The sequence below is a fragment of the Desulforhopalus sp. genome (assembly GCA_030247675.1).
In the GTDB taxonomy this organism is placed as follows: domain Bacteria; phylum Desulfobacterota; class Desulfobulbia; order Desulfobulbales; family Desulfocapsaceae; genus Desulforhopalus_A.
The window spans coordinates 1-461,373 of record JAOTRX010000003.1; the positions used below are offsets into that span (position 1 = coordinate 1).

382 protein-coding genes, 6 tRNA genes and 3 pseudogenes (1 of these 391 only partly in view) are annotated in these 461,373 nt (G+C 53.8%); 192 read left to right on the forward strand and 199 right to left on the reverse strand.

The window, feature by feature from the left end; all coding sequences use genetic code 11:
- Positions 1-510: hypothetical protein (locus OEL83_07310; GenBank protein MDK9706845.1), on the reverse strand; the 510-nt coding region annotated here is incomplete at its 3' end.
- A gap of 250 nt (positions 511-760) precedes the next feature.
- On the opposite strand from OEL83_07310, the gene OEL83_07315 reads away from it, so the two are divergent.
- Complete coding sequence (locus OEL83_07315) at positions 761-1,363, forward strand: OmpA family protein (protein MDK9706846.1); 603 nt, start codon at positions 761-763, stop codon at positions 1,361-1,363.
- A gap of 43 nt (positions 1,364-1,406) precedes the next feature.
- Here OEL83_07315 and cmk read toward each other — a convergent pair whose 3' ends face one another.
- From cmk to OEL83_07370, 11 genes are all read right to left on the reverse strand, one after another.
- Complete coding sequence (cmk, locus tag OEL83_07320) at positions 1,407-2,096, reverse strand: (d)CMP kinase (GenBank protein ID MDK9706847.1); 690 nt, start codon at positions 2,094-2,096, stop codon at positions 1,407-1,409.
- Positions 2,089-3,201: a histidinol-phosphate transaminase gene (gene hisC / locus OEL83_07325; GenBank protein MDK9706848.1), complete on the reverse strand. Its 1,113-nt coding sequence runs from the start codon at positions 3,199-3,201 to the stop codon at positions 2,089-2,091. Before hisC ends, cmk begins: the two co-directional genes overlap by 8 nt.
- A gap of 8 nt (positions 3,202-3,209) precedes the next feature.
- The gene (gene gatA, locus OEL83_07330) at positions 3,210-4,667 is read right to left on the reverse strand and encodes an Asp-tRNA(Asn)/Glu-tRNA(Gln) amidotransferase subunit GatA (protein ID MDK9706849.1); all 1,458 of its coding nucleotides are present in this window, start codon (positions 4,665-4,667) and stop codon (positions 3,210-3,212) included.
- 80 nt (positions 4,668-4,747) lie between these two features.
- Positions 4,748-5,032, reverse strand: a complete 285-nt coding sequence (gene gatC / locus OEL83_07335; protein MDK9706850.1) for an Asp-tRNA(Asn)/Glu-tRNA(Gln) amidotransferase subunit GatC — start codon at positions 5,030-5,032, stop codon at positions 4,748-4,750.
- Between the two features lie 20 nt (positions 5,033-5,052).
- Positions 5,053-6,165, reverse strand: a complete 1,113-nt coding sequence (locus OEL83_07340) for a response regulator (GenBank protein MDK9706851.1) — start codon at positions 6,163-6,165, stop codon at positions 5,053-5,055.
- 190 nt (positions 6,166-6,355) lie between these two features.
- Positions 6,356-7,405, reverse strand: a complete 1,050-nt coding sequence (gene modC, locus OEL83_07345) for a molybdenum ABC transporter ATP-binding protein (protein ID MDK9706852.1) — start codon at positions 7,403-7,405, stop codon at positions 6,356-6,358.
- Between the two features lie 2 nt (positions 7,406-7,407).
- A complete protein-coding gene (gene modB / locus OEL83_07350) occupies positions 7,408-8,088 on the reverse strand; it encodes a molybdate ABC transporter permease subunit (protein MDK9706853.1) in 681 nt (226 codons plus the stop codon).
- Between the two features lie 22 nt (positions 8,089-8,110).
- On the reverse strand, positions 8,111-8,872 hold the full coding sequence (gene modA / locus OEL83_07355) for a molybdate ABC transporter substrate-binding protein (protein MDK9706854.1): 762 nt from the start codon (positions 8,870-8,872) through the stop codon (positions 8,111-8,113).
- Positions 8,873-8,900: 28 nt separating this feature from the next.
- The gene (locus tag OEL83_07360; GenBank protein ID MDK9706855.1) at positions 8,901-9,692 is read right to left on the reverse strand and encodes a TOBE domain-containing protein; all 792 of its coding nucleotides are present in this window, start codon (positions 9,690-9,692) and stop codon (positions 8,901-8,903) included.
- Positions 9,693-10,017: 325 nt separating this feature from the next.
- Positions 10,018-11,595, reverse strand: coding sequence for an NAD(P)/FAD-dependent oxidoreductase (locus tag OEL83_07365; GenBank protein MDK9706856.1), 1,578 nt, complete (start codon positions 11,593-11,595; stop codon positions 10,018-10,020).
- Entirely contained in the window at positions 11,592-13,190 is a 1,599-nt protein-coding gene (locus OEL83_07370) for a hypothetical protein (protein ID MDK9706857.1), read from the reverse strand. Before OEL83_07370 ends, OEL83_07365 begins: the two co-directional genes overlap by 4 nt.
- Before the next feature lie 339 nt (positions 13,191-13,529).
- On the opposite strand from OEL83_07370, the gene ybaK reads away from it, so the two are divergent.
- The gene (ybaK, locus tag OEL83_07375) at positions 13,530-14,003 is read left to right on the forward strand and encodes a Cys-tRNA(Pro) deacylase (GenBank protein ID MDK9706858.1); all 474 of its coding nucleotides are present in this window, start codon (positions 13,530-13,532) and stop codon (positions 14,001-14,003) included.
- Between the two features lie 81 nt (positions 14,004-14,084).
- Here ybaK and OEL83_07380 read toward each other — a convergent pair whose 3' ends face one another.
- Positions 14,085-16,742, reverse strand: coding sequence for a glycosyltransferase (locus OEL83_07380; GenBank protein ID MDK9706859.1), 2,658 nt, complete (start codon positions 16,740-16,742; stop codon positions 14,085-14,087).
- Positions 16,743-17,159: 417 nt separating this feature from the next.
- Entirely contained in the window at positions 17,160-18,377 is a 1,218-nt protein-coding gene (locus OEL83_07385; GenBank protein MDK9706860.1) for a lytic murein transglycosylase, read from the reverse strand.
- Positions 18,378-18,605: 228 nt separating this feature from the next.
- Between OEL83_07385 and OEL83_07390 the strand changes: the two genes are divergently transcribed.
- The 6 genes from OEL83_07390 (at position 18,606) to lptC (ending at position 23,650) form a co-directional block, all read left to right on the forward strand.
- Positions 18,606-19,064, forward strand: a complete 459-nt coding sequence (locus OEL83_07390) for a DedA family protein (protein MDK9706861.1) — start codon at positions 18,606-18,608, stop codon at positions 19,062-19,064.
- Positions 19,065-19,070: 6 nt separating this feature from the next.
- Complete coding sequence (locus OEL83_07395) at positions 19,071-19,784, forward strand: YkgJ family cysteine cluster protein (GenBank protein MDK9706862.1); 714 nt, start codon at positions 19,071-19,073, stop codon at positions 19,782-19,784.
- A gap of 147 nt (positions 19,785-19,931) precedes the next feature.
- Positions 19,932-21,590 (forward strand): CTP synthase, encoded by a 1,659-nt coding sequence (locus OEL83_07400; protein MDK9706863.1) that lies wholly within the window; start codon positions 19,932-19,934, stop codon positions 21,588-21,590.
- Between the two features lie 4 nt (positions 21,591-21,594).
- Positions 21,595-22,431, forward strand: coding sequence for a 3-deoxy-8-phosphooctulonate synthase (gene kdsA / locus OEL83_07405; protein MDK9706864.1), 837 nt, complete (start codon positions 21,595-21,597; stop codon positions 22,429-22,431).
- A 2-nt stretch (positions 22,432-22,433) separates the two neighbouring features.
- Positions 22,434-23,072 (forward strand): HAD hydrolase family protein, encoded by a 639-nt coding sequence (locus OEL83_07410; GenBank protein ID MDK9706865.1) that lies wholly within the window; start codon positions 22,434-22,436, stop codon positions 23,070-23,072.
- Positions 23,069-23,650 carry an LPS export ABC transporter periplasmic protein LptC gene (lptC, locus tag OEL83_07415; protein MDK9706866.1) on the forward strand — a complete coding sequence of 194 codons (582 nt, stop codon included), beginning with the start codon at positions 23,069-23,071 and terminating at the stop codon, positions 23,648-23,650. Before OEL83_07410 ends, lptC begins: the two co-directional genes overlap by 4 nt.
- On the opposite strand, the gene tsaA is transcribed toward lptC, so the two are convergent.
- Positions 23,637-24,371 (reverse strand): tRNA (N6-threonylcarbamoyladenosine(37)-N6)-methyltransferase TrmO, encoded by a 735-nt coding sequence (gene tsaA / locus OEL83_07420; GenBank protein ID MDK9706867.1) that lies wholly within the window; start codon positions 24,369-24,371, stop codon positions 23,637-23,639. The two genes, lptC and tsaA, sit on opposite strands and share 14 nt — an antisense overlap.
- A 269-nt stretch (positions 24,372-24,640) precedes the next feature.
- Between tsaA and ychF the strand changes: the two genes are divergently transcribed.
- A complete protein-coding gene (gene ychF, locus OEL83_07425; GenBank protein MDK9706868.1) occupies positions 24,641-25,711 on the forward strand; it encodes a redox-regulated ATPase YchF in 1,071 nt (356 codons plus the stop codon).
- A 45-nt stretch (positions 25,712-25,756) separates the two neighbouring features.
- Here ychF and OEL83_07430 read toward each other — a convergent pair whose 3' ends face one another.
- The 13 genes from OEL83_07430 to OEL83_07490 all read right to left on the reverse strand — a co-directional run bounded on the left by OEL83_07430 (position 25,757) and on the right by OEL83_07490 (position 40,569).
- Positions 25,757-26,278, reverse strand: coding sequence for a PaaI family thioesterase (locus tag OEL83_07430; GenBank protein ID MDK9706869.1), 522 nt, complete (start codon positions 26,276-26,278; stop codon positions 25,757-25,759).
- 23 nt (positions 26,279-26,301) lie between these two features.
- Positions 26,302-26,925 (reverse strand): hypothetical protein, encoded by a 624-nt coding sequence (locus OEL83_07435; protein MDK9706870.1) that lies wholly within the window; start codon positions 26,923-26,925, stop codon positions 26,302-26,304.
- Positions 26,922-27,488 (reverse strand): AmmeMemoRadiSam system protein A, encoded by a 567-nt coding sequence (amrA, locus tag OEL83_07440; protein ID MDK9706871.1) that lies wholly within the window; start codon positions 27,486-27,488, stop codon positions 26,922-26,924. Before amrA ends, OEL83_07435 begins: the two co-directional genes overlap by 4 nt.
- On the reverse strand, positions 27,488-28,525 hold the full coding sequence (locus tag OEL83_07445; GenBank protein MDK9706872.1) for a 3-oxoacyl-ACP synthase III: 1,038 nt from the start codon (positions 28,523-28,525) through the stop codon (positions 27,488-27,490). Before OEL83_07445 ends, amrA begins: the two co-directional genes overlap by 1 nt.
- A 166-nt stretch (positions 28,526-28,691) precedes the next feature.
- Entirely contained in the window at positions 28,692-30,386 is a 1,695-nt protein-coding gene (locus OEL83_07450) for a response regulator (protein ID MDK9706873.1), read from the reverse strand.
- 22 nt (positions 30,387-30,408) lie between these two features.
- Entirely contained in the window at positions 30,409-30,816 is a 408-nt protein-coding gene (locus tag OEL83_07455) for a hypothetical protein (protein MDK9706874.1), read from the reverse strand.
- Positions 30,817-30,851: 35 nt separating this feature from the next.
- On the reverse strand, positions 30,852-31,250 hold the full coding sequence (locus OEL83_07460; GenBank protein ID MDK9706875.1) for a response regulator: 399 nt from the start codon (positions 31,248-31,250) through the stop codon (positions 30,852-30,854).
- Positions 31,251-31,430: 180 nt separating this feature from the next.
- Positions 31,431-33,629: a bifunctional 23S rRNA (guanine(2069)-N(7))-methyltransferase RlmK/23S rRNA (guanine(2445)-N(2))-methyltransferase RlmL gene (gene rlmKL / locus OEL83_07465; protein ID MDK9706876.1), complete on the reverse strand. Its 2,199-nt coding sequence runs from the start codon at positions 33,627-33,629 to the stop codon at positions 31,431-31,433.
- Positions 33,630-33,880: 251 nt separating this feature from the next.
- A complete protein-coding gene (locus OEL83_07470; protein MDK9706877.1) occupies positions 33,881-35,047 on the reverse strand; it encodes an HD domain-containing protein in 1,167 nt (388 codons plus the stop codon).
- 221 nt (positions 35,048-35,268) lie between these two features.
- Positions 35,269-37,608, reverse strand: coding sequence for a DUF294 nucleotidyltransferase-like domain-containing protein (locus tag OEL83_07475; GenBank protein MDK9706878.1), 2,340 nt, complete (start codon positions 37,606-37,608; stop codon positions 35,269-35,271).
- A 270-nt stretch (positions 37,609-37,878) separates the two neighbouring features.
- On the reverse strand, positions 37,879-38,439 hold the full coding sequence (locus OEL83_07480; protein ID MDK9706879.1) for a hypothetical protein: 561 nt from the start codon (positions 38,437-38,439) through the stop codon (positions 37,879-37,881).
- A 202-nt stretch (positions 38,440-38,641) separates the two neighbouring features.
- Positions 38,642-40,276 (reverse strand): sodium:solute symporter, encoded by a 1,635-nt coding sequence (locus tag OEL83_07485; protein ID MDK9706880.1) that lies wholly within the window; start codon positions 40,274-40,276, stop codon positions 38,642-38,644.
- Positions 40,277-40,278: 2 nt separating this feature from the next.
- Positions 40,279-40,569, reverse strand: a complete 291-nt coding sequence (locus tag OEL83_07490; protein MDK9706881.1) for a hypothetical protein — start codon at positions 40,567-40,569, stop codon at positions 40,279-40,281.
- A gap of 570 nt (positions 40,570-41,139) precedes the next feature.
- Here OEL83_07490 and OEL83_07495 point away from each other — a divergent pair.
- The 5 genes from OEL83_07495 to OEL83_07515 all read left to right on the forward strand — a co-directional run bounded on the left by OEL83_07495 (position 41,140) and on the right by OEL83_07515 (position 46,236).
- Complete coding sequence (locus OEL83_07495) at positions 41,140-42,909, forward strand: AMP-binding protein (protein ID MDK9706882.1); 1,770 nt, start codon at positions 41,140-41,142, stop codon at positions 42,907-42,909.
- Between the two features lie 185 nt (positions 42,910-43,094).
- Positions 43,095-44,240 (forward strand): acyl-CoA dehydrogenase, encoded by a 1,146-nt coding sequence (locus OEL83_07500; GenBank protein ID MDK9706883.1) that lies wholly within the window; start codon positions 43,095-43,097, stop codon positions 44,238-44,240.
- Positions 44,241-44,282: 42 nt separating this feature from the next.
- A complete protein-coding gene (locus OEL83_07505; protein ID MDK9706884.1) occupies positions 44,283-44,432 on the forward strand; it encodes a hypothetical protein in 150 nt (49 codons plus the stop codon).
- A complete protein-coding gene (locus OEL83_07510; GenBank protein MDK9706885.1) occupies positions 44,425-44,658 on the forward strand; it encodes a hypothetical protein in 234 nt (77 codons plus the stop codon). The genes OEL83_07505 and OEL83_07510 overlap by 8 nt, the downstream gene beginning before the upstream one ends.
- 99 nt (positions 44,659-44,757) lie before the next feature.
- Positions 44,758-46,236 carry a PLP-dependent aminotransferase family protein gene (locus tag OEL83_07515; GenBank protein ID MDK9706886.1) on the forward strand — a complete coding sequence of 493 codons (1,479 nt, stop codon included), beginning with the start codon at positions 44,758-44,760 and terminating at the stop codon, positions 46,234-46,236.
- Between the two features lie 214 nt (positions 46,237-46,450).
- On the opposite strand, the gene OEL83_07520 is transcribed toward OEL83_07515, so the two are convergent.
- The 5 genes from OEL83_07520 to OEL83_07540 form a co-directional block, all read right to left on the reverse strand.
- Positions 46,451-47,461 carry an NAD(P)-dependent glycerol-3-phosphate dehydrogenase gene (locus OEL83_07520; GenBank protein ID MDK9706887.1) on the reverse strand — a complete coding sequence of 337 codons (1,011 nt, stop codon included), beginning with the start codon at positions 47,459-47,461 and terminating at the stop codon, positions 46,451-46,453.
- Positions 47,462-47,780: 319 nt separating this feature from the next.
- The gene (locus OEL83_07525; protein MDK9706888.1) at positions 47,781-47,945 is read right to left on the reverse strand and encodes a transposase; all 165 of its coding nucleotides are present in this window, start codon (positions 47,943-47,945) and stop codon (positions 47,781-47,783) included.
- Positions 47,946-48,069: 124 nt separating this feature from the next.
- Entirely contained in the window at positions 48,070-48,729 is a 660-nt protein-coding gene (locus tag OEL83_07530; protein ID MDK9706889.1) for a PEP-CTERM sorting domain-containing protein, read from the reverse strand.
- A 360-nt stretch (positions 48,730-49,089) separates the two neighbouring features.
- Positions 49,090-49,347, reverse strand: a complete 258-nt coding sequence (locus tag OEL83_07535; GenBank protein MDK9706890.1) for a DUF4177 domain-containing protein — start codon at positions 49,345-49,347, stop codon at positions 49,090-49,092.
- A gap of 107 nt (positions 49,348-49,454) precedes the next feature.
- Positions 49,455-50,516 carry a hypothetical protein gene (locus OEL83_07540; GenBank protein ID MDK9706891.1) on the reverse strand — a complete coding sequence of 354 codons (1,062 nt, stop codon included), beginning with the start codon at positions 50,514-50,516 and terminating at the stop codon, positions 49,455-49,457.
- A gap of 198 nt (positions 50,517-50,714) precedes the next feature.
- Here OEL83_07540 and OEL83_07545 point away from each other — a divergent pair, with 198 nt between their 5' ends.
- Genes OEL83_07545 through OEL83_07555 form a run of 3 tightly spaced genes read left to right on the forward strand, consistent with a single transcriptional unit; the run spans position 50,715 to position 51,698 of the window.
- Positions 50,715-51,149: a phage integrase N-terminal SAM-like domain-containing protein gene (locus OEL83_07545; GenBank protein ID MDK9706892.1), complete on the forward strand. Its 435-nt coding sequence runs from the start codon at positions 50,715-50,717 to the stop codon at positions 51,147-51,149.
- The gene (locus tag OEL83_07550; GenBank protein ID MDK9706893.1) at positions 51,113-51,346 is read left to right on the forward strand and encodes a tyrosine-type recombinase/integrase; all 234 of its coding nucleotides are present in this window, start codon (positions 51,113-51,115) and stop codon (positions 51,344-51,346) included. The genes OEL83_07545 and OEL83_07550 overlap by 37 nt, the downstream gene beginning before the upstream one ends.
- Entirely contained in the window at positions 51,339-51,698 is a 360-nt protein-coding gene (locus tag OEL83_07555; GenBank protein MDK9706894.1) for a tyrosine-type recombinase/integrase, read from the forward strand. The genes OEL83_07550 and OEL83_07555 overlap by 8 nt, the downstream gene beginning before the upstream one ends.
- A gap of 12 nt (positions 51,699-51,710) precedes the next feature.
- On the opposite strand, the pseudogene OEL83_07560 reads toward OEL83_07555, so the two are convergent.
- Positions 51,711-52,595 (reverse strand): annotated as a pseudogene (locus OEL83_07560) (LysR family transcriptional regulator).
- 158 nt (positions 52,596-52,753) lie between these two features.
- Here OEL83_07560 and OEL83_07565 point away from each other — a divergent pair.
- Entirely contained in the window at positions 52,754-53,182 is a 429-nt protein-coding gene (locus OEL83_07565; protein MDK9706895.1) for a C-GCAxxG-C-C family protein, read from the forward strand.
- Positions 53,183-53,265: 83 nt separating this feature from the next.
- Here the strand turns inward: OEL83_07565 and OEL83_07570 are convergent, their stop codons facing one another.
- The 3 genes from OEL83_07570 to OEL83_07580 are packed head-to-tail and all read right to left on the reverse strand — an operon-like array spanning position 53,266 to position 57,706.
- Entirely contained in the window at positions 53,266-54,315 is a 1,050-nt protein-coding gene (locus OEL83_07570; protein ID MDK9706896.1) for a prolipoprotein diacylglyceryl transferase, read from the reverse strand.
- Complete coding sequence (locus OEL83_07575) at positions 54,312-55,349, reverse strand: phosphatidylserine decarboxylase (protein MDK9706897.1); 1,038 nt, start codon at positions 55,347-55,349, stop codon at positions 54,312-54,314. Before OEL83_07575 ends, OEL83_07570 begins: the two co-directional genes overlap by 4 nt.
- 5 nt (positions 55,350-55,354) lie before the next feature.
- The gene (locus OEL83_07580; GenBank protein ID MDK9706898.1) at positions 55,355-57,706 is read right to left on the reverse strand and encodes a hypothetical protein; all 2,352 of its coding nucleotides are present in this window, start codon (positions 57,704-57,706) and stop codon (positions 55,355-55,357) included.
- A 190-nt stretch (positions 57,707-57,896) separates the two neighbouring features.
- Between OEL83_07580 and OEL83_07585 the strand changes: the two genes are divergently transcribed.
- Both OEL83_07585 and OEL83_07590 read left to right on the forward strand, forming a co-directional pair.
- A complete protein-coding gene (locus OEL83_07585) occupies positions 57,897-58,295 on the forward strand; it encodes an RNA-binding protein (GenBank protein ID MDK9706899.1) in 399 nt (132 codons plus the stop codon).
- A gap of 103 nt (positions 58,296-58,398) precedes the next feature.
- Complete coding sequence (locus OEL83_07590; protein MDK9706900.1) at positions 58,399-59,031, forward strand: hypothetical protein; 633 nt, start codon at positions 58,399-58,401, stop codon at positions 59,029-59,031.
- Between the two features lie 94 nt (positions 59,032-59,125).
- On the opposite strand, the gene OEL83_07595 is transcribed toward OEL83_07590, so the two are convergent.
- The 4 genes from OEL83_07595 to OEL83_07610 all read right to left on the reverse strand — a co-directional run bounded on the left by OEL83_07595 (position 59,126) and on the right by OEL83_07610 (position 64,730).
- Positions 59,126-61,288 (reverse strand): methyl-accepting chemotaxis protein, encoded by a 2,163-nt coding sequence (locus OEL83_07595; GenBank protein ID MDK9706901.1) that lies wholly within the window; start codon positions 61,286-61,288, stop codon positions 59,126-59,128.
- Positions 61,289-61,659: 371 nt separating this feature from the next.
- Positions 61,660-62,403, reverse strand: a complete 744-nt coding sequence (gene kdsB / locus OEL83_07600) for a 3-deoxy-manno-octulosonate cytidylyltransferase (protein ID MDK9706902.1) — start codon at positions 62,401-62,403, stop codon at positions 61,660-61,662.
- A gap of 1 nt (position 62,404) precedes the next feature.
- Positions 62,405-63,688, reverse strand: a complete 1,284-nt coding sequence (locus OEL83_07605) for a hypothetical protein (protein ID MDK9706903.1) — start codon at positions 63,686-63,688, stop codon at positions 62,405-62,407.
- A gap of 88 nt (positions 63,689-63,776) precedes the next feature.
- The gene (locus OEL83_07610) at positions 63,777-64,730 is read right to left on the reverse strand and encodes a cation diffusion facilitator family transporter (GenBank protein ID MDK9706904.1); all 954 of its coding nucleotides are present in this window, start codon (positions 64,728-64,730) and stop codon (positions 63,777-63,779) included.
- Between the two features lie 183 nt (positions 64,731-64,913).
- Here OEL83_07610 and hrpB point away from each other — a divergent pair, with 183 nt between their 5' ends.
- Complete coding sequence (hrpB, locus tag OEL83_07615; GenBank protein MDK9706905.1) at positions 64,914-67,430, forward strand: ATP-dependent helicase HrpB; 2,517 nt, start codon at positions 64,914-64,916, stop codon at positions 67,428-67,430.
- A 110-nt stretch (positions 67,431-67,540) separates the two neighbouring features.
- Here hrpB and OEL83_07620 read toward each other — a convergent pair whose 3' ends face one another.
- From OEL83_07620 to OEL83_07645, 6 genes and pseudogenes are all read right to left on the reverse strand, one after another.
- On the reverse strand, positions 67,541-68,794 hold the full coding sequence (locus OEL83_07620) for a hypothetical protein (GenBank protein MDK9706906.1): 1,254 nt from the start codon (positions 68,792-68,794) through the stop codon (positions 67,541-67,543).
- Positions 68,795-69,171: 377 nt separating this feature from the next.
- A complete protein-coding gene (locus tag OEL83_07625; protein ID MDK9706907.1) occupies positions 69,172-69,708 on the reverse strand; it encodes a 2-oxoacid:acceptor oxidoreductase family protein in 537 nt (178 codons plus the stop codon).
- 132 nt (positions 69,709-69,840) lie between these two features.
- A pseudogene (locus tag OEL83_07630) lies at positions 69,841-70,599 on the reverse strand (thiamine pyrophosphate-dependent enzyme).
- A 129-nt stretch (positions 70,600-70,728) separates the two neighbouring features.
- A complete protein-coding gene (gene vorB, locus OEL83_07635; protein ID MDK9706908.1) occupies positions 70,729-71,781 on the reverse strand; it encodes a 3-methyl-2-oxobutanoate dehydrogenase subunit VorB in 1,053 nt (350 codons plus the stop codon).
- 1 nt (position 71,782) lies between these two features.
- Positions 71,783-72,022 (reverse strand): 4Fe-4S dicluster domain-containing protein, encoded by a 240-nt coding sequence (locus tag OEL83_07640; GenBank protein MDK9706909.1) that lies wholly within the window; start codon positions 72,020-72,022, stop codon positions 71,783-71,785.
- Positions 72,023-72,024: 2 nt separating this feature from the next.
- Positions 72,025-72,561: a hypothetical protein gene (locus OEL83_07645; GenBank protein ID MDK9706910.1), complete on the reverse strand. Its 537-nt coding sequence runs from the start codon at positions 72,559-72,561 to the stop codon at positions 72,025-72,027.
- Positions 72,562-72,810: 249 nt separating this feature from the next.
- Between OEL83_07645 and OEL83_07650 the strand changes: the two genes are divergently transcribed.
- From OEL83_07650 to OEL83_07705, 12 genes are all read left to right on the forward strand, one after another.
- Positions 72,811-73,848 (forward strand): rod shape-determining protein, encoded by a 1,038-nt coding sequence (locus OEL83_07650; protein ID MDK9706911.1) that lies wholly within the window; start codon positions 72,811-72,813, stop codon positions 73,846-73,848.
- 669 nt (positions 73,849-74,517) lie between these two features.
- Positions 74,518-76,656, forward strand: coding sequence for a type I secretion system permease/ATPase (locus OEL83_07655; protein MDK9706912.1), 2,139 nt, complete (start codon positions 74,518-74,520; stop codon positions 76,654-76,656).
- The gene (locus OEL83_07660) at positions 76,649-78,112 is read left to right on the forward strand and encodes an HlyD family type I secretion periplasmic adaptor subunit (GenBank protein MDK9706913.1); all 1,464 of its coding nucleotides are present in this window, start codon (positions 76,649-76,651) and stop codon (positions 78,110-78,112) included. The genes OEL83_07655 and OEL83_07660 overlap by 8 nt, the downstream gene beginning before the upstream one ends.
- A gap of 2 nt (positions 78,113-78,114) precedes the next feature.
- The gene (locus OEL83_07665; GenBank protein MDK9706914.1) at positions 78,115-78,687 is read left to right on the forward strand and encodes a toxin-activating lysine-acyltransferase; all 573 of its coding nucleotides are present in this window, start codon (positions 78,115-78,117) and stop codon (positions 78,685-78,687) included.
- A 25-nt stretch (positions 78,688-78,712) separates the two neighbouring features.
- Positions 78,713-80,059 (forward strand): TolC family protein, encoded by a 1,347-nt coding sequence (locus tag OEL83_07670; protein MDK9706915.1) that lies wholly within the window; start codon positions 78,713-78,715, stop codon positions 80,057-80,059.
- Positions 80,056-80,709 (forward strand): hypothetical protein, encoded by a 654-nt coding sequence (locus OEL83_07675; GenBank protein ID MDK9706916.1) that lies wholly within the window; start codon positions 80,056-80,058, stop codon positions 80,707-80,709. The genes OEL83_07670 and OEL83_07675 overlap by 4 nt, the downstream gene beginning before the upstream one ends.
- Before the next feature lie 97 nt (positions 80,710-80,806).
- On the forward strand, positions 80,807-82,033 hold the full coding sequence (locus OEL83_07680; GenBank protein ID MDK9706917.1) for a hypothetical protein: 1,227 nt from the start codon (positions 80,807-80,809) through the stop codon (positions 82,031-82,033).
- A gap of 332 nt (positions 82,034-82,365) precedes the next feature.
- The gene (locus tag OEL83_07685) at positions 82,366-82,929 is read left to right on the forward strand and encodes a hypothetical protein (protein ID MDK9706918.1); all 564 of its coding nucleotides are present in this window, start codon (positions 82,366-82,368) and stop codon (positions 82,927-82,929) included.
- A 52-nt stretch (positions 82,930-82,981) separates the two neighbouring features.
- Complete coding sequence (locus OEL83_07690; protein MDK9706919.1) at positions 82,982-84,373, forward strand: hypothetical protein; 1,392 nt, start codon at positions 82,982-82,984, stop codon at positions 84,371-84,373.
- 176 nt (positions 84,374-84,549) lie between these two features.
- Positions 84,550-92,865 (forward strand): tandem-95 repeat protein, encoded by an 8,316-nt coding sequence (locus OEL83_07695; protein MDK9706920.1) that lies wholly within the window; start codon positions 84,550-84,552, stop codon positions 92,863-92,865.
- A gap of 311 nt (positions 92,866-93,176) precedes the next feature.
- A complete protein-coding gene (locus OEL83_07700) occupies positions 93,177-94,463 on the forward strand; it encodes a cyclic nucleotide-binding domain-containing protein (protein ID MDK9706921.1) in 1,287 nt (428 codons plus the stop codon).
- A 141-nt stretch (positions 94,464-94,604) separates the two neighbouring features.
- On the forward strand, positions 94,605-95,045 hold the full coding sequence (locus OEL83_07705) for a thioesterase family protein (GenBank protein MDK9706922.1): 441 nt from the start codon (positions 94,605-94,607) through the stop codon (positions 95,043-95,045).
- Between the two features lie 541 nt (positions 95,046-95,586).
- Here the strand turns inward: OEL83_07705 and ugpC are convergent.
- Positions 95,587-96,699 carry a sn-glycerol-3-phosphate ABC transporter ATP-binding protein UgpC gene (ugpC, locus tag OEL83_07710; GenBank protein ID MDK9706923.1) on the reverse strand — a complete coding sequence of 371 codons (1,113 nt, stop codon included), beginning with the start codon at positions 96,697-96,699 and terminating at the stop codon, positions 95,587-95,589.
- A gap of 390 nt (positions 96,700-97,089) precedes the next feature.
- On the opposite strand from ugpC, the gene ugpB reads away from it, so the two are divergent.
- The 3 genes from ugpB (at position 97,090) to OEL83_07725 (ending at position 100,367) form a co-directional block, all read left to right on the forward strand.
- Positions 97,090-98,415 (forward strand): sn-glycerol-3-phosphate ABC transporter substrate-binding protein UgpB, encoded by a 1,326-nt coding sequence (ugpB, locus tag OEL83_07715; protein ID MDK9706924.1) that lies wholly within the window; start codon positions 97,090-97,092, stop codon positions 98,413-98,415.
- A gap of 131 nt (positions 98,416-98,546) precedes the next feature.
- Positions 98,547-99,437 (forward strand): sn-glycerol-3-phosphate ABC transporter permease UgpA, encoded by an 891-nt coding sequence (gene ugpA, locus OEL83_07720; protein ID MDK9706925.1) that lies wholly within the window; start codon positions 98,547-98,549, stop codon positions 99,435-99,437.
- A 6-nt stretch (positions 99,438-99,443) separates the two neighbouring features.
- Complete coding sequence (locus tag OEL83_07725; GenBank protein MDK9706926.1) at positions 99,444-100,367, forward strand: ABC transporter permease subunit; 924 nt, start codon at positions 99,444-99,446, stop codon at positions 100,365-100,367.
- On the opposite strand, the gene OEL83_07730 is transcribed toward OEL83_07725, so the two are convergent.
- From OEL83_07730 to glpD, 3 genes are read right to left on the reverse strand one after another with little or no spacing between them, the layout of a single operon-like run.
- Positions 100,339-101,160, reverse strand: a complete 822-nt coding sequence (locus OEL83_07730) for an HAD-IIB family hydrolase (GenBank protein ID MDK9706927.1) — start codon at positions 101,158-101,160, stop codon at positions 100,339-100,341. The two genes, OEL83_07725 and OEL83_07730, sit on opposite strands and share 29 nt — an antisense overlap.
- Before the next feature lie 27 nt (positions 101,161-101,187).
- Positions 101,188-102,675, reverse strand: a complete 1,488-nt coding sequence (gene glpK / locus OEL83_07735) for a glycerol kinase GlpK (GenBank protein ID MDK9706928.1) — start codon at positions 102,673-102,675, stop codon at positions 101,188-101,190.
- A 50-nt stretch (positions 102,676-102,725) separates the two neighbouring features.
- Positions 102,726-104,234, reverse strand: coding sequence for a glycerol-3-phosphate dehydrogenase (gene glpD / locus OEL83_07740; GenBank protein ID MDK9706929.1), 1,509 nt, complete (start codon positions 104,232-104,234; stop codon positions 102,726-102,728).
- A gap of 251 nt (positions 104,235-104,485) precedes the next feature.
- Between glpD and OEL83_07745 the strand changes: the two genes are divergently transcribed.
- Entirely contained in the window at positions 104,486-105,388 is a 903-nt protein-coding gene (locus OEL83_07745; GenBank protein ID MDK9706930.1) for a DMT family transporter, read from the forward strand.
- A 103-nt stretch (positions 105,389-105,491) separates the two neighbouring features.
- Here OEL83_07745 and msrB read toward each other — a convergent pair whose 3' ends face one another.
- Complete coding sequence (gene msrB, locus OEL83_07750) at positions 105,492-106,568, reverse strand: peptide-methionine (R)-S-oxide reductase MsrB (GenBank protein ID MDK9706931.1); 1,077 nt, start codon at positions 106,566-106,568, stop codon at positions 105,492-105,494.
- 474 nt (positions 106,569-107,042) lie between these two features.
- On the opposite strand from msrB, the gene OEL83_07755 reads away from it, so the two are divergent.
- Both OEL83_07755 and OEL83_07760 read left to right on the forward strand, forming a co-directional pair.
- The gene (locus tag OEL83_07755; protein ID MDK9706932.1) at positions 107,043-107,558 is read left to right on the forward strand and encodes a glycine zipper 2TM domain-containing protein; all 516 of its coding nucleotides are present in this window, start codon (positions 107,043-107,045) and stop codon (positions 107,556-107,558) included.
- A 383-nt stretch (positions 107,559-107,941) separates the two neighbouring features.
- Entirely contained in the window at positions 107,942-108,316 is a 375-nt protein-coding gene (locus OEL83_07760) for a DUF2784 domain-containing protein (GenBank protein MDK9706933.1), read from the forward strand.
- A gap of 137 nt (positions 108,317-108,453) precedes the next feature.
- On the opposite strand, the gene OEL83_07765 is transcribed toward OEL83_07760, so the two are convergent.
- From OEL83_07765 to OEL83_07780, 4 genes are all read right to left on the reverse strand, one after another.
- Positions 108,454-109,794, reverse strand: coding sequence for a Cache 3/Cache 2 fusion domain-containing protein (locus OEL83_07765; GenBank protein ID MDK9706934.1), 1,341 nt, complete (start codon positions 109,792-109,794; stop codon positions 108,454-108,456).
- Positions 109,795-110,164: 370 nt separating this feature from the next.
- Positions 110,165-113,155, reverse strand: a complete 2,991-nt coding sequence (locus tag OEL83_07770) for a CHASE2 domain-containing protein (protein ID MDK9706935.1) — start codon at positions 113,153-113,155, stop codon at positions 110,165-110,167.
- Positions 113,156-113,205: 50 nt separating this feature from the next.
- Positions 113,206-113,811: an OmpA family protein gene (locus OEL83_07775; GenBank protein MDK9706936.1), complete on the reverse strand. Its 606-nt coding sequence runs from the start codon at positions 113,809-113,811 to the stop codon at positions 113,206-113,208.
- Between the two features lie 43 nt (positions 113,812-113,854).
- A complete protein-coding gene (locus OEL83_07780; protein MDK9706937.1) occupies positions 113,855-114,301 on the reverse strand; it encodes a FecR family protein in 447 nt (148 codons plus the stop codon).
- 350 nt (positions 114,302-114,651) lie between these two features.
- Here OEL83_07780 and OEL83_07785 point away from each other — a divergent pair, with 350 nt between their 5' ends.
- The 9 genes from OEL83_07785 to OEL83_07825 all read left to right on the forward strand — a co-directional run bounded on the left by OEL83_07785 (position 114,652) and on the right by OEL83_07825 (position 127,597).
- On the forward strand, positions 114,652-116,544 hold the full coding sequence (locus OEL83_07785; protein MDK9706938.1) for a transketolase: 1,893 nt from the start codon (positions 114,652-114,654) through the stop codon (positions 116,542-116,544).
- Between the two features lie 159 nt (positions 116,545-116,703).
- The gene (locus OEL83_07790) at positions 116,704-118,851 is read left to right on the forward strand and encodes a methyl-accepting chemotaxis protein (GenBank protein MDK9706939.1); all 2,148 of its coding nucleotides are present in this window, start codon (positions 116,704-116,706) and stop codon (positions 118,849-118,851) included.
- Between the two features lie 72 nt (positions 118,852-118,923).
- Positions 118,924-120,918, forward strand: coding sequence for a response regulator (locus OEL83_07795; protein MDK9706940.1), 1,995 nt, complete (start codon positions 118,924-118,926; stop codon positions 120,916-120,918).
- Between the two features lie 31 nt (positions 120,919-120,949).
- Positions 120,950-121,513 (forward strand): chemotaxis protein CheW, encoded by a 564-nt coding sequence (locus tag OEL83_07800; GenBank protein MDK9706941.1) that lies wholly within the window; start codon positions 120,950-120,952, stop codon positions 121,511-121,513.
- A gap of 79 nt (positions 121,514-121,592) precedes the next feature.
- The gene (locus tag OEL83_07805) at positions 121,593-125,054 is read left to right on the forward strand and encodes an Hpt domain-containing protein (GenBank protein ID MDK9706942.1); all 3,462 of its coding nucleotides are present in this window, start codon (positions 121,593-121,595) and stop codon (positions 125,052-125,054) included.
- 23 nt (positions 125,055-125,077) lie between these two features.
- Positions 125,078-125,554: a hypothetical protein gene (locus tag OEL83_07810; GenBank protein MDK9706943.1), complete on the forward strand. Its 477-nt coding sequence runs from the start codon at positions 125,078-125,080 to the stop codon at positions 125,552-125,554.
- A 255-nt stretch (positions 125,555-125,809) separates the two neighbouring features.
- Entirely contained in the window at positions 125,810-126,178 is a 369-nt protein-coding gene (locus OEL83_07815) for a response regulator (protein MDK9706944.1), read from the forward strand.
- 24 nt (positions 126,179-126,202) lie between these two features.
- Positions 126,203-126,829, forward strand: a complete 627-nt coding sequence (locus OEL83_07820) for a LysE family translocator (protein MDK9706945.1) — start codon at positions 126,203-126,205, stop codon at positions 126,827-126,829.
- A 27-nt stretch (positions 126,830-126,856) separates the two neighbouring features.
- The gene (locus OEL83_07825; protein ID MDK9706946.1) at positions 126,857-127,597 is read left to right on the forward strand and encodes a DUF2293 domain-containing protein; all 741 of its coding nucleotides are present in this window, start codon (positions 126,857-126,859) and stop codon (positions 127,595-127,597) included.
- A 28-nt stretch (positions 127,598-127,625) separates the two neighbouring features.
- On the opposite strand, the gene OEL83_07830 is transcribed toward OEL83_07825, so the two are convergent.
- The 4 genes from OEL83_07830 to OEL83_07845 form a co-directional block, all read right to left on the reverse strand.
- Positions 127,626-128,843: a D-alanyl-D-alanine carboxypeptidase gene (locus OEL83_07830; protein ID MDK9706947.1), complete on the reverse strand. Its 1,218-nt coding sequence runs from the start codon at positions 128,841-128,843 to the stop codon at positions 127,626-127,628.
- 130 nt (positions 128,844-128,973) lie between these two features.
- The gene (locus OEL83_07835) at positions 128,974-129,897 is read right to left on the reverse strand and encodes a carbohydrate kinase family protein (protein ID MDK9706948.1); all 924 of its coding nucleotides are present in this window, start codon (positions 129,895-129,897) and stop codon (positions 128,974-128,976) included.
- A 107-nt stretch (positions 129,898-130,004) separates the two neighbouring features.
- Entirely contained in the window at positions 130,005-130,922 is a 918-nt protein-coding gene (locus OEL83_07840) for a DMT family transporter (GenBank protein ID MDK9706949.1), read from the reverse strand.
- A 151-nt stretch (positions 130,923-131,073) separates the two neighbouring features.
- The gene (locus tag OEL83_07845; protein ID MDK9706950.1) at positions 131,074-132,006 is read right to left on the reverse strand and encodes a hypothetical protein; all 933 of its coding nucleotides are present in this window, start codon (positions 132,004-132,006) and stop codon (positions 131,074-131,076) included.
- A gap of 218 nt (positions 132,007-132,224) precedes the next feature.
- Between OEL83_07845 and OEL83_07850 the strand changes: the two genes are divergently transcribed.
- The gene (locus tag OEL83_07850) at positions 132,225-132,692 is read left to right on the forward strand and encodes a 4Fe-4S dicluster domain-containing protein (protein MDK9706951.1); all 468 of its coding nucleotides are present in this window, start codon (positions 132,225-132,227) and stop codon (positions 132,690-132,692) included.
- Complete coding sequence (locus tag OEL83_07855; protein ID MDK9706952.1) at positions 132,689-134,464, forward strand: aldehyde ferredoxin oxidoreductase; 1,776 nt, start codon at positions 132,689-132,691, stop codon at positions 134,462-134,464. Before OEL83_07850 ends, OEL83_07855 begins: the two co-directional genes overlap by 4 nt.
- Before the next feature lie 196 nt (positions 134,465-134,660).
- On the opposite strand, the gene OEL83_07860 is transcribed toward OEL83_07855, so the two are convergent.
- From OEL83_07860 to rocF, 7 genes are all read right to left on the reverse strand, one after another.
- The gene (locus OEL83_07860) at positions 134,661-135,638 is read right to left on the reverse strand and encodes a malate dehydrogenase (GenBank protein MDK9706953.1); all 978 of its coding nucleotides are present in this window, start codon (positions 135,636-135,638) and stop codon (positions 134,661-134,663) included.
- Between the two features lie 192 nt (positions 135,639-135,830).
- On the reverse strand, positions 135,831-137,426 hold the full coding sequence (gene cimA / locus OEL83_07865) for a citramalate synthase (GenBank protein MDK9706954.1): 1,596 nt from the start codon (positions 137,424-137,426) through the stop codon (positions 135,831-135,833).
- Between the two features lie 47 nt (positions 137,427-137,473).
- Positions 137,474-138,808: a TRAP transporter large permease subunit gene (locus OEL83_07870; GenBank protein MDK9706955.1), complete on the reverse strand. Its 1,335-nt coding sequence runs from the start codon at positions 138,806-138,808 to the stop codon at positions 137,474-137,476.
- Positions 138,805-139,356, reverse strand: coding sequence for a TRAP transporter small permease subunit (locus tag OEL83_07875; GenBank protein MDK9706956.1), 552 nt, complete (start codon positions 139,354-139,356; stop codon positions 138,805-138,807). The genes OEL83_07870 and OEL83_07875 overlap by 4 nt, the downstream gene beginning before the upstream one ends.
- 4 nt (positions 139,357-139,360) lie before the next feature.
- Positions 139,361-139,483 (reverse strand): hypothetical protein, encoded by a 123-nt coding sequence (locus OEL83_07880; GenBank protein MDK9706957.1) that lies wholly within the window; start codon positions 139,481-139,483, stop codon positions 139,361-139,363.
- 71 nt (positions 139,484-139,554) lie between these two features.
- The gene (locus tag OEL83_07885) at positions 139,555-140,628 is read right to left on the reverse strand and encodes a TRAP transporter substrate-binding protein (protein MDK9706958.1); all 1,074 of its coding nucleotides are present in this window, start codon (positions 140,626-140,628) and stop codon (positions 139,555-139,557) included.
- A gap of 223 nt (positions 140,629-140,851) precedes the next feature.
- On the reverse strand, positions 140,852-141,742 hold the full coding sequence (gene rocF, locus OEL83_07890; protein MDK9706959.1) for an arginase: 891 nt from the start codon (positions 141,740-141,742) through the stop codon (positions 140,852-140,854).
- A 263-nt stretch (positions 141,743-142,005) separates the two neighbouring features.
- Here rocF and OEL83_07895 point away from each other — a divergent pair, with 263 nt between their 5' ends.
- From OEL83_07895 to OEL83_07920, 6 genes are all read left to right on the forward strand, one after another.
- Complete coding sequence (locus OEL83_07895) at positions 142,006-144,165, forward strand: alpha/beta fold hydrolase (protein ID MDK9706960.1); 2,160 nt, start codon at positions 142,006-142,008, stop codon at positions 144,163-144,165.
- A gap of 14 nt (positions 144,166-144,179) precedes the next feature.
- Positions 144,180-145,109 carry an alpha/beta hydrolase gene (locus tag OEL83_07900; protein ID MDK9706961.1) on the forward strand — a complete coding sequence of 310 codons (930 nt, stop codon included), beginning with the start codon at positions 144,180-144,182 and terminating at the stop codon, positions 145,107-145,109.
- A gap of 232 nt (positions 145,110-145,341) precedes the next feature.
- The gene (locus tag OEL83_07905) at positions 145,342-146,112 is read left to right on the forward strand and encodes an SDR family oxidoreductase (GenBank protein ID MDK9706962.1); all 771 of its coding nucleotides are present in this window, start codon (positions 145,342-145,344) and stop codon (positions 146,110-146,112) included.
- Positions 146,113-146,225: 113 nt separating this feature from the next.
- On the forward strand, positions 146,226-147,077 hold the full coding sequence (locus tag OEL83_07910) for a hypothetical protein (GenBank protein ID MDK9706963.1): 852 nt from the start codon (positions 146,226-146,228) through the stop codon (positions 147,075-147,077).
- A 203-nt stretch (positions 147,078-147,280) separates the two neighbouring features.
- Positions 147,281-147,356, forward strand: a tRNA-Asn gene (locus OEL83_07915).
- Between the two features lie 48 nt (positions 147,357-147,404).
- Positions 147,405-147,482 (forward strand) — tRNA-Pro (locus OEL83_07920).
- A gap of 142 nt (positions 147,483-147,624) precedes the next feature.
- Here OEL83_07920 and OEL83_07925 read toward each other — a convergent pair.
- Positions 147,625-148,407 (reverse strand): annotated as a pseudogene (locus OEL83_07925) (ISL3 family transposase).
- A gap of 796 nt (positions 148,408-149,203) precedes the next feature.
- Between OEL83_07925 and OEL83_07930 the strand changes: the two are divergent.
- From OEL83_07930 to gdhA, 4 genes are all read left to right on the forward strand, one after another.
- Complete coding sequence (locus OEL83_07930) at positions 149,204-151,162, forward strand: ATP-binding protein (GenBank protein ID MDK9706964.1); 1,959 nt, start codon at positions 149,204-149,206, stop codon at positions 151,160-151,162.
- A 4-nt stretch (positions 151,163-151,166) separates the two neighbouring features.
- Positions 151,167-152,627, forward strand: coding sequence for a sigma-54 dependent transcriptional regulator (locus OEL83_07935; GenBank protein ID MDK9706965.1), 1,461 nt, complete (start codon positions 151,167-151,169; stop codon positions 152,625-152,627).
- Positions 152,628-152,960: 333 nt separating this feature from the next.
- The gene (locus OEL83_07940) at positions 152,961-153,539 is read left to right on the forward strand and encodes a hypothetical protein (protein ID MDK9706966.1); all 579 of its coding nucleotides are present in this window, start codon (positions 152,961-152,963) and stop codon (positions 153,537-153,539) included.
- A gap of 40 nt (positions 153,540-153,579) precedes the next feature.
- Positions 153,580-154,935, forward strand: coding sequence for an NADP-specific glutamate dehydrogenase (gdhA, locus tag OEL83_07945; GenBank protein ID MDK9706967.1), 1,356 nt, complete (start codon positions 153,580-153,582; stop codon positions 154,933-154,935).
- Between the two features lie 126 nt (positions 154,936-155,061).
- On the opposite strand, the gene OEL83_07950 is transcribed toward gdhA, so the two are convergent.
- Positions 155,062-157,677 carry a PEP/pyruvate-binding domain-containing protein gene (locus tag OEL83_07950; GenBank protein MDK9706968.1) on the reverse strand — a complete coding sequence of 872 codons (2,616 nt, stop codon included), beginning with the start codon at positions 157,675-157,677 and terminating at the stop codon, positions 155,062-155,064.
- Positions 157,678-158,509: 832 nt separating this feature from the next.
- Positions 158,510-159,841, reverse strand: coding sequence for a diguanylate cyclase (locus OEL83_07955; GenBank protein ID MDK9706969.1), 1,332 nt, complete (start codon positions 159,839-159,841; stop codon positions 158,510-158,512).
- 378 nt (positions 159,842-160,219) lie between these two features.
- On the opposite strand from OEL83_07955, the gene OEL83_07960 reads away from it, so the two are divergent.
- Entirely contained in the window at positions 160,220-160,402 is a 183-nt protein-coding gene (locus OEL83_07960) for a hypothetical protein (protein ID MDK9706970.1), read from the forward strand.
- Between the two features lie 28 nt (positions 160,403-160,430).
- On the opposite strand, the gene OEL83_07965 is transcribed toward OEL83_07960, so the two are convergent.
- Complete coding sequence (locus tag OEL83_07965) at positions 160,431-161,495, reverse strand: cache domain-containing protein (GenBank protein MDK9706971.1); 1,065 nt, start codon at positions 161,493-161,495, stop codon at positions 160,431-160,433.
- A gap of 242 nt (positions 161,496-161,737) precedes the next feature.
- On the opposite strand from OEL83_07965, the gene OEL83_07970 reads away from it, so the two are divergent.
- Positions 161,738-162,037 (forward strand): DUF6172 family protein, encoded by a 300-nt coding sequence (locus OEL83_07970; protein ID MDK9706972.1) that lies wholly within the window; start codon positions 161,738-161,740, stop codon positions 162,035-162,037.
- 10 nt (positions 162,038-162,047) lie between these two features.
- Here the strand turns inward: OEL83_07970 and OEL83_07975 are convergent, their stop codons facing one another.
- Genes OEL83_07975 through tdh form a run of 3 tightly spaced genes read right to left on the reverse strand, consistent with a single transcriptional unit; the run spans position 162,048 to position 165,213 of the window.
- A complete protein-coding gene (locus OEL83_07975; GenBank protein ID MDK9706973.1) occupies positions 162,048-162,914 on the reverse strand; it encodes a pirin family protein in 867 nt (288 codons plus the stop codon).
- A gap of 30 nt (positions 162,915-162,944) precedes the next feature.
- Positions 162,945-164,168 (reverse strand): aminotransferase class I/II-fold pyridoxal phosphate-dependent enzyme, encoded by a 1,224-nt coding sequence (locus tag OEL83_07980; protein ID MDK9706974.1) that lies wholly within the window; start codon positions 164,166-164,168, stop codon positions 162,945-162,947.
- Complete coding sequence (gene tdh, locus OEL83_07985) at positions 164,149-165,213, reverse strand: L-threonine 3-dehydrogenase (GenBank protein MDK9706975.1); 1,065 nt, start codon at positions 165,211-165,213, stop codon at positions 164,149-164,151. Before tdh ends, OEL83_07980 begins: the two co-directional genes overlap by 20 nt.
- A gap of 244 nt (positions 165,214-165,457) precedes the next feature.
- Here tdh and OEL83_07990 point away from each other — a divergent pair, with 244 nt between their 5' ends.
- On the forward strand, positions 165,458-165,793 hold the full coding sequence (locus tag OEL83_07990) for a hypothetical protein (GenBank protein MDK9706976.1): 336 nt from the start codon (positions 165,458-165,460) through the stop codon (positions 165,791-165,793).
- A 117-nt stretch (positions 165,794-165,910) separates the two neighbouring features.
- Here the strand turns inward: OEL83_07990 and OEL83_07995 are convergent, their stop codons facing one another.
- The 4 genes from OEL83_07995 to metC form a co-directional block, all read right to left on the reverse strand.
- Positions 165,911-166,417: a rhodanese-like domain-containing protein gene (locus OEL83_07995; GenBank protein MDK9706977.1), complete on the reverse strand. Its 507-nt coding sequence runs from the start codon at positions 166,415-166,417 to the stop codon at positions 165,911-165,913.
- Positions 166,418-166,443: 26 nt separating this feature from the next.
- Positions 166,444-166,737, reverse strand: a complete 294-nt coding sequence (hgcB, locus tag OEL83_08000; GenBank protein MDK9706978.1) for a mercury methylation ferredoxin HgcB — start codon at positions 166,735-166,737, stop codon at positions 166,444-166,446.
- Between the two features lie 15 nt (positions 166,738-166,752).
- Positions 166,753-167,922, reverse strand: coding sequence for a mercury methylation corrinoid protein HgcA (gene hgcA / locus OEL83_08005; GenBank protein MDK9706979.1), 1,170 nt, complete (start codon positions 167,920-167,922; stop codon positions 166,753-166,755).
- A gap of 90 nt (positions 167,923-168,012) precedes the next feature.
- Positions 168,013-169,173, reverse strand: coding sequence for a cystathionine beta-lyase (gene metC, locus OEL83_08010; protein MDK9706980.1), 1,161 nt, complete (start codon positions 169,171-169,173; stop codon positions 168,013-168,015).
- A 150-nt stretch (positions 169,174-169,323) separates the two neighbouring features.
- Here metC and OEL83_08015 point away from each other — a divergent pair, with 150 nt between their 5' ends.
- The 4 genes from OEL83_08015 (at position 169,324) to OEL83_08030 (ending at position 175,867) form a co-directional block, all read left to right on the forward strand.
- Positions 169,324-172,503: a hypothetical protein gene (locus tag OEL83_08015; protein MDK9706981.1), complete on the forward strand. Its 3,180-nt coding sequence runs from the start codon at positions 169,324-169,326 to the stop codon at positions 172,501-172,503.
- A gap of 161 nt (positions 172,504-172,664) precedes the next feature.
- Positions 172,665-173,210, forward strand: coding sequence for a ferritin (locus OEL83_08020; GenBank protein MDK9706982.1), 546 nt, complete (start codon positions 172,665-172,667; stop codon positions 173,208-173,210).
- 210 nt (positions 173,211-173,420) lie between these two features.
- A complete protein-coding gene (locus OEL83_08025) occupies positions 173,421-174,350 on the forward strand; it encodes a TIGR00730 family Rossman fold protein (GenBank protein MDK9706983.1) in 930 nt (309 codons plus the stop codon).
- A complete protein-coding gene (locus OEL83_08030; protein MDK9706984.1) occupies positions 174,347-175,867 on the forward strand; it encodes an NAD(P)-binding protein in 1,521 nt (506 codons plus the stop codon). The genes OEL83_08025 and OEL83_08030 overlap by 4 nt, the downstream gene beginning before the upstream one ends.
- A 2-nt stretch (positions 175,868-175,869) precedes the next feature.
- Here the strand turns inward: OEL83_08030 and OEL83_08035 are convergent, their stop codons facing one another.
- Positions 175,870-176,910 carry an alpha/beta hydrolase gene (locus OEL83_08035; GenBank protein ID MDK9706985.1) on the reverse strand — a complete coding sequence of 347 codons (1,041 nt, stop codon included), beginning with the start codon at positions 176,908-176,910 and terminating at the stop codon, positions 175,870-175,872.
- A 171-nt stretch (positions 176,911-177,081) separates the two neighbouring features.
- Here OEL83_08035 and OEL83_08040 point away from each other — a divergent pair, with 171 nt between their 5' ends.
- Entirely contained in the window at positions 177,082-177,744 is a 663-nt protein-coding gene (locus OEL83_08040; GenBank protein ID MDK9706986.1) for a transposase, read from the forward strand.
- Between the two features lie 49 nt (positions 177,745-177,793).
- Entirely contained in the window at positions 177,794-178,246 is a 453-nt protein-coding gene (locus OEL83_08045; GenBank protein MDK9706987.1) for a hypothetical protein, read from the forward strand.
- Positions 178,247-178,255: 9 nt separating this feature from the next.
- Here OEL83_08045 and OEL83_08050 read toward each other — a convergent pair whose 3' ends face one another.
- Positions 178,256-179,317 (reverse strand): alpha/beta fold hydrolase, encoded by a 1,062-nt coding sequence (locus OEL83_08050; GenBank protein ID MDK9706988.1) that lies wholly within the window; start codon positions 179,315-179,317, stop codon positions 178,256-178,258.
- 35 nt (positions 179,318-179,352) lie between these two features.
- Here OEL83_08050 and OEL83_08055 point away from each other — a divergent pair, with 35 nt between their 5' ends.
- Complete coding sequence (locus OEL83_08055; protein MDK9706989.1) at positions 179,353-180,579, forward strand: amidohydrolase family protein; 1,227 nt, start codon at positions 179,353-179,355, stop codon at positions 180,577-180,579.
- Here the strand turns inward: OEL83_08055 and OEL83_08060 are convergent.
- From OEL83_08060 to OEL83_08070, 3 genes are read right to left on the reverse strand one after another with little or no spacing between them, the layout of a single operon-like run.
- Positions 180,576-180,869 (reverse strand): hypothetical protein, encoded by a 294-nt coding sequence (locus tag OEL83_08060; GenBank protein ID MDK9706990.1) that lies wholly within the window; start codon positions 180,867-180,869, stop codon positions 180,576-180,578. The two genes, OEL83_08055 and OEL83_08060, sit on opposite strands and share 4 nt — an antisense overlap.
- A 48-nt stretch (positions 180,870-180,917) precedes the next feature.
- Entirely contained in the window at positions 180,918-181,247 is a 330-nt protein-coding gene (locus OEL83_08065) for a type II toxin-antitoxin system PemK/MazF family toxin (GenBank protein ID MDK9706991.1), read from the reverse strand.
- The gene (locus OEL83_08070; GenBank protein MDK9706992.1) at positions 181,235-181,489 is read right to left on the reverse strand and encodes an AbrB/MazE/SpoVT family DNA-binding domain-containing protein; all 255 of its coding nucleotides are present in this window, start codon (positions 181,487-181,489) and stop codon (positions 181,235-181,237) included. Before OEL83_08070 ends, OEL83_08065 begins: the two co-directional genes overlap by 13 nt.
- Positions 181,490-182,133: 644 nt before the next feature.
- Here OEL83_08070 and OEL83_08075 point away from each other — a divergent pair.
- The 7 genes from OEL83_08075 to amt all read left to right on the forward strand — a co-directional run bounded on the left by OEL83_08075 (position 182,134) and on the right by amt (position 190,603).
- Positions 182,134-183,387, forward strand: a complete 1,254-nt coding sequence (locus tag OEL83_08075) for a hypothetical protein (protein MDK9706993.1) — start codon at positions 182,134-182,136, stop codon at positions 183,385-183,387.
- 434 nt (positions 183,388-183,821) lie between these two features.
- Positions 183,822-184,214, forward strand: coding sequence for a hypothetical protein (locus OEL83_08080; protein MDK9706994.1), 393 nt, complete (start codon positions 183,822-183,824; stop codon positions 184,212-184,214).
- Positions 184,215-184,359: 145 nt separating this feature from the next.
- Complete coding sequence (locus tag OEL83_08085) at positions 184,360-185,538, forward strand: hypothetical protein (GenBank protein MDK9706995.1); 1,179 nt, start codon at positions 184,360-184,362, stop codon at positions 185,536-185,538.
- Entirely contained in the window at positions 185,539-186,021 is a 483-nt protein-coding gene (locus tag OEL83_08090; protein MDK9706996.1) for a hypothetical protein, read from the forward strand.
- Entirely contained in the window at positions 186,018-187,958 is a 1,941-nt protein-coding gene (locus OEL83_08095) for a DUF3732 domain-containing protein (protein MDK9706997.1), read from the forward strand. The genes OEL83_08090 and OEL83_08095 overlap by 4 nt, the downstream gene beginning before the upstream one ends.
- 878 nt (positions 187,959-188,836) lie before the next feature.
- Positions 188,837-189,175, forward strand: a complete 339-nt coding sequence (locus OEL83_08100; GenBank protein ID MDK9706998.1) for a P-II family nitrogen regulator — start codon at positions 188,837-188,839, stop codon at positions 189,173-189,175.
- 69 nt (positions 189,176-189,244) lie between these two features.
- Complete coding sequence (gene amt, locus OEL83_08105; protein MDK9706999.1) at positions 189,245-190,603, forward strand: ammonium transporter; 1,359 nt, start codon at positions 189,245-189,247, stop codon at positions 190,601-190,603.
- A 102-nt stretch (positions 190,604-190,705) separates the two neighbouring features.
- Here amt and OEL83_08110 read toward each other — a convergent pair whose 3' ends face one another.
- Positions 190,706-191,998 carry an acetyl-CoA C-acetyltransferase gene (locus OEL83_08110; GenBank protein MDK9707000.1) on the reverse strand — a complete coding sequence of 431 codons (1,293 nt, stop codon included), beginning with the start codon at positions 191,996-191,998 and terminating at the stop codon, positions 190,706-190,708.
- A gap of 632 nt (positions 191,999-192,630) precedes the next feature.
- Between OEL83_08110 and OEL83_08115 the strand changes: the two genes are divergently transcribed.
- From OEL83_08115 to OEL83_08130, 4 genes are all read left to right on the forward strand, one after another.
- Positions 192,631-193,569 carry a helix-turn-helix transcriptional regulator gene (locus OEL83_08115; GenBank protein ID MDK9707001.1) on the forward strand — a complete coding sequence of 313 codons (939 nt, stop codon included), beginning with the start codon at positions 192,631-192,633 and terminating at the stop codon, positions 193,567-193,569.
- A 4-nt stretch (positions 193,570-193,573) separates the two neighbouring features.
- A complete protein-coding gene (locus OEL83_08120) occupies positions 193,574-194,470 on the forward strand; it encodes a substrate-binding domain-containing protein (GenBank protein MDK9707002.1) in 897 nt (298 codons plus the stop codon).
- Between the two features lie 127 nt (positions 194,471-194,597).
- Entirely contained in the window at positions 194,598-195,302 is a 705-nt protein-coding gene (locus OEL83_08125) for an ABC transporter permease (GenBank protein ID MDK9707003.1), read from the forward strand.
- Positions 195,292-196,326 (forward strand): energy-coupling factor ABC transporter ATP-binding protein, encoded by a 1,035-nt coding sequence (locus tag OEL83_08130; GenBank protein ID MDK9707004.1) that lies wholly within the window; start codon positions 195,292-195,294, stop codon positions 196,324-196,326. Before OEL83_08125 ends, OEL83_08130 begins: the two co-directional genes overlap by 11 nt.
- Before the next feature lie 111 nt (positions 196,327-196,437).
- Here OEL83_08130 and OEL83_08135 read toward each other — a convergent pair whose 3' ends face one another.
- The 5 genes from OEL83_08135 to OEL83_08155 all read right to left on the reverse strand — a co-directional run bounded on the left by OEL83_08135 (position 196,438) and on the right by OEL83_08155 (position 201,508).
- Complete coding sequence (locus OEL83_08135) at positions 196,438-198,492, reverse strand: ATP-binding protein (protein MDK9707005.1); 2,055 nt, start codon at positions 198,490-198,492, stop codon at positions 196,438-196,440.
- Positions 198,482-199,081, reverse strand: a complete 600-nt coding sequence (locus OEL83_08140; GenBank protein MDK9707006.1) for a DUF1638 domain-containing protein — start codon at positions 199,079-199,081, stop codon at positions 198,482-198,484. The genes OEL83_08135 and OEL83_08140 overlap by 11 nt, the downstream gene beginning before the upstream one ends.
- A gap of 9 nt (positions 199,082-199,090) precedes the next feature.
- Entirely contained in the window at positions 199,091-200,089 is a 999-nt protein-coding gene (locus tag OEL83_08145) for a uroporphyrinogen decarboxylase family protein (protein MDK9707007.1), read from the reverse strand.
- The gene (locus tag OEL83_08150) at positions 200,086-200,739 is read right to left on the reverse strand and encodes a cobalamin-dependent protein (protein MDK9707008.1); all 654 of its coding nucleotides are present in this window, start codon (positions 200,737-200,739) and stop codon (positions 200,086-200,088) included. Before OEL83_08150 ends, OEL83_08145 begins: the two co-directional genes overlap by 4 nt.
- A 376-nt stretch (positions 200,740-201,115) precedes the next feature.
- A complete protein-coding gene (locus OEL83_08155; protein ID MDK9707009.1) occupies positions 201,116-201,508 on the reverse strand; it encodes a universal stress protein in 393 nt (130 codons plus the stop codon).
- Positions 201,509-201,789: 281 nt separating this feature from the next.
- Between OEL83_08155 and OEL83_08160 the strand changes: the two genes are divergently transcribed.
- Positions 201,790-204,126, forward strand: coding sequence for a PAS domain S-box protein (locus OEL83_08160; GenBank protein MDK9707010.1), 2,337 nt, complete (start codon positions 201,790-201,792; stop codon positions 204,124-204,126).
- A complete protein-coding gene (locus OEL83_08165; protein ID MDK9707011.1) occupies positions 204,104-205,483 on the forward strand; it encodes a sigma-54 dependent transcriptional regulator in 1,380 nt (459 codons plus the stop codon). Before OEL83_08160 ends, OEL83_08165 begins: the two co-directional genes overlap by 23 nt.
- A gap of 57 nt (positions 205,484-205,540) precedes the next feature.
- Here the strand turns inward: OEL83_08165 and OEL83_08170 are convergent, their stop codons facing one another.
- Together OEL83_08170 and OEL83_08175 are read right to left on the reverse strand one after the other, a co-directional pair.
- Positions 205,541-206,725, reverse strand: a complete 1,185-nt coding sequence (locus OEL83_08170) for a hypothetical protein (GenBank protein ID MDK9707012.1) — start codon at positions 206,723-206,725, stop codon at positions 205,541-205,543.
- Positions 206,726-206,762: 37 nt separating this feature from the next.
- On the reverse strand, positions 206,763-208,214 hold the full coding sequence (locus OEL83_08175) for an MBOAT family protein (GenBank protein ID MDK9707013.1): 1,452 nt from the start codon (positions 208,212-208,214) through the stop codon (positions 206,763-206,765).
- 136 nt (positions 208,215-208,350) lie between these two features.
- On the opposite strand from OEL83_08175, the gene OEL83_08180 reads away from it, so the two are divergent.
- From OEL83_08180 to OEL83_08215, 8 genes are all read left to right on the forward strand, one after another.
- On the forward strand, positions 208,351-208,482 hold the full coding sequence (locus OEL83_08180) for a hypothetical protein (GenBank protein ID MDK9707014.1): 132 nt from the start codon (positions 208,351-208,353) through the stop codon (positions 208,480-208,482).
- Between the two features lie 239 nt (positions 208,483-208,721).
- Positions 208,722-209,123 carry a hypothetical protein gene (locus tag OEL83_08185; protein MDK9707015.1) on the forward strand — a complete coding sequence of 134 codons (402 nt, stop codon included), beginning with the start codon at positions 208,722-208,724 and terminating at the stop codon, positions 209,121-209,123.
- Positions 209,124-209,145: 22 nt separating this feature from the next.
- On the forward strand, positions 209,146-210,675 hold the full coding sequence (locus tag OEL83_08190) for a chemotaxis protein CheW (protein MDK9707016.1): 1,530 nt from the start codon (positions 209,146-209,148) through the stop codon (positions 210,673-210,675).
- Between the two features lie 101 nt (positions 210,676-210,776).
- Positions 210,777-213,443: a PAS domain-containing protein gene (locus tag OEL83_08195; GenBank protein ID MDK9707017.1), complete on the forward strand. Its 2,667-nt coding sequence runs from the start codon at positions 210,777-210,779 to the stop codon at positions 213,441-213,443.
- Between the two features lie 123 nt (positions 213,444-213,566).
- Positions 213,567-214,106: a GNAT family N-acetyltransferase gene (locus OEL83_08200; protein MDK9707018.1), complete on the forward strand. Its 540-nt coding sequence runs from the start codon at positions 213,567-213,569 to the stop codon at positions 214,104-214,106.
- Entirely contained in the window at positions 214,099-215,130 is a 1,032-nt protein-coding gene (locus OEL83_08205) for a histone deacetylase (GenBank protein MDK9707019.1), read from the forward strand. The genes OEL83_08200 and OEL83_08205 overlap by 8 nt, the downstream gene beginning before the upstream one ends.
- Positions 215,131-215,137: 7 nt before the next feature.
- A complete protein-coding gene (locus OEL83_08210) occupies positions 215,138-215,572 on the forward strand; it encodes a YkgJ family cysteine cluster protein (GenBank protein ID MDK9707020.1) in 435 nt (144 codons plus the stop codon).
- Positions 215,573-215,906: 334 nt separating this feature from the next.
- Positions 215,907-217,220, forward strand: coding sequence for a hypothetical protein (locus OEL83_08215; protein MDK9707021.1), 1,314 nt, complete (start codon positions 215,907-215,909; stop codon positions 217,218-217,220).
- 61 nt (positions 217,221-217,281) lie between these two features.
- Here the strand turns inward: OEL83_08215 and OEL83_08220 are convergent, their stop codons facing one another.
- Positions 217,282-218,379: an AI-2E family transporter gene (locus tag OEL83_08220; protein ID MDK9707022.1), complete on the reverse strand. Its 1,098-nt coding sequence runs from the start codon at positions 218,377-218,379 to the stop codon at positions 217,282-217,284.
- A 193-nt stretch (positions 218,380-218,572) separates the two neighbouring features.
- On the opposite strand from OEL83_08220, the gene OEL83_08225 reads away from it, so the two are divergent.
- From OEL83_08225 to OEL83_08250, 6 genes are all read left to right on the forward strand, one after another.
- A complete protein-coding gene (locus OEL83_08225) occupies positions 218,573-219,655 on the forward strand; it encodes a branched-chain amino acid aminotransferase (protein MDK9707023.1) in 1,083 nt (360 codons plus the stop codon).
- A 230-nt stretch (positions 219,656-219,885) separates the two neighbouring features.
- Positions 219,886-220,176, forward strand: a complete 291-nt coding sequence (gene groES, locus OEL83_08230) for a co-chaperone GroES (GenBank protein ID MDK9707024.1) — start codon at positions 219,886-219,888, stop codon at positions 220,174-220,176.
- A gap of 79 nt (positions 220,177-220,255) precedes the next feature.
- On the forward strand, positions 220,256-221,902 hold the full coding sequence (gene groL, locus OEL83_08235; GenBank protein MDK9707025.1) for a chaperonin GroEL: 1,647 nt from the start codon (positions 220,256-220,258) through the stop codon (positions 221,900-221,902).
- 162 nt (positions 221,903-222,064) lie between these two features.
- Positions 222,065-222,141, forward strand: a tRNA-Met gene (locus OEL83_08240).
- Between the two features lie 350 nt (positions 222,142-222,491).
- A complete protein-coding gene (locus tag OEL83_08245; protein MDK9707026.1) occupies positions 222,492-222,836 on the forward strand; it encodes a hypothetical protein in 345 nt (114 codons plus the stop codon).
- Between the two features lie 193 nt (positions 222,837-223,029).
- Positions 223,030-223,695: a 1-acyl-sn-glycerol-3-phosphate acyltransferase gene (locus tag OEL83_08250; GenBank protein MDK9707027.1), complete on the forward strand. Its 666-nt coding sequence runs from the start codon at positions 223,030-223,032 to the stop codon at positions 223,693-223,695.
- Between the two features lie 150 nt (positions 223,696-223,845).
- Here the strand turns inward: OEL83_08250 and OEL83_08255 are convergent, their stop codons facing one another.
- Positions 223,846-224,199 carry a hypothetical protein gene (locus tag OEL83_08255; protein ID MDK9707028.1) on the reverse strand — a complete coding sequence of 118 codons (354 nt, stop codon included), beginning with the start codon at positions 224,197-224,199 and terminating at the stop codon, positions 223,846-223,848.
- A gap of 178 nt (positions 224,200-224,377) precedes the next feature.
- On the opposite strand from OEL83_08255, the gene OEL83_08260 reads away from it, so the two are divergent.
- Positions 224,378-224,475: transfer RNA gene (locus OEL83_08260), tRNA-Sec, on the forward strand.
- A 132-nt stretch (positions 224,476-224,607) separates the two neighbouring features.
- Here OEL83_08260 and glyQ read toward each other — a convergent pair.
- Positions 224,608-225,474: a glycine--tRNA ligase subunit alpha gene (gene glyQ / locus OEL83_08265; protein MDK9707029.1), complete on the reverse strand. Its 867-nt coding sequence runs from the start codon at positions 225,472-225,474 to the stop codon at positions 224,608-224,610.
- A 255-nt stretch (positions 225,475-225,729) separates the two neighbouring features.
- Between glyQ and OEL83_08270 the strand changes: the two genes are divergently transcribed.
- The 3 genes from OEL83_08270 to secB all read left to right on the forward strand — a co-directional run bounded on the left by OEL83_08270 (position 225,730) and on the right by secB (position 229,711).
- A complete protein-coding gene (locus OEL83_08270; protein MDK9707030.1) occupies positions 225,730-226,158 on the forward strand; it encodes a CoA-binding protein in 429 nt (142 codons plus the stop codon).
- Positions 226,159-226,204: 46 nt separating this feature from the next.
- The gene (uvrA, locus tag OEL83_08275) at positions 226,205-229,045 is read left to right on the forward strand and encodes an excinuclease ABC subunit UvrA (GenBank protein MDK9707031.1); all 2,841 of its coding nucleotides are present in this window, start codon (positions 226,205-226,207) and stop codon (positions 229,043-229,045) included.
- Between the two features lie 186 nt (positions 229,046-229,231).
- On the forward strand, positions 229,232-229,711 hold the full coding sequence (secB, locus tag OEL83_08280) for a protein-export chaperone SecB (GenBank protein ID MDK9707032.1): 480 nt from the start codon (positions 229,232-229,234) through the stop codon (positions 229,709-229,711).
- Positions 229,712-229,781: 70 nt separating this feature from the next.
- On the opposite strand, the gene OEL83_08285 is transcribed toward secB, so the two are convergent.
- Genes OEL83_08285 through OEL83_08315 form a run of 7 tightly spaced genes read right to left on the reverse strand, consistent with a single transcriptional unit; the run spans position 229,782 to position 237,523 of the window.
- Positions 229,782-230,801, reverse strand: a complete 1,020-nt coding sequence (locus OEL83_08285) for a hypothetical protein (protein MDK9707033.1) — start codon at positions 230,799-230,801, stop codon at positions 229,782-229,784.
- A 39-nt stretch (positions 230,802-230,840) separates the two neighbouring features.
- Positions 230,841-232,694, reverse strand: coding sequence for a type II and III secretion system protein (locus OEL83_08290; GenBank protein MDK9707034.1), 1,854 nt, complete (start codon positions 232,692-232,694; stop codon positions 230,841-230,843).
- 10 nt (positions 232,695-232,704) lie between these two features.
- On the reverse strand, positions 232,705-234,606 hold the full coding sequence (locus OEL83_08295; protein ID MDK9707035.1) for an AMIN domain-containing protein: 1,902 nt from the start codon (positions 234,604-234,606) through the stop codon (positions 232,705-232,707).
- 3 nt (positions 234,607-234,609) lie between these two features.
- The gene (locus tag OEL83_08300) at positions 234,610-235,170 is read right to left on the reverse strand and encodes a pilus assembly protein PilP (protein ID MDK9707036.1); all 561 of its coding nucleotides are present in this window, start codon (positions 235,168-235,170) and stop codon (positions 234,610-234,612) included.
- 5 nt (positions 235,171-235,175) lie between these two features.
- Positions 235,176-235,829 carry a type 4a pilus biogenesis protein PilO gene (locus tag OEL83_08305; protein ID MDK9707037.1) on the reverse strand — a complete coding sequence of 218 codons (654 nt, stop codon included), beginning with the start codon at positions 235,827-235,829 and terminating at the stop codon, positions 235,176-235,178.
- Positions 235,830-235,858: 29 nt separating this feature from the next.
- On the reverse strand, positions 235,859-236,440 hold the full coding sequence (locus tag OEL83_08310; protein ID MDK9707038.1) for a PilN domain-containing protein: 582 nt from the start codon (positions 236,438-236,440) through the stop codon (positions 235,859-235,861).
- A 24-nt stretch (positions 236,441-236,464) separates the two neighbouring features.
- Positions 236,465-237,523, reverse strand: coding sequence for a pilus assembly protein PilM (locus OEL83_08315; GenBank protein ID MDK9707039.1), 1,059 nt, complete (start codon positions 237,521-237,523; stop codon positions 236,465-236,467).
- A 386-nt stretch (positions 237,524-237,909) separates the two neighbouring features.
- Between OEL83_08315 and lepB the strand changes: the two genes are divergently transcribed.
- The 3 genes from lepB to OEL83_08330 are packed head-to-tail and all read left to right on the forward strand — an operon-like array spanning position 237,910 to position 240,808.
- Positions 237,910-238,554 (forward strand): signal peptidase I, encoded by a 645-nt coding sequence (lepB, locus tag OEL83_08320; protein MDK9707040.1) that lies wholly within the window; start codon positions 237,910-237,912, stop codon positions 238,552-238,554.
- Between the two features lie 8 nt (positions 238,555-238,562).
- On the forward strand, positions 238,563-239,537 hold the full coding sequence (locus OEL83_08325; protein ID MDK9707041.1) for an aspartate carbamoyltransferase catalytic subunit: 975 nt from the start codon (positions 238,563-238,565) through the stop codon (positions 239,535-239,537).
- A complete protein-coding gene (locus OEL83_08330) occupies positions 239,534-240,808 on the forward strand; it encodes a dihydroorotase (protein MDK9707042.1) in 1,275 nt (424 codons plus the stop codon). The genes OEL83_08325 and OEL83_08330 overlap by 4 nt, the downstream gene beginning before the upstream one ends.
- Positions 240,809-240,866: 58 nt before the next feature.
- On the opposite strand, the gene sfsA is transcribed toward OEL83_08330, so the two are convergent.
- Positions 240,867-241,583 (reverse strand): DNA/RNA nuclease SfsA, encoded by a 717-nt coding sequence (sfsA, locus tag OEL83_08335; GenBank protein MDK9707043.1) that lies wholly within the window; start codon positions 241,581-241,583, stop codon positions 240,867-240,869.
- A gap of 167 nt (positions 241,584-241,750) precedes the next feature.
- Between sfsA and OEL83_08340 the strand changes: the two genes are divergently transcribed.
- The 7 genes from OEL83_08340 (at position 241,751) to OEL83_08370 (ending at position 247,408) form a co-directional block, all read left to right on the forward strand.
- Positions 241,751-242,968 (forward strand): glyceraldehyde-3-phosphate dehydrogenase, encoded by a 1,218-nt coding sequence (locus OEL83_08340; protein MDK9707044.1) that lies wholly within the window; start codon positions 241,751-241,753, stop codon positions 242,966-242,968.
- 6 nt (positions 242,969-242,974) lie between these two features.
- Positions 242,975-243,448, forward strand: a complete 474-nt coding sequence (gene rimI / locus OEL83_08345) for a ribosomal protein S18-alanine N-acetyltransferase (protein MDK9707045.1) — start codon at positions 242,975-242,977, stop codon at positions 243,446-243,448.
- Positions 243,449-243,524: 76 nt separating this feature from the next.
- The gene (locus OEL83_08350; protein MDK9707046.1) at positions 243,525-244,700 is read left to right on the forward strand and encodes a phosphoglycerate kinase; all 1,176 of its coding nucleotides are present in this window, start codon (positions 243,525-243,527) and stop codon (positions 244,698-244,700) included.
- A 27-nt stretch (positions 244,701-244,727) separates the two neighbouring features.
- Positions 244,728-245,486 carry a triose-phosphate isomerase gene (tpiA, locus tag OEL83_08355; protein MDK9707047.1) on the forward strand — a complete coding sequence of 253 codons (759 nt, stop codon included), beginning with the start codon at positions 244,728-244,730 and terminating at the stop codon, positions 245,484-245,486.
- Between the two features lie 20 nt (positions 245,487-245,506).
- On the forward strand, positions 245,507-245,887 hold the full coding sequence (gene secG / locus OEL83_08360; GenBank protein MDK9707048.1) for a preprotein translocase subunit SecG: 381 nt from the start codon (positions 245,507-245,509) through the stop codon (positions 245,885-245,887).
- A gap of 14 nt (positions 245,888-245,901) precedes the next feature.
- Positions 245,902-245,986: transfer RNA gene (locus tag OEL83_08365), tRNA-Leu, on the forward strand.
- A gap of 264 nt (positions 245,987-246,250) precedes the next feature.
- The gene (locus tag OEL83_08370; GenBank protein MDK9707049.1) at positions 246,251-247,408 is read left to right on the forward strand and encodes an MFS transporter; all 1,158 of its coding nucleotides are present in this window, start codon (positions 246,251-246,253) and stop codon (positions 247,406-247,408) included.
- 20 nt (positions 247,409-247,428) lie between these two features.
- Here OEL83_08370 and OEL83_08375 read toward each other — a convergent pair whose 3' ends face one another.
- From OEL83_08375 to OEL83_08410, 8 genes are all read right to left on the reverse strand, one after another.
- The gene (locus OEL83_08375) at positions 247,429-248,703 is read right to left on the reverse strand and encodes a radical SAM protein (GenBank protein ID MDK9707050.1); all 1,275 of its coding nucleotides are present in this window, start codon (positions 248,701-248,703) and stop codon (positions 247,429-247,431) included.
- Between the two features lie 33 nt (positions 248,704-248,736).
- Positions 248,737-250,089: a nitrogenase gene (locus OEL83_08380; protein MDK9707051.1), complete on the reverse strand. Its 1,353-nt coding sequence runs from the start codon at positions 250,087-250,089 to the stop codon at positions 248,737-248,739.
- A gap of 93 nt (positions 250,090-250,182) precedes the next feature.
- Positions 250,183-251,568 (reverse strand): nitrogenase iron-molybdenum cofactor biosynthesis protein NifE, encoded by a 1,386-nt coding sequence (nifE, locus tag OEL83_08385; protein ID MDK9707052.1) that lies wholly within the window; start codon positions 251,566-251,568, stop codon positions 250,183-250,185.
- Positions 251,569-252,079: 511 nt separating this feature from the next.
- Entirely contained in the window at positions 252,080-252,550 is a 471-nt protein-coding gene (locus OEL83_08390; GenBank protein MDK9707053.1) for a hypothetical protein, read from the reverse strand.
- 122 nt (positions 252,551-252,672) lie between these two features.
- Positions 252,673-253,230 (reverse strand): hypothetical protein, encoded by a 558-nt coding sequence (locus OEL83_08395; GenBank protein MDK9707054.1) that lies wholly within the window; start codon positions 253,228-253,230, stop codon positions 252,673-252,675.
- Position 253,231: 1 nt separating this feature from the next.
- Positions 253,232-254,461 carry a hypothetical protein gene (locus OEL83_08400; protein MDK9707055.1) on the reverse strand — a complete coding sequence of 410 codons (1,230 nt, stop codon included), beginning with the start codon at positions 254,459-254,461 and terminating at the stop codon, positions 253,232-253,234.
- 81 nt (positions 254,462-254,542) lie between these two features.
- Positions 254,543-255,202 (reverse strand): hypothetical protein, encoded by a 660-nt coding sequence (locus OEL83_08405; protein MDK9707056.1) that lies wholly within the window; start codon positions 255,200-255,202, stop codon positions 254,543-254,545.
- A gap of 434 nt (positions 255,203-255,636) precedes the next feature.
- Complete coding sequence (locus OEL83_08410) at positions 255,637-256,062, reverse strand: universal stress protein (protein MDK9707057.1); 426 nt, start codon at positions 256,060-256,062, stop codon at positions 255,637-255,639.
- A 397-nt stretch (positions 256,063-256,459) separates the two neighbouring features.
- Between OEL83_08410 and OEL83_08415 the strand changes: the two genes are divergently transcribed.
- From OEL83_08415 to OEL83_08440, 6 genes are all read left to right on the forward strand, one after another.
- The gene (locus OEL83_08415; protein ID MDK9707058.1) at positions 256,460-257,482 is read left to right on the forward strand and encodes a radical SAM protein; all 1,023 of its coding nucleotides are present in this window, start codon (positions 256,460-256,462) and stop codon (positions 257,480-257,482) included.
- 306 nt (positions 257,483-257,788) lie between these two features.
- Positions 257,789-258,235, forward strand: a complete 447-nt coding sequence (locus OEL83_08420) for a PilZ domain-containing protein (GenBank protein ID MDK9707059.1) — start codon at positions 257,789-257,791, stop codon at positions 258,233-258,235.
- Between the two features lie 7 nt (positions 258,236-258,242).
- Positions 258,243-260,525, forward strand: coding sequence for a cyclic nucleotide-binding domain-containing protein (locus tag OEL83_08425; GenBank protein MDK9707060.1), 2,283 nt, complete (start codon positions 258,243-258,245; stop codon positions 260,523-260,525).
- Between the two features lie 118 nt (positions 260,526-260,643).
- A complete protein-coding gene (locus OEL83_08430; protein MDK9707061.1) occupies positions 260,644-262,584 on the forward strand; it encodes a hypothetical protein in 1,941 nt (646 codons plus the stop codon).
- Between the two features lie 14 nt (positions 262,585-262,598).
- Positions 262,599-263,978: an HD domain-containing protein gene (locus OEL83_08435; protein ID MDK9707062.1), complete on the forward strand. Its 1,380-nt coding sequence runs from the start codon at positions 262,599-262,601 to the stop codon at positions 263,976-263,978.
- Between the two features lie 160 nt (positions 263,979-264,138).
- Positions 264,139-264,750 (forward strand): nitroreductase family protein, encoded by a 612-nt coding sequence (locus tag OEL83_08440; GenBank protein MDK9707063.1) that lies wholly within the window; start codon positions 264,139-264,141, stop codon positions 264,748-264,750.
- Positions 264,751-265,002: 252 nt separating this feature from the next.
- Here OEL83_08440 and OEL83_08445 read toward each other — a convergent pair whose 3' ends face one another.
- The 11 genes from OEL83_08445 to nifH form a co-directional block, all read right to left on the reverse strand.
- A complete protein-coding gene (locus OEL83_08445) occupies positions 265,003-266,091 on the reverse strand; it encodes a hypothetical protein (GenBank protein ID MDK9707064.1) in 1,089 nt (362 codons plus the stop codon).
- Positions 266,092-266,591: 500 nt separating this feature from the next.
- The gene (locus tag OEL83_08450) at positions 266,592-266,921 is read right to left on the reverse strand and encodes a hypothetical protein (protein ID MDK9707065.1); all 330 of its coding nucleotides are present in this window, start codon (positions 266,919-266,921) and stop codon (positions 266,592-266,594) included.
- Between the two features lie 24 nt (positions 266,922-266,945).
- Entirely contained in the window at positions 266,946-267,368 is a 423-nt protein-coding gene (locus tag OEL83_08455; GenBank protein ID MDK9707066.1) for a HEPN domain-containing protein, read from the reverse strand.
- On the reverse strand, positions 267,365-267,838 hold the full coding sequence (locus OEL83_08460) for a GNAT family N-acetyltransferase (protein ID MDK9707067.1): 474 nt from the start codon (positions 267,836-267,838) through the stop codon (positions 267,365-267,367). Before OEL83_08460 ends, OEL83_08455 begins: the two co-directional genes overlap by 4 nt.
- Positions 267,839-267,840: 2 nt before the next feature.
- The gene (locus OEL83_08465; protein ID MDK9707068.1) at positions 267,841-268,143 is read right to left on the reverse strand and encodes a (2Fe-2S) ferredoxin domain-containing protein; all 303 of its coding nucleotides are present in this window, start codon (positions 268,141-268,143) and stop codon (positions 267,841-267,843) included.
- A 42-nt stretch (positions 268,144-268,185) separates the two neighbouring features.
- Entirely contained in the window at positions 268,186-269,337 is a 1,152-nt protein-coding gene (locus OEL83_08470; GenBank protein MDK9707069.1) for a hypothetical protein, read from the reverse strand.
- A gap of 66 nt (positions 269,338-269,403) precedes the next feature.
- Positions 269,404-270,777: a nitrogenase molybdenum-iron protein subunit beta gene (gene nifK / locus OEL83_08475; protein MDK9707070.1), complete on the reverse strand. Its 1,374-nt coding sequence runs from the start codon at positions 270,775-270,777 to the stop codon at positions 269,404-269,406.
- A gap of 179 nt (positions 270,778-270,956) precedes the next feature.
- Positions 270,957-272,594, reverse strand: coding sequence for a nitrogenase molybdenum-iron protein alpha chain (nifD, locus tag OEL83_08480; GenBank protein MDK9707071.1), 1,638 nt, complete (start codon positions 272,592-272,594; stop codon positions 270,957-270,959).
- Positions 272,595-272,616: 22 nt separating this feature from the next.
- Positions 272,617-272,991: a P-II family nitrogen regulator gene (locus OEL83_08485; GenBank protein ID MDK9707072.1), complete on the reverse strand. Its 375-nt coding sequence runs from the start codon at positions 272,989-272,991 to the stop codon at positions 272,617-272,619.
- Positions 272,988-273,338: a P-II family nitrogen regulator gene (locus OEL83_08490; protein MDK9707073.1), complete on the reverse strand. Its 351-nt coding sequence runs from the start codon at positions 273,336-273,338 to the stop codon at positions 272,988-272,990. Before OEL83_08490 ends, OEL83_08485 begins: the two co-directional genes overlap by 4 nt.
- A gap of 96 nt (positions 273,339-273,434) precedes the next feature.
- Complete coding sequence (nifH, locus tag OEL83_08495; protein MDK9707074.1) at positions 273,435-274,262, reverse strand: nitrogenase iron protein; 828 nt, start codon at positions 274,260-274,262, stop codon at positions 273,435-273,437.
- A 500-nt stretch (positions 274,263-274,762) separates the two neighbouring features.
- On the opposite strand from nifH, the gene OEL83_08500 reads away from it, so the two are divergent.
- Positions 274,763-276,367 carry a sigma 54-interacting transcriptional regulator gene (locus OEL83_08500; protein MDK9707075.1) on the forward strand — a complete coding sequence of 535 codons (1,605 nt, stop codon included), beginning with the start codon at positions 274,763-274,765 and terminating at the stop codon, positions 276,365-276,367.
- Here OEL83_08500 and OEL83_08505 read toward each other — a convergent pair.
- Positions 276,343-277,491, reverse strand: a complete 1,149-nt coding sequence (locus OEL83_08505; protein MDK9707076.1) for a pyruvate carboxyltransferase — start codon at positions 277,489-277,491, stop codon at positions 276,343-276,345. The genes OEL83_08500 and OEL83_08505 overlap by 25 nt on opposite strands.
- Before the next feature lie 327 nt (positions 277,492-277,818).
- Here OEL83_08505 and OEL83_08510 point away from each other — a divergent pair, with 327 nt between their 5' ends.
- Positions 277,819-279,642 carry an ATP-binding protein gene (locus OEL83_08510; protein MDK9707077.1) on the forward strand — a complete coding sequence of 608 codons (1,824 nt, stop codon included), beginning with the start codon at positions 277,819-277,821 and terminating at the stop codon, positions 279,640-279,642.
- 9 nt (positions 279,643-279,651) lie between these two features.
- On the opposite strand, the gene OEL83_08515 is transcribed toward OEL83_08510, so the two are convergent.
- From OEL83_08515 to OEL83_08570, 12 genes are all read right to left on the reverse strand, one after another.
- A complete protein-coding gene (locus OEL83_08515) occupies positions 279,652-280,503 on the reverse strand; it encodes a histidinol-phosphatase (protein MDK9707078.1) in 852 nt (283 codons plus the stop codon).
- A 205-nt stretch (positions 280,504-280,708) separates the two neighbouring features.
- On the reverse strand, positions 280,709-281,119 hold the full coding sequence (gene nikR, locus OEL83_08520; protein MDK9707079.1) for a nickel-responsive transcriptional regulator NikR: 411 nt from the start codon (positions 281,117-281,119) through the stop codon (positions 280,709-280,711).
- A 224-nt stretch (positions 281,120-281,343) separates the two neighbouring features.
- Positions 281,344-282,711 carry an MFS transporter gene (locus tag OEL83_08525; protein ID MDK9707080.1) on the reverse strand — a complete coding sequence of 456 codons (1,368 nt, stop codon included), beginning with the start codon at positions 282,709-282,711 and terminating at the stop codon, positions 281,344-281,346.
- A gap of 119 nt (positions 282,712-282,830) precedes the next feature.
- Positions 282,831-283,748 carry an amino acid ABC transporter permease gene (locus OEL83_08530; GenBank protein MDK9707081.1) on the reverse strand — a complete coding sequence of 306 codons (918 nt, stop codon included), beginning with the start codon at positions 283,746-283,748 and terminating at the stop codon, positions 282,831-282,833.
- An 87-nt stretch (positions 283,749-283,835) separates the two neighbouring features.
- The gene (locus tag OEL83_08535; GenBank protein MDK9707082.1) at positions 283,836-284,669 is read right to left on the reverse strand and encodes a transporter substrate-binding domain-containing protein; all 834 of its coding nucleotides are present in this window, start codon (positions 284,667-284,669) and stop codon (positions 283,836-283,838) included.
- Positions 284,670-284,722: 53 nt separating this feature from the next.
- Positions 284,723-285,598 carry an amino acid ABC transporter permease gene (locus OEL83_08540; protein ID MDK9707083.1) on the reverse strand — a complete coding sequence of 292 codons (876 nt, stop codon included), beginning with the start codon at positions 285,596-285,598 and terminating at the stop codon, positions 284,723-284,725.
- A gap of 7 nt (positions 285,599-285,605) precedes the next feature.
- A complete protein-coding gene (locus tag OEL83_08545) occupies positions 285,606-287,135 on the reverse strand; it encodes an AMP-binding protein (protein ID MDK9707084.1) in 1,530 nt (509 codons plus the stop codon).
- A gap of 226 nt (positions 287,136-287,361) precedes the next feature.
- A complete protein-coding gene (rmuC, locus tag OEL83_08550) occupies positions 287,362-288,714 on the reverse strand; it encodes a DNA recombination protein RmuC (protein ID MDK9707085.1) in 1,353 nt (450 codons plus the stop codon).
- 35 nt (positions 288,715-288,749) lie between these two features.
- Positions 288,750-289,562, reverse strand: a complete 813-nt coding sequence (locus OEL83_08555) for a ZIP family metal transporter (GenBank protein MDK9707086.1) — start codon at positions 289,560-289,562, stop codon at positions 288,750-288,752.
- Positions 289,563-289,609: 47 nt separating this feature from the next.
- Entirely contained in the window at positions 289,610-289,948 is a 339-nt protein-coding gene (locus tag OEL83_08560) for a histidine triad nucleotide-binding protein (protein MDK9707087.1), read from the reverse strand.
- A gap of 195 nt (positions 289,949-290,143) precedes the next feature.
- A complete protein-coding gene (locus tag OEL83_08565) occupies positions 290,144-290,578 on the reverse strand; it encodes a hypothetical protein (GenBank protein MDK9707088.1) in 435 nt (144 codons plus the stop codon).
- Between the two features lie 68 nt (positions 290,579-290,646).
- Positions 290,647-291,426 (reverse strand): hemerythrin domain-containing protein, encoded by a 780-nt coding sequence (locus tag OEL83_08570; protein ID MDK9707089.1) that lies wholly within the window; start codon positions 291,424-291,426, stop codon positions 290,647-290,649.
- 275 nt (positions 291,427-291,701) lie between these two features.
- On the opposite strand from OEL83_08570, the gene OEL83_08575 reads away from it, so the two are divergent.
- Positions 291,702-292,781 (forward strand): PAS domain S-box protein, encoded by a 1,080-nt coding sequence (locus OEL83_08575; protein MDK9707090.1) that lies wholly within the window; start codon positions 291,702-291,704, stop codon positions 292,779-292,781.
- A 51-nt stretch (positions 292,782-292,832) separates the two neighbouring features.
- On the opposite strand, the gene OEL83_08580 is transcribed toward OEL83_08575, so the two are convergent.
- Together OEL83_08580 and OEL83_08585 are read right to left on the reverse strand one after the other, a co-directional pair.
- On the reverse strand, positions 292,833-293,858 hold the full coding sequence (locus OEL83_08580; GenBank protein MDK9707091.1) for a hypothetical protein: 1,026 nt from the start codon (positions 293,856-293,858) through the stop codon (positions 292,833-292,835).
- Positions 293,859-293,895: 37 nt separating this feature from the next.
- On the reverse strand, positions 293,896-295,287 hold the full coding sequence (locus OEL83_08585; GenBank protein MDK9707092.1) for an NAD(P)/FAD-dependent oxidoreductase: 1,392 nt from the start codon (positions 295,285-295,287) through the stop codon (positions 293,896-293,898).
- Between the two features lie 187 nt (positions 295,288-295,474).
- Between OEL83_08585 and OEL83_08590 the strand changes: the two genes are divergently transcribed.
- Positions 295,475-296,005: a hypothetical protein gene (locus OEL83_08590; GenBank protein ID MDK9707093.1), complete on the forward strand. Its 531-nt coding sequence runs from the start codon at positions 295,475-295,477 to the stop codon at positions 296,003-296,005.
- Here the strand turns inward: OEL83_08590 and clpA are convergent.
- The 3 genes from clpA to OEL83_08605 form a co-directional block, all read right to left on the reverse strand.
- Positions 295,986-298,256: an ATP-dependent Clp protease ATP-binding subunit ClpA gene (gene clpA / locus OEL83_08595; protein ID MDK9707094.1), complete on the reverse strand. Its 2,271-nt coding sequence runs from the start codon at positions 298,254-298,256 to the stop codon at positions 295,986-295,988. The two genes, OEL83_08590 and clpA, sit on opposite strands and share 20 nt — an antisense overlap.
- A gap of 39 nt (positions 298,257-298,295) precedes the next feature.
- Positions 298,296-298,610: an ATP-dependent Clp protease adapter ClpS gene (gene clpS, locus OEL83_08600; protein MDK9707095.1), complete on the reverse strand. Its 315-nt coding sequence runs from the start codon at positions 298,608-298,610 to the stop codon at positions 298,296-298,298.
- Between the two features lie 75 nt (positions 298,611-298,685).
- A complete protein-coding gene (locus OEL83_08605) occupies positions 298,686-300,074 on the reverse strand; it encodes a DNA polymerase III subunit delta (GenBank protein MDK9707096.1) in 1,389 nt (462 codons plus the stop codon).
- A gap of 382 nt (positions 300,075-300,456) precedes the next feature.
- Here OEL83_08605 and map point away from each other — a divergent pair, with 382 nt between their 5' ends.
- Positions 300,457-301,341 carry a type I methionyl aminopeptidase gene (gene map / locus OEL83_08610; GenBank protein MDK9707097.1) on the forward strand — a complete coding sequence of 295 codons (885 nt, stop codon included), beginning with the start codon at positions 300,457-300,459 and terminating at the stop codon, positions 301,339-301,341.
- 65 nt (positions 301,342-301,406) lie between these two features.
- Positions 301,407-302,621, forward strand: a complete 1,215-nt coding sequence (locus OEL83_08615) for a multidrug effflux MFS transporter (GenBank protein MDK9707098.1) — start codon at positions 301,407-301,409, stop codon at positions 302,619-302,621.
- Positions 302,622-302,659: 38 nt separating this feature from the next.
- On the opposite strand, the gene OEL83_08620 is transcribed toward OEL83_08615, so the two are convergent.
- Complete coding sequence (locus tag OEL83_08620; GenBank protein MDK9707099.1) at positions 302,660-303,358, reverse strand: transposase; 699 nt, start codon at positions 303,356-303,358, stop codon at positions 302,660-302,662.
- A 284-nt stretch (positions 303,359-303,642) separates the two neighbouring features.
- Positions 303,643-304,635: an IS30 family transposase gene (locus OEL83_08625; GenBank protein MDK9707100.1), complete on the reverse strand. Its 993-nt coding sequence runs from the start codon at positions 304,633-304,635 to the stop codon at positions 303,643-303,645.
- Positions 304,636-304,908: 273 nt separating this feature from the next.
- Between OEL83_08625 and OEL83_08630 the strand changes: the two genes are divergently transcribed.
- Entirely contained in the window at positions 304,909-306,036 is a 1,128-nt protein-coding gene (locus tag OEL83_08630; protein ID MDK9707101.1) for a hypothetical protein, read from the forward strand.
- Between the two features lie 141 nt (positions 306,037-306,177).
- On the opposite strand, the gene OEL83_08635 is transcribed toward OEL83_08630, so the two are convergent.
- From OEL83_08635 to ilvD, 9 genes are all read right to left on the reverse strand, one after another.
- Positions 306,178-307,302 (reverse strand): aldo/keto reductase, encoded by a 1,125-nt coding sequence (locus OEL83_08635; protein ID MDK9707102.1) that lies wholly within the window; start codon positions 307,300-307,302, stop codon positions 306,178-306,180.
- Positions 307,303-307,518: 216 nt separating this feature from the next.
- Positions 307,519-307,968 carry a hypothetical protein gene (locus OEL83_08640; GenBank protein MDK9707103.1) on the reverse strand — a complete coding sequence of 150 codons (450 nt, stop codon included), beginning with the start codon at positions 307,966-307,968 and terminating at the stop codon, positions 307,519-307,521.
- Positions 307,969-308,127: 159 nt separating this feature from the next.
- Positions 308,128-308,709: a hypothetical protein gene (locus OEL83_08645; GenBank protein ID MDK9707104.1), complete on the reverse strand. Its 582-nt coding sequence runs from the start codon at positions 308,707-308,709 to the stop codon at positions 308,128-308,130.
- Positions 308,710-308,839: 130 nt separating this feature from the next.
- Positions 308,840-309,418 carry a Swt1 family HEPN domain-containing protein gene (locus OEL83_08650; protein ID MDK9707105.1) on the reverse strand — a complete coding sequence of 193 codons (579 nt, stop codon included), beginning with the start codon at positions 309,416-309,418 and terminating at the stop codon, positions 308,840-308,842.
- The gene (locus tag OEL83_08655) at positions 309,418-310,038 is read right to left on the reverse strand and encodes a DUF5343 domain-containing protein (GenBank protein MDK9707106.1); all 621 of its coding nucleotides are present in this window, start codon (positions 310,036-310,038) and stop codon (positions 309,418-309,420) included. The genes OEL83_08650 and OEL83_08655 overlap by 1 nt, the downstream gene beginning before the upstream one ends.
- A 212-nt stretch (positions 310,039-310,250) precedes the next feature.
- Complete coding sequence (locus tag OEL83_08660; GenBank protein MDK9707107.1) at positions 310,251-311,303, reverse strand: 2-oxoacid:ferredoxin oxidoreductase subunit beta; 1,053 nt, start codon at positions 311,301-311,303, stop codon at positions 310,251-310,253.
- The gene (locus OEL83_08665) at positions 311,300-313,141 is read right to left on the reverse strand and encodes a 2-oxoacid:acceptor oxidoreductase subunit alpha (GenBank protein ID MDK9707108.1); all 1,842 of its coding nucleotides are present in this window, start codon (positions 313,139-313,141) and stop codon (positions 311,300-311,302) included. The genes OEL83_08660 and OEL83_08665 overlap by 4 nt, the downstream gene beginning before the upstream one ends.
- On the reverse strand, positions 313,138-314,916 hold the full coding sequence (locus OEL83_08670; protein ID MDK9707109.1) for an FAD-dependent oxidoreductase: 1,779 nt from the start codon (positions 314,914-314,916) through the stop codon (positions 313,138-313,140). Before OEL83_08670 ends, OEL83_08665 begins: the two co-directional genes overlap by 4 nt.
- Before the next feature lie 91 nt (positions 314,917-315,007).
- Positions 315,008-316,837, reverse strand: coding sequence for a dihydroxy-acid dehydratase (ilvD, locus tag OEL83_08675; protein MDK9707110.1), 1,830 nt, complete (start codon positions 316,835-316,837; stop codon positions 315,008-315,010).
- A 385-nt stretch (positions 316,838-317,222) separates the two neighbouring features.
- Between ilvD and OEL83_08680 the strand changes: the two genes are divergently transcribed.
- From OEL83_08680 to OEL83_08700, 5 genes are all read left to right on the forward strand, one after another.
- Positions 317,223-318,407: a PilT/PilU family type 4a pilus ATPase gene (locus tag OEL83_08680; protein ID MDK9707111.1), complete on the forward strand. Its 1,185-nt coding sequence runs from the start codon at positions 317,223-317,225 to the stop codon at positions 318,405-318,407.
- Between the two features lie 21 nt (positions 318,408-318,428).
- Positions 318,429-319,163 (forward strand): zinc-ribbon domain-containing protein, encoded by a 735-nt coding sequence (locus OEL83_08685; protein MDK9707112.1) that lies wholly within the window; start codon positions 318,429-318,431, stop codon positions 319,161-319,163.
- 283 nt (positions 319,164-319,446) lie between these two features.
- Positions 319,447-321,033, forward strand: coding sequence for a DEAD/DEAH box helicase (locus OEL83_08690; protein ID MDK9707113.1), 1,587 nt, complete (start codon positions 319,447-319,449; stop codon positions 321,031-321,033).
- A 267-nt stretch (positions 321,034-321,300) separates the two neighbouring features.
- Positions 321,301-323,031, forward strand: a complete 1,731-nt coding sequence (locus OEL83_08695; GenBank protein MDK9707114.1) for a 30S ribosomal protein S1 — start codon at positions 321,301-321,303, stop codon at positions 323,029-323,031.
- Between the two features lie 206 nt (positions 323,032-323,237).
- Positions 323,238-323,522, forward strand: coding sequence for an integration host factor subunit beta (locus tag OEL83_08700; protein ID MDK9707115.1), 285 nt, complete (start codon positions 323,238-323,240; stop codon positions 323,520-323,522).
- On the opposite strand, the gene OEL83_08705 is transcribed toward OEL83_08700, so the two are convergent.
- On the reverse strand, positions 323,506-324,114 hold the full coding sequence (locus OEL83_08705) for an L-threonylcarbamoyladenylate synthase (GenBank protein ID MDK9707116.1): 609 nt from the start codon (positions 324,112-324,114) through the stop codon (positions 323,506-323,508). The genes OEL83_08700 and OEL83_08705 overlap by 17 nt on opposite strands.
- Positions 324,115-324,376: 262 nt before the next feature.
- On the opposite strand from OEL83_08705, the gene guaB reads away from it, so the two are divergent.
- From guaB to OEL83_08730, 5 genes are all read left to right on the forward strand, one after another.
- Positions 324,377-325,846: an IMP dehydrogenase gene (gene guaB / locus OEL83_08710; protein MDK9707117.1), complete on the forward strand. Its 1,470-nt coding sequence runs from the start codon at positions 324,377-324,379 to the stop codon at positions 325,844-325,846.
- Positions 325,847-325,958: 112 nt separating this feature from the next.
- Positions 325,959-327,509: a glutamine-hydrolyzing GMP synthase gene (gene guaA / locus OEL83_08715; GenBank protein MDK9707118.1), complete on the forward strand. Its 1,551-nt coding sequence runs from the start codon at positions 325,959-325,961 to the stop codon at positions 327,507-327,509.
- Positions 327,510-327,537: 28 nt separating this feature from the next.
- Positions 327,538-328,302 carry an NYN domain-containing protein gene (locus OEL83_08720; GenBank protein ID MDK9707119.1) on the forward strand — a complete coding sequence of 255 codons (765 nt, stop codon included), beginning with the start codon at positions 327,538-327,540 and terminating at the stop codon, positions 328,300-328,302.
- A gap of 40 nt (positions 328,303-328,342) precedes the next feature.
- Positions 328,343-329,362, forward strand: coding sequence for a glucokinase (gene glk, locus OEL83_08725; protein MDK9707120.1), 1,020 nt, complete (start codon positions 328,343-328,345; stop codon positions 329,360-329,362).
- Positions 329,319-330,431 (forward strand): aminoglycoside phosphotransferase family protein, encoded by a 1,113-nt coding sequence (locus tag OEL83_08730; protein ID MDK9707121.1) that lies wholly within the window; start codon positions 329,319-329,321, stop codon positions 330,429-330,431. The genes glk and OEL83_08730 overlap by 44 nt, the downstream gene beginning before the upstream one ends.
- 21 nt (positions 330,432-330,452) lie before the next feature.
- Here the strand turns inward: OEL83_08730 and OEL83_08735 are convergent, their stop codons facing one another.
- On the reverse strand, positions 330,453-331,820 hold the full coding sequence (locus OEL83_08735) for a response regulator (protein ID MDK9707122.1): 1,368 nt from the start codon (positions 331,818-331,820) through the stop codon (positions 330,453-330,455).
- Between the two features lie 465 nt (positions 331,821-332,285).
- Here OEL83_08735 and OEL83_08740 point away from each other — a divergent pair, with 465 nt between their 5' ends.
- From OEL83_08740 to OEL83_08765, 6 genes are all read left to right on the forward strand, one after another.
- The gene (locus OEL83_08740; protein ID MDK9707123.1) at positions 332,286-334,139 is read left to right on the forward strand and encodes an ATP-binding protein; all 1,854 of its coding nucleotides are present in this window, start codon (positions 332,286-332,288) and stop codon (positions 334,137-334,139) included.
- A 9-nt stretch (positions 334,140-334,148) separates the two neighbouring features.
- Positions 334,149-335,267 carry a tRNA guanosine(34) transglycosylase Tgt gene (tgt, locus tag OEL83_08745; GenBank protein ID MDK9707124.1) on the forward strand — a complete coding sequence of 373 codons (1,119 nt, stop codon included), beginning with the start codon at positions 334,149-334,151 and terminating at the stop codon, positions 335,265-335,267.
- Between the two features lie 175 nt (positions 335,268-335,442).
- On the forward strand, positions 335,443-335,805 hold the full coding sequence (yajC, locus tag OEL83_08750; GenBank protein MDK9707125.1) for a preprotein translocase subunit YajC: 363 nt from the start codon (positions 335,443-335,445) through the stop codon (positions 335,803-335,805).
- Positions 335,806-336,141: 336 nt separating this feature from the next.
- Positions 336,142-337,065, forward strand: coding sequence for a response regulator (locus OEL83_08755; GenBank protein ID MDK9707126.1), 924 nt, complete (start codon positions 336,142-336,144; stop codon positions 337,063-337,065).
- 29 nt (positions 337,066-337,094) lie between these two features.
- Positions 337,095-337,811 carry a ribonuclease HI gene (gene rnhA, locus OEL83_08760; protein MDK9707127.1) on the forward strand — a complete coding sequence of 239 codons (717 nt, stop codon included), beginning with the start codon at positions 337,095-337,097 and terminating at the stop codon, positions 337,809-337,811.
- Positions 337,808-338,431 carry a flavin reductase family protein gene (locus OEL83_08765; GenBank protein MDK9707128.1) on the forward strand — a complete coding sequence of 208 codons (624 nt, stop codon included), beginning with the start codon at positions 337,808-337,810 and terminating at the stop codon, positions 338,429-338,431. The genes rnhA and OEL83_08765 overlap by 4 nt, the downstream gene beginning before the upstream one ends.
- 50 nt (positions 338,432-338,481) lie before the next feature.
- Here OEL83_08765 and OEL83_08770 read toward each other — a convergent pair whose 3' ends face one another.
- Positions 338,482-338,907 carry a bacteriohemerythrin gene (locus OEL83_08770; GenBank protein MDK9707129.1) on the reverse strand — a complete coding sequence of 142 codons (426 nt, stop codon included), beginning with the start codon at positions 338,905-338,907 and terminating at the stop codon, positions 338,482-338,484.
- Positions 338,908-339,222: 315 nt separating this feature from the next.
- On the opposite strand from OEL83_08770, the gene OEL83_08775 reads away from it, so the two are divergent.
- Positions 339,223-339,654, forward strand: coding sequence for a CBS domain-containing protein (locus tag OEL83_08775; protein MDK9707130.1), 432 nt, complete (start codon positions 339,223-339,225; stop codon positions 339,652-339,654).
- Here OEL83_08775 and OEL83_08780 read toward each other — a convergent pair.
- Positions 339,651-341,903, reverse strand: a complete 2,253-nt coding sequence (locus tag OEL83_08780; GenBank protein MDK9707131.1) for a response regulator — start codon at positions 341,901-341,903, stop codon at positions 339,651-339,653. The genes OEL83_08775 and OEL83_08780 overlap by 4 nt on opposite strands.
- Positions 341,904-342,084: 181 nt before the next feature.
- Here OEL83_08780 and OEL83_08785 point away from each other — a divergent pair, with 181 nt between their 5' ends.
- From OEL83_08785 to OEL83_08850, 14 genes are all read left to right on the forward strand, one after another.
- Positions 342,085-343,299: an efflux RND transporter periplasmic adaptor subunit gene (locus OEL83_08785; protein MDK9707132.1), complete on the forward strand. Its 1,215-nt coding sequence runs from the start codon at positions 342,085-342,087 to the stop codon at positions 343,297-343,299.
- 401 nt (positions 343,300-343,700) lie between these two features.
- Positions 343,701-345,032: a hypothetical protein gene (locus tag OEL83_08790; protein ID MDK9707133.1), complete on the forward strand. Its 1,332-nt coding sequence runs from the start codon at positions 343,701-343,703 to the stop codon at positions 345,030-345,032.
- Between the two features lie 315 nt (positions 345,033-345,347).
- On the forward strand, positions 345,348-346,697 hold the full coding sequence (locus tag OEL83_08795) for a hypothetical protein (GenBank protein MDK9707134.1): 1,350 nt from the start codon (positions 345,348-345,350) through the stop codon (positions 346,695-346,697).
- A 121-nt stretch (positions 346,698-346,818) separates the two neighbouring features.
- Positions 346,819-348,474: an acyltransferase gene (locus OEL83_08800; protein MDK9707135.1), complete on the forward strand. Its 1,656-nt coding sequence runs from the start codon at positions 346,819-346,821 to the stop codon at positions 348,472-348,474.
- 286 nt (positions 348,475-348,760) lie between these two features.
- Positions 348,761-349,690 (forward strand): nitroreductase family protein, encoded by a 930-nt coding sequence (locus OEL83_08805; protein MDK9707136.1) that lies wholly within the window; start codon positions 348,761-348,763, stop codon positions 349,688-349,690.
- A gap of 151 nt (positions 349,691-349,841) precedes the next feature.
- A complete protein-coding gene (locus OEL83_08810) occupies positions 349,842-350,447 on the forward strand; it encodes a TetR/AcrR family transcriptional regulator (GenBank protein MDK9707137.1) in 606 nt (201 codons plus the stop codon).
- A 22-nt stretch (positions 350,448-350,469) separates the two neighbouring features.
- A complete protein-coding gene (locus OEL83_08815; GenBank protein ID MDK9707138.1) occupies positions 350,470-351,621 on the forward strand; it encodes an efflux RND transporter periplasmic adaptor subunit in 1,152 nt (383 codons plus the stop codon).
- Complete coding sequence (locus OEL83_08820) at positions 351,618-354,944, forward strand: efflux RND transporter permease subunit (GenBank protein ID MDK9707139.1); 3,327 nt, start codon at positions 351,618-351,620, stop codon at positions 354,942-354,944. Before OEL83_08815 ends, OEL83_08820 begins: the two co-directional genes overlap by 4 nt.
- A complete protein-coding gene (locus tag OEL83_08825) occupies positions 354,944-356,407 on the forward strand; it encodes a TolC family protein (protein MDK9707140.1) in 1,464 nt (487 codons plus the stop codon). The genes OEL83_08820 and OEL83_08825 overlap by 1 nt, the downstream gene beginning before the upstream one ends.
- Before the next feature lie 59 nt (positions 356,408-356,466).
- Entirely contained in the window at positions 356,467-356,808 is a 342-nt protein-coding gene (locus OEL83_08830) for a TfoX/Sxy family protein (protein ID MDK9707141.1), read from the forward strand.
- A gap of 50 nt (positions 356,809-356,858) precedes the next feature.
- Positions 356,859-357,281: a hypothetical protein gene (locus OEL83_08835; protein MDK9707142.1), complete on the forward strand. Its 423-nt coding sequence runs from the start codon at positions 356,859-356,861 to the stop codon at positions 357,279-357,281.
- 10 nt (positions 357,282-357,291) lie between these two features.
- Entirely contained in the window at positions 357,292-357,966 is a 675-nt protein-coding gene (locus tag OEL83_08840) for an ABC transporter ATP-binding protein (protein ID MDK9707143.1), read from the forward strand.
- A gap of 2 nt (positions 357,967-357,968) precedes the next feature.
- Positions 357,969-359,177 (forward strand): ABC transporter permease, encoded by a 1,209-nt coding sequence (locus OEL83_08845; GenBank protein MDK9707144.1) that lies wholly within the window; start codon positions 357,969-357,971, stop codon positions 359,175-359,177.
- An 8-nt stretch (positions 359,178-359,185) separates the two neighbouring features.
- On the forward strand, positions 359,186-360,385 hold the full coding sequence (locus OEL83_08850) for an ABC transporter permease (GenBank protein MDK9707145.1): 1,200 nt from the start codon (positions 359,186-359,188) through the stop codon (positions 360,383-360,385).
- Positions 360,386-360,735: 350 nt separating this feature from the next.
- Here OEL83_08850 and OEL83_08855 read toward each other — a convergent pair whose 3' ends face one another.
- The 11 genes from OEL83_08855 to OEL83_08905 all read right to left on the reverse strand — a co-directional run bounded on the left by OEL83_08855 (position 360,736) and on the right by OEL83_08905 (position 372,866).
- Positions 360,736-361,731 carry an NAD(P)/FAD-dependent oxidoreductase gene (locus tag OEL83_08855; GenBank protein ID MDK9707146.1) on the reverse strand — a complete coding sequence of 332 codons (996 nt, stop codon included), beginning with the start codon at positions 361,729-361,731 and terminating at the stop codon, positions 360,736-360,738.
- A gap of 241 nt (positions 361,732-361,972) precedes the next feature.
- Positions 361,973-362,893: a DUF1641 domain-containing protein gene (locus OEL83_08860; GenBank protein ID MDK9707147.1), complete on the reverse strand. Its 921-nt coding sequence runs from the start codon at positions 362,891-362,893 to the stop codon at positions 361,973-361,975.
- A 467-nt stretch (positions 362,894-363,360) separates the two neighbouring features.
- Positions 363,361-363,732 carry a helix-turn-helix domain-containing protein gene (locus tag OEL83_08865; protein MDK9707148.1) on the reverse strand — a complete coding sequence of 124 codons (372 nt, stop codon included), beginning with the start codon at positions 363,730-363,732 and terminating at the stop codon, positions 363,361-363,363.
- A 358-nt stretch (positions 363,733-364,090) separates the two neighbouring features.
- Entirely contained in the window at positions 364,091-365,686 is a 1,596-nt protein-coding gene (locus tag OEL83_08870; protein ID MDK9707149.1) for a (Fe-S)-binding protein, read from the reverse strand.
- A 26-nt stretch (positions 365,687-365,712) separates the two neighbouring features.
- Positions 365,713-366,639 carry a respiratory nitrate reductase subunit gamma gene (locus OEL83_08875; protein ID MDK9707150.1) on the reverse strand — a complete coding sequence of 309 codons (927 nt, stop codon included), beginning with the start codon at positions 366,637-366,639 and terminating at the stop codon, positions 365,713-365,715.
- Positions 366,640-366,858: 219 nt separating this feature from the next.
- Positions 366,859-367,176, reverse strand: coding sequence for a hypothetical protein (locus tag OEL83_08880; GenBank protein MDK9707151.1), 318 nt, complete (start codon positions 367,174-367,176; stop codon positions 366,859-366,861).
- Positions 367,177-367,469: 293 nt separating this feature from the next.
- Positions 367,470-367,688 (reverse strand): hypothetical protein, encoded by a 219-nt coding sequence (locus OEL83_08885; protein ID MDK9707152.1) that lies wholly within the window; start codon positions 367,686-367,688, stop codon positions 367,470-367,472.
- 74 nt (positions 367,689-367,762) lie between these two features.
- Positions 367,763-368,134, reverse strand: coding sequence for a helix-turn-helix domain-containing protein (locus tag OEL83_08890; GenBank protein ID MDK9707153.1), 372 nt, complete (start codon positions 368,132-368,134; stop codon positions 367,763-367,765).
- 500 nt (positions 368,135-368,634) lie between these two features.
- The gene (locus tag OEL83_08895) at positions 368,635-369,816 is read right to left on the reverse strand and encodes a response regulator (protein ID MDK9707154.1); all 1,182 of its coding nucleotides are present in this window, start codon (positions 369,814-369,816) and stop codon (positions 368,635-368,637) included.
- Positions 369,817-370,005: 189 nt separating this feature from the next.
- Positions 370,006-371,391: a sigma-54 dependent transcriptional regulator gene (locus tag OEL83_08900; GenBank protein MDK9707155.1), complete on the reverse strand. Its 1,386-nt coding sequence runs from the start codon at positions 371,389-371,391 to the stop codon at positions 370,006-370,008.
- Positions 371,388-372,866: an ATP-binding protein gene (locus OEL83_08905; protein ID MDK9707156.1), complete on the reverse strand. Its 1,479-nt coding sequence runs from the start codon at positions 372,864-372,866 to the stop codon at positions 371,388-371,390. Before OEL83_08905 ends, OEL83_08900 begins: the two co-directional genes overlap by 4 nt.
- Positions 372,867-373,125: 259 nt before the next feature.
- Here OEL83_08905 and OEL83_08910 point away from each other — a divergent pair, with 259 nt between their 5' ends.
- On the forward strand, positions 373,126-374,208 hold the full coding sequence (locus OEL83_08910) for a TAXI family TRAP transporter solute-binding subunit (protein MDK9707157.1): 1,083 nt from the start codon (positions 373,126-373,128) through the stop codon (positions 374,206-374,208).
- Positions 374,205-376,409, forward strand: coding sequence for an ATP-binding protein (locus tag OEL83_08915; GenBank protein ID MDK9707158.1), 2,205 nt, complete (start codon positions 374,205-374,207; stop codon positions 376,407-376,409). The genes OEL83_08910 and OEL83_08915 overlap by 4 nt, the downstream gene beginning before the upstream one ends.
- A gap of 212 nt (positions 376,410-376,621) precedes the next feature.
- Here OEL83_08915 and OEL83_08920 read toward each other — a convergent pair whose 3' ends face one another.
- The 4 genes from OEL83_08920 to OEL83_08935 form a co-directional block, all read right to left on the reverse strand.
- Entirely contained in the window at positions 376,622-379,054 is a 2,433-nt protein-coding gene (locus OEL83_08920; GenBank protein MDK9707159.1) for a transporter substrate-binding domain-containing protein, read from the reverse strand.
- 149 nt (positions 379,055-379,203) lie between these two features.
- Positions 379,204-381,909 (reverse strand): PAS domain S-box protein, encoded by a 2,706-nt coding sequence (locus OEL83_08925; GenBank protein MDK9707160.1) that lies wholly within the window; start codon positions 381,907-381,909, stop codon positions 379,204-379,206.
- 69 nt (positions 381,910-381,978) lie between these two features.
- On the reverse strand, positions 381,979-384,960 hold the full coding sequence (locus tag OEL83_08930) for a response regulator (protein MDK9707161.1): 2,982 nt from the start codon (positions 384,958-384,960) through the stop codon (positions 381,979-381,981).
- Positions 384,961-384,973: 13 nt separating this feature from the next.
- Positions 384,974-385,810, reverse strand: coding sequence for a protein-glutamate O-methyltransferase CheR (locus tag OEL83_08935; protein ID MDK9707162.1), 837 nt, complete (start codon positions 385,808-385,810; stop codon positions 384,974-384,976).
- A gap of 440 nt (positions 385,811-386,250) precedes the next feature.
- Here OEL83_08935 and OEL83_08940 point away from each other — a divergent pair, with 440 nt between their 5' ends.
- Positions 386,251-388,404 (forward strand): response regulator, encoded by a 2,154-nt coding sequence (locus tag OEL83_08940; GenBank protein ID MDK9707163.1) that lies wholly within the window; start codon positions 386,251-386,253, stop codon positions 388,402-388,404.
- 154 nt (positions 388,405-388,558) lie between these two features.
- Positions 388,559-388,981: a response regulator gene (locus OEL83_08945; protein ID MDK9707164.1), complete on the forward strand. Its 423-nt coding sequence runs from the start codon at positions 388,559-388,561 to the stop codon at positions 388,979-388,981.
- 60 nt (positions 388,982-389,041) lie between these two features.
- On the opposite strand, the gene OEL83_08950 is transcribed toward OEL83_08945, so the two are convergent.
- The 9 genes from OEL83_08950 to OEL83_08990 all read right to left on the reverse strand — a co-directional run bounded on the left by OEL83_08950 (position 389,042) and on the right by OEL83_08990 (position 399,634).
- Positions 389,042-389,470, reverse strand: a complete 429-nt coding sequence (locus OEL83_08950) for a response regulator (protein ID MDK9707165.1) — start codon at positions 389,468-389,470, stop codon at positions 389,042-389,044.
- Between the two features lie 87 nt (positions 389,471-389,557).
- Complete coding sequence (locus tag OEL83_08955) at positions 389,558-390,220, reverse strand: hypothetical protein (protein MDK9707166.1); 663 nt, start codon at positions 390,218-390,220, stop codon at positions 389,558-389,560.
- Entirely contained in the window at positions 390,217-390,570 is a 354-nt protein-coding gene (locus tag OEL83_08960; GenBank protein ID MDK9707167.1) for a response regulator, read from the reverse strand. Before OEL83_08960 ends, OEL83_08955 begins: the two co-directional genes overlap by 4 nt.
- 43 nt (positions 390,571-390,613) lie before the next feature.
- A complete protein-coding gene (locus tag OEL83_08965) occupies positions 390,614-392,353 on the reverse strand; it encodes an ATP-binding protein (GenBank protein ID MDK9707168.1) in 1,740 nt (579 codons plus the stop codon).
- Positions 392,354-392,411: 58 nt separating this feature from the next.
- Complete coding sequence (locus tag OEL83_08970) at positions 392,412-393,632, reverse strand: response regulator (protein ID MDK9707169.1); 1,221 nt, start codon at positions 393,630-393,632, stop codon at positions 392,412-392,414.
- Positions 393,633-393,784: 152 nt separating this feature from the next.
- On the reverse strand, positions 393,785-395,911 hold the full coding sequence (locus tag OEL83_08975; GenBank protein ID MDK9707170.1) for a SulP family inorganic anion transporter: 2,127 nt from the start codon (positions 395,909-395,911) through the stop codon (positions 393,785-393,787).
- 11 nt (positions 395,912-395,922) lie between these two features.
- The gene (locus tag OEL83_08980) at positions 395,923-396,516 is read right to left on the reverse strand and encodes a TetR/AcrR family transcriptional regulator (GenBank protein MDK9707171.1); all 594 of its coding nucleotides are present in this window, start codon (positions 396,514-396,516) and stop codon (positions 395,923-395,925) included.
- Between the two features lie 144 nt (positions 396,517-396,660).
- Complete coding sequence (locus OEL83_08985) at positions 396,661-397,965, reverse strand: histone deacetylase (GenBank protein MDK9707172.1); 1,305 nt, start codon at positions 397,963-397,965, stop codon at positions 396,661-396,663.
- Between the two features lie 25 nt (positions 397,966-397,990).
- Positions 397,991-399,634, reverse strand: a complete 1,644-nt coding sequence (locus OEL83_08990; protein ID MDK9707173.1) for a hydantoinase/oxoprolinase family protein — start codon at positions 399,632-399,634, stop codon at positions 397,991-397,993.
- A gap of 435 nt (positions 399,635-400,069) precedes the next feature.
- Here OEL83_08990 and OEL83_08995 point away from each other — a divergent pair, with 435 nt between their 5' ends.
- The 3 genes from OEL83_08995 (at position 400,070) to OEL83_09005 (ending at position 403,334) form a co-directional block, all read left to right on the forward strand.
- Positions 400,070-400,903: a GGDEF domain-containing protein gene (locus OEL83_08995; GenBank protein MDK9707174.1), complete on the forward strand. Its 834-nt coding sequence runs from the start codon at positions 400,070-400,072 to the stop codon at positions 400,901-400,903.
- 422 nt (positions 400,904-401,325) lie between these two features.
- Entirely contained in the window at positions 401,326-402,063 is a 738-nt protein-coding gene (locus OEL83_09000; protein MDK9707175.1) for a hypothetical protein, read from the forward strand.
- 497 nt (positions 402,064-402,560) lie between these two features.
- Positions 402,561-403,334 (forward strand): PEP-CTERM sorting domain-containing protein, encoded by a 774-nt coding sequence (locus tag OEL83_09005; GenBank protein ID MDK9707176.1) that lies wholly within the window; start codon positions 402,561-402,563, stop codon positions 403,332-403,334.
- Positions 403,335-403,496: 162 nt separating this feature from the next.
- Here the strand turns inward: OEL83_09005 and OEL83_09010 are convergent, their stop codons facing one another.
- Positions 403,497-405,119: an ABC transporter substrate-binding protein gene (locus tag OEL83_09010; GenBank protein ID MDK9707177.1), complete on the reverse strand. Its 1,623-nt coding sequence runs from the start codon at positions 405,117-405,119 to the stop codon at positions 403,497-403,499.
- Positions 405,120-405,505: 386 nt separating this feature from the next.
- Here OEL83_09010 and OEL83_09015 point away from each other — a divergent pair, with 386 nt between their 5' ends.
- Positions 405,506-405,925, forward strand: a complete 420-nt coding sequence (locus OEL83_09015) for a hypothetical protein (GenBank protein ID MDK9707178.1) — start codon at positions 405,506-405,508, stop codon at positions 405,923-405,925.
- A 77-nt stretch (positions 405,926-406,002) separates the two neighbouring features.
- On the opposite strand, the gene OEL83_09020 is transcribed toward OEL83_09015, so the two are convergent.
- On the reverse strand, positions 406,003-407,025 hold the full coding sequence (locus OEL83_09020) for an AI-2E family transporter (GenBank protein MDK9707179.1): 1,023 nt from the start codon (positions 407,023-407,025) through the stop codon (positions 406,003-406,005).
- A gap of 266 nt (positions 407,026-407,291) precedes the next feature.
- Here OEL83_09020 and OEL83_09025 point away from each other — a divergent pair, with 266 nt between their 5' ends.
- Together OEL83_09025 and OEL83_09030 are read left to right on the forward strand one after the other, a co-directional pair.
- Entirely contained in the window at positions 407,292-408,059 is a 768-nt protein-coding gene (locus OEL83_09025; GenBank protein ID MDK9707180.1) for a TerC family protein, read from the forward strand.
- Positions 408,056-408,958 (forward strand): homocysteine S-methyltransferase family protein, encoded by a 903-nt coding sequence (locus OEL83_09030; protein ID MDK9707181.1) that lies wholly within the window; start codon positions 408,056-408,058, stop codon positions 408,956-408,958. Before OEL83_09025 ends, OEL83_09030 begins: the two co-directional genes overlap by 4 nt.
- A gap of 43 nt (positions 408,959-409,001) precedes the next feature.
- On the opposite strand, the gene OEL83_09035 is transcribed toward OEL83_09030, so the two are convergent.
- Both OEL83_09035 and OEL83_09040 read right to left on the reverse strand, forming a co-directional pair.
- Entirely contained in the window at positions 409,002-409,895 is an 894-nt protein-coding gene (locus tag OEL83_09035; protein ID MDK9707182.1) for a pseudouridine synthase, read from the reverse strand.
- A 104-nt stretch (positions 409,896-409,999) separates the two neighbouring features.
- Positions 410,000-410,128, reverse strand: coding sequence for a hypothetical protein (locus OEL83_09040; GenBank protein MDK9707183.1), 129 nt, complete (start codon positions 410,126-410,128; stop codon positions 410,000-410,002).
- Positions 410,129-410,501: 373 nt separating this feature from the next.
- On the opposite strand from OEL83_09040, the gene OEL83_09045 reads away from it, so the two are divergent.
- On the forward strand, positions 410,502-411,524 hold the full coding sequence (locus OEL83_09045) for an ABC transporter substrate-binding protein (protein MDK9707184.1): 1,023 nt from the start codon (positions 410,502-410,504) through the stop codon (positions 411,522-411,524).
- A gap of 18 nt (positions 411,525-411,542) precedes the next feature.
- On the opposite strand, the gene OEL83_09050 is transcribed toward OEL83_09045, so the two are convergent.
- Both OEL83_09050 and OEL83_09055 read right to left on the reverse strand, forming a co-directional pair.
- Positions 411,543-412,193: a zinc ribbon domain-containing protein gene (locus OEL83_09050; GenBank protein ID MDK9707185.1), complete on the reverse strand. Its 651-nt coding sequence runs from the start codon at positions 412,191-412,193 to the stop codon at positions 411,543-411,545.
- A gap of 7 nt (positions 412,194-412,200) precedes the next feature.
- A complete protein-coding gene (locus tag OEL83_09055) occupies positions 412,201-414,516 on the reverse strand; it encodes a mechanosensitive ion channel (GenBank protein MDK9707186.1) in 2,316 nt (771 codons plus the stop codon).
- A gap of 289 nt (positions 414,517-414,805) precedes the next feature.
- Here OEL83_09055 and OEL83_09060 point away from each other — a divergent pair, with 289 nt between their 5' ends.
- Positions 414,806-418,018 carry a cache domain-containing protein gene (locus OEL83_09060; protein ID MDK9707187.1) on the forward strand — a complete coding sequence of 1,071 codons (3,213 nt, stop codon included), beginning with the start codon at positions 414,806-414,808 and terminating at the stop codon, positions 418,016-418,018.
- A gap of 24 nt (positions 418,019-418,042) precedes the next feature.
- Here the strand turns inward: OEL83_09060 and OEL83_09065 are convergent, their stop codons facing one another.
- Complete coding sequence (locus OEL83_09065) at positions 418,043-418,420, reverse strand: hypothetical protein (protein ID MDK9707188.1); 378 nt, start codon at positions 418,418-418,420, stop codon at positions 418,043-418,045.
- A gap of 289 nt (positions 418,421-418,709) precedes the next feature.
- Here OEL83_09065 and OEL83_09070 point away from each other — a divergent pair, with 289 nt between their 5' ends.
- From OEL83_09070 to OEL83_09095, 6 genes are all read left to right on the forward strand, one after another.
- Positions 418,710-419,153: a DNA-binding protein gene (locus OEL83_09070; protein ID MDK9707189.1), complete on the forward strand. Its 444-nt coding sequence runs from the start codon at positions 418,710-418,712 to the stop codon at positions 419,151-419,153.
- Between the two features lie 52 nt (positions 419,154-419,205).
- Positions 419,206-421,128: a biosynthetic arginine decarboxylase gene (gene speA, locus OEL83_09075; GenBank protein MDK9707190.1), complete on the forward strand. Its 1,923-nt coding sequence runs from the start codon at positions 419,206-419,208 to the stop codon at positions 421,126-421,128.
- A 159-nt stretch (positions 421,129-421,287) separates the two neighbouring features.
- Positions 421,288-422,046 carry a hypothetical protein gene (locus tag OEL83_09080; protein MDK9707191.1) on the forward strand — a complete coding sequence of 253 codons (759 nt, stop codon included), beginning with the start codon at positions 421,288-421,290 and terminating at the stop codon, positions 422,044-422,046.
- Positions 422,047-422,048: 2 nt separating this feature from the next.
- Positions 422,049-422,567 (forward strand): GNAT family N-acetyltransferase, encoded by a 519-nt coding sequence (locus OEL83_09085; protein ID MDK9707192.1) that lies wholly within the window; start codon positions 422,049-422,051, stop codon positions 422,565-422,567.
- A gap of 95 nt (positions 422,568-422,662) precedes the next feature.
- Positions 422,663-423,520, forward strand: a complete 858-nt coding sequence (gene speB / locus OEL83_09090) for an agmatinase (protein MDK9707193.1) — start codon at positions 422,663-422,665, stop codon at positions 423,518-423,520.
- Positions 423,520-424,500, forward strand: a complete 981-nt coding sequence (locus tag OEL83_09095) for a deoxyhypusine synthase family protein (GenBank protein ID MDK9707194.1) — start codon at positions 423,520-423,522, stop codon at positions 424,498-424,500. The genes speB and OEL83_09095 overlap by 1 nt, the downstream gene beginning before the upstream one ends.
- A gap of 267 nt (positions 424,501-424,767) precedes the next feature.
- Here the strand turns inward: OEL83_09095 and OEL83_09100 are convergent, their stop codons facing one another.
- The 4 genes from OEL83_09100 to OEL83_09115 form a co-directional block, all read right to left on the reverse strand.
- Positions 424,768-425,709, reverse strand: coding sequence for an alpha/beta hydrolase (locus OEL83_09100; protein MDK9707195.1), 942 nt, complete (start codon positions 425,707-425,709; stop codon positions 424,768-424,770).
- Positions 425,710-425,852: 143 nt separating this feature from the next.
- On the reverse strand, positions 425,853-426,167 hold the full coding sequence (locus tag OEL83_09105) for a pyrimidine/purine nucleoside phosphorylase (protein MDK9707196.1): 315 nt from the start codon (positions 426,165-426,167) through the stop codon (positions 425,853-425,855).
- Positions 426,168-426,302: 135 nt separating this feature from the next.
- A complete protein-coding gene (locus tag OEL83_09110) occupies positions 426,303-427,502 on the reverse strand; it encodes a diaminopimelate decarboxylase (protein MDK9707197.1) in 1,200 nt (399 codons plus the stop codon).
- Positions 427,499-427,990 carry an SET domain-containing protein-lysine N-methyltransferase gene (locus OEL83_09115; GenBank protein ID MDK9707198.1) on the reverse strand — a complete coding sequence of 164 codons (492 nt, stop codon included), beginning with the start codon at positions 427,988-427,990 and terminating at the stop codon, positions 427,499-427,501. The genes OEL83_09110 and OEL83_09115 overlap by 4 nt, the downstream gene beginning before the upstream one ends.
- Positions 427,991-428,590: 600 nt before the next feature.
- On the opposite strand from OEL83_09115, the gene OEL83_09120 reads away from it, so the two are divergent.
- Both OEL83_09120 and OEL83_09125 read left to right on the forward strand, forming a co-directional pair.
- Positions 428,591-432,694 (forward strand): hypothetical protein, encoded by a 4,104-nt coding sequence (locus OEL83_09120; GenBank protein ID MDK9707199.1) that lies wholly within the window; start codon positions 428,591-428,593, stop codon positions 432,692-432,694.
- A gap of 226 nt (positions 432,695-432,920) precedes the next feature.
- Complete coding sequence (locus tag OEL83_09125) at positions 432,921-433,871, forward strand: SHOCT domain-containing protein (protein MDK9707200.1); 951 nt, start codon at positions 432,921-432,923, stop codon at positions 433,869-433,871.
- Positions 433,872-433,989: 118 nt separating this feature from the next.
- Here OEL83_09125 and OEL83_09130 read toward each other — a convergent pair whose 3' ends face one another.
- The 6 genes from OEL83_09130 to OEL83_09155 all read right to left on the reverse strand — a co-directional run bounded on the left by OEL83_09130 (position 433,990) and on the right by OEL83_09155 (position 437,992).
- Complete coding sequence (locus tag OEL83_09130) at positions 433,990-434,172, reverse strand: hypothetical protein (protein MDK9707201.1); 183 nt, start codon at positions 434,170-434,172, stop codon at positions 433,990-433,992.
- Between the two features lie 294 nt (positions 434,173-434,466).
- Entirely contained in the window at positions 434,467-434,709 is a 243-nt protein-coding gene (locus OEL83_09135) for a dissimilatory sulfite reductase D family protein (GenBank protein MDK9707202.1), read from the reverse strand.
- 235 nt (positions 434,710-434,944) lie between these two features.
- Positions 434,945-435,208, reverse strand: a complete 264-nt coding sequence (locus OEL83_09140) for a cold shock domain-containing protein (GenBank protein ID MDK9707203.1) — start codon at positions 435,206-435,208, stop codon at positions 434,945-434,947.
- 198 nt (positions 435,209-435,406) lie between these two features.
- The gene (locus tag OEL83_09145; GenBank protein MDK9707204.1) at positions 435,407-435,589 is read right to left on the reverse strand and encodes a DUF3553 domain-containing protein; all 183 of its coding nucleotides are present in this window, start codon (positions 435,587-435,589) and stop codon (positions 435,407-435,409) included.
- 512 nt (positions 435,590-436,101) lie between these two features.
- Positions 436,102-437,535, reverse strand: coding sequence for a sigma-54 dependent transcriptional regulator (locus OEL83_09150; GenBank protein ID MDK9707205.1), 1,434 nt, complete (start codon positions 437,533-437,535; stop codon positions 436,102-436,104).
- A gap of 103 nt (positions 437,536-437,638) precedes the next feature.
- Positions 437,639-437,992, reverse strand: a complete 354-nt coding sequence (locus OEL83_09155; protein MDK9707206.1) for a hypothetical protein — start codon at positions 437,990-437,992, stop codon at positions 437,639-437,641.
- A 311-nt stretch (positions 437,993-438,303) separates the two neighbouring features.
- Between OEL83_09155 and OEL83_09160 the strand changes: the two genes are divergently transcribed.
- A complete protein-coding gene (locus tag OEL83_09160; GenBank protein ID MDK9707207.1) occupies positions 438,304-439,167 on the forward strand; it encodes a hypothetical protein in 864 nt (287 codons plus the stop codon).
- Positions 439,168-439,273: 106 nt separating this feature from the next.
- On the opposite strand, the gene OEL83_09165 is transcribed toward OEL83_09160, so the two are convergent.
- Positions 439,274-439,349, reverse strand: a tRNA-Ala gene (locus OEL83_09165).
- A 171-nt stretch (positions 439,350-439,520) separates the two neighbouring features.
- Here OEL83_09165 and OEL83_09170 point away from each other — a divergent pair.
- The 12 genes from OEL83_09170 (at position 439,521) to OEL83_09225 (ending at position 452,067) form a co-directional block, all read left to right on the forward strand.
- Positions 439,521-440,456, forward strand: coding sequence for a multidrug resistance efflux transporter family protein (locus OEL83_09170; protein ID MDK9707208.1), 936 nt, complete (start codon positions 439,521-439,523; stop codon positions 440,454-440,456).
- Positions 440,457-440,964: 508 nt separating this feature from the next.
- Positions 440,965-442,251 carry a sodium:proton antiporter NhaD gene (nhaD, locus tag OEL83_09175; GenBank protein ID MDK9707209.1) on the forward strand — a complete coding sequence of 429 codons (1,287 nt, stop codon included), beginning with the start codon at positions 440,965-440,967 and terminating at the stop codon, positions 442,249-442,251.
- Between the two features lie 185 nt (positions 442,252-442,436).
- Complete coding sequence (locus tag OEL83_09180; GenBank protein MDK9707210.1) at positions 442,437-442,877, forward strand: response regulator; 441 nt, start codon at positions 442,437-442,439, stop codon at positions 442,875-442,877.
- Positions 442,878-442,967: 90 nt separating this feature from the next.
- Complete coding sequence (locus tag OEL83_09185; protein ID MDK9707211.1) at positions 442,968-443,507, forward strand: CBS domain-containing protein; 540 nt, start codon at positions 442,968-442,970, stop codon at positions 443,505-443,507.
- A gap of 19 nt (positions 443,508-443,526) precedes the next feature.
- On the forward strand, positions 443,527-445,008 hold the full coding sequence (locus OEL83_09190; protein MDK9707212.1) for an SLC13 family permease: 1,482 nt from the start codon (positions 443,527-443,529) through the stop codon (positions 445,006-445,008).
- 111 nt (positions 445,009-445,119) lie between these two features.
- The gene (locus OEL83_09195) at positions 445,120-445,491 is read left to right on the forward strand and encodes a response regulator (protein MDK9707213.1); all 372 of its coding nucleotides are present in this window, start codon (positions 445,120-445,122) and stop codon (positions 445,489-445,491) included.
- Between the two features lie 145 nt (positions 445,492-445,636).
- On the forward strand, positions 445,637-447,085 hold the full coding sequence (locus OEL83_09200; protein MDK9707214.1) for a sigma 54-interacting transcriptional regulator: 1,449 nt from the start codon (positions 445,637-445,639) through the stop codon (positions 447,083-447,085).
- A gap of 16 nt (positions 447,086-447,101) precedes the next feature.
- Complete coding sequence (locus OEL83_09205) at positions 447,102-447,464, forward strand: NifB/NifX family molybdenum-iron cluster-binding protein (protein ID MDK9707215.1); 363 nt, start codon at positions 447,102-447,104, stop codon at positions 447,462-447,464.
- Positions 447,465-447,571: 107 nt separating this feature from the next.
- A complete protein-coding gene (locus tag OEL83_09210; protein ID MDK9707216.1) occupies positions 447,572-449,293 on the forward strand; it encodes an ATP-binding protein in 1,722 nt (573 codons plus the stop codon).
- Between the two features lie 58 nt (positions 449,294-449,351).
- Positions 449,352-449,780, forward strand: coding sequence for a response regulator (locus OEL83_09215; GenBank protein ID MDK9707217.1), 429 nt, complete (start codon positions 449,352-449,354; stop codon positions 449,778-449,780).
- A gap of 243 nt (positions 449,781-450,023) precedes the next feature.
- Positions 450,024-450,581 carry a CBS domain-containing protein gene (locus tag OEL83_09220; protein MDK9707218.1) on the forward strand — a complete coding sequence of 186 codons (558 nt, stop codon included), beginning with the start codon at positions 450,024-450,026 and terminating at the stop codon, positions 450,579-450,581.
- Positions 450,582-450,645: 64 nt separating this feature from the next.
- On the forward strand, positions 450,646-452,067 hold the full coding sequence (locus OEL83_09225) for a transferase (protein MDK9707219.1): 1,422 nt from the start codon (positions 450,646-450,648) through the stop codon (positions 452,065-452,067).
- A gap of 165 nt (positions 452,068-452,232) precedes the next feature.
- Here OEL83_09225 and OEL83_09230 read toward each other — a convergent pair whose 3' ends face one another.
- Together OEL83_09230 and OEL83_09235 are read right to left on the reverse strand one after the other, a co-directional pair.
- Positions 452,233-453,648: a sigma-54 dependent transcriptional regulator gene (locus OEL83_09230; protein MDK9707220.1), complete on the reverse strand. Its 1,416-nt coding sequence runs from the start codon at positions 453,646-453,648 to the stop codon at positions 452,233-452,235.
- Between the two features lie 57 nt (positions 453,649-453,705).
- Entirely contained in the window at positions 453,706-454,977 is a 1,272-nt protein-coding gene (locus OEL83_09235; protein MDK9707221.1) for an ATP-binding protein, read from the reverse strand.
- Positions 454,978-455,335: 358 nt separating this feature from the next.
- On the opposite strand from OEL83_09235, the gene OEL83_09240 reads away from it, so the two are divergent.
- From OEL83_09240 to OEL83_09255, 4 genes are all read left to right on the forward strand, one after another.
- Positions 455,336-455,962 carry a hypothetical protein gene (locus OEL83_09240; protein ID MDK9707222.1) on the forward strand — a complete coding sequence of 209 codons (627 nt, stop codon included), beginning with the start codon at positions 455,336-455,338 and terminating at the stop codon, positions 455,960-455,962.
- A 27-nt stretch (positions 455,963-455,989) separates the two neighbouring features.
- Positions 455,990-456,418: a response regulator gene (locus OEL83_09245; protein MDK9707223.1), complete on the forward strand. Its 429-nt coding sequence runs from the start codon at positions 455,990-455,992 to the stop codon at positions 456,416-456,418.
- A 74-nt stretch (positions 456,419-456,492) separates the two neighbouring features.
- Entirely contained in the window at positions 456,493-457,767 is a 1,275-nt protein-coding gene (locus OEL83_09250) for a sulfite exporter TauE/SafE family protein (protein MDK9707224.1), read from the forward strand.
- A gap of 1 nt (position 457,768) precedes the next feature.
- Positions 457,769-458,470: a hypothetical protein gene (locus tag OEL83_09255; GenBank protein ID MDK9707225.1), complete on the forward strand. Its 702-nt coding sequence runs from the start codon at positions 457,769-457,771 to the stop codon at positions 458,468-458,470.
- A gap of 337 nt (positions 458,471-458,807) precedes the next feature.
- On the opposite strand, the gene OEL83_09260 is transcribed toward OEL83_09255, so the two are convergent.
- On the reverse strand, positions 458,808-461,373 hold the 3' portion of the coding sequence (locus OEL83_09260; protein MDK9707226.1) for a PEP-utilizing enzyme. The gene runs 56 nt beyond the window's last position; only the last 2,566 of its 2,622 coding nucleotides appear in the window; its start codon lies beyond the right edge, outside the window; the stop codon is at positions 458,808-458,810.

Consider the following 461,373-nt stretch of genomic DNA (forward strand, 5'->3'; position numbering starts at 1 on the left):
CAGCGGCAACAGCAGGAAGTCCAGCAGGTCCGGCAAAAGCAGGAAAGACAGCGCCAGCAGGAGGAAGATGGGCAGCGCCAGCAGGCTGAGGAACTGAAGCAGCGGCAGCAACAGGATGATAAGCGACGCCGGGAACAGGAGGTACAGCGGCAACAGCAGGAAGTCCAGCAGGTCCGGCAAAAGCAGGAAAGACAGCGTCAGCAGGAGGAAGATGGGCAGCGCCAGCAGGCTGAGGAGCTGAAGCAGCGGCAGCAACAGGATGATAAGCGACGCCGGGAACAGGAGGTACAGCGGCAACAGCAGGAAGCTCAACAAATCCGGCAAAAGCAGGAAAGGCAACGCCAGCAGGTGGAAGAAGCGCAGCGCCAGCAGGCCCAAGAGCTGAAGCAGCGGCAGCGCCAGGAAGATCAGCGCCGTAAGGAGCAAGAGGTACAGCGGCAGCAGCAGGAGCAGCAGGTTCGGCAAAGGCCGGATAAGCAGCGCCAGCAGCAGGAGGCGGCGGAGAATCAAGCCCAGCAGGAAGCAGCAAAGAAAAAGAGGAAAAAGCAGTTAGAGGAAGAGAGGCTCTTGGAGCAACAGGGAGAGCGAAAATAGGTTTGGCAACCGGCAGCGGCGGAACGCTGGGAGGTAAGCGCCTTTTTCCTGACGTTTCTACTTGACCTCTCTACGAATACGACTAAAGTAGAAGCCATTTGCTATAGCCGTTGGCAGCCGCAACCCAATCATCTACCTACACAATATTTTTGCAACAGGAGTTCCCATGAATAAAAGAATTATTACGAACCTCGCCCTGTCGGCACTTATGGTATCCTTTGTTTTCTTAGGCGCCGGTTGCGGCAAGAAAACAGTAATTCCACCGGAGGGTACCGGTGGCGATGCCGATGGCAAAAACATCAAATATCCCATGGCGGAGGGTGGCTTTTCCCAGGATAACCTGCCGCGGGTCGGCACCCTTGATGACAAAAACGCCCCTCTCGGCAGCTATGCCGATCAACAGTCCGATGAATTCAAGCGGTTACATGGACGCTGTTCCGAGGGCCTCTTCCCCATATACTTTGACTTCGATCAGGCTGGGGTTCGTGGGGATATGGAGTCGGTAGTGAACCGCGATGCTGAATATATCAAGTCTCATCCCGGTATCCGGGTGACCATTGAGGGCAATACCGATGACAGGGGTACCAACGAATACAACATGGCCTTGGGTGAGAGAAGGGCACTCAACGTGCAAAAGAAGCTCGTAATTCTGGGCATTGATGCACGCAATCTGCAGACCTTATCATATGGCGAGGAAAGACCGCTGTTCATTGGCCAGGATGAAAATGCCTACAGCGGCAACCGGCGTGTCGATCTGATAGCAAAGTAGTATTCTGTGAAAGGTCCGGCCCTGTCTCCTGTCGGGGCCGGATCTATTGTCCCCTCTTTCTCGCGACTTCTTCGAGAATTTTCCGTACCACGGTTTCAAGATTGATCTCTGTCGTGTCGATCAAAACAGCGTCGTCCGCCTTTTTCAGCGGGGCTACGGCTCGGTTTTGGTCATTATTGTCACGCTCACGAGTCAGGGCCAAAATCTCCTGGAGATTTGCAGTAACACCGTTTCTGGCCAGCTGGGCGACACGTCTTCTCGCCCTTTCCTCGGGTTTTGCGTCAAGGAAGAACTTATATGCGGCGTTCGGGAAAATGACCGTCCCGGTATCCCTGCCTTCGGCAACAATCCTGCCTTTGGTTCCATAGGCCTTTTGTATTTCGGAGAGAATGTCCCTGATTATCGGCAAGGCGGAAACCCGGGATGCGAGCATGGCCATTTCCGGCGTGCGGATGATCTGACTGACATTTTCACCATTAACAAAGACCCCGACATCACTCATCTCATCGGCCGCGGGCTGGAGCTCCAAGACGAAGGTTGTCATAGCTGCGGCAATGGCCTTATTGTTGTCGAGAGCCACGGCGTGGCGATCCAGATACCAGCCAACCGCCCGGTACATCGCTCCGGTGTCCAGATAGGCAAAACCCGTTGCTGCTGCCACCTTCCTGCTCACTGTCGATTTGCCAACCCCGGAAGGGCCGTCGATAGTAATGATTTCTATTTTTTCAGACATAGTTCAGCTCAACAAGACAGTCAGCCAGCGATCCGAGAAACCTCTTGTTCTCCTCTTCAGTGCCGACGGAAATCCGGATAAAATTGGTGAAACCATAGGCCCCCATCGGGCGGATAATGACGCCCTTGGCCAGCATGGCATGGTACAGGAGATCGGCATCGCCATGCACATCTATGAGAAAGAAGTTGGTCTGGGATGGATAACTTGTGCAACCCAGCTTATCTACCTCCTGTCTCAGGAAATTGAGGGCATCGGCGGTAAGGCGGAGGGTTCGTTCGTAGTATTCCTCATCCGCCAGGGCGGCAAGGGCACCGACCTGGGCCATTTGATTGATATTAAAGGGTTGCCGGACTTTTTGCAGGGTTGCGGCAATGCCCCTGGCCATTATCGCATAGCCGATTCTCAGTCCGGCCAGGCCATAGACCTTTGAAAAAGTGCGTAAAAAGACCACTGGGCAGCGGCCGGCAATATTGCGGACAAGGGAGTAGATATCCACTCGCTGCTGTTTGTCGGTATAATCGATATATGCCTCATCAAGGACAACGATTGTCGTCTCCGGGATATCGCTGAGAAACTGATACAACTCGACCGGGGGAATGATCGTTCCGGTCGGATTATTTGGATTATCGAGAAAAATAAGCCGCGTCTTGTCAGAAACCCTATCCTTTATCGAGGGCAGATCGTGGCGCATATCTTTGAGCGGTACGACGGAGTTTATCCCACCCCGAATCTGCACGAATTTGTGGTACATCAAGAAGGACGGATGACTGGTGATGACCTCATCCCCTTCCTGGATCAAGGCCTTCACCAGAAAATCAATAATTTCATTAGAACCGTTACCGAGGATGATCTCGGTAGTGTCCACTCCCAGCTTTTCGGCGAGGGCCCTGGTTAAACTGTAGCATGCGGCGTCCGGATACCGGTGTACATTCAGCAATTCAGAACGCATGGCCCGTACCGCCTTCGGTGATGGACCCCAGGGATTCTCATTTGAAGCAAGCTTGATCGAACCGGTTATCCCGTACTCCCGTTCCAACTCGTCAATGGGTTTGCCGGGAGGGTAGGGGATAATTGTCCGGATACATTCCGGGATGGTAATTTTCAATATGGCTCCTAAAGGTCCAGATCTCTTTTCCCGAGTTGCAGTGCCTGTTCAAGGTTGAAGCCGACTTTCAGCAGCACCTCCTCCTGAAAATGTGCTCCCTGCAACTGAACGCCAACCGGCAGGCCTGCCTCGGTGAAACCGCCGGGGACGGACATTCCCGGAATACCTGCAAGATTTGCGGAAAGTGTCAATATATCAGAGAGATAAACGGACAGTGGGTCATCCGCGTTCTCGCCCATGGGCCAGGCCGGCGTGGGAGTGACCGGCGAGACGAGGACATCACAGGCCGCAAAGGCCTTTTTAAAATCATTGAGAATGAGGGTTCGTACCTGCGATGCCTTCTTATAATAGGCATCATAATAGCCGGATGAAAGGGCATAGGTGCCGATGAGAATCCGCCGTTTCACCTCCGGGCCGAAGCCTTTGGAGCGGGAGCCCTTGTACATCTCAAGGAGGGTCTCGGCTTGTTTGTCACGGAAGCCATAATGCACGCCATCGTATCTCGCCAGGTTGGAACTGGCCTCGGAAGGCGCAATCAAGTAGTACACCGCGACGCAATATTCGGTGTGCGGCAAGGTAACCTCGACGATCTCCGCACCCCGATCCTTCAGGACCGCTATGCTGTTTTGCACAATGGCATGTACCTCGGCATTCAGTCCCTTTGTGAAATATTCCCGGGGAACACCGACCCTGAGACCTTTCAGGCCCTCAACGAGGTAGGCGGAATAATCAGGCACCGGTTGCTGCACCGAGGTGGAGTCCATCGGGTCATAGCCGCTGATCACATTCATCATCAGTGCGCAGTCGGCGACGCTTCGGCAAAGCGGGCCGACTTGATCAAGGGATGAGGCAAAGGCGGTCAAGCCATAGCGGGACACCCGGCCATAGGTTGGTTTCATGCCGACGATGCCGCACAGTGAGGCCGGTTGGCGGACCGATCCCCCCGTGTCGGAACCAAGGGAGGCAAAACACTCGCAGGACGCGACACCAACCGCCGAACCGCCCGATGATCCGCCGGCAACATAGCCTTTTTTCCAAGGGTTACGGGGTACGCCAAAGGCACAGGTTTCGGAGGTCGAGCCCATGGCGAATTCGTCCATGGTTGCCTTGCCAAGGATCACGGCTCCGGCATTCCGTACCTTCTCGACGACCGTAGCATCGTAGGGGGCGATATAATTCTCGAGAATCTTCGAACCGCAGGTCATCCTCTGGCCCTTGGTGGCGAGGAGGTCCTTGATGGACACGGGGATGCCGCAGAGCAATCCGGCCGAACCTTCCTGGCGCATTGCATCAGCGGCTGCCGCCTGCCTGAGCGCACCCTCACTGTCAACGGTGACAAAGGCGTGCAGGTCCTGATCAACTTCCGCGATTCTGGCCAGACAGCTTTCGGTGAGGGCAACGGCGGTGAGGTCACCCTTGTTCATTGCTGCGCAGGCCTCGGTAATGGTCAACTGATACGGCTTCATACAAAACCTCAAAAAGCAGGGAACTGATTGCCCCCTGCTTTGGTAAAGAAAAAAACGTAGTTAATATAGCTCAATCAATACTAAATAATTCTGGGGACGAGGAAAGTTTCGCCATCGTGTTGCGGGGCATTCATCAGGGCATCATTACGTGACAAGGATTCCTTGACAATGTCCTCACGAAAGGCGTTACAGACGGAGAAAACGTGTGATGTCGGCACAACCGCACTGGTATCCAGCTCGTCGAGTTTGTCAACATAGGAAAGAATGTTGTCCAGCTGGCCGGTCATTTGCTCGAGTTCTTCTTCGGTCAAGGTAAGCCTCGCCAGGTGGGCGACATGCTCAACCTGTTCTTTCGATATTTTCATTGCTATACACTCTTTGAAAATTAGGAATTGTGGTTTTTTTGAAAGGCCTTTTCCAGATATTCTTCCGAGAAGACACTCTTGGTAGGGGTGTAATCGGCAATACTCCTGGAAAAATATTCAACTATCTGTGGTTCAAACTGGCTTCCCGAGCAGCGGAAAAGCTCGGCAACCGCCTGCTCCATAGTCATGTTTTTGCGGTAGTTACGCCGCGAGGTCATGGCATCATAGCTGTCGACGACAATCAGGATCTTGGTCAGATCGTCGAGCTGGTCACCGGTGAGGCCGTCCGGGTAGCCCTTGCCATCCATGCGTTCGTGATGATGACGGATGATGAACTGCTCTTTTTTCATAAAGCCCAGGGGCTGGATGATGTTGGCGCCGACACTCGGATGCTTGCGGATCAGGACCCATTCTTCGTCGGTCAACTTGCCCGGTTTTTGAATACAGGAAAGATCGATAACCAGCTTGCCAATATCGTGAAATTGTGAGGCCCGTCTGAGGATGAGGATCTCACTCTCGCTCAGGCCCATGGCCTTGCCAAGCATCAGGGCATATTCGGTTACCCGCATGGTGTGGCCGGCGGTGTAATAATCCTTTTCCTCCATGGCGTTCTGCAGGCTGCTCATCAGCTGGACCGTGGCATTCTCCAGACTATTGCTATAGGAGAGGAGGAGTTTATTCTGTTCTTCCAGCTGCTTGGCCTTAATCTGGATGTCGTCTTCCAGGGCAGCTTTATACTGTCTTTCCTTGAGTACGTAACTTCTTTTTTCAATGGCCCGGCGGATTTTTACGTTAAAGATATCTAAGTCTTCAATGGGCTTGGTCAAAAAATCATAAGCCCCGAGATTGATGGCCTTTACCGCGTAGTCCATGGAACCGGCGCCGGTGAGGAAGAGGACCGGAACCTCATAGTTGAGTTCATTGAGCCGATCCATGGTTTCAAAGCCGTCCATGTCGGGCATATTGATGTCGAGGATTATGACATCATAACTGTCATCGACGGCGGCCAGGACCCCCATCCCGTCGGCCGCGGTGTCGACCTGATGACCGAACATCTCCAATATTTTCGATACGGTGGTGCGCACCATCGCATCGTCATCGGCGATTAATATTTTGGTGGAACCTTTGTTCAAAACAGTATCTCCATTTAGTCGCCACGTGCCAGGATTTATTTAGACTGTACATTTTTACAAATCATTTTGCAACTTCCCACACTTTTTTATACCGGGCCTGCAAGGCTCTGGAAATCATGGTGCAGGGCTTCTGGGCAAGGTGATTTCAAGGCGGTAATTTGGGGTGGAATGTATGCCTTGTGGGGTAGTGCTAGAGGAGTCGACGAAAGGAAGATGCCTTGATGACGGCGACGACCTCACTGCCGACGGTAAGATCCAGCTCGCGCACTGATTCCGGGACGATCTGGGCGATCAGCCGCTTCTCGCCGCAGGCCAGTTCGACGCCCACCCGGTTGTTTACGCCAAAGATATCGACCACCCGGCAGGCCAGGAGATTGCGGGCACTGGTCGCCTCCGGATGTCGCTTGAAGAGGACGATATCGCGGGCGTCCAGTTCGAAAAGGTTTTCGGTACCTTCGCCTTTTTCAGTCAGAATCAGCCGGTTATCGCCCCATTGGTAGGCATGCAGATCCCCGGCCATCGACGGCCTGCCAAGATTGAGCATGTTGAGGTAGCCACCCGTTTCCATGCTGTTGCGAGCAAGCATCTCGGTGCTGAGAGCTGCCTGCAACTTGCCCTGGCGAAAGGTCAGCACCTCATCGGTCATCAGGCGCATCTCCCGCAGGGAGTGGCTGATAAAGAGAAGGGGAATGGCAAACTCGGCAAAGGCCTTTCGCAGGTAGGGGATAATCTGGTATTTCAGCTCTTCGTCGAGGCCGGTGAGCGGCTCGTCCATGAGAATCAACCGCGGACAGGCAAGGAGGGTACGCCCCAGTGCCACCCGCTGGCGTTCGCCACCGGAGAGTCTCCCGACACTGCGCAGAAGGAGGTGATCGAGGTTCAGGACATCGATCAGGGTCTCGGTGTCAATGCGCCGTTCTGAGGCCTTGGTCCGCTTCCAGCCATAAAAAAGATTGGCCCGGACATCCATGTGGGGAAAGAGGTGGGCATGTTGAAATACCACGCCGATGCGCCGCTGTTCCGGCGCCATGTTTATGCCGGCGGCACTGTCAAAGAGGGTGTCGCCGGCCAGACGGATGGTTCCGGAGTCGGGGGTAAGAAGACCGGCGAGGAGGTGCATCAGGGTGGATTTGCCGCTGCCGGAGGGACCGAAGATGCCGCAGCGTCCCGTAGAAAGCGAGAAGGCGGCGGAAAAGTGGAAGTCGCCGTGTTGTTTTTCTACCGAAACGTCAAGATCCATCTCTATTTCCTCCTAAAATTGCGGTTGACCGTCTCGCTCAAGAGGAGAATGGCAAACGACAGGGCAATAGAGACCAGGCACAGATTCATGGCCATCCGATCGCCACCCGGGGTGTTGGTATATTCATAAATGGCTAACGGGATGGTCTGGGTCACCTCTGGAATGTTGCCGGCGAGGAGGATCGTTGCACCGAATTCGCCGAGGCTGCGGGCGAACATCAGGGTCATTCCGGCCAAGATCGCCCGACCGCAGAGTGGCAGGGTGATGGTAAAGAGAGCATCCCACCAGCCGGCACCGAGGGTTCGTGCTGCCAGCAGACAATTTTCGTCGATACCTTCCAGGCCGAGACGAATGGCACGAACGAGGAGCGGAAAACCGACGACGGCAGAGGCAATGATCGCCCCCGACAGGGTGAAAATGATCCTGAGATCGAGCTTCTGGAGAAGGGGGCCGAAGAAACCGTGCTGCCCGAGCAGCATGAGCAGCAGGTAGCCGACCACCACCGGCGGCAGGACCAGGGGCAAATTGACCAGCCCTTCCACGAGGGCCTTGCCCGGTATCCGTGAAAACGCCAGGAAATAGGCAACGGCAAAACCGAAAGGGGTGGCGATCAAAGTTGCGCTGCAGGCTACCTCAATCGACAGCCGGATGGCTTGCAGGTCTTGGGGTGACAGAATTTCCATAGCTCGTGATAATGGTTGTACCTTATTGAGGTTTCGTTTCGAATCCGTACTTCTCCAGGATGGATTTGCTTTCAGGGCCGGTGAGGTAGGTGAAGAAGGCCTTGGCCTCGGCACGCGCAGCACCTCTATCGGTCATCATCATCGGATAGGCAATGCGGTCATGAAGGTTTGCCGGAATGGTGAGGAGGATCGCCGCATGTTCGGCGAGCAGGGCGTCGGTTCTGTAGACCATGGCGCCGTCGACCTCGCCGCGATCGGCGTAAAGCAGGGCCTGACGGACGTCTTGGGCCATTACCAGCTTCTTGTTGGTTTCGAGGGCCTCATAGATACCGGCGGCGCGCATCGCTTGCATTGCATAGGCACCGGCCGGAACGCTTGCCGGGCTGCCGATGGCGATGCGCTGTAGCCCCTGCAGATCGGCAAGGGAGCCTACTGCCAGGCCTTTTTTGCCGACGAACACCAGGCTGTTATAGGCAAGGATATGGTGCATTTCAGCCTTGCCTTTATCCTCCTGCAGCAGATAGTCGGTCCATTTCCCGTCGGCAGAGACGAACAGATCGGCCGGTGCGCCCTGGACAATCTGTTTGGCCAGTGCCCCGGATGCGCCAAAATTGGTGACAACCACCGTGTCCGGCGCAGTCTGTTTAAAGCCGCTGATAATATCCCGGAAGGCATCTTTCAGGCTTGCCGCCGCCGACACGTGGATTTCCCCGGCATTGACTGACAGCGCGGCCAGGTGGATGAGAAGGAGAAGAGTAGCCAGGATAGCCATCGTTTTTTTCATGAGATCGTCCTTTGGAAAGCTTGTTTTTTCAGCAATTTACCGCCAGCAGCACACTTGAGGCCTTGAAGATCGCCGCTACTTCCATGCCGGGAGCAAGTTCCAGCCTGCGGATGCTCTCGCTGGTATTGATCGCCGTCACCGTACTACCACCGGGCAGGTCGATGATTACCTCGTCGTTGACGACTCCCGGGACAATTCGTGCCACCTTGCCGGTCAGGACATTGCGGGCGGAAATGCTTTGCCGGTTAATGTCTCGTCCCAGCAGCACCGATGGCGCCTTGACCAGGGCCAGCACCTCGGAGCCGGGCTGCAGTCCGAGACGGAGAACGCTGTTGTCGGTGATTACTGCCACCACCGTATCCCCGCCTTTCAGAGCAACCTCGACGACGCTGTTCACCGCGCCTTTGTCAATTTTTGTAACGGTTCCGGCCCAGACGTTTCGAGCACTTATCTTCATTTCAAATCTCCTTAGGGCCTTCAGGGCGGACAGGGCGCCTTCCTGTTGCCCATCAAAAAAATCGGCAAAGCCTGCTAATTCCCGGCGCAGCAGGGCCGCCTGGCTGATCAGATTACGGCCCTCCTCAGTGAGGATCGTGCCGCCGCCGCCACTGCCGCCGACCTGCCTGATAATCAAGGGTTTCGCCGACAGGTTGTTGAGGTTTTCGATCTTTTCCCAAGCCGATTTGTAGCTGAGCCCGGCTGCCTTAGCGGCGCGATTTATCGAGCCGCATCTGTCGATGTGTTCGAGAAGCGACAGCGCGGCATTCTCCTCGCCCGACCATCCGAGGATATGCTGGAGGGTTTGTGATATCGGCGACATGTATTCTCCAATAGTTTTTTAAAAAAGCAGAGTAGTGCGTTATTCGAAAAACGAATAGCGCAATCGCTGTAACCTTGCAACTAGTAATTCCAAAATGCATGCCAGGTTGGATAGATATTCGATCTGTCGGCGGTTGTTTTGATTAACTATTTGAAACTAAAATGAATGTGTGGCAGATCAGGCAGTGAGGAGTAGCGTCGGTACTGAAGGAACGGGGTTAGTGCAGAAGGTTTCCGACAAAAATGTCGCCAAGCTACCGTCGGAGAGGTTCAAGAGTGGGGGCAGCAAGGATACTCCCCCCGGCACATGTCGCACACAAGCCGGATTATTTGGCTTCGTGATAATCCTGCTCGGCATTGACATCCCAGATGGCGTTCTTCGATGTCTCGCCCTTGATGATGTTTTCGACGGCAACCATGGCGGTGAGCATGGAATGATCGGTGTTGTTGTAGCGGTGCATGCCGTTCCTGCCGATGAGAAACAGGTTCTCCAGAGAGTCGGTGTAGGCCCGCAACTCGTCAAAGCGGTCGTAGGTGCCAAAGTAGGCGGGGTAGGTCTTCGGCACCCGAAGAATGGTGGCATCGATGACGTCGGCCCGGTTGATAATGGCGATCTTTTCCAGCTCACCGATGGCAAAGGTGATGAAGTCTGCGTCGGATTTTTGCCACAGCTGGTCGCCTTCGTTGCAGAAATACTCCAGGCCGATCCAGACGTTTTCCCGCTCGGCGACCAGATACGGGCTCCAGTTGTTGAAAATCTGTAACCTGCCGATCTTGACATCGTTTTCCTGGATATAGATCCAGTTGTCCGGGACGATGTTGCTGATGGTTTTCCGGTCGGTATCGTTTTGCAGCAGGAGTTTATTCAGGAGAAGTCCGACGGTGATGAAATCACGGTACACCAGACCCCGGGCGATGGTCTGCACCTGGCCCGGGACTTTCTCAGGCGGCATTGCCGCTACCAGCTCCTTGATCGGCATAGTGGAGAAAAGATAGTCGCAGGGCAGAGTGGTTTCCTCTCCGGTGGCGCTGTTACGGACGGTGAGTGACGTCACCCGGCCATCGGTAATATCGATGCCGACGGCAGTGCGCTGCATATGCAGTTCCCCACCCATCTCGACGACCTGCCGTGCCACCTCTTCCCACAGTTGTCCGGGCCCGAGTTTTGGATAGAGAAATCTCTCGATCAGCGAGGTCTCGGTGCTGCTCTGATGAATGCTGTCGTCGCGGCGAAAGATACTGCGTACGGCGTGGACGAGGCTGGCGGTGATCGATAAGCCCTTGATTCTCTGGGCGCCCCAGTCGGCCGGGATTTCCTGGCAGGGGACCCCCCAGACCTTTTGGGTATAGTCTTTAAAAAAGGTGGCGTAGAGCTCCCGGCCGAAGCGGTTGATAAGAAAGTCTTCAAGGGTCTTCTCGTTGCGCACCGGCTTGAGATTGACTGCAAGATAGGTCCAGCCGATCTTGATGATTCTGAACAGGCCGAGATTTTTAAAGGTGTTCCATTTCAGGGAGATCGGGTAGTCGAAGAAGGCGCGGAGAAAAAAGATCCGCGACAGGCGGTTGCGGATGAGCATGACCTTGTCGATCTTCTCCGGATCGGCGCCGGTGTTGGTGGTGGCGAAGGGAAGGTCGCGGCGGAGGAGCAGGTCGTCATAAGCCGGTTTTTCCTGCAGGGGCATGATGCTTTGCCACCAGGTCATGACCCTTGCCGATTTGGAAAAGAACCGGTGTCCACCGATATCTATCCGGTTTCCTTTGTAATTGACGGTCTTTGAGATCCCACCGATGTCGGCCGAGGCCTCAAAGATGACCGGGTGAATGTCGGTATGTTTCAGGAGTTCGTGGGCGGCCGTCAGTCCTGCCGGTCCGGCGCCGATGATGAGGGCGATCTTTTTCTTCATGCCGTTGCGCTTTCTTTGTTGTCGGATGGTTGGGGTGCCGCCCTGGAGATGAGCAGCATGCTTGTAGTTGTTATCAGGAGAAAAACTGCTGACGCCAGGATCAGGGTCGGGGTACTTAGCCAAGGCGGATGGATGGAGGCAATCTTTGCCAGGGCGCTCCAGCTGGTATCGCCGCCGCTGTAGAAGGTGATCATGGTGCACAGGCCGCGGATATCGGCGTAGAGATAGGTGGCAATGAGGGCGGCGGCGGTGAACAGGCCTATGGCTTTTGACCAGCGGCTGGCGCTGTCGAAAATAAAGATCAGCAAAAACGGCATGCCGCCGCAAAGATACCAGGGATTGCTGGTGGCCCTGCCCGGTCCCCATGCAGCCAGGCATTGCAGGTAATGCCAGGAAATCGCGGCACTAATAGAAAGACAAAAGAGCAGGCAGAGCAGGGAGGTTTCGGTGGCGATGAAGCCCTTTTTGCGGGTCACAAAGAGTCGATATATCCAGGCGAGCATTGCCAGAGAACCCAGGGCCAGGGAGATATTTTTGATATTATGGACTTTCAGAAAACTCCAGCCCCCGGTCCAGATTGCATCCCTGAGCCAGAGGGTGTAGACATCGGTGAAGACATTCGAGGTCAGAGCGAGTTTCAGGATGGCGGCCAGGCCGATATTCTTTTCTTTATTGATGATGGCTTCCTGCATGAAAAAGAGGGTGCCGTAGTGGTCGAGATTAAAACGCAGGTGTTCCCAGAGGACGGCGACGGCAAGAAGCAGGGAAAGGGTGAGAAAGAGCAGCAGTCTGCCGAAGGTGATTTCTTTTTTCCAATAGGCAAGACACAGGCAGCACACCCAGAAGGGCAGCAGGGCGGTGCTTGTTGATTTCGCCCAGCAGGAAAGGCCGATAAGGATTCCGGCGCAGGCGACGAAGGGGAGCCGGGCCCGTAAACCGGGCAGAAGGGCGATTATCACCACCAGGCAACCGGTGAGGATTGCCAGGGCATCGTTGGCAACCCGCACGGAATTGAGGAGAAACAGCGGATGTGCAGCCAGCAGCAGGGCCATGAGGGCGGCGGCCCGTTTGTCCGGGGTGATCCGGCCGATCAGCCAGAACAGTGCGGCAAGAGTGAGGGTGGCAAAGATACAGTTGATGGCGCGAAGGGCGGCAAGGGTATCCCCTATGCCTGCGCCCGCGGCACCGTCAACAAGGGCTACGACCGGCGTCATCAGCCAATAATACAGCGATCCGTGTTGCGCCTGGTAGAGGGTGATATCGGGATGATCCGCCCGGTACTGGGGCGGTTGTGAACCGCTTCGGAAAGAGTCGGCGTATTCGAGTGCTCCGGTTTTTGCCGTTTGTTCAGCCATATATTTTGAGACCGGAAAGGTGACGATATCGCGGAGGAGATCACGGGAAACCCAGTCTTTATGCATTACCGGCCTTGTGTGACTTTTTTCCAAGTGGACAATATAGGCGAGATGCTGGTATTCGTCCCAGCCCTCAAAGGGCGGCAGTACGGCCATGTACACAATTCCCTTCAGGAAAAAGGCGAGAAGCAGGAGAAAGCAGAAGCCGCGCCAATTATGGACGGGGGAGAAGTATTTCATGGTGCTCCGAAAGGGAGGTCGCGCTGCAAATTGGTTTATTACAGGATTTTTTGAGAATATTGGCAAGAAACAGCGTATGTTGGCCGCGCACACAGGCTGCTCAAAATATGTGGGCAAAGCTACTCTTTTGAGTGGCATTATGCAATTTTTTTGTAGTCCGGCAACCTGGTGATGGACTACCCTTGTACCTTCGCGGCAATTCAGCGCCTGAACGGCAAACTGTTCGCATGTTCTTCCCGGCGTCCCCATTGGTATCATCGGTTGCCGCGGGAGGATAAAGATGGGGCCGGCGTCTGTAAGAAGCCGGTGGGCAACACTACACACTCCATAGGAATACGTATGACACCGGCAATCAACGCCGCCAAAAAGGCAAAAATTTCTTATACCGTGCATACCTACGTGCACGATCCGTCCGCCGATTCGTATGGCAGGGAGGCGGCGGAAAAGCTCGGTATCGCCCTGGAACGGGTTTTTAAAACCTTGGTTGTCGAACTTGACGGCAAGAATCTGGCGGTGGCAGTCATTCCGGTGTCCACCCTGCTCAGTATGAAGCAGATTGCCAAGGCGGCGGGGGTCAAAAAGGCGGCGATGGCCGATACGGCGGCGGTGGAGCGAAGTACCGGCTATGTTCTCGGCGGCGTCAGTCCGCTCGGGCAAAAAAAACGCTTGCCGACCCTGATCGATTCTTCGGCCAAGGCCCAGTCGACCATCTTCGTCAGTGCCGGGCGGAGGGGCTTGGAGATTGAGCTGAGACCTGCGGATTTGGCGACGCTTACCGGTGCCGCCTTTGCCGCCATCGCCGAGACCCGCTGAGGGAATAGGAAGAAGATACTCCGGGATGAAAAGGCGGCCCGGACAGACAGTCTCGGCTATCTGCCCGGGCCGCCCGGATATTTATGCAGCCGTTGTCGGGCTGTCGGCCTGATCGGCTGGATCCTCGGGCTTTGGCGGATGAGAATCGTGCGGGGCAGTAATAGTTCTGATCAGTTTTGTCGGCAGTTTGGCAAAGGCACTTATCACCGCCATGAGCAGGGCCGCTAGGTAGGGAATCGACTGTACCAGTAACACCACGATCCACACCAGGGTATCAGGCGGGGGGTCGACGTCTTGTGCCCGAATCAGGGCGTAGGCGCCGAGCAACAGGGCAAGGGCAATCATCCCTTCCTCCCGGGCCGACTGCAGGGCATACCAGAATGGCCGGCCTTCCGCCTTCTTCGGGGTGCGGAAAAAGGGCAGGCTCTTCGACACCACGCCAAAGAGAATGGCCTTGGAGATGGTATGCGAGAGGGCAAGGCCGGCCACTGCCGAAGCGAGGGTCTGGCTGATGGTCGCCTTGACCCGGCCGCGGTACAGGTAGAACATCTTCGCCATCTTAAAGACGAAAAAGGCAAGGGGCACCGCTGACAGGATAATCATCGGCGGATCAACCTGGCGGGGGAAGTGGAGCATGCCGATGGACCAGCCCAGCGCCGCCAGGGTAAAGATCAGGTTGATGCTGTCGGCCATCCAGGGCAGCCAGCCGGCGATGAAGTGATAGCGCTGGCCATAGGTCAGCCGGCTCTGGTTGCGCCACTGCAGGGCCTTGGCATGATGGCGGATAATCTGCACCGCCCCGTAGGCCCAGCGGTAGCGCTGCTTTTTAAAATCGATAAAGGTGTCCGGCATGACCCCGCGGCCATAGGTCTTGGCGATATACAGGGCCTCATAGCCCTTTTCGAAGATCCGCAGGCCCAGTTCGGCGTCTTCGGTGATACACCATTCCGCCCACCTGCCTACCTCCTCCAGCACCGATTTGCGTACCATGGTCATGGTGCCGTGCTGAATGATGGCATTGCGCTCATTACGGGTGACCATGCCGATATAGAAAAAGCCGCGGTATTCGGCGTAGCACATCGCCTTGAACAGATTCTCGCCGTCGTCCCGGTAGTCCTGTGGCGCCTGGATGATGGCGACCTCCGGGCGCAGAAACTGGGGCACCAGATCACGCAGCCAGTTGGGGGAGACCATGTAGTCGCTATCGATTACCGCTACCACCTCAGCCTCCGGCGCGGTCTTGGCCAGGGCGTAATTCAGGGCGCCGGCCTTAAAGCCGGCCAACTGTCCCTCGTGAAAGAAACGGAAACGCGGTCCAAGGGTCTTACAATGGGCCTCTACCGGCTGCCAGACCGCCGGATCCTTGGTGTTGTTGTCGATGACGATGACCTCGAAGGCCGGGTAATCGAGGAGTGCCAGGGCATTGAGGGTTTCAATCATCATGTCCGGCGGTTCGTTGTAGGCCGGGACATGGATCGACACCACCGGCAGCTGTTCGTCCTTGACGTCCATCGTTTTAAAGCTGCGCCTGCCCGAATTTGCCCAGATTGCCTCCGCCCATTCATGGGCCTCGGCAAGAAGGACAATAACGACTCCGATGATGCCTATGAGCATGAGTATGCCGACGATCATCATCGATATGGTCAGATATTGCTGGGTGTAGCTGTAGACGATCCACACCGCGCCGGTTGCGGCGATAAAGGCAATGGAGGCGAGAAAACCCCGGCCGCGCTTGCGGAGGGTGGTGCTGTCGATGAGCAGGAGGGCGAAGGTGATGATGGCTATCACCAGGGTAATGCCGGCGAGGACCCGCCATTCCGGGACCTCGACAATGGGCGAGGTGAAGGGGAATTTGGCATTGCGCTCCGCATCGTAGACCCCCCAGTAGGCGCCGACCGAGCCCTCACTGGTCCGCTTCCACGGCTGGTCGAAGGCCTCCATAATGTAATAGGTGTAATTGAGTTCCTCGGCGCGCTTGAGGAAGCGGCGGAGAAAGGTGGCCTCATTGAATGGCGAGGCCACGGCGGCCTTGCGGGTGCGTCCGTTCGATGGCCAGCCGACCTCGGTTATGACCACCGGCAGCTTGGGGAAGGTCTTTTCGAGCTTGTTGACATGCTCGACAACATAGTCAACCGCCTTGTCGAGGTGCACGCCCTCCCAATACGGCAGCATATGAGTAGCGACGAAATCGACATGAGCCGCCAACTGCGGGTAGTGCAGCCAGATGTGCCAGGGTTCGGCGGTGCTGACCGGTACATCGACCGCATCGCGAACCCGGTCGAGGTATTTACCAAGTTGCTCCGGCGTCGTCTCACCGCGGAGTAATGACTCGTTGCCGACGATGACGCGGATGACGTTGCGATAGTTTTCCTTTGCCAGACGGATGACGGTTTCGATCTGCCGGTCATTTTCCTCAAGGTCCTTGTCAAGCCATGCCCCCAGGGTGACGTTCAGTCCGTATTTCTGGGCCATGGCCGGAATCTCGGCGAGGACACCCTCGGTGGTGTACAGGCGTATGGCATAGGTTTTGTCGGAAACCAGCTTCAGATCGGATTCGATCTCGGCTACGGTCGGCAGGTTGTGGGCTGATTGATCGTTCCAGGCCTGCATCGGTGAAAAGGAAAAACCCTGGATGCGTTTCGGCCAGGGCGGTTCCGATTCTTGCCGGTTCAACAGTGCCCAGAAACTGATCGAAACCACTGCGATGGCAATGCAGATGAGAAAATTTGCTCTCGTCATAGTGCTGTATTGGTCGATTCCGGCAGAGAAGATGCAGGATCAGGAGAAAAATTGGCAGGATAAGTGAGGTTGGCAGCCGTTAATAAATCATTCAATGTACTTTCAAGTCTATAAAGGAGCAGATCCTGCCCGCGCACACGGGCAGGATCTGCAGATCTTTGAAACGCGGTCCCGGCCGTCCCGCCAATCTGTAGATGGGGGTCTATCGGCATGGAACGGCGACAGCAAAAACAGCCACCGGGTCGCATGGTGTGGAAATCTTAACCATAAGGGCATAATTCGTTTGAGCAGACAAATTGCCCAATTCAGCTTTATAATACTCGAATTCCGGGAGCTTGAGCAATGGATTTCGAGGAGTCTTGCGCATTCCTGGTGCGACAAAGTAGCAGAGGTCTGGCGGGACTCCCGGTGCCGATGCTATCGCCGCAATGTTCGCAGCAGACTTTGCGATGGCAGTCCATCCGGGGTGATTCCGGCCTGTTCCTGGAAGCTTTTGATCGCCTTTTCGGTCGCCGGGCCAAGCTGTCCGTCGACATTGCCGATGTACAGGCCGCGCTGCAGCAGCCGCTGCTGCAATTCAAGCTTTTCCTCGGCGTTAAGTGAACCGGCCGGCCGTGGCCAGGCCTTGACTAGGAGGCCGCCGCTTCCGGCAAGTCGGTCCGCCAGGATGCCGACGGCCAAGGCGTAGGAGTCAGAATTGTTGTAGCGTTTGATGACGGAGAAGTTGTTCAACATCAGGAACACCGGCCCTCCCGGCCCGGCCGGAAGCTTCAACATGGCCTTTTCTTCCGACTTTGCGATACTTCCGCCGTCGGCACGCTTAAAGCCAAGCTTGGCCCATTCGCTGAGCGTCTTGCTTTCTTCCCGTAATTTTTCACCACCCGCCGGCATCGCCACCTCATAGCCCCAGGGTCTGCCTTTCTGCCAGCCATTTGACTTGAGGAGGTTGGCTGCGGTGGCAAGGGCGTCGGGAACGGAGTTCCAGATATCACGGCGTCCGTTGCCGTCCATATCGACGGCGTAGGCCAGATAGCTGGTGGGGATAAATTGGGTGTGGCCCATGGCCCCGGCCCAGGAACCCATGAGGTGGGCCCGGCCGATCTCCCCGGTCTGGAGGATTTTCAGGGCGGCGGTCAGTTGTGTCCGGGCAAATTTGCTTCTTTTCGGGTCGCCGTAGCCAAGGGTGGCAAGGGCTAAAGGCACATAAAACAGGCGTTCAGGCTGCTCGAGGATCGCCCCGTAATTCGACTCCAGCGACCAGATTGCCAGAAGCACTGATTGGTCAACGGCGAATTTTTGCTCGACGGCGGTGAGGGTTGCGGCATTGACCTGGGCCATCTTCCGGCCCTTGTCAATTGCCAAAGGGTTGACCCGAGCGTCAAGATAATCCCAGATCTCGGTGGTAAACTCCGGCTGAAATTTTGCCCGTTCCAGCACTACCTCTTCAGGCTCGTCAACACCGGTGAAGGCGAAATCCAAGGTGTTGCGGCGGATGCCCTCTTTTTCCGCGGCCAGGCGGAAGTCATTCAGCCATTGCTTGAAACCGGCATCGGCGGCGGATGCCGGCGCGGTGCCCGAGAAACCAAACATTACAATCAAGGCGACAAACACTATCAGTATTTTGCGAAGTACCATCTTCAGTCATCCTCATCTTACGGTTAAATTTTTTCAGCAATCGCTCTGTGGCTATTATTGCCACCGGTGTTGGGACTTGCCTGCCATCTCTTTAGCAGAGTTGGTGAATTTTTCCCAGCCAAATAGCCCCGGGCGGAGTGCTTGATGCGATATTCCACCTTTATCTGTCCTTTCGGTTGAGGATTGGTAATTGCAAAACCGGGACTTTTCGAATAGTTTCCTGCCACCATGGATCTTCTCTCTACGATCACCGGGGCGCCGGGCCTTCCTGCACTTTTTTTGCTGAGTTTTCTTGCGTCGACGGTCCTGCCGATTGGCTCGGAGTGGCTGCTGGTTCTGTTGATCGTCGAGGGAACTTCGCCGGCTCCTGTGGTTTTGACTGCAAGTATCGGCAATTTTCTTGGTGCCTATACCACCTACCTCATCGGCTTTTACGGGGTTGATTTTGTTATGGGTAAGGTCCTGCGCATCAGCGATAAGCAGTTGGCCAGGCCGAAAGAGATCTATGGAAGATACGGGATATGGTCGCTGCTGCTCAGCTGGCTGCCGGTGATCGGTGACCCTCTGTGTCTGCTGGCCGGCCTCTTTAAGACCCGCTTTGGCCACTTTGCACTCTTGGTTTTTGTTGGCAAATTTTCACGATATGCCGCCGTCGCCTGGCTGACCTTGGCGGGGGCAGGAGAATAACACCCTATGAAATCGGCTATCCTTCACCCTATGTATGCGATCTTCGGCGACTGGAGCAGGGACCTTCCGGTCGTCTGCGGTCCGGGGTGCAGCGCTTGCTGTACCCAAAATGTCACCATCACTGCCAATGAGGGTGAAGAAATCCTTCGCTATATCGTCGCCGAGAATCTGGCTGACTGGCTTATCGAAAGGCTCGCCCGGCCAATCAGCCACCGCCCGGCGACGATGACTACCAACGAATTCGCCGCGGCCTGTCTGGAAGGCCAGGAAGTTGATCCTGGTGACCACGGCAATACCGCTCCTTGTCCCTTCCTTGAGGAAAATCTCTGCCGGATCTATCCGGTCCGGCCCTTTAGCTGCCGGGTCTTCGCCTCGATGAAGCGCTGCTCGGCCTGGCAAACGGCCTTGGTTCCCGATGCCTATTTTGAGGCGGCTACGGCGGTGACGCAGCTCGTCGAACATGTCGGCCAGAAGGAATATTGGGGAAATATGCTCGATGTTCTACCGGCCCTTCTCGATATCAGCCTGTTTCGAGAGATCGGCGACCGTCTTGGGCAAAACCTGGTGGTAGCGGCCCGGCTGCGCACCCTCACCGCCAAACCCTTGCCCGGCTTTCTCCTTTCCGAGGAAGGTGACGGCAAGATAACCCAACTTCTCGAGGACATTTTTTCCTGCCAGGTGGATGGCCGCCGGCTGGAGGATATCCTCAACGGTAAGTAATTCCTTTTGCGGCTCAGAGGCCGGTTGCGGCGGGCTATTTGCCGCTCCATTATTGTGTTGTGAAATATCCCAGAATCTCCGCTGTTTTTCTCGCCGCCGCGAAGTTTTCTGTTTCAAAAAACAGGCCGGATTGCTATAGTGCAGGCCATGAAAAAATCAAATAATACCAAACGAACCAAGTTTATTTTTGTCACCGGCGGTGTACTCTCCTCGCTCGGAAAAGGGTTGGCCTCAGCAGCGATCGGAGCGCTTCTCGAAAGCCGCGGACTCACCGTGACCTTCCAAAAGCTTGATCCCTATATCAATGTTGATCCCGGCACCATGAACCCCTTCCAGCATGGGGAGGTGTATGTCACCGATGACGGTGCCGAGACCGATCTTGACATGGGCCACTACGAGCGTTTTACCTCGGCGATCATGGCCCAGAAGAACAACTACACCTCGGGACGCATCTACTACTCAGTCATAACCAAGGAAAGGCGCGGCGAATATCTCGGTGGCACGGTGCAGGTCATCCCGCATATCACCGATGAGATCAAGAACGCCATCCTCCAGCTCGACGGCAGCGCCGATGTGGCGATCATCGAGATCGGCGGTACCGTGGGCGATATTGAAGGACTGCCGTTTATCGAGGCAATCCGCCAACTGCGCGGCGACCTGGGCCGGGAGTACACCCTCTTTATCCACCTGACCCTCGTGCCCTATATCAAGACCGCTGGTGAGGTGAAGACCAAACCGACCCAGCATTCGGTGCGCGAGCTGCGGGCCGACGGCATCCAGCCGGATATCCTCGTCTGCCGCACCGAGGTGCCGCTCGACAACGGTTTGAAAAGTAAGATCAGCCTGTTTTGTAATGTTGCCCAGGATGCGGTCATCACCGCCATTGATGTGGCGACCATCTACGAATTGCCCCTGCATCTCCATAACGAGGGTCTGGATACTAAAATTCTCGAACTCCTCAATATCTGGACCGGTGCACCGAACATCAAACCCTGGGAAGATCTGGTGCATACCATCCGCAATCCCAAAAACGAGGTCACCATTGCCATCACCGGTAAATACGTCGATCTGACCGAATCCTATAAGAGCCTGCACGAGGCCCTGGTACACGGCGGCTTGGCCAACGGCACCAAGGTGCGCCTCGAATATATCAGCGCTGAAGACCTGGAGTCGAAGAATGTTGCCAGCCTCCTCGAGGGCTGCGACGGTATCCTGGTGCCTGGCGGCTTTGGCAAACGCGGGGTTGAGGGGAAAATCAAGGCAATCAATTACGCCAGGAAGAATAAGGTGCCGTTTTTCGGTATCTGCCTCGGTATGCAGCTGGCGGTTGTCGAATTTGCCCGGGACGTCCTCGAACTGCCCAGGGCCAATTCCACCGAACTCGATGAGTTTACCCCCGATCCGGTTATCTATCTGATCAAGGAGTGGTTCGACTACCGGGCCAACAAGATGCAGATTCGCGACAAGGAGTCGGATCTCGGCGGCACGCTCAGGCTGGGCGCCTATCCCTGCGTCCTCAAAGAGGATTCCAATGCCTTCCGCGCCTACGGCGTAGGGGAGATCTCCGAACGGCATCGCCACCGTTTCGAATTCAACAACGACTACCGGCCGGCCCTGGAGAAAGGCGGGTTGACCATCTCCGGGACATCACCTGACAATAATCTCGTTGAGATCGTTGAGATCACCGACCATCCGTGGTTCCTCGGCTGCCAATTCCATCCGGAGTTCAAGTCGAAACCGATGAAACCGCACCCGCTGTTCCGGGATTTCATCAGTGCCGCCCTTGTCCAAAAACAGAGGGGCTAGGCAAATGGTTGCGATTGCCGTTGCCATTGACACCCCGAATGGTACGCCGCTGATTGTCGGCTCCGGTCAGCCCCTGTTGCTCATCGGTGGCCCCTGCGCCCTCGAATCAGAGGAGCTGGCGAGGGTCGTTGCCGGAACTATGCAGGAAATCTGCGGCCGACTGGGGATTTCCTACGTCTTTAAGGCATCTTTTGACAAGGCCAACCGAACCTCGCTGAGTTCCTACCGCGGGCCCGGCCTGGTCGATGGTCTGGCGACCCTTGCTAAGATCCGCCGGGAATTCCAGGTTCCGGTCATCTCCGACATCCACGACATAACCCAGGTTGCTGCAGCGGCCGAGACCCTTGATATCCTGCAGATCCCGGCCTTTCTCTGCCGGCAGACCGACCTCCTGACTGCCGCTGCCAAAACCGGCAAGCCGGTAAATGTCAAAAAGGGCCAGTTCGTCTCTCCCTGGGACATGGAAAATGCCGTGACCAAGATTCGCGGTGCCGGCGGCAGCAAGGTCATGCTGGTCGAACGCGGTGCCAGCTTTGGCTACAATAACCTGGTCGTCGACATGCGCTCCCTGCCGGTCATGCGCTCTTTCGGCTGCCCGGTGATCTTTGACGCCACCCACTCGGTGCAGCTTCCCGGCGGTGCCGGTGGCAGTTCAGGCGGCCAGAGAGAGTTTATCGGCCCCTTGGCGCGCGCTGCGGTTGCCGTGGGCGTTGACGGCCTGTTTCTTGAGATTCATCCGGACCCGGATAAGGCCCTCTGTGACGGCCCCAACTCCATCCCCCTCCATGAGGTTGAGGCACTTCTCCGGCAAATCCTCCGGGTGCGGGACGCGGTCAGCTGATCATGGCCGACCAGTGTTCGTCAACCAGTGCTGGCTATCCCTCCGACTGTGAGGTCATGGAAGGCTACCGGGCCATCGCAAGAGACAAGGCCCGCCGGGACAGTGATCCCCAGCGTCTCCGTGCCCTGGCCAAGGCTAAAGATATCCGCCTTCTTCTTCTTGATGTCGACGGTGTGCTCACCAACGGCAGCCTGCTCTACAGCAATAGCGGCGAAGAAAGCAAGTCCTTCAACACCCAGGACGGTTTCGGCATCCGTCTCCTCCGCGAGGGGGGCATCGACGTCGGGGTAATTACCGCTCGGCAGTCCGAGGTGGTTGCCAGACGGGCCGGTGAATTGAAGATGCGCTACATCTATCAGGGGATGCCGAACAAGGGCGAGGCCTTTAAGGAGATTATGAAGGCCTCCGGGCTCCGCCCTTTCGAGATCGCCTATATGGGCGATGACTGGCTCGATCTGGTTCTTCTCCAGCAGGCCGGATTGGCCATTGTCCCGGCCAATGGCGTTCGCGAGGTGAAGGAGGTTGCCCATTTTATCTGTGAGCGGCCGGGTGGGGCGGGCGCGGTGCGCGAGGCCTGTGACCTCATCCTCGAAGCCAAGAATCTTTTGGCGGAACTCCTGCAAAAGTACCGAAGCCGATGAAATATCACCGCAATACCATCTGGCTGGTGCCGCTGGCCTTTTTAGTGACCTTTCCCCTGTGGAGCGGCCCCGTCGGCGACTTTCTCACTCCCCGCGGCGGATTTGATCCGAACATCAACAAGGAAAGTGATGAGCATCACAATTTCACCATGCAGACGGTGACCATCCTGCAAAACCAAAAAGGCAAAGATACCGCGGTGATCCAGGCGGCAAACGCCCGAACCAAGGAAGACGATCTGGAGGTGGTCATTCTCGACAAGGTCAAGGCGGAGGTTTTTGACGACAACGGCCGGGTCACCGAGATCGCCTCGCAAAGCGGGGAATATAATATGGTCAATAAGATGCTCACCCTGGCCAAGGATGTGGTGGTCAATAAAACAGAGGACAAGCAGTTCCTCTATACCGACCTGCTCTACTACGACAGCGACAAACGCACGGTCAACTCGCCGGGCAAGACCACGATGAAAAGCGAAAGTGCCGAGATCGTCGGCGGCAGTCTCGATTACGACATCAACACCCAAACCTATGTTGTCGGCAATAAAGTGAAGTGTCTGATACAAGGTTTCATCTCGCCTTAATTCGTGCGCATTCCTCCACCAGAGCCCCATCCTCGCCGAGACACCAGCGGACATTGACATCCCAGAGCAGCATGCCGAACCGGCTGCGGGTCTTCTTCTGACTGGCCGGACGGGGGTCATGGCCGATCATCTCCCGGATAAGCTGCAGGATGTCCCTGCCGGTTTCCCTGCCATAGGCGGCACAGAAGGCGCTGGCCTCCGTGCTGAAAGTGATCGTCACCGTCGGCTGCTCGCCGTGGGCGTAGCCGCAGGAGGCTGAGCTCAGACAATCACTGTACGGAATATAGGGTTTAATGTCGACAACCGGCGTACCATCGAGGAAATCTACGCCGGAAAGATCGAGAAACAGCCTGCCCTTTTCCCTGGCAATAGCGACCAGCCTGACCGCCGACAGGCCTAAGTGATTGGGCCGGTGCGGGCTGCGACTGGCAAAGATGCCGACCCTTTTTTTGCCGCCGAGCCAGGGCGGACGAACCGTCGGCTTCCAGCCTTCGGCAAGGGTCTGATGGAAAAGAAAGTGTACCCAGATATGGGAAAACTGCTCGAGTCCCCGAACCATCTCTTCCCGGTTATAGGGGGGCAGGAGCTCAAGCCGCGCCGTTGCCGCCGGGACCATCCCCGGTTGCCGGGGGATACCAAACTTCTCGGTAAAGCAGGAATGGATGATGCCAATCGGCTCAATCCGTATCGGAAGGGGGAGGGTACTTGGTTCCTGGCCCACGGGATCTTGACTCCTTTTTCAGCTGTTCAGGGTAGTGCTCGCCTGCTTGATTGAGATGGAAAATACAGGCCGTAGTCACTCTTCATATACCACAAACCAAGGGGTCATGGCACAATGACGTGCATCCTTGAGCGGAACGGCGCAGTGCTATTAACTTGCCGGAAACGGCTGTCCTGTGGTATCAGTCTGGCAAACAAGGTTTACCCATCATCACCGGACGGCAGGATGGCCGCTGCCGGGATTTCCCCATAAAGAGGTAGAAAGGAACAATGAAAGTAGGAATCATAGGCTTACCCCAGACCGGCAAGAAGACCCTTTTTCAGATCCTGACTGGCAATCAGCTGCGTGAACAGGCCGGACCGGTCAAGCCGGTGCCGGGCACTGCCGAGATACTTGACCCGCGTTTTGATAAATTGGTGGCCATGTACCAGCCGCACAAGAATGTCCGGGCGAGGGTTGATCTGGTGCTGTTGCCGAAGATGGAGCAGGAGAACATCGCCAAGGGGGACATCTTCAAGGAAATTGCCGATGTGGATGCCCTTTGCCATGTCGTTCGCGCCTTTGCCGATGAGGCCATTTACCATTCCGAGGGCTCCGTCGATCCGATCAGGGATGCGGAGATGGTCAACGGCGAGCTGCTCATGCACGACCAGATCTTTGTGGAAAAGCGCATCGAACGGATTGAACTGGCGCTGAAAAAGATCAAGGATGAAAAGCAGCAGAAGGAACTGGAGTTGATGCGGCGGATGCAGGGACACCTGGAGGAGGAAAAGCCGCTGCGCCTCATGGAGCTGAATGAGGAAGAGGAGTTCCTGGTCCGCAGCTATCCGCTTATCACTCGCAAGGAGCTGATCCTCGTCTTCAATGTCGGGGAGGATCAGCTGGGCAATAACGACCTGCTTGAAAAGATGGCGGGGAGGTGTCAGGCCGCGAAAATGGAGGCAATGCTGGTCTCGGCCCAGGTCGAATCGGAGATCGTTCTTCTCGACACGGAAGAGGAGAAGGCGGAGTTCCTGCGTGACCTCGGTATAGTCGAGCCGGCCTTGGGGACCATGACTAAATTATGCCTTAAGTCACTTGGTCTTATCTCGTTTTTTACCGTCGGCAAGGACGAGGTCAGGCAATGGCTGGTGCGCAAGGCCTCCCCGGCACCTGTCGCTGCCGGGGTCATTCACTCCGATCTGCAGCGCGGCTTCATCCGCGCCGAGGTGATGAAGTACGATGAACTGATCGAACACGGCAGCGAGGCCGAGCTGAAAAAGGCCGGAAAGATGTATCTGCAGGGGAAAGACTACATCGTCGGCGACGGCGATATCCTCAACATCCGTTTCAAGGTGTGACGCAATCGCGGTCGGGCTCGGCCGGCACCGCCCCCGCAAGAAAAACTATCGGGGCGGTTCGGCCAGATCAAAGAACTGCGGGTCATTGGCTTCGGCGATGACCCGCCATTCATCGCCCTCATGGTCAAAGTCGGCAATCTTGTCGATGTCCATTTTTAGATATTTCCCCTTGCCCTCGACCGCCACCTGGCCGTCGGCGAGGAGGATCTCTCCCTCTCCTTGAAAAGAGCGTTTGCCCTCCTCTACGATTCGAGCCAGGACCCTGATCTCTCCGTCAAGCGGTACCGGTTTGCGCAGTTTCATGGAGAAATCGACGGTTACCCCCCAGATATTGTCGGAGTGGCGGAACATAATGGCCCGGCCGATGGTTTCATCGAGGATGGTTGCGGCGATGCCGCCGTGCAGGCGGCCCGGATATCCCTGGTGCCGGTCATCGGGCCGGAAAATGGCCATAAGCTGGCCGTCTTCCAGTTCGTAAAACCGGCTCTTTAAACCAAAACTATTCTGCACTCCGCAGACAAAGCACATTTTGGCATTTGGCTGCTTTTTAATGACTTTTAAACGCATGGTTGTCTCGCAGATCGTAGATGTTATCTTTGGCAATGGGGAGTGGGCAGTGTCGGAGGGCCATCGACCAGCATTGCGGCGATAGTTATCCTGACCTTGGGCAGCAGGTGGCGCTTGCCTTCAAGGAGCTGATTTTCCAGGGCTGCCAATTGCTGCAGCAGCGGTGTCCGGGCAACGTGGGGCGGTTCCGCTTCCGGAAATCTTGCGGCAACGATCTCCTGGCAGCGGAAACAGCCGGGAAAACGCAGCTCCTGGCCATCCGGGCGGACCAGGGTCGCCGGCACCCCATGGGTTCGGCAGACCAGCAGGCGGTGCTGGTAGAGAACGCAGCGACCGGCCTCGTTAAGCGGGCACATGACCTGCGGTCGCTGGTCACTGGCCAGGGCCTTGTCGCACTGGCCCAGCCAGTCCCGTGACCGGGCGAGCAACTCCTCCCGCCGGGCCTCGGGCAGCAGGCGGAACCCTTGCCACAGATAGGCCCATTCGGCATAGGTGTGGTGCAGGAAGTACGAATCGCAGCAGTTGTCCGGACAGCCGTCGCAGGAAAAATCAAGTTCCCCTGCCACCCTCTGGTATTCCTCCTGGAGTTTCCGGTAGATCTCCTCAAGCCGTTTGCTGAGGAATTCCGACAATAGCACCTCTTTCATGCCACTTCCTCGGCAAAACATTGCACATGGTAGATCTGTACTTCAAGTTTTGTATCCCGCCAGGCCCGCTCAGACAGGCCGGCCTTTTGGCAGAGATGGCCCAAAAACTGTTCGGGAATGGGCAACTGCTGCCACACCTGGGGCAGAAAGGTCGCACTGCGTCGGCCGTCGCGGATAATGACCCCGTCGATCCCCGGAGACAACTTGCGGATGAGGTCGGAGGAGTCGCTGTATTCGAGGGGCTCCGGCGCCGAAAGGACGGAGATATCGATGTGTACCTTGGCAAGTTCGGCCGCTGTAAGCGGTGAAAAGCGGTGGTCATGGCAGGCGGCGTTGATGGCGTTGTCGCGAATCCCTTGCCAAAGGGTACCGACCGGTTGAAGGTTGCCGATGCAGCCCCGCAGTCTGCCGGAAAGCTTCAGTGTGACAAAGGTTGCAGCCGAGGCAAGCAGGGCGGGATCGGTGGGCTGTGGCGGCGCTTCGCCGCCGGTCAGCTGATGTTCCAGGGTTTTTCTCGCGAGAGCCAGTAACGAACGGCCCTGTTCTTCGGTCAATTGATGCATCACCATTCCACCCCCAGCATCATACAGTTAATGCCGCTGCCGATCCCGAGCAGGGCGCCCTTCTGGCCGCTATGGAAGAGTCCCTGCTCGATGGCCATGGCCATGGTGATCGGTGCCGAAACCGATCCGACATTGCCGAGAATCTGCAGGGTTTCAAAGTTTTTCCCCGGCGGTAAATCGAGTTTTTCAAAGAGCAGTTTGGCGTGTGCCGAACCAACCTGGTGGCAGAAAAATCTGTTGATATCCTCAGCCCGCCAACCGGCCTTTTGGGAAAATTGCTGCCAGGTGGCGAGAGCGGTTTCCACGCCCCGGTGCAACAGTTCCTCGGAATTGGTGGCCATGAGGACAGTGTTTTGCCCTTGCTGGCCGCCATGGCAAAGATCGGAATGCTCCGTGTTTGCCCGCCAGGCCCCGTGCACCAGGCGCGGCCGGGTTTCAGCAGCCTGGGTTCGCCGCATATACAGGGCCACAGACCCGGAACCGATGGTCAGCGAGGCAAAGGCCGGTTTAATGCCCTTGCGCGTCACCGCTATGTCTTTCTCCAACACCTGCAGGGTCGATTCCAGCAGGTCCTCGGCGGTCTCGCCGGAGACCACCAGTCCGTTGGCCACCTGGCCGAGTTCGATCATATTGGCAAGCATCACCATGCCGTCGAGAAAACCGAGGCAGGCATTGGAGATATCGAAGATCAGGGCGGAGGGTGAGAGCCCGAGCCTGTCATGGACGAAGGAGGCCGTCGCCGGCTCCATCATGTCGCGGGAAACTGAGGTAAAAATCAGGCATTCGATCGCCTGCGGATCAAGGCCGGCCTGGTCAAGCACCCGTTTGCCGGCAAGGCTTGCCGCCTCACTTGGCCGTGTACCGGCAGGCCAGAGCCGCCGCTCCCGTATGCCGCTCATTAACTCCAGTCTGCCCTGGGGCAGATGCAACCTCTGGTACAGGGCCGCCAGCCTTTCCTCAATCTGTTCCGAGGTGATTATCCGCGGAGGAAGCTGGTAGCCTATGGTGTCGAGACAAACCCGTGAATATTGAATCATAACTGATGAAAACCGCCTTACCCCAAGTCTTTTCTTTGCAGAGCAAGGGTTGACTTCAAGAGGTCAATTCGTTACCGCGTATTGACCATGCGTTTATATTTTAAAAGCTATAGCTGCGTTGCGCAGCTTGTCTGCTCAAACGAAACCTATGTCCTTGCGGTATATATCAAGCAACTGCCAAAGTTTCGAGGTGTTTGTGTATCTTGCCTTTGGTAACCGGCTGCTCGATGGTTCCATCGAAGCCGCAGTTCTCCAGGCCATCCAGCCTTTCCCCCTCGCCCACCGCGAGAATCGTCGCACATTGCCCGGAATATTCCTCCAGCTGTCGGAGCAGTTTTGCCACCCGCAGGCCCTCCAGGTGTGGGGCTGAAACATCGAGGACAATCAGATCAAAATGGGAAAGGGATGCCTCGTACATTGCCGATCTCTTGGTGTCGGCAAGGCTCACCTGCCAGCCGGCCTCAACGAGGGTGCTGACAAGGGTGCTTTCGTCGGCCGGGTCACCAGCGACGACCAGCGCCCGGTTGGTGAGATACTTCGCCAGGATGTCGATCAGCTGTCCTTTATCGAGGGGCTTGGCCAGATAATCGTCCATTCCGGCCTGCAGGCATTTTTCCCGGTCACCCGGCATGGCCTGGGCGGTAAGAGCGATGATATCGAGGTGGCCGCCTTTTTCCTTCTCATATCTTCTGATGGCGCGGGTGGCTTCCAGACCATCCATTCCATCCATTTGCACATCCATAAGAACTAGCTGGTATCCACCGCCGCAGGCCTCTTTCACCGCCGCTTCGCCGGTGTCAACGGCGGTGACATGGATGCCGAGCTGTTTGAGGATCGTCTCGATCAAGGTCCTGTTGATATGCTCGTCTTCGGCCAGTAAAACCTTGGCGCCCTTGAGGGCATAGGTGGAATTTTCGACAATGTTTTCCATGGCCGAGGTGGTCTTTTCCTCAAGACTGGCAATATCAGCGACCTCTTTGAAGGGCAGGATAAAAGAAAAGGTCGATCCGTCCTTGCCACTTTCAACGGTTATTTCGCCGCCCATCAATTTGACCAGCTGCGAAGATATTGTCAGACCGAGGCCGGTAGTCCCGACCGATAAAGGCAGGGAAACAATGGGAACGGCCTTTCGCTTAAAATAATGACTGATCAGATCGAGTTTTTCCGGGGTGATACCGCAGCCGGTGTCTTTAACGACAAAGCGCAGCTGGAGGGTGCCGGCGCTGTCATAGCCACAGTTTTCAATCTTGATAGCAACAGAGCCCCGATCGGTATACTTGATGCCGTTGTGCACGAGATTGGTGAGAATCTGCACCAGGCGGGCCGGATCGCCATGTACATAGGCGGGGACATCCGGGTCAATATTGCAGGTAAGGGCAATGTCTTTTTTGCGGGCGGCAAGGTTTAACAGGTAGAGATCGTGGTCAAGGCTTTCCTTGAGACAGAAATCTTCCGGTTCGATGACCAGCTCACCGGCTTCAATCCGGGAGAAATCAAGGACCTCGTTGACTACCACCAGCAGCCGGTCAACGGATGAATTGACCATTTCCAGATACAGCCGCTGGTCGGCGGAAAGCTCGGTGTCAAGAACGAGATTGGTCATGCCGATAATGCCGTTCATTGACGAACGGATCTCGTGGCTGACATTTTCCAGAAAGACACTCTTGACCCGGCTGGCAACCTCGGCCTGGATGATATCCGTTTCGCTGGAACGGTGCTCGGCCGCCTCCTGCTCGGCATGTTTGCCGTTGATGATTGCCTGCACTGCCCGTTTTTTCAGGACCTCGGTTGTCCGTATCTGCTTGGCAAGTTTTGCTTTCAATTCCTCAACTTGTTGCTGCAGCCTCTCAATCTCCGTCACGTCACTGCCCCCCTTTGACCTTTCAGGATGCACCTTTTAGCGGGCCGGCGTCCGGTTTTCCGCAGTAGGTAAGAACTTCAACCATTCCATCACGTAAAATTTGTTCTATACGGCGATGATCCAGCGGCTCGCCGGCAAGAATTTTCTGTTCAATTGCTCTGGTGTAGTCTGCCCATTCCGATTCGCCCATATTGAGAAGTACCCCTTTCAATCCGTGATAGACGGCCTTCAAATGGTCAACCGCCATGTCTTTTGCTGCGATTCCCTCGGCAAGATTTTCCAAGCTCTGTTCCAGTGATTTCGAGGAACTGGTCAGCATAAGCTCGACCTGCGGGTCGGTGAGCAGGTACTGGTCACGAAAATGCCGGCGCAGCTTTGCCATGGTAACGGGTGGCGGGGCATGTTGCTGATCAGTAGGTTGTTGTGCCATGGCTGGTCCGGAAAGAGGGCATGATAGAAAAGAAATCAGGTGATCAATCCGAGGTCGCGAATATGGCTGATCAGTTTCGTTCGATCCAGGGGCTTGGTGAGGTAGGCCTCACACTGTCCTTGGCGAAAGGCCTTCATGATGTTTTTCGAATCGTCAATGGCCGTGATCATAATAACCTTGGTGGTGTCAAGACCACGGATGCCACGTTCCGCCTCGATCTTCCGCAGTTCGAGCAAGGCCTCCTGGCCGTTCATTACCGGCATCATGATATCCAGACAGATGAGGTCGTAGGGATCGTTGCCTTCGAATGCCCGTTCGATGGCGTCGAGGGCTTCCCTGCCATTGACTGCCACGTGACATATTCCATATTCCGAAAGCAGTGTCGAGAGAAGGGATCTCGACAGAAAATCATCCTCGACGATCAATGTCTTCATAGTTGCTCCCCTTTGCGGCCAAGGCTCGCTGCAGTAATACCCGTGCAATCTGTAGCGTGTAGGCAAAACCCGCCCTCTTGTTTCTTGCAACAATACTATCACGAACCCGATGCCATTGGAAATACTTTGGGAGCGGGAATGCAATATGGGCAATTTTACCTGGCTGGATATTGCTCCATTTCATCGGTCCTTGCCACGGTTTGTCCAGACATTGTCCGGTGGGGCGGTGCTCTTTACTTGATGGCGAAACTCCCAGCAGCTATGGATCTTCTGGTTCCGTGAAAAATCAAAGGGCAGGGATTGCCGGGAAATATCGGTTATGGCGTACCGTTCGAACAGCCCCCTGTCGAGTTGGAACCTCCGGAAGTTGGTGGAAAAAATCAACAAGCCGCCGCTTTCCAGGCGGGACATCGCCAGATCGAGCATGCGGGCATGATCTTCCTGGACGTCAAAAACCCGCCGCTCTTTCTTGGTGTTGGAAAAGGTCGGCGGATCGATGAAGATGAGGTCGTAGTTTGCCGTACAGGCCGCTAGCCACTCCAGGCCATCGGCCTTTTCAACCTTGTTGCGCACCTCGCCGAGGCCGTTTAGGGCAAGATTCATCCGTGCCCATTGCAGGTAGGTGGCGGAGAGATCGACGGTCATGGTGCTCGATGCCCCGCCGAGGGCCGCCTGCACCGTCGCCGTGCCGGTGTAGCCAAAGAGATTGAGGAAGCGTTTGCCCTTGGCGGCGGCGAAGATCTTCGCCCGAATCGGCCGGTGATCGAGGAAGAGTCCGGTGTCGAGATAGTCGGTGAAGTTGACGAGGAAAGAACATTCACCTTCTTTCACCTCGTACATCTTACGGCTGTTGCCCTTTTTTTCGTACTGGTTGCGGCCTTTCTGGCGCTCGCGGGTCTTCAGAAACACCCGGTCGGACCTGGTGCCGAGGATCTGTTTTACGGCGATGACTGCAGTCTTGAAGCGTGTCGCCGCAAGCTGGGGATCAATGGTTTTCGGTGGCGCCCATTCCTGGATATGTACCCATTTCCCGTAGAGATCGATGCTGAGATTGTATTCCGGCAGGTCGCGGTCATAAACCCGAAAGCAGGATACCCCCTCTTTCTCCGCCCAGCGCAGCATCTGCCTGAGATTCTTGCGCAACCTGTTGGCAAATTCATCGCCATCGCCCTCAGCAGCCGGGGGCTGGAGTTGCCAGCAAAAGGCCGGATCTTCCCCGGCAATACCGCCGATCAGCAATCGGCAGGGAATTGAGCCATTGTACAAGCGGTGTTTAAATTCCCAGGCAAGGCCAAAACTGTCGGTGAGTTCCGGGTTGGCAATAAAGACCCCGGCCCGCCAGCCGGCAAAGCGCTGGCGAAGGATCCGCCCGTAACCCCGGTACAACTGGCTCACCAGTTCCGGCTCCGATAGCCGCTCGCCATAGGGCAGGTTGCTGAGCAGCAGGCCATTCTCCTCCTCCGCTCGCGGAAGGCCGGCCATCTCGCCATGTTTTATGGTGATATATCTTTCAAGGCCTGCCCGTTCGACATTTCTCTGCGCTGCCCGGACCACCGCGGGATCACAGTCATAACCAGCCATGGCCGGCCATTCTTTGTCTTCGCCTGCCGCCTCCCGGGCAAGGGCCTCGTCGACCAGCGCGGTCCACAGCCTCTCGTCATGGCGTAGCCAGCCCTTAAAGCCATAATATCCTCGCGACAGACCCGGTGCCGAGTCGCCAAACATCAGGGCTGCTTCAATGAGCAGGGTGCCTGCCCCGCACATCGGATCGATGAGGGTCTTGGGATTCTCCATCCAGCCGCTGAGGGCGACAATAGCCGCTCCCAGGGTCTCCTTCAGGGGGGCCTTGCCCGAGGTATCGCGATAGCCGCGGCGGTGCAGGCTCTCTCCGGACAGATCAAGGGAGACCGTGGCAAGATTATTGTCTATATGCAGATGGATCTGCACCCCGGGGCGGTCGGTTTTCACCGAGGGCCGAACGCCGGTTTTGTCGCGAAAATGATCAACGAGGCCGTCTTTTAACTTGAGTGCGGCAAACCGGCTGTGGGTTATGGCCGATTGCCCGGACAGGGTGCAACTTATGGCAAAGGTGGTATTCTCGGTAAGATGGTCTCCCCAAGTGGCAGCCAATGCGGCCTTATAGAGTGATTCTTCATCGCTGACCGGAAATTGCCACAGCTGGAGGAAGACCCTGGAGGCAAAGCGCGACCACAGACAACAGCGATACGCCGATTCGAGGCCTCCCCGCCAGCGCACCACCCCGACGTCGCTGGTCACATCCTGGCCACCGAAGGCGCGGGCCTCTTCACCAACGAGCTGTTCCAGTCCTGCCGCACAGCCGGCGACGATTTGGTATTTTGCAGGTGTTTCTGTCTTCAAAACGTGCTCTCTTTTAACATCATTTTTACCTGATAGATGGCTTTTCTTCGAACTCGTCGCCTGTGATGCCGCCCAGGTTGTGAAATTCAAATCTCTTTCGTTTGTTGTCGTTTAAGCTGAGTTGAGCAATTTGTTCGCTCAAACGAAACGTATGCCCTTGCGGTATAGAGCTGAGTTGAGCAGTCATTCTACTCAAATGAAACATATGCCTTTGCGGCAAAATGAGAATTCCGCCGACAGTTGTCGAGGTCTTAAAAAAAGGAAGCCTGGTTGAAATTGGCGGTAAAGCGGATCTGCTCCCGGTGATTTTCAAGGCTTTTCCTGGCCGAATCGCTCAGTCCGAGAACTTCCGGGCGCCTGATGAGACCAGAAAAAAGGGCCTTGATTATCTGAGGGTCGAAGTGGCGGCCGCCTTCGCGTGATAGATTGTGGGCGGCATCCTCAAGAGACATTCCGGCGAGATTTCGTCTGCCGGCCAGCATTGTCTCAAAGGCATCACAGACTGTCAAGATCCGGGCTCCAAAAGGAATGTCTCGACCTCTCAGCCCATCCGGATAGCCGCTCCCGTCATAACGCTCATGGTGATGGAGAATGAGAGGTTCCACCTCATTGAGAAAGTTGAGCGGTCTGGTGATCTTTGCACCGATCTCAGGATGTCTGCGCACTATGTCCATCTCTTTATTCGAAAGAATGCCCAGGCGTTGGAGGATAGTGTCCTCCATGCCGATTTTGCCGATATCATGAAGCAGGCCACCACGATAGATGGTTTCAACCTCGTTGTCATTGAGTCCCATCTCCTCTGCAACCAGTCTGGCAAGACTGGCCACCCGTACCGAATGGCCGTGGGTTTGTTCATCTTTTGCTTCAAGAGCCAAGACGAGACCTTCCACCATTTTGCCCATGCTGTCTATCATCTTCGCATCGAAGCTGATAGCCTTTTGCAGAGCAATTGCGCCCTGTTCGCCAAGTGCGGAAACCAACTCAAGTTCGTCTTCGCTCAGTTCTCGGCGGTCATGGAAATAAACCGCGAGAATACCCTGCAGTGAACCGGCGATATCGAAGAAAATTCCGGAGATGGACCCCACACGACGTTTTCCCAGCCGTTCCCGATCGGGGATACGGGGGTCATATCTGGCGTCTTCAATAAAGCATAACGGACCTTGGCTCTTGTCAAAGAGGCCAGTCAAGGTTTCAAAGTCCATCTCGTCGAGACTTCGATAGGGGAAACCATGGGAATATCTGGTGACGATAGCCTTTTTATTATAATCGACAATCCAGTAGATGCAGCCTTTGGCCAGCAATATCTCCTTAATATGTGTGACAATACTATGAAGAATTTCCGGACTTCTCTCCCCAGAGTGAATGGCCTTGCTGACCTGGGCGAATATTTTAAAATATCTGTCTTGTCCGTTGCTCATGACATCCTCATGCCCGCGCTATGCGCCATTGGGTATGGTTCCTGTATCTTAGGAATACTACTTGAGAATAGCACATTTGCCGCCGGGGGGCCACCTGTTCGTACTGTTTGCATGTATTCTGCGGCTGGCCGGGTAGGGAATGCCGGTATTCAAAGCGGATGACCTTAGCTTGTGCCTGTCAAGCCATGTTCCTGAAACCTTCTGTTGCCCCCCCCATTATCTTATTCGTAGTCCCGCTGGTCTCCAATCCTGATGATGATTTCCTTTTGCATGCTGTCGATTCGCGCGAAGATTTCCTTGAGCATAGTCTGTTCGATCCGCGTCAGTTTTTTGGGGTTAATGTGGTTGTCGGGGGCCGATTTCTCCGTCATCAAGGCATTGAGCTGCCTGGCGAAACGCAGCTGCATCAAGAAGCTGTAGGCCTGTTCCATTTCATGATAGGTTTCGTCGGAAAGAAATTTCCGTGCAAACAAGCGCTGGAGCCGCTCATGGGTGTTGGTCTCCGCCAAGTCATATTTAAGGGCATAGACCCTCGCGAAATCAACAATCGGCACCATGACTTTTTTGATATCGAAGGTGTCTCTGTGTTGCCCCTTTGACTCAACCAGAAAATTTCGAAAGAAACCCAGGGGCGGCTTGAAATGTTGTGCATTAACAGCCAAATGGCTGAGAAACAGCGGCCATTCAACGAGCGTTTCCATGAGATACCTGCGCAACTCGGTAACGAGAGGGGCATGTCCGTGCGCGCAGCGAAAATCAAAAAATATTGTGGAATTGAGGAGATCCTCCGGAGATGCGAAGCGTATCCAGGAACGAAAGTGGTCCTTCCATACCGAGAGAGGCTGGCACCATTTGGGATTTTGGGCCATGATATCGCCTTTACAGAAACTATAGCCGACTTCATCAAGCGCGCTGCATATGGTTTTTCCCAGGGCGAGAAAATAGGCGTGAATCGATGCCGCCTCCGTTTCCGGGACATCTTCGTAGATAATTGCATTATCCTGATCGGTTTTCAGGGTCTGTTCTTTTCGCCCTTCACTGCCCATAACCATAAAAGCAAAAGGACAAGGCGGTGGGCCATGTTCTTTGAGGGCCAGGGCAATGATCTTTTGCAGGATGGCATCGGATATGGTGGTGATCAATCGGTTGAGGTTTTTGGCCTTGGCCCCGCCGGCGATGAGTGTCTGAATTACTGCGGGAAGTTGGAGGTAGTGTTGGTGCAACTCCTGTATCGACCCGGCGGTCGCAATTTCACCAATAAGAAACAGCGGTGATTGCCCCTGGGCGGAGAGGAGGTCCTTGCTGGTAATAATGCCGATCACCGTGTCGTCAGAGTTGGCGATTCCCAGGTATTTGATATTTTCCTGCATCATAGTGAGCAGGGCCTCAAATACCAGGGCCTCCGACGAGATGGTTCGCAGCGGAGAAGACATGATCTTTTCCAATGGCGTATCAATGCCAAGTCCTTTGGCAACCACTTTTTTCCGCAGGTCATTGTCGGTGACGATACCGACGAAACGCTCCTCGGGTGAGCGCACGAGTATGCTGCTGCAATCGTGGGCAGTCATCAATTGCGCCGCCGATTGAATGGTTGTCGTTGTCCTGCAGGAGATTATCTGCTTTTGAGGGAGGTAGCTGATCGGTTGATTAAGAAATTGCAGCGTTTCCTCGCCCGGCTGGATGACTTTGGCGACAATTGCGGCATAGGATCGGTCAAGCATCCGTTTGCCGAAAGTATCGGTGAAGAATTCGAGAAACTGGGCGTTTCTCTTGCAAGTGTCGAGGAAGCTGGCTTTGGGCCAGACATAAAAAATGGTGTCTTCACAGGTTCGAAGAGAACGGATAGAGATGGAGTGATTGATCAGCATTGATATGCCGCCAAAGACATCGCCCTCGCTCATCATCGCCCCGTTGATTTTGTGATCGGCTTCTTCGAAGAACCGCTCAGCTGATCCCTGGTGAATAATATACAGAGCTTCAATCTTTGACAGTCCCTGGGCAAAGACCTTTGTATTGCCGGGCTGCGAAACCACAGTCAATTCCGAGGCTATTTTTTCTATTTCCGCCTCTGCCAGGAAAGAAAACGGAGCGATGCCGGACAGGAAATGGATGGCGCGATTGGACAAGAAATTGCCGGTATGGGATCTGTCAACCAACAACCGATCGAAGGCCTCAATAAAATAAAATTTAAAATCCGGGTAGGTAGCACAAAGATCGGTAAAGACGTCCTTGGCAATGGTAGAGCATTTTGAATCAACAACCGCTTTGGCGGTTGTTATGCTGATACCTGCATTCATGAGAAGTGTCACGCCGCCGAAAATCTCACCCTCGTGCAGTCTGGTGCATAGGCTGTTTTGTCCCGGTTGTTCAGAAAAGAGTTCAATCGCCCCTTCTTCGAGGATAAAGATGTCATCTAAAACCGATTGACCCCGGACAAAAAGGATCTCGTTTTTACCAAATGTTCGTTTTCCGGAGGTCTTTGCCACACGCACTTGCTCTTCTTCCGGAAGGACTGAAAAGGCCGGAATGCGCGCGAAGAGATCAAAGAAATGGTCATCCATGGTGATACCCAGAGAAATGAACGGGCAGGGAAAAGAATTCACTGTCAGAGCGAAACAGTCATCTACCGGTAGAAAAGTTTACCATATTTTTTGGGATGTCTGAATTGCATCCTTTGCAGTCAGGATAATATCTCGTGTCGATTTGGCCATGCTTTGGGAAAATTTTCAGTTATCGCCAAGGGATTGCCCAGGAAGGCATGTCTAACGATTCATGGTGCAAACCCATGGCAATGCTGGAGTCCTCAACCGCTTTGAGGTGTGAGATTGCTCCTACCCCACCCACAAGTACATGAAACTGCTTATATAGACGATAATTACCACAAGGACCAAGAGCATCCGGAAAGTAGACAGTCCTGATGCCGATTTCAAGGCATGAAAAACAATGGTCAAGGCAAGGGCTGAGGCGGCGCAGAGGATGGGGAGAAACAGCTCTCCGGTAATTTTTACCTGGAATGCTGCAAGGGCTGGGGCGAGAGGCCAGAATGAAATCCAGGCCATGCCGAGAGCCAGATAGATTGGGAGAAACAGGGTGGAGCCACCGAAGCCTCGGCAAAAAACCCAGGCGAACAGGGCCATTCCTCCATGGACGAGAAAGGACACGGAAATTCCCATTAACACCAGGGTAATCCGGATATGCAGGGATAGAGGGTCACCGTCATCGGCTCCGGCGATGTAGCGGGTGAAATACATGGCACTGAAGCCATAGATGGCACCAAACAGCGCCACATTAATGGCCGTGTAGACAAGGGAGAGCTTGTTGCGGACGATAACTTCGCGATACACTCCCTCTTCAAAGCGCAGGATGCGGAGCATATGTTGAAAGTATTCCATAGATTACCTCCGGATGATTGAAGCAGGAGCGGACTCTGTCGACAGTCAGGTTATTGGGGGAGCAAAAGGTACCAAACATAAACAATTTCCAAAAAAAAGGGGAGGTGGAATTTTCCATCTCCCCTTTGCTGACCACTAAGCCTTTACCCGCTTATACCAAAAGGCATATGTTTCGTTTGAGCAGACAAGTTGCTAAACGCATTTAACTCCAGGGTTGAAGTCCCCAAATGCTGATAAAAATGCAGATGACGGCGAGAACTGAAGGCCAGATGATGCCGTTGTAGCGATTCTCATCATAATCACCCCAGCCGTGGATACGATCGATAACCTTCTTGTCGTCAAGGCTCGGTGCCCAGCCTGACAGAGCGGGAATCCGGTTGAAGATCAGGGACAGGAAGATAAAAAGGGTAAACGAAAGGGGCACCGTTACCAAGCCGCCGGACATGCCGAGGGCGGCTACGGCGCCCTTGCCGACAACGATGCTCGGGAAGACATGCGGCGAAATGATGATAAAGATCAAGCCGCTGATATTAGCGGAGATGATGAGTGCAAGCTTATTGGCCTCCTTCCACCATACACCGAGAAGGATGCCGGGTGTGGCCGTGGAAGCGAGAAGGCCAAAGGCCCAGAGAATACTGGTAACCAAAAATTTCGGCGGGTTGAAGGCGAGGAGGACGGCGATGACGCCACCCATGGCAAGAGCGGCGAAGCCCCAGCGAATACGTGATTTGGCTTCCATCTTCGGCGCAAGTATGCCCAGCAGGTCGTTGCCGACCAGCCCGGAAATGGCCATGAGATTGCCGCCGACCGTGGACAGACCGGCAGCGAGCGCGCCGCCCATAACGAAAGCGGCAACCCACATCGGGTTATAAAAGACGTTAAGAATAAGCAGGGTCTGGTCGGCCTTGGCGATGGTCTTGCCGGTTGTGGCGACAAAATAGTTGCCGGCAAAGCCACTGGTATAGGTACCGGCGAAAAGCAGACCAAGAAAGAGAACAAACCACACAACCGCCCAGCGGGCATTTTTAACGCTGGAAGAGGTGAAGACGCGCATGGCCAGATGCGGCAGGGCGACGGGTCCGAGGGTAAATGCGGGAATCAGGGCAAAGTACCAGCGGAAATCGTATTTCATGTCGAAAAATGTCGGCAATACCTTGAGCATCGCCGGCACCATGTCGCCGTAGGCAAGGGGTGGGAACCACCAGCCGGAGGAACCCATGCTCTTCATGATCGCTCCCATTGGGACGATCATGGCAATAGTCATAATGACCATCTGGAAAGCGGCGTTGTAGGAGGCGCCGTACATGCCGCCCAAGGTAACGTAGCCGACGGTTGCGACACCGGCAACGATCAGGCCGATGTTATACGGAATACCGAAGAGCATTTCAAAGGCCTGGCCGAGGCCGATCATCTGGCCGAGGGCGTACATGACCATAATCAGGATCATCCACAGGACGATGGTCAAGGTGGCACCCTTACCGTAGCGGGCCTTGATGAAGGTTGCCGGGGTGAAGGCCTTCATCCGCCTGAGACTCGTGCCGTACAGCAGAGTCAGCAGCGGGATGGAGATAGCCCATTGAATCCAGAGATAAACAAAGGGTACCTGCATCTTCGAGATGAGGGCGATGACGCCGAGGAAGGTGGCGAGGCTGGCCCAGGTGGCGGCCATGGAAAGTCCGTTGGTGACCGGGCCGATTTTAAAGCCAGCGGCGTAGAAATCTTCTTCACTGGTGGTCATCCTTCCCGCCCACCAGCCGATGCCGTAGCAGATGGCAAAGAGAATAACAACAACGGCCACGCCTACCCAGATATTAGTAATGGCAAATTCATTGTTCATGATTATTTCCCCCCTGTCTTGTCGGACATGACTGTCTGGCCCTGTGTTTTGGCGTATGCTTCCATGTCATCGTCAAATTTGTTGCAAACGATTGCCATGACGATGCAGACGACCATCAAACCGAACCAGCCCATGAGGATAGGGACGATATATTCAACAGGAAATCCCCACATCGTGCCACCCTTGAGCGACGGAAACAATACGAACACGGAAGCAAAATGACCAGCGAGCAGCAGCAGAGCACTAAAAATAATGGTAATCCATATTTCCTTTCTATACAGTTCGTCTTTCATAAATGTGCTATCCTTGTTGTCAAAGGTGAGATGGGGTCTGTACCCAAACCACTCCCTGGGCCTTATTTTGAGGGGGGAAAGGCTTGGGTCAGAGGCATTACCAGATAACATGAACGAGCGCTCAATCAACGTAATTTGATTAATCCATGATTATTTTTTTGTCAAAACCTTTTTTTTACCTTGAGGGTATAAGTCTCGTTTGAGCAGACCAGCTGCTCAACGCAACTCTATACCGCCAGGACATATGTTTTGTTTGCCTGGGCAGGCTGCCCAACTCAGTCTTATTCGAGATGAAAGCGAGAGGGAGTCACTTTCTCCGAGATTCTTAAAAGCATGGTGATTGCCAAATGCAAGGTGCATCTGGAAGGTAGGCTGTTTGGTTTTGCAGGGACAGAGGTACCTTTTAGCCGGGTGATCCCTGAAAAAACTCTTTGACAAATGCAACCCAATATATTTCAGTTCTTTTTCAGGAACCGATCGAGCGCTCAGTTGTGAAGCTCTGGGCGAGGGAGAGTGAGCAGGGGCAACTCCCTGGCTATTCATTTTCAATTCAAAGGTAAGGAGTCTTTAATGGGTATGGAAAATCTATACAAAGAAGTTATGGACCTTAACATGATGGATGATAATGACCAGAAGGAGGCGGCCGCCAAGTCCTTTTTTAATAAACTCAACTTCATGAAGCTCCCGGATCACTTCAACTGGGCGGAAGAGATCTTCGAAGGTTTGCATGTCAAGGAGCGTGGGGACAAGAAGGCCCTGATCTGGACCGATATCCATACCAAGGAAGCCAAGAGCTTTACCTATAAGGAATTCGCCGCCAAAGGCAGCCAGTGCCTGAATGCCCTGCGCAATGCCGGTGTCGACAAGGGTGGCAATATGTATATGATGCTGCCGATCATCCCAGAGACCTGGTTTGCCAGCTATGCTTGTGTCAAGGGCGGCATAGTCGCCGTACCGACCGCCACCTCGATGACCATGCGCGAGCTCGAATTCCGCTTTGAGACCTACCCCCCCGACTGCATCGTTGCCGCCGAGGTCTTCACCGACCTGATGGACGAGGCGATCAAAACCACCGGCGTGAAGCCGAAAATCAAGATCGTCATCGGCAACAAGCCCGGCTGGAAGAGCTACACTGAACTCAATGATGAGAAGACCGAGGCCGCCGCCGCCAAGACCAAATCCAGCGATCTGCTGTTCTGCTTCTTCACCTCCGGCACCACCGGACTGCCGAAACGGGTCGGCCATACCGCCACCTCCTACCCGGTAGGTCACCTGTCCACCTCGGTGCTCACCGGCATCCGCCCGACGGACATCCATCACAACCTGAGCGCCCCCGGCTGGGCAAAATGGGCGTGGAGCAGCTTCTTCGGTCCCTTAAACGTCGGCGCCACCGCCACCGGTTTCAACTTCAAGGCCCTCGACGGCGTTGCCTATCTTGAGGCGCTTTCGGCCCACAAGGTTTCGATATTCTGCGCCCCACCGACCGCCTGGCGGATGTTCATCGGTATGGATATCAGCAAGTACGACCTGTCCTCGCTCCGCCAGTCAATCGGCGCCGGCGAACCGCTCAATCCCGAGGTCATCTCCCAGTGGAAGAAACTCACCGGCACCGAGATCCGCGATTTCTACGGCCAGACCGAATCCACCGCCATGATCGGCAATCCGCCGTGGATGAAGGGCAAGATGCGCAGCGGCTCCTTCGGGTATCCGTCCTACATGTACGATGTGGTCCTCCTCGACGATGAAGGCAAAGAGATCTCCAAGCCGGATGAACCGGGCCACATTGCCGTTCGTCTCACCAACTGGCGGAGCATCGGCCTGTTCACCGAATACATCGGCAACCCGGAGAAAATGGCCGGTGTGTTCATCAACGGCTATTACTACACCGGCGACCGGGCCTCCTTTGACGCCGATGGCTACTGGTGGTTTGTCGGCCGTGCCGATGACGTCATCAAATCCTCTGACTTCCGCGTCGGCCCCTTCGAGGTGGAGAGCGCCATGATCGAGCATCCGTCCGTGCGCGAGGCAGCGGTTGTCGGTGTGCCCGATCCGGAACGGCATCAGCTGGTCAAGGCCTACCTGATCCTCAAAGATGGCTACCAGCCATCCCGCGAGCTGGCCCTTGAGCTCTTCCAGCACAGCATGAAGATCCTCGCCAAATTCAAGATGCCGAGGATCATCGAGTTCATTCCCGACCTGCCGAAAACCATCTCCGGCAAGATCCGCAGGGTCCAGCTGCGCGAGGTGGAAACCGACAGGATCAATCAGGGCGGCAAGGCATTGGAAACGGAATTCTTCTACAAGGATTTCCCGGAGCTGAGCTCGAAAAAAAATAAATAATCCATTTCACCGGGGGAGGAACGACAACCGTCCTCCCCCTTTTCCCGCCATTTGCTTCCCGCCTGACAGCTTTCACCGGAGTTTTGCCGGCCGAAAAAACGCCATACACGACAAGGTCCGTCCGCATTGATGTCGGCGAGAACGCAGGCGATCACTATGGCATAGCCCCAAGGAGCCTGACCACCATGAACTTTGAATTAACAGAAGAACAGAACCTGATCCGTGATATGGTGCGCAGCTTCGCCGAGACAGAGCTTGCCCCCACCGCCCGAATCCGTGACGAGGAAGAGCGTTTCGACCGCGCCCTGATGTTCGACCGGCTGGCCGAACTGGGCCTTACCGGCATCGTCTTTCCCGAGCAATACGGCGGGGCGGGGGCCGACTATATCAGCTACGCCATCGCCGTCGAGGAACTGTCGCGGGTTTGCGCCTCGACCGGGGTCACCCTTTCCGCTCATCTTTCCCTTGGCGCCAATCCCATCTACCTCTTCGGCAGCGAGGCGCAGAAACAGCAGTTCCTTACCCCGATGGCCCAGGGCGAGAAGATGGGGGCCCTCGGCCTGACCGAGCCCTCCGCCGGATCAGACGCCGGCGGCACCAAGACCACGGCCCGGCGCGACGGTGACAGCTGGGTGCTGAACGGCACCAAGATCTTTATCACCAATGCCGGTGAGGCCGACACCTATATCGTCCTTGGCCGCACCGATAAAGAGGCCCAGAAGCACCACGGCATGAGCGCCTTTATTGTCGAGAAGGGGACGCCGGGCTTCACCTTCGGCAAAAAGGAAGCCAAGATGGGCATCCGCTCCTCACCAACCATGGAACTGGTGTTCACCGACTGCCGGGTCCCCGCCGCCAACCTCCTTGGCCCCGAGGGCAGCGGCTTTAAAGTGGCGATGAAGACCCTCGACGGCGGCCGTATCGGTATCGCCTCCCAGGCCCTGGGTATTGCCCAGGGGGCACTGGAGGCGGCGGTCAATTACGCCAAGGAGCGCAAACAGTTCGACTCGCCGATCTCGAGATTCCAGGGGGTGCAGTTCCAGCTCGCCGACATGGCCACCGCCGTCGAAGCCGCACGGCTGCTGGTATACCGGGCCGCCTACCGGGCCAGCAATGGCCTGTCCTATTCCTCTGAGGCGGCTATGGCCAAGCTCTACGCCAGCGAGACGGCGATGCGGGTGACCACCCAGGCCGTACAGATCCTCGGCGGCTATGGCTATACCCGTGAATTCCCAGTGGAGAGGATGATGCGCGACGCCAAGATCACCGAAATTTATGAGGGTACCAGCGAGATCCAGCGGCTGGTTATCGGCACGGCGCTCACCAGGTAGCAAAAGGCCAGGAGGCTGGTCTGCACGGGCAGGATTCTGTCTGTGCAGACCATATCTCTGCTGGCAGCCGGGGCCTTGGCCAAGACCGGGCCCCTATTGCTGGTATTGTATGTGGGCTTTCACGCCAATATTGCCGGTTCCGACTGGCTGGTGACGGCAAACATAAGCCTCAAAGAGGAGGCTGATGGCTGAATACCACGGCGGAAATCCTTTGCAGGAAAAGCAGCAAACCAATCCAGAAACCCACCGTCACCCCAATCCAGAAAAAAATCTTTACAGCTCCATGGAAGCGGTTGTCGAATCGCGCCATCTTTTGATTTCTACCGGGTTCAATAGGCCTGTCCGACGAATCCTCCGGCGACAGGAGGAAAATCAAATAATCTATCAGAATCATAACATAGCCAATCTGGATTTTTAGAAGGGGAATATTCTTTCTTTATTGCACGAGAATAATCCCTTTGCTAAGTAAGTAACAGATACAGAAGGGCAGGTTTTTGACCATAACAGATTGACAGCGATGACAGATCATGGCGTGGCGCCGGTCGCGGATTTCCACTATCGGCGGCTGGCAGGCGAATTGGCAGAACAGATCAAAACCGGGCTCTACCGGGCGGGAGACCGGCTGCCTTCCTTGCGGTCCCTGCGCGCCCGGACAGGTTTAAGTATCACCACCATCAACCAGGCCTATGTAGAATTGGAAAGGCAAGGATTGGTGGAACCGCGTGAAAAGTCGGGATATTATGTCCGGCCCTTGTTGAGAAACCTGCCTCTGCCGTCGCAAAGAATGTGGTGCAAGGCCGATCGGCCGCGGAAAATTACCATTGCCTCCCAGGCCGAAGCGATTTTGGCGATTCTCAACAACGACAATGTCGCCCCCTTCGGTGCCGCCCTGCCGGCAAGCCAGCTCCTGCCAGCCAAACAGCTGGCGCAGGCCGCCCAGAGGATTTCTGCGACATACTTCAAGGGGACGGGGCTGGAATGCGGAACAGCCAATGGTGTTCCGGCGCTCAAGAAGCAGATAGCCGGCCGGGCGGTCGGCGTAGGCCGGCACCTTAATGCCGAAGACATCATCATCACCCATGGCTGCATGGATGCCATCCAGCTGTGCCTGCGAGCGGTAACCAAGGCCGGCGATATCGTGGTCACCGAGTCCCCGACCTTCACCTGCTACCTGCAGTTGCTCAGGAACCTCGGACTGCTCGCCCTGGAAATTCCAGCCGACCCGAGCACCGGCATTGATCTCGACATTCTCGAAAAAGCCTTGCAGGACAACCGGGTGGCAGCTTGTTTGGTCAATCCGACCTTCCAAAATCCCCTCGGATTCGATATGCCGGCCGAGCGGAAGGAACAGTTGGTGCGCCTGCTTGAAAAGCATGCAATTCCCCTTATCGAGGACGATATCTTCGGCGAACTGTATTTCGGTGTCTCCCGTCCCCCTGCGCTCCAAACCTTCGACAGGAATGGGCTGGTTCTTACCTGTTCCTCCTTTTCCAAAACCCTTGCCCCGGATTTCCGGGTCGGCTGGATTATTCCCGGCAGGTTCAAGGAAGTAATCGATCAGCTGAAAATCAACTCCTATACTGTTCCCTCGAAATTTCCCCAGCTTATCCTTGCCGATTTCCTGGAAAATGGGCATTACGACCGGCATCTGCGCAAGATTCGCTCGGCCTTCCGCAATCAGGTGAGTTGCACTGCCGCGGCCATCGGCCGCCACTTCCCCGAGGGAACAAGGCTGTCGACGCCGGGCGGCGGGTATATTCTCTGGGTGGAGTTGGATGAGCGGGTTGACGGCATGGAACTGTTCAGACGGGCCTGGGATAAAAAAATCTGCGTCGTTCCCGGGGCGATTACCACAAGCAGCGGGCGATTGAACAATTGCATCCGCATCAGTTGCGGCCATCCCTTTACCGGCCAAACGGAACGGGCGATCGAGACCCTTGGCCGGATTATCGCCGAGTACTCACTGACCTCCGGCAATGGCCGCAATATCCCCTGAGGTCATGCCATGTTCCGCTTGGGCCCGCATTGCCGGCGCGCGTCCTGTTATAGCTGAGTTGAGCAACTTGTTTGCTCAAACGAAACTTATGCCCTTGTGGTATATAGCTGAGTTGAGCAACTTGTTTGCTCAAACGAAACTTATGTCCTTGAGGTATAAAAAGCAGATTTCCAGAATCTATTTTGCACTGACTCCAATTAACGCTTGTTCAGTGTCAGGCTTCGCCGCCGTCCTCATCTTTGAGGCTGCGCCCCATCAGTTCGCGCACTGCCTCTGCCGGGTCCTTATCCTGATAGAGGATGCGGTAGACCTGCTCGGTGATCGGCACCTCGACGCTCAGTTTTCCGGCAAGACCGAACACCGCTTTGGCGGTCTTGACCCCCTCGGCGACTGTCCGGGTCCCGGCAACGATATCGGCAAGCTTCATGCCCTGGCCGAGCTTGAGGCCGACCTGGCGGTTACGTGACAGATCGCCGGTACAGGTTAGCACCAGATCCCCCATGCCCGACAAACCCATGAAGGTTTCGGCCCTTGCTCCCATGGCCACCCCAAGACGGCACATCTCGGCAAGACCGCGGGTAATCAGGGCGGCACGGGCGTCGTGACCGAAGCCAAGCCCGTCGCAGATGCCGGCGGCAATAGCCATGACGTTCTTGAGCGCCCCACCGAGTTCAACCCCACGAAAATCGGGGCTGCTGTAAGCACGAAAGAACGGTGTGGAAAAGTGATCGCGCAGGGCGCGGCCGAGTTCCCGGTCACCGCAGCCGAGGGTAACGCTGGTCGGTAAACGGCCGGCCACCTCGAAGGCGAATGATGGCCCGGAAAGCACGGCATAACGGGGCGCAAGCCCCGCCAAGGCCTCTTCCACCACCGCCGACATCGGCTCAAGGGTATCGAGCTCTATACCTTTGCTGGCACAAACAATGACCGGCCGCTGCGGCAAATGCGCCCTCAGAGCCGACAGGGTGGTACGCAGAAACTGGCTGGGGACGACCACCAGCACCACCTCGGCGCCATGCAGCACCCAGCCGGCGTCGCTCGAGGCGACCAGCTCCGGACAAAGCTCCACCTCCGGCAGGAAGAGCGTGTTTTGGTGCTCACCGTTGATGGTTGCAACCACCTCGGCCTCACGTGCCCACAATCTGGTGACCACCCCCTTGCGACAAAGGAGGTCCGCCAAGGCCGTCCCCCAGGCACCGCTGCCCAACACCGCAGTTTGCATCATTTATTCCTCGTTGATCTTATAACCAGTACTTTCCAAGTCCGAGTCACACCACCCGAACCTCTGCCGTCCACATAAACCCTCAATGCTAGAGGTCTTCATCCTATCAACATTTAATTGCAAATTAATCCTGGTTTTTATACCCTTATTTCTTCAAATAGTCATTCGCAATCGATTCTGCAATCGCCCACACACTCACCTTCATTGCAAACAATTTATTACCGGCAATGTCTTGTTAAAACCGTAACACTCCTATCCTTTATCTTTCTTATACCGCAAGGGCAAAAGTTTCGTATGAGCAGACAAGCTGCTCAACTCAGCTTTAAGCAAACCCCACCCCATGTCTGAATATCTTGATCAGATTATGGACAATGCAGAAAAGATTCCATGGGGTATTGACCTTTGCCTTTCCGCGTACGGTAAATCTAGCAAGACCAAGTGCCGAGCGAATATGGGCAAAGGGCGATTCCCCCGCCGCCAGACGCATGCCAATTTCGGCCCTTTTCAGAATATAATCTTACACTGACACCAAATAATGGACCCCAAATAATGCTGACGTAAGAATTAATTAACGCTGTTGTCCGGCGTCGGCTGAATGCGGTTGTTGGATATTATCTCAACTGGCCGCTGTCCTTAGTTTTTTCTCTTCTCTTTCGTTTAAGTTTTGATCCTAATAAACCGGATATTCCAAGACCAAAAAGCACCATAGTAGTGGGCTCAGGCACTGGATCATTAGAATCTCGTTGAGTCCATGTACCAGGCGACGAGGTATTGTACCCCACCCACTCGGCAGAGTGTGAATAGCTTGAAACATATGAAAATTGATCATAGTTCAACGAACCATCTTCTACAAAACGAGAGTAAATTGCGGCACTGCTTGATTGATTAGCTAATGTGATAAACCAATGAGAAATTTCGCCCAACGCATTGGTGTTTACCCAAAAATTAGGATTGCCAGAAGGATAAAGGGAACCTGAGAAATCAAGAAGATTCTCGTTAGAAATAGTAGATCCTCCCGAAGTAAACGAAAACGAGCTGATCGGACCACCACTGAGTATCCAATAAGTCCGATTTGGGAGCATCGCTGATTCTATAACGAAATTTCCAGTAACGATGTCATCAGGAGTCGTTAGTGTTGCATCAGTTGAATGAGTGTTAAAATTCCAATAATCTGTAAAAGAATTGCCAGTGTATGTGTAGATGGTAGCTGCTTGAGTATGAGTAGCCGATGTCATCAGAAGCAAAGCTGCAATGTAATGTAACTTTTTCATTAATCCTCCTAATATTTTGATATGTTATGAGTAAATTTGGCTCAGCCCCCTTTTTCATTATTCGAAACAGTCCTAGGCAGTCTATTGCAACGTGTGGATACGCAGCCTTTCCGGCGTCAAGTTTATTGGCTGTTATACAACCAACTACCGAAAGACTTACAACAATAATCAAACATAGCCTAGCATGCATCCTGTGAACCAAATTACCAATCCCCAGATTGGGTTAAAAATTCTTCATGGATGCCAACAGTTAAACGATCGCTACTCCTGCTTTCTTCCTCTATGAACTGATATATCAACAATCAAAGTCAGTCCCCTTTACGTCCCTAAGCTAATCGATATTTACTGAGAGCGTAGATTTTATTTAATACGTTTAAAATAGTACCACCTGTCTTCCATATCTACAGACACTAATTCCCAACCTTGTTGCCCAAGATTATTTAGTTCAGACTCAAAAATTTCTAATTTAGATCTTTGCTCTTTTTCAAGGATTTTATATTCAAACCCTGATTTTGCATATGATACAGGATTTGAAAACAATGTTATTATAGAAACAAAAAATATAAGCGATATTATTGATAGGGGAAATACATATTTCTTTGAATAGAAGACGTTCATTGCGTTTCTCCTTGAAGGAATAATTGAATTAACAAGTAGAGAAAAAAGGGGACCTAACGTGCTGTTGTGGGGTGCGCGGCTGTTTGCACGTCCTTACAAACAGTTGGTTAAGGATTAATATTTTTATAAATTTCTAATGTACGGTTTTCAATTTTTTGATATAGATTTTCTATTGTATTCAACAATGGTATTGAAAAGTTATTATGCAATTGATTGTCATCAAAATAATCAAGATTTTTTGGAAGTTCTATAAGGGCTAAGGAGTGAATATTTTGTGGTTTTATCGTGTCTAGTTGATCAGTATTGTAGGAACCAGTTGTAACCATTAGAGGTAATCTACGATGCTGCATTAGATTTCTTAACTTATTCAGGTATAAAAAAGATTCATCATTGATGAGAGCTGTAATTAATTGCTTAATTATAATTTGATTATCAGGTAGGTATTTGTGGACACAGAATAGATCAACCTCTTCTTCTGGTGTTGTTGGAGAAAAATGAAAACAAATTTCTTGTGAAAGCATGTCTAATGCTGACCTTAAGTTGTTTATAAATGAAAATAGATTGCTATGAAAGCCATGATCAAAAGGAGATTTATACTTACATCTATCTTTGATGGGTGAGGAAGTATTTGACATTACTAATGGTGAGTACCATTTATTTGACAAAAGGTACTCCATAGATTCTTTAGATGATATCATTCGTGTACCAACTGAATGATGCAAAACAGAAAAAAGGTTTTTGTTATTTTTATGTAATTTTCGCCTGACTTTATCTAAATATGAACTTTCAATTTCTGTTGATGACCAATTTTTCAATCCAGGACATAGAATACCTGACGAGGCAATTGTGGCACCAGTTGCCCACTTTACTCTATAAAGAGAAACTCCACATGCAGGACATTGTGAACCTTTTAAACCAGCCAATTCTTCCCATTCTTCGTCATCAACAGTCAAGTTAGCTTTACAAGAAGGACAGCAGACTAGTGCTAAGTAGCTTTCACAATTATGGCATTTATGTCCTATTCCACCTGAACTTAAAGCAGCTTGAACTTTTGGAGTCGAAACAACCTTCTCTTTACATTTTGAGCAAGTAAATTCGACTAACAAATCATCTGTTATTTTTTCAGAAAAGGGTTGCAAAAATACTTCATATTTCTTCGTTGTAGTCATTTCATCCTTAACAGTGCAATAAGTGGACATTTGTCCATCATATCAACACCTATAGATAGATAAAAATTCCACTTATCGTTATATCAATGGATAAACCTGGAAAACAAGCCCCAGGTAATTCCACTTATTGAAATAAGTATTATAATTTCCACATATTGCGATATTAAATAACTGCCTATGGAAAGTCAAAAGAAAAATATGACGAAGTTTCGCCCAAATCCAACCTTTGACCTTATGGATCAGGTGTGCGAAGTACTCCGGTATCACCACTATGCATACCGCACCGAACAGACCTATTGTCAGTGGATTCTTCGCTACATCCATTATTTTGGCAGCAAGACCCATCCGAATGTCCTTGGCGCTCGAGAGGTCGAGCGTTTTCTCTCCGATCTGGTAACTGTTGGCAAGGTATCCGCTGCCACCCAGCGCCAGGCACTGAATGCCTTGGTTTTTCTTTATCGCGACGTTTTGGATATACCGCTGACCGGAAAAATCGCCCCGATTCGCAGCAAGCGCCTTCAACGGCCGCCGACCGTACTCATCCAGGATATGAAGTGCAGCGCCTGCTCGCGGCAATTACCGGCAAACATGCTCTCATGGCCAAACTGCTTTACGGTAGCGGTCTGCGACTGATGGAGTGCATCCGTCTGCGTGTTCAGGATGTTGATTTCGGCCAGGATCTCATCTTTGTCCGTGGCGGCAAGGGTGGCAAAGACCGGACCACCATCCTGCCCAAGAATCTTGAGCAGGAGCTGCAAAAACAGATACAGGCTGTAAAAACTCTCCACCATAAAGACTTGGAAGAAGGCTTTGGCACGGTCTATGCCTGAGGCCTTGGCGCGAAAATATCCCAATGCCGCACGCGAAACCGGCTGGCAGTGGGTGTTTCCGGCAAAGGAACGTTCAATCGACCCGCGATCCGGCCGGGAAATGCGTCACCATGTCCTTGAATCCGGGCTGCAGAAAGCGGTGAAACGGGCGGCGGAATTGGTGAAGCTTGATAAGAAGGTCGGTTGTCATACCCTGCGGCACAGCTTTGCTACGCATATGCTGGAAAACGGCGTGAAAAGCCGGGTGCTGCAGGAACTCCTCGGTCACGCCGACGTCAAGACCACCGAGATCTACACTCATGTTATGGCCCGTGATATCCGCAAACTCCAAAGCCCGCTGGATCGGTTCTAGGGGGAATCGGTATCAATCACCGGCCACAAGCCACTGCCTGGTTATCTCCATAAACCGCCCGAGGAGCGGTGAGCACCATTTATCGACATGGCGGATCATGATCACCGAGGTTGAACTCTCCGGCCAGCCCAGAATGTGCAGAGAGGCGTCTCGCAATTCTGCGGTTATTGCCGCCGACGGACAATAGGTCAAACCGATGCCCCGTTTTAAACAGCCGCGCAGTGAATTGCCGCTGGAAAATTCCAGAGCCCGGAACTCTACCTGGTCTTCTTCGAGCGACCGCTCGAACTGGCGTCGGTAGCTTCAGTCGGTTTTGGGAAAGAGGATGGTCTGGCCGTGCAGATCGGCAGGTGCCAGCTGTTTTCTCGCCGCCAGAGGATGGCCGGGGGCGGCGGCCAGCACCAGCTCCTCCTTTTTCAGAACTTCGGCGTGGACATCCTTCATCTGCAGGTCCTCGGTCATTAAAAAGGCCAGGTCGATGGTTCCGGTATTGAGTTCCCGGGCGAGCTGCAGATCGGAGCAGTTGATAAAGGCCAGCCGCACGTCCGGATAATCCCGGTTGAACTGCTCGATTACCGGCACCATATACACCGCCGCCAGCGTCTCCGGCATGCGGATGGTCAGGCTGCCGCGATCAAACCGCTGACCGGTGACCTCCGATCGGATCTCCTCGGTCATTCCTTCGATACGGCCGGCATAGTCGTAGAGTTTTCGCCCGGCCTCGGTCAGCAGGACCCGGCGGCCGATCCGGTCAAAGAGCATGACCTGCAGCTCCTCCTCCAAACCCCGAATCTGCGCCGACACCGAAGACTGTGCCATATGCAGCTGCTCGGCTGCCTGGGTAAAGCTGAGCAGTTTGCAGACCACGCGAAATGTTTTCAGTTGTCGAAATTCCATAAATGCATACCAATCGTTTGGGACGATGAAAACCATCGAATTAAATCGTTTGTTTCGATTCATAATATAGATTAATCGTTTCTGTAAATCAATAGTGGAGGAAAAATCCTCTGCAGGTTCAAATTACAGATCCACTAGTAATGCAAGCGAGGGAGCGTATGGAAACACAACAGGCGGGAGAACGGGCAGCAGAATATTTCGGCGGCGGGTATCATTGCGTCGAGGCGGTTGTCTCGGCCTTTCTTGAGGCCATCGGCGAAGATCCGGCAATGGCGGTAGCCCACGCCACGGCCTTTGGTGGCGGCTTTGGCAGGACATTTTCCGGTACCTGTGGGGTCTTGTCGGGCTGCATGATTGCCATCGGCCATGTCTGCGGGCGCAGGCAACCGGGTGCCAACTGGGACAAACCGGCCGAGTTCGGCGCGGCGATCATGCGGCAGTTTGTCGACAGCCACGGCACGACCAATTGCGGCGTTCTGCGCGAGCGCTTTGGTGCGGAACAGCAGATGGCCGAGTGCCGGAATCTGGTGCGCGAGGGGACGGTCAAGCTCTTGCAGATGTACCGGGGCAGGCCCGATTGGCGATAGGGCTGGGCATGTGAACAGGCAAACCCGCTCGTGTTGAGCGCTCCTCGGTTTAGAGTGCAGGGATAGGAGGCGCCGGGCAATTCTTAGATATGTTTGCGAATAAGGTCGAAGGAAATGGTTGCCGTGGTAATCGTGCTGCGGCCGAAGACCAGGAAAAACACCAGCCAGAGGCCCTGCAGGGCGAGGATGACCAGGGGGTTCCACAGCACCGGAAAACCGTTGATAATCTCCGGGTTGCTGGCGTCCGGCGCCGGAAGAATGCAGGCCACCATGACCATATACACAACGCTGATAGCTCCCATGACCTGATACGCCGAGATTTTGCCGAAGCCGCGAAAATCGGCACGCATGGTCTCCGAGGCGATGCGCCAGAACTGGGTGGTGGTAATGGTCAGGATGAGTGCCCAGGTGAAGGCGCCGCTCAGGAACAGCAGGCTGCCGGCCAGGGCGGCCGAGGTATAGAGGACACTGGTGATTGCCTGGATGGGAATCAGTCTTTCCCCGCTGAGCTGCCCTTCATAGGAGGCTTTCTTGGTTGCCCCATAGAAGATGAAATTCCTCCGGGCAAAAAGGCGCTGCAGCAGCCAGTGGCAGTCCTTGACCGGCTTACCGTAACAGCAGCCGAAACTGATGCAGCCCAGTCTACCCAGGCCCTCGCCCAGGGTATAGGCGATGGACATCGCCGCCAGCACCGGGATAACCGGTAAAAAACCTCCCCGGTCAGCAACCAGCCCTTGCACGACCTGGACCACCGGGGGAGCGAGGAGGATGCCGATGCACGAGGCGCCGCCGACGGTGAAGGTATGGCGCTTTCCCTCGACAGCCATGGCCACGAGCCGGGCCGCCGGCAGGCAGGCTGCGAGAATGATCAGCACCGCCAGCATGGCCCCGGCAATGGAGACCTGCATCGCGCCCAGAAGAACGAGGAGCAGGGTTAGGGCGAGGAGTTGGCTGGTGGCGATGAAAAAACCGTAGTAGGTAAGATTGGTTCCCCGCCAGCGGTTTTCCCAGTTTTTGCCGGTTGGCACGACCGCCAGCATCTGCCAGCGTTCCCCCGGCAGATGTTTAAACGCCCAGCCGAGATAGCAGGCGAGGACGCAGCCGAGGCCTGCAATAAAAAGAGGGTCGATCATAGGGCCTTTCCTATTGCCGGAGTTTTTGTTGCGGGTCCGGCGATGGTTGACCGGACCAGGACATCGGTTTCAACGAGCGGCCTGCCGAAGCGGTTGCTGTAGCGGCTCTGCACATCCTGGCGCCGGGAATTGCCGACCAGGTCGCTTGCAAAGGCTATCCGGTCCGCCTCGAAAAACAGCACGGTGGTCGAACTTCCCGGACGAAACAGGCTTTTCGGACAGCCCCTTCTGACAAACATGCCGGGCTCCAGTTGCCGCGGGTCGGCGTAGCCCTCGGTGCTGTAGGTCTGGGCAAGATCGCCGATCATCAGGGCAACGATTTCAACCATCGCCACCAGGCCGACCTGTGATCCGCCGGGCACATCGGTATCAATAATCGTCACCACCCGCCGGTTTTTCGAATACAGCGAGGCCATGGCGATCAGGGCCGAGGGGTTGCAGGAATGGTACTGGCCGTCGATACCGTAGATGGTCTCCACCCGGCCGCTGACCGGCAGATGGTTGTAGTGGTACTTTTCCGGAGTGAGGCGGAAGACGGCAAAATCCCCGCCGAGAAACCGTTCACCCCAGGGGCAGGCAGCGCCGATGAGTTCCTGGGGATCGAACAGCTTTTCCTTGATAAAGATTGCCGAGGTATCGGCGAGACTGCCGATGAGGATCCGCGCATCGGCGGGGCTGGCGACGCAGTTCGGGGCGGCGCTCATCGGCCGGGTTTCCCAATAGCGAATCCGCCGTTCGAAGACCTTGCGGTGTGAATCGTAGTAAGACAGCGGCTCGAAACACTCCCGCCAGTCGGCGCCGATACTTTCAAAAAGATACCGGCCGTCGCGCCTGATATTGGATGGCAGGTCATAATTGCAGAAGGCAAGTAGGCTCGATGTCCTGGCCGAGGTCAGCATCCTGAACATGATCGGCGCGCTCTCGCGCAGGCTATGGTAGAGAAAACGAACGCTGCGGTCGCCGATCGGTTTTTCGGTAACGACTTGCCGGGATGTCCGTTCGATGAACTGGTGGGTGTGGAGCGACTGGGTCATGGTTGTCACGGGGTGGTCCTCTCATGGTGAATGATGGCTAAACCGATCTGCAGCATGCCCTGAAGCAGGGCCGGATCGGCGGTTTCGTCGAGAATTGCCTGACGGTTTTTAGTGATATATTGGCAGGCGGTCAGGTTGGGGGCGATGGCCTGCATGACCTGGCGGAGCCAGGGGTCACCCTCGCCTTCCAGGCGTCGGCAATCGTCCATCAGGACGGACAGGGATTCTTCAAGATAGCTGGCCTTCAGGCCGGTTCGGTAATAGCGCTCCATTGCCCCGTTGAAGATCTCGGCGGAAAAACGGAATGGCCCCTTTTTCCCCGGCAACTCACCCTGGACCCCGGCAAGGATCTTGGCAAAGGTCGATGCCGATTTGACCGTCAAGCGCTCGCCCAGGGATTCGAGGCGCTGGCCGAGATCCATCTCGGCCACCAGATCGGCGGCGTCGGTTTTAAGAAGGCGGAGCAGGGCGAGGTTATATTCGTCGTGGCGTACTCGGATGTAACCCCTGTATCTGCCGCTGCTGCGTTGCGAGGGGACGTCAGCGAGAATCCTCTGGAGGAACCTGTTGCCGGTATTGGCACGGACATAGAAGGTGGGAATGCCGATGGCCTGGCCGAAAAATATCTGCCGCCGTTCGCTTTCAATCGACGGCTGGTCGGGGATGTCGTGGTGCTTGATCCGCCCCGACAGGACGTAGCGGTAGGCGAGGGCGGTAATCAGATTCTGGATATCCACCGCCTCGGCCATGTCCTGCCGGAGGCTGTGAAACAGCGAGTAGCTGCGTCCCTCAAAACCGCAATAGCCCGAGACGGCGAAGATCCGCTGCCGGTAGGGCAGGTACATCGCCATCCGCGTGTCAAAGATGCCCATCTCCGCCAGGTCATTCTTCAACCGCTCATGATTACCGGGCACACCGTTCAGGGCCGGGCTGGTCTCGGTCGACAGCAGGGTCACCAGATAATCGACGAGGCGAAAGTCGGGCACCAGGTCTCCCCGCAGGTGCAGGAGCTTCGCCAGGGTACTGTCCAGCCAGCGTGGACCGAAGGGGGTGACGGTCCTGCCGAGAAAGCCGATTTTGGCCTTCTTCTGCCATCTCCGCCAGATCATCCGCAGATGGGTGTAATCAAGCTCGTGGGGCAGGAAACCGAGGACTTTTTCCGGATGAAAATCACTGAAATCGAGGCGATAGGGGGCTGCGCTGTAAGTATTGACCAGCAGCGGCAGGAAGTGCTCAACGATCTTGATGACCAGGTCGCCGCAATATTTCTCAACCATCGGCGTAAGCGGCGAACCCGGGGTTTTCGCCATCTCGGACAGGATGTTGCTGCCGAGGGAGACATGGGTGCCGTTGTTGGCCAGGCAGGTATTGGAGGTGTTGGGCAGGACCATGAGGTTGTTGGTGATGATGCCGGCGTCTTTTAGTTTGCCGACGGTGTTGAGCTGACTGCGCGACAGGGTCCGGTGGCAGAGCTCCATATAGCGGTATTTTTCTTCGCCGCGGTTCCAGCCGGAAAGACAGGGACTGATGAACAGGTGGCGGTAGTAGCTGTCCGGGACGATGGTGTTGAGATGTTTCTGCCGCGACGGGGCGTGGGGCGCACAGTATAGCAGGCACCTCTGCCCTGATTCGGCGAGTCCCAGGGTGGTATTGGCGTATTGGATGAGCAGCTGGCAGAAAAGCAGGGTTCGCGCCGATTCGGCGGCGGCCAGGTCGCCGACCCGGCCATGGCGGGCAACCGGGATGGTGAAGCTGAGAATCTCCGGCGAGGTGTTGTCGCTCAACATGTTGTCCATGAGGCTTTTGCCGGTGGCGAAGAGTTCCGGCGCCGGCATGGCGCTGCCGCTTATGGCGTTGGCGAGAGAGAGCTTGAGCAGGTAGCTGATCGGCAGGCGGAGCCATTCCTGGCCACGGTGGGTGCAGCGGAATCGGTGGAGGTCCGCCCGGGACCTTGATGACGGGCACGATTTATCGGCCAGGAAGTCGGTGGCCAGAAGCTCCTTACTCCAGGCTGTCAAGCGACTCTCCGGAAAGCGCACCCAGCTGTTTTCCCAGACCTTCGAGGTATTTTTATGGAGAAAGTCCTTCAGCGATTGCAGACAAACCGGTGACAGATCGCCTCGGGCGCTTCGTTTCACCACATTCTTAAAATAGGTGGACGAGCCGATGGTGCTGGGCAGGTCGACATTCTCATGGTCGCCCTCGACCGCCACCTGCAGCTCAAATTCCATGCCGACGCTGCTGTCTCCGCCGGTAAATGGGGTAGGGCCACCGGGGGGCAGCGCGGTGAAGAAGCGCTGCAGGTCTCTTTCAGGGGAATTGCCGATGGTCGTCGAATAGAGGTTCATAATCTTCATGGGGCAAGGGTATCCCGGGGATATGAGGGTCACGCTAGAAGATTGTAAGAAAATGGTTACGGCCGGGTGGCAGGCGAGGTGACGGGATATTTATCGATTGTGCCGGCAAATTTGAGTAGATGACAAAGAAGTGATATAGTCATCAGTGAGGCATGGGTCAGATGTTCATTCATGAACAAAGGAGAAAGGAATGAAGATTTACGTGGGGAATTTGTCGTACGGCGTCACTGAGGAAGAATTGCGGCAGGCCCTCGAGGCCTATGGAACGGTGAGTTCCACCGCCATAATTAAGGATAAAACGACCGGGCAGTCAAAAGGCTTCGGTTTTGTGGAAATGGAGTCGGAGGCCGAAGGCAAGGCGGCAATAGAAGGACTGAACGGCAAGGAATTGAAAGGCCGGGCAATTGTGGTCAATGAGGCACGGCCGCGACCGGAAGGCAGCGGCAGCCGTGGCGGTGGCCGTGGCGGCCCAGGCGGTGGACGCAGTGGCCCCGGCGGCGGTAGGGGTGGCTCCGGCGGCGGCCGGGGAGGACCAGGCGGCTCGGGAGGATATCGGGGTGGCCAAGGGGGCGGCCGTTCCCAGGGGTAATTTCCATCGAAGTCAAGCGTTTTACCAATACCATCAGCTGCCACCTTGTCCTTGTTGCCGTACCGGACGGCAGCTGTCCTGTCCCGTTTGCCGGGGTTGAACTATGACCGTCGCGCAAGGTATTGTCCTTGCAGTCCTGTGGATGAGCTGGTGTGCCGTCCACAGCCTGTTGATCGACACCTCGGTGAGCAGCTGGGTGAAGGTCCGGCAGCCTCGCCTGGTTTGCTGGTATCGTCTTCTTTATAATGGACTGGCGCTTGCCACATTTCTGCCCTTGGCGGCCTACACCCATCTGCTTGACGGAGGGGTGGTATTTCGCTGGCCGGGGTGGGGCGGGGCATTGGCGCGGATTCTCTTGCTGGGCACTGCCTTGCTGCTTTTTCGGGGAGGAGCGAGGCTTTATGACTTCCGGTCTTTTTTGGGTATTGATCAGCTGCGCCAAGGAAATTCATCGGTGCTGCTCAGTACCAATCATGGTTTTCTGCCCGTCGGCGTCTTCGGCATAACCCGCCATCCCTGGTATCTCGGCAGCTTGTTGACTATCTGGTCGGTTTTCGAAAACTATCCCCAGCCAATTGTAATCGCCGCCGGTATCCTCAGCCTGTATCTGGTGATTGGCACCCTGCTGGAAGAGCGGAAGATACTCCACGAGTATGGCGACAGTTATCGCCGCTACCAGGGGCAGGTATCGATGCTTTTCCCCTGGAAATGGCTGAAGAAATTGCTGACCGGGTAGTGCCACAGCCGGTTTGAATTCAGGCTATGGGGTTTGAAGGTCTGGCAGGAAATTCCCGGCCGGGTTTACCCCAGCCGGGAAGGGCGAGCCGGGATTAATTAAACTTGTAGCTCGATACCAGTTTTTTGAGGGATTTTGCCAGGAAATCCAGGGAGCTGGAGTTCTCCTTGACCTGGTTGGCGCTTTTACTCATCTTGTTACTTGCCTTGTTCATCTCGGCGATGTCCTTGGCAATCATCTGCGATACCAGGGAGCTTTCCGCGACATTGTGGTTTATCTCCTGTACGCTCATCGAGATCTGGGCGACGTTTTGCGAAATCTCCTTGGCGGTCACCGATTGTTCTTCAACCGCTGTGGCAATGGTGTTAACGATCTCCGAGTTCTCGCCAACGACTTGGCTGATATTTTCGATAACCCGCACCGTCGCCGAGGTGGTGCTCTGGATGGAATCGATACGCTCCTTGATCTTGTCGCTGGCATTGGCGGTCTGATTGGCCAGGTCCTTAATTTCATTGGCAACAACGGCAAATCCCTTGCCTGCCTCGCCGGCTCTTGCCGCCTCAATCGTCGCATTGAGGGCGAGGAGGTTGACCTGTTTCGAGATATCCGAAATCGTCTCCAGTACCGTGGTGATCTCCTTGGCGGCGGTACCCAGCGCGTCAACGCTTACCGAGGCTTCGGATGACTGCTTGACGGCATTGTCGGTGATGGCCCTGGCTTTTTCCGAGGTCTCGGCGATTTCGTGGATCGTCGAGGTCATTTCCTCGATGGCCGAGGCCACCGCGTTGACATTGGCCGCAGCCTGATCAACGGAGCTTGCCACTGTCGACATATTGGCCGACATCTCTTCGACGGCTGCGGCGGCGGTATTCGACTTGCCGAGGGTTTCATCGGCGACGGTGGTCAGGTCCGCGGATATGGTCGAGAGTGACCCTGAGGAGTTGTTGATTTCCTCTGATTCATGAGCGATGTACCCGACCATGCCCTGCAGTTTGTCGGCGAAGATGTTGAACGATTTGGCCATGTCGCCGATTTCATCGTTGCTTTTGACACTGAGGCGGGCAGTGAGATCGCCTTCTCCCTCGGAGATATCCTTGAAAAAGGCATCGGTTGCCCGGATTGGTTTGGCGATACTGGTGACGACAAAGACCAGCATTCCGCCGACCACGAGAACCATAACCGCGACTACGCTGATGATGAGGGTTTTTTGTTCGTCGATAACGCCATGAACACTTTCTCTTTGTTTGGCCATGGCCTTGTCTATATCATCGACATAGATGCCGGTACCGACTATCCATCCCCATTCCTTGAAAAGCTGGACATAGCTCAGTTTGGCTACCGGGTCGGTTTCGCCGGGTTTTGGCCAGAGATATTCGACAAAGCCCTGGCCGTCTTTCTTACACACCTCGACCATCTCCTTGAAGAGCAACTTGCCTTTTGGGTCGCGGTAATCGCTTTGGTCGATGCCGTTCATCGACGGTTTAAGCGGGTGCATGACCATCTTCAAGTCCGTGTCGAGGATGAAGAAATAGTCCTTGCCATCCGGGCCGAAACGGAGATTGCCGATCTGCTCCTTGGCCTGCTCCATGAAGTATTTTTCTGCCGTCTCAAGATAAACGCCGGTGCCGACCACCCAGTTCCAGGGTTTAAAGAGCCGGACGTAGGAAAGCTTGGGTACCGGCTTGTCCTTGCCGGGTTTTGGCCACATATAATCAACGAAGCCCTGGCCGTCCTTTGCACACACCTTGACCATCTCGTTAAAGAGAAATTTGCCATTTGGGTCTTTGTAGGTTGACAGGTCATTGCCATCCATCTCCGGTTTCATCGGATGCATGACCATGTTCGGTTTCATGTCGTTTATCCATATGTAATTGTCACCGGCATAGCGCATGTTTTTGATGATTTTCAGGGCCTGTTCCTTCTTCCAGCTGTCGGTCTGGCCGGCCTCATCGTAGATGGCCTGGATCGCCGAAAAGGCCAGATTGACGACTGACTGCAGCTCGTTTTCATAGGCCTTGGCTATCTTGGCGGGGTCGTGGGCGGTTTTGTACTGACTGGAGAGGATTTCGAAGGTGTTGCGGACAAGATCGGTGAGCTTCTCCTTTTTATCGTTTTGCATCGTCGAGTTGATGATTTCCAGCCCCTGCTTGCCCTGGTTCTCGATACCATTGATGCTCAGGAAGAGAACTACACCACCAAAGATAAGAAAGAACGGCAAGCTCACTCCCAGGATTTTCTTCGTGATGGTTAATTTCATAGCTGTCCTCCTGATTGTGGAATCATCTTGTCCCCCCTCCTTCCGTTGATGCCGATGGTAATAGTTGTGTTGAGCAGCTTGTCTGCGCAAACTGATGCCGTATTCCAATTGCCAAATTCATCCCACAATGTGATTTCATCATAAAAAAAACGAAAACTCAAGGTGTTGTAAAAAAAAGAAAAAAGATGAACCGGGGAGGCACCTTGCCGGTTTCACGGGTCTTTTTTGGCAGAAAAGGGATTGAGCGGCAGGGAAATCCTGCCCTTTGGCTCGAGGGGACTGCTAGGTTGGCTGTGAGGGTGGAATTGCCGGCGAGTTGCTGAATCAAGCAGCTGGTCGGTTTGTAGTAAACATATGGCCTTGCGGGGCTCTCAGCCCTGCAGCTGGCGGACGATAAGCTCCAGGTCCTCCGGCCGGTCGACGCCGAATCCCTGGTAATCGCTGAGGACGACGGTGATGGCGATGCCGGCCTCAAGAAAGCGCAGCTGTTCGAGCTTTTCAATCTCTTCCAGGGGGCTGGGGGGCAAGGAGGTAAAGGTTCTAAGGGCCGACAGCCGGTAGGCATAGATGCCGATATGCAGGAGATAATCGGTGTCGGTCTGGGCATCGTCGCGGATAAAGGGGATCTTCGACCGCGAGAAATACAGGGCCTGGCCCTTCACCGAACGAACCACCTTCACCCGGTCGGTATTTTCCGCCTGTTTGGCATCGATGATCCGGGCAAGGGTCGTGACCTGGATCTCCGGATCGGCAAAGGGCTCGACCAGGCGGCGCAGCATATCCGGGTCAAGGGCCGGTTCGTCGCCCTGAATATTGACGATGACCGAAGAGTCTTCGAGGCCGAGGATCTCCGCCGCCTCCATGATCCGGTCGGAACCGCTGGGATGGTCGGGATTGGTCATCACCACCGGCACCGCCAGCCTTTCCGCCGCATCGAAGATCCGCTGGTCATCGGTTGCCAGCCAGACCTTGGCGAGCAGCGGGCAACTGACCGCCCGTTCGTAGACGTGGTAGAACATCGGCTTGCCGAGGATATCGGCGAGCGGTTTACCGGGGAAGCGGTGCGATTTGTATCTGGCCGGGATGATGCCGTAACAGGGCGGGAAGGTGGTCATCTTAGTCTATCTCAAGCGTTTGAAGTTTTTCAATAATCTCTTGGCATACAAGCTTTGTGCCGCCCCTGCGCGGCTGGAAGAAACGGCGAACCTCCTCGATGACCGCAGCCCTTGGCCTGCCGCCGTCAATGGCCGCAAGCAGGGCCGTTGTCAGCGCGGTTTCATCAGCGACCTCTTTAACCAGGCCGGAGGTGACGATCTCCCGGCCGACCCAGGCAAAGTTTTTCCAATAGGGGCCGATGATCGGTTGCAGGCCGAATACTAACGGCTCAAGGAAATTCTGGCCACCCAAATTTACCAGGCTGCCACCGACAAAGGCCGCCGCGGCCAGGGCATAGGCCCCGGCAAGCTCCCCGAAGACGTCCCAGACGATGACTGTTCCCGGCTGCTGCCTTTCGAGCACCTGCGAGCGTTTGATCGCCGTGACGCCGGCAGCCTGCAACAGGTGGAGCCAGTGGTCGGCCCGTTCGATATGCTTGGGGAAGAGGCCGATAACGATATCAGAGCGCTCAGCCAGCGTTGCGGTTATGGTTCGGAGAATCAGCTCTTCTTCCTCGCGGCGTACCGAGCCGAGGAGGACAAAGGGGGTGGCGGCTGGGAGGAGACCGGCGATGGGGGTGTCGGCATTGAGGTCGTCTTTTGGCTCGATGCGGTCGAACTTGATATTATTCATGAGGGTGACCCGCTCCCTGCCGACGACACCGGCAAAACGGCCGCCGTCAAGCGGTGAGATGGCCCAGACCCTTTCCGGCCCGTAGTTCCGGAAGAAACCGCGGAAATAGCGGTAGGAGCGAAAGCTCTTCTCCGACATCCGGCCATTGATGAGCAAGACCGGCACATGGTTTTTTCGGGCCTGGATCAAGAAGCCCGGCCACAGCTCCGTCTCGACGATGACCGCAAGTTTCGGGGCAAACATGGCAAAGGCCCTGGCCATCAGCTGTGGCGCATCGAAGGGGAAATAGGCAATGGTGACTGCTAGGCCGTCTCCGGCGGGCAACTGCGCCCGGCCTTTCTCCAGGCTGTCGACGCCCTGTTTGGTGCCGGAGGTGGCGAGTATCCGCAGACTCCGGTGCGGCGGGAGGGTCGCGGCAAGTTCCTGCAGGACCATATTAATCAGCAAGGCCTCGCCGCCCGAGGCCGCCTGGATCCACAGGTCAAAGGGCCCGGTTGCTGCGTCCCGCAGGGTTCGCTGTTCCCAGCCGAGGGCAAGCCGTGGCGAGCGGTGCAAAAAGGGCATGGCCAGGGACCAGGCAAGATTATAGAGAGGCAGGATCAATGGTATCAAGGGTGCAGTCCAGGAAAAGGCAAGGGAGAGACGGCAAAAGGCAACCAGCCCAGGGTTGCGGCGATCCTAACGTGTTTGGCCGATGTTTTCAATGGGATTCTCCCTGGCCGTGGTCGGTGGCTATGCTCGACTTCTCGTCTCGCAGGTCCGGTTCGAAAAACGACCAGACGACCTGCGGGAAGGCCGCTTTTACCCGTTTTTCGCAACGATTAATAGCTTCAATCATTGCCTGTTGATTGGGGTATTGCCGCATCTCCGCCTTCACCGCCAGCATGACATCGCGGCCGAGTTGCAGGGTGATGAGGTTGTAGACCTGGATGATTTCCTCCTGGGCCAGGAGAAAGTCGACCATGGCTCTGTGGGTCTCTGGGTCGACGCCCTGGCCGATCAGCAGCTGTTTGACCTGGACGCCGATGACCACGGCAATGAGAACGAGGAGGACGCCGATGGCGATGCTGCCGAGGGCGTCAAAAAGAGGATTGCCGGTCACCATGGCAAGCCCGACGCCGACGAGCGCCAGGAAGAGCCCGAGAAGCGCCGCGATATCCTCGCCGAAAACCACCAGCAACTCGCTTTCCCGGCTTTGCCGGAACCAGGTGATAAGGCTGCGCTTGCCACGGGTCTTGTTGACCTCGCGCAGGCAGCCCCACAGGGAAACCGACTCGGCGGCAATTGAAAAGGTCAGGACGGCAATGGCCAGCCAGGGCGCGTGCAGCGCCTCTGGATGCTGCAGTTTATGGATGCCCTCATAGATCGAAAACATGCCGCCCATGCTGAAGAGGATCAGGGCGACGATAAACGACCAGAAATAGATGGTCTTGCCGTAGCCCAGGGGGTGTTCGGCGGTCGGCTGTCTTTTGGAACGGTGCAGGCCGACGATGAGCAGCAGCTGGTTGCCGCTGTCGGCCAGGGAATGGATGGCCTCGGCCAGCATGGCCCCGGAGCCGGTGTAGAGGGCGGCGGCCAGCTTGGCGCAAAAAATTGCCATATTGGCCCCGAGGGCAAAGAGGATCGAGGTGAGGGAGTTGGCGTGTCCGGCCATATTGGGAGCTCCTTGGTTGCGATAAAAGCTCCGTTGTGCAGCATGCCTGCAAAACAGAGAAAAAATACCCTTGCTGTTCGCTCTTTTTACGGGTTCTATGCGGCTTTCGCAACTCCCCTTTGCCGTCTTCCGTGAAAAGGCGGCCCGGGATGCTTCAGCCAACGCCCACGTGGTGGAGGAATCGTGCCGTTTTCGCAACTGCCCATCAAGGCCATTCTTGGCGAACTGCAAGCCGCCCTGCAAAAGGGCTCGGCGGTGCTCTCCGCCCCGCCCGGCTCCGGCAAAACCACCGCGGTTCCCTTAGCCCTCCTTGATGAGCCGTGGCTCGACGGCCGGAAAATCCTCATTCTCGAACCACGGCGTTTGGCGGCGCGGATGGCGGCGGCGCGGATGGCCGCATTGCTGGGGGAGAAGGTCGGTCAGCGGGTCGGCTACCAGATTCGGTTTGACCGGCAGATTTCCCCGGAAACCCGCATCGAGGTACTGACCGAGGGCATTCTTACCCGGCGATTGCAAAACGATACGGGGCTGGAGGATGTCGGTCTTATCATCTTCGATGAATTTCATGAACGCTCCATCCATGCCGATCTGGCCCTGGCCCTGTGTCTTGACCTCTGCCTGCTGCGGGGCGACCTGCGTCTGCTGGTGATGTCGGCGACTTTTGAGACCGGGGCGGTGGCGGCTCTTTTAGGTGGTGTCCCGGTGGTGACCGGCGGCGGACAAAGCCACGAGGTGCGTGTCGACTACCTTGCGAGGCCAGCCGGCGGCAGGATCGCTGAAACAACCGCGGCAGGAATCCTCCGGGTCGTCGCCGAGGAGGATGGCGATATCCTGGCCTTCTTGCCGGGCACCGGCGAGATAAGAGAGGTGCAGCGGCGGCTGGCGGCTGAACCGCTCTGCCGCGGCATGATCATCGTCCCGCTTTTTGGCGACCTGTCGCAAAGAGAGCAGGACCGCGCCATCCTCCCCGATCCGGCGGGGCAGCGGCGGCTGATTCTCGCCACCTCGATTGCCGAGACGAGTCTCACCATCGAGGGTATCGCTTGCGTTGTTGACAGCGGCTGGTCGCGGCGGCCGCGGTTTGAGGCAAAAAGCGGCCTGACGAGACTCACCACCGTCCGGGTATCGAAGGCCGCGGCCCAGCAGCGGGCTGGTCGGGCCGGGCGTCTTGGGCCGGGGTATTGTCTCAGGTTATGGACACGGGAAGAAGACCACAGCCTGCCGCCCTTTCAACCCCCGGAAATCATTGCCGTCGATCCGGCAGGGCTCGCATTGGAGCTGGCCCTGTGGGGTGCTCGCGACCCTGGAGAATTGCGCTGGCTTGATCCGCCGCGTCAGGGCGCCTACCAGCAGGCCGTCCAGCTCCTCCAATCCCTTGGGGCGATAAACGCCGCCGGGCGGATTACCGAAACCGGTCGGCAAATCGCCGCTCTGCCTGTCCATCCCCGTCTTGGCCATATGTTACTCATGGCGGGGAGCCTCGGTCAGGGGCCTCTTGCCTGCGATCTTGCGGCCATCCTTGCGGAGCGCGACCTAGTCGTCCGGGATGGAACGCCAGGTCCTGCGGAGCTGCGGTTGCGTCTGCAGCTCCTGGAGCTATGGCGAAAAGACGGCGACGCGGCCCTTCGCCGGGAGGGTGGTGATCCGGAGACCTGTCGACGCATCGACCGGGAAAGCAAGCGCTGGCAAGGGCAGCTCGGTTGTGCAAGCGGGCCGCGCCACGCCGAGGCCATCGGCAACCTCCTGGTCTATGCCTACCCCGACCGGCTGGCCCGGCAGAGGCCTGGGCAACGAGAACGCTATCTCTTAGCCGGGGGCCGAGGGGCTTTTTTGCCGCCCGGCGATCACCTTGTTGCAGCTGAATATCTGGTGGTGCCGCAGCTTGATGCGGGCAGGACGGAGGGACGGATATTTCTGGCCGAGGCGGTTGACATTGATGCGCTTCGCCGCCATCATCCCCTGTTGTTTACGCAAAGCGATGAGGTGTATTGGGATGATGCGGCCGCCAGGGTCATGGCGGTGCGCCGCGTCAATCTCGGGAAAATCGTCGTCGACGAAGAAACTCTGCCGGACGGCGGCGAGTCAGAGGCGATCAGTGCCGCGCTCTTAACGGGCATACGCCGCCTGGGACCCGCCTGCCTGCCCTGGGACCAGGAATCGCGGCAGCTCCAGGCGCGGGTGCTTTTCTTGCGGAACTGGCAGCAGGAAGGAGAGTGGCCGGATCTTTCCGATGAGTATCTGCTTGAGGACCTTACCTGGCTCTCGCCGTATCTTGCCGGGATCACCAGGGCCGCACAACTAAAACGCCTCAATCTGCGCGAGATATTTACGACCATGCTTGGCTGGCAAAAACAGCAGCAGCTGGAGCGGGACGCACCAAGCAGCCTGACCGTAGCCAGCGGCTCGAAGATCCGTATCGAATACCGCATCGGCGAGCCGCCGCTCCTGGCAGTGCGCCTCCAGGAGATGTTCGGGCTTGCGACAACGCCCGCCATCTGCGGCGGCAGGGTGCCGCTGCTTCTTCACCTGCTGTCGCCGGCCCGTCGGCCCATCCAGGTTACCGCCGATTTGGCCGGCTTCTGGCAGCGCGGCTATCCCGAGGTGAAAAAAGAGCTGAAAGGCCGCTACCCCAAACACTTCTGGCCGGATGATCCCCTTACCGCCGAGGCGGTGCGGGGGGTGAAGAGAAAGGCCCGCTAACTTGTCCGATCTTGTCTCTTCTTGGGTCCCATAAAAACTCAATATCGTAAAGTGCCACAATAACAGCTAGATATGCATAAAAAGATTTTTCGCCTCACGAGCACCACTTGCTACCGACACGAGCTTTTACACTCAGATTGAGCTGAATAGCAATGGGATTCACATTCACCTCTTTTAGAAGACGCTGCCCAATTGGGAGCTCTGTCGCTAAAGCCAGCACATTGCGCTCGACAAGCCTCATAAAGTGCAGAACATTGTTTGTTACATGAAGAAGCATTTGCCTGAGCTTGGCGGGCGTTTGAGGCCTGGGCCTGACTGGCATTTTTCATGCTCAGCAAGCGGTCTGCTGCCTTGATTGCCAGGGCGTCCTCGGGGAAGCGATCCATGATGGCTTTATATACCTTTTGGGCTTTTCCGCTATCGTCGTTGTCTTCATACTTGACCGCGGCCAGATACATTGCTTGAGGTTTGTCGGCAGTGAGGATTTTTTCGAATCTTTGTTTTGCTTCTGCCTCGGCCTTTGCCTGCTGCTGTTTTGCATCCGCATCGATCTTAGCCTGTAACTGTTTTGCTTCCATCTCCGCCTTCGCTCGTTGCTGTCCTACTTTTATGGTCTCGTTTATGTCCCAGACCTTGATGGTTTTGTCTCCTGATCCTGAGAAGATTTTACCATCGGTGACTGCAACACAATTGGCATTTTCAGGGAGGGTGCGAAGAAGGCTACCGCTAGCCAGATCCCAAACTCTGATGGTTTTGTCGCCTGAAATGGAGACGATTTTGCCATGGGCGACTGCAACGGATTTGATATAGCCGGAATGCCCGGAGAGGGTACGAAGAAGGCTGCCGCTGGCCAGATCCCACACTTTGATAGTCCGGTCGCTTGCCCCGGAGACGATTTTGCCATCGGCGACTACAATGGATTTGACATAGTCGGAATGCCCGGAGAGGGTACGGATAAGGTTGCCGCTGGCCAGATCCCAGATCTTGACGTCATGCCTGGCCCCGGCAATGATTTTGCCATGGGCGACTGCGACGGATTCGACCAAGCCGGAATCGACTTTGAGTGTGTGGAGCAGGTTGCCGCTGGGAAGATCCCAGACTTTAATGAGCCCTCCATCTATTCGGCCGCCACCGCCAGTCTCTGGCCACCCCCCAGAGACGATTTTGCCATCGGCGATTGCAACAGAATTGACTTCCCCAAAGTTTCCAGAGAGGGTGTGGAGCAGGTTGCCGCTGGTCAGATTCCAAACCTTGGTGGCTCCGTCCCGTCCAGCCCCGGAGACGATTATACCATCCGAGACTGCGATTGATTTGATTCCGGTGGAATGTCCAGAGAGGGTGTGCAGAAGACTGCCGTTGGCCATATCTAGCACACTGATGTTATGGTAGATATCTCCGATTACGATTTTGCCTTCAGCAACTGCGAGTGAATAGAAGGTATGCCCAGAGGGCGCGGAAAGGGTTTGGAGAAGTTCCCCCGCTCGGGCAGGGTGGACGAAATGTAGCAATCCAATAGCACAAAGGGTGAAGTGCAAGGTAAATATCAGGCATTTTTTCAACAGATTGTCGATGGGTAACATGGCCAAGTGGTAAAGTAGAGGTTATAAGTCAAACACGCGAAAATTTTGTAAACAGCTTTCTCGAACGGTATCTTCTGTTTCCTCCCCTCCTCTGAGCTTTTTGCATCCTGAACCTGTGCCCCTCGATTTGCAGTATCAAGGGAGCGGCCTCTTTTCCAGCACTACTCCTTTCGGCAATTCTCCTCGTGCCAGGCAATTCCCGCCTCGATAGCCCGCATATTTAAGTCCACCAGATTCTTCCGTTTGATCGACAGCGGAATGACCTTCTGCAGGGTCTCAATGGTTATCGCCCCGGAAACCAGGGCGTAGACGGTGAGGAGGATGACGCTGGCCGCCTGGATCGCCCCGAGATTGTTGGCCATGTCGCTTACCGGCACGTGGTAGGCGGCAACATCCGTGCGCCGCACCGTGCGTGGGGCCAGCGACGAGTTGACGTAGATGGCGCCGCCCGGCCGCACCGTGTCCTCGAAGGCATCGAGTGACGGCAGGTTCATGACGATCAGGGCATTCGGGTTTGAGACGATCGGTGAGCCGATGGTGTCATGGGAGATGTTGATGCTGGCATTGGCGGTGCCGCCGCGCATCTCGGCGCCGTAGGACGGCAGCCAGGTGGTCTTTAGTCCCTCGGCGATGGCGCAGTTGGCAAGAAGAACGCCGGTCGACAGCACCCCCTGGCCACCAAAGCCGGCAATCTTCACATGCTGTTCTTCCTGTAGCCGGACGCTTCCGGCATGTACCTCTTCCTCGTTGACACCGAGGATCTCAAGGAGTTTCCGGTCGCTGACCCTGGTCTTTTTCTTGTCAGCGGCATCAAAGGGGCCTTTTGGCAGATCGCGGAGATTGCCGACCGGAAAGACCGGTTCGAGATTGTTTTCCAGCCAGCGCCTGGCCTCTACCGGGGTCATTTTCCAGTTGACCGGACAGGGCGAAAGGATCTCGACAAAGGAGAAGCCCTTTTTCTCTACCTGGTTGCGCAATGCCTTACGGATGGCCATGCGGGCCTTCATCACCTTGGCCGGACCGGCGAGTGACACCCGTTCGACAAAAACCGGGGCTTGCAGGCTGTTGATGATCTCCACCATGCCGATGGGGAAACCTTCGCCTGCGGCACTGCGGCCAGCTGGGGTGGTCACTGTCTTCTGGCCGAGGATGGTGGTCGGCGCCATCTGCCCGCCGGTCATGCCGTAGATGGCGTTGTTGATGAAGAAGACGGTGATGTTCTCGCCGCGGTTGGCGGCATGGATGATCTGGCTCATGCCGATCCCGGCCAGGTCGCCGTCGCCCTGATAGGAGATAACTATCGCCTCCTCGTTGGTCCGGCGGATTGCTGAGGCCACCGCCGGTGCCCGGCCATGGGCGCACTGGATATTGCCGACATCGAAGTAGTAATAGCCGAATACCGAGCAGCCGACCGGCGAACAGAAGATTGTCCGGTCCTGGATACCCAGGTCGTCGATGGCCTCGGCGATGAGGTTATGGGCAGTGCCGTGACCGCAGCCGGGGCAATAATGGCTGACATCGGCGCCGGGGGCCTTGCGGTCAAAGGTCGGATAAAGGGAATGGGCCTTTTGGTGTTTTATGCTGTGCATTCTGTGTTCTCCCTGACCTGAATCGATGGGATTTTGCTTCCTCGGTTTTTTCTTTTCCCGTAGGGTGCGTTTTACGCACCAGCTGTTCTGGTACTGGTGCGTAAAACGCACCCTACGGCGTCCTGCCGTTCAACCGGCAGCGGCATCTTCTTCCAGGCGGCGGACTATCTCCTCGGTGGTCGGGATGCGCCCGCCCATCCAGTTGTAGAGAAGGACCGGTACCTTCCCCTGCACCGCCAGCTGCACGTCTCGGACCATCTGGCCGTTGCTCAGTTCGGCTACGATCATCTTTTTCGCCTGGCCGGCCAGCTCCAGCAATCGGGCCGACGGGAAGGGGAAGAGGGTCTTCGGCCGGAGCATTCCGGCTTTAATGCCCTTGTCGCGCAACTCGTGCACGGCAGAATGGCAGATTCGCGAGCTGATGCCGTAGGCGACAAAAAGATATTCGGCATCAGCCGTCTGGGTTTCTTCAAAGTCGACGATCTCGCGCTCCATCCGCCGGTATTTTTCCTGGAGATGGATATTGTGGCCCTCCAGTTCTTCGAGTTTTAGGAAGATGGAGGAGATGAGGTTGCCGCGACTCGCCGCATCACCGTACAGCGCCCAGTCCTTATGCGGATTGGCCTGCACCTGGCGCGGCAGTTCGACCGGTTCCATGATCTGGCCGATATAGGCATCGGCGAGGATAAAGACCGTGCAGCGATAGCGCTCGGCAAGCTCAAAGGACTTGTAGGCGAAGTCGCACATCTCCTGCGCCGAGTTTGGGGCAAGGACCACGCCGCTGTGGCTGCCGTGCCCGGCCCCATGGACAATGAAGTTGTAGTCGGCCTGCTCAGGCCAGATATAACCAAGACCGGGGCCGGCCCGCTGGACATCAATGACCAGTGACGGCAGCTCGGAACCGGACAGGTAGGACAGGCCTTCCGCCATCAGCGACAGCCCCGGCCCGGATGAGCCGGTCATGACCCGGGCTCCGGCGGCCGCCGCTCCGTAGAGCATATTGATCGACGAGACCTCGCATTCGGCCTGGAGGAAATGCCGGCCGCAGCGGGGGAAGAGTTCGGCCGCCGCATGGGCGATTTCGCTGGCCGGGGTGATCGGGTAGCCGAAGTAGTGGGTTGCCCCACCCAGCAAGGCGCCGTAGATCACCGCCTCGTTGCCTTTCATCAGATGCTGGCTCATCTCATGCCCCTTTGCGTGGTTTTTTGTAGACGGTAATCGCCCCGAATTCCGGACAGGTGTAGAAACACATGCCGCAGGCGATACATTTTCTGACGGCGAAACGGGCGAACTGGTAGCCCATGCCATTGATCTCCGAGCCAATCTCGATGCAGCCGTTGGGGCAGGCGACAACACAGGCGGCGCAGCCCTTGCAGCGTTTCGGATTGATGTCGATGTAATTTTTTTTCTCTTCAGGGCCCATATTCAGATTCCCCTAAACATGTCATCGTGAAATTCGCCGAAGTAATTGATTTTTTTGACGCGGCGGGTGATCTCGTCGGATACCCGCTGGATGACCAGGTCGTGGTCCGGGCAACCGTGCTTGGCACAGACGAGGATGCGATTGACGCCGCCGGGCAGGTGGAGAAGGATGGCCTGGTTGCTGCCGCAGCCCTCATAGGTGCAGTGCCGCTCGGTCATCAGGCTGATGCCGCAGTGCGGGCAATGCGCCTCGGTGATGCTGTGCATGTCCGCCTCGCCGGGCAAAAAGCTGTAGAGCTTGTCGTGGCTGCCCCAGAAGGCGTCAAGAAATATTCGCCCCTGTTTTGAGCCGATTCTGGCATCGATGCAGATCGACGGTTCGCCGTGCAGGCGTACATGGTCAGCCATCAGACTGTGGCCGTCTTTGCAGTACAGTTGTTCAATGACGAGAAAATCCTTGCCCTGCTTCTGCACATATTTTATGCCCTCCGGCAGGGCGGCGAGAAATTCGACAGGCACCTCTTTGTACACGAGTTTCATTTCTTCCTCCTTGTGTGACGCGGCGATTGGTGGATGGTCTCCTGTAAGGATATACTTTCCCATGATAAAACAAAAGCCGGAGGAAGAAAAATCATCGGCAGGGCGTCCCCAGGCCAGAGTCAGGGCCTGCAATGGGTCTTGACCATTGGTGATTATGCGCTATATCAACAGCAGGGTTCTGTGTGGAGCCGCTTTTTTGAGGCTCTCTTCTGGCTCCTGTTGCCTGTCCGGTATGACGACGTGAAGGATATGTTCAGTAAACTTAATAAGATTGTTACCCAGCCAAGTATCGCCATCGACCTCGGTACCGCCAATACCCGGCTTTACGCCTTCGGTGGAGGCAAAATCATGGAAAGACCCTCGACGATACGTCTTGTCAGAGACGGCGGCGACCGTGTCGCCGATGAATATTTTCGCTATATCAACAGCACCCTGGTCGCTACACCCCTGCGCGGCGGGGTCATTGTCGACTTGAAAAACGCCATTTCCCTGCTGAAACCCCTGGTGGTCAAGACCCGTAAACTCTTCCAGGCCCCTGTATCGCTGGCCTGTGCGCCGACCGATACCACAGAGGCAGAGCGAGAGCTCCTCTGCCGTGCCCTCCTGCAGGCGGGAGTTTCCCGGGTCTCGCTGATGCCGGAGGTCTGGGCGGCGGCGATCGGTGCTGGCCTCGATGTGAGCCTTGGCTCGGCGCAGCTGCTCATCGATATCGGTGAGGGCGTGACCGACCTGGCGGTGTTTCGCGACGGGCGGATTATCTTTGCCTCGGCGCTGCGCACCGCCTGCAGCGACATCCACCGGGCGATCCGTTCGGCAATCATGGCCCGCTATGCCGTCAAGATCTATGACCATGAACTTGAGCGCTTGACTAGCGAGCTGCAGACTGTTTTCTGTCACCCGGCGTCTTCGGACCGGTGGTTGGCGATTTCCGGGATCGATGTCGTCAAAAGGCGTGAGGTGTCAATAACCATCGACAATCAGGTGGTTGTCGCGGCGATGCTCCCGGTAATAGGCAAAATCACCGGATTCATAGCCGGCAGCCTGAAAAAGCTGCCAGAAAAGTGCTATTGCGAAATCCTCGAATCGGGGATTTGCCTGACCGGTGGCGGGGCATGTATTGAAGGAATAGATACCTCGATAAGCCGGCGAACGGCAATGGCCGTCACAATTGCCGCCGATCCACTGCACGCGGTCATCAATGGCGCCACCCAGACCCTGCAGTATTGGAGTGGCAAGCGGTGCTGGTGGGACAACATCGCCTGGCCGAGTTTTCAAAGAATCAATTGAAGCTAAATTGAGCAGCTGTTCTGCTCAAACGAAATGTATGCTTGTGCGGTATATGCGGGGGTCAGGACTGGTATAACCGGTCTCACCCTGCAGATTTCCCTGCTCCTGTCCTGTCCTCTCCTCTCCTCTCCCTCTCCGTTATCAGCCCAGTCCATCTTACGAGAAAGCCATCGCCTGCCACCTTCCGTTAAGTGTTTTCTGCCCCTAATCAGACTGTGGATATCTGTTTCTCAGGGGCTTTGTTTTCTGACTGGGAGTATATCTTTTTACGTCAACGGAAGATATCCACACAGTGTTCATTTTTGTCGAATACAAACTGTTCATTTATTCTTTACATGGGAAATTTAAGATGTTATACAAACTCTTTTTGAAGAGCATATTTATTGTTGGAAAAATACAATAACTATTTGAAAATAAAGTTTATATATTTTGTAACTAATGTGTTTATCAGAAGTTTAGTATGGCAAAAATGGAGTGTTAATATCTAGTTGAATAGTGTTAAACATGATCCAATTTAATAACAGGAAACGTATAATTGCGCTTGTAAAATCAAGGCCTCCAGGTAAATGTAGATGATTATGGAGCCATGGTCTTCGGTCATTGACGGCAGCGCAACGTACAGGCTCTTGGCGGTTTTAAAGACGCACAAAATCAGCCCTTGGAAAATTCATGATGACAGCCATACCCAATCTTAAAAGCGGCCTGTTTTGCGCGGCCATTATCTCCCGGCTGAAGGGGGCGCCGCTCAGTGTTGAGCAAATCCGTCACCAATTCAGCGGGACGAAAAACGAGCTTTCACCCATTGAGCTTGCCCGGATCTTCCAGGGGATCGGCCTGCAGGTGACCGTGGTGGCGAAGAAGCTTTCCGACCTCAGAACGGCTTTCTATCCGGTTGTCGCCGAACTGCGGAGCGGAGAGTTTGTCGTTCTCGCCAAGGCAGGTGAGGACCGGAAGACGGTGCTTGTCCAGAGGGCCGGCTCGGAACGGGCGGCCTGGGAAGAGGTCGACGCCCTGCAGGCAGAACTGAGCGGCAAATTACTGCTGATGAAAAAGGATTCTGAAAAGGCAGGGGCACAGAAGGCCTTTGGCCTGCGTTGGTTTCTCAGGGCGGCCGCGAAGTATCGTGGTATTCTCCGCGACTGTCTGTTGGCCTCGCTGTTTGTTCAGGTCTTTTCCCTGCTTTCTCCTTTAGTCTTTATGATCGTCATCGACAAGGTGTTAAGCAACAACAGCCTGTCCACCCTCGATGTCCTGGTTTTTGCTCTGGTCGTGGTATCGCTGTTTGAGATCGTCCTCAATGCCCTACGCGCCTACCTGCTGTCGCATACCGCCAACCGGATCGACCTGACCCTTGGCGTCCAGCTTTTCCGCCATCTCCTTGCCCTGCCCCTCAGCTATTTCGAGAACCGCCAGGTTGGCGATACCATAGCCAGAATGCGGGAGTTGGAGACGGTGCGGCGGTTTATTACCGGGTCAGGGATCATGCTCTGTATTGATCTGCTGTTTCTCGTGGTGTTTCTGGCCGTTATGTTCCTGTTCAGCCCCTTTCTCACCTTGATCGTCCTGGCTGCCCTGCCCCTGCTTTTTTGCGCCTCGTTTTTCGTAACCCCCTTTCTCCACGACAAGCTTGAGGATAAATACACCAGCGGCGCCGCCAACCAGTCGTTTCTGGTCGAGACCTTCAGTGGTATAGAGACGATCAAGGCGGTTGCCGCCGAACCGAGGGTTCAGGAAAAATGGGAGAATCGGCTGAGTCACCACGCAAAGAACGGTTTTCGCAGCGGTCATTTTGCCAATCTTATCAGCCAGGTCACCTCTCTGCTCAGCAAGGCCCTGTCGGTGCTGCTCCTGTGGTTCGGTGCCAAGGAGGTACTGGCCGGCAACCTTACCGTCGGCCAGCTGATCGCTTTTAACATGCTTTCTTCCCGGGCGATTGCCCCTATCCTGCGCTTGTCGCAGATGTGGAAGGAGTTCCAGCAGGTGAAGATCTCTATCGCCAGGATCGGCGATATCTTCAATTGCCCGGGGGAGCCCGGATTTGACCCGAACCGGGTGACACCGCCGGAGATTGTCGGCAGGGTCGAGTTCGACCGGGTGACCTTCCGCTATCGCCCCGATGGTCCGGAGGTATTGAGTGATGTCACCTTTTCCGTTGCCCCGGGCGAGGTGGTCGGCATTGTCGGCTCCACCGGCTCCGGCAAGACCACCCTCGCCAAGCTTTTGCAACGTCTCTACGTGCCGGAGCGGGGCAGGGTGCTCATTGATGGTGTCGATCTGTCCATGGTCGATGCCTCATGGCTGCGGCGGCAGATCGGCGTCGTCGTCCAGGACGGTGTGCTTTTCAATTCCTCCATCCGCGACAATATCACCCTCAATATCCCCGAACTGGAGATTGATGCGGTCATTGCCGCTGCCAAACTTGCCGGGGCCCATGATTTTATCATGGAGCTGCAGCACGGCTATGACACACCGGTCGGCGAGCGGGGGATCCAGCTGTCCACCGGCCAGCGGCAACGCCTGGCCATCGCCCGGGCCCTGGCCACCAATCCGCGGATGCTCATCTTCGATGAGGCGACCAGCTCGCTTGATTATGAATCGGAGATGGTCATCCAGAAGAACATGCGGGAGATCTGTCGCGGCCGTACCGTCTTCATCATTGCCCACCGATTCTCGACCCTGCGCCATGCCGATCGGATTATCACCCTCGAAAAGGGCGGCGTGGCCGAAAACAACTCTCCGGAGAAGCTGCTGGCCGCCGGGGGCCGCTTTGCCAGCCTGCATACCATCCAGGAGGGTATCTATGCCTGAGATAGAAAGCAGTGACGGCAAAACCAGGTTGCCGGTATCGGGTCCCCAGATTGCCCCGCCCGCGGATTCGACCGATAGCCCTTCGCTCCTGGCGAGGCTGCCCCTGGCGCGGTCCATCGCCAGGTATAAAGCCCACCAGGAGATGCGCCATGACGCTGAATTTATGCCGGCCACCCTGGAGGTGCTCGACAGGCCACCAGCGCCGTTTTCCCGGGTCATGCTGGTCTTCATCGTGGTCTTTGCGGCCTTTGTCGTCGGCTATGCCTGTTTTGCCAGGATCGACATCGTCGTTAATGCCATGGGCGTGGTTATTCCTAAAGGCAAGGTCAAGGTTGTGCAGCCGCTGGAGCCGGGGATTGTTACCGCCATCCATGTCCGAGATGGCCAGATGGTCAAGAAAGGCGCCTCCCTGGTGTCGATGGACAATACCGATACCGTCGCCGACGTCAGCACGCTGCGTCAGGACCTTGCCAAGGCCCAGTTGACCATTCTCCGCTTGGAGGCCGAGCTGCAAAACAATACGGACCTTTTTGTCCCGCCGCCGGGCATTGATGAGCACACGGCATCTCTGCAGCGCCGTCTCCTCGAACAATCGGTTGCGGCCCAGAAAGAGCGGCAGGTGACCTTGGCAAGAGACATAGAACGGTGTTCCGCCGAGCGCGAAACAATAGAGGGAAACCTCAAGCGGCTGAAAGAGTCTCTGCCTTTATCCCGGGAACTCTTTCTGAAAAAGAGCCTGCTGGCGGAACGGAAACTCCTCTCCAATACCGACCTGCTTCAGGCGCAGATCGAGATCAGCGATGTGCAGCATAATCTCCTGACCGCCGAAAGCCAGCTGCAGGAGGTGGAAGCCCGGTTGCTTCGCGCTCAGGAAGAAAAAAGAGTGGTGGCAACGGAGTATCGCCGCGATTTGCTGAAGGCCTTAACCGAGGCGAGGGACACCCGGGAAAATCTTGGCCACCAGCTCAGCAAGGCCGAGAACAAGGAAACCCATTTTGAACTGAAGGCCCCGGCCGATGGCATCGTCCAGCAACTGGCGATCAACACCGTCGGCGGGGTGGTGACCGCCGCCCAACCGCTGCTGGTCATCGTCCCCACCGAAGGGGGCCTGGAGATTGAGGCCAAGGTGCTGAACAAGGATATCGGTTTTGTCGCCGAGCAGCAGGACGTGTCGGTGAAGGTCACCGCCTATCCTTTTACCCGTTACGGCGATCTGCAGGGCAACATCGAGTGGGTGGCCAGGGACGCGGTCATCGAAAAGGACCTGGGGCCGAGTTATCCGATCCGGGTGTCGGTGAAGGGTTATCAGCTGCCCAATGTGGTCAACGGCAGACAGGGGGTGATTACCCCGGGGATGACGGTGACCGCCGACGTCAAGGTCGGGGAGAGACGGATGATCGAGTACTTTTTAGGACCGATTTTACGCTACAAAGATCAAAGTTTACGGGAGATATAACCATGGAAGAAACCAACGAGCAGGAGACGGAAAGGCCTGCGGTAAAATCTGCAGAGACTGCCGAGAAGGCCGCCCTGCAGGAGCATATTCACGCTCAGTCGATGAAGGTTCTTCAGCGCCTGCCGGCAATGGGGCCGGTCATCATGCTCTATATGCAGTCATCGCACCGTCGCTACCAATTTATCAGCGATCTGGAATGGCTGCTGCTGCCACCCTTGGTGAATGGCCAGTGCAAACTGTATATGAAAAAAGAGTATCCCATCTCCTTTATCAGCTGGGCCTATCTCGACCTGGCGGCGGAAAAACGCTTGTTTCAGAATGGCGGGAAACTGCGGCCGGAGGATTGGAAAAGCGGTGACCGCCTGTGGATCATCGATCTTGTCGCCCCCTTCGGTGGTGTCGACAACATGCTCGCCGATATCCGCAACAATGAATTCCCAGGGCAAATGATTCGCCTCCTTGCCCCCGATCCGAAAACCGGCGGCATCACCGCTAGAGAACTGCCGCCCCTGGCAACGAAGAAACAGGAAGAGGACGGCCAGGAGACGGCGCAGGTCAGCTCGGGTTTAAAATAATACTCTCGGATAACAGTGTGATGAAATGAGGCACTATTTTTTAACCGCTGCCTGCTGCCTGGCTGTGCTACCAGCCTTTCTTGGCCTTTCGTCAAGAGCCGCGGCCCTTGGTCTATCGGAGATAATCGATCTCGCCGGCAAACGCGATGCCCAGGTCCGGGCCGATACCCTGGTCGCCGAGGCGCGGGATGCCGAGGCCTGGCAATCCGTGGCAGGATATGGCCCGTCCCTTACCGCCTCCGGCAGTACCATGCGCAGCCGTGACAGTTTAAAGCCAGAGGCAAGCGCTGGTCTGGATGAACGCCTGGCCAAATTCAACGAAATGGCCCTGGCGATCGGCTTCGAGCAACCGCTGATTGACCTGGAAAAGGGGAGCAAGGCCCTGCAGGGTCTGGCCGAAATGGATATCGCTCTGCTGCTGGAAAAAAAGGCGAAAGAAGACCTGCTGCTCAAGGTCCACGAGCGATATTACGGGGTCCTGTCGGCCAGGGAATCCTTCAAGCTGGCCCGGGCGGAAACGGCGGCATTACAAAAACAGGTGCAGAATGCCGTGCAAAAGCTCGAACTTGGCTTTGCCACCATCACCAGCCAGTATGAAGCAGAGGCCCGCTACCGCACGGCATCGGCAACGGAGATTGCCAGAAAGTCCGATCTATCCAATGCCCTGAAGGCCTTGGAGGAGCTTATCGATCAGGAAATTGTCGAAGAACTCGACGATCTCGATCCACAAATGACCCTGCCCGCCATCCCCAATGATCTTGCCGCCTGGCTTAGGGTGGCCGCTGCTGCCAACACCGATCTTAAGCTAAAACAGCTGCAGGTGGAAACGGCCCGGTTTGAGTTCCGGGCGGCCCAAAGCCGGTTTTTGCCCTCTCTGGTGTTCTTTGCCGACTATAGCGAACGGCATCCCACCGATGGTCTGGCCGGATATGGCGAAGAGCGTAATGAAATGGATGTTGGTCTTCGTCTGGAGGGCAAGCTCCTTGCCGGCGGCCGGGACAGTGCCGCCTTTATTGCCGCCGACAAAAAGGTCAGGGCCGCCGAGGAGCGGACAACGGTTGCCGATCGGGCAATGCGCCGATCGGTTCGTTCCCTGTGGGAGAGCATCGCCAACACCCGGCAGTTGGCTTCTGCCTATCAACAGGCCGTGGCGGTCAGCGAAAAGGCCCTGGAGTCAACCCAGGCCGCCTATGATGAGGGGGCAAAGGTCTTGCTCGATGTGCTGAACGCCGAGCAGGATCACTATCGCTCAATGCGGCAGTACCGGACATCTCGCTATGACTATATGATCTTACTAGAGAAATTTCGGCAGGTGGTTGGTGTCGATTCGATTTGGCTGCAATCAAGCGTAAAAAATGGGGAGGAGATATGAGGAGATTGTTCGTGTATGGGGTAGGGGTGCTGCTTGCGGTTGTTTTGATCAGCGGATGTACTGCCAGCTACGACTTGACCAAGTCAAAGTTTGCAATCCAGCTGAAAGGATCGGGCAAGTTGGCGATAGGTGTTCAGGACCTGCGTTCCTTTGTCGTCGATAAAACCAAGCCACCTGCATATATCGGTCAACATCCCAATGGCGGTGGGATCATGCGAGATGCCGTTACCAGGTCAGGCAAACCTCTGGCTGAAGACATGTCGGCCATTCTCTCGCCATCCTTTGTTACCAATGGCTTTAAGGTATCCCGGTTTGCCATTCCCACCTTAGCCGACAATCCGGGGGACATTGTCAAACAACAGGCCGCTGGCGGATACGACAAAATAATCGTATTGACCATCAATAAATTCCGATCCGACAGCTGGGTCGAAGTGGAATTGCAGTGGGACCTGAAGATGAGTGTCTACGACGGCAAAGGGGAGCTCCTTGCGGAAAAGGACAGTGCCGGCATGGTGGAAGGGTTAAAGCGGAATTTTACCGGCGCGCTTTCTAACGGTCAGGTGCAAAAGGCGTTGAGCGATAAACTGGGATTGATATTTGCCGAGCTGATCAATTCCCCAGAATGCCAGAAGGCAATTGTTACGTTATAAAACTTCAAGGGAAGTTTGCTGGAATTTTAATGAGTAAGTACCTGAAATGGTACTTTTATTGTTTGATTACAGGTCACTATAAAATAAGAGAGACACAATGAATATCAACAGATCGGCTTTAATGAAGGTGGTACTACTCGTATCACTATCGTACCTCGTAGGAGGGTGTGCCCTGCCTTCCCCCTTTATTCCCGATAATTATGCAGGAGATACAGCGATCATCAACGACACCTTTGATCAATTTGGCCATATGAACGCTGATATTTACTATGTTGAGTCCATTGACGGGAAAGTGATAGAAAATGCCATCGACTCAACAATGAGTGCAATCAATAGTGAGACCAAAAAAGCAGGGGCATGCTGGAGACTCAGTCCGGTTGGTCATCATCGAAAGGTCCCCACTCAACCGTTGCGCATTACTGTTGCTGGAAAGAAACTGAGTATTAATAAATTGTTAAGGTATACATCGGGGGCACTTGAGCCGGTAATTAAAGGTGAACTGCAATTTACGCCGGAAGCAAACGCTACGTATCTGGTCAAAGGAAACCTGAGTCCGGAATTCACTGGAATTTGGCTGGAAGATGGCTTTGGAAACATCGTGTCGACGGTTATTGGGACGATTAATCCCAATCGAAAAAACACTCCGCTGTCTTCTGCCGAAATAAAGAATTCAAAGGATGGAAATGCCGATTCCAGCCTGAGAAGGGACCTGTTCTTGGGCATCAGCAGCGGTGAAAATGAACTATTTGTAAAAGAAAAACTGGGAGAACCGGATGCAGTAGGCTCTGGAAGGGCAGACGGGTGGCGCGGGAGCGTATCATTCGTTACCAATTATTTCTACAATAACCTCGGAACGGTGCAGTTTTATGAAAAAGAGAAGCCGATTTTGTATGTCACAAAAATTATTCCCATAGGTGATGAGAAAAAGGACGACGAACTCGCAGATGAGAAGCCAGATGAGAAAATCGTGTTGGTTAAAAAATATCTCGCTGAAGGAAACAGCAAGGCTTTACTCGATGTAGCCAAGAATATCCTCCAATCCGGCGAAAACAATCAGGACAACCTTGATGAGTTGGCGGAAATCACCTGGGATCAGAGGAGCAAGACCGATAGAGATACCGCTGAAGTACTTTCATTGTTCTGTCAGATTTTAGGAAAGAGCAATAACCCTCGATATCGTTTGGTGCTGGGAACTTTAAAAGAGGAAGGAAGAACAAGGGCACTCCGAAAAAATGCAAGCCGAGGTCTGCAAAAACTCCCTGAAGTCAATATGGCAGAGCAATTTGAACCCGGGAAGGGCAACTCGAATATTTCTAGAAAATAGTTAGGCGATTTACAGTACCATGAGCGTGGCGATAGGTTCCAACAATCATAAACCAATCAGTGGGTTAATTTGACTGTTTCCTCAATGGCCGTAGCTGGTGGTTCGCATTGTTCTTCGCTTTATTTTCGAAGAAATCAAAGAAACACAAGAGCTTGCTGGCGGGTATAGCTAAGTTGAGCAGCTGGCCTGCTCAATCGAAACTTATGCCCTTTCGGTATATAAAATCCTTGAACTTGAAATTCGCCAGAACATGAACTGGAGGAACAAATGACAAGAACTTGGCAAGGAAGTACAGGTGATCTGTCAAAGGTTTTGAAACGTTTACCTTCGCAATGGCTAGTTTTGTTCATTATTCAATTCGCGCTGCTTTCATGCGCATCAAGGAGGCAGGCATTGCAAAGGTACTCAATATAGAGGAAGTGGGAGTAACGGAAGAACAAGGGGATACCATCGCAGCATCAGCGAAAAACGTTGTATCTGAGAATGCCTTTCCATTCTTTTTGATATTTTCAGGACAGACACGCACCGATAAATCAAATTTGGAGAAAACATTGAAAGGATCGAAAGCTTTTTTCTTACTATTTTGCCTCTTAATACTGATCTTTGTTGGCTGCGCACATAAAAAAAGGCAGGAGGTTCCTCCGCCGCTCCCAGCCTATCTCTCATTTTCCGGTCAGACTGGAAACGCCAAGATTACGGTCGATGCCGACGAATTTGTTTTGGATGAATCCTTCCTGAAAACCAACCGCTATCAATTGTCGGAAGGCAAGCATTCTGTAGTAGTGCGACACGGCGAAATGGTTGTCGTCAAGCGGTACTTTTATCTTCCCGGAGGGGTGGTAAAGGATATTAAAATCCCATCGCCTGAGGCGGTAAACAACCATAAAACCAACTGAATGAAGCGGATACATTTCAGTGATATTCCTCAAAGGGCAAACAGGTGATCATGTGAAGAATACATACAGACAGCAATTAATAGGATTGACAGTCCTCCTCTTGCTCCTACTGTCACTGAGTTCAGCCCACAGTTCTTGCGATAGATTGACCTACGCAGAGCGCCAAGACTCGAAGTTTCGTAAGTTTTGCGGCCATACCAGCCTTACCATAAGCGATAACCACGCCTGGGTGGTAAGCGAATATGCGCAAAGGCGTTTTGCTTTACCCAAGGAGTGGCGCGATAAAGAGCTGCGTGGTGCGGAGATTGCCGCTTTTCGTGTTGAGCCTTCAGGGCGTAAGCGCTGTCACGGCGAAGGGGACAGCAAAAAATGTGTCTGGTCCTTTGATTGTGTTCTCGATCTGTGGATCGACAGTGGTACCGAACTTGGGATAAAAAAGAAACATGATGTGGAGTTCAAACCGTGGAAAAGTTCTTTATATATTCTTGGTGAACGTAACCCCGAGATGAAGGCCAAGTGGCAGAATGGTTTTGGTCTTCAGGGAGTTGCCCTGGAGGTTGGAGGGCAACCTCCAGACGATCTATACACTGGCGAGGTGATCGGGTACAACAAAGGGGCTCTCAGGAAGGGCTTGACCTTGGTCACCATCCTGATCGACGGCAGGGCCACCTTGCTGCCACCCGATATCCCTCGAACGGTGCGCTTTGCCGTTTCGCCAAAGGAATCGCATTTGGTGCAGTTGCCGCCATCGTTTTGGCAGAGGGTTCTGGAACTTCATGCGGCAACTCCCACAGTAACTGAAACAAATTGGCGGGGCGGCAGGGAGGAAGACACCGGCCTCTGGGTATGTAGTCAGGATTTTGCTGACCGTTATAATATGCCAAGCTCCAGGGTTCGCGCAGAACTACATGGCGCCGAGGCAGTCTCCTACCGTATGGTCCCGAGCGGACAGAGTACCTGTGGGTATTTTAGTGACACAAGAAATTGCACCCCGGGAGGCTTGGGACAATGGAGTGAGGTGTTTGATTTTTACGTTGATAAACATGCCGATCTCCCCCTCACTGTTGGCGGTGATTTTGCCGTCAAATTCGGTGGACTTTCTGATAGCTCGATAGTGTTTTTAGGTGAACAATTTCAGGAAAATGATCCTCCTGACTATCCATGGCTTTTTAGCTATAAGCCGTTTAAGTTTGTCGAATTCACATATCGGATTCGAGAGAAAACAGGGGAGTTGAATCCAAAGTGGGGGGGGGGGGCACATATGGTCGCTACATGCTACACGGCAAGGCTTGGGGCTTGGATTTCTCGGTCGCTTCCGTCGATCAACATATATCTGCTCCATATAAAGGCAGTAGAGAGGAAGATAATTATTTCCTCTTTATTGATTCAAAACGTTTTGTTCATTGGGATCCCGACGGATTTGCAAAAAGCAGCCATGAAATAAGTCTGCCGCCAACCTTTATTGCCGAAATCCAGGAATATAACCGTCTGCATAAAGAACAGATGGGTTCCTTTCTTGATCTGGCCGAAAAGCGCTTAGGTGCTAAAAAGAAATAGTAATGGTCCTGGTATCTGTTGTCAGTTAACCGGTTTTTATAAAAATAATGTGGAGATCCTGCAATGGTCCGTGTAACCCACGCCGAACGTGTTCAACTGGCTGACGACGTCTATCTTAAAGGGAGAACTGAAATCAAAGCCCCTCCTGGTTGGGTGATCGAAAAATGGCAAGAAAACCCCAAATCCGGTCTAGAAATCTACGCACTGCGAAAAGAAAACACCAATGAAGTGGTCTTCGCTGTACGTGGCTCAGATACTGATGGAAAGGATTGGGAGGTATTAGATGGACCCAATTTTTCACATATCGCCGGTAAGCTTCACGAACAGGACAAAGAGGCTCTGACGTTTGTTGATATATTTAAGAAAGACAACAAACTCCCCAACGGAAGTGATAAGTTTGATTATAGCGTCACAGGAGATTCCAAAGGCGGCGCAATTGCGCAGATAATTAGTAATACTTTTGGTATGCGGGGAACCACTACCGATCCTGCCGCCGGTGGTGGTGTAGTAAAAGACCCCGACTATCTCGATTTTGTCAGAAACGAACTAGAAACCGTTTCCGAACCACTAGGGGTTCCCAAGGGGCAATTTCTGAATATTAGAGAAGAGGGGAGCCCAGTACCTTCTGGAAGTGGAATTTTTCCTGGCATTGAACATCTCGGAGAAACGGTCAGTTTTGATTTTGTTGTGGCGAAGTTCCGGGATGCGTTCATTGATCCTGTGGGGACGATTTTAGAGCAGCATACAATCCGGACGGAACGAATATCTGCTTTCAGCAATGCTCGGTCTGAAGAGGAAGTCGATCCTATTTATATTCTTATTAACGATAAAATTTCAAGTATTTCTTTGGAAATCAATTCGTTGGAGGCTAGGCTCAGCTTTTTTAACGCGTATCAGGGTTCTGATTCAGAAGATCAAAAAGAGATCAAAGATATTGAGCGCGAATTATACGCACTAAATAGTGAAAAGAATGAAGTTGAGGCTACCCGTCAGCATCTCATGGTCGCTGACTATGGTGATGCCGATGGTTATGTTGATCAGGAGCGTAAGAGTTATCTGGAGAGTGTTCGGTCAAACGGTTCTTCAACATTAACAGCTAACAGCGACAATTCGTTGCCCACCAGCCCGATCGAAAAAGAACAAACAACTGCCACCCCAGCAACCGACCCCTCCAAATCCCTCCCGACCACTTTCCTCGGTCTGGATGCGTCGCAGTGGCAATCCATGCTGCAGGCGGCCATTATCGCGCAAAAAGTTGAAGCGGTGGGCGATAAGATGACGGCCCTGCTCCATGCCTACGAGCAGGGGAGCGACTGGGATGCCTTTGAGGCGACGGTTAATCTTGTCCGGTCGCTTGATACGCTGGCCTTAGAGGACAGAACCTATGCAACGACGGCTGGGAGCTACTCCGCCGGGGTGCAGGGGATGTCAAGTGTAGTCAATGCCATCGGCGATATCATTCGGCTGCAACAGGCGATGGATAGCGACGATGAGTGGGCGGTTGCCCTGAATTCGGTATCGATCGTTGATAACTGCTTCGATGCTTACAATACCTTTCAAGGCAGGCCGGAGCCAATCCTTGGCAAGACCGCGGAGCCTACCCCTGGCATGATCGGCGGGGCGGTTGCCGGTGCGGCAGCTTCCCTGATCAGTCTTGGATTGAGCATCAAACAGTTGTCCGAGGCCTATGATGATGGCGACAGCATCGCCAAAATCCAGGCGACATTGAGCGTTGTGCAGAGCGGCCTGAGCACCTATGTGGCGCTCAGCCAGGCAAGCGCCGCTCTGGGTTTGTCCGTCGCAAGTAACGCGGCGGGATCGGTGGTTCCGCTTATTGGCTGCGCCATCGGTGTTGCTCAGGGCCTGCTGTCCATTGCCGATGGCGATATTCAGGGAGGGTCAGAGCAGATTGCCCTGGCGGTTGCTACCACCGTCCTCTGCTGTATCCCTGTTTACGGCTGGATCATCGCCCTCGCTCTGCAGCTCGGCAGCGCCACCCGCGGTTGCGACGGACAGATCATCGATACCGAAAACATCGAGGAGTTTACCGACGACATCGCCCCCGGTGGTGAGGAAGCGGCCCATGCGGCCATCGTCTGCCTGGAGAAACCTGCGGAATGGGCCAACGACATTTACGAGGACAATATCTACTACTCCGGCTACAACGTTGAGATGTGGGAGAAGAACGGGGTGCATATCCCCGATGACCTGGAAGGGCAGTTCGGCTTTGGCCAGGCCAATGCCGAGTTCTTCAATCCGCTACGCTACGCGCACTATGTCGAGGATCTCGACGAGATGAGCATTGGCGATATTTGGGACAGTTTGTACATCTCCCAGGGAATCGCCGCCACCATCGCCAGCATCTATAAAGACGATAAACCGCCCGAAGCCAAGGTGCGCTTCACCCTGAACGAAGATGGCCAGGTGACAACCCGGATCAGCGGCGATGCAGTCATGCACGAGGCGGCGATTTCCATGGCCTCGGTAGTGGGCAATGTCATCGAATGGTACCAAGCAGCCGGAGGCCGCATCGAAATCGACGGCAAGCTTCCCGGTCTGACGGTCATCCGCCATGAGGGCGCCACCATTAATTATGAGAGCCCAACCGGCGGCAAGGTCAATGTGGTGATCGAAGATATGTCGAGGAGTGTCGAGGAGATGCGCGGTGTTTTGTATGCCCGGGACCGCGGCGAACGTATCGACTCGGCGATCAAGGTGGCAACAGATGACCTCGGCGAGATAGATTTCGATAAAGTCGATGCCATCATGGCCGGCTACGGTTTCGGCAAAACCGGCATGACCTACACCTATGGTGAGACCGGCAAACGCCGGGCGGCGTCCTGGGACAGCGGCATTCTGGCGGGTGGCGGCAATATTGGTCCGCAGGGCCAGGTGTTTGCCGCCAAGGCAGGCGATATCACCTCTCTTGCTATACGCCCCGAGCAGCTGCCCAGCCAGAAAGTCGCTGACATCCTCCGTATTGCCAGTCTGAACGGCCTTTTCACCGGGCCGGGCTCCGAATTGTATGCCATGGCCCTTGGCTGCACCGGTGGCCTGTTTGGTCTTGCGGCAAGCGCCCAGGCGGGGGAACTGGCTGCCGCAACAAGCAACAGCCAGTTTATCAAGCCCTTGGATGGCTTTGAACGGCAGGAATATCTACGCCAGGCGGACGAAGTAGCCCAGCCGGAAAAATCCGCCACGCCCCAGTCCTCCAGCCACCCGGTCCCAGAACGTATCGATCCCGTGGCGATGCCCCAGTTCCTCGATCAGCACTGGCCGGAGCTCCTTGCCGGCACAGGCTTGCTTTCAGAGATCCCCGGTTCCGGCGCCTATTTTTACCGCGATTCGGCTGTGCTTGGCCAGGGCGGATCTCTTGCCGATGGCAGCCGGGCATCCTGGTGGCAGCACGATGACAGCGACGAGTTGTTTCGCACGCTTGTGGCACGCAGCGCCGGTGATCCCGGATTTTCGGAAGAGCCCGCGGCCGCTTTTTCCGGCCACCTCATTACCCCGGAGGATCTTCCTCCGGATACCGTTCTGCCGGAACCACCGCCAGGCATAAAACAAGGGGCGGTGTTTAGCATGGCCGAGGACACGATCCTGCGTTTTCTCCCCGTGCAACTGGCCGAGGATACCCTGGCTGGTGGCTACCTCAGGCAGACCGAGAACTGCCGCCTTGTCTCCTTTGGCTCAGCTCAGGGTGGTACGATTTGGCAGGACGGCACCGGCGATCTGCGCTTTGCCCCGACTCCTGGTTTTGTCGGTACCGGCTCTTTTTCCTATACGGTGCAGACGTCTTCCGGTGAACTGGTAGAAAAACTGGCGACGGTATTGGTGCAGGAGGTTAATCACGCCCCGGAACTTACCGATGATAGCTTTCATCTTGCCGAGGGCGAGATCTTCTATCTCGACCAGCTGCAGGCAAATGACCTCGACCCGGACGGTGACAGCCTTCACCTCGATCATCTCCGGGGGATCGAACATGGAGAGGTTCAGCAGGTTGGTGGGCGCTTGGCCTTTGTCCCGGAAGCGGGCTTCCACGGCGACATCGAGTTTTCCTACTGGGTGCGTGACCATGCCGACGCCTATCCGGTCATGGCCAAGGTGAGCCTTACCTATAGCGACGGCAATACCGCTCCGCTGGCCGTTGCCGACCGCTTCCTCACCACCGAGGACAGCCCGCTGAGGGTGGAAGTGGATCGCCTCCTCGCCAACGACCGGGAATATGATGGCGAAGCGCTCAGCTTTACCGGTCTTGGCGCGGCCCTGCACGGTGCGGTTGTCTTACAGGCGGACGGCTCGATCCTCTTTACCCCGGATGCCGATTATTGCGGCACGGAGGCCGGATTTCAATACCTGGTTGCCGATGCCTCGGGCAACAATGCCAGTGGCTGGGCAGCGGTCAAGGTCATTGCCCAGGATGACGCGCCGACCATCTGCACCACGGCTCACGCCGATATTCTGGAAGATGAGATGCTGATCTTCAGCCCGGAAGAAGTGGCGACCTTTGTCCGGGATGTTGATGGTGACGCCCTGCATCTCCAGCAGATCAGCAATGTCACCGGCGGCAGCATTGTCACCACCGGCGGGTACTTCGCCTTTGTGCCGGACGCCAACTCCTCCGGCCCGGCCTCCTTTGATTACCTGGCCGCCGACAATCAACGCGGCACGGTTGCCGGGCATCTGCAGTTTGCCATCCTGCCGGTCAACGACGCCATCGATACCGGCAGCGATGTCCTGAACACCACGGAAGAGCAGGCAGTTACCACCACGGTTGCCACCTTGCTGGCCAACGACCGCGATATAGACGGTTCGGTATTCACCTTCGCCGGCCTGAGTGATGCCCGGCACGGCAGTGTTACGGTCGATGGCGATGGTACGGTGACCTTTATTCCCGAAATCGATTATTTCGGCCCCGAGGCCGGATTTGCCTACCGGGTTGAAGACAGTCTGGGCCTGGCGTCGACAGGATGGGTGCAGGTGGTCGTGGCCGGGGTGAATGACGATCCGGCGATCATCGCCACAACCCTTGAAGGCCATGAAGACCAGCCGATACTCTTTGATGGGGTGACCATCTCCCGGTTTATCAGCGATCCCGATGGCGACGCCATCACCCTGACAGAGCTTACCGCGGCAAGCGGCGGGAGGGTTTCCACCAGCGCAGGCCATTACATTTTTACCCCCGACGGCAATTACCACGGCCCGGCGATCCTTTCCTACCGGGCAACTGACGGCCATGGCGCGATTCTGACCGGCGCCCTGGATCTCGCAATCCTTTCCCAGGACGACCCGACCACCTTTGCCGGCCATAACTTCACTGTCGAGGAGGACGGGGTGCTGGTTGACACTGTCGCCGAGCTGATGGAAGGTAACAGTGATGGGGATGGCGACGGCTCTCTGGAATTTGTCGGCCTGGGCGGGGCAAGCCATGGCCAGGTGCGGATGACCGATAGCGGTGCGGTGCAATTTTTACCGGACCGCGACTATTTTGGTGAGGACGCGGGGTTTGCCTACTCGGTTCGCGATGGTGAGGGGTGGCAGGCAGACGGTTGGGTGGCGGTGAAGGTGACAGGTGTCGCCGACGAAGCGGAGGTCATCGGCGACCGGTTGTATATCGATGAAGACCAGGCCCTGGCCTTTACATCCTCTGAGATTGCCAGGTTTATTCAGGATCCGGACGGCGATCTCTTTCATCTCGACATGGTGAGCGATGTTGTCGGCGGCAGAATCGAAGAAAGCGGCGGCATCTACACCTTTATTCCCGACCAGGATTTCTACGGCGAGGCGTCGCTTGCCTATCTGGCAAGCAACAGCCGGGGCGATGAGATCGGCGGCCAGCTGCATCTCGGTATTGTGCCGGTCAATGATCTGCCGGAAACAACGTATTTCTCAAGCAGCGGGGTCGAAGACCAGGAGGTGACCATGAAGGTGGCAGACCTCATGGCCGGGGCGGTCGATGTCGAGGATGGGGCAGTTCTGCGCTTTGGCGGCATCGACAGCTCCCTGCACGGCGATGTGTATGTCGATCCGCAGGGGATGATTCATTTTCTTCCGGATAAGGACTTCTCCGGCAGCGCCTTCTTTCGCTATCTGGTTCGTGATGAGGAGGGAGGGATTGGCACCGGCTTTGTCGGTGTTGCGCTTGCGGCGGTAAATGACGCGCCGCTTGCCACAGAGGATGAAGGCATTCTTGCCTACAGCAACAACTCCTATGAAAACATCTATCTGGCCGAGACATTCCTGGCCAATGACCGAGACGCAGACAATGATCCCCTGCGGATCACCGCCGTCGGCCCCGCCGAGTTCGGCAGCGTTGCCCTGGATGGCGCCGGCAATGTCCGCTACCTTGCTCCCTCTGCCGACTGGCTGGGTATCGACAGCTTCAGCTACAGGATAGGGGACGGCAACGGTGGTTTTGCCGAGGCCAAGGCGGTAATCGACGTGCAGACCAACGCTGTACCTGAGCTTTCCTCGGAACTCCTTTTTATCGTCGAGGATGGTATTGCGGTCACCAACCAGGCTGATTTACTCACCAATGACTGGGATAGCGAAGGCGATTCCCTGCGTATTATCGCCGTTGATCAGGTAGAGCACGGCCAGGTCGAACTCCTGGGCGACGGGACAATCCGTTTCACGCCGGAGTTGAATTATAACAAGCTCTATCCGGGGCAGGCGAGTTTTCGCTATACGGTCTCCGATGGCATCAGCGACGCGGTGACCGCCATGGCCTTTTTTGATATCGCACCGGTGAATGACAATCCGATTGCCTGTGGTGAACGTATTGCCGGCGCCGTGGAAGACAATACCCTGATCTTTTCTACCGCCGATCTGCTCGCCAATGATGGTGATGTCGAAATGGCTTCGCCGTATGAAGACGATGCCTTGGCGGTCGCCGGGGTCTTCGCTGCCGGCCATGGTCAGCTTGCCTACGACCCCGCTAGCGGCATCATCTCCTATCTTCCAGGTGTCGACTTTTATGGCCTGGATACCTTCAGCTATACGGTAATCGATTCCCATGGCGGCGAGTCGGTTGTCCAGGCGGAGATTCTGGTCGATCCGGTCAACGACCGGCCGGTAGTCCACTACGATAACGGCGAGGCCGAGGACAGCGTTTGGAATAGCTACCGGATCAGCAGTTTGCTCGGCAATGACAGCGACGCCGATGGCGACATCTTGACAATGCAGAGTCCGCATGTCATCTCGGGGCATGCCGATATCCGCGTCTCCGGCGGTAGTCTGCTGGTGCGGCCGGATTTTCGTGAAGACCGGGTGGTGGTCGGCTATACCGTTTCCGACGGCCATGGCGGAGAGACAGCGAGCCAGCTGAGAATTGACGGGATCCGTGAGCATAACTTCGCCCCGACTTTTTCCGGGATCTATGCCATTGGCTGGAAAAATGGCTACACGGTGTGGTTCAACTTCCACGCCGAAGACCCCAATGGCGGCAATACCTGGGGGGAACAGGGCGACATCGTTACTATCAACTGTTCGGCACCGAATGTCGGCACAATCACCGATGAAGCGGGTTTTACCTTTAAATTTAAAGGCGATGTCGCCAATGCCTCGGTGATACTCACTGCCGTCGATCAGGCCGGGGCAAGCGGATCGATCTACGTGAAGTTGAGCAATTTATCGATAGAAGATGGCAACTACGTCTATTCACCGGTGGTTTTTGATCTTGATGGTGATGGTGTTGAGCTGGTTGATATCTCCGCGGGCGTGACCTTTGACTGGAACCGTGATGGCGATGCTGAAGGGACGGGATGGGCAGGCCGGGATGACGGATTCTTGGTCTACGATTATGACCACGACCGGATCGTCAGCCATGCCAGCGAACTTGTCCTGCGTGAGTACGACCCCGCGGCAGCAACTGATCTTGAAGGCCTGCGAGCCTTTGACAGCAACACCGACGGCATTTTCGACGCAGCCGACGAGACCTGGCGATCCTTTGCCGTCTGGCAGGACCGTGATGGCAACGGCCAGACCGATGACCAGGAATTTGCCACCCTGGAAGAACGGGGAATAACGGCCATCACCCTGCAGAGCGATCAGAATTTCCGTGAATTTCAGGGGAATATTATTCACGGAGAGACCACCTTTCAGTGGGAGGATGGGAGCACCGGCGTGGTTGCCGATGTCGGGCTTATCGGTGAATCCCTGACAATGGTTGCCGTGCCCGCAGATGGTGAGGATGTGGACCTTCTCTTTGATGATGCCGAGCTCAATCGCCTGGCCTCACAGCTTTGCTCGGATATCGCTGCTTATCCGGCGGATGAGACGGTTGCTGCCGCCGTCGCCGTTGTTGAACCGGTTTATGATGGGGATGTTGTCGATATACAGGAAACCAGCGGACATGGTTATCAAACGATGGTTTGCTGAATAGCAGACGGTAGCTGTCTTGATGGAAGAGGAGGCGAGTGGTGCAATACCTTCAGACGGGGCAGGCACAAGGTCTTTGATTGCCTACAAGGAAGGCAATTGGATGGGTGAGGTGATACCTCGACAATCCAAAAGATCGAAAATATTTGATTTCGTGTTTTCTTTTCTTTGACCATTGGTTTTTCTGAGGCTACCATATTGGTAATGGAGTCGTGGTCCTCTCGCGAAGGCTTTAGCCTTGACCGGAGAGGTGTTACCGTTGCCTTGGTTCCGGTGAGGCCAAACACGAAAGATGATATGGTACGCGTCCGATGAAGTCAAAAAAATTGGCGAAAACGACAGTCAGTGATGATTTGGTCGGAGTTGAAAGAGAAGTGGCCATCCTGCTCAGCGATATGGTCGGTTATTCCCGGAAAACCGCGGATATGAGGCCGACGGAGATCAGGGATTTCATGCTGCAGTATCACCGTAATCTCAAGCAGATTGTTCATTCTGTCTGCGGCAAAGGCCAGGATATCGAATCTTCGGCAGGCGACGGCGCCGTTGCTCTAATCCAAAGAAAACCAGGACAGGGCAAGGATCAGATGTGTGGCCAGGCCCTTGATGTTGCCCTGGAGATGGTCCGGGCCATGACCCGGGGAATCATTCCCGATACCCGGATTGGCTTGTTTACTGGAGATCTGATTGAGGCAACTCTCGATGGCAGTGTCATGCGGTTTGGAGCCAGTTTTTCGGTGGCCAGTCGCCTTGAGGAGTTATGCGGCTATTTTGGTACCAAGATTCTTATGGATCGGGGAATGGCCTTCTGGCAGACTGAGCATTCCAGGTATTTGGTCTGTATCGGCAAGGTAACGCCCAAGAATTTCATGCATCCAGTCCATATTTTTTCGGTTTACAAACCTGGTATTCACCAGTGTCCCGCCGATGTCGACAAAAAGAAGCTTTTGCAATTTATCGAAAAGAAAAATCGTGCCATAGAGTTGTTTTGCGGTAATGTCCTGCAGGGCATTCATCCGGACTTCCCTTTGGCACGGCAGAGGTTACTCGATGTTCAAGGTCTGTTTGTAGAGATGACCGGCAAAAAGGATTTTCCGACTGAACGGGTTCTGGAATACATCGGCAACCACCCGAGCCCGGAAGAGGACTTTCGGCAGGTTGGTATGAAAATCGGTGAATCTGACGGACAGCGTCTGGGGATTCGTTTGCTTAATCTTTCCAGCGAGCTCTTTAAGGCCCTGAATGAAGAATTTTACCAGGCACTAGTCGTTGATACCGCTTGGGAGCGAAAGTTCAAATTGGTCTGGCGGAAGAAAAATGAGTTGATCATTCATGTCAACGACAACCCGGATGGTGTCTATTTTATTGATGAGGGAAGTGTCTCCATTCTTGATGCCAATGGCCTGGAGCTTGGTGTCTTGACCGCCGGCGATGTGTTTGGTGAGATGGCCTATTTTTCCAAAAAGGGCTTGCGAAACGCCACGGTGATCGCCAAAACCGACCTTGTTCTTCGCAGAATCTCCGGCGAAGACCTGAGCGGATTGCCGACGCTCAAAAAAATCTTTAAGAGAATCAACCAAAAAAGGAAGGGGCGTGGATAACTCCCCGGCGTGGACCGTGTATCCAGCCAGGTTGGGGTTTAAATAGGCATAACGAAATGGAACGTCAGTTGGCAATTGGTTGTTTGCGAACATTGATTCAGGATAAAGAAGGGCACAGGGCGAGCGATGATATTTCAGGAAATGTTGGATGTATTGAAGGCAATTTATGAACAGAGTATGCCGTTTCATCGTCTCCTGCAGGTGCGGATAACCGCCCTTACCGCCTCCGATGTCGAGGCGCGAATAGATATGCGGGAAGAATTGGTCGGCAATTTTGTCCGGGGAATTCTCCACGGTGGGGTGATTTCCTCTATCCTTGACCTCGCCGGCGGGCTGGTCGCCTCGGTTGAGCTATTAAAGCATCTGGAAGGAATGGATGTTGAGGAACTCGCTAAACGCATGGCAAAAATAGGCACGATCGATCTGCGGGTTGACTATCTTCGCCCAGGGAAAGGAGAGTTTTTTATCGCAACCGGTTCGGTCCTGCGCAAAGGCAGCAAAGTGGCGGTTGTGCGTACCGAACTCGTCAATGACCAAAAAGTTCTCATCGCGGCAGGAACCGGAACCTATCTGGTTGGGTGAAAAGAGTTCGATTCGCGGATGCTGCCATTCCGGTTATCAATTATAGCAGTAGTCTCAGCAGTCATTGTCTCCTGGTTCCCCCCACCTTGGCTAAGTACTGTGCGCGCACAAATCCTACGGCGACAAATGGCGCATGAAGGGCGTCTTACAACTGCACATCTATCAGGCCTACTGGTACCATCCATCTGATATAGAAATGCGGTGAGATCTGCATTTCCTTGAGTGATTTTCCCCCAAATGGAGCAGCATTCCCAATGCCATTAGTCTCCGGAATGTACACTCAAATGCTGATTTTTGACAAGGACTCGTCGCTAAATGGCAATTATTACGTCAACAATGCTACATTGAATAATAATCTGTAAAAAAAGATATAATATGACAATTTGTAGTGTTTACATGAAAATTTCAGCGGATAAAGCAGGTTGTGCAGGACAGGGGGTGAAAGAGGGATGGCACTTGTGGTAATGTGTTAGGAATTATGCTTTTGAGCCAGCCCGGTGGGGTGTGGAATATCCCTCCGGGCGGGTTTGCGGCGAGTCCCTTAGCTGAAGGGGATGGCCCGCAGGCTGTCGGCGTCGAAGAGGTGAATGGCCTCCAGCTGGAGGCAAAAGGTCATTTGCGTCTCCGCCAGTATTCGTTGCCGGCCATCACATTTGGCGATAAATTTGACCCCGAAAATGTCAATATGTAGATGGGTCTCGCCACCCAACGGTTCAACCACCTCGACCAGACCGTTGACACCCCACTCACCTGGCTGGGCAGGGCGAGAGTCGGGGAAAAGCGGCCGGATGCTTTCTGTACGAATACCAAAGATCACCTTTCGGCCTTCCTGCAGCTCGCTGTTTTGGCCGTTTCCAGCAAGGGGAATTCGTAAACCGTCGGATAAAACCACCTGACAGTCCTCGGCAGTACGATGAAGGTGCCCTTCCACAAGGTTCATCGGCGGATTACCGATGAAACCGGCGACAAAGGTGTTGGCCGGGTGTTCGAAAAGGTCGATCGGTGTACCAATCTGCTCGACTTTCCCCTGGCGCATGACGACGATACGGTCGGCGAGGGTCATTGCCTCCACCTGGTCATGGGTGACGTAGATTACCGTTGAGCGGACCTTGCGGTGCAGCAGTTTGATCTCAGTGCGCATTGAGTTGCGCAGCTTGGCATCGAGATTGGAGAGGGGCTCGTCAAAGAGAAACACCGAGGGATTGCGGACAATGGCCCTACCCATTGCCACCCGCTGCCGTTGACCACCGGAGAGTTCGTGGGGTTTGCGGGCAAGGAGTTCGCCGATACCAAGGATGTGCGCCGCTTCTTGCACCCGGCTTTCGATCTCCGCCTTGGAAAAACCCTTGATGGTCAGGCCGAACGACATGTTTTTATAAACGTTCATGTGCGGATACAAGGCGTAATTTTGGAAGACCATGGCACAGCCCCGGTCTTTAGGGGCCATATCATTGACAATTTTGTCGCCAATCCGGATAGTGCCTTCGCTTATTTCTTCAAGACCCGCGACCATCCGCAGCAGGGTTGACTTGCCGCAACCGGAGGGGCCAACCAGCACCAGGAATTCCGTGTCGGCGATGGTCAAATCAACGCCATGCACGACCTGAATCTTGCCAAAACGCTTCACCACATTTTCGAGAACTACCTGTGCCATTTTCTATCTCTCTATGATCGTTAGAAATAGTTGCAGTCGAATCTTCTTGTCGCAACATATGTGTTTTTTACCACCGTGACACTACTGCATTCGAAGACAAAAACCAATATGAAGCCGCTAAAAATTGCTTGAAGTATCGCCAATCATCAAAGCGACAAAACTTGACTCTCGTTTCAGAACCGATTATGAAAAATGCTGAGATGCTTGCTGATTTTTAGGAGCCATGGCGAAATGGACCCGGCCGTTTTCCCTATTTCGTGAGGTTTCCTTAGGTAGTTCCGGCATTTCTCCGGCCCTGCTGGTGATGAGCGATAGTTTGACCTGCTGGACCGGGGATCTGCCCAGTGTTCGTAGAAGCCATTTTTTTAAACACTTACAGGAGGATGACTCATGAAAGGAAAACGTGGATTGACGATCATAGCCATGATGGCGGCATTTGTTCTCTTTGCCGGCCAGGTCTGGGCGGAGCCGATCACCATTGAATGGTGGCACGCCATGCGTGGGGCAAGGGGCGAGACCCTTGACAAGATGGTCAAGGCCTTTAATGATTCGCAAACTGAGTACAAGGTCGTTGCCACCAATAAAGGCGATTACGGTGAAGTCGTCAACGCCGGTGTCGCCGCCTACCGGGCGAAAAAGCATCCGCATATCCTCATGTCCTTCGAAGTCGGCACCATGACCATGATGCTCTCCGGGGCTATATATCCTGTCTACAAGTTAATGGCTGACGAAGGCTATAAAATTGACTGGTCGAGCTACCTGCAGGCCGTCCTTAGCTATTATGTTGATGAAAAAAACAACCTCCTCTCCTTGCCCTTCAACTCTTCGACTGCGGTAATGTATTACAACGTCGATCTGTTCAAGAAGGCCGGTCTTGAAATGCCGTCGAAAACCGTGCCGCTTACCTGGGATCAAATGGGCGAAATTACCAAGAAGCTCGTTGCCGCAGGGGCCAAGAAGGGTTTGGTCACCACCTGGCAGTCGTGGATTCAGATTGAAAACTACAGCGCCATGCACGATATTCCTTTCGCCTCCAAGGCCAACGGCTACGAAGGCCTCGATTGTGAGCTGATGATCAACAACCCCAAGGTGGTAAAACACCTGGAGCGCCTCAAATCCTGGATGGCCGACGGGCGTTTTGCCTATGAAGGACGCGAGTATCAAGGCCCGAACGCCGCCTTCGTGGCCGGCGATGCGGCGATCATGACCGAGTCGGTCAGTGGTATCGGTAATGTCAAAAAGAACGCCAAGTTCGCATGGGACATCGCACCGCTGCCTGTTGAGGCCGATATGAAGCAACCGCAGAACAGTATCATCGGCGGGGCCTCTCTCTGGGTTATGTCTGGGCATCCGAAGAAAGATTATAAAGGTGTTGCCGCCTTTTTGAATTTCCTGGCCCAGAACGATATGCAGGAACTCTGGCATGTGGAAACCGGTTACTTCCCGATTACCACCAAGGCCTATGAATCGCTGAAGTCCAAAGGTTTCTTTGATAAAATTCCCTACCAGGAAGTCGGTATCAAGCAGCTCAACCGGACTGTGCCCAACAAGAACTCCCGGGGTATTCGGCTCGGCTATTTTGTACAGATTCGCAACATCCTTGACGAAGAGATGGAACTGATCTGGAACGGCAGCAAGACTCCGCAACAGGCGATGGCCGATGCCGTCAAACGTGGCAACGAAAAGCTTCGTGAGTTTGAAAAAACCAATAAATAGAGGCGAGTAGATCTTCCATCCCTCTTTGTGCCGGGCCACTGGATACTCAAGGCAATTCTTGAGTATCCGGTGGTCACCGGTGCACTTCCGGCAACCGTTGGCAACGCATTTGGCGATTACCCGGCTATCCTATGATCAAACGTTCCCACTTTAAATCAAACGCCTTGGCCTATCTGCTGATTACTCCGCAGGTGTTGGTTACGGTGGCATTCTTTTACTGGCCAGCACTCCAGGGACTGTTCCAATCGCTCATGCTCAGCGATCCTTTCGGCCGACGGAGCCAATTCGTCTGGTTCGAAAACTTTGTGCGGATATTCACAGATATCCTTTACCTGAAATCGGTAGGCATCACCCTGTTTTTCAGTCTCGCCACCGCTCTCACCAGTATTGTCTTCGGGATGGCCCTGGGCTGTCTGGCCAACCGGGCCCTGCGGGCCAAGGCGCTGATTCGCACCCTGCTCATCTGGCCGTATGCGGTGGCCCCGGCTATATCAGGGATTCTCTGGCTGTTTCTCCTCCATCCTTCGTATGGGGTTGTTGCTTATTTTCTCGAAAACGTCGTGGGCATAGATTGGAATCCCTTATTGAATGGCAATGACGCCTTGTTTCTGGTGGTGATCGCCAGCGCCTGGAAACAGATCAGCTACAACTTCGTGTTTTTCATGGCCGGGCTGCAGGCCATTCCCAAATCGTTGATCGAGGCCGCGGCCATTGATGGCGCCGGGCCGCTTCGCCGTTTTTGGGTGATTACCTTTCCCTTGCTGTCACCGACTGTCTTCTTTCTCACGGTAATGAACATCATTTACGCCTTCTTTGAAACCTTCGGGGTGATCCATGCGGTCACTCAGGGCGGGCCCGGTGGAGCGACCAATACCCTGGTGTACAAGGTCTATCAGGATGGTTTCGTCGGCTTGAACATGGGGGCTTCGGCGGCTCAATCGCTGGTGCTGATGGCGCTGATCATTACCGTTACCGTTCTGCAATTCCGCTTCGTTGAAAAACGAGTCCAGTACACTACGTGATTCGCTATGATGGTTGAACGTACCCCGATACTTGATACATTCACCTACGTCTTCCTGATGGCGGGGATCTGCGTTGTCGGTTTTCCTATCTTCTACGCAGTAACCGCCGCCACCCTGCCGCTTGATGAAGTTGCCAAAATTCCGATGCCGTTGATTCCCGGCGATCAATTCTGGGTCAACATCCATGCTGCCTGGGATGAAGGGCATCTTGGCCGTCAGTTGGTTAATTCTTTTGTTATGGCCTCGGGCATCACTATCGGCAAGATAGTGGTGTCCATGCTCGGCGCATTTTCCATCGTGTATTTCAACTATCGCTTCCGCATGGTGGCCTTCGCGACCGTTTTCTGCACCCTGATGTTGCCCGTCGAGGTCCGTATCCTGCCAACCTATGAAATGGCCGCCAACCTCCTCGGACCGGTGCAATGGCTGGTGGATACCCTGCATCTCAACAGTTTGGCGCAGTGGCTGGCCGGCAATGATTTTGAGATTGCCCTGGAGTGGAGTCTTTTGAATAGCTATACCGGCCTGATTCTGCCGCTCGTCGCCTCAGCCACCTGCACCTTTTTGTTCAGGCAGTTTTTTTTGACCATCCCCGAGGAACTCTGCGAGGCGGCAAAGCTTGACGGAGCCTCGCCGATGGTCTTTTTCTGGAAGATTCTCCTGCCCCTTTCCACCACCAATATTGCCGCCCTGGTGGTCATCGAGTTCGTCTACGGCTGGAACCAGTACCTCTGGCCGCTGCTCATCACCACCAGTCAGGACATGACCACCGCGGTTATCGGTCTCAAGGATTTAATTCCCCAGACCGATGATGTACCGATGTGGAATGTTGCTATGGCCGGATCGCTGCTGGTCATGGCACCCCCGGTCCTGGTGGTGCTACTGATGCAGCGGTGGTTCGTTAAAGGACTTGTCGAACGGGAGAAATAGGCCCTGATTCAAGGAGGAAATCGGCCAGTTCGGAAAAGCCGTCGCCGCCCTCCTGTTCAGTGACCAATGCCGGTTGATGCTCCATTTGCCCGGCGAAACCAAGCACATTGGCTACCCCGACACTGTACGGAAAGAAGCCGAACATCGGCGCGTCGTTCGGTGAATCACCGGCATAGAGAACCTGCCGGCGTTCCTTTTCAATATCCACGGCAAAGACCTCGGCAAAAAAGCGGCGGCTCATGGCCAGTTTGTCGTAATCGCCAAACCAGCCATTGACATGGATGGAGCTGACCTTGGCGATGGCACCGGCCCTGGTGAAGCATTCAACAATGGCCTGAATTGCCTCCCGGCCGAGCGGCGGCACGTCCTCGCAGAAATCGATGGCCAAATCAGCCTCACGATAAGCCTGGTCGGCGGCAACGGCGCTGCCGGGCACGGTGCGCAATACCTCCTCCTCGATTGCCGCAAGCCGGACCTTATCGGCCAGGCGCTCCTTCTCCTGTTTCCAATAGCGCCGCAGCATGGTTCTTCGCCCCTCGTCGTAGCGAAAATAGAGGGCGCCGTTTTCCCCCACGACGCCTGCCACTGGCCATTGCCTGGCAATCAGATCGCACCACCCGGCCGGACGGCCGGTGACCGGAATGACGTGATAACCCGCTTCGGTCAGGCGCCACAGGGCGGCGTATGCCGACGCCGGCAGCTTGCCACCGAGGGTGAGGGTGTCGTCAATGTCGGTGAGGATATAACGGATTCCCCTGGAGGCGTCAGGGGCCATTGTCCGAAGCGGCTGCATAGCTTTGTAACTCCTTTTGTGCCTTGATTATTTGCTGAGGGTCCGTCTGACCGCGTCTTTCCAGCCATTATATTTGCGGATGCGTATTTCCTCGGCCAAGGCCGGGTTGAAACGGGTATCGCGTTTCCAGTCGTTAGCGAACTGCTCCGGCGGCGGAAAGAGTCCTTTCTGCAGACCGGCGAGGTAGGCGGCGCCGAGAGCGGTGGTTTCGAGAATCACCGGGCGGTCGACCGGGGCGCTGAGGATATCGGCAAGAAACTGCATGGTGAAGTTGGAGGCGACCATGCCGCCATCAACGCGCAGCACCGTTTCCCCCATATTGCCCCAGTCGCGACGCATTGCTTCAAGGAGATCGCGGGTCTGGTAGCAGACCGATTCCAGGGCCGCCTTCGACAATTCGGCGGGTCCGGTTGCCCGGGTCAGGCCGAAAATGGCGCCGCGGGCATCGGCATCCCAATGCGGTGCGCCGAGGCCGGTGAAGGCCGGTACGAGGTAGACATCCTGGTTGATGTCGGCCTGACGGGCCAGCTTGCCGGTGTCGGAGGCCGATTCAATCAGTCCCATGGCATCGCGCATCCACTGGACAGCGGCGCCGGCAACAAAGATCGAGCCTTCCAGGGCGTAGGTGGTTTTGCCGGCCAGGCGGTAGCCGATGGTGGTCAGCAGGCGGTTACGCGACTGGACTGCCTGTTCTCCAGTGTTAAGGACAATGAAGCAGCCGGTGCCGTAGGTCGATTTAATCATCCCCGGCTGAAAACAGGCCTGGCCGACGAGGGCTGCCTGCTGATCGCCGGCGATTCCGCCAATGGCGATGGCGCTGCCGAAAAGTGCCGGATCGGTACTGCCGAAATCGGCCGACGAGTCGCGCACCTCGGGAAGCAGCGAAGCGGGGATGTCGAAAAGACGCAGCAGCTCTTTGTCCCAGCAGTTGTCATGGATATTGAAAAGCATGGTGCGTGAGGCGTTGGTGGCATCGGTGGCGTGTACTTTGCCGCCGGTCAGGCGCCACAGTAAGAAGCTGTCAACGGTGCCGAAGCGCAGTCTGCCGGTTTCGGCCCTTTCCCGGGCACCCGGGACATGGTCGAGAAGCCATTTGATCTTGGTTCCGGAGAAATAGGAATCAAGGAGCAGCCCGGTTTTCCTGGTGATCAGCGGATCGTGGCCTGCCGCCCGAAGCTCTGCGCAGAAATCGGAGGTCCGCCGATCCTGCCAGACGATGGCCCTGTGGATCGCTTGTCCCGAATCGGTATCCCAGATGATCGTTGTCTCCCGTTGATTGGTGATGCCGATGGCGGTGATATCACCTGCGGCAAGACCGGTTTCGGCCAGGGCCCTGCGACAGGTGGCAAGGGTGGTGCTCCAAATTTCCTCGGGGTCATGCTCCACCCAGCCGGATTGGGGGAAGAACTGCCGGAACTCTTGCTGGGCGCCGCCGACGATCTCCAATCTGTCATTGAAGATAAGGGCGCGGCTGGAGGTGGTTCCCTGGTCGATTGCCAGAATGTGAGAGGCCATATGCTTCTCCTGTCCTGTGGATGGGCTGCTTGCCGGAAAATGTTCTATCCTTACCTCCTGGATAGCGATGTTGCAATATATGCGTCAAGCGCCAGAACCTCATCCGCTTTGAGGACGAGACCCAGACGGGTGCGTCGCCACAGCACGTCGGCACTGTTGCATGCCCACTCGTTGGCGATAAGATAATCGACCTCGAAGCCAAAGAGATCACCGCCAAAATGATAGCCCATATCGGCCGTGCTCCTGATCCCAGCGGTCATCGAGCGGGCACGGGTTCCGTAGGTTCTGACCAAGCGGGTGGCGTGGCAGCGCTGCAGAACCGGACAAGCGGCCAGCAATCTATCCACCTCCCCGGCAAAAGTGTCAGGTTGAAAATCACCGCCGGGGAGGTGGGCGTTTTCCGTCCATTTGCCGCCCATCCCGGGGAGGAAGGGGGAGAGCTTTGCCAGCACGGACTCGGCAAGTTTCCGGTACGTGGTGAGCTTGCCGCCATAAATGGACAGGAGCGGGGCTTCCCCCTGACTGACGTCGAGTTTCAGGACATAGTCGCGGGTGGCGGCCTTGGCGTCGCTCTTGCCATCATCAAAAAGCGGCCGAATACCGGAAAAGCTGCTCACCACATCGTTTGCCGACAGCTGGCGGGTAAAGTATTCGGAGGCGGCATGGCACAGGTAGAGGGTCTCTTCCTGGGAGATGGAGGCCGCGCCGGGATCGCCATGGAAATCGACATCAGTGGTGCCGATGAGGGTAAAGTCCTTTTCGTAGGGAATGGCGAAGATGATCCGGCCATCGGCGTTTTGGAAGATATAGGCCCGGTCGTGGTCGAACAATTTATTGACTATGATATGACTGCCCTTCACCATGCGGATATGTTCCCTGGTAGCGCTGTGTGAGATATGGTTGAGCAGCTCGTCGAGCCAAGGGCCGGTGGCGTTGATCAGCACTCGGGATTGGACCAAGTATTCCCTGTCGAGGTTGTTGTCGAAAAGCCGAAGGTCCCAAATCCCGTTACTCCTCGTCGCCGCCAGGAGTTTTGAGCGGGTGCGAATGGTTGCCCCTCTCGCTGCGGCGTCCATGGCATTGAGAACCACCAGCCTGCTGTCCATGACCCAACAGTCGGAATATTCAAAACCCTTGGAGAAATTTTGTTTGAGAACCTTGCCGGCCTCGTCGGTGCGGAGGTTGACAGAGGTGGTGCTGGGAAGCAGCTTCCGGCCGCCGATATGGTCGTAGAGGAAGAGGCCGAGGCGAATAAGCCAGGCTGGCCGCAACCCGGCGTGATGCGGCAGGATGAAGCGCAGCGGCGAGATGATATGGGGGGCGGCCCGGAGCAGAACCTCGCGTTCCCGCAGGGCTTCGCGAACCAGGCGAAATTCGTAGTATTCGAGGTAGCGCAGGCCGCCGTGGATGAGTTTGGTGGAGGCCGATGAGGTCCCGCAGGCCAGATCATTCTGTTCGGTGAGAAATACGGACAGCCCCCGGCCCGCCGCGTCACGGGCAATTCCGCAGCCGTTTATGCCGCCGCCGATTACGGCAAGATCAAAGATTGGTGTGGTCACATTAACCTCATGACGGGGTGGTTTGTGGGAATTAGCAATTACGGACCAAGTCTTGCCTTCGGTCTCTTGACTGTCGTGTTGCGTCGTTTCTACCTTGCCCTTTTGCAGGGCGATAGAGTATCTGATATAACCTTTCGAACCTCAAGTAAATATATCGAAAATCCGTTAGAGAAACAAATACTGTTACCAACCGCGGCAAATGACAGTACCCACTTTGGGGATTTGCTGCATCGTATCCTATGGAGTATATAATGACGCGCACCCGGGCGAATCTCCTTCTCGTCTTGACTTCAATGATCTGGGGCAGCAGTTTCGTCGTGCAGCAGATCGGCACCGGTGAACTGGGCACCATCACTTTCACCGGCGCCCGCTTTCTCGTCGGCGCCCTCGTCGTCCTGCCTTTTGCCCTGCGGCAGATGGGGAGGCTTAGGCAGGAAGGACGGCGGTTTTCACCCTCCGACACCCTTGGTATAGTTGTTACCGGCTCCATGCTGCTCACTGCGGCGGCGCTGCAGCAGCATGGTATTCTGCGGACCTCCGTCACCAACTCTGGTTTTCTCACTGCCCTGTACATCCCCCTGGTTCCATTGATTGGACTTATTTTTTTGAAACGCCGGGTTCATTTTGCCATTTGGCCGGCATCGATCGGCTGTTTCGCCGGCACCTTTATCCTCAGTGGGGCGCAGCATGTCGCTCTGGCTGATGGTGACCTGTGGATTCTTTCCAGCACCCTTTTCTGGGCAATCCATGTCATCCTCGTTGGTACCATGGCTGTGCGAACCAAGGCACCGCTGGTGGTGGCCTGCGGGCAGTTTTTGGTGTGTGGGTTCTGCGGTCTCGGCCTTGGCTTTTGCTTTGAATCACCGACCGTTCCGCAGATGCTTGGCGCTATCTGGGGAATTCTCTATGTGGGGATTTTTTCGGTTGGCCTGGCTTTCACCCTGCAGGTGGTCGGCCAGCGCTTCACGCCACCAGCCGACACAGTGATCATCCTCAGCTCCGAGACGGTTTTCGCGGCCCTTGGCGGTGTGGTATTCCTCGGCGAGCGATTGTCGCCATGGCAGTTGTCCGGCGCTGCCATCATCCTGGCAAGCATCCTTCTTGCCGAGCTCCTGCCGCTGACCAATATCGGCCGCCCCAGGCCCCTCCAGTAGACAGAAGGGCCGTGGGTGCAAGCGCGTGGCTATGCAGGCCATAGATCATTTATACCGCAAGGGCATACGTTTCGATTGCGCAGACAAGCTGCTCAACTCATCTTTAACGAAACAGGGCAGTGAACTCCTGAAAGCCTTCCTCCGCCAGTTTTTCAGCCGGGATAAAGCGTAACGACGCGGAATTGATGCAATACCGCAGTCCGGTTGGCGCCGGGCCGTCGTCAAAGACATGGCCCAGGTGCGAATTACCCTTCTTGCTGCGCACCTCAGTCCTGACCGTAAACCACGACTTGTCGGAACGTTCAACAATATTGTCCTTTACCAGCGGTTGGGTAAAACTCGGCCAGCCCGTTTTCGAATCAAATTTGTCGGTTGAGCTAAACAGGGGTTCGCCGGAGACGATATCGACGTAGATGCCGGACGCCTCGTTGTTCCAGTAGGCATTGTCAAAAGGCGGCTCGGTTCCTTCTTCCTGAGTTACCTTATACTGCAGGGGTGTGAGCCGGCTGCGCAAATCCTCCGCCTTGTTGTCCTGTACCATAGTGATCTCCTTTCCCTGCCAGTATTTTTTCAGGAAATCGTCCCGTCCGGAACCGTTTCGGTAGTAGCTGTAACGGATTGGATTGTTTTTATAGTAATCCTGGTGGTATTCCTCCGCCGGCCAGAATTCCTGGGCCGGTTCAATGGGTGTTACAATAGGTCTGGCGAAGATAGCGCTTTTTGCCAGGTTGTCCTTTGATTCCTCAGCCAGCTTTTTCTGAACGTCGTTGTAATAAAAAATCCCGGAAATATAGGAATGACCCCGGTCAACAAACTGGCCTCCGCCATCGGTCGGGTCGATCTGCCGCCAGAAGGTGTCGAGAAGTTGCTGGTAGGATATCTTTTGCGGGTCGAAGATGATCCGCACCACTTCAATGTGTCCACCGGTACCGTAGTCCTGGTAGGTTGGATTTTTACTGTTGCCTCCGGAATAGCCGGAGGTTACTGAGATCACCCCATCCAGGACCTCGAAGGGTTTTTCCATACACCAAAAACAGCCGCCGGCAAAGAGGGCGATTTCGGTGGTACGAGGGGTGGCAGGTGCTTTCGCCGGCGCTGTTGTGTCGGCGATTCCGGTAATCACCCCGGCAAGAAAGAGGGTGGTGGTAATACTGAGTAGGATCAGGAGAGAAGTCTTCATAGTTGCTCCGTCGGTGTTATGAGAAAGATCGAATCCGATAGATCATTGCGGTTTTCTGGGAAAGAGTAGCTCCATCTAGCATGGCCTTGGTGGCCTTGGAGTGATACGAAGACGATAAGCAGTTTTATGAATGGGAGAAAGGGGGGCGATGCTGAGGAGGCGGGAGGCAGGCAAGCAGCCTGTCGTTATTGCCGGCAAATGCACCATGTAAAGGCACGTAAAGCTAGTGGAAAGGACCTGTTTCAGGGGATGGGCCGCAGATTCATAAATTTTGATAACATATAGATATTGTGGCTAATTATAACTAGACATCGACCCGACATGGGCAAGATATCAGGCCAAATCGAGACCGATTCATCCGGATGTCCACTAGGATGATTGTGGTTTCTGACGTATACAGGAGTCATGAAAGGAAGTTACTCGCGCAGTGCAAGCAATCTCTCATGGAAGGAAAAAATCAGGGAGGAACATACAATGAAACTCATGAAGAAAATGCAATTAGCAGTAGTGGCCATCGCTTTGACCGGGACAATGATTTTTGAAGCTAAGGCCCAGGATAGGAGCCTTGATGCAATGCTGGTGGGTGCAGGCGGTGGCGCACTGGTCGGCCAGGCCATAGGCCGGGATGCCAAGGCTACCCTTATTGGTACGGCGGTGGGTGGGGCACTTGGCTTAATGGTCGGCAATGAGATGGAGAGAGGTTATGATAGTGGGTACCGCACGACCCAGGCCGCGGTATTTTTCCCTCCGCCACCACCCATCCCGCCATTGGTTTTTTCTTATAACCATCGTGATCATCGGGATGGGTATCGACCACACCATCGGCCGTCCCGGGTTTGCTGGGAGGAGGTCGTGACGGTTGAAAGACGGCATGGACGATACCGGGATGTGACAAGGACTGTTTGCCGTGATGACAGGGACAGAGGGAGGTGGCGAGACCATCATCGTGGCCATTGGCGAGGTGACCGCTACGACAGGCATTCATGGTAAAACAAGCTGAGTTGTGCAGCTAGTCTGCTCAAACGAAACGATGCTCTTTTGGAATAGGCAGTTGTGCAATAATAAACAAATCGTTTGGACAATTTAAAAGCATTCTGGGGCCGTAAAGAAATTTGGAAAAATGGCAGGATTATTTCTTTACGGCCTCTAAATACCATTAAAGCACCAGAGTGATACACAGAGGGCTAGGGATCGGGGCGGGCAGTCAAATCGCGACGATTTCTGGCCTTTTTTACGTGGTACAAGAGTTGAAAAAATAGCTGATCTGGGTATGGTAAAGATGTATCGCGGGGCGATACTCAACCGGAAAGGAAGCTGGGTTGGTGTTATCCCCCTCCAGAAATTGGAGCAATTTTAAGGAGTAGTTGCCGAAGATGCTACACCGAATACTTGCCGATTTGGTCGTGCTGGTGCACCTGTTCTTCATAATCTTCGTTGTGACAGGGGGCTTTGCCGCCTATTTTTGGAGTTGGCGACTGATCCTGCTGCATCTGCCGGCTGCTGTATGGGGGGTATATATCGAATTCTCCGGCAACATCTGCCCGCTGACGCCACTTGAGAATTATCTCCGCCAATTGGCAGGCCAAGAGGGGTATTCGGCCGGCTTTGTTGAGCACTATCTGGTTCCGGTTATTTATCCGGTCGGGTTGACCCGCGAAATCCAGGTTGTCCTAGGTCTGTTCGTTCTTGTTGTGAATCTGGCTGCCTATGCTTTTATCCTCAGAAGGATCAGAACACAGCGCTCTTGAAAGACTAACCAATGGCGGAAGGGACGGCTTTGAAGGGGATGGCGGAGGTGTGGGAGGCAAGGGATGCGGCATAACCGGCAGTGCAGTGCGGCTCCTCTCCGCACTGCACCTTCTCACCGCAAGCTTTCGAATGTTTGCTAACTCTTTTTACGCATTCTCGTCATTGCCAGTTTCAAGCTGGTCTGCATACGGGTGATGGCTTCTGCAAGGGAGCCGATCTCATCCTTTGAATCGACTTCAATTTTTATATCGATCTCGCCACGACTCATACGTTCGGTAGCGTCTATAAGCGTGACGATTGGTTTGGTAATTTGTCTGGCGACCAGTGTCCACACCACAACCGCGATGGTCAAAGAGAGTACGAGAACCACCAGCAAGAGGATGGTACTTCTCATGCCCGCGGCTTCGAGTTTGGTGGTAGAATCAAGGAACTCCTCTTCAGCTGAACCAGCGCCGATCACCCAGTCCCACGGTTCAAAGTAGGTCAGACGAGCCACCTTCATCCGAGTTTGGGTTTCTCCGGGGTTTTTCCAAGGATAGTGGTGTTCGGCAATTTGGCCTGGTTTTAAGGCCTTGGCTTTTTTAATCATCTCTTGAATAAACAAGCTGCCCTTCTCGTCTTTGAGATCATTAATATTCTCGCCATCGCGTTTGCCGTGTTGTGAGATTATGTAGTTACCTTGGCTATCAAGAACCCAGGCGTAGCCGGTCTTACCTACAATAGTGCTCATGATTGACTGCCTGAGACTTGTAACACTTTCCAGCGGAATACCGACGTAAAGCATGCCGACTATTTTATTGGCCGCATCGCGAATTGGTTCATAAGCAGTGATATACCTGGCGTTGACCACGTATGCTTTACCAACAAAGGATTCACCCTTAAGGATCTTGGCGACAACCGGATTTGGGTTTCCGTCCGGTTCGACGGCCGGAATGTAGGTGCCGATGGCGCGAGTGCCGTCTTTCTTGATGACGTTAGTGGCGACGCGGAGCATGTCGCCGGCTGGGTTCATCCTCTGAAAGATCGTACAGGTTGTTGAAACGAGATCGCGAACCCGATCAACAACGAGAACGTTCGCCTTCGGATTGGCTACCTGGCCAAGCCAGGTATTACCAACCTTCATCATCGGCAGGTCAATGGGGGTGGGCGCTAATGAAAATTGGTTAACGGCCTCCCAGCGGACAGTTTTGTCGTCGAAAGTGAAGCCGCCATTGGTGGTCACGACCTCGCGGGCAACGTTCAAGGCACTTTTAATATTCAAATCGTTGACGTCCTGGTGCGATTGTACCAAGCTGTAAACGGATTTTACAATGTGATCAAGGTCGGCGTAGGCCAATTTCTTTGTCTCTGTCAGGGTGTCATCAAGCAGGACTTTGTTTTGGACAAAGGTTATGGAGGCGATAATCAACTGCGGCAAAATCACCAGCAGACACCCCATGATAACCAGCTTGGGCTGAATCTTCATTTTCTTAAACATGGATTTCCGATCCTCTTAAAATGTTTTTGATTATGTACAATGATCAGCCTTTATCTCGAACGGGCTATCACTGCTGGCCGTCCTGTTCCATTGAGTCAGCCACAAAGGTTTGTCTGCTCCGGCCGAGGATATCGGGCTCATGCACATCATCAGCAGGGTGCTGAGACTACGGTAAACAGCCGGTTTGGCAAAGGTCTTGATCTGCCGGAAGGCCTTTTGTCTCGATAAAAAGCCTTTGAGTGCCTTGGAAATTCATATCTTGCTAGAGAAAAATCAATTTCGTAAAGGAACTTTTCCCCGTGTGGAGACCCAACTCTTTTGTCCCTGGAAAATTATCACATTACGGGCTTGAAAAGCAAGGTTTCCGTGCTCAGTTGCCAAAGAACAGTTGGGTGGAGGGTGGTTTTGCCACTGGGCCGCAAAGGGCAGCTTTGACTGCCATTCCAAGTTGTTCCAGAGTAAACGGCTTTTGCAGGAAAATGCTAATCCCGAGGACTTGCATTTCCTTAAACCGCTCAGGTTGCGAGTAACCACTTGTAATGAGGACATTTATTTCAGATAAGGCGGCCATCATCTCCGGGTATGTCTCCAGCCCATCCGGGTCTCCACCGGGCAGGATCATGTCGAGAACGACAAGGTCAACAGGTTGCTCCTCGATTATCCGCAGGGCCTCATTGCCACCGCCTGCGGTATGCACGGTGTATCCAAGTTTTCTCAGCATATTTGCTGCGATATTAAGATGTTCCGGGTCATTGTCAACTATCAGAATGGTCTCTGAGCCGAGATAGTCTTCCAGCACCACGCGCTGTTGTGGGAGTTGGAAATGTTCTTCGGTTGCGGGCAGATAGATGGTCAGCGTAGTACCTTGCCCTTCCTCGCTGTGGATATTCAGATAGCCGTTATGATCCTTGATAGTGGCCCAAATTATTGTCATGCCAAGACCTGTGCCGCTTTTTGCTGTTGTCTTCCGGGTAAAAAATGGTTCGAAGATTTTGGGCAGATCGGCCTGGGGGATGCCTATGCCGGTATCAGTGACCGAAAGGCAAATATATTGACCCGAGGGAATGGGTTCGTAGCCATGGAGGGGTGTAGCGAGAGAGATATTGTCTGTTGAGATGACAATCTTGCCGCCGGCAGGCATCGCCTCCATCCCATTGTGCAACAGATTCATAACGACCTTGGAGAGGTGGACGGCCGAGCCGTTAATGTTCATCAAGTCCCTGTTAAGATCGGTGAGCACCGTGATCTTCGGATATCGCGCTTGAAGCTGTTGGTATTCCGCCGATTCGAGGTAATCCGTAATGATACGGTTCATATTGCTGATCTCGGGAATAAGGACATTTCTCCTCGCCAGGCTCAATAGATCCTGAACAATTGCTGCAGCTTTCTTGCCCGACTTTTGAATAGTGGCTATCTTGCTGTGCAGCGGGTTATCCCGGGGTATTTCGAGGAGCAGCAGATCCGGGTAGCTGACCAGGCCGCTGAGGATGTTGTTCAGATCGGGGGCGATACCGGCCGCCAAGTTGCCGATCACCTCCATCTTTTGTGCCTGGAGGAGTTGCAGTTCGAGTCTCTTTCGGTCGGTAATATCCTTGGCAATTCCCTGGGTGCCAATAAATCCATGGGTGTGAGGAGGATTGCTTTGGTAGAGACCTTCTGTGGAAACACTGAAAAACCGGTAATCTTGCTCGCTTTTCGCGTCAGGCCCATTGAACAGCAGCCGGACCTCTAGATTGTAGGTCGCCCGGTCGCCGGTTCTCCGTTCGTTTATACGAAAGCGAGCCCTTTCTCTATCCTGTGGGGCAATATGGGAAAAGATCGAACTGCCAAGAAAAGTCTCATGTGAATTTGAGTATTTACATATCGCTGGGCTGATAAAGACAATGTTTCCCTGGGCGTCCAGCCGAAAAATAATGTCTGGAATGGTATGGAGAATCGAACGGAGGTTTGATTCACTGGATTGCAGCAGGAGGATCGTCATGTCTGTCTCCGCCATGGCCTGCAGTTGAAAATAGCGAAACTTGAGGGTGATTAACAGCAAACTGTTGATAAAGAGAACGGCGGTAGGCAGGAGCGGTGAAAAGAGCTGCCCTGTTGTTTGAAAAAGTACGTGTGTTGCTCCCCAGCTTGTCACCGCTGCCAGCAAAGAGAAACCAACCGTCAAGAGAGTTGGTGCCTTGGCTGCAAGCATCGCAAGAACCAGACTGAGAATTAGGCTCAGGGCGGCTTCGTAAAAGGGAAAGGTTGGATGACGAACGGTCTGGACCTTGGCAGCCAGACTGCGAATGGCCGCGGCATGGAGATCAAGAAGATTCTCGGTTAAAGAATAGGGGGTCGGATACCCTTGCGCAAGACCGGAAACCGTTGATCCGACTAAAACAATCTTTCCTTGTAAGTTTTTGGAGGATACTTTGTCGCCGAGGATATCCGCCGCGGAAAAATGGGGCGGCCGGATTGACCCTGGTGGTCCGAGAAGGATATTGCCATGGCTGTCCATGGCAATGCGAAGATCCGCAAGATGCAGGCGAGGTTGGAGTTTGTCGTTGAACTCCACGGTGAGGTTCGGCTGGTTATAAAGTTGCAGCAAAACCGCGAGGGCAAAGGAGGGATAGAGCCGGTTATGGTCACCGTAGCGGATCAAGAGGGGTAAGCGGCGCAACACCCCATCGTCGTCTGGTGCCCCGTTGAGAAAGCCGGCGGATGGCGCCGCCTTGGTCAGGGGATGGTAATTGCAGAGGACGCCGGTGGCTTGGTAGAAAACATCATCGGGCATTGATCCTTTGCTTGGTGGTTTGCGGGACACCGCGACATCCGGTATCGGGCAATCAACCGATTTGCCTTTCTCGACCTCACTGAACAAGAACTCGTAACCTAGGACAAAGGGGCCACCGGCAAGACTTCCGGCGAGATAGGCGTCGTGATCGAGGCGCTCCGCTGGAGCCCTTGACGGGTCGGTGAGAGCGATAAAGCCGCCGGAAGATTCTAGTAAATGCGCCGGCGAGGTTCTGTCACGTTCAGGAAAGATCACGTTGATGCCGATACTTACCGCTCCAGACTCTTGTATCCTTTTGAGAAGCTTGGCAAAAAGATCGCGCGGCCAGGGCCATTGACCGTGTTGATTGAGACTCGCTTCGTCTATTACGACGATGACGATGTCAACTTCTCCTGGTGGTGCCTTGGTAGCCTTAACAATCAGGTCCGTTGAGGTGTTGGTGAGATGGCGGATGGTCCTGGTGGGAAAGAGATAGGCTGTTGCCAGGGAAAGTGCCAGGATGGCACCTGTCACGAGCAGTATTCGTTGCAAATCCCATTTTTTCGAGGAGGAGGGACGGGCTGCTGGTGTTGGTAAGGTGTTCACCATTGACTGGAATCCGGGCCAAGGCCTTGCTTAGAATGTTGAGTGGTCTGCCATTACTTAACGACGACCTCAACCCGGCGATTTTTTGGTTCGGAAACATTGTCAGCGGTTTTCACCAGAGGGTTTTCCTCGCCGTGCGATGTGCAGATGATGTTCTCCGGCTGGATCCCTTGTTGTGTCAAAATATCACTGACCGCCTGGGCTCTCTCTTTTGATAGGCGCAAATTGAATTCACGGTCGCCATCCGTGTCGGAATGGCCGATAACACTGATTGCGTGAGAATTGTTCTCGGAAATTGTCTGGAGGATTCGCCGCAGTATCGCTTCTGATTCGGCGGTCAGATTGGTTGAACCCTTTTGGAAATAGAGGAGAAAATGCTCCGGCTGTTTCGGCAGCGTTGCCAGGACAACCGAAAACTGATCGGCGATCTGCTGCTCCGGCATCGTTTCCGTTTTGCCAGGGCTGGATTGCCGCCCGGCTACATGTGTGGCCTGGGCGGCCTGATTCATGGTAACCGATCCGGCGTCGTTGGAGACGGTAAGGTGTCCCACTTGGCCGTCAGGATCGGGTAACAGGACGACGGTAGTTTTTTGCGCACATCCACACAACACGAAGAGGATACTGCCTATGAATACAGCTGTTAAGGATCGATTTATCATGGGATGGCGCCAGAATTGGTTGGGGATCCGAAGGCAAGATCGGTCAGTCGACTTTTACCAGGAATTTGGTTCCCCGTACGCCAAGTGTTGCTTCCGGGGTTTCAAATGTGACATTTTTTGGGGCCAGTTTGGCGATCTGACCGGTAACAAAACAAAAGGTTCCCTTGACAAGGCGAGTAATGAGGGAAAGTTTCTTGTCTACGGGATCAAAAAGGAAATTTGCAATTGCCATCTCGCTGTTCGGCCCAAGGGACACCACTGTGTCGTCCTCAAAGATAATACCCGCCGAGCTTGCCTTGCCGGTCTTGATAGTGTCTCCTTGACCAATCTTCATATTTGCCAGGGCTGGCAGGGTCATTTGGGTGTTAATGAGAAAGACCTCGCCGGATACCGTCTTGATGATGCCTATGGATTCAGAAGCGGCCTGGCAGCTGACGGTACTCAACAGGATGGTGGTAAGAAGGAGGAAAAAGATCCGGCAGATTTTCATGATCGATTACCTTGTCGAGTTGATTTGCTAATTGAGAAATCGTAGCATAAAAGGTGGCAGAAAGGAAAAGAAAAGACATCTTTCGGATTATGTTGGTAAGACCATTGGCAGGCGTAATTTTTCTGGAGGCGCTTATTTGGCCGAAATGCCTTTATTCTAGCTTTTTTTACCATTATTTTTTAAAACACCGGCATAATCTCGTGATCGACTATGAAATTCGGACGAGATGGTTCATATTTTGTCAGGAACAAAATGTATGCCATGGGATTGGTGGCTTTGCCGGTAATGCCGATGAAGCGCCTTAGACCCTGGCTTTTTTACTTTCAGCTATTACTTAACCGGAGGACACAATGGTTTTTCCTATAAATTTACAAGAATACACGCCGCTACAGTTCGATATACGACAAGCAGAGCTGAGTGCAGAACAGCGGCGAATATTAGCTTGCAATATTCAGCTGGTTCGTGACTGCCTGGTATTCTTCACGGCCATGGCCAATGTCAAGGGACTTGGCGGACATACCGGCGGTGCCTTCGATATTGTTCCGGAGGTCTTGATTATCGACGGTTTTATGAAGGGATCGGCATCTCTTCATCCAGTCTATTTTGACGAGGCAGGGCACCGGGTAGCCATCCAGTATGTCATGGCCGTTCTCAATGGGCATAAGAAACCCGAATCCTTGCTTCACTACCGCGAATATGGTCATGGTTTCTACGGTCATCCGGAGCGCGATGAACAACACGGGGTGTTTTTCTCCTCGGGCCGGCTTGGGCACCTGTGGAGTTACGTCAATGGTGTCGCCGAGGCGGACAGGTCGAAGACCGTCATCATGTTCGGCAGCGACGGTTCGCAGATGGAAGGTGACAATGCCGAGGCGGCCCGTTATGCGGTGGCCCGCAAGCTCAAGGTGAAATTGATAATTGATGATAATGATGTCACCATTGCCGGGCATCCCAGCGAGTACATGAAAGGCTACGATGTGGCGCGTACTCTCGCCGGACAGGGACTCACCGTCAATGTCGGTGATGGTGAGGATATCAATGTTCTCTACAGCCGAATCCAGCAGGCACTGGTTGCCGATGGCCCGGTGGCTCTTGTCAACAAGCGGCCGATGGCTGTTGGTGTCCCTGGCATCGAAGGCTCGCCGAAAGGCCATGACGTCATTGCCGTCAATCTGGCGGTTGATTACCTTACCGGTCGCGGCCTGATGGAGGCAGTCGAGATGCTGCAGACCTATGCGGTTAAGAAAACCAAGGTAACCTACCTCGGCAGCACTCCGGAAACCGGCAAGGTACGGGATGATTTTGGCAAAGTGGTCTGTGAAATTCTCGATTCCATGGACAACCCAGCGGCAAAAGTTCTGGTGGTTGACTCCGATCTCGAGGGTTCCTGCGGCCTGCACCATATCCGCAAAAAACATCCGGAGGTGTATGTTCACGGCGGGATAATGGAGCGCAACAACTATTCGGTAGCGGCCGGTTTTGGCTCAGAACCGGGGAGGCAGGGGATCTTCGGGACCTTTGCCGCTTTCCTTGAGATGGTTGTCTCGGAGATAACCATGGCCCGTCTCAATCGCGCCAATGTTCTCGCCCATTTTTCCCATTCCGGAATCGACGACATGGCCGACAACACCTGTCATTTCGGCATTAACAATTTCTTTGCCGACAATGCGGTTGCCGAGAAAGACTGTACTCGCCTGTACTTTCCCGCAGACGCCCTGCAACTGCGGGCAATGCTTAAAAAGGTATTTACTGACGAGGGCCTCCGTTTCATCTTTTCGACACGTTCAGCAACCCCGTATCTCCTTACCGAGGGTGGTGAAAAGATCTTTGGCGAAGGCTATGAATTCCAGCCTGGCAAAGACGAGATCATTCGTGAGGGCAAAGATGGGTATCTCGTCAGTTACGGGGAGATGACCTACCGCTGTCTTGATGCGGTTATGCAGCTGCGCAGCCGTGGCCTTGAGCTGGGGTTGATCAACAAGCCCACCCTCAATGTTGTTGATGAAGAGATCCTTGCCAAAGTGGGAAGAAGCCCTCTGGTGATGGTCGTGGAAAGCCAGAACAGTAAGACCGGGTTGGGTATTCGCTTCGGTACCTGGCTCCTCGAAAGAGGTTTGCACCCGCGGTATGCATATTTGGGAACGAGCAAAATAGGTCAGGGGGGGATTGATGAACAATTGCCTCACCAAGGGCTAGATGTTCAGGATATCATCAAGAAAATTCTCACATCTTCAGTAAGTTGATCAAAAAAGTTGCAAGGAATGTTGGATTCAGGTTACTCTGATTCAGTGATTTTAGCGGTCTCGGCAAGAAGATTGTGGTTGTACAGGTGGTGATCCGGCAGCATTGCTGGGAACAGCTTGTCTGCTTTCAAGGACAGTAACAGAAATTATGGAGACGTAATGGACGGAAAAACAGAATCGCTCGGAATAGTGCAAAGCAGTGCCAGTTCACAATTTACTGGACGCCAGAAGATTCGAGGTAGACTGTTATGGGCGTTTATGTCGCTGATCGCCCTTACCTTTGTGATAATCACCATTGCCTTGATCTCACAGACCCACACGCAGAAAAAGCTTGTCGAGGTGGTGGAGGTGCAAAGCAAGATCGCTCGCTTGGCTCTGGCCACGGAGAACACCCTGCGTGTCATGCAGCGCTATGAAAAGGATTTTCTCCTGAATTATGAAGGGAAAGGTGTTCGTGATGCCAAGGAATTGTATCTGAACCGGTTTGTTATTCTTGGCGGCGAGGCGGCCAGCAACTTGTTCCAGATTCAACAGCTGGTGAAAACGCAGCAGCAGGTTGAGACTGCTCAGAAGGCTACCGACGCCATCAACGCTTATAAAACTGCCTTCGTGGCTACCGCCAACACCCTTGAGCTTCGCTATGAGAAAGAACAAGGAGAATTTGCCAAGTTGCGAAAGAGTCTTGAAAGCATTGGGTCGATGGTTGTTGCCTTGAATTATTCTCCTCTGCAGCATAGCTATTACAATTTTAGTACCGCCGTGCGAGACTTCCTCATTGTCCCTGAAGGGGAATTTGTCGCGGCTGTGCAAGAGGGACGGACCGCAATCGGTCATCTTGTCGAAACATTGGCAATAAACGCCCAGGCTAAAGCAAAATTGTCCGAACAACTCGGGGAGTTCGACAAGCTCTTCCTGGAGATCGGCAATACCAGCGCTGCCATTGCCGCGCAACTGGTCGCCACTCAGGAAGAAGTTAAGAAAGTGGAACCGGCAATCCGATACTTTGTCGATGCTGTCGTCATCAACGAAGCAGGGGCAGTTGATGACGCGGAGAAGACCTTCTCCATGGCATTGCCCGCTGTGTTGGTTGTTGCCCTCATCTCAATTCTCTTGGCACTGTACATGGCAAAGAGGCTGTCGCGAGGCTTGACCGACCAAATGGCTCATATCGTTGAAATTATAGAGGAAATTGATAAAGGAAATTTCGCGGCACGGACCGATCTGGTAAATGATGATGAGCTCGGGCTTATGGCTAACAAACTGAATGGCATGCTCGATAATATTACGGTTTTGATCCAGAGCCAGGAAGAGCGCGAAACCATCCAGGAATCAATTATGAAGCTCCTTGAGGATATTAGTGCCCTGACCGATGGTGATTTTACCGGTCGTGCCGAGGTGACCGAGGATATGACCGGCGCTATTGCCGACTCCTTCAATGCCATGGCTGACCAGTTCTCCGACATCATCAGTAAGGTTAAGGTGGCAACCGAATCGGTTGACACCACATCCGAGCAGGTTGCCCAGCAGACCATGACCCTTGCCCAGAAGAATATGCAGCAGGTGAAGGGGGTTACCGGTGCGGTTGAGGCTATCGAAAGTATGGCCCAATCGATTCGGGAGGTTGCTGCGAATGCCCAGAGGTCAGCGGCGGTTTCCCGTCAATCGCGAGTGAACGCGCAGGAAGGTGCCCAGGCGGTTACTGAGACCACCAAAGCTATGGCGGAACTTCGTGAACAGATCAATGAAACTGCCCGATCAATTAAACGACTTGGTGAGAGCTCTCTGGAGATTGGTAATATCGTACAGATCATCGATGATATCGCCGACAGGACCTCCATTCTTGCCTTGAACGCATCCATCCAGGCGGCCATGGCCGGTGAGGCTGGCCACGGATTCGCGGTAGTTGCCGACGAGGTTCAGCGTCTGGCGGATAGTTCGAGTAACTCAACCAAACAGATCGAGGTGCTGGTTAAGAGTATTCAGAACGAAATTAAAGAGGTTAGTAACCGTATCGACGAAGGTATCAGCAAGGTTGTCCAGGGCTCAAAACTTGCCGATGGAGCCCATGCCAAGCTCCAGGAAATTGAGAAAGTATCCAATGATCTCGCAGAGTTGGTTGAGGCAATCACCGCAGCTACCACAGACCAGGTACGGGCCTCGGAGACCATTTCACAGACCATGAAGGAGGTTGGTGAGATCAGCCGGGAATCATCGCTTTCATCACAAGATACTGCTACATCGATGAATGTCTTGAATAGAACGGCCCGGGATCTCCGTTCGGCGGTTGAGATCTTTAATGTTGGCTAGGGCGCAGGTGGTCTGAAAAGCAACTTTCCAGGCTAAAACTATTAGAATTTCATTCAATCGCTCAGGGGCTTTATGACCGACTCGCGCATCCTTGCTACCGAGACAGAGAGAAATGTTCTGCTGTATTTGAAATCGCAGCAGGTTCTTTCGGGTGATGTTGACGTTTGGGCGAAAGATGGAAGACTGTCTGGAAATCTTCAGATTCGCAAGGGGCAGGTTGTTGCCGCCGCTTGCGAGAAATTGGTTGGAAACGGTGCCCTACTCTCTCTGGCGGCAATTCGAGATGGTGAAATCCAGACCGCAGTGTCTCTTCAACCAGTTGAGCATAATGTCGCACTGAGCCTTTCCCTCGTGGAGCGCTTGCTCAGCAAATTGCCCAGTTTCTCTCAGGCAGATAAGGCTTGCGATGCAGAACAGTGCCTCGAGAAAGCCATTCGTCTCATCCATCAGTTCAGGCGGACAGAGGCCGGTGAGCAACTGGTCGAGGTCCTGCGCAGCAACAGGTTTTACTATCCTGCCTGGCTGTGGCATTCCCGGTTGATGACCCGTGAAGACTATATCAAAAAAGCCTTGACCGAAGCGCGTAAATGGGGCAATTGCGATCCGGCGATTGGGCGGGAGATAGCGAAAATCGAACCTCAGTTAAAGGGCGGGGCTGAGCCGGTGAAGCGTTGCATCTTCTGCTGGTCGTTGATCGGTGCCGGGGAGGTGCGATGCAAGACATGCCAGGGAGTGTTTCGTATCGTCGAGGACGACATGCCGGGGGGGAGCAGCAGTGTTGAATTGACACAGAGTCTGCAGGAATATCATGGCGAATTTCTGAATAATCCGAAAAATACCCGCATTGCCTATTGTTTGTTTCTAGGTCATTATTCTCTTGGCAATATAGATCAAGCGCGGAAGTTTATTAGCAAGGCTTTAGAGGTATCGCCCAAGGAGCCGATATTTACGCGGGCGGCGGCCTTGCTTGATAAAAAAGTACCGCTCCCGGCCGCAACACCACCGCCAGTCGCGGTGACTCCGGTCATTCCGGTGGTTTCTGCCCCCCAGCCGGTAAATCCTCCTGTCGAGACGGTTTCCGGGGCAAGCAAATCCATTCTGGTGGTGGAAGACAGCCCGACCTCCCGAAAGGTCATCAGCATGCTTCTTTGCCGCAAGGGATATACAATCATTGAGGCGAAAAGTGGCGGGGAGGCCCTGCAGAAATGGGAGGAAAAGGTACCGGATCTGGTGTTGCTTGATGTAATGCTTCCCGATATGACCGGGTATGAGGTTTTGGCGAGACTCCGCCAGGACAAAAAATCGGCTGAGATACCGGTAGTTATGCTTACCGGCAAAACTAACCCCTCTGATCGGCTGAAAGGCTTGTATCATGGTTCGAATGAGTATCTGACCAAGCCCTTTGATCCTGCAAAACTTCTGGCTGTTTTGGAGAAATATCTTGAACAGCCGGTGCCGTCACCTTCGCCACGGGAGACATCACCACCACCTCGTCCACAGCAAGCCCAGCGCCCTGCGGCAGCTCCGTCCCCCTCACCACCAAAGCAAAGGGTTGTTGTTAAAATGCCGGCCGCTCAGAAGAAAACTGAGCCGGCAATAAAGGGAGGAGCCGATATTCCTAAAAAGGCTCCAGTCGTAAAGACACCCAGCCCACCGCCGGTTACCTCTGCCGCTCCGGTTGCGGCAAAAGCCACTGGTGGCAAGGCCAATAAGACAGTACTGGTGGTAGAAGACAGTCCCACTTCACGGAAGGTTATTACCATGGTGCTGGCAAAGAGGGGATACACGATCGAGGAGGCGGCAACCGGCGGGGCGGCTTTAAGAAGACTGGAAGGAGAACTTCCCAATTTGATTCTCCTTGATGCGATGCTTCCTGACATGACCGGCTATGATATCCTTTCCCGACTGAAACACGATGGACGATTAAAGGATGTTCCGGTCGTTATGCTGACGGCTAAAAACAATCCTATGGACCGGCAGAAGGGACTACGGGGCGGGTCAGTAGCTTATCTGACTAAACCTTTCGATCCGGAAAAGCTTCTTACTGTAATTGATGAACACATCTGATCAGCAAAACAATGACTCAAAAAGAGAACGTATGCCAAGTTTGCCCGATTTAAAAATTCTTATCGAAGGCATCGATACACAGCTTGCCGAAGTGATGCTTGGCACCGTCTCGTTGAAAGAAATGGCCGCCCCGGATCAGGAAAAAATGCGGAAATACGTCCTTGTTTCGATAGGGGCGTTGCATCTGGCTATCGCTATTGACGACTTGTCCGAGGTTGGCCCCTTACCAAACGTCACCTTTCTCCCCAATCTTCCCTCGTGGATTCACGGAATCGTCAATGTGAGGAGTGAGATAATATCCGTCGTTGATTTCGCTGGTTTTCTTAAGTTGAAGGACCAGGGACCCTGCGAAGGAAGTCGTTTTGTGGTTCTGCAGTATCGAAAGCAAAAAATCGGGGTCAGGCTGGATCGTATAGTCGGCACGGTTAGCCGGTCGGCAGCAGACAATAAACCTATTGACGCTTCAGAGAAAGACCTCTTGGCTACGTCATTGTTTGCCGATGGACTGTTGGTTGAGGACACACTCTATTATATCTTAAATGTGCGGAGATTCTTAACGGCACCAAGCCTCATCGACTATAACCGGGTCGGTTGATTTGAGGAGACAGAATGATATCTGCAATGAAACGTATGTGTGGCAAAACCAACAAAACAATCCTCCCGGGGAGGGGGCGATGAAGATGGTAAAATTACCACGCGCCGAACTCCTAGAACTTTTTCTCCAGGAAGTTGATTCCTATCTCCCGGAAATACGGCAGGGTCTGGCGAGTCTTGAAGTGAACAAGCCGGCGATGGACACCCTGGATGAGCTGCATAGATATTTTCATAATATCAAGGGGGCGGCCGCCCAAGTGCGGTTGACCGGGCTTAGCAAAGGGGCAAGGGTAGTAGAGGTGTTACTGGCCGATTTGGTCGAGGGCGGAAGGCCGGCTACCGCCGAAATCCTTGCAGCCCTTAATCAAACCGTTGACCTGTTAGATGAGTTTATCCACCTTGAAGACCTTGAGCCGGAAGAAGAAATCCTCCATCAGCGGATAGCCGATTTGTTTAGTAAACTCACCGAAGATGATGGTGAAGCCTTGCTAATCGATATGTCAGCCGATAAGCAAAGCGGAGTGGAGGAGGGTCAGGACTGCAATCTGGCGATTCGTTCAGTTTTGCCGCTTTTACAGGAACTGGCCGGATATTTGTCGCAGGACGGAAGCGACGGTGGTGAGCATGACGCCAAGGTCTATGAAAAACTGGCGCAAGCGGCGCTGACTCTGGCGGCTGCAAGCCGATCGGCGGGCTTAGAGCAGCAGTACCAGCTCATGTACGATTTCCACTTGCTGCTGGAGAAATTGCAGGCGGGTGCACTTCGTCAACAGCCAGAAGTCCCTGGATTAATAGTGGATTTTCTACAGTTTCTGGAGGTGGTTTTCACCTCTACAGAGTCTGAAAACAGCACCATTTTGAGCAGGGTTAAGGACCAGTTGCATCGGCTCCATACCCTGCTGGCTATGGCGGAGAAGGCGGAACGGACCGTCCCTGATGCAATGCCCGTGGCCGTTTCTGATGAGGATATCTTTGCTGTGGAGGAACCGGGTGATGAGTCGGTGATGCTCCTTGAAGAGCTCGCTGATTCACTGCTTTCCGAGGATCAGGGTGATCTGGCTGATGTTTCAATTCTTGATTCCGAAGAATCGGAGCGATATGAAGAAGAACCGGAACCAGAAAATGCCCTCTTGACGGAAATCCAGGATGCGCCGGAAGAACCGTTGAGTGAAGAACAGCTGCTCCTTCTTGATATCTTCCGTTCCGAATGTGAAGAACACCTGATTGTCATCAATCATTCGTTGAACATCCTCGAAAACGAGGTGAAAGACACCAGCTCGTTGACCCCTGGTCTGCTGGAGACGATCAGTGTCATGCGTCGAGCCGTGCATACCCTGAAAGGGGCGGCGGCAATGACTGGAATGAATTTGACCGCGCAGAGTGCACATGTCCTTGAAGATATGCTTGACTGGTTGCATGATGACGCCAAAGAGATAAGTCCCGAGGAAATTCAGATAATCGCCAATGGTATCGATACGATAGAGCTTCTAGCTCAATCGGCGCAAACCGGGGAGTCAACCCATCTTCAACGTATTGTAAAAACGATCAATGACTATCTAGCCATACGTAAGGAGGCTGTACCGATTGAGGCCGCAGTATTGGCGGAGCAGGTCGAATCTGTAGGTGATTCTGTTAGCAGCGAGGATATAGTTCCACCTGCCCCTGCTGCGGTCATTCCGGAGCCGGAGATTACCGTTGATCTGCCCGGTGAGTCAGGTATCCTCCGAGTCAAGCTTGATGACCTTGACGAACTGGTGGGCATTGAAGGTGAACTGGTTGTTGCACGTGGTGCCATCGAAAAGATGATGGACGAGTTTCATGACACCCTGTATGAGCTTGAGACCGTAAAAGAAAACCTCCGGAGAAAATCGCAGGAGCTGGAGTCCGGCTTTGAAGGACAGGCCCTTTATGGGTTCAGTCCACAGGCGGGAGAAGAAACCTCAGGCAGTGACTTCTCCGAATTCGACCCGATTGAGCTGGATCGCTATTCCCAGCTCAATCTTATTATCCGGTCGCTGAATGAGATTTCCGTCGACGTCAACTCAATTCATGCCAGCTTGCTGGCAATTGCCGGCGATATCGGCGGCCAGATCAGTAAACAACAGCTGACCATGCGACTCATGCAGGAAAAACTCATGCGCATCCGGATGACGCCGATGTCTTCCCTGTCGCGGATGCTTTTCCGAACGGTTCGTGAGACTGTTAAAAAATTGAACAAGAAGGCAAATCTGGTTATTACCGGCGAAGATGTTTACATGGACCGGTTTGTTTGGGCGAAGATTACCGACCCGCTCATGCATATTTTAAGGAATGCCCTGGATCATGGTATTGAAACCCCGGCAAAACGTGTAGCGACCGGCAAGCCGGAGAGCGGTACTATCCACCTCGAAGCGGATCAGCGCAGCCGATTTGTCCTGCTGAAAATTTCCGATGACGGTGGTGGTATAAACCTTGAGGAGGTCAGGGAAAAAGTCCGGCGAAGCAGATTGGCTCATAATCCGGATACCCTCAGCGAAAAGGAGCTCCTGGAGTTTCTCTTCCATCCGAGCTTTACCACCCGCCAAGATATCAGTACCATATCCGGCCGTGGTATCGGCCTCGATGTTGTAAGGAAAAACATTCAGGATCTACGGGGCTCCGTGCAGATTTTCAATAATCCCGGCTTGGGGGTAACCTTTGAAATTCGTATTCCCTTCTCACTGTCAGTGAACCGGGCGGTAATGGTCTCTGTCGGTGGGCGGATGTTTGCCGTACCTCTTCAGGATATTCAGCAGATAAAGCGATTTAGTCCAGAGCAGTTGGAAGAGGATGGCGGATTGCATCTCCATCTGGGTGATGATTCTGTTCCCGTCGTCAATCTGGGGTTTTACCTGAATCTCGAAAAGTTGCGGACGACGATCCCCAGCGGCCGGGAGGGAATTCTGGCAATACTCTTTGCGAAAGGCGATAAGCAGTTTGCCATCTCCGTCGAAGAGATTGTTGAGCAGCGGGAGATCATCGTCAAGAACCTCGGTAGCCACCTTACTAATGTCTTGGGTATTAGCGGGGTGACGCTCACCGGCTCAGGGGATTTGATTCCTATTATTAACCTCCGGGAGATAGTAGAAAAACGGGTGACGGCTGGGAAGGCGGTGGGAGAGGCAGTGGCTCCTACCGGCCTGCAGGCTCCTCTCAAGGTGTTAATCGTTGACGACTCGATTTCCGTACGGCACAGCGTTGCCAGATTGGTGGAAGGTCAGGGGTGGAAACAGCAGCAGGCGGTCGACGGAATCGATGCCTTAGCCAAACTCGAAACCTACACACCGGATGTAATCGTTCTCGATATTGAAATGCCGAGGATGAATGGTTATGAATTGAAAAGCAATCTCAACAACAAGGAATGGTGTAAGGATATTCCTGTTATAATGCTCACCTCGCGGGCCTCGGAAAAACATCAGCAGAAGGCGCGTGAACTTGGAATACAGCACTATATGACCAAACCCTATCAGGAGGATGTTTTTGTTAGGTTGTTGGCAAGCATTCATAGTGGTTATGTTAATTGATCTATTTTTTGCAGTGAGGCGGAATGGAAACTAAGCTGGAACTTGCAGCAGTCAAAGCAAACGCTCCTCCTCTTGGGGGCTTGGTCCTGTATTGGCTTTTTAGCAGGAATCAGCTGGAGTTTGTACTACAGGATATCGCGGTAGTTCATTCACCGCCTTTGGCAGATATGGCGCAGTATCAGGAGACGATGTTGCCGGTCATCAATCTTGAACGGCATTTTGGTCTGCAGGAACAGGGGACGAGCCGGTCGACGAAATACCTCGTTATTCGGGCGGTAACAGCAGAAAAAACATTGGTCAAGGTCATTGTTCTGGCGCCAAACTCACTGAAGATTCAGGAACTCCGGACAGGATACGCCGGCTCTCGCCCGCTCTCCTTGCCGCGTAACACCAATGATATTCTCGGGAGCTATTCATTGCCCGAAGGCGGTCTGGGCATTGTTCCGGATATTGCCAGCATTTGCAGCCATCTGCGATTGCGAGGGAGTCAGCCTCTCTGATGGGGCTACCTTCCTTAAGGTTTTACTCAATAGAGCCAGCTAATCAGTGGGGGATGCGAGGATGGTGGATGTAAGACATTTTACTCTCCGAGATCGGTGAATTAGGGTATAATCACAGTTGACTGCTGTGAGTTGTTTTTGTAGCACAAAGGGTATAAGTGTCATTTGAGCAGGCGTGCTGCTCGATTCAGTTTTTAATAATGTGGCAAGAGGTAAGAGTATACCTCTCCTTCAAATATGATAAGGAATGATATTATGGCAAACGAACTAATTATGATCGTAGAAGACAGTCCAACCGATAGCAAAATTGCTGAAACCGTGTGCTTGGACAATGGGTACCGTGTGGTCATGGAATCTGAGGGTGACAAGGTCCTGGAGACGGCGATAGCAAAAAAGCCAGATTTAATCCTGCTTGATGTAATTCTGCCCAATAAAAACGGCTTTCAGGTCTGCCGACAGCTAAAAACCAACGAAGCCACCAAACATATCAAGATCATAATTGTCAGTAGCAAAGACCAGCCGAGTGACAAATTCTGGGGCAAGAAGCAAGGTGCTGACGACTATGTTACCAAGCCCTACGATGAAATCGATCTTCTTGACGCCATTGCCAATAATCTCCCATGACGGCTGCGGTGAAAGGAGAAGCTGATGCCACCGGTTGACACCCTGCTGGTGTTTTTTACGGCCTCGATTCTTCTCGCTCTGACTCCGGGGCCGGACAACCTTTTTGTCTTGGCCCAGGCGGCTCAGCATGGCAGAGTAGCCGGCATCGCGGTGACCATCGGTCTCTGTACCGGTTTGCTGGTCCATACTGCGGCTGTGGCTCTCGGCGTGGCGGCGGTTTTCCAGGCCTCAGCGCTGGCCTTTGCGACCCTCAAATACCTCGGTGCGGCATATTTACTCTATTTGGCCTGGCAATCGTTACGTGCCGGGGCCAGTGGCAATGGTACGCAACAGACCAAGGAGCTGAGCTTTTCAGGGCTGTACGGAAGGGGTATCATCATGAATATCACCAACCCGAAAGTCTCGCTGTTTTTTCTGGCCTTCCTTCCGCAATTCACCGATCCGAGCCAAGGGCCACTGCTACCGCAGATCCTCCTCCTCGGCGGGATTTTTATCATCTCAACCATCCTTATCTTCGGCGGTATCAGCCTTTTAGCCGGGGGGATAGGTGGTTTCTTGCGAAAATCCGCCAAGGCGCAGATTTTCCTCAATCGTCTTGCCGCCGGAGTCTTTGTCGCCTTAGCGGTGAAATTGGCAATGGCCAGGCGATAGTCCTCTTTTTATTGCATTCTGTAAGTTATGTCTTCAGAGAATCGTACGGTAAAACCGGGACGGAAGATTGGCGTCGTCTTGACCGAAACCGGCGAGGCCCTGGTGCCATCGGCAGATTGGGAGCTCCTTCCGCCTGGGGATGGTGTTCTTACCAGATTGGTCAAGTCAAAGGGACCAAGCTGGCAGGTACAGGTTAAGGTCGGCAGACGGACCATGTCGCGGGGGATCTGGGCGAGCAAGGCGAACATTCAAGCCGCTATAGAAGAACTTGCCGCCAAGCGAGCAGCACCCGGCTATGACCTGAGGCGACAGCGAGAAAAGGCCGCAAAGGAAAAGAAGCACCTTGCCTATGTTGGTGAATTCTACCGGCAGGTTGTCGAGTATCTCGACTTTCACCCACGTTATGCCGATTTTGCGGATCGATTGGCGGAAATGGTCACAAGCCGAGCAACCCCGGTCGGTAGTGGCACCGTCGCCAGGACGGAAAGGATCCCGGTGGCGGACAGGGCCAAGGCGGCGGTGGTTGCCTGGCTCCGCCATCAGGCCACCGATTATGACCGTATGACCATTGCCCGGGTGAAAGGTCGCCGCCGTGAGGTGCGCCGGGAGTTGGCAGGAAAATCTCTGCAACTCCTGGTCCCCTACCGACGGGGTGAGGACATCCCTTCGGCCTGCCCTCTTCGCCGAGTGCTTAGCTCCTGCGGTGACGTTGGAATTCCGCAGCAAAGGGACACTATGGGTGGCAACTCAGGGACCGATGCGAAATAACTCCCGCCCTCTTTTTGTGTTACGGATCCTAGCTGTCCAGTTTTGGTCCGGAGCCTGACCGGGTGATCTTTTGATGTTTTGGCTGGCGTTTTTGCATAAAGAAAAACGCCAGAAGGCCAAAGAGAAGCAAGCCGGTTGCCAGGCCGCCAATGAACATGAGCCAACCATTGCCGGACGGTTCCGGCGGTTTCTCTTTTTCCTCCGGTTGTTCTGTTTGGGAAGCGACTGGTGTTTGGGACTCGATTTTTTTCGGCACCATCGCTGGCCTAGCGGCAGCGGCTACCGTCGCTCCCGGTTTTGGCGGAAGCAGAGCAAAACCCTTGGCGAGCAGCTCGGTTGTTTTGGCATCCCGGACCTTGCGGTCCTTGCTGCCCATAACCAGGGCGATAACCCGAACCCCACCTCTTTTAGCAGTGGCGGCGATGGAAAAGCCGGCCGCTTCGAAATAGCCGGTTTTAAGGCCATCGCAGCCATCTACCGCGCCGAGAAGATGGTTATGGTTGCGCATTATAAATTTGTCGTCGCGGAAGGGTCGTTCCTTTGTCCCGGTATATTTAAGAACATCAGGCCGTTTGACCAGTTCTCGGCATAAAAGAGCGAAGTCGGCGGCGGTCGTTTGGTCGGCCTTTTGCCCCTCTCCAGGAGGCAGGCCATGCACCGAATGGAAGCGAGTGGATTTCATGCCGAGTTCCTGGGCCTGCTGATTCATCAGGGCTACGAACTGTTCCTTTGATCCGGCAACATGGATCGCCAGGGCTACCGCCGCATCGTTGGCTGACTGCACGGCCAGGGCATAGAGAAGTTCTTCCAGAGGAAACTGTTCTTTTGGATCAAGATACACCTGGGAGCCACCGATCTTTGCCGCTTCTTTGGTGATCTGTACCATATCACTTAATTTTACCTTCCCCTGCTCGACCTGTTTGAGGATGACCAGGAGATTCATGAGCTTGAGGACGGAGGCGGGGTAGACCACCGCGTCAGGCTGGTCGGCAAACAGCACCTTGCCGGTGTCGGCATCGATAACCAGAGCAGACAGATACGGATCCTTGGCGATAGATTGTACCTTGGCCCGTGCAGCCCAAGATGGCTGGCTAAACAGGAGAGAGACGAGAATAATCAAAACAATACGTTTCATAATGCACCTGATGCGGCCGATGTCCGTGGCATAGTGACAAAATGGATTTTCCCGGGCGGTAAAGTACGGTAACAACACGCCGTCCATCTCTGCCGAAATGCCAATACTCATGCCCTGCCTTGTGCGGCATGAGGTCTCATGGTACCCATTTCAGGTGCCTGGAGCAAGGACTTTCTGGCCGAAAAAATCCCCATCAAAGTGTCAGGAATACGCTCAATTTTCGCTGCCAAAGGGCGAATATTTACAGCGCCCGCATCCGTTCGTCGAGCTCCTGCAAGGTAAAGGAGTATACCTGGGTACCATTGCATTCGACAGCGAAAGAGGCACAGGCACTGCCTCTCAGGGCGCTGGTTTGCAGATCGTAACCATTTACCAAACCGCTCAGCAGACCGCCGCGATAGGCGTCGCCGGCTCCGGTCGGATCGATGACCTGCCGTGCCTTGAAGGCCGGGATGGCAAGGGTCTCGGAATGGCTATGGATTCGCGAACCGGCACCGCCCAGGGTGACGATGGTGGTTTTCGCTAGAGCCAGGAGATCACCGTTGGCGAGACCGGTCTTGTCCTGGATGAGGTTGAATTCATAGTCATTGACGATGAGAAGGGAACAGCCGCTTATTACCTCAACAAGGTCTTTCGCCTGCAGCATGGGAAGGGCCTGGCCGGGATCAAAAACGTATTCAATTCCGGCCTTTTTGCAAAGCCGGGGATAGTTGACCATGTCGTCTAAATTGCCTGGGGAAATGAGGAGAAGGGTGGTATCCGGGTCAAGGGCTGCGATATCGAGACCTGAGGAATACTTCATTGCCCCTGGATTGAAGCCGGTAATCTGATTGTTGGCCATATCGGTGGTGATATAGGCTCCGGCGGTAAGTTCCTCGGGGATGACCTTGATCCCGTCACTGGAAATTCCATTTTTTGCAAGCCATTCCAGATATTTGTGGTGGTCACTGCCGATGGTGGCGGAGATGGCGGGGTCTTCGCCCATCAGTTTCAGGGCGTAGGCGATATTACCGGCGGTGCCCCCGTAGTTTTCGGTGACGCCATTTACCTGAAAACAGACGTTCAGGCTATGGATCTTGTCGGGGAGAATGTGATCGGAGAACCGGTCGGAAAAGTTCATGATGCGATCATAGGCCAGGGAACCGGAGACAATTATTTTTTTCATAGCGTAATCCTGAGAGTAAAATAAAGGGGTTAAGGGAAAGGAGCTGCCGTTGAAAGCACAGATACCGAATCGTTGTGGAGTGGGCCACGTATTCTTCGGGATCGTTGCTATGCCTTTGGCTCAGCGGCGACAAGACCTTCCGAAGGTGGAGAATGATTTGCTATAAAAACCGCGGCGAGGACGATGGCGCCGCCGGCCAGCTGGACGAGTGTCAGTGTTTCACCGAGCAACAGCCATGCGGCTCCGGCGGTGACCAGAGGGATGCCGTTGATACAGGCGGCTGCCTGGGCCGCGGGAATCTTGCTCAGTGCGTAATTATAGCAAAGAAACGCACCGATTGTTGCAAAAAGCGTCAGAGCGGCGAGGGCGGCCAGGGATTCGCCGGATACCTTGTCCCAGCTGAGTCCGGGAAGTTCGAAGAGAAAGGCCGGAAAGAACAGCACGGCGCCGAAGATAATCTGCATTCCGGTTATCTGCAGTGACGACAGGGTGTTGCTCAGGCGGCGGATGAGAATCATATAGACCGACGCCGCAAGGACGGCGCCGAGAATCAGTAGGTCGCCGATCAGCATGCCGTCCAGTTGGGATTGTCCCACGCTGCCAAAAACCAGGAGGACGACACCAGCCAGGGAACATATGATGCCGAGAATATTGATCAAACCCACCCGTTCCCGGAGCAGCAGGGTCGAGAGGATAAGGACGGCTATGGGGATGGTGGCAATAATCAGGGCAGTCTTGGTGGCGGAGGTATATTGCAGACCGAGGGTCTCGAAGGTAAAATACAGGCCGGGCTGCATAATGGCCAGGAAAATCAGTGATTTGATATTAGTACGGGAGAACCGCGGGAAACCGTTACGCCAAAGGAGAGCTGCGAAAAAGAGCGCGGCGACGGAAAAACGGAAGAAGATAAGACAAAAGGGGCTGAAACTCTGCAGGGCAATCTTGGTCGCGACAAAGGACAGTCCCCAGAATAACACTGCCATTGCCAAGGCTGCATAGGTAAGAATGGAATTTTGGTCTTTCATCGCTGCGCGGTTTTGTGAACGTGGAAAGCCTTGTCGAGCCTGATGGATCAACAGGTGTTTATGGCGAGATGAGACCATACTGCATCCGCGGGGAAAAATCTCGCCGGACTTGCGCGAGGGAGAGGAAAAAGCGGGGAGATTTGGCCTTCCTTCAGGCAATCAAGCGTATGCCGGTGGCGTGTGATTTCTCCGAGAGTTCCTTAAGATGGGCCCTTTGGACGGTGGCGACGATTGATTCGATAACCGTGGCCTGGATCTTTGTCTGGATATCGAATTCGACCCCACAGAGGTACTCTATCCCAGAGCGCTTACGGATCTTCGAGAGATGCCTGATGTTGCCGTCGATCCGCACCAGCAGTTCATCTTCCAGGTAGAGTTTCATCGAATAAGCGGTGTTGACCTTGAAGCGCCTTTGTTCGTATTTACTTGCAGCAAAAGAAATACCCCGGATACTGACGCTCACCGGCCGGGTTTCCACCTCGGGTGAGTCTTCGTCGACCTCAATGGCAAGTATGAGATCCAGGGAGTCGGGAACCTTGGCACGATATTCCCGGGCTTCCCGGACTATTCTCGCAAGGCTCGGAAAGGCCAGGAGGAGGACGGGGATATCGTGCACCTTGGCAAGATCGACAAAGGATGTTGCAAACTCAATGGCCAGGGTGTTGGTGAACATCCGCAACACAATGGCCGTTGAGAGGCGAAGGTGCAGATTGCCGAGCCCGGGTTCAAGCGGCAGGGTGACGATATGCTCCATGGCGGCGATGAATGCCCCTTCCGCCGGCTTGGGCTTCTCTCCGGCATCAAGTTCTCTGTCTTCTTCAACTTCATCCACGGCTTCTTCTCCTTCCTCCTCATCGAGAGGAATGGGAATACCGTCCTTCAGCCGCGAAAAGTAGACCATCGGACGGCCGTCGAGCTGTACTTCGAGAACTTTTTCATCAAAAAGGGCTGTTTGCAGATAGGGCAGGATGGTCTCTTTACTGGTGAGAATGTCGCCATTTGCCAGATCCTCTTCAATGGTCTTGGCGGAAAACAGCTCCCCAGGGAATAATTGCTGCAATTTCCGTTTTATATCGTCAATCATCTGGTTGGACTTAGGTGAAGAACAGGCGTTATGGACAGGAAAGGAGACTCACTTTAAAACCTAGCCCAACCACAAAAAAAATGGAAGGACTCTTTTCCTCCAGGCAAACCAATGCGGCACAATCCCGACGTGCACAGGGTGACTGGCGTAGCGGTCGATATCCGCACGGCTATGGGTGAAGCGATTTTCCCGGTTCTCGGGTATAATTGCAGACTGGAATGATCGCTGATACATCTCTACCAAACAAACCAGAAGCACCAAAAATGAAACAGCTCACCACGCCACGTCTCGACCAGTGCATAGGTTGCCAGTCCTGCGCCTTAGCCTGCGCCCGTTTGGTTTATAAAAAGCTCTCCTGGCATACCGCCGGAATCCGTATTCATTCAGCCGGTGGACTGTCAACCGGCTTTGTCGCCAACCGTTGTCTTGCCTGTGACCCTGCGCCATGCGCCGAAGCCTGTCCGACCGGCGCCTTTTCCAGCCGGCGCGGTGGTGGGGTCATCGTAAAAGCTGATCTCTGTATCCGCTGTGGAAAATGTCTGGCGGCCTGTCCGGTTGAAGGCATCTGCCGGGATACGCTCGGCAATGTCTATGTCTGTCTGCATTGCGGCCGGTGTGTTGACTTCTGTCCCCAGAATTGCCTGGAAATGGTGGCGGTGGCGGGCGATGCCGAGGGGGCCGCATGATACGCCAGGAATTTCGAATATTGCGCGTTGATGTATCGACCGGCAAAGGCAAGATCGTCCTTCTTGGTGGCCGCAACGAAGTGGCCGGCGGCAGCGGCCTGGCGGCGATGCTCTATGGCAGATACGGTTTGCCGGACAAGCCCTGGGATGATGCCGCCCAACCGCTGATCTTTGCCATCGGCCCGCTCACCGGATACTTTCCCCTGATGAGCAAGATGGTCTGCTCCTTCAAATCCAATTACCATAACGAGTATACCGAAAGCCATGCCGGCGGCCGGGCGGCGCTGTCTCTGCGCTTTACCGATCTTGACGCCCTGGTGATCGTCGGCCGGGCCAAAAAGCTCTCCTGTCTTGCCATTGGTACTCAAGCCCTGGAATTAAAGGATGCCAGCTTTCTCCGCGGCATGGATGCCGAAGGCTCCGGCAAACTGATCCGCAAGATGTTCAGGGACGGCGGCGGCCACCGGTCGATCATGCGCATCGGTCCGGCCGGCGAAGGCAGGCTGGCAATGGCCTCGATCAATGTCGATACCTACCGGCATTTCGGCCGGATGGGCGGTGGGGCGGTGATGGGGGCAAAGAATATTAAAGGTATCCTTATCCACGGCGACTGCGATTTTCCGGTGCCTGCGGGCAAGGCGTATTCAGCCCTGTACAAGGATATTTACGGCAAGGTCACCTCGACGGAGATGATGCGTAAGTATCACAATCTGGGCACGCCGGTAAATCTTGCGGGGCTGAACGATATCGCCTCCCTGCCCTGGAACAACCTGCAGCGCACCGCCGATCCGGCTATCGCCTCAATTACCGGTGAGCGATTTGCCGATGAAACCCTGCTGCGCAACGGCGCCTGCTCCGGCTGCCCGGTCGGTTGCATCCACATCGGTTTTTTCCGAGAGAAGATGGCCGTGGACAATCGCTACCACTACCATCAGGTGGCTTATGACTATGAGCCGATTTTCGCTGCCGGAACCATGCTCGGCGTCACCAATACCTTTGATGTCCTGAGGATTCTCGAGGCCATGGAAAAGGCCGGGCTCGACGCCATGTCCGCTGGCGTGGCGCTTGCCTGGGCGACAGAGGCGACGGCCCGGGGCCTTATTGCCGCCAAGGAGACCGTGCTGCCTCTGGCCTTTGGCGATGCCCAGGCCTACCTACAGGCCGCCAGCCATCTGGGCTCCGGCACTACCGATTTCTACAAGCTGCTTGGCCAGGGCACTCTGCGGGCGGCGGCGGTGTACGGGGGCAGTGAATTTGCCTGCGTTCTCGGCCAGGAGATGGCCGGTTATGCCACCGGCGAGCTGTTTTTTGCCGCCCAGACCCTCGGCTTTCGCCATTCCCATCTGGATACCGGCGCCTACAGCTACGATCAGAAAAACAGTGACAAGGATGTGCACAAGGCGGTCGATTTCCTCATTGCCGATGAGCCGGGGCGGGCCTTTTTGACCTCCATGGTCGGCTGTCTTTTTGCCCGGGCGGTGTACACCGAAGAGCAGTTGGCGGAGTGTCTGGCGGTTATAGGTTTTACCGGCCTGGCTGGGTCGATTCCGGCAGCGTCTGAGCATATCCGGCGGCTGCGCTGGCAGGTGCGGGCGGCAACTGGCTTTTCGCCGGAAAATTTTTCCATACCAAAGCGCTTTTACCAGGTCACAACCTGGAAGGGGCCGGTCGATGGCGGCTACATGGACAGCTTGAAGGCGGAATATGGTCGAAAGATACTGGAGCTCATCGGAACTGTGGGGATAACCGATAGCGGTCCGGAAAAAGAATAAAAAAGCCGGGATGGCTGGTGTAAAAACTGCCATCCCGGCGATGTGCCAGGTATCAAAAACGAGGTCGGCCTTATTCCGATTCTAGATCAAGCGATAACTTTAGCTGCGACGCTGTGCGGCTCCTCGCCGTACTGCACTGTACTGTTTCGTCGCTGCTCGCTCGCAGCTTCGTTCTCATCTTGATTTAGAAACGGAATTACAGCAGGTCGGCAATCGCCTCTTTTTCAGAGAGGAGTTCCTGCTCGGTTGCGGTCATCATCTTGCGGGCGAAATCGCTGACCGGCAGACCGGTGATCTCTTTCCACTCGCCGTTTTCGCAGGTGATCGGCAGGGCGTACATCAGCTCCTCGTTGATCCCGTAGCTGTTGCCCTTGCTGCAGACGCCCATGCTTACCCAGCGGCCGTTTGAACCAAGCGCCCAGTCGCGCATATGATCAATGGCCGCCGAGGCGGCGGAGGCGGCGCTGGAGGCACCGCGGGCCTTGATGATCGCCGCGCCGCGCTGCTGTACGGTGGGGATGAAATACTGCTCATACCACTCGTTATCAACCTTGCTTTTTACCGGAGCACCTTCGAGGGTGGCGTGGCTGATGTCGGGGAACTGGGTGGAGGAATGGTTACCCCACACCACCATTTTTTCAACCTTGGAGGAGTGGCTGCCGGTCTTGGTGGCGATTTGCGACATCGCCCGATTATGGTCAAGACGCATCATCGAGGTGAAGTTGCGCGGACTCAGATCCGGGGCATTTTTCATGGCGATGAGGGCGTTGGTATTGGCCGGGTTACCGACTACCAGGACCTTGACGTTGCGGCTGGCATGGTCGTTCAGTGCCTTGCCCTGGACGGTAAAGATGGCGCCGTTGGCCTTGAGCAGATCGGAGCGCTCCATGCCGGGGCCACGTGGGCGTGAGCCGACGAGCAGGGCGAAATCGGCATCCTTGAAGGCGACGTTTGGATCATCGGTGGGGACGATCCCAGCCACCAGCGGGAAGGCGCAGTCGTTCAGCTCCATAACCACGCCCTCCAGGGCCTTCATTGCCGGGGGAATCTCCAGGAGCTGGAGGATAACCGGTTGGTCAGGCCCGAGCATATCACCGGCGGCAACGCGAAAAATAAGGGAATAGCTGATCTGACCGGCGGCGCCGGTAATAGCAACACGTACTGGGGTTTTCATCGGATTCTCCTCGGAAGGGTTTCGGATTGTACAACAAACAGATCTTATCGAACATTAAATAAAATTGCCGACAAGATACCACACTGCCCGGCGGTACTCCACGGCCGGGAACAATTGTCCGGGATAGATCGCCGGGGTGCGGCAATCGGGGTCACCCGGTAAGTCAAATGCCCGAAGGCAAAAGTATGTATTCTATTTTTTCTTTTCGTCCTTCATCAGTTTGTAATTGATACTGTCTACCAGGGCCTGCCAGCTGGCCTCGATAATGTTCACCGAGACCCCGACGGTACCCCAGGTATTATGCCGGTCACGGCTCTCCACGAGAACGCGCACCCTCGCCTCGGTACCGTGTTCGCCGGAGAGGACACGGACCTTATAGTCGGCCAGTTCCATCTCTTCAAGGCTTGGGTAAAAGCGGATCAGTGCCTTACGGATGGCGCAGTCAAGGGCGTTTACCGGGCCGTCGCCCATGGAGGCGGTGTGCACCTCACTGCCGCCGACATACATCCGGATGGTCGCCTCGGTGAGCGGTGGCCTGTCCATCTGGTATTTGTAGTTCATCACCCGGAAACTTTCGAATTTGAAGTAGTTCCTCTGCAGGCCCATGGCCCGGCGCATCAACAGCTCGAAGCTGGCCTCGGCGCCTTCATACTGATAGCCCTGGTTTTCAAGCTCCTTCAGTTCGCTGATGATATCGGCCAGCACCGGATCGTTGGAGGTGAGATTTAAGCCCCATTTCTTCGCCTTGTGCAGGATATTCGACCGTCCGGACTGGTCGGAAATGAGGATGCGGCGGATATTGCCGACCTTGTCCGGGGCGATATGCTCGTAGGTCAAAGGATTTTGTTTGACGGCGCTGACGTGGATGCCGCCCTTATGGGCAAAGGCCGACTCGCCGACATAGGGCTGGTAGCGGTTCTGCGGCAGGTTGGCGAGTTCATTGACAAGGCGGGAGGTGGTGTAGAGGCGGTCGATGTTTTTCCGCACCTCACATTCAAAGCCCATTTTGAACACCAGGGCCGGGATGATCGAGGTCAGGTTGGCATTACCGCAGCGCTCGCCAAAGCCGTTCATCGTTCCCTGGATCTGCTTGACCTTCGACTGCGCCACGGCGATAAGCGCGTTGGCGACGGCGGTTTCCGAGTCGTTATGGGGGTGGATACCGAGGTCGATGGTCATGTTTTTTTCGGCCAGATGACTGCGGACCCGGTCGATGATCGGGGGGATTTCATGGGGCAGGGTGCCGCCATTGGTATCGCAGAGAATAATCGTCTGCGCCCCGCCGCGCACCGCGCTTTCCAGGGTCTTCAGGGCATAATCCTCGTTGTTCTTAAAACCATCAAAGAAGTGTTCGGCATCATAGAATAGAAAGTCCACCGAGGGACGGAGGAAGGCGAGGGTGTCCTCGATTATCTGCAAATTTTCGTCGAGTTCGATGCGCAGGGCGTCCAAGACATGGATATCCCAGCTCTTGCCGAAGATGGTTACCGCTGGGGTTCGGGCCTGCAACAGGGCCTGGACATTGGGGTCCTTGCTCGGACTGTTCCTGATGTGGCGGGTGGAACCAAAGGCGGTCAGTTTGGCATGTTGCAGGGTGATGCCCTGCATGCGCTCGAAATAATCAACGGAAACCGGATTGGAACCGGGCCATCCGCCTTCGATAAAATCGATGCCCAGTTCGTCCAAGGCCAGGGTGATTCTGACCTTGTCTTCAACGGAGAGATTAAAATTTTCCGCCTGGGTGCCGTCGCGGAGGGTGGTATCGTAAAGTTCAACGTATTGGGCCATTGCTATCCTGTCTAGGGTGATGTGCGGCGGATTGTCTTATTGTTCAATTATTTGATTAACCCATAAAATTTCGGATACAGGGCCACGGTTACCAGGACAATGACCTGCAGGATAATAAAGGGCACAACTCCCTTGTAAATATCGGTTGTCCGCATCTCCGGCGGCGCCACGCCCTTGAGATAAAAGAGCGAGAAACCGAAGGGCGGGGTGAGAAAGGAGGTCTGCAGGTTCATGGCGATCATGATGGCGAAAAACAGCGGGTCTATGCCGATAATATGGGAAATGGGCAGGAGGACCGGCACGACGATATAGCAGATCTCAAAGAAATCAATAAAGAAACCGAGGAGAAAAATAACCACCATGGTGAGGACAAGAAAGGTCCATTTAGTTCCCGGCAGGCCGGTCAGGGCATGTTCGACGATGGCATCGGCGCCGCTGTACAAGAAGACCATGGAAAAGGCGGTGGCGCCGATGAGGATGGCAAAGACCATGGCGGTAATCTTGACGGTTTCCAGGGCCGATTCTTCAACCACCTTCCAGGTCAGTTTCCGGTACATGGCGGCCAGTATCATGGCGCCGATACAGCCGACGGCGGCCGATTCGGTCGGGGTGGCAACACCCATGAAGATTGAGCCCAGCACCAGGACGATAAGGATCATCGGTGGCAGGATGGCGAGCAGTGCCCGTTGCAGGTTGCCGGCAAAACTGCCTTCCAGTGCCGGCATTGCCGGTGCGACATTTTTGTCGAGTAGGGCATAGATGAGGATGAAAACGATGTAAAAGGCGACCAGGATCAGTCCGGGAAACATCGCCGCCTGAAAGAGGTCACCGACCGGCACTTGGAAGATGTCACCAAGGACAATGAGAACGACAGACGGCGGGATGATCTGCCCGAGGGTCCCAGCAGCGCAGATGGTTCCGGCGACGAGGGTCTTCGAGTAGCCGTACTTGAGCATGACCGGCAGGGAAATAACCCCCATGGCCACCACCGAGGCACCGACGACGCCCGTCGAGGCGGCGAGCATGGTGCCTACCAGCACGGTACTGACGGCAATGCCGCCCCTGACCCTGCCGAACATGGTGCCCATGGCCTCAAGCAGCTTTTCGGCGAGTTGCGACTTCTGCAGGACAATCCCCATATAAATAAAGAGGGGGATGGCCATGAGAATGGTATTGTTCATGATCGAATAGACCCGAAAGGGCATCATCGAGAACATCTGCAGGAACTCACGGGAAATAGCGGCCATACTGATGTCGGGCGCTATCTCGACGACCGCCGCAAGGATACCGAAAAAGATGGAAACGGAGCCGAAGGTAAAGCCAACCGGATAGCCCACCGCGAGGAGGATGAGCGCGGAAGCGAACATGATTATGCCGATCATTTCTCTACCTCCAGGGTCTCACGTCTTTCCAGTCTGGCTTTTCCACGCCCGGCATTTCGGTAAATATTGATGTTTTGCACGGTGTAGCCAAAGGCGGTGAAGATCAGCAAGAAAAAGGACAAAGGAACCATGCCCTTGATCAGATAACGATACGGTAGGCCGCCGGGGTTTTCCGAGATTTCCTTGATATTGTAGGAGTCCCGGACAAAGTCGAGGGATCCGAAAAAAATGAGCAGGGCGAGGGGTAGGAGAAAAAAGATCGTACCGACAATATTGATGATTGCCTTGGCGCGAGAAGACCAGCGATCATAAAGAAAATCGACCCGGACATGCGCTTCATCGATGAGGGACACGGAGACACCAAAGAGGATGCCGATGGAGAAGAGATGCCATTCAAGTTCCTGCATGGCGACGGAACTGTTATGGAACGAATAGCGCATGACCACATCAAAAAATACATTGACGACCATCAGCAGAAAAACAATGGAGAGAATCTTTCCCCAGAATCGATTCAATCGACGATAAAAATTTTCAATCTTGACCAGCATTCCGTCACTCCTCCTGGTATCCGGCAATGATCACCGGACCAACAAACATCCCCTCATATTTTCGATGCACCCCACGGGTTGCATATAACTGACCCACCATGGCACGCCGGACAAACCTTGTAAACATAAAAACCGTCCATCCTCCTGTTGCGGCGAATGGACGGTGAGATCGGAACGGTTACACCTCAGAAAGGACGATTATTTTTCGACCATCTGGGTTGTTTCGAGGTAATACTGGGTTGAAATCCGGCTCCACTCACGGGCCTTTTTCATATAGGCCTGCTGTGAGTCATATACCTCTTTGAATTCGGCGTTCTGGGCGGCATAGGCCTGCATAACCTCGTCGTTGGCCTTTTTCATCGCCTTGAGGACCTCTTCCGGGAAGATCATGACCTTGATATTGGGGAACTCGGTCTTCATCTGCTCCCAGGCCTTGGCGCTGGCGTCATAATTGTCGGCGAGCATATCGGCAGATACCGCCTGCATGGCGGTCTTCAGGACAGTCTGGTAGGCCGGGGGCAATTTGGCAAAGGCGTCTTTGTTGATCAGGAACTGCATGTCGGAGGCAGGCTCATGCCAACCGGCGTAGTAATAGGGGGCGATCTTATGAAAGCCCATCTTGATGTCCATACCCGGACCTACCCACTCAAGGGCGTCGATGGTGCCGCGGTCAAGAGAGGTATAGAGTTCGCCCGGGGCAATGTTGGTGACGTTGACGCCAAGCTTGGCGAAGACCTCGCCGGCGAGGCCCGGAATACGCATTTTCAGACCTTTCAGGTCATCAACGGTCTTGATTTCTTTTCTGAACCAGCCGCCCATCTGCACACCGGTATTGCCGCCGGGGAAGGAGAGGACATTGAATTTGCTAAAGACCTTTTCCTGCAGCTTCATGCCGTCACCGTAGTACAGCCAGGCATTCTGTTCATCGGAGGTCATACCGAAGGGCACGGAGGTGAAGAAAACGGAGGTGATGTCTTTACCCTTCCAGTAATAGGCGGCGGAGTGTCCCATTTCAAACTGTCCGCCCTTGACCATGTCGAGAATTTCCAGGGGGGCCTTATGTTTCTCGGCGCCATCGACCTTAATCTCGAAATTGCCATCGGTCATTTCACTGACGATCTTGGCAAGTCTCGGAGCCGGTGAGGCCAAAGGAGTAAGGGTGCTTGCCCAGGTCATGGCGCATTTCCAACGGATTTTCTCAGCCGCCAGGGCTGGGGATGCGACCAGCATGCATGCCGCTAAAGTAAAGGCGATCTTCCCTAAACGTTTCATATTCTCCTCCCAAAAAGGTTCGCATTTCAGCCCGAGTCGAGCCTGTGGATTGCATACTGGCATACACCTGTTACACCTGCCAGTATGTGTTAATTATTCCCCGTCTATTTAATACGGGCGACGAAATAAGGCAACAACCGACAACAGCGTTGTTGTTGCCATCGTAAAATAGTTACATTTTCAGGCATGGGATGTCAGGTCTTTACCTGTCAGCTCATCTGTTTCAGAGAATCGTTTTGCCGAAAAGGGAGGCGACAAGATTGACGGCCATCTGGGCGGTACGGTTTTGAATGTCGAGTATCGGGTTGATCTCCATGATGTCCACCGAATGGAGTTTCTCGGTTTCGGCGAGGATCTCCATGATCAACTGCGCTTCCCTGTAGGTCAGCCCGCCCTGTGACGGGGTGCCGACCCCGGGGGCGCCCTGGGGGTCGATGACGTCGAGATCGAGGCTGACATGGATCTTGTCGAGATGCTTAAATCCTTTGATGATCCCGGTAAATATGGCGCGGATGCCTACCTCGTCGATATCGCGCATGGTGAAGACGGTGCAGCCGGAGGCCCGTAGCAGATCCTTTTCCAGCGGATCAAGATCGCGCACCCCGACGACAACGACGTTTTTTGCCGGTACCTTTGGCCCCGGCCTGCCGATATCGACCAGTTCTTGCGGGCCAAGGCCGAGGAGAACCGCCAGGGCCATGCCGTGGACGTTCTGGCTCGGCGAGGTCTCGGGGGTGTTGAAATCGCCGTGGGCATCCAGCCAGATCAGACCGACCTCTCCGCCATCGGTAACCCCGCCGACGGTGCCGATCGAGGCGGAGTGGTCGCCACCGATAAAGATCGGGATCTCGCTTGCGGCAATGGCCTGCCGGCCAAAATGGTAGGCACAGGTGCAGGCCTTGCAGATATGCGGCAACTGCCCTTGCAGGCTGTTGTCGGTGAGGACGTAATGGCCGGGGATGGTGATGTCGCCGCTGTCGATGGTGGTGTAGCCGAGGTCGCGCAGGCTGCCGGCGAGATTGGCGTAACGGACGGCGCTCGGCCCCATGTCCACCCCGCGGTGGCTTTGCCCGAGATCCATGGGCACTCCGATGATACGCACGGTCTTTGTCATGGCGGTTTTGTCTCTGTATTTTGTGAAAAATCTATGCAATTTCGGCCATTATAGGGGGATCGAGGTAAAAATGCAATGCGGGGGAGGGTGGGCCGGTTCTCTTCTTGACCCTGCGGGAAAATCTTTCTACAATAAAATGTGCTGAAATTTCATGTGGTTTTTCGTTGGGAAAGAGTTGCCGCGCCGGAAATCACCGGTGAGAAATGGGCTGTGCGGCGCAGCGGGGTTTCCCGGCAATCGGCGCCATCATCCAAGAGCCCTTTATGATTCGATCCGCGTATCTGACAACCGGCCTGGCGATCAAGGTTTTCTCCCACCTCTCCAAGGCCAATATCTACATGCACGGCCAGGAGAATATTCCGTCCGGACCGATCATCTTCGTGATGAATCATTTCACCCGGATCGAAACCCTGCTGCTGCCCTATTATATCTATAAATTGACCCACAAACCGGTGCAGTCGCTGGCGGCGGCGAGCCTGTTCAAGGGTGGTCTGGAAAAGTTCTTTGACATGGTTGGGGTGATCTCAACCGATAATCCGAAACGCGATGAACTGATCGTCAAGAGCCTGCTTACCGGAGGGGCCGACTGGATAATTTTCCCGGAAGGCAGCATGATCAAGACCAAAAAGATCATGGAAGGCGGCCGGTACATGGTCGCTGACCCGGCCGGTATGCACGAGCCGCACACCGGCGCCGCGGCCCTTGCTCTCAGGACCGAGTTGTATCGCAGCCATCTGCTGCACACCGCCCGGACCGCCCCGGGCAAATTGCCGCAGATGCTCGAAAGCCTGAATATTGTTTCTCTCGATGAGGTCGACACTAAACCGGCCAGTATCGTCCCGGTTAATCTCACCTACTACCCGATTCGCGCTGCCGAAAACATCGCCTTAAACATAGCCGGCAGGCTGGTCAAGGACATGTCGGAGAGGATGGTGGAAGAGATCATGACCGAGGGCACCATGCTGCTTTCCGGGGTTGATCTCGACATCCGCTTTGGTAAACCGATTCGCATGGCCGACCATCTACAGTCCGAGTGGCGGAACGACGTGGAACAGCACGGCATCAACGGCTTTTCGGTTTCCCCCGAACTGAAGAATATGATGCGCGGCACTGCTTACCGGGTCATGCAGCAGTATATGCACGACATCTACGCCATGACCACGATCAACCACGAGCACCTTTTCGCCGCCTTCCTCAGGATGTACCCTTTTCGCGGCATCAGGGAGATGGAGTTCAAGCGGCGGATCTTTTACGCCGCCTCATTGGTTACCGGCAAAGAAGACGGCCGGGATGTCTTTTTTCTCCACCGCTCTCTTCAGGAAAATCAAGCCCACCTGCTTACCGACGATCGCTATCATAAGTACGCCAACTTTCTGAAACTGGCCGAGGAAAAAGGCATTGTCTCCAGGGCTGGAGGAGAACTGGTCTGTGATCGGTGCCGATTGTCAGGGCCTCTCAGCGTCCATCGGGGGCGGATCGACAATCCGCTTGAAGTCATGGCCAATGAGGTCGAGCCCCTGCAAAAGCTCAGCACTCTGTTGCGGCGTTTGGCCTGGATGCCTTCACCGGTGGTACGGATTGCCATTCTTCGCTATCTGTTGCGGAGCGAAAAGACCCGGTATGATGAGGCGTGTCGGCTGTTTGCCCGGCCACCCGGCGCTGAAAAAATGCCCGGCGAGCAGTCGTTTCTCCTGCCCTCCTTTCGCCGTCGGATGGGAGTGGTGCTGGTGCACAGTTATCTCGCCATGCCCGAAGAGGTACGGGCCCTGGCCGGATACCTGCGGCGGCGCGGGATCTGGGTTTTTGCGCCGCGCTTGCCGGGCCATGGCACCGTCGCCGAGGATCTCGCCACCCGCAAGCACCGGGAATGGGTGGAGGCGGTGGAGAACGGTTTCGTGTTGATGAGCATGCTTTGTGACCGGGTGGTCCTCGGTGGCATAGCCTTCGGCGGCAGTCTGGTGCTTGATCTGGCATCCCGGGTCGATAATCTGGCCGGGGTCTTTGCCGTCAGCCCGCCTTTTGGCCTCCGGGATTATTCGAGCAGGATCATGCCGGCAACGGATGTCTGGAATAGGCTCCTCAATACGATGAAACGGAGCGAAAAAAATATCGATTATCTCGACTTTCCCAGTGGCGCAGTCAAGGGGAACTACACCCGCAATCCGGTTTCCGGGGTGAAGGAGGTCGGCGACTTTCTCGAATCCATTGAGCAGAGATACAGCGCCATCAGTAAACCGGCACTCATCTTCCAGGCGGACAAAAATCCCGTTGTTGATCCAGAGGGCACCCAACAGCTCTTTGCCAAAATCGGTTCGGCCAGGAAGGAATTTTGCCTGCTTGGCGACGACCGGCATATCCTTATCAACGGTGCCGGCGCGGTGAAGGTATTTAAGAAAATCAGTTCGTTTATCGATGAGTTGTAGCAATGGTGACGGCAATGAGCCCAGACATACGGGATGAAAGAAGTCAGTGGCTCTGGCCGGAATACTACCAGGCCTTCCCCGCCTTTTCCGAAAAGACGGTGCGGAAGGGCTGCCATCCCCGGAAGATGGTACATCCGGGTGGCGCCGACCAGGCGGTGGTGCTGGTCCATGGCCTCAGCGATTCACCCTACTTTATGGCAGCCATCGGCGAGTATTTCCATGCCACCTTGGGTTATGATGTATACATCCCCCTGCTGCAGTGTCACGGCCTGAAATGCCCGGAGAGAATGGTTGGAGTATCGCTTACCGAATGGCAGAAAAACGTCCGGTTCGCCATTGTCTCGGCAACCGCTACGGCACGGCGGGTCTCCATCGGCGGACTGTCGACGGGCGGCGCCCTTGGCTACCTCTTTGCCTGCATGGAGCCGGCGATTAACGGCGATCTGTATCTTTTCTCGGCGGCCCTCGGCTTGTCGGCCTGGCCTTTCGGCATCCCTGGCCGGTTCAAGGAATGGTTGCTGCGCCGGCAGTGGATCGGCCGGCTCGACACCTCCCGGCCGATGGTAGGCAACCATCCCTATCGCTACGACCGGATCAGTCTCAACAGCGCTGCCGAACTGGCAGTGTTGATAGGGCAAATTAAGGCAATGCCCTGCCGGTTTGCCGATTCGGACAAACCGGACCGGAGGATCTTTGCCGCCTGGAGTGAATGTGATACGGTGGTTAGTCTCGATAAGATACGGAATTTGCAGAAGCAAATCCCTGCCGGCCGTTTCCGGTCATTTATAATCTCCGCAGCCGATCGGGTCGATCATGCCTGTGTGGTGCTGCGGGAACCGATCTACGGCCTTCTCGATCCCCCCGGTTCGCCACCCTTGGAAAAAGCCAATCCACGCTTTGCCGAGATGCTTGCCGCCGTCGACCGTTTTGCCCGCGGCAATTGAGATGACCTTCAAACCAATACTGTGCGTCCCGTACTCCTATATTTGCCTGATTTTACGACTTCATTTCTCGGGTCGGAGATTGGATTGAGATTTTTACGGGATTAAGGTAGGGTAGTTACTTTCTTGTATGGAGAAGAATACGGAAGGCATGGCTGCCCCGGGATTTCCGAGTGGAACCGGGCAAAGGGAAACATCATCTATCACCTCAGACAACACGGGGAAGAATACGGCAATGGCCAAGACAATCTTAATTACCGGTGCAACCTCGGGATTCGGCAAGGCATGCGCCGAACTGTTTTCCAAAAACGGCTGGAAGATGGTCCTTACCGGCCGACGAAGTGACCGCTTGGTTGAGCTGCAGGAAAAACTCGGGCCAGAACGCGTGCATGTCGCGGTTTTTGATGTCCGTGACCGCCAGCAGACACAAGACATGATGGCGGCATTGCCGGAGGGATTCCAGGATATCGACATCCTCCTCAATAATGCCGGGCTGGCCCTGGGCCTTGGCCCAGCCCAAACGAGTGATCTCGATCAATGGGAAACCATGGTCGATACCAATATTAAAGGCCTCCTGTATATGACCAGATTGATCCTGCCTGGCATGGTCGCCCGGGGCAAGGGGCATGTCATCAATATCGGCTCAGTCGCAGCTTCGTGGCCCTATCCGGGAGGCAATGCCTACGGGGCGACCAAGGCCTTCGTTCAGCAGTTTTCAAGAAATCTCCGGTCCGATCTGCATGGCACGGGGGTCAGGGTGACCAACATTGAGCCGGGGCTGGCCGAAAGCGAATTTTCCGTTGTCCGTTTTAGTGGCGACACGGAGAAGGCCGCCAAGGTTTATGAGGGAACGCAGCCGCTCACTCCGGTCGATATTGCCGAGATTATCTACTGGACGGCCAGCCGGCCGGCTCATGTAAATATTAATTGTGTCGAGGTAATGCCGGTTTGCCAGAGCTGGGAGGGTTTAGCCGTCAGTCGAAAGAAGGGGCCCGCCACCAAATAAAGCTGAGTTACGCAGCTGGTCTGCTCATACCAAAAACAGCGGAAAGAGCCGTAACGAGGATCGACGGGAAGGGTAAAGGGTCTTCGCGAACATCGGGATGAAGAGGAAATGTTATGAAAAAATTGTTGGTGCTGCCGGTGCTGGGACTGGTTTTACTTATGCCGGCAATCGTCTTTGCCGGTAATGAATTATTATGGGAAAAGCAGTTGCCCTTTAAGGCTGCGACAATCAACTATGTGATTAAGGGGATGGAGGAGGGAAAGGAAACTCTCTATATCCGCGATAACGGCAGGGAGCGGGCAACCTATCGGGAAACGATCTCGAATGTCATGGGCATGAAAATGGCCAACTCCACCATTACTATTAAAAATCCTGATTATATCTATACCTATGATCTCCAGAAGCAACAGGGCTTTAAGGGGGTCAATCCGCAGAAGTATATGATCGAGGCATACAATAAACTGTCCAAGGCTGAGCAGGAGAAGGTCCGGGAAAACGCCCAAAAAATGGGTGCCGCCTATACCGAAGGCATGGGCGGGACACTGCAGCCGAACGCCCTGGAGATCCTCGGCTATAGCTGCGACAAGGTGGAAATTCTCGGTGGGTCTTCCACTTATTTGATTCACGATACCGATATTACCCTCAAGACCGAGATGAATATGATGGGTATGAGCATGACTATGGTCGCCGAATCAGTTGCCAAAGACAAAGCTGATGATAAGTTCTTTGAGCATCCCGTGGGGATCGTGGCGGAGGTCGATGCCCAGTCGGACGAAATGGCCAAGAATATGGCGACCCAGGCTATTGCGATGCTGAAGGACCCTGAAGACCCCAAAACTACTGCGATGATGCCGCCGAAGGCAGCCACCGGCGGTAAAAAGCAGATGTCGAAGGAAGAACAGGAGCAGATGGTGCAGCAGATGGAGCAGATGATGAAAGGGTTGCAAGGAAAAACCGCGAAATAAGAGATCTATTGCTCTGAAATCTGCAGCCGGCGGCAGAAACCGGGCCTGCTGAAAGGTCTTAAGACGCACCGACCAAGAAAGATTATTCGTATGGAAAAATCTGTTGACACCCTTTTCTCCGCGGTATATAGTGCCCGCCTACGCTGTTTCGGCAGGGGGAGAGACCGGGTTTTTGGTCCAAAACCTGTTGAATATACGTCTAATCCTCGGTAGCTCAGTCGGTAGAGCAGGTGGCTGTTAACCACCTTGTCGGCGGTTCGAGTCCGTCCCGGGGAGCCAGAATTCAGAGGCTCGATTTCCCCAAAATCGAGCCTTTTTCAATATAGTCGGGGCGTAGCGCAGCCTGGTTAGCGCGCCTGCCTTGGGAGCAGGAGGTCGCAGGTTCGAATCCTGCCGCCCCGACCACTTGATTTAAAAAGGGTTTACGGTTTTCGCCGTAAACCCTTTTTTTGTTTCGCTGAACGGTGAGGGGCGCAACTTTGGGTCTACGTCAAAGAAGGGGGATGACTTATTCTGGTGGCCAAGATCGATCAAATTTCCAGTCTACTTACCCGCACAAAATTCTTACTCGCAATCGATAATTTTCAAAGTTTCTAAAACCGTATGCTCGCCGCTGAATAAGCTTCATTTTCCGGTGAAAGCCTTCGAGGATGCCATTGCTCTTAAAATAGCGAAACATGCGGGCAATGGGATTCAACCAGCTCGTTAGGCTCCTTCCCAGAGTTTTCATAGGCCTGAAATGACTTTCTTTTAGCAGTTCAATTTTCTCAAGCAAATCACCGAGCAGTTTTCTGCAAGCGGTTGAATTCTTCCCCTTGTTTCTACACAATTCAGCAAGATCCTGGCAGAAAATCCAGATACTCTTGATTGCAGGTTGCTGCTCAAAGTATCTTTCAAGTTTTTCTCTTTTCTGCGCAGTCAGTTTTTCTCGCCTGATACACATGATTCTGACCAAACCACCTCACCCCCATGCAAGGTTTTCTTCATCGATGATTTTACAAGTCTTTGAAAAGTGGTGATTGATAAGCTTGATAACATGAAATCTATCGGTAACTATCTTGGCGTTTGGAAACCATTTCTTCACCATTTTTCGATAAGGCGCATGCATGTCCATGCAGACCATCTTCACCCTTTTACGGCCTTGAAGTGATTTGAGAAAAGGTTGTAACTCAGCCTCACTGCGTCCTGGTGCTACATCGAAGATGCTGTGTCTTGCAAGATTGCAAAATGTTGTTACGAAGCCGATTTTCTTGCTGAAACGATGTTCGTCAATTCCCAGAATTGTAGGGCATAGGCGTTCGCTTTGGTGGCTGATTTTCTGCACAACCATCTGATGATAAAATCGTTCTACGGTTGCCACACTGATGCCACTTTCAGAAGTAGCATCCCGGTTTGAATACCCTCGCCTGCATATATTAAACACTGTACTTTTCAGTGGTTCAGTCGATCTGCCCCACTTTTTGATACCATGCATCCGGCTATTGAAATATCTGCCGCATTGTTTGCAGTGGAATTTGTGACAACGTACATGCAGTGTAACAGGGTGGCCTTGGCTGCGGGATGCTTTTGATTTCCCGCCAGAAACTAGCCTTTATCCGTTGATCAAAGCTGCCACATTCCGGGCATTGTGTTCCTTTACCGTAAGCGACTTCAAGTCGAGTCGGCCGCAGGGCAATTACTCTTTTTATTGAAAAGTCTGACAAACCGGTTAATAGTCTCTCCATAAATTGATTTCCTTTCTTTGGTCGGAAATTTGATCAATTTATGAGGCATACCAAAACGTTTTGGTATGCCTTTTTTATGGCTGGGATTTTTCCATCCCCTTTCTTTGAGGAAGAGCCCATACCCTAATCGCCATCTTTTAGATTCTCTTCAAGTATTTCCCATTTGTCAGATCACTCGGCTTTGTCCGAACAAACCTGATACGACAATAGGTGGAGTGCCATAATCCAACAAGATACACTTTGAATTCGAATACAGTCTATTTGAGGCCTCTTGGCATTAAACCGACAAATAACGATAGCCAATCGACTTTTCTTTGAATGTTATACGAATAAAAGGTTATAAACCACTGTTTGCTGAGAGATAACAAGCAGTCCTTCTTTCCTCAATAGACAGGGAGGCGGATGAATAGCCAGCAGCATGATTTAAATATGGATCCGCGCGTCATCGAGTCGGAACTCTATCGCTCGTCAAACGGAAAAGCTGGTATGAAAGAACCATGCCGTAAAGGGACTGCCTGGGGAAAAAGGTGGAAATACTCGCTTCGAGCCAAGGTGTCTCTGCTCTTTCTGGCTCTCACCCTCATGCCGCTGTTGATCATTGGCTATTTTTCTCATGTCTATGCCGAGCAGCTTCTCATTAAGATGGTGGTGCGCCAGCTGGAAAATGTGGCTGAAGACAAAGTATCGCTTCTGACCGCCTGGCTCGAGGAGCGCAGAGCAGACATGTCGATGGTGGCCGAAACGTCTCTGGTGGTAACCATGGACTCCATCCGGATTAACCCTTATCTCGATCTGATCAGGGAAAAGTACGATGTCTACAGAGAGCTGGTGGTGGTTTCCGGGACAGGAAAAATCATTGCCGCCAGCCCCCCAAACCCGGCAGACAGGACTCGGGTTTGGGATTCCAGGTACCAGGTCCGGGAGAATTTATACGTTTCCGACATTACCTATGCAAGCGATGAAGAAGAGTCTTTTTTTCTCATTGGTGCGCCTGTCCCAGCCACGAACGACGTTTCTGCCGGCATGGTTTACGGACGGGTGGGTACCGATAAAATAATCAATTCCATTCTCAAAGTATCTCTCGGCGCTACTGGGGAATGTTATCTCGTCGACCGGGAAGGCCGATTCCTGGCTCACAAGGAGCCCCGCCGGATTCTTACGGAAAACATTTCCCAGTCCGAGAGTTTTCGCAAGATTTTCGAAAAATCAGAACGTGCCGGCGCCTATCTTGACTATCGCGGAATCGAAGTCCTGGGCACTTCGCTTCAGGTTGGCGATACGAACTGGTATATCGTGGTTGAGCAGGATCGGGACGAGGCCTTTGCTGCCGCTGACAGGCTTAAGGGACTGCTTTGGCTTGCCTTCTTTCTCTGTATAGTGAGCGCCTTTTTTTTCGCTTCGATGATCAGTTCTCATATCGTCGCCCCCATTAGAAAGCTGAGCCTTTATGCGGCGCGGGTCGCCGACAGCAGATTTGACGAATCGCTTGAGAAAAGCGGGCGTCACGACGAAATCGGCACCCTTTTTTATTCTGTTACGGACATGGCAACGCGTCTGAGAGAGCGGCATCTCCAGTTGGAAGAGAAGGTCGGGCAGCAGGAAGCGGAGCTGAAAGAGACCGACTTGATGCTGCAGAAAACCCGGTTGATGGCCGAACGATCGGAAAAGTTTGCCGCCATGGGCCGCATGGGTGCGGCTGTTGCCCATGAAATCAGGACCCCGTTGACGTCCATCAAGCTCTTTCTGGAATCCGTTCAAGACGAAGTCAGCATATCCGCCGAGTTCGAGGAAGATTTTACGATCGCCATGAACCAGATCGGTCGTATCGAGGGCACCGTCAATCGCTTTCTCGATTTTGCCAAACCGCAGGATCTGGTTTTTGCCGATATTGATTTGAAGACTTTTTTGGTCAACCTCCTAACCATGGTACGGCCCCAGATCAATCGGCAGGAGTGTGTTCTATCAGTTTCAGTCGACGACCGGCTTCCCACCATTATCGGAGATCGAAAGCTGTTAGCCGAAGCGTTGATTAACGTGCTTGTCAATGCCCTGGACGCCCTGCCTGTGCATGGCACCTTGTCCGTATCGGCGAAGCAGGATACCTGCGTCATTGACGGGCGGGAGATCTCCTGCGTCCGAATTGATATCGCCGATACCGGTCAGGGTATCGCAACGGACCATATGAACAAGATCTTTGAACCGTTTTTTACCACCAAGACGACTGGAACCGGCCTTGGTCTGCCATTGGTGCTCACCACGATTCGTAACCACGGCGGGGTAGTCCGGGTAACCAGCAATATCGGCCAAGGGACGGTATTCTCTATTTTCCTGCCGGTGTCTGCAGATACCATTTCGAGCTGAAGATATGGAAAAGATAGTAGTGATCGATGACGATGGGGGCCTGCTTCACTTTCTGAGCCGCTTTTTTATTCGGAAAGGCTATGCTGTCACTGCCTGTGAGAACGCCAAGACCGCTCTCGATGCCATCTCCAAGGAAACCTTCGATCTGGTAATGCTCGACTATAAAATGCCGGATATCAACGGTTTGGACGCCTTGGTTGAAATCAAGAAGATCGACAGCAAGACCCCGGTGATCCTGATGACCGCCTACGGCACAATGGATCTTGCCATAGAAGCCATGAAACGCGGCGCCTATGACTACCTGGTAAAGCCGTTCGATCAAAACGATCTCACCCGGATTGTCGGTGAAGCCCTGGCCGTCAATCGCCAGATGAAGGATGTGGTGGTTTTTCCGTCTTCCGCCCCGGAGCATTTGACTTTTGCCTCGCCCCAGCGCTCATCACAGATCATAGGCAATAGCCGCAAGATGCAGGAAATTTACAAGCTTATCGGCCAGGTCGCGGAAAATAACGTGGCTGTTTTCATTACCGGGGAAAGCGGTACTGGAAAAGAACTGGCGGCCAGGGCCATTTATCATCACAGCAGTCGCAAGGATAAGCCGTTCATCGCCATCAACTGTGCAGCCATCCCCGAGGCGCTTTTTGAGAGTGAACTTTTTGGACACGAAAGGGGCGCTTTTACCGGAGCGGAGCGCACCGTCATTGGCAAGATCGAACGCTGTCACCAAGGGACCCTGTTTCTCGACGAGATCACCGAAATGTCGATGCCTTTACAGGCGAAATTATTGCGGGCGATTCAAGAAAAAGAAATCGAACGGGTCGGTGGCAACCGGGTTATTCCGGTGGATGTTCGAATTCTTGCTGCCACCAACAGGGATATCGAAAAAGAAGTAGAAGACGGCAGGTTCAGGGAAGACCTGTACTGGCGACTGAAGGTCATCTCGTTGCATATTCCTCCGTTGCGGGAACGGACGGAAGATCTTCCTGCTCTGGTTGGATATTTTCTGGAACGGTTTTGTCGCGAATATAAGCGAGAGCAGTGCTTTCTCAAAGAGGGCACGATACTCAAACTCACGGCCTATTCGTGGCCAGGCAATGTCCGCGAACTGGAAAATTGGCTGCGTCGGGCTGTGTTGTTGTCCGCAGGAAATCTCATAGATGACAAAGATCTGCCGATCCAGGTATCGGAGGATGAAAATCGCCCAATACCGGTGCGGGGCCATCTCCTGGAACGGCTGCGGAACGAGCTGGAACTGATTGTTCCCGCCTTGCTCCGACTGGGTGTCCCAAATGTCCACATCGACATCATTGAAATGGTGGAAAACGTTCTTCTTGATGCTGCATTGCGACAATGCGGCGACAATCAGGTTCAGGCGGCCAGACTGCTTGGGGTCAGCAGAAACACCCTGCGTCTTCGCTTGAAAAAGCTGCAAGAGCCACAAACCGCAGAACCTCAGAAGAGCTGACAGCTCTTCTCCTGTTTATCTTCTGCACAATAAACGATATGCTGTGCAGATTCGATACAGCCCTGCCATACTTCCGCAAATCGACCGCAATAGCTCTTTACCCGTTTTACGGCCTCTTCAAGGTGTGCCGGGGGTGGTTAGCAGTTTTGTTGGATACCCCATTCAAACGATTCCCCCTCCTCTCTCTCTTGTTTGGTTTTCTCTCATTATTTCAATTATTTATTTTAATTTTTTGGGGTCGGTTGAGATGGCATGAGCTTTGCTATCAAAGATTCCAGTTGAAGGTCATGTGGTCATGTTTACCGAGTTGATTCAACAAAAGGAGATCTTCTCATGCAGAGATACCACACCAATGAAAGGGATGAAACGGAAGCTGCAACACCGTCGGAGCCGCAAAAAGAGCAATTGGATCACCACGGAATCCTGGCCAGTGAAAGAATTGATGAAGTTCTCATGCTCTGCGATCGGAACCATCCGCTTTATGAACAGGTTTCCAGTTTTAGTGTCGCCCTCTATGTTCTCGGTTTTTTTGATTGTTCCGATTTCATGTCCTTTCATGACGTGTTGGTTTTTGAAGCAGCGGAGATTCTGCGGGAAGAGTATTCGCCCGTAGATTTCGACGACATTGAAGATGATTATCGCCTTTCAAAGTCGAGAGAACGGTATCTTCTGGTGGTTGGCGACCCGCTGTTTCCTGTTCATTTTGCGGTCCTTGTCAATAAGGGCGCGATACGCCCGTACTTTTCAAAGCTGCCGTTATTTGGTGCCGGCTATGACAGTCTTGAAGAACTCGTGACGGAATTTTGCGGCAAGGAGGGGGTAAAGTCTGAGGATTTTCACTATTACCGAAAATCCAGCCCGAAAAGTTCCTTCCGTTTCCCCACTGGTATTATCTATATCGTCAACAAATAACCACAATTCACCATGCATCATGGTGACAGGAGGAGAATGTATGTCAGTTATTGAGAAGGTCATTGCCAAGGTCAAACAACTCGATCCCGATCAACATGAATTTCACCAGGCGGTGACTGAGGTTATGGAAACGCTGGAACCGACAGTGGAGCGGCACCCGGAGTTCGTCAAGGCTGGTATCTACGAGAGAATTGTCGAACCGGAACGATCCGTTACCTTTCGGGTTCCATGGGTCGATGACAAGGGCCAGGTAGTTGTCAATCGGGGGTTCCGCGTCCAGTTCAACAATGCTATCGGCCCTTTTAAAGGAGGTATCCGCTTTCATGCGTCGGTCAACCTCTCCATTATCAAATTCCTGGGCTTTGAGCAGATATTTAAAAACTCACTGACCACGTTGCCCATGGGTGGAGGCAAAGGCGGGTCCGATTTTGATCCCAAAGGGAAATCCGACGGAGAGATCATGCGCTTCTGCCAGGCCTTCATGCGCGAGCTGTTCCGTCATATAGGCCCGGAAACCGATGTTCCGGCCGGTGACATCGGGGTTGGCGGTCGGGAAATCGGTTATCTGTTCGGTTACTACAAGAAGATCAACAATGAACATACCGGGGTGTTGACCGGCAAGAGCCTCGAATATGGCGGCAGTCTCATCCGGCCGGAGGCAACCGGCTACGGCACGGTATATTTCGCCGCCGAAATGCTGGCAACCAGGGGGCTCGATCTCAGGGGTAAAGTGGTGGCGGTGAGCGGGGCGGGCAACGTCGCCCAATACGCCATTGAAAAAATCAATCAGGTGGGCGGCCGGGTTATCTCGGTGTGCGATTCGAACGCCACTATCATCGACGAACAAGGAATCGATCAAGACAAATGCAACTACTTGATGGAACTGAAAAACATCCGGCGCGGCAGGGTGAGTGAATATGCCGACAAATATAAAGCGCTTTGCGTCGAAGGGAAGAATGTCTGGGATGTGCTCCGGGAACAGGGCATTAAAGTAGATATCGCCTTGCCTTGCGCCACCCAGAATGAGCTCGATGTGCAAAACGCCAAGGCGTTGGTGGACAACGGCTGCATCTGCGTGGCCGAGGGGGCGAATATGCCGTCAACGCCGGAGGCTGTCAGGATTTTCCGGGAGTACAACCTTCTCTATGGCCCGGGAAAGGCGGCCAATGCAGGTGGTGTTGCCACCTCGGGCCTGGAAATGAGCCAGAACAGCCTCAAGCTTTCCTGGACTCGGGAAGAGGTCGATGCCCGGCTGTTGATCATCATGAAAAGCATTCATAAATCCTGCCTGGATGCAGCGGCAGCCTACGGCAAGAAGGGCGATTATGTCATGGGTGCCAATATCGCCGGGTTCACCAAGGTGGCTAAAGCCATGTTGGCCTATGGGGTGGTTTAGCCGTGCTGGTTAACGGAATAATTTCCTTTCAGCTGTGGCATTAAAGGGGGTTTGAACCGGGGATCGGCAAACAGAAGTAACGCGTCCTGTTTGCCGCAACATGGTTCAGTCCCCTTTTGTTATCCGTCAGCTGCTATCGCTGGTTTTTTCCGATTTGAGATAACATAACACCTGCTGGGATTCGACGTCCGAATGTATGATCAATCCAGTCTCACGAACCTCGGCCACCTTGACCACAGGGGCCAGGTATCCATCCGCCGGACTGATGGCCGCCAGCCGGTTGGGCAGAGACAGCAACCAGGGGCTGTTGAAATGTACATCCGCTTGTTCCGGATAAATGGCCATATAAAAGATCTTGGTTTCGATGAGATCATGGAAAAAATGGGTGCCGAACGATAGATCCGGGATCAGACTGCCATGCCGGTAGCTGATTTCCGCCATCGCCGTGATGTGGTTGATCTCTGAAAAATGGACGGGCACCCCCATCGCCGGGGTTTGTGTTCCCCACCGGCCAGGGCCGAGCAGCAAGGTTGGGTTTCCTTCCCGATCAACAATGCTCCGGTTCAGCTTGCCGATCAGGCGGGCAACGCTGTATTTCTCCGAAAGTGAAAGCTGAATGTACTGTTCCGGATCGACGAAAATGATCAGCGCGATCGGCTGGATGATATTGCCGCCGATGAACCGGCCGTCCATGCGAACAAAAACGTCCGCGGTGGGAATCGCATCAGGCAGGGGACTTCCGGCACTCATGCCGATGGTCTGAAACGGGCGGCACTGCAGTAGGTTGAGCTGGATCTCTCCGACCTGATTAAAGTTGACGGTAAATTCAATATCCACTGGATGGCGGTAGACCTGTTTCAAACGATAAAGGAGCGAACGCATGATCTCAATGAACGGGGTTGTCGTCAGGAACGGATCAAATGTCAGAATCCGCTGGTCTCTTTCCGGCAATCCCATGTCCCGTTGAGCCTGCAAGGCCTCCGTGTCACGAACAGTCAGCAGATCAATATTTGCCGAGACACTTTGTTCCAACATTGCCTCAAAGGTAACGCTTTCAATGCGGTTTTCCTTGAGATTCAAGACGTCGACATAGTGTTGGGAAAATCTTCGAATATCCTTCATGTCGGACAGCGGCTTGACTAACGGGTCATCGAGAGCAATGATCCTCGGATAATCGTTTTCCACCCGGTCGACCGCCCGTGTACCTAAACCATAGACTAGACGTACCATACCCGCCTGCGGGTCCATGCCTTTTTTCCAGACGAACGGATTGTGCGACAGTCCAACTCCGGCCATCTCCGGGAAGAAACAATCTTTTTGATAGGCTCCCGATACCCGCTGGACGAGCAGGGCCATCTGCTCGTCCAGCTGATCGAGGCCCCGCTGGAGGCGGTAGGCAAGGGCATCCTCATTCATGATACTTGCGAAAATATGGCGAACCGTTGTCTCGAAGATTTCGTAGCGCTTTTCCGGTGGGCCCTGGTTGACACAAAAACAGCTTTCATATTTGCCGGCGAAGGCGCTTCCGAATGCGTCTTCAAGCAGGCTGGAGGAGCGGACGATAATCGGCGACTGGCCGAAATACTCGAGCATCAGCTTAAATTGTTCATTGATCTCGTCGGGAAAGACTCCGGTCAACAGGCGTTGACGCAGCTCTGCCCCACGTTCGAAATAACCTTCCCGCGTCTTATGGGCCATGAAAAGCTTCCACCAGCCGTTTTGGACGATGTAGCTGTAAAATATGTCGGAACCGATATAGAAGGAATCATGTTGTTCCAGGACATCGTTCCAGTCGTGGCCGGAGTCGCCGGCGAGGATTTTGCGCGCCAACAGCATTCCCACCGATTTACCGCCGATGAATCCGGTACCGATCAGGCGCACCTTGATCCGCAGCAGATCATCCAGGGTCAGATGCTCCCTGATCAGCGACAGCAGCTCCTTGTTTCTGGTGAGCAACAGGCGGCTAAGCTGTTCCACCATGTCCTGCTTTTCCTCATCCGGCGCCTCCGAGGCGTTGAGGGCTCCAGCTTGGATGAAGAGGTGGTCCCAATAATCGAGATGGCGATGAGCAATACCGGCCTTGTGACGGAAGAGATGGCTGAACAATTCGGAGGCATCGACACTGTTGATCACCGGATCAAGATTGTCCTTCCGCTTGATATGCGGGAAAAACATGGTAGGTGAATAGCGATGCTGGACTTTTATCGGATGTATGCAGATTCGCCCCTTGTAGTTGTAAACATCAATGAGCACCTGGGTGATCTCCCTGATCCGGGCAATTACCTTGAAGGAGTGGCGGTCGCGAAGGATGGCGAAATAGGCGATGGTATTCAGTTCATAGAGATAGGGGCAAGTGATGGAAAAAAAATCGCCGATCATCAGATCCGTGGCCCACACATGCAGCAGATCGGACAGGGAATCAAAGACATAGGCGACGTCTCTGCCCTCTTGCGTAATGATACTATGGACTTGCGAGGAAAATGATTCGAAGCCTTGGGCCTCGCTAAGCTGGTAGACCGTTACTTTGTCGCGACGATCCTCCAGCATGGGCAAATGGCGGGCGAAACGGAGATAGACCACCCGCTTATTGTTCGTCAGGGCGCAGTTGACAAAGTCTTTTACCAAACGCTGATAATCGTCTATTGCATCCACCTGCCAGACGACGTTGTCTCCGGGGCGCAGATGGTCGATAATCCGGTCCAGGCTTTCCCAGCCTGTGCTGATCGATGCATGAGAGGCCATAAGACATATCCTTTTCGAGTTGATCTTTTAGGCTCGTTGTATAATAGCTTATCTCCCGGAAAATTGATATGATGTAGGATTTTATTCAGTTCCAAAAAGGTGCTCCCCGGCAGATCTCCATCTCCAGGGGACCTTTTTCCGGCTGATTTTTTTGGTGCCTTACAGTCTATGCCACAAGTGTCCTGTCATATCTTGCTGGCATGCCACTCGATTATCGATTGCTCTTTATGTCTATGGCGCAAACCGAAGCTCGTTCTCCTTTCAGACTATACAGAGATCAGCCGTCCAGATATTTCCACAACTACCATGATGCTATCGCTCTATAGGGTTTCCATTTATCGCCAATTTCTTCAAAAACTGCTGTTTCACCAAATAATGATTTTACCGCTTCAGCAAGCTGGCACATCAATTCTTAGTCAAGCCAACTAGCAGCCGCGGCTCGCCCTGAGTCAACCGCGAAAATTTTAACATCATCTCCATTTGACGATCTTGTGATCGTTTGAATCAAATTGGATGTCAAATCAACAAAAAAGGTGGGGTTTTTAAAGATCGCTGATTCAAGTAACTTTTTAATATTATTTAATAGCGGTAAGTTGCTGAATCGTGTGTTTTGAAGGTGCTGTCCCTTGGAAGCAGGAGGTCGTGTGTTCGAATCATACCGCCCCGACCACTGATTTACAAAAGGTTTACGGTTTTTGCCGTAAACCTTTTTTGCCAAAATTTCTCAGGGGGAAGAGACGAGTGTAATGATGTCAAGGTTTGGAGTATTTCATGCGAATATCGTGAAATGCCGTCAATCTTCCCCCTGTTACGTGATGTTCGTATCGAGCAGTTACTTGAACACTTCGACCCTGTTTCTGCCGGTTTCTTTCGCTTTGTAGAGAGCAGTATCAGCCATTGAAACGAGTTTATCAGCATTGACCGGTTTGTTATCTTGCAGAGAAGATACCCCGATACTTACCGTTACCTGGAGTTCGGTGGTTCCATCGTTGTAAATGAGGCTCTCAGCGGAACTCCGTAATTTTTCGGCAATGAATGTGCTGTCTTTCAAATCGCAACCCTGAAGCAGTATAACGAATTCCTCCCCTCCATATCTTGCGACAACATCGGAGGTCCTTTCGGTGTTCATTAAGATTTTCGAAAACTCTTTAAGAACCAAATCACCATAAGCATGACCGTATTTGTCATTAACTTTCTTGAAATAATCAAGGTCGATGAGGATACAGCCAAGATGTTCACCGGAATATTGGCAATGGGCGAAGCGGGTGGCAAGCTGCGATTGAAAAAAGCCTCTATTGTACACGCCGGTCAGGGCATCATGCTCAGCTTGATATTGAAATTTCAGGTTAAGAAGTTCTAATTCTTTAGTGTACTTACGGTTTCTGAGGTGGGTTACTATCCGCGACCGGAGCTCTTCTTCAATAAAGGGTTTTGGCAGGTAATCACTGGCCCCAGCCTTGAAAATGTTGAGGATGACTTTCTTCTCGGTAATGGAACTGATAAAAAATATTGGAACCTGCTCAAAGGCCTCAATGCTCCTCAGGGTCCTGCATAATTCTACGCCGCTTATTCCCGGCATGATGTAATCGGTGATGATGAGGTCAATGGCGAATTTCTCTTTTTTGACCAATTCCAGCGCTTGTGCACCATCGGAAACCTCGAAGATGTTTTTTAAGCCATGTCTGGAGAGAATGTTGCGGACAATGCGGCTGATAAATGGCGAGTCCTCGACGATCAGTGCCGACATGCCGGTAAACTGTTCGGCGGCATTGAGGATGTTATTGACGGTGCTTAACATCTTGCCGGGAATAAATGGTTTGCTGATGAAATCAATAACTTCAAGTTCGTAACCTTTTTCTCTGTTTTCTATATTGTCATTTGCGGAAACGAAGATTATCGGTAATGCGGCTATGCGTTTCTTTTTTTCATCATCTGAATTGGCACCTGCCCGGATTTTTGCGCAGAGTTCAAGGCCATTCATATGCGGCATATCGATATCGAGTGACAGGAGATCCGGAAGCGGGTCCACCCAGTCAAGCATCGTCAGGGCTTCCTTGCCATTTTTTGCCAGAATGACTTCATAATCTGCGCCGGATAGTTCCCGTTGGATGATTTTCCTGATGGTTGATGAATCATCAACAACCATGATTGATTTGCTTTGCATAGAATTTTTGCTCCGCTTTTTATACTACAAGGGCATACGTTTCGTTTGAGCAGACAGGCTGCTCAACTCAGCTTTAAAGTGGAAATGAACTTTCGGGCGGTTGGTATTGAGGAATCGTCCGGCGCCGGATGACTTTTCCCGGGGGCCTAATACCTTGTGTATTTTGTTCGCCTGTTTGGGTATGATACATCAAATCCGCAGCAAATAACGAGGGAGCCGGAGGCATTTTTCAATATTTCTTCCGGCATTTGATGACATGGCAGGCAACCTACATCTGAAGGCAGGTTTTTCATTGCCAATCGAATGGTAACCGTCAATCAGCCATAAAGGTCCGAGGCCTTGGCCTTTTTTTGCGAAATGGAGCAGAGGGAAGTATTTATGACAAGCCAAGAAGAATTCCTGAGGGAACAGATAGAGAGGATCAAGATCATTTTGGCGGAATCTCAGGATAATCTTGATAAAAATCCGGATAATTACAGTGCTAGGCTACTGCTGATGACTACCGAGAACTACCTGGCTGATCTGGTGGTCCAACTCGACAGGTTGAGGTCCGACCAATGAGGCGCAGCGACACCAGGAATGTGAAGGTTCACCGGTGCTCTTGATCCTTTTCGGCATCGAGGTACCATTCTTCTTTCCCATATAAAACCTTGACGCATTCCGGGCAGATGCCGTGGCTGAATGACGCATCGGAATGTTCCTGTATATAGACTTCAACCTGGTTCCAATAGCCTTTATCGTCACGGATTTTCTTGCAGTTGGCACAGATCGGCAGCATTCCCTTGAGTTGTCTGACGTTTGCAAGGGCTTCTTCGGTTTTCCGGTTCTCTTCAATTAAACTTCGGGTATATGTTTCAATCTTTTGTTCATGGGATTGAATCATTTTACGGATCAGTTTCTCAAAAGTTACCAGGATGGCAACAGAGAGCAGCAAGGCAATGCCAACAACGATACTTGTAATAATGATTTGCCTTTTGAAGGTTGTGCGCATCTTGCTGCTTTCAGCTGCCACCAGCTGGTCAATGTCATCAAGGTACACACCAGTGGCCACAACCCAGTTGAAAGGCTCATAGAGTTTGGCAAACGTCATCTTGTGGGCGATTGTATCGGAACCGAGCTTCTTGAAATAATAGTCGAAATACAGTTCCCCTTTGCTCTTTATCCCATTTAATTCGGTCTCATAGGGATGATTTCCCTTGATATCGGTGGTCTTGGTGGAAAGCCAGGACCCTTCCGTTTCCGGCATGTTGGGATGGATTTGTCTGATGGCGTATTTGTCGCCTCCCTGATAATCGACAATACGGTTGACCCAAATATAGCCATCGTCAATGAGGCGTAAGTTGCGAATGTGGGTGCTGATGCGCTGTATGGCTATCTCGTCAATTTGTTGTTGAGAGAGGGTGCTGGACTCATGAGCACTTTGAGCAAGCTTTCTCTCGGAGTCGATGAGAAAGATCGTCCGGTTTACCGCGTCACTCAGAAAGCGCTTTTTTTCATTAATGATTCCGGTGGAGAGTTGCTCAACCTTGATTTGGTACTCTTTGTTTAAACTTTCTGTAAAAACAAGGCCTAGGGTAATGGCAATCAATAAAATCGATGATACCGAGCCGAAATAAAAAAGCGTTCGAATCTTGTCTTTTTCCACTTGAATCATTGCATCACACTCTTGGTATTGATCACAACAGGCCCCCAATTCGCCCAAGGGGAGGGGATAGTACCTGCTGCAAATCGGATTGTAGTGTAGTAATGGTATCTGAAAAAAGGGGAAATGATAATTTAAAAAGGCGCGTCGAGCGGCTTACCTGCACAAATGAAAGGTATGCCCTTGCGGTATAAGCCAAGCCGGTCGAGGTGGCTCTTTTGGGCACCGACCACCCACTTCTATTAAGGATCAAAATGAAAAAAACCTTCACATTAACCGACCCAAAAATCAGAAAAGACAGACTTGTCGAGGCAGTTCGGCATGATATCAAAAAATATATAAAGAGAGAGCGGAACAAGAAACTGCCGGAAGGAGTGGACTTTTGGGATTTCGACTGCAGATTTGGTCAGACAGAGGAGGAGGCAAAGGAGATCCATCTGTCTGAAATCACCAAGTCAATTGATAAGATCGTGGAGCTGCAGTTAGACTCTTTTTATCTGGAGATTCTCGCCAAACCTGGGCATAGAACAAAAAAGCCCAAGGAGACTCCTTGATCTGCTAAGATTAGCCGCCGGCAGAGGCCTTGAGAAAGGTGCCGTTGCGGTATTCCTGGAAGGCCTGCAGGAGTTCTTCCGCGGTATTCATGACGATTGGTCCCTGCCAGGCGATGGGCTCGCGCAGGGGTTTACCGGCGATAAAGAGGAAGCGCAGACCGTGGTTGCCGGCAGTGACGACGATTTCCTCGCCGTCGGAGAAGGTGACCAGGGTGGTGTTGCCGCACTCGCTTGCCGCATCCGGGGCGAAGCGGCCAAAGCCGTCGATGACGTAGGCCATGGCGGTATAGCCAGGGCGGGTTGGATGGTTGATGCTACCGCCGGCGGGCAGGGTGATGTCGAGATACTCGGGGTCGGTGCTGATATCGGTGACCGGTCCGCGGGTGTCGCCGACCCGGCCGCAGATGATCTTGATCCTTGCCCCCGATGGTAGCTGCACCTCGGGAATCTCCCCGGCGGTGATACCGCGGTAGCGGGGCGGGCACATCTTTTCGCTGGCCGGGAGATTCAGCCACAGCTGAAAGCCGTGCATCGCCCCGTTGGCGTCGCCCCGGGGCATCTCCTGGTGGATAATACCGCCGCCGGCGGTCATCCACTGCACGTCGCCACCGGCGATGACTCCGCGATTACCAAGGCTGTCGCCGTGCTCGGCCTCGCCCTTCAGCATATAGGTGATGGTCTCGATGCCGCGGTGGGGATGCCAGGGAAAGCCTTTGAGATAGTGGCTCGGGACATCGGAGCGAAAGTCGTCAAGGAGGAGAAAAGGGTCGGTAAGCTGGGGGCTGTGGAAACCGAAGGCCCTTCGCAGGTGGACGCCCGCGCCTTCAAGGGTGGGGACACTGGTGGTGGTGCCGCTTATCGATCGTATCGTACGCATGCTCTGTTCTCCATGTTTTAGTTGTGTTTCTCACCTTCTCTGGGTGAGGACCTCCAGCACCATCGCGATGTCGGCCTCGGTATGGGCGGCATTGATCTGGAAGCGGATGGTCTCGTTGCCCCTTGGCACCACCGGAAAGGTCAGGCCGACGACGAGGATGCCGGCCTCGAACAGACGCTTCACCAGGTCGTGGGTTCTCAAGGTGTTGCGGATTAGCATCGGCACCACCGGGTGCGGGCCGGGGATGCTTTCAAAACCAAGTCTTTCCAGGCCCGCGCGAAATTGCTGGGTGCGCTGCCGGAGGTTTTCCAGCCGCTTCTGTCCCTCGGCGCCGTCGCAGACATCAAGGGCCGCGGTGGCCGCGGCGCAATCGGCCACCGACAGCGGATTGGTGTAGATATAGGTGTCGGCCTTCTGGCGCACCGCCTCGGCAAGTGTCTCACTGCCGGCGATAAAGCCGCCGTTCACCCCAAAGGCCTTGCCGAAGGTGCCGATGATGATAGCCGGCGTCCTGCCGCAGAATTCCGGGGTCCCCCGGCCGGTTGCCCCGTAGGCGCCGATGCCGTGGGAATCGTCGACAACGGTGACGACTCCGTCCGGGAATTTATGGCAGTAGCGATCGGTGATGGCGCAGATTTCGTTGATAGGGGCGTAGTCGCCGCGCATGCTGAAGATGCCGTCAAAGATCACCACAACCCTGGTTGCCTCCGGCGGCACCATGTCGAGGCAGCGCTCCAGGTCGGCCATATCGTTGTGTTCGTAGATACTTTTGTTGCTGCCGGGCACCCCGGCGATGCGCATCGCCCGGATGATCGAGTTGTGGTTGAGCTGGTCGCCGATCCAATAGGTGGTCCTGTTGCTAAGGGTTAAAGCCAGGCCGCAGTTGGCGGTGTAGGCCGAGTTGAAGATCTTCGCCGCCGCCTTGTCGACAAAGCGGGCGACACGCTCTTCCAGGGCGACATGATAGCTGTAGGTGCCGTCGATGAAGCGCACCGCCCCGGGGCCGACGCCGCAGGCGTGGGTGGCGTTGTCAGCCCTGGCAATAAGCAGCGGGTGGTGGGAAAGGGAAAGGTAGGAGTTGGAATTCATGCGGAGAAAGCGCCCCTTCTCGCCCCGCAGGGAATAGCGTGGCCCGAACTCGCCTGCTGGTGGGTGATAGGCGGCGATGATCCGCTCCGGTGGCTTGGCCCGTCCGTCCGCCTGCAATATTGCCAGTTCCGCCTGTAATGCCTTGTCAAGCTGGTTGTCGGTCATGCTCTTCCCTCTCTGCCCAATTGAGAATAACCTTGCCGGACTTGCCCGAGCGCATCACCGCAAAGGCCTCGGCAAACTCGGTGTAGTGAAAGCGATGGGTGATCAGCGGCGTGATGTCGAGGCCGGTCTGGATCATCGAGGTCATCTTGTACCAGGTCTCGTACATCTCCCGGCCATAGATGCCCTTGATGGTCAGGCCGTTGAAGATCACCGTGTTCCAGTCGATGCTTGTCGCCCCGGGCATGATGCCGAGCATGGCGATCTTGCCGCCGTGGCAGATATTGTCGAGAATGGCTGTAAGGGCCGCGGGGTTGCCGGACATCTCCATGGCCACGTCAAAGCCCTCCTTCATGTGCAGCTCCTTTTGCACCAGGGCAAGATCTTCCCGGCCGGCATCGACCAGGCGCGTCGCCCCGACCCGGGCAGCCAGTGCCAGGCGGTAGGGATTGACATCGGTGACCACCACGTGCCGCGCTCCGCCGTGCTTGGCGATGGCCGCGGCCATGCAGCCGATCGGCCCGGCGCCGGTGATGAGGACGTCTTCGCCGAGGATATCGAAGGACAGGGCGGTGTGCACGGCGTTGCCGAGGGGGTCGAAGCAGGCCAGGACATCGAGGGGGATGGCCGGGTCGCAAAACCAGACATTGGTGACCGGAATGGCCAGGTACTCGGCAAAGGCGCCAGGGCGGTTGACGCCGACGCCGCTGGTCTTCATGCACAGGTGGCGCCGACCGGCCAGGCAATTGCGGCAGTGGCCGCAGACGACATGCCCTTCGCCGGATACCAGATCACCCGGTTTGCAGTCGTGGACATTGTCGCCGACCTGGTCGATTATGCCGACGAACTCATGGCCGATGGCCATCGGCACCGGGATGGTCTTCTGCGCCCAGGCGTCCCAGTTGAAGATATGGACGTCGGTGCCGCAGATGGCGGTGCGGAGAACCTTAATCACCACCTCATTGCTGCCGGGTCTTGGCCTCGGCACCTCTTCCAGCCAGAGGCCCTCCTCCTTCCTTGCTTTGACCAGCGCCTGCATCGTTTGCATCTGCCGCTCCCGAAGAGATGATAGAGAAATAAATGCCGTAGAAAAATGCTATCATAAGGTTTGCGAAATTTGTAGGTGATTTCCTGGATCGTGGGGGCAGGGTCCACCTCGGGGTAATTTGGCTGGTTGCATTGACAGGAGGGGGATTGCGCTTTAATTTTCTCCTTGCATTTCCACCCCGCCGTTTGTGGCGGAGAGGCCGGCCGGCAAGGCCAATCACCATTGCTAACGGAGAAAAGAAAAAATGAGACCCCTGCTGCTTTTGACCGCCGCCGTCCTCCTACTTCTTGGCGGATGTACCCAGGATACCCAGAATAAGTTCGGCCGCGCCGTACAGAACTGGACCGGAACCGATGGCATCCTTGAGGTCTACGCCGGTGATAAATTGGTAAAAAAGTTTATCAAGATCGATAAACTGACGACTGCCACGGCTTCAGCCGGCAAATTGGAACGGCCTTACCGTTTTGGCTACGGTATCCTTGACGCCAATCTCAACGGCGCCGTCGATCCCGGTGAGAAAAAGGTCTACTTCGAGTTCAGCGATTACTCGACATCGTATATTTTCTACGAAAATCCCTGATAATCCCAATCCTGTCGCAAGGGCATACGATTCGTTTGAGCAGACAAGCTGCTCAACTCAGCTTTATACCGCAAGGGCATGAGTTTCGTACAAGCAGGCCAGGTGCTTAACTCAGCTTTATTCCGGCTGGTACGCGTGGAACTGCCGGTTGAGGAGCGTGCCCCATTTTTCGTTATAGGGGTGTACTGCGTGTACCGGCAGGTTTCCTCGCCACAGCGGATAGTCCTTGTTGGCCCAGGTGAAGATTGAACCGCGCAGGTTGCGGACATTGGTAAACCCCAGTTTGCCGAGTTTTTTGGCAAAGGCGGCGGAACGGACACCAACCGAGCAGTAGGCGACGATGGGGGTGTCTTTTGGGTAAGCAATATCCTCCACCCTGGTGATATTGACCGCCTTGGCCAGATGGCTGACCGCGAATTCCTCTTTTTCCCGGACATCGATTAGAACCGGAGGCTGTCCCCTGTCGATGGCGGCCTTCAATTGGTCCACCTCAAGGCTGACGACGTCCGGGTATTGCCGGGCGATGATGCCATAGATGTCTTCCCAGGTCGGTTTACCCCAGGAAAAACCGATGAGCAAGAGGGCGAGTGGCAAGATGTGGCACAGGGCAAGGTATGGTTTCATTGCCGTTGCTCGGGTAATGATAAGTGTCAACAGCCGCAGGAGGACGGGGCCTTGCCGCGGAGCCTGGCGATCCAGTTGTTGATGATATAGGCGGCGCAGCCGCAGCCGTCATCGGGGTTGACATAGATTGCCGCGGTTGGACAGTTTTTTGCGCAGGCGCCGCATTCCATGCAGGCGTTAGCGTCGAGAATCTCCGCCTTGCCGTTTTCTACCCGGAAGATGCGGTGCGGGCAGACGGTCCGGCAATTACCGCAGCCGATGCATTTGTCGACTGCCAAGCGGAGGATAGCGGTGTTGTCTAAGTATCTAAATCCTTTCACATTAGCTCTCCATTATTACGACACGAACGGACCGGCCAGCCAGAGCAGGAAGGCGAGGGTCGTCGAACCGATTTGAAAGGCCAGGCCGTGGCGCATCTCTTTTGCTACCCCGGACAGCGAGGTGAAGGGTGTTGAACCGGTAAAATTCATCGCCAGAAAGGCCGAACAACCACTGACCCAGAGAAAGATTGCCGCCATCTCGCCGCCGTGTATCCCGTGCAGGCCGGCAAGGAGCACGGCTCCGGCCAGTCCGCCGGCCACCGCACCCTTCAGCCAGAACTGGCGAAACGGCAGCCACGGCAGGAGCAGCGGCGTGGCCACCGCCCCGGCAAGGATTGCCGCAAGGGTGGCAATAAGCAGGACAGCGCCGCGGCCAAGGGCCATATCAAACGAGAAAATGTCCGGCGATATTCCCGACAGTAAGAAAAATACCACCGCGGAGATCGCCAGCTGTTTCCAGATCAGGCAGATTTCCAGAGGAATAAGGACCGCCCGTTCGCGCAGGGTAAAGGTGACGGTGCGCATCGCCTCGCTAGCCTCGCCCCGGCGGAGGAATTCCGGCAGATCGGCCGCCAATATCGGCCCGAACCGGCCCCTGAAGCCGCACAGCCGTTTGAGATCATGGGCGGCAACACCGTTGGCCGAGAGCTGGGGCAGGATCAGTTCTCTATGGCTGACGACCTTGTCGAGTTGCGCTCGCTGCACCTGATAGGCGATCTCCTCGGCGGAGAAGGTGCCCTTACCGGCGGCGCACCAGACATTGATACCCCGGGTGTCGATGACCAAGATCCACAGGGCAAGCCCGCCGAGTTCCCGGCGCAGGGCGTCAAAACTGAGCTTGTAGTTGGCGGTAACCAGCACCGGCGACTTGTCATCCGGTTCACCCAGGCAGTAGAGGCCGGGGGTAATCTTATAGTTGTTGCGGGTAAGGCCGGTGCGGGCGCCTATGGTGCCGAGACCATCGCGCAGCGAAAGGGCGGCGGCAACCCGTGGCACGGGACCGGCCGGAGTGTCGATAAAACCCTCGACGAAGGGGAGGATGGCATAACCGGCGCGTTCATTGCCACTGGACCGTGGCGGCGGTTTTGGCCCTCAGCAGGGTGCATCGGGGATTTCCGGTGGTGTCTGGTGCAGGGGCAAAAGCTGGCGCAAGGGGAGTATCTGTTGTTGGAACTGGGTGCTCACACGGTTCTCCGGAAGAATAATTGTCATTGCAAGGGTCAGAAAGAGGGGATGGGCTGCTCGGTGTCCCAGCCCCTCTGGTCATATCCCCATTTATGTAAGCATGGCCAGGCCTTTTGCAAGGTCTTCGCGGAGGTCGTCGCAGTCTTCCAGGCCGATACTGAGGCGGATGATGGTTGTGCCAGCATACCTCGACGGGGTAGAGCGCACGACTTTGGCGGCGGTCAGCAGGCTCTGGTAGCCGCCCCAGCTGTAGCCAAGACGGAACAGAGCCAGCGAGTCGATGAAGGCAGCGAGCTCCGCCTCACTGTAGTCTTTTTTAAAGGTAAAGGCGAAGAGGCCGGAGGCGCCAAGGAAATCCCGCTTCCAGATATGGTGTTCGGGATGACTGGTCAGGGCCGGATGGAGGACCGTATCCACCTGCGGCAAGGTCTGCAGCCAGTTGGCAAGACTGAGGGCCGACTGTTCGTGCTGGCTTAGCCTTGTGGCCAGAGACTGCAGGCCGCGCAGGGCGAGATAGCATTCCTCGGCCGGGGTGTAGATCTCCAGCAGTTTATAGAAATCGGCAAAGGTCGTGGCGTGGCGTTCGCCGACGGTCACCGTGCCAGCAAGCACGTCGGAGTAGCCGCAGATATATTTGGTCACCGAGTGGATGGTGGCGTCGATCCCCAGCTCAAAGGGCTTGAGATACAGCGGTGTGGCCCAGGTGGCGTCGAGGATGGTGACGATATTTTTTCGGCGGGCGACGGCGGTGATCGCCGGGATGTCCTGGAGTTCGAAGGTCAGGGAACCGGGCGACTCCAGGAAGATCAGGGTGGTGTTCGTCTGGATAAAGTCTTCGATCTCCGCCCCGACATTTGGTGGCACAAAGGTACAACTCACCCGGTATTTATGCAGGACCTTGCGGCAAAAGCGCTGGCCCGGGCCATAGGCATTGTCGACTATCAGGATATGGTCGCCGCTTGCGGTAAAGGCCATCAGGGCGGTCTGGATAGCGGCGATGCCCGAGGGGAAGACCCTGGTCATCGCGCCGCCCTCAAGTTGGCGCATCGCCTCCTCGAACTGCCGCTGGGTGGGCAGGCGGTCGGTGCCGTAGCTGATCCCCTGATACTCGTGGCGGCCGGCTTTGGCCATATCTGCATAGCAGTCGAAAAGCACCGTCGAGCCCTTATAGCTGGGCGGATTGATGGTTGCCGCCGGGGTGGTGTCTCGTTCCTGCCAGTTGGTGGCGATGATTCGGGTGGCGTCTTTCATGTCTTTCACCTTGCAGTTTTGTCCGTCCGGATAGCGGGAGAACCCTTGTTGGTTGACTGTACCATAAGAAAAACGGTATAAGGGAGAAAATCCCTTAATATCTGTAATCTTTGCAGCAGTATCTGCAGCAACTTGAGCCCTTGAGCCCGCATGCCGAACAGCGACAAACCAGCTTCCCTCTTCTTTGACAAAAACGACTACGAGCTGTTGCGTATTGTCAACGATGTCCTTGCAAGAACTGAAAGCTCGAAGACCCTGCGCTCACTCCTGGCCGAGCATATGCACCCGAACGGCATCAAGGAGATGGCGGCGGCGCGGGGCCTGCGTATTGCCTTTGCCATTGCCGGCCTGCTCGGGTCCTTCGAAGAAGGAAGGCCGGCTGACCGCATCAAGTCGTTGCGCTCGCTGCGCGACGAGGTCTTTTTATCCTCGGCCACCTTCCATCAGGTGAACACTGCCAGGGTCTTGCTGCAGATCATGAAGGAATTGCTGCGCAGCCGCGACAACCAGATGCGCCAGTTGAAACTCGCCCATGATTTCCGCATGGTATCGACCGGCAATCCCCGGACGGTGCGCAAGCAGCTGGCCAAATACCATCTACTGGAAATGCCCGAAGAGTTCAACCAGTTCACCTTCGACGACCATGTTCACGATGCCAATACCAAAGGCCGCAAATCCCCCACCCACCTCCTCATGGATGCCTGGATCAAAGGGATCTGTCATCTCACCGTGGTGTATTATAACCATGTCAGTCCCGAGGTGGTTGAAGAGCTGATCGAGGCCAGTGCAATTCTGGATATTAAGGTGCAGGTGGGCATTGAGATGTCCGCCCGCTTCCACGACAAATATGTCCGTTTTACCTGGGAACCGCACGGCTTTACCGGCAACAGATCGTTTCTTAAATTTTTAGAGGAAGAGGCGGTCATGAAACTCCTCGACGAGGGCCGCGAGGTGTCGCAGTACCAGCAAAAATACGTCTTTGATGTCCTGGAGGTGTACAATAACCGGCACCGGCACAATCTCCATCTTGAGCTTCAGCTCGATCTTCAGCCCCTGCAACTACATGATTTTCTCCGTTTCGTCGGCGCCGGCCAGCCCTCGGTGCTGCACCTTGCCCGGTTTATCCACAACGCCCTCGACAGGGAGATAGCCAAGGAACTGCCGGGCCTGCTGGACGATCTGGTCGGGGCCAAGGGCGAAAAGAAGACCCTGCTGGAGGGGCGTCTTGTCCTCCTGAAGAAATACACCGTAGAAAAACTGATCGACCAGATCCTTCAACCGTCTTGTAATCCCGAGGTGCATGACCCGGCCCATCTCGAGGACGGCATTGACCTTCCCGTCCTTCTGCAAAATACCCCCAAGTCCCTGCTGGCACGACTGTTCTCCCTGCATTCCAGCTCGCGTTTTACCCTCAACCTCAGCAACCTGTCCATTCAGGACGCCCTGGAGCTGCTGTATACCTGCGAAGGGATGATCAGCCATATTGAGACCTATAATCTCAAAACCGCCGCCCACGGGGTGACCGCCAGTCACGTCCACGGTGCCTTCGCCGGCGACGCGGTTGATCTGAGGAGTCCCGAAAAGCACTACAGCCTGATCAGCGCTTTGCAGCAGGCCCTCAATGAGGATAACGTCATCACCCTGAAAAGGGCCATCCGGGCAATAATCTGGGATTTTGAAGAACAGCAGATACAGGTGAAAAAGTGCGTGGATCTGTTGCCCGAAGACAGACCGGAGAGGAAACGGCTCTACGACGAATATGGGCGGATGCTTGACAGGAAAGGGGATCTGATCGACATTCTTTATGATCTTGAGACCTTTCAAAACTACTACAAAAAACGCCACCTCGGCTCGCGCATTGGCTCGGGGTCTACCGGTCAGTCCGAGGACCAGTACGGCATGGGCCTGGTGGTGCTCGACACCCTCCCCCCCGCCAGCAGAAAGAGGGTACGCGAGGAGATTGCCAGGAATAAACGGCTCCTCCTGCCGGTCAGTGCCTTTTTAACGAAACACAGCCACAGCCGGCGCCATAATTTTTCCGAAAAGAGCTTTGCAAAAAAGAGTTTTTGGGAAAAGTTGCGGCTGGTCAAGACCAAGTCCGGTATGCCATGGTTCGATTGGAGTCTCGACGGCCTGGTGGTTCATCCGGGACGGCCGGGCAACGTAGCCACCCTCGGCGGTATCAGCCGTAATGACGACGATATTGACAAGCTTTTGAGTGGAACCGCCCAGGTCGAAGAAAAGATCAGGAATCCCTGGACCTATCTGAACACCAACCTTAAGAATACCCTGAAGGTCCTGCTCGGGTTCATTCCGGCATTCCTGACCTTCAGTCTGACTAAGGACTGGTGGGTCCTGGCCTATCTGGGCGCCTTTATCTGGTTCGGCATCACCGGCCTGCGCAATATCATCCAATCGGTGCTCGGTGGCGGCGGACTGAGCCGGTCGCCGCTGCTGCCATGGAACTCGCTGGTCAGCTGGAGCCGTATCTCCGATTCGCTGCTGTATACCGGTTTTTCCGTGCCACTCCTTGATTACCTGGTTAAGACCCTGCTCCTTGACCGGGGCTGCGGCATTACCACCGCCACCAACCCCATCCTCCTCTACGCGGTCATGGGGCTTGCCAACGGTATCTATATCAGCAGCCACAATATCTTCCGGGGTCTGCCGAAGGCCGCGGCCAGAGGGAACTTTTTCCGCTCTATCCTTGCCATTCCCCTGGCGGTCATCCTCAACTCGGCAGTCGGCCTGGTGCTGCATCTTTGCGGGATTCCCGATGTGGCGGGGATCTTGCAAAAGTGGGCGGCGATCATCTCCAAATTCGCCTCCGACTGTGTCGCCGCGGTCATTGAGGGTATGGCCGACCGCCAAACCAACATCCGGGCCCGGCTTGCCGCCTACCAGGCGAAGATTTCCCAGCTCTTTGCCGTCTTTGCCCGAATGGAGCTGCTGTACCCGGAAGAGGATGTCCTGGAAATTCTGCAGTCGCCGAAGATGATCATTGAGACCCTCAATTACGAGGCCCGCGACCAGGAGAAGATGATCATCGTCAATGCCCTCGATCTCATGTATTTCTGGATGTACCAGCCGCGGGCCCGGCGGGCGCTGGGGATTATCCTGGAGCAGATGACCAGGGAGGAATGGCTGATCTTTTACCGTTCGCAACTGGTATTAAAGCGCTACCGGGAAATCAGCCAGGTTTTTGTCGATGGCCTGGTCGGCCGGAATTTTTCCAAGGCCCTATCCTTCTATCTCGATCGTTCGGAAGAGTATTTGAATGACCTGGAAAAGCTTGGTAATTCAAAGAAATGGGGTGGCCAGACCGGTTGAACCGGCCATTCGTTGGCCGATCAGGGAATATCCCTATCTGCCCGGAAAGCTTTGTCCGAGGTGCTTGACTTCCTTTTGTCCGGCCATAGTGTAATCGGCAGTCAGAGGTAATGTATTGCAAGCCGATAAAACGGGAATCCATAACAAAGAAGGAGACTTCCATGCTACATAAGAAAATGGCTCAGGCCCTGAACGAGCAGATCAACAAGGAAATGTATTCGGCCTATCTGTACATGTCGATGTCCACCGCCTCCAACAAGGCTGGACTGAAAGGTTTCGCCAACTGGTTCATGGTGCAGTATCACGAGGAGATGTTCCATGCCATGAAACTCTATGAATATGTGCAGCGCCAGGGCGAAGACGTCAAGCTTGAGGCAATCAAGGCGCCGCCGATGGAATTTGCCTCGCAGCTCGACATGTTTACCCAGACCCTGGCCCATGAGCAGTTTATCACCGCCTCGATCAACGAACTGATGGAGCTGGCGATCAGCAAGAAAGACCATGCAACGCAAATCTTTCTTGAGTGGTATGTTACCGAGCAGGTTGAGGAGGAGGAGAACGACAACGACATCATCGCCCAGCTGAAACTGATTGGCGATAATCCCCATGCCCTGCTCATGCTTGATCGCGAGCTGGCCGGACGGATGACCACCGTGCCCACCGATTACAGCAAAGGGGTGGAGGCGGCGGCAAAGGCAGGCGCATAAATCTGAGTTGTGCAGCTTGTCTGCTCAAACGAAACTTATGCCCTTGTGGTATAAGAGGCCTTGTCCGTTTGTTTTCCCCCTGTAGATCTACCCGGGGGGAGCGAGATTGCCGGAGAGTGTCAATAGACGCTCCCCGGCAATTTGTTTGCAGTCTGAGGGTAATCCCCAAACGACTGAGAAAATCCACATATTTTAAAGGTAGCCTTTTCCATGCCCACACGATCGCCCCTGCAACGTTATCCCTCGTCGAAAGAAGGAGCCGAATCGGCCCTGCTCTCTGTCGACACTCCGCAAACCGCCTCTGCCAGTTATCGCCTGTCATACACCGATATTGATTTTCTCAACCGCGAAGAGCTGCGGCCGGTCCGTCTGCAGCTGGAATTGTTGAAACCGGAGATGCTCATGAAGGAACATGGCATCGACGCGACGGTGGTGGTGTTCGGCGGCAGCAGGATCCCCGAGGAAAGGGAGGCATCGGAGCGATTGGCGCAGGCGGAACAACAAGCCGCGGCAAGTCCCGGCGATCCGGGGTGTGCGCAGCGCCTTGCCATCGCCCGGCGGGTATTGGCGAAGAGCCATTATTACGATGAGGCACGCAAGCTCGGGGCCATGCTGTCAAAGGTCTATCATCGCCGGTCCTGCCGCAATCTGGTGGTCATCACCGGCGGCGGGCCGGGCATCATGGAGGCGGCCAATCGCGGTGCCCGTGACGTCGGTGCCAAGACCATGGGCCTGAATATCGTCCTGCCCCATGAACAGGCCCCGAACGCCTACATTACCCCGGAGCTGTGTTTCCAGTTTCATTATTTTTCTCTCAGAAAAATGCATTTTCTTATGCGGGCCCAGGCTTTGATCGCCTTTCCCGGCGGTTTTGGCACTTTGGACGAACTATTCGAGACCCTGACCCTTGTCCAGACCAAGAAGATCCAGCCCCTGCCGATCCTCCTCTTTGGCCGGGAATTCTGGCAAAAACTCATCAACTTCGATTTCCTCGTCGAGGAGGGGGTGATATCGCCGGGGGACCTCGATATTTTCAAATTCGTTGAGACCGCCGAAGAGGCCGTTGACATCGTCGAGAAGTTCTATGCCCAGGATACCGAAGACAGGCGGGTAGGTGATCGGAGGGCCAGACCACGATGACCGACAAAAATGCCGATGGCTTGGCGGGGGTGGAGGCGGCAACGACCGTGGCCGAAACGGATGTGCTGATCATCGGTTCCGGGCTGGGTGGGCTTAGCAGCGCCATCCTTCTTGGCCAGATGGGAATTAAGGCGACGGTCATCGAACGCAGCCCACTGCCCGGTGGGCTGCTGCGCAGCTATGGTCGGCAGGGTGTCGACTGCGCCGTCGGCCTGCATTATTTCGGCCCGGCCGGCGAGGGTGAGCTTCTTCGCCAGGTCTTTGACATCCTCGGCGTTACCGAAAAACTGCAATTGCGCCGTCTCGGGACGGGTGGTGTGCTTGAGCGCTACATCTTTGACGACCGCACCTTCAATCTTCCCCAGACCTTGCCCGGTCTGGAGGGTGAGCTGCGGAGACTCTTTCCGGCCGAGCAGGAAGCGATAGACGCCATCGTCTTCGCCCTGCGTTCCCTGTCGGAGGGGCTGCGTCTTGATGATCAGGGCCGGCTGCAGGGAAGCCTCTTCTCCTTTGCCGGGGCGAACCAGAGCGTCAAAGAGTTTTTGGCGGCTGCCGGGTGCTCCAGGGAGCTTGCGGAGATTCTCACCGTCCACGGCTTCTGGACCGGCCTGCCCATGGACGAATGTCCGGTGTACCTGCTATTTGCAACGCTCGGCTCCCTGCTCCTTTCGGCCTGGGAGCTTGGCTGCACCGGCAGGGAGATGGCCGATATCTTTGCCCAGCGGGCGGTGGAAGTGGGGGCTGAGATCATCCTTGGCGACCCCGTTGAGGAAATTCTTATTGCTGACGGCCGGGCCTGCGGCGTTCGGCTGCGTTCGGGACGGAGTCTTGCCGGCAAGAAGATTCTTGCCGGAATTCATCCCAAACTGGTCCTGCCGATGCTTCCGGAGGATGCGCTCCCCGCTGCCTATCGTCAGGGCCTTGGCAAACTCGCGGAAACCGAAAGCCTGGTCTGCGTTCATCTGCTGGTCGATAAGGAGCGGCACGCCGTGCCGGGTCACAACCTGTTTCGCATCCATCAGGTCGATGAGGTCAATATCGACGGCACCTTTTTGCAGCTGCGGGAAAGTGAACGGCCGGGCTATAATCTGCTGACCATCATTCGCGGTTCTCACTATAGCGATTGGCAGGAGTGGCATGATACCCGCACCGGCAAACGGGGGCCTGTCTATGAAGAGGCAAAGATGCGCACCGCCCTGTCGATGATCGAAATTGCCGGAGATGTCCTCGGCCCCCTCGGGGAATATTCGATCCTCGATATCTCCACACCGCTGACCATGCGCGACTGGGCGGCGAGCCCGGAGGGGTCGGTATACGGCCTTATGCGCTCGGTGAAAAACGATCTGCAATACGCGGTATTGACCCGGATGCCGGTACGGTCTCTCTATCTCGTCGGCCAGAATGCCATCGCACCGGGGCTTCTCGGGGTGACCCTCAGCGTCCTCCGCGGCGTCGGCGAGGTTGCCGGCCGCGGCAATTTTCAGAACTTTCTTGCCGCAAGGCTTGCGGAAAAGTGACGCTACTGGACGGCTCGTTGCTCGCGGCCGCTTTCATCAGGCGGGTTGCCCTCCTGGACCGTTGCCGCCGAGGCCAGTTGCTGGATCTCGCCGGGGCGTAAAAAGTCGAGGATCATCGATGTCGTTTCCTTGGGCTTTTGCAGCTCCAGGTCGTGGATTCCGTCGGCGAAAGCAACCGTGCGGACATGGGGCAGGTGGTCTTTAAAATAGGCGATGTTGGTCTCGGTCATTTCCCTGAAGGAAGATTTGTCGCCGGAGAGATAGAGGACCGGGGCCTTGATCAGCTTGGCCTGTTCCGGGAAATCCTCGGAGGTGCGCAGCGCCCGGGCGAGACCGAGCCAGGTCGGCCGTGAGGCGGCGTTAACGTAATGGGAGATGATCTCCGTCACCACAGCCCGCTCTCCCTCGGCCATGCCTTCCCAGGCCTGACCCATGACATCCTTGGCAAACACCTCGTTAAAGATACCGAGACGGATCAGGCCGATGATGGCGTCGCCAATAATGGGCTTGTCGAGACCGTTCTCCATGGTTTCATAGGGTGAGGGCTTCGGCAGGATCACCGCCCCCTCAATGCACACCACGGCGCTGACCCGCTCGGGATAGCGCGCGGCGATGTTGAGGGCGATCATCCCCCCGTAGGAAACCCCGATGAGGGTGGTGTGGGGGAGCCCCAACTCATCCATCATCTTGACGATCATATCGGCCTGTTCGGCCACCGTGTAGGTGAAACTGTCGTCCGGCTTGTCGGAGGCGCCGGTGCCAAAATTATCGAGGGCGTAGAGGTGGAAATGCGGGGCGAGCAGCGGCATCATCCGCGACCAGCCACGATAGGTGCCGAAAAGCCCTGGGATGAGGATGGCCGGGGGGCCTTCTCCGGCCTCAACGTAGTGGGCATTGTGTTTCTGCCCGGTGGTGAACCTGTCGATGCCGTATTGGGCAGGTTTGTCGAGTGCCTGCGGACCGGCGGTGTTCCTGCTCAGGTGAGAGCAGGACGTGCAGAGAAGAAGCAGGAGAACAGGGAGTATTCGCAAGGTATACGTCATAGTAACCGCCATTCTTGATCGATAAGAAGTGTATTCTCAAAATTGCAATACAGTATTGGAAAATAACAAACTCAGCAATAAAGAATTATTATGGGGACACCTTAATTATTATGGGGACACCTTATCCATTTGTGCTTGACCCTTGTCTCAGGTCATTGTAGCATTCATTCCATGCCAAGAATAGCACGCATCATAGCCCCGGGTATACCCCATCACATCATTCAGCGCGGTAATCGCCGAATGGCAACCTTCTTCTGCGATGAGGATTACCAGGCCTACCTGGATCTGATGGCGCAGTGGTGCCGGAATTTCCATGTCGAGATCTGGGCCTATTGTCTGATGCCCAATCATATCCACATGATCGCCGTACCGGAGGGCAAGGAGGGGCTGCGTCAGGCAATCGGCGAGGCACACCGCAGGTACTCGGTGATGATCAACACGCGGCAAGGCTGGACGGGCCATCTCTGGCAGGGCCGGTTCGCTTCGTTTCCGATGGATGCCGGGTATTTGCTCGCAGCGGCTCGCTATATTGAAATGAATCCGGTGCGGGCAGACCTTGTCGCCGATCCCTATGCATGGCAATGGAGCAGTGCCAAGGCCCATCTTGCAGGCAAGGATGATATCCTGGTGAAGGTTGCACCGCTCCTGGAAATGGCCGGCGATTGGCGCGGTTTTCTTGCCGATGTCGACGATGAAGAGAGAGAAAAACTGCGTCGCCACGAACGCACCGGGCGGGCCTTGGGGGACGAGGAGTTCCTCGATACCCTTGAACGTTTACTGCAGCGAACGGTCAAGCCGCAGAAGGCCGGCCGTAAGAGGAAACTGGCAGGATAGCCATAGTGGCTTGTCTTTTTAACCGTAAGAATTTTGGAGAGGAGCAGAAATGAAACTGTGGCCGGTTCTGGTTATGTGTCTGTTGTTACCGCTTTCGTCGGCATTTGCCTTTGAGTACGAGCAGTATAAGCAGGGTGACCTTGATAAAATCCTGGCAACACCGAAAATCAAGGCAGGAGTCAAGATGGTGGTTCCCCAGAAGCTGACCTTTCGGGTAGTGCTTGCTTCAGCCAGTCTCAATTGCAACACCGATATTCTCAAGCGGGCCATGGTCATGCAGGGCGAAAAGAAAGAGGTCGTCGATAAACTGGCCATCTCGAAATGTATCGGTGTGAAGTCCGCCAAGAATGTTGCCGCCTCGCTGTTCATCGAAGACAAGGTCGCCGAGCGCCTGGCGCGTGAGGCCAAACCGGGTGAGGTGGTCGATTTGTTCAGCGAGTTCTTGTACGTAGGCACCCAGGGCCCGGCGCTTCTGGTCAAAGAGTTCAAAAAACTTAAATAAACCCGGCCGTTATGGCAGGGCTTGGGTGAATAGCCGAACGATCTGGTCGTCGGCCCAGCTGTTGAGGCGCAGGTCTTTGAGAAAGCCACAATGGCCACCGTAGCGGGTTCTGGTAAAGGTCAGTGATGGCGGTTGGCCTATGGCGTCGAGGTCGGTTTTTCTGGTGATCGGGTCATCGTCCGAGGCGATGATGTGGGTGGGCATCGACATCTCCCTCAGCATCTCGCCCGTTAACCGGTAAGCCGAGAAGTATTCAAAGGTGGTGCGGTAATCGGTATGGCGCGGCACGAAATAGTCGTGCATGGCGGCCAGCGAACGCTCCTGCAGCAGGGTCTCGTCGTAGCCCAGATCGGGGTAGAAGGCGAGTTTTTTGCGCAGGGAATTCTGCCATTTTCTGACAAAATACCGGTGGTAGAGGGGGTAGTTTTCCTCCATGTTGCTGGTGGCGGTAACCGGGTTGATGAGCGGGCAGACGACGGCAATAGCCCTCAGCTTGATGCCCGCCGCCGGCGCCTGCAGGCCGATGCGCAGGGCAAAATTGCCGCCCAGGGAAAAACCTACCAGAAAATTCTCGTCGCGAGGAAAGAGACGGTGGATCTCCGCCACCGCATTGACCGCCTCGGCCAGCCGCGTCGAATTAAAGAGGTTCCGGTTGAGATGATGGCTGTTGCCGTGGTCACGGAGGTTCAGGCGGAAGACGTCAAAGCCGTGGCGAAAAAGAGCCGCCCCGGCCGACAGGATGTAGGCGGAGTCGATGCTCCCTTCCCAGCCGTGGATCAGGGTGACCAGGCCCTTCCTGTGGCCGTCGCCTTCGCTCACCGCCCCAAGGAGACGAACCCCGTCACCGCAAGCCAGGATATGCTCGGTGCTTCTCGCCAACAGATCCCTCGCCCGTGCTCTGGCAATCATTTTGCGCAGCCTGAGGCTGGTCAAGATGGTCTGGAGGTGGGGGTTGCGCAAGATTGCCGGCGGGTTGAAAGGGTGGTTCATGGGTGAGATTGGGTGGTTAAGGTTGAGGGAAGGCGGCAAAAGATCGGCGCGCATCATACCAGGGTGGAAGGTTTTTGGCATCGCCGGAATTGCCGGCAAGGTGCAGGGAGGTGAGTATGGCTGATACGGCGTTTCTCCGAGTTGGCTGGTTGATTGACGGCAGCGGCGGCCCGATCCAGGAAAATGTCTTGATAGCAATCAAAGACAGCCGCTTGGCAGCGATCGAGCCCTACGCCCCTGGCAATGGCATTGATCCGGCGCAGATCACCGACCTGTCGCGCTGCACCATCTTGCCGCCCCTGGTTGACAGCCACCTTCATCTGTTCATGTCTGGGACCACCGACCCGGCAACCCGGGAGCACCAACTGATTGCAGGTTATGACGAGTTGCAGCCGGTCATCAGCCGGCATCTGCAGGATCTCTTTAACCACGGGGTGCTTGCCATCCGGGATGGCGGCGACCGGGGTGGCTTTGCCCTTGCCTACAGGCAGACGAAGGCGATGCATCCGCAGATGATTGTCAAAACCACCGGCCAGGCCTGGCACGCGACCGGCCGTTACGGCCGCCTGATCGGCAGATGTCCCGGCGATGGCGAGAGCCTTGCCGAGGCCTTTGTCCGGGATGAGGACAAGGCTGACCAGGTGAAAGTCGTCAATTCCGGCCTGAACAGTCTGAAGGAGTTCGGCCGGGAGACAAAGCCGCAATTTTCTCTGGCTGATTTGGCTGGGATCGTCGAGGCGGCAGCCAAGCTTGGACGGAAGATCATGGTGCACGCCAATGGCAGGGAGCCGGTGCGGCTGGCGGTGGAGGCCGGTTGTCATTCCATTGAGCACGGCTTTTTTATGGGCCGGGAGAACCTTGAGCGGATGGCCGACAAGGGCACCTTCTGGGTGCCGACGGTATTTACCATGAAGGCCTACGCCCTCAATCAGTTCGACCCAATGCTTGCCGACAGAAAGGTGGTGGAAAAAAACCTCGAACACCAGCTTGGCCAGCTGACATTGGCGAGACAGCTGGGCGTCAACCTTGCCCTTGGCACCGACGCCGGCAGCCTTGGCGTTCTGCACGGGGAGTCGATCATCGAGGAGATGAAGTGCTTTCTCAAAGCCGGCTTTAGTCTTGCCGAGACCGTGCGTTGTGCGACCAGCAATGGCGCCCGTCTTCTTGGTCTTGATGATTTTGGCCTGCTCACCAAGGGAAAGCCTGCAACCTTTCTGATTGCCAGGGGCGGGCCATCGCTGCTGCCGCGTAAACTCTCCTATCTGGAAGGGATCTACTACCAGGGTGCACCAAGCACGATGTACCGGAAAAATCCGGTTAAGCATGTAGCGGCGAGGGATTAAGCCGCACGGCAACGCATTCGAAAAATGCGGACGAGAAAAACAGCGATAATCCAGTACAAAAGTGCCCAGAAAACAAAGACCAATATCCATCCCAATGCATTCGGTGGAGGGATCATCCATTGATTGCCCTGGAATACCGGAAGTCCCAATATATCGACCGGCCAAAGTGGCAGGTAGATGGTGCCGGCGATGATGGCCGACAATCTATCAATTCCCAGAATGGTGGACAGTGCAGCCACACCAAGGTGAATGGCTGAGAGGAGCGACCAGATTTGGATGGTTTTAGACATGTTTAGGATGGGGAGCAGTGACTTTGCCAGGCTTTTCAGGATGCCTGATTACGGTGCGAACATCTCGGCGATAACTGATAAAACCTTGGACTGTATTTTTCGATCAATAACCCCAAGTTTTTGAACCAACCTCGTTTTATCGACAGTCCTGATTTGATCAAGCACCACTTGGCCATGCTTGCCCTTAAAAGAACAGCTTACCCGTGACGGATAATCCCGGCCCTTGGTAGTCATAGGTGCTACGATTACTGTGGCAATGTGTTGATTCATCTCGTCGGGTGAAATAATGAGACAGGGCCTCGTTTTACGAACCTCACTCCCTATTGTTGGGTCGAGAGCCACCAGATACACCTCAAAACGACTCACTACCACTGCCATTCGTTTTCATCCCATGTAGATTGGTTTACGAGTTCTCCGTCGAGGAGTTTTGCGTCTCCAGATGCTGCCATCGCTTCAAACTTCTCGCCCCATCCCTGGCGGGGGTGTGTTGCTGAGCAGATGATGATCTTTTTGTCTTCGACCTCAAGCTCAACATCTGTACCCAAATGACATTGCTCGATAATGGCCTTTGGTATTCTGATGCCTTGCGAATTCCCGATACGAATAATACTTGTGCGCATATGTACCTCCCTTGTTTGGATGAGCACATTGTAATTACTTGAAGGGGGTAATTCAAGGATAATCTCTGCGAATTGGGAGAAGTGACTTTCTTCTTTCTTTTCCCATGCTATGCGGCCAGGACACGAGCTTTGTGGTGAAACCTGGCTTTATGTTGTCCTTTTTGCTCTTAATAAAACAAGCACGAGGCATACCCTGCTCTATCTCCTAGATGAAACCCTTTGGCACCATCAACCCTTGGCCCTGCTCAAGGATAATCACAGGCAGTTGTTTGGTGTCATCCCCATCTCTCAAGTATGACTACCTCTTTATGAGAATGCGGGTCATGCTATGACTTATAGGCATTAACTCATTCTCATAGACACCCTTGAAGTCAAGCCTGAAGTCAAGTCTGGCCCCTGTATATTCCAGTGCAGATATCTTTACTATTGCAGCTCTATACAATGACGGAATGTGCTTTCGGAAAATAGTCATTGTAAAAATAATATGTTAAATTACAATATCTTGCAAAATAATGCTTGACAGGAAGTAAAGGAAGTGGAAGAGCATTGAGATGTGAGGAAATTTACTGAATAGGGACGAGGATCCAGGTGGTTACCGTAGATAGGCAGTTCGTATAATTACTTGTTAGTTCGGACGAACCATCATGCAGAAAGACACATACGTAAAGCTGGCAAGCCTAATATTGCTGCTTGCCGTGCTTTCGTCAAAAATATTGCTTGAAGATTATCAGCAGAACCAGCGAACGCGATTGTTTGCTTATCTTGATTCAGTCGTTCGCTGTATTGATGTAATCAATGGAAACCCCATTGATCGAGATACCACTCGAACGAGTAACGAGACTATCTCATCGATTATGCATTCAAAATGGCGATCACATTTAATAAATGATCCGCTTCTTATAATGCTTAAGGAGTATATTGGAAATGCCCCGCTCGTGCCTGGTTTTCATAATCTGTTTTATCGCAATCGTAGCCCTCTAGACCCTGATGCAAGTTTTGGTGTCACAAATTTCAATCTCACAACAGATTCAACGATTCCAACTAGAGTGTGGTCGACGAGCAGCAGTGGATATGGGAGCGGAATGTCACGGGCTAATAGATTCATTCTGTTGGTGCCAAGCCTAGATTTTGAACGTATCTCCCTCACCAACGAACCAATATTATTGGAACAGGGTGATGATGGTAAAATATTTGAGCTATCTATACCGCGAGCTATTAAGCCAATGTTGGAATATTGGGCTCTCCGACCTGCAAAAATGAAGACTTTTTTATCGGAAAATAATCATTCACCTCTTCCACCATATTCACCAGACCTCCTAGAAAAAGGCAAAAGACTCGTGCAAAGCGGGTTGTTTCCAATGGTTGAGATGATGTCCTATGATCAGTTTCGAGCCGAGATAATCCGGCTTGCATCAATCCAAAATGACAAGAGTTACTCGGACCAACAGCTTAAAGAGGCGCTAATCGAGTCATTACGAAGAGAACGGGCAACAATTAACGTTTTTGGTATAACGTTCTCTCGTGATTTCTTTGCGTTAGTCTTTCCAATGGTCTATTTATTTTCAGGATATTCTATATTTCAAGCGGCTCGCCCACCTTTTTCCAAGCGAAAGACTCTGGTTCCGAGGGATAAGCTGGAACTATTGGTACTTATGTTCACCTTTTGCTTGATGATCGTAAGTATCGTCCCGATCGGGTTCGCCACGGTTCAACATTTAACATTTCTTACGGCTACTGGGCTGCCCGAGCAACCTGGAATTGTAAAGTATATCGTTATATTGTCCCCTTTGTGTATGGGCTTCAGTCTCTTGGTGCATGGGTTATATCGTGAGACAAAAAGAATATTGTCTAACACGGCGCTCCACCGGATGCGAAAAAGCAACGCGCTGGTGAGCTAACTCGATAAATCCTAGATCGAAGGAGGAGATTAGCCTATGTTCGTTCTGGCACGATAGGCATTGGGGAGATAGATCAAAGGATGACGCTTTGGAGAAGAAGGAATAGCATGAAACTTTAAGAGCAGGCCACAAGTGATCAACTCCTTGGGAGTTCACCCGTCCGGCATTCATCCTGATCAATGTCATATTGATGTGATGTTCATGGGAGATATGACAAACTACTATATGAATGTACCGCGGGAGTGTATTGCTGAAGAAGACTCGTAGCACCTGCAGTTCACAGGAGGTGCCGATTTTTGCGCTGAAGCCAACACCAGACCACTTAATTCCAAAGGTCAAAGCGGGCTGTTAACTGCCAGCTCGGCAGGCTAAATGTAGAGTATTGAAGGGAGTGATTAATCGCCGCACCTAATGCCAAGTCCCGCTTTCTACACGTGGCCTACGCAGCCATTCTCACTGTTGTTGCCAGCGGCAGCATTCTCTATGTTGAGAGGAGTGAATCCAGCCGTGATGAAGCACTGCGTGAGCTTGCTGAAGTGCGGGCACTTGAAACCGGTACCAAGGCTCTCGCGGATACAACTGTCGGTTACGGCGATGACGGGGGAAATCGTGGTTTCATCCTTGCAGGAATGGCGTTCCTTGAGAAATACAAGGAACGGATCCCAGATACGTACGCGATGGCTAGGCGTTTCGCCGAAGATGGTGCAGGAGTGACGAAGACGCCTGAGCCTGGTCAATTGCAGCAAGAGTTTTCACAACGCCGGAACTTGGATGACGGGGCAAAGGCGATGAGTGCACTACTCAGGGGCCTTGCCAAAGGGAAGTGAGATTGTACGAATTGCTGTCGACCAATAGCTCTGCAGTTGACGGCGGACCACGCTCGTGATGTCAGATCACAATCCTTGGCCACGCGCCTAAGCCCTCATGTTGTACGAATGAGACAAGAGAGGAAAAGGTGCCCCCTTTCCTCCCATGATCCCAGAAACGGAGGAAAAAGCGTTGATTGCTGCAAACACCTCGGCCGGAGGCCAGTTGGCGGGATACCTTTGGCAACCGGCAGAAGCATGTCTCCGCTGTCTCACCGAGGCACCCGAGGCGCTAATTCGAATTGAAGTTGACGACGACTTATCCGTCGCATCTCTTAGTGGAGAGGTGTGGTCCTGCGAGCAACTCAAACACAGTGAACTTGACCAGACTATCAGCGAAGAAAGCCCAATTTGGTGGAAATCGATAGATGCTTGGATGCGAGGGCCGACACCACAGACGGTGAAACTCCGTCTATTGACGACTGCTGCCCTCCACCTGGATTCGCTCTTAGCGTCCTGTTACCAACCCACCGCCGCGAGTCCTTGGGATGCTCTTCTGGACGAAATGGACAAACGAGCGAAAGATGCACCAAATCAGGAGCTCAATAAGAAAGGAGTCTACCAACGGTGGATGGAACTCAGCCTTCAAGAACGCCGAAAACTTCTCACCCGAATAGAAATCGCATGTTCACAAGGCCGGTTAGCAGCGACTAACGAGAAACTTGATGAGGCTCTTATGGAGCAGCGTTCAGTTTCTCCATTGATTGTCGCACGTGTTCGCAAGTCCTATGTCGGCGCATTCATGTCCCGGCTGATGGCCTCTCTCGATTCCGGAGGATTCGAAATTAGTGTCCGCGAAATGAACAAAGAATTCCTTGACGCCCATGCGCGAAACGCAACGCCAGGGGTTTACGACTTCCCTGAGTTGGCATACAGTGCCGACGACATCAAGGCGCTACAAATAGAACATCATCAACATTTGATCCCGCAGCTTGCAGCCATTGATCGTGACCAACCCGATACCTTAACAAGGGCATTGGACAGCTGGTTCCGAGCTCGGACTCGAAGACAAGACTTCTTAGATGGATCTCCTCACGAAATTCAGGATCTGGAAAGACACGACAAGGATCTCCGTACGTTCTGCGTTACCACTCACGAGGAATATGCCCCAGTTGTGGACTCAGAACATGCCAAAAATGTCGGTCGCCAAGTTCATGCTGCTTGCATGAAATACCAGCCCAGGCTCGGGCGATCTGATCCACCACTGGAATTCTCTCAAGGAAGCTACCACGAACTCAGCAATAGTTTGCGCGTGAGATGGAACCCATTGTACGGAGGGAAATAAATGGAACAGCTGCTCGATACGGAAATCCATCAGGAACCGATGACGGTTGCAGTGGTTTTACATTGGCTGGCCGAGAGCCACATGAAGGCACGGAGCCTCCAAGATGGGATCCTCATCCCTTGGGCAATGCTGGGGGTCGGGCTCGTTGCTACCAATTCCACTTTGGTAAAGTTGCCGACACAAAAGCAAAGTTTCACTGGGTGGATACGTGGAGAAGGGGCTCGTGAGTGGCGTGGCTACACAAAACATATTATCCTCGCGTGGAAAGACTCGTTCTGGAGGGCATTTGCGTTTGGTAGTGCTGCCGGCGTGCTATCCTTGAATAACGGCCGCCTTTGTTCTCAAGGAAAGATCTGCTCCCCAGACATAACGAGTTCTGCAGGAATCGTGAGAAGTGCTGCCCGAGCCATTGGGGGAACAATCGGAGCAGAACAAGATGACCTTCGTATCGCAAGCGCACTTGGATTGGAGTTCGAATCATGAGTTGGCGAATAAAGAGTCTCATCCTGTACCAGCGAGACGGAAATGACAAACGGGTCCTAAAATTCAACACCCATGGGGTCAATGTAATCACCGGCAATAGCCAGACAGGAAAATCCGCTGTTTTGGACATCCTCAATTACGTTCTCATGAGCAAATCGTGCCCTATTCCAAAGGGCATCATCCGCCAAGCCGTATCACACGTAGGAGGACATTTCATCGGTCCAGATAGCGAATTAATAATCCTGCGTCCTCTCCCGGACCCTGGATCAAAGGTGTCTACACAAGGATGGTACCAGTTAGGGAAGAGACTGACCTTTCCGGACGAAGTACCTGACATGGCGTCAAATCGTGAAGTCATTCGCGATGTACTCTCCTCGTTTACGGGAATCAGCGGTGCCGCTGTTCTTTCTAACCCAAAGGAACCGTGGCAGGCTGTCCAAGCAGAGGCAAACATTCGCCATGCTGCTCCTCTAATCTTTCAACCCCAAGACATTGTCGCCAACCGATATGTAAGCGTCCCCGGGTTAGATCTTGAAAATCATCGCAGACACATGCTTGACGCTCTTCCATTCTTACTTGGCATTGAAAATGCGGAGTTCCTTTCCGATAGGGTCCGACTTCGTCACCTCAAAGGAAAAATTCGCGAACTGAAAATGCGCGGACAGGAACGACAACGATTGCGTGCCAATACCTTCGCGCGAGGTCATAAGTTGTGGCTTGAAGCCCAAGGTGTGGGCTTGATAGATGGAAAGATACCAGAATCGGTTCCTGAACTTCTAGTGATGCTCCGTGATCTTCATGTTGACGACGAGAAGCGGTTCAATATTGCGACCGTCGTGCCGAATATCCGCGAACTAGAGGCTCGCGAACTGGATACTCGCAAGGCCGTGCAAAACCAACGGAAACGAATTAAGAGCTTGTTGGATTTTGAGCAGGCGGCTGAAATTCATCAGGATGTTGTTGCAAGGCAGATCAACAAACTCTCCGTTGCAGACCTCCTACCCACAGCTTATGTTGGTGAAAATTGCCCAGTCTGTAACTCAAACACCTTTGCCACAGAGATCCACCGTGAACAATTGAAAATGACCCTGTCCTCTCTCGAAAACATTCGTGCCGTTCCCCTTAAGGTTGATGTTAAGGCAAGAAAGGCCCGCATTCGATTGGAGGAGGACTTGGTCCCGTTGGAGGAAGCACATGAAGCTGCTAGGGCCAAACTTCGCGATGCAGTTGCAGTCATCTCCAAAAATGCAAAGTGGCTTGCGGGCGACAGAGCAATTGACCGCCTACTCGGCAGAGTTGCGGAATATCTCCGCACGGTTGACATTGGTGACATGGATGATGAAGATGCGGGGCTGGCTGGCCTCATTTCAGAAGCTGATAAATTACAGAAAAAGATCAATTCCATTTGGAAACGGAGAGAGAAAACACAAAACGAAATTGATACGCGTATGACCAGCTGGGCCAGACGTATGGAAGTCGAATTCAAAGAAGGAAATGCATCGATTTCTGTCGAAGACCTAGCGATCACAGTTCAAGTCGACCCGAACAGCGACGAAATGACTAGTTTATCAGAAATTGGGAGCGGTGCTAATTGGGTTTGCTACCATCTTGCAGGCATATTGGCCATCCATGACCACCTCTCCAAAAACGATTGTCCCGTCCCACGAACACTTCTTATAGATCAACCTAGTCAAGCATGGTTCCCAGAGGAGCTTAAGGATACGGACAAAGAAGGTAATTTGATCCCACGCAAATCCGAAGACGCAAACCGCGTACGCGACATCTACCAGTTACTCAGCGAAATCAGCGCCCAGAACAAATTCTCTCAAATTATTGTGATGGATCACGCGAGGTTTGCTGACCAATGGTTTATGGATTTGGTTCGCTACGAATGGCGACATGGGAATAAACTCGTGCCAGAGCATTGGATACATTAGAATAAGTATGGCAACCAACATCACATAGGGTGGGGCGTTTCCTTGCAAACGAGATAAAGGGCGATGCTCCAAAATCCTCATAGGCACCGACCTCTCGAAAAACCTTGGCGGTTGGGTCATGAGTCTCCCAGGGCATGTGAGACATACCTCGGATTATCAAATTCCAACCGCGTCTTTCACCAGATAAACTGGTGAAGGCTACGTTCTCTTCGCTTTTGACAAAACAACCGGCAGTCGTACCCCCGTCAAATCGTTTATAAAATGCTCCTTGGCTCCATCGACCCCCTGCCCAGCTCAATGATGATCACAGGCAGCTGTTTGGTATCTCCCCTTCTCTCCCCTTACCACCCCGCTAAGGCGGCTTGCTATCTGATGACATGACCATGAGTAGCCTAGTACCCCGCCGGACAAGATAAAAATACATACAATTATGTAAAACATAATAAGTATAACCAACAAATATGTATTGTTTGTAGTTTGTGTGTATGCTGCCTTGATGTGGTCATCTGTTTGAAATAAAACAATTAAATTAATTTATCCAGCTTTGGCACCTCTCTTGCTTTAGTGGGGGCAAGGATGAAATGAGTTGAATGTTCACTTTGCCAAGATGAAACAGTCGCCCAAAAAGGAGGGAAGGAAGATGGGAAATCAGGAGGGTATTCAACAAGGATTACCCGAGGGAGTATCCTGGCATCGGTATTTGTCCAGGAGTCGCTGTGTAGAAAGCCGGTAGTTGTCGGCAAGAGGAAGAAGCAAGTCGGGATACCGCGGAGAGTCTGGCTGATCCAGTCGAAACCCTCCCAGGTGTTCCGGTGAACGATTAACCATACTGGCCGCAGACTTGAAGATGCCGGCCTTGCGGTTGGAGGAAATACCCAATGAAATTTGTCACAGCCATTATCAAGCCATACAAACTGAATGATGTGCGGGAAGCGCTTACCTCCGTTGGCGTCAACGGGGTGACGGTGACCGAGGTGAAGGGGTTTGGCCGTCAGAAAGGCCATACCGAGATCTATCGCGGCGCAGAATACGTCGTCGAGTTTTTACCGAAGATAAAAATTGAGGCGGCCATTGCCGATGATCTTCTCGGCAAGACCATTGAGGCGATCAAGAAGGCGGCACACACCGGGCAGATTGGCGATGGAAAAATCTTCGTCTTCGATCTTGAGCAAATAATGCGTATTCGTACCGGAGAAACCGGCGGCGAAGCTATCTGATACCTATCTGATTCCAGAGGGAGTGATCTCATGAAAAAGTTACATCTGTTTCTCTTTACCATGGCTGTTATGGTGCTTGTCGCCAACCTTGCCGGTGTCGCAGTTGCCGCCGATGCACCGGTCCCCAATAAAGGCGATACCGCCTGGATGATTGTTGCCACCCTGTTGGTGTCGATGATGACTATCCCCGGCCTCGCTCTGTTCTATGGCGGTCTGGTTCGTACCAAAAATATGCTTTCTGTTTTGATGCAGGTCTTTACGGTGTTTTCTTTGTGCATGGTGTTGTGGGTACTTTACGGCTACAGCCTGGCCTTTACCGAGGGTAACGCCTTTTTCGGCGGGTTCAGCAAGATATTCCTCAAAGGGATAACGGTTGACTCGGTTGCTGCGACCTTTAGTAAAGGGGTTGTGATTCCTGAACTGATCTATGTGTTCTTTCAGGCGACCTTTGCAGCAATTACCCCGGCCCTGATCCTCGGCGCCTTTGCTGAGCGCATGAAATTCTCGGCAGTTCTGGCCTTTATTGTCCTGTGGTTCACCTTCGCCTATCTGCCGATCGCCCATATGGTATGGTACTGGGCGGGCCCCGACGCATATACCGATGCCGACGCAGCAGCCAAGGCCGGAGCAACCGCCGGTTTTCTCTTCCAGAAGGGAGCGATTGACTTCGCCGGTGGTACCGTTGTTCACATAAATGCCGCCATCGCCGGTTTGATTGGGGCCTTCATGGTTGGCAAGCGGGTTGGTTACGGCAGGGAATCCATGGCTCCCCACAGTTTGACCATGACCATGATCGGTGCGTCCCTTCTTTGGGTGGGTTGGTTCGGTTTCAACGCCGGCTCCAATCTTGAGGCTACCGGCCTTGCCGCCCTGGCCTTTGGTAACACGATGACCGCCACTGCCGCCGCTGCCCTTTCCTGGCTGTTTGCTGAGTGGTTCCTGAAAGGTAAACCTTCAATGCTTGGTGCCGCATCCGGCGCCGTTGCCGGACTGGTTGCCATTACCCCGGCGTGTGGTTGGGTCGGAATCGGTGGCGCCCTGGTGATTGGGCTGATGGCCGGTGTGATCTGTCTCTGGGGAGTAAACGGTCTGAAGAAGATGCTCGGTGCCGACGATGCCCTGGACGTCTTCGGAGTACACGGAGTGGGTGGAATTCTTGGTGCGCTGATGACCGCAATCTTTGCCAATCCTGATCTCGGCGGGGTCGGTGTCTACGATTACGTTGCCAACAAGGTTGCCGATTATTCGACCAGCACCCAGATGATCAGTCAGCTTTGGGCAGTTGGTACGACGCTGCTCTGGTCCGGTATTGTCTCGATCATCGCCTACAAACTGGTGGATATGGTGATCGGCCTGCGGGTCACCGAGGATGAGGAACGACAAGGACTTGACACCATCAGTCACGGTGAGTCTGCTTATAAATATTGATAACCTGAAAATGTGCTAGCTAGCTGAGGAGTACGACGCAAAAGGCCCCGTTCCGGAGAGATCCGGAACGGGGCCTTTTTTATTGGCAGGAAGGCTGGAGCTTTAGCCGATACGTTCGGCGATCATCGCCATGCCCATGCCGCCGCCGATGCACATGCTGAACAGGCCGCGTTCCTTGCCGAGCCGCTGCATCATATGCATGCCGGTTACCACCTGGCGGGCGCCGGTGCAGCCGATCGGATGGCCGATGGAAATGCCGCTGCCCACCTGGTTGGGCAGGTCGAGGGGGATGTTCAGCTCACGCATGCAGGCAATGGCCTGGGCGGCGAAGGCCTCGTTCAGTTCGATCATGTCGATGTCGCTCATCGCCATTCCGGCTTTCTGCAGGGCTGTGCGGATGGCCGGTACCGGGCCGAGACCCATGTAGGCGGGATCAAGGCCGCCCGAGGCAAAGCCCTTAATCTCAAGGATCGGTTTCAGGCCAAGCTCTTTGGCCTTGGAGGCCGACATTACCAGCACGGCGGCGGCGGCGTCGTTGATGCCGGAGGCGTTGCCGGCGGTGACCGAGCCATCCTTGGTAAAGACCGGGCGGAGTCTGCCCATTTTTTCCATGGAGGTCTCCATCGGCCTTTCATCGGTGTCGACGACCATCTCACCTTTGCGGGATTTGATGATGATCGGCACGATTTCTTTCTTGAAGTGGCCTTCCTGGATGGCCCTGCGGGCGCGTTCGTGGCTGAGAACGCTCAATTCGTCCTGCTCCTGGCGACTGATGCCGTATTTGCTGGCGATATTTTCGGCGGTAATGCCCATATGATAGCCGTAAAATTTCTCATACAGACCGTCGAAGACCAAAAGGTCGGTGATTTCGCCGTGGCCGGTGACCTCCATGCGGTATCCCCAGCGGGCCTTCGGCAGGGCCATCGGCACCAGGGACATGTTTTCCATGCCGCCGGCGATTATTGCCTCAGCCTGTCCGGCCATGATTGCCGTGGCCGCGAGCGTAATGGCCTTGAGACCCGATCCGCAGACCTTGTTGATGGTGAAGGCGGCGGCTTCCTTGGGGATGCCGGCGCGGATCATCGCCTGGCGGGCCGGATTTTGGCCCTGGCCGGTTTGCAGGACATTGCCCATGATGACTTCATCAATCGTTAAAGGGATGGCCCCCTGATCCCAGGCAGCGGCCGTGGTCTCCAGCGGGATAGGTCCTTGATCCTGCAGCTTGGCGGGCTTTCCTGCCTCCATCGCCTTACTCAATACCGGCCGGATATTGGCACTTTTTAAAACCTCTTTGATCACCTCGGCACCCAGCTCTACCGCTGGAATATCTTTAAGTGTGCCTCCAAAATTACCAACGGCGGTTCGAGCTCCACTGACTATGACAACGCGTTCCATGATGTCCTCCCGGGAAGATGTGACAGTTGACGTAAAATACCTCAAAGACAGGTAATCATATTACCGCAAGATCTTCGTTAGAGGAAGAATATAGTCAAGGGTAGGGGATGCGACGGGAACGCCAATTCATTATTGAGCTAGGAGTTTGTTTGGGTCGGTATTGGTAAGTATTAGAGAAAAACCCTGCAATCATTGACAAGATCTCGATGGGTAAGATAGATGTTCAGGGTTTATTAACTGCTCATCATGCGGTATTCCGGGGAATCATTTCTTCTTTTGTGGAGGAATGTAGTGCCATGCGGATAGTTTTCGTTCATAAGGAACAGGAAAATACTCTGCGATAGACCTATACCCCGTTGCGGGGTGTAAAAGGAGGGAGTGTTTCCCGGAAGGAGATGCAGGGTGGTTAAGCGGTTATACCGCAAGGGCATAAGTTTCGTTTGAGCAAACAAGTTGCTCAACTCAGCTTTATACCGCAAGGGCATAAGTTTCGTTTGAGCAAACAAGTTGCTCAACTCAGCTTTATACCGCAAGGACATAGGTTTCGTTTGAGCAGGCAAGCTGCTCAACCCAGCTGAATCCTCCAGGCCGCTTGTTTCGCCATTTTCGATCACAGCAAGGAAAATTCCACAATGGCACAGAATTACGATACGAAATTTCTGACCACGCGGGAGGTTGCAAAGCTCCTCAAGGTCAACGAAAAGATGGTCTATTCCCTGGTCAATGATAAGGGCCTGCCGGCGACGAAGATTACCGGCAAATGGATGTTTCCCCAAAGACTCGTTGAGGAATGGCTGGAGATGAACATCCTCAACTTCCGCCAGAACAAGATGGAAAAGTCGGCGGAATCCGGGAGGTTGTTGCTCGCCGGCAGCGATGATCTTCTTTTTGGCCAGACCTTGTCGCTTTTTCATAAAAAGTCCCACGGTATCGTCGCCTTTTTCGCCAATCTCGGCAGCATGGGAGGGTTGAGAAGTTTACGCCGCGGCTTGTGTCATATCGGTGTGTGTCACCTGCTTCAGGATGACAACAACGAATACAATTTCGATTTCGCCGAGAAGGAACTTGACCGGTTGCCGGTCTTCGTCAATTTCAGCAAACGTGAACAAGGGATTCTGCTGCAGAAGGGCAATCCGAAAAACATCCGATCGATCGCCGATCTCGCCCGCCAAGGGGTACGTATCGTCAACCGCCCTCTCGGTACCGGAACCCGGTTGCTGCTTGATTACGAGATTGCCAAATCCGATATATCCTCCTCGGCGATAAGCGGCTATCAAACTGAAGTTTCCAGGCATTTGGATGTGGGCCTGGCAATTTTGTCGGGTCAGGCCGATGCCGGCCCGGCGATTCGTCCAGTGGCAGGGCTCCTTGGTCTGGATTTTCTACCCCTTCGCTGGGAACGCTTTGACCTCCTGGTTGCCAGGGAACACTTTTTTGAGCAGGGCGTTCAGCAGTTTTTGGGCATGCTGCACGATCCGGCCTTCCGAAAACTTGCCGACTCATTTGCCGGCTATGATCTATCGCTGTGTGGAACAATGGTTTTTCCTGATAATGTTAACAATGGAGAATGACAACATGAAAAAAATCGCTTTGGCAGTGACAGGTTTGTTTTTCCTGGTAGCAGGCGCGACCGCTTCGGTGGCGGCGGAGGAGAAAATCCTCAAGATGTCGACCACCACCAGCACTGAGTCCTCTGGGCTTCTCGATGTCCTGCTGCCGGCCTTTGAAAAGGATGAGGGCATCAAGGTCAAGGTTATCGCCAAGGGAACCGGTGCGGCGATTCGTGATGGTATTGACGGCAATGTCGATGTCATCTTTGTCCATGCTATAGACCGGGAGAAGGATTTTGTTGAGAAGGGCTACGGCACCAAACGTTTTGCCGTGATGCATAACGATTTTGTCATAATTGGCCCGGCTGCCGATCCTGCCGCCATTAAGGGTTTGAAGGATTCCGCCGAGGCACTGAAGAAAATTGCCGCGGCAAAGGCACCGTTTGTTTCGCGCGGTGATGATAGCGGTACCCATACCAAGGAGCAGGAAATGTGGGCAGCCACCAAGCTGCCCCTCGCCGATCATGGCCTGAAGATCACCAAGGATGGCAAAGAGACGGTGGTTCCCGCCAAGAAACCGGCCGATTCCGACAGCTGGTATATCTCCATTGGCCAGGGCATGGGCAAGACCATAACCTATGCCGAGGAAAAACAGGCCTATGCCCTTGCCGACCGCGGCACCTATATCAGCTACAAGTATGGCAAAAAACCGGCAGTTGATCTGGAGATTCTTTTTGAAGGTGACGAACTTCTTGCCAATCCTTATGGCGTTATCCCCGTCAACCCCGCCAAACATCCGCATGTCCAGTACGATATGGCGATGAAATTCGCCAACTGGCTGGTATCGGCGAAGGGGCAGGGGCTCATCGCCGGCTTCCGTCTGGAGGGCAAACAGCTGTTCTTTCCCGATGCGATAAAATAGGCATCCTGGTATGGCAAGCGGCGCGGGCCGGAACAGCGGCCTGCGTCTGAAGTAGAGGTGACTGGCGTCCGGGGGTGTCCGGGGTGGATGCCGCTCCAAAGGAAACAAATGAGGACCCTCACGCGCAATGGAATTGTTATTCGAGAGCTTTAAAGCCGCCCTGCAGCTGATGATGGCCTGGGACCAGGAACTCCTGGTCATCGTCGGCTGCTCGCTCAAGGTGAGTGGGCTGGCGACGCTGTTTGCCACGATAATCGGTTTGCCGCTTGGTTTTACCATCGCCTTTACGACTTTTCCCGGCAAACGTTTCACCCTGACCTGTCTCAACACCCTCCTCGCCCTGCCGACGGTAGTCATCGGTCTGCTGGTGTACACCTTCGTTTCCCGCAAGGGGATGTTCGGCTCCTTCGGTTTGCTGTATACCCAGAAGGCCATGATTATCGGGCAGATCATCCTCATCATCCCGGTGATTTCGACGATGACCATTGCCGCAATAAGCCGGATTGACAGGAGATACCGCTTAACCGCTCTGACCCTCGGGGCAAATCGTCTGCAGATGGCCTGGGTCATCTTTTTTGAGGCACGTTTCGGGGTCATTGCCGCGGTTATCGCCGCCTATGGCCGGGTTATTGCCGAGATCGGCATATCGATGATGCTCGGCGGCAACGCCAAGGGTTTCACCCGGACCATGACCACTGCCATGGCCCTTGAATACGACAAGGGCGAGTTCGTTCTCGCGGTTGCCCTGGGGATGATCCTGATGGGCCTGGCCTTTGCCATCAATCTGCTCTTTCATATCTTTCAGGGGAAGGTCGGGTCCGATGCTGTATGAAATCAACCAGCTCACCCGGGTCCACTATGGACGGACGATTCTCGATATCCCGGCCTTGACCATCCCCGGCGGAGAAATCTGCAGCTTGACCGGCCCCAACGGCGCAGGCAAATCTACCTTGCTCCATCTCCTTGCTTTTCTCGACATCCCGACTACCGGCACCATTCGCTTTATGTCTGCCCCGGTCAGTTATGTTGAACGGTCCTTGCAGCCCCTGCGGCGGCGGGTGGTTCTCCTTGATCAATATCCCATATTGTTCACCGGCACGGTATGGAAGAACCTCGAATTCGGCCTGAAGGTGCGCAATGTCGGCAGAAAGGAACGGAAAGACCGTATTGAAGCGGCCCTGGAGATGGTCGGCATGCAGGATTTTGCCACCGCCCCGGCGCACCGGCTTTCCGGCGGCGAGACCAAGCGGGTTGCCCTGGCACGGGCCCTGGTTGTTCAGCCGGAAGTGCTTCTCTGCGATGAGCCGACGGCCAATGTCGACAGCGAGAATCAGGAAATTATCCAAGGTATCCTGACTCGGGCCAACAGAAAGGAAAAAATCTCAATAATCTTTGCCACTCACTCCCTTTCCCAGGTGCAGCGGCTGGCCGATCATACCCTGACCCTGATGGACGGCAAACTGTCCGAGGTGTCGCGCGAAAACGTCTTTTCCGCGGTCATCTTGGAGCAAAACGGGGGGAGGATTGTCTGCCGGCTGACGGACGATGTCCAGATATCCGTGCCCGCGGCGGGCCATGCCGGCAGCAGTGTCACGGTGCGCCTCTTTCTTGACCCGGCAAAGCTCGTCATCTTACCCGGCGACCCGGCAGAGGGCCGGCCGATGAATGTGCTGCCGGGAAGGGTTGTGAAAAATACCGCGGAAAATGGCCGGGTAAAGATCACCGTCGATACCGGCGTCATCATTGATATCTTCCTTTCCGTGGCTGAGTATACCAGCAGGCCGCCGCTCATCGGTGAAACGGTCCTTGTACATATCCCTGATCAGGCGATAACGCTTCCCTCGCCAGGAAGATGACAGTGCACTCTTCCGGTGATACATGGGGACTGCACCATCGAATGAGCTGCAGGTAGAATGCGATTCGTTGTGGCGAGCACAACTCTTGAGGATACCAGGTTCTCGAGGTCGTTATTCTGCATGGCCTTGCCCCTGTAGGGCTTGGCGTATTCCGGTATTGAGTTCGGTCTTGCTGAAGGGCTTTTGCAGGAAGTTGACTCCTGGGGCAAGGACGCCATGATGAGCAATAATATCGGCAGTGTAGCCTGACATGAACATGCATACCAATTTTGGGTGAAGTTTAAGAATTTGGCGAGCAAGTTCTCGACCATTCATTTCCGGCATTATGACATCGGTCAATAGGAGATGAATATCCTCTTGATAATCCAAGGCATGTTGCATCGCCTCGCTCGGGGTGGCAGCCGACAATACCTTGTACCCCAGGCGAGACAACATCGTAGCCGTCATCTCGCGTATTGCCTTTTCATCTTCTACCAGAAGTACAGTTTCTTTCCCCCCCACGATGGCTCCTGCCTCGCTCCTCTCCGTTACTTCTTGTTGATCTCTGTGGGCGGGGAAAATAAGGCGAAATGTCGAGCCATGTCCGGGTTCGCTGTAGACCGTGATAAACCCCGAGTTTTGCTTGACGATACCGTAGACGGTTGCCAGTCCCAGGCCGGTTCCTTCCCCGACACCTTTTGTTGTAAAAAACGGCTCGAATATGCGGTCTTTCACCTCGGGGGGCATTCCGCATCCATTGTCGCTCACCGCAAGAACCACGTAATTGCCGGGAACAGCTTCCAGATGGCCGGAGCAATAGGTTTCGTCGATGGTCTGGTTGGTGGTTTCGATGGTGATGTACCCTGTACCCTTTATGGCGTCTCTTGCGTTGACGCAGAGATTGGCGAGAATTTGGTCAATTTGCGAAGGGTCGAGCCGCACTCTGTGCAGATTCCGCCCTGGAAGCCAGTTCAGCCTGATATTCTCGCCAAGCAATCTTTTCAGCATGTTCAACATTCCGCCGACTGTCTCATTGAGGTCGAGCACTTTAGGCATAACCGTCTGCTTCCGGGCAAAGGCCAGCAGTTGCCGGGTCAGGTCGGCTGATCTTCGAGCAGCCTTGGTGATCTCAATGATTGGCCCATAGCGAGGGTCGGAATTGTCCGTACCTTCTAAAATAAACTCCGCATACCCCAAAATGACTCCGAGCATGTTATTGAAGTCATGGGCAACCCCACCGGCGAGCCTGCCGACAGATTCCATTTTTTGTGCTTGCAGCAATTGATCCTGCAGGAGATGCTGCTGCTGTTCGCTTTTTTTCTGAAGGCTTAAGTCGCGCAAAAATGCAAACCGCTCGTTGTCCTTTTCCGGGCTTACTTGAACACTGACTTCAAGGGGAAGGAGGCTGCCGTCGTTGCGGCGATGGGTTGTCTCAAAGCGGATATTATTGCCAGTTTGAATCTGCAGAATATGTCCAGAAACCTCCTCAGATGACGTGTCATGATTAAGCTCGGTGATGTTCATTTTCAGCAGTTGCTGGCGCGGATAGCCGCTCATACGGCAGTAGGCGTCATTGGCATCGATTATTTCGCCAGTGCCACCCACCATCAGAAACCCATCCATGGCAGCCCGCAGAATACTCTGGGCTCGGGCCTCGCTGGCCACAAGCTCACGGGTACGTTCAGCAACCAGGTATTCCATGTTACGAAAAAGAAAAGCGTTTTTCAGGATCAGGGCCAATAGTCCCGAAAGTTCCCGGACAGTGGCAAATATTTGATCTGTGCCTCTAGGATCCATGAGGTCGAGAAGGAGCAAAAGCCCCTGGGTTTCACCGCCGGTGACCAAAGGAATGGCAAAAGATGTCTGAATGCCAATTTTTTCCAGTAAAGCTCCCGCCTCGCCTTCTCTCGATTGAATAAAAAAAGGCTGCTCCATGCTGGCGGCGATGGCGATGAGTTGTCGGCATTCGTCTTGTTCGAAAAAAATACGCTTTCGGGATGGGCAGACTCCGACCAAATGGAATTCTCCCTGCCGCTGTCTTTCAAAAAGAGCGATGACTCTAGCACCAATAATTTCTCGAAGCTGGGTGGTGAACTGTGCCGCGAATTTATTGATATCCTCTGAAAATGGCAGGATATTTACCAATAAGTCGTGTTGCAGGTTGAGAATGAGGGGGTCAAGCGACATTATCCGGCCTCCGCTCTGCAAATTTCGCCAACGCTGTGTCTATAGCCCGACGCAAGGAATCTAACGACACAGCGAGAACCTCGACCGGCATGGCAAAAAAATCGGCGATCTCATCAAGGACCTTCTGTGGCACCGGAATTATGCCGGTGTCAATATATACCAGTACGCTCCTGTTTTCCTGCATGAACTCCCGAGCCAGGGAAGGCTCACGGAAGCCAAGTTCGTCCAGGAAGACTTCCCGCCAGCGCAAAGTCCATTCCGGGAGAAAGACAAAGGCCTTTCTTCGGCGGTATCTCCTATACAATTCTTCACCCATAAGCAATTCTGTACAGTTTACCGCCTTGGTTCTGCTGCAATGCGGGCGTTTATCGGTGTCACATATATGGGGGTGACAATCACCATAGATCAAAAGGCAATTGCGGTTGCCGAGAGTGGCGAGCGACTCGTCCATGACGCGATGCAGCCTTTCCGGATGCATGTGCAGCATGGAGTCCAGAAAGATGGCTTCGATATCTGGCAGCTCCCTTCGCAGTATATCTTCGACCTCCATGCGGAGAACGGAACAGCATATGATGGTGGCGGATTGCATGCAGTGTTCTCAAAAAGCGGTAATCGTTTCGGCAATCGCCTTGACCAACTCAGGTGGCGTGTCCCAAGGAACATCTGCAGCCGATGTGGCGAAGATGAAGTGTGGATCACCTGCACGATCAGTGAGAATGCCTTTGACCTTGGCGAGTATCTCGTCAGGTGGAAGCCGGGCAAGGGTCGGTCCATTCAAATTGCCAAGCAAAAGACGGCCAGGTCCAATAATTGACCTTGCCTCGGCCAGGGTATCGCGGTGGTCTACGGCAAAGGCCACGACGTTGGGTAATGCCAGATAGTCTGTTAATGTTGAATTAATTGGGTTGCCACCGTGGTGAAAGACAATTGGCCCCTTAACCTCTTTGAAGCTATGGGTCAGGGCGGGAAGAATCAATTCATCGATCAATCTTTTATAAAGGAGGGAAGGATGGGTGAACATCACCGGCAAGGCAATAAAGGCTGCGCCATCCTCCAGGAGGGCATTCGCCATGGAAACGAAGTGGCTCCCGGTGACTTCCAGTATTTTTCGTGCCAACTCCGGTTTCAGGACGAGGGCCTCTATCCAGGAATCGACTCCCATTATAATGGCCGGCAGGTCGACCGGAGCTGTTAAAATCCCGCAAATCGGGGTTTCTTCAGAAAAAATTTTACGCAATAAACGTACGGACTGACGAAGGTAGATGAGACTCGGATGGCTGTTCACATCGGGCGATGTATCCAGTGGAAATGCCCCCGCCGGTTTTCTGACATTCGGGGGGTTGCAAGGCAGGAACTTCAACTCGCTGCCAAAGGCCTCAGCCTCAAGAGGAAGGGCGAACGGGGAAAAAATGATATCCGGCGCGCAGAGCTCCGTCACCGCCATCTGCCCCTCGGCATACCGTTCGGGATGGCGGTAGTAATCGGCAAGGGCGCAACCAGTAAGTTTGGCCCCATACAGGGATAAGGTCAGCGTAAATGGTGGCCTGGTTTGCGGCGTGCCATGCAGCGCGGCAAGTACACGTTCAAAGGAGTTCATCCGGTCACCTCATGGAGGAGGCGCTCCATCAATCGCGGCGCTTCAACGGCAGTGACTGCCGTTCCTTCTCCCCCGACCTCCTCCACCAATTCGGGACGAATCTTGAATACCGCTCCCCCTACTGCAAGGCGGATTTGCCCTTTCAACCCTCGGCCATCAATCTCCTGACGGATCTTCTTGATGTTCATTGCCGTGGTGAACATCATGGCAGAGGCACCGATCAACGGCGCACCGTGCTGCAATGCTGCGGCCACAAAATCCTCGGCCATAACATCGTTTCCAAGGTCAACAACCTTCCAGCCGGCGGTTTGCAGAAAAATTCCCACCATCTTCCGGCCAAGCGAGTGGTAGTCGTCCTCCACATTGCCGATGACAACCGGTCCTTTGTTTCCGGGCACGACTTCTTGACAGGCAAGTGCTTTCTTGAGGGTGTCTTCTGCAATTTTACCGGCCAAATATCCAGCGGCAAGACTTATTCGCTCAGCTACCCAACGGTTACCTATCTCTTCCAATACTGGCTCCAAAACCTCGGTAATGACTCTCTGGTATTGGTAATGCTCGGCCAATCTATCGAGCTGAAGCACGGCAGACATTTGGTCGCCCACGAGGATAGCCTCAAGCAGACTTCTTTGTGCGATTGTCAAATCCATAGTGCATTCTCAAAAGGGATATTCCTGTAAGCCTATGTCATTTTAAAAATGTATACTATGGGATATCAAGGATGGGAGTGAAATGTCAAATTACCTTGATCGGATTTATGAACAGAGCTTTCTTTCCTGATTGAGGAGTGCTCTGTATCCATATTGAATAGGGGGATGTTGCGCCGGCAGAGATGTTTTCTGGATATTCTGCGACAGGCGGTTTGCGTCTGGTTGAAACCAAGATTTCCAGTGTGACAGCTTTGGTCACTGCTGGCTTCTTGGTGGGTAGATGGAATGAGTCCGGCAGGCTCCTTATATCCGCTGTATCGCTTCAGGGGTATTAAGGAGCCTTTCGCCTTCGTTGGAACAGTCAGCGGATCCGGCGCTATTTCACTGAAACCACTGGACACACCGCCTTGAGGATGACATACTGAGCAGTTGAACCGAAGAGAATCTTGCCGACTTTTGACCTGCTTTTTACACCGATAATAACCTCTCCGCAATTATTGTCGTTGGCAAAGGAGACGATATCCTCGCCGGCGGTTTTGCCCCGGATCAGGAGATGGCTTTCGTTGCGTATGCCACGATCAGTAAGGAATTTTTTCGCCGCTTCCAAATTTTCTTCGGCGTCGACCACCTGTTCCTTGGTGGTTTTGTCGCCGCCCGGCAAAGATGTGACCAGTTGCACCTCGCCGGCAAAGGCCCTGGCGTGTTGCGCCGCCAGTTCAAGCAGATCCTTGCCGATGTTGACACCTTTATAGCCTACCAGAATTTTCATGTGTTACTGCCTCCAGTAAAAGATAAATCCTTAAGAGAAATGGTTTCTCGGAAAAAGTTATTTGCATCGTATCTGCTTAAAATTTTTAGCTATGAGATGTATTCCGTGTGGCCGTATTACAAAGAAACACGCTTATCGGGAGCTGGCCAGCTCACGACGCTGGCCAATATTACCATATTCCTGTAGGAGTAAAGTATGAAAAACGATCAATAATTCCTTTGGTATTTGTTTTTCCGCGTATATACTTTTAGACAATGGAAGCGAATACGGGGAGTTGTTCGATGCCGGCGGTGAAAAATGGGGGGATTTTGGCCAATACGGGCAATGAATATGCCACTCTGCGCACCTTTGTGGAACATCTTGGTGCTCCCGTGGCAGTGTTTGATAATGCTGCGGCAATAGCCGTCTGCAACAGCGCTTTGGAGCGCCTGCTGGGAATCCCTCCCGGAAAAGCTAGCGGTCGCCGACTCAGTGAACTTGGTTTTGGGGTCATCAATGCCGACGGAACTCCCCGGTCGGAAACGAATTTTCCTTTCCGGCAATGGTCAGAGGATGAGGAGGTCAAGGTCCCGTTTATCTTTGGTTTGCGGCGCTTACCGGCTAGTGAGACCCTGTGGCTGAGCGCCACTCTGAAGCCGGGCCGGGAAGACGATAGCTGGGCAGGCCTGGTGTTTATGACCCTTACCGATGTGACGGAATTTGTAGGGAAGAATGTAGTCAATGCGCAGATTTTCCAGGCCAAGAGCGAGTGGGAAACAACGGTAGATGCCTTGCAGGACATTGTTACCATTCAGGACGGTGAGATGCGCATTGTCCGGGCCAACAAGGTCGCACACCGCCTCTTTGGCTACCGGCTCGGGGAACTCAAAGGGAAAAAATGCCATGAGGTTTTTCTTGGCAGAAATCATCCCTGCCAGGGCTGCCCGGTCAAGGAAACCGCCCACGATGCCTGCCCGCATTCGGGGATGGTTCACTATGAGAGTCTCTCGAAAACATTCAATATATCATCATTCCCGATCTTCTCTGATGATGGCAAGATGCGCCTCTTGGTTCATGTTGCCCGCGATGTCACCGAGCATCTGCAGAACGAGTCGGAGAAAAACCGCTTAATGGCGGCTATCGAACAGGCATCGGAATCGGTGGTCATCGTCGATCGTCAGGGGGAGATTCAGTATGTCAACCCGGCCTTTGAAAGCACTTCCGGGTATACCCGGGCGGAGGCGATCGGACAGAAAGCCAATATCCAAAAGAGTGGGGTCCATAACCGGCAATTTTACCAGGATATGTGGCAGACCCTCCTTAATAAACAGGTATGGCGGGGCCGGTTGACCAATCGCCGAAAGAATGGCACCCTGTACAAGGAGGATGCAACAATTTCCCCGGTGCTCGATGCCGCCGGAGAGATTATCAATTTTGTCGCCTTAAAGCGCGATGCCACCCGCGAAGAGTTGCTAGAGCAACAGCTCCATCAGGCGATGAAGATGGAGGCCCTGGGGACCCTTGCTGGAGGGATTGCCCATGATTTCAATAATATCCTTGCGGCAATGATTGGCTACGGTGAGATAGCCAAGGACCGGCTGGCACCGGAACACCCGGCGAGAAAAGATATCGAGCAGGTGCTGGCGGGAGGTGACCGGGCCGTTGATCTGGTGAAACAGATCCTCACCTTTAGCCGCAAAGAGAGTTATGGCCAGTTCAGATTGCTCAAGTTGCAGTACCTTATTAAGGAGGTAATCAAATTATTACGACCCTCCCTGCCTGCGACTATCAGTCTGCAGCATGACATCGATACTACCTGTCGTTCGATCTTTGCCGATCCCGGGCAGATATATCAGGTGGTAATGAACCTCTGCACCAACGCCAAACAGGCGATCGGCGACAACCACGGGCAAATTTTCATCAAGTTGTCGGAGATCCGGGGCGAGATGAATGGCCTGGGAGGTGGCGGCGGGGTTGGGCCAAGTGCCTATCTTGATCTGGAGGTCAGTGATACCGGCTGTGGCATAGAGGCGGAGAAACTGGATAGAATCTTCGATCCGTTTTTCACCACCAAGAGAAAGGAGCAGGGTACCGGCCTCGGTCTTGCTGTGGTTCATGGGATTATCAAAAAGCATAAGGGAGAGATCTTCGTTACCAGCACAGTCGGTGCCGGATCAACCTTTCATGTATATCTGGCTGTTGATGGCCGGGACATCGAGACCCGGAAGAAGATCCCGGTCATCGCCAGTGGCGGCGGTGAGAGGATAATGGTCGTCGACGATGAGATTCCAGTGAGCGAAGTGTTGCGGATGATCCTTGAGGAGGCCGGGTATAAGGTGCTGGTTTTTAACGACAGTATTGCCGCGGTGAAGCATTTCCGCGAGGATCCCCATTGCTGCGACCTGGTACTGACCGACATGCTGATGCCCAATATGACCGGGGCGGAGCTTGCCCGTGAAGTGCTGGCCTTACGGCCGGACATACCGGTCATCATGGTAACCGGTCATAGTGATAATTTCGATGTGCATCGGGCCCGGCAGAGGGGGATTCGCGACTTTATCCTCAAGCCGGTAAAGAAGGGGAAACTTCAACAAGCAATTCGGAAGGCGCTGGATTATGGCAGGAATTCTGATAATTGACGATGATCGTATTCTAGTGGAGATGCTCACCGACCAGTTGATCGAAAGGGGGCACGAAGTCGCCTCCGCCGGCAATCTGCGCGACGGTTTGTTGCTGTTGCTGAAGGAACCGATCGACGTCGTCCTGCTCGATGTGCAGCTGCCGGATGGCAATGGCCTTGATTATATTCCAATGATAACCGGTGCGGCGACCAAGCCCGAGGTCATCATCATCACCGGTCAGGGCGAGGCGGACGGGGCGGAGAAGGCGGTTGTCAGCGGCGCCTGGACCTATATCGAAAAGCCCTATGTTATCCGTGACCTGTCTCTGCAGCTGATGCGTGTCCTGCAATACCGCAAAGAAAAACTCAAGGTGGCGACTTTTCTGGTATCCTTGAAGCGGGACAGGATTATCGGCAGCAGCCCGGCCATGCGCCGCTGTCTTGATCTGGTGGCCCGTGCCGCCGCCTCCGATGTCAGCGTCCTAGTGACCGGAGCGACCGGTACCGGCAAGGAGCTGTTTGCCAGGGCCATCCACGAAAATAGTGCCAGGGCTGACAAAAACTTCGTCGTGGTTGATTGCGCCGCCCTGCCGGAAACCCTTATTGAAAGCACCCTCTTCGGTCACGTCAAGGGGGCCTTCACCAACGCCGATACGGCCCAGGACGGCCTGGTCAAACATGCCCATCAGGGGACGCTTTTCCTCGATGAGGTGGGCGAACTCCCCTTAAGCATTCAGAAGACCTTTCTTCGCCTCCTGCAGGAGCATGAATACCGGCCGGTGGGCTCGACAAAACACCTATACAGCGACTTCCGGGTGGTTGCCGCGACCAACAGAAATCTCCTGGAATGCGTGCACAACGGCACCTTTCGCGAGGACCTGTTGTTTCGCCTGCAGGCCTTTACCATTGAGTTGCCGGAACTGAAGAACCGCGACCGGGATGTTCGGGAACTGGCCCTACATTTCACCGCCAAGCTCTGTCAGCGCTACGGCATGGAGGTGAAGGGGATCGCCGATGATTTCTTTGATGCCCTGGACGCCTACGGTTGGCCGGGCAATGTGCGCGAACTCTACCAGACCATGGAGCACGTCTTTACCAACCCCTTGCTTGGCCCAACCTGTTTTGCCATCCATCTGCCGGAGAGATTTCGGGTGCGGCAGGCGCGGGCCGGGGTCAAGGCCAAGCCGGTAGCTGCCGGTGAGGCATCCCAGCGATTGCCGACTTGGGCCGCCCATAAAAGTGTTTGCGAGTCCGAGTATCTGCGTCGGCTGAAGTTTGCCTCGGGCGGCAATGTCAGCGAGGCGGCACGGCTTTCCGGGATATCGCGGACCCGGTTGTATCAGCTCTTTCAAAAGCACGACGTCGAGTTTACCTGAGAGCGCAGCCGGGCCGGCATTGTAAGCAGGCCGCTTGGGCCTCGGTACAGTGAGGTGCTAGTGGGTGATGTCGGCAGTCTCCTGTGGGTGGTCGGCAAGATACTGCAGGCGCTTTTGGCGAAAGTCGCGGAGGTGCTCTTCAATGGTATCGCCGCGCAGGAGAACACCAAACGGCTTTGCCACCTCCCTCCCTTTTCCCGCAAATAATTCCTCAATAATTTTCAGGCCGACTTCACCGCGATAATGGGACTGCTCCCAGTAGTGCTGCATGTCGGCCTTGCCGGTCACCTGGGGGATATCCTCGGTGGTTATGCTGTTAAAGCCTGAAAAATCAAAGAGTTCTATGTTGCATCCAGCCTGTCTTTGGGCGTCGGTCATCCGTACCAATGCCCTTTTCCAGTCGTCGACATCATCCTCAAGCGTCGCCCAGTACGATAGCTCAGCAAGGGCGTGAATCGGCTGGATGTACAGGCGAAATACGGTGCCCTGCCGGCAATATTCACCGAGCACCCTGCCGAGAAGCTCGGTGGTGGCGGGGACGTCTTCTGGCTTTCCCAGCGGGGCCTTTTTCTTTAAGACCTCCTCAAAGGCCTTTTCCGTGCCGCCTTCGTTGCGCATGATGATTTCCAGGCACTGTGCAGATTTGTGGCCGAAGGAGGCGAGAAGCGACCGGCAGCTCTGTTCGGAATAGCCGAGCAGGATCTTCAGGGTATCCACCGTCATCGCCATCGAAATTGCCCGCTTGATATTCAACAGGGCCCGCCGGAGCGGGTAGTACGGTCCCTTGGCGACCAGTTCGCTTGAGAAATCGGTGTTGCCGGATTTTTCGCGGAATTGCCAGCCGTAATCCAGGCCCCAGACAACGGTTTCCGGGCGGTGAAAGAAGCTGGTATGGCGCAGCATGTTTATCGCATCGCCCACCGAGGCGCCGCTGAGGGCCAGGTTGAAGACCCGCTTCCCTGAAAAGACCGGGCTTTCCGCCGGGAGACCGATCTCGGTCCTTGAGCTGCCGAGGTAGGCCACCTCCGGCTGATAGCGGTAGGCAGCGTAGGTCTTGGCCCAGGGCATGATCTTCTGTTGGGCCGGATTCAGGCGTTCCATCAGTGCGCTGTCCCATTGGTGGGTGTAGTACGGATCAACCACGTAGTTGAGAAGGACCAGAATGGTGAGCAGCAGCAAGCAGGCCAGGCTGGTGTTGAGGAGGTATATGCGTACTGTGCGATTGGTAAAGGAATGAGTCATAACTTATTAAGATAGCATTGAATATTTTCGATAATTGCTAAAACTGGGCATAGATAAAATCGTTGGTTCGCTCGATACTGAGGATGCACAGGGCAAGGATGCAGCCGACGGTAATGCTCCAAAGCAGGCGGGGCGACCAGTGTATGGTGATAATGGATGGCGATCGCAGTTTGGTTTTTCGTTCCTTGTCGGAATATAAAAACAGTTCATTGGTATTGGGCATACAAAAGGCGACAAAAGTACTGAGTACCAGCATGGTGTAGCCGAGGGAGTCGATTTCGGTAACCGCCGAGACTCCGTTGCAGCCTATCATTCCTGCGAGAACACCGAAGGCCGATGCTACGTCCGGTGCGCGGAAGAAACACCAGGCAACCACCACCGCAATGAAGGTGAGAATCCGGCCGAGGAAGTCGGTCAGCGCCGCCGGCGGCCTTGGATATTTTTCCATCATGTGTTGCCAGCCGTGCTGCACGCAGAGGTACAACCCATGCAGTCCCCCCCAGACAACAAAGGTCCAGTTCGCTCCGTGCCATAAGCCACCGAGCAGCATGGTCAGGATGAGATTGCGGTAGCGTTTCAGCTGGCCCTCACGGTTGCCTCCGAGAGGGATATACAGGTAATTGCGGAGAAACCGGGACAGGGAGATGTGCCATCTTTGCCAGAAATCGCTGACACTTGTCGCCTTGTAAGGGGAATGAAAGTTGACCGGGATATGAAAACCCATCAGCCGGGACACCCCGACGGCCATATCGGAATAGCCGGAGAAATCAAAATACAGCTGCATGGTGTAGGCGAGCATGCCCAGCCATGCCTGGAAAAATTGCGGATCGCCGCCGGCAAAAACCGGCTGAATCGCCGAGGCCAGATTATCGGCGATGAGGAGTTTCTTGCCGAGGCCAAAGACAAAAAGGGAAACCCCTATGGCAAAGTTGTCGGCCTTTACCTGGTAGTGCTCCGGGTCGGAAAACTGCGGCATCATCTCCTGGTGATGGAGGATGGGTCCGGCGATGATATAGGGGAAATACGAGGTAAAGAGCAGATAATGCGGGAAATTGACCTCCTTTATTTTCCGGTGATAGGCATCGACCAGCAGGGAGATCTGGGTAAAGGTGAAAAATGAAATCCCCAGCGGCAGGAGGATGTGCAGCACCGGCAGATCGGCGGCGGTGATCTGGTTGATCGAATGAATGAAAAAATTGGCGTACTTGAAAAAGCCAAGGAGGGACAGATTGAACACTATCGATGCCGTCAGCCATTTTTTGCGATGGGTATCGTGGGCTGCAAGGATCCGCCTGCATGTCCAGTAATTGATACAGATGGAGGCCAGGAGGATGGGGATATAGCGAAGATCCCATGAACCATAAAAATACAGCGATGCAACCACCAGCCAACCGGCCGCCCATCGCCTGTCCCGCCGGGCAAAGAAGTAAAAGCCGAGCAAGGTGACCGGCAAAAACAGAAGAAGAAAGGAAAACGAATTAAAAACCATAATTGCACCTCAGCCGCAGTACACGACACAGCCTGGCAGTTGCCGAAAAATTTTTATCGATTTGCGTGAATCAGCCGTCTGGCCGAACCCTTCCCGCCATGAGCCGGGGTAAGAGGTGAGTGTACAGCAAGAAGCCATGGCAATCCAAACACTTTTCGCAGGGTTTGGGCACCGTATCGGTTCACTGGCGACCTTAGCGGTGGAGGGCAATGCTCGCCGTATTCCCGAGTTGTTGTCAACAAAGCAGGATGCTGTTCATATTTATTGACAGTTGTGTCCGGCCTTAGAGTCCATGTTATGTCTTTGTCGTACCTTGTAAGTATTTGAATGTAAAAAATATGTGTCGGTGATTTGGGGTTTTTCCCGGGGTTGGCACGGTTGCTGCTATTTCCTCGGGCAAGGTGCTCTTTGTCTGAGATTGTTGGAGCTGAGTTGAGCAGTTGGCCTACTCATACGAAACGTATGCCCTTGCGGTGTACACTACCATCCTTCCGAACGTGAAAAAGCATGACGACTTTTTTTTTCTCCAGAAAGAAACCGGATTGCGTTACCGCCTGCAGGTGGCAGACCTGCCCGCAGCGGTATCTGGCGGCGCTCCGCAACATCGACGAGCTGCGGAATATTCGCGCCCTCGACGACCAGCCCTCCGGTGTTGGCCAGTTCCAGGCAAAAGCCCCACGATGCGGCGATCTTGTTATCCTCTACATTGAGAACCTGCAGGACCTTGATGCCATGGTCGGGGCCCGCGATGCCTTTGAGGGTCTGAAAAAGATTCTGGTTATCGCCGGACCGATCGATGGTGACGACAGGAAATACCACCTGCTCGAACCACGCTACATAACCCAGGCGGGGCGGAACCTTGCCGAGCTGGAAGCGGTAATCTGCAAAATGACCGGATATGTCAACTGAGCACTACACAAGGAGAATAACGATGGCCCAGCCGCAATTATTTGCGTCCTTCCTTCTCGACAGATCGGAAGGCCTGGAGATTGCCCTGAAAGCGGAAAACGTTGCCGAGGCAACCCCCGTTACCGGGCGTATCCAGCGTTTGCCCGCCAGTCTCGATTTTGTTGAGGGTATCATGCACCTCCGGGAAGAGGTGATCCCACTCATCAATTTGAAGAAAAGACTCGGCCTGGCCGGGAGAGACTACGACGCAACGGCCAAGGTCGCCGTTGTCAAACTCTTTCATCGTCGCTATGGGCTGCTCTTTGACGATATCCGCGAGGTCTTCGCGGTAGGTCCGGAAGACATCCGCAAGGTCGACACTGCCTTGCAGACCGACGATACGATTATTTCATCACTGATTTCCCTGGAAAAGGGCAAGAGGACCGTGGAACTCCTTGATCTCAACAGTCTCTTTCCCGGCAAGGCACTCGAACTTGAGAAGATCGGCGAGGCCTTGCTCAGCGATGCGCGAGAGGCAAAATCATCGCCGTTCACCCGCCACGTGGTCTTTGCCTTTGCTGAACAACTCTATGCCATTCCGGTCGAATATACCCAGGAAATAACCTTCTTCGATGCGGTCAATCAGATGTATCGCGGTGGCGTCGAGGAGAAGAATCCGCCGTTTAGCAGTTCCATCCAGGACCTCTTCAAACACAGCAATATCGACGGCTCCCTGACTCTCAGAGGGAAAACCATTCCGGTGTTGAACGCGAGACGATTGCTGGGAGGACCCGGTGTCTCCAGTGATGAATATCTTGGGGAGCACACCAGGATTCTCGTGGTATCGGACAAGACCTTTACCGTTGGTTTGATTGTCGAAGAGGTGAAGGCCATTATCCCCATACCCGACGATGAAGTGCTTCCTCTGGGGCGTGGAAATAATTCAATATCAGGTATTTATCAGAAGAATGACGGGTCGAATATCATGCTCCTGAACATGGATACCCTGATCCACGGCCATTCCGATGAATTGCAGACCCTGGCCCGTTTGAGCAGCGGTGCCGAGACCGTCAGGGACAAAGGCAAAGAATCGATGACCAGTGCCCATCATCTCATCACCGAAAACTGTTATCTGGTCTTTTGGATCGGCAGATATATGGCGGTGCAGCTCAAGGATGTGCAAGAGATTATTCAGAAATCCGGGGTTTTGGGTCTGCCCGGGGCAAGTGCTTTCAAAAGTGGGGTAATCAATCTGCGCGGTTTGGTGGTCCCGGTCATCAATCTCCGCGAATTCTACGGGTATTCCGGCGGGCCGCAGGGCACGGCGGAGCATAAGCTCATTATCTGCAGAAATGAGTCGATGACAATAGCCCTGGAGGTTGATGGCATTGTCACCATTTATAAACAGGAGCAGTGCCAAAATACCTCGTCAATCAAAAAGGAGCTGGCAAAAAGGAAGGACACCCTCGACAGATTGATACTCTTTGAGCAGGAAGGTCAGAAAACCGAGCACGTGCTGGTCGTCAACATTCACAATCTTATTCGGAATCATCTTGAGGTGGAGCACTCTTAAGAGGTTTTCAAAACATCACTACTTCTAGAAATAATTGAGCCAGGGAGAGGCGGAATATGGAAAACAAGCAAAGGACTATAAATATGGAACAGGATACCGCGATGTTAGATCTATTTTTGGAGCCAAGTTATATCGTCGATGAAAAGAAGGTTGTCACCTGGGCCAATAAGCCCTTTCTGACCCGCTTTAATCTCACCAAGGAGGCCCTCCTTGCCAAGATGACCTGTGAAGAGGCCTGTCCCACCCAGCTTTGCGGAACCAAGGATTGTCCAGTGGAAAAATCACGGAGGATCAACAAGCCGGTGTCCACCGAGGTGATCTACAAGGATGGGGATAAAGGCATAACATTTTTCACCAGCAAGGCCGTACCGATGAATGGTGGTGGCGGCACCTTTGTCACCCTGCAGGACATCAGTGCCCAGAAGGCCACCGAGGCCCGGTTGCGGCAGCTGTCCACCGATCTCGATGTCATCCCGACACCGATCATGGAGATAGATACCAAGTTTGCCATTACCTTCATGAATCCAGCGGGTGCCGCTGTCGCCGGGCTGACGGTGGATGAGGTGATCGGCAAGAAATGCTATGACCTCTTTAAGACCCCCCATTGCAAGACCGAGAAATGCGCTTGCGCCCGGGCGATGAAGACCGATTCGGTGGTGACCGAGCAGACCATCGCCAGGCCGAGGGACGGTGTCATCGTGCCGATCAAATATACCGGGGCACCGGTCAAGGACGCCAAGGGAAATATCAAGGGAGCGCTTGAATATATCCTCGATATGACGGAGGAAATCAAGCAGAGGCAAATGGCTGACGAAAAGATCGAGAATCTCAACACCCTGCCGACGCCGGTGTTGGCCATTGACACCGATTTCACCATCACCTTTATGAATCCGGCCGGTGCCTCGGTGGTTGGTAAGACCCCTGATGAGGTCATCGGCCGGAAGTGCTACGATCTCTTTAAGACGCCTCACTGCAAGACCGATAAATGTGCCTGTGGCCGCGCCATGCGCACCGATGCGGTGGTGACCGAACAGACCATCGCCAGGCCGGCGGAAGGGGTCATCATTCCGATCAAGTATACCGGTGCACCGATCAAGGATGCCAAGGGCAATATCAAGGGAGCCCTTGAGTATGTTCTCGATATGACAGAAGAATCTAAGCAGAAGCAGGCCGCCGAGGAAAAGATCGACAATCTCAACACCATCCCCACGCCGATTCTTGCCGTTGATACCGATTTCACCATCACCTATATGAACCCGGCCGGGGCGGCGGTGGTTGGTTCGACCCCGGACGAGGTGGTTGGCAAGAAATGCTATGATCTCTTCAAAACACCACACTGCAAGACCGAAAAATGTGCCTGCGCCCGGGCCATGCGTACTGATTCGGTGGTGACAGAGCAGACCATCGCAAGACCTGCGGAAGGAGTCATTATCCCGATCAAATATACCGGGGCGCCGATCAAGGACGCCAAGGGCAACATCAAGGGCGCCCTGGAGTACGTCCTTGATATGACGGAGGAGGCCAGGCAAAGGCAGGCGGCGGATGAGAAGATCGAGAACCTCAACACCATCCCGACACCGATAATGTCTATAGACACCGATTTCAACATCACCTTCATGAACCCGGCCGGTTCGGCGGTACTTGGGCGGACCCCGGACGAGGTGATCGGCAAAAAATGTTACGATCTCTTCCAGACCGACCACTGCCGGACCGATAACTGCGCCTGCGGCAAGGCCATGCGCACCGATTCGATTGTTCAGGAACAAACCACCGCCAAGCCCAATGGCAAAATTATCCCGATCAAGTACACCGCCTCGCCGATTAAGGATGCCAAGGGCAATATCAAGGGCGCTCTAGAATATATCACCGACGTTACCGCTGAAAAGGCCGTGGAGAAGCTGATCAGCGCCGCCGTCAATGATGTCGATGCCCTGGTCGGCGAGTCAAAGCGGGAGATGGATCAAGCCAAGGTCAAGGTCGATGAGATGAACACCTTGATCGACACCGAGGTTCGTAAGCTCGATGTCTCGCTGCAGACGGTGAAAGAGATGGTTGAGAGCTCCGGAACGATGGTCAGTCTCTCCAGCGAATCGAACCGGCTGGCGACTGATCTGTCAAAAGAGGCGGAGACGGGCAAGGCGGCCGGTAAAAACGCCGAACAGAAGCTCATGGACATCAACAGCGCCATGAAGAAAAACAATGAGATGGTCAGCGGCCTGGTCAGCCAGCTGGAGAAGATCTCGGGTTTTGTCGATATCATCAAGGATATAGCCTCGAAGACCAATCTCCTCGCCTTTAACGCGGCGATCGAGGCGGCACGGGCAGGGGATGCCGGGCGCGGCTTTGCGGTTGTCGCCGATGAGGTGCGAAAACTTGCTGAAAACAGCTCGAAATCGGCCATCGACATCTCCGATATCGTCAAGAAAGTGGAAAAAGACTCTCTGCAGACTATCAACGCCATGCAGAACGGCATGGTCATGCTCGATGAAGGTGGCAAGGTTATCAATACCGCCCTCGATTCCATGGAGACTATTTCCAGGGGAATCGAGACCATCTCCCGGGCGGTCGACGGTTTGAGCCAGCAATCGAAAAATCTCTGCAGCAGCGGCCAAAGCGTCATGACCGAGATCGAAAATGTCGCGGTGTCTTCAAAGGAGAATCAGCAATCAACCGGCCTTGTCAATAAATCCCTGGCTGGAACGGTTGGGGCCTTAGACCGGTTGGTGCAATCAAACAAAAACCTTCAGGAAGCGGTGCAGAATCTCTAGCGGTATCGTTTAGGGCGGGAGGACCTCCACGCCTCCCGTCCTAACTCGGTGATTCCCTGTTGCTGGCTATGACTGTATTCTCAGAGACTTGTGTAGCTGATTATGATTTTTGGCGACAAAATAATGACTCCGCGGCTGCGGTTGCGGCGCTTGATGGAGCAGGACCTGCCCCTCTTCGTCAGCTGGAGCAATAGTGATATCGCCCACGGTGAGTATCTAAGCCCCGATCGCATCGACACGCGCGAAGGGCGGGAGATAATCGCCGGCGATGCATGCTGGCAGGAGCAAAATCGTATTTTTCTCATTGAGCAGAAAGACGTTGGACCGATCGGTACCCTGCGTTACTGGCTCCGGCCGGAACGGCGGAGTTGTGCGGTAATGGCCATAAAGATCTCCGATCCGGGTCAGCGCAACAAGGGCTATGGCACGGAGGCCCAGAAATATCTGATCATCCATCTCTTTATGCGGGTGAAGGTTGCAAGCGTTGAGATGTATACCGATATCAACAATCGCTCGCAGCAACGCTGTCTGACAAAACTTGGTTTCGAGTTGCTGGAAACTCTCAACTACGATGATCACAACGTCAAGCGGGTAGGCCATTTGTTCCGGTTGGATGCCGCTACCTTTTCCAATAGTCTTGTGTATCAGTATCATTATGAATAAAAAACTTGGCCTGGTTGTCGATGGCCGTTTGCAGAGGCACGCAATTTCAGGCCACTCGCCGGAAAATCCAGGGCGAATCCGCCGTCTTTCGGCGGTGGTCCAGGAGCGCTTCCGGCAGGATTGTGTATTCTTGCCGGCACGGCCGGCAGATCTTGCCGACATCGAAGCGGTCCATTCGCGGTTTTATCTGGAGCAGCTGCGCGACCACCAGTTGCGTTCTGATCCCTATTCCTACGATCGCGATACCTACCTGATGGGACATTCCCTGGAAACCGCAGAGTTGGCGGCCGGCGGCTGTATGGCATTGGCCGACCGGATCATGGGCGGCGAACTCGATCATGGTTTTGCCATGGTCCGTCCTCCCGGCCACCATGCGGAGCCCGGCCGGGGCATGGGCTTCTGCATCTTCAATAATGTTGCGATTGTAGCTGAGTATCTACGACGCCACTATCAGCTCAGGCGGATACTCATCCTCGATTTTGACGCCCATCACGGCAACGGAACTCAGGAGGTGTTTTACGACACCGACGAGGTCTTGGTGCTTTCCCTGCACCAGCGGGATATCTTTCCTTTTACCGGCAAAGCCGAAGAGACAGGGAGCGGAAAGGGGACAGGCTATACCATTAACGTGCCGGTTTTTGCCCAGTTTGCTGATGTCGAATACACCTTCCTTCTCGGCCGCATTCTGCAGAGTGTGGTTGAGCAGTATCTGCCGCAGATAATCCTGGTTTCGGCCGGGTATGATGGCCACAGAGACGAAACCATCAGCGGTACCAACCTCTCCACCGAATGGTTCGGTCTCGTCACCGCCATGCTTAAACAATATGCCCGGGAGTTCTGCGACAACCGCTTGCTGATGGTTCTCGAAGGCGGCTACAACCCTTTGAGCCTTGAGGCATCGGTGCTGGCGACCATTGAAAGTCTGCTGACGAACCGGCGGGATAAGATAGGGGTATATTATTCTGAACGCGCCAACCAGTTGTTGAAGGATCACCCTCTCCAGGCCAAGTGGCTTTTACAATAAGGAAATCATGGAAAATAAAAAGATAGATGAAGATGCCTTGAAGACCATTTTTCATGAGTGCCGCCAGTGCGGTACCTGTTGCAAGGGCTACCGGAAAATTGTCGTGCAGCCGGATGAGGCCGAGTTTATAACGAAAATGGGTGGCCATGTTGGGGTCAACGTGAGTATGAAGGATATCCGGGAAAGTGACCTGCAAACCGCAATAGCCAAGGCCAAAGATAACGACAAGTTGTACATGATTCATCCTGACGATAAGGGATGTGTCTTTCTTGAGCACCGAAACGGCAAATACCGGTGTAAAATCTATCACTACCGGCCAAGGACCTGCCGGGGCTTTCGCTGCAATCTTGTCGATGACAGCTTTCTCCATCTCTTTGGAGGGGGCGATGCTATCCACCTTCTTGGCAAAGACAGTTACGGCCTGCCGTTAAAGGTCGAATAGTGGGCCTGGTCTGGCATTTATTGCGCAGCGGTTTTCGACTCTTGACCTGGCAACAGGATTCCTTAAATTTGTCTAACAGCATCGCATGTCTGCACAGGGCGATTTTTCCGCTTGTTGCCGGGAAAAGTCTTGCTTGTTTTCAGTAATTTTATAAAATAAATCAAAGTGATAGTTTGTGGCCATGGTACCTGTCGCGGTGTGCGGCGGGAGACCTCGCCAGACACTTTATGCTTCGTTGTTTCCTTGCCGTATACCGCGTGCAGGGATTTGGCGGGAAAAATGTGGGGTGCAGAAACCTGAGGATTGGCAGTTCACCTCAAGACAGGAGTCGGCAATGGCCCATAGGTATCCAAAGGATTTGGTGCAGGAGCTTCTCCAGCTCTGGCGGCTTGGGCCGCCGGGGATGGGTACCGGTCCGGGATATGGGCGGCTGCCCGATTCCTCGGTGCTGGAAGAGCTGCTGTCGACCGCCTATCAGGTAAGCCAGATGCGGGAGGAGGCGCGTGGTCTTCGTTTTCGCTTGATGCTTTGCGAACCGGAAGACGTTGATGAAGATGGCAGCGGCGAGGCGCTCGGGCTCTTTACCCTCAGTTTTACCGAGCCACGGCCATATAACGAGTACGAACTCCTCAAACTCGGCCCCTCGATTGACTATAATAACTCGCTCATAGGTCTTCGCTGCCGGGGGGAAGGTATACAGATCTGGGGTCTGATCCACTCCGGCTCCCGGTGGATGCACGTCATTCATGGCGGCAGCAAGCAGGCAACCCCGCTGCCGCCGGCCTTAGGTATTAATATTCTCGGTGCCGGCCGGTTGATTGTCTGCCGGGGGATAGAGATTCTTGCCCAGCTGAGCGGCGGCAAAATTATCACCCCGTCGACCAATGTCTTCCGCTCGCAATGGGTTGCCAGGCGATTCGGGCAGGTGCGCAGTGAGCTTGCCGCCCTGCATGAACAGAATCCGAACCGCGATCCGGGCACATGGTCGCGCATCGATCCTGCCTTTATTCCTGCCCTGTATCTTGAGTTCTTTAAGCATGTTATCAGTACGGTGCGGCGTTCCGGGCACGGTGGCACCATCATCTCCTTTCCCGCCGGCATGGATGACTTGGTGGCCCATGACAACCCGTATATCGATCTGAAGTACCGTTTCAATGAAGGCGATCCCCGTTATCAGCTGCGCAAGATCGTGTTGAAGATTATGGAGGTTTTATCCCGGAATTGCGGGCGGTTATATGGGCCAGATTATCTGGCTGGGTGGAAGGACTATGTGTCCTTGCAGACCGAGGAATTGGGTCAGCTTGATGAGCGGGTGTTTAAGTATGCCAGATTTATCGCCAGACTCACCGGGGTGGATGGTGCTGTCGTGACCACCGAGAGCCTGGAGATAATCGGCTTTGGCGGAATCATCCAGGGAGCCATGGAGATGGGAGGAATCGTCGCCCGGGCCATGGATCCAGAAGGCCTTCACCGCCAGGTCGAGCGCGTTGAAAGTGTCGGTACCAGGCATAGATCTCTTTACTATCTCTGTAACAAGCTGCATGACGTCCTTGGCATCATTGTTTCCCAGGATGCCAAGGCCAGCGTCGTCATGTGGAGCAAAGACAAGGTGACATGCTGGGATGTCATTCCCATCGATTTCGCGTAATTTCTGTATACCCTTTCCGGTAAGTCTTTCGCGGCTGTATTGTTAGATTCGCAGGTAATCCCTATAGCTGGCGAACATAGCGGTCATACTTCTTCAGGTAGATTTCCGATAAAGTCAGGAAGGCGGTAATGATAAGCGGGCCATAGATGATCCCGAGCACCCCATAGATCGTCATCCCGCCAAGAATCGACAGGAAAACCAAGAGGGTATGCATGTTCACCTGGGTTCCGACCATCTTCGGTTTGGCAAAATTTTCAACGCCGAAGGAAAGAATTAAATAATAAAACAGGAGGAAAATTCCCTCATTCATCCTGTCGCTGAGCATCAAAAACACAGCGGCCGGGATCATCACCAGGCCTATGCCGAAGATCGGCATGAAGGCGATGACCGCCATGACGCAGCCCCAAAGAATCGGGGAGTTGAGGCCGAGGATGGAAAACATGGCGCCGCCCAAGACCCCCTGTATCAATCCGCAGATACCGTTGCCTTTAAGAATTGCATTGGCGATTTCCTGAAACTTGTCGATGAGCAGGCGATTTTCGTCCTCTGGCAGGGGCGAGATGCGGATTAGGTAGTCTATCAGCTTGGGCTGATCAATGAGGAGGAAGAATATCACTAAAATCATCAAAAAGAAAAGGACGACAGATTGCAAGACGTTGGCTGCCCAGGAGCTGGCCTGGTTGTAAAGAAATAGGCCGCCTTTTTTCACCAGATAGGAGAAGATATCGGAGATCTCCGATGGATCGAAATCGAATCCAACTTGGAGTAATTGTGCGTGAAATTGTAAAATTATCGGACTTTCCTGGATAAATACCTGGAGCTTCAGGCCGATCCGGCTGTCGCGGCCCCAGCTATAGAGGTTGAATGCCTCATCGGCCAAGGAAAACACAAAGAAAATGAGAGGAATAAAGACGATGGCAATAATCAACAGACAGGTGCCAGCTGAGGCTATCTGGTTGGGGAGTTTTCTGTTGAGGAAGATATAGATCGGGCGAAAAAGATTGGTGAGGAGAAAGGACAGTACCAGGATCGACCAGAACGGCGACAGGATCAGGCCGAAAAAAAAGATCGAGATGGCGAAGACCAGTAGGAAATACCGGATACTAATCGGACTGGGCGCTTGCCCGTTTGGCTGATATTCGGTTGCAGGTCTTGTCATTCCTGGTTTCCTGAGGCAGTTCGAGGTTTATGGGTAAATGAAATGGGGTTGCAATTATTCCGGTTGCTGAGGTATCCTAAACCCTTCCAGACGAACTGAGCGATAAGGCTTGGTGGCATCGCCTATTGGATAAAGATATAGTCTCTTGTTGATTAAGCAAAGAAAAAATCGTGTTGCCGAGGAGAGTTGGACAATGTGGGAAGATCTTGAAGTGGTGTTGGAGAAGGTTGCTGGAGATCGTTTGAAAAAAAAGCCGTCACCGGACAAACTGGGTTTTGGACTTCATTTTACCGATCATATGTTCTTGATGAAATGGAGCCGGGAGAATGGCTGGCATGACGCGAAAATATGCGCCAACCAGGATTTCCAGCTCAGTCCTGCGGCAATGGTTTTCCACTACGGACAAGCAATTTTTGAGGGTCTCAAGGCATATCGCGGCAAAGACGATCAACTATTCCTCTTTCGTCCCAAGGACAATTTCGAGAGAATGAACAATTCGGCGGTACGGATGTGTATGCCGCGGATTCCTGTGGAAAAGGTCGTCAATATTTTAAAATCTCTGATTTACTTGGAAAGAGAGTGGGTGCCACGCTCAGAGGGGGCAACCTTATATATCCGTCCGACGATGATTGCGATTGAACCGACTCTGGGTGTAAAGCCGTCCTCGCTCTATTATTTTTATATAATTATGACCCCCGTCGGTTCGTATTATGCCGAAGGTTGTAATCCTACCAAGATCTATGTCAGTGATCAGTATGCCAGGGCGGTGAAAGGCGGTGTTGGCTATGTCAAGAACGCCGGCAATTACGCGGCTTCACTCTTTACGTCGGAGATAGCCAAAAAGGAGGGTTGTACCCAGGTGTTGTGGCTTGATGCCTGCGAACATAAATATGTTGAAGAGGTAGGAACCAGCAATATCTTTTTCAAGATAAATGACGAGTTGATCACGCCGCCCCTGGAGGGTTCGATTTTAGGCGGTCTCACCCGGGATTCCGTTATCAAACTGGCCTCCAGTTGGGGGGTGGCGGTGGCCGAGCGGAAGATCTCCATTGACGAAGTTCTGCAGGCCAACGCGGACGGGACGCTTCAGGAGGCATTCGGCACGGGAACCGCTGCCGTCATATCGCCGGTCGGTGAGTTACTGTACAAAAATGTCGGTTACAAGATACGTAACGGCCAGACCGGTGAACTGTCGGCGAGGCTCTATTCCGAACTGCAGGCCATTCAAAGGGGACATCAAAAGGACCCGTTCAAATGGGTGGTTCGCGTCGGCTGATTCTATAAAAACATCATATTTCCGGGCGTTTCATCGGCTTGCATGGGACGTCCGGCATCTCCTGTTTTTTTTAAAAATCGCCCCTTGATTTTTGAAGATGACAGCCTATATTTTTGCCCAGTTCGATATACCACCCTGAAAATCGGGCAAAAATTCAATTTGGGACTCCTTTTGTTCACTTGTGGGTCCCTTTTTCCGTCACAAATCATTTGTATCGTTAGGAGGTAGTAATGAAGATTCGTCCATTGAATGATCGTCTTTTGGTGAAGCGACTTGCAGAAGAGGCAAAAACAGCAGGTGGTATCATCATCCCTGACAGCGCCAAAGAGAAGCCGGCCGAGGGTGAAGTCGTTGCTGTTGGTCCTGGAAAACTCAACGATAAAGGTGAGAGAGTTGCTCTTCAGGTGGTTGCCGGTGACAGAGTATTGTTTTCCAAATACGGTGGCACTGAAGTGAAAATTGATGGCGACGACTTTCTGATTATGCGTGAAGACGATATCCTCGGGATCGTTGTTAAATAGTTTCAGGAATATCTGGAATTTGTTTGCACCGTAATCTTTAATAAATTGATAATATCTCGTTGAAAAGGGAGAAATAATAATGGCTGGAAAAGAAATCAAATATGGAGTGAAGGCCCGTGAGTCGATACTCAACGGCGTTAATGTCCTGGCGAATGCGGTAAAAGTGACCCTCGGTCCGAAAGGCCGCAATGTACTGATTGACAAATCCTACGGAGCCCCCACCATCACCAAGGACGGCGTGACTGTTGCCAAAGAGATCGAACTGAAAGACAAGTTCGAGAACATGGGCGCCCAGATGGTCAAGGAAGTTGCCTCGAAGACCTCGGATGTTGCCGGTGACGGAACGACCACCGCTACAGTACTTGCCCAATCGATCTATACCGAAGGCGTAAAACTTGTTGCCGCCGGCGGTAATCCGATGGAAATCAAACGCGGTATCGACAAGGGTGTTGCCTGTGTTGTTGCCGAATTGGCGAAGATTGCCACTCCGACCAAAGAACAAAAAGAGATTGCCCAGGTTGGTACCATTTCTGCAAACAGCGATGAGACCATAGGTAATATTATTGCCGAGGCCATGGATAAGGTTGGTAAAGAAGGCGTTATTACCGTGGAGGAAGCAAAATCCATGGACACCAGCCTTGATGTCGTTGAAGGTATGCAGTTTGATCGTGGTTACCTCTCTCCCTATTTTGTCACCGATCCGGAGAGAATGGAAGTGACCATGGATGAGCCGTACATCCTCCTGGTAGAGAAAAAAGTTTCCAGCATGAAGGATCTTCTGCCGGTACTTGAGTCTGTCGCCAAGATGGGTAAAGGACTTTTCATCGTGGCAGAGGACGTAGATGGCGAGGCCCTCGCCACTCTCGTCGTCAATAAACTGCGCGGCACCCTGAGTGTTGCTGCGGTAAAGGCGCCTGGTTTTGGTGACCGTCGTAAGGCAATGCTCGAAGATATCGCCATTCTCACCGGCGGCCAGGTTATCACCGAAGATCTCGGCATCAAGCTTGAGAACGTTACTCTCAACGATCTCGGAACCTGCAAGCGCATTGTCGTCGATAAAGACAACACCACGATTGTTGATGGTGCTGGCGACAAAGACAAACTGGCTGCACGCGTCAAGCAGATCCGTGCCCAGATAGAGGATACAACCTCTGACTATGATCGCGAGAAACTGCAGGAGCGTCTTGCCAAACTGATTGGTGGCGTTGCGGTCATCAACGTCGGTGCTGCTACTGAGATTGAAATGAAGGAGAAAAAAGCACGCGTTGAGGATGCCTTGAATGCGACTCGCGCTGCGGTCGAAGAGGGTGTTGTCCCTGGTGGTGGCGTAGCCTATATCCGCTGCCTCAAAGCGTTGTCGGCAATGGATCTGAAAGGTGAGCAAGGTCTCGGAAGAAATATTCTGCTGAGAGCCCTTGAGGAGCCCATTCGTCAAATCGCCAATAACGCCGGACGTGAAGGCTCTGTCATTGTTGAGCATGTGAAAGGTCTTGAGGGAGCAATGGGCTTCAATGCCGCCACCGAGGAGTATGAGAATCTGATTACTGCCGGTGTTATCGATCCCGCCAAGGTTACCAGAACAGCGCTGCAAAATGCTGCTTCTGTAGCTGGCATGCTCCTCACCACTGAGTGCACTATTGCCGAGATTCCGGAAGAGAATGCTCCTGCTGCCGGCGGGATGCCTCCAGGAATGGGTGGAATGGGCGGAATGGGCGGAATGATGTAAAATCATTCGGCTTGCTCCGGTAATCCCGGAGCATGAAATGATTGGAGGGTTTCATGGTTGTGGATCCCTCCAATTTTTGTTTTGTCGGGACCAAGCCTTTGTTACACAAAAAGTCTTGACATGAAGAAACTGATGGGGTATTTATTCCCGGCCTTATCTCAAGGCGATGTAGCTCAGTTGGTCAGAGCATGCGGCTCATATCCGCAGTGTCCGGGGTTCAAGTCCCTGCATCGCCACCAGCCTATCGTCCGGAATTATCCGGCTTTACATATAAACCCGCTATTCCATTCGGAATGCGGGTTTTTCTATTTGCCTAATTTTCTCCTCACTGTTTATAAGAGGCAATTGCACTATTGGCGCTGTTTTTCTACACATCAACACCGGCAAATGTGGTATTCTTCCACGTCTCGTGTTTCTGCTTCAATTCTATTAACAAAAAAAGTCAGTAAGGTGCTAGGATGAGTATGCTTGGCCGGAGTAACTTTACTGAAAAAGTAATGCGGAATACTTGTTGGCAGGTGTCGTACACTGAACCCGGTGTGCCAACGGCGTATATGCTGCATTTAACAGCCCGTATGTTTGGAAAGCTATGACTGATATCGCTCAGAATCTTGAGGAAAGGCCAGCTGTTATCACCATTTTGTGCATTTTGGGATTCATTGGCGTGGCATTTCTCGTGCCAAAAGTGTTTTCGACAGTTGCTCGCGAGATAGGCTTCTGGTATCCCCCGTATCTTGCAATTGTTGGGGTGGTTGGTCTGATCTGCAATATTGGTTTCTGGAAGATGAAGAAATGGGGCTTTTATAGTTATGTGCTATTCGTTGCACTCAATCAGATTGTCATGTTAAGCACTGGTACCTGGCTGCCGACAGCGCTTATCGTACCGGTTGTTGTCATAATTATACTGGCCTTTTATCTCCGAAAGATGACGTGAGATTGGTTGGGAATCGGTGTTCGTGACACATGATATGTTTACTTATTTTTGCCTTTAAGAACATATGCATAGACTACAATATAGCGAAGGTATTTATCAGACACCAGGCCAGTCTGGCTCTATGTTTTCGGGACTCATGCCATCATTGTTCTTTTACGTACAACTCATTGGGATCGTTTGCCGATCGAGCAGGGTGGCGAAAAAAGGTGAATATGGCGATAATAATTGGATAGATAGTAGCTTGGCGGTGCTACGGTGTCTTGAGCAAGTTGGTGTTAAAGTAGAGATATCGGGAATTGAGAATATTGAAAGCCTAAGCGGCCCAGCTGTTTTTATCGGCAATCATATGAGTATGATGGAGACAATGGTCTTGCCTGTGATAATTCAGCCTGTTCGTCCAGTGACCTTCGTTGTTAAAGAAAGTCTTCTGTCATACCCGGTTTTTAAACATATCATGCGCTCTCGCAATCCTGTCGCCGTCACTCGGACTAATCCACGACAAGATTTGAAGGTAGTTATGACTGAAGGAGTAGAAAGGTTGCGAGCTGGGATATCGGTGATTGTGTTTCCTCAAACGACGCGGTCGCACTTGTTCGATCCTGAACAGATGAGTTCTATCGGGGTGAAGCTTGCGAAAAAGGCTGGGGTACCGATTGTGCCGGTGGCCTTGAAAACAGATTGCTGGCAGAATGGCTCCTGGCTCAAAGATTTTGGTAAGATAGATACCACCAAAGCGGCTTGTTTTTCATTTGGCGTGCCGACAATGGTGGCAGGGAAGGGCGAAGAGGAGCAAACTGCCGTTAATGCGTTTATTGTGGATTCTTTGAGAAAGTGGGAGCCATCAAAAATTTCCCAATGAAACTCCAATGCATTGAACCTCGTGTAGCGAAATCGGCGCGAATTTGCAGTCCTTGATTTTCAGCTTGTTCAGCTGGGGCCACAGTGTCTTTTTGGGAGAAGAGTCTGGTGATATCGTTTTTCTCTTTTGTGGGATTACACGAATAAAGGCTTAGTCCTCTTCTGCATCATCTTCAAGGAACTCATCCTCTTCTGGATCGAGGTCATCTACTTCATCCTCTTGCTCATCGTCGATAATATCATCGTCGTCTTCCCCACCGCTTTCTAAGAAACCGTTGTCTTCAATGTCGGAGTCATCTTCGTCATCAAGACTGGTTTGTTGTCTGATTGCCTTGGGAATTTTCGATTCAGGTAGAACCAGTTCGGTGATTTTGGCAATCTCATTTTTCAGGTCGGGATCCTGAAGACAAATTTCACAGGTGGCGACATGCTGTTCCATAAATGTCACCATTCGAGCTGGGGCCATGGTCTCATCACGAACGCTGAGATACCATGATTTGATCATTTTTACTAATCTTTCACACTGCATGCGGGTTAGGTGCCTGGTTCCTGAAATTATTAGAGAAGCTGAAATCGTAGTTTAGTGCACAATCGCTAAGACAAGAAAGCGCCGCAGTATAATAAATAGTTGTTTTCAAGGTCAACACTTATTAGTATATTGCTCTCCTTTTGCAGCGTATTTCGGAAGTGGATAGGGCACTGGTGGCTCTCCCGGACTTCAAATCCGGTGTAGCGGGTTAATAGCCCGTTAGGTGGGTTCGATTCCCATGCACTTCCGCCAAAGGTTGCGGCATTCCACGCCGTGGTGATGTTTACCTCCCGCCTCGTTTCAATTCTGGCTCCCAGCAAAATATCCGCAGCAATAAAGAGTTAATGAGCCACCCTCTTTTTTTCAAGGTTCGATGGCTATATCTCACTTGATGAGAGGATGTCCCATATTTTGACGTTGCTCAACATATGCTTCCGCGACTTTTCGTGCAATATTTCTGATGCGGCCAATGTATCTGGTACGTTCGTTAACGCTGATTGCTTTACGGGCGTCGAGCAGATTAAAGGTGTGTGAGCATTTAAGGCAATAATCATAAGCCGGAAGAATCAATTTTTTATCAACAAGTTTGAGTGCTTCTGTCTCATATACTTCAAAGAATTCGAGAAGTTTTCCGACGTTTGCTTCTTCAAAGTTAAAGGTAGAAAACTCAACTTCCGCCTGATGAAAGATTTCACCGTAGGTAATTTGATCATTCCAAGCGATATCATAGACACTTTCTACCCCCTGAAGGTACATGGCTATACGTTCAAGGCCATAGGTAACTTCCACTGTTGTAGGATAGAGATCAATTGAACCCGCTTGTTGAAAATATGTAAATTGGGTGATTTCCATTCCGTCCAGCCACACCTCCCAGCCTAAGCCCGATGCCCCGAGTGTCGGTGATTCCCAGTCATCTTCCACGAACCGGATATCGTGTTCCAGAAGGTTGAGTCCAAATCTTTCTAAACTCCCTAAGTAGAGCTCCTGAATATTTAAAGGTGACGGTTTTATAACAACCTGATATTGGTAGTAGTGCTGTAAACGGTTTGGGTTGTTACCGTATCTTCCATCAGTAGGTCGGCGGGAAGGTTGTGGGTATGCTGATTTCCAAGGTTCTGGGCCAAGGGCGCGGAGTAGTGTTGCAGGATGAAAGGTTCCGGCACCGACCTCCATGTCGTAAGGTTGTTGGATCACACACCCATGGTTGGCCCAATATTTACTCAGTTCAAAGATAATATCTTGAAAATTCATAGCAATTCCTCGTTGTCAGGGTAAGACAAGAAATGTTGTTGGTATTTTACACAAAAAGAACAGATTCCCTTCTATAGCCGCCAAGATCCCGTAGTATATAATTGCTATCTTGACTTTTGTCCATGGGGTCATCATTGTGTATGCTTTGTACGAGCATATTGATAATTATTTTATCCTGTAAAGGCTTGAGTTTCGTTTGGACTGACAAACTGCTCAACTCAGTTTTATCTTCCCTTCACTTAAGGAAGTACCGGTATGCAGACATTATCCTCATTACAGCAATCACCTGAGATTGTACAACTTCTTAAAATGGCCTCCACTATAGCTGTAGTTGGCCTTTCGCCAAAAGAAAATAGACCGAGCAATATGGTTGGGCGATATCTCGTTGAGGCTGGTTATACGATTTTTCCGGTTAATCCTGGCCAAAGTGAAATCTTGGGCGAAAAATGCTATCCAGATCTTAAGTCATTGCCTTACCCGGTTGATATTGTAGATATATTTAGAAAATCTGAGGAAATTCTGCCAATTGTTAAAGAGATCATCTCCTTGCCAGCTCTTCCCAAAGGAATCTGGATGCAGCAAGGCATCAGAAATGATGAGGCCGCGGAGCTTGCGAGAAGCAAGGGTATCGTTGTGGTCATGGATCGTTGCATAAAAGTTGAGCACGAAAGACTCCGCCATTAAAGACACTTCCTTTAGCAATATCTCCCATATATCTCTCGCCCAGAACATGGAACCAAGTATTCTCAGCATTCGTGGTGCACGAATGCATAATTTAAAGAATATCGACGTCGATTTACCACGAAATAGTCTCGTCGTTTTTACCGGAATCTCAGGATCTGGTAAGTCAACGCTCGCTTTTGATACTCTGTATGCTGAGGGACAACGCCGTTATGTAGAATCGCTTTCGACCTATGCCAGACAGTTCCTTGGTCAGATGGATAAGCCGGATGTGGACGCACTGGAAGGCTTGTCGCCTGCAGTATCGATTGAACAGAAGACAACGAGTAAAAATCCGCGTTCCACCGTTGGCACGATAACGGAAATATACGATCATTTGCGCCTTCTTTTCGCCCGTTGTGGACATCTTCATTGTCATCAGTGCGGCAACGAAATTCAGGCCCAGTCGGCAGAGGACATGGTAAATACGCTCAGTGCCATGCCCGATGATACGAAGGTTATCGTACTGGCTCCGCTTGTTACCGAGAAAAAGGGGCGGCATGAGCAATTACTGGCAAGAATTCGGAAAGAGGGCTTTGTGCGTGTCCGAATCGACGGCGATATCGTTCATGCTGATGATATTGCCCCGCTCGATAAAAACAAAAAACACTCTATTGAAATTGTTGTTGACCGGCTTGTTATAAAAAAATCTATCCAGCGTCGATTATCAGAATCGGTGAGTACCGCCTTAAAACTAACCGGTGGGTTGCTTTTGGCGCTATTTCCTGAAGATGGATCGGAAAAGCTGTTCAGTGAATTAGCTGCATGTCATAAATGCGGAATTTCTATGCCCCCGCTGTCTACTCAACTTTTCTCCTTCAACAATCCACAAGGAGCCTGTGTTGAATGTGATGGCCTTGGCGTCAAGCAATACTTTGATCCTTCACTTATTGTTCCAGACCGGAATAAGTCAATCAACGAGGGGTGCATTGCCCCATGGGGATGGCGTAAGGAGGAGTCTTACACTGGACATATGCTTCAATCGGTAGCAAAACATTTCGGGGTATCGCTCGGAACACCCTTTGCCGAACTATCTGAGAAAGTACAGAATGTCTTTCTTTATGGTTCAGGAGAGGAGGAGATTGCTTTTCACTATCAAAAAGGCCAAAGAGTTTTGTCGGCAGTCAATCGATTTGAAGGTGTCATTCCGCAATTAGATCGACGGTTCCATGAAACCCAGTCATCAATGATCCGTGAAGAACTCGGCAAGTACATGAACGAACAGCGATGCCCACTTTGTTTGGGAGCTCGGTTGAAACCTGAGGCATTGGCGGTGCGGGTGGGCAACTGGTCGATTTATCAACTCACATGTTTACCTATAGAAGGGCTTCTCCAGGAATTACCTCTTTTGCCTTTTACCACGCGCGAAAGAAAGATTGGCGAGCCAATTCTTAAGGAAATAATCGATCGCCTGTCCTTTCTTGAAGATGTAGGCTTAGGATATCTTTCGCTGGAAAGGAGGGCCGGAACTCTTTCAGGAGGGGAAGCCCAGAGAATTCGTCTGGCGTCGCAAATTGGGTCTCGACTTGCTGGGGTTTTATATATCCTTGATGAACCGAGTATCGGACTGCATCAACGGGACAACCAAAAGCTTATCAACACCTTGCTTGAGCTACGAGATTTAGGTAATAGTGTTATTGTTGTTGAACATGATACCGATACCATTCTCGCCGCTGACCACGTGCTTGATATGGGCCCAGGTGCGGGGATACACGGTGGAGAGGTTGTATATAATGGATCGATTGCAGGTCTCCTCGCAAACGAGAATTCGGTGACCGGTAATTACCTGGCAGGGCGGCTGGCAATTGAGACACCAAAGCTCAGACGGCCGATAACAAAAGGGATAGGGCGGTGGCTGCACTTAAAACATTGTAAGACTAATAATCTGCAAGACATCTCAGCTTCGTTTCCTCTTGGTGCCATAACCGCGGTCACGGGTGTTTCCGGATCAGGAAAAAGCTCATTGGTAATTGAAACTCTCTATAAACTTGTGAAGGGAGGGTTGAGCGGCAAAGCAACAACTTACCGGCAAGATGGAGCGGAATTGTCAGGCCTAGAGTGCATTGATAAAATTATCGACATCGACCAGAGTCCGATTGGCAGGACCCCCCGTTCCAATCCTGCAACATATACAGGTGTCTTCACACCTATACGAGAGCTGTTTGCCCGATTGCCTGAGTCCCGTTCCCGAGGGTATCTACCAGGGAGGTTTAGTTTTAATATTAAAGGGGGGCGCTGCGAGGCATGTGAAGGTGAGGGTGTCAATAGAATAGTGATGCATTTCCTTCCAGATATTTATGTTGAATGTGATGTTTGCAAAGGGAGACGCTACAATAGTGAAACTTTAGAAATCCAGTATCGTGGAAAAAACATCCATGAAGTCCTTATGATGACAGTCGAGGAAGGCTTAAATTTTTTCAAAAATGTACCCTCAATCCATGGGAAATTGCAGACATTATATGACGTTGGTCTTACATACATTTCACTTGGGCAGTCTTCCGTAACCCTATCAGGAGGAGAAGCTCAACGAGTCAAACTGGCAAAAGAGCTCGCCGGCCGAAGCAGTGGAAGAACACTATACATCCTTGATGAGCCAACAACTGGTCTGCATTCTGCAGATATAAAACATTTGCTTGGCGTGGTTAATCGCCTCGTCGACCAAGGAAATACTGCTGTTATAATAGAGCACAATCTCGATGTGATTAAAACTGCCGATTGGATTATCGATATTGGCCCGGAAGGGGGAGCTGGTGGTGGACAAATTGTCGGGATAGGCACCCCAGAGTCAATTGCCAATTCGGAGGCCTCGTATACAGGACAGTTCCTTCGTAAGGTGCTTCCAGCAGAATAGCAAAGTGGGTGGTCTCGCTAGTTACTTGGTGCGAAGTACGTTTTAATCACACCTTTATATTGCAAGGGTATACGTTTCGTTTGAACAGGAAAGCTGATCAAAGCAGCTTTATAACGCCCAACATAGTAAATGGTTTTTATTCTTAGGCCTTCAATACAATAACATGCAATTTCACTGGAGAAGAAAATGACAGAAAACGCAAATAATGGCAATTCGACTAGACCGGAATTTCGGATGCAAAAGATGTATATAAAGGATTTATCTTTCGAGAATCCTAATTCGCCACAGATCTTTACTGCTCAGCAGAAGATGGATCCAGCGGTTGAAGTGAATTTACAGCTCAATAATACGAAGATTGACAATGATCATTGGGAGGTTGTTCTAAAGGTAACGGCAAAAGTCACATCAAAGGATGAAAACAAGGTGCTTTTCATCTTGGAAATTGAACATGCTGCAGTTTTCATGCTGCGAAATATACCCGGAGAACACATTGAGATGCTATTGGGAGTAGATTGTCCTACTCTTCTCTTTCCATTCACCAGACAGATCGTGAGTCAGGTTTCTGTTGATGGAGGATACATTCCATTTCTGATGGAACCAGTGAATTTTATGGCTCTTTTTCAGAATGCACAAAAGAAGAAAGAAAAAGAAGAAGCGAAGAACTAGAAAAACCAAAGGGGGAATCACCAGTTACGGTAATTCCCCCTTAACATACTGAGAAGTATCTTTAAAAAGATTATAGTCCGTAGGTCACGAAGTGATCAACGAGAGTAGCGACCCCTTTATCAATGGCCTTATTGAATAAAGCGTCGTATTGATTATCGGCAAAAAAGGTTTCGGGAGAAACAAGAACCCTGACCCTATTCGTCCAGATAACATTGCCGGTTGATGCTTCTTGTACCCATATTCGCATCTGTACAACGGCCTGATCAACTTTGCCGCTGGTATGAGATACCTCGCCGGCAGCGTAGCCAACTGTTGCCCAAAGGATGCTGTTGGCAGTTTTTCCTGATTTGCCAAAAACAGATTCGCCTTTCGAATATGGCCACGCCGGAGATGACTGCTTATAGCCCATTCTTCCGGCGATAAGCATACCAGTTAGAGATTCATTCCTCTCGTCATATTCGTCTGAACTCGCGAAACCATGAAGGACTCGATTAGCCCCACCGTTGACGAAGGGCAGAAGTCCTTTTTTCCAAGGAGCCCACGAGGCCTCGTCTCGGGTTTTATATTCAAGAATTCTACCTCGAACTACGTAATCTGCATTGAAGTGCCTGCCAATTTTAGCAACAGTTTGGGCGGTTAATCCATGGGTTCCAGCATTATCTTCGGATTTTCGATTTACTTCTTGTTCAACCTGTTCTTTATACCTGCTAATTTCACCTTTCATTTCTTCTGACCAGTCATTTGTCAGTTCATCCGAAAGAGACTTGGTGTCGGCACTGCTATACCCTGAAAGTTTAATGATTCGTTCTTGAACAAGGTAATCGAAAACATCCTCTTGAATAGGCAGGCCAAAACCATTTGAAACCAAACGGTCCGTCAGCGATTCAGTAATAGTCATATCTCGTCTTTTAGCGGATTCAAGATTCCCCTGGGAGTAATCAGCAAAAGGGAGGATGACAATACTTTTACCACTTCCAGGGGCATTGAATGCAGGACCGTTTGTTACATTCAGGGTCTCTTTCACAGTCTGCCCGCAACCTGCAAGAGCTATTGCAAAAAACCCTATGACGAGACATTTCAACCTATACATGTTGATCTCCCTACTGAAATTTATAAATTTAACACTAAATTAGATAATCCGAGGCCTTAAGAGAATGATTAGCTCCCGTTTCAGATGTTCTTTTTCTTCATATCCAAAGAGGTATTTGAGAAATGGCACGTCTCCGAGCATAGGGGCAAACTCTCCGGTTGAATCATTGTAGTCGGTTATAAGACCGCCGATAACCAACATTTCACCGTCATTTACCTTTACGGTTGTACTCATCTCACGAACATTAATGATTGGGAGGCCGACTGTTCCACCGAGGTTACCGACGTCTTTGTAAAGAATCGGTTCTTGCAACTCCGAGGTAATAGGAACCAGATTCATGATAACCTCATTTTTTCCAAGAATGGTTGCGGTCAATGCCATACCCACACCCGAGAGGATTCTCTCCGTCTTGACTGTATACGTAATAATGTTTGTGTCGGAATCAATTTTGGAATCAATATTGTCAATGTAAGTAACGTTTCTACCAACAGTAATCATCGCTGGTTGACCGTTCATAACACTGATTTTAGGATTGGAAAGAATTTTAGTGTTACCTTGTTCATTCAGAGCATTGAGGAAAAGATCAAATGGAGCATTCTCCATAAATATGTTCGATACAAACTGGCCCGGATTGATTGTTTTGAAGTAGGCTTTTTTGGTGTCGTCGGTATAGGTTATTGGACCACTTTTGGCGTCGTTATTATAAATGAACGGGTAAACTTGCCCGAAATCAGTGCCGGGTATAGGGCTTCCAAATGTAGCAATACCATTGAGGTTAAAGTTCTTTAAAACACTGCTCCAGTTAATGCCGATACTAGAGGCATCCCGCAACTGCACCTCGATTATCTTAGCTTCAATCGAAATTTGCTGATAGAGCGACTTCTTGAGGGTTGTGATATACGCATCGATCTTATCGAGTATAGGGCGAGGAGCGGTGACGGTAATCAGTCCAACAGGCTTGTCGATAATATAGTATCCTTGGCCTCCTACTGATTTGTCCTGCTTAGCAGCAGTTTTATCAGTTTCTTTCTGACCTTCAGAATCCTTGTTGGTATCAACGCCTGATTTATTTTTCGTATCGTAATTTCGTGCTGCCTCTTCACCTTTACCGGCGCTAGTAGCAGTTTTTTCCACCATACTTTGTTCCCGGCGGTAGGACCAAATATTCATTATACTTTCAATATTAAGCTTAATATTTTCCCAGATATCAAACTCGTTGTCCTTGCTCTTAAGGGCAATTGTTCCTTCAATATTCTTTGCATTATCACTGTTTCCGAGAACATTTCCACCTGTCGCGGTTGTGTAATTCTGTTTGGTGAAGGGCATGGCAATTTGAAACTGCCGTGTTTCTTTGTATTTAATAACGATAGTGTTGCCCTGCATCTCATGATAGTAGTCAACTTGCCGGAGCATTTGGTCAAGAGATTGATAAAAATCATCGTTGGCGTTTATATCAACGTCAACCAAAGCATCTCTATCGACGTCACTTGCCCAGGAAACATTCATACCCTTCAAAGTGGCAAGCCTTTTGACTATATCCCAAAGAGGTTGGGGGCCTTTTGTTGACGTTATACGCGCTCCAACTTTTAGCTTTCCTTCATTAGCGATAGCAATATCCTCTCCTTCTGCTTTATCAACTACGTAGGCGGCAGTTTGATATTTTACAGGGAGACTGGCAGATTGTGCAGCATCAAGAGCAGATTTGCTTTTATCACCAAGAGTAGTCGAGTCACTAACAACTGAAGATTTTGAATCTGGAGACTTTGCTTTTTCAGTTATGCACGAGCTGAGAAAGAGCGTTAGCAGCAAGAGGCCACCGCAGCAGGTAATATTCATTATAGACTTCATGATATCCTCTTGAACTGAAATTTTAAAAAAATCATTTATTTTCATAACTCATCTCTCAATTTAAATCCTTAACCGCGAGACGACCTTCAATAAATTTTTTTAAGTCGGGGCGCACTTGGAATCCAGATGCTAAAACAGCTTTATACTGTTGAGTGGCCTCTTTGGCGCGACCAAGTTTGTCGAGAATTCGAGCCCTGCCGACCATTGTGTCGATATTTTCTCCGTGTATAGAGTGATATTTATCCAAGAGCTTGAGAGCTGCATCGTTGTAGCCATTATTTTCGCTGAATGCGGCATAACTGATAAGGGCTTCCTTCATCGGTGGTGAGCCGCTAATACTCTGGGCAAAGTAGTCCTTTGCCTCATTAATCTTTTGCATGTTGGCAGAACCAATTGCCGCATAAAGAGCTGCACGAGCATTTGATGGATCGCGCTGTAAAGTTTGTTTTGCAACGAAAAGCGCTTTTGAGTTTTGGCCGAGGTTGACAAGATAGAGGGCCGTTAACCGGTTAGAGAGCATGGAATTTTCGGGCCAGAGTTCATAGGCCTTCGAATACAGAAGGGCTGCCTCCTCAATTTCTTGTTTATCTTCGAGTTTTTTGGCCTTGGCCATTAACTCTTTAGCCTCCATGATCTCTTTTGATTGGGCTGAAGATTTTTCGATAACCAAGGCCTCCTGTTCAATGACCTGAACGTCAGCTTGAAAAGCGAGATTGTCTTCCGCTCTAGTTGGCCAAACAAAGGCTTTTTTGCTAGGGTATATTACTATTGTATTAAAACGTTCCTCTTTCTTCAGATCCATCAAATTGAGAATGATATCCAAGGCAAAATCCCAAGGCACGTCATTGAGTGCTAGAGTAAGTGCACCTTGAACCTCTTCGTCAACGATTATATTAAGATCAGTAATTTGTCTAAAAAGACGAAATACATTATGAATGTCAATTTTATAAAAATCGACACTGATTTTTTGTTTGTTGTATCCTGAAAACGAAAAGTCATTTTCAAGAGCTGCTATTTTGGCAGAAGTGGATGTGGCGTCTTGCTTCTCTGACCCTTTGTTAAGTAGCTGTTGCGACGATCCAATCAGTGTATCAAGTGTACTGTCGGTAGGCTTGGATTTCTCGGGAGATTGACTTTTGCCTGATGTAAGATTCGGTGCGCCAGATGATTCATTTATGACTATGTTCAGTCCATTAGGAACCGGGGCAACAGTGTATTTGAACAGCTGGGAGTTCCCAGAATCGAAAACAATCCTCGCCCCCTTATCCTTTGGGGCTACTCTTACCTTTGCCACAGAGGTACCTATTTGTTTCTCACTGGGAAGCTCGTTGAATTTCACATTATTTATATCAATATACATCCTGGGGGGTTGATCTGTTGCACCACTAATAGTGTCAACTTTGTAATTCTCAATCGAACTATTGGCAAGAATCGTAATCGTAGTTGAACTAGGGCTACTTGCTACTTTGAAATCTTTTAAAACTAAGGGGCCTCCCTTTTGATCATTAGAGTTTGTGGTTGTTGCCTTTGAATTGGCTGGGTGCAGCTTTATCTGCAAACTATTGTCTTTAGCTGTTACAACGTAATCATGGCTGTCAGCCAAGGTGAATTCAAAGCGCATCACTTGTGGACTCTGATTCTTGAGATCAGAAACAGCAAGTCGAGCGAAACGATTTTCAGGAATTTTTTCGACTTTTTCCGCCAAATTCTGAGCGTAAGAAGCACCAGCTACGTCAATCATTATGCGAAATGGAGAGAATCGCTCGGATACAGTGTAAACAGGCGGGGAGTTTCCGGTGAGATTGTAGGTAAGAACATTGTCTGAAATATCGACCTTAACGTCTGAGATTTCATAAGAAACAGCAAGTTCGGATTTTGCAGCCGGAATTTGAAAAACGAACAAAAGGCAAAATGCGAACAAAACAGCCGATTGAAGTTTGGCTAGCCATTTAAGCATTTTCTATTTTTCTCCCTCTTTCTTCTCTTTCTTGAGTAGCATAACGACCTCGGTGACGGTTTTCTTTCCTGCTCGAGTCACAGCTGTCTCTTCAATGACGACCGATTGTGGCGTGAAATTCTTGACGACACCCCTCCGACCAACTTTTGTGCCTTCGGAGAGGACATATCCCTTGCCGGTGAAATCTTGAACCATCGCGAGATTCTCCCCACCCTTTTTTATCAGAGCTACGAGAGTCAGTTGACCAGGTTCAAAAAGCTGCATCCCCGTCAGCGGTTCGCCTGCATCAACTATTTCGTCCATATCAACAGTGGAAGCAGTAGCTCTTTCTGTTATGAATGGCACGAACGGATCCGGTCGGTTTTCGAGTTTGTATTCGAATTGTACACTGCTGCTCGGTTGATTTGGAGGTGATGCCGGGAGGATCCCTCCTTCATTATCAGCCGAGACAGCAACATTTAAATGTAGAAGAAGAGTACAAAAACTAACGGACACAAATAAAAGACTCTTCGCACAAACATTTCGTGATAGAGGCAAAAATGAACAATCATCAATAAGGCTCATGAGTCTCATTTGGTAGGTGCCGTATTAGGCGCTTTGTTAGTTTTTGGGTCACCTGCCTTGGGCAGCTCAACGTTAGTAAATCGGTAGGTGACCAAAGTGCAATCAGAGCTTAGAAGCATCTCTTCACCCTCTTTTTTAGGGGAGCTCATTTTTATATTTGAAACAGAAACGATTCGCTCCAGTTTGCTGACATTATCAAAGAAGAAGCCCATATTGTGGTAGGGGCCGCGAACGTTTATGGTAATAGGAATCTCTGCATAAAAGTCCTTTGGAACATCTGCAAGTGGCTTGAATGTCAAGAAATCAAGACCGGCACTTCTCCCAAGAGCTGAAATATCTTTGAGGAGCTTTGGAATTTCTTTATCTTTGGGAAGAAGCATTGAGGTTTCTTCAAACTTTGCCGTTGCCTCCTCAAGCTCTTTTGTAAATTTTTGGAGATCGGCGACCTTTGCTTCAACTTCCTTAAGCTCTTTAGTCAGTGTTACTTTCTGGTTTTCAAGTTGACCTATCTTTGTGTTATTCGGCTCAAAAAAGGCAAAATAAAAGGCAATAATAGGGAGCAAGGCAATGGCAGCCACAATACCGAGTTTGATCTTTGGCGAGAGTGGGATATATTTTTCGTCAATGAAGACTGCTAATTTTTGATTGCTCGTTTTCATGCTTTCATGACTGGAAGTGTTAAACAGAGTTATTTTTTAACTTCAGCAACTTCTTGTTTTTTTGATTCCGGTTGTGCAACTGCGCAACTAAGGTCGAAACTTTTTAAATTTCTTCCTGATACCACCTTTTGCAATGAATTTGTGAGAGTAACATCTTGAACAAACGGAGATTCTTTCAGTTTGTCCATGAATTGGGCAATAGTCTGATTGTCAAGTGCAACCCCAGATAGAGTGAGAGCATTATTCTGTTGTTGCAAGGCCTCCAGCCACATCCTTTGCTTATCAATTCTCGTAGCGACCTCGTCGAGAAGTCGAACCGTTAGCGAGGAATCGGTTTTCAATTTTTTGATGATTTCCGTTTTCCTGGAAAGTTCTTCGCGTTCTTTTTTCAGCTGTGCGATCTTATTCAGGGTAGGAGTATGAGAGGCCTTTTTGGCGTTAAGGGTGCTAATATTCTCTTCAAGGCCTTTGATCTTTTGCGCCTGGAGAACACCAACAATAGCTAGAGAGGCCAGAATTAGGACAAAAAGAGCAACCATCCCCATCAACTGCCTTTGGGCACTGGCTCTTTTCTTTAATTGCCTAACTGGTAATAAATTAATCTTAAGCATTCCTAATCCTTGCCAAAATGATAGTTAGATAGCGGATGGCCTCAAAGCGATCCCGGTAGCAATGGCCATTTCTGGTCCTATGCTAAGGAGATAATCTGGATCAATTTTTTTACGATTGAACTCCATATTGAGAAATGGATTAAAAAGCTCTACGGCCACCTTTGTCTCTTGGGCGAGAAAATCAATAAGACCGGTGACCTTTGCGCCTCCACCGCTTAAAATCAATCTATTAAGAGGTTGATCCGGATGATTAGAGTGGTAAAGGTCTATAGCCTTCTTTATCTCTAATACCCACTGGGTGCAAGTTGCTGAGAAAATTTCCTCAACCTCGTGTTTTTTCTCTTCTGCAGGCAAGAAGCCCAGCTTTATTGCCTCGGCCTCTTCAAAGTCGATATCAAAAACGTTCATTATTTGTTCTGTGAGCTGGCGACTGCCAACAATAATATCCCGGGCCACGACTGATACACCTTGGGATATTATATTAATGTTCATTTTTGTTGCCCCGATATCTACTAAGGCGACGTTCTCTTGAGTTCGATAGTTATGCTGGTAGCTGTTCTCAAGGGCGAAACCGTCTACATCAACAATAACTGGGTTGAGATTGATGCTGCGCAACATTTCCAAATAGTCATTGACTATTTCTTTTTTGGCAGCGACGAGCATTACATCAGTACGATCATTATCTTTCGTGTTGGTCTTTAGATCTTGAAAATCAAGATAAACGTCGTCGATATCAAAAGGGATATATTGTTCAGCTTCAGATGTGATGTGGCTTTCCAGCTGAGCATCGTCCATAACCGCAAGATTAACCTTTTTGACAATTACCGAATAGCCAGAAATTGAAAACCCAACCGCTCTGTTTTTGATTTTTAAATTCTTGAACAGGTCGGATATAGCTTTGCTCACTATCTCTGGCTCGTTAAGCGTCCCATCATCGACTGCGCCTTCGGGTAGCACGGTACTGCCAAGAGTTACAATGGCGTAACTATTGGATGTCTTTTTGAGTTGACACACCTTGACAGCGTGGGAACCAATGTCCAAACCGACCACTAAGTCTTTTTGAGATCCAAACGGCAATTTCATAGCAGAAAACATCAAGGAGATTGATCGGGTTGTATTAGGCCCGAGTTGGCAATATACCAAAACACCTGACTTTCCGTATACATAACGCTATTAGCGCATAAAATTTTCCTTTTGTCAAGAAAAAGAAGGTAGATTCGTTGGAAAAATGTGCTTATTTAACAGGACTTTAAAAACCATTTCAAGCTAGGAATGCAGGTCTGCACACTATGGGTGGAAGTCTTTTGTCTGGATAGCTCTTTATGTTGTGGGGTATCATAGCCTTTTGATTCTTGAAGGGATTTTTAATAGTTCTCATCAACTCCCTTGTAATTGAGTCGTATTTCAAGTAGTTTTGGCAAGGTATTTTTAGGGCAAATGAAGTCTATTAAGCGAAAATGAGGTGGAGTTTGGCTAGGGAAGGAAGAGATAAAAGTGTTTTTAGGGAATATTTTGAAGCAATATGCATTGCCATTCTTCTGGCATTGTTTATTCGGACATTTATCGTACAGGCTTTTAAGATTCCTTCGGGATCAATGTTGCCGACCTTGTTGATAGGAGATCATCTGCTCGTCAACAAATTTCAATATGGGGTTAGAGTTCCGTTCTCTGGCAAACTCTTGATTCCTTACAAGAAGCCGGTTCGTGGTGATGTTGTTGTTTTTCGATATCCGAAAGATAAATCTATCGACTACATCAAGAGAGTTATAGGTACCCCTGGGGATACCGTCGAAATTCGAACTAAAAAAGTATTTGTCAATGGCGAACAGGTTGATGATCCTCACGCAAGCATCAGTTCTCCCGCAGTGTTAAGTGCAGCTTCGAGTCCTCGTGATAATTTCGGTCCAGTGCAGGTGCCAGAAGGAAAGATTTTTGTAATGGGTGATAATCGAGACCACAGTTATGACAGCCGGTTTTGGGGTTTTGTCGACCAGGATGATATTTTGGGAAAGGCATTCCTTCTCTACTGGTCCTGGGATATTGATAAATCACTTTTTTCTATTGATCGCCTCGCTTCAGTTCGTTGGGGGCGATTGGCAAAAATTATCGATTAATACTGGATATGACAGAAAACTCAGAGCAGGATTATCAGTTCCGGCATAAAAATATCTTTGGAATTGAACAGTTGTCTGTTGCCGATATATCCCACATTCTCGCCACAGCCCGATCTTTTCGTGAGATATCTGGGCGACCGATCAAAAAGGTTCCGACTCTCCGTGGCAAAACCATTGTAAACTTATTCTTTGAGCCCTCCACTCGGACCCGACTTTCTTTTGAAATCGCCGCAAAAAGGATGAGTGCCGACACCTTTAATATTGCCGCCTCAACCAGCTCCGCTACGAAAGGAGAGACACTCGTCGATACAGCTAAAAACATTGAGGCAATGAGTCCAGATGTTATCATTGTTCGTCATTCTAGCTCGGGTGCCCCGCAATTACTTGCCAAACATATCAATGCCGCTGTTATCAATGCGGGAGATGGGGCGCATGAACATCCCAGTCAGGGCCTTTTGGATATGATGACGGTGATGGAGCACAAAGGGCATCTCGCGGGACTGAAGATAGCAATTGTCGGTGATATTGCTCATAGCAGGGTAGCGATATCGGATATTATCGGTTTTACGAAAATGGGTGCAAATGTTTCTGTCGCTGGACCGCAGACGTTTATGCCTTCTCATATTTCTCTGCTTGGCGCCAAGGTTTGTTCTTCTGTGAAAGAAGCTGTAAGTGGTGCAGATGTGGTCATGGCTCTGCGCATTCAACTGGAACGCCAAAACGATTCACTCATACCAAGTTTGCGGGAATACTCACAGTTTTTTGGGATAAACCGGAAACTTCTTGAGCTTGCTAAAGAGGATGTGATAGTCATGCACCCGGGCCCCGTTAATAGAGGTGTTGAGCTAAGCCCCGATGTCGCTGATGGCGGCAAATCTGTCATTCTTGATCAAGTCGCCAACGGTGTTGCCGTGCGCATGGCTCTTTTATATTTGGTGCTTGGTGGAAATAAAGGCGGAGATGGACAGGGTGAGATCAGATGAACGGAATAATTCAGCTGAAAAATGGTCGGATAATAGATCCAACACAAAAAAGAGATGAAATTGCTGATCTATGGATCGAAAACGGAATTATTGTCAACCCTCCAAAAACTCCTGCTACTGCCATTGAGGTCCATGACGTAAAGGGGTGTTGGGTTGTTCCTGGACTCATAGATCTGCATGTACATCTTCGCGAGCCCGGAGAAGAATACAAAGAAACCATTGAAACTGGTTGCCGAGCTGCAGCTGCGGGCGGATTTACTGCGGTAGCATGCATGCCGAACACTAAACCGGTTAATGACAATGGCGCAATCACCAGATTCATTTTAGAAAAGGCCGCTTCATGCGCGGCCAGAGTATATCCGGTTGGCGCAATAAGCCAGGAAAGCAACGGTGAGAAACTTGCTGCGCACGGCGAGATGAAGGCTGCTGGAGCTGTTGCCCTAACAGATGATGGGCGTCCTGTCCTCGACAGCCGGCTGATGCGACGTGCCATGGAATATGCTTCCTCCCACGAAATGTTGATTATGTCCCACGCGGAAGAGGTCTCCCTGAGCAGAGGCGGATGTATGCATGAGGGAGAAATTTCAACCCGCTTGGGGCTAAGGGGCATACCTGCCGCCGCCGAGAGCATAATGGTATATCGCGAAATCGCCCTAGCAGAATTGACAGGTGCCCGTGTGCATATTTCCCACGTAAGCTCTGAACAATCCCTTGCTCTGATACGTAATGCCAAGGCCAGAGGCGTGAAGGTTACCGCTGAAACAGCGCCGCATTATTTCACTCTCACCGAACGGGCGGTTCTTGGGTATAATACCCACGCTAAAATGAGTCCGCCTCTGCGCACGGAAAAAGATCTGCAGGCCATTCGAACAGCCTTACGTGATGGTACTCTTGATGCTATTGCCACTGATCATGCACCCCACTCAATATTGCAGAAAGAGGTTGAATTCAATCTGGCGGCAAATGGGATTGTTGGTTTGGAGACATCTTTACCCCTTGGTCTTGCCCTCGTCCGTGAAGGGGTTATCGGTGCCGATCGTCTTATTGAGCTTATGAGCTGTGCTCCGGCGGCGATCCTTGGGGTGGCCGGAGGGACTCTTCGGGTTGGCGGAACAGCGGATGTGACGGTTATCGATCCGCAAAAGCGCTTTACCTTTTCTACAGAAAAAACCTTTTCATTAAGCAAAAACAGTCCTTTTGATGGCTGGGACCTTCAAGGCAAAGCGGTCTTGACCATCCTCGCTGGTAGAATTACTTACTGTGATATTTGATAATCATTAAATAATTACCCCGTCATTTTAGCCATTCCCTGGTCAATTCTTCCACGATTCAGATGTGTTGCACTATAGTGTTGTCTACAAATGGCAGTGCACGGACGACATGTATCCCCTCGGGACTGACTTGGGCTTGGTAAATAAGCACTTGAACGCCGCTTGCTATCGCCTGGTAAAGGGTCTTTCCATAATTCGGATCAATTTCATTTGCCGGTGAAAAGCGGTCCGCATCCATGCGTTGGACAAGAAAAAATATGGTTGCTTGAAAGCCATCTTCGACCAGGCGTATGAGTTCGTGGAGGTGCTTTGAGCCCCGTGAGGTAACTGCGTCTGGAAACATCGCGCAGCCGTTAATTGCCAAGGAGCAATTTTTAACCTCAACAAAGGTGCTCTGTGTTCCTTTAATTACCTGAATGTCCAGCCTGGTATGGCATGAAGTCTTTACTTCGGTCACCACTGCGTCGATGTTTGCAAACTCGGCAATTTGTCCGTTACGAATAGCTTCAACAACAAGCGTGTTTGTCCTTGCGGTGTTAACTCCTACCCAGATCGTCCCGTTCTGGGTCATCTCCAGGGTATATTGATACTTCCTCGCCAAATTATTCGACTTCGACAGGAAAACCGCACAGCCGGGTGTTGAGCAGCCGAGCATGGTGCCCGTGTTCGGACAGTGGGCGGTGATGATGCTGCCGTCTTCCAGCCGAATATCGGCAAGAAAACGCTTGTATCTCTTGATGAGAAGTCCCTTGGTGAGGGGAGTTAAGAATTGCATGATATCGAGGTGTATTTCATCTTGAGGTTGCTTATAACTGCGGATAGTGATACATATTTGTATCAAAACAATTTGCAGGTGGAATCAATAAGATCAAATTTTCAGGATGTGAAAAATGAAAATTTCTTATTGAGTTTCCATTCTAATAGAAAAGAGGAGGTCGGGCTATGAAATTAGGTATTAACGGGTTAGGACGAATTGGAAAACTTTCTCTCTGGCACCATGTCGCGAGAAAACACTTTTCCGGAGTTGTTATCAATATAGGCCGGGAGGTCGGACGAAATCTCAGCGATCTCGCAACAATGCTTGAAAAAGATTCAACCTATGGGCGCTTGGGTTCGTATCTGTACGGCTATAAGTGCCCAAAGATTATCGAAGAACTGAATGAAGAAAAGGGTACCATGGTCGTAAATGGCGTGCCCGTGACTATTTTGCGTGCCGCTCGCGACCCAAAGGATATCGCCTGGCAGGAGAACGGTGTCAAGCTGGTGGTTGATACCACCGGTGTGTTCACTGATCCAACGACTGATCCCGGTGCTGACAAGGGCGCCTTGCGCGGGCACATGCTCGCTGGAGCTGAAAAGGTCATTCTCTCTGCGCCATTTAAGATTAAATCAAAGGGATTGGATATGCCGGCTGATGCCATCACCACGGTTATGGGCATCAATGACGAGATGTACGACGCAGCTACACATTCGGTCATTTCTGCGGCCTCCTGCACGACGACCTGCCTGTCGTATATGATCAAACCGCTCTTGGAGAAAGTCGGCGCGGACAAGATCCTCAGTGCGTCAATGGTTACCGTGCATGCCGCAACGGGCAGCCAGCAAGTTCTTGATCGACTGCCAAAGACCGGGGCCACTGATCTGCGCAAAAACCGCTCCATCCAGAACAATATCATTCTTACCACTACGGGTGCTGCCAAGGCCTTAGCACTGGTTATTCCGGAGATGTCTTCCATCGGATTTATGGCGGAATCGGTGCGCATTCCGACGACAACAGGGTCTCTGATCATCTTGGTAGTAAATCTTCAGGATGAGTTGGAATACCCAATTAAAAGGGATGCAATAAACGGAATTTACAAGGAATTTTCTACGGTTAACCCTTATCTTAAATTCTCCGAGGAACAAAACGTGTCTTCCGATATCATCGGTTTGCCGGCTGCCGCGGCGGTGATTGAGGGCTCCGAGACCCACACCAGAACGGCCAATATCCAGGTGAACCTGGCAAAGGTAAAAGCAGACAGCCTTCGCCCAGGGGCCGATCCGATCGTCAATGTGCCGGTTACCCAGGCTGTTGTCTATGGTTGGTATGATAATGAGCTCGGCAGTTACACCAATATGCTCGGTGACTTAACTGTTCGTATCAGCGAGGGGATGTTGTAGCAGATCTTGATCACTGTACGAGCCATGGAGCCGGCTGATCTTGGCGCTGTCTTGGAAATTGAAAATGGCGAACCGTCGCCTTGGTCACTTGCTGCACTTCGGCAAGAACTAGAGGTTCGATCGGGATTGCGACTGGTTGCCGAGGATGCGGCGTTGCGAATAGTCGGTTGGTGTGCATGCCGATTGATGTGGCCAGAGGTGGAACTACTAAAAATCGCTGTTGCCAAGAGGGTGAGAAGAAGGGGCGTTGGGAGCGGCATATTGAACCATCTCCTTGAAAATCTGCGGCATGAAAAGTATTCGAACCTTTTTTTAGAGGTTCGGGCAAAAAATGTGGCTGCGGCCGGTTTTTACCACGACCACGGTTTTCAGCAAGTTGGACGTCGCCGGGGGTATTATTCAGAGCCAAAAGACGATGCCCTGCTATTACGAAAGGATCTTTACCCCTCGGGTGGAAAGAGTATCATCCCACCTCTTTAGCGAGGGGTAGCCATTTTGAGTCTTGAATCCTGTTTGCCTGGGGTCAAAAAGGCAAACAATTAGATTGGGAGATATTATGAAATCAATTGGTGATTTTTCTTTTTCCGGGAAACGGGTGCTGCTGAGGGTCGATTTTAATGTGCCGATGGATGAGCAGAAACGAATTACCGATGACGCGAGGATTTGCATGGTTTTGCCGACCATCCGTCATATTCAGCAGGAAAAGGGCAAACTTATTATCTGTTCGCATATGGGGCGACCGAAAGGAAAGCGTGTCGCTGATCTTAGTCTTGCGCCGGTCGCTAGCCATCTCGAATCACTCATTGGCATAAAAGTGACCTTGGCGCCGGATTGTGTCGGCCCGGAGGTAAGGGCATTAGTCGATAAAATGGCGGATGGGGAAATTTTGCTCCTTGAAAACCTGCGGTTTCACATTGAAGAGACTGCTAACGACCCGGGGTTCTCCGAGCAACTGGCGAGTCTTGCCGATATATATATCAATGATGCCTTTGCCGCCTCCCATCGAGCGCATGCCTCGGTGGTTGGAGTGCCGGAGCGGGTTGCGGATAAAGGCGCCGGGCTTTTGCTGCAGAAGGAAATGGACTATTTCAAGAAATCCATGGCGGAACCTGTCCGGCCATTAGTGGCGGTTATCGGCGGAGCCAAGGTCTCGTCCAAGCTTGGCGCCCTTGAGAATATGTTGGGCAAGGTCGACTGTATGATCATCGGTGGGGCGATGGCCAATACCTTTCTGAAAAGTCAGGGGGTGGAAGTTGGCGCATCGAAGGTAGAGGATGATCTGCTTGATACCGCGAAACGTTTTGTCCAGGCAGCTGAGGAGAAAGGTGTCAAACTCTATCTTCCTGTTGATTTCGTGGTAGCTGACAAGTTTGCCGCTGATGCGGTGACCAAATTCGTGACCTTCCGCGATATCCCCACCGGTTGGATGGCCCTTGACATCGGTCCGGCCTCAACGCTGCTCTTTCAGGAAGCCCTGCAGGATGCGAAAACAATAATCTGGAATGGGCCGATGGGGGCCTTCGAAATGGACGCCTTTGCCGGTGGGACGATGGCCTTATGCCGAACCGTGGCCGCTGCCCATGCATTGTCGATTGTTGGTGGTGGCGATTCGAACGCCGCGGTTAAAAAATCCGGAGAGGAGAAAAATATCTCCTATATGTCCACCGGTGGGGGTGCATTTCTGGAACTCATGGAAGGCAAGGTGCTACCCGGAGTAGCGGTGCTTGAATAATAGAACGGCGGAGCATGGGAGAATATTATGGGTACACGTAAGGCCTTAATCGCCGGCAATTGGAAGATGTACACGACGGTCGTCGACGGGTGCCGGTTGGCACTCGATGTGGCAAAAACCTGCAGTGATTTTGGCGACCGCGAGGTGCTGCTCGCCCCGCCGTATACCATCCTCAGTGAAGTGGCGCATGTCCTTGCCGGCACCTCGATTATCCTCGCTTCACAAAATGTCTGCTGGGCGGAGAAAGGCGCGTTCACCGGTGAGATTTCTCCGGTAATGATCAAGGATGCCGGCTGCAGGGCGGCGATCGTTGGTCATTCGGAGCGACGGCAGATCTTTGGCGAGACCGATGAGCTGATCAACAAGAGGGTGAAAGGGGCCGTGCAGTTTGGTCTTTTAACCATACTGTGCATCGGCGAAACCTTGAGCGAGCGGGAGAGCGGCCGGACCTTTGAAGTGTTGGCCGATCAGGTGCGAAAAGGACTTGCTTCGTTGACTGCTACGGATATGGCCAATGTCGTGGTTGCCTACGAACCGGTTTGGGCGATTGGCACCGGCAAGACAGCGAGCAAAGAGCAGGCCCAGGAGGCCCATGCCTTTATCCGGGGAGTTCTTGCGCAGATTTTTGAAAAAACCGTTGCTGAGCAAACACGGATATTGTATGGTGGCTCGGTTAAACCAACCAACATTGACGAATTGATGGCGCAGGCCGATATCGATGGTGCTTTGGTTGGCGGGGCCGCCTTGGATGCCGAGTCATTCGGTCGAATTATTCATTTTCAATAAATTGTACCTCTGAAAGCTGCATGGATACTCTGCTCATAATCGTACACGTCATTGTCTGCCTGTTTCTGGTCGGCATAGTCTTGCTCCAGCATGGTAAAGGAGCGGATATCGGTGCGTCTTTTGGCGGATCCAGCCAGTCTCTTTTCGGAACCGAAGGACCGCTGCCGTTGCTGAACAAGATAACCACTGCTTCGGCGATAATTTTTATGTTGACTTCCGTTACATTAGCGTATATTTCATCCAAGTCCGGAAGCTCTTCGGTGATGAGCGGGGTTACTGTCAGTCAACCGGCCCAGGTGCAAAAGGTTGTAGAGCCGCAGGCAAAAGAAGAGGCGGCGGTTGAAGCACCGGTTGAGAAAACTGCTGAGCCCGAAACTAGTACGGAGAAGAACACGAAATAGCAGATGACAAATTTGCCGAAGTGGTGGAATTGGTAGACGCGCACGCTTGAGGGGCGTGTGGGGAGACCCGTGCCGGTTCGAGTCCGGCCTTCGGCACCATTTGTTAGTACATAGACTTCCCCTCGAAGTCCAAAAAACCCGCAACCAGTAATGGTTTGCGGGTTTTTTGTGTTCGGTCTAAGGTTGTGAAATGCCCCAGTGACAGTGGTTATGATTTTGAACGGACTTTGAAGGTAAGGTTGATGGGCAATATCGCCTGAAAATCCGTGCATCTCGAAAATCGATGGTTATTACTGTCACCTTGCCGTTGCAGTCGTGATGTAGCAACGAAACATGTTGATCATCTTTGCAGATTTTTAATCTATGTCAGTCAATATAAAGATACTGGGCGCTCTAACACTCCTCCATTTTACCGGTGACTTTTATTCGGCCTTTATTAGCCCACTTTTCCCAGTTTTTGTTGATACGCTGGGCCTGTCGCTTACCGAGATAGGGGTAATTGCCGGAACGATGCGCTTTCTCGCCTTTATTATCCAGCCGACCGTCGGCTATCTGGCGGACCGCAGTCCGACGCGCTCCTTTATTTTTGTCGGTGTGGTACTCCCGGTTTTTTTTATTCCGTTGTCAGGTCTTGCTCCCAATTTTTGGTTGCTGCTGCTTTGTGTTGCCCTTGGCTCCATCGGCTCGTCAATGTTCCATCCTTCGGTTACCGGCATGGTTCCGCTGTACGCCGGGACGAAGGCGAGTTTTTCCATGTCCATTTTCAATACCGGCGGAACGCTGGCCTTCGGTCTTGGCCCGCTTTTTATTACCTGGTACGTCGCCTCCTTCGGGTTGACGGCGATGCCCCTTACCATGATTGCCGGCCTGCTGGTCATCGGCTATCTGCTGAGGGTGATTCCCAAGCCGCAAAGCGAGGGACTGACCCGCACCGGCTTTTTCGGGGCACTTCAGGAAAGTTTGGGCAGTGCCTGGAAGGTGATTGCCATCATCTGGCTGGTGATGTTTTTAAGGGCAATAGTCGGACAGGCCTTTCTCACCTTTATGCCGGTCCTCTATGTCCAGGAGGGCTTCAGCGTCGTTCAGTCGGGGGCTATATATTCACTCTTTACGGTGGCGGGAACGGTCAGCGGTCTGCTCTCCGGCCATATCTCCGATCGCATTGGTTTTAAACCGGTCTTTATTTTTACCTTCCTGATCATGGCCCCGGCGCTTTGGCTGCTGTTGCAGTTACGCGGCAATTGGGTCTACTGCGGCGCAGCCCTTGCCGGCGCCGTCGTTTTCGCGTCACTGCCCCTTGGTGTCACCATGGCCCAGACCCTTGCTCCGAAGGGACGCTCGATGGTGGCCAGTCTGATGATGGGCTTTGCCTATGGTCTTGGCGGGGTCATTACCCCGGTTATCGGGAAGCTGGCGGACACCTACACCATTCGGCCGGTGTTGACGGTTATCGCCTGCCTCCCCTTGTTTATCGTGCTGATTATTATCGCCTTCTTTCCTAAAATTCGGAGTCATGGCTAAACGGTTTCTGCCTGTAACGCTCAGCCGCAGCCGCCACCTCCACCTGAACACGTCCCGCCTGCACAGGGGTTACGACGTTTTCTGATGACCGAGATATTATCGGTGTAAACGTTGTGCACGTCCTCTTCAATAAACCCCGAGGCCTCTATCGGCTTCACTCCCGATTTTGACAGGATGTCAAAGGGTGTCTGACCGACGCCGCTGACCAGTACCGCCCGGCAATCGCCAAGAATTTTCGCCAGCTGGTGCCAGCGCTTGATTCCGCCACCGATGGCCGGGGTATGCCGTTCCTCGACTTTGCGGCAACCCTCCGGAGTTTCCTCCCAGATTTCCAGGCTGCGTGCCTCGCCAAGATGCTTGTTGACCAAGATGCCCTCTTCGGTGGCCACTGCCACATAGGGCCGCTTCTCCGGCGGCAATGGCGCAAGGCTTGAACATGCGGTCAGGCAGCTGCGGAATTCGTCGGTCCGATCGTTATCCAGCAGTCCGACAGCATCGGCACGGCACCGGGTACAATGGCGCATCTGCGGCAGGTATTCCTCCGCCTTTGCCCGAATATTCTCAATCATCTCCTTGCCCGGTTGGGGGATGTGGGCGAAGGGGGTGTTGACATTGGGGAACATGGCCATGCAGTTAAGGAGATCGACGCCTAGCTCCTTCATGGTCTTCGCCACCGCTTCCACATGATGGTCGTTGATGCCGGGGATGACAATGCAGTTGACCTTGACGGTGATGCCGTGGGCCTTGAGCTTTTTGATCGCTGCCAGTTGCCGGGAAAGGAGGAGGGTGGCCCCTCGCAGGCCCCGGTGGACAATGTTGCCGTCAGTTACCCAGGCGTAGATTTTGGCGCCAATTTCCGGATCAACGGCGCAGACGGTGATGGTGACATGGGAGACTGCCAGTTCCGCCAGGGCCTCGATATGGGGGCCGATGGCCATGCCGTTCGAAGAGACGCAGAGGAGGATTTGTGGATGGTTTTTCCTGAGAGCCCGCATGGTGGCCAGTGTTTCCGGGGCATTGGCAAAGGGGTCGCCCGGCCCGGCAATGCCTGCGACGCTGATCCGTGGTTCCTTGGCAAGAACCTTCTCCATGTACACCTCTGACTGGGCGGGGGTCAGCAGGGTGCTGGTGACTCCCGGCCGCGATTCGTTGACGCAGTCGTATTTGCGGTCGCAAAAATTGCATTTGATGTTGCACTTCGGGGCGACCGGCAGGTGCACCCGCCCGAATTTACCTTTAGCGTCGGCGTTAAAACAGGGGTGTTTGCGAAAATCGTTGGTGTCGGGAGTTTTCATGGCAGATCCTTGCGGTAAAGAGATTCGGAAAAATTACATATAGCTGTAGCCGACCGGCGACTCGCTTTGTTTTCTGTCGATAACGGTATTGGTGATAAGGTCGAAGAGGGCCTGGGCGCCGTGATACCCGAGGTGGAGAATCCGCTGGCCGCCGACCCGGTCGTGGATTGGAAAACCGACGCGGATGAGCGGTAGGTTTTCCTTGCGGGCAAAGGTGTAGCCCTTCGAGTGGCCAATGACCAGATCGATCCCAAGCTCCAAGGCGAGGGTTTCGATATCAAAGAAATCGACGTCTTCACGCACGATCGGCAGCTCGCAGTCAAGGCCTGCAAGGGCCGCGGTTATTGCATCGGCAAATCGGCCGCTCTTGCCGCCGGAGGCGCAGAGCACCGGTTGCACACCGATCTCGGCGAGAAACGACACAAGGCCCACCACCAGATCCTCCTCACCGTAGATCACTGCCCGTTTGCCGAAGATGTATTTGTGGCCGTCGACCATGCTGTCGATCAACCGGCCCCTGGCCGCCGCATGCGGAGCTGGAACCGCTCTGCCGGAGAGCTCGCTCAGCAGGGCAAAGAAGGCATCGGTCGCGCGGATGCCAATCGGCAGCCCGGTGCGGTGCAGCGGCGTGGCGTGGCGGTGGAGGAGGACGGTGCCGCCGCTTTCCGCCGGCAGGGTTGCCCCCAGTTCGATCGTTGCCCGCGCCCCGCCCATTTGCTTGATTGCGTGAAGGGGTGTGCCGCCGGCCGGGATAAGCGGATAGTCGTTTTCCGCCGGGCCATCAAGGGTGTCGGAATAGTCGGGGAGGATGGTTGTGGCCATGCCGAAATCATCGCAGACCCCACGCAGATACCGGATGTCCGCAGGCGAAATAAAGCCGGAGAGGAGGTTGATAGATCCGTTGGCAATCGTGTCACTCGCCAGCTGTTCGACCACTGCCTTGACGGCGGCGTGGAAGCCCTCCATATGGGTTCCCGAATAGCTGGGGGTCGAGACGTGGACCAGAAGCGGCATCTCGGAACCGCCGAATTCGTTCCGGTATTCGGCCAATAACATCGGCACATCGTCGCCAATGGTTTCCGTCAGGCAGGTGGTGGCAACGCCGATCAGCTGCGGGGCGTATTTACTGGTGACGTTTTTCAGGCCGAGTTTCAGATTCGGCCCACCGCCGTAGATAGCGTTTTTTTCGCCAAGGGACGACGAGGCAATGTCAATCGGTTCATTGAAGTGGCTGATGATGTACCGGCGCATATAGGTGGCGCAGCCCTGGGAGCCGTGCAGGAAGGGCACGCAGCCCTCGATACCCCGGAAGGCGATGGAGGCGCCGAGGGGTTTGCAGAGTTTGCAGGCGTTGGTGGTTGATGTGTAGCTGGGCATTTTGCTCATGATTTTTTCTCCTCTTCTTCCAATTCCAAATCAAGCGTTACCTTCAGCGGCTTCGCTGTGCGGTTCCTCGCCGTACTGCACAGTACTGTCTCGTCACTGCTCGCTCGCCACTTCGGTACCGTCTTGATCCTGCAATGGCAGCCTTCGTGGGACGAACTTCCAGACCGGGCTCATGACCGATCCGTAGACCTCACGGGCGAAATTGAGCATGCCCTGGAAGCCGGCCAGCATTTCTTTGCGCTCATGGTTGTGGTCGCAGAAAGCCACCCCTAGTTTGTAGGCGATGGGCCGCTCCTTGACGCCCCCGACAAAGAGGTCGACGTCTTTTTCCCGGAGAAATGCCGAGAGTTCGAGGGGGTTCGAGTCGTCAACGATGATGGTGCCCGGATCGGTAATCTGCTCCAGTTCCAAATAATCCTCTTTGGTGCCGGTTTGTGAGCCGACCATCACCACATCCATGCCGATGAGGCGAAAGGCCTTGACGAGGGAGAAGGCCTTGAAGGCGCCGCCGACATAAATTGCCGCCTTTTTCCCGCTCAAAGCCTTCTTGTACTTGGCAAGCTCGGGGAGGAGTGTCACCAGTTCCTTTTTGACAATTTGCCGGGCTTTTTCGAGCATCTCCTGGTCGCCAAAATGGCGGCCGACGGTATACAGGGCCTCAGCCATGTCCTCGACGCCGAAGTAAGAAACCCGAACCGAGGGGATGCCGTAGCGCTTCTGCATCCGGTTGGCGAGATCCATGGTCGCCCCGGAACACTGGACGACGTTTAGTGCCGCGCCGTGGCAGCGGCGGATGTCGTCCACCCGGCCGTCACCGGTGATATTGGCGACCACCTCAATGCCCATGCGCTCGAAATATTCGCGGATCAGCCAAATTTCCCCGGCCAGATTGAAGTCGCCGAGGATATTGATCGAATGTTTGGAGATGCCGGTGATGTCACCTGTTCCTACAAGCCTCGCCATGGCATCGCAGGCCGCCTCATAGCCCGCCCGTTTATTGCCTTTCAGGCCGTTCGACTGTACCGGCAGTACCGGGATACCGTGCACCGCCCCAACCTTTTTGCAGACTGCCTCCAGATCGTCGCCGATCAGGCCGACAATGCAGGTCGAGTAGACAAAGGCTGCCTTTGGTTTATGGAGAGGAATCAGTTCATTCAGGGCCTTTTCCAGCTTTTTCTCGCCGCCAAAGACTACATCCAGTTCCTGGAGGTCTGTTGAAAACGACAGACGGTGCAGCTCCGGCCCGGACGACAGGGCGCCGCGGATGTCCCAGGTGTAAACGGCGCAGCCGATCGGTCCGTGCACCAGATGCAGGGCGTCGGCGATGGGGTAGAGCACCACCCGTGAGCCGCAGAAGACGCAGGCGCGCTGGCTGACCGCACCGGCAAGGCTGTCCTTATTGCACTCCAGTTCAAACGGGGCGGTGCCCTTTCTGTGGATCTGGCTGGATCTCTCATTGAGGAGGGGCAGGGTGCTCATCGGCTTTCGTCCTCTTGGTAAAGGTGGATTGGTTGCTTGCTTATCCACCCTTACGCAAGGGTCATGCCATGTCTGCCGATGTCGTGATATATCAATTAAAGCAATTAGTTGGTCTGGTTTTTCCGGTGGCACCACCAAGGTACGGACAGGCCCTTGTATGAAAGGCTACAAAAATGCAGGAAGACGACGCATTTTGTAGACTGCGAAGGTTGAAGCTCCATTTACCAGGTCATTGTTGAGTGTGAATAGTCGCGCATTTGGTGGCGATACCAACTTCCAAATTGACTGTCGGAAGCAATGTTAAAAGGATAGTGGTTGGTAGGCGGGGATTAATTACAGAGAAAGGATTTTTCGGGATAATCGCTTTTGTGAGATCTGTTTTGAGCCAAGAATGGTGTTTGGGTTGTATTGTTGCTATGCGCGATTGGCAACTCTATGTTACTTACAACGATTATGTCGAACAGGTCTCAGATCTCTCTTTGCCGTAGCCTGGGTAAATGAGTTGTAAAGATTAGCCATTTTTCTTTACTTTTATTGCAACAGCAAAGAAGAGCTGATTGTTTTCTGTCCATGAGCCGACAAATTGGAGATTTCCAAGGGATCCCTCAGATTTGCTGCGTATTTCTTCACTATAGGAAGTTTTTGCAACCGGTTTTTTCCCAGTCTCCTTTACCGTAGACTCCATCAATAATTCCGATACGTTAATATTTTCTCCGTTGCTCAGTGCCGACAACTGCTTTTGGGCTTTCATTTTTGCCGCGGTCTTGGCAAAACGGAGCTGGTCCGGTTTGGCATCCATTAAATCCTCCACGCCAACCGACACAAGATATGTTTCGCCAAAATGCTCAATAATTTGTGCGTTTCCAGTCTTGAGAAACTCAATATTTTTTATCGTCTCCAACAGGGTCTCCGACCTGACATTGTCTGCAGAAAAGAGAATGGTAACCGTAAAGAATAGAAAAAACCTTGCCAGGTGAATCATTTTCGTAAACTCCATCAATTTCGCTCTTCTTGAAGCTTCTATTATGGCCAATCTCCAACAGGTACAATAGCGTTGTTTTCCTTTACCCAATATTTGGTGGTATGCAATAAAGACATCACGATTTACTCTTCGGTTTGGATGGCTTCAATGAGTAGACTCGACGCCTTATCATACCCATCAAAATCGCCGATTATCAGATACAAGTCCTTCAGTTGTTCATATACCTGCCGGTTTTTATTCGGGATTTTATCCAGCCTTTCAATTGATTCCCTGATTAGTATGAGATGTTTTTCAGTATCTTTGGTGTTGTAGTTTTTGATCACTCTCTTTTTATTGATCTCAACGACAAGAAAGAGTCGGCTAGTATCCTCAAAATATTCCAGTTTGCTTGCAGAGAATTCAATACCGGTAAGTTTCTCATCAAACCCTCGAAGAAAATAATATAGTTCGGCTTTTGCGAGGAGAAGAAGATTCTGTTTTTCTATCACATCCTTAAAGATTGACGATACCACAATATAATAGTTGCGATCGTCTTGTTGAATCTGCTGAAATTTGTCCGTGGATAAACGAGCAACGACATGTTCGGGAAGAAAAGATCGCAACTCCGCGGCCGAGGAAGATAGAGCAATAATCGAGATTGCAGTCACAACAAAAAGATTGAGAACTATCTCTTTAAACATGTTAAAGTTTTTCCCCTATCCTGACCTCAACCTTGCGTATATCGTACAATAACTTGACTGGAATTCGGTCGGAGATGCTAAATATTACAGAAGGACCGACACACGTAGAATCGCATGATTCGGCTGTCATAAATGGTGCAAGAACGATGGATTGAGTTTGCCAGGTTGGGTATAGGTAATGCGCTCCTCCGGGAGACAGGACTTGATATTTCAAAAGCTGGATTGCACGATTTCGAAGGTCGCCTACCCGAATAATTTTTTTAAAAATTGGAGATGTGTCACTGCTAAAAGTTAAGATCATCTCGAAATTTTGATCATTAAATCTGAGGTGGCTATTTGTATCTCTATGAGATTTTTCATCTTTCCACGGATAGGAAATATTTTTAAATTCAGTTGGATAACAAAAGTTGTGAAAGTCCTGTTGGGTCGTTGAGGCTATGGTAACAACCCCGATGCATGGAACAAAATTATCTTTTTTGGAACGAGAGTTTCGTAAATTGTCGGCATAATTTACGAAGTTCTTATTCTTAATCGACAACCTGGATTTCTCGAAATTGAGATCAAGGGGATAAATATCTTCGGTTGCTCCAAGATCTCGTAGGGCATTCATAAGCTCTTTTGCGCGAGTGTTGTAATTTTGAACGTCCATTTCAAGTTGAAAAGTGACATGGTATGGTACAGTCCCATCGGAGGCTAATTGATTTTCTTTGATGGTGTAGTTGACGACCTTTACTGTTAGCATCTTCAAGACTTCCGAGAGCTTTGTGAATTCATTAAGCTCTTTTTTTAAGATCAATCCAATATCTTGTGATCGTTTCAATTTTGTGGAAAGCCTGGCATGTGTGTTGGCCGAGTCGCTGATATCGTGGGTCGAAATATTTAGTCCGGTCAGTTTGGACTTAACGTCTTCAATTTTGACCAGAGCCTTGATTTGAACGTTGACCAATCCATCAGTATTAGTGACACCTAGAAGCCGATACTTATCGATATACCCTTTTGAACCAGTCAATATGCTATCTTTTATGATCTGGTTGTTCTTCATTTGTGTGTCCGCATCAACATATACTCCGATCGTCGTTTCGATCGCGTTTCTTAGGGCGTCTTCAACGGCCTCTCGCTCGGTTTTTCCGGTTCCCTCGGCCTCAATCTCGGAGGTAGTGGCAATTGCCCAAATTGAATGAGAGAATACACTCAATACCGCTAAAAAGATGACAACAAGTAATCTGTTCATTTGAGATGTCTTGCAGGTTGAGTTTGGAAACACGGCCAAATCGACAGAAGTGGCCTTACCTCTGTCGATTCATCAACACGATTAAAAGTTATTGTACATTGGACTTCGTTTTGTAGTTTTACTGGTCTCTTCCGAGGGAGCTGCAGATTCGTTGCCCTTTCCGCTTGTTTTGATATTTTGTGCAACGCTCCCTGCGATTCGCATCGATTTTCGGCTAACTCCAACTGTAATTCTCACCATTTTTGCAGTGGGATCAACCTTCTCTTCAAGAACAACGACACCTCTCAGTAATTCATCAGCTTGATTCGAAATTTTTTGAGCGATCGTCTCTATCGCATGTCTAGTGGCTTCGGTAGATTGCCCATCATTGCCGGCAGTGGTTTTCACATTTTTTTTCGTTATCTGTTCGAGTGTTTCTTCATCTGTGATGCGTTCTTTCAAAAATTTTGCCAACTCAGCCTTTGCACGAAGAGTCGCCGCCTGCTTTGCAGTTCGAACATCCTGAGCATCTCCAAACACCAAGTCAGCCTCTCCCGAGGCAAATAGTCTTTCCCAGTCACTGCCGTCGGCTAAAAGTTCCCAGCGAACCATTGTCCCAGGCTCTTCATAGGTCACAAGTCCTGATGAGGTGGAATCTTTGATGACAGTCTTTTCGGCCGATGCGGGTGTTTCCGCAAAACACGAGAGGCTCGTAAAAACGCCGATGGCAAGCGTTACGACGACTGAAAGTAATTTTTTCACAATGTTCTCCTTTTCATGCGGGTGGGGGGATAAATAGAATGCCAGTCAATCTCCTGTTTTTAAACGGTACTTGAGACAACATAAAAAAACGTGATAAGCGGTTCGACGGTGTACTTGCAGGTATTGCTATTCATTCAAATCTTCCATTCATCCACTATTTGTGTCTGAGGAAATTGGCAAATAGCAGAATCAGCAATTGTGGATGCACACCGCTTAATTTTTGCGTTTTGTGAAGCATTGATCAACGCTCTCTACATATTGATCTCAGGAGCGATTTCCCCAAGACTACAACGAATGTTTCTGAAAAGTCAAATTTCACCTGGTGGATGAAAATAAACCGAAAGTTTGCCAGGAAAAAACGAATATATCCATGTTTACAGTAAAATATGGTATTTCAATATCCCTGGGTTTCTGAATTCTTGTCGGTCGTATTTCTACCGTACCACCAGAACCGGGCAGGGAGCGGTCTGCAGGACTCTGGTGGCGACGCTGCCGACAATGAGATTGGCCAGATTGCTCATGCCTCGCGATCCCATGACAATCAATTCGCATTTTTCTATTTCGGCAATCTCCGGTATCATTTTTCCCGCCGGTTCCTCCATGAGACGATCTTCAACATCGATATTCTCACTTTTCAGGCGCTGCAGAAAAGGAGCAATCAGTTTTTCACTTGCCCGGATGATGCCGGCAATCTGACTGTCCCGGTAGGGCTCGCCGAGGTTAACCGGAAACTTCTCGTGGCAATGCACAAGAATTATTCCAGAGTCTAGCAGCTTTGCGTATGCAATAGCTGTTTCCACTACAGCGCGGGAATGTTCCGATCCGTCAATTGCCAAGAGGATTCTCTTTTTTTGCGCCATGGCAGTCCTCCAATTTTGCGGGAAAGATTAAAGGCAGCATACGTTGCCAGGTTGGTTGGGCGTGGAGATGTGACTGGATTATGATAGCAGACCAGGGCGGCCTTCTCAAAGGAAAGAACAAATTAAAGAGCGCCCTTCAAATTTTGTAACCTGCGGTTTTTTAAGGGTACTACCAAAATGTTTTGCCTTTCTCCGCGAAGTATCTTGGGCCTGATCGAAGATTTCCATCGGCTTGTTCGGCTTTTTGGTGTATATAAGCGGCTTGTCCTTGATGCAGGGATACAGGGCAACAGTCCCTCGCTAGTAAAAGCAGCATATCGTGGTAATCCGAATCTCCCATCCTGCCGTTGCCCCAGAGTTTTTTCGAAAGTTCCCGTTTTCCGTGAGTACCAATACTATGAATACCTTGTCCCAAATGTATCATTTGGCGCGTACGCTTTTACATTTTAAAAGACGTGCAATCGTCGTTCCGGCCATGCCTCTGCGTCTGTGGATCGAATCCAGTCTAATCTGCAATCTTCGCTGCATCATGTGCCCCAACAAGGAGATAACGGCCTCGCAAAAAGGCGTCATGAGCTTTGAGCTGTTTACCAAGATAATCGACGAGGCCAAAGATTTCGTCCACGACATCAACCTTCACCATCGCGGCGAACCTTTGACCAATCCCAATCTGGGGGAAATGATCGCCTATGCCAAGAAGCAGGGCCTGAAAGTCCGGTTTCACACCAACGGCACGCTCCTTGATGAGGAAAAGGCGAAGGTCATCCTCCAAGCCGGTCCCGACCTGGTTTCCGTGTCTTTCGACGGTTTTGCCAAGGACGTTTATGAGGAGGTCCGGGCTGGCGCACGGTTTGAAACAACCGTCGAAAATATCCTGCGTTTTGCCGAGCTGAAGAAACAGCGAGGCCAGAAGGCGCCGTATATTGTTATTGAACGGATTGATTTCGCCAAATATCGGGAACAGACCGAGGCAGGTGCCATAGACGAACTGGCCCGCCGGTTTACAGAGGCTGGTGTCGACGAAATCCTTGTCAAAGAAGAATATGCCTGGGCGACTGATGAGGCACCGCTCCTGGCAAAAGAAGAGATGGTTAATATGTGCACCTTCCCCTGGTATGCGATGGTAATTGGCTGGGACGGGACGGTAACGCCCTGCCCGCAGGATTATCGCGGCACCCTGCCTTTAGGCAATCTGGCCGGGCAATCAATTCGCGAGGTCTGGAACGGGACCGGGTATCGGGCCCTGCGCAGCAATTTGTTGGAGAAAAATGACCAGCTGACCGTCTGCCGCCGTTGCGACCGCCTGTGCCGGAAAAATGTCAGCGGCGTGCCGCTGCAATATCTTGTCACCTTCCTGGCCGATCAATTCGCCGGCTACGGCAGAATGCGGCGGTGGATTGGCACGAGCGAACGGAACTGATCCCGGCAATCTACCAGCTGAGGGTTTTGTTCTTTAATAAAAATTCTTACCTGAAGAGCGTCGAAAGCTGCAGCTCGTAACATTAAGCATTTTTCTATCTTCCTGATTTTAAATCTTATTTGTCTTTTCCTAGTAAAAATACCTATTGAAATACCGGTATCTACATCACTTGTATATATCTTGTGTTTCTGCTAGCCTGATATGCGATTGTTTTGCCATCGCCGCTCTGCTGATGGGTGTTGTGTCCACAAAAGAATGGGGACCGATCGTTGCCGTGGGATCCAAGGGATACGAGGTAATTGACAAATGCTCCAGCTGGAAAATCGCAGAAAGTCGTTCCGGATGCCTTTTGTGACGAACATTTCCTGTTATATCAAGGAAATTGATGCAGAATTTCAGGGAATGCTGCGCGATATCAGCATAACCGGACTTTATGGCGAGGTAGACGGACCGCCGCTGACCGCGGGCTGGACATGCAATCTGAGCATTACCTTTACCGGTGATCACAGCCGCCTGGTTGTCGAAGGTGTCTGTGGGAAAATTGTCCGGAGCGAAACACAAGGTGTGGCCATCGAATTTGACAAACGACTTGAATGGTTCATACTCGTTCCCCTTTTTTTCCAAAAGATCTCCGGCAAGGCCTGCAGTATTCCACAAGAGTTCCACAGCCATAAAATGCCGGTGGTAACTCAGGAGAAGGGGCAGCAAAGCGACAGTTTGGCCAAGCCTCATTCAATAACTTCTTTACCTTAATCAGGCCATGGACATCGATCAGGAAAGGCAGCAGAAGATCATCGTCAAAACCCAGAAGTTCCTGCATACCAACGAACGGAAACGCAGGCTGCTCAGGCTCCAGCGGGGAATTGCCCAACTGCACAACGACCGGTTTGCTGTTCTTGAAAACAGCGAGTTCGTTGAGGCGCTCATCGACTATCTGCCCACCGAGTACCAAGAAAATTCCACCAATTCCATTCGTAAAATACTTGATAAAATAGGTAGTTGTGCGTGCTCGACCAATAAGGAGCAGCGAGAACGGGCGGTCTTTATTCTCTCAGTTGTTGCCGAAAAGATTTTGCATGACAATAACGATGCGGAATTCTTGGAAATCGTTTCTCTCCATTTGGTTAACTGGTTGCAGGTCGAGACTGAGTATCTTTCCGGTTTTCATTTTATTTGTCTGCAGCTGCAGACGATGTTGCAGAATATGCTTCGCCTGGGTCTCTGGTACCAGACGGAAAACCTTGTCATCGTCCTCTCCCAGATACAGAAAGGTGTTATCCAAAAATCTGATATCATTCGTAAAATAATCTGCCAAGTCCATGCCGACCTGGCCGACGAAGCCTTCTTGCGTAAACTGGTTGATGTCCTGCTCGACAAGAAAGAGGACCGGCGGGATATCGCCCAATGCCTGTTGATGAACCTCGGCAGCAAGGCGGCGGCTGTTCTGGTCCAGACCTTGATCGACTGCCAGGACAAGGAAAAGCGTTTTGCCCTCATCGAATTCATCCCCACCACCGGCAAGGTTGTCGTTCCGGTCTGTGACTACTGTCTGAAACAAAATCCCCCCTGGTATGTGGTCAGAAACCTGATTATCATCATTTCCCGCCTGGCCGATGCAAATCTTTATGAAATGGTACGGCCACACCTCACCCACAAGGACATCCGGGTGCAGATGCAGATCCTCAACTGCATCACCAAGCTTGGCGGGGCAAGCATGCGCGACCGGCTGATCGAGGCCTTGGCGCATATCAGCGATGAGTTGAAAACCCAGGTCATAGTCCAGCTCGGCAACCTCGGGGGCAAGGACGTCGGCAACGCCCTGTGTGATCTTCTTGAGAAGCGCGACCAGTTTGCCGTTCATGTCCGGGATGAACTGCTCCTGACCATCTGCAATAAGATCAAATTTGAACCGTCACCCCGGGCCTTGAAGTCGGTCCGACAATTCCTGAATCAGCGAAAACAGCAGGTCGATGAAGGCGAAAAGGTTTTGCTGGCGGCCGAAGACGCTTTGATGAGCCTTGAGTTGAAGATGCCCCAAGAGGCCGAGGCTGAGACTGAGATATTGCCGCCAGTCCAACAGACAGTCAGCCCCATAGAAGACGATCTGTTCATTGTGCCGGTGGCCACCGAAGAAGAGTTTGACCGGCTCTTGCAGGAAAAAATGACCGCCATGGCCCAGGAAAAGTTGATACAGCCGACAGTGGAGCCAGAGGCACGCAAGGTCGACAAAAAGCAAACAGCAAAGAAAAAGGCTGGGAAAAAGATCGCCGAGGTCGCGGACAACGATGAAATGGCCCGCCACTGTCAGGTATGGAAACGATTTTATGCAGCGATGACCGAAGAGGAAAGTAAGGTATTTCGCGCAGCCCTGCAATTCCGGACCTATCAGCCGGGCGAGATGATAGTCGCCCGGGGTAACCTGCAACCCTCCCTGCATCTGTTTGACACCGGTGCAGTCCGGCTGGTCAGGAACAAGGCCGGGGAGGAGTCCTACCTGCGGGACCTGAGCGCAGGTGATCTGATCGGCAGCGACATCTTTTTGTCCGGCGAACCCTGGAACCTTTCCCTGTATGCAGGAATGGAAGCGAGTGGTCATGTCTTCAATCTTGAGGAGCTCCTTGAGACCCAGGTCGACTTTCCAGAGCTTGCCGATAAAATTTTCAGTTACTGTGCCGGACGAGATATCCTCTTGACATTGCTGAGGATGCAGGATACTTCCTACGGATCTGCCCGGGAAGAGGTGCGGCTTGTCAAGACCGGTGGCCAGCCGCAGCATGCAGTGATCCTGCGAAAACTGCAAGGTGGGCTGGGCTTGTGTGTGCCTGTGAAACATACTGAAAAAATAAGCAGACTGCAGCACTGGTCCTTGAAGTGTACGCTGCGCCTGTCGTCCGGACAAAAGCATTCAGTGGCGGCGGCCGTTATCGGCGTCGTTCGCTCGATTGGCAAATCTGCGGAAGTAGTGGTTTTTGCCCAGTTCGAGAAACTGCTCGGCGACGCCCTCTATAAATGCGAGAGCATTGAGGTAACAGAATTGGCATAGTCGCGGACTATTCTTTTTCCGGGGTGGTATTTGTTGCGCGTCGCATTGCCAGAGAGCGTTGACAGCTAGAGGGACTATTTCCAGCCGGGGGGCAGGGTTTCATGAAGTGGTCTGACAGATGAGCGATCCGCTACAAGCAAAAGAAGAGGTGCCGCCACACCTCGCGCCAACAAAACTCACCGAATTTCTCGAGTCACTGCAGCGTATTTTTAAGATCGGCACCTATTATCCAGCGGGACACGCCGTGCTGGACCAGGCTGTTCACAATTTTCAACATAATCTTCAAAAGATTTCCCAGTCTAAAAAATCAGCCCGCATTGACTTTCAGGGAGAGACGCTGCTGGTCGAAGGACAGGAGCTCGTCGAGCTGTCCAGCGCCGTGCGTGAGCTGCAGAGGCTTTGTCGCGATCTGGGTATCGGCCGGATCGAGATAGACCAGGCCATCAGTACCGCCGACCTGCTGCAGTTCTCCCGGGCCCTCTTGCGCGGCCGTTCGCAGTTGCATAGCGTCAAGCATTTCACCCAGGCCAAATTCCTTGATGTGCCCGCATCAATCAAGGTCATACAGAAGGAGTTTTTGGTCGACGAGGCGGCGGTATTTACCGAAGGCCGGAGCGATGAGGAGGGGCAAAGCCTTGATTCGATCTTCCAGCTGCTCGCCGATCAGGGGCTCGACCAAGGGCAGATCACCCAGTGCCGGGACTTTCTCAATTCCCTGGCAAAAAAGTTCGCAAATCAACCAATGAACCTGAAAGGGCTGCCTGCCGTCAGCTGGCACGATGTCCGCAAATTGCTGGTCAAGGTGGTGTCCAGCGCTAACCATATCGGCGACGAATCCGGCAAGGTGTTCGGCCACAATGATTTGAACGCCCTCTCGGCAATTTTCAACGGTCTGCAGCAGGAGCTCGGCGACCAGGAGTCCCGGAACACCATCAACCTGCTGGTTTCCATGTTCAATCGTGGCCACCTCGTCAAACAGCCGGAGACCAAAGAGGCGGATGACAAGAAGAAAGGCCTGCGTTCCAAAGACAGCGCCACCGACTTGACGATCAGCCAGCTGCAGGCATTCGTCCGGGATAATGGTTCGGATTCGAGAATCATTGAAAAAATCAAGCAGGTCGATCGCCGCGACGAACTGGCCATCCTTTTACAGCTATTGCAGTATCGGCAGGAGGGCGAAGCCGGCGAGGGCATCCGCCGGAGCATCCGCCATATCCTCACCACATCCCTGTCGCCCCGGGAGGTGGATGTCCTGATCAAAGGGGTGCTGGAATTGACGCAGTGCCCGGACCCCGGGCGTTTTTCCGAGGCGGTGGCCTTTCTTGCCGTGCAGTTGCGCAATACGGCAAACTACTCTTCGCAGCCTTTCCTGGTCATGCTTTGCCACCAGTTACAGCCGGCCTTTAAACAACTCATCTGGCCAACCGTGGTAAACGAGATGCTGGCGGCAGGTCTACAGCCCGAGAAACGGCGGCTTTTTGCCGAGCTGGCCAGCGTTGCCGCCGAATTGCCGGTCAAGGCCATGCGGGAGCAGCGGCAGGCCCTGGAAGATTTGGATGCCCTCAAGGACCGGAAGATAGCTGCTGAGGTTTTTGATCCGGAGGTACGAATCGCCTATCCACTTTACGCCGTTCTCATGGAGACCTCGATGCGAATGCCCATCGCCTCCCGGGTGCTCAGCGGCCTGAAGGCGGCGCCACCCGACTGGCTCATCGAGGCGGTTGCCCCGCTTCTGCAACTGAACGAGCCGAAGCACCTGAAATTCCTTTATGCCTACCTGACTGTCGCCCAGCAGAATATCCAGTCGGTCGGCTTGCGGGTGATGGCGGGGAATCTGGTGGTTGATCTGTTGCCGGAGCTTGGCGAGGCGGAGAGAAATGAGGAGTGGGTGGTAAAAACCATTGCCGCGACCGGGCAGATGCAGGTTGAAGGCACCCGGGATCTTCTTGAAAGAATTGTTGCCGAAAAGAAGATGATGGTCGTGCCGAAATGGTCGACACCATGCCGCCGGGCCGCAACCCAGGCCCTGAAGAATCTGAAACGCCGGCCTCTTGGCTGATACTGACCGTCGATATGGATAACACTGTCAATGATATCATAATCCTGCTTTGCAAGGGTATTGCCAACAGAAAGCTCTACTTTGCCAAACATCCCAAGGTGCGGGGCTACGCCGAGGTCTTTGTCAAGCAATTGTCCGGTTATTTCAAGGCCAATGGCAAGAAGGAATTTTTTATCGGCGTCGTCGACAGCCATTTCATCTTCGATGGTCAACGGCTGTTTGGTCCTACCGTGGTCGGACGCCAGCTCATTGTCTTTCTGGAAATGCTCCGTTGCGGCGGCGTCTCCTTCACCGATGCGGTGACGGTCGACGCGGTAAGCCGGTTCATGGACCTGACCGACGGAGTGAAACAGCCACTACCAAGCCTTGCCGATGCCAGGGAACTCTTCATAAAAGAAGGCATCGAAAATATTACCCTCACCGGTCATTACAGTGATCAACCGGGGATCGGCGGCGTTGATGGCAAGAAACCCTGGGAGGGTGAGGAAACGGGCGGGTTCCTGCAATCACCAACCCTGATCTACCAGGCGATGTTTGACGTCGTCACCAGGGCCCACGGCGATGCGACCTTCGACCGGGAACTCGATATCGACAGCGCCAGGTCGGTCAGTGAGTTCATGCTGCGATTCACCCAAGCGAATTTTGCCGATGTCATGCAATACATCCACTACCCGGATTATGATAGCTATACCGTAGGTCATTCAGTCAGGGTGAGTTCTATTGCCGTTTATATGGGGATGCAGCTGAACTGGCCGGAAGAGGATATCCTGGCCCTGGCCACCGCCGCTATCCTCCATGATATCGGCAAGAGCAAGGTGGCGCCGGAGATTCTCTACAAAACCAGCGCCCTCAGCCAGGAGGAGTTCGGTCTTATCAAAGACCATCCGCGGATAGGTACCGAGCTGCTGCTGGCCCAGAAAGATGCCTCACCCCTGGATGTTGCCGCCGCATGGGGCCATCATCAACGCCACGATGGCCGGGGCTACCCACTGCGCCCGGCCTGGGCGGCCAGTAATCCGGTCATAGAGCTTCTCCAGATTATCGATGTCTTTGAGGCCCTCACCGCCATCCGCCCGTACAAAATGGCCCTTGCCCCGCAGCAGGCCTTCTCGATAATGATCAACGATAAAGGGGCCTTCCATCCTGGCCTGCTCAGCACCTTTATGGCCCAGATCAGCATCTATCCGCCCGGCACCTATGTCACACTGTCCGACGGCAATATCGGCATGGTTGCCGCTGTCGGCGCCCGTCTCGATCGGCCGCGGGTCCGTATAGCAAAAACCAAGAGCGGGACGGTGCTGGCCAAACACAGCCAATACGAGGTCGATCTGGGAAGCATCGCCCCCGGCAGCCTGTATATCACCAATCTGCTGCTCAATTACCTCAATGAGTGAGGTTTTTTGGGAGATTCATAAATGGCCGGGCCTGCCAAAACCGGCAGGGTACCCCGCAGCAAACCATTTCCCGGAAGCTCGTCTTCTGGTATATTCCCCGGTCTTCGCCAGGCGATTACCCGAGGCTTTCTTTTCCTCCACTTTGAAACGTACAAGACAGATGAACAGTTCGATCAGCAACCAGACCCTGCAGACGATTTACGCCCGGCACAGTATCCGGCAATTTCAAGACCGGCCGGTGGCCGACGAAATGATCCGGACGATCCTCGACGCCGCCAACCAAGCCCCCTCCGCCCACAACCAGCAATCGTGGCGGTTTGTTGTCCTCCGCGAGAAAAAGCGGCTGGAGCTGGCGCACCTCGTGGCCGCCCGGGCAAACGATTTCCCCAAACCGTCCTCGTCAATCCTGCGCATGGCATCGCGCTGTCTGGCCAGCGCCCCGGTGGTGATCAGCGTCAGCAACACCGGCAGCCTGATTGCCCACGGCAGCGAGCTTTTTAACCTGGAGCACGACCGCAGCCTCGATTTCTTCCGTACCATGGAAATCCAGAGTTCCGCCGCCGCCGTTGAAAACCTGCTGCTCGCCGCCACCTCACTCGGTCTCGGCAGCGTCTGGCTCGGCATCCTCTACCTCCTAAAAGAAGAGGTGCTGGCCTTTCTTGGCGAGGAAAACGGCGAGTTCATGGCGGTCATCCCCATCGGCCACCCGAAGAAGGACCAGGGCGGCCCGCAGAAAAAGTCACTGGAATATGTGTTGAAGGAATTTGCCTAGACCTTGCCCGCCAGTAGTAGGGAAAGTTGTCGTGAGACGTATGGTGTGTTGGGAGGGGAAAAGGGGGGTACGGATGAAATGGCCCGTTGGCCGGTGTGCTGCCTCCTTTTTAATCGTACTACCAAACAGTCAAGCCTGATCTTATTACTCCTGACCCAACTCAGGGAAATGCCTTTTGTGCCAGGCTTGACTTATGGATGTCTTGTAGCACCTGTTGAATTAACAACAATGGTACTAATTACCGAGGAAAAATCACCGAGTGTAGGTGGTAGTCCACCCACCACCACTTGTCGTTGTAAACGATCTCGAATTTCCCCCTGTTATTGTTTCTGCATGGGTCCCTTGCGAATCTGTAATTGACAGCGTCGAGCCACTCAAACTCCAACTGCCATTAGAGGGGCTCCCACTAATAGTGCCACCCGCAGGTGTTGTTAGTGTATAACTCGAACTAAATGCGCCATTTTCAGCAAAATTTGCACTGCCTGATGAGGTAAATCCAGTAGTATTCCTGCCACTAGTATTCCAGCTACCAACTATCGTGGTTGCGGTCAACGGTTCGCCGCTGCTACCTCCCCCGTCTCCGTTTCCATCAGACCCTCCACTAGCAATCGCCACTCCTCCGCCTATGGCGACAACCGCTACAGTCGCACCGACAACAACAGCCGTGGTTGTTATTCCAGCACTGGAGGCTACCACCGTTCCTCCGTAAGCACTTCCCGCGCCGCCTGACGATATGCCATTATATAAACCCGCAACAACACCAACCTTGCCTGTCGATTCGGCCAAGTCAATTGTAATATTATCTGTAAATCCTTCTATTTGGGTTGGGGCGTTGTTCAACTCTGAGTAAACATTGACCGGTTCAGGTTCAGTAGCAGTTGCCTTATCATTGTCATTAACAACCACTTTGTAGCTCTGCGATTTTACAACCATATTTGCTTTATTTTTGACCAAAATCAGGTAATCGAACGACTTCGCTCCGTTAGCAGGAGCTGGCAAAACCCCAGAGTACTTTTGACCGTTAAAATCTGAATTGAGGTTTTTAAATTTTTCCAAGAGGCTTTCCTCTTTTTTGTCAACCGCCTTAAGCGCAACAAAACTATAATCAGCTGCGTCCTGGGACTTGAAGTAAACCCGGACGACATCGACTCCATTGGGGTCACTAACATCTGTGAACAGGGATATACGTTCGCCTGCCTCGGCGTTTTCAACTGGCGTATGCCTAATCTCAGTAACAAGCTTCATCGCTTGTTGGCTCCCTGTTTCAACTGCCAGTACCGGGCAATTCACCATCATCACGAATGGCGTCAGTAGTGCAGCAAATACTCTTTGAAATCTCATCTTTGTTCTCTCCTTTTTAAGAACGTTTGCACTCAAATTCACTAACGGGTCTTCCAGAAACTTCCATGTCCTTTCAAAGTATCTGAAGGAAATGAAGTTTGAGATTACTACCCCTTTGTTCGATTCTCCGCAAGCACTTTGAAGTGGACACTCTGGTGACAGTCTAGTCCTGTTATTACTTTATGTTATCAGCTAGATGTTTCACTCTCTGATCATTCTTTGGGGAGTGGAATCAGGTCAGGTTTCACTTGTGGGTATTTGTCATGCCCGTAATACTTTACAAAGAGGATATATGAGCATCCTGGAGATTATTTATTTCGTCTTTTGCTAACAAAAACTACCTGTAAACCATTAATCTCAGCAATAGGGGATGGGTGCCACTCGGTGCGGCAAAGGAGAGCGTCTTTCGTTGCAGCTACCTTACAGGCAAAAGAAAGCAGGAGGCGCAGCCCTGCAGCGTTGCAGGCGGGGGCAACGCGACAGGACCGGCCTCCGGCAGGCTAGAGCTCGCCTTCTCGGAATTCGATGGAAAAGGACGATTCGTCTGATGTCGGTATCATTGCATATGTACCCTGGCGGGTGAAGGCGAGATGGGCGGTGTTGCCGGCGGTGGCGATGGCTTTGGCAATTCCCGCCCGTTTATCGGCTTCCGACTCGGCGTTGAAGAAGATGGAGACGGCCTCGCCCCTGTCCTCCATGCGCAGGAGAAAGGCATTGTGTTCGATAAAGATCAAGTCCTCATAACAGTAGGTCACCTGGTATCCGAGGCCCTCAAGGACCATCTTGATGATACCCATGGGCCGGAAGGGGATGAGGGGCTTTTCTGGCATAGGTGCCTCCGATTCGTTTGGGGGTCAATGGCTTGCGCCGGGTGAGCTGTCATAGAGATGCGGGTGGAGAATCGTCCGCACCTCCTCGCCAATGCTGAGGAATCTGATGACATCTTCTTCGCTCGGGGTGCACAAGGTATATCCGTCGAGGTCGCAGATCTCCTGAAAACCGTTCAGGTAGAGAAGGCCCTCGGTAAGCTCTGGCACCTCGCCTAAGTGGAGTTGCAATGCCCGGAGCAGGTCGGCCATGGTGTGGTTTTCGGCGAGATCGCCGTTTTTCATCAAGAAGGCCATGATCAGCTTTTCGATGGCCATGCAGGTGAGGTTGTAGAGGGTATCGGAGGTGAAGGTGGTTTTCTTTTTGCTGTAAGCCCCTTGGGCAGTTTTGAGAAACTGCTCGCCGTCACGTCGGTAGTCGCGCCAGTTGTCGATTTGCACAAGTTTCATTGGACCTTTTCCCCCTTTAAGAATTTTCGCAGACAGACCATCGGCGTTTCCTGCCAGGCCCTTTGCCGGTAAAAATGCAAGGCCGGGGCGTTGGTTCGGTCGGCGAGGAGCTGCATGCGTGTGGCACCCAGGCCCTGCCCCCAAGCCGCCAGTTCGTCCAAGAGGGCGGTGCCGATGCCCTGACCCCGCCAATCCAGCGCTACCACCAGGTCTTCGACAAGGAGTGCTGGCCCACCCTCGGCGGTTGAAATAAGTTGCTGGGCAGTGGCCATGCCGACCACGCCGCCGCCCGCCGTCTCGGCGACCAGGACCATCGCCTGCGGGGCGGCAAGGAGCAGTTCCAGGCCCCTTTGCTGCCGCTCCGGTGAGAAGGCAAAGTCCACCTCAATGGCAAAGAGCCGGCCCAGCAGACCTACCATGGCCGGGATATCGGCCGCGGTGGCCGGGCGGATGGCAGCCAGGTCGTGCATGCTTAGCCGATCAGGTATTCGCTTGGCGGCTCGCCGCTTTCCAGGCCGTCGAGGACCGCGTCGATGGCCGATTCGCTGTCGATCCCTTTAAACCACCAATTCTCCGGTTGGATGACCATGATCGGCCCCTGTTCGCACTGCTTCAGGCAGCCGGTGGCGACCACCTGCATATCCAGGCCGCGGTCGAGGATCTCCTCTTCGATGTACTGGAGAAAACCGTCGGTTTGCTTGTGACAGATCCCTTTTGGGTCGCCTTTGACTCGAAAACTTTGGCAGAGCAGAACCTGCCTTTCCGGTGTTGCCATTTGTAGCTCCTTTTTCTAGTGTTTCTGGGTGTAAGACCCCTTTTAGTTTTTTCCTTTCTTGCCCTTTTTGCCGCCGCCGTAGAGGGCATCGATTCTTCCTTTGATTTTGTCCTCGGCGACCAGTACCTTGAGCCCGGCCTCGGCAAGTACCTTGCGCGGAGTTTCTCCGGCGCTTGCGGCAAGGACGGCAAAGCAGTCGTCAAGGACGGCGGCAAACCTTCCCCACCGCTCGGGGCCGGTCCCCGGTTCCGGGGCGTCGCGGGTCTCCAGCAGGCAGGTGAGGCCATCGGCACGAGGGCCGTACACCAGGAGGCGAATCGCCTGACCGAGATGCAGATCGATATCGATGCCGTTCGAGCTGACCACCGCCACATTGGGTCGTTGCGCTGTCGCCATCGGTGTCTCGGTTGCGGCTTTTTCAAGGGTTTCCCCTTGTTTCCGGGCAAGAAGCGGTGACACTATCGGCAAATATTTTCGTGCCTTATCCGTCGCCGTCTGTACCTCCTGCGGGCTTGGGCAGGCAAGATCCACCTCGGCGCCCGCTTCCGGGAGATAGGGGATAAGGGCCATGCCGTCCGCCCCGAGGACCTGCATCGCCTCGCCTATCCTGGGTACATGGTTGATGTTCAGGTTGGGGTATAAAGTCGTGAGGATAGACACCTCGATGTTGTGGAATTTCAGGGCGGCGACGCCATTACGTTGTTCGCGGATCAACAGCTCGACCGCCTCGCCGACTTTCTGGGTCTTCAGACCCGGTCTGATCCAGGCATAGATCTTCTCAAGAATCTCCGCCTTGATGCCATCAACCTGCACCTCAACATAGCTGACTCCGGCCCGGGCCAGGTCACCGGCCAGCTTGTCGCTGCCCAGGCCGAGGGTCTTCAGGCCGATGAGCAGCTCCGGATAACGCTCGTGCACCAGCCGTGCCGCCTCCAGGGTGATATCGGGGCTCGCCAGCGGGTCGCCCGGCCCGGCTATCGCCACCATGCTGACGGGTGTTCCTTTGGCCAGGAGGTCGTCGAGCGCAGCCATGGCCTCGGCCACCGACTGGCACTGATTGCGCACCGGGGTTGGCGGTGAAAACCGCGTCCTGGCCACCGTCTGCGGGGCAATGAGCAGAAAGACGACCGAGGCCTTTGGCGCCTCGGCCGAGCAACTGCAGCCGTGTTGTTCTATAAGTGGGGGAGTGCACATTTTTTCCACCATGGGTAAAGAAGGGGCGGCAGCGGCGAGGGCGTTGCCGCTGCCGCCCAGACGAGCCTATAACACCAGCTCGAACTTCGATTCCGGATCGTCGCGGTCCTTGCGGTCAAGGAGCACACCGAGTATCTGCTCCAAAAGACGCAAACCACCTTTGTAGCCAACCGTCGGGAAGTGCTGATGGCCTTGCCGGTCGAGGATCGGAAAACCCCAGCGGACATAGGGCAGATCCTCATCGCGGGCGATATACTTGCAGTAGGTATTGCCGATGATCAGATCAACCGCCTCGTTTTTTATCCACTGGTGGAGGAGGAACATGTCACCCTTCGCCCGGACGTTGACCTTCCGGCCCATGGGGGCGGTGATTTCGTGGATCCGTTCCTCAAACTTCTTGCCCGGTGTGCCGGTGACGATATGGATCGGGCACATATCAATCGATACCAGGAACTCGGTCATGGCGATAACCTGATCGGGATCGCCGACCAGCGCTACCTTCTTGCCGTAGAAGTACTGGTGCATATCGGAGATCATATCCACCAGCTTGCCCCGTTCGATCATGATTTCCTCAGGCACCGTGACCCCGGCGACGGTGCGCAGGGCGTCGACAAAACGGTCGGTAGCCTTCAGGCCAAAGGGCATGTCGAGGATGGAGCAGGGTACCTTACACTTGGTGTCGAGGAGCCGTGCTGCATCCGCCGAGCACCATTCGCCAAGGGCTAAGGTGCCGATGGCCTTTCCGCTGTCTTTGATGTCGGCGATCTTTGCCCCGGCATCCGGAAACATTTTATACTCGCCGGTCAGCGGGCCGTTCAGCACCCCTGAGGTGTCCGGGAACATGTTGATGTTGACCCCGATGGTGGCCGATAACTTTTTGATCTCCTCCATGTCGGAGGGTTCAACCCAGCCGGGGATGATATTGATCTTGCCGTTCTTTTTGCCGCTCGGTTCGGCAAGCGCCGCCATCGCTTTGACCATATTGGAAAAGCCGGTGACGTGCGAGCCGACGTAGCTCGGGGTCGGGGCGCCGATCAGAGTCTTGCCTTCGGGCACCTTTTTCTCTTTTTTGGCCTTGTCGAAGATCTGCGGCAGGTCGTCGCCGATGGTCTCCGACAGGCAGGTGGTGTGCACGGCAATGACCTCCGGTTCGTAGACCGTGAAGATATTGTCGATGGCCTGCAGCAGATTGGCCTGGCCGCCAAACACCGAGGCACCCTCGGTAAACGACGAGGTGGCGGCGGAAATCGGCTCCTTGTAGTGGCGGGTCAGGGTGCTGCGATGGTAGGCGCAGCAGCCCTGCGAGCCGTGGCTGTGCGGCAGGCAGCCTTGAATTCCCAGCGACGCGTACATGGCGCCGATCGGCTGACAGGTCTTGGCCGGGTTGATCATCAGAGCCGACCGCTCCGTTATCTCTTTTGGTGTATGTCGTAGTAGCATGGTCGTACCTTCCTTTTGGCGCCGATATGCGCGTCATCTCTTACATGTTGTTCGCATTTGTTTTTCGTAGGATGCATCCCGGTACCCATACCACCGGAGCGGCGGTGCACGGAGTGCACCCTACATGTAGCCGCCGTTTGAGGTCAAACGTAGGGTGCACTCCGTGCACCTTCTACTGGTTATTCCCAAACGTAGGTTGCCGAAAGTTCGGGGTTCTCCTGCCACGGCGCCTTCATATAGCTCCACACCCGGCTGTTGACCAGCCGGTCGATCTCGCGGTAGAAGTTGATGGCGCCTTTAAAGCCGGCATAGGGGCCGCCGGAGTCGTAACTGTGCAGCTGTTTCATCGGTACGCCGAGCTTTTGGATCGAATATTTTTCTTTAATTCCGGCGCAGAAGAGATCCGGCTTCATGATTTCCACCAGCTTTTCCGCCTCGTACTGGTTGAGGTCGTCGATGATCAGTGAGCCTTTTTCCATATCCGGATTGAGGCCTTCATAGTCCTTGAAGGTAACGCCGCCTTTTGCCAGTTCGGCAAGTTCCGCCTCGGTCTTCCGCGGCTTGTAGAGGAGAGGATCGGGCTCCACCTCGATCTCCTCAATATTTCTGCTGTCGGCATCGACCTTCAAATTGGGGATGACATGTCGGCCCTCGTAGTCGTCGCGGTGACCGAACTCGTAACCGGCCGACAGCGTCTTCATGCCCATTTCGTTAAACAGTTCCTGATAGTGATGGGCCCTTGAGCCACCGACAAAGAGCATCGCCGTCTTGCCCTTGGTGCGAGGATACACCTGCTCCTGCACCGCCAGTACATCCGGCATCTCCTCGGCAATGACCGCCTCGACCTTGTCGATCAGCTCCTGGTCGCCGAAATAGGTGGCAATTTTGCGGAGCGACTTGGCGGTTGCCTCGGCGCCGATAAAGTTCACCTTGATCCACGGGATGCCGTATTTGGTTTCCAGCATGTCGGCCACATAGTTGATGGAACGGTGGCACATGACACAGCTGAGGTCGGCCTGGTTGGCGGAGGCAAACTTGTCGTAGGTGGCGTTGCCGGAGAAGGTCGAGATGTTCTTGATCCCGCATTTTTCAAGGATCCGGTCGATCTCGAAGCCGTCGCCGCCGATATTGTACTCGCCCAGCAGGTTGATTTTATATTTGTCGGTTTTCTCGGTCTCGCTCTTGCCGACGACATGGGTGAACACTTGGTTGTTGGCGATATGATGGCCCGCCGACTGCGACACACCCTTGTAACCCTCGCAAGAGAAGGCAAAGACGTTGCAGTCACCGAAGTGTTCCTTCATCTTCTTGGCCACCGCGTGGATATCGTCACCGATAAGACCCACCGGGCAGGTGGCGAAGATGGCGATGGCCTTCGGGTGAAAGAGGTCGTAGGCCTCCTGGACCGCTGCCGCCAGCTTTTTCTCGCCACCGAAGATGATGTCCGAATCCTGCATATCGGTTGACATGCAATAGGTGATAAAGTTGGCATTCGTGTCATTGATCGCGTCGGTCTGGTTGCGACGGGTCAGCCAGGCGTAGAAGCTGCAGCCGATCGGGCCATGCACCAGGTTGACGATGTCGCTGGTCGGCCCCATGATAACCCCCTTGCAGCCGGCGTAGGTACAACCGCGCATGGTGATGATGCCGGGGATGGTCCGGACGTTGGCGACGATCTCCGGCGTGGTGTTGCCCTGCGCCTCGTTGATCATGATCTGCTGGGCGCGTTTGCGGGCAACCTTCGGCGGATACTTCTCCAGCAATTGTTCTTTTATATTGTGCGGTTCCCACTGCACCAGTTTCTGTGCCTTAGCCATTGTGTGTCCTCCTGTCTCTATCTCACGCGATTGATTTCGCGCCCTTCTCGCCGGTCCGGACGCGAACCGCATCCGCCACCGGCAGGACGAAGATTTTGCCGTCGCCGGGCTTGCCGGTTTGGTTGGTTTCGATAATTGCCTGGATGATGTCGTCGACCTCGCTATCCTTGACGACAATAGTGATCATCCGTTTCGAATAGAGCTTGCCCTTTTCGCCAAGCAGGATTGCCGCCTCTTCATAGCCCTGTTCCGCACCTCTGAGCAGGTCGCGGTTGACAAAACCGAGACCCCGGCCCTGCGCCTCGTGGCCGAAGAAGGCATCGACTCCGGCGGCGGTGAGCGCCGCCTTGGTCTTGTTCATCATATTCATGCGGACCACCGCGATTATCTCTTTCATAGGGCTACCTCCGCAGGGGTATCCTCGCGTACTCCGGAACTGATGGTGTAGACATCCTCGACCTCGGTGATAAAAATCTTGCCGTCGCCAAAGGCGCCCTTGCCGGGGGTACGGGCCGCATCCATGATGGTATTGATGACGAAGTCCTTGTCCGCTGCCTTGACGACACTCATCAGCATGGTCTTGGGGATCTCGTCGTAGGTCACCGCGCCGATCTTGATGCCGCGCTGCTTGCCACGACCGGTCACCGAATACTTGGTCACCGCCGGGAAACCCGCATCCATAAGGGCGGCAAGTACGTCATCTGCTTTCTCCGGTCGAACTATGGCTCTGATCATGATCATCATTGTTGTCTCTCCTTTTTGATAATTCAGCGGTAGGGTGCACTCTGTGCACCATCCCGATCTCCGCGGTGCACGGAGTGCACCCTACGTAATTTGTTGTTATGCTTCCAGTAAGCCGTAGTCGAGGAGCAGCTGCTCCAGTTCTTCGATGGCCAGTGGTTTGGGGATGACGAACATCTTGTTGCCGTCGATGGCCTTGGCCAGACCTCGGTATTCGTCGGCCTGGGGCGCCTCTGGATTCCATTCGATAACCGTCTTACGGTTGATTTCGGCCCGTTGCACGTCGTTGTCGCGGGGGACGAAGTAGATCATCTGGGTACCGATTTTTTTTGCCAGTTCCTGGATCATCTCTTTTTCGTTGTCGACGTTCCTGGAATTGCAGATCAGGCCGCCAAGACGGACGCTGCCCGATTGGGCATACTTCATGATACCCTTACAGATATTGTTGGCGGCGTACATGGCCATCATCTCGCCGGAGCAGACGATGTAGATCTCTTCCGCCTTGCCGTCCCTGATCGGCATGGCGAAACCGCCGCAGACGACGTCGCCGAGAACGTCGTAGAAGGCATAGTCGAGGCCTTCGCTTTCTTCGTAGGCACCGAGCGACTCAAGCATGTTGATCGAGGTGATGATACCCCGGCCGGCGCAGCCGACTCCTGGCTCGGGACCGCCGGACTCGACGTTCCAGGTGCCGCCGTAGCCGAGTTTTCTGATGTTGTCCAGCTCGACGTCCTCACCCTCGTCACGGAGGGTATCGAGGACCGATTTCTGGGCGAGGCCGCCAAGCAGGAGGCGGGTTGAGTCGGCCTTCGGGTCACAGCCGACGACCATGACCTTGCGGCCCATCTCGGCAAGCCCTGCCACTGTATTTTGGGTTGTTGTTGATTTGCCGATTCCGCCTTTGCCGTAAATTGCCACCTTTCGCATGATGTTCTCCTTGTTTGTGGTGTGGTGTTTATTGGGTGCCGGGTTGTGAGTGTTGTTGCTGTTGCCCCTTCTTAGGCAAGAGCTGTGCCATACTGAGAATAGTAGCAAAATATTAAGTATATCAAATAGATGTTTTGGGAATATGAGAGTGGAGGGCTCTCCGTGGCCGAGGGGAGGGGCGGGTCAATTTAGTTGGAAACCGACAAAAAGGTAATAAAGTGCGGATTTGTAGTCTAGTGTTTCTGGCAAGTAAACAACAGTACAAAAATGTAAAAAAGGGGTTCTGGGGACCGACAAAAGTGTTGTAACAGCGGTGCCGGTGATTCGTGGTATTCATAAAAAGTCAGTTATCGCAGCATGATAGTGGTATGGAATGGTGCTTGCTATGGAATACAGTGAAAGGGTTCGGCCGCCGGGGGGAAATTTCCCCCGTGCAGAGTGCAAGCGGTGAAGGATTATTGCCGGCGGCAGTTTGCCGGTATTCGTTACTGAGGAGTTTGATGATGGATTCGTACCCAATGACTGCAACAACCGGAGACAGGAAGACTCAGGGCCTGGAGTTGGTGGCCCTGTCGAGAATTACCGAGCTGATCGGCACGGCTGTCGATCTTGATAATACCCTGGCCAGTATCCTCGGGGTACTCGGTGAGACCATGAAGATGGAAAGGGCGACCCTTCTCCTCTATGACCGGGTCCGGCAAACCTTGACCATCAAGGCCTCGTGCGGGCTCTCCGAGGAGGAGGAAATGCGCGGCGTGTACCGGCCGGATGAGGGGGTCTGCGGCCAGATCTTCCAGAGCTGCTCGCCCTTTGTGGTGCCGGATATCAATAGCGAACCGCTGTTTCTCAACCGCACCGGGGCGCGCTCGAAGGTGCGCAAAACCACCATCTCCTTTCTCGGAGTGCCGGTGGTTGTTCAGGGCAAGCCGGAGGGGGTGCTGACAGTCGACCGGCTCTTTGGCGACGACGTCAGTTTTGAAGAGGACATCCGCTTTCTTTCGGTGCTTGCCACCCTCATCGCCCAGTTTCTTACCCTGCACCGGGAAATCGCCAAAAAGGAGGCGAAACTCATAGAAGAGAATGCCTCTCTCAAGGCCCGTCTCCATAACGTTCACGGCGGCCATTTTATTATTGGCCACTCGAAACCGATGCAGGAGGTGTTCAGCATTATCGATAAGATCGCCAGCAGCAAGGTCACCGCCCTGTTGCTCGGCGAGTCGGGAACCGGCAAGGAGCTGGTGGCTCGCGCCATCCATGAGGGCGGCAATCGCAAGGACCAGCCGCTGATTAAGGTCAACTGCGCCGCCCTGCCGGAGACCCTTCTCGAAAGCGAATTGTTCGGCCATGAACGGGGGGCCTTTACCGGCGCCCATGCGGCGCGGCCGGGGCGCTTTGAGCTGGCCGACCGCGGCACCATCTTTCTCGATGAAATTGGCGAGCTGCCCTTGTCGCTCCAGGCAAAGATGCTCCGGGTGCTGCAGGAAAAGCAATTCGAGCGGATCGGCGGTACCAAGACCTTTACCGTCGATGTACGGATCGTTGCCGCTACCAATGTCAGCCTGGAAGAGGCGGTGGCCCAGGGCCGGTTTCGCGCCGATCTCTATTACCGTCTCAATGTTGTGCCCATTGTTTTGCCGCCGCTGCGCGAGCGAAAGGAGGATATTCCCTTGCTGTTCAGCCATTTTCTCAGCAAAAGCAATGAGCGGAACGGCAAAAAGGCGCAGATTACCTCGGACCTTCTCGACTTTCTCATCAACTACCCCTGGCCCGGTAACATCCGCGAGATGCAGAATCTGGTCGAACGGATGGTCATCCTGGCGGAGGGGGACCGCCTTTCCCTGGGCGATCTGCCAGCCAATCTTTTCATCCCCCAGCGGGCAGTTGCGCAGGAGACCAGGGATTTGCCGGTCAGCCCGGCGCCTCGGTCCTCCGGCAGTCCGAAGTCGCTGCACGACATCGAACGCCTGGAGATCGAGGCCTCGCTGCGCCGCAACGGCTGGGTGCAGGTGCGGGCGGCCCGGGAGCTGGGCCTTACCGAGCGGCAGATGGGCTACCGCATCAAGAAATACGGCCTCAACCGCTACGATTCCTTTCGGTTGGAATAGGATTTCTCGGCAGCGCTGAGCAGTCGGCGCAGTTCATGATCGTGTAACGGGCGCCGCAGCCGTCTGGTCACCTCGCGGATTTTTTGCACTGCTTCTTCAGGCGGGTTTTCCACCAACCGCTCGTCCAACTCCTCCAGGTGGGCGAGTATCGCCCGCCTGCCGCTTTTCGGGCCGAGGAGGAGGCTGCGCCTGGCGCCCACCCTTTCCGGGGCGAATGGCTCGTAGGTTTGCGGATCGTTGCGCAGGCCCTGGAGGTGCAGGCCGGTCTCGCAGGTAAAGATGGCATCGCCAACGATCGGCCGATTGCCGGCGATTGCCTTGCCCGTGAACTCGGCGACATACTCGGCAAGGGGTTTGAGCATCTCCACCTGCCACCGGGATTCCCCTTTGACGAGGGCCAGATAGCCGACAACCTCCTCCAGCCGGGCGCAGCCGGTGCGTTCGCCGAGACCGAGAACGACGGTGTCGACGAACCGGGCCCCCGCCTCAAGGGCGGCAACGGCGTTGGCCGTGGCCATGCCGAAGTCGTTGTGGGTATGGACGGCGACAGGGCAGGTGGTGAGTTTCTCGCCCAGTTGTCTAATAAGCCCGGTCATCGTCCCGGGCGAGGCGATGCCCAGGGTGTCGGCCAGACGAATACGCTCTGCCCCGAGCCGTTCGGCAGCCATGGCCATCTCTGTCAAGAAGCCGATGTCGCTGCGGCTGGCATCTTCAAAACCGATGGCAAAGGGTATCCCGAGTTTTGCAGCGCAGTGCATGGCCGCTGACATGGTATCCATGGCCCAGGCGCGGTTCTTCCCCAGGCGTTTTTCCAGATGGATTTCTGAAACGGGAATCGATAGTGACAGGAGGTCGGGCCGCAGTTCTGCCGCCATGGTGATATCCTCCTCCCGGCACCGGCTCCACAGCGACAAGCGGAGGTGCGGGTGCTGGTCACGGCAATAGGCGATAAGCAGGCCGGCACAGGGGTGGAAAGGCGAGGAGATGCCGAGTTCCACCTCCGTCACGCCGATGCGCACCAGCCCGTCGATGATGTGCCTCTTTACTTCCGGCGAAAAATAGACACCGGGGCTTTGTTCGCCTTCCCGCAGGGTGGTATCGATAATTACAGAATTGTGGCGCATGGTCTATTCTCCATGGAATTTGAAGAACAGTTTGCAAGTTGAATGCCAGGGCCTCGGGGATGAAGAAAGAGTCGATATACCGGTGCGAATTCCCTGAATCATCCGAGAAGACCGGCGACCGGCACTGTTGGGAAATGGCGACATTTTGGTAGGGAAAACACCTTACTGAAGCGACCGCGACAGGGGCAGCGGTCATGTCCTCACAGCAACTTTCACCAGGGGCGTTGATAGGCGGTTCGGCAATTTGACTTTTCTCTGAAGATGATGATAAGCTTGGGCAGGATGGTGTCTCTAAAGGCCATGAAAAATGTAGCAGCATGGGTGTGTATGCAAGTAATATCAACATATTACTGGCTAAGCGATGGCGGCGGACGATTGTTGGAGATCGACGAGACACTGGCCGGTCTGCTCGGCTATTCCCTGTCGCAAATCCAGGCTGTCGCCATTACCGATATCGAGACTGGACTGATTCTTCAGCCCAGCCCATCGGTATGGCAAAGGACCGCCAGCTACCGCAAGCGTGATGGCACCACCCTCGCCATGCACTGCTGCACCCGCTACTCGCCGGTCAATGGCGGGCAATATTTCACCTTCGTCCAGGCGCTGCCTTCCCCTGAAGCACCATCCGTTCCTGCCGCTTCCAATTCCTTGTTACACACCATCCTCGACGCCCAGCCGAGCAATATCGTCCTCTTCAATCTCCAGTCGGAGGTGCTCTGGCTGAACCATACCGCCTGCCGGAGTTGTCATGGCAGCCTGGTCGACCTTTTGGGTAGAAAATGCCACGAGATATGGCCGGGATGCCTGGAAAAAAGCTGTGGCCGTTGTCCCGTCGAGGCAACCATTGCCTCGGAAAAGATCGAGCAACGGAAGATGACCATGCCGAACAAACGGCGCTGGCGGGTAACTACAGTGCCGATCCACGACGCACAGGGGAATTTGAAAAATGTGCTCTTTGTCGGCGACGATATCACCGATTACCTGACCATCGACAAGGAGGCCAGGCAGAGCCATAAACTGGAGTCCCTTGGCACCTTGGCTGGGGGCATTGCCCATGATTTCAATAATATATTATCCGGGATAGTCGGCTATACCGAACTCTCTCTGGCGGTCGCGGGCAACGAGGAACCGTTAAAGGGATATCTGCTGGAACTGGCCCAGGCGGGAAAGCGGGCGACCGGGCTGGTACGGCAGATCCTCACCTTCACCAGGGGCGGCGAAGGAAAGCTGGTGAGTACCGAAATTCCGGCTATCACTAAAGAGGTATTGCAGCTGCTGCGCTCGACCTTGCCCAGTACCATCGAGTTGAAAAGGAAGATTGACAGCAATGTCGATCCGGTCCTGGCCGATCCGGTGCAGATACACCAGGTCATCATGAACCTCTGTACCAATGCCGGCCATGCCATGGAACCGGAAGGGGGGGTGCTCACCGTCAGTGTCGGCAAGGCGGAGGTCCCGCCGGATATTTTCCAACGAAATAAAGACCTTTTGCCGGGTGATTACCTGCATCTGTCGGTCAGTGACACCGGTTGCGGCATGAATCAGGAGGTGATGGCCTCGATCTTCGATCCCTACTTCACCACCAAACCGCCGGGGCATGGTACCGGCCTCGGGCTTTCCGTGGTGCACGGCATTGTCAAGGATTGCGGAGGCCATATTACCGTCGATTCTCAGGAAGGTGAGGGCACCACCTTTACCATTTATCTGCCGACGGTGGAAAGAGACCGAGCCCTCGACCTGGTCGCCAAGGGCACAAGCCTCCTCGGCGGCACGGAGACCATTCTGGTGGTTGACGATGAACCAGTGGTCCTCGATGTCACCAAGACCTATCTGGAAATGCAGGGATATACGGTACGGACGGAGAAAAACAGCCAGGTGGCACTGAATACTTTCCGTGATGCTCCAGGAGCCATCGATCTCCTCATCTCCGATGTCACCATGCCCCATTTGACCGGCGATATTCTAGCGGCGGGATGTTTGTTGATTCGGCCCGATCTGCCGGTGATCCTGATGACCGGCTTTACCGACAGGGTGTCGGAGCAATCGGTGAAGCAGCTGGGTGTCCGGGCCCTGCTGATGAAACCCCTGGTCGGTAAAAACTTCCTGACCCTGGTTCGCCGCCTACTTGACGAAGCAAAACAGCTCCCTTAAGGGTTGAGCTTAATACTGCAGCAGTTTTGGTTCCCGCCAATTGGTATCAAAGCCCATTTCCAAGAGGATGGCCTTGGCTGTCTCCATGTTGGCCCCGACGTTGGCGACACCGTGCGAGTCGTCGCCGGGGACGACGGCTATGTCCATCTCCCTTGCCATCTCCAGGATTTTCCTGCTGACATACGGCTCGTCGGCACCCTTCAAAAGGGAGCGCAGGTTGAAGTCCATAATCAGGTCAAGGTCCTTGATGAGAAGCAGGTTGCGTTTGATCCGGGCTATGATCTCTGGTTGCAGGATTCGCGCCTTATAGTCCGGGTCGAAGATGCGGATGAGGTCGAAGTGGCCGACCACCGACGGTTTCAGCAGGCCGATCATTTCATATTGTTGATCAAAGTAGCGGCAGTACATCTCGTCCTTGCCGCCGACCGCCGCCGCTGTCTGGTCGTATTGCTCGCGGGAGTAGTCAAAGCCCAGATCGCTGACGAAATGGACGGAGCCGACGACATAGTCCGGCTGGAAGGTAGCGATGAGGTAGGGCATGAATTCCTGGTAGCCCGAATAGGTCTCGCTCTCGATAGCGGCAAAGATCTTGATCTGTGAGCGGTATTTTTCCTGGAGGCGCCGGCATTCTTTCATGTAGCGGCCGTACCGCTCAAAGAGAAACTCCGGGGTCAGCCCGGCGGCCTGTTGGTCGGGGTAGAGCAGATGCTGGGCGAGGCCGGGGGCGTGCTCGGTGATTCCCACCCAGGGGAACTGCTTGGCGATATATTGCTGGATGATTTCTTCCAGCATGTCGGTTGCATGGTGGCAGAACTGCCCGCTGTGGCCGCCATGGACGGATACGGAAGCGATGGTTTTCATTTCTTTCGGTTGCACCTTGTCAACATGGGAAAAAGGAAGGTCAGCGGCCGGAGGAACCAATTGGCACGGCAGTCTAACAAAAAGCGGCTACTTCCACAAGATTGCTGCGCATCGCCTGCGGAGAAAGCCTGCAAAAGGGCGGCGATACCGGCGAGTGCCGGCCCGGATCGGAAGATCTGAACAAAAACGGCCTGTTCTGCGCTCATCAGTGGAGGAATTCGCCGGTGCTCGACATGGCCAGGTTGGCGTCCCGCACCCCTCTTAAAGCGCTGAGGCGGTCGGCAAGCTCCTGGACATCCTTGGCCTTGCCCCTGACGACGATGACCTCCAGACAGTTGTCGTGATCCATATGGACGTGGGTGGTGGAGACGATGTGGTGATGGTAATCGTGCTGCACCAGAGTGATTTTTTCCTGCAGCTTATGCTGGTGGTGGTCATACACCAGGCTGATGACTCCCATGACCTTTTTGTCGGCCTGCCACTCCTCCTTGACGAAGGCCTTGCGGATCAGGTCGCGAATCGCTTCCGACCGGTTGGTGTAGCTGCGGGAGGTGATATGTTCATCGAATATTGTCAATAGCTCCTCTTCAAGCGAGATGGAAAACCTTTTCAGCATGGAACGGCTCCTCCGGACATTGATAAACGGGGAATTGTTACTCCCTTTGCAAAGGGTGTCTTCTCGAACAGGCGATTTCCTCAGATTTCATTAGGCGGGCCATAGAAATGGCAGGATCGCAGTATGAAATTCACTATAAAAGGTCGTCACTCGAACCGCAAGTTGCAAGTTTCGGCGGCAACGACGGAAATTTGCGGGGATGTTCGGTAGGTAGAGAAGGATGGTCAGTCCGCCTGGTTGATCTTTTGATACTCATCACTGCCGCGCAGGCGGTACAGGCAAAAAAAGACAGTCAGGACCAGTCCGGCCAGGGCATACCAGGGAAACCAGCCTATGGCCGCCTGGAAGGCGTAGGTGCCGATCGCCTCTTGGCTCCAGTCGGGATGGCGGTGCAACCCCGATTCTCGAAGTCCGCCGATGAGCAGGGCGAAGAGGAAGCCGATCAGGCCGTAGGCGAGGTTGAAGGCCATGCCTTTAAAACTGAGAACGGTTGCCCGCTGGTGCGATTCGGTGACGCGATTAAGGTAGTGGCTGGTGAAAAAGGAGGTCAGCATCAGGGCGGCAAAGACCAGGGCCATTGGCAGCAGGCCCCAGTAAGGGAAAAAGCCGGTGAGGCCGGTGAGGCCGAGCAGGGCGATGCCTGACACCCACCACATGTTGGCGGCAGCGGAGTTTTGTGCCGCCATCCGTTCGGCGATTTTCGGGGTGATCAGGCCGAGGACGGCCATGGCCGAGCCAAGCAGGCCAAAGCTCGCCTCCGGTAAGTCAATCAGCCGGTAATATTGGCTGGTCATGGTGACGATCATCCGCAGCACATGATCGAGACCGGTACCGAGAAGGATGATCGCCAGGGCGAAGGGTGTCTTCGCCAGCCAGCTTACGGCGTCGAGGGTCTTGCGCAGGGCGGCAAGGGCGGTGGAACCCTGACCTGCGACCTTTGATGCCGCCTTTTCGCGCATGGAAAAGGCCGTGGCGGTGGCCAGGAGGGCCAGGCCGAGGGTCAGATAAACCGGAAAACGCATGGTGTCCAGCTGGCCAAGAACGATATCCGAGCCGAACCAGCCCAGCACCTTGTTGACGACGCTTGGGTCGTAGACCAGGGCGCCGAGGGTCATGGTGGCAATCATGGCGGCGGAGCTGAGGCGCATCTGCAGGCTGAGCACCTTCGGCCAGTCATCCGGGTTGCCCTCAGCGGCCAGTGAGTCGTAGGCAATCGCCTCGTCGGCGCCGCTGGCCATGGCCTCGGCGAGACCGCTGAGGACGCGGTTGACGAGAAAGACGGTGAAGATGAGGCCCGTGTTGCCCAGGGGGACAAAGGCGAGCAGGCTCATCTCCGCCACCATCAGCAGGGCGGTGGCAAGCAGCAGGTATCTGCGGCCGAGGATATCGGCCAGCGCCCCGGAGGGCACCTCGACGCAGACAATGGTGATCGCCCAGACGGTGTTGAGCAGGGCGAACTGCTCGATGGTCAGGCCGTAGTCGAGGAAGAGGATGGTGAAGACCGGGTAATAAAAGCGCGAATTGAAAAAAATACGAAAGGCGATGAACAGCCGGATATTGGTAATGGAAAATGGGGATATTGGCGATGCCATGGCTGTTTCCTGGTGAGATGGGCTGGGGCAGTGTCAACCTGGAGACATGGCCCCCTTTGTCGGCTGTTTATACATGGTAAGACTTGAAAATGCTTTGGCAAAGAAAAACATGCCGGCTGTCAGTAGGACGGGAATTGCGGCACTGTCTGCCCGGCCCTGTCCTCTCCGGCAAAGGCCCTTTCCAGCCGGCGCACGCAGAGTGAAAGGCCAAGGCAGGGGACCAGATACATGACGGAGATGGTCAGCCACACCTCGATGGCCGCATGGGTTGAGGCCATGACCTGCAGGCCCTGGAAGGTTAATTCCTGGATGGAGATGATCGAGACAATCGACGACCACTTGATGGTGTTGATGAATTCGCCGGCGAGCGGTGGCAGCATGATTCGCGTTGCCTGGGGCAGGATGATCCGCCGCAGCAGCTGCCATCTGGTCAGTCCAATAGACTTGCCGGCCTCCCACTGGCCGGTATCGATTGCCTGGATACCGGCGCGGACAATCTCGGCGATATAGGCGCCCTGGAAAAGGGCAAGGGTCAGGACGCCGGAGAAGAATTGGTTGATGAGGTTCGGTTCGGCAAAGAAAAAGGCCAGGAGGGTGCGGCCCGTGCCGGTCGCGGCACGGGCCAGCTCTTCAAGGCCCGCCAGGGCAAGCAGCTGGTCGCTGACAAAATAATAAAAGATAAATACCAGCACCAGCGGCGGGGTGTTGCGGATAGACTCGACATAGGTTCGGCCGGTCATCCGCAGAAAAAGACGCGGCGAGACCCGGCAGAGGCCGATGGCAAAGCCGAGCAGGGCGGCAAGGAGGGTGGCCCAGACGCTCAGCTTGATGGTGGTGAAGAAGCCCTCAAGGAGGATATTGGCCTTCCAGCCTTGGGTTTCCCCGTCAAAGCGCAGCAGGTAGGTGGGGATGACTGCCCAGTTCCACTTGTAGTTGAGGGCGAAAAACAGGCGATAGACCACATAGGTGAGAAATCCGAGGATGACGGCAAGGAGTACCCAGTCAAGGACGGTGATGGCCGGTTTTTTCAGGCGCATGGGCAGTTTTTCGATTTTCCCCCGCCGCACAGGAGACCGGCGGGCAGAGGCGGGGAGAAAACCATCCCCGCCAGCGGAATCAGAGTATTATTCAACCATTCCCGCCCAGGCCTTGCCGGCAAACCAATAGTCATGGCGTTCCTTCAGCCAGCCTTCCATGGACACGATGGTAATCCAGCTATTGAAAAATGCCAGGCTGTCCGGGTCGCCCTTGCGCAGGGCAAAGCCGATCGGCTCCTGGGTGAAGGTGCCCTTGATCGGCAGAAACAGCGAATCGGCGTATTCTACCGCCTCAAAGGCCGGGCGTGGTGCCGAGCCGACGACTGCATGCACCTTGCCGTTGCGCAGCTCCTGGTAGGCCTGCGGCTCGGTGTCGAACTGGCGCAGCGTCGCCTTGGGGATAAATTTCTTGGCAGCAGCAGCGGCGGAGGTGCCGAGTTTCACGGCAATCTGCACATCCGGGCGGTTGAAGCTCTCCAGGGAATCAAAGCCTGCGGCGAGCGTCTTGTGGGCGACGATGCCCATGCCGGAATAATCGTAAGGATTGGAGAAATTCACCTGCAGGGCGCGTTGGGCGGTGATACCCATGCCGCCGATGATGACGTCGAATTTGCCGGTCAAAAGCGCCGGGATGATCCCCGACCAGGCGGTGGGCACGAATTCGACCTTCACCCCCATGTCCTCGGCGAGACGGGTGGCGACGTCGATCTCAAAACCGATCAGTTTGCCGGTTTTATCCTTCATCGCCCAGGGCTGGAAGATGTCCATGCCGACCTTGAGGACGCCGCGTTGTTTCACCGCCTCGATGGTGCTGGCGGCGGCGAGTTCCTGCTGCGGCGTGGCGGCGGTGGCATTGCTGCCAATACACAGCGCGGCAATACCGAAGATGATCGTGAGGAGTGCTGACTGAATTGGTTTCATACCGGGCTCCTGTAAAGGGTGTTTGCGGTTTGCTGGTGAAGTAACGGGCTATTTCATGGCAATTTAAGTCGTTTTTCCAGGATGCCAACCACCAGCGACAAAATGAGGGTGACGGCGAAGTACATTGCCGCCACGGTAAACCAGATTTCAAAGGTCAGGTAGGATTCGGCGATGATTGCCTGGGCCTGCATGGTCAGATCGTAGATGGCGATGGTGCTGACCAGGGCCGAATCCTTGATCAGCGATATTGCCTGACTGGCAAGTGGCGGCAATACCGTGCGGATAGCCTGGGGGATGATGATGTGCCGGTAGGTGGCAAAGGTGGTAAGGCCAAGGCTGCGGGCCGCCTCAAGCTGCCCTTCGGCCACCGATTCTATCCCTGCCCGGAAGATTTCCGCGGCATAGGCGCCTTCAAAGAGGCTGAGGGCAAGGATCGCCGCCGGCAGGCGTTCGAGGCCAAAGGCCGGGCCGAGGACGAAGTAGATGAAAAAAATCTGGATGAGCAGCGGCGTATTGCGGCTGGTTTCCACATAGACGACGGCAAGGCCGCGGCCGACAAAGGACCTGGAAAGCCTGCAGATGGCGGTGATAAGGCCAAAGACCAGGGCAAGGCACAGGCCGGCCAGCGAGATGGCCAGGGTCATCTTCAGGCCGACAAGGAGGGGCCCGGCAACGATACCTGCATCGGTAATGGATATCAGGTAGCGGGGGATTCGGTACCATTGCCAGTTGTAACCGACACGGCCGGCACTCTCGGCAAGCAGCCAGAGAAGGCCGGCGACAAGAAGGCAAAACTGCAGCACGTCGACAAGCGGTGAGCGGCGAAATCCAGCCCAGAGAGGTGGGGTCGCCTGGGCTGGACGGTGCGGATTAGTGGCGGCGCTGTGCCCGGAACGTGCCTGGAGCGGTTTTTCCCCAGCGGGCGGCATCAGCAGGCTACGATATATTCTTGCGGCCCAGCTGCTCCCTGGCCATTTCCGAGATGGTGCGGAAATCAATCTTGCCGCTGCCCATCTTCGGCAGGTTTTCCCAAACCAGGAAGATCTTCGGCAGGGCGATCGGCGTCAGGTGGGCGGCCATCTGCTTGAGTACCGCCTTTTCGTCGAGCGGCGTCGTCACCACCGCGACGATCCTCGCCCCCTTGATGGCGTCGGGGATCTCAACGACGCAGCAATGGCTGTCTTCGGGCAGGTATTTTTCCAGAATATCCTCTATTTTCACCAAAGAGACCATCTCGCCGCCGATCTTGACAAAGCGCTTCAGCCGGCCGACATGCCAGAGATAGCCGTCCTCGTCGATATTGCCCATGTCGCCGGTGTCGTACCAGCCGTGGCGGATGTGCAGGGAGGTCTGCTCGAAGTCGTTGAAATAGCCCTTCATGACGCTGTCACCCTTGACCAGGATGCGGCCATCCTCGCCCCTCGCGCATTCCTCGCCGGACTGGTAGTTTTCGATGCGCACCTTCAGGCCGGGGATCGGTTTGCCGACGCTGCCCGGCCGGTTGAATTCCGGGGTGTTGACGGAGATGACGGGAGAACACTCGGTGGCCCCGTAACCTTCGTAGATGGTCAGGTTATGCCGCGTCTTGAATCCTTCGCGCAGGGCGTCCGGACATTTATCGGCGCCGGTCATGGCAATGCGCAGGGAGGCATAATCGCCATCCTCGGATTTACGCAGGTAGCCCCAGAAAAACGACGGGGTGCCGACCAGGAAGGTAGCCTTGTTGTCCCTGATGATGGTGTTGATTTTCTTGAAGTCTAAGGGGTTGGCATAGGTGAGCATGGTCATGCCGTGGTGGATCGGCAGCCAGAAGGTGGTCATCAGGCCAAAGACATGGAAATACGGCAGGGTGCACATAAAGATGTCTTCGCTGCGGAAGTTGAAGATCGGCGACACCGCGGCGATATTGGCCAGGATATTTTTATGGGTGAGCTGCACCGCCTTGGGATCCTTTTCGCTGCCGCTGGTAAAAAGAATGACCGCCGTGTCGTTCTCATCGCCACCATGGACGAGCTTTTTGATCAGGGCGGCGGGTAGGGCGGCGGTGGCGGCGGCGACGAGCTTCTGGGGCCCGGTGATGCCGGCCATGATATCCTCGATGTAGATCATGCCGTCAACATGGGCGCATTCGATCTTTTCCAGCAGGGCCTTGGAGGTGATGATGGTCTTGAAGTCACACTTTCGCTGGGCGTATTTGGCGTTGTGCTCGGCGCCGGTGGAGTAGTTGATCATCACCGGGATGCGGCCGCTCATCAGCACGCCGACCTTGGCGAGGATGCAACCGGCGGAGGTCGGCAGCATGATGCCGGTGAAACCCTGGTCGAATTTCTGGAAATACCTGGTGAGAATCAGGCTGGCGATCAGGGCACGGGAGTAGGTGATTTCTCTGGATGTCGTGAAATCGTTGATTGCCAGTTTCTTCCCGAACTTCTTGGCGATGTCGATAAACTCGTGATGTAACAGCACCGGCGCCTCCGAACGAATGCAAAGGGTTTGCGGTTGTCCCGGCCGCCCGCCACGGATGGGATGGCCTGGCCGGAGGGGAACAAAGCATCAGCTCCAACTACCATTTTTTAATTGACTTGGCAACTGCAACGGCAAGGCTGTCGTTGTTCGATCGGAGAGGTTGGGGACTGGGATGCTCTTTGTGGTCAGGAAAGGTGGCGTGTCGGGTGGACAATGAGGCGGGATATCAATGGGTTTCTGGTGGGGCGAGAGGTGATTGGTCCGGTTCGCAGTCGGCGATGTCGGTGATCGATTTCGGCAGCTCGTTTTTAATTTGGACACCCAAATCCCGCAATTGTTCAGCGTGGGCGACGAGATTGCCGCGGCCGCGGGTCAGTTTCAGAAAGGCAGTATCGTAGGTGGCATGGCAGGTGGCCAGCTGCTTGCCGATTTTTTCCATCTCCAGGGCAAAGCTCCGGAATTTATCGTACATCAGGCCGGCGCGCCGGGCGATTTCCTGGGAATTCTTGCTTTGCTGCTCGTACTGCCAGATATTTTCAATGGTTCTGAGCGTTGCCAGAAGGGTGGTCGGGGTGACGATGATGACGTTGCTGGCCAGGGCATCGCTGAGGATGGATTCGTCCTCTGCGACCACTGCGGCAAAGGCCGACTCGATGGGCATGAACATCAGGACGAAATCAAGAGAATGAATGCCCGCAAGGCCCGGGTAGTTCTTGCCGCCAAGGGTGGCGATATGGTCGCGCACCGCCCTGGTCAGCTGGGCAAGATGACTGGCCCGTTCGCCTTCTTCGGCGCAGTTGATAAACCGCTCCCAACTGACCAGCGAGACCTTTGAGTCAACGATGATATCCCGGCCTTCCGGCAGATGGATGATGACGTCGGGTTTCAGCAGGCGGTTGCCGTCGTCGCGAAAACCGCCCTGGGTATGGTATTCCTGGCCGAGGCGCAGGCCGGATTTTTCAAGTACCCGGCTGAGGACCAGTTCTCCCCAGTTGCCCTGGACTTTAGTGTCGCTTTTCAAGGCGCGGGTGAGGTTCATTGCCTCGTGGTTGATCTGCTGGTTGAGGTCGCGGAGCTGGAGGATCTCGCTCTTGAGTGATTGGCGTTCGCGGCTGTCAATGCGGTAGATCTCGCCGATTTCCTGCTTGAAGGCGGTGAGCTGGAGGTTGAAGGGCTGGAGGATCGCTTCCAGGCGGTCTTTGTTCAGTTCGCTGAAGCGGGCGCTTTTTTCGTCGAAGATCTGCTGGGCCAGACCGGCAAAGCGCAAACTGAGCTCCTCGCGGGCGTCTTCCAGGAGTTGCAGCTTTTCGTCGGCGTTCTTTCGCTCATTTTTCAGGAGGGTGCTTAGCTCCGCGATATGAATTTCCTGCTGGGTAGTGCGCTGTTCGGCGAGGGCAAGCTTTTGGCCTTTTTCATTCAGTCGTCGGTGTAGCCGACAAAGATACACTGCTCCAAAGAACACCGCGAAAAACAGCACGGTGAAGCCTGCGGCAAAAAGCAGGAGAAGGATTGGAAGGGAAAAAGCCTGCGGTAGAATTTTTAATAGGGCGGCGGTTATATCCGCGGCAAACTCATTCATGCCGCCGCCCTGCGGTACTACTAGCTCTCATCATCTCAACCAAGGGCCACATCGAGGGTCATCATGATGGCAAACCCGAGCATGACACCGATCGTCGGGATGTCGGAATGCTTGTTGGCCCGCGACTCGGGGATCAGTTCTTCGGCGACGACATAGATCATTGCGCCTGCGGCAAAGGACAGGGCGTAGGGTAAAAGAGGCTGCATGACCAGGACGGCGGCGGCGCCGATGACTCCGGCGATCGGTTCGACCATCCCGGAAAACTGGCCGTAGATAAAACTCTTGGTTCGCGACATCCCTTCACGGCGCAGAGGTACCGAAACCGCAGCTCCTTCCGGGAAATTCTGGATGCCGATACCAATAGCCAGGGCAAAGGCTGCCCCAAGGGAGGCGGCTGGATGACCGGCGGCGGCAGCGCCAAAGGCCACACCCACCGCCAGGCCCTCCGGAATATTGTGCAGGGTGATCGCCAACACCAGGAGGACCGAGCGCTGCCAGCTGGTTTTGATCCCCTCCGCATCCCCTTCCGGGAAGCCGGGATGGAGATGGGGCAGTATCTTGTCTACCCCCCAGAGGAAGAATCCGCCGCTGAGAAAACCGATCAGCGGCGGCAGCCAGGCGATGCCGCCGGCGGATTCGACCATCTCGATGGCCGGCGCCAGGAGCGACCAAAAACTTGCGGCAATCATGACGCCGGCGGCAAAGCCGAGCATGCCGTCCATGACCTTTCGCTCGATATTTTTAAAGAAAAATACCAGGGATGCACCCAAAGCAGTCAAAAACCAGGTGAACCCCGTGCCGCAGAGTGCCTGCAGGACCGGCGATAATTGCCCAAACCATTGTTCCATATTCGGAGATCCTTGTTGTCGGTCAGTTCGTTGTCAACAGGCTTTGTCTAAAGAGCCCAAGGCCTTTCCCGGCCGCCGATGATGTGCAGATGGATATGGAACACCTCCTGCCCGGCCTTCTTGCCGTTATTGAAGATGATCCGGAAGCCGTCGGCAACGCCGTTTTCTTTGGCCAGCTGGCTGCCGATACGGATGAGTTTGCCGATGACCCGGTCGTCTTCTTCCTGGACATCCACCGGCATGGCGATATGTTTCTTGGGGATGACCAGAATGTGTACCGGCGCCTGTGGGGCGATATCCCAGAAGGCCAGCACCTCGTCATCTTCATAGAGCTTTTTGGCGGGAATCTTCCCCGCCACAATCTTGCAAAAGATACAGTCATTCATAGCCTGTTCTCCTTGTTGGGTTATTGGTCCGGCGCGGGCGCGGGATTGATAAGGGGCCACAAGATCGTTATATACAATAACGGACAGGTTTCGTAAATGGCTTGTCGAGTTAGGCGGGTGGGCAGGGGCAATGAAGGTCAGGCGACGATCTGAATGGCTGGTGTGGAAGGCCCCCTGTCGTTTGTCCGCCGGATATTACTGCATCTTTCGCCAGCCCTCGCCGATAAAACGTTTTTCCCTTCTGATGCCCCATTCTTTCATGGCCTGCATATAGGCCCGGATATCGGTCTTGGCAAGGGCCTGGATCTCCTCCCGTTCGCGGTTGCGGGTTATGGTGTCGTCGGGAGTTATGCCTACCCAGGTCACGTAGCCTCGGTCGAACACCCAGCCGGCGGTCAACTGGTCGGCATCGATGCCGAAGCTTGCCGCATGGTTTCTGATGATATCCATATTCAGCACAAGGACCCAGCCGTTGTCCCAGACCATCTCGGCGCTGGTGGCGTCGCTGTCCTTGCTGCACTCCGGGCAGAAGAGAGTGGTAACGGATTGCTGGTTTAAAAGCATCTTGCCAAAAAATATCTCGGCAGTTTTCCGGCCGCATTGGCATTGCAAATGATAGCTGTCACACATGGCTGTCGTCTCCTTTGGTGTTGGTAGCGGCGGTGGCCGCAGTTTTTTTGCCTGCAGGCAATCCCTGTTTATTTACCCTGCAGCTCAAGCCGTTCGAGGAATCTCCGGTATTTGGCGGTGTCGAGGGCGAGGTTCCGGTCCGCCTCGGCAAATCTTGCCGCAAGTTCCGTTTTTTCGGTATCGGTCAACTGGCCGTCAAGCCAGGGGAAAAGCGTTTCATCCTCCTTATGGATATGCTCGGTGAGGAGCGCCGCATATTGCCGCAGGCTGGAGGCCAAGACCTCAGTGTCTTTTGTGGCGAGGGCGCGAAGCATGTCCTGGACCAGCCCTCTGCCCTGCCGGTGATCGTCATAGACCACCTGGAAGATGTCGGCAGAGGTGTCAAAGCAGGTAAAGAGGATGTCTTCCTCCTTGCCGTGATGGAGGCGGTCGGCGTAGCAGCGGATGAGGTCGATACCGTCTTCGACGACCTGGCGGCCGGCGGCCGAGCTCAGGTCAAGGTTTGCCGCCACCGCCGGTATCATTGCCAGCCAGCGCTTGATGAGGGTATGCTCGTCAACGAGGACCTGCATTGGCGGGGAATAGCGGATTTCTTTTGCCGGTACAGGTTGCGGTGCCGCCAGTGTCTTTCCGGCAAGCCCTCTTTCCGGATAGATCTCGACCTCGATGCGGCGCATCAGTTGTCCCTCCGCCTCTTTGTCGATCCGGTGGATATCGAGGATATCCTTCAGCCGGCAGATGCCCACCGTGCACGGGCCACAGCCGATGCCATAGTCCTCGAGGATCCGTGCTACTCCGGGAAACTGGTTGATGATGTCCTTGATACCCTTGTTTGCGTATTGGTCCATGGCTGGCCTCCTTGTGGTCGCGCAGGTTATTGGTCGTATGGACTCATCCTAGCAGGGGTGGAGGGGGCGGTCCTTGATCTGGATCAAAACCGGAGGATTTTTTCAGGCCGGGGGGTGGATATTATCCGATTACCGCATTTGCCGGGGCCAACCTCCTGGCCGGAGAATGAAGTGCCGCAAGGTTGCTGTTGGGCTAAATTGGTGTTATCCTTTTGAACCAGAGAGTGCACTGGATGACTTAAAATCACCCATTTTGCCGGGAAAGGAGGCAATGCATGGACGATCAGCTGCGAAGCCGCGAGGAACTCCTCGTTGAGCTTGAGGAGTTGCGAGGAAGGCTCGCCGGGACAACTGCAGCATCAGCAAGTGCCAGCCCCGTTGCGGCGGATGGCAAGGGACCTCCGGATGCCGGGTTGGCCTGGGAGAGGGTCTTCGATACCATCGGCAGTGCCATCTGGATCATGGATGGCCAGTGCCGGATTCACCACGCCAACAAGGCCTGCGAGGGGATATTCAAGAAGCCGGTTGCCGATATGATTGGCCGGCATTGCTGGCAAGTCGCCCACGCAGCCGGCAAGCCTATTGACGGCTGTCCGGTGTCCAAGGCGGTTGCCACGAAGAAACGGCAGGCCCTGGAGCTGGAGCAGAATGGCCGGTGGCTGGAGGTGGTTGTCGATGTCCTTCATGATCCCTTCGGGGTGGTCAGCGGTTTTATCCATATTGTCAATGACATCACCGATAAAAAGGAGATGGAGGTGCTGATCCGGGACAGTGAAGAGCGGTACCGGAACATCTTTCAAAACAATCACGCCGTGCTGTTGATCATTAATTCGGAAAGCGGCCGTATTGTCGACGCCAATCCCGCCGCCTGCCGGTATTATGGATACACCTTACCGGCGATACGGGAAATGCGTATCACCGATATCAACACCCTGACTCCTGAGCAGGTCTTTGAAGAAATGGCCCGCGCCAAGGCGGAGCAGCGGATGTATTTCAATTTCTCACATCGTCTGGCCAGTGGCGAAGTCCGGCCGGTTGAGGTGTACAGCGGCCCGATAGTCCTAAACGGCAAACAGCTGCTGTATTCAATTGTCCACGACATCAGCGACCGGAAAAAAGTGGAAGAGGAGCGGGAGCGGCTCATTGTCGAATTGCGCGATGCCCTGGTGAAGATCAAGGCCCTCAGCGGTTTGCTGCCCATCTGCGCGTCGTGCAAAAAGATCCGGGATGACCGGGGATGCTGGAAGCAGATGGAAACCTATATCATGGAACACTCCGAAGCCGACTTTACCCACAGCATCTGCCCGGATTGCGCGGAGCGGTTGTATCCGGGGTATTTCTCAGACTCCGATTGACGGCTGCGGTCTTTCCGTCCGCGATAGTCGAATCCCCCCAGCCGGCCACGTTCAGGTCAGGCGGTATTTCTCCCGCAGGCTCCTGGAAAGGTGGTTGACCATGGCAAAGGCCTTGGCGACCGTTTGCCCGCCGTCCTGATTGACCAGGCAGCAGGTGGCAGGCGACAGCAGGCTCCGTGACAGGAGATATTCGATATCCAGGCCCTTCTTGCAGAGGTGCTGCCAGATGCCTTCCAGTTTCATACTGAGAAAACCCAGGCTCTCTTTGGAGAAGGCCTCAAAGCCCGTGGGAATGATGCCCCAGACGATGGTGCCGCCACGGTCGAGAAATTTCAGGATCGATCCGCTGCAGGTGGAAAAGATCTCGGCGTTGGTATAGATGTCCATGGACAGGACATCCATATCGAGACCGAGGAGAAAGTCCCAGTCGGGGTTGCCGCAGAGGTGGATGCCGCGCGGCCCGTCGACCATGGCAAAAAAGGCGTCGAGGTCGGTCTTGGCCGTTTGTTCGCCGTAGCCGGACATCGCCGAAAAGATAAACTGCAGGCCCGGTTCGTCGATGAACATGAAGGCGTTCGGGTTGCGCTCTTGCAGGCGGGCAAGCTGGACATTGATTCTCTTGGCCATAAACTCAAACATAAAGGGCCGGATCGAATCATCAAAAAGAATCGGCCGGTTGTCCTGGTCAAGGACATTGAAGCCAAAGCTCACCGGCCCTTCCAGCTGGCCGCGGATTGCCGGTTTGGCCGCGAGATCCCGCGTCAGATACTGGTGGTACACCTGCGAATAGGTGGGGCTGATATCAAAATACGACGGCTCGTCAAAGTGGCTCATGGTCTCTTCAAACTCGCCGGCAAACTTGTCCATGGAAAAGCGCAGGGTCTTCTTCTCCAGATCGAGGACGATGCCCGGGAAATGCTCCGCCGCCTGGACATACATGTCTTCGTAATAGTTGAGATTGGGCAGTTGCGGCCAAAACGGCACATCAAGGGTCAGGGCGAGATCAAGGGCCTCGCCGACATTTTTATGGGGCATGACGGCCATGGCCGTGGTCAAGAGGTTTCCGGGAATCGGCATCTTGGCTCCTTAGAGAATTTTTAGCCCACATGAGCCCCTACAGCAGGCCCTGCTCCCTGGCGTTGCGCTCGGCAGCCTGGCGCAGGCCGTCGCTGATGCTCGGATAGACGTGGACGGTTGTGGCGAGGTCGGTGACGGTCAGGCCGAAACGTACCGCAAGCGTTGCCTCCTGGATGATGTCGGCGGCGCGCGGACAGAGCATCTGCACGCCGAGAACCTTGCCGCTGCCCCGTTCGGCGGACAGCAGAACGCCGCCCAGCAGCTCGCCCATAACGTGGGCCTTGGGGATCTGATCGAGCTGCAGATAGGTGGTGACGACCCGGTAGCCGTGCGTCTCCGCCTGACTGTGGGTGAGGCCGACGGTCGCGAATTCCGGGTCGACGAAGACGGCCATCGGCGAGAAGCGGTGATCGATGGTGTGACCGGCTTGGGGATAGAGCATGTTCCTGACGGCGATCTGCGCCTCCCGCGCGCCGTTTGGCGCGACCATCGGCGGGCCGGTGACATCGCCTGCCGCCCAGATGCCGGGAACGCTGGTGCGCAGCTGGCTATCGACGGTGATGAAGCCGCTCCCATCGGTGGCGACGCCGATCTCCTCGAGGCCGATGCCCTTGGTTGCCGGTTCGGTACCGATAGCCAGCATCAGCCGCTCAGCGACAAAGGCCACTTCAACCCCGCCAATGAGGGCGTAGAGGCAGGTCTTGTCACCAACCTTTTCAACCCGCTCGGCCACGATGTCGCAAAAGATCTCCACCCCGTCGCGCTGCAGCATCTGCTTGAACTGCTCGGTGAGCCGCTCGTCGAACTCGGCCAACAGGCGCGGGCCGCGCTCAAGGATGGTCACCTGGGAACCAAAGCGGGCGAACATCTGGCCCATTTCCAGGGCAATAACCCCACCGCCGAGGATGGTGATCGATGCTGGGAAACAGGGAAGGTGCAAGGCGCTGTAGCTGTTGAGGGCGCTCACCCCGTCGAGGCCGGGCAGGGCGACGGAGCGCGGCCTGCCGCCGGTGGCGATGAGGAAGTGCGGTGCCCGGTAGAGTTGGTCATCAACCTGAATTTCCCGGCGGGAAACAAATCGGCCGCGACCACGGATTAAGGTCATCCCGGCGGTACTGTTGAGTTCTCGTTGGTAGTGGCTGGTGCGAATGGTTTCTACCGCCGCTTCTTTCAGCGGCATCAGCGTCCCACAATCCGGGGCTCCGGCGCGGAGGTTCAGGCCCCAGCGCATGCCCTTGCGGGCCGCGTAATACATTTCCGCCTTGTGGATCAGGGTCTTGCTGGGGATGCACCCCCAGTTGACGCAGGTGCCGCCGGGTTGCGACTGCTCGACCAGCAGCACCTTCTTGCCGGCGGCGGCAGCTATTCGCGCCCCGGCAAAGGCAGTGGTGCCGGCACCGAGGACGATGATATCGTATTCGTGGGTCATAAGGTGTCCTCTTCCTTCTGGATATTTTGTGGCCCGCTGCCGGATTGTTTTCCCTGATGGTATCTTGGCAGATGTTATAGGTGATCTCCTTGACCTGGGTCAACGATGTCCCCGATACTGTGTTTAATAATGAAGTCTAAACAAGTCAACTGCTGGGCGAGGACTATGCCGGGGCCCTGGACAGAAAGTGATTGTTGCGGACAGCAGGACTGTTCCGACGAAGATATCGTGCAGCGAACGGGGCTCGGCCAGGCTGCAAAAAAAATGGGCGATCAGTGCCGGAACGAGTGTCCGGCAGATTGATGCCGATTTCCGGGCGCCGGCTCCGCAGCCCCTGGCCGATTGGCGAACCCTGGTGCCACCGCGGCATGCCGGCAACGGCAGTCAGGAATTGTATAACAACCGGAGCGACAGGGAAGAGTACAAGGACGGCACGGCATTTTCCAGCTATGAGCACGCTTCCCAGGTCAAGGATCTGGGCAATGGCTGGTACAGCATCTCCTTTCACTCCATCGGGAGTGAATATTCCTCGGCATCGGCCGACAGAGACACCTCAAGTTTTTATGCAGGTTTGAGTTTCGGTATTCCTTTTTTTAACACAAAGCCGGGCGGTGATATGGTGCCGCTGGTGTTCTCCAATGAAAAAGGCGGGATGGATAACCATCCCGCCTTTTTTGTGCCGGTTTTCCAATCTCGGGCTACTGTTTTGGATAGGTGAAGATCAGCCTGCCGTCTTTCTCGCCGATCAGCGTTTCGCCGCCTTTGACCAGGCTGCCGAAGAGGATCTCCTCGGTAAGGCTGTCGCCGATTTCCTTCATGATCAGGCGCCTGAGCGGCCGTGCCCCGTAATCGGGGTCGTAGCCTTTTTTGGCAAGATAGGTGCGGGCTTCCGGGCTGAGTTTGATGGTCACCTTTTTCTCCGCCAGCTGCGTCTCCAATTCGCCGATGAGCTTATCGACCACCCGCTCGGTGGCGGCATGGTCAAGGGAGCTGAAGGAGACGATGGCATCAAGGCGGTTGCGGAACTCGGGGGCAAAGAGTTTGTTAATGGCGGTCTGGTCCTTGCCCTTCTTGCTGCCGACAAAGCCGATGCTCCGGCCGGCCAGCTCCCGGGCCCCGGCATTGGTGGTCATGATGATGATGACGTTGCGAAAATCGGCCTTGCGCCCGGAGTTGTCAGTGAGCGTCGAGTGGTCCATGACCTGGAGGAGGATGGAGAAGATGTCCGGGTGGGCCTTTTCGATCTCGTCAAAGAGCAGCACCGTATATGGGTGTTTGCGGATGGCCTCGGTGAGGAGGCCGCCCTGGTCAAAACCGACATAGCCGGGCGGCGAGCCGATGAGGCGCGCTACCGCATGTTTTTCCATGTATTCGCTCATGTCGAAGCGCTCGAAATGGACGTTGAGGATGGCCGCCAGCTGCCGCGCCACCTCGGTCTTGCCGACACCGGTAGGACCGGCAAAGAGGAAGCTGCCGGTGGGGGAGTCGGGGTTGCCGAGCCCCGCTCGCGACCTCTTTACCGCCGAGGTTACGGCGCCGATGGCCTCATCCTGGCCGAAGACCACCGCCTTCAGGCGTGGCTCCAGCTCGTGCAGCTCATGGATCTCCGAGCTGGAACTGGACTTGGCGGGGATCCTGGCAATCTTCGACACCACCTTTTCGATGTCGCTGACCTTCACCACCGAGCCCTGCCGGCCCTCCAGGCGGAAGAAGGACCCGACCTCGTCCATGACGTCGATGGCCTTGTCGGGGAGGAAGCGGTCGTTGATAAAGCGAAACGACAGCTCGGCCATAGCCTTGACCGCCTTCTGCGAGTAGCGGACCTGGTGGTGGTCTTCGTATTTTTTCTGCAGCCCTTTGAGAATGAGATGGGTGTCGTCAACCGTCGGTTCGGTGATGTCGATCTTCTGGAAGCGCCGCGACAGGGCCCGGTCCTTTTCGATCTGGTTTTTGTATTCCTCGTAGGTCGTCGAGCCGATGCAGCGCAAAAGACCTGCCTGAAGGGCCGGTTTGAGGAGATTGGATGCGTCCATCGAGCCGCCGCTGGTCGCCCCCGCCCCAACGATGGTGTGCATCTCGTCGATGAAGAGGATGGCGTTTTCTTTTTTCTCGATGGCCGAAACGACGCTTTTCAGGCGTTTTTCGAAATCGCCGCGGTATTTAGTGCCGGCGACCAGGGTCCCCATATCGAGGAGGTGGATCTCGACGTCCTGCAGCAGATCGGGCACCTGCGCCGCTTCGCCTTTCGCCCGGGCCTCTTTGTCCTGGTGGATGCGCAGTGCCAGTCCCTCGGCCATAGCGGTCTTGCCGACGCCCGGTTCGCCGACGAGCAGCGGGTTGTTCTTCTTGCGGCGGCACAGCACCTGCATGATCCGGCTGATCTCGTCATCGCGGCCGATGAGGGGGTCGATCTTGCCGGCTGCGGCAAGGTCGGCCAGATTGATGGTAAATTCCTCCAGTGCCTTGGCGTCTTTTCCGGCCTTTTGCTGGTGGTCGATATCACCAGGCGGGGCGGCGAATGGCTCCTTCTGCAGGCCTTCGGCCGGGAGTTCGTGGGAGATGAAGTTCATCACCTCCATCTTGCCGACACCCACCGAGGTGAGGAAATACACCGCATGCGACTCCTCCTCGGAGAGGATCGACACCAGCACGTCGCCGCTGTCCACCTGGTTTTTCCCGCAACTCTGCACATGCGCCACCGCCCGCTGGAGAACCCTGTTGAAGGCGATGGTCTGGGCCGGTTCCATTGATCCGCCGGCGGAAAGAGTTGGAATATCCTTGAGGAAAAATTTTTCCAGACGGTCCTTGAGGATCTGGGTCGAGCCGCCGCATTGGTTGATTATATAGCTGGTTAGTTCGTCATGCAGAAGACCATAGAGCATGTGTTCAACGGTCACATACTCGTGATTATGGTTTTTTGCCTCTCGTATCGCCATGATCAGGGCTTTTTCCAGTGTTTTGCTCAGCATAGTTTTCCGGGTGTGCTTGTGGGGAAATAAAATTCCGACCTATATCGTTTCCATCGAACAGCGCAATGGGAACTCGTGTTTTTTCGCCAGGTGGTGCACCAGGGAGATCTTTGTTTCGCAGATTTCCTTGGTGTACACTCCGGCGACTCCTACCCCCTCGTGGTGGACATTAAGCATTATTTTGGTTGCGTCAGGGGTCGACTTCTGAAATACGTTTTCGAGAATGGAGATGACGAATTCCATGGTGGTGTAATCGTCGTTATGCAGCAGCACCTTGTACATCGGCGGTTCTCTGGTCTCGATTTTGTCCTTGGTTAAAACTGATCCTTCGCTGTGATGTTTGTGTTCGGCCATGGTCGTGCATTTGAGGTTAGGCGTTTATCGTTATGGGGCTGACCCGCAGGCCAGGGGCCCTGTACTGGTGTCTCTTCAATATACCACAGAATTGCCTCTACCGGGTACTTTGGGCGAACCTTTTGCCATCGCCAGGAGGAGCTCCTCGATAACAAGCCGCGACGGCAACGGCGAGCCCTTGAGGCGAAACTCGGCGTCGAGGAGCATCGACATCCACCGCTTGAGACCGGCGCAGGAGTACTCGGAGGCCTTGCTGAAACTCATGAACAGGGCGTAGGGGTGGCCCTGCAGGAGGTCGGCCAGGTCCTCCTCCGCTTTCAGGGCCGGGAGATAGGTGTTCTGGAAGTCCCGGGCGTTCATAGTGCTGCGCCAGGCGGGGAATTCACGCATCTGCAGAGAGCGGAAGATGAGCTGCTTTTTTAGGTAATTGCGCAGAGTCGAGAGGATCGCCAGCTCATGGATTCCCTGTTCGAGGAGGTGGGAGAGGATGGTGAGCAGCCGGTCCGCCTGGCGTTTGCCGAGGGCGTCGGTCAGCTCGTAAAGGGCGTCTTCCCGGTTGCGACTGACCATCTCCTCGACATCGGCGGCGGTGATCATCGGCCGGTCGGAGATGTAGTGGGCCAGTTTCTCCGTCTCCACCACCACCGCCACCGGATGGAAACCGACCCGCTCAAAAAACAGCTCGACTGCCCGGGGCTCGATCTTCTTTCCCAGCTCGGTGAGGGTCTTCTGCATCATCTCGCGGAGGACTTCCTTTTGCTCGGTCTGGGCTGCAGCACTGGCACCGACGGCTACCGAACAGTCGACAACGGTGCCGTGTTTTTTCAGGTAGGTAAACAATTTCTGGCGCTTATCAACGGTTTCGGCGGTAAGGATGAGGACGTTTTGCTTCGGGACGCCCTTTTCGAAGGCCTCGATATAGCGTTCAGCGATATTGGCGGCGGCTGCCTGCTTGATGTCGCCGCCGTCGGCCAGGAGCTGGTCGGCCCACTGCAGGTTGTCACCCGGTTTGGTAAAGCCGAAGAGCGTTTGCCACTCTGCCTGGGGGATCTCGGAAAAGGCCGCCTGCCCTTCGACTTGCAGACCAACCGCCTGGGCCATGCTCTGCAGGTGGTTGCGCGCCTGGCCAGAGTTGCCTCCCTGGAAGGCCTGTACCGCCTTTACCCAAATCTCCTCCACTACCGTCTTGCTGTGGAAGATCCGACTGTCGGTGACTCGGAAGATCTGGCGGCCGGGCAACAGGCTGAAATTCATCAGCCGGGAAAGCGTCCGGCCCGGATCTTCCCGGTCGCCGTCGATGGCATTAACCGCCCCGGCGGCTCCCGCGAGAAGCTTTGCCTGCAGAAGATCGGCCGCCTCGCGACAGAGAAACCGTTCGCCGAAAAACAGAAAAAGCTGCGAGGCAAGGGCGGGCGATTTCTCCTTCAGCGCCTCCTGCAGTTCCGTCCTTTTAATCAGTGTCATGATGGGTATCTCGTCAGTATTTCAGGCAGATGCCGAAAAGTTCAGCCGGGCAAGGGCCGGTGCGGAGCTGCCACATAAGGGCATACTATAGGACTTTTTGCCGGGAAGGGAAAGGGCGGAGTCAGGTACCCTCGTTTGGCGGCCAGGCGTACCGAAATCCTCTGGAATCAGGCTTAGTCATCGTTTTGCCGGCGGAAAAGGCAGGAACAGGCAACGACCGGTAGGGTACCGTGTCATGGAATTCTCTTGCGGTATGGCGAGTGGTGGCGGTATCCTTGGCCGGTCTTGAAAATGTCCTTTCATTTTGATGCGGGGAGGGCGAGTGTTGTGGCCGGTGCCACAGAAAAGAGGATCCATTCTTGCCGGGAGTACAATGAAATCCATGAGAAGGCCCACCGTTGTCGCTGGTATCGTCAGCCCCTGCCGGCCAGTGCCGCTCGCCATTGTTCGGCCGGAATATGCCTATACCGGTGTTCCGGCACCCTACAGGCTTTCCTGTATCAAGCGATCAGCCGAGGAGATAGAGCGGATGCGCAAGGCCGGCAAGGTGGCACGGCAGGTGCTGGATACGGTGCTTGCCGCAGTCCGTCCGGGAATTTCCACCGACGAACTGGACGGCATCGCCCATCAGTGCGCCATCGACCATGATGCCTACCCAAGCCCCCTCAATTATATCGGCTTTCCCAAATCGATGTGCACCTCGGTAAACGAGGTGGTGGTCCACGGTATTCCCGACAGCCGGGTCCTGGTGGCGGGGGACATTGTCAACTGCGATGTCACCGTCTTCGCCCATGGCATGCACGCCGATTGTTCCGAGACGGTCTTTGCCGGTGCGGTCGACGCCTTGGGGAAAAAGCTGGTGCAGGTGACCTGGGAGTGTCTGCTGCTGGCGATAGATCAGGTCCGGTCGGGGCAATATTTCAACGCCATCGGCCGGGTTATCGAGGACCACGCCCGGCGAAACGGTTTCAGCGTCGTCCGCGAGTTTACCGGCCACGGTATTGGCGAAAACTTTCATATGGCCCCCTATGTCGCCCACTTCTATGAGCCGGAAAACACCATGCGCATGAAGGAAGGCATGACCTTCACCATCGAACCGATGCTTAATTTCGGTACCGCCGAATGCCATGTCTGGCCCGACACCTGGACGGCAGTCACCGCCGATCTGGCGCGCAGCGCCCAGTTCGAGCACACCCTCTTGGTAACCAAAGACGGCGTTGAAATTCTCACCGGCGGCCGCGAACCCTGGTTTTTGAAAAAACAATAATTCGCTCCACTGCTGTCCTGTTTTGGACAGCAGTGATGCAAATCCACAAATACCGGGAGACATACGTGCACCGAAAAAAATCCCAGGCCGGGAATGTAGAGTTTATCTGCCTTATGGCGGTGTTGATGTCCCTGGTGGCCTTAGCCATTGATGCGGTGCTGCCGGCTTTGACAAAGATCGGCGAGAGCCTGGGGGCGGAGAGTGCCAACAGCACCCAGCTCATTATCTCGGTCTTTTTTATCGGTATGTCTTTCGGTCAAATGATCTACGGTCCGATCTCCGATTCCTTTGGCCGCAAGAAAGCCTTGTATCTTGGTATGTTCATCTTTCTGCTCGGCAGTATCGTTTCTCTTGTTGCGACAACTTTTACCGCCATGCTGATCGGCAGGGCCTGCCAGGGCTTCGGCATTTCTTCCTGCCGGGTTATCGCCCTTGCCATGATCCGCGATAAATTTGAAGGTCGGGAAATGGCCCGGATCATGTCGCTGATCATGGCGTTCTTCATAATGGTGCCGGCCATTGCCCCCTCCCTGGGGCAACTCGTCCTTTTTTATGCCGACTGGCGGTCAATATTTTTGATGGTGGTGATTGTCGCTGTCGTTGGTTTTTTGGGGCTGTTTTTTCGGCAACCGGAGACCCTGCCCATAGAAAAGCGCCGGCCCTTCCGACCGGCGACCATTGCCGCCGGGATTGTTGAGACCTTGAAACATCCGTCGTCGCGATCCTATACCCTGGCCTCCGGGATGATCTTCGGAGCCTTTCTCAGCTATCTCAGCTCGGCGCCCCAGATTCTTCAGGTTCAGTATGGCCTGGGCGATGCATTTTCTTTATATTTCGGTGGATTGGCGATGGCACTCGGCGTTTCATCGTTTTTCACTTCAAAGCTGGTTATGCGATTCGGCATGGAAAAACTGAGTTTTTTCGCATTAATACTTCTTTCTCTGATTTCCGCGCTGTTTTCATTGTATGCATGGACTGTCGCCGGGCATCCGCCGCTTATCTCTTTCATGGCCTATCTGACTTTGGCGTTCTTGTGTTTCGGCGTGCTCTTCGGAGGATTTAATACCCTTGCCGTGCAGCCTTTGGGGCATATTGCCGGTGTTGCAACCTCGGTCATCAGTTCCGTGCAGACCCTACTGTCGGTGGCTGTCGGCGGGGTGATCGGGCAATGCTACAACGGCACGGTACTGCCCCTCGTCCTGGGATTTTTCCTGTGCGGGCTTACCTCGCTTGGTATCGTGATCTATGTGCGGAGATTTGTGGCAGGGGGCAGGCCGTAGGTAGGTCTGTTACCAAATTTATTGGGGTCGGAGTAAATTTATTCTTCCTTTCGCCACCCAACAGGCCGGCCACGTTTCTTTGCCGTCACCCGCCTGCCGGTTAAGGTCTCGATGTCCTCTTTGAATCGATCGTTGCCAAAAGCGAGGCCCTTGTTGACGTTTGTCCGTATTTCATGGAGCAAATCGCCTTCAAGACGTCGATCAAACAGGGCACGATAATTTTTTCTCCGCTCCTTAGCGGTGACACCCAGCGCCAGGTAAACCGGATGGGGCGTGCATAATCCGGAGCTAAGTCCCAATGCATTGACTTGATAGCTCGACCAGGGATAATCGGCGGGAGCCGCAACCATATCGGCTCTGACCGGATTGAACTCTATGTATCTGTACACTTCCAGCAGGTAGAGTTCTTCCTGGATCACACAGGATTTATAGCGGCCTTCCCACAGTGTCCCGGTTCGCTGATACTCGTGGTTGAAATAGCGCACATAGTGCCGTCCCAGCGACTGCATCATCCGGCTCAGTGCACCTTCCCGCCGAGGGGTGCATAACAGATGGACATGGTTGGACATCAATACCCAGGCGTGGATATCTACCATGCATTTTTTCGCATACTCGCTGAGCCATCCGCGATACGCCTCATAATCTTCCTCCGCCGCAAAGCAAAGCTGCCGATTATTACCGCGCTGGATGATATGAACCGGGACATTGGTCGGGGTGATTCTTGGTGGTCGGGCCATGGTGATCACCTGGTTGAGTGGGGGCTGTTGTTTGTTTGCAATAGTTTATACGGTTGGGTGGCGGATGACAATATTTAAATTTACTCTGACCCCGATATGCTTATTGCCTCAGTATTGAATGATATGAACCAGGACATCGATGGGGGTGATTTATGGTTGCCGGCTAATGGTGATTGCCGGAACGAGAGGGTTCTGTTGTTTTTTGCGACAACTTATATGGTTGTGTGGCGCATGACCATGTTTAAATTCACTCTGACCCCAGTAAGCGTTGAAAGTCGGTGAATTCAGATTCCAAGTGCACCACCTGAAACAGAGTTGAACACCTCATACGGAGTGCGATAGTTGAGGCACTTTCGTGGTCTATGATTGAGCATTTTTACCACCTTTGCAAGCTTGAAGTCAGATACTTTCAGAAAGTCAGTCCCTTTTGGGAAAAATCGTCTCAGCAAACCGTTGGTGTTTTCATTGGTTCCCCTTTCCCAACTTGCATACGGCTTGGCAAAATAAACCTGCATTGACAACTTGTCTTCCAGTTCACTGAACTTGGCATTTTCACTGCCATTATCCAGCGTGAGGGTTTTGCAATACTCTCTCGGTATATCATGAAAAAGAAGGAGACTTGCATCATTGAATGAAGACGCGGTGCCATCTTTTACCTTACAGGCGAGGAGGTATCGTGATCTGCGTTCAACATGGGTAACCAGTCGGCCTCGATGACGATAACCAACCATCGTGTCACCTTCCCAATCCCCGTATCGGGAGCGTTTTGCGACCACCTCAGGTCGAAGCGATATGTCTACCCGGTTGGGAATGAGGCCTCTCAATGATCCGTAACCCCTTTGTTTCTTGCGCTTTCTGTGTCTACGTATCAGGTAGCAAAAAAGGCTGCCGCCATGTACAGCGTCTTGGTATATCCACTGATAGATTGTTTCGTGGCTGATCCGCATCTTCTTTTTACGGTGTGGAAAGTCACGCTGAATTCTTTGCGAAATGATTTCAGGAGACCAGCCAAACTGAAGTCTCTCAATAACATATCGGTAGAGTTGTTTATTGGTTTTGCGCCGCATGTGCCGGGGAATTGATTTCCTCTTATGCGCATATGAGTGTGCGGCTCTATCGCAGTAGCAGCCGAATACCCGCTTGTTGCGTTTTATTTCTCTGGCGATGGTGGTGTGAGAACGGTTCAATCTTCGGCCTATTTCTCTCAAAGACAGACCTAATTGCAACAAATAGAAGAGACATATTCTCTCCCTTTGGATAAGATGAGTATAGGACATCGTTGGCTCCTGTTATTTGAAGTTGTCGCAAACCTCAACATACCAGACTTGCTAACGATGTCCTAACTCAGCATGTGTTGGTGCACTTTGATGTTGAATTCACTGTCTAAACCAGTAATGGTAGATTTTCGCAGCCTAAAAATTTATGTATACTCATGGTAACCCGCTTATGGGAAAACAACAACCAACGTTATCTAACCCACTGATATGAATTACATCATTAGGCGATTTCCAACTCTCTTGGCTATATGCTTATTATCTGCCGGAAGTGCAATGGCAGAAGATGTTGCAAACCCTTGGTCCGTTTCTGTCGGTGTCGGAATCCGTAACCTTGAAGCGAATTTCAAGTCCACCGCACCAACGATACTAGATTGGAGCAGCCTTATTCCTCGAAGAAGCAACGACGGGGAGATCGGATTTTACCAAGGGAATGAAGAAGTCGTCCGTTATGGTAATGGTGCCGTAGGAATGTTTGATTTTAGGGACGGTACCTGTACCTTTTTCGCTGACAGCCCATCCCAACTCGGCACAAATCCTAACTCAGTGAGCAACCGGAGGGATCCTGTCAGGACCATTTCATTCCGCTCTGATATATACAGCTATGCTGCAGATGTTTCACAACCTGGTGTGAACGCGTCAGATGACGAAACGAGTGCTTATCCATATATAGCAATTCGCTACAAGGGTCCGGGAATTCTCGGTGGAAACATTGGGTTGTTTAGCCAATACTCCTTTGCCCAGGGCGATTTTTCTTCTGGAAACAGAATATCCGCGCTAGCAAATATCCAAAAGACTCACGAGCAGTACAAAATCACCTATGACATTGATGAGTACTATGTTTGGTTCAGAGACATCGCAGCAAATATCCCGCTAGCCGATCCTGCTATGGGACTTGATGGTGTTGTTTGGGACTCAAATTATCATAATCAATACAGAGGGGAAGGCTCAAAAGGGCCGCGAAGATCCAAGTTAACAGATACAGAAAATGTTGCGGCCTTTGCCGCAATCACTCGTAGTACAGCCAGTGTTGATTTGCATGAACTGGCCTTGGCGCCCGAATGGCGGCAACAGAGAGATAGTTATTCATGGGGAGTGATTTTGGGACCAACTCTTAATGTTATTGATGCTGACATCAATAGCATGACCCAGTGGATCAACCACAATACCGGTCACGCGGTTGCTTCGGTTCGACAAAACTCAAAATCCGACCAGGAAGTGAAAATTGGCGTTATTCTCAGCTTTTCTTTTTCCTATAATATTGATGCAGCAGGCCGTTACTTTATTGAAGCAATGGGAGGTTACCATTGGTTGGATGATGTCGCTGTTGGTAGTAGTGAAGACAAGGTGTCCATCGATGCGAGCTCCGCTGATGTTTCTCTTGGTTTAGGGGTAAGATTTTAGCGGACAAAGCCACTCTCTCACAAGATCTTGCAAGTAAAAATCTCCTAGTTAGAATCAGAATAACGTTACATGTTGAGGTTTAAAATTACTCTGACCCCAATTAGACTGGGAATTGTGGGTATCTACATGATTTTAATCATATCATTTCATCTGCAATGCTAAATAGGCTTCCCCCATGAGTTGTGATATCGGCATTTTCTGCGGGCATATTTTTTCAGCTTCTGAATAATCGGCGCCAGGTATCTTGTTGCGAATCTCTAGGGGAATCTGCTCAAACCTTTTCGATATGAATGCCTGTATCATCTTCCCGTACCCTCTTGAATACATGAGCATTTCCATAATATTGAAGATGGGAATCCTTTCGGCATTCGCCGCATCGCAGAGACCGCATCGTCTACAGAAATACTGTCCCGTACTTTCAGCGTAGTCAGCTAATACCTTCCTAATTTCCGCGGCAAGTGGGCGCTCGTCCATCGCCGCTGCGGCATTTGATTGTAATATTCTTGAGTCGGACATAAGGGAGCAGACAGAGGTGAGATTGGTGTTCTGCCAGATCGATTGCAATTTCGCCTGCTCAAAGGACATGCCGTGAACAGCAAGAATGGTATGCGAATTCTCTTCATTGAGCGGAAGCTTTTGCAATTCTTCATTCTGCTGAACAGTCAGCCCCATGGACTTGACGGCAAATATCCCGATACCCTTTTCGTGACATTTGGATAAGGCATCCTCCAAGCTGTTGATGCTCTGCAACCGGTAATTATAGGCAGTTTGGACCCCGTCTATCCAGCCAAGATCGGCAGCACTGCTCAAACAGATGTCCATGTTTTTATGGGTGCAGAATCCAAAAAAGCGAATCTTCTTTTCCTTTTTGACCTTTTCAACCCATTTCCGTACATCGTCAGTGAGCACCTTGATACTATCCACCGGATGGATAGCCAAAAAATCTATATACGTGGTTCCGTTCTCTTGGAGCGCCTTGTCCAGTTGTTCCTGCATGACGGCCGGATCGGTTGAATAAACCTTCCCAGTTAAAAAGATAGTGTCCCGTATTTCCGGATGTTTTTTAAAATATTCACAATACACATTGCCGCTGATAAAGGAGACGATCTCCCAGCAGTCTATGCCATACTTCAGGGCTTCATCCAGTAAGGCCTGGCTGTCAGGGCCTGTAAAAGATCCGCCGCCAAGACAGAGTTTGGATATCTTGACGCCGCTATCTCCGAAGGTTCGTTTAGGAACAATAGTGTCGGTGCTGTATATCTTCATCACGTAAGGTTCCTTTCGTTAAATAAGGAATATATTGTAATATTATGATGTTATATGTGTAGTGACACTTTTTTGTGCATTTTCAAGTACTTCCACCTATCGCAGCATAGCGGTGTGCAGGGGGCAAAGTGAAACAGTTAATGCAGTCCGACAATCTCCGTATCGCGTAGCGCCCAGCGACCGAGAGGGGAGGGAGGTTGAGTGTCGAACTAGGCTTCACCAAAGCTTCCACCATGGCCTTCCTTTCGACTTATGCACAGCTTGAGTGCCAGACTCTTGAAATTGCCGCAATCGGTCATCAAGCAAGGCGCAGAGTTTTGGGAACTCTACGCTGCTTTCTGGTCCAAGGACTGCGCTTGGAACTTCGTCCGATACTTCTTTAAGATACCGGTTGTAGTACCATTTTGTGAATGCGTTACCTTTTTCATTCAAGTTCCACTCGCCAAACTTCCAGTCGAGATGCTTTTCAAAATACTCACCCGCCGACAATCGTCCATCTCGGACGGCAGCCAGCGCATCAGCGTCCGACCTCAGAAGATCTTCGGATAGGAAGTCCCTTTCAATGCACCACTTGAGATAGACCGCGATGTGCGTGCCGGCATACTGTTCGTCGAGGTTCAACTCGGCACAGCTATCGGTGTGCCAGTAGCCTTGGTCGTATGACATGGTTGCGTGTCCTAACACGAAAATAACCGGTTTATCCGGTGGTTTTTCAAGTTGGAATTATGAGGCATGTCTCAGCAATTCCGAAATGTAAACAAGTCATGCCTGCCCCCGATCTTTCGACGCCACTGAAGGGAGCGAGGTTGACCGCAGGGTTGGGGGTCATTTCCAGAATCTCCACCAAGGCTTGGAATCGGCAGACGAGGAGATCGTGCGGAGAACTTCGAAGCCTTGGTAGTTGATGCCAGGAATGTCTTCATCGTGTTTGAAACCGATAATTTCTTTGGCCGCGTTTAGTGGGATGTCGAAGTAGTGGTCAACGCCAGCCTTTTCGCCACCGTCCGCTTCTTGTGCTTCTTTGTGCTCCACTGCCATCTCTTCAAACCCGCGCGGCAGGATGCCGGAAGTTTTTAAGTGAATGGGGCTATTTTCACCGACATGTTCCGCACGCCATACCTGATTGCCACCGGCCCAATACTCGGCGGAGCTGAACATCACATGCTCCTCGATTGAGCAAGCAACTACGGGAAAGTACTCAGACAATGGCCCCAGAATTTTTGCTTGCAGGAAGCGGCTGTCGCATCCACGCGCAACGATGAGGAACCAATTTGTGGGGAGCGCATAGCCCGATAGAGGTTCCCTCGCGTATTCGCATGATTGACCAGTGCTGACGTAACCAAGCTGCTGGAGAGCCTCGATCGCGTCGGAGGTTTGAACTGCAAGTAAGGATAACGAGTAGCCCATGTTATGACTCCCAAAGTTAACAGAAATAACCAGCTTGGCTGGTTCATTTTATTGTTGGAAATGCAGTGGGTGTCCTTTGAATTACCCGAAATGTAAACAAGTCAAGCCTGACCTCAATCTTTGCCTGTGGTTACAGGCCAACAACCCTGTTCCAATCCGCTATATACATGTACATTCGTTGAAATTCGCTAGGCAATAACATTCTATTATGGGCAATGAAATTACGCGATTTTTCAAGCTCATCCATTCTCTGCTTAAGCCAGTGCTGGGAAGGAATGATAGATTCGAAGTGCTCCCACTTGTTTAAAATTATCTGAGCAAGATGTCCGAAATCTAAAAATCCGAGAAGATCTGTTTTTTCGCCTTCTAACCATGAGTCTTGATGGGCTGTTTGCTGCCGACTTTCAGCGTGTTGTTTTACTTTTTGTGGCAATTTTTCAAACCAATTTACACCTTCGTTTTCAGATAAAGTTTGTCTTATAAACTCACGCACATGATTCTCGAAAGAGAATAGAACAGCATAAAGCCTCGCCATTTCAAGAGCGTTGTTTCTTAAGTTAACCGGGAATGCTGCCAACGCTTCTGCCAAAAGACGCTCTTCCGTTTCGGTTTGATCTGCCCCAATCTTGATTCCTGCTTTTTGAAAAACAGATGCTTCAGCTTCAAACAAAAGCCCCCTAAACATGAAGTCTCTTAGTTCCTTGTACATCAAAATAGATGCTCCTTCAGTGACTTGAATATTGCGTTATAAACTTCAATATCCTTTGTTGCAGGCAAATGTATTTGAATATTGTAATGCAACCCAGGTGTTTTAATGTGAACCGGTGGTGCACTTGCAGGAGCCTCGGTTACCACACTCGATGGTTCTTGAGTTTCTGTTGACTCAGAGATTTTCTTTGCAGAAAATTTTACCTTTAAATCTGCCAAATCCAGAAGAGCAAAAAATGTGCGCCTCATATTCAAAGCAACATTATCACTTGCGTTGTGATAGCTCTTAAACTTTCCTTCAATGGCAGATTGATCTGCTGATGTCGGATGTTCTTTTATTAGAAAAATATCTGCATATGCTTCCTTTAATGCTTCACCCATAATTCGCTTGGATTGAGAATGATCGCGGTAGTCTTTGTAACGCGCAGTGGGTTTGCCGTCTGGCGTTAAAAATCCAAGAGCCTTTAGCAATGGTATATATGCCCTCTGTTTATTCGACTTAAAACCTAGGTCAATTAAGAATTGATGTGTGAACTGAGGCGGAGCCTGCCCATCTCTCAGCTTGCTAAAAAACTCGCCAAGCTTACCATAAGCTTCTGTATATGCATTTGATAAGGCCAATTTTGTCTACTTTCTTAATTCACATAACAAGTGGTTATACGAACCAAAATCGTGTTTTCATCATTTTGTGGTGATATACGCACCACATGATAGCTTGTCCTGTAATCGCAACTTATCAGCAAATGCTGTCATTTTAATCCGTTCTTTTCACGACCAAATATCCCCGCAATCACAGCACTGCTGGTAACTCCGGGGAACCTTCTTGATTTCCTCTACCTCAGCCCCGCCATAATCTTCTCTAGTGCCGCATTCCCCGGGCAAAGATCCGCCTCCGTCAGGGTATTCAGCGGCCGCAGCGTTGAATTGAGGATTTCATGGGTGTCCATGATGTCCTGGTTAACGTAGAGCAGGCCGGTGAGCAGGCGTCCTTTGGCCTTATGCTCCTCAAGATTATCGACCGCCTTGCGTCTGTTGGTGACATCGAGGCCGGCGTCGCCTTTATGGAGATGGAGGACGCTGCCGTCGTGCATGAGCACCTCCTGGCTGGTGCCCTCGGCGTACTGGGTGAGGATTTCCTGTTGCAGCGGCACGAAGTCAAAGGTTCCCGTCGATTCGATATGCTCGCGGACGTATTCGTAGCTCTTGGTCGAGGTGGCGGTGTTGTTAAAGGTCACGCAGGGCGAGATGACATCGATAAAGGCCAGACCACTGTGGGCGAAGGCGCCCTTGATCAGCGGCACCAGCTGCTGCTTGTCGCCGGAGAAGCCGCGGGCGACGTAGGAGGCGCCAAGCTCAATGGCCAGCTCGCAGAGGTCGATGGCCGAGTAGGGGTTGGGGGCGCCTTTTTTGCTCGCCGAGCCGCGGTCGGCGGTGGCTGAGTCCTGGCCCTTGGTAAGACCGTAGCAGCCGTTATTCATGCAGATATAGTTGAGGTTCAGGTTGCGCCTGAGGGCGTGGGCAAACTGGCCCATGCCGATGGAGGCGGTGTCGCCGTCGCCGGAGATGCCGATGTACAGCAGGTCGCGGTTGGCCATGTTGGCTCCGGTGGCAATCGACGGCATGCGGCCGTGCACCGAATTAAAGCCGTGCGACCGGCCGAGGAAATAAGCCGGGGTCTTCGACGAGCAGCCGATGCCGGACAGCTTGGCGACCCGGTGCGGTTCGATGGCCATTTCAAAACAGGCCTGGATGATGGCGTTGGTGGCCGAGTCGTGGCCGCAGCCGGCGCACAGGGTGGAAGCGGCTCCTTCGTAATCCTTGCGGGTGTAGCCCGCGGAATTCTGGGCGGCCTTGGGGTGGCGGAAAATCGGGCGCTCGGTGCTCATGCTTTACCTCCATCTTTGCTGACGGGTTCCTGTTGTTGGCTAAGAAGGGACTGAATTTGTCCGGCGATGCAGCTGGCGGTGATCGGCAGGCCGTCAAAATTCAAGACCGACAGCAGTTTCTGCGGCGTGAAATCGCCCTCGCTGATCAAGAGGGTGCGCAGCTGGCCGTCGCGGTTCTGTTCGATGACGAAAACCTGCTCGTGACCATGGATGAAGGCAAGTACCTCATCAGTCAGAGGAAAGGCGCGCAGCCTGAGGGAGTTGATCGCTATGCCCTGGTCGCCGAGGCTGTGGATTGCCTCGTAGGCGGCGTCGGTGGTGGTGCCGAAAAAGATGGCGCCGAGGCGGCTTTCCGGGTGGCGCGTCCGGATCCGCGGGCCTGGCACCAAACCGCGGGCGGTCTGCCATTTAACGAGCAGGCGCTCCATGTTCGCCTGATAGATCGGGCTTTCTTCGGTATAGCCCGAATACTCGTTGTGCGAGGTGCCGCGGGTGAAGTAGGCGCCCTTGGTGGGGTGGGCTCCGGGATAGGTGCGGTAGCAGATGCCGTCACCGTCGACATCAAGGTAGCGGCCCCATTTTTCCTGGCGGGCGTCGAGGTCTTCGGCGGTCAGCACCTTGCCGCGGTCATAGCGGCGGGCATCGTCCCAATGCAAGGGCGGGCTGATGTGGTCGTTCATCCCCAGGTCAAGGTCGCTCATGACGATCACCGGGGTCTGCAGCCGCTCGGCGAGATCGAAGGCGTCCGCCGCGAAATCAAAGCATTCCTTTGGGTTACAGGGGAAGAGCAGGACGTGCTTGGTGTCGCCGTGCGAGGCGTAGGCAGAGGCAAGAAGGTCCGACTGCTGGGTGCGGGTGGGCATGCCAGTGCTCGGGCCGGTGCGCTGCACATCGCAGATTACCGCCGGGATCTCGGCAAAGTAGGCAAGGCCGAGCAGCTCGGCCATCAGCGAAATGCCCGGCCCAGAGGTGGCGGTAAAGGCCCGCGCGCCGTTCCATGAGGCGCCGATAACGATGCCAAGGGCGGCCAGTTCGTCTTCCGCCTGGAGGATCGCCACCTTGCGTCTGCCGGTGTCGGCCTCCATCCGGAACATCTTGGTGTACTTTTCAAAGGCCTCGACGACGGAGGTGGAAGGGGTGATCGGGTACCAGCCGGCAACCGTCGCCCCGGCATAGACGGCGCCGAGGCCAAAGGCCGAATTGCCGTCCATGAGGATGGAGTCGCCCAGCCGGTCGGTCTTCTGCACGCGCAGCTTGCAGACCTCCGGGTGATGTTCGCGGGCGTAGGCATGGCCGATCTCCAGGGCCTTGATGTTCGGCTCGGCAAGCTTCGGGTTCTTTTTATACTGCTGCTGCACGGCGTCGGTGAGGACGGTGAAATCGAGGTCGATCAGGTAGGCAAGCGAACCGACGTAGATGATGTTTTTCAGCAGCTGCCGCAGTTTCGGGTTCTGGAAGGCGGTGTTGCAGAGATCGGTGAGCGGGATGGGGATAAGGGTGATGTCGGTGCGGTCAAAGTCGGCGGAAAGTTCCCGGGTCGAGTCGTAGAGGAAATAGCCGCCGGCGGCGAGTTCCCGGTAGTCGCGGACGAGGGTCTGGCCGTTGACGGCGACGACGAAATCAAAGCCGCCCCGTCTGGCAAGATAGCCCTTGTCGCTCACCCGCACCTCATACCAGGTCGGCAAGCCTTGGATATTTGATGGAAAGATGTTTTTCGGGCTGACCGGAACGCCGAGCCGGAAGATGGCCTTGGCAAAGAGGTTGTTGGCGCTTGCAGAACCCGAGCCGTTGACGTTGGCAAAGCGGACGACGAAGTCGTTGGTGCGTTCGATTTTCATTTCTTCCCTGCCAGTGGAGAATTATAGGTGAATTTCATCATTTCCCAGGACGCGGTCGGGCAGCGCTCGGCGCAGAGGCCGCAGTGCAGACAGACATTTTCGTCCTTGACCATGACCCGGCCGGTGGGCAGGATCTGGGAGACATACAGCGCCTGCGTGGTGTTGTCGGCCGGGACGAGGAGCCTTGTGCGCAGTTCCTCTTCCTCGCCGTTGTCGATGAAGGTGATACAGGATTCCGGGCAGACATCGACGCAGGAATCGCATTCGATGCAGGTGGAGAATTCAAATACCGTCTGCACGTCGCAATTCAGGCAGCGTGAGGCCTCGTGGTGGCCGGTCTGCTTACTGAAGCCGAGTTCGACCTCAAGCAGCCGGTCGCGCAGCGATTTGGCCCGGTCGACGGTCGGCACCGCATGGCGGCGGTCCGCCGAGACCCGGCTGTCGTAGAGCCAGTCCTGCAGACCCATCTTCTGGCTGACTAAGTTTACCGTCGGCCCCGGTCGGTCGTGGAGGTCCTTGCCCTGGCAGAACAGGTCGATGGAGATCGCCGCCTGGTGGCCGTGGGCGACGGCGCTGATGACGTTTTTCGGCCCAAAGGCGGCGTCGCCGCCGAAGAAGATATGCGGTATGGATGATTGGTGGGTTGCCGGGTCGAGTTCCGGCAGGCTCTGGGCGGTCATTTTGATCCCCAGTTCGTCTTCAATGAAGGGGAAGGCGTTGGTCTGGCCGACCGCCAGGAGTACCTGGTCGCAGGCCATGAAGACCGGCGGTTGGCCATCCGGTACCAGGCGGGTCGTGCCGTCTTTCGCCACCTTGGCCATCATCTGCTGAAAATGCATGCCGGCCAGCTTGCCGTCCCGGATGACAAACTCCAGGGGGGCATGGTTGTCGACAATGGCGATGCCTTCCTCCATGGCGTCCTCAACCTCCCAGGGCGAGGCCTTCATCTCCGCCTTCGGGCTGCGCACCACGACGGTCACCTCGTCGGCGCCGAGCCTTTTGGCGGTCCGGCAGCAGTCCATGGCGGTGTTGCCGCCGCCCAGGACCAAAACCTTCGGCCCGCAGACGGTGACATGGCGATAGAGGACCCCGGCCAGCCACTCGATGCCGATGTAAATTGAGCCGCCACCTTCCATGCGCCCCGGCAGGTCAGGCAGGTCGCGGCCGCGCGGCGCGCCGGTGCCGACGAAGATGGCGTCATAGCCCATGTCGACGATCTTTTTCAGGCTGCTGACGTGGTGGTTGAGGAAGGTGTTGACCCCCATGTTGAGGATGCGGTCCACCTCTTCGTTGAGCACCTTTTCCGGCAGCCTGAAGGACGGCACCTGGGTGCGGATAAAGCCACCGGCCTTTGATTGATTGTCATAGAGATCAACTGTATAGCCAAGGGGCAGCAGGTCGCGGGCAACGGTCAGGGATGCCGGTCCCCCGCCGATGAGGGCGACGCGCTTGCCGTTTTTTGTGCTGGGCACTTCGAGGAGCAGCTTGGCGTCGGGGGTCTTATAGTCGGCGGCGACCCGTTTCAGGCGGCAGATGGCCACGGGAGTCTCCTCGACACGCGAGCGCCGGCATGCCGGTTCGCAGGGCCTGTCGCAGATTCGCCCAAGGACCCCGGGAAAGACATTGGAGATCCAGTTGATGGTGAAGGCCTCGTTGTATTTGCCCTGGCTGATCATGCGGATGTATTCGGGCACCGGGGTGTGGGCCGGGCAGGCGTACTGGCAATCGATGACTTTGTGGAAGTATTCGGGATTATTGATATCTGTCGGTTTCAAGGAAGCCTCCTCAGGGTGGACGATATGGCGAAAAGATCACCGAATTGGGACCTGCGGGCAGAGAGTTCACCGCCCGCAGGTCTTGGCGCGGCTATTCCGGCAGCAGGCGAACCGCACCCTTGTCGGCCGAGGCGGCAAACAGGGCGTAGGCCTTCAGGGCGGTGCTGATGGCCCGGTCCCGGTCGGTCGGGGTGAAGGCCTTGGCCCCTTTTGCTTCCTCTTTCTTGCGGCGCTCGGCCAGGATGGCGTCACTGACGGCGACGCCGATCGTTCTCGCCGGGATATCTATGGCGATGGTGTCGCCGTCTTCAATGAGGGCGATGGCCCCGCCGGAAGCGGCCTCCGGTGACACATGGCCGATGGACAGGCCGGAGGTCCCGCCGGAGAAGCGGCCGTCGGTGATCAGGGCGCATTCCTTGCCGAGGTGTACCGATTTCAGGTAGGAGGTCGGGTAGAGCATTTCCTGCATGCCCGGCCCGCCCTTCGGGCCCTCGTAGCGGATAACGATGACGTCACCGGCCTTGATACTGCCGCCAAGAATGGCCTCGCAGGACGCCTCCTGCGACGAGAAGACCCGGGCGGTGCCGGTGAACTTGAAGATCGACGGGTCGACGCCGGCGGTCTTGACGATGCAGCCGTCCTTGGCGATATTGCCAAAGAGGACGGCGAGGCCACCTTCGCGGTTGTAGCAGTGTTCCATGTCGCGGATGCAGCCGGAGGTGCGGTCAAGGTCGAGTTCCGGGTACAGGGTGCTTTGCGAGCCCATGACCAGGTTTTGCCCGGAGGCGCCGGGGGCGCTGCGGTAGAGAGTCTCCGCCTCCTTGCTGTGACCCGGTCTGGCGATGTCCCAGATATCGAGGGTTGCCTTCAGGCTGGCGCTATCGACCCGGCAGACCGTGTTGTCGAGCAGTCCCGCCCGGTCCAGTTCGCCGAGGATGGCCATTATGCCGCCGGCCCGGTTGACGTCCTCGATGTGGTAATTCGATGACGGCGAGACCTTGCAGAGGTTGGGGACCTTCCGGGACAGGGCATCGATATCGGCCATGGTGAAATCGACCCCCGCCTCGTGGGCGATGGCCAGGAGGTGGAGGACGGTATTGGTTGAGCCGCCCATGGCGATATCCAGGGTCATGGCGTTCATGAAGGCGCTGTGACGGGCGATGGAGCGCGGCAGAACCGAGGCATCACCCTTGCCGTACCAGCGCTGAGCCATGTCGACGATGCGCCGCGCCGCGTCCTCAAAGAGCTGTTTGCGGCCGCTGTGGGTGGCGAGCAGGGTGCCGTTGCCGGGCAGGGCCATGCCCAGGGCCTCGTTCAGGCAGTTCATCGAGTTGGCGGTGAACATCCCCGAGCAGGAGCCGCAGGTCGGGCAGGCGCAGCGCTCGATCCTCTCGATATCGCTATCGCTTACCGCCTTGTCGGCGGCCATGACCATGGCATCGACCAGGTCGTAGCGCTTGCTACCGTCGATGCCCGCCTCCATTGGCCCGCCGGAGACGAAGATGGCCGGAATATTGAGGCGCATGGCGGCCATGAGCATGCCGGGGGTGATCTTGTCGCAGTTACTGATGCAGATGATCGCGTCAACGGTATGGGCATTGCACATATATTCGACGCTGTCGGCGATGAGTTCGCGGGACGGCAGGGAATAAAGCATGCCGGAGTGGCCCATGGCGATGCCATCGTCGATGGCGATGGTGTTAAACTCGGCGGCAAAGCAACCGGCCTGGTTGATGATCTTCTTTAAATGCTGGCCGATCTCGTGGAGATGGACGTGGCCCGGGACGAATTGGGTAAAGGAGTTGACGATACCGATTATCGGCTTGCCGAACTGTTCTTCTTTCACCCCGTTGGCCCGCCAGAGACTGCGGGCACCGGCCATTCTCCGGCCTTCTGTGGTTGTTGCGCTGCGCAATGGAATTGCCATGGTATTAGACCCCGCCTATACTGATGATGGATGGATAACGAAAAGAATTGTGTAGAAAAAATGACAAAAAACTTGTAACACTGATACGTGTTTTAAAAAATATTATGTGCGCTTTTTTGGGCGAAAAGTATCTCGTGAAGCTCTTCACCTTATTCATTGGGGCCGGAATCCGCGACCCTTGGTTCTAGCTGAGTAGAGCAGCTTGCCTGATCAAACGAAACCTGCCCTTGCGGTACATGGAGAGCATCTCTCAGGGCAATGGCCGAAGGCGATCAAAAAACCTCGCCGCACCTCCTGGAATCCTCTCCACTTCTCTGCTAATATTGTTGCAATATACTATGAAGACAGACCGTAGCGCGAATTTTTTCGGGGGAACTGTATGAAAAAGACAGAAATCGATTATTGGATTGCCACCATGCTCGAATCGCACCGCAATGTTTCCGACCTGAACCTCACCGTCGGCAAAACCTTGCAGGTAGAATCAGCCGGAGAGCTGGTGCCGGTGGAAATCACCCCCCCGGTGGGCGAACTCACCCCCTTTCAAACCGAGGCCTTCGCCCTCAACCTCATCGGCAATAACCGGCGCTTGCTCAAGGATCTGGTGGAATCCGGTTCCTGTGACTTGTCCTATTCCCTCGGCGATAAGGCTAGGTTCAGGGTGAATATCTTTACCCAGAAGGGATATTTTTCAACGGTTCTCAGAAAGCTTGAAACCCAGGTGCCGACCATTGAACGGATGCAGTTTCCCGACGCCTTTGCCAAGATGGCCCAGGAACGGAACGGCATGGTGTTGTTTACCGGGGCCACCGGTACCGGTAAAACAACCTCCCTTGCCGCCCTGTTAAACAGGATCAACCGGGAACGTTCGGTGCATGTCATCACCCTGGAAGACCCAATCGAGTATATCCATGAACAGGAAAAGGCCACCTTCAGCCAGCGGGAGATGGGTAACGATTTCAGTACCTTTGCCGTGGGGATGCGGGCTGCTCTGCGCCAGGCGCCAAAGGTTATCCTAGTCGGTGAGATGCGCGACCGGGAAACCATGGAAATCGGACTGACCGCCGCCGAAACCGGCCATCTGGTGCTTTCAACCCTACATACCATTGATGCCGGCCAGACGATCAACCGTATTCTCGGCATGTTCGAGCAAGATGAGCAGCCGCAGATTCGCAACCGGCTTGTCGACACCATCCGCTGGATTGTCAGTCAGCGCCTGTTGCCGCGGGTTGGCGGCGGGCGGGTGGCGGCGATTGAGATTCTTCGTACCAGTCTGCGGGTCAAGGATCTCATTCAGAACGGTGAAACTGACGAGAAGACCTTCTATGGCGTTATCAATGAAGGGTCGGCCCTCGATATGCGCACCTTCGATCAGCACATTTTGGAGCTGTACAGCCGGGGCATCATCACCGAAAAGAGTGCTATGACTTATTGCACCCAACGGGCGGAGATGAATCGCGGCCTTGACCGGTTGAAGTCCGAGCGTGGTGAGGCGACCACCAGCCTAACCGATCTTTCCATGGAAGAGGAAGAAGAAGAGAATGCTGGCCGTTTCGGCAGAAGATGAGCGAGAGGCAATGAGAAAACTATGATAGTACTATGCCCGCATTGTGGAAAACAGCTGAAGCTCGGTGAGAAAATCACCGAAAGTGTCCGGTCTCTCGAGCCAGGGCGGCGTATCAAGATTAAATGTGCCCATTGTGCCGTGGCCTTCGGTCTTGATATGAGCATGGACCAGTCCGCTGCCATTGCTAAAGAGCCGGGAAAAGATTCTGCTAAGGTGTCTGATGCTCCCCAAAGGCCATCTGAGCGGCCGCGAGTCAAGCCGCCGGCACCACCAGCCACCGATTGGTTGAAGGATGGCACCTTCGAAGAAAAGGATGTGGTCGAGGACATTCCCAAGGCATTGTTGCTGATGCCCAACCTGCCCGGCCGCGAGCTGGTTGTCAAGGCCGCGACAAGTGTCGGTTACCGGGTGGAAGAGGCGGATTCTCCACAGGAGGCCATCGAGAAGATGCTCTTTGTCAACTATGCGGCGGTCTTTCTTCACAGCCGGTTTGAGCCGGGGAGCGTTGCCACAGGAATTTTCCATAAATATATGCGGTCGATGAATATGACCCGGCGGCGCTACATATTCTACGTGCTCATCGGCAGCGAGTTCTCGACCCTGTACGATCTGCAGGCATTGTCCTCCTCGGCAAACCTGGTGGTCAACGACGCGGAAATTCCCTACATTGGCGTCGCCCTGAAAAAAGCCATCCCCGAATACGAGGAATTGTTCGGGCCATTGATGGAGGAGTTGCGTATTGCCGGGAAAACGTGATTCCCGAACGGTCCTGAGCGGATGAGCAGTGTTTTCCTGCAATCCGCACCTTCCTTGCAGATGCCGCCCGGAATACATGCCCAATAATATCCCCATTATTTTCGGGGCGGCCAGACTGTCTACCTCTCAGGGGGTGAGTCCCGGCACGGTCATTTTCGGAAGGCTGTTTGAGAAGCATGTCCTCAATCGTAATTATTCTTCCTGTTCTATATTGCTGTAATTCCAGCGTAATGTTGTCGAATCCGGATGATCCGGACATGAACAAAGGTGTGAAAAACAATTTATGATGAAGAAATTTTTTCTGGCCGCAGGATCAAAACTGAAGAGGATTGCCCAGGCCGGCAAACGGAAATGCGGCAAACTCCTCGGACGATCGGCGTCAGCCGGAGATGGCAAGGTTGTTGCCCCTGTTGAAGGATCTGAAGGAGTAGGCACTGGCCCGCAAAAGGCAGCCGGGGCAATTGCCCAGGAGCCGGCCGCTGCAGCGGAGGGGCGGAAATACCGGGCTCCAGCCAAGCCAAAGATAAAGGAAGAATGGAGTTTGGACAGTTTTCCGGTGGTACCGGAAGAAGGCAAGAGCCGTTTCCACGATTATTCCATTCCCCTACCGGTCATGCGGGCCGTTGCCGAGCAGAATTTTCAGTACTGCACGGCCATTCAGGCCAAAGCCTTGGAAGATGTCCTGGCCGGCCATGATCTGATCGGCAAGGCCAATACCGGCACCGGCAAGACCGCGGTTTTTCTTATCGCCATTCTCAGCAGGCTGCTTGCCGATACAAGCCGGGGGGCACATAAGGGCGGTGTCCGCGCCCTGGTGCTGGCTCCCACCCGGGAGCTGGTGATGCAGATCGCCAAGGACGGGGCCGGGCTGGCGAAATATTCCGGGATCAATGTCTGCCCGGTCTTTGGCGGCGTTGATTATCAAAAACAACTCGGTCTCCTGCAGAACAAGAAATGCGATGTGGTGGTGGCCACTCCCGGACGCTTGCTTGATTTCATTGGCAAAAACGCCATAGACCTGCGCGACTGCCGGACGCTGGTCCTCGACGAGGCGGATCGGATGCTCGATATGGGCTTTATCCCCGATGTGCGGCGGATTATTGGCCGTCTTCCGGCAAGGGAAGAGCGGCAGACCCTGCTGTTTTCGGCGACGGTTCCCGAAGATGTGCAGCGCCTCGCCTCGCAGTGGTGTGTAAAACCGAAGGTGGTCGAGGCGGAGCCGGAGCAGGTGGCGGTGGAGACCGTCGAGCAGACAATCTACCTGACGACCGCCGAAGAAAAATATGCGGTCTTGTATAACCTCATTATTGATCATCCCGACGACCGGATCATGGTCTTTGCCAACATGAAGAACGAAACCAAGCGACTGGCCAACCGCCTCGAGCGTAACGGCATTGATTGTCTGCTGCTTTCAGGGGATGTCGAACAGGCAAAAAGGGCCTCCCGCCTGGAGATGTTCCGGTCCGGCAAGGTCAAGGTGCTGGTGGCAACCGACGTTGCCGGCAGGGGTATCCATATCGAGGGAATTACCTTCGTGGTGAATTATACCCTGCCCTACGAACCGGAAGACTACGTGCACCGCATCGGCCGGACGGGCAGGGCCGGTGCCAGCGGCAAGGCGGTTAGCTTTGCCTGCGAGGAGGGATCGTTTTATCTGCCGGCCATTGAGGAATTCATCAATCGAAAGTTTGAATGTGTTCTGCCGGAGGAACGCCTTCTTGCACCACCACCCAAGGGTCAGTCCCGGCCTTCTTCAGGCAATACCAGCGCCGCCGCTCCTGCCCCCCGGGACCAGCAACGGAGCGGAAAACGACGCAGGCCGGGAGGGCAGGGCCGCGGACCGCGAAGGGGTGCCAAGGTGTCCTCGTAAAACTCTTAGCCGGCCGGGCCTCTGGCGCCGCCCGGAGGGCTGTTGCGTACGGCTTCATCGACTTCTTCCCGGAGGAAAAAATTAGCCTGTTGAGCAAGAAGCTCTTGTCGTTTCGTTGAAAAGCTGCTATATGTTACTGTTCATATTTGTCCGAGGAGCCCCCCTTTTAATCAGAAAAGCGGGGCCTTGTCTTTTCTTGCTCCGGCGTGGTGCCGGGGCGGCTAACCTTTACCAGATGGCCTTTGGTCGACAGGAAGAGTAAAATCCATGACAGAACAACTCAAACAATCAACCCAGGAAAGCGGTGAAGAACTCAGTTTTGCCGAGCTCTTCGAGATGGAAGAAAACAACAAGGTCGTAGCCGTCGGTGATGTTTCCCGCGGCACAATCATCGGCAGTGTCGATGATTATTTTCTTGTGGATGTTGGCGATAAAGCCGAAAGCTACATTGCCAAGTCGGAATTCCGTCTGGATTCTGGTGACGACATCAAAATTGGTGATGTCTTCGATGTATTTATTGAGCGCCGCAAGGAAGAAGGCGGTCTCCTCCTGTCGAGAGAAAAAGCTATAGCCATCAAGGTCTGGGAAAAAATCGCCGAGATTCAAGAGGCCGAGGGAACAATCTCCGGCAAGATCGAAAGCCGTGTTAAGGGTGGTATGTCCGTCGATATCGGCGTGCCTGCCTTCCTGCCCTATTCGCAGATCGATCTGCGTCCGGTCAAGGACCTCGATGCCCTCATCGGCGAATCCATGGATTTCAAGATTCTCAAATTCAATAAGAAACGCAATAACGTCGTTATCTCCCGCCGGGCTATCCTTGAGGAAGAGCGCAATAAACTCCGTGAGGAGATGCGTTCCAAACTGGCCGAAGGGCAGATCATCAAAGGCGCAATCACCAATATTACCGATTACGGTTTGTTCATCGATATGGGCGGTATGGACGGTCTCTGTCATATCACCGACCTTTCCTGGGGCCGTGTTTCCCATCCGGCAAAACTGTACCGGGTCGGCGAAGAGCTTGAGGTGAAGGTTCTCAAATATGACCGTGAGCATGACCGCGTTTCCCTCGGCGTCAAGCAGCTGCGCGAAGATCCGTGGTCGAGTGTCATTACCCGCTACCCGGTTGGCCAGACCACCAAGGGCAAGGTCGTGTCCATCACCGATTACGGCGTCTTTGTCGAGCTGGAGGAAGGCGTTGAGGGCCTCATCCATGTTTCCGAGATGACCTGGTCGAAGAAACCGCGCCATCCCTCCAAGATGGTCTCCGTCGGCGACGAGGTCGAGGTCATGGTCCTCAATATCGAGACCGAGACCAAGCGCATCTCCCTCGGCATGAAGCAGCTCCAGCCCAATCCCTGGGATCTGGTCACCGAGAACTATCCGGTGGGCTCGGTTATCGAGGGCAAGATCAAAAATATCACCGATTTCGGTGTCTTTATCGGCATTGAAGAGGGGATTGACGGTCTGATCCACGTCTCCGACCTGTCCTGGACCGAGCGCATCAAGCATCCTTCCGAGAAATACACCAAGGGTGAGACCATTCAGGCGGTTGTCCTGAAGATCGACAAGGAAAACGAGCGCTTCTCCCTGGGTATCAAGCAATTGGTTCCCGATCCGTGGCAGGCGGCCTACAATAACTATCCCTCCGGCACCGTGGTCGAGGGTGAGATCACCAATGTCACCGATTTCGGCGTTTTCGTGAAGCTGGAAGAGGGCATTGAAGGACTCGTCCATGTCTCCGAACTGAGCAAAGACAAGGTCAAGACCCCGGTCGGCATGTATCAGGTCGGCGATATCCTCAAGGCCATCGTCATCAATGTCTCCGCCAAGGACCGGAAAATCGGTCTGTCGGTCAAGACCCTTGAGGGCGAGGATGAGGGTGCTGCTGTCGAGAAGTTCAAAAAGGCCGAGAAGGCTGCGGCCGAGAGTGGGCCATCAACCTTTGGCGACCTGCTGAAGGCAGCCGCGGAAGGCAACGACTCCTCAGACAACAACTAAGCCGCCGATTTAAAACGGTGCGTGGCATGCAGTGAGAAGGTTGTCTTGCCGGGGCTTACCGGTGGGACAACCTTTTTTTATACCAGAGGCATAAGTTTCGCGTATAAGCAGGCAAGCTGGGTAACTCAGCTTTATAGGTTTTATAGATAATAGGTTGCCCCATATTGGGGTTTATTTCTGAACATCTTCAATATTCGTTAGCCGGTATGCTGAAAAAAGATTTAGTAGATAAGGTAAGTAGTGAACTTTCCATTCAAAAGCAGGACGTTGGTCTGGCTGTAGACATCATGCTGGAGACCATGGCCAAGGCCCTCATTGAGGAAAGACGTATTGAATTACGGGGATTCGGCAGTTTTTCGGTGCGCAGCAGGAAGCCCCGTTCCACGAAAAATCCTCGGACTGGTAAGGTTATGGATATTCCCGACCGGAAGACCCTGCACTTTACCATGAGCAAATCTCTCAAGGAGTCGCTGATCAGCGATAAGGAGTAACGTCGCCTTGACCGACGCGCAGTATCTCGGGGGTATCGTGAGTGAGGTCGATGACCGATGACGGGTTTGGAAAGATCGGTCCACTGTCGATGATTAGATCGATTCGGTTGCCCAGGTACTCCTCGATCTGAAAGGGTTCGGCGGGAGCCTCACCGTCATCGAGCTGGGCGCTGGTGTTGACAATGGGATTGCCCAGGGTGGCGATAAGCAGCCTGCAAACGGGATGCGCCGACACCCTGATTCCGACCGTCTTCTGCTTGCTGGCCATGACCTTCGGTACCAGTTTGGTCCCCGGCAGGACAAAGGTGTACGGGCCGGGGAGGCTCTTCTTCATCAGCCGGTAGGCGGTGTTGGAGACGTGGGCATAATGGCTAATGTCGGTCAGGTCGGAACACATGAAGGAAAACGGTTTATCCTTCGGCCGTCTTTTGAGCTGCATGATCAGTTTGATCGCCTTCTGATTCTGAAGGTCGCAGCCGATTCCATAGCCGGTATCGGTCGGGTAACAGATCACCGCACCGCCTTTCAGCAACTTGACAACCTGTTCGATCAGGCGGAGTTGAGGGTTTATCGGGTTGATTTCCAAAAGCATTTTCTTTCGTTTCCTTTTCTGCCCTGAGTATCTGGTGAGTCCACTGCCGTATCCGCGATCTTTGTGATGAGCGGGTTTTTGCCATCATAAAAAAAATGAGATTTTTTATAAAGATGCTTTACTATTACTCATTAAAAAAAGTTAAGGCATAATAGCAATTATGGAAGATGTGGGGATGATGATGCCACCGCCACGGATGAAAACAACCGGTGGCGGGCTCTCCCTCCGTCTTCCCTGCCAGAAGCCCTGATAAGGAGGGAACATGTTACCAGATCAGATAGAACTCGCTCTTACTTTTGATGATTTATTACTCGTGCCCGCCGCCTCCGAGGTCCTTCCCAGTGAAGTGAACCTCGGCACACGATTGACCGACACTATCAAGCTCAATACACCCCTGGTCAGCTCGGCCATGGATACCGTCACTGAACACCGCACCGCCATCGCCATGGCGAGAGAGGGCGGGATCGGCATCATTCATAAGAATATGAGCGTTGAGCAGCAGGCCCTGGAGGTCGAACGGGTGAAAAAATCGGAATCGGGGATGATCATCGACCCGATCACCGTTACCCAGGACCAATCGGTTGCCGAGGTGCAGGAGATCATGAGCACCTATAAGATCTCCGGACTGCCGGTGCTGCATCACGGCAAGCTGGTCGGCATCGTCACCAACCGCGACCTGCGCTTTGTCTCCGACGACGGGTTGCGGGTCGCCGATGTCATGACCTCGAAAAACCTGGTGACCGCCAAGGTGGGCATCGACCTCGCCCATTCCAAGGCACTCCTGCATGAGCACCGCATCGAAAAACTGCTGGTAGTTGATGACAACGGCGCCCTGAAGGGCCTGATCACCATCAAGGATCTGGAGAAAATCAAGAAATATCCCTTTGCTGCCAAAGATCAATTTGGTCGTCTCCTCGTTGGAGCGGCGCTGGGGGTGGGCGAGGGCATTGAGACGCACGCCGAGCGACTGATCAAGGCCGGGGTCGACGTCGTCGTTGTCGACTCCGCCCATGGCCACTCGAAAGGCGTTATCTCGGCGGTGGCCAGGCTCAAGAAGGCCTTTCCGGAGCTGTCGATTATCGCCGGCAACGTCGCCACTGGTGAAGGCGCCGAGGACCTGATCAAGGCCGGTGCCAATGCCATCAAGGTCGGAATCGGCCCGGGATCGATCTGCACCACGCGCATCGTTGCCGGAATCGGCGTGCCGCAGATGACCGCCCTGAAGAACTGCGTCGCCATCGGCAATAAATATAACGTGCCGATCATTGCCGATGGCGGCATCAAACACTCCGGCGACCTTACCAAGGCCATCGGCGCTGGCGCCAGCACGGTCATGATCGGCAGCCTCTTTGCCGGTACCGATGAGACCCCCGGCGACACCTTCCTCTACCAGGGCCGGACCTACAAAGGCTACCGGGGGATGGGTTCTCTTGGCGCAATGTGCCAGAATCATGGATCCTCCGACCGCTATTTCCAGGCGGAGGTCAGCGCCTCCTCAAAACTGGTCCCTGAGGGCATTGAGGGCAAGGTTCCTTACCGGGGCTTGATTGCCGATGTCCTCTATCAGCTGCTCGGTGGCCTGCGCTCAGGGATGGGCTATGTCGGTGCGGCAACGATTCAGGACCTGCAGCAAAAGGCCAAGTTTGTGCGTATTTCCGCGGCCGGGCTGCGCGAGTCCCATGTCCACGATGTTATCATCACCAAGGAGGCGCCGAATTACCGGACGGCCTAGCCGCCGCAGCCGGATACTTTGGCATGGGGTTTTAAAAGCACGGGGGCCGGAGCGAATACCCGGTCCAGCAGAACAACGAAAAAGCCATCGAATAGCAACCACCAGGGAGCCCATGGACATCCATAGCGAAAAAATAATCATCCTCGACTTCGGATCGCAGACCACCCAGCTCATCGCCAGGCGGATCAGGGAGCAGAAGGTCTACAGTGAAATTCACCCCTTCTCCATCCCTTTAGACAAGCTGCGGAATCTGAAACCCTCCGGCATCATCCTCTCCGGCGGGCCGTGCTCGGTGTACGATGACGACGCCCCCCATTCCGATCCGGGCCTCTTTGCCCTTGGGGTTCCCATCCTCGGCATCTGCTATGGGGCGCAGCTGATGCTGCAGCAGTTGGGGGGGAAGGTCGAAAAGGCCCCGAAACGCGAGTTCGGCAAAGCTGAGCTGAGTGTCCAGCACACCGCCGGACTCTTTGCCGGCCTGGAAACCGACGATTTTAAACACCAGGTGTGGATGAGTCATGGTGACCGGGTCGAGGTCATTCCCGCTGATTTCATGGCCACCGCGGTCAGTGACAACTCCCCGTACGCCGCTCTCCGCCACAAGGAGAAGCCCTTTTTCGCCGTACAATTTCATCCCGAGGTGGCCCATACCCTTATCGGTGTCGATGTCCTGCGCAACTTCATCTTCGGCATCTGCAACTGCCGGCCGGAATGGACGATGCACTCCTTCATCGAGCAGAATGTCCAGGCCATCCGCGAAAAGGTCGGCGACGACAATGTGCTCTGCGCCCTGTCCGGCGGTGTCGACAGTTCGGTGGTGGCGGCGATCATTCACCGGGCGATTGGTGACCAGCTGACCTGTATCTATGTCAACAACGGCCTGATGCGTACCGGCGAGACCCAGTCGATTCTTCGTTTCTTTAAAGAAAAGAGCAAATTGCGGGTCATCGATGTCGATGCCACCGAATATTTTCTCGGCGAACTGGATGGGGTCAAGGACCCGGAGGTCAAACGCAAGCGAATCGGTCTCGGCTTTATCAAGATCTTCGAGGAAGAGGCCCATAAGATTGGCAAGGTCAAATTTCTTGCCCAGGGCACGCTGTACCCGGATGTTATTGAGTCGGTGAGTTTTCGCGGCGAGGCGCCGATCAAGTCGCACCATAATGTCGGTGGCCTGCCGGAGATCATGAAGCTCGACCTGATCGAGCCACTGCGTGAACTGTTCAAGGACGAGGTCCGTGAGCTGGGTCTTGAACTCGGGTTGCCGGAGGAGGCAATCTACCGCCAGCCCTTCCCCGGGCCGGGTCTTGGCATCAGGATCATGGGCGAGGTCACCCGCGAACGCCTGCGTATTCTCCGCCAGGCGGATGTCATTGTCCTGGAAGAGATGCGCAAGGCCGGCTGGTATCGCAAGGTCTGGCAGTCCTTTGCCGTCCTCCTGCCCATCCAGACGGTGGGAGTTATGGGCGATGGCCGTACCTACGAGCATGTTATCGCCATCCGCGCCGTTGATTCCCGTGATGCCATGACCGCCGATTGGAGCAAACTCCCCTACGAGATCCTTGGCGAAATCTCCAGCCGCATCATCAACGAGGTGCGCGGGGTGAACCGGGTGGTGTATGACATAAGTTCAAAACCACCGGCGACCATCGAATGGGAATAAGCGATTCTTCCACGAAGGGGGGCGGAGCATGCTCAAGACCGGAATTTATGTAGACGCTGAAAACATTAGGATGTGCGGCGGCTACGGAATGCGCTACGACGTCCTGGCGGAACTGGCAGGAGCCGGCGATTCCATTCTGCTTCGCGCCAACTCGTATATGGCCGAGGACGGCGAGCGGACCAAGGATGATCAGGAATACCGGCAAAAGCTCTATCGCTACCACGATGTCATTCGCCAGTGCGGCTTCAAGGTCATTAAAAAATTCGTCAAACATTTTGTCGACGACGAGGGGATTCTCACCACCAAGGCCAATGCCGATATGGACCTGGCCATCGACGCCCTCCTCCAGGCGCGCAACCTTGACCGCATCATCCTCCTCAGCGGCGACGGCGACTTTATCCGGCTGGTGTTGGCCCTGCAGAACATGGGTTGCCGGGTGGAGGTCATCGGCTTCAAGTATGTCAGCAACGATCTGCGCGAGGCGGCCGATCAGTTTATCTCCGGCTACCTGATTCCAGGCCTGCTGCCGATCGGGGCCCAGGCTGGCGACAACCGCCAGCGGGGCATTCCCATTAATTACAACCCGGACAGGGGCTTCGGGTTTATGCGCTATTATTCCCTGGGTCGCGAGGGACTGATTCCTCATTCGGTGTTTTTTCATTGCTCCAAGGCGGTTGAGGTCAATGACTCCCTGTTCCTCGATTCGAACAATATCTTTGAATTTACCGTCGTTAAAAACCCGGATAACAACAGCCGTACCGAGGCCTGGGACATTCATCTGCTTGACGGCTAGATGAACGCGTGGAGTGCGGTTTTTCCGGGGGATCTGAACTATGGCAAGCCTTCTCGCCGCTGATATCGGCGGCACCAAGAGTGACCTGGCGGTATTCGAGGAATCTGCCGGAGGCCTGAAACTCCTCGTCCAGAAACGATTGCGCAACAGCCAGTTCACCGGGGCGGAAGAGGTCATCGAGGATTTTCTCAGCTCCTGCCGCCACCGGCCGGAGACGGCCTGCATCGCGGTTGCCGGTGTGGTGGCGGGGGATCGGGTGCAGCTTACCAATCTGCCGTGGGTCCTCGATTGCCGGATTCTTGAGAAGCGTTTTGCTTTTCGCCGGGTTCAGTTGATCAACGATCTGACGGCGGTGGCCGCGGCCCTTCCCCACCTGTGCCCCGCCGATCTCGCCCTGGTTCAGGCCGGGACGGCCGATGGCGGCGAGGTGCGCGGCATCATTGCTCCCGGTACCGGTCTTGGCGAGGGACTGCTGGTCAAGGTCGACAACAGGATATTTGCCCGGGGTTCCGAGGGCGGTCATTGCGATTTCGCCCCGGTCGACGACGAGCAAGCGGCACTACTGGCCTTTATGCGGCAAAAACAGCGTCCGGTCAGCTATGAGACGCTGATCTCCGGGCCGGGGCTTGCCCACCTCTACCAATTTGCCAAGAGCTACCACCAACTTCCCGAAACAGCTGCGATTGCCGAGGCTATAGCCCGGGCCGCAGATCCCATCCCGGTCATTGTCGAAGGGGCACTGGCAGCGGATGGCTGTCCCTTATGCCGGCGGACAGTCGACCTCTTCCTTGCCATCCTTGGAAGTGAGACCGGCAATCTGGCCTTAAAGCTCTACGCTCGCGGCGGCATGTATCTGGGCGGCGGGATCTTGCCACGCCTTATCGGCAAGGTGTCGTTTGCCGGATTTCTCCAGGCCTTTCACGCCAAGGGGCCGATGGAGGCCCTGATGCGCAGCATACCGGTGCAGGTCATCAAGCGGTCGGACGCGGCCCTCTTTGGTGCTGCTCATTTTGGCCGTGACCACTTGCCAGGTCGTGCCGGTGATGACCCGAGAGGTTGATCTGCGCCGGGCGGCGGCGGAGTTTTGTCCGGATGGTGCCATCTGCCGGGTGACGCCTCTTGGCAGCGGCAATATCAACGACACCTTTCTCGTGGCGGCGGCAGGTGGCCCTTTTGTCCTGCAGCGAATCAACCGCCAGGTCTTTCCCGAGCCCCTCCGGGTTATCCATAATTTTGCCACTATAACGAACCATTTGCGCGGTCGCCGGGGGAGGGATGGCGCTATCTTTCGCACTGCCCTGCCGGTGCCGGCGCGCACCGGTGCCCTGTACTTTTGCGACCCGCATGGCGAATATTGGCGCGGCCAGACCTATCTCCCCCACAGCGGCTGCCGTGCCCTGAGCGGCGCCGGCCAGGCCGAGCAGATAGGGCGGGTCCTGGCCACCTTCCACCAGCTGATGGCGGGTCTTGACGGGCAGGCCCTTGCCGACCCTTTGCCGGGCTTTCATAACCTGCCGCGCTATCTGCTGGAGTTTGACCGCCTGCGGCCAGTGACCACTGATCGCCAAGGCAGCGCTTCCTGCCGGTATTGTCTTGAAATAATTGATCGCGACCGCCGGCGGGCGACCCTTCTTGAGGAAGCCAAGATGGCAGGGTTGCTCACCATTCAGCCCATTCACGGCGATCCGAAGATCGACAATTTTCTCTTTGACGAAAATGGCCTGGCGGTTGGTATGCTCGATCTCGATACGGTGGCAATGGGCATCGTCCACTACGACTTGGGTGACTGTCTGCGCTCGTGCTGCAACCGGGCAGGAGAAGAGGGCGGGGCCGGCCGGGAGGTGGCCTTTGACCTGGAGATCTGCCGGGCCCTCCTTCAAGGCTATTTCAACGAGGCGCACGGATTGCTCACCGCTGAGCAGCGAGCCTTTATCTTTGATGCAGTGCTGGGGATAACCTTTGAACTCGGCCTGCGCTTTCTCACCGACCATTTGGGCGGTAACAGCTATTTTCGCGTCCAGCAGGACGGAGAAAACCTCCTCAGGGCAAGCCGCCAGTTTCGCCTCGCCGAGGCCATCGCCGCTGAGGAGGCGGCCATCCGCCAGCTGGCCCTTACCGCTTCTCTCTAGCCCACAGGGCATTCACGATTGCTATTCACTTAAGCCATCAACGGCAAACAGGTAGTTGCCGATGGTGTCGGCCAGGTGCGGCTGGAGGTTCTCAAACTCGATGCCGATCCGTGTTTCATCGTTGTTAATGGACAGATTCCTGACGATTCCGCCAATTTGCTGCTCTTCCTTTATCCCCGGTAAGAGGCAGCGGAGCATGATGCCGCCGGTGATGTCGATCTGGGGCTGGGGCAGGTTGGCCTTGTGTTTCACCTGACAAAGCGCTCCGGTCATGCTCAGATCAACGAGCGCCCCGTATAACTCGGGTTCTTCGGGGATATGGAAGGTGCAGGGAATGAATATTTCACTTCGCTTCGACTCGCGCAGCTCATGATAGTGAATGACTGATGGATATTCAAAAAGAAGCAGCTGGAACGGTGCCTCAACGGTCTTTAGCAGGAGGGCCTTGAACATCCACACCCGTCCCTTGTGAATATATTTGATGATGACCCGCTGGTCGAAGCGGATTTCCTTGTTTGTCTCATTCTGCGGCTGGGGGTTGGTGAGGATGAGGTAATGATCCTGCAGCATCCCGACCATGGTGCTTTCAAATAGGGTGTCGAGATGGGGAAACTCCAGCTTGACCCTTGAACCGATTTCCAGAGGAATGCGCTTGCCGAGGGTGGAGAGATGCTTCAGGGGCAACTGGTGCTCCTTGGTGGCGGCTGCCTTTTTTTCTTCCTGCTCTTTGGCGCTCTGCAGACGAAATGCCTCCATGAGGATGGACAGCAGGGGTTTGTTGATCTGCCTTTTCCGCTGTCCGTTAAAGTAGCGTAACTGCACCATGGTTTCCTGCCAGGAGAGGATGAGGTGCGCGGCCTCTTCGCCGATAAAGTTTCTGGTTTCCGCGCCGATGAGCAGGCCGTCCTGAATGTACAGCAGGCCGGTATCGTTTTTGTGGTTGACCTGCAGGGTGCAGGTTTTTTCCTCGCTTTCGAGCATCTGCAAAAAGCTGTGGATGGGGATGCCCTTCACCGTGCCACTGGTGCCGGTGTCGAGAAGGTCGGCCGCATGCTGGAGAAGTTTCTCGGCATCGAAGGGTTTTTCCAGGCAGTGGCTCGCCCCCCTTTTAATTGCTTCCTCGGCCGGGGTTCCCCGGTCCGCCGACAGGGCGATGCAGGGTACATAGGGAAAGGTGTGGGTGAGCAGGGAAAAGCTGTCCAGGGTATTGTTTTTCGGCAGGGTGAGGTCGCAGACCACCAAGTCGACATGGTGTTGGGACATGATGGTGATGGCTGCTTTTTCCTCTTTGGCGGTGAGGACATTGATTTCCTTCTGCCACTGTTCGAAGAGGCTGACCAGGGCCTCCAGCTCCACTGCTTCATTTTCAATGATGACGACTGTTTTCATCTGTAGTTAGGCTCAAGGTTAAGGTCCGGTAAAACAGATCAGTCGGTCGAAGTGAGTGGCCGGATCTGTTGAGTTCTTTATCTTTGTGTGCATCCAAAACAGGTTTGTGATTGCCTGAGAAACATAATTTTTCTGGTATCCACCATTTTGCAATGATATACCAAAAAAAACGGCGCGGCTACGGGAGTGCCGTCTTTTCTTTTTTTATACCGCATGGGCATAAGTTTCGTTTGAGCGGACAAGCTGTAGAACTCAGCTTTAATAATACCTCTGTGCGGCTTTTAACCCGGAAAAATACAGGGCAATTTCATGTATGCCTCTCTTTTTGCAATGCCAATAAAGATCGTTGCAGTTTGTCTGGTACTCCTCGGTGCGGTTTTTCTAACAATCTCATTTGTGACGTCCAGGGATGTTCAGGGCAAGGTTCCACCACATTTTCGTTGCAAATGGCGGATTATAACCTGTTTGATCGGATTTTTCTTTTTCTGTTATCTCGGCTATATATTCCTGCAACTTGGCAATTTCTCCTTCCCCCTTGAATTGCTTACCGCCATTGTTTTCTTTGCCGGGTCGCTCTTTGTCTATGGCACTATAGACCTTTCCCGCAATACCATCACCCGGCTCCATGAGGTCAATGAAAATCTCGAAAAGATTGTCCTGGGGCGAACCGCCGAGTTGTCGGAGGCAAATCGCCTGCTCGCATCGTCAAATAATAAATACGTCAAGCAAAGCCAGTTTCTCGGAAGCGCTCTGAATGCCCTTTCTCACCCTTTCTATGTCATTGATGCCGCGAACTATGAGGTGATTGTCTATAACACCGCCAGCGGCTTTGCCGGGCGGCCGGTTTCCACCTGCTATCAACTGACCCATAACTGCAGTCAACCCTGTGCCGGATCGGATCATCCCTGCCCCCTGCAGGAAATCAAGAAAACTGGCAGACCTGCGGTCCTTGAACATGTGCATCGCGATGCCGCGGGTGAGGAAAGGTTCGTCGAAATTCACAGTTACCCGATCTTCGACGATGACGGCAAACTCATTCACATGATCGAGTATGTGCTGGATATAACCGAACGGAAGCAGGCGGAGGCGGCCTTGCTCAAGGCCAAGCAGGAGGCGGAGCTTGCCAACACCTTCAAGAGTGAATTCCTTGCCAATATGAGCCATGAGATCCGCACGCCGATGAATGCCATTCTCGGCATGACCGAGTTGGCCCTTGCCGGCACCTTGACCCCGCAACAACGGTATTGTCTGGAAACCGTGCAGAGTTCTTCGGAGTTACTCCTCACCCTCATAAACGATATCCTCGATCTATCAAAAATCGAGGCCGGAAAGCTGGAACTGCTGATACGACCCTTCAAGGTTGATCAGGTCATTGCGGCGGTGATAGGTCTGCTGCAACCGGGAGCGGAGGAGAAAAGCCTTGCCCTTGTTGTCGAAAATTGTACGGAGTGCTGCTCCGATGTCCTTTTGGGTGATGACCTGCGGTTGCGGCAGATTCTCTTCAACCTGATCGGCAACGCTATCAAATTTACCGGGAGCGGTTCGGTGACTGTCGGTTGCCGGATCCGGGAAAAGACCGAAGGTGACGCCCTGCTGGAATGTTCGATAACCGATACCGGAATGGGTATTCCCGAGGCATTTAAAGAAAATCTTTTTACAAATTTCAGTCAGTTGAAGACCTCGATTACCAGGAGTCATGGCGGCACTGGCCTGGGCCTTGCTATCTCGAAAAGACTGGTGGAGATGATGGGCGGGACGATTCAGGTGGAAAGTACCGTCGGCCGCGGCACAAGATTCACCTTTACTGCCCGTTTTGCCCTGGGCGACGTTGCCCAGATTCCCGCGGATACGACAGGGGAATTGACGGCCCCGGTTCTTCCCCCGTTGAAAATTCTCGTCGTTGATGATATTACCCCCAACAGAGTTTTGGCCCGGTTGATTCTTGAACAGGCCGAACATCAGGTCGACGAGGCCGAGACCGGCCTTTCGGCCCTGCAGCGGCTTGCCGAAAACCACTATGATGCGATGCTGCTTGACATTCAGATGCCCGTTCTCGACGGGGTGCAGACGGCGACTATCATCCGCCGCTGTGAAAACGGTCTGGGCCTTGCGGTGACCGATCTGGAGAAGGAACTTGCGGCAAGACTAGTCGCCCGTCTTGCCGGCAGGCATATCCCGGTAATCGCCCTCACCGCCCATGCCATGGAGAGCGACCGGGAGCGCTGTCTCAAGGCGGGCATGGACGGCTATATCAGCAAACCCTTTCACGCCGAAGAGATGTTGCAACAGCTGGCAAAGGTTTATAACACCAAAAATTAATTACTCATTATGACAAATACCACACCATTTACCCTGCTGGGCCGTTCCACCGAATGTGCTGCCCGAAGGGGTGAAGTCCGTACCAGGCAGGGATGTATTCAAACGCCTGTATTTATGCCGGTTGGTACCCAGGGTACCGTCAAGGCGGTGACCCCGGAGAACCTTCTGGCAATGAAGACCGAGATCATCCTCGGCAATACCTATCACCTTTTTATTCGTCCGGGCCACGAACTTGTCGAGCGGTTGGGTGGTCTGCACACCTTTATGAACTGGCCGGGATCGATCCTCACCGACAGTGGCGGCTTTCAGATCTTCAGCCTCAAGGAGCTGGCGACGATTACCGAGGAGGGCGCGGCCTTCCGCTCACATCTCGATGGCAGCAAACTCTTCCTCAGCCCGGAGGACGCGATACACGTTCAGCAGGCCCTCGGCTCGGATATCATGATGTGTCTCGACACCTGCATTCCCTATCCGGCAACACGGGACGAGACCATCAAGGCAACCGATTTGACGACACGCTGGGCCGCCCGTTGTCGCAGCGCCCACAGCAAACGGGACCGCCTGCTGTTTGGCATTGTCCAAGGCGGGATGTATCCGGAGTTGCGCCGCGAGCACGCTGCCGCCCTGATCGACATCGGTTTCGACGGTTATGCCATTGGCGGACTGAGTGTCGGGGAAGATAAAGAACATATGTACGCCATGACCGAGGCCACCGTGCCGGTCCTGCCCGCCGACTATCCAGTGTACCTAATGGGCGTGGGCACTCCCTCCGATCTGGTCGAGGGGGTATGGCGCGGGGTGGATATGTTCGACTGCGTCATGCCGACGAGAAACGCCCGAAACGGGGCGCTTTTCACCTCCCGCGGCAAGCTCACCATCAAAAACTCCCGGTATCGCGACGACCCGCGACCGGTCGATGAGGACTGCACCTGCTATACCTGCCGCAACTATTCCCGCGCCTATCTCAGCCATCTTTATCATGCCCGGGAGATTCTCAGCTATCATCTGAACACCATCCATAACCTGCATTACTACCAGAATCTCATGGCCGGAATACGCGGGGCCATCGAGGCCGACTGTTTTGCCGGGTGGCGCAAAGATTTTTATAGCAAGCTGGAACTTGAATGATTACTTTGCACGAAGTTTTTGGGACCTGACGGATACACTTTCGGCGTTTCTTCTTAAAAAGGAGGACTCCAGGGGTTCGTGCAGGTCACCTTCCCGTTGGTCGGGTGAGGATTGGTAGAATGTGGCCCGCTGGGCACTTCTCATCTATGTCTGGAATATCTTTGGAGGATTCATTATGACAGGAATAGCTTTTGCGGCCGATGGGGCTGCAGGTGCGGGCGCAGCCGGGGGTATGGCTGGATTGGCGCAGTTTCTCCCGCTCATTCTCATTTTTGTGGTCTTTTATTTCTTGCTTATCAGGCCACAGCAAAAACAGGCCAAACAGCATCAGGCCTTTCTTAACGATTTGAAAAAAGGCAGCAAGGTATATACTAAAGGCGGCCTACACGGGGTTATCACCGGTATCGCCGACAACGTCGTTTCCCTGGAGATCGCCAAGGACGTGATTGTCAAGGTTTCCCGTGATGGCATCGGTGGTTCGTTGGCCAAGGAGGGTGCCGCTCCCCTCAAGACCGAAACCAAAAGTGCCGGAGGTTGAGGCATCAAAGGGTGTTGATTTCTGCAGGTCGCGGAGATAGTCGCAAGGGGCCGGATTACCCAGAATAGGGGTGACCGGCCTCTTTTTTGTGTTTTGCATATTGTTTTGATACATAAAAGCGAGAAGAATGCGCCGCGGAAGGCCACGTAGAGCACAAGGAGGTATCGAAAAGAGCCCTGTTTTCGAGATTGGCGAAAATGGCCGGGGATCTTGATTTTTTCCGGTATTTACGAAATGATGAAGTTCTGGATATCCGTCAGTCGGGAGGCCAAGGCGAGGCAGTCCGGGCTGGTTGTCGACTGCGGGAGAAGACTTGATGAGGGATGAGGAAACAGGATGCGATTGAAAACGATTCCATCGACCGAACAGACCACGATCCTTGCCGTCGATGATAATCCCACCTCGCTTCGCCTTATTCAGTCCATGTTGGAAAGGAAGGATTACCGGGTACTGACCGCGGTCAGCGGCCGTGACGCCCTGGCGGTGCTCGCCGCTAATGCCGATAATGTTGATATCATTCTCCTTGATCGTCTTATGCCGGAGATGGATGGCATCGAGGTCTGTGAGAAGATCAAGGCGGACGCCAAACTGCGGGCCATCCCGGTCATCATGCAAACCGCGGCCGGGCGGCCACAGGAGATTAAGGAGGGTATCGAGGCCGGGGTCTTTTATTATCTGGTCAAGCCCCTGGTCGCCGAGACCCTGCTGTCGATTATTGCTTCAGCCCGGCAGAAGATCCATAAATACCGGCAAAGTGAACAGGAAAATCTCCAGCGCCAGGGCGGCCTTAGCCTGGTAAAGTCGATACAGTGCTCCTTTAAAACCATCGAGGATGGCGATAACCTGGCTGCCTTTCTTGCCCAGTTTTTCCCCAGTCCCGACCTGGCCATTACCGGTATTTCCGAGCTCTTTCTCAATGCCGTTGAGCATGGCAATCTGGCAATCACCTATGAGTTGAAAAGTGAGTTGATCCGGACCAATCGCTGGAAAGAAGAAGTGGAAAGACGGCTTGCCGATCCCTTGTATGGTGCCCGGTCGGTAACGGTTTCCTACCGGAGGTCCAGCGAGAGCATGGCGATTCGCATCCATGATGAAGGGAATGGTTTTGACTGGGAGCGCTATCTGCACGTGGATCCTGCCCGGGCCACCCATAATCACGGCCGGGGGATTGCCATGGCCAACATGATGAGCTTTGATGAACTCATCTACAATGACCTGGGCAATGAGGTGACCGGCATTGTCTACCGCCGTAAAAGTTAATCCAGCCTGTACAAGAATCGAGAGAACCTTTGAAAACAAAATTTTATGCGGTGGCTGCCGGCCGGCGCTGCGGAATCTTCACCGATTGGCCGTCTGCCGAGGCAGAGGTCAAGGGTTTTGCCGGCGCCAGATACAAGAGTTTTGCCAGCCGGCAGGATGCGGAGGCGTGGCTTGATAACCCCGTTTATCAAAAGAAAGCGCCTGCCAAGGATAATCACAGACCGGTAACCGCCCAGGAGGGGCAAAGGCCGGGGGCCATTGTGGTTTTCACCGACGGTGGCTGCATAAATAATCCCGGACCCGGCGGCTACGGGGTAGTCATCCTGGCAAACGGTCAGCGGCAGGAGCTGAGCAGCGGCTACCGGCTGACCACCAACAACCGCATGGAGAGCATGGCCGCAATCGTTGCCCTGGAGCATCTGCAGGGCTGCGGAACGGCGATTGATCTCTATTCCGACTCCAGCTATCTGGTGAACGGCGTGGTGAAGGGCTGGGCGAAGAAATGGCAGGGCAACGGCTGGCGCAAGGCCGATGGCGGAACGGTACTCAATGTCGATCTGTGGCAGCGGCTTCTGGCGCTCATCGACAAACTCGATGTCCGTTTTCACTGGGTGAAAGGTCATGACGGTAATGAGGGCAATGAGCAATGCGACCGATTGGCGGTGGCGGCGGCCAATCAGGCAGGTCTGCCGGTTGATCCCGGCTATCCTGCGGCCGGCGGTTTGGGGAAAGGAGAGGAGCCTTGACGAAAGAGCTTTTTAAGGGATCGATCCTCTTTGGCCCGGTGCCGGCGGTGCTGGTGACGACGGTCGATACCGCCGGCCGGCCGAATGTCTTTACGGTCGGCTGGACAGGGGTGGCCTGTTCCCATCCGCCGATGGTGACCATCGCCGTCCGTAAGGAGCGATTGTCCTATGAAAATATTCAGGCAACCGGTGAATTCGTTATTAATCTAACGACCAGGCAGATGCTTAAAATGACCGATTTCTGCGGCTGCCGCTCTGGCCGCAAGGTCGACAAGATCAAGCACTTCGGTCTAGAGCTTGATCCGGGCGTCGATGTCGCCGTGCCGTCTCTGGTCATCAGCCCGGTTGCCTTGGAGTGCCGGGTCAAGTCGGTTACTGAACTGGGCTCGCACGACCTTTTTATTGCCGAGGTGCTCCGTAACAAGGTGGATGAGAGGCTCATCGACGAAGACGGCAAGATTCGTCTTGGCGAGGCCGGGCTCCTTGCCTACTGCCATGGTGAATATTTTTCCCTTGGCCATAAGCCTCTGGGTACCTTTGGCCATTCCGTCGCCAGCCGGGCTGTCCGGCTGGCGAAACAGCGTAAGAAAACCTCTGTTGATAAGCCACCGAAAAAGTGATTTTCCCGCGCTACCACAAGGGCTGGTTTGGTTTGAGCAAATAGACTGCTTCACTCTGTCTTCGCTATTTCAGCAAGATACTTTTTATAGTACGCCCCAAAGGCCAGGTCGAGACCGGTCACATGATCCTTGATCCAGCCGCTTAACTCCTGTTTCAGGCTGCTTACCACCTCCGGCGTCAGACCTTTGCTGGTAAAGTCTTCATAGATTGCCGTGAAGCGCTCGGCAAAGTATTTATGGGCAAGGAGTTGTTTGTCGATTCCGGGGTAGTTTGCTTCCCGCATATATTTTTCCTCAATGCCGAAATGCCGGACGGCATAATGTTGGGTACGGGTAAGAATATCTGCAATATCCCCGACCTTCACCCCCCTTTTCATGGATCTTTCCAGTTCATTCAGGCAGGAGATGATCTGTTTGTGCTGGGCATCGATGACCGGGATATGTAACTCGAACTTGGTGTCCCATTCTATTATCATGAGAAATTGCGCAGGGTTGAATGAGTTGTGGTGATAGTCATGGCCGCTACTGGGTGGATCGTTGAAAATACCTGAGTACAAGGTATTTGTCCTTTCCTCCTTCTGGCAAGGATGGGCAGGGCAATAGAGCCCGATGGTTGCATTCAGTATATGGATTTTTACCGGCAAAAGAAAAGGAAAAGTGGCGGATCCTGCGGAAAGGGGAGGTTGGGAAATGCATTTGATAAAAGGACAGAAAACAGATAGGATAAGGGGAGGCAAGGGTTAGAAGCCAAGCGGCAAATAACTGTTTTTTCATTATTGCAGGAGGTGGTTATGGCAGAGACTCTCAAGGTCAGACAGGCGGTGAAAAGGAAGTTCCCGGTAATCGACATGGAAGACAGTCTGGAGATGGCTATCCAGCTCATGGCAGAGACCAACGTCTCGGTGCTTGCCGTCAAGGTTGCTTCGGAACTGGTCGGCCTGGTCACTGTTTGGGATGTTTTGAATGGTCTTGCCCATGATTATGACCGGCAGGCAACGAAAATCTCGACGTTTATGACCAAATGCGAATTCCATACCGATAAATCGACAAAAAATGCCTGCATTCAGCTTGATGAGAACGAGGAGCTGTTCTCGGCGATAAAGGTGATGTATGAGGCTGGAGTCAACCATCTGCTGGTGACGGGTGAAAGGGGCAAGCCTGTTGGGATTGTTTCAAGCCTTGAGCTTATTAAACTTGCTGCTGCCTCATCATCGCTCCCTTAGCTTTCGTCGATAAGCCGGCGTACAGTCGCCGCCAGTTCTCTGAGGTCCACCGGTTTCATAAGAAATGCCCTGATTCCCATGGCCCTGGCCTGGTTATCATCAATCTGCCTGCTATAGCCGGTGCAGAGGATAATCGGCACGTCGGGACGGATCCGGCGGATTTCTTCAGCCAGGTTGTCGCCGGTCAACTCGGGCATGGTCATGTCGGTGAGGACGAGGTCGAAGGCCCCTGGGTCCGACCGGAAGACCTCCAGGGCTTTGGTGCTGCTGGTAATCGAATGTACGCTGTAGCCGTGGCGGCTGAGGACGATTTCCAGCATCTTGGCTATACTCGGGTCATCGTCGACCACTAGGATGCGCTCATTACCGGTCTGGTGTTCAGCATCTGTCTCCTCGGTTTTTTCGGCGACGGCGTCGATACGCGGGAAGAAAAGAGAAAAGGCTGCGCCTTCTCCGGGCTTATTGGTGACCCTGATCATGCCGTCATGGCTCTTGACGATGCCGTGGGCAACCGCCAGTCCCATACCGGAACCCTTGCCGAATTCCTTGGTGGTGAAATACGGGTCAAAGATCCGTTCGAGATATTTCTCCGGAATGCCGCTACCGGTGTCGCTGATGGTGAGAAGTACGAATTTTCCCGGTTTCAGGTTGCCGGCCGGGTCAAGATCCTCGTCAAAAAGCTGTACCTCGCGGAGTGCTATGGTCAGGGTCCCCCCCTGGTTCTCCATGGCCTGGCTGGCGTTGGTGCAGAGATTCATCAGCACTTGGTGGATCTGGGTCTGGTCGCCTTGAATATTGCCGCAGCCCGGGGCGAGATCGAGCATGATGTCGATCGTGGTGGGAATGGTCGCCCGTAAAAAGACCACCGCCTCGACGATCAGGGCGTTGAGGTTGATCGGTTGGCGATGTTGTTCCTCCTTGCGGCTGAAGGCCAGAATCTGTTTGACCAGATCCTTGGCACGATTACCGGCCTTTAATACCTCCTGGATCTGTCTTCTCGCCGGGCTCCACACCGGAATATCGGCGAGGGCCATGTCGGCATAACCAAGCACCGCCGCCAGGATGTTGTTGAAGTCGTGGGCAATACCGCCGGCCAGGGTGCCGATAGCCTCCATCTTGTGTCGCCGCCGGAGCTGAATGGCCAGACTTTCCCGTTCCTGTTCGGCGCGGCGTATATCCGAGACATCTCTGCCGATAACGCCGATGCCGGTTAGTTTTCCCGCTGCATCGTACTGGAAAGACGTCGACCATTGCAGGTTGAGAACATTGCCGGTCTTGATATTGACCTGGCGCAGTTCAATAACCGTTCTATCGGCCTTGTCGGCAAGGCATTGCCGCCACCAGGCCAGCACCCTTTTGTGGTCGTCCGGGTGAATGAAGCGGAAAATTGATAGTCCGGAATACTCGGCAGGGGCCAGGGTTAGGATCTTCTGCGCCGCCCGGTTTAAAAATGTCAGTCGCCCCCGGGGGTCAAGCTGGGCGACAAGGTCGTTGGTGCCCTCCACCAGATCGCGGTATTTTCTCTCACTTTCACTATACTTGCCCGCCTGCTCCAGCATCCGTTGTTCGAGCTGCAGGTGGCCCAGGCGTAGTTCCTGTTCCGTCTTGGCACGCGTTTGGATTTCTTCCTGGAGTTTTCTGAGGGCGGTCGTTGCGTCCGCAGTTGCTCCGGCGCCTGTAGCCAGGAGATTGGTAAGCTCATTTTCGATGGTTCTGGTGGACGGTTTGACAAGAAAGGTGTCGGCATCGTCGCCGAGAGCGGTGAAGGAGAGCTGTTCGGCCCAGCAGTTGCTGTCGAACAGCCGGGAGCAGTAGCCGGCCAGTTTCCCCGCCAGCATGGCGCAGCCCCAGTTGACGCCGAGGGATTGCTGGTAGCGGCCTTCCCAGCTGTGGTGCACACGGAACAAGACTTCTTTCTTGTGGTAATCGATGGCAATGATCTGCCAGTTGCCCCAGCCCGCTGCCGCGTAAATGTGGGCAATATCTTGAAACCCCTCGGTAAAATTCGGGCAGGCGGTGATTGTCGGCCAGTCGTCGGCAATGCTTTTTCGCCCCTCGCTTTGCAGGGCCAGGGTAAAACGCTCCGTACCCATCATGGCCTGGGTTTCGGCCATGAACCTGGCAAGGGTTGAGTCTACCCGCATGACAACGGCCGGCATTGCCCCGAAAGTGCAGGTCCCCGTGTTGAGGTGCCATTCGATGGGGATTCCGTTGACCGAAACTCCAGTCAGTTCGTCATAGTCGGCCATGCAAGGCTCCTTGGTGTCTTCGGCTGTCCCGGTGAGGCGACGGAGGGAATCCCTGACTACCGCCAAGAGGAAGAGTCAGAGCAAAAGATTACGGTTAATGGTACATTATGGATGGGTTCCGGGACAAATGTATTTTCTTGCAGCTGGTTTTTTGGGTATTTTACCTGGATAGAAAGAGAGCATGCCGACGCTGTCGGCAATATGCGCAGTCAAACCATCATACGGTATCAACGTGAAACGCATCCTGTTACTGATCGTATTCCTGTTACTGGCCGGCGGCTTTTTCGCCTACCGGTATCTGCATAAAGAAAAACCCCTGGCCGTTTCGGTTAAAGAGGCGGAAGTAGGTCTTGTCGAGGCGACGGTGGCCAACACCCGTGCCGGTTCTGTCAAGGCCCGGTGGCGGGCGCGACTGGCGCCGGCGGTCGGTGGGCGGATCGCCACCCTGAATGTCCATAAGGGTGATGAGGTGGAGGCCGGGCAGGTTCTGGTATCGTTGTGGAACAAGGATCTTACGGCAGAACTGGAACTCGCCGAAAGTCTGGCGAAGGTCGCCGAGGCCGCCGCCAATGAGGCCTGCCTCCTTGCCGAGTATGCCGGGCGGCAAGCGGCACGGCAGACAGAGCTGAAAAAAAATCGTTCGACTTCGGAGTCCGCGTATGATGAGGCCATTGCTACCGCCTCCTCAAAAAAGGCCGCCTGTCGCGCCGCCCAGGCACAGCGGGGAGCCAGCCTGGCGAGGATTAAAGCGGCGGAGGCGATGGTCGAGCGGACGATTATTACCGCGCCTTTTGCCGGGATTGTCGGTGAGGTCAATGGCGAGATAGGTGAATTCATCACCCCATCACCACCGGGGATCGCTACCCTGCCGGTGGTCGATCTTATCAATATGCAGTCGCTGTATGTGGCAGCACCGATCGACGAGATCGATGCCGCCCAGATCCGTCCGGGAATGGAGGCGCGGATCAGCCTTGACGCCTATCCGCAAAAGGTCTTCAAAGGCAAGACCCGGTCGGTGTCACCCTACGTCCTCGAGCAGGCGAAACAGGCACGTACCGTGGAAGTCGAGGTCGATTTTGAGGAGATGGCCCAGGGCGCGAATCTTTTGGTCGGCTACAGCGCCGACGTTGAGATTGTTCTCCAGGCGCGTCCCGGGGTGGTGCGCATTGCCACCGAGGCGCTGCACAAGGATGGTCATGTCTATGTTGTCGATCCATCAACCAATCGTCTCCAGTATCGTCAGGCCAAGGTTGGCCTCGGTAACTGGCAGTTCACCGAGATTGCTGAGGGGGTGCGGCCAGGTGATAAGGTGGTGACGACCATCGACCGGCAGGGGCTGGCGGATGGGGTTGTGGCTGTAATCGACAAGAAAGAGGACCCGAAGACCAAAAAATAATGGGTTGTCCACCCATGCTGCGGCAAGAATTGCAGATCTTATTTCCCCGTAAAAATTACTGTGTATCAGAGTGCTTTCTCAAGCCTTGCCTCACCAGAAATCGAATCGATTCTGTCAAAAAGGAAGTGTTGCAGTCAAAGGGGAAATCAATTAGGATTTGCTCGGCAAATTGCCCGTCCCGGAAGAGTTGCCTGCGCCGTTGGTGTTGCAAGGGAATGAGCTTTGTCACCGGAGGAGAGGGTAAGGTATATCCCGTAGAGTGTTCCTGTATGTACGTAAGGGTGTAGGGCACAAGTTTGCTGATCCGCGCAGAGAGCGAGTACGGCCATGGAGCGGTGTGCGCTATTATCCCGTAGAAATTCAAAAAGAATATGCAATTCAATTATAAAATGAGCGCTCCCTTGTTGTTTGCAAAGTTGGCAAGCAAATTCCACCATAGAGAACAGTACAACCTTGATCGGCACAACTTCTGGGCCGATAACCGCCGGGTGATTTTAGTCTCTTTGGTGCTCTTCGTCGGGGTGCTCCTGTGGCGGTCATGGCCGAACTTTACCCATCCAGGCCTGTATGCGGAGGATGCGACCCACTATTTCAGCTATTTTTACGGCAATAACAAAGGGTTTGCCGGATTGTTTCACAATCCTAACGACTATCAGGTCATATTGAATAATTTCATCGCGACGATGGTTGCCAATATAGATGTACGGTGGCAGCCGACCTTTTATCTGTGGATAGGCGCAACTCTGTCCGTTCTGGCGGTTATGGCCCTGCCCAGTTCCGGTCTCCTGAAAAATAAGTACATTATCTTCATTTCTCCTTTCCTTCTGGGATTTTCGGGGATGAATCACCTGTACTATTATGTGACCCTGGCATATCAGATTTATAGCCTGGTGATTATTCTGATCGGGGCACTTTTCTGGCACCCGGCCAAAGGTAATACCGAGAATGTCATTCTCTTTATCGTGCTGTCGCTGCTCATCTGGTCGGGACCCTATTCGGTGCTGGTCGTACCATTTTCTATTTGCTTTATCCTGTTTTTCAAAGGCAAGACCAAGCTGTTGCTAGCCCTTTCCGTGGTAACCGTCCTCTATGCCCTGGCCGTGCGGGAACACACGATTGTGCTGCATATGCTGTGGAATCCTATAATCCACCAGATTTGGTTTGACACGTTTATCACCAAGGTGGTTTTTATGGACCTGAATGGCGCACTCAGGCCTGAAAAGATCCTGCTGACGGCGGTGTTTTTCTTAACGGTATTCGCGCTGCTCAGAAGGGATGTTTTTTACCTGAAAATTGCCTGCATTCTCCTTGTTCTTATCAATAGTTCTCTCGCCGCACTCTTCCTCAGCAAAAAATTTGCCATCGCCTTAAAAATCAGACTGTGCTATCTGATCGTTGCGCAATTCCTCTGGCTTAGCTTTTTACTGTTTACCTTTGACAGGATATTGGCGAGGAGCAAGAGGCTCTACCATGGGGGCATTGTAGTCTGTGCCCTGGTTGTGCTGTTTGTCTGTTTTGATAATTTGCGAAACCCGTCAAAGATGTCCCTGCCGGTAATGACCGGCTTACCGAAATATCTTGACGCCATATACGAGGTTGAACAGCAAAATCTCCGAGGACAACACCAGGTTAAGATTCTCGAGTACGGCAAGGTGTTTTACCATCCCATCGTCAAGGTGGGGAAGGCGGTTGACCCGGATGCCCCTGTCGAGAAGGTTCATATGGAGGATTAGCTCATGTCAAGATTGCTTGCCGCTGCCGGTTTCGTCATTTCTTAGAAAAATCAATTGCACCTTTTTCGATTTTCTGTGAAGAAGTTCTCCTGAAGATACCTTGCCGGTTTGCCGGGGATAGTGAACGTTAGTGGTGCTGCCTGTTGACTTGTCAAAGGGGTTCCCCAGCAACCGTCGAACAAGTACTGTCGCCTGAACCCGCTGTATATTCAACGATAATGATCTGTTGGATTATAAAAAGCTGAGTTGAGCAGCTCGTCTGCTCAAACGAAACTCATGCCCTTGCGATGTAAGAACCTCCTTCTCGGGTGCTCCATGAACACTTCTCCCCAATCGCCGCTTAACCGGCTGATGAACCATTTTCGCAACAGAGAATATTATGTGATCGACCAGCGTGATTTTTGGGCGAACAACCGGGGGGTGATTTTCGCGTCTTTTATCCTCTTCATCGGGGTATTGCTGTGGCGCTCGTGGCCAAATTTTACCAATCCCGGCCTGTATGTCGAGGATACAACCCACTACTTCAACCATTTTTACGGGGGCGGCCGTGATCTTTCGGCCCTTTTTCACAACCCCAACGGCTATCACAACATCATCAACAATCTCATAGCCTTCCTGGTCGCCAAGGTCGATGTGCGCTGGCAGCCTACGCTGTACCTGTGGACGGCGAGTTTTTTTGCAATCTGCGCGGTCATGGTCCTACCCTGTTCCGGCTTGCTGAAAAACAAATATCTCATTTTTATCGCCCCCTTTCTCCTCGGTCTTTCCGGGATGAATCACATCTATTACTACATCACCCTGGCCTATCAGATCTATGTCCTGATTATCCTCCTCATAGGTCTGCTGTTTTGGCGGCCCTTGGAGGGCAATACCGGCAACGTCCTGCTCTTTGTCGTGCTGTCCCTGCTTATCTGGTCGGGGCCCTATGCGGTGCTGGTGGTGCCGTTTTCCTTTTGCTTTATCCTGTTTTTCCGAGGGAAAACCAAATTGTTACTGTTCCTTTCCGTGGTCACCATCCTCTATACCCTGTCGGTGAGCGAGCATATGATTTTACTGCGCAATCTCTGGAAGCCAGAGATTCACCGCATCTGGCTCAATGCCCTGATCGGCAAGATTTTTTTCATGGATATGAAGGGTGGGACCGGACCGGCGAAGATGATGCTGACGGCGGCATTTTTTCTCACCGTCATCGCCATTCTCAGAAAGGATTCCTTCTACCTGAAAATGGCCTGTATTTTCTTGGTGCTTATCAACGGATGCCTGGGGGCACTCTTTCTCAGTAAGAAATTTATGCTCATCCTGAAGATACGGTCCTGCTATATAGTTATCGCCCAATTCTTATGGCTGGCTTTCCTGCTGTTTACCGCCGACCGGATTATGGCAATGAGCAAGAAGCTTTACCACGGCGGAATTCTTGTCTGCGTTCTTGCCGCGCTGTTTATCTATTACGACAACGCGCGGTTTCCCTGGAAAAGCTCGGCGCCGGTGATGACCTCCCTGCCGAAGTTTCTCGACGCGGTATATGCGGCGGAAGGGGAGAAGCTATTGGAGCAAAACCGGGTAAAGGTCATTGAGTTTGGCCAGGGTAATTTCCGCCCCATGGCAGGCTTGGGTAAGGTAGGCGATCCGAGTATTCCGGTCGAGCTGATTTATATCGAAGAATAACATGAATTTAAGCCGGAACGAAGAGGTCGATGTCGCGGCCGCCCCTCATTCCGAGGGGCTTTGTCCCTGAACGGCGGCAAATGTCCTGGCGTCAGAGTAAATATTTACCTGAGGAATAGTTTTGCAAACTGTTGATCCCCATAAACCTGCGGATACCGGTGGTTTCGGGAATAAGCTGCTTTCCAGCGCCCTTGCCATTCTGGCCTTTGCCGTCGTCTACGTCATCGTCGATCACCTGGTAATCTCGTCCTTTGCCAGGATGATCGTCGACATGGAAGGTCCGGTCTCGACCCAGGCCAAGGCCTATTTCTCAAGGAGCGTCACCAATGAAACCTTCGATGAGAATCACGCCACACCGGCGGTGGGCTACACGGGTGGACGGCGGACGACCTTCCAGCTTTATATGGAGAACCGGACCATTAAAAAACTGCGTTTTGATCCCGGGCGGAGCCCGGGGATCTACAAGGTCTATGCCATAACGCTTTTCAGCTATTTTGGCGCCCCGGTCAAGGTAAAGCCGCATGATCCCGACATCGAGGTCAAGGCCGGGCCGGGTACCGTAGTCACCAAAAAAACCGATCACCTTGAGATAGCCAGTCAAACAGACGACCCGCATTGCATCTTCGGGCAGGCCATTGCCGTCGACAATCCCGCCTTTCGTTTTGGCGTGCCGCTGGTCTTTGCCATCCTGACCTTTTTCGTCGCCAGCCGGATAAGGTTTTCGGAGTTTCAGTTCTGGCGGGATCTGCAGGAAAAAAAATCATCATCGGGGGCCAGCTATCGGGCTCTCGATGGGTTGCGTGGACTTGCGGCCCTCCTTGTCCTGCTTGATCATACCGGTGTGCCGGGCTGCGATGGCATCGGCATGGCCGGAGTGGTGATGTTTTTTTGTCTCAGTGGTTTTCTTCTCACCATACCCTTTGCAAAGGACGGTTCGCGGATCCTCAGCATTTCGTATGTGCGGAATTATTTTCTGCGCCGGGTTCGGCGTATCGTCCCGATGTTTTACGCCATGATTCTGGTGGTCTATGTCTTTAATGCCCGGCTTGAGGACGCCATCCGTTCCGCCCTCTTTCTGCAAGGGAATACCATTTACTGGACGGTGCTGCAGGAGATGCACTTCTATTTGCTGTTGCCGTTGGTCATGCTGGTCAATCATCTCGTCTTTCGGGATGTCAAATGGCGGATAATCGTGTTCCTGCTGTTCTTAAGCCTTGGATTTAATTACGGATACTTGTCGACCTACCACGTTTACGGCATGGGCCATTCAATGCCCCTCTATGCCGGGCTTTTCCTCGGTGGCATGCTGACCTGTTATATGTACCATACGCCGTCGATACGCGAGTCGGTATTGCTTAAAAAACTCTGTGATAATCATCTCTTGACCCTTGCGCTCTTTGTCGCGGTCTTTCTGGTGCATCAATTTCAGCCCTTTCCGCATTTCGGCAAAAAATACGCGGGAGACTGGGTGTTGTTTGGCGGCTACAACTATCTGGTTGCCCTCCTGGTTTTTTGTCTGGTCATGTCTGAGCGTTCTTGCGCGGCAAGAATTCTCCAGATATTGCCTCTCCGCCTCCTTGGGGTGGTGAGCTACAGTTTTTATTTGCTCCATCCGATTCTTATGAAGGTCGTCAAACAGGTGTCGCAGGAATATCTCCAGGGAAGGCTTGCCGGTATCGGGGCCTTCGTCGCGGCACTCCTCCTGACCTTTGTGGTCAGTACCGTGACCTACACCCTCATTGAGCGACCCTTTATCTTCGGCAAGAATGGCAGATAATATTCTCCACACACATGCTGTTGTTTGGTAACTCAATGGCGGAAAAGACGGGCACAAACTTTTGTTGGTGCCCGTTTTTATTTGTGAAATTCCTTCCATGGCAGGCGCAACATTTCGATACAAATTGATACAAAAAGCTGACAGTCACTCGGCGCCTGGCCAGGTATAGTGTTTCTGGCTTCCAAAGAGAAGCCATTGCCTCCTTCCGGCCTTGCGAAAAGAACGCGATGGCGCAGTGGCAGGCAGGCCTTGCCCACCTATCATTCAGCCAACAGGAGAACGACCGATGGCCATTCCCACTTCCAGAACCCATGAGGCGGCAACTCTGCATTTTTTCCAGGAGCGCTGCAACGGCTGCGGTCTGTGTGTCCAGGTTTGCAAGGATTTTGGTATCCGATTGGTTGATGGCAAGGCGCAGCAGGTGTCTGATACCTCTATTTTTGGTTGTATCGCCTGTGGTCACTGCATGGCGATCTGCCCGCAGGAGGCGATTATGGTGGATGGCCGCTGCCTCTCGGCGGACGATCTCACCCCACTGCCGGCCCGCGGCGAGGCAGCCGATTACCAAGGATTTCTGAGACTTCTACAGCGCCGCCGGTCTATTCGCGAATTTAAGGACAAGGTCGTAGAAGGGGAGGTGATCGACCAGGTGCTGGAGGCGGTTCGCACCGCCCCTATGGGCTTGCCGCCCTCGGATGTCCATGTCCTGGTGCTTGACACCAAGGCAAAGGTCCGCAGGTTTTCGCAAGACTTCTGCACCTATCTGGAAGGCTTGAAGTGGCTGGTTTCGGGATGGTTTCTCGCCCTGATGCGGCCCTTCTGGGGCAAGGCCAATGATACCCTGTTTCGCGATTTCGTCCGGCCGCTTATCTATTCCTATACCGGGGCAATGGCCCGCGGCGAGGACCTCGTCACCTACGATGCCCCGGTTGCCCTGTATTTTTATGGATCGCCTTTCAGCGATCCGGCCGATCCCATCGTTGCCGCCTCCTATGCCATGCTTGCCGCCGAGTCGCTGGGACTAGGCACCTGCATGCTTGGAGGCTTCCACCCGCTCATTCAGAATGGCCGGGCAGCCCGGCGCTTCCGGGAGGAACAGGGGATCCGCTATCCCAGCCGGGAAGGGCTGATTGTTATCATGGGCTACCCCCGCGTGGTGTATCAGAGAGGCATACGCCGCAGTCTTGCGGCCATCGATAGATATACGGGGCCATGAGCGAAGCCGATCGTCGTGCAATTCAAGAAAAATACATAGATTGACTGGCAATTCTATTAAAAAATGACCGCGGTCGATATTTTCCCTTGACGATTTTTGGGTTGCGGTTATATTTCCGACTGCAGTCAACTTTCATTCCCATAAGGACACCATGGCAGGCGTACGAGAAACAAAAAAACAGCAAACCCGCAAGGCAATCATGCGGGCAGCGATGACCCTCTTTAGTGAAAAGGGTTTCGATAAAACCAGTATTGAAGAACTGGCAAAGGCAGCGGGCATTGGCAAGGGCACCATTTACGGCTACTTCCAGACCAAGATGGACATCCTCCATGCCTTCTGCGAGGACGAGCTGGAATGTCTGCATCAGGAACTGACCAGCAGCGCCGACCGGGAAATTCCATTTTTGCAGCAGATGGTGAGCATCTATATGTCGGAATTCCGGCACATAACCGAGAACCGTGAATTTGCCCGCCTGTTCATGCGGGAGACCGCCTTCCCCCGCGGCGTCGATCTCGACAAGCACCTCGAACACGAAAACGATTATTTTAAACTGCTTTTCCCGCTCTTGGAAAAAGCCCAAGAACGCGGCGAACTGCGTAAGGACCTGGACCTCCTCTATATTACCGGACATTTTTATGGGCTGTATCTGCTGCTAGTGTCCGCCTGGTGCAGCGGCAGGGTACAGACCGACGAGGCAGAACAGGCCCTCGAAGCCCTCTTCCGTCAAGCGATGGAAGGTCTGCAGCCTCGGTCTTAACATCTTTTAAAAGGTATATTCCATGAACCACCAGAATGCCGCCCCGCGCACGGCCCGGGCAAAAATCGTCTACTTTGTCTGGAACAACCTGCCGCGATTCACCCTCCTCGCCCTGATCGTTCTGGTCATTCTTCTTGCCGGCATGATCAAAAAGGAGACTGCGGCGATTGCAACCTCCAAGGCTGATGCCCTGAAGCAAGAGCGTCCACCGATCAACGCGGTGACCCTTGCCCTGCAGCCGGGGATCATCCATGACCGGATCAACCTGCCCGGCAACATTGAGCCGTGGACCACCCTGTCGCTGCTGGCGAAAATAAGTGGGACGATTGCCGAGATCCACGTCCGTGAGGGGCAGAAGGTGAAAAAAGGCGACGTTCTTCTGCGGATTGACGATGAGGACTACAGCATAGCCGTCGACCGGGCCAAGGCCGCCTACCAATTGGCGAAGGCCGAATACGAGAGGGATAAGGCCATTTATGCCAAGGGGGTCATTCCTACTGCCGAGCTTGACACCAATAAAACCAGGATGGACACCGCCCGGGCCGACTATGAAAATGCCCAGCTGCAGCTGGCCCGCTGCATGGTGACCGCGCCGATGCAGGGCGTGGTGCGCAAGCTGGATGCCAAGGTCGGTCTGCATTTGGCGGTGGGTGATCCGATTGCCGAGATCCTCGAAATCGACCGGCTGAAGGCGGTGGTCGGGATCCCGGAATCGGAGGTAACGGCGGTGCGCGGCATCGACGCCATCGATATTAGCCTCCAGGCCCTCGGCGACCGTATCGTTTCCGGCAAGGTCCACTTCCTGTCATCCTCGCCCGACACCGTAGCCCGGCTGTTTCGTCTTGAACTGGCCATCGACAACAGCGCCGGGGAGATCCTGCCGGGGATGTTTTTTCGTGCCGACGTGGTGAAGAGAACCGTGCCGGATGCTCTCGTCATCCCCTTTTACAGCGTCATCTCCAGGAACAAAGAACAATACGTATATGTTGAGGAAGACGGAACGGTGAAAAAGAAAAACGTCCGTCTCGGCATCATGGAAAAATGGATGGTGCAGGTCGTTGAAGGGCTGCAGGCTGGTGAAAAACTCCTTGTCGAAGGCCACCGCGACGTCGAGGACCAGCAGAAGGTGAAGGTGGTCAAGGCCGCTGCCGATATAAAGGAACTGACACTATGATCGTTTCCGATACCGCCGTTAAAAACAGCACCACCGTTTTTGTCCTGTCGGTGCTGCTGATCATCTTCGGCATCTACTGCTATCAGGCCTTGCCGCGCGAGAGCGAGCCGGACATCACTATTCCCAATGTCTTTATCTCGACTGAGTACAAAGGTGTATCGCCTACCGACATCGAGACGGCGATAACCGTTGAGATCGAGAAGAAGCTGAAGGGACTTGAGGGCCTGAAGAAGATCTCCTCAATCAGCGCCGAGGGCAAGTCGATGATCAACGTCGAGTTCGTCACCGGCATTGATATCGACAAGGCCTTGCAGGACGTCAAGGACAAGGTCGACGAGGCGAAGGGTGATCTCCCCAATGACCTTGAGGATGACCCCTCGGTCTTTGAGGTCAACCTGTCGCAGATGCCGATCATCGTTCTGTCCCTGTCCGGTACCTGCGGTCTATCCTGCCTGAAGGAGGTTGCCGATGATCTGCAGGACGAGATTGAGGCTATTACCGGGGTCATGGAGGTAGAGATCAACGGCGGCCTGACTCGGGAGATACGGGTTGAGGTCATTCCGGAAAAACTTTCCTACTACGGTCTGACCATCAGCAGCCTACAGAACGCCGTGAAAAGCGAAAACACCAATACCTCGGGCGGGGCCATCCGTCTTGGTCAGGGCCGCTTTCAGCTGCGGGTGCCCGGTGAATTCAAGACCCCGGAGGAGATCTACGGCCTGGTCATCGGCACCCATAAAGGCCAGCCGGTGTACCTGAAGGATGTCGCCGAGGTTATCGACGGCTTCAAGGAGGAGACCAGCATCTCCCGCTTGAACGGCCGGGATTCGGTCAATCTGGCGATCAAGAAACGGGCAGGGGAAAACATTATCACCATCAGCAAGCAGGTCGACAAGATCCTCGACAAGGAGCAACGGAAGTGGCCGAGCGGCACCAAGATCACCAAGGTCCTTGATAAATCCAGGGATATCGAGGTGATGATCGCCGACCTGGAAAATAATATCTACTCCGGCCTGGTCCTGGTGCTCCTCGTCATCTTCCTGTCGATGGGTTTTCGCAACGCCGTTTTGGTCAGTCTATCCATCCCCTTTTCGATGTTCATCAGTTTTATTGTCCTCTATGCCCTGGGGATCACCCTGAACATGGTGGTGCTTTTCAGCCTGACCCTGGCCCTTGGCATGCTCGTCGATAATGCCATTGTTATTATCGAAAACACCTACCGCTTCATGCAGCAGGGGGCAAGCCGGGTGCAGGCAGCGATGCGGGCGACGAGCGAGGTTGCCTGGCCGGTCATTGGTTCGACGGTGACCACCGTCGCGGCATTCTTTCCCATGCTCTACTGGCCGGGAATCATGGGCGAATTCATGCGTTTTCTGCCGATCACCCTGATCGTCACCCTGACCGCCAGCCTCTTTGTCGCCCTGATCATCAATCCGGCCATGGGGTCGCTGTTTATGAAGATCAAGGGCCGGCCGGAGCACAGCGGCATGACCATCGAAGAGATCTCGGCGGCGGTTGACAAACCGGCGGCAATCAAGGGCTTCTGGCTGACCCTGTACAGCAGGACCCTGACCGGGGCCCTGAGGAAACCCTTCACCGTCCTCGCCCTCAGCTTTACCGGTCTGATCCTCATGGTGGAGGTCTGGTTCCTGGTCATCGGTCTGGAAAAACCGGTGGAATTCTTCCCCGATATTGATCCCAAGGGTTTCTACGTCAATATCGATACCCCGGAGGGGGCCGACCTTGACTATATCGACCGGATCATCCGGCGTATCGAACTGGCCATTTCCGGCCATGGCGAAGGTACAGGAAAAGAAGGCGGGCAGCAACTGACCTCGCTTCAGGCCCTGGCCCCCAAGGAATACACCAAACCGAATGGCGAAACATACCATGGTCCAAGTGACCTGAAAAACGTCAAGGACGTCTACATGCAGGGGGTCGTCAGCGCCGCCGGCGGCTCGGCCTTCAGCGCCAATTCGCCCAATCATGTGGGCGTGCGCTTTATTGATCTGGAAGAACGCGGCGAGTCGTCATACACTACCGTCAACACTATCCGCGAGCGGGTCCGCGATATCCCCGGCGGCAAGATCACCATTGCCAAGGAGGAAGAGGGGCCGCCGACCGGTGCCCCGATCAACCTGGAAATCTCCGGCCCGGACTTTGAGGTCCTCGGTAAGATAGCCAAACAGGTCAAGGATGTCCTCAGCCAGATCCCCTTTGTCGAGGATGTTCGCGATGATTTTGTCGAGGGCATCCCCTCGGTGCAGGTCAACGTTGACCGACAGAAGGCGGCGCTTTTTGGGCTGACCACCGACATGATCGGCTTCGCCCTGAAGACCGCCTATAACGGACTGAACGTTTCCTCCTTTCGCCAGGGCAACGATGATTATGATATCACCCTGCAGCTGAAGGAGGCTGACCGCAGGGTCGTCGATGTTCTCCATGAACTGCTGCTGCCCACGCCCTCCGGTGAAACGGTGCCGCTGACGACGGTCGCTAAGATCACCTTTGCCGGTTCGATCGGCGACATCAACCGCATCAATAACCAGCGGGTGGTGACGGTCAAGGCCAATATCGAAGAAACCAAGACCACCGGCCCGGTGGTGCGGGAAGAGGCGACAAAGTTCATCGACCAGGTCAACCTGCCGGCCGGCTACAATATGAAATTCACCGGTGAGCAGGATGAGCAGAAGGAGTCGGAGGACTTTCTCGGCAAGGCCTTTTTGGTCGCCCTGCTTCTTATCTTCCTGACCCTGGTGGCGATGTTCAACTCGGTGAGCCAGCCTTTTATCATCATGACCTCGGTCATCCTCTCCCTTGGCGGGGCCTTCCTCGGCCTTGTGGTGTTTCGCGCGCCCTTTGGCATTATCATGTCCGGGGTCGGGGTCATTTCTCTGGCCGGAGTCGTGGTCAATAACGCCATCGTTCTTCTTGACTACATCAATAAACTTCGGGAGCGGGGCTATGCCCTCAGCGATGCGGTGGTCTTTGCCGGAGTCACCCGGCTGCGGCCGGTGCTGCTCACCGCCATTACCACTATTCTCGGTCTTATTCCCATGGTAACCGGGGTTTCCTACGATTTTCATACCTGGTCCATGGCCTGGGTGAGCGAATCGAGCCTATGGTGGAAGTCGATGGCCAATGTGGTTATCTTCGGCCTGTTCGTTGCCACCTTTTTAACCCTTATCGTCGTCCCCACCCTCTATTATATCTCTGCCCGTTTTGTCGAGAAGCGGCAGGCGGCAGCAAAGCGGATAAAGGAACTGTACTGGCGGCCCTATGCGCTATTGGCCGGTGAGCCGCGACCAGGAGAAGAAAAATAATGCTACTATTCAGATATCTTTTTATTGCGCTGGTGCTGGTGTTTGCAGTTCCGAGTGCGTGTCTGGCTGCGGCGCAGGCGGCAGGTGGTACCAAGCTGACCCTGGCCGAGGCGGTACAGTTGGCTCTTGCCAATAATATCGGGTTGCAGCTGCAAAAAGACGATGTGAGCTCGGCAGAAGGGGCAAAAGAGGCCGCCGAGGGCGAATTTGATGTTGTCGCCAAGGGGGAGGGTGGTGCTGAAAGTCAGGAAAAGACCCCGCTCATCCCTGGTGAGTCGGAGGAAGATAAAACCGCCCAGTGGGCAATGGGCCTGCAGAAGAAGCTGACCACCGGCACCGAGGTCAGCCTCAACTGGACCAACAGCCGCTTTTCCAGTACACCGGAGACAACCATTTTCGATCCGGTCTACAACACCGGCCTGACCCTCGGGTTGCGCCAACCCCTTCTCCAGGGCTTCGGCACCGATCGGCAGACCGCCGCCATGCGCGCCTCGGAAAAGAATCTCGCCGCCGCCACCTTTATGGTAAGCGCCGAGGCCGCCAATCTTGCGGCAAAGGTAAAGAACGCCTATTGGAACCTGGTGTATGCCTGGCAGGACAAGTCGGTCAAGGAGTTGTCGCTTGCCCTTGGGCAAAGGCTTCTCGCAGAGACCGAGGAGAAGATTCGCGCCGGTAAGCTGGCACCGGTCGACATCTACCAGCCGCAATCGGAGGTCGCCCGCCGCGAGGAAAGCCTTATCTCTGCCGACCGGGCCATTGGCCTGTATGAGGATGAGTTGAAGCTCTTGGTCAACAGCCGCGATTGGCATCTGCCCTTTATCCCGGCCGACCTGCCGCCGACCGCCGGGGTGGAACCTGACCCGCAGGCGGTTCTGGAGAACGCCTTGCGCAGCAGACCCGATCTGCAGGCGGCGCAACTGGCCATCGATGCGGCGAGAATCCAAGAGGAAGTGGCCCTTGATAACACCAGGCCCTCTCTTGCCCTGGTTGGTTTGGTCGGCCAGGGTGGCACGGATGACGGCTACGGCGACTCTATGGATGATGCGGTCGACAACCCAAAGACCCAGTGGCAGGCAGGCCTCGCTTTTTCCATGCCCCTGCAGAATAGCGGTGCCAAAGGTCTGCATCGCCAGGCCAGTGCCGCTCACAACAAGGCGAAGAACTCGGCCGAGCTCCTCCGTCTGCAGATCCAGCAAAGCGTCCGGACGACGGTTCGCGACGTGCAACTGGCGCAGAAGACCATGGAGGCAACGAAAAAGACCTCCCTTGCCTCCAGCAAGCGCCTTGAGGCCGAACAGGAGAAATTCGCTGTCGGACGGGCCACCACCTTTGACGTCCTGACCGCCCAGGAGGCATATGCCAAGGCCCTCAGTCAGGAAAAGCAAAGCGAAGTCGGCTATGCCCAGGCTCTGGCTGAGCTCGACCGTATCCAGGGGCAGGTGACAACGGGGGCAAATCTATGATGGAGACCTGCCGCCGCATCGCCGGTCCAAACTGAAAGTCGGGATAAGGAGGAAGACCATTGGCCTCGGATAAAAGCTTCGTTGATTTTGCCCTTGAACAGATGGCGGAAGCAGGGCAAATCACGTGCAAAAAAATGTTCGGCGAGTACGGCGTGTATTGCGATGGCAAGATCGTCGCCCTGGTGTGCGACAACCGCCTCTTTATCAAACCGACCGCAGGTGGCCTCGCCTTTGCCGGCGCTATCGCCAAGGCCCCACCGTATCCCGGGGCCAAGGAGTATCTGCTGATCGAAGAACAGCTGGAAGACCCCGCATGGCTGGCCGAACTCGTCCGCATCACCGCCGCCGAGGTGGTGCCCAGCCCGCCGAAAAAGAAAAAGAGCTCAAAAGGCAAGGCATAAGGGGCGACTATAACCATGCCGTAAAAATCCATCACCAGGGGGCGGGAAGAATGCAGATAGACGACAGGAAGTGGAAGATGGTCCAGCGCCATTTACGTTACAGCGATGAAGAGATGGCGCGGTTCAAGGATGATCCGCGCAACGGCGAGGTCCTTGCCGACAGTTCGAGGGTCATGAACAAACTGATCATTCTCGAAGTGGTTGCCTCGCACGGCTGCAACAGCAAGCACAAGGTCGGCGATCGTTTTTATTTCGACGCCCTCGGCAATCTCCTCACCGAACGCTGCCCGAAAAAGGTCTGCGGCTACTCCCTTAATGCGGCATTGATGATGGTCTTTACCGCCAATGAAATGCTCTTCGCCGGCATGGACCCCAACCAGATCCGCTTTAAACGTGCCGGCTGCTTCGATGTCGGCCTGGAATGCGGCGGCTGGGGCAGAATCGTCCTGGAACTGCGGGTGGAAGAGCAATGAAGGCAAGGCAATGATCGAACTCGTTGATATCTGCAGGACCTTTACCGTTGGCGGGCAGGAGGTGCGGGCCATGGACCATGTGTCGCTGACCATTGGCGCCGGCGAGTACCTGTCGATCATGGGGCCGTCCGGGTCGGGAAAATCGACCCTGCTCAACATCATCGGACTGCTCGATACCCCGAACAGCGGCACCTATCGCCTCGACGGCCGCGATGTCACCAGTCTTGGCGACGACCAGCTGGCGGCGACGCGCAGCCGGAAGATCGGCTTTATCTTCCAGTTTTTCCACCTCATCCCGAGATTGACCGCCGTCCAGAACATTGAACTGCCATTGATGCTGGCGGGGGTCCCCGCCCGCCAGCGCCACCTGCGCAGTGCCGCCCTTATCGACAGTTTTGGTCTTGGCGGGAGGAGCCATCACCGTCCGGACGAGCTATCGGGCGGCCAGCGGCAGCGGGTGGCAATTGCCCGGGCGGTTATTAACCAGCCGGCGGTGCTCCTCGCCGACGAACCTACCGGCAACCTTGATCGCAGCTCCGGGGCGGAGATAATCGAGTTGCTCGAAGAACTCAATCGCGGCGGGCAGACCCTGGTGATCGTCACCCACGACCCGGAAATAGGCGAACGGGCAAGGCGGCGGGTGCGAGTCGTGGATGGTCGATTGGCCGCCGACACCGGGGGCTGACGGTGCGCCCCCTCGACACCATAAACTTCGGCCTGGCCAGTCTTGGCAGCAACCGGGTGCGCACCGCCCTGATGCTCCTGGCCATGAGCATCGGTGTTGCGGCGGTGGTGCTCCTTACCGGTATCGGCAACGGCGCAAGACTGTATATTGTCGATAAATTCGCCGCCTTAGGTACCAATCTGGTCATTGTCATCCCCGGCCGGGCGGAAACCGCCAGCAATGCCCCGGCGACTCTGGTCGGCGAGACCCCCCGCGACCTAACCCTTGAAGACACCATGGCGGTGATGCGCAGCGAGCTGGTAAGCCGCGCCGCCCCCCTCAATATCGGTGAACTGAGTGCCGTACGCCTCGGACTGGAACGGCAGGTGCCGGTACTCGGTTCGACGACCTCTTTTATGGAGATACACCACCTGAAATTGGAGCGCGGTTCATTTCTGCCTGACGAGGATTGGGACATTGCCAGGCCGGTCTGCGTTCTCGGCTCCAAGGTATACCAGGAGCTGTTCGGCCGGGACGCAGCGCTCGGGGAATTGATGCGCCTGGGCGGTTATCGCTGCCGGGTCATCGGCATCCTCTCTTCGGAAGGGCGATCGCTGGGTTTTGACACCCAGGAGCTGGTGGTGGTGCCGGTGGCCTTTGCCCAGATGCTTTTTAATTCCAGCGGTCTTTTCCGCATTCTTGTCGAGGGCAAAGACCAGCAGTCCCTTGACAAGCTGAAGACCCATATCGCCGACACCATTGCCAAACGGCATTATGGCGAAAAGGACGTGACGATTATTACCCAGGACTCGGTCCTTGCCACCTTTGACAAGATCCTTCGGTCGCTGACCCTGACCGTTGCCGGCATCGCAGCCATCAGCCTGGTGGTCGCCGGCATTCTCATTATGAATGTCATGCTCATGTCGGTTGCCCAGCGTACCGCTGAGATCGGCCTGTGCAAGGCCTTGGGAGGTACCCGTCGGCAGATCATGGTGATGCTGGTTACTGAGGCGCTGCTTCTGTCGATGATTGGCGGAATTTGCGGACTTCTTCTCGGTCTCGCCGGGGCATGGGGGATCGCCCAGTTCTATCCGGAGCTTACCACGAATCCCCCTCTCTGGGCGGTGGGCGCCGCCATTGCCACAGCCCTCGGCACCGGCCTGGTCTTCTCCCTCCTGCCCGCCGGCAGGGCGGCAAGGCTCGATCCGATCCGCGCCCTGGCAAGGCGCTGAGGACTGATATGCGGACGACCGACCAGCTGCATTTTATTACCACCTCTATCCGTGCCAAACCCCTGCAGTCCTTTCTCACGGGTCTTGGCATCGCCGTCGGCATTACCGCGGTCATTCTTCTGACCTCGATGGGTGAAGGGCTGCAGCGTTTTGTCGTCGCCGAGTTCACCCAGTTCGGTGCCAATCTTATCGGCATCAACCCCGGCAAGGTGACCACTATGGGGACCTCGCTTGGTGTCCTTGGCTCGGAGCGGCTCCTGACCATCGAGGACAGCGAGGCCCTGAAGCGCCTGCCCGAGGCCGAAGCGGTGGTGCCGCTCGTTCAAGGCAATGCCGAGGTGAGCGCCGAGGGCCGGACGAGAAGAATCACCCTCTACGGTGTCGGTGCCGAGATGGATAAGGCCTTGCGCATGCAGGTCGGCAGCGGCCGCTTCCTGCCGCCGGACGATCCCCGTACTGCCCGGCCCTTCGTGGTGCTTGGTGACAAGGTGGCGAATGAGCTTTTTCCGGGTGAAAACCCAATCGGCAGGCGGGTGCAGATCGGCAACCAGCCCGGCCGGGTGCTCGGGGTCATGGAACACAAGGGGCAGATTCTCGGTTTTGATATGGATGACACAGTTTATATCCCGGCGGTCAGGGCCCTCGACCTCTTCGACCGGGAAGGGCTGATGGAAATCGATGTCCTCTTCCGGGATGGCTACCGGGCGGAGGAGGTGGTGGCGGCGATAAAGCGGATTCTCGTCAACCGCCATGGCCAGGAGGATTTTACCATCACCACCCAGCAGCAGATGCTTGATGTCCTCGGTTCGGTGCTGTCGATGCTGACCGTCGCCGTTGGTGCCCTGGGCGGCATCTCCCTTTTGGTCGGCAGCGTCGGCATCTTTACCATCATGACTATCGCCGTTCGAGAGCGTACCGCCGAGATCGGCCTGTTGCGCGCGGTCGGTGCCTCGCAGGGCCATATTCTCTGGCTTTTTCTTCTGGAAGGCACGGTCTTGGCGGGGCTTGGCGGGGCCGCCGGTCTGGCCGCCGGTTTTTGCCTCGCCGCATTGATTCAGGCCTTTGTGCCCCTTCTGCCGGTGCACACCCCGTGGAGCTTTGTCTTCTTTGCCGAGATCCTGTCGATGGTTATCGGCATAGTTGCCGGAATCATTCCTGCCCGTCAGGCAGCCCGGCTCGATCCGGTGGAGGCGTTGCGTTCGGAGTAAAACAGCCGATGCCCTGCCCGGGTTCCCTTGGGCGTTACCCATAAAAAAAGCCCCGTGGTAACTTACCACGGGGCTTTTCATTACTGGAACCTGATCATCGGTTATTTCTTTTTCTTGATCATGTTCATACGCTTCCCAGCGGTTTGCATCGCTGGGGGACCAAGCCATGTACCCGCCAAGAGCAGGTTATAGTAGGCCCATTTGAAGAGGAGCTTGGAGATATGATTGAATTGCGTATCCTTCAAGAGTCCCAAAGGACCAATGGAGGGGAACGGATAATCTCCGACAACCGGCTCGACGTCGTAGTTGAAATCAATGATGTAGGCTTTCCCGAAGCCTGATTCGATGAATCAGAGCGCGTGCCCATCCGATCTCGCGTGCTGCGCCTCCCCGTTGATGAAGGCCATGATGTTCTCTTCGAGGATGTCTGCCTGGAAGTGGGCAACCGCACCGGCCTTGGAGGTCGGAACGTTGGTGCCATCGCCGAGAACCCAGACATTGTCCCTATCCTTGGGCTGCAGGGTATGCTTGTCGACTGGAATGTACCCCATTGGGTCGGAGATACCGGAATCGATCATAACCTGAGAGCCGAAGTTCGGTGGTATAGAGACCAACATGTCATAGTTGACCTCAGTGCCGTCATAAGAGGAGATCACCTTCCTCTCACCGTCAACACCGCCGAGTGCAAAGTTTGGAGTGATATGGATATTTTTCTGCTGGCAGGCAGCAGCGAGAACCTCTGTGGCAACCGGCTTGGTGAACGCACCGGTCAGAGGGGTAACAAATTCAATCTCGACCTTGTCACGGATGCCGCGCTCATGGAAATGCCAATCGGCAAGAAAGGCGAATTCCAAAGGTGCCACTGGGCACTTGATCGGCATCTCGGCAATGTTGATGACCAGTTTACCACCCTGGAACTGCGCCAAGGCCTTTTTCAGGTCGATGCAGTGGTCGTAGCGGTAATAGCCGTAAACATCTTTGCCCCATGTCTCGGCAAGACCCTCAACCTCTTCCGGACGAACGTCACAACCGGTGGACATGATCAGGATGTCGTACTGGAATTTACCCCTGGTGGCGGTGGTAACTTCCTGTTTGTCCCAATCTACGTTGACCAATTCTGAGATGACAAAATCTATTCCCGGCTTGATGAATTCTCTCTTGGTTTTTCGGATTTCTTTTTCTGTATTTATTCCGAAGGGAACGAAGAGATATCCAGGCTGGTAATCATGGATATTGTCTTTATCGATGATCGTGATGTTCCACTCATTACGATCAAGATGTTTTCTCATCTTATTGGCCATCATCGTGCCGCCACATCCGGCACCGAGGATGACAAGCTTTTTCATAGCGAATTCTCCCTCCTATCAATTAGATTCTTACAACTTTGGTCTCTGAGATTATCTTGTAAAACCGATAACCTTCTGAAACTATACACTTCCATCGCCGCCAAGAACCCGTTCTCTTGAGGGCCATTATTCGAAACAAGACGAATCTCGTTAGTCCGACTCAAAAAAAAGCTGGTCATGTCACTATTGACCAACCGCGGACCCAGCGTCGTTCTGGGCCGCTCCGGCAAGGAGCATGTCCTTATCGGTTGTCCCTGTGGGCCTGTAACAAGGCACCAACTGCTTCCAAAAGAGTGAAAACCATACCCAAAGTCTCTTGGATCTTCGGATCGTAGAGCTTCTTTACAAGTCCAACAGGGCCGAGCTTGTTGGGCTTGCTCAGGTCGATGGCCGCAATGACATTGCACATGGCCTCTGCCTGCTGCTCGGAGAACGTGCATCCCTTTAAGGTGGCACCCATTGCTCCACCAGCAACCTTTAGCGTTCCTTCCAATTGGCTGAACAGGTCGATAATGCCAGGCAGGCTGAGTTTGGCAACCGGCTCAATTTCATCGACGAGTTCCATGCCTGCCTTGAGCATGGTGATTGCTGTGTTGAAATGATGGAGGTTGCTGAGGGTGTTGCGAACCAGCGTGGTGATGTCATCAACACTGTACTGGCCTTCCATCTCGGCAAAGAGTTCAATGGTTTTTGGCAGGACCAGTTTGGCAATCGGTTCGATCTCATCCTTCAGTTCCATGCCAGATTTGAGCATGGTAACGGCAGTATTGAGGTGATGGACGTTGCTCAGGGTGTTGCGGAGCAGGGCGGCAATTTCCTCAAGGTCATACTGTCCTTCCATGTCCGAGAAAAGCTCGGTCACCTTCGGGTAGACCTGTTTGGCCACCGGTTCCAGCTCATTTTTCAGCTCCATGGCACCTTTGGCCGTGGAGAGGAGGGCGTTTAGCGTCTCAACATTGAGCACCAAATTCCTCATGAAGTGGACGAGATCCTCCCGTCTGTTTTCTTGATCGAGGTCGGATAAACAATCGGCGACCAAAGGGCCCGTTTGCAGGGAGAGCGGCAGGATTTCTTTTTTTAGCTCTGCCACGACATCAGCTTTCAATGTCTGAATCTCATTGGAAAGGGCATCCAGTTTTTTTAAAATCAGGGCTTCATCCATCGCTTAGTTCTCTTTTTGATTAAATTGCTGCGCAATCTCATTTTCATGAATAAATAACTCTGCCATCCTCGAAAAACCGTCAGCTGTTCCTTGTTGACCCGGACATGCTGATACCGCAAAAGCCTAATAAAACCAAAAATTAATGCCGTCTGCCACCATGTAGCGTGTCACCGTGTAGTAGAAAATATCTAAATCTATATACTACCTAGTAATAGCAGTGTCCAGCTGAAAGTCAAGCTTGCTTGTGGCAAAAGTTGAAAAAGCGCACAAAATAGGTGTCCTTGCGACTGTCATTGCACAAGCGGCTGCACATATTGCACAACAGGCATGAGGCGGTGGTTCGGTCAGGCTGCTGGTGTGGAAGGAAATGTATCGAATGGATAGGAGGGCTGATAATTTGCGGTGAAGAGAGGGTAAGGAAACAGCCTTCCGGTATTGCGTTTTTGGTGTTGTAGCTGTTATTCCGGCTATTTCAAGAGCGATTTGAAGATTTCACAATTCTTGCAAATGTGCATCTTGGTTCTGCGGCAGGAGTCTTTTGTGCACTCACAAAGCGTGCCGCACAGGTACCAGCACATGTGGCCGCTATCAAATTCAAAGGCAGGGCAATGTTCCTTTTCGACGCAGAGTTTTCTTTCCCAGCAAGGAATGAGGGTTTCCTTTCTCGCCTTCTGGTGGATAAGAAGAAAATAGATGTATTTCTCAGTGTGTTCGGGAATGTTTCGCCAGCCCTGTTCGTAGCTGTGCACGGTCCGTAGTGATATGCCAAGGAGGTCTGCCAGCTGCTTTTGCGTCTTGCCGAGCTTGCCGCGGGCAAGATAGAATTCGTCGTTGGTCATGATATAATCCCACTCTCTTTTGATGATCTAAGATCTATGAAAAAGATCTAAAGTCCTTCCCTAAGGGGTAATCACGATGAGGCCTATGGTACACTATTTGAGAAGAAATATGCTGGAGAATTTCTCGCTTTCTTTGAAATCTTTCAGGGTGTGAGGGCTGCGGCGCTTCACCGGTGATGCTTACGAGACAGGGCCGCGGTGGTTTTCCACTACGGCCCTGTCGTTTTGCATCAATGTAGCTTTGGCTGATAGTAACCAGCCATGCGATAGTATTGGCCAGAGGTGGCTTCTTTTGAATTGCCGGCCATACCACAAGGGCATACGTTTCGTTTAAGCAGGCAAGCTGCTTTACTCAGCTTTATTCCATGCCCCATTTGATAAATCCGGGCTTGACCTCGACCATGGCATTGACGATGAGCTCAACCAGTCCGGAGTACCACAGATTTTCGCTTTCCAGCAGTCCGTAGTGTTCGATCATGTCCCTGATCTGTCCTTTGCAGTTTGAACACGGGGCGCAGACATATTTCTTGGTTTCCGTGCCCCGGCAATCCGAAAAGGCATTGAGGATCTGTTCGAGCTTCTTCCGTCCGGAGATATTGTTACGCCAATCACCGATGTTGTTGCGGTGCATAATGGCGAAACCGCTGCCGCCGCCGCAGCAGTAGTTGTCGACGCCATGCGGGGTCATCTCCCTGAAGAGTGGCGCTATCTTTCTGACAACTTCTCTCTGTGGCTCGACTATACCCATGAGACGAACATAGTTGCACGGATCATGGAGGGTTACCGGGAAGTTGTTGCGTGCAGGGTCGAGTTTGAGCCTCCCGGACATAACGATATCCCTGAGAAGAGGGAAACAGCTTTCCCGTGGGATGCGCAGGTCTGCTGGCAGGACACGGTCGGCAATAACGGTAAGCGCCTTGTGGGCGTGGCCGCATTCGCCGAGGACGATCTTTTTGACCTTGAGTTTCTTCGCGACCTGGGCATGGATCAGAGCAGTCCGGGCGAACTGCACGTCATCGTACCACACCCCGTAGTTGATGCTGTCGTAACCGGCCAGTTCGCTGGACATGGTCCAGGAAAGGCCGGCGGCCTCGAAGATCAGGCTGAAGGCGGCGACGTTATCGGGCCATGCCATGATCTCTCCGGCGTTGTGGATAAGCAGGATATCCGCGCCTTCCACGTCCCATGGGGTGTTGAAGGTGTAGCCGGTCTCCTCGGAAAAGTCCTCGTCGAGGAAGGTGACGTTGTCCTTGGCGATATCACCGGTCATCGAGGTGGAGGACCCGGTTTTCAGTTGGAGCATGGAGCCTTTTTCGTGCACCTCGGTGGGTGCTATGCCCATCTCCTGGCTAAATATTTTACGAATTTCCCGGGCTATCAAGGCGTTGTCAACACCGACCGGACATGTCTGGGCACATCTGCGGCACAGGTTGCAGCGATAGGACAATTCGCCGAGCCGGGCGACGGTCCGCCAGTTGAGGTCAATGTCACCGTAGCGCCAAGCGGCGAGGGGTTCTTCCTTAACGTATTTACGGTAGATTCTCCGGAAGATCTCAGACCGGTAGTTCGGGCGGTACATCTCGTTGCCGCCGGTTGCCTCGAAGAGGTGACAGGCCTCGGAGCAGGTATTGCATTTAGCGCAGTAGTTCATGCTCATTTCGAGCAGGTTGAGAAAGGTCCAGTTATCCTCCGGGGTGAAGAGCTTGCGCATTCCGGTCAAGAACTTATTGACGAGTTCTTCCTCTTCCTGGCGGTTTTTCGGCACAGGTACCGGGAGAACCTGGATGTCATCGGTGATGCAGACGAATTTGTCGGTGACAGCCTGGGGGATCGGTCCTGGCTGCTTGGCTACGTGATCGAGCGGCAGCGGTTTCAGGTCCTCGACCTTGATGGTCATGAGGCGGTCGGTGTCTTTGCTGATATCGGTAATTTGTAATGAGGTTTGCGGCGACATAAGTGAATTCTCCAGATGAATATAAATTATTTTTTCCCAGGCTCAGCAGCAGGATTGAATAAGGCCACTTCGACCCATGTCTTTTTGTTTTGCTTTAATCCGACATGGTCGGCCGACCAGGTAACCGGATAATTCAGAACTATGTCGAGCGACCGGTCAACCGGTCCGGGATTATCGCTTGCGGCAGTGTCACCCCATCTAATGTCGTGGTAGAGGAAGTACTTCATGAACAGATGTGCCATTTGCGTGTTCGGGATAACAGCTGTCAGAAAAGACACCGAAACGATGGATGCAACCATCAATCCGCTTTCCACTGGGGTAAATTTAAAACTGATAAGGCCGGCGATAAATGTGTTCAGTAAGGAGAAATCTTTGTCGACCGTCAGCCAGGTGAGCAGACAGATTGAGGAGATACCGATAAAGATGATGAGGGTAAGATACTGTTCTGCGGTCGAATACTTTTTTAACCCTGAATCAGACAGGCGGAACATCAATAAGGCGATGGCGCCAAAAAGGGTGAGCGCCAGACCCACTGGCCCGATAATATTGTTAATTGCCTGGAGGGGTGCAGCAGAGATGCCAAGAAGCTGACAAATGGCAATAACAAAGGCGATGGCGGTAAATACCATGACGAAATACAGTCCGTAGTGGAACGGAAAGGTCCGGTACCAGATTGCCCGGTTGTGTTCATAACAGGCCTTCATGCAGATAATTTCTTCCGCCATGTATTTGGCCATTCCCACAAAGGTATGTTTTCTCTCTTTTTTCCACCAGTCAACCTGCTCCAAATAACTGCCGCCGTGCTCGAATGTTTCAGCCGGTTCAGTAGGGACGGGGTAAAGTTCCCAGCGCATTTGCAGGGGTTTATTCATAAAGGACAGGCATTTCCTTGCCACTGAGGCAACAAAGACAAGTAAGGCGACATAGCAAAACAAATACGCAAAAGTTGACATGGGCACTCCTCTAGTTGAGTATTTTTAAGAGAGAGAACAAGACAAACCTCTCGTGATCGAATGTCTTTTCTCAGGTTAACGAAAATCCGTTTTCAACACTCTTCCCTAGAGGGGGGGTCTGTGGGAAGGCAAACGACTCACAGAAACTTTCGGTCAATGCCTTTCGGGAAGAGGGTGTGAAAGTATCTCTTGCTGCCTTTGTTTGGCCTCATGGCAACATTATTTCAGCGATTTGCCGACAATATCGACAATCTTGCCGGCATACCAGGTCCTGAAGTCGGGTTCCTGGGCCTTAGTGTTTCTCCATTTCGAAAGGGGTGATTCGGGGTCTGAGCAGAGACTGCCGTGACCTTCATCCCACAGCGACTTGCATTCTTTGCATTCGCCATCGGAAAGGGCGCAAAGAGGACAATCGTTTTTCCAGGTTGGCTGAGGCTTGGCGACATAGTTGACGTAGTATTTGTTATCATGTGCCGGATGCTTGTAGAGCCAGACCCACATTTTCTGAAATTCCTGTAATGCGTCGCGTCGTTCCATTGTTTTACCCTCCAAAGAAATGATTGAGTTTGCTTCTACTAGATCCTGAAGAAGGGTGAGTAGAAGGTGATGCGCTTATTGCCTGATCAGGTTTCAACAAGGTACATCGATGCAGTACTGTATGAATTAATATACCACATCCTAGCACTTCCACAACGGGAAAATGAGAGAAAAAGTAAAATAAATATGCGTAATGACTAGATAATTATCACAATGTAGTATAATAGAAATGCTACATAGTAGCAGTATCACACTGCGGTATATATTGGACAGAAGTGGTACTTGCGGGGTGCTTAAAAACGGGGAATTTGAAATTTGGAACCATTTCGTGGAGGTACTCGGCTTATGGAAAAAAGAATGCCGATGGCAACGACGGTGAAAGAGCGAAAGGTGTGGCAATAGAAGAAATGGTGTGGATGGATGGTGGCGGTGAGATGTGGCCGGTGAAAAAGAGGCTGGGTGGAAAAACCGGTAAAAAGATTGGACAAGGCCAAGCTGATCTGTTGAGCCATCGCCAGCCCCCACAAAATGCGCCGTGTAGCGGACAGGGTAGTGAGAGCTGTGCAAGATGGCGAGCTTGCCGTGCTTATGAGATAAGCGAGTTAAAGATGGGGCAGGTCTTGCAGATATCGATTTTTTCTTTATGGCAGGTATCCTTGGTGCAGTCGCAGAGCGTTCCGCACATATACCAGCACATATGGCCGCTTTCAAATTCCCAAGCAGGGCATTGTTCTTTGACAGGGCATTGTTTTTCTTCCCAGCATGGAGTCAGAGTACCTTTTCTGCCCCTTTGGTTGATAAACAGAAAATAGAGGAGTTTTTCGGCATGCCCGGGAATGGTGCGCCATCCTTGTTCGTAGCTATGGATGGTCTTGAGAGAAATGCCAAGAAGTTCTGCTAATTGTTTTTGTGTTTTTCCAAGTTTTTTTCTGAGGAGACTGAAGTCATTTTTGTTCATTGCCGGCCCTCTTAATTGCATTTTGCGAGATCAATGCGCTCACTCTCAACAGTGTTTTACACTACCACATCCTAGCACTTTATCAAGAAAAAAATCAATGAAAAGATTGCTTAAATTATTGATTTAGTTACATAAATACTACATTGTAGTACAGATAAAATGCTACATTGTGATAACGTGAGGGAGAAGAGAGCCACCTGAATGCGGTGAAGACCGGTAATTAACAAGGCAAGCAGCCCAGGGAAATACGAACAATGATTTTGGGGAATTAATCAGCTGGCGGAGTATCGCAGACAGGAGGATCGAACATAGTATTTTTTGCCATTTCCTGCCGGCAATTGTCGTGATTGAAAAGATAGTTTATTGGGGAAAATCAGCAGATACTGCAGTCCTGGCGATGGATTACAAGGCAATAGAACGATGTGGATGAAAGCCTGAGAAAAGCAACCGGAGAAACCCGTCAATTCAAAGATTCTCCGGTTGCTTTGGCGATAAAATGATTAACGAAAAGACTCTGCAACCTCGTGAATTATTGATTCAAGTTTGATCTTGCCCATGGCCAGATTGGCATCCTTGGCAAGCAGCAGGACGAGGTGAATATGCGCCTTGCCACTTTGAGTATCCGCAAAATTGTCGGCCTCATTGAGGCATCTGGCGATGACATGGGCCTTGGGTGCCTCAACATGAACAACCTGGCCCCGGCCGACATTCATAAGGTCTGTGGCCTTTTGTGCCTTGAGCAGGACATCGTTGGCGAGAGATCCGATCTCGGCCAGTTTTATGTTGGTAGAGGTTACCTGCGCCGCCAGTTCACCGTTCGGGGTGAAAACGCCGACTGCCATGAATCCTTCGATGTCGCGAAGTTTGTTAAGTGAATCGTCGATTTTGCTCATAATTTCTCCTTCATTGGTTGGTTGAGTTTCTGGTTCCTCTAGCTGTTCGGTGGTCAGTTCTATCGATGGAGGCGGATCGTCCGCGAGATCCGGCAGCGAGGGAATAGGGCGAGACCTCGCCTCGTCAATGCGAGACATACCCTCCATAAGCAGCGACATAAGCGGTTTGTTGATGACTTTGACGATCTTTTTCTGGGGGAGCTTTTTAAAGGTAATTCGGACGTTTTCACAAGCCAGAAGGGAAAAGAAGGCGTCTTCGCCCTTGAGAGAGCCTGCCAAGGCCGCCGTGATCTCGCCCTGATCAAGATATATATAGCCTTCCGACTGGTCATTGCGGATGTGGAGAAGACAGGTCTTTTGCTCCATGGACAGGAGTTGGAGAAAATTTGCCAGGGAAAACCCGGCAACGGAGCCTTCTTTACCTTCTTGTTGCAGCCCCTCAAGGATCGCTTCTGCCAGCTTTTCGAAGTCCACGGGCTTTTCAAGGAGCTTGGCTGTGCCGGAGATATTGATTTTTTCTTCTATTTCCGGGGTGGCAAAGGCGGTCATGACGATGGAGGGCATGAACGGATAGGTCACAGACACGTGGGCCAGTAATTCGAAACCGTCCATCTCCGGCATCCTGAGGTCGGTGACCAGGAGATCGATCTTTTCCGCTCCCAGTATTTCCACAGCGGCCTTGCCATTGATGGCGGTAAGAACACTGAAGCGGTCGGTATAGCTTGCGAGACCCGCCTCAATACTCTGTAAGAATCGAACTTCGTCATCGACAATAAGCACTTTGTTCATGCGCGATCCATGCAAAGAGGCTGAAAGAGATGGAAATGGAATTACCTGTCATATAGCATATGCCGTGCCAGGTCATCGTTATGGCTTTAAATTATAGAAATATTGTGTAATATCGGTGTGTAAATAAAATAGTAGCCATGGCTTGCCTGGGCAGGAAGGCCGGCGAGTGTCCCAATTTGCGACACTGATCTATTTTCGGTCGCTGGATTTGAGACGGTGTTGCTCTATTTTACGGAGCAGGGTCGAGCGAGCTATGCCCAGCGCCTCGGCAACCCGGGTATGGTTGTTGGCAAAGGCGGCCAGCGCTTTTTCGATGTGGGCCTTTTCCATTTCGGCAAGAGGCATGACGGTTTTGGTGGCAAGGGGTGGTGCACAGGTTGGGGCCAGTACTGGTTCCGCTGGTACTTCATGAGCCGCGAGAAGCCGGGCGGGATAAATCTCCTTGCCCGACCGGAGAATTACTGCCCGCTCCAGGATATTTTTCAGCTCTCTGACGTTACCGGGCCATGGGTAATCGATTAAGGCCCTGAGTTCACCTGCCGGGAGGTAAAGATTTTGATCGGGGGCAATTTCTTTCAGCAGATAGTGGCTCAGTTCCGCAATATCTTCTTGCCGTTGCCGAAGGGGTGGCAGGTGGATGCGCATAACCCCTAACCGGTAATACAGATCTTCGCGGAAGGTTTTCGCCCGTACCGCCTGCTCCAGATCGATATTGGTGGCGGCGATGATCCGCACATGTATCTTTCTCGTGGTTTGGCTGCCGAGGCGGCGCAAAACGCCGTTGTCGAGTATGCCCAGAAGCTTGGCCTGCAGGTGCAGGGGGATTTCACCGATCTCGTCGAGAAACAGGGTACCGCCGTCGGCCATCTCAAAAAGCCCTTTGCGCAGTGCCAGGGCACCGGTGAAAGAGCCGCGTTCATGGCCGAACAGTTCCGATTCAATAAGGTTCTCTGGCAGGGCGGCGCAGTTGGCATCGACAAAGGACGGCGCATGGTCATTATGAAAATAGTGGATTGCCTTGGCGACGACGTTTTTGCCGGTACCGGTTTCCCCAGTAATCAGTACCGGTGCTCCATTGGCGGCGGCGAGCTCAATCAGGCGGCAGGTGGCGCGCAGTCCGCCCTGGCTGCCGATAAGTTTGTTGTGCTGCGACTGCCGGTGGATGTGCAGCTGTTGGAGCTGTTCGGCCCTTTCTAGTTCGGCGGTGCGGAAGGCCCGTTCGACGGCGAGCTGCAGTTCCTCCAGCTCCATCGGTTTCGAGAGATAGTCGTGGGCGCCGTTGCGCAGTGCTCGGACGGCGTGATCAAAGCTTGGGTAAGCGGTATTAAAGATGATCTTCGCCTGTTCGCAGATACCAAGGATCGTTGCGCAGAGCTCCAGGCCGTCGCTGTCGGGGAGCTTCTGGTCAAGAAGAATGACGTCGGCCCGATGCTTGCCGCAAAAGGCAAGTCCTTCCGTGCCGGTCTGGACGGCGACGGTGGTGAAGGGCGCGTCTTTGAAAAAAGCGACAACCGAGTCACAAAACAGCCGGTCGTCATCGATGATGAGGAGGGTCTTGCCGCCTTTTTCAATCATCGCACTATCCCCGGCAGGGTAAGGGTGACGGTGGTGCCCATGCCCTGGTAACTTTCAATATCGATCTTGCCGTTCATGGCCAAAAGCATCTTTTTGACGATCACCAGGCCGAGGCCGGTGCCGGTGGCCTTCTTGGTGAAAAAGGGTTTGAAGAGATTTTGCTGGTCGGCCTCGGAGATTCCTTTGCCGTTATCGTCAACCTTGATTTCCACCCTGTTGCCTGCCTGACGGGCGCTGACGATGATCTGCGGTTTATTGCCGCCGTTGAGGGCGTCGGCGGCATTGGTGATCAGATTGAGCATAATATGGTGCAGGGCGCGACTGTCAGCTAAAATCAACAGGTCGTCATCGGGAAGTATGTGGTGAATTTTAATGAGATTATTTTCGAAATCATTCCTGATCAAGGCGATAAAATTGGTAATGAAGCTTGCGACCGGCAGTTTCTGCATAACCGGCTTCTCGAAGAGGCTGTAATTCTTCAGGGCCTTGAGAAGGTATTCAAGGCGAGTTACCTCCTGCAGGGAGCGATCAAGGAACAGGGCGATGGTCTCCCGGTCGTATTCCGCCAGATTCCTCTGGAGGACGCTCAGGGCCATTTTAATGGAGTTCAAGGGATTGCCGATCTCGTGGCGGATCCCGGAAAACACATAGCCAAGGTTCTTGGTGAGATTGGCTGCCTCAATGACTGCCTCCATTTGCTTTCTCTCGGTGATATCGGAAAGCATCAGTATGACGTTGGGCGGAGTATTGGTTATCGCATACTGTTCAAGGGTGAGCTGCAGACCATTCAGCTGTATGAGCAGACTCTCCGCCGGCTGCTGCGATGCGGCGGTAGCGATGGCGTCGAGGAGCGGTTGCGGAAAGGTTTCGGCGACATGCCGGCCAAGCAGATTCTCCCGGGGATGACCAAGAAAACTGCTGGCTTTGGGATTGATATAGGCTATCCGGTTGCCAAGCAATTCGATAATGCCCTGTGACATACTCTCCAGAATGACCCGCAAATGCTGGTTGTTTTTCAGGAGTTCGCGGGAGACATGGCGGCTGTGGAGATTTTCTCCGCCCTGAAAAGCCGGGATGGCGGGGCTATGATGCCTCGGCTTTTGTGAATCACTGAGGATTTGCAGAATATGCAGGCGCATTTCATCAAAGGGGCCCTTGGCAATCAGGGCATCGGCGCCAATTTCCTGACAATCAAGAGTTTGTTCCAGAGCAACCCCGGAAACGATAACCAGGTAGCAGTGGCACAGATTGTCCATATTGCGGATGATTCGGCATAAATCATCACCGCCGATCCTTGGCATGATGAGGTCAATGAAGATGACATCAGGGGTCATCTCCACCAGTGCGTCAAGGCAGCCAAAGACATCATTGGCACAAATCGTTTCGTGGCCGAGTTCGTCGAGGAACTCGGCCATAAGCCTCAGAAAGACCGGATGGCTGTCAACCACGAGTACTTTTTTCTTGGATATATCCACGGCTACACAGAGTAAATTTTGGCTACCGAAGCGCTTTGCCGGGTAGCAGGTACTGCCTTTCGGGCAGGGTGAAAGGGACGGTGACGATACACCATTGTATGGATATGACGACAACCTGTCAAATACCAGCGGTTGAAAGTTTGCTGTCCTGCCGGCACGACGCCATGATATTTACTCTTATCGTTAATCTGTGCTACAATTTGGAGGTCATTATCCCTGGGATGAGCAGTTGGCGTGCTAGACAAAAAGGAGGCCGTCCATGCCTTGCAAAAACAAGGAACACCGATCAGTATCGGCATTGCTGTTTGCCTTGCGTCCTTATCACCTGCGGCAAAAGCTGGGTGTCGTTGGAACAGGGGCCGGGCGTTTCTTCGCCGTCGCTTTGATGGCGGTGTGCATCCTCGTTTTCTTGGCAGTCAACCCGGTGCCGGCCATCAAGCCCTTTCGAATCGGCACTGGTGGAACCACAGGGGTGTATTACCCAATCGGCAAGCTTATCGCCGCCGGCCTCACTGCCTCGGCCGCTAGGGATTCTTCGGCGCTTGCCGGCTACATAGGGGTCGCCCAGAATTCGGCGGGGTCGGTTGAAAACGTGCGCACTGTCGTTTCCGGTGAGCTTGAAGCCGGTTTGGTGCAGGCCGATACCGCAGGCCTTGCCTACAATGGCCAGGGGGAATTCGCCGGACTGCCGAAGGCAGCAGACCTCAGGGCCATTGCCGCTTTATACCCCGAAAAATTTCAATTGGTGATACGAAAAGATGCCGGAATCAGCAGCATAGGTGATCTGCGAGGCAAGCGGATATCGGTTGATGAACTCGGGTCAGGGACACGGGGAGTGACGAATATTGTCCTCAATGCCTATGGCTTGAGCGAAAAAGACCTTGTCCCTTTATATATCAAGCCGTCATTTACTGAAGAACGGATGATGAATGGGCAGATGGACGGTTTTGCCTTTGTCGGCGGGATTCCGAATGCGGCGGTAACCAAACTGTTCGATATCGGGGTTAACCTCCTGCCGGTTGATTTGCCCATTGCCACTGCCATCAATGAGAAACATCCCTTCCTTGTTCCCGGGAAGATCAGCGGGAACATATACCCGGGCATCCCGGAAACCCCGACCCTTGAGGTGCGGGCGCTCCTTGTTGTCAGCCGCAACATGGCCGAAGCCGTGGCGTATGCGGTAACTGAGGCACTTTTTAGCGAGGCAACGCGGAAACTGCTTACAGGCGGTCATCCGTTGGGCAAGGATATTACCGTCGAGGCCGCTCAGCAAGGGCTCTCCATTCCCCTGCATCCCGGAGCTCTGCGTTTTTACCGGGAGCATTCAGGGGAGAGTCGATGATTTCTGTTCCGCTTCCGTCCCGCCGCAATCTTTCCAACGGCATTATCCTTGGCAGCATTGCCGTGGTCTTCATTGCGGTGATTCTCGTCATTGTCTACACCAACAAGACGCTTCATTCGATTGAGAAAAATCTGCCGACGACGCTTTTTAGCGAGGTCATTTCCCTTTCTTCAGCTCAGGAGGAAATTGCCAGGGTTGTGGCCTCGGCACGTCTTGCGGCAATTTCCAGGGATCCACACCATATCGACGAGCTGCGCTGGAATATTCTGGTTGCCTACAACATGACCGCCGAGCTGCGGGATACCTACGTCGCCAATAATATGGTCAATGCCTCGGCCTTTCATTCGATCATTGCCCCGGCCCTTGCCGATCTGCAGGTGTGGATGAACGATGGTATCTCCGGCTATGCACCGGATTCGCCGGTGGTTCTCGGGATGCTTTACGAGCGGATCTTCCAGGCCTTCGAGAAGGTTGCCGCCATCAAACGCGATTCGCGGGCCGAGGCGCAGAGCATTCTTGAAATGGAGCGCAGCCGCCTGGAGCTTTTTCAAAATAGCGTCAATCTCCTCTTCGTCTTTACCCTGGCTTTGGCACTGGGTTTAGTCTTCCTCCTCCTGCGGCAGATTGTCATAAAAAACAAGGAGATAATTGCCAACAAGGAGATCCAGCAACAACATGCCCTGCTTACCAGTCTGCTGCACCGCATTCCTCTTGGTGTGGCCGTTTGGGGTGAGGATAAACGGATTATGCACCTGAATACCGGATTTACCGAGATAACCGGCTATACCCGTGAGGATCTGCCGCATCTGTCGGTGTGGTCGGGCCGCGCCTATCCTGACCGGGCGTATCGGCTGCGGACCATGCAGCACTACAGTGTGGCGGGCGGTGAGGGGGCGGTTTGTGAATACCGGGTTACCTGCAAGGACGGCACGGTGAAGGATGTCGAATTTCGAACCGCCCTGCTCCCGGATCAGCGGGGTATCGTTACCCTGACCGATGTAACGGAAAGAAACAACAACGAAAAGGCCCTGCAGGAAAGCCGCCAGATGGACGCCCGGGCAAGGAAAATGGAGTCCCTCGGTCTACTGGCCGGCGGTGTTGCCCATGACCTGAACAATATCTTGTCCGGTATCGTCAGTTACCCGGAACTTCTCCTCCTTGAACTCCCTGAGGAGCACCGGATGCGGCGGCCTCTGGAGATCATTCTCGAGTCCGGCATGCGCGCCTCGGCGATTGTCCAGGATCTGCTGACGGTTGCCCGCGGTGTCGCGGTTGCCAAGGAACCGGTCAACCTGCACACCATCATCCTTGAGTATCTGCAGTCTCCGGAATTCAGAATGCTTGAAAACCATCACCCGCAGGTGAGGGTAGCCACCGACCTGGCAGCTGATTCGGCAAACATTATGGGGTCTCGGGTCCATCTCCGCAAGATCCTCATGAATCTGGTTGCCAATGGCTTTGAGGCCATGGATTCACCCGGTGAGGTGACCATATCCTTGCACCAGCGCCATATCGATGCGCTGTCACGCAATGAAGCTGAGATAGAGGAAGGTGAATATGTGGTGCTGACGGTTGGCGATCAGGGCAAGGGCATTTCCAGCGAGGATCTGGAGAAAATCTTTGAGCCGTTTTACTCAAAGAAGGTCATGGGCAGGAGCGGCACGGGGCTTGGCCTGACCGTGGTGTGGAACGTGGTGCGGGATCACAACGGCTATATCAACGTGTCGAGCAGCAAGATGGGGACGCGCTTCGTCATCCATTTTCCGATCACCGATAAGCTGGAAAGGCAGCCGGAGGCGATTGTCGACCTTGCCGATTTCCGCGGCAAGGGAGAAACCGTTCTGGTGGTCGATGACGTCAGCACCCAACGGCTGATCACCTCAAGTATTATCGAGAGACTTGGCTACCGCGTCGATTCGATGCCGAGTGGTGAAGCGGCAATTGAATACCTGCAGCGCAAGCCGGTCGAGCTGGTGATCCTCGATATGATCATGACTCCCGGTATCAGCGGCCGGACCACCTATGAGCGCATCATCCGGATGTATCCCGGCCAGAAGGCGATAATTGTCAGTGGCTATGCCGAAACGGCGGAGGTGAAAGAAACGCTGCGCCTTGGTGCCGGCAGGTTTCTCAAGAAGCCGCTGATGATCCGGGAGCTGGCAACGGCTATCCATGATGTCCTGTATCCTGGGGCCGGATAGGGGACATCCCCGCTGCGGTTGTCCGCCCCTGCCTGAGTCAATTCCTATTCCAAATCAAGTGTTACCTCTAGCCGCACTACTCCGTGCTGTCTCATCACTGTTCGCTCGCTGCTTCGTTTTCATCTTGATTTAGAAATGGAACAACCCAATTGGCAAGCACTGCCTATGCCGTCAGGCCAATTTTTTTGAGCAGACAAGCCCCTCAATTTGGCTTAGCTGGTTAATGCGGTTCGAACCTTGGATGAGAGCTCCTGCATGGTGAAGGGTTTTTGGATGAATTGGACGTTTTCGTCAAGGACATTGTGATCGGCAATGACATCGGCCGTATACCCGGAAGTGAAGAGCAGTTTCAAGGAAGGCTGGCGTTCTCGCAGTTGCCCGGCCAGTTCCCAGCCGTTCATCACCGGCATGATGACATCGGTCAGGAGAAGATCAATTTTCCCCTGATATTCGCTGGCTTGGCGAAGGCCTTCGGCCGGCGAACCAGCCGTCAGTACCTGGTAGCCCATCTGTTTCAGCATTTCACAGGTCATGCCGAGGATGGCCGGCTCATCTTCGACGACCAGGATCGTCTCCGAGCCCACCGCCGGCTTTTCCGCCGCCGTATCTGTGGCCCGCACAGGGGGTTGATCGGTGTAACGGGGCAGGAAGACGGCGAAGCACGATCCCTGTCCCGGCTCGCTGTCGACGACAATGAATCCCCGGTTCTGTTGGACGATGCCGTATACCGTGGCCAGGCCGAGACCGGTGCCCTTGCCGACATCCTTGGTGGTATAAAAGGGTTCAAAGAGGTTGACCAGGACGTCGTTTTCCATACCAGAACCGGTGTCTCTGATCGACAGCATGACATAATCACCCTCCCGGCAACCCTCGTGGTGGGTGCAGGTGGTGGCGGTAAAGGATTTGTTGGCAGTGCTGATAGTCACCTTTCCGACATTGGTGATGGCATCCCTGGCGTTGGCGCAAAGGTTGGCGAGAATCTGATCGATTTGTGAGGGGTCGATCTTCACCGGCCAGAGGTCCGCGGCCGGTGCCCAGACGAAATCGATGTCTTCGCCCATCAGGCGCTTGAGCATGTCGGCCATACCGTCGACAATGTCGTTGAGGTCAAGAACCTTGGGGATGACTGTCTGTTTGCGGGCAAAGGCCAGGAGGCGTCTGGTCAGTTCGGCGGAGCGCCGGGCGGCCTTGTTAATCTCGGCAAGGCCCGTGTATAGCGGGTCCTGGGCCGGAACGCGGACCAGGGCGAGTTCGGTGTGGCCAAGGATGACGCCGAGCATGTTGTTGAAGTCGTGAGCAATACCTCCCGCCAATCGGCCAATCGATTCCATTTTACGGGCCTGGGCCAGTTCATCGCGGAGCTTGGACTGTTCTTCCTCGGCCCGCAATCGTTCGGAGATATCGCGCATTGCCGCAAGAAGCAGCTTACGCCCGTCGAGTTGGAAGAAGCGGGCAACTATCTCCACGGGGAAGATAGTACCGTCCCTTTTTTTATGGTACCGCAAGGGGATATGGACCGTACCTTCACCACTTTGCGCCTGCAAGCGGGTTTCTTCCGGTTCAGCCGACAAATCGGTGGGGCGGAGTTCGAGGAGTTCCTCATGGCTATATCCATACAGGTCGGCCGCCGCCTTGTTCACCTCGATGTGGGTGAGGGTCTCCACATCGATGACCACTATGGCATCGGAGCCGGCATTGAAGAGCTGCCGGTAGCGTTCTTCGCTGGTGCGCAGTGCCCGGGTGCGATGGGCGACCGCCTTACGCAACGAGGCGTTCCAAACAAAAAGCCCCGCAATCAGCAAAATAATAAAGCCGGTAGCTATGAGGATGTAGGGAAAGACACGGGTATGAAATGACCTGGGGAGGGTGATACCTATCCATCGTTCTTCGATTTCTTGCCGTTCCAAGGGGGTGATTTGCTGAAACCCCTTGGTTATGAGCTGCAGGGTTTGCTTATCGCCCTTCTTGACCGCCCGGTGAAAATGACCGGTATTCAGCGGCGCTGACTCCTTAAATTGCCGTTCTATGCCAAATTTATGGAGAAAGTAGAGGGCCGGAGGTTTATCGACGACAAAGACGTTGACCTTATGCTCCATGGCGGCGCGGATGATCTCCTCATAGCCGTTGAAGAGAATCAGGCTGTCCACTCCGTGGCTGCGTAACAGATTGACGGCGTCATCGCCTTCTTTGGCGGCCACGGCAAAACCTTTCAGGGAAGCGGTGCCGGAAATGCCGCTGATCTGGGAGTTAAAGAATGCCGGAACCTCAAGCCGGGCGTAGGGCTCGGTAAAATCGAGCCAGCCTTGCCGTTCGGGATTTTTGAAGATGGTATCGATGACATCGAATTGCCCGGCCTTCATACCCTGAAGGGCATCAGCCCAGTCCATCGGGCTGAGGTTGACGTGAATGCCGGTCTTTTTTTCAAAGAGCCGCCACTGATCAATAAGAATGCCCTGAATGGAGCCATCGCCGGAACGGAAGACGTAGGGAGGATAGTTGTTGTCCAATACCACCTGCAGGCTTTGGGGAGAAAGCTGCTCACCACCTGTGGCCCAGGCCATGCCGGCCACAAGGAACAAAAAGAAAAAGGCCAGTGCCGTTTGGAGGTGGCGCTTCGGGGTATGGAATGCCGGCTCCTGGTTCATCGAGAGTCTCCAGGTGGTGGTCGCTCAATTGACCGTAAAGGTATATCTTCATTAAACGAGGTTATGCCCCTCCTTGTCAAATTCCAGCGGCTGAAAACTGTACTTCGGGAAGCTTCTGGATGGTGCGAGCAGGTTCAGCAGGGATGCCGTCAGTTTTTGTCATCAAGAATCTTGCGAATCAGGGTGGCAATATCGTTCTTTGTCAGGGGTTTCATGGCAAATCCCCTGATGCCCATCGATTTTACCTTCTCCTCGGAGACCAGGCTGCTGTAGCCGGTGCAGAGGATGATGGGGAGATCCGGGCGGATCTGCAGGAGGCGCCGGGAAAGATCGATGCCGGTCATGCCCGGCATGGTCAGATCACAAATGACCACGTCAAAGCGCTTCGGTTCATTTTGAAAGGCGGTGAGTGCCTCAAAGCTCTTGGTCTTGGTGGTTACCTGGTAGCCCAGCCGTTCCAGCATGATCGTGCTCATTTCAGCGAGAATTTCCTCGTCATCGACAAGGAGGATGTGTTCCCTGCCGGTGAGGGCCAAAGCGGAGGAATCGGTGTCTCTTGTCGAGTATTTTTCGATTGCCGGCAGGATTACGTGAAAAACAGCCCCATTCCCTGGCCGGCTGTCACAGGTAATGGCCCCACCATAGCTTTGGATGATACCATGGACGGTGGCAAGCCCCATGCCCGTGCCCTTACCGACCTCCTTGGTGGTAAAATAGGGGTCAAAGATCCGTTCCCGGATCTCCAAGGGGATCCCCGTGCCGGTATCCCTGATAGACAGTTGGATGAAATCTCCCTGCTGCATGTGCGGATTGGCACCAAGGTCTTCTCCGGTAAGTTGCTTTTTCCCAAGGCTTATGGTCAGGGTGCCGCCTTGCTGCTCCATGGCGTGGAAGGCATTGGTGCAGAGGTTCATGACTATTTGATGGATTTGCGTCGGGTCGGCCAGGATGGCTCCGGCATTTGTGTCAATATCCTGCTCAATGGTGATAGTTGCCGGCAAGGAGGCACGGAGGAGCTTGATGGCCTCCTTGATGATGTTTGCCGGCTGCACGGCGACCTGCTCGATTTCCCCCTGGCGGCTAAAGGCAAGTATCTGTTTTACCAATTCTTTTGCCCTGAGCCCGGCCTTCAGGACCTGATTGATATCGTGGAATGCCGGTGAACTGGCCGGGCTGTCGTCACGAACCATCTCCGCATAGCCGATGATAGCGCCAAGGATATTATTGAAATCATGGGCAATTCCTCCGGCAAGGGTGCCTATCGCCTCCATCTTCTGGGCCTGGCGCAGCTTGCTTTCCATTGCCATCTCGGCGGTGATATCCCTTTTGATCGCCACGTATTTTTGGACATGGCGGTGGCTGTCGACCACCGGCGAGATAGTGGTGTCCTCAACGTACAGGCTACCGTCCTTTCTCTTATTGGTTATCTGGCCCTTCCAGACACGGCCGCTGGTTATGGTCTGCCAGAGCTCGGCGTAAAATCCCTGGTCGTGCTTGCCGCTTTTAACAATTCGGGGATTTTGCCCGATCAGCTCAGCGCCTGAATACCCGGTGATCTGGGCAAAGGCCGGATTGACATATTCAATGGTGCCATCCTGGCTGGTAAGAGCAATTGCAACAGGCGCTTGCTCGATGGCGGTGATGAGGATTTCCCGCTCCGATTCCAGGCGTTTACGCTCGGTGACATCCTGGGCGAAGCCGACGAGGGCGATGACCCTGCCGCTTGCATCGGTCTCGCGCTCGCTCTGGCTGTGGATCCAGCGAATGGTGCCATCGGGGCGGATAATCCGGTACTCGATCGGTCGGGGAAGGCCATCAGCAAGGACGGCGGTGCGGTTTTCAAGAACTTGTGCCCGGTCTTCCGGATGCACTGCCGGGGTGACGCTGACGTTCGTGGTGTCATCAGGCGAGTGACGGTTCGTACCAAAGATCGTATACATGCCGTCGGACCAGGTAATCTTGCCGGTGTCTGCCGTATACCGCCAGCTGCCGGTCTGTGAGATCGCCTCGGTTTGGGCGAGCAGGGCAGCTTTTTTCGACAAGGCCTCTTCCGCCCGCTTGCGTTCGGTGATATCCCGGCAGATGCTCATCATCGCCGATTGGCCCTCCCAACTGATGATACGGGCGCTCACCTCCACCGGGATGGTGCTGCCATCCCTGCGGCGATGGCTGGATGTAAAGCTCAGCCGGCCGCGGTCCCTGAGTTTAGCTATGCGTTCCGGCGCGAAGCGGGCCTCTTCCGGGGTGTCAACATCGGCTACCCGCAGCGACAGCAGCTCGCTCTGGGTATAGCCCAGCAACTCGCAGGCCGTCGTATTGGCCGCCAGTATCCGTGCCTCCTCGTCGTGGATATAGATGGCGTCGCCGGCGCTCTCAAAGAGAACCCGGTATTTATACTCGCTTTCCCTGAGCGCCCTGGTGCGTTTCGCCACCTCCTGCGCCAGGCTGCGGCGTTCCTGGCGCAGGGTGTCTTCGGCACTTTTAATGCGCAGGGCGACCTTGACCTGGGATACCAGTTCCGCCTCGTCGATCGGCTTGGATAAAAAGGCGTCGGCCCCGAGGTCGAGCCCCTTGACCCGGCTTTGGTGGTCGGTTTTGATGGCGGTGATCATGATCACCGGAATAGTACTGGTTTGGGTATCGGTCTTGAGATATCGGCAGGTTTCAAAGCCGTCCATGCCCGGCATCAGGACGTCAAGGAGGATGACATCCGGTTGCTCGGTTCGCGCCATTTCGATGCCTTCCAGTCCCGACCGGGCGGTACTTACCATGCAGCCGGGCAGGAGGTATTTCAACAGGGCGGACAGGGTGATCAGATTGTCGTCTTTGTCGTCTATCGCCAGTATCTTTTGCATATTTTTTCTCTTGGTTGTTACACCGCAAGGGCAGGTTTCGTTTGCAGAGACAAGCTGCTCAACGCAGTTTTACCTGCCCAGCCAGACCGCTATCTTGTCCAGGAAAAATTCCGGGTGCAGGGGTTTGGCAAGATAGTCGTCACAGCCCGCCTGCAATATCCTCTCTTGATCACCTTTCATGACCTGGGAGGTAATGGCGATGACCGGAATGGCGCGGAGCGCCGGGTCCTTCTTGAGATGGCCAGCCACAGTTAAACCGTCCATCTTTGGCAAGGCCATGTCAAGGAGAATCAGATCAGGGCGGGTTGCCGCCGCCACCCGCAGGCCCTCTTCACCGTCGGTTGCCTCGATGATCCGGTAGCGGTTGCCGATGATTGCCTTGATGGTGGTCATGTTGTCGGGATTGTCTTCGATGACCAGGATGGCCGGTGGCTGCGAGGTTTTCAGCCGGTTATCCTCTTTGCCGCCGAGCATTGTCCGTATTTGTCGAAGCAGGGAGTGCTGGTCGATATCACCTTTTTGGACCAGCTGCTGGACATTATTGGCACTCAATTTCTTGAAGTCCTCAGGGGTCAGATCCTTGGCGGTGAGGATGAGCACCGGTATTCCCGAGGTCTCGGCCCGGCCGCGGATCTTTTCGAGGACGGCAAAGCCGTCGATATCGGGCATCATCAGATCGAGAATAATGCCGTCGGGGATGGTATGGCCGACGAAATCGAAGGCATCCTGACCGCCTCGGGCTATATCGACGGCATAGCCGTTGCTTTCGAGGACCGATCTGACCTGGATCGTTGCCGCCTCGTTGTCCTCGATCATGAGAATCCTTGGCATCGCCGTTGCGTCGTTGGCGATGGTGACGGTTTTGCTGGCTGGTTTTTCAAGGGACGGCTGCCAGGTAAGCTGCGGCTCGGAGGCCACCTGGTTACCCTGCCACGAAAGGGGCAGGCTCAGGGTGAAGGTTGAACCGACACCCAGGGTGCTGGTGACGGCGATATCGCCGCCGAGCATCTGCGCCGCCTTATGGGCTATGGCCAGTCCCAGTCCGGTGCCTTCATGGCGCCTTGCCGAAGAGCCGTCGACCTGGCGGAATTCGTCGAAGATATGCGGCAGGTCGCCTGCTGCGATACCGATGCCGGTGTCGGTGATGCGCACGGCGGCCTTGCCGTCGGTGGATTTGACCGATACGGTGACGCTGCCTGCGGCGGTAAATTTGACGGCGTTGGCAAGAAGGTTCTGCAGGACCTGTGACACCCGGATCTCATCGCTGTCAAGCGGCGGCAGATTCTCCGGGATGTCGTGATGGAGCTGGATATTTTTTTCTGCGGCCAGGGGTTTCAGGCTTTCGATAAGATTTTCGATGGTCAGGGCAAGCGAGAAGGGGCGCGGCCGGATATCCATCCGCCCGGCTTCGATCTTGGCTAGATCGAGGATATCGTTGATGAGGGTCAGCAGATTCTTGCCGTTGCGCTCGATGATCTCCAGATATTTAAGTTCCTCGTCGCTGAGCTTTTCCTTCGCCTGCATGGTCAGCACCCGGGAAAGGGCCATCACCGAATTGAGCGGGGTGCGCAGTTCGTGGCTCATGTTGGAGAGGAACTGGCTCTTCAGGCGGCTCGCTTCCAGGACGACCAGCCGTTGCTGCTCCAACTCGATATTTTGCGCCCGGATCTCTTCCGTTTGTTGCCGCAGTTCCTCCGTCTGTGCCTGAAGTTCCTCCTGCTGTGCCTGGAGTTCCTGGTTGTTTTGCTGTAATTCACCAGTAAGTTTCTGGTTTCGTTCGCTGGTGAGCAGTTTGGCAAGGGTGGTATTCAGGGAAGTAAGTGTCGGCTGGCTGAGAACGGCCTGGGCGGCCTTGCCGTATTCGCCGAGACAGGCAAGGCTCAGCATGCCCCGGACCGCATCGTTTACCATGACCGGGATGGTGATGATTTCCCTCGGTACGGCGGTCCCGGCAAAGGTCTTGAAGGTAAACACGGTATCCTGACGGATATCTTTTAAATGGGCTATCCTGCCGCTGTGCAATACCTCCCCGAACTGGCCTTCAATGGTTGAGGCGATAAAGGGTTCCAGCAGTTCGGGGTCTATGCCGATGGCTGCGAGCGGCGTAAACCGGTCGTCACTTTCGGTGGAGCGAAGATAGAAAGCGCCCATGGTCGATTCGGTGACCTCGATAAAGGTCGCAAGAACCGTTTCGGCAAAGCCCTTCAATTGGTTGTCGCTGATCAGGGCGTCCGCCAGCAGGGCGGTCCTTTTATCGATGTCGATGCGCAGGGCGATGGCCTCGGTCATCGTATTGAACGAGGTGGCAAGGATGCCGAATTCGTTGGTGGACGATTGGCGGCTGCGGGCATTCATGTCGCCCTGATGAAAACGTTCCATGGCCGTGGTCAGCTCCCGCAGGGACTCTCTGATGCGCACCATCAGGTAGCGGCTGATACCCGCGGACAGGAGGATAATGATGGCGACCATGCAGGTAAGCCGCACCTTCAGTTCCTTGTTGTGTTCGGTTGCTTCTTGGTAGAATTTGTCGCCCCTGGCCATGGCAAAGACGCTTATATCTTCGATTTCGCGCAAAACCTTTTCCGCATGATTGCCGCCAACTCCGGAGTTTTTGGTGCGGCGGAATGCCTCGGTGATCCTACCCTCGCGCAACAGACGGATGGTTTCGTCGCGGATGATTTTCCATTCGACAAAAGCGGTATGTGCTTCATCTAGGTCCTGGCGTGGTCCCAGATACCGGTCAAAGAGAATATCGAACTGATGGTGAGCTCTGGTGTCATAATTCTCCATGGTCAGAAGGATTGTCTGGCGCTCTTCATCATTTTCGGCAAGAACTAGGTCCTTCATTCCCCTGTGGATCAAGAGGGTGTTTGCTTTGACCTCACCGAGTGCCCTGCGGACGGTGAGTGGGTGATCATACAGCCCTTGGGTTTGTTGCCAGAGAAAATCAGCGTCTTTCCAGGCCATGATGCCGAGGAGGGCTACCATGAAGAGAATGATGCTGAGGCCTGCTCTCAGCTGGCTGCTGATTTTTATATTGTTGAAGTACATTGACTGCTTTCTCCTATATTTTCCGGTAGATTGGGCTAAAGTTGAGAAGACGGCTGAAATGCTTTTGATAGGCAATGGATGGGGCCTCGGTGTCCCCTAAAACCAGATACCCCTTGGCGGCCAGAGCGTTATGCAGCTTGGCGAAGATGATTTCCTGGTAGTCGCTGTTGAAGTAGATGAGCAGATTACGGCAGAGTACCAGATCAAAGCCACCAAAAATACTTGCCGGGGGAACGCGGTGTTTCTTATCGAGCATGTCATAAGAGGAAAAACTCACCTGATTTTTGATCGAAGGCACAATGCTGAAGTTCTCGCCGGCTGGGGAAAAATACTTGTCGATCAAGCGGGTTTGTACGTTTCCGATGCTGTCCCGGGAATAGGTGGCCCTGGTGGCGTCGGCCAATATCCGTTCGTCGATATCGGTGGCGAAGATATGCAGATTCATCGCCAATTGATCTTTCTCCAGCAGTTCATTGATGAGAATCGCTACCGAATAGGGTTCTTCACCCGTGGCGCAGCCTGCCGACCAGATGCGCAGCGAACGATCCTGGTCGCGGATCTTTTCCTGGATGATCGCTGGTAAAATCCTGCCGGCCAGCAGCTCAAAGGTCAGAGGGTCGCGAAAGAACCGGCTGACATTGATGGTAATTGCGCTGAGGAGTTTGTCGGCTTCCTCGCTGCTATTTTTAATAAAGACCAGATACTCGGCATAATCGCGGCAAAGGGTTGCGCTCAGGCGGAGGCTGATACGTCGCTCTAGCATGGCCGGGCGGCATCCGGAGAAATCAAGGCCCCGCTGTTCCAGCAAATACTCGAGAATGGGCAGCAGCCCGTCGGGTATTTTCTGCATCACTTTGCTCCCCTCATATTGCCATAACCGTTGTATTGTTGCCTCTTTACTGTGGCCTCGTAAAGGAGAAGAACCATCATCTGTCTGCAGCCGAGGACAATTGTCTGCCGCTACAAGGGCATACGTTTCGTTTGAGCAGGCCAGTTGCTCAACTCATTTTAATTAAACCAGCTTTCTCTCCCTTTAGACAATGAAGAAACAACCCGGGGATATTGATTTTCGTGGAGATACCGGGAAACAGGCGAGGTACGAAGGTGAATATGGCAGAGCCGTCTGATTGCTTTTAAGAAAATTCGTCGTTGCCTTGACACCTCCAGCTGTTTCGTCGCATGATTGACCTGTGTTGAACTTGATACTGAAATGCATGGAGGAAACCTCCGTCAACGGTTTCGAAGGGATCTTGTGCACCCTTTGTGCCGATGGAAGAGCAAGGACCGGTCATGGTAATAGCAAAACTTTTAGTTGTAGATGATGAACCGGAAATGCTCGATTTGTACCGGCGGCGGTTGTCGCGGCTGTCTTATCAGGTATTCATCTCGTCGTCTGGGATAAATGCCCTGGAAATACTGCAGCGCGAAGATATTGACGTGCTCATCACCGACTTCAAGATGCCGGGTATGGACGGTTATGAAATCGTTTCCCGGGCAACCAGGCTCTATCCCAAGTTGCAGTGTATTGTCGTTACCGGCTATACCGATATTAAAACGGCAATCAATACCATGGGCGCCGGGGCCTTTAATTACCTGCAGAAGCCGGTTGATTACAACGAACTGGCAATGGTCATTGAAAAGGCCCTGGAGAAGAGGCGATTGCTCCAGGAGGTGCAAAACAAGCAAGAGCAATTGGAGGCCTACCACAATCATCTGGAAGAACTGGTGGAAAGGCGGACCGCTGCACTTAGCGAGGCCAACCGGCAGCTGCAGAAAGAGATCGAGGAAAGACGGCTTTTGGAGAATTCATTGCGTGAGGCGAAGGTTCTGGCCGAGAACGCCAATAAGGCGAAGAGCGAGTTTCTGGCCAATATGAGCCATGAAATCCGCACGCCCATGACCAGTGCCATCGGCCTTTTGAATCTGGTCCTGGACACGGAGCTCCTCCCCAAGCAAAAGGCCTATCTGGAGATGGCCCGGGTGTCAACCGTGGTCATGCACAACCTGCTCAGCGATATCCTCGACCTCTCGAAAATTGAGGCGGGCAGGCTGCATCTGGAGAAAATTGCCTTCGATCCCCGCACGGTCATTCTCTCGGTCGTTGATCTGCAGCATTTTCAGGCCGAGGAAAAGGCCATACGACTTTCCAGCGATATCTCTCTCGATGTGCCGCATGGCGTAATCGGCGATCCGAATCGCCTGCGACAGATACTTTTAAACCTGGTGTCGAATGCCATTAAGTTCACCCAATACGGCGAGGTGGTGCTGACCTGCCGGCGAAGCGATGCGAAGGTGACCGCCGATGACCAACTGGTGAACCTCCACTTCTCCGTCCGGGACACCGGTATCGGCGTCGATAAGGATAAGATTTCGTTGATATTTGATGCATTTACCCAGGCCGACAGCTCAACCACCCGCAAGTACGGCGGGGTGGGACTTGGTTTGAACATCTGCAGCAAGCTGGTGCATATGATGGACGGCCGGATTTGGGTCGAGAGTGAACCCGGGCAGGGAAGCACCTTTCATTTTACTTGCTTGTTTAGCGCCGAAGTAGCCAAGGATGCAAAAGACGATGAACCGGGCGAGAGCATTGATTCGTTCTCCGCCACGTCACGGGAGGAAGAGGCCGGGACGGTGCTGGTGGTGGAGGACGATCAAACGAACCAGTGGGTTATCCACGAAATCCTCACCCATGAGGGATATGCGGTCATTAACGTCGCCGATGGGGATGCCGCCCTCAAAGAGTGTGCCGCCAGGTCTTTTGACCTGATGATGCTTGATCTGAAATTGCCGGGGATGGATGGCTATGAGGTTGTTCGGCAGATTCGCCGGCGGGAAGATCTCGCCGGAGTGAGCAAGGAAAACCGTCTGCCGATTATCGCCCTGACCGGCATGGCCAGCGAGGATGAGCGGGTTCGCTGCCTGCAGGCGGGTATGAATGATTTTCTTGCCAAGCCCTTTGTTGTTCTTGACTTCATTGCCAAGGCGAAGAGATTGATCCGCAGCGGCCGGAGTGGCAAGGTCCAACAGACCAGGGAAAGGGGGAAGAACCTTGCCGATACCTCCATTCTTTCCACGGAGATATTTAATGAAACTGACGCCTTACATAAGGCGGCCGGCGACAGGGGGCTCATGCTTGAACGGATCAGGGCCTTTGTCCGAGATACTCCTGAGAAGATTGACCTGTTGCGCAAAGGCGCCGCGAGAGAAGGCAAGGGACCTCTCTTACAACAGGAGGTGCACAGTTTGAAGGAAAAGGCGATGGAGATAGGGGGTACCAATATCGCCGACGAACTCTTTGGGATCCTTATGCAGATACGAAATAATGAGGAAGATATGGATATTTCGTCGGAAATTGACCGGCTGGCCCATGAATTCCGGCGCTTTGAAGAGGAAATGCGGGTGCAGCAGCTCCTGCAATCGTCAGGAGCGGTGTCAGGGTAGCTGCGGAGCAGTGGAATTGGCGTGAAGCCTAGTGTTGTAACTATCTGAGATTCTTGTCTCGGATGATATTAAGAGATGTTAAAAGCTGAGTTAAACAGCCTGTCTGTTCAAACGAAACGTATGCCCTTGTGGTATAAAGCTGCGGAGGATGAGTATGCCAAGTGAAAAGGGATCGAAATTGAGGATTTTGGTGGTTGAAGATGATTTTATGGTCAGGCAGGTTATTCGTGATATCCTCGATAGTTATGGTTCTGTCGATATCGCTGTGAACGGCGAGGAAGCCGTCCAGGCCTTTCGCGTCGCTTGGCGCAAGCAGGTACCGTACGATCTTATTTGCATGGATATCATGATGCCGACGATGGACGGCAACGAGGCCTTGGTGAAAATCCGCGACGTGGAGAAGGCCCTGGGCATCATCGGTTCCGAGGAGGTGAAGGTGATTATGATTTCGGCGCTGGATGATGCGAAGACGGTCGTCAAGGCCTATTCAAAAGGGGGAGCAACTTCCTATATCGTTAAACCGATAGAAAAGGAGCGCCTGCTCAGTGAAATGCGCAGTATCGGTCTGATTGTCTGAAAGGTCTTTGGGCCAGCGCGGCGGACCGGTGGAGCACCGGTCCGCCGCACTGACGGGCCGTCACCAGCCCTTGGTGGCCATGATCTTCTTAATCATCTCTTCGTTTTTTTTCTCGACGATGAGCATTTTCTTGGCCTGGGCGGCGTGAATTTTCTCCGTCAGGGCATCTATATTTGCCGGTTTTTCCAGCAGGTCGAGGGCGCCGAGTTTCATCGCCTCAATACCCTGCTTGATGGTGGCATGACCGGTAAGCAGGATAACCTCGACATCCGGATTTTTTTCCTTAAGAATTTTCAGAACTTCGATGCCGTTCATCTCCGGCATCATCAAGTCGAGAATGACTGCGTCATAGTTTCCCTGGGTAGCTTTTGCCAGGCCATCCTTTGCCGATGAAGAGGTGGATACCTGCATGTTCCTGGCCTCCATCCGCTCCGACATCAGGCTCAGGAAATCTTCTTCATCATCGATCAGTAATATTTTCTCAGACATGGTGTGTACTCCTTTTACTCGGTGTTGATACGTCTTGTTTACAAAGCAAGAGTTCGATAGTTTACTGTAAGTTGCCAAATACCGGCATTAAAACAGATGGACCACCAGTTCTTGCCTATTCAGGTCGGCTGACAGTTCTGCCCCAAGGGCGGCGAGAAGGTCCTTATGCCCGGCAGGCATCCGGGCAGAAAAGTCGCCACCCAGACCGCTTATGCCGCCGATGCGCAGACTGACCCTGGTGTCCTCCTTTCCGGCGCTGCAGTGCAGGGTGGCACCGGCATCGGTAGCGCCAATGGCGAATTCCAGGCACAACCAGATGAGATTCTGCAGGAGAAAGGGGTTCCCGGAAATGATTACCGGGGCCTTCGGCGTATCGACCCTTATGGTCAGCTTGCGCATTGCCGCCTTTCGTCCGGCAAGATTTGCCACCAGATTCGCCACCTCATACAGATTGATGTCGGCAGTAAAGGAATCGACGCTGTGGGCAAAACTGCTCATGTTTTTCATTATTTCATCGGCTCGTTCGATCTGTTTGGAAAACTGCTGACAGGCCTTGTTGAGCCGTTCCGGATCGATGGCCGAGCCTTTCCGGGCGGCAAAGGTCAGGTCTTCGAGGAGTCCGGCGTTTTCGTTGATGATTGCCAGGACATTCTTTATCTCATGGGCAATGGAGGCGGATACCTGGCCGAAAAAGCGTAATCCGGCACCGCCAATTGCATCGTACTGGACAGTCATGTCGTGTTTGCTCATGGTTGTAATGCCTCGTGCATCTTGGTGATAAGAATGTCGATGTTAACCGGTTTGACGAGATAGCAAGCCGAGGCGGAACAGCCGGCAACATAATCCGCCTCGGAGCCATGGCCGGTGAGAAAGATGAAGCGCATGCCCTGTTGCACTTTTTCCAGTAACGCTTTCAGTTCAAGGCCACTGGTGCCGGGCATTTTCATGTCGAGGATCGCCAGGTTGTAGGCGTTTTTTCCGGCGAGATCCAGCGCGTCTGCGGCCCGGATCGCAAAATCGACCGTGAAACCGCGAAGCGACAGGCGCTCGGCCAGGGTTGTGACAAATTCTTTCTCGTCGTCTACCAGTAACACACGCATTGCTAGTTTCTCCGCTGATTGATTACACCCTTCCGGGCAATTTTTAAGAGTCCCGTTGAACGGGGCGAGGCGGCTGGAGCGGGAGAGTGATGGCAAAGGTCGTGCCCATCCCCAGCTTGCTGGTAACCTGAATCGTGCCGCCGAGTTCCTGGATTAATCCGTAGGTGATCGATAAACCGAGGCCGGTGCCGCCGGTCTTGGTTTTGGTAGAGAAGAACGGTTCGAAAATCTTGCCCAGATCGGCCTCCGACATGCCGCAACCGTTGTCGCCGATTGTGACAAGGATATGTCCTTCTCCCTTACGTTTCACCCTGATTTCCAGGCGACCGCCAACAGTCATGGCGGAGAAGGCATTGTTAATGATATTTAAAAAGATTTGCTGCAATTTGCCCCGGTCACTTTGGAACTGGGGCAGGTCGTTGGTAAGATCGAGGTTGATGGCAATATTCCGGTACTCGGCCTCCTTATGCAAAAAACCGAGGACCTCTTTTAGTATTTCACCAAGTTGGACGTTTTCGATGGCGCTGTCCATATGCCGGGCAAAACCGAGCAGCCGTTTGGTGATCCTGCCACAGCGTTCCACCGAGGCCAGAACCGAGTCGATCAATTCGGGTATCCGCAAGTTTTGGCTGCCGCTGTCGGTGTAGGTGATGATGTCCCGTATTAGACCGGCCTTCTCATTGATGATCGCCAGGGGGTTGTTGATTTCGTGGGCAACACCGGCTGCCAGGCGGCCGATCGATGCCAGTTTGTTGGAGTACTCCATCTGGTGCAGGGTGGCAAGGCGGCGCTGGTCGAGAAGATACATGCTGTTAACCATATAGGTAGAGAAACCGAAAATCGCCAGGACAATGATAGTGATACTGATAACAAGAAAGACGATAAGCTTGAAACGGGTGTCCCGCCATGGCTTCATCAGCTCGTCCTTCTCCTTGACGATAACGAGGATATACGGAGAATCGGGAATATAAGCTGAGCAAATAATTATCTCTTCGCCGGATTTATTGCTTTCCTCACGGATTTCGGTGTGGTCGGAGTAGGCCGGAATGGTGTAGGGAATTGTATCAAAAACCTTGCCATGATACAGGGTGGGGGTCTGGATGACCCCGGCGTGATCAATGAGAAAGGCGTCGCCCCGGCCGCTCAGTTCAAAGCCACGAAGTAATTCGTTGAAGCGGGTGGTGTCGAGTGCGGCGCGTAATACATAGAATGAGCCATTGGCCAGGGCGTATTTTGCGGCAATGATGAGGTGCGGGGTGTTCCTGTAGCCCAGGAAGACCTCGCTGATGTAAAAACCCTTGCCCTGTACCTCTTTAAACCAATCCTGGTTGCTGTAATCTTTGCCTTCCAGGGGATATGGCCCGACATAGTTGATCTGCACACCGCTTTGGTCAATCACCCCGAGATCAACGAAACCGTGGTAACTTAGGAGCAGGTTTTTGAGAATAAAATCGAGTTTCTCCGGTTGCGCCAGCTCTTCGATGGGATTGGTCCGGACGATAAAGGTCAGGGCGGAGAGGCGTTCACTGAGGAAGAAAGATATCGATCGTTTGGCGTTTGAGCCAATGCGCAGTGTGCGCAGCAGGTGGTCCGATTCAATTGATTTTTGGGTAAAATTGTAATCAACGCTGGTGATGATGATAAGGGGCAGAAGGGTCACCAGCGAGGTCAGCAGGACGGAGATCTTCCAGATCCGCCGGAAATTGAACATCTGCCGGAAGGGTCCTGTAGATAAGTCACTGTTATGCCAAAATTCAGGCTTGAGCTGGTTGATTATCGACATGGTTACCTCAAACACACCCGAGATGCGGGACGCCTGGCTGCGCGTCCCGCTGGTATTTTTATCCCCGCTTTTTGCTCTGCACCTTTTCGTTGGCCTTCATCAGGGTCTTGCTGAGCAGTTGAATATCCACAGGTTTTTGGAGGAAGGCGAAGGCGCCGAGCTCCATACAGACATCCTTGTCCTTTTCCGTGCCGTGACCGGTGAGGACAATGACCTCGATATCCGGATTGGTGGTCTTCACCTGGCGCAGTACCTCGATGCCGTCGATGCCCGGCATGCGCAGGTCGAGGATCATGACTTCCGGTTCCTCGTCGGCAATCATGGTCAGGGCCGATTCGCCGTCGTAGGCCACCGCCGAACCCATGTCGCGCATGATCAGGCGTTCGGACAGGGTCTGGACGAAGTCGCGTTCGTCATCGACCAGCAATACCTTTGACGGCATCTCGAAGTCGTAACGGCGGTAGATGTCCGGCTGATGAAAGCCCTCGCCGATGCGGGTGCTGACTGCGGTAACCCCCTGGACTTTTTTGACGATTGATTTCAGATCTTCCTCCAGCCGGGAAAGCATCAGGACATTTTTGTTGATGGTCAGGGTAATTGCCCCCTTATGGGCATCGACCAGGACATTGTGGCCTTCTTGGGCCAGTTGGACATCGACCTTGGCCGCCAGGAGGAAATCGGCGAGGGCCGCCTGGGAGTGGGCGGTTGTGGCAACCACATCGCTGGTGGATTTTTCCAGGATCAGTTTGGCGGCATCGTTTACCGCGGTCTTGTCCATCGGCAGGACGACATCATAGAGGCCGGAGGCCCAAGGGTCTTCCCCCCTGCCGAGCATCTTCAGCCAGGCGGAGAGGTCCTCGTCCTGCTGGCGGATTCGCTGCAGGGCACTTTTCTCGGTGAGCCCCTCGCGCTGCACGGCCTCGCCCATTCGAAACTTCAATTCGGCGACCAGGCAGACCCGCAGTACATGGCTGATTTTTTCCGGGATGAGAAAACTGACCGGGCCGGTGATGAGCAACTGGTCTTCGTTCATGATATTGGCGAGCGCCAGGCGCAGATGGGCAACCGACCGCTCCTTTTCGTGGGTGAAGCGGTTGAAAACCGAGGTTTTGGCGGAAAAGGCCCCGAGGATTTTGTTCTCGTTCATGCCCGAGCTGGCCACGGCCCCGGCAATGACCGTATTCTGGTCGACCACTTTGTATTGGGAGGTGGCGGCGAGTTCCTTGATAACCGACGATTTGTTGCTGAAGGCCGCGCCAACGATTGTTATGACAGACATAGTATCTCCTTTTTGGGGCTGCTGCGCAGACCCTAGAAAGATTGTTACCTACCCTTTTTTCCGGGTAAGGGGTGTGTTACAGGGATTGGCTGAAAAAGGGTTCATAAAAATCCTCAGGCCACCATGGCAGCCGGGCAGTGTCCCATTTATCGTTACGAAATATAGCATACATTGGTAAGCGGGCATTCGTTTTCTTCAGATTTCTTATGGGCCGTTTCGTGAACCGCGCAGATTGCTTTTTCCATTGTTGAGTAGATATGGTCGCGGCCGATCTTTTCGATCAGATGAGTTCTTTCAAGGACCGCCATGACCGATTCATTGACCCCGGAGAACGAGATATCCAGACCGGCGCTGCGCACGGTCGACACGACAAGAGAAAGCACCTCCTCACCGGAGGCATCGATGTCGTTCATGCCATTGGCGACAATAACAATGTGTTTGAGGCTTTTTTTGTTCATCATCCGGTCGGTGATCTTGTCTTCGAGAAAACTGGCGTTGGCGAAGAACAGCGGCCCTTCAAAGCGGATCATATCGATATACTGACATTCCTTGAGGCCGTGGATAACCGAACTCTTCAGGGATTCGTCGTCATGGCGGGAAAGGGTCGAGACGTTCGGACGCATGCTCTTGTAGAGGAACACGGCCAGAGAGAGAAAGACGCCGATCATGATACCCTTGTCGAGATGCGGGGCGAAGGCCAGGGTCATTAAAAAGGAAAAGACCGAGATGGCCCCGTCATATTTCTTGGCATGCCAGGCGTGGATAAAGCCGGAGGCGTTGATCAGGCCGATAACCGCCATCATGATGACCGCCGCCAGTACCGATTGTGGCAGATGGTAGAGCAGCGGGGTGAAGAACAGCAGAACCAAACCGACGGTGATGCTGGTAAAAAGGCTGGACATGCCGCTTACTGCCCCGGCCTGGAGATTGACCGCCGACCGGGAAAAGGATCCGGAACCGGGGTAGGCGTTGGTCATTGAGCCGATGATGTTGGCAAGGCCCTGACCAATCAATTCCTGGTTGGGATCAAGCCGTTGACCGGTTTTGGCGGCCATGGCCTTGGCGATGGAGATGGCCTCCATAAAGCCGAGGAGGGAGATAATGATGGCGCTTGCCAGAAGATGGGAAATGGCCCGCATATCAAGCGGCGGCATGGAAAAACTCGGCAGGCCTTTTGGGATGTCGCCAACCACCGCTCCGCCGCCCATCAGGGTCAGTTCCTCGGTCTTGAGAGCCTTGTTGCCGACCTTCAATCGCCAGGTCCGGCCATCATCCTGAGTTCCCGCCGGCACAGCTCCTTTTTCATAGAAGGCTATTTGGCCATTTTCCGAAGGCACACCCTGCAACAGAACATCGCGCAGTTGCTTGCGGAATTGGGCGGCCTTGCCGCTCAGTTCTTCCAGGCCGAATTGGATGGTTTTTACCTCGTGTTCGGCCCTCAGCACAGCTGTTATGTCATGAGACTTCTTCGCCTCATCAAGGGTCTTGCTGGCCTCGGTTTGTTTTTTTTCGAGTTCCGGTTTGGCCTTCATCGCCGAGTTGAAGGCAGCAATCATTTCCTTGGTGCTGGCGGAGTGGATGTCGGCAATATTCGCTTTGGTATCGTGCTGGAAGCCGATTGCCCAGGAAACGACCGTGGTCAGGGCTACCGCCACCAGGACGTTTGGCACCTTCGGGGCGATTTTTTTCAAGACGAACATCAGGATGAAGGCGCTGACACCGATGATGAGGGTTGGCCAGTGGGTGTAGTGGACCGCGCTTTTGCAGACCTCAATGATCGTTTCATAGTGGTGTGCCTTGCCGTCAACGTATACCCCGAACATCTTCTCCAATTGCGAGGTGGCGATGATGATTGCCCCGGCATTGGTGAAGCCGTTGACCACCGGATGGGAAAGAAAGTTGACGACCAGGCCGAGACGGAAAACGCCGAGGAGGAATTGAAAGGTCCCGACGATCAGCGACAGCAGCAGGGCATAGGCGATATAGCCTTCACTGCCGGCGGTGGCGAGAGGCGCAAGGGAAGCGGCGGTCATAAGGGAAACCACCGCCACCGGTCCGGTTGCCAGCTGTCGGCTGGAGCCGAACAGGGCGGCGATCATCGGCGGCAGAAAGGCCGCATACAAGCCGTAATACGAGGGCATCCCGGCCAGCTGGGCATAGGCCATTGACTGCGGGATAAGAACCAGGGCGACGGTCAGTCCGGCGATGAAATCCTGCCGGAAAGTGTTGGTGTTGTAGCCCTTCAACCAACTGAGGAACGGAAAAATTTTGATCAGCATGCACTCCACCTTTATTGTTTGTTTTCCACCATTCTCCGGCAGGACGCCAAGAGTTCGCTGTATAGCGTGCCTGCATTGTATAAATTGTTGTTTTCCAATTGAATAATCCCATCAACCATGGCGAGGATGATCAGGGCGGTCTTCTTCGCTGCCAGGGGCCCGATCGAGCCATCCTCTTGGCCGATGGTCAAAGCCTTTTCAAAGATCTCGATCAGACAGGTATAAACAGCCTCCAGATGTTTGCGGCAGGTGGGATTTACCGCCGCCAGTTCGTGGGTATAATGCCGGCGCAAAAGGAGGAACCATTCTTTTTTGGTTTCTGAAAGATGGAGATGATAGGCTATTGCACCGAGCAGCCTTTCCAGGCCGGAAGGAAAGAGCTCTTCCTGGAAATAGAGGGAGAATGCCTCGATGAGCCCGGTTTTGACGTTTTCCAGCACCGAGACGAAAAGGTCCTCTTTGGTTTTGAAATGGTAGAAGATCGTTGCCCCGACAATGCCGGTGAGGCTGGCCACCTCGGTCATCGAGGTGTTGGTAAAGCCCTTGGTGGCAAAGAGGATGGTGGCGGTATCGATGATCTCGGCTTTTTTTGACTTCTTTGGCATCCACATCTCCTTGGTGGTATGACATGCTTAAAACTGACTGATCAGTCAGTAAGTACAATATGCGAAAAAATCAGTCAAGAAAAAATTCCAACTGATTTTTAAATGGGCTCAAGGAGATGCTGTCTAAAAAAAGTGGCGAAGGGATTATTTGGTTTCGTAGATATCGGCTATCCGGTCCTGGAGGGCAATAAGGGTGCCGGGCACCGGCATGGTGGCGGCGAAAGTGTCTTTGGCTGTGTCCTGACAGTGTCTGCAGGCGTTGAAGGGCACGGTGAAGGCGTGCAGGTGGGTATTCCGGCCGGTGGCTGTGATCTCCGAAAAGCCGGGACAGTGGGGACAAAGGTGGTGGGCAGTATTTTCCCGGACATGAAAACCGGTGGTGTCGTAAAAGATTTCTTTCTGTTTGGTGACGACTCGCCGCTGTTCGGCCTCACGTCTTCTCGGGCCCCGTTTGGCCCATACCGCCAGGGCCTTGTCACAGATGGCCTCGATATAGCGGGTCATATCAGGGGCTTGAATGAATTGGCTCGGGTCGTAGTCCGGCTCCCGGACCTGGGAAAAATCCATGCCGGCCATCGCCAGGATGATGCCGAGATTGGTGTAGGGCAGGGCGCCCTCAATGGAGTAGCCGCCTTCCAGGACGCAGATATCCGGGTTGAGCAGCCGGTTGAGCCGGGCATAGCCCTGGGCGGTGAAGTTCATGTTGGTGATCGGGTCGGTATAGTGGTTGTCCTGGCCGGCGGAATTGATGATCAACTCCGGTTGGAATTCATGGAGTACCGGCATGACCACCCGTTCCATGACCATGTCAAAGCCTTCGTCGCAGGTGTTCGGCGGCAAGGGGATATTGATGGTGTAGCCTTCCGCTGCCGGGCCGCCGGTTTCATGGAGAAAACCGCTGCCGGGGTAGAGGGTCCGGCCGTCTTGATGCATCGAGATGAACAGGGTGTCGGGGTCGTTGTAGAAGATATCCTGGGTGCCGTCGCCGTGGTGGCAGTCGGTATCGATGATGGCGATTTTGCGAATTCCGTAGTGGCGGCGGATATATTCCACCATGATTGCTTCAATGTTGATGACACAGAAGCCGCGGTCGCCAAAGACCGTCTGCATGGCATGATGGCCGGGCGGGCGGACGATGGCAAAGGCCTTCTCCACCTCCTTGCTCATGACCGCCCGGGCGGCGCGCAGGGTGCCTCCGGCCGAGATGAGGTGGGATTCGGTGAGCAGTTTCTCCGCCGACGGCACGCAGTGATGGACGCGGTTGATATCGTGAAAGGTGGCCAGCTCGGGATTGAAAAATACGATGTTTTCGACATCCTCAAGGCCCTCTTCGATGATTTGGTCCCTGGTGTAAAGAAGGCGTTCCTCGCGCTCCGGATGGCTTGGGCTGATGCACCAGTCGAAGGCCGGAAACAGGATTAATCCGGTTTTATGCGGGGCACGGGGCATGAAGGACGACATACGTTGTATCTCCTTAGATGGAGGTAAGGCCCGGCCTGATCTGGGCCTTAAGGGTCAGGATCTTTCCCGCTGTCTTGAAACCGCGCACGCAGTTCATCTCCAGTCTTTCGAGAAAATCAATCTCCGGACAGGACGGCATGCCCATTTCACTCACCATGCCGGCAATAGCGGTTTGCAGACGAGTCTCGGCATCGGTCATGGTGAAATGTGGAGTTATGGTCTCCAGACAGGAGATTTCTGGAATACTCAGACGCTTGTCGCCGGTATCGGCATACAGGGTTGCCTGGAAGGTCAAGCGAGCCCGGGCGGCGCCGAGGGCGTTGGCGACCTCGTAATTGGCGGGGACTATACAGGGCAGAAACAGCGCCTCCTGAATGAAGGACTGGAGGGCCTCGGCCGGGCCGCCGATGGCGACGATCTGCTTGGGCTGGATGCGTCGGCGATGGAGGAGGGCGGCGACCGTATACACCGGCCGGCTGAACACCTCTTCGATGAGCTCTTCGACCGCCTGGCGGATGCGTTCGACAAAGGCCTCAAGGAGCAGGCTTGCCGTGTAATCGGGCGGCTCCTGCGGACAAAGGGCAAGCATCGCCATCGCCGCCTTTTGCCGTGAACCGATGGCCAGCTTGCCGAGGACGACCATGGCGTCGGTCGGCGTCGGCGCCGTGCCGCCGGCGGCCATTGAGATACCCTGATGCTCCGGCCCGATATGAAAGGCGCCGTCCTGCCAGGTGACCCTGCTGTCGCCGCCGAGGCCGATGCTGACGGTTTTCAGTGCCCGGATCAGGGTGGGCCGCCCGGCGATCAGGGTGCCGTAGGGCTCGAGCAGGGGGGCACCGTCGACGAGCAGGGCGATGTCCGTGGTTGTTCCGCCGATATCAAGGAGGATCGCATCGTCCGCTTGGGCGGAGAGGGCCAGACAGCCCATAACGCTTGCCGATGGACCAGAGTGAATGCTTTCGCAGGGAAACTCGCTTGCCCGGGAGAAGGGCATAGTGCCGCCGTCGGCCTTCAGGACATGGCAGGGACAGGTGATACCCAGGTGCTTGATGCCCTGTTCCAGGGCGGCCTTGAAGGCGTTGAACCGGGAGGCCAGGGCGGCGTTCAGCCAGGTCGAGTACACCCGGCGGGGGAAATTGGGAAGACCGGAGATGCGGTGGCCCATGGTGATGTGGCGAAAGCGTCCGGCTAGTTGCCCGGCGATTTGTTTTTCGTGGAGATTGTTGCGATGGGAAAACTTACAGGCGATACCGATGGAGGAAATGCCCTCGCGGTGCAGGGTGTTTGCTGCGTCGGCGATCTTTGCCGGGTCCGGGTCGCGGAGGATATGACCGCGGTGATCAATGACGCCATCAAGGAACCAGGTCGGGCAGCTTTTCGAGAAAAAATCGGGATTCATCCCCGGTCCGGCCTGGACCAGCATGCCGACCGGATCGAGGGAGCCGGTGACGATGGCATTGGTGCAGAGGGTGCTGCTCAGGTGAATCCGCTTAAGGCTGCCGCGGCTTTCCGGCGATACCAGGCCTTCCAGAAGGCTGATGATGACTTCGCTGAGATGCCTGCCTTGGACACAGACCTTGTCCTTGGCCACCACCATGTCGCCATCAAGGAGCACCGCATCGGCATGGGTTCCGCCAACATCTATCCCGATAATCATGCCTGCACCTTTTAAATTAGAAATGTCTTTGTCCTTTTTCAGCCTTCATGGGGAGCGATGAAAAAGAATCGATATCTCAGTGCCAGGAAAACAAGTAACTGTTTGCATCATAGCGTTATGGCATGATTTGTCATCGAAAATCCATTGTTTTTTTTAGGTCGCTGGAATATATCCCCTGTAGCGGCTCGGCTCTTGTTCGCCGTGGGATACAAAAATGCCAAAGTCCAGACACTTGGGGACTGTGGCTGGTGGTTGATTGTCGGTAGCCGGGAGGCTTGCTACCCACTTGCTATTTCTTGTCCTGCTTAGTCTGGACTGAAAAAGACTCTCCTTGTGAAGGGGCAATCAAAGACGTATCATTTCGTTTAGGTAACGAGATCGGGTGTTGGCAAACCCACCATCCAGCGCACTTGCAATATCTACCGGTAACCGGGCATGCCAGAATCTCTCCCCAAACAGGTTAATGAGTTTGTCGCGGCGGCGCGACAGCCCTTTAGCTATAACATCCTGAAAAATCACTATATTTGGTTCGGGGTGCTGTGGGGCTTGCCTATTCCTCTGGTAAGTATCTGGATGCACAGTCATTTTCTTGGGATGCAGGTTGCTGGTGGGGAACTGCTGGGAGAAATTGTCGGCAGTCCGCTGCATTGGTTTTTTCTTGCTCATCCCCCCGTTTTTGGGGTGGTTTTCGGTATCCTTGGTACGATTCGAAACGAAAAAGAGAAGAAAATCAGTGAGATGGTTGGTCAACTGCAGGAGTTGTCGGTCCATGATCCACTGACCGGACTGAAAAACCGCCGGTATTTCGTCGAGGTCTTTTACGATGAATGTGCCCGCAGCCTGCGGCGGGGTGAGGCGCTGACCCTGCTGTTCCTCGATCTCGACCACTTCAAAAGGGTCAACGACAACCATGGCCATCATTTCGGTGATCTGGCCCTGCAGGAAACCAGCAGGTTTCTGAAGAAGCAGTGCCGGCCCTACGATACGGTCGTCCGCTGGGGCGGGGAGGAATTCATTATTCTTCTCAGAGCAACCGATGAATTGACCGCTCTCAACTTTTCCGAACGGATCAGGCAGGGTATCGAGGCGGAATTGCATAGCAATCTGCCATTTACCATGACCATCTCCATCGGCGTTGCCCAATATCAGAATAACGATACCCTCGAAGAACTCACCGACCGGGCCGACAAGGCCCTGTATCACGCCAAACAAACCGGCCGTAACAAGGTCATCCCCTGGAGTATGCTCTCCGCTGAGTCAAATTTGTAGAGATTTTGCAGCGCCGGAGCCGAAAAACCATGAAAAGAATTTTGTTCCTGCCGGTTCATTCTTAGCAGCTGGGGCCGGATTCTCCTTCTTGTCATTATGTGGTGTCGTCACTGTTCAATTGTTGCGGGTTTTCTGGTCCTCTCCCAGTGACTTGCTCTGTTGTTGATAGGTGTTTGTATTGGTCGTTTGTAGTTATAATCTTGCTAAAACCTTGATTTGGTAGCGATGTTTATAGCTCATGGGTATGGTTTGCACGTGGGATCCTCTTTGTCGTTGCCGGTGTTCTCTTGAATTTATCTTATTATTACAAAAAGATAATCAGATTCTTGGTTGGGTGGCATGCAAAGGGATTATGGCTTACCAAAAATAACAGGACGCAAGGGTCAGCAGTCTGCAGCCTGCTCAGAATGAGGAATAAAGTAATGCGTGTCTATGTTGGTTTTGATGATACCGATGTGCTCGGTGCCGATCGCGGCACCGGCAAGTTTGCCCGCTGGTTTGAGAAGAAACTGCCGCAGGGTGTACAGATGTACGGCGTGGTGCGTCAGCAGTTGCCTGTACTTGAGGGGATTCCCTACACCTCCCACAACAGCTCAGCCTGTGTGATCCTTGATGCGGTCGATCCCTCGCAGGTTCAGCAATTGGTTGATCTCGGCGCCGATCATATCCGTGAGCACTTTATGGACGGGAGCGATCCTGGCCTGTGCGTCGTTGCCGGGAGCGGATCTTCGACCGATACCCTGGTTGCCTTTGGCCGACTGGCCTCAACCAGGGTTGTCACGCAAAAAGAGGCGATTAAGGCGGTGAACGGCTTTCATCTTTCCGGACATGGCGGCACCAATGACGGGATTATCGGCGCCTGTGCCGGGGTTGGCCTGACCATTTCCGGCTGGAGCGGACGCTTTATCGAACTGAAAGGTCTACGCGAGGTCCCCTTGATGGTTCGGGTTAGCGATCTTGAAGCGCGGGGCATCCGGGTCCTGTCGGTTGACCGGAACGCCTTGGTGGCTGGACCGGACGACCTGGTCGATACCCGCGGTTGGCTGCGTCCGCGCCTCTGGGCGGGCGGGGCAGTGCTGCCGGTTGAAAATACCGGACACGGCGCCTGGCGCTCCATTTGCGGCAAGGGGGAAGGCGCCGCTCAAGATGGGAAGGCGTAATCGTCCGGCAATTGCACAAAAGGTAGTGTCAACAAGTGAACAAGTAGCTGAGACTGACTCGCCCGCAGCGGTATACCTGCAGCCTCCTCCCTCTCTTCCACATTTTTCATGACTTGAAGCAAGCCCTCATCTCCCAAAAAGGAGGGAACGGCTTGCTCTGGCATGGTTCCCTTCGATCGGCCATCATTGCAATCGGAAACGGCCAGCGCAGGCCATTTTAGGCTTGCGTATCTCAAAGGCGTTGATAAACGAGATGTCCCCATACTGCATGCATAACTTCATGGTATGGCTCCGGGGACACGGAGAGACTTCCGGATAAACGGATCGAAATTTCACTGGAGGCCGCTAAATCACAACACAATTCAAAAATGAGGGTGATATTGTGGTCAATTTTGAAATGGTACGAGTATTGCTAGAAAGGAGGGGTAAGAGGCAGGGGCAGGGGTGGGATACGACAATAAGCTCTTTATGAGTGATCATGTTAGCGAGGCTCTACTATGAGAAAAAAACTTGCAATCACCATCGTGGTTTTAATGAGTCTGGTTGATACAACCACCCACGCATCGCCGCTTGATCTGACAGCGCTTGGGAGTAGCGGATATTTCAGTGGAGGATATTTCGTTGAAGGTGGCAGCCAAGTTGCGGGATCGGGTGTTATCTCCTCATTCCTGCGGATGCAGGATGCCGGGATAGAGGAGGGGTATAATAGCGACGGCACTCAGTATGTCCTTGATGAGAAAGCTGGGGTGTTTACCCATTCCATCCAATTAAGCGCCATTCCAATAGTCAACATTGGCGGGACAGACTATCGGGAATTTCTCCTTGACACCAATGAAGGCAATAAGACAGGAGACAATCTACTCTCTCTTGACGAACTGAGGATCTATTTGGCGGGGAGTAGTCTCGCAAGCAACTTGTATGACCAGGCCACGAAGACGCTCGGTACCCTGTCTGCTGTTTATGATATGGGGGCAAGTAACTCTATCCAGCTTGATGATAGTCTCGCATCTGGAAGCGGCCAGCCCAACATGTTCGCCTATATCCCCAATGAACTCTTTACTTTGAATGGTGTGAGCAATCCTTATGTATACCTCTATTCAAAATTTGGCGCTCAAGGTGGGGTGTTTGAATCCAATGGAGGCTTTGAGGAATGGGCCGTTCGCGCTCCCGAAGCGCCTGGTCCTGTCCCGGAGCCAGCAACCATGTTGCTCTTTGGCACCGGTCTTGTTGGTTTGGCGGCTGCGATGGCCAGGAGGCGAAGGAAAATTTAAAGGGGCATTGTGGATGAGCGTGACCGCGGTGTCTTTTGAGGGATTGCCTTTCGCCGGTGTAGGTGTCAGAATGACTGCCTGGTCGGAAGAGGTACCGGTTATTGACGCTTATACCACAAGGGCATACATTTCGTTTGAGCAAACAAGTTGCTCAACTCAGCTTTATCTCTTTGTCTCATCGATGGTTACATTCCAGGGTTCGATAAGCTGCCAGTCATCGTTCTTGTCGAAGCCGGTAACCCATGGCATCGCCCACTTGGACATGACGTCGTAGTAATACGGGATGTACATATAGTCCTCGCGGAAGGCCTTCTGGGCATCCTGCGCTCCTTTTTGCCGTGCCGAATCGGTAACGGCCTTGGTTTTGGCCTTATCGAGAAGTTCGTCAACCCTGGCGTTCTTGTACCCGCCCATTTTCCCGCGGGCGTTGCCCGAGGTGGAATGGATGGCACCCATCAGGTAGGCAACGGCATCGGGGACGCGGGTGCCGACGTCATCACGAAAGATCTGAGCACTCCTCTTCGCCGGGCCGGTGCTGTCCTCAATGTCGGCTTGCATCTCCACATCCTCGATATTGAGGACTTCCCGCCACTGTTTTGCCATATACCGGGCAGCCGCTTCATGGGTTGGGGTGCTGATGCCGCTGAGGGTGATTTTCGGCAACAGCCGGCCTTCTTTATAGGTGGAGGCAGCCAGGGCCCGTCTCGCGGCAGCCGGATCATAGGGGTATCGCGGATAGGACGGATCAACTCCAGCCACCTTGTTGAGGAGCTGCGTGGCGGCCGCATAGGGCCCATCGGGGAAGGCGGCTTTTGCCAGTTCCTCTCGATTGACAGACATGATCAAGGCCTTGCGGACATTGATATCATTCATCGGCGGTTTTTGCGCATCGAACCAGAAATGCTGACCCTTGGCGAGGGCGGGACCGCTGATGAAATCACTGCCGAGATCATCAAGCAAGGTTGGAGTGATCAATTCGGTATGGGCATCCATCTTGCCGGTTTTCAGCATGAGGGTAGCAGTGCCGGGGTCGGTCACCGTGGTGATGATGATCTTCTTAAGTTTTGGCGCCGGGCCGAAGAAATGTGGGTTAGGTATAAGGACCACGATGCCCCTGTCGAGATCCATTGATTGCGGCATGAAGGGGCCGCTCACCACGACACCATTATTCGGCTGCCACCAGTCGGGCTTTTCACTGCCGTTTGCGTCGCGGGCCTGGGATATCTTTACCGGGGCGATAAGGGCAGTGGCAATCTTCTGGTCAAAGATTGGGTCGGGGGCGCCAAGGGTGACGACAACCGTCCGCGCGTCTTTAACGGCAATGCCCGATAAGGCGGTGCTTTTACCGGAAGTTACGTCCTTGAAGCCTTTGATGCCGCCGAGAAAGAGATCGGCGCGGGCGTGTCCGGTGCTCGGCATGGCGCAGAGTTCCCAGGTGCCTTTCAGGTCACCGGCGGATATCGGTGAACCGTCGGAAAACACTGCCTTCGGGCTGATGGTGAGGGTCCAGTGCGAGAACGACGGATCAGATTCGGCCTTGTCAAGGACATATGGCTGTAAAATGCCGGCCTTGTCGAAATACAGCGGAGCCGCCCAGGTTAGAGACTGCCAACGCACGGCGTGGCCACCACCATGCAGGGGTGACCAACTTTGGCTTAATGCCGGATGGGCAATATTGAGGACCTGGCCGTCCTCCGCGGCGGCAGAGCAGCCCCTCCCCTCGCCGGCGAATTCGACCGCCGTAACGATCAGCATATACAGCACAACAGCTGATAGGAACTTCATGGTTGCCTCCCGGTGATGATTTATCAAAGGTGCCTGTAGCCCTTCAGGACGCCTCGGCGTTCGTACAGTCCGAGCGGTGGTTGGTTAATTATTGATACAACAATAGCCGAAGGCGCTGTTTATGGCGACCAGTTTGATGGTAGGCGTAACGCAAAGTGTCGTGCCGGGTTTCTGTAAAAATGGCAACCCAGCTTTGCTGGGGGGATATTGCGTTAGGGAAAAAGGTGTTTATCCTAAGAGATGGGGTGCCGGAGCGGTTTTTGCACCCTCATCCGGGCCGAATGGGCCATAGAAAAATACAACCAACACCCCAAAAGGGGTATAGGTGCCTTGAACGGGTTCTTGTAGGTACTGAAAAAATCCGCAAGACACCAAGGAGTAACGCTATGAAAGATCCAGCCAATGTACATTTGAAAGTGCAAGAACTCTGCGATTGTTTTGCCGCCACCGACCCCCTCAAAGGGATGTCCGATATTGGCCATGGCACCGAGGACGATGAGGCGGCTTTAAAGTGGATCGCCCTGGCCGTACTGCACGGCATCAACAGCAATGCCGAAAAGATCTCCCTGACTACCACCAAGGACGGCAAGGTCAGGGTAACCGCCGAATACCGGGAAAGTGATCTGCCGGCCCCCGGACCCGCCGTCGGCAAGAAGATTATCGAGGCGATCCGGGCAATGACCCATATTGAAAAAGACAAGGACAAAATGACCCTTGCCCTGGGTATCCGTAACAACAGTATGGATCTGAAGATTAAGTCACGCCATGAGGGCGGCGATGACCGGATCAGCATAACCTTTCCGTGAGGGGTTTGTTGATTGGCGCGGAGTTGTACGGGGCCGTTGCCTCTGCATGCAACGGCCAGCAGCCTGCCGCCGATGGTTCAGGGATGATTGATGATTGGGGTCTGATCGTCCTGCAGGGTGCTGTTTGATGCCTCGACCTTGATATAATGAAGGAGTACCGGAGCCAGGATCATCCCCGGGATGCCCATGAGTTTTTCGCCGAGAAGCAGGCCTAAGAGGGTCAGCCACATCGGGTTTTTTATCCGGCTGCCGATAATCTTGCTGTTGAGGAAGAACTCCAGCTTGTGAATGGACACAAGAAAGACCAGTGCCCATACGGCCATGTGCGGCGAGATGGTCAGGCCGACGCTGACGATGATGGTGTTGCTGATCAGGTTGCCGATGATCGGCATGAGACCAAAGACGAAGGTCAGTCCGGCGATGACCATGGCAAAGGGGTAATGGTTCCAGAACAGGAAAACGCAGGTCAGGGCCGTGTTGATCGACGAGATGATGATCTGCGCCCCGAGTACCGTGGCGAAACTTTCGTAGAAGGTATTGGCCCTGGCCATGAGTTCGGCAAAGGTCTGATCGTAGAGATTGTTGCGGACAAGGACCGGCTCATGATCTTCACCGGGGGGGCGGCTGTTGATAAAAGCCCCGACGGCAATGACCAGACCGATGATAAAGGTGACCAGATGCACCAGGATGAACTGGGTGTATTTGCCGATGTTGTGTAGCTTATCCATGGCGAATTCCAAGGCCTTGTTCTTCAATTCGGCAAAAGTGGCAAAGGTAGGGTCGATACCGAGCTTCTCGGCGTACTCAATAACCACCGGGATGGAGTGGCGGGCGATTTCCGGCACCTCGGTCACCGCCGTGCGCAGAAAAAGATAGAAGCCGGTGCCAAAGGCGCCAAGGAGAATGGCCCCGAGCAATAAGGCCAGCCATTTCCGTCCACCGTAGCAGAATTGCCGCAGGGCGAAGATGGTGAACAGGCCGGTGAGAAGCAGCGTGGTCAGATCCAGCCAGCCGACAAAGGCCAGGGACATAAAGATGATGGTATAGGATAGCCGGACAGGGACATTGCTGGACAGCAAGATGGGCTGGTCGGATCGCATGATTTCTACCTTGGCGGGCGGCGGATGGTAAGTATTTTTCTGGGCAACGATATTGCCTTCCCGGGAAGAAAGCAAGGATAAACCACGACTCTTCGAATATCGGACCGCTTTAAGTGGTGACGAAAAAAATGCAGCAGGGTGCGGTGGGGATTGCCGAAATCCAACCCATGCATTACACTCCGACCGTCCGGGTTCAGCGCGGGCTGTCGTTTCTTTAAAAAATTGAGAAAATATCAATAATGCCGGTGTGTTTCGGCAAGGATACTATGGAATTCCTCTTTCACCTTCCCTTTTGGTTAGCCGTTTTGCAGATCATCACCATCGATATCCTCCTTGGTGGCGACAATGCCGTGGTTATTGCCCTGGCGTGCCGTAAGCTCCCTGCCAAACAGCGGACCAAAGGGATCCTCTGGGGCACCGCCGGTGCTATTGTCCTGCGGGTTATTTTGATTTTTTTCGCCCTGACTCTCCTCAGTATTCCCTTTCTGAAACTGTTGGGGGCCATCCTCCTGCTGTGGATTGGTATCAAGCTCTTGCTGCCTGAGGAAAGCGATTCGCACACCACCCTCGAATCCAGTGAGAAGCTGTGGGGGGCGGTGAAAACCGTTATCATCGCTGATTTCGTCATGAGTCTTGATAATGTTATTGCTATAGCCGGGGCGGCGCAAGGTGCCGGGGAGGAACACCAGATGGTCCTGGTCATTTTCGGTCTTCTGGTCAGCATCCCGATAATTGTCTGGGGCAGCCAGATGGTGGTCAGGCTCATGGACCGTTTCCCGATCGTCATAACCCTGGGCGGCATGCTCCTTGGCTGGATCGCCGGGGGAATGTTTGTGACCGATCCTTTTCTCGCCACCTTTGTCGCTGACCGTTTCGGTATAATAACCAGTGCCAAGATGGTAACCTACACGGCTGCCATAATCGGCGCATTTTTCGTGCTTATTGGCGGGAAACTGCTTGTTGCCTGGAAGGCCAGGGGTGCCGGACCTTTGCCCGGGAAAGACGCTATCACGGACGGCGAAGAAAGGGAATGATGACCCGGCTCGAAGAAAAACTCCAGGCCGGACGGACGGTCCTCCTCGACGGGGCAACCGGTACCGAGCTGGAAAAACGGGGTGTACCGATGCACGGCACGGCCTGGACGGCGGAGGCGGTCCGTACCTGCCCGGAGATCGTCACGGCGGTTCATTGCGATTATATTCTCGCCGGGGCCGAGGTTATCACCGTCAATTCCTTTTCCCTCGCCAAACATATGCTCATCCCCGCCGGGCTTGCCGGCCAGTTTGGCGATTTGAACCGGACTGCGGTGCGGCTGGCAATCATGGCCCGGGACCAGGTGGCCACGGCACCGGTAGCGATTGCCGGTTCGATTGCCCCAACCACCTTTTGCTCGGAACCGGCAAAAGGCTACCTGCGGCGGGAAGAGGCCCTTGCCGGTTATGCCGAGCAGGCGGACATTCTCTGTCAGGCCGGAGTTGATCTACTCATCGTTGAGATGATCAGCGACATCGAACAGGGCAGCCTGGCGGTGCAGGCAGCCTGTGCCACCGGTCTGCCGGTATGGCTCGGCTTCAGCTGCCGGAAAACTGCTGTTGGTGAGCTCATGCTCTGGGACCGCGGCCATACTCTCAGCGAGGGCGTGGCCGCCATCTCGCCCATCGGCGGCTCGGCGGCCTTGATCATGCACACCGACGTTGCCGACGCCGTCCAGGCCTTTGCCGAACTGAAGAGGTCCTGGACCGGAACCTTAGGGATCTATGCCCATTCCGGGGTCTTTGTCATGCCGAACTGGCTGTTCAACGATGTCATTTCTCCCACCGATTACGCCCGGGAGGCAGAAATCTGGATGAACATGGGGGCAGGGATTATCGGTGGCTGCTGCGGCATCGGCCCGGCGCATATTGCCGAATTAAGAAAGAGATTCTGCTCCTGACCCGCAAAGAGCGGCATCGCCGCTTTCATTCCCCCAGCCTTCGTCAGTCCTCTGTGGTTCCGGTAAGTGTCAGTTTCCGGGTTGATTCGAAGAGCATCTCTTTACCGGTCATAGGGTCGCGGAATTCGATCTTATGCGAAAGCAGCTGCAGTGGCCGATCGAAGTCGTCGGGCGTTTTTTCCAGCAGCTGCGGGTAGCAGCGGTCGTTGACGATGGGAAAACCCAGGCCGCTCAGGTGTAGGCGTAGCTGGTGCTTTTTACCGGTCAGTGGCCGGAGTTGCATAAGGGCCCGCCGTCCCTCGACCTGCACGAGACGGATATGGCTGCGGGCATTGACCTTTCCGGCGCAGCAGCGCATGCGAAACCACGGCTCGCCGGTTTCGATGCGGTTTTCCACCAGCCATTCGCCTTGGCCGGTGTCCCCGGGGAAATGGCTTACCGCCGCGTAGGTCTTGCGTACCGCCCCCTCCATGAACAGGTGCTGGTAGGCACCTCGGCTTTTCTTGTTGGTCGAGACCAGTACCAGCCCGGAGGTTTCCCGGTCTATGCGGTTGATCGGTGACAGGTCGGGATTGCCAGTTTGCTGGATCAGTCTGTTGATCAGGGTTTCCAGGACATAGGGCCCGGTCGGGGTGACCGGCAGGAAAGGGGGCTTGCAGACCACCAGCAGATGGTCGTTGTGCAGGAGGATCCGTTCAGTGAAGGGAATGATCGGCTCTTCTTCCACCTCGCGGTAGTAGAAGAGCCGTCTGTCAGGAAGATAGGCGGTCTCCAGGGTGATCGGCTGCCCGTCTTCAGTTAATACCTTGCCGCTGCTGATACGGGCAAGCCAGGTTTCTCTGGCAATCTTTGGAAAACGTTCGGCCAAAAAATCAAGCAGTGTCGGATAGGGAGCGCCCGTATCCGGCAGATAGACGATTGATGCCCCTATTGCCATGCCCAAGGATCACCCCTCATACCACAAGGGCATTACGTTTCGTTTAAGCAGATAAGCTGCTCCACTCAGCTGTATACCGTATACGCACCCGGGAAAAAGCGGAATTAGCGCTTCTTGTCGTTGATCGAGAAATCGCTGTTTTCGTTTTTACTCCTCTTTGCGGCCTTTTTTTCCTTCTGGGTCATTGCCGGTTTCTTCTTTTCTTCTTTTTTGATTTTTTGTTCTTTTGCCATGGTATTCTTGCTCCTTGCAGTGGAATGTTGTTATTTGGGGGGCCGATCGTGGCCCGCTGTGGTTTGCCATCCTTCTTTGCGGCGGTACTCTACCAGTACCTATGAATAATAGCTTACACTTAAGCATGAGGCAAGGGTGCAAGCGCTTTAGACCGGTGGTTGCCGCCGGCTGCCCGCCCTCAAGGGAAATCCTGCTGAGGGCGTTATGCCTAATCAGTGTTGACACCCTTTCTGTCGCTTGCTATAAAAAATCACAGCGTATCGACAGGATATTTCGCCCGGCGGGCGTATCACACGGTTCCGCAACAATCACCGCCACCGGCAGCCCGGCGGTTGTGCTCGTCTATTTTCGTGAATTGAAGGAGAACAGGTCATGGCGCATTTTTTCCGGTCCGGCAAGTCCCTGGTGACTTTGCCGGTAGTCGTTTTTGTTGTTCTCCTGCTTTTCAGGCCGGTGTCTTCCGCCGTCCAGCCAACCCTCACCATGGTAGCAACCTATAGCGGCAAAGAGGCAATCTTTACCGAATTTCATAAAAAGACCGGGATTCTTATCGAGTTCCTCGATATGTCGCCCGGCGAGGTGCTTGCCAGGGCCGAGGCGAGTGGCGGAAGTCCCCTTGCTGATCTGTGGTTTGGCGGTGGGGCGGACAGTTTCGTCAAGGCTGGTGAAAAGGGCCTGCTTGAGGAATACCGTTCACCTGAGGCGGAGGCCATTCCCGCCCAATATAAGGACCCGCAGGGCAATTGGACCGGAGTGTCTCTGATCATGGCCGGGCTGTTGATCAACACCGAGGTACTGACCGAAAAGAAATTGCCGGTACCACGGCTGTGGGCCGATATCGTCAAACCGGAATACCGGGATGCCGTACTGGCTGCCGATCCGGCTATTTCCGGGACCACCTATACCGTTGCCGCCAGCCTGCTTCAGAAACTCGGGGAAGAGGAGGGGTGGAAATACCTTGAGGCCCTGGGCGGCAATGTCCAGTTTTTCACGAAAAGCAGCAGCGATCCGCAAAAGCAGGTCATTGCCGGGCAGATGGCGGTGTCGATCGTGCCCCTGTCGAAGGACCTGCTCACCATGAAGACCAAACCGCAGGTTCAGGCGGTCTTTCCCAAAGACGGGGTGCCCTGGACGCCGGCCGGCCTGGCAATCTTTAAAAACGCCAGAAATCCTGAAGCTGCCAAGGCTTTTGTCGATTGGGCATTGAGTGTTGAAGGGCAGCGTATAATCCAGAGTAAGGATCCGCGGGTCATGGTTCGTCCGGAGGTCGCTGTTCCCACGGAAATGGACGGCTTTGTCCTGGAGGATCTTATCCAGACGGATATCATCAAAACCGGCACGGACCGGCAGCGCATCCTCGCCACCTGGACGCAGCGCGTTTCCAGCAGGCCCTGAGGTCTGTCGGCTCGTCGATCAGCCGACCTTCTCGCCGCACTCACCGCAGAATTTAGCATCTGCCGCCAGTTTGCCGCCGCATTTTTTGCACGCGGTTTCTACATTGATGTTTGCCCCGCATTCTGGGCAGAAGCGCACCTTTTTCGGCAACGGCGCCTTGCAGGACGGGCAGCTTGCCCGAACGCCCTCGCGCCAGGATTCCTCCTTCAGCATTGCCCGGTCTTCTTCGGCCATCTGCGAGTGCGCCCAGATCTCCTGCACCGTTCGGCTCGCCTGGGCGGCGCTCATCTCCACCCCGAGGTCGGGTGCGCAGTTTTTACAGAGGCCCTTGGCGGTATTCCAGCAGCTTTTCTTGCAGACCCAGGAGCTGCAGCGTGGGCATTGGGTGAAGTCCGGCTTCAATTCCTCCATGGCCTCGGCAAAGGCGTCGTCGTGGGCGGTTTCCCAGGTCGCTGAACGGGCCTTTTCGCCGAGATTGGCAGCCTGGCCAAAGACCCCGCCGAATAAACCGCCGATGGCCTCAAGGGCCCCGGTGACCATACCGAGTTTCGATGGTTTGAATCGGGTCCTGTGACCGGAACCGCATTTATCGCAGTAGAATTCGAACTGGAAACCCTGGTTTGTGCATAAATCTGAATAGTTTCTGGTGAATACAATCTTTTCGCTCATATCGTCCTCAAATTTTTTTGTCCGGGAACGGAAATTCCTTAATATACAGATCACGCTGTGGGAAGGGCATGGAGATATTGTGCTTGCGGAAGGCGCGATCGATCTCGTAATTAATGGCGCTTTTCACGGCCAGCCGTTTGTCGATATTGACCAGATGGCAGCGCAGTTCAAAGCTCAAGGCATTGTCGCCAAAGGCCAGAAACAGCACCACCGGTTTCGGGGCCGAGCCGTCATTGACTACCTGTTCATTGTTGGCGGCAATCTCCAGAAGCAGGGTGCGAACCAGTTCGGTATCGCTGCCGTAGGCAACGCCGACCGGCACAATAAGCCGGCCGAAGTTGTCGTTGAGCATCATATTGGTGACCTGGTTGGAGATCAGTTCCGAGTTGGGGACAATGACGTCGGAACGGTCGAAGGTCTGGATCAAGGTCGACCGGACACTGATCTTCTGGACGTAGCCCTCGGTCTTGCCGATGCTGATCCAGTCGCCCCGTTTCACCGGGCGCTCAAAGAGGATAATGAGGCCGGATACGAAGTTGTTGACGATATTCTGCATACCGAAACCGATGCCGACCGACAGTGCCCCGGCGATGAAGGCAAGGCTGGAAAAGCTGAAACCGGCGCTGGAAAGTCCGATGATCAGGGCCAGGGCAAAACCGCAATAGCCGGTCATGGTCACCAGCGTTTCCTGGGCACTCTGCGAAAAACCGGCGTGCCGCAGCCACCGTTTCTCCATCTGCATCTTCAACCAGGAAACTGCCGTCCAGCCGCAGGCGAAGATGAAGACCCCAAAGACAATGCGGGCCGGGGCGATGAGCAATCCGCCGATGGTAAAGCCGTCCACCAGATAGCCGTGCAGCACCTTCTCCTGGGCTTCCGGCAGCCCCCAGAGCTTGAGAAAGAGCAGGAGGCCGACCGCCCAGGCGAGCAGCTTGAAAATAAGGCGTATCCAGGTTGTGCCGGCAAACCTGTCCCCCCGGTGCAGGCCGAGCTTCTGCCGCAGACCTTGCTGCCAGCGATATTTGCCGGAAAAACAGCCGCCGATGATCTCGTCGATGGCAAAGAGCAAAAGGCGCAACAGTGTAGCCAGAACCACTGTTCCGAGGAGACCGTTAAGGATGAAAAAGGAGAGATTTCGGTAGCCTGAGAGTTCGACGCCGATCACCAGGAGGGAGGTGAGGGTGATTGCTGCCAGTCGCGATTTGTCGAAGTGGTTCAGGTGTGCGGGCAGCTTGATCGGCCACAGAAACCACCAGCCAAGGCAGCAGATGGCGCAAATGATCAGCGATTGGCCAAGGCCACGAAGCGTCACCAGGGCGCCAAAATCACCGAGATCGATGCGGGTCGTGAAAAACAGCAGGCTTGCAAGACCAGCCAGGGCGGCAAAACGGCGAACCGGCAGGCTGACCGGCTGGTCGGTGGATTTTGCCGCCACCAGCAGGCAGCGCAGATGAAACAGGAACCGCGCCAGAAAGTAGAGGCCGACGGAGACAAACAGCCACGGGCCATAGACCGGCGGTTGGGAGTCCCAGGTAAGATAGAGGAGATAGCCGCCGGCCATGAGCGTGGCCGTGGCCATCGGCAAACTGAAACTGCCCCGCAGGGGAAGAGTCGGCGGCAGGTCTTGGCGGCCACAATAGATACCGGTCAAGTGTTGCAGCAGCCGGAAAATCTTCAGACCGGCAATTGTCCCACCAATGACAAGAAGGGTGAGGATGAGCAGCATCGGCGGGGTCAGATCCTGGAATCCGGAGCGTTCAAGGGTGTAGGTCTTGACCTGGTCGGCAAATGTATCCGATGTCGGCAGGGTCGTGGCGAACCTGCCGAGAAAATTCTCCGTTCTTGAAAAAAAGTTGGCGGTCTGCAGTTGCTTGTTCTGATCGGCCAGTTCGTTGTCGAGGCGGGTTGTCAGGGTGGTCAGCAGTCGGCATTCCGACAGGGTGATCTGCAGGGCCTGTTTTTGTTTGGCGAGGCTCTTGCGTTCCTTGACGATTTCTGCGGCTTCGTGCGCGGCGGAGGGGCCGAGCGACGCGGTTTCCTGTTCCAGGCGGCTGATCTGTTCGGTGGCCGTGTCAATACAGACGGTGGCTGCCTTGGTGAATTGGCTGGTCAGCTGTTGAGCACTTTCCAGCTGTTGCGGCGACAGCCGGCCGCCCTTTATCTGCCGGGAGAGTTCCTTGATCTTGGCCTGGGTCTTATCGAAGTTGAGCGGTTGGCCCTCCGCCTCGGCACACCAGGCGGGTGCCGCCTGGACTGCACTGAAGAACAGCCAGAGGAGGAGGGCGAGAAACCACGATTTGTCTTTTCCAGTTATAGATGCCAATGGGAAACCTCAGGGTAATTTTGATGAAATCTTTACCGCAAATATTTCCTTTTGCAAGGTTCTTTTCCCGCGGTACTTGCCTTGTCCGGCGGAGGGTGCCGACCCAGCCGGCCCGAGAAGAACACCGGCGAGGGAGATGGTCGGTGCAATTGCGAAAACACTCCTCATCCTTGTCTTACCGCGGCAATTTGATATACACTAGCGGAAGGGCGCCTAGGTGATCCCTGCAACAGGGATGGCGGCCCGATGTCGTCGACTCACGGATATCAGCCCTTGGAGGAGTACAGGGATGCGGAGCATCAAGACCACATTTTTCCGTAATATGATGCTGATAACCTTAGCATCAGTGGGATTGTTGTTTGTGCTGTGGATGCACAGCGAATATACCGCCTTTGTTGAGGACGCGAACCATGCCCGGAAGGCCTTTGAAGAATCCCAGAAGGAGATGTTGAAGGAAGAGGTGACGACGGTTGCCGATTATATAAATTATACCAAAAACCTGACAGAAAGCGTGTTGCGGAAGACGGTCAGGGACCGGGTCGTCGAGGCGAGCAGTGTCGCCTCCCATCTCCTTGAGGTATACGGCAACTCGAAGTCACCGGCAGAGGTGCAACTGCTGATCAAAGACGCCCTCAGACAACTACGCTTCAACGACGGCCGAGGCTATTACTTCATCTTCAATCTGAACGGTATCGAGGAGCTTTTTGCCGATCGCCCCGAGCTGGAAGGGCAGAATATGTTGACCCTCCAGGGGGCTAAGGGTGAGTTCGTCGTCCGGGACATGATCAACCTGGTCCGGGAAAGCGGCGAGGGCTTCTACAGCTATACCTGGACCAAACCCGGCGAGGCGGGAAATACCTATCAAAAGACGGCGTACGTCAAATCCTTTCCCGCCTATGATTGGGTCATCGGCACCGGTGAATATGTCGAAGATGTTCGGGACGATATTCAAAAACAGGTGCTGGAACGCTTGATCACCCTGAAGTTCGGCCGGGAGGGGTACTTTTTCGGCAGCACCGGCAATGGCCTGCCCCTGTTTACCAACGGCAAGATTACCGTCGGTGAACGCAGCATAGCCGATCTTACTGATTCACAAGGCGTCAAGATATTTGCGGAATATAAAAAAGCAACCGCCAATCCCGGTGGAGATTTCATCAGATATTCATGGCAGAAGCTTGATAGCCCCACGCCATCACCAAAAATTTCCTTTGTCACCAGTATTCCCGGTTGGCAATGGATTATCGGTGCCGGTGTCTATCTCGACACCGTCGAAGAGGAGATCGCCAAAAAGAAAGATCTCCTTTTTGATCGTTTCCTGAAGAAGACCCTGATCAGCTTTTCCCTGTTGTTTGTCCTCATTCTGCTTGTTTATTTTTGGGTCAGAAGACTTACCGGGACCATCCAGAATGGCATAGATGCCTTCAGCCGTTTCTGTATCAAGGCGGCCACCGAGAACATCCTCATCGATCCCGGAATGCTGAAGTTTCAGGAGTTTATTGACATCGCTCGGTCAACCAACATGATGCTGGAAGGGCAGCGCCAGGCCACTGAGGAACTGGTGAAGAGTGAGGAAAAGTATCGAACCCTGTTTGAGAATATGGTTCATGGGGTGTTTTGTCAGCTTTCCGGCGGGGCCTTGGTGGATGTCAATCAGTCCGCCCTGAATATGCTCGGGAGGTCGCGGGAGGAGTTTTTAGGGACGCGTTTTGACAATCCGTCATGGAAGGTGGTCCGCGAGGATGGATCTCTTCTCGCGGTGGAAGAGTATCCCTCCGTGGTGGCATTACAAACGGGAAAACCGGTGATAAATTTTGTTGCCGGGGTTTTCAATCAGGTCAAGGATAGCTGGGTCTGGTTGAATATCAACGCCATTCCCCAGTTCAAACCCGGTGAAGACAAACCGTTTCAGGTCTTTGTCACCCTGCATGACATCACCCTGCGCAAGGCCATGGAGCGAGCCCTGCGGCAAAGCGAAGAGCAGTTTCGCACCCTCACCGACCTGGCGCCGGTTGGAGTCTATCTGGCCAGCTCAGAGGGCTATTGTCAATACGTCAACCCGCGCTGGTGCGAGATGACCGGTCTTACTGCCGATGAGGCGAAGGGCGAGGGCTGGCTGCAGGGCCTGCACCCCGACGATGTTGGGCGGGTTTTGTCGTCCTGGCGGGAGATGGTTGCCGGCCGTACCACTTGGGACACTGAGTACCGTCTGCGCAACGGTGACGGCAAGGTTGTCTGGGTGCAGGGCCTGGCGGCACCGCAGCGCGACGAACAGGGCAGGATCGTCCGCTACATCGGTATAAACGTTGACATTACCCGCCGCAAAGAGGATGAGGACCAGCGCCTGAAGCTTGAGGCACAACTGCAGCAGGCCCAGCGCCTGGAGGCCATAGGCACCCTGGCCGGCGGCATTGCCCATGACTTCAATAATATCCTTGGGGCGATTCTCGGTTATGCGGAGATGGCCAGAGATGACAGCCCGCCTGACTCATCGGTTGCCAGGGACCTCTCGGAGATCCTCAGTGCCGGGGCCAGGGCCAAGGACCTCATCAAACAGATTCTCGCCTTCAGCCGCCAAGTCAATACCGAACGGCGGTCGGTGCGGCCAGCGGTCATTGTCCATGAGGCGGTCAGGCTGTTGCGGCCGTCCCTGCCTTCGACGATCGAGATTAAGCAGGAGATCGACGAAGCTGCCGGGCCGGTTCTCGCCGATCCGACACAGCTGCATCAAATTCTCGTCAATCTCTGCACCAACGCCTTCCACGCCATGGAGGAAACCGGCGGCATCCTCCATATTTCCTTAAAGAATTCCGAATTGCGGCGGGAGGATTTGGGGCGGGAACCCCATGTCCGGCCCGGGGTGTTCGCCCATCTGTCGGTCAGTGATACCGGCACGGGGATTGCTCCGGAACTGGTCGCGAGGATATTTGAACCCTACTTCACCACCAAGGAGGTCGGCAAAGGAACCGGGATGGGGCTGGCCATCGTCCATGGCATTGTTCGGAGTTATGAAGGCTTTGTTTCCTGTTCCAGCCTTGTCGGCAAGGGGACCACCGTTCACGTGTACCTGCCGGTCATCGCTCCCGGGGCAATGGCCGCCGAGGAAGGAGAGGAATTGGTCCTTGCCGGCCGGGAGCGGATCCTCATCGTCGATGACGAGAAGATTCTCGCCGAGATGGGCAAAAACATGCTTGAGCGGCTTGGTTATGAGGTGACGGTGGAGACCAACAGCCTTGAAGCCATTGCCACGTTCTTTAAGGATCCGGACCAGTTCGACCTGATCCTTACCGATCAGACCATGCCCGGTATGACCGGTCTTGACCTGGCCATGCACATTCTCACGATCCGCCCCGATCTGCCGGTTATTCTGTGCACCGGCTACAGCACCCTGGTAACGGAAGAAAAGGCCAAGGCCGCCGGAATCAAGGGCTTTGCCATGAAGCCCCTGGCTAAGCGCGATATCGCCAGACTGATCAGAAAGGTTCTTGATGAAGGGAAGCGGTGAATGATGGCGGGAAATGAAAGTGCACTACAGACTGAATGATCGTGCCTGGGCGACCTCCAGGGCCAGTTCGGCACGGGAGTTGGCGTCTTTGGGCATGTTTTTCTTGGCGCACCATTCCGGAAAGGTCTCTGGGTCTATAAACACCTTCATGACCTGGTCGCCGGCCGCCTCGACTTCGGCCTTCTTCTCTTCGGCCCTGGCCAGCCAGTCGCTGTAGGTGCGCGGCAGCAGTTCGGCGTCGTCAAAGAGGGCAAGCAGTTGCGGGTAATGCTCCTCTTTATACCAGACCATGGCCTGGAGCATCGGCTCATGGGCCGGTTGTTGGTCCTTGCTGGTTTGCTGTTTTTTCTGTATCTTGGCGGCGGTTTTGCCGGAGCCGGCAAAGGTCTTTTTCTTGGTCATGGTAATCACCTGAGGTATGGAATGTCGAAGAGGTTTGTTGGTTATGGTTTTGTCCTGAGACAGCATGCGGGGAGAACATAAACAATCGGCGCGGCGAAGTAAAGAGGGCGGGAAGGGGAATCGATCTGCGGGGAACAGCACTCCTGGCAGGGTTTTCCAGCAACCAGGCAGGCTCTCCAGGCAATATGGCCCGGAATCTTTGACTTTCAGGGAAAAATGGCTATCTTTGCCCCTGGCCGTGCAACCGTCGGTGTCATAGAGTAGTTGAGAACAAGGAGCAAAACAGCCAATGAAATTTTCGCAAGCCCGTCAGGGCCGGGTCTTTATTCTCCGCCTCGAAGACGGCGAGATCGTCCATGAGGTCATCGAACAGTTTGCCGTTGACCAGAATATTACCGCCGCCGCCCTGACCATCCTCGGTGGGGCCGATGACGGCAGCAAGCTGGTGGTCGGCCCCCTGGATGACCGGGGTTTGCCGTTGCATCCCATGGAGCGGGTACTGGAGTACGCCCATGAGGTCTCCGGAACCGGCACACTTTTTCCCGATGCCGACGGACGGCCCCTTCTCCATATGCATATGGCCTGCGGCCGTCAGGGCGAAACCATCACCGGCTGCATCCGCAGCGGCGTCAAGGTGTGGCGGGTCATGGAGGTGATCATCTTAGAGTTGCTCGACACCCAGGCCAGGCGCCTGGTCGAGGAGCCCCTCGGCTTGAAGCTGCTGCAGCCGTAAAATCTCAATCTAACCGGGCCGGACATGGATGTCCGGCCCCATTATCAAGGTGGTGAGTGAATTGTCAGATTTATTAGAACGTTGGGGTGTTGAGAAGTCGTCCGAGCTGTACCGGGTGGCGGAGTGGAGCGGCGGCTATTTCCGGGTGTCGGACAAGGGCGATATGCTGGTGCAGCCTTCGCCGAACGCCAGTGATCGGGCGGTATCGATTCCGGCGATTGTTGAGGGTCTAAAGGAACGCGGCCTGGATATGCCGGTATTGCTGCGCATCGAGAACATCCTCGACTCGCAGATCTCCCAGCTCAATGAGACCTTTATCGCCGCCATGAAAAACCTCGGTTACCGGGGCAGCTTTCTTGGCGCCTATCCGATCAAGGTCAACCAGCAGAAACAGGTCATCGACGCCATGGTCCATTACGGCGGCCCCTACCATCATGGCCTTGAGGCCGGCAGCAAGGCCGAACTGATCGCCGCCATGGGGATGATGGCCGATAAGGAGGCACCGCTGATCTGCAACGGTTACAAGGATGAGGAATTTGTCGACCTGGCTCTCACCGCCGTGAAACTTGGCTTTCGCTGCATTCTCGTCGTCGAGATGCCCAGTGAGCTGCCGCTGATTATCGAACGGTCACGAATCCTCGGGGCCAAGCCGGTGCTCGGTGTGCGCATCAAGCTGTCCACCCAGGCCGGTGGCCACTGGGCGGAATCGGGCGGCGAACGCTCCATCTTCGGCCTGAATACCACCCAGCTCATGGATGCCGTCGACCTTCTGGTGGCGGAAGACATGCTGCATTGCCTGCAGATGGTCCATTATCATCTTGGCTCGCAGATCTCCAATATCCGCGAGATCCGCACCGCCGTCAATGAGGCCTGCCGGGTGTATGCAGGCCTGGTCCGGGAAGGGGCGGCAATGAAATATCTCGATCTCGGCGGCGGTCTGGCGGTGGACTACGACGGCTCCCAGTCGAATTTTCTCAGTAGTCGAAACTACTCCCTGGATGAATATTGCACCGATATCATCGATGCGGTCATGACCACCCTCGACGAGCAGGGTATTGACCATCCGATAATCATCACCGAAACCGGTCGAGCCCTGGTCGCCTATTACTCGGTGTTGCTCTTTAATGTCCTTGACCGCACTCTTTTTGAGCCGGATCCTCTCCCAAGTGAGTTACCCAAGGACTGCCACCCCCAGCTTGCTAATATGCTCGAATCGCTAAGCGGTCTGTCGATCCGCAATATCCAGGAAACCCTCAACGATACCATCTTCTATCGCGACGAGGTTCGCCAGCTGTTCAATCACGGCAAGATAACCCTTCGTGAGCGTGCACTCGCTGAAAACATCTTTTGGACGACGCTCAATCGCATCCGCCAGACCGCCCGGGAGCTGAAGAACGCCCCGGCGGAGATCTCCGAAATCGAGCGCCTGCTTTCTGATATCTATTACTGTAATTTCAGCCTGTTTCAGTCGCTACCGGACAGCTGGGCGATCGATCAGCTGTTTCCGGTCATGCCCATCCACCGCTTGGGCGAGAAGCCGACCCGTAACGCCATCCTTGCCGACATCACCTGCGACTGCGACGGCAAGATCGACCGTTTCGTCGACCGCTTCGGTGCTAAACGCTTTCTGCCACTGCACGAGCTGAAGGAGTCGGAGGAATACTACCTCGGGGTCTTTCTCGTAGGCGCCTACCAGGAGACCCTTGGCGACCTGCACAACCTGCTCGGTGACACCAACGTGGTGACGGTGAGCATCCACGAGGACGGCAAATTTGATTTTTCCGGCGAGCTGGAGGGCGACACGGTGGCCGATATCCTTTCCTATGTCGAGTACGACCCAAAACGACTGCTGATGAAGTTTCGGAAAACCGCCGAGATGGCAGTGAAGGAGGGGTTAATTTCACCCCTTGAGCGCAAAACCGTGATGAAGATCTATGAGGAAGGGATGCGTGGGTACACCTACTTTGAAAAGTAAAGGAGTTTCTCCATGGAAAGATTGGGACGAGAAGGGCACTGCTGTTGGGTGTCAAGCAACTTGCAGTCACTCAATATTCTGTCATTACTGAAGGTGCAGCTGATTGTGGTTGATGTGGAAGAAGGAATTCTGAGGTAAATACTCTCAAGGAGTATATTCGTGGATAGGAATAAGACTGTCGTGCAAAGATTTCGTGCTTTAATTAAACGGAATAAAAAAGGAATTTTTAGGTTGCTGGTCTATGTTGTCTATATCTGTTTCATTGTCGCTGCCTTTCTGTTGGTGGGAGCATACCACAGCGGATTGGCTTCTATAATGGGGTTGAATGATCAAGTCCAACTTGACCTCCAGTCAATTGCCAACGTCGTCGGTATTGCTTCGGCAGCTCTTGCATTAGTTATTTCCAACCGTCTGGCATCGGAAAACGAGCTTGAATCTTCTCGTAACCAGATCTATCAACAACTGGAATTCCAATCGATCCAACAGTTCCGTTTTGAGATTGATCACGTTGATCTTGCCCGCATAATTTGGGAAGACAGCGAAAGCTACGCTGAATTAAAAAAGGATGATGACCGAAGTTACCAGGTCCTTCAACTTATCTGTCAGGTGCTCAATTTGTTTGAAATGGCTTTCCGTTTTAAAGCCGATGGGATAATCCACGATGATGTTTTTAACAGCTGGGTAGCATGGATCTACGACTTGTGTTCCTCGGAGATCTTCCTTCATTACTGGTATCTGGAAGGAATCAGGGATAACTATATCGTCCTGTTCCAGGAAAGCATCGATCTGGGACTTGAGAAAGCACATACCAAAGAGAAAGTTGATGAGATAAAGAAAAAGGTCAAAGATCCTGGGTATGAAAAGGGTTTAGCCGAATTTCATAAATTCATGCAAAACATCTTTATTGAGCAAAGGTAGGAATGGCTTTGACTAGAATCCAACTTATTACCGACTCAGCTTTTGCAGTCGAGGCCGGGAAATTTTTCTCAGCTAATGTTGATCTCACCTATATTTCGCATGGCGAGATCATTGACGGCCGAGCTGAAAGCTTTCTTTCATGGAGTCCTCAACTTGAATCGATCTTCGCTGCAGATGCCAAAGAAGCCATCGGTAATGCACACACACCGGGGGCAGAAGGATTACACCTGGCAGCCCTCTTTATAGACGAAACCTTGGTTGGTCTGGCTCTTTTCGAATATCTCAGTCGACGGAGTGCACGTACTGTCATTTTACAAGATATCGTGATAGGCAAAGCGCATCGAGGTAAGAGATTGGGCGATCAATTCCTTGGCTGGCTGGAGAACCAGTTTGCCGCTATCGGCCATGTTAACCGTATATTTCTTGAGAGTGGCCACGGTAATACAGGTGCACATAGCTTTTTTGAACGGCATGGCTATACCGTTTCTTCTATCGTCATGACCAAACAAATGACGCGCTAATACCCCGGATCTCTTTACGGTAACGGTGTAACAGAATTAACAATGACTTTGTCGAGATCAAACCTGCAAAAAGATATAAGGAGAGGTGGTTGTCCATGATAAAGTTCGGTGGAATTCAGGATGAATATGCTGCTTACCAGTCGGCATCCATCCTCCTACAATCAATACCTTACGATGGAACCAGCACCTGGGGGAAAGGTGCAGATGAAGGGTTTCCTGCATTTATCGAAGCTTCAGAAAACATGGAGCTGTACGACATTGAAACCGATTCCGAGGTTTATCGAAAAGGCATTCATATCCCTTCAGCGATAACTGAAAACGCCACACCTGAGCGGGTTTATCAGACTGTTTTTGAGCAGACTAACACCCTCCTGGAGACCGGAAAATATTTGACCTTCATGGGAGGGGAACATTCCGTCAGCATTGGTATTATTGATGCCTTTCGGCTTCGTTTCAAGGACTTGACAGTATTACAACTCGATGCCCATGCCGATCTTCGTCCCACATATCTCGGCTCGGCGTATAACCATGCCTGCGCACTGCATAAGGCCAGTTTGGAAACGAATCTTATCCAGGTAGGCATACGAAGCATGGATAGTTGCGAGAAGCCTTTTGTCAATCCACATAAAGTATTTCTTGCCGAATCCATTCATGCCACTTCTGATTGGATCGATAAATCAATTGAACTGATGTCCAACGATGTCTATCTCACCATTGATCTGGATGTGCTTGACCCATCCATTATGCCGGCCACAGGGACACCAGAACCGGGTGGACTAGATTGGTTTACCACAATTAGGTATCTGAAAAAGGTATTTGCATGTAAAAATGTGGTTGGTTTTGATATTGTCGAGTTCGCACCCATAATGGGATTGACATACCCAAATTTTCTGGTGGCGAAATTGTATTATAAATTACTCTCTTACAAATTTGATAAAACGGACAGATTATAATGAAATCAAATAACGGACCTATTGGAACATTCATGCTTGAGCATTTCAAGCATTTCAATTCAGCTACCCTGGTTGATGCAGCTATTGGTTATGAACAACAATTGGCCAAGGGAAATAAAATGATGATTACGCTCGCCGGTGCCATGAGCACAGCCGAGCTTGGAAAATCACTTGCTGAAATGATACGAAGGGACAAGGTGAGCATAATTTCCTGCACCGGAGCCAACCTGGAAGAAGATTTGATGAACCTGGTTGCTCATACCAAGTATAGACGCATCCCGGGTTATCGGGATCTTTCGCCTCAGGACGAATGGGAACTGCTGGAAAAGGGATTGAACAGGGTAACTGATACGTGCATTCCCGAGGAAGAAGCATTCCGCCGTTTACAAAAACATATTTTTGAAATCTGGCATGAGGCCCAGGAAACCAGCCAGCGATTTTTCCCCCATCAATATCTGTACAAGCTGCTTACATCTGGAGTCTTGAAGCAATACTACGATATCGATCCGAAAGACAGCTGGATGCTGGCTGCAGCTGAAAAGAATCTTCCGATAATAGTCCCCGGATGGGAGGATTCAACGTTGGGAAATATTTTTGCCTCGTACTGCATTAAGGGGACGCTGGCTCCGAGTATTATGAAATCGGGGATAGAATACATGATGTGGTTGGCCGATTGGTATACCGAGGAGACCAAAGAAAAGCGCATCGGTTTTTTTCAAATAGGTGGAGGGATTGCTGGCGATTTTCCGATTTGTGTGGTTCCCATGCTATATCAGGATTTGGAGAGAACCGACACGCCCTTCTGGGAATATTTTTGTCAAATATCAGACTCGACAACTAGTTACGGGTCGTATTCGGGTGCCGTTCCCAATGAGAAAATAACTTGGGGCAAGCTAGGTATCGATACTCCAAAATATCTCATTGAATCAGATGCTACTATCGTAGTACCTCTCATTTTTGCCTACCTGCTAGGTTGGTAAAAATACGATTAAGGCCGTTGCCGCCGGAGAAATTCCATGGATTCATCCGGTATGCAGCGGCTTGCCGGCATGGCCGAGGAATAGTCCCAGGCATGGGGCTTGATACCATGCTATTTCCGAAAGATTTTCCCGGCAATATCTACCTGATCACCAATGTCGACGGCCTTGAGCCCTCGTTCATTGGGGTGACAGGAATCCCGGGGCTGGACGGCCTTGGTTTCTGCAGACAGGCTGCTCAGTGCAACATTAAACTGCGTTTGCCCCGCCTTATTTCTGCGCCGCTTGTGTTAACACCGTAGAAATCGCCTTCGCCAAGGCATCGTTGAACCGTGCCGGTGTATTGAGCATCAAAAAGTGATCGGTGCCCTGCAGGACAATGGCCTCAAAGCCCGGGATGTGCCGCCTGTTGGCCTCATAGTTTATCGGCCAGAGATCGGCGTTTACGGTCACAACCGGGATGTGCAGCCGGTCGAAGAGTTTGGGGAGGGCTCCGGTGCTGTACTCGGTCAGCAGCTCGTTCATGGCGCTCAAGGCAACGTTTGGCGGCGCTGCCGCGACGTCGGCGATGATCCAGTCACGGATCAGGGGGTTGCTGCCAGCTGCAATCATCTCGGCGATGAACTGTCGGCTGCCGGTTTGGAAATCGCTTTTCAAGGGGGCGATCATCTGCGCAATTTCCTCGGCGGTGGTGGAGTATTCGAGGTCTTCAAGGGTGTCGACGCCGATGATGCCGATGACCTTGTCCGGCATAAGGAGAGCGGCCTCGGCAACCGCCAGCCCGCCCATGGAATGGCCAATGAGGATGGCCTTGCCGCCGGCCGCCGCCTCGGTTACCGCGCGGACGTCCTCACCAAAGGCCTGCATGGTATATTTGGCGCGAGAGGTACCTGAGTGGCCATGTCCGGCAAGATCAAGCAAAACAACCCGGTGATTTTTCACGAAATGCGGTATCTGCTCCCGCCAGTAGCGGGCGTCGCAGCTCCAGCCATGGACAAAGACCAGGGCCGGTTCACCTTGACCATAGACCTCGTAGGAAATCGGCGTACCGTCCTTGGAGGCAACCACCTTCGGCAGGTCCGCCTCCGCCCGGGCGGCGAAAAAGGCCGCTGCGACGAGAACCAGCCAGGCGGTAAGGGCTATACAGCGGGTGCTCCGGGAAAGGTTGATGTCTCCCGCCTTTGTGGGATGGTTTGGTGTGATAGTTCGCATAGCTTTCCTCCTTGAGTTCGGCTGTATCGGCTGCGCCCCTGTTGCGGTATTTGACAAGAAGTCAATTATAGCGTCTTCGTCGGGGGTAAGGGAAGGCTTTCTTTCAAGGAGGAGTTGCCGGGCATCTAGCCGGCGTGCCTTGCCTACTGGAGAAAGGAGCAGCAGTAATCGGTAACTCCCGCCACCTTCAGATAAAAGCAGCTCTTGGCTGGCACGTTGAAGGATGTGCCCGCATCAAAGCTCTGCCATTCCGTCGAGCCGGGCAGCTGCACCAGCAGGTTGCCGGCGAGGACTTCCATCACTTCCGCGGCATCGGTATTGAAGCTGTATTCGCCGGGGAGCATGATACCCAGGGTCTTCTTGCTGCCGTCGGCAAAGGTGATGGTGCGGCTGGTGACCTTGCCGTCGAAGTAGACGTTGGCCTTTTTGCTAACGGTTACGTTGGTAAATTCGCTCATTTCGTGGTTCCTTGTAGGGGTATTTGCCGGGTACCGGCGTTGCTGATGGGTTTTGGTAAAAACGGCAACGGGGTGAAAATGAACTTTTCACCCCGTTGTTGTGTATCGCTGTGGCCAGCTCGGGAAGGGCTATTCTCAGGGCAGAAGAAACTCCTTGAACTCGCCGCGCAGGCAGTGGTTTGAGGCCATCGCCGAGGAGTAAGCGCCGGCGTTGATCAGGGCCAGGGTCTGGCCTTCGGCAAGCGGCGGCATGGCGATATTGCTGTACCAGACATCCAGTGCCTCGTTGATATTGCCGGCGATGGTCACTGCCTTGCATTCCCCCGGCTGGCGCAGGGCCGGCACCGGATGAAAGGGCAGGCCGTACACGGCAGGTTCGACGGCGAGGTTGAAGCCTGCATCGACGCCGACAAACACCGTCTCCATCTTCTTTTCGACGGTATTGACGGTCAGCAGCATGATGCCGCTATCCTTTGCCAGGTAGTCGCCCGGTTCGATCTCAATGGACTGGGGCCGGTTGCGGAAATGCTTGGCCAGGATCCCGGCCCAGCGGCCAAGATCCAAGGGCTTGTCGCCTGCGACATGGGGGACGCCCAGGCCGCCGCCGACATTGACGATCTCGACACTGTCCAGCTGATCGACAAACCATAAACAGCTTTCGATGATCGAATCCCATACCGCCAGCTGCTCGGTGAGATAGCCGCAGCCGGTGTGGAAATGGATCTTTCTGATGGGCAGGTCGTAGGCCTTGGCCAGCGCTATCGCCTCGGCGAATTGTTCCCGGTAGATACCGAACTTGGTGGTATTGATCCCGCTGTACTGGAGCTTGTCGTTATGGGCGCGGCTGATGCCCATCGCCGGATTGACCCGGATACCGATGCTCCGGCCCCGGCCGAGTTCTCCCCAGCGGCGGATGGCACTCAGTGAGTCGCAGTTCATCGACAGGCCTTTGATCCGCGACAGCCTTTCCAGATCGCGGTTGGACAGACTGGTGGCGGTAAAGGAGATGTCTTCTGCTGAAAAGCCGCAACTGATGGCGTGTTCCACCTCGTTCGGTGAACAGGCATCAATGCCCACCAGTCCCGTTCCCCGCAGATGGGTGAGGAGCGGGGCGAAGCGATTTGCCTTCATCGCATACTTGATGCGGGAGCGCTCACCCAGCCCGGCCTGGTGCAGGGCCGACCGGAGGCGTTCGATATTGGCGACGATTCTCTGACCACTATAAAAAAAGGTCGGCGTTCCGAACTGTTCTGCTAGCTCTTGGACACGCCGATCGGCAAATATCAGGACACCATCACGGAAGTTGAGATCTTCCCGTTCCCACCATTCCGTCATGCGCTCTGACACTCTTCGAACTGTTTTTCGGGCAAACGAAAGCCGTTGGGCAGCACCGCCTCGGCAATCGGGGCTTCCTTGCGGCCGGTGATCCAGCCACGGCAGTTCTCGGCACCGCAGCTGCAGGGGAACTGGCGGAAGAGGACATCCTCGGTCTGGGCGTAATCCATGGTCAGATAGTCCATGGGCTGGATGTCTTTAACTGCGTGTACCAGCAGTTTTTTCATATCCAGTTCAATATTTGGTGAGCAGCTATGGAGAAAATATCCGGAAAAATACAGATCATGAAGATGGAGGTTAGGCTCAATCTGCAGGCTGTGTTGGCGAATATCGGTGATGATATCCCCCGCAATGGCACATACCAAACTTCCCTTGGCAATGAATTTGTACGTCATAACGCCGGAACCGGCGACATGATTTTTCAACACAACTCGAAAGTCGTTTTTGCTGGGAAACAACGGGTTGGTTCCATAGTGAGGTGGATACATGTCAATTCCTATCAAATGAAATAAGGGGAGGAACTACGGAAAATACAGTGTTGGGACAACCGGAAACAGCATATCAATTTATGATGTAAATTTTCGCGATGAATACACCTTTTCGAATGGTTTATCAATAAGTTTTTGCGCTTCTGGGTGGCAAGGTGAAAAAATAATATATATAAATAAATCAAGAAGATATGTTGACAAACCGGCTGTGGGGTGGAAGGGCGCCACAGGCTAAGTAGAGTCAAATGGTAATTATTCCCACAGTTTTTGGCTGTTTTATGGTGGCGAAGGGGACCTACAGAGGGCAGTGATACAATCATCGGCGGCGGCCCTGGGAAGGGCTGTCGCCGTGCTGTTTTCCAGGGGGGAGGTTTGTTTGTCGGGGCTGGTTCGGTCGCAGGTAAAAAGCCATGGGATCCGGGAAAGGCGAAAAAACACCTATGCATGGATAGGTAATAAGGCTGTAAAGGCCTGCCCTGGGCAGTGAATCCGTTTGCAGGGAAACGCCCCTCCCAATGTTCGTGACAGTGATTATCATCAAGGCAACGGTTGCACTTCCCGCAGGTGCGGCACGTCCATTTTCCCCAACGAGGTCTGCGAATGGTGAAACCCGCCCGGAAATCCTCTGACTGGTTGACTGCACTCATTTCCACGGCAGGCCTGCACCTGCTGATTATCCTCGTTGCCGCCTTGCCCTCCTCCTATTATTTTTCCCCCCTTGCCGAGGTAGTGATCGCTGGCGGGGGAATGATGGAAGAAAGTTCCCTGGCCGGGGAAAACACCGGTGATCGCGGCGCGGCGACAGGGCAAGCTATGGCCATCAATGAGAAGGAATCACCAGATCCTGGTGGTGTGGCCATCCCTTATCAGCATGCCGTACGGCAGCGAACCCAGGCATTTGCCCTGAGTGACGCCGGTCGAGCCATCCCTGAGGTGCTCAGGCCGGTTTTCTCCGGCGGCGGGGATTTCCGGTCACTGGCGCGGCAAGAACCGGTGAAGCGGCTCGTCCCGCCGCGCTTTTCTTCTTCGACCATCCCGCCCCGCCCGGACAAGAGCCTGGAGCAGGCGGTGGATGAGGATGCCGAGGCGGTCCTCCTCGGCAATGTTTTTGACAACGCCGTTCCGGCCACCGCCACCAGCAAGGATTTCCTCCTGGCCGAGGCGCAGTTTCGCCGGAATCTGCACCGGGATATCGCCGATGGCCGTCTTGATATGCCCTTTGCCGACTTTATCATCGCCGCCGAATTCTTCCACCTCAGCCGCGCTCTTCTGCCTCTTGGCCAGCAGCCTGCCTTCAGCCTTGAAGAGGCGATGGCCAGGTATACCGACCGCCTGCGCCGGGTCGGCGAGGGCCTGCCAAAGGAAATCGACGGCTACTCCCTTATCATGGTCCTGCAGCGCTATGCCGAAAATAAATTTTATCCCGGCAACGGCAGCGGCATGCTCCTTGACTCGCTGTTTCATTTTCAAAACGACTGTGAAGGGGGAACCAAGGAGATCATCGCCTATCTCCAGGCCCTCTATCCGGCCCTTCAGCTTGGTTCGAACCGGGGAATGCTGCAGACGACCACCGGCGAACTGATCGGCCATATGCAGGCCTTCATCGGACCTGGGCCGGATACCGGAAAAATCATCGCCAATGACCGGGGTCTGATCGTTGAGACGACCAGGGTGAGCTTTGACTCGGTGTTGCCCTACCAGGCGGGAGACGTCTTTCCTCTGGAGGATTTCGTCGTCCGGTATTATCCGGACATCGCCGCCGACAGCCCCCTGGCGGCGGCGCTTGCGGCCCGGGATGGGGGGAGTGGCGAGGGTGGCAAACGAATTGTCGGGACCAGCGACAGCCCGCTGAAAATGGGCTACGGGGCGACGGCCACCCTGCTTGCCGGCAAGCTCTACGACCTTGATGCCATTCGTACCCAGAGGATTGCCAACGAGTTTCTGAAAAGCGATATCCCGAGCTGTAATCCCCGCATCGACCCGGCAAGAATCGATCGCACCAACCTCTTCAGCAATTTCGTCACCATTGACCGTAAGTTGCGGAAAAACTTGATCGGCCACTATCTCGCCGACCTGCAATATTGGGACAATCAGGTTATGCCCGAGTGGCGAATGCCGGACTATCTCGCCACCTACGAGGATCTGGCGGGCAGCCTGCTCAATGAAAAAGGAGGGGCTGCGGGCTTGGTACCGCAAGGGCATGAGTTTCGGTTGAACAGACAAGATGCGCAATTCGGCTTTATTCAGGTCGATGCCGAAAACAGTCTACCCCTCAGCAGTCTGCAAAGCCACACCCGTCTGCTGCGAAGGTTGCAGACCGATGCGAAGCTGGACAGAGATCGTCACCTGGGAGCGGGACGGCAGGAGTGCAGCGGCAGGGCAGTCCTTGACGACCGGCTCCTCGGCTACCTGTTTAAGGCTCCTGAGGGGCCGGGGCTGTATTTTTTGCCGGGCCCAGGGGAAGATTTTTCCTGGCCGGATTTTCAAGAGAATATCCTCAATGATTGCCTGGCCATGCCCGTTGCCGGTGCCGAGCGCACCCTGCTGGGAATCCTCGAAGATGATGCAAGCCGGCAGGGCAGCTCGCTGCGCCGCGAATTGTACCGGCAGGCCCGGTCCCGGGGTTTGACCGGGGCTGGAGGGGAAGACCGTCTTCCGGCAACCGCCGCCGTCCTGGCCGGTATGGTTGCCGGTACCGCCGATGAAGCCGTGGCGGAGATCCTCGCCGGCAGGCATTCGCCAGCAAGCACCACGGCGGAACCGAGTGTCCGGGAGACCATCGCCGAGCTCGGCCGCACCGGTTTTAGCAGCGGCTTGGTCTGGGATATAGCCGATTTTCTCGGCCCCGAGAAGCTGCGCGGCCTCATTCTTCTGTATGGCAAACGCGGTGATCTGCGGCTCAGCGTTGCCAGGGCCCATGAGCTCATCGCACAACTTGCCTCCACCCTGGGTGGAGGCTTGGCGATGGAGTACCTGGCTGAACTGCAAGCCGGAGTCGGCGATGGTACCCTGCGTCTGGCAGTAGACCTCAATCTTGCCAAACTGCAGAACCGCCCTTCCAGTGAAATCTCTCGGATCGCCCTTGATTACCTAAAGGGCAGCGGGCCCCTCCGGGCGGAGACCCTCCTCGCCTTAGTGCAATACGGCCTGGCCGGTGACGAGGCCAAGGTCTTCCTGCATGGACGGCTATCCCAGCTTCTTCCCCAGATCGCCAAGCCGGCCGCCGTACAAGGGGCGCCAGCGGCTGAAGAGGTGTTTGTTGAGCTTGTCGAAATGGTAAAAATTCTCCGGCAGCTTCCCGACCAAAAGCTCTGGGCGACTCTGAACCTCAGCCTGCGTGACAGCCTGCTTGCCGATTTTACCGGGATTCCGGCGGCAAGGGATGGGAAGAAAGCAATGGCCGATTACGGGCTGATCTTTAACAAGCTGACGGTTTTGGCCTTTTTGCACGAGCGAGTTGGGGGAGAAGAGTACAGGGATACGGGGATGCCGCTTTCCTGGATCAAACAGTTTGTCCGTTTTGCCGGGGAACAGCCGATAGGCAAATTGATGCTGGCGCCGGTTGCAAAGATCGTCGGAGATGAAAGCCATGTCTCGGCAATGGCCGGCATCATCAGCGAGCAGATGGCCCTGCTCAACCAGTTGGCGACGGGGGCAGGACAGCAGTCTGCCGCCGGCCGCGTGAGTGGTGACGCCGCGGGGGCCTTACGCGTGGCAAAGACGGTGCTGGGCGATGCCAATGTCGTTGCCAGGATGCTGGTTTCGGCTACCGCCTCGCAGGTGGCACGGATCTCGGGGTTTCCTGCCGAGCAGTTTGCCGGCAATGACGGAAGCAAGGCATCCTGGTATCTGGAGAGGCTCCACCGGCGTATCGCCCCCATGGTCAGCGGAGCGGCGGGAGTGGCAGGCCTTGCCGGAAAGGCGCAGGAGCTGCGGCTGGATCCGGCCGCCTGGAGCGAACCGGTGGCAACTTATTATCTTGATGACCGGGTGCGCGAATCTTTTGCCCTGCTGGCCTATTTCCAGGGAAGCGGCGATGGCGGCGGTATAAAATTCACGAGAAACCAGGATCTTGCCGCCATCAAGGATCCATCCAAGCTGCGGATTGTCGAAAGGGAGAGAAAAATCACCCGGCAGGATATGTCACTTCTAACGCTGGCCCTCAATTCCACCAACGATCCCTCGGCCCTTCGCCGGACCTGGGAGCAGACCTTAGCGGCAACCGGCAAGCACCTGGGGCTGCCCGCCCTTGACCAGGGATTGCGCAACTACCTGTTCGCCCCCCATCATCCCTATCTCACCGAAAATGATCAGGGTTTCTTTTACTCGCCGGAGACGGTGGAAGATCTTCACAATGCCGCCGAATGGGGCGGCAGAAATGATATCCTTCTCAGCAGCTATCTGCACTTTCGCAATCTGCCGGGGCAATTGCCTGACTGGTTGCGGCGGACAGCGATGGCGAGAAGTGAGCTTGAGCTGAAAATCATCAAAAAGCTCGAACAACAGACCTTTCTACCGATGATCCTCGAATGCGATGCCGATAAAAAAGAGCTCCCCGACCCATTGTTCCGGGCTAAATGGGAGATCCGTAAACCCTTCGGCGAGGATATCTTTCCCGGCACGCTGCTCCTCCTCCGCTTGGGCTATCTGGAAATCACCGCCACCGGCGAAATCGTCCGGACGGCAAAATACGCCGGCGGGTGAGCCGCTGCGGTCGGCCTCTTCCCATCATTGTTCCGGAAGCTGTATCTTCGCTGGCCCCTTGCGCAAGGGGCGAAAAAAAGAAACGAATTCCGACGGCGCGAAATTTGCCGGATTATGCAGAATATCTTTTTAACAATCTTTTAAAAGCATGGTAGTGTTTTTCAGTGTTGGGAAAATATTTGTGCGATATTGAGAAATGGTCTAAACGTAACTATGGGGGGTATCTATGAAATGCAATCTTGTGCGATCGGTTCTCGCCCTTGCCTTACTCACTTTTTGTATCCAGGGTTGTGCCAATCAGTTTTCCTATTCTAATACCAATGTGTCATTTGCTGCCACCGGCTCAGGAAAGCTCGCCATCGCCACCCACGATCAGCGGCCCTATATCGTAAGTGGCAAGAAAAGTCCAGATTTCATCGGGCTTGTCCGGGGCGGCTACGGCAACCCCTTTGATGTGACCACTGCATCCGGCAAGTCGCTTTCCGAGGAGATAACCGGGGCGCTGGCTGCATCATTTCAAAAAAGCGGATTCACCACTGTCCCCGTGGCGATAAGTCACTCGGAAAATGACAAGGCGATTAAGGATAAGATTCTTGCCGCAAAGAGCGACAAGGCGGTGCTGTTTGTTGTCAAGGAATGGAAAAGCGACACCCTTGTAAACACGGCACTTCTCTTTGATCTCTCCCTCCAGGTGCTTGACGGATCGGCAAATATCATCGTTGAGAGACAAATCGGCGGCAATGATGACTTAGGCGGGAGCACCTTCAATGTCTACAAACATTCCCATACTGCCGTTCCCAAGGCCTTTCAGGCCAAGCTCGAAGAGATCATCAACAGTCCGGAAATTCAAATGGCCCTTACCACCGGCAGTCCCGCCGCGCCAGTTGCCGCCCGTCCTGCCAGCGCGGTGGCCGGCCGTTCCGCCGGCACGGTGCCTACCCGTCCTGCCGAGCCGCCGATGATCCGAACCGAGGAGCGGATCATCAGCAGTGGAGCCAGCGACAGCCCGCAACCACCGAGTGGAGGCCCCGCCTACCGCGAAATGCAGAATACTCAACAATCTGCGGCAGGCGATGTTGAGAGCCGCCTCGAAAAATTACGGGGCCTTTTTGATCGGGGATTGATTTCCGAAGACGAGTATTACCGTGAACGCACCAGAGTGCTTGGGTCTATGTAGTTGCAAGGATAAAGCAGGTGGATCCCAGCGCCGCACCAAAGAAAGCAGGATCAAAACCGAGGGTGCTAAAGCTGAGTTGAGCAGCTTGTCTGCTCAAACGAAACTTATGCCCTTGTGGTTAAATGCCTCCTTCTTTCGTGGTTTGGATGATCTGCTGGCAATCGTTTTCGGCATCCATGGCGTTTTTGGCGGTAATTGTGCGAAAAACCGTTCGGTTGTCCTGTCGGATTAATTCATATTGGTCTTCGCCGATGTATTCCAGGAGCCAATCTCTCCATTGGTGAATGGTTCTTCTGATCATATCAGATACTCTCCTGCAAGTGTACATGGCAAATTTCAGTGAATTCTCTGTTGCCTGGGAAGGGTTGTTTGGCCAAAATAGATACACTGCCGTTAGTTGAAAATAATCGTTTCAGGTAACCAGCAGTGTTTCTTGCCGTAGCCGTGGTTACCCAAACGGCGGGATCGTTCGTGAACATCGCTGGGCATTGATGTTCACGAATACCTGTGGATGTTGCGAAACCTCAGTATGATGCCTGGTTGAGCACGGCCAGCAGGGAAGTCCTGGCTGCTCATCTTGCGCCCTACCTGATTGTCAAATACCACTGGCACCTTCTTCATTTTTAATGCGATGTTTCAGCGCATACATGGTGGTGGAGCCGGAAGACCAGAACATAAGTTTCCCTTCTTTTACGAGATCATTGGCAACATTTTTCATGTCGCGTGGTTTCGTTTCCGGATCACAGGCGTAAAAATCCTTGATGTACAATTGCGGTTTTGGTGAGCTTTCCGCTTTTTCGAGAATGGCGAGTTTAAGTGTTTCCTTGGACATCTGCATGAAGAGCCTCCCAGGAGAATTTGAATCTGCAGTAGATCTGCAAGAACGTTGAGAACAGTGACTTGTGGTATCTTTGGCCCTTTTGCGGCGTTCCGGTTGTCGTATTGATGATGTTGTTATGCCGCAAGGGCATGAGTTTCGTATAAGCAGGCGAGCTGCTCGACTCAGCTATATACCGCAAGAGCTGGTTTCGTATGAGCAGACGAGCTGCTCAATTCAGTTTTATGTCAACGACTTATGTCATTACCCCAGGACGAAATACCTTCGTTCCTTGGTTGCCACCGTTTTGAGCATTTGATTTTTTGGGATGTACCAGGCGAACATTTTTAGCGAGCAATCCCTGCTTGTCAGGGTGGCATTCAAACTCAACGGTTGCACCAACCTTCAAAAATTGACAACCAACCAAATCGGCCTTGCGTACCAGTATATCTGGGCCATTGCCATTTTCGAGAAACCCAAAATCCTTGTCGCGGAACCATCTTTTAACAGCAGTTTGCAAAAATACACCTAGAATTTGATATTTTGGAAAATGATATAATGTTAGGAAAATACCTACTAACAAGTGAAGATAACAGGAGATGCCGGTGCGTAATCGTCAAGGCTTCAAGGGGGTTACGCGTATAGTAATACCTGCTGATCAAGCATAACAACCAGAAAATAAAAGAAGAATATGCTGTGATACCATTTTGGCGCCGGCTCAGTTTTTACTCGTATCTACCTTGATAAGGTATTTGGAACCATGGGCAATTGACACCTCTTTTGTTCCTTCAAAAACAACTTTAATAGTTCCACAGCTATTTACATCAATAATCTTGCCTATTCCCCATTCTGCTCTTGCCTTATGTCGTACGTTTTCACCTTCATATAAATTCACTTTCATAGTTTTCTCCGAGGATAATGGGTTTAACGTGCAATACATACAATGGGTCTTTTATTATTAAAGTCTCGCTTTATTTTTGAAGGTGATGAAGAAAATTCGCGCCGGTACTCCGTTTTATGGCAACCGCCGAAAATATTTTCTCTAAATGGATTAATGCTAAAAGCCGGTAGCAACTTAAGGTTGCGGCAGGAAAATATCGTATATAAAGAGATGTATCGGTGATATGGCGGGCAGTAAAGAGGTGTTTTATGTGTTGGGCGTCAAGGTAATAAATATGTTATTCCATTTCTAAATCAAGCGTTAACTTCAGCTGCTGCGCTGTGCAGCCCCTCTTCGTACTCCACTGTACTGTCTCGTCGTTGCTCGCTTGCAGCTTCGTTCTCATTTTGATTTAGAAATGGAATTATGCAGAAAAGCTTTCAAGGCGCATGGGCTCTAGTCACTACAACCGAGCGGTGTAATAAAGTCTTGGACAAGGCGTGAGAAAGCCGGTTGGTATCCTGCCGACCAGTCTATTTTTGCTTAAAATCGTAGGAGATGATGCCGTAGCGGCGCATGATGCGCTGCAGGGCCTGACGTTCAAGGCCGCAATCGGCGGCGGCGTTGGTGACATTGCCATGGTTGCGGGCAAGGAGGTCGCGCAGATAGGCCTCGGAAAACCTTCTAACGATTTCCGTTTTTGCATCGTTGTAGGGCAGGGTGTGCAATTCTTCGAAACTCTCAGCACATGGTTGTTCCGCGCCTTCACAGTTGGTGATACCGAGGTCGGCAAGCGACACGCTGCCCCCGGCTGCCGAAAGAATCATGCTCTTAACGGTGTTCTGCAGTTCGCGGACGTTGCCCGGCCAAGCGCGCTTGTACAGATGGCGGAGGACCTCAGGGGCAACCGTCAGGTCTTCCCGGTGGTACTGCCGCTTGAAGAGGGCGAGGAAATGATGGACTAAAAGCGGCACATCGTCACGCATTTCCTGGAGATTTGGCATGACCACGCTGACCACGTTGAGGCGGTAGAAGAGGTCGGCGCGGAATTCGCCGGTGCGGATCTTCTCTTCCAGGTTCTGGTTGGTGGAGGCAACTACCCGCGCATCGACCTTAAATGTCTTGTTCTGGCCGAGCGGCTGGATCTCCTTTTCCTGCAGCACCCGCAGCAGCTTGGTCTGTATTTGTACCGGGATATCGGCTATCTCGTCGAGGAAGATGGTCGACCCGTGGGCCTCAAGAAAGAGGCCCTTCTTGTCCTGCGCCGCCCCGGTAAAGGCACCCTTGCTGTAGCCGAACAGCTCGCTTTCCAGGACATTTTCCGGAAGCGCCGGACAATTGACGGTGATCATCCGCTGTTCCCGGCGGTTGCTCAGCTTGTGCAGGGCCCGGGCGGCGAGTTCCTTGCCGGTACCGCTTTCGCCGCGGATAAGGACGGTGGCATCGGTGTCGGCGATCCTCGCCAGCAGGTCAAGGACCCGCTTCTGTGCCGCACTCTGGCCGATAAAACCCTCCGGCAGGGCCAGGTCATTGAGTCTTTCCGTCAATTGGCGGTTGGCGCGGAGCAGTGCCGTGCGCTCCAGGCAGTTACGCACCACCCGGACGATGTGATCCTTGTCAAAGGGCTTTTGCAGGAAGTCGTAGGCACCGTCCTTCAGTGCCTGGACCGCCATATCGATTGTCCCGTAGCCGGTCATGATGATGACCGAGATTGTCCGGTCGTAGGCCTGGATCTTGTTGAGCAGCTGCAGGCCGTCCAGATCGGGCATTTTGATATCGCTGATAATAACGTCGGGATTGCAGTCGCCGAGCATTTCCAGGGCCCTTAAGCCGGACGGTGCGGCGACGACATCGCAGGCGCATTTTTTTTCGAGGATGAGGCGAAGCATGGAGAGCATGTCGGGCTCGTCATCAACGATCATCGCCAGCTTGCGGGGAGCATTGTTTGCGGACGGAGCAGCTACCATAGAGATACCTTGCCGGGAGTTGCGGGAGCGGGAAATATCAGCATAAGCCTTTGTCAAATCTGATCCTGGTCTGTGCCGAAGGATCGCACTCCGGTGAACGAAATCAAGCCCTCTTGCCCATTTCCTCGGTGATTCTGGTGATCAGATATACATAGGCGGACAAAGCGGCCATTATTATCAAGGCATTGACAACAGAAAAAATATCAAGCTTTCCGTCGTTGTAGATATAGAAATACAAGACCCTTAGAAAAGGGAGTGCCACAGTTATGGAATACGCCAGGATTTTGTTCAATTGCCATGCGGCGAGTCCCGCCGGGATAACAAAGAAAATCGGAAAGTGGATGTATTCTCCAGTCAGGATATCAGTCAAAAAGATGAAGATCGTCAAGAGGATACAGATGATATTCGGACTATACTTGTAGGCATCTATAACCGCTCTTTCGAATTGTTTCATCATAAAAGCCCCTTTCACTGCCTGACGGATCCTGGCCCCTTTTGGGGAGGATAGCCTTAACTCTTCCTTCCCAAAAGGGGCCGCGAGCGCCCGCAGGCAGGAGAATTTTCTATGTAACTCGGGCTTGATTGGAAGTCCCGAGAGTAGTAATTCTGCTTATCCTGAAACAGTTTGGAATTCAAGTGTGGAATCAATCTTGCGAAAGTTCTTTTGGCGATGTAGGTTTGCTCCACCGTGTCAGAGGGCTCTTTGCTTTAAAAGAGTTTGCACTGGAAGCACGGGCACTTCAATGGCATTTGGTTAGAGGATAGCGTATGTTTTTAAGAACTTCAGTTACTCGTTTACTTGGTCTCACTGCCCTGTTAGTGCTCACTTTCTCGCCAGATACCGGGTATTGCCAGAAAAATACCAATCCGATGCAGGCTTCTGTGGAAGTGAGCGCTCAGCCTGGCGCGAGTGCGCTTGCCGTGACCGAAGGTGAAAAAGTCTCGGTTGCGAAAGTCACTGCGGAAGAAGAGTTTATCGCCAACTACATACACGGAAAGCTGCAATTAGGCACAAGGAGTGTCCATAGGGTGCTTACCGACGATGATTCGGGGCATAAGGGTGGTGGTTACGGGAGTGGCACCTATCTGGGGACGATATATGGCCTTGACGAGGAACAGCGGTATGCTCCCAGTAAGGTATTTATAAACTACTATTTTAATAAATATTTTGGTGTTGGACTCGACTATGATTCCATAAAGGTGCGGACTCTTGCCATCGACGGTTATACCCATGCCGAGAAAACGGATGGGGATGCCATTCTTTCCGGGCCGACGTTGTCGGTCTTTGCCAGAATTCCCAACTCCACCGCCTTTACTCCGTATTTTGGCCTCGGCATAGGGTTCTTCAGCGGCAGTTTTGATGAGGATCCGGCTTGGGCTACTACCATCAATGATGGCGGAGTAAGGACGAGGGTCATGGATGTGGAAGATACCAACGCGGTGGTGATGACTTCTGGCCTGACATGGGCATTCACTGCCAACTGGCTGGTAGACCTTTCCGTTCAATACATCCAGGCTGATGCCGATGCCACCTTTTATGGATATAACGATGGCGTTCTTAACACCGGCCTGCCAGGGCATTTCCCCATGGACAATGTCGCATTCCGCCTGGGTATTGTGTATTCTTTCTGATTAATGCGCTGTTACCTGCGTCGTTCTTTGCAGTCCTTGCCATTGTTGCGGTTTTCTCTCTGGAGCGTGTCGACCAAGAACATGTACCAAAGAAAAAACCCGCAAATGGTGGAGCTGAGGGGGATCGAACCCCTGGCCTACGCATTGCGAACGCGTCGCTCTCCCAGCTGAGCTACAGCCCCAATCGATGGTTGACACTGCTCTTAAGATTGACGGTCACGGTGCACGGGGTGACTGTCAAAAGGCAAGTTTCTTGCCGGAAAACTATCCGCTGCCGGGGATAATGGCAAGTCTTTTTTGGCGATATCCGCGCGGCTGACCAGAACCCCTCCAGTTACACAATCAGGGACGCCATGTTTCAACTTGTTGCCATCGGTGTGATGTCGGGGCTGTTTTTCAGCACAACTTTTGTCCTTAATCGCTTGATGAGTCTGCAGGGCGGGCATTGGGTGTGGACAGCCAGCCTGCGCTATGCCTTTATGCTGGCCTTTATGCTAGTTGGCTTGGTGGTTTTCGGCAAGGATCGTTTGTTGCGGGAATTGTGGGGCCTTTATCGCCGGAACTGGCTCTTCTGGACCATCGCCGGGACGATCGGTTTTGGGTTGTTTTATGCGTGCATCAGTTACAGCGCCTCTTTCGCCCCGGCCTGGGTGGTGGCAACAACCTGGCAGGCGACAATCCTTGCAACCCCTCTGGTTTTGCTGGCATTCGGCAAAAGGGTTCCCTGGCGGGCCCTGCTGTTTTCTCTGGTCATTTTCGCTGGGGTAGTCCTGGTAAATGTCAGCCAGGCGGAGAGCAATCTTTCCGCTGAACTTTTGCAGGGCGCTCTGCCGGTAATCGCCGCCGCCTTTTGTTACCCAATTGGCAACCAGCTGGTCTGGGAGGTACGGAGGGCCGTGCATCCCCGCCTGCCACGGATCGACAGCCCGGTTCTTGACCGGCCTTTTGCCGGAGTTTTGCTGCTCACCCTCGGATCAATTCCCTTTTGGCTGGCGCTGGTTGTGATCTGTCAACCGCCACCTCCTTCTGCCGGGCAGGTATTGCAAACTGCCTTGGTGGCGCTCTTTTCCGGTATTATCGCAACCGGTCTTTTTTTTTTCGCCCGGCAGAAGGCGCGAACACCCTATCAACTTTCAGCGGTTGACGCTACTCAGGGGAGTGAGGCGGTTTTTGCCCTGATCGGCGAAGTCCTCTTTCTTCACGCCGCTCTTCCAACCGTTTCCGGCTATCTCGGCCTTGCCATGACTGTGGTGGGTTTGTTCTTGTATCTGCATGTTCAGGCCCATTGAGTAGAATTGGACCTTAAGCCCTTGTGGTAGTTTGGAGAACGGCGGTGATGTGTGTCAAAATGTATTAAAATGTTTCTTTCCGCTGGGGCGTTGGGGTTGTGCAATGCACAAGTGGTCAGGGTTGGCTGGTTAGTTTGGGTTTTTGGTATCTTTTGAAGATATGTTAAAAAATCTATTGAATATAGGTATATGTACTGGTGGGTTGGGCATATTCCGCTATTTCTGTTGGAGAGGAAAGACGGATGTGCCGATGGTGTGAGCGGGGAGTTATGTTGTGATACAATGAGAAACATATTGAAACCATCTCTGTGGTGGAAGGTTTCCAAATGATCTTTTCATTTCCTGTAAATTGATAACATATATTGTAATATCAATCTTATATCCTGTAAAAATGAATGTTGTCTCATTTGGCATGCCGATTGCTTTGTGCCTTAGGAGGAAATTTAGATTACCCATTTTGTCAGAGTCATTTTGCTGATGTATTTAATCTTAAAGAAAAGGAGTTGACATGTTAACCGCGCTGGTTGTGATTTTTGTTCTGGCTTATGCATCCATTGCCCTGGAGCATCCGCTAAAGGTTAATAAATCGGCATCGGCGCTCATCGGCGCAGGTTTGCTATGGACCATATATGCCCTTTTGGGTGGAGATCATCATCTGGTCACGGAAAACCTCAAGGAATCGGTCGCGGCCACCGCCCAGATCGTTTTCTTCCTGATGGGTGCCATGACGATCGTCGAAGTGGTTGATGCCCATAATGGTTTTTTCGTCATCACCTCACGCATTAAGACCACGAAAATTACCTCTCTGCTGTGGTTGGTTGGTTTCGTTGCCTTCTTTCTCAGTTCGATTCTCGACAATCTGACGACTACCATTGTTATGATTTCACTGATGAAAAAACTTCTCGATCGTCACGAAGATCGACTGTTTTTCGCTGGAATCATAGTTATTGCGGCGAACGCCGGCGGTGCCTGGACGCCAATCGGCGATGTCACCACGACGATGCTCTGGATTGGCGGCCAGATTACTACCCTGGCTATTATGAAGGGTGTCTTTTTACCCTCACTGGCATGCCTTGTGGTTCCTCTGACTCTCCTGACCTTCGTCCTGCGTGGCAAAGAAGTAATTAGTCCCAAAGTGGTGGAAAGTGACAGCGATATCAGAACGACCCCCTTCGAGCAAAATCTGATGTTTTGTATGGGAATCGGCACCTTGGTGGCTGTACCGATTTTTAAAGGGATCACCCATCTGCCGCCTTTTATGGGGATTCTTTTTGGCCTCGGTATTCTCTGGCTTGTCGGAGAGATGCTCCACCGCAACAAAGAAGATGAATTCAAGGAACATCTTACCCTTGTCGCGGCCCTCAAGCGTATTGACATGAGCTGCATTGTATTCTTTATCGGCATTCTTCTGGCGGTCGCCACTCTGGAGCATACTCATATTCTCACCGCCCTTGCCAAATGGCTCGATCAAGCAGTTGGTCGTCAAGACATAATTGTTACCCTCATTGGTCTGGCCAGCGCCGTGGTAGATAACGTGCCGTTGGTTGCTGCCTCTATGGGCATGTACGATATGGCCACCTATCCTACCGATAGTTTCTTGTGGGAGTTCATGGCCTACTGCGCAGGCACAGGTGGTTCGATATTGATTATCGGATCGGCAGCCGGTGTTGCCGCCATGGGTCTGGAGAAGATCCATTTCTTCTGGTACGCGAAAAAGATCGGTGGCCTGGCCGCGCTTGGCTATTTTGCAGGGATTTTTGTCTATATCATGCAATACAAGATGCTCCATGGCTAAAGCTGAGTGAAGCAGCTTGCCTGCTTAAACGAAACGTATGTCTTCGGTATAAGGGTAACTGTTCGATTTTAAAGCCTTAGAAGGCGTACAGCCATTCAAATTATTACAGAGTTGGCTCCTCTTGACCCGTCAGGAGAATGAGGAGCGAACTCTGAGACTAACTTAAACAGTGTGAGGGGAACACAATGGAAAATGAACTGAAAGCCAAGGTGCTGTTGGTCGATGATGAAGAGGACTTCCTGGCAACGCTGGCCGAACGCCTTGAGTCCAGGGGCCTGAAGGTCAATGCCGTAACCAGCGGTGAACAGGCGGTGGCGAAGGCGGAGAAAGAGGGCTTCGATCTCATCGTCCTCGACCTGGCCATGCCGGGCATGGACGGTCTTGAGACCCTGAAGCGGATCAAGGCCAAACAGCCGGAGGCGGAGATCATCATCCTCAGCGGTCAGGGCTCAATCAAGACGAGCATTGAGGCAATGAAGCTCGGGGCCGGCGACTTTATGGAAAAACCGGTCAAAATCTCCGAGCTGCTCGATAAAATCAGCGAGGCCAAGGACAAACGCTTGCTGGTTCTTGAGTCGAAGAGCGTCAAGGAGATTGAGAAAATTCTGAAATCGAAAGGCTGGTAAGCAGGGGCAAATAGTATCTGTGGCAGAAGCGGTCGAGCGCCAGTTGTTGGTTTGGCCGGCTTTAATACTACTTTTTGAAGGAGAATAATTGTGAGTACTGAAAACCAGACGGTACGAGACATCATGATACCCCTGTCCGGCTTTCCCTGCATGAAGGAGAGCGGCACGGTGCAGGAGGCCATTCAACAGCTTCGGTCGTTTTGTCCGATCGGCAGCTCCGGTCCCTGTGGCTTTAGTGAACTGATGGTTGTCGACGACCAGGGCGGCTTGATTGGCCGGGTTACCCAACAGGGCATCCTCAAGGTGCTTTTTGCCACCCTGCTGGAACCGGTCGATATTAAGAGCTTTGAAGGCAAGACCGCGGAATTTAGTGACCTGTCAACCCTGCTCAACGGCGTGCTGATCAAAGAAGGTGTCCACCATCTGAATGCTTCCTTGTCGGCAGTTATAGAGAAAAACGTTCGGGTGCTGCCCGCGGTAACCGATCTCCTGCATGCTATGGCGGTCATGGTCATCTGCAAGGAAACAGTGTTGCCGGTTGAAGAAAACGGCAAGTTGGTGGGTGTGATCAAGCTTGCCGAGGTCTTCGGAGCCCTCGGCGATAAACTTATAGCAATGAATGGCAAATAGCCAAGAGAGGATGGAGAACATGTCATCTACATATGTTGAGGCGGCGGAGGCCAAGGCTCCGTTTGACTGGAAGAGGGTGTTTTTCCTCGTTCTGGGGGTTGTTCTGTTTTGTGTTATTTATTATTCCCCGGCCTGGCCGGATGCCGTCGACCCGATGGGCAAGCATTTCAACCTAAGCGTTGAAGGGAAAGGCGCTCTGGCGGTTTTTGCCCTGGCCGCCACCTGGTGGATCTTTGAGGTGCTGCCGATCGGTGTCACCGGTATCGCCATCGGTGTCGTTCAGGCGATGTTTCTTATCAGAAAGCCGGAAGTCGCCTTTAAGGACTTCATGGACCCCTCGGTCCTCTTTATCTTTGGTTCCATAGTTATCGGCCTGGTCTTTACCAAGAGCGGCCTGACCAAGAGAATGGCCTATAAGATGCTGTCGATCGTCGGCGAAAAGACCAGTATGATCTATCTCGGCTGCTTCGTTATGACCGTGGCCTTGACCCATTTGATGGCCCATACCGCGGTTGCCGCCACCATGTTCCCCTTGCTCATGGCCATTAACGCCCTGTATTCTGATGACGACCGGCCAACCAAATTCGGCAAAGGCCTCTTTATCGGTATGGCCTATGTAGCTGGTGCCGGGAGTATTATCACCCTGCTTGGATCCGCCCGTGCCGCCGTGGCCATCGCCTTCTTCAAGGAGATGACCGGTAAAGAGGTAAGCTTCTTCGAGTTAACCTACTATCTCTTGCCACTAGGTTGGCTGATGACCTTCTTGATCTGGGGCATGATAATGGTGCTTTGCAAGCCGGAGAAGGCAGTTATCCCCGGTTTGAAGGAAAAGGCAAAGCGTATGTATTCAGAACTGGGTGGATGGAGCAAAAATGAGATCCTGACCCTGGTGATTGTTCTCTCGGTTATTATCATCATTGCCGCCAAAAACTGGGTACCTGCTCTGAAAACAATCGACAAAACCGCCATTCTACTTACTTCCACACTGCTGTTCTTTGTTCTCAATATTCTAAAAGTTGAGGACCTTGAGGATATCCCTTGGAATATTATCCTCCTCTTCGGTGGAGCCATGTCCATCGGCTTCTGTCTGTGGCAGACCCATGCCGCCGAATGGCTGGCCGTCAACTGGCTGGCTTTGTTCAAAGACGCCTCGGGAATCGTATTCATCCTTGGCATCGCCTTCTTTGTCATGGTTATGACCAACTTCATCATGAACGTTGCTGCCATCGCCATCTCCCTGCCGGTGGCCCTGGTTATCGCTCCCTATCTTGGGGTGGCCGGCGAGGTAATCTTCTACGCTTCGCTTGCTACCGCCGGTATGCCGTTCTTCCTGCTCATCGGTGCGGCTCCGAATGCCATTGCCTACGGCTCCAAGCAGTTCAGTGCCGGTGAGTTCTTTCGCTACGGTATTATGGCCAGCGTCGTGCTGATGATCGCCGTATGGATTTGCGTCCAGATCATCTGGCCGGTCATGGGTATGCCGATATTATTAGCGAAGTAATTCTTACTGACTCAGTGCAAGGGGCAACCGGGCAATACGCTTTGTTGCCCCTGATGCTGAATAAATAATGTCCACTCTGTTCTCGAGAGGCTTATGTTGGGTAAAACTAGAATGATGAGGGTCCTGGTTGTAGACGATGAGGTGGAATTCGCCTCTACTCTTACCGAACGTCTGTGCTTAAGAAAGATCAAGGCGGAAAGTGTCTTTTGCGGCGAAGATGTTCTGCCGGCCGTTTCTCGTTTTCAGCCGGCCGTTATTATCCTCGATCTCGATATGCCCGATATCACCGGCTTTGAACTTTTGTCACGGATCAAGGTGGTTGATCCAACTATTGAGGTGATCCTTCTCACCGGTCACGGCTCCTTTGAGGCAGGGATTACCGGCATGGAACTCGGTGCCTTTGATTATATCACAAAACCGGTCGATCTTAACCAGCTTATGGGTAAAATCTCCGAGGCTTACAAAAAGCAGAAAAGCGTTTAGGCGCGATAGCTTGCCGTTTCTTGCTTGTCCTTTTCTTTGGACTTGCACCACGGTAATTTCTCTGCTTTGATACGGTAGGTTTCATTGCCTGAGTTACCGAGGATATTTCTACCGTTTATGCCATCTTGATGAAATATTTACGCCGATGATGAGAAAAACCTTTGCCGTGCCTGGCGTAATCGCCCTTGACGACCTTTTGGCGGGATTTCCCCATGCTGCTGCCTGTCTTGATGAGGGCTTCAAAATCGTTGCCGTCAATAATCGGTTCGAGGCAATGACTGGCTATGGCCGCGATGTTGCGGTTGGCGTATATGCTGACTTTATTGTCCGCAGCAACATGGGCAATAGCCGGGGGCAAGTTTTTCAGAAGGTCGCCGAAAGTGGTGAGGCGGCATCCATTGAGGGAGATATCATCAACCGAAGCCGCAAAAAGGTTGCAGTGCGCTTTACCGTTTCCCGGTTGCGGACCAAGCGTGGTGGCCGGTCAAAAGGATTATTGTTGGTCTTAGAAGATATCTCTGGCCAGCAGACATCATCGCAAGGAGTTCGTTTAGGCGGAGGCCGGGCTTCAGATATCATCGGTCACAGTCCGAAGATGCAGGCGATTTTCGACATCATGCCGCTTATGGCCCACACCGAAGCGTCGATCCTTATAACCGGTGAGACTGGTACCGGCAAGGACAAGATCGCCGAGACCATTCATCGTAATTCATCGCGGGGCAAATACCAGTTCGTCAAGATCAATTGTGGTGCTCTGCCTCCTGAACTTCTCGAGTCCGAGTTGTTCGGCCATGTCAAGGGGGCCTTTACTGGAGCGGTTCGAGACAAACAGGGGATGTTTAAACTGGCGGACAAAGGAACGATTTTTCTCACTGAGATCGGCGATATGCCCCTGCCGTTGCAAGTCAAGTTGCTGTCGGTCCTTGATGACCGGGCCTTCTATCCGGTTGGCGGTGAACGGAAGGAAAAGGTTGATGTCCGAGTCATTGCCGCCACCCACCGTTCCCTTCACGACCAGGTCGAACGCCGGGTATTTCGCGAAGACCTGTTCTATCGCCTGAATGTGCTGCATATTCATCTGCCACCACTGCGCGAGCGAGAAGGGGATATCCGTTTCCTTCTTGATTATTTCCTTCAGGATTACGCGACCAGGTTGGGCAAAGAGGTCCAGACCTTTTCAGAATCCGCCTTGGTCCATCTTCTTGCTTACCCTTATCCCGGCAACATCCGAGAACTGCGAAATATAGTCGAATACTGCGCAAATGTTTGCCGTAAACAGGATATAGGTAAGGACGATCTTCCTCGTTACTTATTTGACCGGTTGCCTGTGTCCCGGTCTGCTGACGGTTTGCCGGTCAAACCAGAGCCGACAGGAGAGGTAATGCGGGCGGTTGGGGATGGTGCAAAGAAAGAAATACCAATTACCCCAGCAACAGGGCGACGGGTCGGTGGCGATAACTGGACGGCGATTGAGAAGGAGATGATTCTTCAGGCCCTTACCGCCGGTAAGGGCAATCGGCAAAAAGCAGCGGAACTGCTGGGTTGGGGGCGGACTACCCTCTGGCGGAAAATTCGTCAATACGATCTGGCATGATACAATGAAAACATCGATGAAGGAGAAAACAAAGATCCTTATCACTGCTCAGGGAGATTTTGTTGCCCAGCGTTTTGATTTGGCCGCCGAGGTGGTAATCGCCACGGTCGAAAACGGCGAACCGGCCGGTAAATCGCGAACCATCATCATGGATCGACCGTCACCGGAAGATCTCTGCAATATGATAATGGAGGAAGATATTGCCATGGTGATCTGCGGTGGCATTGAAGACCGGCATTATCAGTTTCTCACCTGGAAGAAAATAGAGGTGATAGATTCTGTTATAGGCGATTATCAGTCGGTTCTGAAAAAAGCCATTGCCGGCGATCTTCAATCGGGTGATCTGTTATTGCTGGCACGAGGGGACTTGAGCTTGTGATTGAGAATGACAGATGAAGGCGGACCGGTTGCTCCTCGCCCTTTTCACCAAATGCATTCTAAGGGCAAGCCGCAAATTTCTAAGGTTCTAAGAGGATGGATACCGATATGGAAATAAGCCACTACAAAAAGGTATGGTGGCGATTGATCAGTGTTTTTTGTTTTCTGACAATCGTGCCGGTGACTATTTTGATTCTGGTGACCACCAGTAGTCTTCGTGATGCGGCGATCGAGAAAATCGAAGTGTCAATCGGCAGGTTAATTGAGCATAAAAAGGACGTTGTCGCCCTCTTTCTCAAGGAAAAAGAAGACCTACTGACGATGATCGTCGGCATGTATCCAGTTTCCTTTCTCGGTCAGCAGGAAAACCTTGATAAGCTGTTCATCGCCATTAATAAGGCTGGTGGCATTGTCGATTTGCATGTTATCAATTCTTCCGGCAAGCAAATGGCCTATGTCGGCCCGTACGCTGAGAGCCTTGTCGGGAAAAATTATTATGATACCCAATGGTTTCAGGATGTTTTGATTGGCGGCAGCCATGTCAGTGATGTCTTTCTGGGTTTCCGCAATGTACCGCACTTCGTGGTGGCGGTGTCTGATCCTTTGAAGACGTATGTGCTGCGGGCGACGATCAATTCCGATCAGTTCAATAAACTTCTCCTCAGCTCGCAGATGGGCCCGCATGGAGAGTCTTTTATCGTCAATAAAGAAGGTGTGCTCCAGACACCAAGCCGATCGGGACAGACTGAGTTGACCAGTGAAGACAGGCTTCTCCTGGAACACCATGAAGGGACCAAAACAATCAATCGAGAAGGAAGCGGGGTCGTCGACACTGCGGATAAAGCCTCGACCACCAACTTGGAAGCAGTGGCGATCACTAAAAGAAGCGAGACCATCATTGCCACCAGATGGGTGAAGGACGGCCAATGGTGCCTCATTGTCAAGGCCTTGGTCGATGATTCACTCGGACCGTATTACCGTCTCAGTAAAAGTATTATTATCGGGATTATTTCAACAAGTGCAATCTTTCTTCTTATTGCCGGCATACTGATCAGCTATTTTTTACAGCGGATCGAGAAAGAGGATCGCAAGCGCTCTGAACTTGGTCTTCAGTTGGTGCAGATGGAGAAGATGGCTACGGTTGGCCGGCTCGCCGCCGGAATTGCCCATGAGATTAACAATCCGCTGCAGATGATCACCAGTCAGGCCGGGTGGATTGGCGAATTGCTGCCGGAAGAGGACCCGGACAAGATCAAGAATCTTGGCGAATATCAAAAATCCATAGAACAGATCAAACAACACGTGCGTCGGGCTGGGGCAATCACCCATCGGCTTCTCGGATTTTCGCGAAAGATATCGGCGGAGAAAGAGAATGTGCAAATCAATCATTTAATTGAAGAAGCTATTTCCTTTGTCGAAAGAGATGCCGGATATAATAATATCGTCATCGTCAGAAAGTTCGCCGAGGATCTGCCTGGCACCACAACCGACGGACCTCAGCTGCAGCAGGTGTTTCTAAATCTCATCAATAATGCCATTGATGAATTGGATCAGGACGGGGTGCTGCAGATTAGCACCTCGGTAGATGGTAATAATCTGGTTGCCGAGTTTGCCGACAGCGGCCACGGCATTAAGCCTGAAAATCTGAAACGAATTTTCGATCCTTTTTTTACCACCAAAGATCCGGGCAAGGGAACCGGACTTGGACTCTATATCAGTTATGACATTGTCAAGAAGCTCGGCGGAACCATAAGTGCCGCCAACAGGACCAGCGGAGGTGCGGTCTTTACCGTTGTTTTACCGATTGTTAACCTCGGATCGGGGCAGTGATTGGCGACGATGGGTGCCTTCGCAGAAGGAATTTTAAAATCCAAAAAGGAGAAATGCCATGAGAGAGTTTAATGTACTGGTAGTCGATGATGAACAGGAGTTTCGCGATATTACAATAAAAAGACTAGAAAAACGCGGCTTGAAGGTGAAAGGCGCGGAAAGTGGAGAAAAGGCCCTGGAGATCCTCGAACACAGCTATACCGATGTTGTTCTCCTTGATGTGAAAATGCCGGGTTTGGATGGCATCGAGACCTTGCGGCGGATTCGTACCCTGAAACCTTTGGTCGAGGTGGTCCTGCTGACCGGTCATGCCTCGGTTGATTCGGGAATTGAGGGCATGAAACTCGGGGCCTTTGATTATTTAATGAAACCTATCGATCTTGAACCGCTTGTCGAGAAGTTGTCCGATGCATACGAGAAGAAACGGCTTCATCAGGATAAAATCGAACAAGCGGAAATAAAAAGGAACTTATCCAGGCCCGCCTGATTGATTTCCTGCGAGATGTTGAGAGTTCGGTTATATTCTCGACTCCTTGCAATTCTTCACGGCTGGGTGTTGGTACGCTGAAAACACAGTAAGGCAAGAGAATCGACATGTAGTCTTGATCGATGCAGCCATGCACAAGAAGAGGGGGGCTGCATGTCCGATTTTGCACTATTATGGTTTTGGTAGAGTTGGGTAGCAGGATGAACCCTGTTTGGTAGTTTTTTTTTCTGCTTGGGACATAACATGGAACGCTATCTTGTGAAGGATTTGATGGTCCCCATTTCTGAGTATGCCACGGTAACGGTGGGTACAACTTTTCTTGAAGCTCTACAGGTGCTGGAAAAGGCTCAGGAAGCCTATACTGTCAGCAAGTATCAGCACCGGGCCATATTGGTTCTCGATTCAACAGGGAGTGTGGTCGGGAAAATTAGCCAGCTTCGAGCTTTGAAAGCCATACAGCCGGAAGTCGAGGTGACCGGGGAAATCGATGAAATTCGTCATTTTCGCTTCAGTGAAAACTACCTGACTGACCTCAGGGACAGATATCGTTTGCAGGGAAAAATCATCAAGAAAGAAACCCTGATAGAGGCGGCGGAAAAAAAAGTTGAAGAATTTATGCAGGCCCCCACGCCCGGCGAATTCGTCTCTGAGGACTGCACTCTTGATATCGCTATTCATAGATTAATAGCCGGTGGCCACATGTCATTGCTGGTGATCCGGGAAAAGAGGATCATTGGCGTTCTGCGAGTCTCCGATGTTTTTGCCGCGCTTTTTCATGGGATGATGGCGGCCGAAGCATAGAAAAACAAGGTGGAGAAAAGTGTAAATTTTTTCTATAAGATGTTGAAAATACATCGAGAGCGATATGAAAGAACTGGAAATACTCTTCAACAGGATAGTTCAACGGATCAATATCAATCTTCGCGAACTTCATTTTGACGTCAGTCCCTTCGCGGTCACCCTTTTTCCGTCGGACCAGATGAGTAAGTTTTATGCCTTTTACGGCATTACTCCGGGCCATCCCCTCGATCTGCACTTCGAGCACTCAGCTTTGGCCGGCAGCTATTTCCTCGGCAAATGCCGAGTCAGAAATTCTTTGCTCTACAAAAGCGATATCCGTGGCGATGAATTGAAGCGCAAGGATCAGAACATCCGCTTCGACCGGTTTACCCTGACCATGAGCAAGGATGAACTTATCGATATTGAAGATAGCGCGTTAGTCAAGACCCTTGTCCATAACTATTCCCATGATCCCGAAACTCCTGAGAAATTCTATATTAAAGATACCTTGGCCATGGATTATTCGAATATCCATGGTTCGCCATGCGATGGCTCATTCCTCGGCCCTTTTGCCACCGTGGATCTGACCACCATGCGTGATTGTGTGATCGGTACCTATTCGTATATCCAGGCCGGAGAGATTTCCCACATGGATATTTCTCCTGGAACAATTTGGGTGAACAGTCCCGGAAATTTTAATTTTTATTATAAATATCCTACGGATACTTTGGCGGAATACGTCTCTCTTTCCCCCGAAAAAGTGCCGTGGGGGATTCTCGTCGACTTTATTGAACAGCGCAAGGCCGAGTTTCAAAGGGTCTTCGATTATGCCAATATTGAGGCGATTGAGTCGGTTCCCAAATCGTCCTCCCTGGATCGCTATGCCGTAGTTCTGCCGAATATGCGGATTGCCGACAATGTTCTTGTTTCGCAGCGGGCATATCTTGAAAATTCGAGCCTCGGTAAAGGCTCGAACGCCCAGGAAAATTGTTTCATTATCAATTCATCTCTTGAAGGCTATAACGTCACCGCCCATGGAGCGAAGATTGTTGAGGCGGATATGGGCAGAGGGTGCTTTGTTGGCTTCAACAGCTTCCTGTTTGGTAAAAAACAGGCGAGGCTGAAAGTCGGCAAAGGCTGCATCATTATGCCCCATACCATTATTGATATTGAAGAGCCGTTGGCAGTCCCCCCCGAACATTTTGTCTGGGGTTTGATCCGTAATGCTGCTGAGCTCGCTGAAAACAGTATTTCCCTGGAGGAATTGGGTACTTTGCGGGGAGCGTTCTCTAAAGGGAGGATGCATTTCGAGGGAGATGGCATGCTCTTATTCAAGGCTTTTAAGGACCGTATTTTTCACATACTTGATGTCAATGGCGCTTTTTTTGAAAATGGAGAAAAGGCAGGGCACGCCCAGAAAAACCAGAGGTTGTCCCTTAACACCATTCAGCCTTTCCAGTTTGGTCATATGGAGGGGATGTATCCGAATATTAGAATCTTTCCTTGATCAGGCAGAAAAACTGTTGGTTATGCCCAAGGGTGTACTTTTTGTTAGAGGAGATACGCTGCTCAACGCAGCTGTATTTTTTGGGCAAGAGTTTCCCGGCAAGACTGTGTCGATCGACCCTTGCTCGCTCCTCTAAACACCGGCCTGATAGAAAAAATCTTTTCTTCAATCGGCGCTTTTTGCCATTTTCCTGAAAGAGTTGAGATCGATCCCGAACTTATTGATCTTGTCGTAGAAGCTCTTCCGGGAAATCCCCAGCCTCCCATAGGTTGGGGCAACCTGTCCCTTTGTTTCACTCAGTATATCGATTATATACGCCTTCTCGGTCTGATCGAGGAACTCTTTCAGCGGTAGTTTCTTTTCCAGCTCGGGTGGGCGGTGGCATATGCTGTCTTCGCTGCTTTTTTCGCTGTCAAGGGAGCCGAGGATGCACAGCCTGCGCACGTGGTTGCGCAGTTCACGGACATTGCCGGGCCAGGGATTTTCGTTGATTTCGCGGATGGTTTCCGGACTGAACGGGGCCGGAGCCTGCATCTTGCCGTAGCTGTACTCCTGCCGAAAGAACTCGACCAGGAGGGGGATGTCTTCTTTTCTCTCCCGCAGGGGTTGAATGTGTACCGGCAGGACATTCAACCGGAAGTAGAGATCTTGACGAAAGGTTTCTTTGGCGATTTCCTTTTCCAGATCCTTGTTGGTGGCGGCAACGATGCGTGCCCCGATAGGCAGCGCGGTGTTGCTGCCGAGCGGGGTGATGGCCTTTTCTTCAAGGACCCTCAGCAGCTTCGCCTGCAGTGAGATGGGCAAGCTGCAGATTTCATCAAGAAACAAGGTGCCGTTCCTGGCGAATTCAAATTTGCCGATTTTTCGCTGCGCCGCTCCGGTAAAGGCCCCTTTGACATAACCGAAAAGTTCCGACTCGATCATCTCCGACGGCATTGCCCCCATATTCACCGCGACAAAGGGCTGATCAGCCCGGGAGCCGATTTCATGAATTGCTCTGGCAACCAGTTCCTTACCAGTACCGGTTTCGCCGTGGATCATTACCGGATCGGTCTCAACTGCCACCGCTTTGATGATATCATAGAGACGGTGCATAGCAGGATGGTTGCCGATGAGGCCGTAGAAACGGGTCAGGTCCTCACGTTGCTCGACCAAAGTCGTGCTCAGCCGGCGATTTTCAAGAACCAGCTGGCGTTTCTCAACAGCCCGCACCAGACAGGCCAAAAGGGTGTCTTCGTCGACCGGTTTTTGCAGGAAATCATAGGCACCACTTTGGATGGCGGTAACGGCCAGGGCAATATCTCCGTGACCGGTGATCAAGATGACCGGCAGCTCCGGATCGATCGCCTTGACATGGACAAGAAATTGTAACCCGTCCATGGCCGGCATCTTGATGTCACTGATTACTGCTGCATATTCGAGGTCCCTCAGGTGTTCGAGGGCCTCGATCGGCGAAGTATGGGTATGGACGATATAACCGGACAGGGTCAAGGTCTGACCGATGGCCATCAGCAGGTAATTATCGTCGTCGACGACCATTATGTTCTTTATTGTGGATTCGGCTTTGTTGGTAGTGTTCATTTTCTATATCCTTGGCAAACGTCGGTAATTGGTCGTTTAGTGGTCTCGGCAAGGCCGTCAAATTTTCTCAAGATATGCCGGAAGATAGACAGTGAAACAGGTCCCCTCGCTCGGCGTGCTGTCAACCTTGATATATCCGCCAAAACTGCGGACAATCCGGTCGACAATGGACAATCCGAGGCCCATGCCGGAACCGGTTGCCCTGGTGGTGAAAAAAGGATCAAAGATCTTATCCTGATTGGTTTGAGGGATACCCTCGCCGTTATCGCGGACGGCGATGAGAACAAAAGGCTCTTCGCGAAGGGTTGTCGGGTTAATGGAGGGCTTGATCGCGGTGCTGATCGTCAGCTTCGGTTCGGTGGTTTTACCCATCGACAGGATAGCATTTTGAATGAGATTAAAAAAGACTTGCTCGAACTTGACCTCCTGACCCATGACTTCCACCGTTTGCTGGGTTTCAAGGTTCAGATAGAGGCCGATGTCGGAGAGGGTGAACTGGGATTCAAAGAAATTAAGGATATCAAGGATAATGACGTTGATATTGACCGGGACCATGGTGTCTTTTGCTTTGCTGGCGAAACTCTTCAGGCTGTTAATGATGCTTGATGCCTTATTGACACGATCAATGATAATATTGAGGTTATCTTCAAGCATTTTTCTGTTTGCCAGGGGATCCTGCAAGGCTTTCAATCCATTTCTTGCCAGCAGCAAAATAACGTTCAACGGCTGAGTAAGCTCGTGGCCGATGCCGGCAGCCATCTCCCCAAGGCTGGCAAGGCGGGCGGAGTGGGTCAGCTGGTCTTGAACCTCGCGCATCCGGGACATCATCTTGTAGAAATCACTTTTGTCGGAGGCGATAAACATATGCAACACCCTCCCGGATTCAGTGACGTAGGTGGAACCCTTGAGGGTGACCGGCACTTCTCGGCCATCTTTTGCCCGGAGGTTAGTCTCGATGATCTCGAATTCTCCATCAGCAAGGGCATCTTGGATCATCGTGAGATTTTCCTGATTTACCAGATCGGCTAAGTAGAGTGGCTCGTTTTTGCCGGGGGCATATCCGAGACAAGAGGTGAATTCATTGTTGCACTGGATGACGCACAGATCCTTGTCGAGGAGGAAAAACAGTTCAGTCAGGCTGGTGAGAATCTTCTGGGTGAATTCTTTGCCGGCCTGAAGTTCCTCATGTTTTTGTAAAACGCGGATCACCAGGTCGGATTTCTGTTTCTCGAGAATCCTTACCAGACTGTTTTCATTGCTGTTGATTTCCAGTGGATTGTGCAGTTTCTGAGTTGGGTGGTCTCCGAACTCCTTTCTTTTTGTCACCATTTCTCTCCATAATCTGGAATTGTTCCGTGCTCTGTCACCTTTTCTGCACATAGCCTATTTTCATGGTAAATACAAGAACATAACTTTCAGATGAAGGCAATCCAGGCACCAAACCTATACGGGCTATACTGGAGGCTTTGGGTTGTCGAAGAGGGAGGGTGTAGTATATGTCTGGTATATATTTGGAATTATAGAAAATATATGGATTTATCAAGAGTTTTTTGAGTGTGGCCCTAAAGTTGCTAAAAAGGGGGCACGGAATTACAGCAGGCTGTTTGCCAGCAAATCAAGGCCGCAGGATAAAGGAAATTGCTAAGAACACGCAGTCGATTAATAGATTCAGGCGTAACGAATGGTAATGGCGGAAAATACAGAGAAAGAAGGCGCACCGGTCTTGAAGATTGAACAGGTGGCGCTGCTTTGTGGAGTCTCGGTAGCCCGCGTCGACAACTGGATCGAGAAGAACGGTTTGGAAATCATTGTTACCCGGGGCGAACGAAAGGTGCGGCAGGAGGCTCTGGTCGGATTTCTTATGCATTATAATATGCCGATCCCGGCAGGCATATTGCCGATCAATGCGCGCAAGGTCCTTTTTGTCTGTTCGGCCAAGCGGGGGAGAAAGGCTGCGCATGAGTTTTTTAAGCTGTTTTCAGAACAATTTGGCCGGAAGGCCAATTGCTTCATGGACAGCGTGGCGTTTGGCAAAGGTGCGGAGTATAAAATCCTTACCTTCCTGCCCGATCTCATTCTGGCCGATGCGGTGAATAATGATGAAGAGGCCTTGAGCGTAATTCGTTTTGTCAAAAGTATCGGGGGGATGCGGGCCGTGGCTCTGGTACGGCGCAATTTGTCCCGAGAGAAAAGGGAGCGAATTTTAGGCGCAGGTGCACATGCGGTGGTTGAACGAAATTCAGCCTGGGAAAATCTCCATGGTTGTTTCAACCGGGTTTTCAATTCGCTTGGCAATGCTTCTTCCTTGAAATGATTCTGGTACTTAAATAGGAAAACCTTGATGACGGAATTCAGTGTACTGGTAGTCGACGATGAGCAGGAATTTCGCGACATAACTTTAAAAAGACTGGAAAGACGGGGATTGGAGGTGAGAGGTGCGGAGAGCGGAGAAAAGGCTCTCGAAATCCTTGAACACAATGCAGTTGACGTCGTCGTTCTTGATGTGAAAATGCAAGGCCTGGACGGCATCGAGACTCTGCGGCGGATTCGCAAAATGAAACCTTTGGTCGAGGTCGTTCTGCTGACCGGTCATGCCTCGGTCGACTCAGGAATTGAAGGGATGAAGCTGGGGGCCTTCGATTATTTAATGAAACCGATCGAACTTGAGTCGCTTCTCGAAAAACTAACCGATGCATACGAAAAGAAACGGATCCAACAGGACAAGATTGAACAAGCGCAAATTAAGAGGAATATGTCCAAGCATGCTTGATCCACCTCTACGTGGCATAAAGGGCCTGGGCGTATTCTGCAAACAACTAAAATTACCAAGAAAGGGAGTACATTATGAGTAGTGTCAAGGACTTTTACAACCTGATGGTGCAGGGGTCGCAAGCCCATGCCCGTTGGGAGCTGGAGATGTCGACCAACATTCTGCAGAGCCGGAAGAGGAAAGGGCTTCTTCTCCTTATGCTCCTGCCGGTTTTGATTGGCGGTATTGCTATCGCTGCCGGCGATGGGCCAGGCTTGCCCAATGCTCTGGGCGGTAAATCAGCTTATATGCCGTCGTACTACACCAACCTGATCTTTTTCGCATCGGTCTTTGTTGGTCTCTGCGCGGGTCTTATTACCGGCTGCATCGGCGCCGGCGGTGGTTTCATTATTGCTCCGGCGCTGATGAGCGCAGGCGTCAAAGGTATCCTGGCAGTAGGTACCGACCTTTTCCACATCTTCGCCAAAGCGATCATGGGCAGCGTTCTGCACCGGAAACTTGGCAATATCTCTGTTTCTCTGGCGGTGACCTTCTTGATCGGCTCGTTGATCGGGGCGACAGTCGGCGGTATGCTTAACCGCTACCTCTATGACCTCAATCCGGTCTTGAGCGATCTGTTCATCACCTCGGTATATGTATTTATCCTTGGTTTCCTGTCTTTTTATGCCCTGACCGACTACTTTAAGGCAAAACGAGGCGAGGCAGCTGGCAAAAAGGCAGTGGAAGGCGAAGAAGTTCCACCGATGGGCAAAAGAATACAGTCGGTGAATATTCCGCCAATGTTGACCTTCGATGAAAATGTCACCCCCGGTGGCCGTAAAATCTCTGCTCTGTTTCTGGTTTTGAGTGGGCTTGTTGTAGGTCTTGCCGCCTCGATCATGGGTGTTGGCGGTGGCTTCCTGACCTTCCCGATCTTTGTATATGGCCTTGGCGTTTCGTCGATGACCACCGTTGGTACCGACATTTTCCAGATCGTCTTCACCGCCGGTTACAGTGCCCTCAGTCAGTACGCCCTCTATGGTTTCGTATTCTACACCCTGGCCATGGGCATGCTCCTTGGCTCCCTCATCGGTGTGCAAATCGGTTCCCTTGTTACCAAGGTTGTTCCTGGTATCGTCATTCGCGGCTTTTTCGCCCTGGCGGTTACCGCTGGTTTCATTAACCGGTTTTTCGCCCTGCCGGAGAAACTGCAGAGTCTCGGTTATATCAAGATCACCAAGGAACTCGGTGAGATTCTCGGCATGGTCGGCAACACCCTGTTCTTTATCGTTATTGGGGCCTTTGCCATCTGGGTGTTCTACGCATTTTTCAGCAATATTTCCAAATTGAAAACGGAGGGGGGGCATTAATATGAGCTCGCAAGCAAATCTCAAAACACGCGGCATCCTTATGCTGATCAGCTTCTTTATCCTGCTGGCCGTCATCTTTATGCCGGTTTTCCCGGGGATGGGTGGCAAGAAGGTGAATGGCCTTGATTATATGGACAATCTGTTCAACATGATCTCCAAAGGGTCATCGTACTTTATTCCCGATTCGATCAAAAAGGCCGATAAACTGGCCGGCAAGGCCATTGATGTCAAGGTGAAACTGGATGATGAGGTCAGAGCGACGGAAACGGCAAAGCAGCTTACCGCCGGAGGTTTGACGGTGACTGCTGCTGGCAAGGAACTGGCTGTTAAAGGCGAAATGGCAGCCATCCTTAAGGCCAGTTTAGCTGATGCCGACCTTATGTTTAAAAATGAGGGCAAACCGATTGCCGACAAGTACGGATTCTCCGAGAAGCAAGCCATGTACAATTGGCATGTACTTTTCAAGAAGATCAGCAGCGATTTGACCAAGCAGGAGAAGTTTGAGGATGCCAAACCCTTTGCCGAGGTTCAGAAAAAGGCTCTGGAACCGGCTTATAACTACTATGGGGTCAAGGCTGAAGATTGGAAAGAAAACATCGCTCTGGTTGTTTTCGCCCTTGTCTTCTATGTCTTTTATACTCTGTGGTACGGTTTTGGATTGATGTACCTCTTCGAAGGATGTGGCCTGCAGATCGGTCATTGATAGAAATCGATCAATAACGTGCATGGTCATGGACTGCAGGGAGGGTGACTCTCTGCAGTCCATTTTTTTTGTATGAGCAAAAGAAATGGGTGTTCGGACGGTATTGCGGGGGTGGCTATTTCCGTCTGTTGCGCAGTTTAACACCTATGGCTAAACCAATAATGAGAGAGCCGATAATAATGATTAAAAGAATTACGTTTCCCATAGTTATTTATCATCTTTTTGGAAGCAGGCATCCTTCCTTCAGGGAAAGATGGCCGGGGGTTAATCTTGACTGGCAAGCTGTCGCATAATCAAAAGCCGCCATGTTAATAGCATGATCTAAGGAATGCATGCCTCAGCTCGGAGCTTCTTCAGGTGCGGCGAGTTGGTAGTTGCCGGCTACAAAATTTTTCGCGGCCCATTCCACACTGTCTTCCGTAGTCATTAACATATCCAACTGCCTGGTGAATATCAACAGGCGTCCGAGAATATCCATCCTGCTTTCAATATAGGATTTGGGATATTTCTGCAAACGCGCATCCACCTTGTCAGCCTTGACGGTTACCTTGAAGCCTTCTTGTTCAAGGATGCGAGCAATGGCCCTCACTCTTCTGTTTTTCCGTATTGAGTCGGCGGCCCCCCCTTTAAATGTGAAGGAAGCGTAGTTTTTGTTGATAGTTTCACCACAGTATGCATCGACAACACTGTAATGATATCCAACTCTTGAGCTGAAATTGAGATATTTGTCGGCGATGATTGCATAGCTCCGGTCTCCGAATCGCTGGCCGACATGGCCAGGATCCAGAGTCTGTTCCTTCATAACCGACAGCAGGCCGGAAAAATTAATCGGTCGAGGTTCAAGGCATTGCACTTCTTTGTTGAGCATTCCTCGCACAAGTGCCAGAAATGGTACTGATTGAATCTGATCAGTCTTGATAGAGTTCCATTTGGTAACAGCATCTTCCCGGAGACCGTTCCCCAGATCGATGAGGTGAATATCCATGGGCAGAGCGGCGTCAAGTTTCATTGACCAGCCATGCGATATCGATGCTAAATCACTTATTTGGAACATTTCCTTGTAGGAATTTTCATGACAGAAGCGAGCGATATCATGCAGGGTTTTGCAGCCCGTGGGTGAGAAGTCGGCGGCGGCAGGATTGGTTAGATTAAGGGGAATAATGTGCTGGGCAATACGCTTCAAATGTTCGTAGACAGCGGTATCTTTCATGTGGGTGACATTCATGGGAGTGGCGCTGAGGAGTTCTTCGACTTCTCCTTTGTAGACCCGCCCCGAATAGGCATCAACTGTAACGACCAATCCTTTCGGAATAAGCCGCGTTACCGGTTGTGAGGCGATAAGCGTTGGAACACTGAACTCCCGGGCTAGGGCTGCCATGTGGCCGCTGACGCTCCCTGCCTGGACTATAATTGCTCGGCAATTCCGCATTACAACCACGTATTCAGGAGAAGAGTGCTGGGCGATCAACACCCCGCCTGGTGGAAAGCCGGCAAGATCCTCGATTGACTCAACATGAAAGGCTTGGCCTATGCCGACACCCTGCGACGCTATCTCACAACTATCAATGAGCAGCGTATGCCCGGTGAGAGGTGCTGATTTCAGCAGGCAGCTATTGGTTGGCTGCTGGATTTTTAATGGTCGGGACTGGAGGATGGTTATTGTCCCGTCTTGATCAAGCGCCCATTCAATATCTTGAGGGCAATTGTAGTGTTTTTCAAGAGCGGCCCCGTAACCGGCGAGACGGATAATTTGTTCGTCGGTTAGGCAGGCGGACCACCGTTGTTTTTCTGACACGGGAATTTCTTCTACGCCACCTTTTTTGTTGAGAACCAACTGTACTGTTTTTGTGGAAATAGTTTTTTCAAGCAATCTGAGTTTGTCGGTTTTGGAGACTGCATAGGTATCGGGGGTGACAATACCGTCAACGGCATAGGGGCCAAGACCGAAGACGGCATTAATAAGGATATTTTCATCGAGGATATCAAAAGGATGGCGAGTATAGAGGACTCCGCTGGCGACCGAGTCGACCATTTGCAGGCAGGCGACGGCCATCATGAGATTCTCGTCGTAGACACCTTTTGAGTAGCGGTAAGAGATGGATCTGGTTGAATAGAGACTGGCAATGATTGCCTTATAGGCCTCGCTTATTTCGTCGGGTTTCACACCGAGGAGGGTGAGGTACTGGCCGGCAAAGGAGAGGTCGCCGTCTTCTCCGATAGCACTGCTGCGCATGGCAAAGAGGGACTGTGAACCGGTATCACCCGAGAGTTCAGAACATGCGGCGAAGATTTCTTTTTGCAATGCGGGTGGCAAAGGTTTTGATTTCACCAGATGGATAAGAGTTGAACTGATATCTTCCAGCCGGTCGTATTCATTAACATCAGTGAGATTTTTTAATTTATCGATCTCATCCTGCAGGTTGTTGTAATCGATAAATGCATGAAAGGCCCTGGTCGTTATAGCGAATCCCTTGGGGACAGGGATACCGAGCTTATTTTTAATTTCTCCAAGATTGGCACTTTTGCCGCCGACCCAGTCAGCATCTTTGATGGTAATTTTCGAGTAGGGGAGCACATCAAATGGGGGTGTTTCCAGCTTCAGCTCATTGTTGATTTCAGCGATTTCTCCCCTGATCCTCTCAAGCGTCGAGTACAGTTCACTATATTGCCCATTTGCCATGACATTGAGGCATTTCGACATACTGAAGGCATGTTTGAGAGATCTGTTTATCTGGCTGGTAATATAGGAAAAACCGAAGAACTGATCGCCTTTGAGCTTCTCATCGATATCGGACAGCACGTTCAAGAGTTTGGAGTTGGCGGCGAGCAGATCCTTGAATTGACTGTATCTGAAGCGGAAGAGGGTATTCATCTCCGATGAATTGCCGGTGGAAACCGAGCCC

Excerpts from the sequence above, each read along its gene's own strand:
- OEL83_07315 (MDK9706846.1), top strand. The coding sequence starts at position 761 with ATGAATAAAAGAATTATTACGAACCTCGCCCTGTCGGCACTTATGGTA.
- cmk (MDK9706847.1), bottom strand. The coding sequence starts at position 2,096 with ATGTCTGAAAAAATAGAAATCATTACTATCGACGGCCCTTCCGGGGTT.
- gatA (MDK9706849.1), bottom strand. The coding sequence starts at position 4,667 with ATGAAGCCGTATCAGTTGACCATTACCGAGGCCTGCGCAGCAATGAAC.
- gatC (MDK9706850.1), bottom strand. The coding sequence starts at position 5,032 with ATGAAAATATCGAAAGAACAGGTTGAGCATGTCGCCCACCTGGCGAGG.
- modC (MDK9706852.1), bottom strand. The coding sequence starts at position 7,405 with ATGGATCTTGACGTTTCGGTAGAAAAACAACACGGCGACTTCCACTTT.
- modB (MDK9706853.1), bottom strand. The coding sequence starts at position 8,088 with ATGGAAATTCTGTCACCCCAAGACCTGCAAGCCATCCGGCTGTCGATT.
- modA (MDK9706854.1), bottom strand. The coding sequence starts at position 8,872 with ATGAAAAAAACGATGGCTATCCTGGCTACTCTTCTCCTTCTCATCCAC.
- OEL83_07360 (MDK9706855.1), bottom strand. The coding sequence starts at position 9,692 with ATGTCGCCGATATCACAAACCCTCCAGCATATCCTCGGATGGTCGGGC.
- OEL83_07365 (MDK9706856.1), bottom strand. The coding sequence starts at position 11,595 with ATGAAGAAAAAGATCGCCCTCATCATCGGCGCCGGACCGGCAGGACTG.
- OEL83_07370 (MDK9706857.1), bottom strand. The coding sequence starts at position 13,190 with ATGAAATACTTCTCCCCCGTCCATAATTGGCGCGGCTTCTGCTTTCTC.
- ybaK (MDK9706858.1), top strand. The coding sequence starts at position 13,530 with ATGACACCGGCAATCAACGCCGCCAAAAAGGCAAAAATTTCTTATACC.
- OEL83_07380 (MDK9706859.1), bottom strand. The coding sequence starts at position 16,742 with ATGACGAGAGCAAATTTTCTCATCTGCATTGCCATCGCAGTGGTTTCG.
- OEL83_07385 (MDK9706860.1), bottom strand. The coding sequence starts at position 18,377 with ATGGTACTTCGCAAAATACTGATAGTGTTTGTCGCCTTGATTGTAATG.
- OEL83_07390 (MDK9706861.1), top strand. The coding sequence starts at position 18,606 with ATGGATCTTCTCTCTACGATCACCGGGGCGCCGGGCCTTCCTGCACTT.
- OEL83_07395 (MDK9706862.1), top strand. The coding sequence starts at position 19,071 with ATGAAATCGGCTATCCTTCACCCTATGTATGCGATCTTCGGCGACTGG.
- OEL83_07400 (MDK9706863.1), top strand. The coding sequence starts at position 19,932 with ATGAAAAAATCAAATAATACCAAACGAACCAAGTTTATTTTTGTCACC.
- kdsA (MDK9706864.1), top strand. The coding sequence starts at position 21,595 with ATGGTTGCGATTGCCGTTGCCATTGACACCCCGAATGGTACGCCGCTG.
- OEL83_07410 (MDK9706865.1), top strand. The coding sequence starts at position 22,434 with ATGGCCGACCAGTGTTCGTCAACCAGTGCTGGCTATCCCTCCGACTGT.
- lptC (MDK9706866.1), top strand. The coding sequence starts at position 23,069 with ATGAAATATCACCGCAATACCATCTGGCTGGTGCCGCTGGCCTTTTTA.
- ychF (MDK9706868.1), top strand. The coding sequence starts at position 24,641 with ATGAAAGTAGGAATCATAGGCTTACCCCAGACCGGCAAGAAGACCCTT.
- OEL83_07430 (MDK9706869.1), bottom strand. The coding sequence starts at position 26,278 with ATGCGTTTAAAAGTCATTAAAAAGCAGCCAAATGCCAAAATGTGCTTT.
- OEL83_07435 (MDK9706870.1), bottom strand. The coding sequence starts at position 26,925 with ATGAAAGAGGTGCTATTGTCGGAATTCCTCAGCAAACGGCTTGAGGAG.
- amrA (MDK9706871.1), bottom strand. The coding sequence starts at position 27,488 with ATGCATCAATTGACCGAAGAACAGGGCCGTTCGTTACTGGCTCTCGCG.
- OEL83_07445 (MDK9706872.1), bottom strand. The coding sequence starts at position 28,525 with ATGATTCAATATTCACGGGTTTGTCTCGACACCATAGGCTACCAGCTT.
- OEL83_07455 (MDK9706874.1), bottom strand. The coding sequence starts at position 30,816 with ATGGCACAACAACCTACTGATCAGCAACATGCCCCGCCACCCGTTACC.
- OEL83_07460 (MDK9706875.1), bottom strand. The coding sequence starts at position 31,250 with ATGAAGACATTGATCGTCGAGGATGATTTTCTGTCGAGATCCCTTCTC.
- OEL83_07470 (MDK9706877.1), bottom strand. The coding sequence starts at position 35,047 with ATGAGCAACGGACAAGACAGATATTTTAAAATATTCGCCCAGGTCAGC.
- OEL83_07475 (MDK9706878.1), bottom strand. The coding sequence starts at position 37,608 with ATGGATGACCATTTCTTTGATCTCTTCGCGCGCATTCCGGCCTTTTCA.
- OEL83_07480 (MDK9706879.1), bottom strand. The coding sequence starts at position 38,439 with ATGGAATACTTTCAACATATGCTCCGCATCCTGCGCTTTGAAGAGGGA.
- OEL83_07485 (MDK9706880.1), bottom strand. The coding sequence starts at position 40,276 with ATGAACAATGAATTTGCCATTACTAATATCTGGGTAGGCGTGGCCGTT.
- OEL83_07490 (MDK9706881.1), bottom strand. The coding sequence starts at position 40,569 with ATGAAAGACGAACTGTATAGAAAGGAAATATGGATTACCATTATTTTT.
- OEL83_07495 (MDK9706882.1), top strand. The coding sequence starts at position 41,140 with ATGGGTATGGAAAATCTATACAAAGAAGTTATGGACCTTAACATGATG.
- OEL83_07500 (MDK9706883.1), top strand. The coding sequence starts at position 43,095 with ATGAACTTTGAATTAACAGAAGAACAGAACCTGATCCGTGATATGGTG.
- OEL83_07510 (MDK9706885.1), top strand. The coding sequence starts at position 44,425 with ATGGCTGAATACCACGGCGGAAATCCTTTGCAGGAAAAGCAGCAAACC.
- OEL83_07515 (MDK9706886.1), top strand. The coding sequence starts at position 44,758 with ATGACAGATCATGGCGTGGCGCCGGTCGCGGATTTCCACTATCGGCGG.
- OEL83_07520 (MDK9706887.1), bottom strand. The coding sequence starts at position 47,461 with ATGATGCAAACTGCGGTGTTGGGCAGCGGTGCCTGGGGGACGGCCTTG.
- OEL83_07525 (MDK9706888.1), bottom strand. The coding sequence starts at position 47,945 with ATGCGTCTGGCGGCGGGGGAATCGCCCTTTGCCCATATTCGCTCGGCA.
- OEL83_07530 (MDK9706889.1), bottom strand. The coding sequence starts at position 48,729 with ATGAAAAAGTTACATTACATTGCAGCTTTGCTTCTGATGACATCGGCT.
- OEL83_07535 (MDK9706890.1), bottom strand. The coding sequence starts at position 49,347 with ATGAACGTCTTCTATTCAAAGAAATATGTATTTCCCCTATCAATAATA.
- OEL83_07540 (MDK9706891.1), bottom strand. The coding sequence starts at position 50,516 with ATGACTACAACGAAGAAATATGAAGTATTTTTGCAACCCTTTTCTGAA.
- OEL83_07545 (MDK9706892.1), top strand. The coding sequence starts at position 50,715 with ATGACGAAGTTTCGCCCAAATCCAACCTTTGACCTTATGGATCAGGTG.
- OEL83_07550 (MDK9706893.1), top strand. The coding sequence starts at position 51,113 with ATGGCCAAACTGCTTTACGGTAGCGGTCTGCGACTGATGGAGTGCATC.
- OEL83_07555 (MDK9706894.1), top strand. The coding sequence starts at position 51,339 with ATGCCTGAGGCCTTGGCGCGAAAATATCCCAATGCCGCACGCGAAACC.
- OEL83_07565 (MDK9706895.1), top strand. The coding sequence starts at position 52,754 with ATGGAAACACAACAGGCGGGAGAACGGGCAGCAGAATATTTCGGCGGC.
- OEL83_07570 (MDK9706896.1), bottom strand. The coding sequence starts at position 54,315 with ATGATCGACCCTCTTTTTATTGCAGGCCTCGGCTGCGTCCTCGCCTGC.
- OEL83_07575 (MDK9706897.1), bottom strand. The coding sequence starts at position 55,349 with ATGACCCAGTCGCTCCACACCCACCAGTTCATCGAACGGACATCCCGG.
- OEL83_07580 (MDK9706898.1), bottom strand. The coding sequence starts at position 57,706 with ATGAAGATTATGAACCTCTATTCGACGACCATCGGCAATTCCCCTGAA.
- OEL83_07585 (MDK9706899.1), top strand. The coding sequence starts at position 57,897 with ATGAAGATTTACGTGGGGAATTTGTCGTACGGCGTCACTGAGGAAGAA.
- OEL83_07590 (MDK9706900.1), top strand. The coding sequence starts at position 58,399 with ATGACCGTCGCGCAAGGTATTGTCCTTGCAGTCCTGTGGATGAGCTGG.
- OEL83_07595 (MDK9706901.1), bottom strand. The coding sequence starts at position 61,288 with ATGAAATTAACCATCACGAAGAAAATCCTGGGAGTGAGCTTGCCGTTC.
- kdsB (MDK9706902.1), bottom strand. The coding sequence starts at position 62,403 with ATGACCACCTTCCCGCCCTGTTACGGCATCATCCCGGCCAGATACAAA.
- OEL83_07610 (MDK9706904.1), bottom strand. The coding sequence starts at position 64,730 with ATGGCCGGACACGCCAACTCCCTCACCTCGATCCTCTTTGCCCTCGGG.
- OEL83_07620 (MDK9706906.1), bottom strand. The coding sequence starts at position 68,794 with ATGGCCAACGGCAGTCTTCTGCACACCCTCTCTGGACATTCCACCGGA.
- vorB (MDK9706908.1), bottom strand. The coding sequence starts at position 71,781 with ATGAGCCAGCATCTGATGAAAGGCAACGAGGCGGTGATCTACGGCGCC.
- OEL83_07640 (MDK9706909.1), bottom strand. The coding sequence starts at position 72,022 with ATGGGCCCTGAAGAGAAAAAAAATTACATCGACATCAATCCGAAACGC.
- OEL83_07645 (MDK9706910.1), bottom strand. The coding sequence starts at position 72,561 with ATGAAACTCGTGTACAAAGAGGTGCCTGTCGAATTTCTCGCCGCCCTG.
- OEL83_07650 (MDK9706911.1), top strand. The coding sequence starts at position 72,811 with ATGTTCAGTAAACTTAATAAGATTGTTACCCAGCCAAGTATCGCCATC.
- OEL83_07655 (MDK9706912.1), top strand. The coding sequence starts at position 74,518 with ATGATGACAGCCATACCCAATCTTAAAAGCGGCCTGTTTTGCGCGGCC.
- OEL83_07660 (MDK9706913.1), top strand. The coding sequence starts at position 76,649 with ATGCCTGAGATAGAAAGCAGTGACGGCAAAACCAGGTTGCCGGTATCG.
- OEL83_07665 (MDK9706914.1), top strand. The coding sequence starts at position 78,115 with ATGGAAGAAACCAACGAGCAGGAGACGGAAAGGCCTGCGGTAAAATCT.
- OEL83_07670 (MDK9706915.1), top strand. The coding sequence starts at position 78,713 with ATGAGGCACTATTTTTTAACCGCTGCCTGCTGCCTGGCTGTGCTACCA.
- OEL83_07675 (MDK9706916.1), top strand. The coding sequence starts at position 80,056 with ATGAGGAGATTGTTCGTGTATGGGGTAGGGGTGCTGCTTGCGGTTGTT.
- OEL83_07680 (MDK9706917.1), top strand. The coding sequence starts at position 80,807 with ATGAATATCAACAGATCGGCTTTAATGAAGGTGGTACTACTCGTATCA.
- OEL83_07685 (MDK9706918.1), top strand. The coding sequence starts at position 82,366 with ATGGCTAGTTTTGTTCATTATTCAATTCGCGCTGCTTTCATGCGCATC.
- OEL83_07695 (MDK9706920.1), top strand. The coding sequence starts at position 84,550 with ATGGTCCGTGTAACCCACGCCGAACGTGTTCAACTGGCTGACGACGTC.
- OEL83_07700 (MDK9706921.1), top strand. The coding sequence starts at position 93,177 with ATGAAGTCAAAAAAATTGGCGAAAACGACAGTCAGTGATGATTTGGTC.
- OEL83_07705 (MDK9706922.1), top strand. The coding sequence starts at position 94,605 with ATGTTGGATGTATTGAAGGCAATTTATGAACAGAGTATGCCGTTTCAT.
- ugpC (MDK9706923.1), bottom strand. The coding sequence starts at position 96,699 with ATGGCACAGGTAGTTCTCGAAAATGTGGTGAAGCGTTTTGGCAAGATT.
- ugpB (MDK9706924.1), top strand. The coding sequence starts at position 97,090 with ATGAAAGGAAAACGTGGATTGACGATCATAGCCATGATGGCGGCATTT.
- ugpA (MDK9706925.1), top strand. The coding sequence starts at position 98,547 with ATGATCAAACGTTCCCACTTTAAATCAAACGCCTTGGCCTATCTGCTG.
- OEL83_07725 (MDK9706926.1), top strand. The coding sequence starts at position 99,444 with ATGATGGTTGAACGTACCCCGATACTTGATACATTCACCTACGTCTTC.
- OEL83_07730 (MDK9706927.1), bottom strand. The coding sequence starts at position 101,160 with ATGCAGCCGCTTCGGACAATGGCCCCTGACGCCTCCAGGGGAATCCGT.
- glpK (MDK9706928.1), bottom strand. The coding sequence starts at position 102,675 with ATGGCCTCTCACATTCTGGCAATCGACCAGGGAACCACCTCCAGCCGC.
- OEL83_07745 (MDK9706930.1), top strand. The coding sequence starts at position 104,486 with ATGACGCGCACCCGGGCGAATCTCCTTCTCGTCTTGACTTCAATGATC.
- msrB (MDK9706931.1), bottom strand. The coding sequence starts at position 106,568 with ATGAAGACTTCTCTCCTGATCCTACTCAGTATTACCACCACCCTCTTT.
- OEL83_07755 (MDK9706932.1), top strand. The coding sequence starts at position 107,043 with ATGAAACTCATGAAGAAAATGCAATTAGCAGTAGTGGCCATCGCTTTG.
- OEL83_07760 (MDK9706933.1), top strand. The coding sequence starts at position 107,942 with ATGCTACACCGAATACTTGCCGATTTGGTCGTGCTGGTGCACCTGTTC.
- OEL83_07765 (MDK9706934.1), bottom strand. The coding sequence starts at position 109,794 with ATGTTTAAGAAAATGAAGATTCAGCCCAAGCTGGTTATCATGGGGTGT.
- OEL83_07770 (MDK9706935.1), bottom strand. The coding sequence starts at position 113,155 with ATGGTGAACACCTTACCAACACCAGCAGCCCGTCCCTCCTCCTCGAAA.
- OEL83_07775 (MDK9706936.1), bottom strand. The coding sequence starts at position 113,811 with ATGATAAATCGATCCTTAACAGCTGTATTCATAGGCAGTATCCTCTTC.
- OEL83_07780 (MDK9706937.1), bottom strand. The coding sequence starts at position 114,301 with ATGAAAATCTGCCGGATCTTTTTCCTCCTTCTTACCACCATCCTGTTG.
- OEL83_07785 (MDK9706938.1), top strand. The coding sequence starts at position 114,652 with ATGGTTTTTCCTATAAATTTACAAGAATACACGCCGCTACAGTTCGAT.
- OEL83_07790 (MDK9706939.1), top strand. The coding sequence starts at position 116,704 with ATGGACGGAAAAACAGAATCGCTCGGAATAGTGCAAAGCAGTGCCAGT.
- OEL83_07795 (MDK9706940.1), top strand. The coding sequence starts at position 118,924 with ATGACCGACTCGCGCATCCTTGCTACCGAGACAGAGAGAAATGTTCTG.
- OEL83_07800 (MDK9706941.1), top strand. The coding sequence starts at position 120,950 with ATGCCAAGTTTGCCCGATTTAAAAATTCTTATCGAAGGCATCGATACA.
- OEL83_07805 (MDK9706942.1), top strand. The coding sequence starts at position 121,593 with ATGAAGATGGTAAAATTACCACGCGCCGAACTCCTAGAACTTTTTCTC.
- OEL83_07810 (MDK9706943.1), top strand. The coding sequence starts at position 125,078 with ATGGAAACTAAGCTGGAACTTGCAGCAGTCAAAGCAAACGCTCCTCCT.
- OEL83_07815 (MDK9706944.1), top strand. The coding sequence starts at position 125,810 with ATGGCAAACGAACTAATTATGATCGTAGAAGACAGTCCAACCGATAGC.
- OEL83_07820 (MDK9706945.1), top strand. The coding sequence starts at position 126,203 with ATGCCACCGGTTGACACCCTGCTGGTGTTTTTTACGGCCTCGATTCTT.
- OEL83_07825 (MDK9706946.1), top strand. The coding sequence starts at position 126,857 with ATGTCTTCAGAGAATCGTACGGTAAAACCGGGACGGAAGATTGGCGTC.
- OEL83_07830 (MDK9706947.1), bottom strand. The coding sequence starts at position 128,843 with ATGAGTATTGGCATTTCGGCAGAGATGGACGGCGTGTTGTTACCGTAC.
- OEL83_07835 (MDK9706948.1), bottom strand. The coding sequence starts at position 129,897 with ATGAAAAAAATAATTGTCTCCGGTTCCCTGGCCTATGATCGCATCATG.
- OEL83_07840 (MDK9706949.1), bottom strand. The coding sequence starts at position 130,922 with ATGAAAGACCAAAATTCCATTCTTACCTATGCAGCCTTGGCAATGGCA.
- OEL83_07845 (MDK9706950.1), bottom strand. The coding sequence starts at position 132,006 with ATGATTGACGATATAAAACGGAAATTGCAGCAATTATTCCCTGGGGAG.
- OEL83_07850 (MDK9706951.1), top strand. The coding sequence starts at position 132,225 with ATGATCGCTGATACATCTCTACCAAACAAACCAGAAGCACCAAAAATG.
- OEL83_07855 (MDK9706952.1), top strand. The coding sequence starts at position 132,689 with ATGATACGCCAGGAATTTCGAATATTGCGCGTTGATGTATCGACCGGC.
- OEL83_07860 (MDK9706953.1), bottom strand. The coding sequence starts at position 135,638 with ATGAAAACCCCAGTACGTGTTGCTATTACCGGCGCCGCCGGTCAGATC.
- cimA (MDK9706954.1), bottom strand. The coding sequence starts at position 137,426 with ATGGCCCAATACGTTGAACTTTACGATACCACCCTCCGCGACGGCACC.
- OEL83_07870 (MDK9706955.1), bottom strand. The coding sequence starts at position 138,808 with ATGATCGGCATAATCATGTTCGCTTCCGCGCTCATCCTCCTCGCGGTG.
- OEL83_07875 (MDK9706956.1), bottom strand. The coding sequence starts at position 139,356 with ATGCTGGTCAAGATTGAAAATTTTTATCGTCGATTGAATCGATTCTGG.
- OEL83_07880 (MDK9706957.1), bottom strand. The coding sequence starts at position 139,483 with ATGTTTACAAGGTTTGTCCGGCGTGCCATGGTGGGTCAGTTATATGCA.
- OEL83_07885 (MDK9706958.1), bottom strand. The coding sequence starts at position 140,628 with ATGAAACGTTTAGGGAAGATCGCCTTTACTTTAGCGGCATGCATGCTG.
- rocF (MDK9706959.1), bottom strand. The coding sequence starts at position 141,742 with ATGACAAAGACCGTGCGTATCATCGGAGTGCCCATGGATCTCGGGCAA.
- OEL83_07895 (MDK9706960.1), top strand. The coding sequence starts at position 142,006 with ATGATTCGATCCGCGTATCTGACAACCGGCCTGGCGATCAAGGTTTTC.
- OEL83_07900 (MDK9706961.1), top strand. The coding sequence starts at position 144,180 with ATGAGCCCAGACATACGGGATGAAAGAAGTCAGTGGCTCTGGCCGGAA.
- OEL83_07905 (MDK9706962.1), top strand. The coding sequence starts at position 145,342 with ATGGCCAAGACAATCTTAATTACCGGTGCAACCTCGGGATTCGGCAAG.
- OEL83_07910 (MDK9706963.1), top strand. The coding sequence starts at position 146,226 with ATGAAAAAATTGTTGGTGCTGCCGGTGCTGGGACTGGTTTTACTTATG.
- OEL83_07930 (MDK9706964.1), top strand. The coding sequence starts at position 149,204 with ATGAATAGCCAGCAGCATGATTTAAATATGGATCCGCGCGTCATCGAG.
- OEL83_07935 (MDK9706965.1), top strand. The coding sequence starts at position 151,167 with ATGGAAAAGATAGTAGTGATCGATGACGATGGGGGCCTGCTTCACTTT.
- OEL83_07940 (MDK9706966.1), top strand. The coding sequence starts at position 152,961 with ATGCAGAGATACCACACCAATGAAAGGGATGAAACGGAAGCTGCAACA.
- gdhA (MDK9706967.1), top strand. The coding sequence starts at position 153,580 with ATGTCAGTTATTGAGAAGGTCATTGCCAAGGTCAAACAACTCGATCCC.
- OEL83_07950 (MDK9706968.1), bottom strand. The coding sequence starts at position 157,677 with ATGGCCTCTCATGCATCGATCAGCACAGGCTGGGAAAGCCTGGACCGG.
- OEL83_07955 (MDK9706969.1), bottom strand. The coding sequence starts at position 159,841 with ATGCAAAGCAAATCAATCATGGTTGTTGATGATTCATCAACCATCAGG.
- OEL83_07960 (MDK9706970.1), top strand. The coding sequence starts at position 160,220 with ATGACAAGCCAAGAAGAATTCCTGAGGGAACAGATAGAGAGGATCAAG.
- OEL83_07965 (MDK9706971.1), bottom strand. The coding sequence starts at position 161,495 with ATGATTCAAGTGGAAAAAGACAAGATTCGAACGCTTTTTTATTTCGGC.
- OEL83_07970 (MDK9706972.1), top strand. The coding sequence starts at position 161,738 with ATGAAAAAAACCTTCACATTAACCGACCCAAAAATCAGAAAAGACAGA.
- OEL83_07975 (MDK9706973.1), bottom strand. The coding sequence starts at position 162,914 with ATGCGTACGATACGATCGATAAGCGGCACCACCACCAGTGTCCCCACC.
- OEL83_07980 (MDK9706974.1), bottom strand. The coding sequence starts at position 164,168 with ATGACCGACAACCAGCTTGACAAGGCATTACAGGCGGAACTGGCAATA.
- tdh (MDK9706975.1), bottom strand. The coding sequence starts at position 165,213 with ATGCAAACGATGCAGGCGCTGGTCAAAGCAAGGAAGGAGGAGGGCCTC.
- OEL83_07990 (MDK9706976.1), top strand. The coding sequence starts at position 165,458 with ATGAGACCCCTGCTGCTTTTGACCGCCGCCGTCCTCCTACTTCTTGGC.
- OEL83_07995 (MDK9706977.1), bottom strand. The coding sequence starts at position 166,417 with ATGAAACCATACCTTGCCCTGTGCCACATCTTGCCACTCGCCCTCTTG.
- metC (MDK9706980.1), bottom strand. The coding sequence starts at position 169,173 with ATGAAAGACGCCACCCGAATCATCGCCACCAACTGGCAGGAACGAGAC.
- OEL83_08015 (MDK9706981.1), top strand. The coding sequence starts at position 169,324 with ATGCCGAACAGCGACAAACCAGCTTCCCTCTTCTTTGACAAAAACGAC.
- OEL83_08020 (MDK9706982.1), top strand. The coding sequence starts at position 172,665 with ATGCTACATAAGAAAATGGCTCAGGCCCTGAACGAGCAGATCAACAAG.
- OEL83_08025 (MDK9706983.1), top strand. The coding sequence starts at position 173,421 with ATGCCCACACGATCGCCCCTGCAACGTTATCCCTCGTCGAAAGAAGGA.
- OEL83_08030 (MDK9706984.1), top strand. The coding sequence starts at position 174,347 with ATGACCGACAAAAATGCCGATGGCTTGGCGGGGGTGGAGGCGGCAACG.
- OEL83_08035 (MDK9706985.1), bottom strand. The coding sequence starts at position 176,910 with ATGACGTATACCTTGCGAATACTCCCTGTTCTCCTGCTTCTTCTCTGC.
- OEL83_08040 (MDK9706986.1), top strand. The coding sequence starts at position 177,082 with ATGCCAAGAATAGCACGCATCATAGCCCCGGGTATACCCCATCACATC.
- OEL83_08045 (MDK9706987.1), top strand. The coding sequence starts at position 177,794 with ATGAAACTGTGGCCGGTTCTGGTTATGTGTCTGTTGTTACCGCTTTCG.
- OEL83_08050 (MDK9706988.1), bottom strand. The coding sequence starts at position 179,317 with ATGCCAAAAACCTTCCACCCTGGTATGATGCGCGCCGATCTTTTGCCG.
- OEL83_08055 (MDK9706989.1), top strand. The coding sequence starts at position 179,353 with ATGGCTGATACGGCGTTTCTCCGAGTTGGCTGGTTGATTGACGGCAGC.
- OEL83_08060 (MDK9706990.1), bottom strand. The coding sequence starts at position 180,869 with ATGTCTAAAACCATCCAAATCTGGTCGCTCCTCTCAGCCATTCACCTT.
- OEL83_08065 (MDK9706991.1), bottom strand. The coding sequence starts at position 181,247 with ATGGCAGTGGTAGTGAGTCGTTTTGAGGTGTATCTGGTGGCTCTCGAC.
- OEL83_08070 (MDK9706992.1), bottom strand. The coding sequence starts at position 181,489 with ATGCGCACAAGTATTATTCGTATCGGGAATTCGCAAGGCATCAGAATA.
- OEL83_08075 (MDK9706993.1), top strand. The coding sequence starts at position 182,134 with ATGCAGAAAGACACATACGTAAAGCTGGCAAGCCTAATATTGCTGCTT.
- OEL83_08085 (MDK9706995.1), top strand. The coding sequence starts at position 184,360 with ATGATCCCAGAAACGGAGGAAAAAGCGTTGATTGCTGCAAACACCTCG.
- OEL83_08090 (MDK9706996.1), top strand. The coding sequence starts at position 185,539 with ATGGAACAGCTGCTCGATACGGAAATCCATCAGGAACCGATGACGGTT.
- OEL83_08095 (MDK9706997.1), top strand. The coding sequence starts at position 186,018 with ATGAGTTGGCGAATAAAGAGTCTCATCCTGTACCAGCGAGACGGAAAT.
- OEL83_08100 (MDK9706998.1), top strand. The coding sequence starts at position 188,837 with ATGAAATTTGTCACAGCCATTATCAAGCCATACAAACTGAATGATGTG.
- amt (MDK9706999.1), top strand. The coding sequence starts at position 189,245 with ATGGTGCTTGTCGCCAACCTTGCCGGTGTCGCAGTTGCCGCCGATGCA.
- OEL83_08110 (MDK9707000.1), bottom strand. The coding sequence starts at position 191,998 with ATGGAACGCGTTGTCATAGTCAGTGGAGCTCGAACCGCCGTTGGTAAT.
- OEL83_08115 (MDK9707001.1), top strand. The coding sequence starts at position 192,631 with ATGGCACAGAATTACGATACGAAATTTCTGACCACGCGGGAGGTTGCA.
- OEL83_08120 (MDK9707002.1), top strand. The coding sequence starts at position 193,574 with ATGAAAAAAATCGCTTTGGCAGTGACAGGTTTGTTTTTCCTGGTAGCA.
- OEL83_08125 (MDK9707003.1), top strand. The coding sequence starts at position 194,598 with ATGGAATTGTTATTCGAGAGCTTTAAAGCCGCCCTGCAGCTGATGATG.
- OEL83_08130 (MDK9707004.1), top strand. The coding sequence starts at position 195,292 with ATGCTGTATGAAATCAACCAGCTCACCCGGGTCCACTATGGACGGACG.
- OEL83_08135 (MDK9707005.1), bottom strand. The coding sequence starts at position 198,492 with ATGTCGCTTGACCCCCTCATTCTCAACCTGCAACACGACTTATTGGTA.
- OEL83_08140 (MDK9707006.1), bottom strand. The coding sequence starts at position 199,081 with ATGCAATCCGCCACCATCATATGCTGTTCCGTTCTCCGCATGGAGGTC.
- OEL83_08145 (MDK9707007.1), bottom strand. The coding sequence starts at position 200,089 with ATGAACTCCTTTGAACGTGTACTTGCCGCGCTGCATGGCACGCCGCAA.
- OEL83_08150 (MDK9707008.1), bottom strand. The coding sequence starts at position 200,739 with ATGGATTTGACAATCGCACAAAGAAGTCTGCTTGAGGCTATCCTCGTG.
- OEL83_08155 (MDK9707009.1), bottom strand. The coding sequence starts at position 201,508 with ATGAAAATTCTGGTAGGCTATAAAGGTGTCAACATCGGCAAGGATCTG.
- OEL83_08160 (MDK9707010.1), top strand. The coding sequence starts at position 201,790 with ATGCCGGCGGTGAAAAATGGGGGGATTTTGGCCAATACGGGCAATGAA.
- OEL83_08165 (MDK9707011.1), top strand. The coding sequence starts at position 204,104 with ATGGCAGGAATTCTGATAATTGACGATGATCGTATTCTAGTGGAGATG.
- OEL83_08170 (MDK9707012.1), bottom strand. The coding sequence starts at position 206,725 with ATGACTCATTCCTTTACCAATCGCACAGTACGCATATACCTCCTCAAC.
- OEL83_08175 (MDK9707013.1), bottom strand. The coding sequence starts at position 208,214 with ATGGTTTTTAATTCGTTTTCCTTTCTTCTTCTGTTTTTGCCGGTCACC.
- OEL83_08180 (MDK9707014.1), top strand. The coding sequence starts at position 208,351 with ATGGCAATCCAAACACTTTTCGCAGGGTTTGGGCACCGTATCGGTTCA.
- OEL83_08185 (MDK9707015.1), top strand. The coding sequence starts at position 208,722 with ATGACGACTTTTTTTTTCTCCAGAAAGAAACCGGATTGCGTTACCGCC.
- OEL83_08190 (MDK9707016.1), top strand. The coding sequence starts at position 209,146 with ATGGCCCAGCCGCAATTATTTGCGTCCTTCCTTCTCGACAGATCGGAA.
- OEL83_08195 (MDK9707017.1), top strand. The coding sequence starts at position 210,777 with ATGTTAGATCTATTTTTGGAGCCAAGTTATATCGTCGATGAAAAGAAG.
- OEL83_08200 (MDK9707018.1), top strand. The coding sequence starts at position 213,567 with ATGACTCCGCGGCTGCGGTTGCGGCGCTTGATGGAGCAGGACCTGCCC.
- OEL83_08205 (MDK9707019.1), top strand. The coding sequence starts at position 214,099 with ATGAATAAAAAACTTGGCCTGGTTGTCGATGGCCGTTTGCAGAGGCAC.
- OEL83_08210 (MDK9707020.1), top strand. The coding sequence starts at position 215,138 with ATGGAAAATAAAAAGATAGATGAAGATGCCTTGAAGACCATTTTTCAT.
- OEL83_08215 (MDK9707021.1), top strand. The coding sequence starts at position 215,907 with ATGGCCCATAGGTATCCAAAGGATTTGGTGCAGGAGCTTCTCCAGCTC.
- OEL83_08220 (MDK9707022.1), bottom strand. The coding sequence starts at position 218,379 with ATGACAAGACCTGCAACCGAATATCAGCCAAACGGGCAAGCGCCCAGT.
- OEL83_08225 (MDK9707023.1), top strand. The coding sequence starts at position 218,573 with ATGTGGGAAGATCTTGAAGTGGTGTTGGAGAAGGTTGCTGGAGATCGT.
- groES (MDK9707024.1), top strand. The coding sequence starts at position 219,886 with ATGAAGATTCGTCCATTGAATGATCGTCTTTTGGTGAAGCGACTTGCA.
- groL (MDK9707025.1), top strand. The coding sequence starts at position 220,256 with ATGGCTGGAAAAGAAATCAAATATGGAGTGAAGGCCCGTGAGTCGATA.
- OEL83_08245 (MDK9707026.1), top strand. The coding sequence starts at position 222,492 with ATGACTGATATCGCTCAGAATCTTGAGGAAAGGCCAGCTGTTATCACC.
- OEL83_08255 (MDK9707028.1), bottom strand. The coding sequence starts at position 224,199 with ATGATCAAATCATGGTATCTCAGCGTTCGTGATGAGACCATGGCCCCA.
- glyQ (MDK9707029.1), bottom strand. The coding sequence starts at position 225,474 with ATGAATTTTCAAGATATTATCTTTGAACTGAGTAAATATTGGGCCAAC.
- OEL83_08270 (MDK9707030.1), top strand. The coding sequence starts at position 225,730 with ATGCAGACATTATCCTCATTACAGCAATCACCTGAGATTGTACAACTT.
- uvrA (MDK9707031.1), top strand. The coding sequence starts at position 226,205 with ATGGAACCAAGTATTCTCAGCATTCGTGGTGCACGAATGCATAATTTA.
- secB (MDK9707032.1), top strand. The coding sequence starts at position 229,232 with ATGACAGAAAACGCAAATAATGGCAATTCGACTAGACCGGAATTTCGG.
- OEL83_08285 (MDK9707033.1), bottom strand. The coding sequence starts at position 230,801 with ATGTATAGGTTGAAATGTCTCGTCATAGGGTTTTTTGCAATAGCTCTT.
- OEL83_08290 (MDK9707034.1), bottom strand. The coding sequence starts at position 232,694 with ATGAAAATAAATGATTTTTTTAAAATTTCAGTTCAAGAGGATATCATG.
- OEL83_08295 (MDK9707035.1), bottom strand. The coding sequence starts at position 234,606 with ATGCTTAAATGGCTAGCCAAACTTCAATCGGCTGTTTTGTTCGCATTT.
- OEL83_08300 (MDK9707036.1), bottom strand. The coding sequence starts at position 235,170 with ATGAGCCTTATTGATGATTGTTCATTTTTGCCTCTATCACGAAATGTT.
- OEL83_08305 (MDK9707037.1), bottom strand. The coding sequence starts at position 235,829 with ATGAAAACGAGCAATCAAAAATTAGCAGTCTTCATTGACGAAAAATAT.
- OEL83_08310 (MDK9707038.1), bottom strand. The coding sequence starts at position 236,440 with ATGCTTAAGATTAATTTATTACCAGTTAGGCAATTAAAGAAAAGAGCC.
- OEL83_08315 (MDK9707039.1), bottom strand. The coding sequence starts at position 237,523 with ATGAAATTGCCGTTTGGATCTCAAAAAGACTTAGTGGTCGGTTTGGAC.
- OEL83_08325 (MDK9707041.1), top strand. The coding sequence starts at position 238,563 with ATGACAGAAAACTCAGAGCAGGATTATCAGTTCCGGCATAAAAATATC.
- OEL83_08330 (MDK9707042.1), top strand. The coding sequence starts at position 239,534 with ATGAACGGAATAATTCAGCTGAAAAATGGTCGGATAATAGATCCAACA.
- sfsA (MDK9707043.1), bottom strand. The coding sequence starts at position 241,583 with ATGCAATTCTTAACTCCCCTCACCAAGGGACTTCTCATCAAGAGATAC.
- OEL83_08340 (MDK9707044.1), top strand. The coding sequence starts at position 241,751 with ATGAAATTAGGTATTAACGGGTTAGGACGAATTGGAAAACTTTCTCTC.
- OEL83_08350 (MDK9707046.1), top strand. The coding sequence starts at position 243,525 with ATGAAATCAATTGGTGATTTTTCTTTTTCCGGGAAACGGGTGCTGCTG.
- tpiA (MDK9707047.1), top strand. The coding sequence starts at position 244,728 with ATGGGTACACGTAAGGCCTTAATCGCCGGCAATTGGAAGATGTACACG.
- secG (MDK9707048.1), top strand. The coding sequence starts at position 245,507 with ATGGATACTCTGCTCATAATCGTACACGTCATTGTCTGCCTGTTTCTG.
- OEL83_08370 (MDK9707049.1), top strand. The coding sequence starts at position 246,251 with ATGTCAGTCAATATAAAGATACTGGGCGCTCTAACACTCCTCCATTTT.
- OEL83_08375 (MDK9707050.1), bottom strand. The coding sequence starts at position 248,703 with ATGAAAACTCCCGACACCAACGATTTTCGCAAACACCCCTGTTTTAAC.
- OEL83_08380 (MDK9707051.1), bottom strand. The coding sequence starts at position 250,089 with ATGAGCAAAATGCCCAGCTACACATCAACCACCAACGCCTGCAAACTC.
- nifE (MDK9707052.1), bottom strand. The coding sequence starts at position 251,568 with ATGAGCACCCTGCCCCTCCTCAATGAGAGATCCAGCCAGATCCACAGA.
- OEL83_08390 (MDK9707053.1), bottom strand. The coding sequence starts at position 252,550 with ATGATTCACCTGGCAAGGTTTTTTCTATTCTTTACGGTTACCATTCTC.
- OEL83_08395 (MDK9707054.1), bottom strand. The coding sequence starts at position 253,230 with ATGTTTAAAGAGATAGTTCTCAATCTTTTTGTTGTGACTGCAATCTCG.
- OEL83_08400 (MDK9707055.1), bottom strand. The coding sequence starts at position 254,461 with ATGAACAGATTACTTGTTGTCATCTTTTTAGCGGTATTGAGTGTATTC.
- OEL83_08410 (MDK9707057.1), bottom strand. The coding sequence starts at position 256,062 with ATGGCGCAAAAAAAGAGAATCCTCTTGGCAATTGACGGATCGGAACAT.
- OEL83_08415 (MDK9707058.1), top strand. The coding sequence starts at position 256,460 with ATGAATACCTTGTCCCAAATGTATCATTTGGCGCGTACGCTTTTACAT.
- OEL83_08420 (MDK9707059.1), top strand. The coding sequence starts at position 257,789 with ATGCTCCAGCTGGAAAATCGCAGAAAGTCGTTCCGGATGCCTTTTGTG.
- OEL83_08425 (MDK9707060.1), top strand. The coding sequence starts at position 258,243 with ATGGACATCGATCAGGAAAGGCAGCAGAAGATCATCGTCAAAACCCAG.
- OEL83_08430 (MDK9707061.1), top strand. The coding sequence starts at position 260,644 with ATGAGCGATCCGCTACAAGCAAAAGAAGAGGTGCCGCCACACCTCGCG.
- OEL83_08435 (MDK9707062.1), top strand. The coding sequence starts at position 262,599 with ATGGATAACACTGTCAATGATATCATAATCCTGCTTTGCAAGGGTATT.
- OEL83_08440 (MDK9707063.1), top strand. The coding sequence starts at position 264,139 with ATGAACAGTTCGATCAGCAACCAGACCCTGCAGACGATTTACGCCCGG.
- OEL83_08445 (MDK9707064.1), bottom strand. The coding sequence starts at position 266,091 with ATGAGATTTCAAAGAGTATTTGCTGCACTACTGACGCCATTCGTGATG.
- OEL83_08450 (MDK9707065.1), bottom strand. The coding sequence starts at position 266,921 with ATGCCAGAAAAGCCCCTCATCCCCTTCCGGCCCATGGGTATCATCAAG.
- OEL83_08455 (MDK9707066.1), bottom strand. The coding sequence starts at position 267,368 with ATGAAACTTGTGCAAATCGACAACTGGCGCGACTACCGACGTGACGGC.
- OEL83_08460 (MDK9707067.1), bottom strand. The coding sequence starts at position 267,838 with ATGCACGACCTGGCTGCCATCCGCCCGGCCACCGCGGCCGATATCCCG.
- OEL83_08465 (MDK9707068.1), bottom strand. The coding sequence starts at position 268,143 with ATGGCAACACCGGAAAGGCAGGTTCTGCTCTGCCAAAGTTTTCGAGTC.
- OEL83_08470 (MDK9707069.1), bottom strand. The coding sequence starts at position 269,337 with ATGTGCACTCCCCCACTTATAGAACAACACGGCTGCAGTTGCTCGGCC.
- nifK (MDK9707070.1), bottom strand. The coding sequence starts at position 270,777 with ATGCTACTACGACATACACCAAAAGAGATAACGGAGCGGTCGGCTCTG.
- nifD (MDK9707071.1), bottom strand. The coding sequence starts at position 272,594 with ATGGCTAAGGCACAGAAACTGGTGCAGTGGGAACCGCACAATATAAAA.
- OEL83_08485 (MDK9707072.1), bottom strand. The coding sequence starts at position 272,991 with ATGAAAGAGATAATCGCGGTGGTCCGCATGAATATGATGAACAAGACC.
- OEL83_08490 (MDK9707073.1), bottom strand. The coding sequence starts at position 273,338 with ATGATGATCATGATCAGAGCCATAGTTCGACCGGAGAAAGCAGATGAC.
- nifH (MDK9707074.1), bottom strand. The coding sequence starts at position 274,262 with ATGCGAAAGGTGGCAATTTACGGCAAAGGCGGAATCGGCAAATCAACA.
- OEL83_08500 (MDK9707075.1), top strand. The coding sequence starts at position 274,763 with ATGATGGATTCGTACCCAATGACTGCAACAACCGGAGACAGGAAGACT.
- OEL83_08505 (MDK9707076.1), bottom strand. The coding sequence starts at position 277,491 with ATGCGCCACAATTCTGTAATTATCGATACCACCCTGCGGGAAGGCGAA.
- OEL83_08510 (MDK9707077.1), top strand. The coding sequence starts at position 277,819 with ATGCAAGTAATATCAACATATTACTGGCTAAGCGATGGCGGCGGACGA.
- OEL83_08515 (MDK9707078.1), bottom strand. The coding sequence starts at position 280,503 with ATGAAAACCATCGCTTCCGTATCCGTCCATGGCGGCCACAGCGGGCAG.
- nikR (MDK9707079.1), bottom strand. The coding sequence starts at position 281,119 with ATGCTGAAAAGGTTTTCCATCTCGCTTGAAGAGGAGCTATTGACAATA.
- OEL83_08525 (MDK9707080.1), bottom strand. The coding sequence starts at position 282,711 with ATGGCATCGCCAATATCCCCATTTTCCATTACCAATATCCGGCTGTTC.
- OEL83_08530 (MDK9707081.1), bottom strand. The coding sequence starts at position 283,748 with ATGCGCCTGAAAAAACCGGCCATCACCGTCCTTGACTGGGTACTCCTT.
- OEL83_08535 (MDK9707082.1), bottom strand. The coding sequence starts at position 284,669 with ATGAAACCAATTCAGTCAGCACTCCTCACGATCATCTTCGGTATTGCC.
- OEL83_08540 (MDK9707083.1), bottom strand. The coding sequence starts at position 285,598 with ATGCCGCCCGCTGGGGAAAAACCGCTCCAGGCACGTTCCGGGCACAGC.
- rmuC (MDK9707085.1), bottom strand. The coding sequence starts at position 288,714 with ATGAATGAGTTTGCCGCGGATATAACCGCCGCCCTATTAAAAATTCTA.
- OEL83_08555 (MDK9707086.1), bottom strand. The coding sequence starts at position 289,562 with ATGGAACAATGGTTTGGGCAATTATCGCCGGTCCTGCAGGCACTCTGC.
- OEL83_08560 (MDK9707087.1), bottom strand. The coding sequence starts at position 289,948 with ATGAATGACTGTATCTTTTGCAAGATTGTGGCGGGGAAGATTCCCGCC.
- OEL83_08565 (MDK9707088.1), bottom strand. The coding sequence starts at position 290,578 with ATGTGTGACAGCTATCATTTGCAATGCCAATGCGGCCGGAAAACTGCC.
- OEL83_08570 (MDK9707089.1), bottom strand. The coding sequence starts at position 291,426 with ATGGACCAATACGCAAACAAGGGTATCAAGGACATCATCAACCAGTTT.
- OEL83_08575 (MDK9707090.1), top strand. The coding sequence starts at position 291,702 with ATGGACGATCAGCTGCGAAGCCGCGAGGAACTCCTCGTTGAGCTTGAG.
- OEL83_08580 (MDK9707091.1), bottom strand. The coding sequence starts at position 293,858 with ATGCCGATTCCCGGAAACCTCTTGACCACGGCCATGGCCGTCATGCCC.
- OEL83_08585 (MDK9707092.1), bottom strand. The coding sequence starts at position 295,287 with ATGACCCACGAATACGATATCATCGTCCTCGGTGCCGGCACCACTGCC.
- clpA (MDK9707094.1), bottom strand. The coding sequence starts at position 298,256 with ATGCTGAGCAAAACACTGGAAAAAGCCCTGATCATGGCGATACGAGAG.
- clpS (MDK9707095.1), bottom strand. The coding sequence starts at position 298,610 with ATGGCCGAACACAAACATCACAGCGAAGGATCAGTTTTAACCAAGGAC.
- OEL83_08605 (MDK9707096.1), bottom strand. The coding sequence starts at position 300,074 with ATGACACTGATTAAAAGGACGGAACTGCAGGAGGCGCTGAAGGAGAAA.
- map (MDK9707097.1), top strand. The coding sequence starts at position 300,457 with ATGAGAAGGCCCACCGTTGTCGCTGGTATCGTCAGCCCCTGCCGGCCA.
- OEL83_08620 (MDK9707099.1), bottom strand. The coding sequence starts at position 303,358 with ATGGCCCGACCACCAAGAATCACCCCGACCAATGTCCCGGTTCATATC.
- OEL83_08625 (MDK9707100.1), bottom strand. The coding sequence starts at position 304,635 with ATGTCCTATACTCATCTTATCCAAAGGGAGAGAATATGTCTCTTCTAT.
- OEL83_08630 (MDK9707101.1), top strand. The coding sequence starts at position 304,909 with ATGGCAGAAGATGTTGCAAACCCTTGGTCCGTTTCTGTCGGTGTCGGA.
- OEL83_08635 (MDK9707102.1), bottom strand. The coding sequence starts at position 307,302 with ATGAAGATATACAGCACCGACACTATTGTTCCTAAACGAACCTTCGGA.
- OEL83_08640 (MDK9707103.1), bottom strand. The coding sequence starts at position 307,968 with ATGTCATACGACCAAGGCTACTGGCACACCGATAGCTGTGCCGAGTTG.
- OEL83_08645 (MDK9707104.1), bottom strand. The coding sequence starts at position 308,709 with ATGGGCTACTCGTTATCCTTACTTGCAGTTCAAACCTCCGACGCGATC.
- OEL83_08650 (MDK9707105.1), bottom strand. The coding sequence starts at position 309,418 with ATGTACAAGGAACTAAGAGACTTCATGTTTAGGGGGCTTTTGTTTGAA.
- OEL83_08660 (MDK9707107.1), bottom strand. The coding sequence starts at position 311,303 with ATGAGCACCGAGCGCCCGATTTTCCGCCACCCCAAGGCCGCCCAGAAT.
- OEL83_08665 (MDK9707108.1), bottom strand. The coding sequence starts at position 313,141 with ATGAAAATCGAACGCACCAACGACTTCGTCGTCCGCTTTGCCAACGTC.
- OEL83_08680 (MDK9707111.1), top strand. The coding sequence starts at position 317,223 with ATGAAAAAGACAGAAATCGATTATTGGATTGCCACCATGCTCGAATCG.
- OEL83_08685 (MDK9707112.1), top strand. The coding sequence starts at position 318,429 with ATGATAGTACTATGCCCGCATTGTGGAAAACAGCTGAAGCTCGGTGAG.
- OEL83_08690 (MDK9707113.1), top strand. The coding sequence starts at position 319,447 with ATGATGAAGAAATTTTTTCTGGCCGCAGGATCAAAACTGAAGAGGATT.
- OEL83_08695 (MDK9707114.1), top strand. The coding sequence starts at position 321,301 with ATGACAGAACAACTCAAACAATCAACCCAGGAAAGCGGTGAAGAACTC.
- OEL83_08700 (MDK9707115.1), top strand. The coding sequence starts at position 323,238 with ATGCTGAAAAAAGATTTAGTAGATAAGGTAAGTAGTGAACTTTCCATT.
- OEL83_08705 (MDK9707116.1), bottom strand. The coding sequence starts at position 324,114 with ATGCTTTTGGAAATCAACCCGATAAACCCTCAACTCCGCCTGATCGAA.
- guaB (MDK9707117.1), top strand. The coding sequence starts at position 324,377 with ATGTTACCAGATCAGATAGAACTCGCTCTTACTTTTGATGATTTATTA.
- guaA (MDK9707118.1), top strand. The coding sequence starts at position 325,959 with ATGGACATCCATAGCGAAAAAATAATCATCCTCGACTTCGGATCGCAG.
- OEL83_08720 (MDK9707119.1), top strand. The coding sequence starts at position 327,538 with ATGCTCAAGACCGGAATTTATGTAGACGCTGAAAACATTAGGATGTGC.
- glk (MDK9707120.1), top strand. The coding sequence starts at position 328,343 with ATGGCAAGCCTTCTCGCCGCTGATATCGGCGGCACCAAGAGTGACCTG.
- OEL83_08735 (MDK9707122.1), bottom strand. The coding sequence starts at position 331,820 with ATGAAAACAGTCGTCATCATTGAAAATGAAGCAGTGGAGCTGGAGGCC.
- tgt (MDK9707124.1), top strand. The coding sequence starts at position 334,149 with ATGACAAATACCACACCATTTACCCTGCTGGGCCGTTCCACCGAATGT.
- yajC (MDK9707125.1), top strand. The coding sequence starts at position 335,443 with ATGACAGGAATAGCTTTTGCGGCCGATGGGGCTGCAGGTGCGGGCGCA.
- OEL83_08755 (MDK9707126.1), top strand. The coding sequence starts at position 336,142 with ATGCGATTGAAAACGATTCCATCGACCGAACAGACCACGATCCTTGCC.
- OEL83_08770 (MDK9707129.1), bottom strand. The coding sequence starts at position 338,907 with ATGATAATAGAATGGGACACCAAGTTCGAGTTACATATCCCGGTCATC.
- OEL83_08775 (MDK9707130.1), top strand. The coding sequence starts at position 339,223 with ATGGCAGAGACTCTCAAGGTCAGACAGGCGGTGAAAAGGAAGTTCCCG.
- OEL83_08780 (MDK9707131.1), bottom strand. The coding sequence starts at position 341,903 with ATGGCCGACTATGACGAACTGACTGGAGTTTCGGTCAACGGAATCCCC.
- OEL83_08785 (MDK9707132.1), top strand. The coding sequence starts at position 342,085 with ATGCCGACGCTGTCGGCAATATGCGCAGTCAAACCATCATACGGTATC.
- OEL83_08795 (MDK9707134.1), top strand. The coding sequence starts at position 345,348 with ATGAACACTTCTCCCCAATCGCCGCTTAACCGGCTGATGAACCATTTT.
- OEL83_08805 (MDK9707136.1), top strand. The coding sequence starts at position 348,761 with ATGGCCATTCCCACTTCCAGAACCCATGAGGCGGCAACTCTGCATTTT.
- OEL83_08810 (MDK9707137.1), top strand. The coding sequence starts at position 349,842 with ATGGCAGGCGTACGAGAAACAAAAAAACAGCAAACCCGCAAGGCAATC.
- OEL83_08815 (MDK9707138.1), top strand. The coding sequence starts at position 350,470 with ATGAACCACCAGAATGCCGCCCCGCGCACGGCCCGGGCAAAAATCGTC.
- OEL83_08820 (MDK9707139.1), top strand. The coding sequence starts at position 351,618 with ATGATCGTTTCCGATACCGCCGTTAAAAACAGCACCACCGTTTTTGTC.
- OEL83_08825 (MDK9707140.1), top strand. The coding sequence starts at position 354,944 with ATGCTACTATTCAGATATCTTTTTATTGCGCTGGTGCTGGTGTTTGCA.
- OEL83_08835 (MDK9707142.1), top strand. The coding sequence starts at position 356,859 with ATGCAGATAGACGACAGGAAGTGGAAGATGGTCCAGCGCCATTTACGT.
- OEL83_08840 (MDK9707143.1), top strand. The coding sequence starts at position 357,292 with ATGATCGAACTCGTTGATATCTGCAGGACCTTTACCGTTGGCGGGCAG.
- OEL83_08850 (MDK9707145.1), top strand. The coding sequence starts at position 359,186 with ATGCGGACGACCGACCAGCTGCATTTTATTACCACCTCTATCCGTGCC.
- OEL83_08855 (MDK9707146.1), bottom strand. The coding sequence starts at position 361,731 with ATGAAAAAGCTTGTCATCCTCGGTGCCGGATGTGGCGGCACGATGATG.
- OEL83_08860 (MDK9707147.1), bottom strand. The coding sequence starts at position 362,893 with ATGGATGAAGCCCTGATTTTAAAAAAACTGGATGCCCTTTCCAATGAG.
- OEL83_08865 (MDK9707148.1), bottom strand. The coding sequence starts at position 363,732 with ATGACCAACGACGAATTCTATCTTGCCCGCGGCAAGCTCGGCAAGACG.
- OEL83_08870 (MDK9707149.1), bottom strand. The coding sequence starts at position 365,686 with ATGTCGCCGCAAACCTCATTACAAATTACCGATATCAGCAAAGACACC.
- OEL83_08875 (MDK9707150.1), bottom strand. The coding sequence starts at position 366,639 with ATGTCAACTTTTGCGTATTTGTTTTGCTATGTCGCCTTACTTGTCTTT.
- OEL83_08880 (MDK9707151.1), bottom strand. The coding sequence starts at position 367,176 with ATGGAACGACGCGACGCATTACAGGAATTTCAGAAAATGTGGGTCTGG.
- OEL83_08885 (MDK9707152.1), bottom strand. The coding sequence starts at position 367,688 with ATGGCTCAACAGATCAGCTTGGCCTTGTCCAATCTTTTTACCGGTTTT.
- OEL83_08890 (MDK9707153.1), bottom strand. The coding sequence starts at position 368,134 with ATGAACAAAAATGACTTCAGTCTCCTCAGAAAAAAACTTGGAAAAACA.
- OEL83_08895 (MDK9707154.1), bottom strand. The coding sequence starts at position 369,816 with ATGAACAAAGTGCTTATTGTCGATGACGAAGTTCGATTCTTACAGAGT.
- OEL83_08900 (MDK9707155.1), bottom strand. The coding sequence starts at position 371,391 with ATGATTGAAAAAGGCGGCAAGACCCTCCTCATCATCGATGACGACCGG.
- OEL83_08910 (MDK9707157.1), top strand. The coding sequence starts at position 373,126 with ATGCCTTGCAAAAACAAGGAACACCGATCAGTATCGGCATTGCTGTTT.
- OEL83_08915 (MDK9707158.1), top strand. The coding sequence starts at position 374,205 with ATGATTTCTGTTCCGCTTCCGTCCCGCCGCAATCTTTCCAACGGCATT.
- OEL83_08920 (MDK9707159.1), bottom strand. The coding sequence starts at position 379,054 with ATGAACCAGGAGCCGGCATTCCATACCCCGAAGCGCCACCTCCAAACG.
- OEL83_08925 (MDK9707160.1), bottom strand. The coding sequence starts at position 381,909 with ATGCAAAAGATACTGGCGATAGACGACAAAGACGACAATCTGATCACC.
- OEL83_08930 (MDK9707161.1), bottom strand. The coding sequence starts at position 384,960 with ATGTACTTCAACAATATAAAAATCAGCAGCCAGCTGAGAGCAGGCCTC.
- OEL83_08935 (MDK9707162.1), bottom strand. The coding sequence starts at position 385,810 with ATGCAGAAAATACCCGACGGGCTGCTGCCCATTCTCGAGTATTTGCTG.
- OEL83_08940 (MDK9707163.1), top strand. The coding sequence starts at position 386,251 with ATGGTAATAGCAAAACTTTTAGTTGTAGATGATGAACCGGAAATGCTC.
- OEL83_08945 (MDK9707164.1), top strand. The coding sequence starts at position 388,559 with ATGCCAAGTGAAAAGGGATCGAAATTGAGGATTTTGGTGGTTGAAGAT.
- OEL83_08950 (MDK9707165.1), bottom strand. The coding sequence starts at position 389,470 with ATGTCTGAGAAAATATTACTGATCGATGATGAAGAAGATTTCCTGAGC.
- OEL83_08955 (MDK9707166.1), bottom strand. The coding sequence starts at position 390,220 with ATGAGCAAACACGACATGACTGTCCAGTACGATGCAATTGGCGGTGCC.
- OEL83_08960 (MDK9707167.1), bottom strand. The coding sequence starts at position 390,570 with ATGCGTGTGTTACTGGTAGACGACGAGAAAGAATTTGTCACAACCCTG.
- OEL83_08965 (MDK9707168.1), bottom strand. The coding sequence starts at position 392,353 with ATGTCGATAATCAACCAGCTCAAGCCTGAATTTTGGCATAACAGTGAC.
- OEL83_08970 (MDK9707169.1), bottom strand. The coding sequence starts at position 393,632 with ATGTCTGTCATAACAATCGTTGGCGCGGCCTTCAGCAACAAATCGTCG.
- OEL83_08975 (MDK9707170.1), bottom strand. The coding sequence starts at position 395,911 with ATGCTGATCAAAATTTTTCCGTTCCTCAGTTGGTTGAAGGGCTACAAC.
- OEL83_08980 (MDK9707171.1), bottom strand. The coding sequence starts at position 396,516 with ATGCCAAAGAAGTCAAAAAAAGCCGAGATCATCGATACCGCCACCATC.
- OEL83_08985 (MDK9707172.1), bottom strand. The coding sequence starts at position 397,965 with ATGCCCCGTGCCCCGCATAAAACCGGATTAATCCTGTTTCCGGCCTTC.
- OEL83_08990 (MDK9707173.1), bottom strand. The coding sequence starts at position 399,634 with ATGATTATCGGGATAGATGTTGGCGGAACCCATGCCGATGCGGTGCTC.
- OEL83_08995 (MDK9707174.1), top strand. The coding sequence starts at position 400,070 with ATGCCAGAATCTCTCCCCAAACAGGTTAATGAGTTTGTCGCGGCGGCG.
- OEL83_09000 (MDK9707175.1), top strand. The coding sequence starts at position 401,326 with ATGCGTGTCTATGTTGGTTTTGATGATACCGATGTGCTCGGTGCCGAT.
- OEL83_09005 (MDK9707176.1), top strand. The coding sequence starts at position 402,561 with ATGAGAAAAAAACTTGCAATCACCATCGTGGTTTTAATGAGTCTGGTT.
- OEL83_09010 (MDK9707177.1), bottom strand. The coding sequence starts at position 405,119 with ATGAAGTTCCTATCAGCTGTTGTGCTGTATATGCTGATCGTTACGGCG.
- OEL83_09015 (MDK9707178.1), top strand. The coding sequence starts at position 405,506 with ATGAAAGATCCAGCCAATGTACATTTGAAAGTGCAAGAACTCTGCGAT.
- OEL83_09020 (MDK9707179.1), bottom strand. The coding sequence starts at position 407,025 with ATGCGATCCGACCAGCCCATCTTGCTGTCCAGCAATGTCCCTGTCCGG.
- OEL83_09025 (MDK9707180.1), top strand. The coding sequence starts at position 407,292 with ATGGAATTCCTCTTTCACCTTCCCTTTTGGTTAGCCGTTTTGCAGATC.
- OEL83_09030 (MDK9707181.1), top strand. The coding sequence starts at position 408,056 with ATGATGACCCGGCTCGAAGAAAAACTCCAGGCCGGACGGACGGTCCTC.
- OEL83_09035 (MDK9707182.1), bottom strand. The coding sequence starts at position 409,895 with ATGGCAATAGGGGCATCAATCGTCTATCTGCCGGATACGGGCGCTCCC.
- OEL83_09040 (MDK9707183.1), bottom strand. The coding sequence starts at position 410,128 with ATGGCAAAAGAACAAAAAATCAAAAAAGAAGAAAAGAAGAAACCGGCA.
- OEL83_09045 (MDK9707184.1), top strand. The coding sequence starts at position 410,502 with ATGGCGCATTTTTTCCGGTCCGGCAAGTCCCTGGTGACTTTGCCGGTA.
- OEL83_09050 (MDK9707185.1), bottom strand. The coding sequence starts at position 412,193 with ATGAGCGAAAAGATTGTATTCACCAGAAACTATTCAGATTTATGCACA.
- OEL83_09060 (MDK9707187.1), top strand. The coding sequence starts at position 414,806 with ATGCGGAGCATCAAGACCACATTTTTCCGTAATATGATGCTGATAACC.
- OEL83_09065 (MDK9707188.1), bottom strand. The coding sequence starts at position 418,420 with ATGACCAAGAAAAAGACCTTTGCCGGCTCCGGCAAAACCGCCGCCAAG.
- OEL83_09070 (MDK9707189.1), top strand. The coding sequence starts at position 418,710 with ATGAAATTTTCGCAAGCCCGTCAGGGCCGGGTCTTTATTCTCCGCCTC.
- OEL83_09085 (MDK9707192.1), top strand. The coding sequence starts at position 422,049 with ATGGCTTTGACTAGAATCCAACTTATTACCGACTCAGCTTTTGCAGTC.
- speB (MDK9707193.1), top strand. The coding sequence starts at position 422,663 with ATGATAAAGTTCGGTGGAATTCAGGATGAATATGCTGCTTACCAGTCG.
- OEL83_09095 (MDK9707194.1), top strand. The coding sequence starts at position 423,520 with ATGAAATCAAATAACGGACCTATTGGAACATTCATGCTTGAGCATTTC.
- OEL83_09100 (MDK9707195.1), bottom strand. The coding sequence starts at position 425,709 with ATGCGAACTATCACACCAAACCATCCCACAAAGGCGGGAGACATCAAC.
- OEL83_09105 (MDK9707196.1), bottom strand. The coding sequence starts at position 426,167 with ATGAGCGAATTTACCAACGTAACCGTTAGCAAAAAGGCCAACGTCTAC.
- OEL83_09110 (MDK9707197.1), bottom strand. The coding sequence starts at position 427,502 with ATGACGGAATGGTGGGAACGGGAAGATCTCAACTTCCGTGATGGTGTC.
- OEL83_09115 (MDK9707198.1), bottom strand. The coding sequence starts at position 427,990 with ATGTATCCACCTCACTATGGAACCAACCCGTTGTTTCCCAGCAAAAAC.
- OEL83_09120 (MDK9707199.1), top strand. The coding sequence starts at position 428,591 with ATGGTGAAACCCGCCCGGAAATCCTCTGACTGGTTGACTGCACTCATT.
- OEL83_09125 (MDK9707200.1), top strand. The coding sequence starts at position 432,921 with ATGAAATGCAATCTTGTGCGATCGGTTCTCGCCCTTGCCTTACTCACT.
- OEL83_09130 (MDK9707201.1), bottom strand. The coding sequence starts at position 434,172 with ATGATCAGAAGAACCATTCACCAATGGAGAGATTGGCTCCTGGAATAC.
- OEL83_09135 (MDK9707202.1), bottom strand. The coding sequence starts at position 434,709 with ATGCAGATGTCCAAGGAAACACTTAAACTCGCCATTCTCGAAAAAGCG.
- OEL83_09145 (MDK9707204.1), bottom strand. The coding sequence starts at position 435,589 with ATGAAAGTGAATTTATATGAAGGTGAAAACGTACGACATAAGGCAAGA.
- OEL83_09150 (MDK9707205.1), bottom strand. The coding sequence starts at position 437,535 with ATGGTAGCTGCTCCGTCCGCAAACAATGCTCCCCGCAAGCTGGCGATG.
- OEL83_09155 (MDK9707206.1), bottom strand. The coding sequence starts at position 437,992 with ATGATGAAACAATTCGAAAGAGCGGTTATAGATGCCTACAAGTATAGT.
- OEL83_09160 (MDK9707207.1), top strand. The coding sequence starts at position 438,304 with ATGTTTTTAAGAACTTCAGTTACTCGTTTACTTGGTCTCACTGCCCTG.
- OEL83_09170 (MDK9707208.1), top strand. The coding sequence starts at position 439,521 with ATGTTTCAACTTGTTGCCATCGGTGTGATGTCGGGGCTGTTTTTCAGC.
- nhaD (MDK9707209.1), top strand. The coding sequence starts at position 440,965 with ATGTTAACCGCGCTGGTTGTGATTTTTGTTCTGGCTTATGCATCCATT.
- OEL83_09180 (MDK9707210.1), top strand. The coding sequence starts at position 442,437 with ATGGAAAATGAACTGAAAGCCAAGGTGCTGTTGGTCGATGATGAAGAG.
- OEL83_09190 (MDK9707212.1), top strand. The coding sequence starts at position 443,527 with ATGTCATCTACATATGTTGAGGCGGCGGAGGCCAAGGCTCCGTTTGAC.
- OEL83_09195 (MDK9707213.1), top strand. The coding sequence starts at position 445,120 with ATGATGAGGGTCCTGGTTGTAGACGATGAGGTGGAATTCGCCTCTACT.
- OEL83_09200 (MDK9707214.1), top strand. The coding sequence starts at position 445,637 with ATGATGAGAAAAACCTTTGCCGTGCCTGGCGTAATCGCCCTTGACGAC.
- OEL83_09205 (MDK9707215.1), top strand. The coding sequence starts at position 447,102 with ATGAAGGAGAAAACAAAGATCCTTATCACTGCTCAGGGAGATTTTGTT.
- OEL83_09210 (MDK9707216.1), top strand. The coding sequence starts at position 447,572 with ATGGAAATAAGCCACTACAAAAAGGTATGGTGGCGATTGATCAGTGTT.
- OEL83_09215 (MDK9707217.1), top strand. The coding sequence starts at position 449,352 with ATGAGAGAGTTTAATGTACTGGTAGTCGATGATGAACAGGAGTTTCGC.
- OEL83_09220 (MDK9707218.1), top strand. The coding sequence starts at position 450,024 with ATGGAACGCTATCTTGTGAAGGATTTGATGGTCCCCATTTCTGAGTAT.
- OEL83_09225 (MDK9707219.1), top strand. The coding sequence starts at position 450,646 with ATGAAAGAACTGGAAATACTCTTCAACAGGATAGTTCAACGGATCAAT.
- OEL83_09230 (MDK9707220.1), bottom strand. The coding sequence starts at position 453,648 with ATGAACACTACCAACAAAGCCGAATCCACAATAAAGAACATAATGGTC.
- OEL83_09235 (MDK9707221.1), bottom strand. The coding sequence starts at position 454,977 with ATGGTGACAAAAAGAAAGGAGTTCGGAGACCACCCAACTCAGAAACTG.
- OEL83_09240 (MDK9707222.1), top strand. The coding sequence starts at position 455,336 with ATGGCGGAAAATACAGAGAAAGAAGGCGCACCGGTCTTGAAGATTGAA.
- OEL83_09245 (MDK9707223.1), top strand. The coding sequence starts at position 455,990 with ATGACGGAATTCAGTGTACTGGTAGTCGACGATGAGCAGGAATTTCGC.
- OEL83_09250 (MDK9707224.1), top strand. The coding sequence starts at position 456,493 with ATGAGTAGTGTCAAGGACTTTTACAACCTGATGGTGCAGGGGTCGCAA.
- OEL83_09255 (MDK9707225.1), top strand. The coding sequence starts at position 457,769 with ATGAGCTCGCAAGCAAATCTCAAAACACGCGGCATCCTTATGCTGATC.